General features: G+C 64.2%; 422 protein-coding genes, 2 tRNA genes, 1 pseudogene and 1 riboswitch (1 of these 426 only partly in view). Of the genes and pseudogenes, 156 read left to right on the top strand and 269 right to left on the bottom strand.

The window, feature by feature from the left end; translation table 11 throughout:
- From DOM33_RS02125 to gloB, 6 genes are all read right to left on the bottom strand, one after another.
- Positions 1-94, bottom strand: partial view of an ABC transporter ATP-binding protein gene (locus DOM33_RS02125; protein ID WP_110665400.1) — the beginning only. Its footprint begins 1,487 nt before the window's first position; the window shows 94 of its 1,581 coding nt (coding positions 1-94); its start codon is at positions 92-94; the stop codon falls past the left edge of the window.
- Positions 91-1,200 carry an ABC transporter permease gene (locus tag DOM33_RS02120; RefSeq protein WP_110665398.1) on the bottom strand — a complete coding sequence of 370 codons (1,110 nt, stop codon included), beginning with the start codon at positions 1,198-1,200 and terminating at the stop codon, positions 91-93. The genes DOM33_RS02125 and DOM33_RS02120 overlap by 4 nt, the downstream gene beginning before the upstream one ends.
- Positions 1,200-2,273, bottom strand: coding sequence for a microcin C ABC transporter permease YejB (locus DOM33_RS02115; protein ID WP_110665395.1), 1,074 nt, complete (start codon positions 2,271-2,273; stop codon positions 1,200-1,202). The genes DOM33_RS02120 and DOM33_RS02115 overlap by 1 nt, the downstream gene beginning before the upstream one ends.
- A 9-nt stretch (positions 2,274-2,282) precedes the next feature.
- Complete coding sequence (locus tag DOM33_RS02110) at positions 2,283-4,175, bottom strand: extracellular solute-binding protein (protein WP_110665394.1); 1,893 nt, start codon at positions 4,173-4,175, stop codon at positions 2,283-2,285.
- Between the two features lie 119 nt (positions 4,176-4,294).
- Positions 4,295-5,515, bottom strand: coding sequence for a transglycosylase SLT domain-containing protein (locus DOM33_RS02105; protein ID WP_162617861.1), 1,221 nt, complete (start codon positions 5,513-5,515; stop codon positions 4,295-4,297).
- Between the two features lie 143 nt (positions 5,516-5,658).
- Positions 5,659-6,426 (bottom strand): hydroxyacylglutathione hydrolase, encoded by a 768-nt coding sequence (gloB, locus tag DOM33_RS02100; RefSeq protein ID WP_110665390.1) that lies wholly within the window; start codon positions 6,424-6,426, stop codon positions 5,659-5,661.
- A gap of 158 nt (positions 6,427-6,584) precedes the next feature.
- Here gloB and DOM33_RS02095 point away from each other — a divergent pair, with 158 nt between their 5' ends.
- From DOM33_RS02095 to nudC, 4 genes are all read left to right on the top strand, one after another.
- A complete protein-coding gene (locus DOM33_RS02095; protein WP_162617860.1) occupies positions 6,585-7,481 on the top strand; it encodes a methyltransferase domain-containing protein in 897 nt (298 codons plus the stop codon).
- Between the two features lie 65 nt (positions 7,482-7,546).
- A complete protein-coding gene (gene rnhA / locus DOM33_RS02090) occupies positions 7,547-8,023 on the top strand; it encodes a ribonuclease HI (protein WP_110665386.1) in 477 nt (158 codons plus the stop codon).
- A 93-nt stretch (positions 8,024-8,116) separates the two neighbouring features.
- Complete coding sequence (gene dnaQ / locus DOM33_RS02085) at positions 8,117-8,866, top strand: DNA polymerase III subunit epsilon (protein WP_110665384.1); 750 nt, start codon at positions 8,117-8,119, stop codon at positions 8,864-8,866.
- Entirely contained in the window at positions 8,866-9,654 is a 789-nt protein-coding gene (gene nudC / locus DOM33_RS02080) for an NAD(+) diphosphatase (RefSeq protein WP_110665382.1), read from the top strand. The genes dnaQ and nudC overlap by 1 nt, the downstream gene beginning before the upstream one ends.
- Positions 9,655-9,657: 3 nt before the next feature.
- Here nudC and DOM33_RS02075 read toward each other — a convergent pair whose 3' ends face one another.
- Positions 9,658-9,981: an SCP2 sterol-binding domain-containing protein gene (locus DOM33_RS02075; protein ID WP_110665380.1), complete on the bottom strand. Its 324-nt coding sequence runs from the start codon at positions 9,979-9,981 to the stop codon at positions 9,658-9,660.
- A gap of 109 nt (positions 9,982-10,090) precedes the next feature.
- Here DOM33_RS02075 and sohB point away from each other — a divergent pair, with 109 nt between their 5' ends.
- The gene (gene sohB, locus DOM33_RS02070) at positions 10,091-11,143 is read left to right on the top strand and encodes a protease SohB (RefSeq protein WP_110665379.1); all 1,053 of its coding nucleotides are present in this window, start codon (positions 10,091-10,093) and stop codon (positions 11,141-11,143) included.
- A gap of 70 nt (positions 11,144-11,213) precedes the next feature.
- On the opposite strand, the gene DOM33_RS02065 is transcribed toward sohB, so the two are convergent.
- A complete protein-coding gene (locus DOM33_RS02065) occupies positions 11,214-11,525 on the bottom strand; it encodes an ArsR/SmtB family transcription factor (protein WP_110665377.1) in 312 nt (103 codons plus the stop codon).
- A gap of 233 nt (positions 11,526-11,758) precedes the next feature.
- On the opposite strand from DOM33_RS02065, the gene DOM33_RS02060 reads away from it, so the two are divergent.
- Both DOM33_RS02060 and DOM33_RS02055 read left to right on the top strand, forming a co-directional pair.
- Positions 11,759-12,433 carry a 7-cyano-7-deazaguanine/7-aminomethyl-7-deazaguanine transporter gene (locus tag DOM33_RS02060; protein WP_110665375.1) on the top strand — a complete coding sequence of 225 codons (675 nt, stop codon included), beginning with the start codon at positions 11,759-11,761 and terminating at the stop codon, positions 12,431-12,433.
- Positions 12,434-12,514: 81 nt separating this feature from the next.
- Positions 12,515-13,321, top strand: a complete 807-nt coding sequence (locus DOM33_RS02055) for an alpha/beta fold hydrolase (protein ID WP_110665373.1) — start codon at positions 12,515-12,517, stop codon at positions 13,319-13,321.
- Between the two features lie 73 nt (positions 13,322-13,394).
- Here DOM33_RS02055 and DOM33_RS02050 read toward each other — a convergent pair whose 3' ends face one another.
- The 4 genes from DOM33_RS02050 to DOM33_RS02035 are packed head-to-tail and all read right to left on the bottom strand — an operon-like array spanning position 13,395 to position 16,973.
- Positions 13,395-14,279, bottom strand: a complete 885-nt coding sequence (locus tag DOM33_RS02050) for a GIY-YIG nuclease family protein (RefSeq protein ID WP_110665371.1) — start codon at positions 14,277-14,279, stop codon at positions 13,395-13,397.
- Between the two features lie 24 nt (positions 14,280-14,303).
- On the bottom strand, positions 14,304-15,335 hold the full coding sequence (locus DOM33_RS02045; protein ID WP_239495230.1) for an ABC transporter substrate-binding protein: 1,032 nt from the start codon (positions 15,333-15,335) through the stop codon (positions 14,304-14,306).
- 47 nt (positions 15,336-15,382) lie between these two features.
- On the bottom strand, positions 15,383-16,171 hold the full coding sequence (locus DOM33_RS02040; protein ID WP_110665370.1) for an ABC transporter permease: 789 nt from the start codon (positions 16,169-16,171) through the stop codon (positions 15,383-15,385).
- Positions 16,161-16,973 carry an ABC transporter ATP-binding protein gene (locus tag DOM33_RS02035; protein WP_110665368.1) on the bottom strand — a complete coding sequence of 271 codons (813 nt, stop codon included), beginning with the start codon at positions 16,971-16,973 and terminating at the stop codon, positions 16,161-16,163. Before DOM33_RS02035 ends, DOM33_RS02040 begins: the two co-directional genes overlap by 11 nt.
- A 39-nt stretch (positions 16,974-17,012) precedes the next feature.
- Positions 17,013-17,118, bottom strand: a riboswitch (TPP riboswitch).
- 106 nt (positions 17,119-17,224) lie between these two features.
- On the opposite strand from DOM33_RS02035, the gene DOM33_RS02030 reads away from it, so the two are divergent.
- Both DOM33_RS02030 and DOM33_RS02025 read left to right on the top strand, forming a co-directional pair.
- Positions 17,225-18,097 (top strand): hypothetical protein, encoded by an 873-nt coding sequence (locus DOM33_RS02030; RefSeq protein ID WP_110665367.1) that lies wholly within the window; start codon positions 17,225-17,227, stop codon positions 18,095-18,097.
- A gap of 81 nt (positions 18,098-18,178) precedes the next feature.
- The gene (locus DOM33_RS02025) at positions 18,179-19,888 is read left to right on the top strand and encodes a potassium/proton antiporter (RefSeq protein ID WP_110665365.1); all 1,710 of its coding nucleotides are present in this window, start codon (positions 18,179-18,181) and stop codon (positions 19,886-19,888) included.
- A gap of 88 nt (positions 19,889-19,976) precedes the next feature.
- On the opposite strand, the gene DOM33_RS02020 is transcribed toward DOM33_RS02025, so the two are convergent.
- Both DOM33_RS02020 and DOM33_RS02015 read right to left on the bottom strand, forming a co-directional pair.
- Positions 19,977-20,192: an RNA-binding protein gene (locus DOM33_RS02020; protein ID WP_110665363.1), complete on the bottom strand. Its 216-nt coding sequence runs from the start codon at positions 20,190-20,192 to the stop codon at positions 19,977-19,979.
- Positions 20,193-20,372: 180 nt separating this feature from the next.
- Positions 20,373-20,690: a hypothetical protein gene (locus tag DOM33_RS02015; protein ID WP_110665362.1), complete on the bottom strand. Its 318-nt coding sequence runs from the start codon at positions 20,688-20,690 to the stop codon at positions 20,373-20,375.
- Positions 20,691-21,084: 394 nt separating this feature from the next.
- On the opposite strand from DOM33_RS02015, the gene DOM33_RS02010 reads away from it, so the two are divergent.
- Positions 21,085-21,288 (top strand): hypothetical protein, encoded by a 204-nt coding sequence (locus DOM33_RS02010; protein ID WP_110665360.1) that lies wholly within the window; start codon positions 21,085-21,087, stop codon positions 21,286-21,288.
- A gap of 92 nt (positions 21,289-21,380) precedes the next feature.
- Complete coding sequence (locus DOM33_RS02005) at positions 21,381-21,728, top strand: hypothetical protein (protein ID WP_110665358.1); 348 nt, start codon at positions 21,381-21,383, stop codon at positions 21,726-21,728.
- An 86-nt stretch (positions 21,729-21,814) separates the two neighbouring features.
- Here DOM33_RS02005 and DOM33_RS02000 read toward each other — a convergent pair.
- A tRNA-Ser gene (locus tag DOM33_RS02000) sits at positions 21,815-21,905 on the bottom strand.
- Between the two features lie 161 nt (positions 21,906-22,066).
- Here DOM33_RS02000 and DOM33_RS01995 point away from each other — a divergent pair.
- The 6 genes from DOM33_RS01995 to DOM33_RS01970 all read left to right on the top strand — a co-directional run bounded on the left by DOM33_RS01995 (position 22,067) and on the right by DOM33_RS01970 (position 24,910).
- Positions 22,067-22,738: a Bax inhibitor-1/YccA family protein gene (locus DOM33_RS01995; RefSeq protein ID WP_110665357.1), complete on the top strand. Its 672-nt coding sequence runs from the start codon at positions 22,067-22,069 to the stop codon at positions 22,736-22,738.
- A gap of 132 nt (positions 22,739-22,870) precedes the next feature.
- Positions 22,871-23,266: a sulfurtransferase complex subunit TusD gene (gene tusD / locus DOM33_RS01990; protein WP_338053806.1), complete on the top strand. Its 396-nt coding sequence runs from the start codon at positions 22,871-22,873 to the stop codon at positions 23,264-23,266.
- Positions 23,263-23,649, top strand: coding sequence for a sulfurtransferase complex subunit TusC (gene tusC, locus DOM33_RS01985; protein ID WP_110665355.1), 387 nt, complete (start codon positions 23,263-23,265; stop codon positions 23,647-23,649). The genes tusD and tusC overlap by 4 nt, the downstream gene beginning before the upstream one ends.
- Positions 23,650-23,659: 10 nt before the next feature.
- The gene (gene tusB, locus DOM33_RS01980; protein WP_110665353.1) at positions 23,660-23,953 is read left to right on the top strand and encodes a sulfurtransferase complex subunit TusB; all 294 of its coding nucleotides are present in this window, start codon (positions 23,660-23,662) and stop codon (positions 23,951-23,953) included.
- Positions 23,953-24,303 carry a TusE/DsrC/DsvC family sulfur relay protein gene (locus DOM33_RS01975; protein WP_110665352.1) on the top strand — a complete coding sequence of 117 codons (351 nt, stop codon included), beginning with the start codon at positions 23,953-23,955 and terminating at the stop codon, positions 24,301-24,303. Before tusB ends, DOM33_RS01975 begins: the two co-directional genes overlap by 1 nt.
- Before the next feature lie 34 nt (positions 24,304-24,337).
- Positions 24,338-24,910, top strand: coding sequence for an acyl carrier protein phosphodiesterase (locus tag DOM33_RS01970; protein WP_110665350.1), 573 nt, complete (start codon positions 24,338-24,340; stop codon positions 24,908-24,910).
- Positions 24,911-24,928: 18 nt separating this feature from the next.
- Here the strand turns inward: DOM33_RS01970 and DOM33_RS01965 are convergent, their stop codons facing one another.
- From DOM33_RS01965 to DOM33_RS01945, 5 genes are all read right to left on the bottom strand, one after another.
- On the bottom strand, positions 24,929-26,122 hold the full coding sequence (locus DOM33_RS01965) for a molybdopterin molybdotransferase MoeA (protein ID WP_110665348.1): 1,194 nt from the start codon (positions 26,120-26,122) through the stop codon (positions 24,929-24,931).
- A complete protein-coding gene (gene moaB, locus DOM33_RS01960) occupies positions 26,109-26,633 on the bottom strand; it encodes a molybdenum cofactor biosynthesis protein B (RefSeq protein WP_110665346.1) in 525 nt (174 codons plus the stop codon). Before moaB ends, DOM33_RS01965 begins: the two co-directional genes overlap by 14 nt.
- A complete protein-coding gene (locus DOM33_RS01955; protein ID WP_110665344.1) occupies positions 26,630-26,968 on the bottom strand; it encodes a DUF1244 domain-containing protein in 339 nt (112 codons plus the stop codon). Before DOM33_RS01955 ends, moaB begins: the two co-directional genes overlap by 4 nt.
- 80 nt (positions 26,969-27,048) lie before the next feature.
- Complete coding sequence (locus DOM33_RS01950) at positions 27,049-27,681, bottom strand: helix-turn-helix domain-containing protein (protein WP_110665342.1); 633 nt, start codon at positions 27,679-27,681, stop codon at positions 27,049-27,051.
- A gap of 243 nt (positions 27,682-27,924) precedes the next feature.
- Positions 27,925-28,866 (bottom strand): histone deacetylase family protein, encoded by a 942-nt coding sequence (locus DOM33_RS01945; protein ID WP_110665340.1) that lies wholly within the window; start codon positions 28,864-28,866, stop codon positions 27,925-27,927.
- A 217-nt stretch (positions 28,867-29,083) separates the two neighbouring features.
- Here DOM33_RS01945 and DOM33_RS01940 point away from each other — a divergent pair, with 217 nt between their 5' ends.
- The 3 genes from DOM33_RS01940 (at position 29,084) to DOM33_RS01930 (ending at position 34,078) form a co-directional block, all read left to right on the top strand.
- Entirely contained in the window at positions 29,084-31,852 is a 2,769-nt protein-coding gene (locus DOM33_RS01940; RefSeq protein WP_110665338.1) for a bifunctional acetate--CoA ligase family protein/GNAT family N-acetyltransferase, read from the top strand.
- 181 nt (positions 31,853-32,033) lie between these two features.
- Complete coding sequence (locus DOM33_RS01935) at positions 32,034-33,236, top strand: quaternary amine ABC transporter ATP-binding protein (RefSeq protein WP_110665336.1); 1,203 nt, start codon at positions 32,034-32,036, stop codon at positions 33,234-33,236.
- Positions 33,236-34,078, top strand: coding sequence for an ABC transporter permease (locus DOM33_RS01930; protein WP_110665334.1), 843 nt, complete (start codon positions 33,236-33,238; stop codon positions 34,076-34,078). The genes DOM33_RS01935 and DOM33_RS01930 overlap by 1 nt, the downstream gene beginning before the upstream one ends.
- Positions 34,079-34,223: 145 nt before the next feature.
- Here DOM33_RS01930 and pdxH read toward each other — a convergent pair whose 3' ends face one another.
- The 5 genes from pdxH to DOM33_RS01905 form a co-directional block, all read right to left on the bottom strand.
- A complete protein-coding gene (gene pdxH / locus DOM33_RS01925; protein WP_110665332.1) occupies positions 34,224-34,871 on the bottom strand; it encodes a pyridoxamine 5'-phosphate oxidase in 648 nt (215 codons plus the stop codon).
- Positions 34,872-34,969: 98 nt separating this feature from the next.
- Entirely contained in the window at positions 34,970-36,220 is a 1,251-nt protein-coding gene (locus DOM33_RS01920) for a hypothetical protein (RefSeq protein WP_239495229.1), read from the bottom strand.
- A 13-nt stretch (positions 36,221-36,233) separates the two neighbouring features.
- On the bottom strand, positions 36,234-36,638 hold the full coding sequence (locus DOM33_RS01915) for a DUF2069 domain-containing protein (protein WP_110665331.1): 405 nt from the start codon (positions 36,636-36,638) through the stop codon (positions 36,234-36,236).
- Entirely contained in the window at positions 36,635-37,276 is a 642-nt protein-coding gene (gene wrbA / locus DOM33_RS01910; protein ID WP_110665329.1) for an NAD(P)H:quinone oxidoreductase, read from the bottom strand. Before wrbA ends, DOM33_RS01915 begins: the two co-directional genes overlap by 4 nt.
- A 247-nt stretch (positions 37,277-37,523) precedes the next feature.
- Positions 37,524-37,967, bottom strand: coding sequence for a gamma-glutamylcyclotransferase family protein (locus DOM33_RS01905; protein WP_239495228.1), 444 nt, complete (start codon positions 37,965-37,967; stop codon positions 37,524-37,526).
- Between the two features lie 308 nt (positions 37,968-38,275).
- On the opposite strand from DOM33_RS01905, the gene smrA reads away from it, so the two are divergent.
- Entirely contained in the window at positions 38,276-38,875 is a 600-nt protein-coding gene (smrA, locus tag DOM33_RS01900) for a DNA endonuclease SmrA (protein ID WP_110665325.1), read from the top strand.
- A 141-nt stretch (positions 38,876-39,016) separates the two neighbouring features.
- Here the strand turns inward: smrA and DOM33_RS01895 are convergent, their stop codons facing one another.
- Entirely contained in the window at positions 39,017-39,565 is a 549-nt protein-coding gene (locus DOM33_RS01895) for a DUF934 domain-containing protein (protein ID WP_110665323.1), read from the bottom strand.
- Positions 39,558-41,210 (bottom strand): nitrite/sulfite reductase, encoded by a 1,653-nt coding sequence (locus DOM33_RS01890; protein WP_110665321.1) that lies wholly within the window; start codon positions 41,208-41,210, stop codon positions 39,558-39,560. Before DOM33_RS01890 ends, DOM33_RS01895 begins: the two co-directional genes overlap by 8 nt.
- 362 nt (positions 41,211-41,572) lie before the next feature.
- Between DOM33_RS01890 and nfuA the strand changes: the two genes are divergently transcribed.
- Together nfuA and DOM33_RS01880 are read left to right on the top strand one after the other, a co-directional pair.
- The gene (nfuA, locus tag DOM33_RS01885) at positions 41,573-42,160 is read left to right on the top strand and encodes a Fe-S biogenesis protein NfuA (protein ID WP_110665319.1); all 588 of its coding nucleotides are present in this window, start codon (positions 41,573-41,575) and stop codon (positions 42,158-42,160) included.
- Positions 42,161-42,487: 327 nt separating this feature from the next.
- Complete coding sequence (locus tag DOM33_RS01880; RefSeq protein WP_110665317.1) at positions 42,488-43,375, top strand: TAXI family TRAP transporter solute-binding subunit; 888 nt, start codon at positions 42,488-42,490, stop codon at positions 43,373-43,375.
- A gap of 12 nt (positions 43,376-43,387) precedes the next feature.
- On the opposite strand, the gene DOM33_RS01875 is transcribed toward DOM33_RS01880, so the two are convergent.
- Positions 43,388-44,353, bottom strand: a complete 966-nt coding sequence (locus tag DOM33_RS01875) for a DNA-binding protein (RefSeq protein WP_110665316.1) — start codon at positions 44,351-44,353, stop codon at positions 43,388-43,390.
- Between the two features lie 168 nt (positions 44,354-44,521).
- Between DOM33_RS01875 and DOM33_RS01870 the strand changes: the two genes are divergently transcribed.
- Positions 44,522-44,944: a SufE family protein gene (locus DOM33_RS01870; protein WP_110665314.1), complete on the top strand. Its 423-nt coding sequence runs from the start codon at positions 44,522-44,524 to the stop codon at positions 44,942-44,944.
- A gap of 50 nt (positions 44,945-44,994) precedes the next feature.
- On the opposite strand, the gene yidD is transcribed toward DOM33_RS01870, so the two are convergent.
- The 3 genes from yidD to DOM33_RS01855 are packed head-to-tail and all read right to left on the bottom strand — an operon-like array spanning position 44,995 to position 46,237.
- Entirely contained in the window at positions 44,995-45,324 is a 330-nt protein-coding gene (gene yidD / locus DOM33_RS01865) for a membrane protein insertion efficiency factor YidD (protein WP_110665312.1), read from the bottom strand.
- Positions 45,321-45,761, bottom strand: coding sequence for a phosphoribosyl-AMP cyclohydrolase (gene hisI / locus DOM33_RS01860; protein WP_110665310.1), 441 nt, complete (start codon positions 45,759-45,761; stop codon positions 45,321-45,323). Before hisI ends, yidD begins: the two co-directional genes overlap by 4 nt.
- 32 nt (positions 45,762-45,793) lie before the next feature.
- Positions 45,794-46,237, bottom strand: a complete 444-nt coding sequence (locus DOM33_RS01855; RefSeq protein ID WP_110665308.1) for a transcriptional repressor — start codon at positions 46,235-46,237, stop codon at positions 45,794-45,796.
- A gap of 291 nt (positions 46,238-46,528) precedes the next feature.
- Between DOM33_RS01855 and cyoA the strand changes: the two genes are divergently transcribed.
- Genes cyoA through cyoE form a run of 5 tightly spaced genes read left to right on the top strand, consistent with a single transcriptional unit; the run spans position 46,529 to position 51,580 of the window.
- Entirely contained in the window at positions 46,529-47,734 is a 1,206-nt protein-coding gene (gene cyoA, locus DOM33_RS01850; protein ID WP_338053803.1) for a ubiquinol oxidase subunit II, read from the top strand.
- Between the two features lie 6 nt (positions 47,735-47,740).
- Positions 47,741-49,723: a cytochrome o ubiquinol oxidase subunit I gene (cyoB, locus tag DOM33_RS01845; protein ID WP_110665304.1), complete on the top strand. Its 1,983-nt coding sequence runs from the start codon at positions 47,741-47,743 to the stop codon at positions 49,721-49,723.
- A 2-nt stretch (positions 49,724-49,725) separates the two neighbouring features.
- Positions 49,726-50,346, top strand: coding sequence for a cytochrome o ubiquinol oxidase subunit III (cyoC, locus tag DOM33_RS01840; protein ID WP_110665302.1), 621 nt, complete (start codon positions 49,726-49,728; stop codon positions 50,344-50,346).
- Positions 50,343-50,678: a cytochrome o ubiquinol oxidase subunit IV gene (gene cyoD / locus DOM33_RS01835; protein ID WP_110665301.1), complete on the top strand. Its 336-nt coding sequence runs from the start codon at positions 50,343-50,345 to the stop codon at positions 50,676-50,678. The genes cyoC and cyoD overlap by 4 nt, the downstream gene beginning before the upstream one ends.
- The gene (gene cyoE, locus DOM33_RS01830; RefSeq protein WP_239495227.1) at positions 50,636-51,580 is read left to right on the top strand and encodes a heme o synthase; all 945 of its coding nucleotides are present in this window, start codon (positions 50,636-50,638) and stop codon (positions 51,578-51,580) included. Before cyoD ends, cyoE begins: the two co-directional genes overlap by 43 nt.
- Positions 51,581-51,705: 125 nt before the next feature.
- Here cyoE and DOM33_RS01825 read toward each other — a convergent pair whose 3' ends face one another.
- The 4 genes from DOM33_RS01825 to gorA form a co-directional block, all read right to left on the bottom strand.
- Complete coding sequence (locus DOM33_RS01825) at positions 51,706-52,101, bottom strand: ectoine synthase (RefSeq protein ID WP_110665297.1); 396 nt, start codon at positions 52,099-52,101, stop codon at positions 51,706-51,708.
- Between the two features lie 93 nt (positions 52,102-52,194).
- Complete coding sequence (ectB, locus tag DOM33_RS01820) at positions 52,195-53,460, bottom strand: diaminobutyrate--2-oxoglutarate transaminase (protein WP_110665295.1); 1,266 nt, start codon at positions 53,458-53,460, stop codon at positions 52,195-52,197.
- A gap of 44 nt (positions 53,461-53,504) precedes the next feature.
- The gene (ectA, locus tag DOM33_RS01815; RefSeq protein WP_110665293.1) at positions 53,505-54,086 is read right to left on the bottom strand and encodes a diaminobutyrate acetyltransferase; all 582 of its coding nucleotides are present in this window, start codon (positions 54,084-54,086) and stop codon (positions 53,505-53,507) included.
- Between the two features lie 279 nt (positions 54,087-54,365).
- Positions 54,366-55,727 (bottom strand): glutathione-disulfide reductase, encoded by a 1,362-nt coding sequence (gene gorA / locus DOM33_RS01810; protein WP_110665291.1) that lies wholly within the window; start codon positions 55,725-55,727, stop codon positions 54,366-54,368.
- 212 nt (positions 55,728-55,939) lie between these two features.
- Here gorA and can point away from each other — a divergent pair, with 212 nt between their 5' ends.
- The 4 genes from can to DOM33_RS01790 all read left to right on the top strand — a co-directional run bounded on the left by can (position 55,940) and on the right by DOM33_RS01790 (position 60,018).
- Complete coding sequence (can, locus tag DOM33_RS01805; RefSeq protein ID WP_110665289.1) at positions 55,940-56,584, top strand: carbonate dehydratase; 645 nt, start codon at positions 55,940-55,942, stop codon at positions 56,582-56,584.
- 117 nt (positions 56,585-56,701) lie between these two features.
- Complete coding sequence (locus tag DOM33_RS01800; protein ID WP_110665288.1) at positions 56,702-57,625, top strand: LysR family transcriptional regulator; 924 nt, start codon at positions 56,702-56,704, stop codon at positions 57,623-57,625.
- Positions 57,609-58,934 carry a Xaa-Pro dipeptidase gene (gene pepQ / locus DOM33_RS01795; protein ID WP_110665286.1) on the top strand — a complete coding sequence of 442 codons (1,326 nt, stop codon included), beginning with the start codon at positions 57,609-57,611 and terminating at the stop codon, positions 58,932-58,934. The genes DOM33_RS01800 and pepQ overlap by 17 nt, the downstream gene beginning before the upstream one ends.
- A gap of 37 nt (positions 58,935-58,971) precedes the next feature.
- On the top strand, positions 58,972-60,018 hold the full coding sequence (locus DOM33_RS01790; protein WP_239495226.1) for a hydrolase: 1,047 nt from the start codon (positions 58,972-58,974) through the stop codon (positions 60,016-60,018).
- 176 nt (positions 60,019-60,194) lie between these two features.
- On the opposite strand, the gene msrA is transcribed toward DOM33_RS01790, so the two are convergent.
- From msrA to DOM33_RS01770, 4 genes are all read right to left on the bottom strand, one after another.
- Positions 60,195-60,833 carry a peptide-methionine (S)-S-oxide reductase MsrA gene (gene msrA / locus DOM33_RS01785; protein WP_110665282.1) on the bottom strand — a complete coding sequence of 213 codons (639 nt, stop codon included), beginning with the start codon at positions 60,831-60,833 and terminating at the stop codon, positions 60,195-60,197.
- Positions 60,834-60,904: 71 nt separating this feature from the next.
- Positions 60,905-65,065, bottom strand: coding sequence for an autotransporter assembly complex protein TamB (gene tamB / locus DOM33_RS01780; RefSeq protein WP_239495225.1), 4,161 nt, complete (start codon positions 65,063-65,065; stop codon positions 60,905-60,907).
- The gene (gene tamA / locus DOM33_RS01775) at positions 65,029-66,909 is read right to left on the bottom strand and encodes an autotransporter assembly complex protein TamA (RefSeq protein ID WP_110665281.1); all 1,881 of its coding nucleotides are present in this window, start codon (positions 66,907-66,909) and stop codon (positions 65,029-65,031) included. Before tamA ends, tamB begins: the two co-directional genes overlap by 37 nt.
- A gap of 4 nt (positions 66,910-66,913) precedes the next feature.
- The gene (locus DOM33_RS01770) at positions 66,914-68,020 is read right to left on the bottom strand and encodes a coiled-coil domain-containing protein (RefSeq protein ID WP_162617859.1); all 1,107 of its coding nucleotides are present in this window, start codon (positions 68,018-68,020) and stop codon (positions 66,914-66,916) included.
- 282 nt (positions 68,021-68,302) lie between these two features.
- On the opposite strand from DOM33_RS01770, the gene DOM33_RS01765 reads away from it, so the two are divergent.
- Positions 68,303-68,962, top strand: a complete 660-nt coding sequence (locus DOM33_RS01765; RefSeq protein ID WP_110665277.1) for a Fe-Mn family superoxide dismutase — start codon at positions 68,303-68,305, stop codon at positions 68,960-68,962.
- A 108-nt stretch (positions 68,963-69,070) separates the two neighbouring features.
- Here the strand turns inward: DOM33_RS01765 and DOM33_RS01760 are convergent, their stop codons facing one another.
- Positions 69,071-70,351, bottom strand: coding sequence for a nucleotide sugar dehydrogenase (locus DOM33_RS01760; protein ID WP_110665275.1), 1,281 nt, complete (start codon positions 70,349-70,351; stop codon positions 69,071-69,073).
- A 4-nt stretch (positions 70,352-70,355) separates the two neighbouring features.
- A complete protein-coding gene (galU, locus tag DOM33_RS01755) occupies positions 70,356-71,243 on the bottom strand; it encodes a UTP--glucose-1-phosphate uridylyltransferase GalU (RefSeq protein WP_110665273.1) in 888 nt (295 codons plus the stop codon).
- 267 nt (positions 71,244-71,510) lie between these two features.
- Between galU and ubiG the strand changes: the two genes are divergently transcribed.
- Together ubiG and DOM33_RS01745 are read left to right on the top strand one after the other, a co-directional pair.
- A complete protein-coding gene (gene ubiG, locus DOM33_RS01750; RefSeq protein WP_110665271.1) occupies positions 71,511-72,260 on the top strand; it encodes a bifunctional 2-polyprenyl-6-hydroxyphenol methylase/3-demethylubiquinol 3-O-methyltransferase UbiG in 750 nt (249 codons plus the stop codon).
- Complete coding sequence (locus DOM33_RS01745; protein ID WP_110665269.1) at positions 72,257-72,952, top strand: HAD-IA family hydrolase; 696 nt, start codon at positions 72,257-72,259, stop codon at positions 72,950-72,952. Before ubiG ends, DOM33_RS01745 begins: the two co-directional genes overlap by 4 nt.
- 48 nt (positions 72,953-73,000) lie before the next feature.
- On the opposite strand, the gene DOM33_RS01740 is transcribed toward DOM33_RS01745, so the two are convergent.
- The 13 genes from DOM33_RS01740 to DOM33_RS01680 all read right to left on the bottom strand — a co-directional run bounded on the left by DOM33_RS01740 (position 73,001) and on the right by DOM33_RS01680 (position 83,672).
- Complete coding sequence (locus tag DOM33_RS01740) at positions 73,001-73,759, bottom strand: YciK family oxidoreductase (protein ID WP_110665267.1); 759 nt, start codon at positions 73,757-73,759, stop codon at positions 73,001-73,003.
- 36 nt (positions 73,760-73,795) lie between these two features.
- On the bottom strand, positions 73,796-74,596 hold the full coding sequence (gene ybgF / locus DOM33_RS01735; RefSeq protein WP_110665265.1) for a tol-pal system protein YbgF: 801 nt from the start codon (positions 74,594-74,596) through the stop codon (positions 73,796-73,798).
- Positions 74,597-74,614: 18 nt separating this feature from the next.
- Complete coding sequence (gene pal / locus DOM33_RS01730) at positions 74,615-75,130, bottom strand: peptidoglycan-associated lipoprotein Pal (protein WP_110665263.1); 516 nt, start codon at positions 75,128-75,130, stop codon at positions 74,615-74,617.
- Between the two features lie 50 nt (positions 75,131-75,180).
- Complete coding sequence (gene tolB, locus DOM33_RS01725) at positions 75,181-76,506, bottom strand: Tol-Pal system beta propeller repeat protein TolB (protein ID WP_420820175.1); 1,326 nt, start codon at positions 76,504-76,506, stop codon at positions 75,181-75,183.
- Positions 76,506-77,540: a cell envelope integrity protein TolA gene (gene tolA / locus DOM33_RS01720; RefSeq protein ID WP_110665259.1), complete on the bottom strand. Its 1,035-nt coding sequence runs from the start codon at positions 77,538-77,540 to the stop codon at positions 76,506-76,508. The genes tolB and tolA overlap by 1 nt, the downstream gene beginning before the upstream one ends.
- 9 nt (positions 77,541-77,549) lie before the next feature.
- Positions 77,550-77,990 carry a protein TolR gene (gene tolR / locus DOM33_RS01715; RefSeq protein ID WP_110665258.1) on the bottom strand — a complete coding sequence of 147 codons (441 nt, stop codon included), beginning with the start codon at positions 77,988-77,990 and terminating at the stop codon, positions 77,550-77,552.
- A gap of 11 nt (positions 77,991-78,001) precedes the next feature.
- Complete coding sequence (gene tolQ, locus DOM33_RS01710) at positions 78,002-78,676, bottom strand: protein TolQ (RefSeq protein ID WP_204352587.1); 675 nt, start codon at positions 78,674-78,676, stop codon at positions 78,002-78,004.
- A gap of 25 nt (positions 78,677-78,701) precedes the next feature.
- Complete coding sequence (gene ybgC / locus DOM33_RS01705; RefSeq protein ID WP_110665254.1) at positions 78,702-79,112, bottom strand: tol-pal system-associated acyl-CoA thioesterase; 411 nt, start codon at positions 79,110-79,112, stop codon at positions 78,702-78,704.
- Entirely contained in the window at positions 79,109-80,143 is a 1,035-nt protein-coding gene (gene ruvB, locus DOM33_RS01700; RefSeq protein WP_110665253.1) for a Holliday junction branch migration DNA helicase RuvB, read from the bottom strand. Before ruvB ends, ybgC begins: the two co-directional genes overlap by 4 nt.
- Before the next feature lie 6 nt (positions 80,144-80,149).
- The gene (gene ruvA / locus DOM33_RS01695) at positions 80,150-80,767 is read right to left on the bottom strand and encodes a Holliday junction branch migration protein RuvA (RefSeq protein WP_110665251.1); all 618 of its coding nucleotides are present in this window, start codon (positions 80,765-80,767) and stop codon (positions 80,150-80,152) included.
- Between the two features lie 108 nt (positions 80,768-80,875).
- On the bottom strand, positions 80,876-81,412 hold the full coding sequence (gene ruvC / locus DOM33_RS01690; RefSeq protein ID WP_110667419.1) for a crossover junction endodeoxyribonuclease RuvC: 537 nt from the start codon (positions 81,410-81,412) through the stop codon (positions 80,876-80,878).
- A 136-nt stretch (positions 81,413-81,548) separates the two neighbouring features.
- Positions 81,549-83,339 carry an aspartate--tRNA ligase gene (aspS, locus tag DOM33_RS01685; protein ID WP_110665249.1) on the bottom strand — a complete coding sequence of 597 codons (1,791 nt, stop codon included), beginning with the start codon at positions 83,337-83,339 and terminating at the stop codon, positions 81,549-81,551.
- Between the two features lie 27 nt (positions 83,340-83,366).
- Positions 83,367-83,672: an FmdB family zinc ribbon protein gene (locus DOM33_RS01680; RefSeq protein WP_110665248.1), complete on the bottom strand. Its 306-nt coding sequence runs from the start codon at positions 83,670-83,672 to the stop codon at positions 83,367-83,369.
- A gap of 277 nt (positions 83,673-83,949) precedes the next feature.
- Between DOM33_RS01680 and DOM33_RS01675 the strand changes: the two genes are divergently transcribed.
- From DOM33_RS01675 to DOM33_RS01665, 3 genes are all read left to right on the top strand, one after another.
- Positions 83,950-84,882, top strand: coding sequence for a D-2-hydroxyacid dehydrogenase (locus DOM33_RS01675; RefSeq protein ID WP_110665246.1), 933 nt, complete (start codon positions 83,950-83,952; stop codon positions 84,880-84,882).
- A gap of 3 nt (positions 84,883-84,885) precedes the next feature.
- Positions 84,886-85,863, top strand: coding sequence for a ribokinase (locus tag DOM33_RS01670; RefSeq protein WP_239495224.1), 978 nt, complete (start codon positions 84,886-84,888; stop codon positions 85,861-85,863).
- Positions 85,864-86,116: 253 nt separating this feature from the next.
- Complete coding sequence (locus DOM33_RS01665) at positions 86,117-87,067, top strand: nucleoside hydrolase (protein WP_110665245.1); 951 nt, start codon at positions 86,117-86,119, stop codon at positions 87,065-87,067.
- Positions 87,068-87,195: 128 nt separating this feature from the next.
- Here DOM33_RS01665 and DOM33_RS01660 read toward each other — a convergent pair whose 3' ends face one another.
- The 8 genes from DOM33_RS01660 to DOM33_RS01625 all read right to left on the bottom strand — a co-directional run bounded on the left by DOM33_RS01660 (position 87,196) and on the right by DOM33_RS01625 (position 95,956).
- Positions 87,196-87,468, bottom strand: a complete 273-nt coding sequence (locus DOM33_RS01660) for an acylphosphatase (RefSeq protein ID WP_110665243.1) — start codon at positions 87,466-87,468, stop codon at positions 87,196-87,198.
- Positions 87,437-88,381 (bottom strand): YihY/virulence factor BrkB family protein, encoded by a 945-nt coding sequence (locus tag DOM33_RS01655; protein ID WP_110665241.1) that lies wholly within the window; start codon positions 88,379-88,381, stop codon positions 87,437-87,439. The genes DOM33_RS01660 and DOM33_RS01655 overlap by 32 nt, the downstream gene beginning before the upstream one ends.
- Before the next feature lie 129 nt (positions 88,382-88,510).
- On the bottom strand, positions 88,511-89,428 hold the full coding sequence (locus DOM33_RS01650) for a LysR family transcriptional regulator (protein WP_110665239.1): 918 nt from the start codon (positions 89,426-89,428) through the stop codon (positions 88,511-88,513).
- A gap of 58 nt (positions 89,429-89,486) precedes the next feature.
- Positions 89,487-90,917, bottom strand: a complete 1,431-nt coding sequence (cls, locus tag DOM33_RS01645) for a cardiolipin synthase (RefSeq protein WP_110665238.1) — start codon at positions 90,915-90,917, stop codon at positions 89,487-89,489.
- Positions 90,918-91,092: 175 nt separating this feature from the next.
- A complete protein-coding gene (locus DOM33_RS01640) occupies positions 91,093-92,598 on the bottom strand; it encodes a fumarate hydratase (RefSeq protein WP_110665235.1) in 1,506 nt (501 codons plus the stop codon).
- 179 nt (positions 92,599-92,777) lie between these two features.
- The gene (nei, locus tag DOM33_RS01635; protein WP_110665234.1) at positions 92,778-93,599 is read right to left on the bottom strand and encodes an endonuclease VIII; all 822 of its coding nucleotides are present in this window, start codon (positions 93,597-93,599) and stop codon (positions 92,778-92,780) included.
- A gap of 30 nt (positions 93,600-93,629) precedes the next feature.
- On the bottom strand, positions 93,630-95,660 hold the full coding sequence (uvrB, locus tag DOM33_RS01630) for an excinuclease ABC subunit UvrB (protein ID WP_110667415.1): 2,031 nt from the start codon (positions 95,658-95,660) through the stop codon (positions 93,630-93,632).
- Positions 95,661-95,758: 98 nt separating this feature from the next.
- Positions 95,759-95,956, bottom strand: a complete 198-nt coding sequence (locus DOM33_RS01625) for a hypothetical protein (RefSeq protein WP_110665232.1) — start codon at positions 95,954-95,956, stop codon at positions 95,759-95,761.
- Positions 95,957-96,129: 173 nt separating this feature from the next.
- On the opposite strand from DOM33_RS01625, the gene ygfZ reads away from it, so the two are divergent.
- On the top strand, positions 96,130-97,170 hold the full coding sequence (gene ygfZ, locus DOM33_RS01620; protein WP_162617858.1) for a CAF17-like 4Fe-4S cluster assembly/insertion protein YgfZ: 1,041 nt from the start codon (positions 96,130-96,132) through the stop codon (positions 97,168-97,170).
- An 18-nt stretch (positions 97,171-97,188) separates the two neighbouring features.
- Here the strand turns inward: ygfZ and DOM33_RS01615 are convergent, their stop codons facing one another.
- The 4 genes from DOM33_RS01615 to DOM33_RS01600 all read right to left on the bottom strand — a co-directional run bounded on the left by DOM33_RS01615 (position 97,189) and on the right by DOM33_RS01600 (position 101,471).
- The gene (locus DOM33_RS01615; RefSeq protein WP_110665229.1) at positions 97,189-97,971 is read right to left on the bottom strand and encodes a TatD family hydrolase; all 783 of its coding nucleotides are present in this window, start codon (positions 97,969-97,971) and stop codon (positions 97,189-97,191) included.
- A 30-nt stretch (positions 97,972-98,001) separates the two neighbouring features.
- Positions 98,002-98,496: a large conductance mechanosensitive channel protein MscL gene (gene mscL, locus DOM33_RS01610; protein WP_110665227.1), complete on the bottom strand. Its 495-nt coding sequence runs from the start codon at positions 98,494-98,496 to the stop codon at positions 98,002-98,004.
- Positions 98,497-98,673: 177 nt separating this feature from the next.
- The gene (locus DOM33_RS01605) at positions 98,674-100,263 is read right to left on the bottom strand and encodes a peptide chain release factor 3 (RefSeq protein ID WP_110665225.1); all 1,590 of its coding nucleotides are present in this window, start codon (positions 100,261-100,263) and stop codon (positions 98,674-98,676) included.
- Positions 100,264-100,466: 203 nt separating this feature from the next.
- Entirely contained in the window at positions 100,467-101,471 is a 1,005-nt protein-coding gene (locus DOM33_RS01600) for a helix-hairpin-helix domain-containing protein (protein WP_239495223.1), read from the bottom strand.
- Between the two features lie 298 nt (positions 101,472-101,769).
- Here DOM33_RS01600 and DOM33_RS16080 point away from each other — a divergent pair, with 298 nt between their 5' ends.
- Positions 101,770-102,510, top strand: a complete 741-nt coding sequence (locus DOM33_RS16080) for a hypothetical protein (protein WP_162617857.1) — start codon at positions 101,770-101,772, stop codon at positions 102,508-102,510.
- Positions 102,511-103,040: 530 nt separating this feature from the next.
- On the opposite strand, the gene DOM33_RS01590 is transcribed toward DOM33_RS16080, so the two are convergent.
- The 23 genes from DOM33_RS01590 to DOM33_RS01480 form a co-directional block, all read right to left on the bottom strand.
- Complete coding sequence (locus DOM33_RS01590) at positions 103,041-110,486, bottom strand: LPD38 domain-containing protein (protein ID WP_110665222.1); 7,446 nt, start codon at positions 110,484-110,486, stop codon at positions 103,041-103,043.
- Between the two features lie 12 nt (positions 110,487-110,498).
- Positions 110,499-111,827 carry a hypothetical protein gene (locus DOM33_RS01585; protein ID WP_110665221.1) on the bottom strand — a complete coding sequence of 443 codons (1,329 nt, stop codon included), beginning with the start codon at positions 111,825-111,827 and terminating at the stop codon, positions 110,499-110,501.
- Positions 111,828-111,837: 10 nt separating this feature from the next.
- On the bottom strand, positions 111,838-112,098 hold the full coding sequence (locus DOM33_RS01580; protein ID WP_110665219.1) for a bacteriocin: 261 nt from the start codon (positions 112,096-112,098) through the stop codon (positions 111,838-111,840).
- An 18-nt stretch (positions 112,099-112,116) separates the two neighbouring features.
- Positions 112,117-112,590, bottom strand: a complete 474-nt coding sequence (locus tag DOM33_RS01575; protein ID WP_110665217.1) for a hypothetical protein — start codon at positions 112,588-112,590, stop codon at positions 112,117-112,119.
- 2 nt (positions 112,591-112,592) lie between these two features.
- A complete protein-coding gene (locus tag DOM33_RS01570; protein WP_110665215.1) occupies positions 112,593-113,231 on the bottom strand; it encodes a hypothetical protein in 639 nt (212 codons plus the stop codon).
- Positions 113,228-113,785, bottom strand: coding sequence for a hypothetical protein (locus DOM33_RS01565; RefSeq protein ID WP_110665213.1), 558 nt, complete (start codon positions 113,783-113,785; stop codon positions 113,228-113,230). The genes DOM33_RS01570 and DOM33_RS01565 overlap by 4 nt, the downstream gene beginning before the upstream one ends.
- Positions 113,786-113,816: 31 nt before the next feature.
- Entirely contained in the window at positions 113,817-114,233 is a 417-nt protein-coding gene (locus DOM33_RS01560) for a hypothetical protein (RefSeq protein WP_110665212.1), read from the bottom strand.
- The gene (locus DOM33_RS01555; protein WP_110665210.1) at positions 114,230-114,589 is read right to left on the bottom strand and encodes a hypothetical protein; all 360 of its coding nucleotides are present in this window, start codon (positions 114,587-114,589) and stop codon (positions 114,230-114,232) included. The genes DOM33_RS01560 and DOM33_RS01555 overlap by 4 nt, the downstream gene beginning before the upstream one ends.
- Before the next feature lie 3 nt (positions 114,590-114,592).
- Entirely contained in the window at positions 114,593-118,495 is a 3,903-nt protein-coding gene (locus tag DOM33_RS01550) for a phage tail tip fiber protein (protein ID WP_110665208.1), read from the bottom strand.
- Between the two features lie 46 nt (positions 118,496-118,541).
- Complete coding sequence (locus DOM33_RS01545) at positions 118,542-120,167, bottom strand: hypothetical protein (RefSeq protein WP_204352585.1); 1,626 nt, start codon at positions 120,165-120,167, stop codon at positions 118,542-118,544.
- Positions 120,168-120,416 (bottom strand): hypothetical protein, encoded by a 249-nt coding sequence (locus DOM33_RS01540; RefSeq protein WP_110665206.1) that lies wholly within the window; start codon positions 120,414-120,416, stop codon positions 120,168-120,170.
- Positions 120,413-120,856 (bottom strand): hypothetical protein, encoded by a 444-nt coding sequence (locus DOM33_RS01535; protein WP_110665204.1) that lies wholly within the window; start codon positions 120,854-120,856, stop codon positions 120,413-120,415. Before DOM33_RS01535 ends, DOM33_RS01540 begins: the two co-directional genes overlap by 4 nt.
- On the bottom strand, positions 120,856-121,230 hold the full coding sequence (locus tag DOM33_RS01530; RefSeq protein WP_110665202.1) for a hypothetical protein: 375 nt from the start codon (positions 121,228-121,230) through the stop codon (positions 120,856-120,858). Before DOM33_RS01530 ends, DOM33_RS01535 begins: the two co-directional genes overlap by 1 nt.
- A gap of 8 nt (positions 121,231-121,238) precedes the next feature.
- Entirely contained in the window at positions 121,239-122,189 is a 951-nt protein-coding gene (locus DOM33_RS01525) for a hypothetical protein (RefSeq protein ID WP_110665200.1), read from the bottom strand.
- Positions 122,190-122,198: 9 nt separating this feature from the next.
- Positions 122,199-122,744: a hypothetical protein gene (locus DOM33_RS01520; RefSeq protein WP_110665199.1), complete on the bottom strand. Its 546-nt coding sequence runs from the start codon at positions 122,742-122,744 to the stop codon at positions 122,199-122,201.
- Complete coding sequence (locus DOM33_RS01515; RefSeq protein ID WP_110665197.1) at positions 122,741-123,442, bottom strand: phage adaptor protein; 702 nt, start codon at positions 123,440-123,442, stop codon at positions 122,741-122,743. Before DOM33_RS01515 ends, DOM33_RS01520 begins: the two co-directional genes overlap by 4 nt.
- A gap of 3 nt (positions 123,443-123,445) precedes the next feature.
- Positions 123,446-123,973 (bottom strand): hypothetical protein, encoded by a 528-nt coding sequence (locus tag DOM33_RS01510; RefSeq protein WP_110665195.1) that lies wholly within the window; start codon positions 123,971-123,973, stop codon positions 123,446-123,448.
- Positions 123,974-124,028: 55 nt separating this feature from the next.
- Positions 124,029-124,970, bottom strand: coding sequence for a phage major capsid protein (locus tag DOM33_RS01505; RefSeq protein ID WP_110665193.1), 942 nt, complete (start codon positions 124,968-124,970; stop codon positions 124,029-124,031).
- Between the two features lie 51 nt (positions 124,971-125,021).
- Positions 125,022-125,996: a hypothetical protein gene (locus DOM33_RS01500; RefSeq protein ID WP_110665191.1), complete on the bottom strand. Its 975-nt coding sequence runs from the start codon at positions 125,994-125,996 to the stop codon at positions 125,022-125,024.
- 191 nt (positions 125,997-126,187) lie between these two features.
- Positions 126,188-128,443 carry a portal protein gene (locus tag DOM33_RS01495; protein ID WP_162617856.1) on the bottom strand — a complete coding sequence of 752 codons (2,256 nt, stop codon included), beginning with the start codon at positions 128,441-128,443 and terminating at the stop codon, positions 126,188-126,190.
- Positions 128,444-128,486: 43 nt separating this feature from the next.
- The gene (locus DOM33_RS01490; RefSeq protein WP_110665187.1) at positions 128,487-128,894 is read right to left on the bottom strand and encodes a hypothetical protein; all 408 of its coding nucleotides are present in this window, start codon (positions 128,892-128,894) and stop codon (positions 128,487-128,489) included.
- Positions 128,891-130,498, bottom strand: a complete 1,608-nt coding sequence (locus DOM33_RS01485; protein WP_110665186.1) for a terminase — start codon at positions 130,496-130,498, stop codon at positions 128,891-128,893. The genes DOM33_RS01490 and DOM33_RS01485 overlap by 4 nt, the downstream gene beginning before the upstream one ends.
- Positions 130,491-131,063, bottom strand: a complete 573-nt coding sequence (locus tag DOM33_RS01480) for a hypothetical protein (RefSeq protein WP_110665184.1) — start codon at positions 131,061-131,063, stop codon at positions 130,491-130,493. The genes DOM33_RS01485 and DOM33_RS01480 overlap by 8 nt, the downstream gene beginning before the upstream one ends.
- A 138-nt stretch (positions 131,064-131,201) precedes the next feature.
- Between DOM33_RS01480 and DOM33_RS16075 the strand changes: the two genes are divergently transcribed.
- Positions 131,202-131,444: a hypothetical protein gene (locus DOM33_RS16075; RefSeq protein ID WP_162617855.1), complete on the top strand. Its 243-nt coding sequence runs from the start codon at positions 131,202-131,204 to the stop codon at positions 131,442-131,444.
- Here DOM33_RS16075 and DOM33_RS01475 read toward each other — a convergent pair.
- From DOM33_RS01475 to DOM33_RS01390, 17 genes are all read right to left on the bottom strand, one after another.
- Positions 131,441-132,034, bottom strand: a complete 594-nt coding sequence (locus DOM33_RS01475) for a 3TM-type holin (protein WP_110665182.1) — start codon at positions 132,032-132,034, stop codon at positions 131,441-131,443. The two genes, DOM33_RS16075 and DOM33_RS01475, sit on opposite strands and share 4 nt — an antisense overlap.
- Positions 132,031-132,381 (bottom strand): hypothetical protein, encoded by a 351-nt coding sequence (locus tag DOM33_RS01470; RefSeq protein WP_110665180.1) that lies wholly within the window; start codon positions 132,379-132,381, stop codon positions 132,031-132,033. The genes DOM33_RS01475 and DOM33_RS01470 overlap by 4 nt, the downstream gene beginning before the upstream one ends.
- A 29-nt stretch (positions 132,382-132,410) precedes the next feature.
- Complete coding sequence (locus DOM33_RS01465; protein WP_110665178.1) at positions 132,411-132,776, bottom strand: D-Ala-D-Ala carboxypeptidase family metallohydrolase; 366 nt, start codon at positions 132,774-132,776, stop codon at positions 132,411-132,413.
- Positions 132,777-132,872: 96 nt separating this feature from the next.
- Positions 132,873-133,607 carry a hypothetical protein gene (locus DOM33_RS01460; protein WP_110665177.1) on the bottom strand — a complete coding sequence of 245 codons (735 nt, stop codon included), beginning with the start codon at positions 133,605-133,607 and terminating at the stop codon, positions 132,873-132,875.
- Between the two features lie 315 nt (positions 133,608-133,922).
- On the bottom strand, positions 133,923-134,249 hold the full coding sequence (locus DOM33_RS16070; protein WP_162617854.1) for a hypothetical protein: 327 nt from the start codon (positions 134,247-134,249) through the stop codon (positions 133,923-133,925).
- Between the two features lie 103 nt (positions 134,250-134,352).
- Positions 134,353-134,907: a hypothetical protein gene (locus tag DOM33_RS01450; RefSeq protein WP_110665173.1), complete on the bottom strand. Its 555-nt coding sequence runs from the start codon at positions 134,905-134,907 to the stop codon at positions 134,353-134,355.
- Positions 134,908-135,332: 425 nt separating this feature from the next.
- A complete protein-coding gene (locus tag DOM33_RS01440) occupies positions 135,333-135,761 on the bottom strand; it encodes a hypothetical protein (protein ID WP_110665169.1) in 429 nt (142 codons plus the stop codon).
- A 195-nt stretch (positions 135,762-135,956) separates the two neighbouring features.
- Complete coding sequence (locus DOM33_RS01435) at positions 135,957-136,379, bottom strand: RusA family crossover junction endodeoxyribonuclease (protein ID WP_110665167.1); 423 nt, start codon at positions 136,377-136,379, stop codon at positions 135,957-135,959.
- A complete protein-coding gene (locus DOM33_RS01430) occupies positions 136,379-136,675 on the bottom strand; it encodes a hypothetical protein (protein WP_110665165.1) in 297 nt (98 codons plus the stop codon). Before DOM33_RS01430 ends, DOM33_RS01435 begins: the two co-directional genes overlap by 1 nt.
- A complete protein-coding gene (locus DOM33_RS01425) occupies positions 136,675-137,301 on the bottom strand; it encodes a hypothetical protein (RefSeq protein ID WP_110665164.1) in 627 nt (208 codons plus the stop codon). Before DOM33_RS01425 ends, DOM33_RS01430 begins: the two co-directional genes overlap by 1 nt.
- Complete coding sequence (locus DOM33_RS01420; RefSeq protein WP_110667410.1) at positions 137,298-137,693, bottom strand: recombination protein NinB; 396 nt, start codon at positions 137,691-137,693, stop codon at positions 137,298-137,300. The genes DOM33_RS01425 and DOM33_RS01420 overlap by 4 nt, the downstream gene beginning before the upstream one ends.
- Before the next feature lie 56 nt (positions 137,694-137,749).
- Complete coding sequence (locus tag DOM33_RS01415; RefSeq protein ID WP_110665162.1) at positions 137,750-137,968, bottom strand: hypothetical protein; 219 nt, start codon at positions 137,966-137,968, stop codon at positions 137,750-137,752.
- Positions 137,965-138,390, bottom strand: coding sequence for a hypothetical protein (locus DOM33_RS01410; protein WP_110665161.1), 426 nt, complete (start codon positions 138,388-138,390; stop codon positions 137,965-137,967). The genes DOM33_RS01415 and DOM33_RS01410 overlap by 4 nt, the downstream gene beginning before the upstream one ends.
- On the bottom strand, positions 138,387-138,722 hold the full coding sequence (locus DOM33_RS01405) for a hypothetical protein (RefSeq protein ID WP_110665159.1): 336 nt from the start codon (positions 138,720-138,722) through the stop codon (positions 138,387-138,389). The genes DOM33_RS01410 and DOM33_RS01405 overlap by 4 nt, the downstream gene beginning before the upstream one ends.
- The gene (locus tag DOM33_RS01400) at positions 138,719-138,961 is read right to left on the bottom strand and encodes a hypothetical protein (protein ID WP_110665157.1); all 243 of its coding nucleotides are present in this window, start codon (positions 138,959-138,961) and stop codon (positions 138,719-138,721) included. Before DOM33_RS01400 ends, DOM33_RS01405 begins: the two co-directional genes overlap by 4 nt.
- Positions 138,958-139,755, bottom strand: a complete 798-nt coding sequence (locus DOM33_RS01395; protein WP_110665155.1) for an ATP-binding protein — start codon at positions 139,753-139,755, stop codon at positions 138,958-138,960. Before DOM33_RS01395 ends, DOM33_RS01400 begins: the two co-directional genes overlap by 4 nt.
- Positions 139,752-140,627 (bottom strand): replication protein, encoded by an 876-nt coding sequence (locus DOM33_RS01390; protein ID WP_162617853.1) that lies wholly within the window; start codon positions 140,625-140,627, stop codon positions 139,752-139,754. Before DOM33_RS01390 ends, DOM33_RS01395 begins: the two co-directional genes overlap by 4 nt.
- Before the next feature lie 223 nt (positions 140,628-140,850).
- Here DOM33_RS01390 and DOM33_RS01385 point away from each other — a divergent pair, with 223 nt between their 5' ends.
- Positions 140,851-141,069 carry a hypothetical protein gene (locus DOM33_RS01385; RefSeq protein WP_110665151.1) on the top strand — a complete coding sequence of 73 codons (219 nt, stop codon included), beginning with the start codon at positions 140,851-140,853 and terminating at the stop codon, positions 141,067-141,069.
- A gap of 264 nt (positions 141,070-141,333) precedes the next feature.
- Here DOM33_RS01385 and DOM33_RS01380 read toward each other — a convergent pair whose 3' ends face one another.
- The 3 genes from DOM33_RS01380 to DOM33_RS01370 are packed head-to-tail and all read right to left on the bottom strand — an operon-like array spanning position 141,334 to position 142,169.
- A complete protein-coding gene (locus tag DOM33_RS01380; RefSeq protein ID WP_110665149.1) occupies positions 141,334-141,543 on the bottom strand; it encodes a hypothetical protein in 210 nt (69 codons plus the stop codon).
- A gap of 19 nt (positions 141,544-141,562) precedes the next feature.
- Positions 141,563-141,895: a hypothetical protein gene (locus DOM33_RS01375; protein WP_110665147.1), complete on the bottom strand. Its 333-nt coding sequence runs from the start codon at positions 141,893-141,895 to the stop codon at positions 141,563-141,565.
- A 58-nt stretch (positions 141,896-141,953) separates the two neighbouring features.
- The gene (locus tag DOM33_RS01370) at positions 141,954-142,169 is read right to left on the bottom strand and encodes a helix-turn-helix domain-containing protein (protein WP_162617852.1); all 216 of its coding nucleotides are present in this window, start codon (positions 142,167-142,169) and stop codon (positions 141,954-141,956) included.
- Between the two features lie 123 nt (positions 142,170-142,292).
- Between DOM33_RS01370 and DOM33_RS01365 the strand changes: the two genes are divergently transcribed.
- Entirely contained in the window at positions 142,293-142,946 is a 654-nt protein-coding gene (locus DOM33_RS01365) for a LexA family protein (protein ID WP_162617851.1), read from the top strand.
- A gap of 166 nt (positions 142,947-143,112) precedes the next feature.
- Here DOM33_RS01365 and DOM33_RS01355 read toward each other — a convergent pair whose 3' ends face one another.
- From DOM33_RS01355 to DOM33_RS01345, 3 genes and pseudogenes are all read right to left on the bottom strand, one after another.
- Positions 143,113-144,402 carry an ISL3-like element ISPpu12 family transposase gene (locus DOM33_RS01355; protein WP_011918377.1) on the bottom strand — a complete coding sequence of 430 codons (1,290 nt, stop codon included), beginning with the start codon at positions 144,400-144,402 and terminating at the stop codon, positions 143,113-143,115.
- Positions 144,403-144,423: 21 nt separating this feature from the next.
- Positions 144,424-144,833 (bottom strand): annotated as a pseudogene (gene lspA / locus DOM33_RS01350) (signal peptidase II).
- A gap of 105 nt (positions 144,834-144,938) precedes the next feature.
- On the bottom strand, positions 144,939-145,835 hold the full coding sequence (locus DOM33_RS01345; protein WP_110665141.1) for a cation efflux transmembrane domain-containing protein: 897 nt from the start codon (positions 145,833-145,835) through the stop codon (positions 144,939-144,941).
- A gap of 95 nt (positions 145,836-145,930) precedes the next feature.
- Here DOM33_RS01345 and cadR point away from each other — a divergent pair, with 95 nt between their 5' ends.
- Positions 145,931-146,338 carry a Cd(II)/Pb(II)-responsive transcriptional regulator gene (gene cadR / locus DOM33_RS01340; protein WP_004364961.1) on the top strand — a complete coding sequence of 136 codons (408 nt, stop codon included), beginning with the start codon at positions 145,931-145,933 and terminating at the stop codon, positions 146,336-146,338.
- Positions 146,339-147,051: 713 nt separating this feature from the next.
- Positions 147,052-147,243, top strand: a complete 192-nt coding sequence (locus DOM33_RS01335) for a hypothetical protein (protein WP_110665139.1) — start codon at positions 147,052-147,054, stop codon at positions 147,241-147,243.
- A gap of 81 nt (positions 147,244-147,324) precedes the next feature.
- Here the strand turns inward: DOM33_RS01335 and DOM33_RS01330 are convergent, their stop codons facing one another.
- On the bottom strand, positions 147,325-147,624 hold the full coding sequence (locus DOM33_RS01330) for a hypothetical protein (RefSeq protein ID WP_110665138.1): 300 nt from the start codon (positions 147,622-147,624) through the stop codon (positions 147,325-147,327).
- Between the two features lie 319 nt (positions 147,625-147,943).
- Between DOM33_RS01330 and DOM33_RS01325 the strand changes: the two genes are divergently transcribed.
- From DOM33_RS01325 to ssb, 4 genes are read left to right on the top strand one after another with little or no spacing between them, the layout of a single operon-like run.
- Positions 147,944-148,273: a hypothetical protein gene (locus tag DOM33_RS01325; protein ID WP_110665136.1), complete on the top strand. Its 330-nt coding sequence runs from the start codon at positions 147,944-147,946 to the stop codon at positions 148,271-148,273.
- Positions 148,270-149,106: a hypothetical protein gene (locus DOM33_RS01320; protein ID WP_204352584.1), complete on the top strand. Its 837-nt coding sequence runs from the start codon at positions 148,270-148,272 to the stop codon at positions 149,104-149,106. Before DOM33_RS01325 ends, DOM33_RS01320 begins: the two co-directional genes overlap by 4 nt.
- Positions 149,099-150,028, top strand: a complete 930-nt coding sequence (locus DOM33_RS01315; RefSeq protein WP_110665134.1) for a hypothetical protein — start codon at positions 149,099-149,101, stop codon at positions 150,026-150,028. Before DOM33_RS01320 ends, DOM33_RS01315 begins: the two co-directional genes overlap by 8 nt.
- Positions 150,029-150,037: 9 nt before the next feature.
- Positions 150,038-150,514 (top strand): single-stranded DNA-binding protein, encoded by a 477-nt coding sequence (gene ssb / locus DOM33_RS01310; RefSeq protein WP_110665132.1) that lies wholly within the window; start codon positions 150,038-150,040, stop codon positions 150,512-150,514.
- Positions 150,515-150,623: 109 nt separating this feature from the next.
- On the opposite strand, the gene DOM33_RS01305 is transcribed toward ssb, so the two are convergent.
- Positions 150,624-151,616: a hypothetical protein gene (locus tag DOM33_RS01305; RefSeq protein WP_110665130.1), complete on the bottom strand. Its 993-nt coding sequence runs from the start codon at positions 151,614-151,616 to the stop codon at positions 150,624-150,626.
- 256 nt (positions 151,617-151,872) lie between these two features.
- Positions 151,873-152,265, bottom strand: a complete 393-nt coding sequence (locus DOM33_RS01300) for a hypothetical protein (RefSeq protein ID WP_162617850.1) — start codon at positions 152,263-152,265, stop codon at positions 151,873-151,875.
- A 157-nt stretch (positions 152,266-152,422) separates the two neighbouring features.
- On the opposite strand from DOM33_RS01300, the gene DOM33_RS01295 reads away from it, so the two are divergent.
- Positions 152,423-153,361 (top strand): recombination-associated protein RdgC, encoded by a 939-nt coding sequence (locus tag DOM33_RS01295; protein WP_110665126.1) that lies wholly within the window; start codon positions 152,423-152,425, stop codon positions 153,359-153,361.
- Between the two features lie 68 nt (positions 153,362-153,429).
- The gene (locus DOM33_RS01290; RefSeq protein WP_110665123.1) at positions 153,430-153,678 is read left to right on the top strand and encodes a helix-turn-helix transcriptional regulator; all 249 of its coding nucleotides are present in this window, start codon (positions 153,430-153,432) and stop codon (positions 153,676-153,678) included.
- Here DOM33_RS01290 and DOM33_RS01285 read toward each other — a convergent pair.
- Positions 153,630-154,844, bottom strand: coding sequence for a tyrosine-type recombinase/integrase (locus DOM33_RS01285; protein WP_110665122.1), 1,215 nt, complete (start codon positions 154,842-154,844; stop codon positions 153,630-153,632). The two genes, DOM33_RS01290 and DOM33_RS01285, sit on opposite strands and share 49 nt — an antisense overlap.
- 502 nt (positions 154,845-155,346) lie before the next feature.
- Here DOM33_RS01285 and DOM33_RS01280 point away from each other — a divergent pair.
- The 4 genes from DOM33_RS01280 (at position 155,347) to DOM33_RS01265 (ending at position 158,503) form a co-directional block, all read left to right on the top strand.
- Positions 155,347-156,633: an ATP-binding protein gene (locus tag DOM33_RS01280; RefSeq protein WP_110665120.1), complete on the top strand. Its 1,287-nt coding sequence runs from the start codon at positions 155,347-155,349 to the stop codon at positions 156,631-156,633.
- Positions 156,634-156,708: 75 nt separating this feature from the next.
- On the top strand, positions 156,709-157,245 hold the full coding sequence (locus tag DOM33_RS01275) for a response regulator transcription factor (RefSeq protein WP_110665118.1): 537 nt from the start codon (positions 156,709-156,711) through the stop codon (positions 157,243-157,245).
- Between the two features lie 52 nt (positions 157,246-157,297).
- Positions 157,298-158,122 carry an inositol monophosphatase family protein gene (locus tag DOM33_RS01270; RefSeq protein ID WP_110665117.1) on the top strand — a complete coding sequence of 275 codons (825 nt, stop codon included), beginning with the start codon at positions 157,298-157,300 and terminating at the stop codon, positions 158,120-158,122.
- Positions 158,123-158,233: 111 nt separating this feature from the next.
- Positions 158,234-158,503: a GrxA family glutaredoxin gene (locus tag DOM33_RS01265; RefSeq protein ID WP_110665115.1), complete on the top strand. Its 270-nt coding sequence runs from the start codon at positions 158,234-158,236 to the stop codon at positions 158,501-158,503.
- A 95-nt stretch (positions 158,504-158,598) separates the two neighbouring features.
- Here the strand turns inward: DOM33_RS01265 and DOM33_RS01260 are convergent, their stop codons facing one another.
- Positions 158,599-159,936 (bottom strand): MFS transporter, encoded by a 1,338-nt coding sequence (locus DOM33_RS01260; protein WP_110665113.1) that lies wholly within the window; start codon positions 159,934-159,936, stop codon positions 158,599-158,601.
- 366 nt (positions 159,937-160,302) lie between these two features.
- Here DOM33_RS01260 and DOM33_RS01255 point away from each other — a divergent pair, with 366 nt between their 5' ends.
- The 5 genes from DOM33_RS01255 to DOM33_RS01235 all read left to right on the top strand — a co-directional run bounded on the left by DOM33_RS01255 (position 160,303) and on the right by DOM33_RS01235 (position 164,477).
- The gene (locus DOM33_RS01255) at positions 160,303-161,178 is read left to right on the top strand and encodes an acyltransferase (protein WP_110665111.1); all 876 of its coding nucleotides are present in this window, start codon (positions 160,303-160,305) and stop codon (positions 161,176-161,178) included.
- Between the two features lie 92 nt (positions 161,179-161,270).
- A complete protein-coding gene (locus DOM33_RS01250) occupies positions 161,271-162,002 on the top strand; it encodes a peptidoglycan DD-metalloendopeptidase family protein (protein WP_239495222.1) in 732 nt (243 codons plus the stop codon).
- A gap of 140 nt (positions 162,003-162,142) precedes the next feature.
- Positions 162,143-163,300 (top strand): glycosyltransferase family 4 protein, encoded by a 1,158-nt coding sequence (locus DOM33_RS01245; protein WP_110665107.1) that lies wholly within the window; start codon positions 162,143-162,145, stop codon positions 163,298-163,300.
- 25 nt (positions 163,301-163,325) lie between these two features.
- Complete coding sequence (locus DOM33_RS01240) at positions 163,326-163,829, top strand: phosphatase PAP2 family protein (protein ID WP_338053802.1); 504 nt, start codon at positions 163,326-163,328, stop codon at positions 163,827-163,829.
- A gap of 15 nt (positions 163,830-163,844) precedes the next feature.
- Positions 163,845-164,477, top strand: coding sequence for an alpha-ketoglutarate-dependent dioxygenase AlkB family protein (locus DOM33_RS01235; protein WP_110665103.1), 633 nt, complete (start codon positions 163,845-163,847; stop codon positions 164,475-164,477).
- 115 nt (positions 164,478-164,592) lie between these two features.
- Here DOM33_RS01235 and gcvT read toward each other — a convergent pair whose 3' ends face one another.
- Both gcvT and DOM33_RS01225 read right to left on the bottom strand, forming a co-directional pair.
- A complete protein-coding gene (gene gcvT, locus DOM33_RS01230) occupies positions 164,593-165,705 on the bottom strand; it encodes a glycine cleavage system aminomethyltransferase GcvT (RefSeq protein ID WP_110665100.1) in 1,113 nt (370 codons plus the stop codon).
- A gap of 105 nt (positions 165,706-165,810) precedes the next feature.
- Positions 165,811-167,202 carry an alanine/glycine:cation symporter family protein gene (locus DOM33_RS01225; RefSeq protein ID WP_110665098.1) on the bottom strand — a complete coding sequence of 464 codons (1,392 nt, stop codon included), beginning with the start codon at positions 167,200-167,202 and terminating at the stop codon, positions 165,811-165,813.
- Positions 167,203-167,823: 621 nt separating this feature from the next.
- On the opposite strand from DOM33_RS01225, the gene gcvH reads away from it, so the two are divergent.
- Entirely contained in the window at positions 167,824-168,225 is a 402-nt protein-coding gene (gene gcvH / locus DOM33_RS01220) for a glycine cleavage system protein GcvH (protein ID WP_110665096.1), read from the top strand.
- A gap of 98 nt (positions 168,226-168,323) precedes the next feature.
- Entirely contained in the window at positions 168,324-171,221 is a 2,898-nt protein-coding gene (gene gcvP, locus DOM33_RS01215) for an aminomethyl-transferring glycine dehydrogenase (RefSeq protein WP_110665094.1), read from the top strand.
- An 86-nt stretch (positions 171,222-171,307) separates the two neighbouring features.
- On the opposite strand, the gene DOM33_RS01210 is transcribed toward gcvP, so the two are convergent.
- Positions 171,308-172,228 (bottom strand): LysR family transcriptional regulator, encoded by a 921-nt coding sequence (locus DOM33_RS01210; protein WP_110667408.1) that lies wholly within the window; start codon positions 172,226-172,228, stop codon positions 171,308-171,310.
- Positions 172,229-172,458: 230 nt separating this feature from the next.
- On the opposite strand from DOM33_RS01210, the gene DOM33_RS01205 reads away from it, so the two are divergent.
- Complete coding sequence (locus tag DOM33_RS01205; protein ID WP_110665093.1) at positions 172,459-172,746, top strand: YfcL family protein; 288 nt, start codon at positions 172,459-172,461, stop codon at positions 172,744-172,746.
- A 23-nt stretch (positions 172,747-172,769) separates the two neighbouring features.
- Positions 172,770-174,134, top strand: coding sequence for a nucleotide 5'-monophosphate nucleosidase PpnN (gene ppnN, locus DOM33_RS01200; RefSeq protein WP_110665091.1), 1,365 nt, complete (start codon positions 172,770-172,772; stop codon positions 174,132-174,134).
- A gap of 220 nt (positions 174,135-174,354) precedes the next feature.
- On the opposite strand, the gene DOM33_RS01195 is transcribed toward ppnN, so the two are convergent.
- The 12 genes from DOM33_RS01195 to cysQ all read right to left on the bottom strand — a co-directional run bounded on the left by DOM33_RS01195 (position 174,355) and on the right by cysQ (position 185,302).
- A complete protein-coding gene (locus tag DOM33_RS01195) occupies positions 174,355-174,726 on the bottom strand; it encodes a hypothetical protein (protein WP_110665089.1) in 372 nt (123 codons plus the stop codon).
- 11 nt (positions 174,727-174,737) lie between these two features.
- Complete coding sequence (locus DOM33_RS01190; protein WP_110665087.1) at positions 174,738-175,199, bottom strand: flavodoxin domain-containing protein; 462 nt, start codon at positions 175,197-175,199, stop codon at positions 174,738-174,740.
- A gap of 164 nt (positions 175,200-175,363) precedes the next feature.
- The gene (gene ihfA / locus DOM33_RS01185; protein ID WP_110665085.1) at positions 175,364-175,672 is read right to left on the bottom strand and encodes an integration host factor subunit alpha; all 309 of its coding nucleotides are present in this window, start codon (positions 175,670-175,672) and stop codon (positions 175,364-175,366) included.
- Between the two features lie 26 nt (positions 175,673-175,698).
- The gene (gene pheT / locus DOM33_RS01180; protein WP_110665083.1) at positions 175,699-178,077 is read right to left on the bottom strand and encodes a phenylalanine--tRNA ligase subunit beta; all 2,379 of its coding nucleotides are present in this window, start codon (positions 178,075-178,077) and stop codon (positions 175,699-175,701) included.
- A gap of 24 nt (positions 178,078-178,101) precedes the next feature.
- Positions 178,102-179,121 carry a phenylalanine--tRNA ligase subunit alpha gene (gene pheS / locus DOM33_RS01175; protein WP_110665081.1) on the bottom strand — a complete coding sequence of 340 codons (1,020 nt, stop codon included), beginning with the start codon at positions 179,119-179,121 and terminating at the stop codon, positions 178,102-178,104.
- A gap of 150 nt (positions 179,122-179,271) precedes the next feature.
- Positions 179,272-179,622, bottom strand: coding sequence for a 50S ribosomal protein L20 (rplT, locus tag DOM33_RS01170; protein ID WP_110665079.1), 351 nt, complete (start codon positions 179,620-179,622; stop codon positions 179,272-179,274).
- Positions 179,623-179,658: 36 nt separating this feature from the next.
- A complete protein-coding gene (gene rpmI, locus DOM33_RS01165; RefSeq protein ID WP_110665077.1) occupies positions 179,659-179,853 on the bottom strand; it encodes a 50S ribosomal protein L35 in 195 nt (64 codons plus the stop codon).
- Between the two features lie 87 nt (positions 179,854-179,940).
- Positions 179,941-180,480: a translation initiation factor IF-3 gene (gene infC, locus DOM33_RS01160; protein WP_110665074.1), complete on the bottom strand. Its 540-nt coding sequence runs from the start codon at positions 180,478-180,480 to the stop codon at positions 179,941-179,943.
- A gap of 34 nt (positions 180,481-180,514) precedes the next feature.
- On the bottom strand, positions 180,515-182,425 hold the full coding sequence (gene thrS, locus DOM33_RS01155) for a threonine--tRNA ligase (RefSeq protein WP_110665072.1): 1,911 nt from the start codon (positions 182,423-182,425) through the stop codon (positions 180,515-180,517).
- Between the two features lie 290 nt (positions 182,426-182,715).
- The gene (locus DOM33_RS01150) at positions 182,716-183,597 is read right to left on the bottom strand and encodes an OmpA family protein (RefSeq protein ID WP_110665070.1); all 882 of its coding nucleotides are present in this window, start codon (positions 183,595-183,597) and stop codon (positions 182,716-182,718) included.
- A gap of 357 nt (positions 183,598-183,954) precedes the next feature.
- Positions 183,955-184,422, bottom strand: a complete 468-nt coding sequence (locus DOM33_RS01145; RefSeq protein ID WP_162617849.1) for a DUF2489 domain-containing protein — start codon at positions 184,420-184,422, stop codon at positions 183,955-183,957.
- A gap of 76 nt (positions 184,423-184,498) precedes the next feature.
- On the bottom strand, positions 184,499-185,302 hold the full coding sequence (gene cysQ, locus DOM33_RS01140) for a 3'(2'),5'-bisphosphate nucleotidase CysQ (protein WP_110665065.1): 804 nt from the start codon (positions 185,300-185,302) through the stop codon (positions 184,499-184,501).
- 215 nt (positions 185,303-185,517) lie between these two features.
- On the opposite strand from cysQ, the gene DOM33_RS01135 reads away from it, so the two are divergent.
- From DOM33_RS01135 to DOM33_RS01120, 4 genes are all read left to right on the top strand, one after another.
- The gene (locus DOM33_RS01135; protein WP_110665063.1) at positions 185,518-186,978 is read left to right on the top strand and encodes an SLC13 family permease; all 1,461 of its coding nucleotides are present in this window, start codon (positions 185,518-185,520) and stop codon (positions 186,976-186,978) included.
- Between the two features lie 171 nt (positions 186,979-187,149).
- Positions 187,150-187,226: transfer RNA gene (locus DOM33_RS01130), tRNA-Pro, on the top strand.
- A gap of 105 nt (positions 187,227-187,331) precedes the next feature.
- A complete protein-coding gene (locus tag DOM33_RS01125; protein ID WP_110665061.1) occupies positions 187,332-187,697 on the top strand; it encodes a CidA/LrgA family protein in 366 nt (121 codons plus the stop codon).
- Positions 187,694-188,422 (top strand): LrgB family protein, encoded by a 729-nt coding sequence (locus DOM33_RS01120; protein WP_110665059.1) that lies wholly within the window; start codon positions 187,694-187,696, stop codon positions 188,420-188,422. Before DOM33_RS01125 ends, DOM33_RS01120 begins: the two co-directional genes overlap by 4 nt.
- Before the next feature lie 27 nt (positions 188,423-188,449).
- Here DOM33_RS01120 and DOM33_RS01115 read toward each other — a convergent pair whose 3' ends face one another.
- A complete protein-coding gene (locus DOM33_RS01115; RefSeq protein WP_110665057.1) occupies positions 188,450-189,004 on the bottom strand; it encodes a KdsC family phosphatase in 555 nt (184 codons plus the stop codon).
- Positions 189,004-189,849, bottom strand: a complete 846-nt coding sequence (kdsA, locus tag DOM33_RS01110) for a 3-deoxy-8-phosphooctulonate synthase (RefSeq protein WP_110665054.1) — start codon at positions 189,847-189,849, stop codon at positions 189,004-189,006. The genes DOM33_RS01115 and kdsA overlap by 1 nt, the downstream gene beginning before the upstream one ends.
- A gap of 220 nt (positions 189,850-190,069) precedes the next feature.
- Between kdsA and DOM33_RS01105 the strand changes: the two genes are divergently transcribed.
- The 7 genes from DOM33_RS01105 (at position 190,070) to guaD (ending at position 197,447) form a co-directional block, all read left to right on the top strand.
- Entirely contained in the window at positions 190,070-191,578 is a 1,509-nt protein-coding gene (locus DOM33_RS01105) for a DNA-3-methyladenine glycosylase 2 family protein (protein ID WP_110665053.1), read from the top strand.
- Positions 191,575-192,126 (top strand): methylated-DNA--[protein]-cysteine S-methyltransferase, encoded by a 552-nt coding sequence (locus DOM33_RS01100; RefSeq protein WP_110665051.1) that lies wholly within the window; start codon positions 191,575-191,577, stop codon positions 192,124-192,126. Before DOM33_RS01105 ends, DOM33_RS01100 begins: the two co-directional genes overlap by 4 nt.
- A gap of 165 nt (positions 192,127-192,291) precedes the next feature.
- Positions 192,292-192,699, top strand: a complete 408-nt coding sequence (locus tag DOM33_RS01095) for a winged helix-turn-helix domain-containing protein (protein ID WP_110665049.1) — start codon at positions 192,292-192,294, stop codon at positions 192,697-192,699.
- A gap of 107 nt (positions 192,700-192,806) precedes the next feature.
- Positions 192,807-193,601 (top strand): molybdate ABC transporter substrate-binding protein, encoded by a 795-nt coding sequence (modA, locus tag DOM33_RS01090; RefSeq protein ID WP_110665047.1) that lies wholly within the window; start codon positions 192,807-192,809, stop codon positions 193,599-193,601.
- Positions 193,602-193,606: 5 nt separating this feature from the next.
- Positions 193,607-194,302: a molybdate ABC transporter permease subunit gene (gene modB / locus DOM33_RS01085; RefSeq protein WP_110665046.1), complete on the top strand. Its 696-nt coding sequence runs from the start codon at positions 193,607-193,609 to the stop codon at positions 194,300-194,302.
- A complete protein-coding gene (gene modC / locus DOM33_RS01080; protein WP_239495221.1) occupies positions 194,299-195,453 on the top strand; it encodes a molybdenum ABC transporter ATP-binding protein in 1,155 nt (384 codons plus the stop codon). Before modB ends, modC begins: the two co-directional genes overlap by 4 nt.
- A gap of 683 nt (positions 195,454-196,136) precedes the next feature.
- Positions 196,137-197,447, top strand: a complete 1,311-nt coding sequence (gene guaD / locus DOM33_RS01075) for a guanine deaminase (RefSeq protein ID WP_110667406.1) — start codon at positions 196,137-196,139, stop codon at positions 197,445-197,447.
- Positions 197,448-197,495: 48 nt separating this feature from the next.
- On the opposite strand, the gene DOM33_RS01070 is transcribed toward guaD, so the two are convergent.
- Both DOM33_RS01070 and DOM33_RS01065 read right to left on the bottom strand, forming a co-directional pair.
- Positions 197,496-198,425 (bottom strand): hydroxymethylglutaryl-CoA lyase, encoded by a 930-nt coding sequence (locus DOM33_RS01070; protein ID WP_110665042.1) that lies wholly within the window; start codon positions 198,423-198,425, stop codon positions 197,496-197,498.
- On the bottom strand, positions 198,422-199,669 hold the full coding sequence (locus tag DOM33_RS01065) for a CaiB/BaiF CoA transferase family protein (protein ID WP_110665041.1): 1,248 nt from the start codon (positions 199,667-199,669) through the stop codon (positions 198,422-198,424). The genes DOM33_RS01070 and DOM33_RS01065 overlap by 4 nt, the downstream gene beginning before the upstream one ends.
- Positions 199,670-199,881: 212 nt before the next feature.
- Between DOM33_RS01065 and DOM33_RS01060 the strand changes: the two genes are divergently transcribed.
- Entirely contained in the window at positions 199,882-200,799 is a 918-nt protein-coding gene (locus DOM33_RS01060) for a LysR substrate-binding domain-containing protein (protein ID WP_110665039.1), read from the top strand.
- A gap of 103 nt (positions 200,800-200,902) precedes the next feature.
- Here DOM33_RS01060 and DOM33_RS01055 read toward each other — a convergent pair whose 3' ends face one another.
- The 3 genes from DOM33_RS01055 to DOM33_RS01045 form a co-directional block, all read right to left on the bottom strand.
- Positions 200,903-202,306, bottom strand: coding sequence for a mannose-1-phosphate guanylyltransferase/mannose-6-phosphate isomerase (locus DOM33_RS01055; RefSeq protein WP_110665037.1), 1,404 nt, complete (start codon positions 202,304-202,306; stop codon positions 200,903-200,905).
- A gap of 491 nt (positions 202,307-202,797) precedes the next feature.
- Entirely contained in the window at positions 202,798-203,070 is a 273-nt protein-coding gene (locus DOM33_RS01050) for a hypothetical protein (RefSeq protein WP_338053801.1), read from the bottom strand.
- A 300-nt stretch (positions 203,071-203,370) separates the two neighbouring features.
- Positions 203,371-203,751: a histone-like nucleoid-structuring protein, MvaT/MvaU family gene (locus DOM33_RS01045; RefSeq protein WP_110665033.1), complete on the bottom strand. Its 381-nt coding sequence runs from the start codon at positions 203,749-203,751 to the stop codon at positions 203,371-203,373.
- 566 nt (positions 203,752-204,317) lie between these two features.
- On the opposite strand from DOM33_RS01045, the gene DOM33_RS01040 reads away from it, so the two are divergent.
- The 3 genes from DOM33_RS01040 to DOM33_RS01030 are packed head-to-tail and all read left to right on the top strand — an operon-like array spanning position 204,318 to position 206,693.
- The gene (locus DOM33_RS01040) at positions 204,318-204,950 is read left to right on the top strand and encodes a hypothetical protein (RefSeq protein WP_110665032.1); all 633 of its coding nucleotides are present in this window, start codon (positions 204,318-204,320) and stop codon (positions 204,948-204,950) included.
- A complete protein-coding gene (locus DOM33_RS01035) occupies positions 204,947-205,693 on the top strand; it encodes a DUF3307 domain-containing protein (RefSeq protein ID WP_110665030.1) in 747 nt (248 codons plus the stop codon). The genes DOM33_RS01040 and DOM33_RS01035 overlap by 4 nt, the downstream gene beginning before the upstream one ends.
- 28 nt (positions 205,694-205,721) lie before the next feature.
- Positions 205,722-206,693, top strand: coding sequence for an N-acetylmuramoyl-L-alanine amidase (locus DOM33_RS01030; RefSeq protein ID WP_110665028.1), 972 nt, complete (start codon positions 205,722-205,724; stop codon positions 206,691-206,693).
- Here the strand turns inward: DOM33_RS01030 and DOM33_RS01025 are convergent.
- Entirely contained in the window at positions 206,665-207,228 is a 564-nt protein-coding gene (locus DOM33_RS01025; protein WP_239495220.1) for a helix-turn-helix domain-containing protein, read from the bottom strand. The genes DOM33_RS01030 and DOM33_RS01025 overlap by 29 nt on opposite strands.
- Before the next feature lie 171 nt (positions 207,229-207,399).
- Here DOM33_RS01025 and DOM33_RS01020 point away from each other — a divergent pair, with 171 nt between their 5' ends.
- Entirely contained in the window at positions 207,400-208,578 is a 1,179-nt protein-coding gene (locus DOM33_RS01020) for a benzoate/H(+) symporter BenE family transporter (protein ID WP_110665026.1), read from the top strand.
- 42 nt (positions 208,579-208,620) lie between these two features.
- Here DOM33_RS01020 and DOM33_RS01015 read toward each other — a convergent pair whose 3' ends face one another.
- Complete coding sequence (locus DOM33_RS01015; protein WP_110665024.1) at positions 208,621-209,046, bottom strand: hypothetical protein; 426 nt, start codon at positions 209,044-209,046, stop codon at positions 208,621-208,623.
- A gap of 183 nt (positions 209,047-209,229) precedes the next feature.
- Entirely contained in the window at positions 209,230-209,835 is a 606-nt protein-coding gene (locus DOM33_RS01010) for a Yip1 family protein (protein WP_110665022.1), read from the bottom strand.
- Positions 209,836-210,328: 493 nt separating this feature from the next.
- On the opposite strand from DOM33_RS01010, the gene DOM33_RS01005 reads away from it, so the two are divergent.
- On the top strand, positions 210,329-212,059 hold the full coding sequence (locus DOM33_RS01005) for a proline--tRNA ligase (RefSeq protein ID WP_110665020.1): 1,731 nt from the start codon (positions 210,329-210,331) through the stop codon (positions 212,057-212,059).
- 11 nt (positions 212,060-212,070) lie between these two features.
- Positions 212,071-212,739, top strand: a complete 669-nt coding sequence (locus DOM33_RS01000) for a lytic transglycosylase domain-containing protein (RefSeq protein ID WP_239495219.1) — start codon at positions 212,071-212,073, stop codon at positions 212,737-212,739.
- Positions 212,740-212,822: 83 nt separating this feature from the next.
- Here DOM33_RS01000 and DOM33_RS00995 read toward each other — a convergent pair whose 3' ends face one another.
- Both DOM33_RS00995 and rfaH read right to left on the bottom strand, forming a co-directional pair.
- A complete protein-coding gene (locus DOM33_RS00995; RefSeq protein WP_110665018.1) occupies positions 212,823-213,341 on the bottom strand; it encodes an FKBP-type peptidyl-prolyl cis-trans isomerase in 519 nt (172 codons plus the stop codon).
- Between the two features lie 91 nt (positions 213,342-213,432).
- Positions 213,433-213,963 (bottom strand): transcription/translation regulatory transformer protein RfaH, encoded by a 531-nt coding sequence (gene rfaH, locus DOM33_RS00990; protein WP_110665016.1) that lies wholly within the window; start codon positions 213,961-213,963, stop codon positions 213,433-213,435.
- A gap of 131 nt (positions 213,964-214,094) precedes the next feature.
- On the opposite strand from rfaH, the gene DOM33_RS00985 reads away from it, so the two are divergent.
- Complete coding sequence (locus DOM33_RS00985) at positions 214,095-215,492, top strand: AmpG family muropeptide MFS transporter (protein ID WP_110665015.1); 1,398 nt, start codon at positions 214,095-214,097, stop codon at positions 215,490-215,492.
- A 74-nt stretch (positions 215,493-215,566) separates the two neighbouring features.
- Here the strand turns inward: DOM33_RS00985 and DOM33_RS00980 are convergent, their stop codons facing one another.
- Positions 215,567-217,399, bottom strand: coding sequence for an SEC-C domain-containing protein (locus DOM33_RS00980; protein ID WP_110665013.1), 1,833 nt, complete (start codon positions 217,397-217,399; stop codon positions 215,567-215,569).
- Positions 217,400-217,518: 119 nt separating this feature from the next.
- On the opposite strand from DOM33_RS00980, the gene DOM33_RS00975 reads away from it, so the two are divergent.
- Together DOM33_RS00975 and DOM33_RS00970 are read left to right on the top strand one after the other, a co-directional pair.
- The gene (locus tag DOM33_RS00975) at positions 217,519-219,441 is read left to right on the top strand and encodes a hypothetical protein (RefSeq protein WP_110665010.1); all 1,923 of its coding nucleotides are present in this window, start codon (positions 217,519-217,521) and stop codon (positions 219,439-219,441) included.
- Positions 219,442-221,451 (top strand): DNA topoisomerase III, encoded by a 2,010-nt coding sequence (locus DOM33_RS00970; RefSeq protein ID WP_110665008.1) that lies wholly within the window; start codon positions 219,442-219,444, stop codon positions 221,449-221,451. It abuts the gene before it with no gap.
- Between the two features lie 113 nt (positions 221,452-221,564).
- Here the strand turns inward: DOM33_RS00970 and DOM33_RS00965 are convergent, their stop codons facing one another.
- The 6 genes from DOM33_RS00965 to cysM form a co-directional block, all read right to left on the bottom strand.
- Complete coding sequence (locus DOM33_RS00965) at positions 221,565-222,257, bottom strand: nucleoside/nucleotide kinase family protein (protein ID WP_110665006.1); 693 nt, start codon at positions 222,255-222,257, stop codon at positions 221,565-221,567.
- Positions 222,258-222,261: 4 nt separating this feature from the next.
- Positions 222,262-224,922: a phosphoenolpyruvate carboxylase gene (gene ppc / locus DOM33_RS00960; protein WP_110665004.1), complete on the bottom strand. Its 2,661-nt coding sequence runs from the start codon at positions 224,920-224,922 to the stop codon at positions 222,262-222,264.
- Between the two features lie 94 nt (positions 224,923-225,016).
- Positions 225,017-225,889 carry a nucleoside triphosphate pyrophosphohydrolase gene (gene mazG / locus DOM33_RS00955; RefSeq protein ID WP_110665002.1) on the bottom strand — a complete coding sequence of 291 codons (873 nt, stop codon included), beginning with the start codon at positions 225,887-225,889 and terminating at the stop codon, positions 225,017-225,019.
- A gap of 57 nt (positions 225,890-225,946) precedes the next feature.
- Positions 225,947-228,187: a GTP diphosphokinase gene (relA, locus tag DOM33_RS00950; protein WP_110665000.1), complete on the bottom strand. Its 2,241-nt coding sequence runs from the start codon at positions 228,185-228,187 to the stop codon at positions 225,947-225,949.
- Positions 228,188-228,189: 2 nt separating this feature from the next.
- Entirely contained in the window at positions 228,190-229,632 is a 1,443-nt protein-coding gene (locus DOM33_RS00945) for a TRAM domain-containing protein (RefSeq protein WP_110664999.1), read from the bottom strand.
- A 2-nt stretch (positions 229,633-229,634) separates the two neighbouring features.
- Positions 229,635-230,531: a cysteine synthase CysM gene (gene cysM, locus DOM33_RS00940; protein ID WP_110664997.1), complete on the bottom strand. Its 897-nt coding sequence runs from the start codon at positions 230,529-230,531 to the stop codon at positions 229,635-229,637.
- A 270-nt stretch (positions 230,532-230,801) separates the two neighbouring features.
- Between cysM and DOM33_RS00935 the strand changes: the two genes are divergently transcribed.
- Entirely contained in the window at positions 230,802-233,435 is a 2,634-nt protein-coding gene (locus DOM33_RS00935) for an ATP-binding protein (protein ID WP_110664995.1), read from the top strand.
- 25 nt (positions 233,436-233,460) lie between these two features.
- Here DOM33_RS00935 and pdxJ read toward each other — a convergent pair whose 3' ends face one another.
- From pdxJ to rpoE, 9 genes are all read right to left on the bottom strand, one after another.
- The gene (pdxJ, locus tag DOM33_RS00930; protein ID WP_110664994.1) at positions 233,461-234,252 is read right to left on the bottom strand and encodes a pyridoxine 5'-phosphate synthase; all 792 of its coding nucleotides are present in this window, start codon (positions 234,250-234,252) and stop codon (positions 233,461-233,463) included.
- Between the two features lie 74 nt (positions 234,253-234,326).
- Entirely contained in the window at positions 234,327-235,040 is a 714-nt protein-coding gene (gene recO / locus DOM33_RS00925) for a DNA repair protein RecO (protein WP_110664992.1), read from the bottom strand.
- An 18-nt stretch (positions 235,041-235,058) separates the two neighbouring features.
- On the bottom strand, positions 235,059-235,958 hold the full coding sequence (gene era, locus DOM33_RS00920; RefSeq protein WP_110664990.1) for a GTPase Era: 900 nt from the start codon (positions 235,956-235,958) through the stop codon (positions 235,059-235,061).
- A complete protein-coding gene (rnc, locus tag DOM33_RS00915) occupies positions 235,958-236,638 on the bottom strand; it encodes a ribonuclease III (protein WP_420820183.1) in 681 nt (226 codons plus the stop codon). Before rnc ends, era begins: the two co-directional genes overlap by 1 nt.
- Positions 236,639-236,778: 140 nt before the next feature.
- On the bottom strand, positions 236,779-237,567 hold the full coding sequence (gene lepB / locus DOM33_RS00910; RefSeq protein ID WP_110664987.1) for a signal peptidase I: 789 nt from the start codon (positions 237,565-237,567) through the stop codon (positions 236,779-236,781).
- A gap of 10 nt (positions 237,568-237,577) precedes the next feature.
- Positions 237,578-239,395, bottom strand: coding sequence for a translation elongation factor 4 (gene lepA / locus DOM33_RS00905; RefSeq protein WP_110664985.1), 1,818 nt, complete (start codon positions 239,393-239,395; stop codon positions 237,578-237,580).
- Between the two features lie 245 nt (positions 239,396-239,640).
- Positions 239,641-241,056: a DegQ family serine endoprotease gene (locus DOM33_RS00900; protein ID WP_110664983.1), complete on the bottom strand. Its 1,416-nt coding sequence runs from the start codon at positions 241,054-241,056 to the stop codon at positions 239,641-239,643.
- 313 nt (positions 241,057-241,369) lie between these two features.
- Positions 241,370-242,107, bottom strand: a complete 738-nt coding sequence (locus DOM33_RS00895; protein WP_162617848.1) for a sigma-E factor negative regulatory protein — start codon at positions 242,105-242,107, stop codon at positions 241,370-241,372.
- Positions 242,108-242,377: 270 nt separating this feature from the next.
- Positions 242,378-242,980: an RNA polymerase sigma factor RpoE gene (rpoE, locus tag DOM33_RS00890; RefSeq protein WP_110664979.1), complete on the bottom strand. Its 603-nt coding sequence runs from the start codon at positions 242,978-242,980 to the stop codon at positions 242,378-242,380.
- 333 nt (positions 242,981-243,313) lie between these two features.
- Here rpoE and DOM33_RS00885 point away from each other — a divergent pair, with 333 nt between their 5' ends.
- Positions 243,314-244,396, top strand: a complete 1,083-nt coding sequence (locus DOM33_RS00885; protein WP_110664977.1) for a 3-deoxy-7-phosphoheptulonate synthase — start codon at positions 243,314-243,316, stop codon at positions 244,394-244,396.
- Positions 244,397-244,527: 131 nt separating this feature from the next.
- On the opposite strand, the gene dinG is transcribed toward DOM33_RS00885, so the two are convergent.
- Together dinG and DOM33_RS00875 are read right to left on the bottom strand one after the other, a co-directional pair.
- Positions 244,528-246,675 (bottom strand): ATP-dependent DNA helicase DinG, encoded by a 2,148-nt coding sequence (dinG, locus tag DOM33_RS00880; RefSeq protein ID WP_110664974.1) that lies wholly within the window; start codon positions 246,673-246,675, stop codon positions 244,528-244,530.
- A 73-nt stretch (positions 246,676-246,748) separates the two neighbouring features.
- On the bottom strand, positions 246,749-248,050 hold the full coding sequence (locus DOM33_RS00875) for a DEAD/DEAH box helicase (protein ID WP_110664972.1): 1,302 nt from the start codon (positions 248,048-248,050) through the stop codon (positions 246,749-246,751).
- Between the two features lie 363 nt (positions 248,051-248,413).
- Here DOM33_RS00875 and DOM33_RS00870 point away from each other — a divergent pair, with 363 nt between their 5' ends.
- The gene (locus DOM33_RS00870; RefSeq protein WP_110664970.1) at positions 248,414-248,653 is read left to right on the top strand and encodes a hypothetical protein; all 240 of its coding nucleotides are present in this window, start codon (positions 248,414-248,416) and stop codon (positions 248,651-248,653) included.
- Positions 248,653-249,468 (top strand): exodeoxyribonuclease III, encoded by an 816-nt coding sequence (gene xthA / locus DOM33_RS00865; protein WP_110664968.1) that lies wholly within the window; start codon positions 248,653-248,655, stop codon positions 249,466-249,468. Before DOM33_RS00870 ends, xthA begins: the two co-directional genes overlap by 1 nt.
- A 184-nt stretch (positions 249,469-249,652) precedes the next feature.
- Here xthA and DOM33_RS00860 read toward each other — a convergent pair whose 3' ends face one another.
- The 8 genes from DOM33_RS00860 to DOM33_RS00825 form a co-directional block, all read right to left on the bottom strand.
- Positions 249,653-250,831, bottom strand: coding sequence for a tetratricopeptide repeat protein (locus tag DOM33_RS00860; RefSeq protein WP_239495218.1), 1,179 nt, complete (start codon positions 250,829-250,831; stop codon positions 249,653-249,655).
- 62 nt (positions 250,832-250,893) lie between these two features.
- Positions 250,894-251,676 (bottom strand): TonB family protein, encoded by a 783-nt coding sequence (locus DOM33_RS00855; RefSeq protein ID WP_110664963.1) that lies wholly within the window; start codon positions 251,674-251,676, stop codon positions 250,894-250,896.
- Positions 251,676-252,083 carry an ExbD/TolR family protein gene (locus DOM33_RS00850; protein WP_110664960.1) on the bottom strand — a complete coding sequence of 136 codons (408 nt, stop codon included), beginning with the start codon at positions 252,081-252,083 and terminating at the stop codon, positions 251,676-251,678. Before DOM33_RS00850 ends, DOM33_RS00855 begins: the two co-directional genes overlap by 1 nt.
- A complete protein-coding gene (locus tag DOM33_RS00845; protein ID WP_110667400.1) occupies positions 252,076-252,618 on the bottom strand; it encodes a MotA/TolQ/ExbB proton channel family protein in 543 nt (180 codons plus the stop codon). The genes DOM33_RS00850 and DOM33_RS00845 overlap by 8 nt, the downstream gene beginning before the upstream one ends.
- The gene (locus tag DOM33_RS00840) at positions 252,611-254,050 is read right to left on the bottom strand and encodes a MotA/TolQ/ExbB proton channel family protein (RefSeq protein WP_110664958.1); all 1,440 of its coding nucleotides are present in this window, start codon (positions 254,048-254,050) and stop codon (positions 252,611-252,613) included. The genes DOM33_RS00845 and DOM33_RS00840 overlap by 8 nt, the downstream gene beginning before the upstream one ends.
- Positions 254,047-254,898: a DUF3450 domain-containing protein gene (locus DOM33_RS00835; RefSeq protein ID WP_239495217.1), complete on the bottom strand. Its 852-nt coding sequence runs from the start codon at positions 254,896-254,898 to the stop codon at positions 254,047-254,049. The genes DOM33_RS00840 and DOM33_RS00835 overlap by 4 nt, the downstream gene beginning before the upstream one ends.
- Positions 254,899-255,165: 267 nt before the next feature.
- Positions 255,166-256,092 (bottom strand): electron transfer flavoprotein subunit alpha/FixB family protein, encoded by a 927-nt coding sequence (locus DOM33_RS00830; RefSeq protein ID WP_110664956.1) that lies wholly within the window; start codon positions 256,090-256,092, stop codon positions 255,166-255,168.
- A 14-nt stretch (positions 256,093-256,106) separates the two neighbouring features.
- Positions 256,107-256,856: an electron transfer flavoprotein subunit beta/FixA family protein gene (locus DOM33_RS00825; protein WP_110664954.1), complete on the bottom strand. Its 750-nt coding sequence runs from the start codon at positions 256,854-256,856 to the stop codon at positions 256,107-256,109.
- Positions 256,857-257,289: 433 nt separating this feature from the next.
- On the opposite strand from DOM33_RS00825, the gene DOM33_RS00820 reads away from it, so the two are divergent.
- Positions 257,290-258,927 (top strand): electron transfer flavoprotein-ubiquinone oxidoreductase, encoded by a 1,638-nt coding sequence (locus DOM33_RS00820; RefSeq protein ID WP_110664953.1) that lies wholly within the window; start codon positions 257,290-257,292, stop codon positions 258,925-258,927.
- A gap of 111 nt (positions 258,928-259,038) precedes the next feature.
- Here DOM33_RS00820 and DOM33_RS00815 read toward each other — a convergent pair whose 3' ends face one another.
- The 16 genes from DOM33_RS00815 to DOM33_RS00740 form a co-directional block, all read right to left on the bottom strand.
- Entirely contained in the window at positions 259,039-259,863 is an 825-nt protein-coding gene (locus DOM33_RS00815; RefSeq protein WP_110664951.1) for a sulfurtransferase, read from the bottom strand.
- A 17-nt stretch (positions 259,864-259,880) separates the two neighbouring features.
- Positions 259,881-262,226, bottom strand: coding sequence for an ATP-dependent helicase (locus DOM33_RS00810; protein ID WP_110664949.1), 2,346 nt, complete (start codon positions 262,224-262,226; stop codon positions 259,881-259,883).
- A gap of 30 nt (positions 262,227-262,256) precedes the next feature.
- Positions 262,257-262,787: a DUF1285 domain-containing protein gene (locus DOM33_RS00805; protein ID WP_110664947.1), complete on the bottom strand. Its 531-nt coding sequence runs from the start codon at positions 262,785-262,787 to the stop codon at positions 262,257-262,259.
- A gap of 23 nt (positions 262,788-262,810) precedes the next feature.
- Positions 262,811-263,614 carry a TatD family hydrolase gene (locus DOM33_RS00800; RefSeq protein WP_110664945.1) on the bottom strand — a complete coding sequence of 268 codons (804 nt, stop codon included), beginning with the start codon at positions 263,612-263,614 and terminating at the stop codon, positions 262,811-262,813.
- A gap of 187 nt (positions 263,615-263,801) precedes the next feature.
- Positions 263,802-264,137 carry a PilZ domain-containing protein gene (locus tag DOM33_RS00795; RefSeq protein WP_110664943.1) on the bottom strand — a complete coding sequence of 112 codons (336 nt, stop codon included), beginning with the start codon at positions 264,135-264,137 and terminating at the stop codon, positions 263,802-263,804.
- Between the two features lie 29 nt (positions 264,138-264,166).
- Positions 264,167-265,150 (bottom strand): DNA polymerase III subunit delta', encoded by a 984-nt coding sequence (locus DOM33_RS00790; RefSeq protein WP_110664941.1) that lies wholly within the window; start codon positions 265,148-265,150, stop codon positions 264,167-264,169.
- Positions 265,141-265,797 (bottom strand): dTMP kinase, encoded by a 657-nt coding sequence (tmk, locus tag DOM33_RS00785; RefSeq protein ID WP_110664939.1) that lies wholly within the window; start codon positions 265,795-265,797, stop codon positions 265,141-265,143. The genes DOM33_RS00790 and tmk overlap by 10 nt, the downstream gene beginning before the upstream one ends.
- Before the next feature lie 72 nt (positions 265,798-265,869).
- Positions 265,870-266,874, bottom strand: coding sequence for an endolytic transglycosylase MltG (mltG, locus tag DOM33_RS00780; protein WP_110664937.1), 1,005 nt, complete (start codon positions 266,872-266,874; stop codon positions 265,870-265,872).
- A 12-nt stretch (positions 266,875-266,886) separates the two neighbouring features.
- A complete protein-coding gene (gene pabC / locus DOM33_RS00775) occupies positions 266,887-267,717 on the bottom strand; it encodes an aminodeoxychorismate lyase (RefSeq protein ID WP_110664935.1) in 831 nt (276 codons plus the stop codon).
- 3 nt (positions 267,718-267,720) lie between these two features.
- Entirely contained in the window at positions 267,721-268,959 is a 1,239-nt protein-coding gene (gene fabF / locus DOM33_RS00770; protein WP_110664933.1) for a beta-ketoacyl-ACP synthase II, read from the bottom strand.
- A gap of 304 nt (positions 268,960-269,263) precedes the next feature.
- Positions 269,264-269,497 (bottom strand): acyl carrier protein, encoded by a 234-nt coding sequence (gene acpP / locus DOM33_RS00765; RefSeq protein WP_110600108.1) that lies wholly within the window; start codon positions 269,495-269,497, stop codon positions 269,264-269,266.
- A gap of 96 nt (positions 269,498-269,593) precedes the next feature.
- A complete protein-coding gene (gene fabG / locus DOM33_RS00760) occupies positions 269,594-270,334 on the bottom strand; it encodes a 3-oxoacyl-ACP reductase FabG (RefSeq protein WP_110664931.1) in 741 nt (246 codons plus the stop codon).
- 10 nt (positions 270,335-270,344) lie between these two features.
- On the bottom strand, positions 270,345-271,307 hold the full coding sequence (gene fabD, locus DOM33_RS00755; RefSeq protein WP_110664929.1) for an ACP S-malonyltransferase: 963 nt from the start codon (positions 271,305-271,307) through the stop codon (positions 270,345-270,347).
- Positions 271,308-271,312: 5 nt separating this feature from the next.
- Positions 271,313-272,422, bottom strand: coding sequence for a phosphate acyltransferase PlsX (gene plsX, locus DOM33_RS00750; protein ID WP_110664927.1), 1,110 nt, complete (start codon positions 272,420-272,422; stop codon positions 271,313-271,315).
- A 30-nt stretch (positions 272,423-272,452) separates the two neighbouring features.
- On the bottom strand, positions 272,453-272,623 hold the full coding sequence (gene rpmF, locus DOM33_RS00745; protein WP_110664925.1) for a 50S ribosomal protein L32: 171 nt from the start codon (positions 272,621-272,623) through the stop codon (positions 272,453-272,455).
- A 28-nt stretch (positions 272,624-272,651) separates the two neighbouring features.
- Entirely contained in the window at positions 272,652-273,179 is a 528-nt protein-coding gene (locus DOM33_RS00740; RefSeq protein ID WP_110664923.1) for a YceD family protein, read from the bottom strand.
- A 281-nt stretch (positions 273,180-273,460) separates the two neighbouring features.
- On the opposite strand from DOM33_RS00740, the gene DOM33_RS00735 reads away from it, so the two are divergent.
- A complete protein-coding gene (locus tag DOM33_RS00735) occupies positions 273,461-274,042 on the top strand; it encodes a Maf family protein (RefSeq protein ID WP_110664921.1) in 582 nt (193 codons plus the stop codon).
- Between the two features lie 22 nt (positions 274,043-274,064).
- Here DOM33_RS00735 and sppA read toward each other — a convergent pair whose 3' ends face one another.
- The 3 genes from sppA to DOM33_RS00720 form a co-directional block, all read right to left on the bottom strand.
- Positions 274,065-275,138: a signal peptide peptidase SppA gene (gene sppA / locus DOM33_RS00730; RefSeq protein ID WP_110664918.1), complete on the bottom strand. Its 1,074-nt coding sequence runs from the start codon at positions 275,136-275,138 to the stop codon at positions 274,065-274,067.
- Positions 275,139-275,226: 88 nt separating this feature from the next.
- Complete coding sequence (locus tag DOM33_RS00725; RefSeq protein ID WP_338053797.1) at positions 275,227-275,919, bottom strand: HAD family hydrolase; 693 nt, start codon at positions 275,917-275,919, stop codon at positions 275,227-275,229.
- The gene (locus tag DOM33_RS00720; RefSeq protein WP_110664914.1) at positions 275,912-276,856 is read right to left on the bottom strand and encodes an RluA family pseudouridine synthase; all 945 of its coding nucleotides are present in this window, start codon (positions 276,854-276,856) and stop codon (positions 275,912-275,914) included. The genes DOM33_RS00725 and DOM33_RS00720 overlap by 8 nt, the downstream gene beginning before the upstream one ends.
- Before the next feature lie 798 nt (positions 276,857-277,654).
- On the opposite strand from DOM33_RS00720, the gene rne reads away from it, so the two are divergent.
- A complete protein-coding gene (gene rne, locus DOM33_RS00715; RefSeq protein WP_110664912.1) occupies positions 277,655-281,533 on the top strand; it encodes a ribonuclease E in 3,879 nt (1,292 codons plus the stop codon).
- Positions 281,534-281,646: 113 nt separating this feature from the next.
- On the opposite strand, the gene murB is transcribed toward rne, so the two are convergent.
- From murB to DOM33_RS00680, 7 genes are all read right to left on the bottom strand, one after another.
- Entirely contained in the window at positions 281,647-282,792 is a 1,146-nt protein-coding gene (gene murB, locus DOM33_RS00710; protein WP_110664910.1) for a UDP-N-acetylmuramate dehydrogenase, read from the bottom strand.
- Positions 282,785-283,285: a low molecular weight protein-tyrosine-phosphatase gene (locus DOM33_RS00705; protein WP_110664908.1), complete on the bottom strand. Its 501-nt coding sequence runs from the start codon at positions 283,283-283,285 to the stop codon at positions 282,785-282,787. Before DOM33_RS00705 ends, murB begins: the two co-directional genes overlap by 8 nt.
- A gap of 99 nt (positions 283,286-283,384) precedes the next feature.
- Complete coding sequence (gene kdsB, locus DOM33_RS00700) at positions 283,385-284,143, bottom strand: 3-deoxy-manno-octulosonate cytidylyltransferase (RefSeq protein WP_110664906.1); 759 nt, start codon at positions 284,141-284,143, stop codon at positions 283,385-283,387.
- Positions 284,140-284,340, bottom strand: a complete 201-nt coding sequence (locus DOM33_RS00695) for a Trm112 family protein (protein ID WP_110664904.1) — start codon at positions 284,338-284,340, stop codon at positions 284,140-284,142. Before DOM33_RS00695 ends, kdsB begins: the two co-directional genes overlap by 4 nt.
- 67 nt (positions 284,341-284,407) lie before the next feature.
- Positions 284,408-285,415, bottom strand: coding sequence for a tetraacyldisaccharide 4'-kinase (lpxK, locus tag DOM33_RS00690; protein WP_110664902.1), 1,008 nt, complete (start codon positions 285,413-285,415; stop codon positions 284,408-284,410).
- Positions 285,412-287,151, bottom strand: a complete 1,740-nt coding sequence (gene msbA / locus DOM33_RS00685) for a lipid A export permease/ATP-binding protein MsbA (protein WP_110664900.1) — start codon at positions 287,149-287,151, stop codon at positions 285,412-285,414. The genes lpxK and msbA overlap by 4 nt, the downstream gene beginning before the upstream one ends.
- 96 nt (positions 287,152-287,247) lie before the next feature.
- A complete protein-coding gene (locus DOM33_RS00680; protein WP_110664898.1) occupies positions 287,248-289,608 on the bottom strand; it encodes a DNA internalization-related competence protein ComEC/Rec2 in 2,361 nt (786 codons plus the stop codon).
- A gap of 56 nt (positions 289,609-289,664) precedes the next feature.
- Between DOM33_RS00680 and DOM33_RS00675 the strand changes: the two genes are divergently transcribed.
- A complete protein-coding gene (locus DOM33_RS00675) occupies positions 289,665-290,195 on the top strand; it encodes a DUF2062 domain-containing protein (protein WP_110664896.1) in 531 nt (176 codons plus the stop codon).
- 122 nt (positions 290,196-290,317) lie between these two features.
- Here the strand turns inward: DOM33_RS00675 and DOM33_RS00670 are convergent, their stop codons facing one another.
- Entirely contained in the window at positions 290,318-291,034 is a 717-nt protein-coding gene (locus tag DOM33_RS00670; RefSeq protein ID WP_110664894.1) for an ABC transporter ATP-binding protein, read from the bottom strand.
- Entirely contained in the window at positions 291,027-292,268 is a 1,242-nt protein-coding gene (locus DOM33_RS00665; RefSeq protein WP_110664892.1) for a lipoprotein-releasing ABC transporter permease subunit, read from the bottom strand. Before DOM33_RS00665 ends, DOM33_RS00670 begins: the two co-directional genes overlap by 8 nt.
- A 255-nt stretch (positions 292,269-292,523) precedes the next feature.
- On the opposite strand from DOM33_RS00665, the gene DOM33_RS00660 reads away from it, so the two are divergent.
- From DOM33_RS00660 to DOM33_RS00650, 3 genes are all read left to right on the top strand, one after another.
- A complete protein-coding gene (locus DOM33_RS00660; RefSeq protein ID WP_110664890.1) occupies positions 292,524-293,594 on the top strand; it encodes an agmatine deiminase family protein in 1,071 nt (356 codons plus the stop codon).
- Between the two features lie 160 nt (positions 293,595-293,754).
- Entirely contained in the window at positions 293,755-294,654 is a 900-nt protein-coding gene (locus DOM33_RS00655) for a carbon-nitrogen hydrolase (protein ID WP_110664888.1), read from the top strand.
- Between the two features lie 212 nt (positions 294,655-294,866).
- Positions 294,867-295,790, top strand: a complete 924-nt coding sequence (locus DOM33_RS00650; protein WP_239495216.1) for a DNA replication terminus site-binding protein — start codon at positions 294,867-294,869, stop codon at positions 295,788-295,790.
- Between the two features lie 102 nt (positions 295,791-295,892).
- On the opposite strand, the gene sthA is transcribed toward DOM33_RS00650, so the two are convergent.
- The 10 genes from sthA to DOM33_RS00600 form a co-directional block, all read right to left on the bottom strand.
- Entirely contained in the window at positions 295,893-297,284 is a 1,392-nt protein-coding gene (gene sthA, locus DOM33_RS00645; RefSeq protein ID WP_110664886.1) for a Si-specific NAD(P)(+) transhydrogenase, read from the bottom strand.
- Positions 297,285-297,350: 66 nt separating this feature from the next.
- Entirely contained in the window at positions 297,351-297,608 is a 258-nt protein-coding gene (gene nqrM / locus DOM33_RS00640; RefSeq protein ID WP_110664884.1) for a (Na+)-NQR maturation NqrM, read from the bottom strand.
- Positions 297,609-297,664: 56 nt separating this feature from the next.
- A complete protein-coding gene (locus tag DOM33_RS00635) occupies positions 297,665-298,705 on the bottom strand; it encodes an FAD:protein FMN transferase (protein WP_110664882.1) in 1,041 nt (346 codons plus the stop codon).
- On the bottom strand, positions 298,702-299,934 hold the full coding sequence (nqrF, locus tag DOM33_RS00630; RefSeq protein ID WP_110664881.1) for an NADH:ubiquinone reductase (Na(+)-transporting) subunit F: 1,233 nt from the start codon (positions 299,932-299,934) through the stop codon (positions 298,702-298,704). The genes DOM33_RS00635 and nqrF overlap by 4 nt, the downstream gene beginning before the upstream one ends.
- A 33-nt stretch (positions 299,935-299,967) precedes the next feature.
- Positions 299,968-300,588 carry an NADH:ubiquinone reductase (Na(+)-transporting) subunit E gene (gene nqrE / locus DOM33_RS00625; RefSeq protein ID WP_110664879.1) on the bottom strand — a complete coding sequence of 207 codons (621 nt, stop codon included), beginning with the start codon at positions 300,586-300,588 and terminating at the stop codon, positions 299,968-299,970.
- Positions 300,581-301,261 (bottom strand): NADH:ubiquinone reductase (Na(+)-transporting) subunit D, encoded by a 681-nt coding sequence (locus DOM33_RS00620; protein WP_110664877.1) that lies wholly within the window; start codon positions 301,259-301,261, stop codon positions 300,581-300,583. Before DOM33_RS00620 ends, nqrE begins: the two co-directional genes overlap by 8 nt.
- Before the next feature lie 2 nt (positions 301,262-301,263).
- Positions 301,264-302,043, bottom strand: coding sequence for a Na(+)-translocating NADH-quinone reductase subunit C (locus tag DOM33_RS00615; protein ID WP_110667396.1), 780 nt, complete (start codon positions 302,041-302,043; stop codon positions 301,264-301,266).
- Entirely contained in the window at positions 302,040-303,272 is a 1,233-nt protein-coding gene (locus DOM33_RS00610; protein WP_110664875.1) for an NADH:ubiquinone reductase (Na(+)-transporting) subunit B, read from the bottom strand. Before DOM33_RS00610 ends, DOM33_RS00615 begins: the two co-directional genes overlap by 4 nt.
- 2 nt (positions 303,273-303,274) lie before the next feature.
- Positions 303,275-304,624 (bottom strand): Na(+)-translocating NADH-quinone reductase subunit A, encoded by a 1,350-nt coding sequence (locus DOM33_RS00605; protein WP_110664873.1) that lies wholly within the window; start codon positions 304,622-304,624, stop codon positions 303,275-303,277.
- A 325-nt stretch (positions 304,625-304,949) separates the two neighbouring features.
- Positions 304,950-306,401 carry a glyceraldehyde-3-phosphate dehydrogenase gene (locus DOM33_RS00600; RefSeq protein WP_110664871.1) on the bottom strand — a complete coding sequence of 484 codons (1,452 nt, stop codon included), beginning with the start codon at positions 306,399-306,401 and terminating at the stop codon, positions 304,950-304,952.
- Between the two features lie 370 nt (positions 306,402-306,771).
- Between DOM33_RS00600 and mfd the strand changes: the two genes are divergently transcribed.
- Entirely contained in the window at positions 306,772-310,221 is a 3,450-nt protein-coding gene (mfd, locus tag DOM33_RS00595) for a transcription-repair coupling factor (protein ID WP_110664869.1), read from the top strand.
- Between the two features lie 218 nt (positions 310,222-310,439).
- Here mfd and DOM33_RS00590 read toward each other — a convergent pair whose 3' ends face one another.
- Positions 310,440-311,570, bottom strand: a complete 1,131-nt coding sequence (locus tag DOM33_RS00590; RefSeq protein WP_110664867.1) for a metallophosphoesterase — start codon at positions 311,568-311,570, stop codon at positions 310,440-310,442.
- Between the two features lie 197 nt (positions 311,571-311,767).
- On the opposite strand from DOM33_RS00590, the gene DOM33_RS16065 reads away from it, so the two are divergent.
- Positions 311,768-311,935 (top strand): hypothetical protein, encoded by a 168-nt coding sequence (locus DOM33_RS16065; protein ID WP_162617847.1) that lies wholly within the window; start codon positions 311,768-311,770, stop codon positions 311,933-311,935.
- Positions 311,936-312,035: 100 nt separating this feature from the next.
- Here the strand turns inward: DOM33_RS16065 and DOM33_RS00585 are convergent, their stop codons facing one another.
- From DOM33_RS00585 to topA, 3 genes are all read right to left on the bottom strand, one after another.
- Positions 312,036-312,272, bottom strand: a complete 237-nt coding sequence (locus DOM33_RS00585) for a hypothetical protein (protein WP_110664866.1) — start codon at positions 312,270-312,272, stop codon at positions 312,036-312,038.
- Between the two features lie 182 nt (positions 312,273-312,454).
- The gene (locus DOM33_RS00580) at positions 312,455-312,913 is read right to left on the bottom strand and encodes a DUF6586 family protein (protein WP_110664864.1); all 459 of its coding nucleotides are present in this window, start codon (positions 312,911-312,913) and stop codon (positions 312,455-312,457) included.
- Positions 312,910-315,531 (bottom strand): type I DNA topoisomerase, encoded by a 2,622-nt coding sequence (gene topA, locus DOM33_RS00575; protein WP_110664862.1) that lies wholly within the window; start codon positions 315,529-315,531, stop codon positions 312,910-312,912. The genes DOM33_RS00580 and topA overlap by 4 nt, the downstream gene beginning before the upstream one ends.
- 619 nt (positions 315,532-316,150) lie before the next feature.
- On the opposite strand from topA, the gene pyk reads away from it, so the two are divergent.
- Positions 316,151-317,614: a pyruvate kinase gene (pyk, locus tag DOM33_RS00570; protein ID WP_110664860.1), complete on the top strand. Its 1,464-nt coding sequence runs from the start codon at positions 316,151-316,153 to the stop codon at positions 317,612-317,614.
- A 153-nt stretch (positions 317,615-317,767) separates the two neighbouring features.
- Here the strand turns inward: pyk and oadA are convergent, their stop codons facing one another.
- On the bottom strand, positions 317,768-319,588 hold the full coding sequence (oadA, locus tag DOM33_RS00565) for a sodium-extruding oxaloacetate decarboxylase subunit alpha (protein ID WP_110664858.1): 1,821 nt from the start codon (positions 319,586-319,588) through the stop codon (positions 317,768-317,770).
- A 31-nt stretch (positions 319,589-319,619) separates the two neighbouring features.
- Positions 319,620-321,035 carry an acetyl-CoA carboxylase biotin carboxylase subunit gene (locus DOM33_RS00560; RefSeq protein ID WP_110664856.1) on the bottom strand — a complete coding sequence of 472 codons (1,416 nt, stop codon included), beginning with the start codon at positions 321,033-321,035 and terminating at the stop codon, positions 319,620-319,622.
- Between the two features lie 199 nt (positions 321,036-321,234).
- Here DOM33_RS00560 and DOM33_RS00555 point away from each other — a divergent pair, with 199 nt between their 5' ends.
- Positions 321,235-322,230 carry a LysR family transcriptional regulator gene (locus DOM33_RS00555; protein ID WP_110664854.1) on the top strand — a complete coding sequence of 332 codons (996 nt, stop codon included), beginning with the start codon at positions 321,235-321,237 and terminating at the stop codon, positions 322,228-322,230.
- An 84-nt stretch (positions 322,231-322,314) separates the two neighbouring features.
- Here the strand turns inward: DOM33_RS00555 and DOM33_RS00550 are convergent, their stop codons facing one another.
- The 13 genes from DOM33_RS00550 to DOM33_RS00495 all read right to left on the bottom strand — a co-directional run bounded on the left by DOM33_RS00550 (position 322,315) and on the right by DOM33_RS00495 (position 334,378).
- Complete coding sequence (locus DOM33_RS00550; protein WP_110664852.1) at positions 322,315-322,857, bottom strand: GAF domain-containing protein; 543 nt, start codon at positions 322,855-322,857, stop codon at positions 322,315-322,317.
- A gap of 181 nt (positions 322,858-323,038) precedes the next feature.
- Positions 323,039-324,040 (bottom strand): lipoyl synthase, encoded by a 1,002-nt coding sequence (gene lipA / locus DOM33_RS00545; protein ID WP_110667394.1) that lies wholly within the window; start codon positions 324,038-324,040, stop codon positions 323,039-323,041.
- Positions 324,041-324,089: 49 nt separating this feature from the next.
- Entirely contained in the window at positions 324,090-324,755 is a 666-nt protein-coding gene (gene lipB / locus DOM33_RS00540; protein WP_110664850.1) for a lipoyl(octanoyl) transferase LipB, read from the bottom strand.
- A gap of 6 nt (positions 324,756-324,761) precedes the next feature.
- Positions 324,762-325,049, bottom strand: coding sequence for an HP0495 family protein (locus DOM33_RS00535; RefSeq protein ID WP_110664848.1), 288 nt, complete (start codon positions 325,047-325,049; stop codon positions 324,762-324,764).
- Positions 325,050-325,169: 120 nt separating this feature from the next.
- Positions 325,170-326,387 carry a D-alanyl-D-alanine carboxypeptidase family protein gene (locus tag DOM33_RS00530; RefSeq protein WP_110664846.1) on the bottom strand — a complete coding sequence of 406 codons (1,218 nt, stop codon included), beginning with the start codon at positions 326,385-326,387 and terminating at the stop codon, positions 325,170-325,172.
- A 27-nt stretch (positions 326,388-326,414) separates the two neighbouring features.
- Positions 326,415-327,323 (bottom strand): septal ring lytic transglycosylase RlpA family protein, encoded by a 909-nt coding sequence (locus DOM33_RS16255; protein ID WP_204352583.1) that lies wholly within the window; start codon positions 327,321-327,323, stop codon positions 326,415-326,417.
- On the bottom strand, positions 327,320-328,339 hold the full coding sequence (mltB, locus tag DOM33_RS16250; RefSeq protein ID WP_204352582.1) for a lytic murein transglycosylase B: 1,020 nt from the start codon (positions 328,337-328,339) through the stop codon (positions 327,320-327,322). Before mltB ends, DOM33_RS16255 begins: the two co-directional genes overlap by 4 nt.
- Before the next feature lie 32 nt (positions 328,340-328,371).
- Positions 328,372-329,514, bottom strand: a complete 1,143-nt coding sequence (gene rodA, locus DOM33_RS00520) for a rod shape-determining protein RodA (protein WP_110664844.1) — start codon at positions 329,512-329,514, stop codon at positions 328,372-328,374.
- Positions 329,504-331,399 carry a penicillin-binding protein 2 gene (gene mrdA, locus DOM33_RS00515; RefSeq protein WP_110664842.1) on the bottom strand — a complete coding sequence of 632 codons (1,896 nt, stop codon included), beginning with the start codon at positions 331,397-331,399 and terminating at the stop codon, positions 329,504-329,506. The genes rodA and mrdA overlap by 11 nt, the downstream gene beginning before the upstream one ends.
- Positions 331,400-331,503: 104 nt before the next feature.
- Positions 331,504-331,971, bottom strand: coding sequence for a 23S rRNA (pseudouridine(1915)-N(3))-methyltransferase RlmH (gene rlmH / locus DOM33_RS00510; protein WP_110664840.1), 468 nt, complete (start codon positions 331,969-331,971; stop codon positions 331,504-331,506).
- Entirely contained in the window at positions 331,968-332,345 is a 378-nt protein-coding gene (rsfS, locus tag DOM33_RS00505) for a ribosome silencing factor (RefSeq protein ID WP_110664838.1), read from the bottom strand. Before rsfS ends, rlmH begins: the two co-directional genes overlap by 4 nt.
- 49 nt (positions 332,346-332,394) lie before the next feature.
- Positions 332,395-333,108: a nicotinate-nucleotide adenylyltransferase gene (gene nadD / locus DOM33_RS00500; protein WP_110667392.1), complete on the bottom strand. Its 714-nt coding sequence runs from the start codon at positions 333,106-333,108 to the stop codon at positions 332,395-332,397.
- The gene (locus tag DOM33_RS00495; RefSeq protein ID WP_110664836.1) at positions 333,095-334,378 is read right to left on the bottom strand and encodes a glutamate-5-semialdehyde dehydrogenase; all 1,284 of its coding nucleotides are present in this window, start codon (positions 334,376-334,378) and stop codon (positions 333,095-333,097) included. The genes nadD and DOM33_RS00495 overlap by 14 nt, the downstream gene beginning before the upstream one ends.
- A gap of 181 nt (positions 334,379-334,559) precedes the next feature.
- Between DOM33_RS00495 and DOM33_RS00490 the strand changes: the two genes are divergently transcribed.
- From DOM33_RS00490 to DOM33_RS00480, 3 genes are read left to right on the top strand one after another with little or no spacing between them, the layout of a single operon-like run.
- Positions 334,560-335,384, top strand: coding sequence for a hypothetical protein (locus tag DOM33_RS00490; protein WP_110664834.1), 825 nt, complete (start codon positions 334,560-334,562; stop codon positions 335,382-335,384).
- A complete protein-coding gene (locus DOM33_RS00485) occupies positions 335,375-336,292 on the top strand; it encodes a diguanylate cyclase domain-containing protein (RefSeq protein WP_110664832.1) in 918 nt (305 codons plus the stop codon). Before DOM33_RS00490 ends, DOM33_RS00485 begins: the two co-directional genes overlap by 10 nt.
- The gene (locus tag DOM33_RS00480; RefSeq protein ID WP_110664830.1) at positions 336,289-337,695 is read left to right on the top strand and encodes a bifunctional DedA family/phosphatase PAP2 family protein; all 1,407 of its coding nucleotides are present in this window, start codon (positions 336,289-336,291) and stop codon (positions 337,693-337,695) included. Before DOM33_RS00485 ends, DOM33_RS00480 begins: the two co-directional genes overlap by 4 nt.
- 57 nt (positions 337,696-337,752) lie before the next feature.
- On the opposite strand, the gene DOM33_RS00475 is transcribed toward DOM33_RS00480, so the two are convergent.
- Entirely contained in the window at positions 337,753-338,397 is a 645-nt protein-coding gene (locus tag DOM33_RS00475; RefSeq protein ID WP_110664829.1) for a flavin prenyltransferase UbiX, read from the bottom strand.
- Entirely contained in the window at positions 338,387-339,814 is a 1,428-nt protein-coding gene (gene mpl, locus DOM33_RS00470) for a UDP-N-acetylmuramate:L-alanyl-gamma-D-glutamyl-meso-diaminopimelate ligase (protein ID WP_110664828.1), read from the bottom strand. The genes DOM33_RS00475 and mpl overlap by 11 nt, the downstream gene beginning before the upstream one ends.
- A gap of 319 nt (positions 339,815-340,133) precedes the next feature.
- On the opposite strand from mpl, the gene DOM33_RS00465 reads away from it, so the two are divergent.
- The 11 genes from DOM33_RS00465 to DOM33_RS00410 all read left to right on the top strand — a co-directional run bounded on the left by DOM33_RS00465 (position 340,134) and on the right by DOM33_RS00410 (position 354,090).
- A complete protein-coding gene (locus tag DOM33_RS00465; protein WP_110664827.1) occupies positions 340,134-341,393 on the top strand; it encodes a 6-phosphofructokinase in 1,260 nt (419 codons plus the stop codon).
- Positions 341,394-341,574: 181 nt separating this feature from the next.
- Positions 341,575-342,954 carry a glutamine synthetase family protein gene (locus tag DOM33_RS00460; protein ID WP_110664826.1) on the top strand — a complete coding sequence of 460 codons (1,380 nt, stop codon included), beginning with the start codon at positions 341,575-341,577 and terminating at the stop codon, positions 342,952-342,954.
- Between the two features lie 214 nt (positions 342,955-343,168).
- Entirely contained in the window at positions 343,169-344,272 is a 1,104-nt protein-coding gene (locus DOM33_RS00450; protein ID WP_110664824.1) for an ABC transporter ATP-binding protein, read from the top strand.
- A 28-nt stretch (positions 344,273-344,300) separates the two neighbouring features.
- Complete coding sequence (locus tag DOM33_RS00445) at positions 344,301-345,224, top strand: ABC transporter permease (protein ID WP_110664822.1); 924 nt, start codon at positions 344,301-344,303, stop codon at positions 345,222-345,224.
- Positions 345,221-346,021 (top strand): ABC transporter permease, encoded by an 801-nt coding sequence (locus tag DOM33_RS00440; RefSeq protein WP_110664820.1) that lies wholly within the window; start codon positions 345,221-345,223, stop codon positions 346,019-346,021. The genes DOM33_RS00445 and DOM33_RS00440 overlap by 4 nt, the downstream gene beginning before the upstream one ends.
- Before the next feature lie 70 nt (positions 346,022-346,091).
- On the top strand, positions 346,092-347,165 hold the full coding sequence (locus tag DOM33_RS00435) for an ABC transporter substrate-binding protein (RefSeq protein WP_110664818.1): 1,074 nt from the start codon (positions 346,092-346,094) through the stop codon (positions 347,163-347,165).
- A gap of 113 nt (positions 347,166-347,278) precedes the next feature.
- On the top strand, positions 347,279-348,640 hold the full coding sequence (locus DOM33_RS00430) for a glutamine synthetase family protein (RefSeq protein ID WP_110664816.1): 1,362 nt from the start codon (positions 347,279-347,281) through the stop codon (positions 348,638-348,640).
- A gap of 61 nt (positions 348,641-348,701) precedes the next feature.
- On the top strand, positions 348,702-349,799 hold the full coding sequence (locus DOM33_RS00425) for a polyamine ABC transporter substrate-binding protein (protein WP_110664814.1): 1,098 nt from the start codon (positions 348,702-348,704) through the stop codon (positions 349,797-349,799).
- 241 nt (positions 349,800-350,040) lie between these two features.
- On the top strand, positions 350,041-350,589 hold the full coding sequence (locus DOM33_RS00420) for a glycine zipper 2TM domain-containing protein (RefSeq protein ID WP_110664812.1): 549 nt from the start codon (positions 350,041-350,043) through the stop codon (positions 350,587-350,589).
- 291 nt (positions 350,590-350,880) lie between these two features.
- Positions 350,881-352,563, top strand: coding sequence for a hypothetical protein (locus tag DOM33_RS00415; RefSeq protein WP_110664810.1), 1,683 nt, complete (start codon positions 350,881-350,883; stop codon positions 352,561-352,563).
- 237 nt (positions 352,564-352,800) lie between these two features.
- A complete protein-coding gene (locus DOM33_RS00410) occupies positions 352,801-354,090 on the top strand; it encodes an NAD(P)/FAD-dependent oxidoreductase (protein WP_110664808.1) in 1,290 nt (429 codons plus the stop codon).
- Between the two features lie 87 nt (positions 354,091-354,177).
- On the opposite strand, the gene DOM33_RS00405 is transcribed toward DOM33_RS00410, so the two are convergent.
- The 3 genes from DOM33_RS00405 to DOM33_RS00395 form a co-directional block, all read right to left on the bottom strand.
- The gene (locus DOM33_RS00405; RefSeq protein WP_239495215.1) at positions 354,178-355,914 is read right to left on the bottom strand and encodes a methyl-accepting chemotaxis protein; all 1,737 of its coding nucleotides are present in this window, start codon (positions 355,912-355,914) and stop codon (positions 354,178-354,180) included.
- Positions 355,915-356,296: 382 nt separating this feature from the next.
- Positions 356,297-356,998 (bottom strand): DnaA regulatory inactivator Hda, encoded by a 702-nt coding sequence (hda, locus tag DOM33_RS00400; RefSeq protein ID WP_110664806.1) that lies wholly within the window; start codon positions 356,996-356,998, stop codon positions 356,297-356,299.
- Positions 356,995-358,068 carry an AI-2E family transporter gene (locus DOM33_RS00395; RefSeq protein ID WP_110664804.1) on the bottom strand — a complete coding sequence of 358 codons (1,074 nt, stop codon included), beginning with the start codon at positions 358,066-358,068 and terminating at the stop codon, positions 356,995-356,997. Before DOM33_RS00395 ends, hda begins: the two co-directional genes overlap by 4 nt.
- Before the next feature lie 105 nt (positions 358,069-358,173).
- Between DOM33_RS00395 and purM the strand changes: the two genes are divergently transcribed.
- The 3 genes from purM (at position 358,174) to DOM33_RS00380 (ending at position 361,393) form a co-directional block, all read left to right on the top strand.
- Positions 358,174-359,280 carry a phosphoribosylformylglycinamidine cyclo-ligase gene (purM, locus tag DOM33_RS00390; protein WP_110664802.1) on the top strand — a complete coding sequence of 369 codons (1,107 nt, stop codon included), beginning with the start codon at positions 358,174-358,176 and terminating at the stop codon, positions 359,278-359,280.
- On the top strand, positions 359,277-360,029 hold the full coding sequence (gene purN, locus DOM33_RS00385; RefSeq protein ID WP_110664800.1) for a phosphoribosylglycinamide formyltransferase: 753 nt from the start codon (positions 359,277-359,279) through the stop codon (positions 360,027-360,029). The genes purM and purN overlap by 4 nt, the downstream gene beginning before the upstream one ends.
- A 272-nt stretch (positions 360,030-360,301) precedes the next feature.
- The gene (locus tag DOM33_RS00380; RefSeq protein WP_239495214.1) at positions 360,302-361,393 is read left to right on the top strand and encodes an aldo/keto reductase; all 1,092 of its coding nucleotides are present in this window, start codon (positions 360,302-360,304) and stop codon (positions 361,391-361,393) included.
- Between the two features lie 138 nt (positions 361,394-361,531).
- Here DOM33_RS00380 and dcd read toward each other — a convergent pair whose 3' ends face one another.
- From dcd to DOM33_RS00340, 8 genes are all read right to left on the bottom strand, one after another.
- The gene (gene dcd, locus DOM33_RS00375; protein WP_110664798.1) at positions 361,532-362,098 is read right to left on the bottom strand and encodes a dCTP deaminase; all 567 of its coding nucleotides are present in this window, start codon (positions 362,096-362,098) and stop codon (positions 361,532-361,534) included.
- Positions 362,099-362,297: 199 nt separating this feature from the next.
- On the bottom strand, positions 362,298-363,098 hold the full coding sequence (gene apbC / locus DOM33_RS00370) for an iron-sulfur cluster carrier protein ApbC (RefSeq protein ID WP_110664796.1): 801 nt from the start codon (positions 363,096-363,098) through the stop codon (positions 362,298-362,300).
- 88 nt (positions 363,099-363,186) lie between these two features.
- On the bottom strand, positions 363,187-363,639 hold the full coding sequence (locus DOM33_RS00365; protein WP_110664793.1) for a tellurite resistance TerB family protein: 453 nt from the start codon (positions 363,637-363,639) through the stop codon (positions 363,187-363,189).
- Positions 363,640-363,764: 125 nt separating this feature from the next.
- Positions 363,765-364,280 (bottom strand): S-ribosylhomocysteine lyase, encoded by a 516-nt coding sequence (gene luxS / locus DOM33_RS00360; protein ID WP_110664791.1) that lies wholly within the window; start codon positions 364,278-364,280, stop codon positions 363,765-363,767.
- Positions 364,281-364,427: 147 nt separating this feature from the next.
- Positions 364,428-365,153: a glutathione S-transferase gene (locus tag DOM33_RS00355; protein ID WP_110664789.1), complete on the bottom strand. Its 726-nt coding sequence runs from the start codon at positions 365,151-365,153 to the stop codon at positions 364,428-364,430.
- A gap of 179 nt (positions 365,154-365,332) precedes the next feature.
- Positions 365,333-367,744, bottom strand: a complete 2,412-nt coding sequence (locus tag DOM33_RS00350; protein ID WP_239495213.1) for a DNA polymerase II — start codon at positions 367,742-367,744, stop codon at positions 365,333-365,335.
- A complete protein-coding gene (locus tag DOM33_RS00345; protein ID WP_239495212.1) occupies positions 367,741-368,193 on the bottom strand; it encodes a DoxX family protein in 453 nt (150 codons plus the stop codon). The genes DOM33_RS00350 and DOM33_RS00345 overlap by 4 nt, the downstream gene beginning before the upstream one ends.
- Positions 368,190-368,654 (bottom strand): ASCH domain-containing protein, encoded by a 465-nt coding sequence (locus DOM33_RS00340; RefSeq protein WP_239495211.1) that lies wholly within the window; start codon positions 368,652-368,654, stop codon positions 368,190-368,192. Before DOM33_RS00340 ends, DOM33_RS00345 begins: the two co-directional genes overlap by 4 nt.
- Positions 368,655-369,161: 507 nt before the next feature.
- On the opposite strand from DOM33_RS00340, the gene metG reads away from it, so the two are divergent.
- The 3 genes from metG to nth all read left to right on the top strand — a co-directional run bounded on the left by metG (position 369,162) and on the right by nth (position 373,124).
- Complete coding sequence (gene metG / locus DOM33_RS00335; protein WP_110664783.1) at positions 369,162-371,261, top strand: methionine--tRNA ligase; 2,100 nt, start codon at positions 369,162-369,164, stop codon at positions 371,259-371,261.
- 220 nt (positions 371,262-371,481) lie between these two features.
- Positions 371,482-372,489: an RnfABCDGE type electron transport complex subunit B gene (locus DOM33_RS00330; RefSeq protein ID WP_110664781.1), complete on the top strand. Its 1,008-nt coding sequence runs from the start codon at positions 371,482-371,484 to the stop codon at positions 372,487-372,489.
- Entirely contained in the window at positions 372,486-373,124 is a 639-nt protein-coding gene (gene nth / locus DOM33_RS00325) for an endonuclease III (protein ID WP_110664779.1), read from the top strand. Before DOM33_RS00330 ends, nth begins: the two co-directional genes overlap by 4 nt.
- 70 nt (positions 373,125-373,194) lie before the next feature.
- Here the strand turns inward: nth and DOM33_RS00320 are convergent, their stop codons facing one another.
- From DOM33_RS00320 to DOM33_RS00300, 5 genes are all read right to left on the bottom strand, one after another.
- Complete coding sequence (locus tag DOM33_RS00320) at positions 373,195-373,707, bottom strand: DUF1161 domain-containing protein (protein WP_162617846.1); 513 nt, start codon at positions 373,705-373,707, stop codon at positions 373,195-373,197.
- A gap of 225 nt (positions 373,708-373,932) precedes the next feature.
- Positions 373,933-374,595 carry a glutathione S-transferase gene (locus DOM33_RS00315; RefSeq protein WP_110664775.1) on the bottom strand — a complete coding sequence of 221 codons (663 nt, stop codon included), beginning with the start codon at positions 374,593-374,595 and terminating at the stop codon, positions 373,933-373,935.
- Positions 374,596-374,674: 79 nt separating this feature from the next.
- Positions 374,675-375,754, bottom strand: a complete 1,080-nt coding sequence (locus DOM33_RS00310; RefSeq protein WP_110664773.1) for a tRNA-queuosine alpha-mannosyltransferase domain-containing protein — start codon at positions 375,752-375,754, stop codon at positions 374,675-374,677.
- A gap of 92 nt (positions 375,755-375,846) precedes the next feature.
- On the bottom strand, positions 375,847-376,185 hold the full coding sequence (locus tag DOM33_RS00305) for an HlyU family transcriptional regulator (protein WP_110664771.1): 339 nt from the start codon (positions 376,183-376,185) through the stop codon (positions 375,847-375,849).
- 36 nt (positions 376,186-376,221) lie between these two features.
- Entirely contained in the window at positions 376,222-377,442 is a 1,221-nt protein-coding gene (locus DOM33_RS00300) for an argininosuccinate synthase (RefSeq protein ID WP_110664769.1), read from the bottom strand.
- 217 nt (positions 377,443-377,659) lie between these two features.
- On the opposite strand from DOM33_RS00300, the gene rnt reads away from it, so the two are divergent.
- Entirely contained in the window at positions 377,660-378,325 is a 666-nt protein-coding gene (rnt, locus tag DOM33_RS00295; RefSeq protein WP_110664767.1) for a ribonuclease T, read from the top strand.
- Positions 378,326-378,442: 117 nt separating this feature from the next.
- Here the strand turns inward: rnt and grxD are convergent, their stop codons facing one another.
- Positions 378,443-378,787: a Grx4 family monothiol glutaredoxin gene (gene grxD, locus DOM33_RS00290; RefSeq protein ID WP_110664765.1), complete on the bottom strand. Its 345-nt coding sequence runs from the start codon at positions 378,785-378,787 to the stop codon at positions 378,443-378,445.
- Positions 378,788-379,244: 457 nt separating this feature from the next.
- Here grxD and argF point away from each other — a divergent pair, with 457 nt between their 5' ends.
- Positions 379,245-380,162 carry an ornithine carbamoyltransferase gene (gene argF, locus DOM33_RS00285; RefSeq protein ID WP_110664763.1) on the top strand — a complete coding sequence of 306 codons (918 nt, stop codon included), beginning with the start codon at positions 379,245-379,247 and terminating at the stop codon, positions 380,160-380,162.
- 105 nt (positions 380,163-380,267) lie between these two features.
- Here the strand turns inward: argF and DOM33_RS00280 are convergent, their stop codons facing one another.
- The 3 genes from DOM33_RS00280 to DOM33_RS00270 form a co-directional block, all read right to left on the bottom strand.
- On the bottom strand, positions 380,268-380,861 hold the full coding sequence (locus tag DOM33_RS00280) for a TVP38/TMEM64 family protein (protein ID WP_162617845.1): 594 nt from the start codon (positions 380,859-380,861) through the stop codon (positions 380,268-380,270).
- A gap of 235 nt (positions 380,862-381,096) precedes the next feature.
- Entirely contained in the window at positions 381,097-382,593 is a 1,497-nt protein-coding gene (trpE, locus tag DOM33_RS00275) for an anthranilate synthase component I (protein ID WP_110667384.1), read from the bottom strand.
- Between the two features lie 210 nt (positions 382,594-382,803).
- Complete coding sequence (locus tag DOM33_RS00270) at positions 382,804-383,469, bottom strand: phosphoglycolate phosphatase (protein WP_110664759.1); 666 nt, start codon at positions 383,467-383,469, stop codon at positions 382,804-382,806.
- 342 nt (positions 383,470-383,811) lie between these two features.
- On the opposite strand from DOM33_RS00270, the gene DOM33_RS00265 reads away from it, so the two are divergent.
- Positions 383,812-385,116, top strand: coding sequence for an NAD(P)/FAD-dependent oxidoreductase (locus DOM33_RS00265; protein ID WP_110664757.1), 1,305 nt, complete (start codon positions 383,812-383,814; stop codon positions 385,114-385,116).
- Positions 385,117-385,144: 28 nt separating this feature from the next.
- The gene (locus DOM33_RS00260) at positions 385,145-386,800 is read left to right on the top strand and encodes a dihydroxyacetone kinase subunit DhaK (RefSeq protein WP_110664755.1); all 1,656 of its coding nucleotides are present in this window, start codon (positions 385,145-385,147) and stop codon (positions 386,798-386,800) included.
- A 62-nt stretch (positions 386,801-386,862) separates the two neighbouring features.
- Here the strand turns inward: DOM33_RS00260 and DOM33_RS00255 are convergent, their stop codons facing one another.
- The 8 genes from DOM33_RS00255 to DOM33_RS00220 form a co-directional block, all read right to left on the bottom strand.
- Complete coding sequence (locus tag DOM33_RS00255) at positions 386,863-389,217, bottom strand: ATP-dependent DNA helicase (RefSeq protein ID WP_110664753.1); 2,355 nt, start codon at positions 389,215-389,217, stop codon at positions 386,863-386,865.
- The gene (locus DOM33_RS00250; protein ID WP_110664751.1) at positions 389,214-390,935 is read right to left on the bottom strand and encodes a VRR-NUC domain-containing protein; all 1,722 of its coding nucleotides are present in this window, start codon (positions 390,933-390,935) and stop codon (positions 389,214-389,216) included. The genes DOM33_RS00255 and DOM33_RS00250 overlap by 4 nt, the downstream gene beginning before the upstream one ends.
- A gap of 224 nt (positions 390,936-391,159) precedes the next feature.
- On the bottom strand, positions 391,160-391,900 hold the full coding sequence (locus tag DOM33_RS00245) for a ParA family protein (RefSeq protein WP_110664749.1): 741 nt from the start codon (positions 391,898-391,900) through the stop codon (positions 391,160-391,162).
- A gap of 34 nt (positions 391,901-391,934) precedes the next feature.
- Positions 391,935-392,282, bottom strand: a complete 348-nt coding sequence (locus DOM33_RS00240; protein WP_110664747.1) for a GIY-YIG nuclease family protein — start codon at positions 392,280-392,282, stop codon at positions 391,935-391,937.
- The gene (gene rpe, locus DOM33_RS00235; RefSeq protein ID WP_110664745.1) at positions 392,282-392,968 is read right to left on the bottom strand and encodes a ribulose-phosphate 3-epimerase; all 687 of its coding nucleotides are present in this window, start codon (positions 392,966-392,968) and stop codon (positions 392,282-392,284) included. The genes DOM33_RS00240 and rpe overlap by 1 nt, the downstream gene beginning before the upstream one ends.
- A 236-nt stretch (positions 392,969-393,204) precedes the next feature.
- Positions 393,205-394,533, bottom strand: a complete 1,329-nt coding sequence (locus DOM33_RS00230; RefSeq protein WP_110664743.1) for a c-type cytochrome — start codon at positions 394,531-394,533, stop codon at positions 393,205-393,207.
- Between the two features lie 11 nt (positions 394,534-394,544).
- Positions 394,545-396,317 (bottom strand): GMC family oxidoreductase, encoded by a 1,773-nt coding sequence (locus DOM33_RS00225; protein WP_110664741.1) that lies wholly within the window; start codon positions 396,315-396,317, stop codon positions 394,545-394,547.
- A 2-nt stretch (positions 396,318-396,319) separates the two neighbouring features.
- The gene (locus DOM33_RS00220; RefSeq protein WP_110664739.1) at positions 396,320-397,030 is read right to left on the bottom strand and encodes a gluconate 2-dehydrogenase subunit 3 family protein; all 711 of its coding nucleotides are present in this window, start codon (positions 397,028-397,030) and stop codon (positions 396,320-396,322) included.
- Between the two features lie 344 nt (positions 397,031-397,374).
- Between DOM33_RS00220 and ggt the strand changes: the two genes are divergently transcribed.
- The 7 genes from ggt (at position 397,375) to DOM33_RS00185 (ending at position 404,971) form a co-directional block, all read left to right on the top strand.
- On the top strand, positions 397,375-399,156 hold the full coding sequence (ggt, locus tag DOM33_RS00215; protein WP_110664736.1) for a gamma-glutamyltransferase: 1,782 nt from the start codon (positions 397,375-397,377) through the stop codon (positions 399,154-399,156).
- Positions 399,157-399,166: 10 nt separating this feature from the next.
- On the top strand, positions 399,167-400,321 hold the full coding sequence (locus DOM33_RS00210) for an MFS transporter (RefSeq protein ID WP_110664734.1): 1,155 nt from the start codon (positions 399,167-399,169) through the stop codon (positions 400,319-400,321).
- 150 nt (positions 400,322-400,471) lie between these two features.
- On the top strand, positions 400,472-401,509 hold the full coding sequence (gene cysP / locus DOM33_RS00205) for a thiosulfate ABC transporter substrate-binding protein CysP (RefSeq protein ID WP_275425785.1): 1,038 nt from the start codon (positions 400,472-400,474) through the stop codon (positions 401,507-401,509).
- A complete protein-coding gene (gene cysT / locus DOM33_RS00200; protein WP_110664732.1) occupies positions 401,506-402,360 on the top strand; it encodes a sulfate/thiosulfate ABC transporter permease CysT in 855 nt (284 codons plus the stop codon). The genes cysP and cysT overlap by 4 nt, the downstream gene beginning before the upstream one ends.
- Positions 402,360-403,187, top strand: a complete 828-nt coding sequence (gene cysW, locus DOM33_RS00195; protein ID WP_110664730.1) for a sulfate ABC transporter permease subunit CysW — start codon at positions 402,360-402,362, stop codon at positions 403,185-403,187. The genes cysT and cysW overlap by 1 nt, the downstream gene beginning before the upstream one ends.
- The gene (locus tag DOM33_RS00190) at positions 403,184-404,284 is read left to right on the top strand and encodes a sulfate/molybdate ABC transporter ATP-binding protein (RefSeq protein WP_110667380.1); all 1,101 of its coding nucleotides are present in this window, start codon (positions 403,184-403,186) and stop codon (positions 404,282-404,284) included. Before cysW ends, DOM33_RS00190 begins: the two co-directional genes overlap by 4 nt.
- Before the next feature lie 126 nt (positions 404,285-404,410).
- The gene (locus DOM33_RS00185; RefSeq protein WP_239495210.1) at positions 404,411-404,971 is read left to right on the top strand and encodes a YajG family lipoprotein; all 561 of its coding nucleotides are present in this window, start codon (positions 404,411-404,413) and stop codon (positions 404,969-404,971) included.
- Between the two features lie 100 nt (positions 404,972-405,071).
- On the opposite strand, the gene DOM33_RS00180 is transcribed toward DOM33_RS00185, so the two are convergent.
- The 3 genes from DOM33_RS00180 to DOM33_RS00170 form a co-directional block, all read right to left on the bottom strand.
- Positions 405,072-405,710 carry a thiopurine S-methyltransferase gene (locus tag DOM33_RS00180; protein ID WP_110664726.1) on the bottom strand — a complete coding sequence of 213 codons (639 nt, stop codon included), beginning with the start codon at positions 405,708-405,710 and terminating at the stop codon, positions 405,072-405,074.
- Positions 405,711-405,714: 4 nt separating this feature from the next.
- The gene (locus DOM33_RS00175) at positions 405,715-406,347 is read right to left on the bottom strand and encodes a TIGR04211 family SH3 domain-containing protein (RefSeq protein WP_239495209.1); all 633 of its coding nucleotides are present in this window, start codon (positions 406,345-406,347) and stop codon (positions 405,715-405,717) included.
- Between the two features lie 245 nt (positions 406,348-406,592).
- Positions 406,593-406,922: a DUF1820 family protein gene (locus DOM33_RS00170; protein ID WP_110664724.1), complete on the bottom strand. Its 330-nt coding sequence runs from the start codon at positions 406,920-406,922 to the stop codon at positions 406,593-406,595.
- A 279-nt stretch (positions 406,923-407,201) separates the two neighbouring features.
- Here DOM33_RS00170 and miaB point away from each other — a divergent pair, with 279 nt between their 5' ends.
- From miaB to DOM33_RS00135, 7 genes are all read left to right on the top strand, one after another.
- On the top strand, positions 407,202-408,551 hold the full coding sequence (miaB, locus tag DOM33_RS00165; protein WP_110664722.1) for a tRNA (N6-isopentenyl adenosine(37)-C2)-methylthiotransferase MiaB: 1,350 nt from the start codon (positions 407,202-407,204) through the stop codon (positions 408,549-408,551).
- Positions 408,552-408,844: 293 nt separating this feature from the next.
- Positions 408,845-409,942: a PhoH family protein gene (locus DOM33_RS00160; protein ID WP_110664720.1), complete on the top strand. Its 1,098-nt coding sequence runs from the start codon at positions 408,845-408,847 to the stop codon at positions 409,940-409,942.
- On the top strand, positions 409,939-410,433 hold the full coding sequence (ybeY, locus tag DOM33_RS00155; protein WP_239495208.1) for an rRNA maturation RNase YbeY: 495 nt from the start codon (positions 409,939-409,941) through the stop codon (positions 410,431-410,433). The genes DOM33_RS00160 and ybeY overlap by 4 nt, the downstream gene beginning before the upstream one ends.
- 278 nt (positions 410,434-410,711) lie before the next feature.
- Positions 410,712-411,605, top strand: a complete 894-nt coding sequence (locus DOM33_RS00150) for an HlyC/CorC family transporter (protein ID WP_110664718.1) — start codon at positions 410,712-410,714, stop codon at positions 411,603-411,605.
- Between the two features lie 75 nt (positions 411,606-411,680).
- Positions 411,681-413,177: an apolipoprotein N-acyltransferase gene (gene lnt / locus DOM33_RS00145; RefSeq protein ID WP_110664716.1), complete on the top strand. Its 1,497-nt coding sequence runs from the start codon at positions 411,681-411,683 to the stop codon at positions 413,175-413,177.
- 142 nt (positions 413,178-413,319) lie between these two features.
- Complete coding sequence (hglS, locus tag DOM33_RS00140) at positions 413,320-414,687, top strand: 2-oxoadipate dioxygenase/decarboxylase HglS (RefSeq protein ID WP_110664714.1); 1,368 nt, start codon at positions 413,320-413,322, stop codon at positions 414,685-414,687.
- Between the two features lie 143 nt (positions 414,688-414,830).
- On the top strand, positions 414,831-416,219 hold the full coding sequence (locus DOM33_RS00135) for an MFS transporter (protein ID WP_110664712.1): 1,389 nt from the start codon (positions 414,831-414,833) through the stop codon (positions 416,217-416,219).
- Between the two features lie 136 nt (positions 416,220-416,355).
- Here DOM33_RS00135 and DOM33_RS00130 read toward each other — a convergent pair whose 3' ends face one another.
- Complete coding sequence (locus tag DOM33_RS00130; protein ID WP_110664710.1) at positions 416,356-416,904, bottom strand: zinc ribbon-containing protein; 549 nt, start codon at positions 416,902-416,904, stop codon at positions 416,356-416,358.
- A 194-nt stretch (positions 416,905-417,098) separates the two neighbouring features.
- On the opposite strand from DOM33_RS00130, the gene leuS reads away from it, so the two are divergent.
- From leuS to DOM33_RS00110, 4 genes are all read left to right on the top strand, one after another.
- Complete coding sequence (gene leuS, locus DOM33_RS00125; RefSeq protein ID WP_110664708.1) at positions 417,099-419,684, top strand: leucine--tRNA ligase; 2,586 nt, start codon at positions 417,099-417,101, stop codon at positions 419,682-419,684.
- A gap of 117 nt (positions 419,685-419,801) precedes the next feature.
- Positions 419,802-420,290, top strand: coding sequence for an LPS-assembly lipoprotein LptE (locus DOM33_RS00120; protein ID WP_162617844.1), 489 nt, complete (start codon positions 419,802-419,804; stop codon positions 420,288-420,290).
- Positions 420,287-421,345, top strand: coding sequence for a DNA polymerase III subunit delta (gene holA / locus DOM33_RS00115; protein ID WP_110664704.1), 1,059 nt, complete (start codon positions 420,287-420,289; stop codon positions 421,343-421,345). Before DOM33_RS00120 ends, holA begins: the two co-directional genes overlap by 4 nt.
- Before the next feature lie 100 nt (positions 421,346-421,445).
- The gene (locus DOM33_RS00110) at positions 421,446-422,681 is read left to right on the top strand and encodes a multidrug effflux MFS transporter (protein ID WP_204352581.1); all 1,236 of its coding nucleotides are present in this window, start codon (positions 421,446-421,448) and stop codon (positions 422,679-422,681) included.
- A 146-nt stretch (positions 422,682-422,827) separates the two neighbouring features.
- On the opposite strand, the gene DOM33_RS00105 is transcribed toward DOM33_RS00110, so the two are convergent.
- A complete protein-coding gene (locus tag DOM33_RS00105; RefSeq protein ID WP_110664702.1) occupies positions 422,828-430,285 on the bottom strand; it encodes a carbohydrate-binding protein in 7,458 nt (2,485 codons plus the stop codon).
- Between the two features lie 670 nt (positions 430,286-430,955).
- Here DOM33_RS00105 and DOM33_RS00100 point away from each other — a divergent pair.
- The 6 genes from DOM33_RS00100 (at position 430,956) to DOM33_RS00075 (ending at position 439,490) form a co-directional block, all read left to right on the top strand.
- Positions 430,956-432,728: a type I secretion system permease/ATPase gene (locus DOM33_RS00100; protein ID WP_110664700.1), complete on the top strand. Its 1,773-nt coding sequence runs from the start codon at positions 430,956-430,958 to the stop codon at positions 432,726-432,728.
- Positions 432,725-434,098 (top strand): HlyD family type I secretion periplasmic adaptor subunit, encoded by a 1,374-nt coding sequence (locus tag DOM33_RS00095; protein WP_239495207.1) that lies wholly within the window; start codon positions 432,725-432,727, stop codon positions 434,096-434,098. The genes DOM33_RS00100 and DOM33_RS00095 overlap by 4 nt, the downstream gene beginning before the upstream one ends.
- Positions 434,099-434,103: 5 nt before the next feature.
- On the top strand, positions 434,104-435,624 hold the full coding sequence (locus tag DOM33_RS00090) for a TolC family protein (protein ID WP_162617843.1): 1,521 nt from the start codon (positions 434,104-434,106) through the stop codon (positions 435,622-435,624).
- 169 nt (positions 435,625-435,793) lie between these two features.
- Entirely contained in the window at positions 435,794-436,183 is a 390-nt protein-coding gene (locus DOM33_RS00085; protein WP_110664696.1) for an MAPEG family protein, read from the top strand.
- 161 nt (positions 436,184-436,344) lie between these two features.
- On the top strand, positions 436,345-438,483 hold the full coding sequence (locus DOM33_RS00080) for a putative bifunctional diguanylate cyclase/phosphodiesterase (RefSeq protein ID WP_110664694.1): 2,139 nt from the start codon (positions 436,345-436,347) through the stop codon (positions 438,481-438,483).
- Between the two features lie 122 nt (positions 438,484-438,605).
- Positions 438,606-439,490: a S66 peptidase family protein gene (locus tag DOM33_RS00075; RefSeq protein ID WP_110664692.1), complete on the top strand. Its 885-nt coding sequence runs from the start codon at positions 438,606-438,608 to the stop codon at positions 439,488-439,490.
- 75 nt (positions 439,491-439,565) lie between these two features.
- Here DOM33_RS00075 and fadA read toward each other — a convergent pair whose 3' ends face one another.
- Positions 439,566-440,741, bottom strand: a complete 1,176-nt coding sequence (gene fadA / locus DOM33_RS00070; RefSeq protein WP_110664689.1) for an acetyl-CoA C-acyltransferase FadA — start codon at positions 440,739-440,741, stop codon at positions 439,566-439,568.
- 26 nt (positions 440,742-440,767) lie between these two features.
- Positions 440,768-442,951, bottom strand: coding sequence for a fatty acid oxidation complex subunit alpha FadB (gene fadB / locus DOM33_RS00065; RefSeq protein ID WP_110664686.1), 2,184 nt, complete (start codon positions 442,949-442,951; stop codon positions 440,768-440,770).
- A 302-nt stretch (positions 442,952-443,253) separates the two neighbouring features.
- Here fadB and DOM33_RS00060 point away from each other — a divergent pair, with 302 nt between their 5' ends.
- Together DOM33_RS00060 and slyA are read left to right on the top strand one after the other, a co-directional pair.
- Entirely contained in the window at positions 443,254-444,381 is a 1,128-nt protein-coding gene (locus tag DOM33_RS00060) for a DUF5924 family protein (protein ID WP_239495206.1), read from the top strand.
- A 69-nt stretch (positions 444,382-444,450) separates the two neighbouring features.
- The gene (gene slyA, locus DOM33_RS00055; RefSeq protein ID WP_110664681.1) at positions 444,451-444,903 is read left to right on the top strand and encodes a transcriptional regulator SlyA; all 453 of its coding nucleotides are present in this window, start codon (positions 444,451-444,453) and stop codon (positions 444,901-444,903) included.
- Between the two features lie 62 nt (positions 444,904-444,965).
- On the opposite strand, the gene DOM33_RS00050 is transcribed toward slyA, so the two are convergent.
- The gene (locus tag DOM33_RS00050) at positions 444,966-445,466 is read right to left on the bottom strand and encodes a preprotein translocase subunit YajC (protein ID WP_110664679.1); all 501 of its coding nucleotides are present in this window, start codon (positions 445,464-445,466) and stop codon (positions 444,966-444,968) included.
- Between the two features lie 176 nt (positions 445,467-445,642).
- On the opposite strand from DOM33_RS00050, the gene DOM33_RS00045 reads away from it, so the two are divergent.
- Positions 445,643-446,098, top strand: a complete 456-nt coding sequence (locus DOM33_RS00045; RefSeq protein WP_110664677.1) for a universal stress protein — start codon at positions 445,643-445,645, stop codon at positions 446,096-446,098.
- A 65-nt stretch (positions 446,099-446,163) separates the two neighbouring features.
- Here DOM33_RS00045 and DOM33_RS00040 read toward each other — a convergent pair whose 3' ends face one another.
- Positions 446,164-448,092, bottom strand: coding sequence for an ATP-binding cassette domain-containing protein (locus tag DOM33_RS00040; protein ID WP_110664675.1), 1,929 nt, complete (start codon positions 448,090-448,092; stop codon positions 446,164-446,166).
- A 231-nt stretch (positions 448,093-448,323) separates the two neighbouring features.
- On the opposite strand from DOM33_RS00040, the gene DOM33_RS00035 reads away from it, so the two are divergent.
- Positions 448,324-449,196 carry a TatD family hydrolase gene (locus DOM33_RS00035; protein WP_110664673.1) on the top strand — a complete coding sequence of 291 codons (873 nt, stop codon included), beginning with the start codon at positions 448,324-448,326 and terminating at the stop codon, positions 449,194-449,196.
- On the top strand, positions 449,193-449,675 hold the full coding sequence (locus DOM33_RS00030; RefSeq protein WP_110664671.1) for a hypothetical protein: 483 nt from the start codon (positions 449,193-449,195) through the stop codon (positions 449,673-449,675). Before DOM33_RS00035 ends, DOM33_RS00030 begins: the two co-directional genes overlap by 4 nt.
- A 56-nt stretch (positions 449,676-449,731) precedes the next feature.
- Here DOM33_RS00030 and DOM33_RS00025 read toward each other — a convergent pair whose 3' ends face one another.
- Positions 449,732-450,280, bottom strand: coding sequence for an elongation factor P hydroxylase (locus DOM33_RS00025; RefSeq protein WP_110664669.1), 549 nt, complete (start codon positions 450,278-450,280; stop codon positions 449,732-449,734).
- 170 nt (positions 450,281-450,450) lie between these two features.
- Between DOM33_RS00025 and DOM33_RS00020 the strand changes: the two genes are divergently transcribed.
- Together DOM33_RS00020 and DOM33_RS00015 are read left to right on the top strand one after the other, a co-directional pair.
- A complete protein-coding gene (locus DOM33_RS00020; RefSeq protein WP_110664667.1) occupies positions 450,451-451,863 on the top strand; it encodes an MATE family efflux transporter in 1,413 nt (470 codons plus the stop codon).
- A gap of 137 nt (positions 451,864-452,000) precedes the next feature.
- Positions 452,001-452,699, top strand: coding sequence for a hypothetical protein (locus DOM33_RS00015; protein WP_110664663.1), 699 nt, complete (start codon positions 452,001-452,003; stop codon positions 452,697-452,699).
- Between the two features lie 13 nt (positions 452,700-452,712).
- On the opposite strand, the gene tusA is transcribed toward DOM33_RS00015, so the two are convergent.
- Positions 452,713-452,958 carry a sulfurtransferase TusA gene (gene tusA, locus DOM33_RS00010; RefSeq protein WP_110664648.1) on the bottom strand — a complete coding sequence of 82 codons (246 nt, stop codon included), beginning with the start codon at positions 452,956-452,958 and terminating at the stop codon, positions 452,713-452,715.
- Positions 452,959-452,975: 17 nt separating this feature from the next.
- On the bottom strand, positions 452,976-454,046 hold the full coding sequence (gene rlmM, locus DOM33_RS00005) for a 23S rRNA (cytidine(2498)-2'-O)-methyltransferase RlmM (RefSeq protein ID WP_239495205.1): 1,071 nt from the start codon (positions 454,044-454,046) through the stop codon (positions 452,976-452,978).
- Positions 454,047-454,254 lie beyond the last annotated feature (208 nt).

Genomic DNA, 454,254 nt, shown 5'->3' with positions numbered 1-454,254 from the left:
CGCGATCGACGTGAAGATCCAGCGCCGTGACTGCCTGGAAATCGCCGAAGCGGATCGCGAAATCACGCAGTTCGAAAATCGTCGCAGGGGTCATGGCGAGCGCTCCGGTGATCGGGTGGTTGGCTGCGGCATCGACGTCGGCATGCGAATCCGGGGGTCGAAGGCATCGCGCAACCCCTCGCCGATGAAGACCAGCAGGGAGAGCATCACGCTCAGCGTGACGAAGGCGGTGATCCCGAGCCAGGGCGCCTGCAGGTTGTTCTTGCCCTGCGCCACGAGCTCACCCAGGGAAGGAGACCCGGGAGGCAGCCCGAACCCGAGAAAATCGAGCGCGGTCAGCGTGGTGATGGCACCGGTGAAGAGAAACGGAATGAAGGTGAGCGTGGCGACCATCGCGTTGGGCAGCACATGGCGCCACATGATCAGTCTTGATGGCAGGCCCATGGCGCGGGCGGCGCGAACGTATTCCAGATTGCGCGCGCGCAGGAATTCGGCGCGCACGATGTCCACGAGCCCCAGCCACGTGAAGAGCAGCATGATGCCGAGCAGCCACCAGATATTCGGCTCCACCAAGCTTGCCAGGATGATCAGCAGAAAGAGGACCGGTAGCCCCGACCAGATCTCGATGAGCCGCTGTCCGATGAGATCGATCTTGCCACCGTAGTAGCCCTGGAGCGCGCCGATGCTCACGCCGATGACGAGAGACCCGGCGGTGAGCGCGAGCGCGAACGCCACCGAGAGCCGAAAACCGTAGATCACCCGCGCGAAGACATCCCGCCCCTGGTCGTCCGTGCCCAGCCAGTGACGCGGCCCCGGGGGCGAGGGTACGGGGCCGCCGACATCTCGATCCAACGTCTGGTAGTCGAAGGGGACCGGCGGCCAGATCGCCCACCCGTGGGCCTCGATCTGTGACCTGACGAAGGGGTCGTGGTAATCCGTCGTGGTGGGAAGAAAACCGCCAAAGGTGGTCTCGGGGTAGTCGACCACGACCGGCACGTACCAGTCCCCCTGATACTGCATGACCAGCGGCTTGTCGTTACTGATCAGTTCGGCGGCAAGGCTCAAGATGAAGAGCATGCCAAAGATCCAGAGTGACGCCAGGGCCCGCCGGTTATGGCGAAACACGTTCAGTCGTCGACGCGTGATGGGCGATAGCCCGCGCCTGCCACGGGTCGCCGGGAACAGAGATGAGAGTCGCATCACGCCTCCCGGCTCGCGAAGTCGATTCGTGGGTCGACCCAGACGTAGGTCAAATCGGAGAGCAGCTTTAGCAACAGCCCCATCAACGTGTAGAGATAGAGCGTGCCGAAGATTAGCGGATAGTCGCGCTGCATGACCGCCTCGAAACCTAGCAGGCCGAGACCATCGAGCGAGAAGATCACCTCGATCAACAGCGAACCGGTGAAGAAGATGCCGATCAGGGCCGCTGGCATCCCCGCGATAATGATCAGCATCGCGTTACGAAAGACGTGGCCGTAGAGCACGCGGCGTTCGGAGGCGCCCTTGGCTCGCGCCGTCAGCGCGTACTGCTTGTGGATCTCGTCGAGAAAACTGTTCTTGGTGAGCATGGTTAGCGTGGCGAAGCTGCCCACGGCCGACGCCAGTACCGGCAGGGTGATGTGCCAGAAGTAGTCCTGGATCTTGGCCAGTACGCTCAGCTCATCGAAATTCGCCGAGGTGAGCCCGCGCAGCGGGAACCAGTTCAGGTAGCTCCCGCCGGCGAAGACGACGATCAGCAGAATCGCGAAGAGAAAGCCGGGGATGGCGTAGCCGACCACGACGACACCGGATGACCAGACGTCGAAGGCGCTGCCGTGCCGCAGTGCCTTGCGAATGCCGAGCGGGATTGAAATGAGATAGACCAGCAACGTGGTCCAGAGCCCCAGCGAGATCGAAACCGGCAGTCGATCGATGATGAGATCTATCACCGGCCGGCCGCGGAAGAGGCTTTCGCCGAGATCGAACCGGGCATAGCCCTTGAGCATCAGTGCGAAGCGCTCCCAGGCGGGCTTGTCGAACCCGTACTCCTCGGTGAGTGCCTGCCGCAGCTGTTCGTCGACACCCTGCAGGCGCTGCGAGCCGCTGCCCCCGACGCTGTCGCCGCCCCCGCCCTCGAGACCGGTGCTCGCGGTGCTGCTCAGCCCTTCGAACCGCGCCATCATTTGGTCGATGGGCCCGCCCGGTGCCGCTTGGACGATGACGAAATTGAGCAACAGGATACCCAGCAGCGTGGGGATCATGAGCAGAAGACGTCGAAGCAGATAGCTCGCCATAAAGCACTCTCACCTGTCGCCGAGCTGACGTGCCGTAATGGCGGACGCACGTTCGGGATTCACCCACCAGACGCTGAGATCCTGCGTGTAACGCGGGAAGGGCGCGGGATAGTCGAACTTGTCCCAGACGGCGATACGCGTGCCGTCGAAGTTCCACTGGGGCACGACGTAGAATCCCCAGCGCAGTACGCGATCGAGCGCGCGGGCGGCGGCATCCAGCGCCCGGCGATCATCGGCCGCGATCAGGTCGTCCACCAGCGCATCGATCACCGGATCGCGAACGCCTGCCAGGTTGCGGCTCTGAGGCGTCTCGGCGTAGTCGCTGTGCCAGAAGTCGCGCTGCTCGTTGCCAGGGTTGGCCGACTGCGGAAAGCTGCCGACCACCATGTCGAACTGAAAGTGCCGCAGTCGGTCGAGGTACTGATTGACGTCGACCAGGCGAATACGCGCATGAATACCCAGCCGCTCGAGATTGCGCACGAACGGCTGCGTGATCCGCTCCCACTGACTGTCGTAGAGCAGGAACTCTAGCGTGAACGGGCGGCCGGTGGCCCGGTTCACCAGCGTATCGTCGCGGACTTCGTAGCCCGCCTCGCGCAGCAGTTCGAGGGCGCGGCGCAGCCGGGGGCGCAACGCCTGCGGCTGGGGCATTGGCAGCGCCTGATCGAACACGCCAGCCGGCAGTTCGTCTTCGAAGGGGGCGAGCAGCTTGGCTTCTTCGCCCTGAGGCAGTCCTTGCGCTGCCATCTCGGAGTTCTCGAAATAGCTCTGGGTACGCTCGTAGACGCCGTAGAAAAGATGCTCGTTGAGCCAGTCGAAATCGAAAGCGAGCGATAGCGCCTGACGAACACGCGTGTCCTGTAGCGCGGGCCGACGCGTATTGATCACGTAGCCCTGCATGCCCGCCGGCTGACCGTCCGGAATGACCAGGCGCTCGATCGCGCCGTCACGTACCGCCGGCGTGGCGTACGCCGTCGCCCAGCTCTTGGCGCTGCTCTCGAGACGAAAATCCAGCGCGCCGGCGAGAAACGCCTCCAGCGCCACCGACTGATCGCGAAAGCTATCGAACACGAGGCGATCGATGTTGTAGCGTCCGCGATTGATCGGCAGATCGCGGCCCCAGTAATTCTCGGCTCGGCGATAGACGATTTGCCGGCCGGGGTCGAGGCTTTCGATCTCGTAGGGGCCGGAACCGAGCGGCGCCTCGAGCGTTGGCCGCGTGAAGTCGCGCTTCGCCCAGTAGTGCTTGGGCAGCACGGGAAGCTGGCCGAGTATCAGCGGCAATTCGCGGGATTCGTTGTCGGGAAACGTGAAGCGCACCGTTCGCACATCGATCGCCCCGACCGACTCCACGCCGGCGTAATAGGCGCGATAGAAGGGCTGCCCCTTGTCGCGCAGAAGACGAAAACTGAAGACGACGTCTTCGGCGGTTACCGGCACGGCGTCGTGGAAACGCGCTTCGGGACGAAGGTCGATCTCCATCCAGTGCCGTTCGGGATCGAGACGAATCCCGCCGGCCAGCAGCCCGTACATGGTGAAAGGCTCGTCGGCGCTCGACACCATCAAGGTGTCGTAGAGCTGCTGCAGCCCCTCCGCGGGCGACCCCTGAATGATGAAAGGGTTGGTGGAATCGAAACTGCCGTTGGCCGCCCGGCGCAGGGTGCCTCCCTTCGGCGCATCGGGGTTGGCGTAGGGGAGATGGTCGAAGTTCACCGGTAGCGCAGGATCATCGTAGAGCGCGATGGCATGGACGGTCGCGGCCGAGCCAGGTGCCGCCGGTCGCTCGTCTTCGAGACGCTGGGGCGGCTGGGCATCGGCGAAGGCGCGAAACGCGCCTCCCGCCTGGCCGAAGAGGCCGAGCGTCAAGACCAGCAGTGCCAGGTACCTCCAGCGTCTCGTCATGCCGTGCCTCTCCACCGGGGGCGTGTGCCCCGTCTGATGTGTCACCCGCCCGGCGAGAGGCGTCAGCTCCGACGAACAGCCTCAACCCCCGCGGAACGTTTCAATCACGGAGAAACGCTTCAACCACGGCTGGCCAGTGCCCTTGCCGGTACGCTGAGCGTCTGCCCGGGCCGAATGATGCTACCCGAAAGGGCGTTGCTGCGGCGAATTTCCGCCACGCTCGTGCCAAAGCGCGAGGCGATCGTCGATAGCGTGTCTCCCCGCCGCACCACGTAGCGGTTCATCACGCTGCGCTCGGCGTCGGGTACCGCGTCGAGCTTAGCGAGAAAGCGCGATTTCGCGGCGATCGGCAGTACCAGGCTGGCGTCGTCCCGCGGGCGCGTGGAGGCGCGCTTGAACCCCGGGTTGAGCGTTTTCAGCTCGGCGGCCGCGACACCCGACAGCTCCGCGGCCATTGACAGCGACAGCGGGCCATCGGTGTCGACCTCGACGAACTCGGTGCGATCGGGGATCGACGGCAGGGCGACGCCATAGCGGGTCGGGTCCGCAACGACCGCGGAGAGGGCGAGTAGCCTTGGCACGTAGTCCATCGTTTCCGCGGGTAGGCGCAGATGCCAGTAGTCGATCGGCTCACCCCGATTGGCCGCGGCGCGGCGTGCCGCGTTCACGGTACCGGCGCCGGCGTTATAGGCGGCGAGCCCCAGCAATACGTCGTCTTCGTACCAGCGGTCGGCCAGCTGATGCAGATAGTCCAGCGCGGCATCGGTTGCCGCCAGTACGTCGCGCCGGCCGTCGTACCAGTCCGTACGCTCGAGACCCATGGCGTCGCCGGTACCGGGCATGAACTGCCAGAGCCCCGTGGCACCACTCGGGTTGGCGGCCGTGGGGTCGTAGCCGCTCTCGATGAACGGCAGCAGCGCGATCTCGCCGGGCATTCCCTTGGCTTCGAGCCGGGTGCTCACCCAGTGCAGCCACGGGCGCGCCTCGAGCGCGATGCGCTCGACGTGATGCGGGTGCGCTCGATACCACTCGAGCCACTCCGCGACGCGGGGGTTGTCGGTCTCGTGCGAGAGCGTGAAATCCTCTCGGAGTCGGGTCCAGGCATCGGCTGCGGGCTGCTTGTCGAGCACCAGCTGGGACCAGAACGTCGCGCGCCGGGGTACCGCCGAGGCGGGCCCACCGGCCGTCGCGGGAGCGGCGTCGCTGGCCGATGGTGTCGAGCCGGAAGCGCTGTATGAAGCGGTAGCGGCGTGGGCCGCGGCGAGTGAAGGCGTGGCAAAGATCAGCAGACCGCCAGCAAGACCCAACAGCGCCCTGCAGCGGCGTAACGGAAAACTCATGAACTCTCTGTCTCTTTCTACTCGATTCTGCCTGAGCCGCCGGCGCGCCGGCGGCTCAGGCAGAGCAGCGATCTGGGTCCTGTCGGTTCTCGATCGAGCCATTCCCTGGCGTATCGGTCGGCAAGGCGTACATCGGTACGCGGTTAGAAGCGGTCCTTCCACGCGCGTAGCGTGGCGAATGCCGCGGCATCGTCACCGCTTTCACCCTGTGTGGCCAGCGTTCGGCGTAGTTCGGGCTCGTCGAGGCGCAGAAACGGGTTGATGCTGCGCTCTCGGCCGAGGGTGGTGGGAAGCGTCGGGCGGTCCGCGTCGCGCGCGACCTCACACGCGCGGCGATAGTCGTCTCGCTGCGCATTGTTCGGCTCTGCCGCCGCGGCAAAAGCGAGATTCGACAGCGTGTACTCGTGCGCGGCGAACACCTGAGTGTCGTCGGCCAGTGCGGAGAACTTCGCCAGCGACGTGCGCATCTGTTCCGGCGTACCCTCGAAGAGCCGCCCGCAGCCGCCGGAAAAGAGCGTATCGCCGGGGAACAGCAGCCCCGGCGTTCCCGGGGTGTGGAACGCGATATGGTCGAGCGTGTGGCCGGGCACCGTGTAGACCTCGAAGCGCTGGCCTAGAACCTCGCACTCGTCTCCCTGACGCAGCACGTAGTCGATGCCCTCGATCGTCGGATTGTCCGGGCCGTAGACCGTCGGCGCATAGCGCTCGATCAGCTCGGCCACGCCGCCGGTGTGATCCTGGTGATGATGCGTGATCAGGATCGCCTCGAGCGTGACGTTCTCCTGCTCGAGCCATTCGATGACCGGTTGGGCGTCGCCCGGATCGACCACTGCCACGCCGGTAGTGGCTTCCTGGCGAAGCACCCAGATATAGTTGTCCTGAAACGCGGGGATGGGTATGACGGTCAACATGAAAGCATCCTCGTTCGATGAGCGTTCGGCGTCGGCAAGCGTCTGTCGGTCGTGAGACTCTCGGTTGCGTTCGTCTACCGGTCGCGTTCGCGGTCGATGGGAAACGAAAAACGCACTGCCCGCCAAAAAGTCGACAACCTTGGGGAGTTGAACCGCCCGTGTCAAATACGCCAGCCGCGAGCCAGCTCGTCGAGACGGTGCGAACCGGCCGCCAGTTTTGGGAAACGTCGGCAGGGCACTCTCTTTGGGCCGCCGAACGCGCCTGTCTCGGCCCGCACTGCGAACAGCGCCTCGGCGCGGCGAGTCTCCAGCTCGGCATGGCGCCACTGATCAGCGATATGTGCCCGGTACGTCACGCGCTGGATTGGGTGCCGGACCTCTCTCTGGCGCGCTCGCCGCAAACGCTGGTGTGCCTGCCGGCACGCCTGCCGCTGGCCGATGACACGCTCGACCTGACCCTTCTGCATCATCTACTCGAGGCGGTGGAGAACCCGCACCGGGTGCTGCAGGAGGCCGCCCGGGTGACGCGCGCCGACGGACGGCTGGTCGTGTTCGGCTGGCATCCGCTGGGGGCGGCGAGCGTACCGACGAATCGCCGCCCCGAGCCGTGGCATCATGCATGGCGTACGCCACGGCGTCTCGGCGACTGGCTCGCGTTTGTCGACTTCGAGATCGAACGGGTAGACTACTGCGGCTTTAGCTGGCCGGGCCAGAGTCGTGGTAGCCGGCGTTTGGAAACGCTGGGACGACGCTACAATTTGCCGTTGGGGCAGGCTTATCTGGTGATCGCCAAGCAGCGATCCATACCGGTCCAGCCGCTTCGGCTACAGTCATCGCGGCTCGCCGAGAGCCGGGGCGGTGCCTGGAGCGGGCTGGCCCAGCGAGACGAGGCGCACGCCGTACGCTCGCCCGGTAGGGGAGCCGATAGCGGCGCCTCGATTCGTTCGTCCCCGGCATGCCGGCGTGAGTCTGGGGCGCATGTCGCCTCGCACGCCGACGACAGCGGCACGGCTGACGGTCCGCTGCCGCCCCCTGAGCCTGCTTCACACGCATAGCGCGACGTCACCCGAACGTGCGCTCGTGGCCAACGCTTTTTCCCCCGTAGAAAGAGACGCGACTCTTGTCAGACCAGTCATTTGAAGACGCCCCGACGCCCAATGTGACCATCTATACCGACGGCGGCTGCCGGGGCAATCCCGGCCCGGGCGGCTGGGGGGCGCTACTCGAGGCGGGCCGTCATCGCAAGACGCTCAAGGGCGGCGAGCGCGACACCACCAACAACCGGATGGAGTTGACCGCCGCCATTCAGGCGCTGCGCGCCCTCGACAGACCGTGCCGTGTCGACCTCTGGACGGACTCCCAGTACGTGCGCAAAGGCATCACCGAATGGATACACGGCTGGCAGAAGCGAGGCTGGCAGACCGCCGCCAAGCAGCCGGTCAAGAATGCCGAGCTCTGGCGAGCGCTACTGGCCGAGACCGAGCGGCACCAGGTCGAGTGGCACTGGGTCAAGGGACACAGTGGGCATGAAGGTAACGAAGCCGCCGATCGACTGGTAAACGAGGCGATCGACGAAGTGGTCGCGGCATCACGCTAACGTGGGTCGTGAGCGTCGGCGGACGGCGGCGAAGATCAGAATCAACGAGCACTGGTACCGAAGACGGTAGCGGTCGCCCAGGAGAGTAGAGTCATGCGCCAGATCGTCATGGATACCGAAACGACCGGCATCGACCCGCGCGAAGGCCACCGCATCATCGAGATCGGTGGCATCGAGCTGGTCAACCGGCGTTTCACCGGACGAACCTACCATCAGTACATCAATCCCGAACGGGAGATCGAAGCCGAGGCGATCGGCATCCACGGCATCACCAACGAGCGCGTCGCCGACGAGCCGGTCTTCGCCAAGATCGCCGACGAGCTGTGGGAATTCATGCGCGGCGCCCAGCTGGTCATACACAACGCGCCGTTCGACGTCGGTTTCTTCGACCATGAGTTTCGCCTGCTGAACAAGGGCCGCGGTGAGCCGCAGCTGGGCCCCGTCGCCGAACACTGCGACATCCTCGACACGCTGACGATGGCACGCCGGATGCACCCGGGGCAGCGCAACAGCCTCGATGCGCTCTGCAAGCGCTACGCCGTCGACAACGGCCAGCGTGTGCTTCACGGCGCCCTGTTGGACTCGGAGATTCTCGCCGACGTCTATCTGGCGATGACCGGGGGGCAGACCGCGCTATCGCTGGCTGGTCAGGACGACACCGGCTCGTCGCAGGGCGGTGAGACTCGCAGTGGCGCCCAGCGCCTCGATCGCGCCTCGACGCCGCTGGTCGTCGCCCAGCCGACTCAGGCCGAGTGGGAGGCGCACCGGGCCCGGCTAGACCAGATCCGCGAGTCGGCGGGGCAGTGTCACTGGGACGCGCTCTCTGGCGAGGATACTCGCTGATGTTTCGTCGCGAGATGCCGCCGGAGGAGACTCGCAGCGGGTGGCTGATACGCATGAACGACGAAGGCGTGGCACCGGACACCGCCGGCGACGGCTTCCTCGAACGCGTCGAACCCTGGCCCGCCGACGCGCTACGCCTCGGATACTGGCACGATGAGCCGGTCGCGGTCAGCGTGGAGGCGGGTGATGCCGACGCCAACACGACGCCTTGGCCAGCCGCGCGGGAGTGGCTGGCGACGATCTCGCCGGCATACAGCGAGCTTCTTGCCACGGCCCTGCAGGTCGTGCGCTGGGCACGCGATCACCGCTTTTGCGGGCGCTGCGGGCATGAAACACGTCGTCGGCTGCACGAATTCGCCATGCAGTGCGATCATTGCGGACTGCGCGGCTACCCCCGAATTTCACCCTGTATCATCACGCTCGTGACGTTCGGTCGCGAGATGCTGCTGGCGCGCAGCCCCCGGTTTCCGCCGCGCCGCTACTCGACGCTCGCCGGGTTCATCGAGCCGGGCGAGGCGGTCGAGGCCGCGATTCGACGCGAGGTGATGGAAGAGGTGGGCGTGAACGTCGGTCGGGTCAGCTTCTTCAAGAGTCAATCCTGGCCGTTCCCGCATTCGCTGATGATGGGGTTTTTCGCCGAGGCCACGAGTCGGCGTATCCAGATCGATGGCGTCGAGATCGCCGATGCCGCGTGGTTTCTGCCGGAGCGGGTGCCGGAGCTGCCGCCGGTCTACTCGATCTCGCGCCAGCTGATCGAGACGCACCGCGGTGCCGTCGCCACTCGCTGAAGCTCAGACGGCGCGGGACTTGCCGAACAGCTTGGGCAGACGGCTGGCGAGCCCGATGTCGCCCTTGACCTTGACGCGACCGCTGAGCAACGCCTGCATGGCGTTGAGCTCTTTCTTGACCAGTTTCATCAGTGAGTTCGTGTCGCTGGCGATGGTGACGCTCGGCTCACCGTGGGTTCCCGGAGTGATGGACAGGGAACCGTGATCGATCGTCACGTAGTAGTCCTCCACATCGCTGAGTTCGAACTGATAGACCGCCACGAGGTCGGCCGCGGCGGCCGGATCGAACCGGGCGTGCAGTTTGTCGATAAGTTGATCGTCGTCCATCGAGAGTCTCCGCGTTGAAGTCGGGCAAGCAAATCATCGGTCAGTGCGGGATGCAACCGTCGCCGACTCGCCGCGCCCGGGGCGGAGAAGGAATGCAAAGGAGAAGCGCGTGAGCGAATGGTTGGCCGACTATGGCCTGTTTCTGGCAAAGACCGCGACGTGGGTCGTCGCACTCGGCATCGTACTGGCTCTGGTCGCCCGCGGGCGCCGCAACGGCGAGACCGGCAGCGGCGCCACGCTCGAGATCAGCGAGCTCGACGAGCGTTTCGCCAAACGCCGTCGTCAGCTGCGGCTTGCCGCCGAACCTCGGCATCGCCGCCGCGCCGTCGCCAAGTCGATGCGTCGCGTCGTCAAGGCCGAGCGCAAAGCGCCGAGCGACGGCGATAGCGCAAGCGTTACACCCCGCGTCTGGGTGCTCGATTTCGACGGTGATCTCAAGGCCACCGGGACCTCGACACTCGCCGAGCTCGTGACGCTTCTGATCGGTGAAGCCCGAGAGGGCGACGAGGTCGTGCTCCGTCTGCAGTCGGGCGGGGGACTGGTCCACAGTTACGGGCTTGCCGCCGCCCAGTTGGATCGGCTGCGCGAGGCGGGTCTGACGCTGACCGTCTGCGTCGACAAGGTCGCGGCCAGCGGCGGCTACATGATGGCGTGCTGCGCCAATCGAATCATCGCGGCGCCATTTGCCGTGATCGGCTCCATCGGGGTGGTCGCGCAGATCCCCAACATTCATCGCCTGCTCAAGAAAAACGATGTCGACGTCGAGCTGCTCACCGCCGGACGTTACAAGCGCACGCTGACAGTGCTCGGTGAGAATAGCGAAGAGGGGCGGGAAAAGTTTCGCGAGGACCTCGAGTCGACGCACACGCTGTTCAAGCACTACGTCCAGACGCGCCGGCCGATGCTCGACATCGAGCAGGTCGCGACCGGCGAGATCTGGTACGGCAGCGAGGCAGTGTCGGCAGGTCTCGTCGATGCGGTGGGCACGAGCGATGCCTACCTGGCCGACAGGCTCAACGCGCGTTCGCGGGTACTGAAAGTGTCTCTCAAGACCCGGCACGGTCTGTTTGGCCGTCTTGCTAGAGGCGCCGAGGGGAGCATCGAGCGCAGCCTCGACCGCGCCATCGAGCGTGTCGACGATCTTCGCTGGCAGCGACGGTAGGGGTTGGCCGCGGCGACCAGGGGACGATCGTCGACGGTGGGGCCAGCGGCACTACGGTTCGGGCAGTCACTCAGAGATCGAGCTCGGCGAGAGTGGCGAGCACGCGCCGGGCCGACTCTCGATGAAGCGAATAGTAGATGGTCTGGGCGCTGCGCCGCGTCTCGACCAGCTTCTCGTGTCGCAGCACGGCCAGATGCTGCGACAGGGCGGATTGGCTGAGACCTAAACGCCGGTTGATCTGGGTGACGCTCTGCTCGCCCTCGAGTAGCGACCGGAGAATACGCAGCCGGCTCTCGTTGGCCATCGCTTTGAGCATCGCCGTCACGGGCGCTATCTGAGCATCGGTTAACACGGTAGGGGCGTTTGCGTGCTTGGGGGCCATGATCGTCTATCACATCCGCTAACGGCGGAGTTCCGGCGCTGAACATTCTGTTACAGGCAGCCTTATCCTAGCTAATGTAACTTAGAGTTACAAACTTTTCGAACGTTTGGCGATGGAGAAGTCCGCCCCGACTCTTTATAATCCGCGCCCGCTCAATCCACTGAGCTTCTCGAATCATCTCGCGAGGGTTCCCTAACCCCTCGGCCCGCTACGGCACACGAAAAAGGTCTCACATGCTCAAGCTCGACGACCGTCAGATTCGCCACGCGTTGTGGTGGCTGATTACCTTCCACGTCGTGGTCATCACGGCGAGCAACTATCTGGTGCAACTGCCTTTCACCCTTTGGGGGCTGCACACCACTTGGGGCGCTTTCAGCTTTCCTTTCATCTTTCTGGCGACCGATCTCACCGTGCGTCTGCTCGGAAAATCCTCGGCGCGACAGCTGATCGCCGGTGTCATGTTGCCGGCGCTGCTGGTCTCCTACAGCGTTTCGGTACTGTTTCAGCAGGGGCGTTTTCAGGGAGTCGATGCGCTGGCGAGCTGGAATCTCTTCGTCGGGCGTATCGCGTTGGCGAGCTTCATGGCGTACGTACTCGGCCAACTGCTTGACATTCATGTCTTCGACCGCCTGCGGCGGCTTCGCGCCTGGTGGGTGGCGCCCACGTTCTCGACGGTCGTGGGTAACCTTGCGGATACCTTCGCGTTCTTCTCCATCGCGTTCTGGCGCGGTCCGGATGCCTTCATGCGAGAGCACTGGGTGGGCATCGCCTGGTTCGACTATGCCGTGAAACTGGCGATCAGCCTGGCGTTCTTCCTGCCCCTTTACGGGGTATTGCTGGCATGGCTCGGTCGGCGGCTCTTGAGCGAGCGAATTCCCGGTTTGCCGGGTAAGACGACCGGTCTCTGAGTCGGCCCGTGCCACGTCTGATACGCTTGTCGTCACCGAGGCTGAGCCTTTCGATGGACTCAATCGACGAGGAGGAACCGCTTGCGACTTTACGCCACCGATACCCATAACCCGGCCGACGCCGGGGCCGACGAACGACGCGTCGACGGGACGCCGCTGGTCATCCTGCACGGACTTTTCGGCAGTGCCGACAACTGGCGCTCGCACGTCAAGCAGTGGCAGGCCACTCGACGCGTCATCGCGGTGGATCTGCGCAACCACGGCCGCTCGCCGCACGGCGACGGCATGAGCTACGAAGCGATGGCCGACGACGTGCTCGAGCTGCTCGAGTCGCTGAACCTCGAGCGCGTGGACTTACTGGGGCACTCGATGGGCGGCAAGGTCGCGATGACGCTCGCCCGGCTGCAGCCGGCGCGGGTGGCGCATCTGATCGTCGCCGACATCGCCCCGGTCGCCTACGAACACGGTCACGACGAGATCTTCGCGGCGATGCGCCACGTCGAGGCGCAGACACCGTCATCCCGGGGAGAGGCGAACACCTTGATGGCGGAGATGATCGACTCGACGCCGACACGTCAGTTCCTGGCCACCAACCTGGTCCGTGACGATGACGGGGTGATGCGCTGGCGCGTCGGTCTCGACGAGATCGAGCAGGGATATGACGAGATCATCGCGCCGCCGGGCGGCGACACGGCCTACCCGGGGCCGTCGCTCCTCATTCGGGGGGGCGATTCGCCGTATGTGCAAACAGTTCATCGCGAGGCGATCGAGGCGGTCTTGCCTGGCGTGACGCTCGAAACGCTGAACGGTGCCGGGCACTGGCTCCACGCCGAACAGCCCGAGGCGTTTCGCGAGCATGTCGAACGCTTTCTGCAGCGTGAAGCGTGAAACGCCACAAAGCTTGAAGTACCTCAGCGCTTGATGCGACGCAAGGGTCGCGCCGGTCCGCCGGCGCGAATGACTAGACCCAGTCGGCATCGCCATCGACCGGGATCACCTCGATACCGGCGCTGGCACGCCCCAGAAAACGGTTGAGAATGCGGTAGGTGTCGATGTCGAATCCGCGGGAATCGGGCAGCGTCTCGAGCTGCTCCAGGTGGGCGACGCTACCCTGATAGTGCCAGTGGTCGACGATGTGGAAGCTCGCCTCGCTGGCCGTGCCATCCTCGCGAAAAGCGACCCGACCCGGCCACGGCCAGTTCTCGATACGCAATCGCTCCATCGCCCCCCGCGCGCGTACGGTGTGCACGTCGAGTGACTCGGCCCCGCAGCAGGCGCCCCGACAGCGCCCGATCTGATAGCCGAAACAACGCCCCTTGCCGGCTTCCAGCCCCAGGACCCGGGGACAGAGTCCCTCTTCGGTGGCGATGTCGCGAAGCGTCATCTGCGCATCGCGACGATTGCGAAACAGACCGAAGAAGCGCGAGCGGGCGGTGACGACCCACTGGCCGTCGGTCAGGTGAGGGCGCGTCTCTCCCTCCGGCCAGTTCCAGCTCACCATGCGTATACGCTTGCGCAGCTGACGGTTGTACAGCGGCACCCAGCGTTTGATTAGATCCGCTTCCAGCAGCTGCGCGCCGAGATCGCCACTGGTGCGCATCCAGGCAATGCGCTCGGTCTGCGCCACCATCTGGCGATGGCGATTGGCGGCCGGATCCCGGACGTGGGTTTTGACTCGCTGTCGAATATCGATGCTCTTGCCCACGTAGAGCGCAAGGTCGTTGAGACCGAAGAACACGTAGACCCCTGGCCGAGCGGGGAGCTCGGTCAGGGCGTCGATGCCGACGCTGGGTAGCGTGTGGGTCGGATCCGTGCGGGGGTCGTACAGGTTGAGCTTGGCAGTCATGGATTCAGGCTAGTCGATCCCACGTCAGGGTGCGTCGAGGTCCACCGCGAGCCGCGAAATCGGGCTTTGTGCCTTGATTTCGCCGCGCTCGAGTAGAAAGGCCTCGAAGTCGCGATAGCGCTTGTGATCCAGCGCCGCTGGGCGCAGGGCGAATCGAGGCAGTGTCGCCGCCCAGGCTTCGGCGTTCAACGGCGTGTCGAGCGAGTCGTCGTAGCTGATGAAGCGCTGCCACGCGTCGTCGGGATGATTGATGATCCAGGCGGTCGCTTCACCGATGGCGTCCATGAAGCGGCGATAGGCGTCGCGATGCTCGTCCAGGGTGTCGCGATTGGCGACGAAGATCAGCTCATCGTACGTGGGCACCCCTTCCTCCTCGATGTAGAACGCTTTGCCCGGCACGCCTTCCTGGCGCATCTGGGCGAGTTCGAAGTTGCGAAAGGCACCGGTCACCGCATCGACACGCCCACTGATCAGCGCCGGCGTCAGCGAGAAGTTGACGTTGACCAGTTCGACGTCGTCCAGGCTCAGGCCGCTGTTTTCGAGGGTCGAAGCCAGCAGGACCTCCTCGACGCCGCCCACCGAGTAACCGATCTTGCGCCCAGCGAGATCGGCGACCTGCTCGATGCCGCTGTCCGCCCGCACCACCACCGCGTTGAGCGGTGTCGCGATGAGCGTACCGATCCGGACTACCGGCAGGCCCTGGTCCACCTGCAGATGCAGCTGCGGCTGATAGCTCAGCGCCAGGTCGATCCGCCCGGCGGCGACGAGCTTCGGCGGGACGCTCGGGTCCGCCGGTGCCTGAATGTCGACCTCGAGCCCCCGTTTGGCGAACAGGCCTCGCTGCTTGGCGACGATTAGCGGCGCGTGTACCGGGTTGGCGTACCAGTCCAGCATCACGCTGAGATCGATCATCTGCGGGGCGGCGATATCGTCGTCCTGAGCCGCTGCCGGCAGCGTGACCGCCAGCGAAAGCGAGGCGAGGGCAAGCGTGAACCAGCGGCAGAGGGCGCCGGCCATTCCAGGGGAGCGCACGCGAGTGAAGGCGGTCGAGTCCATGATATCTCCTTGTCGAGCGATTCGAGGCGTTGGCGTTCGGGGCAGGGTCATTCGGCAGCACCGATGCGGTCACGGTGCCAAGGCATGGCGCGACGCAGCAGAGCATCGACGCCGAAATAGAGCAACAGCGCGAACGCCACGAGCACGATGAGCGCGGCGAACATGACGTCCACCTGCAATCGCGCATTGGCGTTGAGCATGAGAAATCCGAGGCCGCGGCTCGATCCTACCCACTCACCGATCACGGCGCCGATAGGCGCGGCGGTCGCCGCCATGCGCACCCCGGAGGCGAACGACGGCAACGCCGCGGGCAGCTGTACCTTGAGCAGTCGGCGGCGACGATTGAGACCGAAGGTGTCGGCGAGATCGAGCCAGCCTTGGGGCGTCTGGCGCAGTCCGTCGTAGCCGGTGGAGGCAACCGGAAAATAGACGATGAGAACCGCCATCAGAATTTTCGGCAGCATGCCGTAGCCGAGCCACAGCATCAGAATCGGCGCGAGCGCGAACAGCGGTATCGCCTGACTCACCAGCAGCAGCGGCAGCAGTGTGCGGCGAAGCGGCCGAAACCGCGCCAGCGACAGCGCCGTGAGCCCGCCCAACGCAACGCCGCCGGTGAAACCGGCAAGGATCTCGATGGCGGTGACCCAGGCGTGATGCATCAACAGCTCGCGCTGGTCGAGGAGCGCATGGCCTACCGCCAGCGGCGCCGGCAGGATGTAGCGCGGCACACCGGTGAGTATTATCACGGCCTGCCAGAGCATCAGCAGCACCAGAAGCGCAGCGAAAGGCCGCCAGGGCCAACGCCAACGTCGGGAGATTCCTGCGTCAGCGTGCATGTCGGTTTCCTTCGTCGGCGGGCGCGCCACCGGCAAGTCGCGTCGCGTTCGCGCCGATCGGCGTCGATTCCGGCATCGTGAGTTCCGTAACGAGGGCTGCCTGATGACGGTGAAGATCGGCACAATCGAGCGCCCTCGGACGGACGCCCGAGGGTGGGGCGAGCGGATGCAGCCGCGCCGGCTCGCCCTTGAGAATCAGCAGATGATCGGCGAGACGCAGCGCTTCCTGCGGATCGTGAGTGACCATGATGACGGTGCGCCCCGCGAGCAGCTCGCTTGCCAGCTCGTGAAGATCGAGCCGCGTAATCGCATCCACGGCCGAGAAGGGTTCGTCCATGAGGACAACGCTGGCGTCGAGGAAGAGGGTGCGGGCGAGTGCCACGCGCTGGCGCTGGCCGCCGGAGAGCGTCGCCGGCCACGCGTGCGATTGCTGGGCGAGGCCGACTCGGGCAAGCAGCGACTGTGCACGCTCGCGATCCGCCGCTGTCACGCGCCGTTTCCAGCGCGCCGCGAGCATCACGTTGTCTCGAACCCGCAGCCACGGCACCAGCAGATCCTGCTGCGCCATCCATGCCAGACGCGGGCCGAGTGGCAGGCCGTCGTCGGTGATCCGCTCGAGCCGGTGGTTGTCGGGCAGGGAGAGCCCGGCGATCATGCGCAGCAGTGAACTCTTGCCGCTGCCGCTTCGGCCGAGCAGACAGCTCCAGCTGCCGGCGGGGAAGCGCGCGTCGAGATCCCGAAACAGGACTCGCTCGCCGTAGTGGAGCGACGCGCTGCGAATGTCGATCGCAGGTGGGGGCATGACGACTCCCGACAGAGTGACGGACGGGCGGAGTCATGCGACGGTGACGCTGGCATTTCCTCCGCCGGTGCTAACCGGTTCAGGTTCAAGGGTTGTGCCTGGCACTCTCAGCCCGTCGACTCGGCGGGCACCCCTATGCAGTGAACGAATTGTACGCGCTCCGATGTCGTCTTGCCCATTCGAAAGCGGTCCGAGGGCCAATCGATGCGTGTCCGAGTCGGACAACCCTCTATGCGAGTCAGGAGACGATAGTGACTGCTACCGACTGCAATCCTCCCGCCAACCTACTGCCGGATGGGTCGCTCACCTCACGCGTGGGCACCTTCATTGGCCGATCGGTCGAGCCGCTCGCCTTGCGCTGGCCGGACAGCGCCAACTGGCTGTGGCGCGATGGCACGCTCTCGCCACAGCTGCTCAAGCTGGCCCGCACCGATGCCGCTGATGACCCGTTCTGGTCGGGTCTGGCGATGCTCTTCGGCTTCGATCGCTGGCGCACGCCACATGCGTTGACCGACGTTGCCGGCATGCTGCCGCCGCGACTGCCGATGGCGCCACTCCCGATGACATTTTTGGGGCATCTCGACGCGGCACCGCTCTGGAGCCAGCCGTGGCGCCGGGGGCGAGCCGCTTGCATGGGATGTGAATTCGCCGCGCGACTGGGCGCTCAGCTCAGAATGCTGCACCACGAGAGCATGCCGGGCTGGGGCCATCCGTTGAGCGGTGAGGACGCCCTTACCACGTGGCCGATTCGCGCTCGACGCTTCGCCGAATCGAAGGGCGCCGTCGATGCGGCGTCTCGCGTCGACTGGCCGGCCCCGCAGCGCGCAGTCTGGTCGCTGCCGGATCAGCGACCCGATCAGTATCTCTTCACTGCAACCGACCATTTCTGGTGCGATTGGGAAGCCTTGGTGTGGGCACCACTGGAGTTCGATCTCTGCCTGGTCGAGCTACTCATCGCAAGCGTTGAGCAGCGCGAAGCATTCGTTTCGGCCTATGGCAGTGACAGGCTGGTCGACTTGGACGAACACCGGAAAGCGATGCGGCTGCTGGCGCAGCTGCTCGAGCTGCACGGCCCGGCCGGGGAGAGCTGGATCGACACCCACCCGGCGTGGCTAAGAATCTAGTTTTCCGACGATTTTTCCCCGCGCAAGCATCGACGGGCGTGGCATACTGGAATTTTCGACCCGGCAGCCGACGAGCGATTCGTGGATTCGATCAACAGTTTGTTTCTCGTGTGCGGGGCGCTCATTGCCCTGAGCATCCTGGCCAGTCGCGTCTCATCGCGAATTGGCGTACCGCTTCTCGTGCTGTTTCTGGCGCTCGGCATGCTCGCCGGCGAAGAGGGCATTCTCGGACTGCAGTTCGACGACTACTCGCAGGCGTTTTTGATCGGACATCTCGCGCTGGCCATGATCCTGCTCGACGGCGGATTACGAACCCGATTCCGAACCTTTCGTGTCGGGCTCAAGCCGGCGCTGTCGCTGGCGACATTCGGCGTCTTCATCACCAGCGGTCTACTCGGACTGTTGGCGATGTGGATGCTCGATCTGACCTGGATCGAAGGGCTGCTGGTCGGCGCGATCGTCGGCTCCACCGATGCCGCCGCGGTCTTCTCGATGCTCAAGGGTCACGGCGTCAACCTCAACGAACGCGTGGGCGCGACGCTCGAGATCGAATCGGGGACCAACGATCCGATGGCGATCTTTCTGACCATCACCCTGGCCGAGCTGCTGACCGGGGCGGTGGGCGGACTGACGGAGACGCTGATGCGTTTCGTGCTGCAGTTCGGGCTGGGGCTGATCATCGGCCTCGGCGGGGGCTGGATCTCGGCGAAGATGCTGCGATGGCTCGATCTCGCGCCCGGACTCTATTCGCTGCTCGCGCTCGCGCTGGGGTTCTTCATCTTTGGCGCCACCAGCGCCGCCGGGGGCAGCGGGTTCCTTGCGATCTATCTGACCGGCCTGCTGATCGGCAACCAGCCCGGTCGACATCTCAATCACATTCTTCCGGTGCACGACGGTCTGGCATGGCTGAGCCAGATCGGTCTCTTCCTGGTGCTGGGGCTGCTGGTCACACCCTCGGAGATGATCGATTACGCGGTGCCAAGCGCCATTCTCGGGATTGCACTGATCGTCTTCGCCCGCCCCATTGCGGTGATGGCCTCGCTACTGCCGTTCTTCAATTTCCGGTGGCGGGAGCTCTTCTTCATCTCCTGGGTGGGGCTGCGCGGGGCTGTACCCATCGTGCTGGCGATCTTTCCCGTCATTACCGGCGTCGAAAACTCTGCGCTTTATTTCAACGTGGCGTTCTTCGTCGTCCTGATCTCGCTGATACTGCAGGGTTCCACGCTGGCGTACGTGGCGCGGTGGATGCGTGTGACACTGCCGGAGACGACGACACCGGACCGGCGGGGGCAGCTCGGCGTGCTGCCGGAGAACGACTACGAGATGTTCGTCTACAAGGTCGAGAACGAATCGCTCGATGACGTTCCGATTCGCTTGCTCAGACTACCGTCGGGCATTCTGATTTCGGCCATCTTCCGCCAGCACGCCATGCTGCACCCCAAGGGAAGTACGCGCCTCAGCCTGCAGGACGTGGTCTGTCTCATCGGGCGAACCGGAGACCTTCCCTCGCTCAACCGCCTGTTCAACGGCGAGTCGAAGCTGCGCCGGGAGCGAGCCTTTTTCGGGACTTTCACACTCGATGGCGAGGCGTTGATGCAGGAGGTCGCCAATGCCTACGGCCTGACGCTGAGCCCGGGTGAGCAGCAGATGACGCTGGGTGAATTCGTCGCGCTGCGTGTCGGGGGCCACCCGGTGGTGGGTGACGACGTCGACTGGCACGGCTTTCACTGGGTGGTCAACGAGATGGAAGGCAACCGCGTGACGCGAGTCGGTCTGCGGCTCTATCACTGACCGGCCAAGCGGGGTTGCCCGGCCCGACGAGAAGCGGCCCCTCGAAGGGGACCGCTCAACGAGATGAAACGATACTTGAAACGCTAGATCATTCGACGTCGTCGTTCTGCGTCGGGCGGTCGAGGCGCTTGCCAGTCTCTTTCTCGATCATGCCGTTCATGCTGTCGGCACGATGTTGGGCGTCGCTCTCTTCGTCGAAGTAGCCCAGACTGCCGCCGGTGTCGCCGTCGAACACCTCGAAACAGGATTCGGCGTCGTTGCCCGGCTTTCGGGTCTTTCTCACTGCGATATAGGGTTCTGCCATGATGGAACTCCTCGTGACGAATGGCCGGGCGTGACTCCACAAGGTTAGTGAAGCCATCGACAATGTACAGTGCCCGCGCCTTCGACGGATACCCGGTCGCGCCCCATTCGACACGTCACCCACACCACGACACGGAGACCCAACGGCTCGTTGCGGCGGCAAAGACGGAGCCGGTGCGGCTCACTCCGGGCTCAACTGCCACTGCAGCCCGAACTGAAGCCCGTTGATGGCATCGTCGAGGAAATCCTGGTCGCCGTTCTGCTGACTGTCCTCGAGCTCGATTCGCGCCGCCTGTCCGCTCGAGCTCGGCCAGCCCAGTCGCGACATGCAGAGCTGAAACTCCTCTTCGCCGGCGATTTGATGCGTCTGGCGCTCGCAGCTCTGGCTGTCGCGCAGATAGTTGGTCGCCGAGAGTTCCGGCGTCGCGGAGACACAGCCGCTCAGGGTGAGCGCGGCGAGCAGAATAATCGATGAGCGGCGATGTGAGGGTGAGATCATCGGTCAGTCAATCAACAGGGCGGTGACGATCAAATCCCGGGAATACCGATCGGCCCCGGCGCATCGGGAATGGGTGAGCAGCCGCTCAGAGCCATGCCGGCAGCGATCAGCAGCGCGAGTAACAGTAGCCGTGTCTTGGCGGGCATGACGTGGACTCCAAACGAGGGGGCGGCAGAAGTTTAGCCGACGGCCGGCGGGTGTCGAAACGCGAATGGCGTACCTCGTACCGCGATGCGGTGGCAAAAGCCGATGCACTTCCTTCATCGCTGTCAGTCGACCACCCATCTCTGACGGTTCGCTCCTTTCGCCGGGGCAGTATACGCTTTCGAACAGGAAGCGGACGCCAGCATTCGTTCGCTCGACGGTATTCCGATCACGAAAAGGACGTAACGACATGGCATCGAGCTATACGGGTATCTACGTAGTGAAGTCGGCAGGGAAGGTCAGCGAAGTCCAGGTCGTGGACGCCGACGGTGATGCCTCCTCGCTCACCGCGGAAACCTACGAGGCCGAGGGGTACCAGCCGTCGATCGCTGAGCTGCCGGAGAAAGGCGACTACTTCGACAAGCTGGATCTGGAGCGCGGGCAGGACGATTGAAGCCGCAGCGTCGGCGCTCGGTACCAACCGATGTCGAAGCGATTCCACCATCACGTTTCACCTATCCCATTAGATCCTCGAGGAGTCTCACCGTGATCTTGCCCAGAGCTTTACTGCTGACGCTTGCGATCGGCGCGGCCTCATCGGCACTCGCCGATGACATGGCATGTTCTGCCGCCAGTATCACTCAGGCAACGCAGGCACAGTCCGCGCAGATCGACGCCTATCTAGCAGCGCGCGCCGACACGCAACGGGCGCAGACCGAACTGCAAGGGGTCGCACAGCAGCTTCAACAGAGCGGGCAGGTCAGCGCGCACCAGGACGAATTCGAAAAGCTCGCCAGAGGGGAGTCGTTCGAGCCCACCCAAGCGTTCTGCGATGACATGCGTACGACCATGGACGCGCTGACGGTCTACATGCAGCAGAACCCGGCCGGATAGCGTTCTGCATCCCAGTGCCAGGCAGCAACGTGACACCCAGCCATACGAAAAAAGGCCAGCTAAATAGCTGGCCTTCTTCGAAACGGTGGCGGAGAGACAGGGATTCGAACCCTGGAAGGGCTACAAACCCTTGGCGGTTTTCAAGACCGCTGCAATCGACCACTCTGCCATCTCTCCGTCTTACGGCGGGGAATACTACCAGTTTCGCCACGGACGTCAACCACGTCGTTAGCTTTCAATGAGTTATTTGTTGTGCCGCCGCTTCTTTACGCTTGTCAGGGGAACTTTGCAAGTGCACTCTGGTCTTTGGGGTAGATCAACATAACGAGGGGTACGCAATGGACTATCGGACTTCGCACGACGTCACCGATCGACGATCGAGTGCGGTCAGCACCAACAAGGTATTACGTAATACCTACATGCTGCTGGCCATGACGCTACTGTTCTCCGCCGTGACCGCCAGTGCCGCGATGGCGATGGGCGTGACGCAGATCAATATCTTCGTGTTCTTCATCGGCGCCTACGGCCTGATGTTCCTGGTGCACAAGACGGCCAACTCGGCGGCGGGGCTGCTGTCGACGTTCGCCTTCACTGGATTCATGGGGTTCACGCTAGGGCCGATCATCGATCTCTACCTGTCGATCCCCAACGGCGCACAGCTGGTAATGACGGCCCTGGGCATGACGGCCGCCGCCTTCCTGGGGCTATCCGCCGTGGCGCTGATTACCCGCAAGGATTTCAGCTTCCTGGGCAACTTCATGGTAGCGGGCGCCATCGTGCTGGTACTGGCCATGGTCGCGGCAATGGTCTTCAACATTCAGGGCTTGGCGCTTGCGGTCTCGGCCGGCTTCGTACTGTTCTCGTCCGCCGCGATCCTGTTCCAGACTAGCGAGATCATCCATCGCGCCGGCGAAACCAACTATATTCTGGCAACGATCACGCTCTACGTATCGATCTACAACCTGTTCGTGAGCCTGCTGTCCATTCTCGGCGTCGTCTCCAACGACTGAACGGATAATCGACCGCGAACTTCAGGCCCCACTTCGGTGGGGCCTTTTCGTTTGCTACTATCCAGCGACTCACGTTCATCCGCGCGCCGTTCATTCAGCGCTCGATTCACTGGTCTCGCTTGGGAAGCCATCGTGCTGAGCTACGCCTTACTCGTCCACGCCGCACCCTACAGTACGCAAGGGGCGCTATCCGCCTTGCGCTTCGCGGAAGCGGCGATTGCGCGCGGGCATCGCGTCGAGACGGTTTTTTTCTATCATGACGGCGTTCACAACGCGTCCACCCTCATGGCACCGCCGCAGGATGAAGTGCATCTGGGTGAACGCTGGAAGCGACTAGGAGAAACGGCGCAGACGGCGCTTCTGGTCTGCGTCGCCGCGGGACTGCGACGCGGCATCGTCGACGGCACGGAAGCCACTCGCCACGATCTCGCCCAGTACAGCGTCGAGCCGCCGTTCGAGCTGACCGGCATCGGTCAGCTGGTCGACGCGGTGCTAACCCACGACCGTCTGATCACCTTCCCGCCATGACCGACACGACTCAATCTGCGTCATCCAGCGAGGCGCTGCTGATCGTGCTGCGCCACCCGCCCCACGGTAGCAGCTGGCTGCGTGAAGGAATCGATGTTGCGCTAGTCGCCGCCGCCTTCGGCCGCGAGGTCGAGCTGCTGTTTCAAGGGGACGGCGTCTTTGCGCTGCTCGAAGGGCAGGCCGCCGGTGCGCTAGACCAGAAGGGCACCCATCCGCAGTTGAAGATGCTCGAGATGTACGACATCGAACGGCTCTGGGTGAGTCAACGCGACCTGGATCGCCGCGGGCTGACGGTCGATGATCTCATGCTGCCGGTCACGACACTCGACCCTGACGGCGTGGCCGCGCTGCATGCTGCCCGGCCGCTGAGCCTGATCTTCTGATGGATTCGCCATGACACTGCATCTGATCATTCGTACGCCCCACAGCAGCGGCATTTTCGCCGACCTGCTCGATGCCTTCGCCGATGGCGACTATCTGCTGCTGATCGAAGATGGCTGCTATGCGGCGCTACCCGGCGCGGCGGGACTCGACGATGCGGTCGTTGCCGGGCGCATCGGGGTGCTGCGAGAGGACGCGGAGTCCCGCGGCCTGCTGGCACGCGTGGCACCCTCGATCGAGATCGTCGACATGGACGGGTTCGTCGCTCTGACCGAACGTTTTCCCAAATCGCTGAGCTGGTTCTGATGACGATGCCATCTTCGCAGACACTCACCGTCGACGGTCGTTTCGTCGCGCGGGATTCTGAGGGCTACCTGGTATCGCTGGATGACTGGTCACCCGAGGTCGCCGAGGCCATGGCACAGGACGAGGGCCGTGAACTGACGCCGGCGCACTGGGAAGTGCTGAACGTGCTTCGCGACTTCTATCGCCGCTATGAAGCCGCCCCGGCGATGCGCCCATTGGTGAAAGCCGTGCGTCAGTCGTTGGGGGAGGAGAAGGGCCAGTCGATCTACCTGATGCGGCTTTTCCCGGAAAGTCCGGCCAAGGTCGCTGCTCGCCTGGCAGGCTTGCCCAAGCCGACCAACTGCCTTTGAACCGACGAGCACCGACGATGCATCGGCCTGACGCATGAACTTTCTCGCTCATGCCTGGCTCGCCCGCCACGGCAACGACGACTTTCTCTATGGCAATCTGATCGCCGACGGCATCAAGGGCAGCGACTTCGCATCCCTGGGCGAGGACATCGCGGCCGGCGTGAGTCATCACCGTCAGGTGGATGCTGCAATCGATAGCCACCCCGCAGTCGCGGAGCGCCGGGCCGCGGCCCCCTCCGGCCAGCGGCGCTACACCGGTATTGCGCTGGATCTGGTATGGGATCATTTCATCGCCCGTGACATGCCGGACGATGCCCTCGTCACGCGCTGCTACGCCATACTCGGTCGCCGCCCCGCGCCGGATCGACTGGGAGAGATGATGCCGGCGCTCATCCGCGGCGACTGGCTTTCCCGTTACGCTGACTTCGACTTCACCTGTCGGGCGATCGCGGGTATCGGCTCGCGTCTGCGCGGCCCGAACCAGCTGGCCGCGCTGACGCCGTGGCTCGAGTCGACCTATCCCGAGCTGGAGGCTGCGTTTCGTCTCCTGTGGCCGCAGATGCAAGCGCGCTTCACCCCGAACCGAGCCTCGACTCGACCGCACTGAGCGCAGTGAAGACGACCGTTAGGCTTCGAGCCAGAGGCACTCGACTCGGTCCCCAAGGCTGATTTCGCTGTCCGCCGGGATCACCGCAAATGCGTTGGTCGCCGCGCAGGAGGTCAGCACCGCCGAACTCTGCTCGGGGTGAGCGTGCGCCACCAGTCGGCCGTCCTCCAGCGTGAGGTTGGCGCGCATGTAGTGGCGTCGGCCCTGGGCCCGGGCCGCGAATTGCGCCTCGGCGGGGATGCGAGGCAGCTCGCGCAGCGCCGGGCAACCCTGAAGTTCGCCGAGCAGCGCGCGCAGATAGAGCCAGGCGCCGACGTAGCTCGACACCGGGTTACCCGGTAGTCCCACGACCCGGGTACGTTCGATGGTGCCGAGTGCCAGCGGCTTGCCGGGGCGCATCGCCAGCCGCCAGAGCGAGAGTTCCCCCAGACGTTCGATGGCGGGTTTGACGTGATCCTCTTCGCCCACGCTCACGCCGCCGGTCGTCACGATGACGTCGGCAACGCTCGCCGCGTCCTCGAGCCGGGCAAGGGTGGTCTGGAAGTCGTCGGCGACCTTGATCTCACGCACCAGTTCTCCACCGAAGCGGCGAATCAGTGTGGCGAGCATGGGGCCGTTGCTGTTGTAGATCTGGCCGCGGGCGAGCGGCGTGCCAGGCTCGACGATCTCGTCACCGGTGAGCAGGAGCGCAACGCGCGGTCGCCGGACCACCTCGACCTGCGTCAATCCCTGTCCCGCCAGCAGTCCCAGCGCCGCGGCACCCAGCCGGGTGCCGGCTGCCAACAGTTCATCCCCCGCGGTCACGTCCAGCCCGCACCGCCGCACGTTCTGACCGCTGGCAGTGGGCGGGATGCGAACCCGATCGCCGTCGACCTCGACGTTCTCCTGGATCGCCACGCAGTCCGCCCCCTCGGGGATCTCGCTGCCGGTGAAGATCCGGGCGCAGGTGCCGGGCGCGAGTGGCGTGGGCGCCTGCCCGGCGGGAATTCGCTGGGAGACGAGAAGGGGGCCGCCGGCATCACGGCTCGCCAGGGCGTAACCGTCCATGGCGCTATTGTCGGCGGGCGGCACATCGAGGGTGGCGCGCACGGGTTCGGCCAGCACGCGTCCCTCGGCATCGCTGCATGGAATGGTTTCGGATGGCAGCACGCCGACACCCTCGAGCAGTGCTGCCAGTGCCTGCTCGACGCTCTGAAGGCTAGCCGTTGCCATGCTGACCTCGCCCGGGAATCACCAGGTTGGCGAAGTTGCACGGCTGATGCCGGCTATCGAGCTGCTCGCGCAGGATACGCTCCCAGCCGGTACGACAGGAGCCGGTGGAGCCGGGCAGACAGAAGATGACGGTGGCATTGGCAAGCCCGCCCAGGCAGCGACTCTGGACGGTGGAACTGCCGATCTCCTCGAAAGACACCTGACGAAAGAGCTCGCCGAAACCATCGATGGTCTTGTCGAGCAATACCGACACCGCTTCCGGCGTGGAGTCCCGGCCGGTGAAGCCGGTACCGCCGGTGGTGAGTACGACCTGAACCGTCTCGTCGGCGATCCAGTCGGCGACGACGGCGCGAATGCGATAGACGTCATCGGCGACAATACGCTTTTCGACCAGATGATGGCCGGCGTCACGCAGGCTCGATACCAGCAGGTCGCCGGAGCGGTCAGTCTCTTCGGTGCGCGTATCGGAGACGGTCAGTACGGCGATCGATAACGGCGTCAGGTCGCTCATGCCGGGCCTCCCGCGTCGGGCTCGGCGGTTTTTTTCGCCGCTTGTCGCGCTTCCAGCGCGGCGAGCTGCTCGTCGGTGGCCGGCAGCTGGTGGTTGGCTTTCCACTCCGAATAGGGCATGCCGTAGACGTACTCCCTCGCGGTTTCGTAATCCAGCGATTCGCCACGCGCCTCGGCGGCGGTGACCAGCCACTTGGAGAGGCAGTTGCGACAGAAGTCCGCCAGGATCATGAGATCGACGTTCTGGACGTCTTTGTTGTCATCGAGATGGCGCAGCAACTGGCGAAAAGCCGCTGCCTCGATATCGGTACGGGTCGACTCGTCGAACTGATGCATGAACTACTCCTGAAGATGAAGAGGGTGAATGAACGAGGCGGGTGAATGAACGAGACAGGCAAGCGGCATACCGGCAAGTCTCAGTAGCCGTCACCGGGGGTACACACCGAGAGAACGACGGCGTCCTGGTCGCTGGTCGAGACCAGAGCATGGCCCATGTCGCTATCGAAATAGAGCGAATCGCCGGCGCTCATCGCCAGTGGCTCGTAGAACTCGGAATAGAGCAGGATGTCGCCCTCGAGGACCATCAGGAACTCTTCGCCGTCGTGGCGTATCCACTCTTGGAATTCGCCGAAGTGTCGCGCCCGTACGATCGTCTTGAACGGGATCATGCGCTTTTGCGCGAGCTGGCAGGAGAGCAGCTCGTGCTCATAGGTCGGCGTAGGGTGGAGCTTGCCGTCGCCAAGCGCGGTGCGATCGCGGCGCCCCCGAGACTGTCGCTGCGGCTTGGTCGGCGTGAGCAGCTGCGGCAGATCGATCCCCAGGCCGACGATGAGCTTCTGAACGGCGGCGAACGTCGGCGAGATCTGATCGTTCTCGATCTTGGAGAGGGTGGAACGGGCAAGCCCGGTGCGCGTGCTGACATCACCCAGCGTCCAGCGATTGGCGAGACGGATCTCCTTGAGCCGCTCGCCGAGCCGCAGGGGTTCGACGAACGCCTTGCGCCCCGAGGCAATACGCACGGCGGCTTCCTGATCGTTAGTGGCGGCCATGGAGGTCTCTACTTGGAATGCGGGAGGTAATCGGGCAACTGGGTCGAAGAATATCACAGCGTCGCGGGGCCTCTCTCGGCCGGCACGTCCTCGGCGGTCCGCCCTGCGACACGGTCAGCGACACGGTTGTCGCACACTCGAGAACCGGTAGTTCGGCAGGGCATCGATCACGCCCCGTGGGGTGTCGTCGATTCGGCGTCCGGGGCACTTCGCACGCCGATAACCGAAACCACCACGGGGACGCTAGCGCGCTTGCTGCCAAGGCTGTCCGAGCAGGGCATGAAGATGCGCCTCGACACTGATCGGCAGACTCGCGAGGTGATAGCCCCCCTCGAGGACCGATACCAGGCGTCCATCGGCGTAGCGCCGCGCAATATCCATGGCCAGCGTGGTGATCCAGTGAAAATCGTCGTGCGAGAGTTCGACCTGCCCCAGCGGGTCGTCGCGATGCGCATCGAATCCACTGGAGAGCAGCACGAGCTGCGGTCGCTGGCGCTCCAGCGCGGGCAGCCAGGCACGTTCGACCCGTCGCCGAAACGTCGCACCGTCGTCGCCGGCGGCAAGCGGCGTATTGACCACGTTGGGCCAGTCTCCGTCGAGATAACGCCAAGGGTAGAACGCTTCCTGGAAACTCGTGCAGACGAGAACGCGCGGGTCATCGTGAAAGATATCCAGCGTGCCGTTGCCCTGATGTACGTCGAAATCGAGGATCGCAACGCGCTCCAGACCGTAATGCTCGAGAGCGTGAGCGGCTGCGATGGCGACGTTGTTGTAGAAGCAAAAGCCCATCGCACGGTCGCGCTCGGCGTGATGCCCCGGCGGCCGAGTGGCGCAGAAGACGTTGTCCGCACGGTGATTGCAGACCATGTCCACACCCTTGAGCGCGGCGCCTGCGGCTAGCGTCGCCGCGTGCAGCGACTCCGGACAGAGCCGGGTGTCGGCGTCGAGCGTTGCCAGCCCGGAGGCCGGCAAGCGCTGTGCGAGGGCGTCGAGGTAGGCACTTTGGTGTACCCGTTCCAGCGCCGCTCGCGTCGCCGGGACGGGCTCGACCTGCACCGTCTGCTGTAGCGTGCCGCTTCGCATCAGGCGTGCCCGAATCGCCTCGAGTCGCATGGGGGACTCCGGATGGTGCCCCCCCATGTCGTGGTGTGCGAGATCGGGATGGGTGATATAGGCGGTAATCATTGGCTCACCGACGGTTGGCGTCGTTGGAGTCTGGGCGATCACGACGCCCACGCCCAGCGTCGAGTCGCTACGACTTTGGTTCAATGCCGGCTTTCGGGCGCGTGCATCGCGGCCCACGGGCCCGACGTCGATGGTGAGTCTCCGCGCATGAGGATAGTTTCGCGACGCGTGAACGGTGTAGGGTGATGCTCACTCCCGGCTTCGTTGACGGACCTTCATGGCCACTCAATTTCTTCGACGCTTCTTCGCACCGCGCTCGATCGTCGTCGTGGGGGCTTCCCCGCGTGCCGACTCGCTAGGGGCGATGGTACTGAGTAACGTGCTGCGCGCCGGCTTTCCCGGCTCTCTCTGGTGTACCAACCCGCGGGGCTACGCTGACGTCGAGGGGGTGACCTGCTATCGCCAGCTGCAAGCCCTGCCCGCGATCCCGGAACTCGCGGTAATCTGCACGCCGCTCGCCCGCGTACCGACGGTCATTCGCCAGCTCGGTGAGCTGAAGGTGAAGGCGGCGCTGATACTCTCCGGCGGTGCCTCGCTGGACGAAGAAACCGCGACGGGCACGCTTCGCGAGCAAATCCAGCGGACGACGCGCCAGGCCAACCTCCGAGTGCTGGGCCCCGAATGTCTCGGCGTCGCCGTCCCCTCGTTCAAGCTCAATGCCACCTATGCCAGTCAGCCCATCGCCGATGGCAGCGTCGCCTATCTCGGCCAGTCCGGGATGCTGGGCAACGCGATGATCGATTGGGCGGCGGGGCGGGAGGTGGGGTTTTCGCACCTGGTCACGCTCGGAGATAGCGTCGACGTGCGCCTGCCGGACGTCATCGACTACCTCAACACGGTCGGACGCTGCCGATCTCTGCTGCTCCACCTCGAGCGAATCGCCGATGCGCGTCACTTCATGACTGCCCTGCGGGAGGCATCGCGTAACCGGCTGGTACTCGCGATCAAGAGCGGGCGCACCCGGCAGGCCACCCTCGAACCGCTGCCCGACACCCCGGGTATCGAGCGTCGCGACGACGTGGTCGAAGCGGCCCTGGCACGGGCGGGCGTTGTTCGCGTCGAGGACTCCGACGAGCTCTTCGACGCCCTGGAAACGCTCTCGCGTTTCAAACCGCCGCGGGGAGATCGACTGGCGATCGTCTCCAACGGCGTCGGGCCGGCGCTGCTGGCGATCGACAAGCTGATCGACGGCGGCGGTCAGCTCGCCACGTTTGGAGACGCGACGGCGAACGCGCTTCGCGCCACTGGGCTCGACGTGAGTCGCCCCGGTCGTAACCCGGTGGACCTGGGCGGCAGTGCCCGTCCGGCGCACTTTCTCGAAGCGATCGAGATCCTGGCACGGGATAGCCAGGTCGATGCGGTGCTGGTGCTTCATGCCCCGACGCGACTCGCGCCGTCGCTCGCCACGGCGCAGACGCTGATCGGCGCGAAGTCTCGCTTTCGCCATCGGCTACTGGTGAGCTGGATGGGCCTCAAAGAAGCGCTGGACGCCAGAAGTGCCTGCAATCGCGCCGGCATCCCGACCTACATCTCACCGGAAAAGGCGGTACGCGCATTCCTGCATCTCGTGCGCTACCGCCGCGTGCAACATCTGCTGCATCAGACGCCGCCGTCGCTGGCACTCCCGACCCGTCCCGAAACCCGGGCGCGCTGTGACGAGCTGATCGAATCAGCGCGTGCGCAGGGTCGCGATCACCTCAGTCATGAAGAGACCGCCCAGGCGCTGAACGCCTACGGCATCCGAACGACGCCGAGCGTCTACGTCGACGATTTCGAACAGGCCGAGCGGGTGACCGTCGACCTGCCGGGCCCCTGGGCAGTCAAGGCCGTTCACCGCGATAGCTGCCTCGCCTTCCAGGACGGTCGAGGAAATCCGCGCTCGCTCTCCCTCGTTCAGGACCTCGAGCAACCCGGCAGCGTGGTCGACGCCGTCGTGCGACTCGGCCAACGCCTGGCCGAAACCCGCCCCGAGAGCCCTCTCTACGGCTACTGCCTGCAGACCATGCAGCGGGGCAAGGACTCGCTGCAGCTGTGCGCCGGCATCACGCGTGATGCCGAGTTCGGTCCGGTCATCGTCTTCGGCACCGGCGGCTACCGGGTCGATGTCATGAGCGATCGCCAGATCGCGCTACCGCCGCTCAACCAGCGGCTCGCCGAGGAACTGATCGACCGCACCCGAGCCGGGCAGCGACTGCGAAACCATGGCGAAAGCGACGGTGAGGCTGACGAACCGCTCGGGAACGCAGGTGGGGCGGTCGCCGCCGTCGCACGGCTGCTGGTGCAGCTCTCTCAGTTGGCAAGCGATCAGCCGCACCTTCGCGGGCTCGAGATCAACCCACTGCTCGTCAACCGAGAGGGGGTCACGGCCATCGATTTCGCGCTGGACCTGGGGGAGCCGGCGGTGCAGGCGATCATGCCCTACCCGGAAAGACTGCGAGAGCAGGTGACTCTGGGCGAGCGGCTCGTGGATATTCGCCCCATTCGCGGCGAGGACGCCCCGCTGATCACGGCATTTCACGCCCGGCTCTCCGAGCAGAGCATTCGCTACCGGTACTTTCATCACAAGGCGGTACTGACACCCCGAGAGTTGGCCCAGCTCGCCCAGATCAACTACGACCGCCAGATGGCGTTCATTGCCGTCGCGCATGACGACAGCGGAGACGAAGAGATGCTGGGCGTGGTGCGCGTCTGGAACGATGCGGACAATATTCGTACGGAATTTTCGATCATCATTCGTGACGACTGCCAGGGAATCGGACTCGGCCGTGCGCTGATGGAGAAGATGATCCGCTACAGCCGAGACGTCGGAACGCTGTCGATGGTCGGCACGGTATTGATCGACAATCGTCCCATGCGCCAACTGCTTGCAGGACTGGGTTTCCGACTGCGGACCGATGTCGAAGAGGGCATCGTCGAAGCCACGTACTCCCTCAACGATCCCGTGAGCGAGTGGCAACGTCACCGTCTGGCGAACGCGTCGACGTGAGTCGGCGAGCGGGATTGAGGTCTGCGGTACTTGAACGGTCGTTCGATTATCCAGTATTGTCCTTTGCCCGGTTATCGATAAGCTCCTATGATTTGAAACCTAACAATACCAATGGATACCGACCGTAACCTGACTATAGGCGTCAGATGAGGTCGCTCCGACTATCCAGGCCAGACCCACAATGCAAAACGATTCGCAGGTCAAGATTCAGGTTCGAAACCTGAGCAAAGTGTTCGGGGACGATCCCAAGAAGGCGCTCAAACTGCGCGACGAGGGGCTCAAGCGCCCCGAGATTCTGGAGAAGACAGGGCAGACGCTGGGTCTGTCCAACATCGACTTCGACGTTCGTGACGGTGAACTCCTCGTCATCATGGGGCTCTCCGGTTCGGGGAAATCCACCCTGATCCGTTGCCTCAATCGGCTGATCGAGCCCACCGAAGGCGACATCATCATCGGCGGCGAAAACATTCCCCGTCTGAGCGAGAAGGCACTGCTTCAGTGTCGCCGACGCCATTTTTCCATGGTGTTCCAGAACTTCGCACTTTTTCCGCACCGCACAGTGCAGATGAACGCCGAGTACGGCCTCGAAATCCGCGGCATCCCCAAAGCCGAACGCCAGGAGAAGGCGACGCACGCGCTCAAGCAGGTCGGGCTCGAGGGGTGGGAGCACGCTTACCCGACCCAGCTTTCCGGCGGTATGCAGCAGCGCGTCGGCTTGGCTCGGGCACTGGCCAACGACGCCAGCGTGCTGCTCATGGACGAGGCTTTCTCGGCACTCGACCCGCTCATCCGCCGCGACATGCAGCAGGAGCTGATCGAGCTCCAGCATCGCACCAAGAAGACCACCATCTTCATCACCCACGATCTGGACGAAGCGATCAACATCGGCGATCGCATCATTCTGCTGCGTGACGGCGAGATCGTTCAGATCGGCACCCCGGAAGAGATCCTCACGCATCCGGCGGACGACTACGTGGCCCGCTTCATCCAGGGCGTCGACAAGTCCCGCGTCGTCAGCGCTCAGCGGACCATGCGCCCAGTGCGAGCCACGGCCCGCGATACCGACGGCCCGCGGACGGTACTGCGCAAGATGGTGGAGAACGGTCTCGACTCGATCTACGTCGTCGACCGTGAACGACGCCTGCTGGGTATCGTGACAGTCGACGAGATCGACGCAGCGGCCAAGTCCGGGCAGGAGGCGATCGATACGCTGATCAGCAAGGACTTCCCGAGCGTTGGCCCAGACGAGCCACTGGCGAGCCTGTACAAGATGTTCACCGGCAACAGCTATCCCATTGCGGTGATAGACGAGGACTCGCGACTCATGGGGGTCGTGGTCAAGGGTGCGGTACTCGAACAACTGGCCGAAGCGGAGGCTGAATGATGGATTTCGACATTCCAAGAATCCCGCTCGGTGACTGGATCGAGGGCGGGCTCGACTTTCTGACCTCGGAATTTTCCGGCGTCACCCGAGCGATCTCGCGAACGACACAGACCGGCATTTCTCTGCTCAACGACGGCCTGATGTGGATGCCCATCTGGGCGCTGATGGCGCTGGTGATTCTGCTCTGCTGGCGCTTGAGCGGACGACGTCTGGCGATCGGGGCACTGCTCGGCCTGGGTCTGATCTGGAATCTGGGGCTCTGGAACCCGATGATCCAGACGCTGACGCTGGTGGTGCTCGCCACGCTCGTCGCCATCGTGATCGCGCTGCCACTCGGCATCCTCGCCGCGGTGTCGGATCGTTTCTACCGCGTGATCATGCCGATCCTGGATTTCATGCAGACCATGCCCGCATTCGTCTATCTGATCCCGGCGATTCCGTTTTTCGGGATTGGCTCGGTCTCGGGCATCTTCGCGACCGTGATCTTCTCCATGCCACCGGCGATCCGTTTCACCACGCTCGGCATTCGCCAGGTACCCAAAGAACTGGTCGAGGCGGCCGACGCGTTCGGATCGACCCGGAGCCAGAAACTGGTCAAAGTGCAGCTGCCGCTGTCGCTACCTACGGTGATGGGCGGTATCAACCAGACCATCATGCTGGCGCTTTCGATGGTCGTCATCGCCGCGATGATCGGCGCCAATGGCCTGGGGAGTGAAGTCTGGCGCGCGATTCAGCGGCTGCGCCCGGGAGAGGGGTTCGAAGCGGGGATTGCCGTGGTCATCATGGCAATGCTGCTGGATCGCCTGACCCAGACCCTGAGCGGGCGCAAGAAAAAGCCCTGAGCCGCTCGCGCACTGGCGGAAGAAAGGCACCGTAGCCCATTTCCGCCTGCCAGCGATAGCAAACGAAACGCCCGGCTCATGCCGGGCGTTTTCGTGTGCTCGAGCCGTCGCGCGAATCGAGTGTCGCGATCATATCCGGGGATCGTCAGGGGGCCAGCTGGGCGCGATACCACTCGTCGGGTGCCCCCTCGTGGCGGGTATAACGAATGCGGTCGTGCAGCCGGCTGCGCTGGCCCTGCCAGAACTCGATCGCGTGAGGAACGACGCGATACCCGCCCCATTGCGGGGGGCGCTCGACCGGCTGATCGGCGTAGACCTGTTCGAAGCGCGCCAGCCGCTCCTCGAGCCAGCCACGGCCCGGAATCTCGACGCTCTGCTGGGAGACCCAGGTCGCCAGCTGACTCTTGCGCGGGCGACTGGCGAAATAGTCATCGGACTGTCGTTCGTCGACACGTTCGACCCGCCCCTCGACGCGCACCTGACGCTGCAGCCCTGGCCACCAGAAGACCAGCGCGGCCTTGGCCACCTGAGCGAGCTCGTTGCCTTTCTGGCTCTGATAGTTGGTGTAGAAACGTAGGCCGGTCTGATCCATGCCTTTCAGCAGCACGATACGGGCGTGAGGATTGCCTTCGCTATCGACCGTTGCCAACGTCATGGCATTGGCGTCGAGTCCTTCCTGTTCGATGGCAAGCTCGAGCCAGGTGTTGAAAAACGTGAAGGGTTCACTCGGCATGTCGTCGAGCGTAAGGGGCTCGCCTTCGTAGTCGCGGCGCATACCTTCGAGCTCGCTCATGGGTCGGTCTCCTGGGTCGATATCGTCAACGTCATCATTACAGCCCTGCCGACCACGTCAAGCGCGGTGCGTCGCGCGCGAGCGCTGAATGTCTCGAACTAGGCGATGACGCCATGCAGGGCGATCACCCCACCGCAGAGCAGCCAGCCGATCAGGGCGTAGGGCAGATTCCAGCGCAGCATGTCACCCGCGCGGATGCCGTAGCGGGCGCAGATCGCCAGATTGCTGCCGGAGAGCGGACTGCTGCCGGTACCCAGCGCCCAGCTCATCAGAAACAGCAGGCCAAGCAGGATCGGGTCGGGATCGAGCGGGGCGACGATCGGCGCGAGCGTGGCGATGCCGATCAGCGGATGAATACCGGTGAACGACACGGCAACGATCGCCCCCAGTGACAGCCAGGCTTGCCAGTGGCCGAAGTGGCGAATGGGCAGTTCCAGCTCGGCGGGCAGGCTCGCCAGTACGGCAGCCAGCCCGGTGGAGATGACCCCGGCGGAGAGAAACAGCGCGAACTGCGGTGCCAGACGCTGCAGCCCCTGGGTGAACTGATGGCGAAGCCGCGAGCGTCTTCCGTGTCGCGGCATCAGCAGCAGCGAGAAGGGCGGCGAGACCATCGCGATGATCAGTGGAATCGACAGCGACGGCCACATCAGGTGTAGCCCGATCACCGCGACCGCCAGCAGGCAGGGCAGTAACAGGGCGCTGCGCTCGAGCGGAAATCCCACGAACGGCTCCTGCAGTCGATGGACGTCGGCGAAATTGAGTGCCAGCAGCACCGCCGCCGCGGCGAGCCCCCACGGTAGCAGCGTGAGATAGTCGAGACCCGGTGCGTAGGTCAGCGCGACCCCCATGGCGACAAAGAACGGCGACCAGGCCGCCGCCGCGGTGAACCCCCGCCCGACGATCAACGCCTGCGACCGGGTGAGGCGGCCGTCACGCTGCATCCGTTCGCCGAATAGAAACACCACCGAGAGGTTGATTGCTGCGCCGAACAGGTGCGAACCGAGCAGCGTGCCCACCAGGCCGGAGCCCTGACGATCGTGCTTGCCGACCTCAGGGGTCGCCATGGTGAGAAAGCTGACGCCGGCAAACATCATGACCAGCGTCTGATTGATGACGAACGCCTGCAGCAAGGGATAGGGCGTTCCACGGAAGAGCGCTATCGCCCAGAGCGCTACCCCGACCGCCAGCAGCGCCCCCGCTTGCCGACGCGACGCGCGAGGCAGACGACGAAAGAGCCTCAGCGTCGCGACCCAGGCAAGGATCGCCGCCGGCCATAGCGGTAGCGACGTCAGGCTCGCCGCGATGCTCAACCCGAGCATCGCGAGAATCAGCGCGCCCGATGGGCTCATGCGACGACGAATCTCATGAGGCGCTACGGTCGAGCCGACCACGCCGGCGGACGTAGTAGAACGCCGTTACGCTGAGCGCGATGGCGGCAATGATTTCCGCGAATACCAGCCATGAATGGCCGCCTTCGCTGACGATGAGCAGTCCTTGTACGACATAGAGGACACCCAGCGCCGTCAGCCAGATATGCCCGCGGCGACGCTCGAGCAGCAGCGTCGGCAGGAACAGCACCAGCGGCAGTGCCCGCACCACGAGCGCGGCCACGTCGGCATGCCCTTGAACGTAGTGCCAGACGCCACTGGCGACGAGAAGCGCCAGCAGCGCGACGTAGGCGAGCCTCACCTGCCGACGCGAGCTGGCGACCGATTCGGTGAGCCCACTGGCAGCACTGGGTTGCTCGCCTCGGTGCTGATCGTTCACGCCCGCGCCTCCGTCAACGGGGCAAGGGCGAGCGACAGTCGCGCGATACGCTGCCCCTGCGCCTTTGCCAGTGCTCGCTCGTCGTCGTCCACGGCTCGGCTACCATCCGCCCCCGCCACATGACTGGTGCCGTAGGGCGTGCCGCCGCTGCGCGTATGAATGAGCGCCGTCTCGCTATAAGGCACGCCGGCGTAGACCATGCCGTGGTGTAGCAGTGGCACCAGCATGGTGAGCAGCGTGCTCTCCTGCCCGCCATGAAGGCTGGAGGTCGAGGTGAAAGCGGTGGCAGGGCGATTCACCAGAACGCCGTTCATCCAGAGGCCGCTGGTGGTATCCAGAAAGTATTTGAGTGGCGCGGCCATGTTACCGAACCGGGTTGGGCTGCCTAGCGCCAGTCCGGCGCAGTGACGTAGATCGTCCTCGGTGACGTAAACCGCACCCTCTGCCGGAATCTCGGGCTCGGTCGCCTCGCAGACGGGCGAGACCGGCGGTACGGTACGCAACCGTGCCTCGATTCCAGCAACCGTTTCCACGCCGGCCGCGATCGTTTCGGCGAGCATGCGCGTCGCCCCCTGACGTGAGTAGTAGAGCACCAGCACGTAAGGAGTGGCGCCACCAGGCGCTCGAGAATCACTCATCGCTATGCCTCGAATGAGATGGATGGGGAAATGAAGTCAGTCGCTGGACGAGCTTGCCGACTGGCCTGCGATGGTCGTCCGGCCAATACGCCCCCGCCGAAGGGATGCCGCCGCTCGGCGACGATCGCGGTAGCGCGTCATCCGCGATATCAATTTCTCGCCGGCGGTGTCGGGCGATTGATTGTAGGCGGCGGTGAAAGCGGGCTCAAACATGGGTGTCATCGGGGTCGCTCGCTGCCGCCTCGATTCAGGGAGCGCCCGAGGCGTCATCCGGTAAGCGCTTGTAGACCCAGACCGAGCTGCCGTCGTCGAGCTTGACTGCCTCCCGCGTGTAGCGCACGCCGAGCCGCTCGTAGCGGTCCAGCGCCGTGAGCGCGCTGGGCGTCACCGTCAATACTTCGCCCTCGACCTCGACGCCTTCGGCCGGCTGGATATCCAGATCCTGACGACGGTAGCCCGCAAGCGTGGCGTCTCGGGTACTGACGGGTGATCCCATGATCACCCAGCGCAGCAGGTCGTTTCTGAGGGTGCCGTAGACGAACACTTCCTGCTGCATCACCCGCTCATCGACGGCGACGGCCTCGGGTGGCTCATAGCCGTAGGGGCTCATGAAGGTGTACCAGAAATAGCCGGCACCGGCGGCAATGCCCAGCAACACCATCACCACTATCCATTTCAGAATCCGTGCCATACCGCTCGCGTCCTTTTATCTGGCCGAGACGAGGAATGTACCGGAAACCGACCGTTCGCGGCGCAGAGAATCGCTGCTCAAACGCTCAAACGTATCGTTCGTCGCGCCACGCCACGCAATGGGGCGCGGTAAGAGAAGGCGCCACTAGCGAGACCCGACGACGCTCGTGCTAGCATCGGCGTCACAACTTAACTTCGGATCCGCTCCGCCGAATTCGAAAGCCGCTCGCATTACGTCCTGCTGCGATCGTCGTTCGGTTCGCGCGACGCCTCGAGATTCGATCGTTTTGCCCACGGAGGAACGCCATAATGAGCCACGCCAGCAACGACCATCAGGCATTCCGTCAGGCGCTGGGTAACGACGTGCGTCCCTTGAAGAAGGGGCGTGATCGCGCTGCCGTCGATGCCGGACCACGGACGCCTTCCGAAAGCCAGCTGGCTCGCAAGGCCAGTGCCCAACGGGTCGACGAAGACGAGCGGGACTTTCTCTCAGACGAGTTCGTGGATCTTCTCGGCGCGCACGATCCCATCGAGTATCGCCGGGACGGCATCCAGATCGGCGTGCTCGAGCGCCTGCGCCACGGTGGCTACGCTGCCGAAGCGCGGCTGCACATCATGCGAATGCCGGTGATCGAGTGCCGTCGCTCGGTCTTCGGCTTTCTGCGGGAGGCCTACGCTCACGACCTGCGTAGCGTACTGATCGTTCACGGCCGCTCCCGCGAGGATGATGGCAAGGCCAACGTAGTGCGGTCGTATCTCTACAAGTGGCTGCTGCAGTTCGAGGAAGTCCAGGCGTTCTCTTCGGCACCGCCGCAGCAGGGCGGGCTCGGGGCGACGCTGGTGATGCTGCGAAAATCCGAGCGGGCGAGGGCGCGTAACCGCGAGCGACAGCAGAAACGTCGCGGTTGAGTCCGGCCGGCATCGAAAGCACACGGCGCGCACGACCGGCTAGTCACCCTCCGAAAAAAGTGAACCAAGGCGCTTACGACAAAACCCCGGNNCCGGGGTTTTGTCGTGATAAAGCCGTCGTGCTTCAGTCGGCGCCGCGCTTCAAGTGACGGGGCGTTCTCGCTTTCGTCGCGCAAAGAGTGGCTCGGCCAGATCGACCGCAGGCTGATAGCTCACGCTGAAGCTCGAAAGCGCCCGCAGCGCAGCGTTCAGATCCTGATCGTCCCGTAGCGCCATGGCATCGAATCCGCAGCGACGCATGTAGTAGAGCTGATCGATGAGCACATCGCCGATGGCGCGGATTTCACCGGTGTAGCCGAAGCGTTCGCGAAGCAGACGAGCCAGGGTATAGCCGCGTCCGTCGGTGAACGACGGGAAATCGATCGCCACCAGCGGCGCCAGGGCGAGAGCCTCGGCCAGTTCACCGTCGAGTTCGACGTCACTGGCAAGCCATGGGGCAGTCGACGTTGCATCGCCGGCTTCACGCCACAGCGCGAGCGGTACGATAGCCGGGCGCGCCTCGGGCAGCGTCTGCGCGTCCCGGGAGAGCACCCAGGCGTCGCGTACCTGTGCGCCGTGCTGAATCAGCTTGTCACAGGGCGCGTGGGCAATCGGTTCGACCGCGGCTTCGTCAGTCGTGGAATCAGGCATAGACGCGCTCCTTGAACGGTTGGTGGCCGACGCGACGGTAGGTATCCAGGAAGTGCTCGTCGTCGAGACGCTTATCGAGATAGACCTTGAGTACCTTGTCGATGACGTCCGGCACGTCCTCGCGATAGAACGACGGCCCCAGGATCTTGCCCAGCGAGACATCGTCGTCGGCATTGCCGCCGAGCGAGATCTGATAGTACTCCTCGCCTTTCTTGTCGACGCCGAGAATGCCGATATTGCCGACGTGGTGATGACCGCAGGCATTCATGCAGCCAGAAATGTTGAGGTCGATGGGGCCGAGATCGTAGAGGTAGTCGAGATCCTCGAAACGTTCCTGGATCGCCTGGGCGATCGGAATCGACACGGCGTTGGCCAGGGAGCAGTAGTCGCCGCCGGGACAGCAGATGATGTCGTTCAGCGTTCCTACGGTCGGGTTGGCCATGCCGAGCGCGTCGAGCTGCTGCCAGAGCGTCTCGATCTCGTCGACGGGTACGTCCGAGAAGACGAGGTTCTGCTCGTGGGTGACGCGAAGCTCGCCGAAACCAAAGGCGTCGGCGAGATCGGCCACTGCGTCCATCTGGTCGGCGGTGACGTCTCCCGGAGCGTGTTCACGACGCTTGAGCGATAGCGTCACCGCCTTGTAGCCATTCACCTTGTGATCGACCACGTTGTTGGTCACGAAGCGTGCAAAAGCGCGATTGTCGTGACGCAGCCGCTCGTAGTCGGCGATGGCCGACTCCGCGACCGGTCGCCGAGCCGGCTCGGGGAAGTGCCCGCGGGCCGCCTCGACGGTCGCTTCGTCGAGCGTCTGCGAGCCATCCTTGAGGTGCGCCCACTCTTCGTCGACGCGGCGACGGAACTCGTCCACGCCCAGCGCCTTGACCAGGATCTTGATGCGCGCCTTGAACTTGTTGTCACGACGGCCGAACTGGTTGTAGACCCGCACGATCGCTTCGAGGTAGGTCAACAGGTGCTGCCAGGGCAGGTCGTCGCGAATCACCTCGCCGACCATCGGCGTGCGTCCCATGCCGCCACCGGCGAGTACGCGCACGCGAAGCTCGTCATCGGCGTTTCGCCACAGGCGCAGACCGATATCGTGGACATGGATCGCCGCGCGGTCGTGAGTCGCCCCGGTCACCGCGATCTTGAACTTGCGCGGCAGGTAGGCGAACTCCGGGTGCAACGTTGACCACTGGCGAATGAGCTCGCACCAGGGGCGAGGGTCGACGACTTCGTCACGCGCGATGCCGGCGAACTGGTCGCTGGTGGTATTGCGGATGCAGTTGCCGCTGGTCTGGATGGCGTGCATCTCGACCTTGGCGAGGTCGCCCAGGATGTCGGGCACGTCCTCGATCGCCGGCCAGTTGAGCTGCAGGTTCTGACGCGTGGTGAAGTGGCCGTAACCGCGGTCGTAGCGTCGAGTGATCTCCGCCAGTGCCCGCAGTTGATGCCCGCTCAGCATGCCGTAAGGGATGGCGATGCGCAGCATGGGCGCATGGCGCTGGATGTAGAGACCGTTCTGCAGGCGCAGCGGGCGGAACTCCTCTTCGCCGAGCTGGCCCGCGAGGTAGCGGTCCATCTGATCGCGAAATTGCGCGACACGCTCGTCGACGAGCGTCTGGTCGTAGTCGTCGTAGCGATACATCGGGCTTATCCTGCTAGTCATGGATGGCCAATGAGCGCACCTTACTGCCGGCGCGTTATTCTACAAAAGAATAAATACTCATAGTTCGTTGTTTAATCGTTATTAGCGCGCGATCGATCCCGAACGCCCTGCATGCTTTACGGGACGTCCCCGTGGCTTAGCCGCCGTCGCAAGTGTCGAGAACGAAGCCGGATTGGGAGCATTGGACAGCGTATCAGAAAGCCTGAGGCGGGGCAGGGCAGCCCCTGGGCCATGCCTGACTGTCGCGCGCTTCATTTCTTGACTAAAACACTCAGGATTGTCTTGTGGTCGGCTTTTTCCTACCATAGGTGAATACATCTCAAGCAGAGTTCCAAGCGACCATGAGCCAACCCATCCAGATTACCGATAGCGGTCAGGAGTATCTGGCCGAACTGCTCTCCAAGCAGGATGTCGATGACATCGCGGTACGCGTTTTCATCACGCAGCCGGGGACGCCCTACGCCGAGACGTGCCTGGCCTACTGCCGTCCGGGGGAAGAGGAGCCAAGCGACGAAAAGGTCGAACTCGAACGTTTCAACGTCTTCCTCGACAAGAACAGCGTGCCGTTTCTGGAAGAGGCCGTCGTCGACTTCAACGCTGATCGCATGGGCGGACAGCTGACCATCAAGGCGCCCAACGCCAAGATGCCGAAGGTCAACGCCGATAGCCCGCTGGAAGATCGTATCAACTACATCCTCTACAGCGAGATCAACCCGGGGCTCGCCGCCCACGGCGGTGAAATCCGCCTGATCCAGCTCACCGAGGAGCCGGTCGCAGTGCTTCAGTTCGGTGGCGGCTGCCAGGGTTGTGCCGCCGTCGATCTGACCCTCAAGGAGGGCGTAGAGCGTACCCTGATGGAGCGTATTCCCGAACTCACCGGCATTCGCGATGTGACCGATCATACCGACACCACCAACGCCTACTATTGATATTGGCGGGTAGGGATCGCAAGGAGCACTCACCGAGTGCTCCTTTTTTTCGCTTGCTCGCCGGCGCCGCTCGGACGAGTCGGTCGAACCGTTCGGCCTACTGGCGCCGTTCGAAACGACCCACCCGGTGAGTTACCGATAGCGTCTTGCAACGAAACGCCGGAGTCACCGAAGCTTCAGCCTCTCGTTGGCCTGCCGATAGAGCCAGACGACCCCCGCCCGTGACGGTGCGCCTTGTTAGGAGTTAAGACGTTGCTCCGTTTTCCCGCTCTCACACTCATCGCAGCGCCACTACTCGGCCTTGTGACGCCTGCATGGTCGCTAGCGATGACGCTCGGCACGGGCGATGCGGCCGGGGTTTACTACCCCATTGGTCAAGCGATCTGCGCACGCTACGAACGATCGACGGGAAAGGCGTGCGATGCGCTGAGTACTGGCGGCTCGCTCTACAACATGGAAGCCGTTCGCACTGGGGACCTGACACTCGGTATCGTGCAGTCGGACGTACAGTACGCCGCGGCGACCGGTAAGCCGCCGTTCGAAGACGTGGGGCCGGATACTTCGGTCCGAGCCGTTTTCTCTCTCCATGCCGAAGCCTTCACCGTGGTCGCAGGGCCCAACGATATCCAGCATTTCGCGGACCTCGAAGATCGCCGCGTCAACGTCGGCAACCCCGGTTCCGGGCACCGGGCGACACTTGATGCGCTGCTCGAAGCCGCCGGCGATTCGGAATCCTTCTTCGCCCTCGCCAGCGAGCTCAAACCCGAAGACATGGCGCGACTCATGTGCGAAGGGGGGCTGGACGCCTTCATTTACGTGGTAGGGCACCCGTCCGGCGCGATCGGTGCTGCGACGACGCGTTGTCAGTCCCATCTGGTCGACGTCGACGGGCCGGCTGTCGACACGCTGCTGGCAAACGCACCGTACTACGCGACGACCGTCATCCCGGGCGGGCTCTATACCGGGAACCTGACGGATACCGAGACTTTCGGCGTGCGTGCCACGCTGGTCGCGCGCGCCGACGCCGATGCAGACCAGATCTACGACCTGGTGGCCGCCGTTTTCGACAACTGGGACCGTTTTCGCCACTCGCACCCGGCGCTCGAGAACCTCACTCCCGAGATCATGATCGATTCGGCGAGGACGGCGCCGCTCCACGAGGGGGCACGGCGCTATTACCAAGAGAGAGGATGGAGCGAGGCGGGGCGCGACTGATCCGTGCGTTGCTCAAACCGCGGTCGGGGGAAGGGCGGCTCGAGAAAGCCGTTCCTGCATTTCGCGATTCGCAGCACGAAGGTTTTTCAACTCTGTCTCGAGGCGCTGCTTTTCCTGCTGAACGTTACGCAGACGATCATCACTGACTCGCCGCTCGCTCGCGACCTGTTCGGTATGCGCCTTTTCGTTGCGCTGCGCCTCCTGCAGCTGAGAATACTGCCGGCGATGCTCGGAAAGATCGTGCTGTAGTCGTTCACAGCGCTGATCCAGGCTGGCCAAGCGTTGCTCGTACTGTTTTTCCTGCTTCGACCGCTCCTGGCGCGCATCGTCCAGCAGCTCCATCAGGCGAGTCTCGGCAGACTCGTGGCGCTTCTCTTCCTGCGCCAGCTTGGTCTGGTGTGCCTGCTGTAGCCGAGCGGTCGCTTCGCGATGCTGCTTCTCGCTCTCCTCGAGGGTCTGCTCGTGCCGGTGACACACTTGCTCGAGCTGGGAAATGCGTTTTTGCTGCTGGCTCTGACTGGCCTTGAGCGTCTGCAGTTCCGATTGGAATCGGGCCGCTTCGGCCATCTTCGTTTCGAGACGTTCTTGGACGCGCAGCATGTGCTCGTTCAGCGCCTCGAGACGCTGTTCTGCGTTCTCACGCTCGCGCTGCGACTGGAGACTCGCGTTGTCCGATTCGCGAATCTGGTCGTCGGCCTCCTGGCGATAGACGGCAAGCTTCTCGTAGGCAGCCTGTTGCGCCTTTTCCCAGATGTCATTGACCCAGCGTTCGAGACCGTCAGGACGATCGATCGCGGGAAGATGCTGTCCGCTCCCGTTGTCCCTCAGACGCCACTCCCGAAGATGGTCACTGATCGTGGTATAGCTGCCGGTACCGAGAAACTCGCGCACTTTCTGTACGCTAATGGTCTCTCCACGCTGCTGCAGCGTATCGATCGCGCGGCGAACGTCTTCGTAACGAATTCCATTGCGAGCCATGATGCGTTCCCTGTTGCTGTCTGACTGACCCTGGAGCTCTTCGATGGCTCCTGAGATTCAGCATACGACATTTACGTAAATCCGATACGTAAAAACGCGATCGACCAGACGCGGCTGGGGTCGCCGCGGCACAGCTCTTATAATGGTGGGTTCAGAAGAGGAGCTTTCATGACTATTGCAGAGACGCAGGCCGAGCTTGTCGACGAGTTTTCAATGTTCGATAACTGGATGGACCGCTACCAGTACATCATCGACATGGGGCGTCAGCTACCGGAGTATGCGGAAGCGGAAAGGATCCCTGCGTTCAAGATCGAGGGGTGCCAGTCCAACGTCTGGTTGCGCTCTGAGCAGGAGGCAGAGCGGCTGCGTTTCAGGGCGACGTCGGATGCGGCTATCGTCTGCGGGCTGATCGCGATACTGCTACGGGTTTACGACGATCGCCAGGCATCGGAGATTCTTGCCAACGAACCCGAATTCCTCAAAGAGCTCGGGCTGGACCAGCATCTATCGCCAACGCGAAGCAATGGGCTGCACGCCATGCTGGAACGCATCTATGCCATTGCCCGCGAGGCTCATGCTCAGAACGTATGAATCGGAGGGGCTAGATAGGGAAGGGGGGTCGAGCGGCGACGTCGGAGAAATCACTGACGCCCGTCGTCTGTCGACATCCTGCGATTCTCGTCATGCGAATGGTGGCATGGCTCAGTGCCATCATCGCCGTGACCTGAGCTTGACGGCTCCGGCACCGGGTCGACGCCGCCAGGATGCAATGGGTGACACTTGAGCAGACGCCGAAGTGCCAGCCAGCCACCGCGCCAGGGGCCATGAAGCTGAATGGCCTCCAATGCGTAGCTCGAGCAGGTGGGCCAGAACCGGCAGCGCGGGCCGAGCAGGGGGCTGATGCCGTAGCGATAGCACTGAATCAGCCCCGTGAGGATCAGCGATGCCAATCGGCCGAGTGCCCGTTTCATCCCTTGCTACCGTATAGCGACTGCGCAGAAACCAATGGCGTACTGTCGATCTCGCCTTGAGTCGACGACAGTTTCATGTAGAAGCAGCTGCGGCGCCCAGTGTGACAAGCTGGCCCGGACTGATCGACCTTGAGCAACAGCGTGTCACCGTCGCAGTCGAAGCGCGCTTCGACCAGTCGCTGATGCTGCCCTGAAGTCTCCCCCTTACGCCAGAACGCCTGACGGGAACGGGACCAGTAGCAGACACGATAGGTCTCGAGAGTTTCACGCAGCGCCGCGTCGTTCATCCACGCCATCATCAACACCTCGCCGCTATCGTGCTGCTGGGCGATGGCGGGCACGAGGCCCTCAGCGTTCCATTTGGCCGCGGCCAGCAGGTCGTCGAGAGGGACTCGCGTTCCGACGCCGGCGGTTTCAAGATCGTGAAAGAGTGGCATAGCGTCCATCCGTCAGAATTGGCAAAGCGGGTTCAAGCGCCGTGACGACAGGCGTCGCAGACGCCAAGCAGTTCGATGGTTTGGCGCTGGATGGTGAAGCCACGCTCTTTGGCAGTCGTGGAGAGCAGTTCACCAACGGTTTCCTGGTGCAGCTCTTCGACGCGACCGCACTCACGGCAGATCAACAGCTGGAACCGGTGGACGTGTTCAGGGCAAGGGCAGGCCAGATAGGCATTGAGTGATTCGATGCGATGGACCAATCCTTGCTCGATGAGAAAGTCCAGCGCGCGGTAGACCGTCGGCGGGCGGGCGGATGCGTGCTCGTCCGAAAGCTTGTCGAGCAGGTCATAAGCCTTGAGACCGCCCGGCGTACTCGAGATCATCTCGAGCACACGACGGCGGATGGGCGTGAACCGAACGCCACGAGCCTGGCACTGGCTTTCGGCTTGTTGCAGCAGAGTCTGCGAATCGAGCATCGCCATTCCTGAAAACCTGCGAAGAGAGCCAGCATTCTACGCATTCGACCTGAGCGGGGCCAACGAGGGTAAGTCCAGGAAGAGTCCATAACGATCGGCAGCGCAGAAGCCGTATTGGCAAAAATCACTTTGATTTAACATAATATATATTATGCGAATGTACGTACGCGCTGGGATAGAGCCTGATTCCAGCGTCAGCTAGCTGCTCGGACCTGCATCCGTTATTAGCCCAGCCACGTAAATTCTCGATGACTTTGCAAGGACGCCTGCGCCAGTTCATGGCGGTATTCAATGTTCAACGAACGGTGTCGGCAATTAGCATTGGTTGGCTTCGCACTCGATGCGACATATCGCCACACACGCCGCGACTTTTGCATCGCCGCCCTGAACGCATTGGTAATTTTGGGTACAATGCCGATCGCGAAATCCCTACTTCGTTGGCGACGTGCGATGCCGGATGATCCCATCGGGCGTTCTAATCCAAGTTGTCAGCCCTGGCGAGCGGCGTATGATGCAGGCCGCTGGCCGTTGTTGCAGGGCCGAAAAGCTTTCCTCCACTGGGGTCGTGAGATGAGAAAAAGGAACTCCCTCAAGTATTTGAGTGTGATGACGTGGCTGGGCGCGCCGCTGTTGTTGAGCGGTTGTGGATCGGCGCTGATGGACCCTTCGGGTGAAATCGGCCAAGGTCTCAAGTCGCTGATCATTACGGCTTTCGGGCTGATGCTGATCGTCGTCATCCCGGTCATCGTGATGACCATTCTATTTGCGTGGAAATACCGTGGTACCAATCTGGCCGCGAAGTACACGCCGAACTGGGAACATTCGAACGTTATCGAAGTTTTCGTTTGGGCCATTCCCTGCGTCATCATTTTGTTCCTCGCCATCCTGACATGGCAGACGTCGCACGAGTACGACCCCCACAAGCCGATCGCCAGTGATGAACAGACCATGACTATCGACGCCGTCGCGCTCGACTGGAAATGGCTATTCATCTACCCGGAACAAGGTGTCGCGTCGGTGAACGAACTGGCCATGCCGGTCGACACCCCGGTGCACTTTCGTGTGACCTCGGCGACGGTCATGAATTCCTTCATGATCCCCAGTCTGGGTAGCCAGATCTACGCCATGGCCGGTATGGCCAACGACGTGTATCTGGAAGGCAATGAAATCGGCATCTATCGCGGCCGTTCGACCAACTATAGCGGCGAAGGTTTCTCGGAGATGCTCTTCGATGCTCACGTGACGTCGGTAGACAACTTCGACGCCTGGATCAACGAAGTTCGTCAGTCCTCCGAGTCACTGAGGTTCCAGGGCAACTATCAGGATCTGGCCGAGCCGTCGATCGCGCATCCGATCGAGCACTTCTCCGACGTCTCTCCCAACCTCTACGAGGATATCGTGAGCAGTTTCCATAGCGGTCAGGAATCCCAAGAGCAAGCGGGATCGCACGCCGATCAAGAGCAGTCCATGCCCATGAGTGCGCAGGCAGCGGAGTAACGAACCATGTTCGGAAAATTATCGTTAGACTCAATTCCCTATCACGAGCCGATCATCATGGTCACGGCCGCCGTCATCATTCTTGGCGGGGCCACGGTCTTTGGTCTTCTCACCTACTTTAAAAAGTGGGGTTATCTGTGGCGCGAGTGGATCACCTCCATCGACCACAAGAAACTCGGCATCATGTACTTCCTGGTCGCCTTGGTCATGCTCATTCGTGGCTTTGCCGATGCGATCATGATGCGTACGCAGCAGGCGATCGCCGCCGGCGGCGCCGAGGGGTATCTACCGCCCCACCACTACGATCAGATCTTCACGGCCCACGGCGTGATCATGATCTTCTTTGTCGCCATGCCCATGGTCATCGGCCTGATGAACCTCGTGGTTCCGCTGCAGATCGGTGCGCGCGACGTCGCTTTCCCGTTCATGAACAACCTGAGCTTCTGGCTCACGGTGGCAGGTGTGGTACTGGTCAATATCTCGCTGGTAGTCGGTGAGTTCGCCAAGACGGGTTGGCTGGCCTATGCCCCGCTTTCGGGTATCAAGTACAGTCCCGACGTTGGCGTGGACTACTGGATATGGGCGTTACAGATATCCGGTATCGGGACGACACTGACCGGCATCAACTTCTTCGTGACCATCCTCAAGATGCGCACGAAAGGCATGACGATGTTCCGCATGCCCATTTTTACCTGGACGTCGCTCTGCGCCAACGTCCTGATCATCGCCTCTTTCCCGATCCTGACCGTGACTATCGCGCTGTTGACGCTGGACCGCTATCTCGGCTTCCACTTCTTCACGAACGATATGGGCGGCAACATGATGATGTACGTCAACCTCATATGGGCGTGGGGACACCCCGAGGTGTACATCTTGATCCTGCCGGCATTCGGCGTGTTCTCGGAAGTCATTGCGACGTTCACCAAGAAGCGTCTGTTCGGTTACAAGACGATGGTCTGGGCGACCGTTGCGATCACGATCCTGTCGTTCGTCGTCTGGCTGCACCACTTCTTCACCATGGGTGCCGGTGCCAACGTCAATGCTTTCTTCGGCATCACGACGATGATCATCGCCATCCCGACGGGCGTGAAGATCTTCAACTGGCTGTTCACCATGTACCGCGGCCGCATCCAGTTCACCTCGCCGGTGCTCTGGACCATCGGCTTCATCATCACCTTTACTCTGGGTGGCATGACCGGCGTGATGCTCGCTGTCCCGGGCGCGAATTTCGTGCTTCACAACAGCCTGTTCGTCATTGCCCACTTCCACAACGTCATCATCGGCGGCGTGGTCTTCGGCATGCTCGCGGGTCTCACCTTCTGGTTCCCGAAAGCGTTCGGCTTCACGCTGAACGAGAAATGGGGCAAGCGTTCGTTCTGGTGCTGGCTCGTCGGCTTCTACATGGCCTTCATGCCGCTCTATGCCCTGAGCTTCTTCGGCGCGATGCGTCGCATGCAGTCCTACGAACCGACCGGCTGGCAGCCGCTCATGATCGTGGCGTGGGTGGGTGCCGTCATCATCGCGATGGGTATCGCCTGCCTGGTCATCCAGATCATTGTCAGCGTGAAAGACCGCGAGAAGAATCGCGACCTGACCGGCGACCCGTGGGATGGCCGTACGCTCGAGTGGGCAGCCGCCTCCCCGCCCGCGCACTACAACTTTGCGCACCTGCCGACCGTCAGCTCCATTGACGCGTTCTGGGAGATGAAGCAGCAACCGGGTGGCTTCAAACGTGAACTGGCGCACGAGTTCGAAGACATTCACATGCCCAAGAACACGACCGAAGGTCCGCTGATCGGACTGTTCGCCATCGTCTTCGGCTTCGCCCTCATCTGGCATATCTGGTGGCTGGCGATTGCCGGTGGCCTGGGCATCTTCGTCACGTTCATGTTCCGTATCTTCAACAGTGATACCGACTACTACGTGGATGCCGCCGAGGTCGAGAAGATCGAGCGCGCTTACTACAAACGGCTAGAGGTGCAGGTCTAATCATGGCAACCGATACGCTCAAGCAGCACGACGCTCATGCCCACGACGGGCATGAGCATCACGACACCGGCGCGATCAAGGTGTTCGGTTTCTGGGTCTATCTGATGAGCGACCTGGTGATCTTCGGCACGCTGTTCGCCACTTTCGCGGTATTGCTTTCCGGGACCGCTGGCGGTCCCGGCGCAAGTGACATCGTCGAACTGCCGCTGATCTTCGTTTCGACGATCTTTCTGCTCGTCAGCAGCTTCACCTTCGGTCTGGCCATTCTGGCGCAGACTGCCGGTGACAAGGGTGGTGTACTGAAGTGGTTGGCCGTCACGTTTCTTCTCGGCCTGGGCTTCATCTGTCTCGAGATCTACGAGTTTCATCACCTGATTGCCGAAGGCTTTGGACCTGACCGCAGTGCGTTCCTGTCGGGCTTCTTCACCCTAGTCGGTACGCACGGTCTTCACGTGAGCCTGGGTCTGGTCTGGATCCTGATCATGTTCTTCCAGATCTCCAAGCAAGGCCTCAGCGATGTCACCAAGCCGCGCATGCTCTGCCTGAGCTTGTTCTGGCACTTCCTGGACATCGTCTGGATCTGCGTCTTCTCCTTCGTCTATCTGTTCGGAGCCATGTCATGAGCGACGTACATAACTCAGTCGACACCGGCGCCAGCCATGGCAGCCTCAAGTCCTATGTCGTTGGCCTCGTCATTTCGATCGCCCTGACGCTCGTCGCATTCGGCGTCGTGATGCTGGGAGATTTCTCTCACTTCGCCCGGGTCATCGTCGTGACAGTGACGGCCATCATTCAGGTACTGGTACAGCTGATCCTGTTCATGCACTTGAACACCAAGGATGAAGACGGTTGGAACTTCATGTCCTTCGTCTTCACCGTCGCGGTACTCGTACTCCTCGTGGGTGGTTCCCTATGGATCATGCATCACCTTCACGCCAATATGATGATGGGCTAAGCCGGCGGATGGCGTTCAAGCCGTATTTGCTGCTTACCAAGCCCGGAATCATTTTCGGTAATCTCGTGACAGTCATCGGCGGCTATTGTTTAGCCGCCGGTGGTCATTTCGAGCCGCTAGTGTTCCTGGCCGCCGTTATCGGCACCTCACTCGTCGTTGCCTCGGGTTGCGTTTTCAACAATGTGATCGATCGTGATATCGATGGCCATATGGCGCGGACACGCTCTCGCGCCATGGTGACCGGCAGAATCTCGATAGCGGTAGCGTTGATCTTTGCAGTCGTACTGGGACTTGCCGGATTCGGTCTGCTGGCGTGGCAAACGACTGCCTTGGCGACTGGGTTCGCGGCTTTCGGATTCGCCATCTATGTCGGTGCCTATAGCCTTTACCTGAAACGCAATTCGGTCCACAGCACGCTGATTGGCAGTCTTTCCGGGGCGTCGCCCCCGGTCATCGGATACTGTGCAGTGACAGGAACGTTCGATCTGGGCGCCCTACTGCTGCTACTCATTTTCGGTCTGTGGCAAATGCCGCACTCGTTTGCGATCGCCATCTTTCGTTTCGATGACTATGCATCGGCATCGATCCCCGTGCTGCCCGTCAAGCGCGGTATCGCCAGTGCCAAGCGACAAATCGTCGTCTACACCGCACTGTTCGGACTGGCGTCGGTCATGTTGAGCGTTGCCGGCTATGCCGGCTGGCTCTATGGCGTCGTCGCGGCCGGTATGAGCCTGTATTGGCTATCGATCGCCCTCAAGGGGTTCAAGGCCGAGGATAGTGACGCGTGGGCAAAGAAGGTATTCGGCATCTCGATCATGGTCGTAACGGCACTGAGTGTCATGATGTCGATCAATAGCCGCATGCCGATCGCCGATCCGCTTTTCTCGCTTGTCAGGCTGTGACGGAGCCCATATTGGCGATGGATTGTCGTCGTCGAGACAAAAAAAACCGCCCTCCCGGGCGGTTTTTTTCGTTGGCCAGTAGCCATTTGACGACGACTACTGCGAGCCTTGATGCGGCGTCGCAATCACGCTTCGGGCGGTGCGTATGAGCCATCCTCGCGATGGATCTCGCGTCCGGTCAGCGCCGGGTTGAATACGCAGGCGACGGTCATGCCCTTCTCCTTGCCGCGCAGCCAATGCTCGTCATGCTGATCGAGCAGATACATGTCACCGGCCTTGATGGTATGAACCTTACCATCCGCGATCGTTTCGACCTCGCCTTCACCTTCGTAACAGAAGACGGCTTCGATATGGTTCTTGTAGTGGATGTGGGTTTCGGTACCCGGGTGAATGCGCGTGATGTTGAACGAGAAACCGCAGTTGTCGTCGGCAAGCATCAAGCGTGTGCTGTCCCAGTTACCGTTCTCGGCTTCAACGAAGCGTTCGGTCTTACGGCATTCTTCGAGATTACGTACGATCATTCGATGGCATCCTCATAAAAATGAAACGAGTCATGATGAAGGCCCCTGACCGGAGCGATCGTGTCGCTCCGGTGAGTGAGCGTCGATAGCGGCTTAGCCAAGTGCGTCATGGGCGCTGCGTTCGAGTATGTCCAACCCCTCGAGCAAGTCCTCGTCGCTGATGATCAGCGGGCACAGGCACTTGATGACCTGGCCGCCCTGACCGGCGGTTTCGATGACAAGCCCGTTCTCGAACGCCTTGGCCGTGACTTTGTCGGCGATGTCACCGTCACCCACATCGATGCCACGCATCAAACCGCGACCGCGCTCGGATGCCGGGTAACCCTGTTCGGTCATCCAGGCCGCGATCTTGGCAAAGCGCTCCTCGACGATTCGTCCCTTGCGCTGGACGTCGCGGGCGAGCTTGTCATCCTGCCAGAAGTGCTTGAAGGCAGCCGTGGCGGTGACAAAGGCCAAATTGAAACCGCGGAACGTACCGTTGTATTGGCCGGGTTTCCACTTATCCAGTTCCGGGCGCATCAGCACATGGGCGAACGGCATTCCATAGGCGGAAAGCGACTTGGAATTGGTGACGATGTCCGGAACGATGCCAGCATGTTCGAAGCTGAAGAATTTGCCGGTGCGCCCGCACCCGGCCTGAATATCGTCGACGATGAGTAGAATGTCGTGGGCCCGACAGATGCTCTCGAGACGCTTGAGCCACCCGAGTCCCGCCGGGTTGATACCGCCTTCGCCCTGGACCGTTTCGACGATGACGCCGGCCGGCATGTCCAGTCCGCCGGACTGATCACCCAGCAGCTTTTCGAAATAATCGAGCGTGTCGACCCCGTCGCCCATGTAGCCGTCGAACGGCATGAAGCTCGCACCCTGCGTGGGAATGCCTCCGGTGGCTTCACGGAACTTGCGATTACCGGTAGTCGCCAGCGCCCCCATGGTCACGCCGTGGAAACCATTGGTGAACGTCACGATGTTGTGCCGCCCTTTGGCGACTCGGGCCAGACGAATGGCAGCTTCGACGGCGTTGGTGCCGGTGGGTCCGGGAAGATGGACCTTGTAATCCAGCCCTCGGGGTTTGAGGATCACTTCTTCCAGCGTTTCGAGGTAGCTACGACGCGCCTCGGACCACATGTCCAAACCGTGAACCAGGCCGTCGCTCGTGATGTATTCGACCAGCGCTTCCTGCAGCTTGGGATGATTGTGGCCGTAGTTCAGTGTTCCCGCGCCCGCCAGGAAGTCGATGTATTCGCGGCCCTGCTCGTCGGTCAGTCTCGATCCCTTGGCGTGCGTGAATACCGTCGGGAAAGAGCGAGAGTAGGTTCTGACTTCGGATTCCATCCGTTCGAGAATTTGCGTCTGCATGCAACCTCCATGATTGGCGGTGAACGACGGCGACAGCGATCGCCTCAAAAAAGTTGTTGCGGATCGAAGGGGCCGATCCGTACGAGATTCTCCGGGTCGTGTTCACCTCCCAGCTGTTCCGTCGAGAAGTACTCGCGGCTGAAAAGCGAAGCCTGCCAGCGCTGAGCCAGGCGTTTGAAAAGCCCCCAGGACGCCAGATTGTCGGGTGTGATGGTCGTTTCAAGGTGATTGACCTTAGCGAGCTCAGGGCGGCTCATGACGGCCTCGATGAGGCGTCTCGCCAGCCCGGTGCCCCTGGCCTTCTCTCCCACTGCGACCTGCCAGAGAAAATAGATGTCCGGAGCATCGGCCTTGATGTAACCCGAGACGAAACCCACGATTTCGCCATGTTCCGTCGTGGCAACAGCGCAACTGTCACGAAACTGGGTCGCCAACAGCAGGTAAGCGTAGCCCGAATTGACGTCGAGTGGCGGGCACGCCTTGACCAGCTCGTAGATCCCCCAACCGTCTTCCGTCGTGGGCTTGCGGATGTACAGCGGCATGTCAGGCTTGCCGACCACAGCGTCCGCAATGGTGGGACGGGCGAGTTCGACCGAGGGGGTAAACGCCGGATTGGGATGAGTCATCGTCTTCGTCGCCATGGCGAATTTGGTTTCAGGATAACAAGGGTTTAGCACATCAACAAATTCAGGGTTATTGCAAAGATCGTTTAAGATAACGAAATATTATGAAAAGCCAGCGCTTCGTCGAAGATGTTCGCTCTCGTTAGGGGTCTTTCACGCCGCTTCAAGGCAGTCTAGTTCATACGACTCGCGAGCAAGGTGTCGAAACGACGACCTGGCGCTCAAACGCAGACGGCCGCCCCGAGGGGCGGCCGTCGATCGCATCGCGGAAAATGAAAAGGGTCAGCGACGAGTGACGTTTCGCATGGTGACGAACTCTTCCGCCGCGGTGGGATGGATCCCTACAGTGGCATCGAAGTCGGCCTTGCTGAGCCCCGCTTTGACGGCGATCGCCAAGCCCTGAACGATCTCCCCAGCCTCCTCGCCTACCATGTGCACGCCGACGACGCGGTCACTGGCATCGTCGACGACGAGCTTCATCAGGCACCGCTCGTCGCTTCCCGACAGCGTGTGCTTCATCGGCCGAAAATCGGCACTGTAGATCCGGACCGAGGCGAAGCGTTCACGCGCCTCCTCTTCCGAAAGACCGACCGTCCCGATGTTGGGATGGCAGAAAACTGCCGTCGCGATGTTTTCGTACTCGAGGGGTTTGGGCGCTTCGTCGCCGTAATGGTGCGCCACGAGATGCATGGCTTCGGCCAACGCGACCGGCGTGAGCTCGGGCCCGCCGATGACGTCACCCAGCGCGAGAATCGACGGTACGGAGGTTTCGAAGCGCTCGTTGACCTTGAGCGCACCGCTGGTGTCGGTTTCGACATCCAGCGCCTCGAGCCCCAGTCCCTCGAGATGGGGGCGGCGGCCCGTGGCTGCGAGTACCGCATCGACTTCCAGCGTTTCGCCACTGGTCAGCGTGACTTCTAGACCCGTCTCGACCTTGCGGATACGCTCGATGTTGGTCTGGAACTGAAGATTGACGCCCTTCTTGGCCATCTCGTCCCGGGTGAAGTTGCGAACCTCCTCGTCGAACCCTCGCAGGAAGAGCGAGCCACGATAGACGAGATGCGTCTCGGCCCCGAGGCCGTTGAAAATGCTCGCAAACTCGACGGCGATGTAGCCGCCGCCCAGCACGAGAAAGCGCTTGGGAAAAGTCTCCAGATCGAAGACTTGGTTGGAATTGACGGTGTGCTCGTTGCCCTCGAACTCGGGCACCCAGGGCCACCCACCCACCGCGACCAGAATCTTCTCGGCGGTGACACGCTTGCCATTGACCTCGACTGCGTGGGCGTCGACGACCTTGGCACGAGCGTTGATCAATTCGACGCCGGCGCCGTCCAGCAACCGGTTATAGATACCGTTGAGACGCTTGATCTCCTCGATCTTGTTGTCGCGAAGCGTCGGCCAATCGAACCTGGGCGGCTCGCTCAACGTCCAGCCGAAACCCGCGCTATCCTCGAACGCTTCATGGAAATGGGCAGCGTAGGAGTAGAGCTTCTTGGGCACGCAGCCAACGTTGACGCAGGTGCCACCCAGATAGCGGTCCTCGGCCACGGCCACCTTGGCGCCGGTCGCAGCGGCGGTACGCGCCGCGCGAACGCCACCGGACCCCGCCCCTATAACGAACAAATCGTAGTCGTAACTCGTCACGCGATAACTCCTTGAGACATGATGGCGGGATGATAGCAGTCCGAAGTTGGCCTAGGGAGAGCCCCCTCCCGTCCCAACGCGCCTACTGCTGTCCAAAAGACGATGCCAGCGTTATGCTTTTTTCGGCGAATCCGTCGAATTTCTCGGTCCGGGTTCGCCTCGAAGCGCCGGTATTCTCTCCGGCGATAGAATGACATTGGGTACCGATCGACATGACCGACATTCAGACACTTCTCGACCAGAACCGCGACTGGGCGGCGCGTGTGCAGCAGCGCGACCCGGAATTCTTCTCGCGTTTATCGCAGCAGCAGAACCCGGATTACCTCTGGATCGGCTGTTCCGATAGCCGCGTGCCGGCAAACCAGATCGTGGACCTTCCCCCGGGCGAAGTCTTCGTCCATCGCAACGTCGCAAATCTTATCTATCACAACGATATGAACGCCCTATCGGTCGTTCAGTTCGCCGTGGACGTGCTCAAGGTAAAGCACATCATGATCGTTGGTCACTACGGCTGTGGCGGTGTCAAAGCGACCATCACCGGTGGGGAGCACGGTATCGTCGACTACTGGCTGCATAGCGTCAGCGAACTCTACGAACTGCACCGGGGAGAGCTCGAGCATCTGCCCCTCGATGAGCGGGTCGATCGCATGTGCGAACACAACGTGCGCCTTCAGGTCGCCAATCTCTGCCGCACCAAGATCATCCAGCGAGCCTGGCAGCGTGAGCAGCCGCTCTCCATCCACGGCTGGGTCTACGGGCTCGACGATGGTCGGGTCAACGATCTAGGTTGCACCGTCTCCCAGCCGGACCAGACCGGCTCGATCCGTATCATGCCGTCGCGTCCGCCCGCGCCGTAGACATTTGCAGACCCTTTACCCGTACGGCCGGATACCGCCAACGCCTAACGCCCCAGGCGTTCGAGGCTCGGTACCGGCCATGGCCGATACCGAGTGCGATCGACGACAGAGAGCGACATGGAACTTCGCTGGCTAGAGGACTTCATCGTTCTTGCCGAAACGCGCCACTTCTCGCGCGCCGCCAACCGCCAGAACGTCACGCAGCCGACCTTCTCCCGGCGTATCAAGCTACTCGAAGAGTCGATGGGCGCAGTGCTCGTCGACCGCCACACCACGCCGCTGAGTCTCACGCCCGCCGGTCAGGAATTTCTGCTGCTGTGCCAGCAGATGACCGAGGGCATGCGGCTGACACGAGAGCGGCTGCAGACGCTCGCCCAGACCCAGACCGAAACCATTCGACTTGCCGCACCGCAGAGTCTCGTCACCCATTTCGTGCCGGCATGGCTAACCGCGCAGGGTCTCACGCATCGCGTCCAGCCCTACCTACGCGCGACCAGCTGGCTGATCGAAGACTATTTCAGGGCGCTCAGACGCGGCGAAATCGAGCTTGCGCTCTGCTACTGGCCCCATGCCTGGACACCGCCCAAGCTCGACATGGAGGGACTGGACTCGCTCTGCCTCGGGCAAGAGCGCCTGATTCCCGTCAGCGCGGTGGATAGGAACGGGCAGGCGAAATTCTCTCTCCCGGGTACGCCGAACCGACCGCTACCCTACATCGCCTATCACCCCAGTGGTCTCATTGCCGCCACGCTTCGGGAGCACTTCGAGCACCTCTCCGAAAAGGTTCACCTGGCGGCCCTGAACGAGAACGTGCAAACCTCCAACATTCGTGAACTCGTCACTCAGGGATATGGACTCGGCTGGCTGCCGCAGCGCACCATCGACCGACTCCTGGAACGCGGCAAACTGATCCGAGCCGGCGACAGCCGCTGGGACGTCGCGCTGACGCTGCGTCTTTATCATCACCGTGACAATGCCCATCCCGGGCTGAAAGCGGTTCTGGCCCATCTTCAGGAAACCGACCATGACGATCGCTACTGAGGCCTGTGCCTCACGCCACCGTGACCATCTGGTGCGACTCCAGAAGGCCTATACCGACCTTTTGAGCGAGCACGGCTTCGATGCCGTTGCCATCTACAGCGGTCATGCCCGCAGCCACTATGCAGACGACCAGCAGGCATCGTTCGCGGCTTACGGCCACTTCATCCACTGGACCGGTGCCGCATCGCACCAGCACGACTGGCTGCTGATTCGCCCCGGCCACTCGCCTCAGTGGTTCTACTACGCCCCGGCGGATTTCTGGCATCTCGCCACCCCGGCTCCCAAAGGCGTGTTTGCCGACTTCATGACGCTGACGCCTCATGAGCAGCCTCAGGCTCTGCCCGCTTCAGTCGCCAGCGGCAGCCGTCTAGCGGTCATCGGCGATGTCGATCCGCAGGCGCTACCCGAGGGCGCAACCGGCAATCCCCCGGCACTGTGTCATGCGCTCGACGAACTGCGTCTCTACAAGGATGCCCACGAGCGGCACTGCCTCTTCGTCGCCAACCAGATAGCGCTCGAAGGGCATCGTGCCGCCCGGGCGGCGTTCACTGCCGGTGGCGCCGAGCTGGATGCCCAGCTCGCCTATCTGTCGGCATCCCGGCAGCGAGAGAGCGAACTGCCCTACCAGAACATCGTGGGCGTCAACGCCCACGCCGGCACCCTGCACTACCAGCATTACGACAAATACGCCCCGGACAAGCCGCGCTCTTTGCTAGTGGATGCCGGTCATCGCCATCTCGGGTACTGCGCCGACATCACCCGCACCTGGACGGGCAGCGAGGCGGATCCGCTGTTCTCCGCGCTGATCGACGGCGTGACCCACTTTCAGCAGCGCCTGATCGAAGGATTGGCGCCAGGCGTCGACTTCGTTGCCCTACACGAACGGATGCACCAGCATCTCGCCGAGTTGCTGATCGCCACTGATCTCGTCGACGCGAGCGTGGAGGCGGCAGTCGAGAGCGGGTTGACCCGCGCCTTCTGCCCCCATGGTCTCGGGCACAGTCTCGGCGTTCAGGTTCACGACGTGGCGGGACGCCAGCGGGACGCCAGCGGCACGCCGCTGCCACCGCCGGCGCGCGACCCGGCGCTGCGACTCACCCGCCCCCTCGAAGCCGGCATGGTCGTCACCCTCGAGCCCGGTCTCTACGTCATCCCGATGCTGCTCGCGCCATTCCGAGAGGGCCGACACGCATCGGTGGTTGACTGGGCGGCGGTCGATCGGCTGGCCAATCACGGCGGCATCCGCATCGAGGACAACGTCATGATCACCGCGAACGGCTACGACAACCTCACGCAAGCCGAGCCGTAGCCGAATGGCGGGCACCTCGCTCACGGGTGGCGGGCCCGTGAACAGCGCCAGCGACCTCACGCGCGGCGGTACCTTTGTGGCGGATTTTCGTCCGCCACGCGGCCTCGGTAATCGTCATGTCCAGACGCTACTGCCGCGATGGCTACCGCGGCAGGCACTGGCGCGGACTACTGAGATCGTCGAGCTCTCGGACGGCGATTTCGTCGAGCTTGCCTGGAGTGACCCCGCGCCGCATTCGCCGGTCGCGCCGATCTTCGTTCTGTTTCACGGCCTCGAGGGGTCCATCGACTCACCTTACGCGCGGCAACTGCTGCACGGGGTCGCACAACGCGGCTGGCGGGGAGCACTGATGCATTTCCGCGGCTGCGGCACGCTGCCGAACCGTCTTCCTCGCGCCTATCACTCCGGAGATACCGGCGATGCCCGAGAGATCCTCGAGCGGATTCGCCAACGCTATCCGCGGGCACCCATGGTCGCCGCCGGCGTCTCTCTGGGCGCCAACATGCTGATGAAGCTCGTCGCCGAAACGCCAATGGATCTCACCGGGGCGATCGCCATCAACGCCCCGCTCGATCTGGCCGCGAGCGCCGACGCCCTGAACGGTAAAAGGGGTAGGGTTTACCAGCGCTACCTGCTGGCCGAGCTGCGCCGAAAGCTGGCCTGCCAGCTCGAGCGCCACACGCTTCCGCTCTCCCTAGCCACCGCCGATCTGCGCGCGCTCGACACGTTCTGGGCCTACGACGATGCCGTGACCGCCCCACTTCACGGTTTCGCCTCCGCGAGCGACTACTATCGCCGCGCCTCGGCCGGGCCGCTGCTGGGAAGTATCACGACGCCGACGCTCATACTCCACGCCGACGACGATCCTTTCATGCCCGCCAACCTGTTCGCGCGGCTACCCGCACCGGCCCCCGCGGTGCGCCTCGAGATTGCCCCGCACGGTGGCCACGTCGGCTACATCGAATGCGACCGCGGCCGACTTCGCTCCTGGCTCGCCCGTCGCGTCGTCGCCCAGCTCGAAAGCTGGATACTTACGAACGCGAGGCCGCTGCCCGAGAGCCCCCACGCCCGTCACGACACCTGACGTCGAGTATCCGAGTCGCTGCGACGACTCAAGAACGCCTGGTCGACAAAGAAACGCCTGGTCGACAAAGAAACGCCCGGACGACGACGGTCGTCCGGGCGATCGAGTTGCAGGGTGCTGCACCGGCATCGACGATCCCGCGAGTCACCTCGGCTCACGCGATGATGGCCTCGGCGTCAGGCCGGTAGCGGACAGCTCACGCCGGTGCCCTTGAGACCGCAGTAGCCGTTGGGGTTCTTGGCCAGATACTGTTGATGGCCCTCCTCGGCATAGTAGAAAGCGTCGAGCGGGCGAATCTCCGTGGTGATCGGCCCCAGCCCCTTCTCGCTGAGCGCCGTGGCGTACTCGTCACGACTGCGTTCGGCGATCTCGCGCTGGGCATCGTCGACGTAATAGATCGCGGAACGGTACTGCGTCCCCTGGTCGTTGCCCTGGCTCATCCCCTGTGTCGGATCGTGCGCCTCCCAGAATACGCCGAGCAGCTGCTCGAGCGAGGCGCGCCGGGGATCGAATACGACGCGAACCACCTCGGCGTGGCCCGTCTTGCCACTGCACGTCTCTTCGTAGGTCGGGTTGGGGGTAATGCCCCCGGCGTAACCGACCGCTGTGACGAGGACACCGTCCATCTGCCAGAAGAGACGCTCGGCACCCCAGAAGCAGCCAAGACCCAGCACGATCTCCTCGCTCCCTTCAGGGAACGGCGGTGTCATGCGGGCACCGTTGACGAGATGTTCGCCGCTGATCGTCAGCGGCTGATCTCGGCCCGGCAGTGCACTGGTGGCATCGGGAAGGACGTCGGGTCGACGTTGAAACATGGGAACACCTCCTGGTGAACGTAATCGGTCGGATAGTCGACGGGCCATGAAGGCAACGAATTCGCCCAGGATCATGGCCCGCCCGTTCGACCGAGACTGAAGGTATAGATCAGATCCACGGCCTGGGCCGCGCCGGATACGGCCTGAAGATAGAGATTCTGGATCAACCGATAGCGCAGCGTGAGCTCCGCGATGGGAGAGAATATGCCGACGCCGTAGCTCACCTTCAAGTCGTCGAAGACGTAACCGCTGACCACGACCTGGCTGTCGTCGCCGGAGCCAGAGGCATCCAGGCTCAAATCCTCGACACCGAAGGATTCACCGACGCGCCCCACGGCGCTGCCGGTCTGCGATAGCGACAGGCCGATGAGGGCGGAGGCGAGCGCATCGTCACCGCCGCCGTCGTCTTCCGGCGCCCGCCCGCGGAGAATGTACGAGAGCGCTCGACTCTCGGTCATCGCCGGTTCCGAAAAGATCGTCAGCCGTGGCGCGGCAGCCTGACCGGTCACGCGCAGGCCGGCGACGACATCATCCTCGGTGGAGTCCGGATTGCGGATCGCCTCGAAACGCAGGCTCGGCTGCGAGGCGGGACCGCTGAACAGCACCTGGCCCTGTCGAATGATCAGGTCCTGGCCGAAGGAGGTATAGGTGCCGCCGACGAGGTTGACGTCGCCGTAGAGCTGTACCGGCCCCGTCCCCTGGCGAATCTCGAGTTCCCCGCGCAGGCCGGTTTCGAGACCGTAGGCCTCGAGCTGAACGTCCGGGCCCAGATGCAGATTGACCCGAACGTCGAGCTGCATCCCCGCGTCGGCGAGCGCCTTGGCGGTGTCGGCGCCGTCGGCGTTGGCTTCGGCGGCCTGTGCCGCGTCACGCGCGCGATCCTCCTCCTCGGTAATGATCACGGTGTCGCTGCTGGGCACCTGCGCCGAGGCGGGAAGCTGACCCACTTCAAGCCGGGCCCACGGCACCGTCACGTCGCCGCGCACCTGCAGACGCTGCGGCATCGCCCTGACCTGGATATCCGGCGCGACTCGCAACCGGCCGAAGGCCGGCATGGCGACCATCAATGGCGATTGCGTGCCGTCGATATCGACGTTGGCGCGCCACTCCGCCGGATCCTGCCAGTCGGCGCCGCCATCGAGCTCGAGCCGCCCGTCCTCACTCTGCACGTAGCCGTCGAGGGTCGAGGTCTGGCCATCGAGCGCCAGATCGAGCTCGGCGTCGGTGATCGCCACCGGCGACACGCCACCGCGCACGCTGACATCGCTGATGCGAACGTTGCCGTCGAGCGATGGCATCGCGAGGGTCCCGCCAAGCGCCACGTCACCGTTGAGCGCGCCATTGAGTTCGTCGATCCCTGCCACGAGCGGCTGATAGGGCGCAAAGCGTAGATCGGTGAGCTGCAACCGCCCGCCGAGGGTGCCCGCGCCGGCCGGGTCGTCGATACGCGCCTCGAGCCGCACGTCGCCGGCGTCCTCGAGATTGAGATCGACACGGGTGCTGGCACGCTGCTGATTCGCCTCGAGCGACATCGCAAGTGTTGCCTCCGGCACCTGCCAGGGGGCGCCGCGCGCATCGATGCCGGTGATCGCCGCGCGGCTGTCGAGGTCTGCGGTGGCGCTCCAGGCGCTGCCACCCTGCGACCAGCTGGCCACGACATTGCCGGCGGTCTCACCATCGACGCGCCAGCCGTCCGGCATGAAGTCGTCGAGTAGCGCCATGGGTACGTCTTCCAGCGCCAGCGCCGCCCGACCCTGCGCCGCCGAGGCGGTCATGCGTTCGGTCAAGCAGAGCGCGCCGCCCTGGCGTCGATCCAGACAGAACGGCGACACGCTGGCACTTGCGCCTGCCAGGTCGGCGTTGAAATCGAACGGCGAGCGAAGCGCGATGTCACCATAGTTCGTTCCCACGGCGAGCGACGAGAGCGTGCCGCGGTATCGCTGGCTGGTCTGATCGAGGCCGCCGGCGAGTGCCAGCGATGCCTGAGAGACCGGCAGTCCCTCACCGCCGGTCACATCCAGCGTGAGCCGGTGCTGGGAGAGCCGACCGGCAAGATCCAGCCCGACCCGCTCGATGCGCTGATTGGCAGCCGCGATACCGCTGGCGTCGAGATCGACGTCGAACTCTGGGTCCTGCGCACCGGTGGAGTTCGCCTGCAGGGCAAGCCTCGACACCCGGTTGTCACCGTAGCCGACGTCGCTGCCGTCGAGATCGAGCGCGATTTGTGGGCGCTCGAGGGTGCCACGACCTTGAAACGTGCCACGCAGCGCCCCGGAGAGTGCCGGTAGAAGAGTCTCCAGCGCCGGCGCATCGATCCGGCCGTCGAGGTTGAGTCGGTCATCGATTCGGCCGTTCGCGGTGACGCGATTGTTGCCCTGACGCAGATCCAACTCATGAACGTTCCACTGCATGTCGCTATTGCCGTCGAGCCGAGCGGCGAGACGCAGCGGGCGGTCCTGCAGCCGGCCGTCGATTGCGAGCCGGGGCAGAGCCAGCTCCCAGCCGCCGTCCTCGCGCATGGCAAAAGCCGCGCGTGCCTGACCGTCGAGCGTCCCGGTCACCGCGTCGGTGAACGCCTCGAGCGGAAGCTGACTGACATCGAGATCGAGGCTGGCGGAGAGCGTCGGCGTCCAGCGCACGATCCCCTGACTCTGGAGTTCGCCGCCTTCACTGGCGAGCCGCAACGGCTGCCACTGGAAGTGATGCAGATCGCCGCTGCCATCCACGGCCAGCTCGACCGGGGGCAGCTGATCCCCCTGCGCGGCGACCTCGAGGGTCGTCTGATAAGCGCCCAGTGTTCCCTCAGCGTCGAGACGAAGTCGATCGAGCCGGTAGTCGGCGACGGAAGGGACATTCTGAATGGCGCGGGCACTCTGGATCGAGGTCGCATCGAGCGCACTCTCGCCGAGCAGCACGGCGGCCGATTGCTGAGGCAGCGGCCAGCGCCACTCACCGAGTTCGGCGTCGAGCGCGAACGGTACGCCCGGCTCGAAGGCCTGCAGGCTGGCGGTAATGCGCGCCTCGCCCACACCGCTCGTCTCCAGGGCGACGTCGAGATCGGCAAGGCTACCGCTCACGTCGATGGCAACTCGTTGACCCGCGAGCGGGACCCGCTCGATCGTGCCGCGAAGCGTGAGGTCGAGCGGTACGTTACCGCTGAGTTCGGCTCGCGCCGTCAACTCGACGTGTCCGTCGGGTGCATCGAGCGTCAGCTGGCGCAGCTCGACTCGTCGGTCGACCGCGGCGACTGAAACCTCCAGCCGGTCGAGCCGCTGCGGCGTCGGCCCCTCCAACTCGAGGTCGCTCACGACCAGACTCGGAATGTCGACCTCCAGAGGCAGTTCGAAATCCGGTAGCTGCCCTTGCAGCGTGCGTAGCTGACTTTCGATCTCGGCGACCAGCGGATCGCTGGATGCTCGACCCGGCGCCCCGCTGACGTTGGCGGCCGCCGCCAGGGTGAGCGCACTCAGCGGCGACGCCGGTTGCGCCTCGCTAGCCTCGGTCGAGGTGGCGCCGGTCGCTACCCCATTAACGAGCGATCTGTCGGCGTCTGCCTCACCGTTCAGGTTGACGGCCGCCTGAATCGCCGCCGGTGCCACGACGCCGTCGCCGAGTTCGACGTCGGCCAGGGCAGTTTGGCCGTCGACCGGCTCCACCGCCGGCAGACGAACGCGGGTGCCTTCGAGCGTCGTCGGCGAGAGTTCGAGCCGATCGCCACTCATCGTCGCGCCGGTCTGAAAGCGATCCCAGCGCACGCGCGTGCCGTTGGCGAGCGCGACCTCGACGTCGTCGAGGCTGACGTTGCGAATCTCGATGGGAACGGGAGTGGCGATCTGCGGCAGCCCGCCCTCGTTCGCCGGCGCCGATTCGGCGGGCGGGGAGTCGCTCTCGTCGAGACGGATACGTGCGCCGCTCACACTCAGGTCGTCGAGACACACCCGCCCCTTGAGCAGGCAGTCGTCGGCCCAGGCGAGATGAAAGCGCTCGACCCGGAGATGCAGCGTCGCCACGTCGAGCGATAGCCCCTCGATGGTGAGTTCATCGAGGGGGGCCCCTTCGAAGCGTTCGGCCTGTACCAACCCACGAGACTGCGCCTGCTCGAACAGCCAGTTCGCCCCCCAGGGAGAGAGTCCCGCGCCGAGGAGCAGCAGCACCATCCCGATCAGACAAAGGAGCAGTAGCAGTACCAGCCGAGTCAGAACTCCGGCCCGATGGAGAAATGCAGACGCCAAGAGTCCTCCTCGTCATCGAAAGGATGGGCCACGTCGAAACGAATCGGGCCCACGGGAGAGATCCAGCGCACGCCGAGGCCTGCACCGGTTTTGAGTTCTTCAGGCCACCACTCATCGAAGGCGTCGCCAGTGTCCACGAAGGTGGCACTCCAGAAATCGCCGGTGAGATGGCGCTGGTATTCCAGGCTCCCGGTCAGCATGTGCTGGCCACCCAGCAGCTCGCCGTCATCGTTCTCCGGCGACAGGCTTTCGTAGGAGTAACCGCGGATGCTTTGATCGCCGCCGGCGAAAAAGCGTAGTGACGGCGGCACCTTGTCGAAGGTATTCGTCGCCATCGCCCCGCCGCCCAGCCGTCCCAGGAAGCGATTCTCGGTACCCAGCGTGCGAATCCACTGCGAGTTGAACGTCGTCCGCACGAAGCGAGCATCCGAGCCCCATGAAGGATCGGACCACTCGAGTGTCAGCTGTTGTTTGTCCCCCCAGCTGGGGAAGGTGGCGTTGCGTTTGCGCGTTCGTGACCAGCTGATGCCCGGATAGAGCAGCAGAACGGCATCGTCCTGGTCTGCCTGGGTAAAGTCCTCGTAGGTGGTCTGCCAATAGAGATCCTGAATCCAGCCGTTGGAGAATTCCCAGTGACGGGCCACCTGGACGGAGCTCTCGAAGCTCTCGGTATCTTCGTTGTCGACGCTCTCGAGCCCGTAGCGAACGCGGTAGCTGTCGCGTAGCGGGTTCGCCAGTGGAATGGCGTACTCCCCCGAAAACCGCTGCTCCGGTGCGGAGAGATAGAACGAGTTGGTCAAACTGTGCCCGTAGCGATTGAGCCACGGCATGGTCCAGGAAAACTGGGTACGCGGCCCGACATCGGTGGCAAAGCCCACCCCGACTTCGAACTGGTGCCGGTCCGCGGGGGTGAGTTCGACGTCGACCGGCACCACGGTGGGCCGACTATCGGTAATCTGGCGAGCGACCTGCAGCCCCGGGCCACCGAGCACCTGGCCAGGCCCCGCTGTCGTATCCCGCCCGGTCGCCTCTCGCCACCAGACGCTGGGCGCCGCTGGCTGCGCGTCATCGTTGATTCGCGGGCGCACCGAGATGCCGCGAAACCAGTTCGTCTGCCCGAGGTTCTGATTGAGGACGGCCAGCTCGCCTGCGAGATAAGGGTCATTGGGAGCGAACGGTACGAGGTTGTTCATACGCTCGCGCTCGATCTGACTGCCGTGAAAATGGACGTGGCCAAAGCGGTAGCGGGTCCCGCTGTCCATATCGAGGAAGATGCGCGCGCTCTCCTCCCATGGTCTGACCTCGATGCGCTGCTGGAGGAAGCGGGAGTTGAAGTAGCCCCGCTCCAGCGCAAGCGTCGAGAGGCGGCTCTTGAAGCCGTCGTAGCGAGAGTGAACGAGCGGGTCCCCCTCCTTGAGCGGATTGTCAGCCAGAGCCTCATCGAAGGACTCGTCCTGCTCGGCATCGCCGCGGACGCCGATCTCGAGTTGCGTGATGCGCGTCCGCTCACCCGGCTCGACATCGATGATCACGCGCTCGTTACGCTCGTTGGGATAGTTCGTCGCGAGCGCCGCGCCGTAGTAGCCGTAGGCCTGCAGCGCCTGCTGGGTACGTTCGCGAACCACGCCGTCGAGCCGCTCGCGCGTGGCCTGACTCTCCGGGTCGAGATCGGAAAGAATGTCCACGATGTTGTCGGCCGGCGCGCCGGCAAGGCCGCGCACGTCGGCCTCGAGCGCAAGCGCCGGTGTCGTCATCGGTAGCGCGATGACCACGACGAGCGTCGCGGCGAGCGGCGATCGCACCCGATACCGCCCCTGGTCCGCCGAAAGGTTGAATGCGGACATCGGCTCAGCCCCCGCTACGTTGAAGGTTGGCGACATCGGCCATGAGCGATGTGACACGACGCGTGAGCTGGGCGCGGCTAGCGTCGAGAGAATCCAAGCGTGCCTGAATGTCGCGAATCTGAGCGCTGCTCGTGCCGCTCGGCAGGTTGGCGACTCGACTCTGCACACCTTCCAGCGCCGCACTCAGCGCGGTCTGTCCTTGACGCAGCTCCGTCACCGCGCCCTGGAGGCTGGCGATGTCCTCCGTCGACGGTGCCGCTCGCTCCGAGAGTGCCGCTATCTCGTCTTTTGACTCGGCGAGTGAACGCTCCAGCGAGTCGATCGAAGCCTCGAGACGCTCGACCTCGGCGGCGTCCACGCCGGTCGAGTCACGCTGATCGATCCGATCGGCGAGTGCCGCCTGACTCTGCTCGAGAGATTCCAGCGATGCCGATAGCGTCTGTTGGCGGGTCTCCAGCTCCTGGTCCTGCGAACGGGTCGCGTCGAGTCGCTGGGTCAGCGTCTCGAGACGCTCATCCACGCTCGCGTCGTTCCCCTCGAGGGTCGAGATTCGTGCCGCAAGGGCGCCTCGCTCATCTTCGGCGGTGCTCTCGAGCGCCGAGAAAGATCGCTGTAGCGCCGTGATCAGTGTCTGCTGGTTATCTACGGTACTGCGCAAAGTGTCTAGCCGTTCCTGGGTCTCGCTGTTGTCGCTGGCATCGGCTAGCCGAGTTTCGAGGCTGCCGGTGGCGGCGCGACTCGCTTCCAGGCGCTGCTCGATGTCGTTCAAACTCGCCCGCAGGTCTTCACCCGCGCTGTCCAGGGTCGAACCCGTCGCCGCGATACGCTGGTCCAGCCGCTCGAATCTGGCGCTCCACATCTGTCGATCGTGCTGGTACTGCCAGATCACTGCGCCGAGCGCCCCCGCGAGCAGCAGTACCAGTAGCCAGAGCGGCCAGACTCGCGGCCCTCGGCGGGGCGTGGCCGTCGAGCGCGATGAGGGACGCCGGGTGCCGCCGGCATCACGCCTGTCCGGGACGATCTGGCGTGACGGTGCGGCGTGTCGGTCGCTACCCGCAGGGCTGGCGGTGGCCGAACGGCGAGAATCGGATGGGTCGTCGGAGGGGGGCATTACCGTGAATTACCTTACCGATGAGAAACTGAGCCAATGATGACGCCGAGCGTCGACGAGGGTGAAGACGTATCGGCGGCGATTGAACGACGCGCCATCCGTCTGGCGCTCGTCTCGAACGGAGTCCGACCCAACCGCCCGTTGCTGACCGCCACTCCTGTGGTACCAGAGCGACAACCGAGAAGCTAGCGCGTTCCTAATTCGACTTCACAGGGCCACTGTAGCCCGTCTACCGCCGGCCGCGATAGCATACGCGCTCAATCGCTACCGTCCAGGGGTGCCATGACGCCTTCTCAGACCGATTTCGAGTCGTTTGTCAGCAATGATCGCCCCCGCTCATCGCCGCGATTCGAACTGCCGGCGCTGCCGTTCGAACGGCATTCGCTGGAGCCGGCCATCACTCGTGCCCAGGTAGATCTGCTCTATAGCCACTACCATCGATCCCTGATCGACGCGCTGAACGCGACGACGGCATCGCAGGTCGCTCAGAATTCGCTGGCCGAGCTTGCCACCTTGAAGATCGACTCTGCGGCGTCGTACGCCGGCGAGGCATGGAACCTCACGGTCTTCTGGCATGGACTCACAGCGCGCCCCGTAGCGGTGCCCGACGCGCTGGAGCGGGCCGTCATCCACGATTTCGGTAGCTGGCGCGGCCTGGCATCGCACTGGCGAGAGGTTCTCCAGACCAGCGACGCCCCCTGGAGCTGGCTGACGGCATCGCCGCGTGGGGAACTGCGCTTGGTAACGACGCGCCACGGTGAGCAGCCCTCGGGGGTGACGCCGCTACTGGCGGTGGCGCTGATGCCGGACGCTTACCGGCTGGATTTTCCCGGCGACCGCCTCGCCTACTTCGACGCGCTCTGGCCGCTACTCAACTGGGAGTATGCTGCGCTCTGCGCCAGCGTATCGACCGTCCCGGGCGGCGGGAGCGCCCTCGTCTGAAACGACTGCACGTCGCCGGGACTGGGAAGCCAGGAAACAATATCCAAAACCGAAGAGCGCCCGACGGGATCACCGCCGGGCGCTCTTGGTTTCCATTGCCGTCGCACGCTAGCCGCGACGGCCGATGCCTCGATAGATGAAGCCACGCGATGCCACATAAGCGGGATCGTAGATGTTGCGACCGTCCAGAATCAGCGGCGTTCGCAGCGCCTGCAAAAGCCGACGCCAGTCCGGATTCCAGTAGCATTTCCACTCGGTGACCAACATCAGCGCATCGGCGCCTTCGCACGCCGCGTAGAAATCCCCTTCGCAGAGCGTCAGCAGTGGCTGGTCCGGATACAGCTCGGCGAGCGCATGAAGTGCCGCCGGATCGTGCAGCTGGACTTTGACGCCCTGCGCCCAGAGCGCTTCGAGCAGCGTCAATACGGGCGCGTGATCGATGCGCGCGGTGCCGGGTTTGAACGCAGCGCCCCATATCGCCACGGTTCGCCCTTCCAGTTCGCCTTGGAAGTGATTCCAGAGCTTGCGAAAGAGGGTCTCTTTCTTGCCTTCATTGATATCGAGCACGTGTTCGAGCAGATGCGACTCTCGCCCCGTCGAGTGCTGGACGTCAGCGAGACGCATCAGGTCTCGCGAGAAACTCGGGCCGCCGAAACCGCAACCGGGATAGAGGTACTCGAACCCGATCCGGGTGTCGGCACCCATGCCCTGGCGTACGTACTCGACGTCGACGCCGAGCGAGTCGGCGAGCCCGGCGAGCTCGTTCATGAAGCTGATGCGGGTGGCCAGCATGCCATTGATGGCGAGCTTGGTCAGCTCGGCGGCACGCCGCGGCATCAGTTGAAACACTTCGTGGCGGCGATTGAAGGCGCGCAGCAACTCGCGAATCTGCTGTGTGGCCCACTCGTCCTCGCTACCCAAGAGCCAGTGTGCCGGCCGCGTGAACGTCTCCCAGGCGCGCCCTTCTTCCAGACGATCGGGTAGTGCGACGGCTACCTGACCGGCATGACCGAGAAGCGCTTCGAGCTTCTCGGTCTGCCCGACGGGGAACGTCGAATTGTTGACGATCACCAGCGGCGTGGACTGCCGTCCGGGAACATGCTCGACGTAGCGCTCGGCGGCGTCGCGCTGCTCGGGTGAGAGCGCGAGCCAGTGAATGTCGGCCTCAAGCGACTCGGGTATGCTATCGATCACCGTCAGTTGACCGCTGGCCTTGCCGATTTCGATCTGCGCTTTGAGGCCCGGTTCGCTGGTCAGCCAATCGCTGTTCTCCAGACTCGCCCAAGGGGAGTCCGGATGCGCCAGCCAAGTGACCTGGTGCCCGACCCAGCAAAGCGCGGCGGCGGCGGTCGCCGCGGCCAGTTCGCTACCATGTACGACCACCCGCATCGGTTCAGTCCTCAGTCGCGTATTGCTTGATCAGCTGACGAAACCCTTCGCCGAGCTTTGCGTGCTTGCGACCGAGCGCCAGCGTCGCTTCGAGATAGCCGAGCTGGCTACCGCAGTCGTAGGTTTGCCCCTGCATTCGGTAGGCCGCCGCCCCGCTCTTCTGGCGCAGGGTTTCGATGGCATCGGTCAGCTGGATCTCGTTGCCCGCCCCGGGACGCGTCTCGGCGAGAATCGGGAAGATGTCGCCAGGCAGCAGGTAGCGGCCGATCACGGCGAGCGTCGAAGGGGCTTCCTCGACCTTGGGCTTCTCGACCATACCGGTCAGCGGTGCACTTTCGCCGGCGGCGGGCTCATCCCCCTCAAGCGCGACGATGCCGTACTTATGGGTCATCTCACGCGGAACGGTCTCGACCATGATCTGCGCCTTGCCGGTACGATCGAAGGCATCGATCATGCCTGCCAGGTCGTTGCCGTCGAGGCCCTCGTCGTCGATCAACACGTCCGGCAGCAGGACCGCGAACGGGTCGTTGCCGATCACCGGGCGGGCGCAGAGAATCGCATGACCCAGTCCCAGTGCTTCAGGCTGGCGGACGCTGATGACGTTGACGTCGTCGGGGATGATGTTGCGAAGCTCTTCGAGCAGCTCGTCCTTGCCCTTGGCTTCGAGCTGATGCTCGAGTTCGAAGTGCTTGTCGAAATGGTTTTCGATGGCGCTCTTGGAAGAGTGGGTGACCAGCACGATCTCCTTGATCCCCGCTTTCACCGCTTCGGTCACGACGTACTGGATGACCGGCTTGTCGACGATGGTGATCATCTCTTTGGGAATCGCCTTGGAGGCGGGCAGACAACGAGTGCCGAATCCGGCGACAGGTAGTACGGCCTTGCGGATCATATTAGGGTCCTTCCCTTCCTGAGTCTGAATTGTCGCGTAGCCACATTGCGGTGGACGCTGGGGCCATAGCTTAACGGGCGATTTCCACGAATCCCAGTCGCATGATGCCGAGCCGTACCGAGGTTTCATCGACGTGGCGCCCGGCGACGCTACCGTCCATAGTAGACTACCGCAACGCTCGCTGACGTGACGCGATAGAAGGCTTCACGGCTTTCGCGTCGCATGATCGTGAGAAGACGTCGAATCACCCGGGAAGGAACCGCATTCATGACACAGTCGCAGGAAACCGGCGCCCCTCGCGCCAACGTCGATCGCGCCGAGATCGCCAAGTTCGATGCCCTGGCCGGGCGCTGGTGGGACCGGGAGGGCGAGTTCAAGCCGCTCCACGACATCAACCCGCTTCGACTGGGATTCATCGACCAGCACGTCTCGCTCGCCGGCAAGCAGGTGATCGATGTCGGTTGTGGCGGCGGGATCCTCAGTGAGGCAATGGCTCAGCGTGGCGCCAACGTGACCGGCATCGACCTCGGTGAGGCACCGCTTTCCGTCGCGCGTCTGCATCAGATGGAGAGCGGCGTAGAGGTCGATTACCGCCACGCAAGTGTCGAAACGATGGCCGAAGAACGCCCGGGCGAATTCGACGTCGTCACCTGCCTGGAGATGATCGAGCACGTTCCCGACCCCGGCTCAGTGATTCAGGCCTGCGCCAAGCTCGTCAAACCCGGTGGTCACCTCTTTTTCTCCACCATCAACCGGAACCCGAAGTCCTACGCGTTCGCCATCCTCGGCGCCGAGTACGTGCTGGGTCTGTTGCCGCGCGGCACGCACGAATATCGCAAGCTCATCAAACCCTCGGAGCTCTCGGGCTGGTGTCGTCAATACGGGCTCGAGTTTCGCGACCAGACGGGTCTGACGTACAACCCGGTCACTCGTCGCTATCGCTTGACCGCCCACGACGTCAGCGTCAACTACATGGTTCACGTGACGCCCACCTGGACGGGCAATACCGATTCATGAAGGAAACGAGTACGCCGCGCGCTCTGCTCTTCGACCTGGACGGCACCCTGGTCGACACGGCCCCGGATCTGGCCGAAGCGACCAACCGTCTGCGGGAGCATCATGGCCTGGCGCGACTTCCCTTCGAGACGTTGAGAGCCAAGGTTTCCCAGGGGGGGAGCGCGCTGGTATCACTAGCCCTGTCGATTGACGCCGATCATCCGGATCACCTCGCGGCGCGAGACTACCTGCTGAACCGCTATGCCGAGATCGTCGCCGACGAAAGCCAGATTTTTCCGGGACTGGCGCCGTTTCTCGAGCGCTGGGAGATGGCTGAGCGTGGCTGGGGAATCGTGACCAACAAACCCAGGCGTTTCGCCGAGCCGCTGATCGCGGCGCTTGGCCTGACGCCAGGGGTCATGATTTGCGCCGACGATCTGCCGGTGCGAAAACCCGACCCGAGACCGCTACTCGAAGCCGCGACCGTACTCGGCGTCATCCCGGGCGACTGCTGGTACGTGGGCGATCATCGACGCGACATGCAGGCCGCCCGCGCCGCCGGCATGCCGGCCATTGCCGTGAGTTACGGCTACCTGGATGATGCCGACCCCGTCGAGAGCTGGCCGGCGGATCGCTGGTTCGACACACCCGCCGAACTGATTGCGGCACTGTGGATTCCCGTCGATGAGGCTGAATCCGTGGTCAACCGATGAAACGCCACTGTGTCATTGGACGCCCGCTGCCCGTTTGGTCGGGCAGCGCTAGCGTCGAGGAGGCTGGGCGTCGAACGCCTGGCCGGTCACGCCGTGGCTCTCTGCTCCCATCAGCCATAGATAGGTGGGCACGATCTCTTCCGGCGTTCGCAGCGCTGTCGGGTCTTCATCGGGGTAGGCGGCGCGGCGCATCTCGGTGCGCGTCGCTCCGGGGTTGATCGAGTTGAAGCGAAGCGACGAGTCGCGGTGCTCGTCGGCAAGAATCTGCATGAAGCCTTCGGTCGCGAATTTCGACGTCGAGTAGGCGCCCCATTGGGCACGTCCCTGGCGACCGACGCTCGACGACGTGAATAGCGTCGACGCATTCGGCGCCGCTTGCAGTAGTGGCAGCAGCGCCTGTGTCAGACCGACGCATGCCATGAAGTTGACCTGCATGACGCTCGCCCAGACATCCAGGTCGTAATCGGCCACACTCACTCGTTCACCGAGCTGGCTCGCATTGTGGAGCACGCCGTCGAGCTTACCGAACGCCTCTGCGAGCTTCACCGCGACGCTTGCATAATCTTGCCGAGTGGCACTTTCGAGATTCAACGGGAAAATGGCTGGCTTGGCAGCTTCCATCGCCTCGATCTCATCGTAGACGTCCTTGAGTCGATTGACGCTTCGACCCATGAGAATGACGGTTGCCCCGTGCCGCGCGTATTCGATCGCCGCGGCGCGACCAATGCCAGCGCTGGCACCGGTTACGAGAATGACTTTGTCCTCGAGCAGATCCGACGGCGCCCGATAGTCGATGTGACAGTCCATATCGCCTCCTTGCGCCAATCGGCCCATTCGTTTCAATCAGCCACCGAGTTGATTGAGAAAGTCTTCCGCCATCTGGGCGGCATTGCTGCTGGGGTAGTCACTGCGTACGCGCTCGAGCAGTTCGCGACTGCCTTGAGTATCGCCCTGCCGCGCTTGAAGCAGTCCCAATTTGTATAACGCGTCGGGTACTTTGCTGCTCTGGGGGTAGTCATCGATTACCGTCTGGAAGGCGTCGATCGCCTCACCGGTATCGGACTGCGCCGAGTACAGTTCACCTAGCCAGTAGTGGGCGTTGGGTAAAAGACTCGACTGCGGATAACTGGCGACGAATTCGTTGAACGACTCGATGGCCGCAGGAAACTGGCGCGACTGAACCTGCTGGAAAGCCGCCTGGTAGGCGTCACGGCCATCCCCGGCGTTCGATCCCTGTTGCGTCGTCGTGTTCGATGACGCCGGCGCATCCGCGCTAGCCGGGGCCGAGTCTTCAGAGGGCTCGCTCGCACCGTCGTCCATGCCGGCACTCGAGTCAGCCTCGCTCGCGCCGCCCGAAAGCCGATCGTCGAGATCCAGGTACTGCTGCTGCGTCTGTTGCTTGAGCTGCTCGAGCTGATAGCGAAGCTCTTCGACCTGCCCGCGCAGCTGCTGTACCTGCTGACGGTTTTCCTGCAGTTCGTTGAGAAGCGTCAAGGTACCGCCGCCGCTCTGCCGCGCCTGAGTTTGACTATAGAAGCCGCCCGACTGACCCGTGAGGTCATCGACGACTGGTTGCTGAGCCCATACGGACAGCGGGAGCACCAGGGCTCCCGCGCCGCACAGTCTTTTCAGACCGTGTTTCATGCTGATCTCCGTCGACGTTTAGTACGAGAATACGACGCGACGGTTCTGGGCGTAAGCTTCTTCAGAGTGACCTTGTACTGCCGGACGCTCTTCACCGTAGCTGACGATCGAGATCTGCGACGGGGACACACCCTGAACGGTCAGATACTGCTGAACAGCCTGCGCACGACGCTCGCCGAGGCCCAGGTTGTATTCGCGAGTACCGCGCTCGTCGGCATGACCTTGCAGAGTCACGTTGGTACCGGAGTTCGACATCAGATACTGAGCGTGACCGCGCAGTACGGATTCGAATTCCGAACGGATCTCTTCGCTGTCGAACGCGAAGTAGATCGTGTTGACGGAAGGACGCTGCTGGTCGGCGTTCATGCCGGAACCAGAAGTGTTCTGGCCAGTCGTCATGCCCTGACCGGAAGCGCCGCTACCGGCTGTGCCATCCATGTTCCCTTCCTGGGTACCACCGCTGCTAGAACAGCCAGCCACGACTGCCAGGGACAGCGCGATTGCCAACGTCTTGGCGTGGGTCTTGAATTGCATTGTCATCTCCTTGCTCGGATATCGAATGACACAATGATTTTAGTCATCATTTAGTTCAAAAACGGCGACCATGCAGGCTCTCGCACATCGCCTTGCGGTGAAGGCAGACGGAAGGACGCGCGTCCATCCGAAGATACTGCCCCCAACACCCCTTGCGACCCTTGTTGCGTCGCGAAGATTACCATGGTGCCGTTGGGTGCGACACTTGGGGACTCATCCCAACGCGAGTCAGTCAAGACTGTAACGCGGCCCGTGTCCAGTCCCTGTTTCGCAATGTGATAGCCATCACCATCGCGTGTCACCATGTAAAGTTCTTCACCATCCGGCGAGAAACGACCGTCCGAGTTGTAACTTCCGGTAAAAGTCAGTCGTTCGGCATCGCCGCCGCCGGCGCTCATGCGGTAGATCTGCGGTGCGCCGCTTCGATCCGACGTGAAGACGATCGACGTCCCATCGGGCGACCACTCGGGTTCGGTCTCGATGGCACGGTTATTGGTCAAGCGTGTCAGCTGACGCGAACCGAGATCCATCACGTAGATTTCCGGCTGACCGTCCTTGGAAAGCGACATGGCGAGCTTACGCCCGTCCGGGGACCAGGCCGGCGCCCCATTGATACCGCTGAATGAGGTCAGCCTTACGCGCTCGCCGGTCGAGGCGTTTTGCACGTAGATCGCCGAATTGCCGGATTCGAACGAAACGTAGGCGATTTTTTGGCCGTCCGGCGACCAGGCCGGCGACAGGATGGGGTCGTCGGAGGACAAAACCTGCTGGCTGTTATGGCCATCGGCATCGGCAACGTAGAGCGCATAGCGAGCGTTGTCGCCGGCGCCACTCGCCGAGATATAAGCCACCCGAGTCGAGAATGCCCCGCGGATGCCAGTGATCGCCTCGAAGATCTGATCACTGATGTAGTGCGCGCTGGCGCGCAGATTCCCCGGCTGCGACGTCACGGTCTCGCCTAGCATCCGTTTGCCGCCGGCAACGTCCATCAGCTCGTAGGCGATCCGATAGCCATCGCCTTGGGACTGAATGCGCCCCACCACGAGGTAGCGCGCGTTGACCCGCTTCCAGTCATCGTAGAAGATGTCCTCACTGCTACTGGGCAGAGAGATCAGCGCGTTTCGACCCAGCGGAGAAAACTGACCGCTGTGCTCCAGGTCATCGCTGATGATCTGCGCGATATCCTGAGGCAGGCCACCCTGGCCTTCGAACTCGAAGGGCACGATAGCGATCGGCGTCGCCTGATCGCTGCCGCGGGTAATTTCGATGGTGAGGTTTTGCGCCTGCGCCGAAGCCGTCAGGCTGAGCCAGCAGGTCACTGCCATCAGCCAAGTGGTGGCAAGCGCCTTCCATCCTCGTGACATCCGTCGTTTCATCACTGCACGTCTCCGGGTGTGAATTTGAGATTGAAATCGCGAAATTTGCGCTGCAGCCCGGCATCGAGCTGACGCAGTTCGCGAAACGGCGCTGCCGCTTCGACGGCCTGAGTTGCCGAACGATCGAAGGCCGGGTTGCCGCTACTACGGGTGATCGTGGCGGCAAGGAGCTCGCCCGACGGGCCCAGCCTGACCCGAACCTGTGCCATCAGGCCATCGGCAGCGGGTGGATGCCAACGATCCTCGACCGCACGCTTCACCAGATTGATGAAATTATTCGATGCCTGATTGGCCTGCTCCGCGCCGGCGATACGCTCCTGTTCATTGGCGATGGAATCAGCCAGCGCATCTTCCGCGGCGGCGGCCGCAGCCGCCTTCGCGGCCTCTTCCTGACGTTTCTTCTCCGCGGCTTCGGCTTGGCGCTGCTTCTCGGCGGCCTCTTCCTGGCGCTGCTTCTCGGCGGCCTCTTCCTGACGTTGCTCCTCGGCCGCTTCTTCCTGACGTTTCTGCTCGGCAGCTTGCGCTTCGGCCTGCTCTCGCGCTTCTGCCTGCTGCTGGCGCGCGGCCTCGGCCTGCTCTCGCGCTTGCGCCTGCTGCTGGCGCTCGGTTTCGGCTTGCTGACGCTCGGCGGCAGCCTGGTCGGCAGCCTGCTGACGTCGCTCGGCTTCTGCCTGCGCTTGCTGGGCGGCGGCCTCTCGTTCTGCTTCGGCCTGGGCCTGTTCCGCGGCGGCTTGTTGCTGCGCTTCGGCTTCGGCAGCTGCCTCTTGCGCCGCGGCCGCGTCTGCCTCGGCCTGGCGTTGCGCTTCTTCCTCGGCTTGACGCTGGGCATTTCTCGCCCGCGACGCCTGCGCGTACTGCGCCTGGTCCGTCGCGGTAACGTCGCTGACCAGGGTTGCCTGAACGACCGACGAGGAGCTCGGTTCCGGCTCGCTCTCCGGCAGACGCAGGATCGTCATCAGCAATGCCACGACGTGAACACCGATCGCCAGTATGACGGGGAGGCCGTAGCCACTACGCCGTGTTCGCTTCGCCATCCTGGCTCCTTACCCGTTGTCGCTCGAAGGGGGCTCGGAGATCAATCCGACATTGGCGACGCCTGCCATCTGCAAGGTGCTCATCAGCGTCACGACCTGGCCGTAAGAGGCATTCCGATCCCCCCGAACCATGACCGGCGTGTTCGGATTGCTCTCCAGAATCGCGACGACTTGATCGCCGACGGTCTGCAGCGTCACCGGTCGATCCTCCTCACCGAGAGAGATGTAGTACTCGCCCTGGCTATCCACAGAGACCACGATCGGTTCCTGCTCGTCCGTATCGATCGGCTCCGAGGTCACCTGGGGCAGATCGACCTGAACGCCCTGGGTAAGCATGGGTGCTGTGATCATGAAGATCACCAGCAGCACGAGCATGACGTCGATGAACGGCACGACGTTGATCTCGCCCATCGGTTTGCGGCGCTGGTTACGACTGTAGGGTCCAGCCATGGGAAATCTCCTCAGGCTGCCTGGTGGCTACGGCCCTGCAGATTGCGGTGCAGGATCGAGTGGAACTCTTCGGCGAAGTCTTCGTAGTCGCCGAGCAGGCGGCTCGCGATCGCCGACAGCCGGTTGTAGAAGATGACGGCCGGAATCGCCGCAAAAAGGCCCATGGCGGTGGCGACCAGCGCTTCGGCGATCCAGGGTGCGACGGTGGACAGCGTCGCCTGCTGGGACATCGACAGACTCTGGAACGAGCCCATGATGCCCCAGACCGTACCGAAAAGACCGATATACGGGCTCGCCGAAGCGACCGTCGCCAGCAAGGTGAGATGGGCGTTGAGTCGGTCCTCTTCACGAGACAGCGCGACACGCTGCGAACGCTGGACACCGTCGAGCACGGCTTCGCTGCTGCGGGTCTTGGGCATCAACCGATTGAATTCGCGAAAACCCGAGCGGAAGACATGTTCGGCGCCTTGCGCCTCATGGTTCTCGGGGACGTCCTTGTAGAGTTCATTGAGATCGATACCCGACCAGAAGCGCTCATCGAAGGCTTTCTGCTCCTTGCGCGCTCGGGACAGTGCAAAGCTGCGCTGAAAGATGACGACCCAGGAAGCGATCGATGCGGCCAAGAGAAGGATCATGACCAGTTGAACCACCAGACTGGCGTTCATGATCAGATGGGGGATGGACATGGAGTCGTTCACGTAGATCCTCGAATCACTGGCTGTGAGTGTCAGGCATTAGCGCGGCGCTAAGCGCGCTGGGCCAACGCATCGGTTTGAAGCGTTGCGCGTCGACGCAGGCAATATCGACCGTTGCTTCGCATAATGTATCCCGTCCGTTGCGCACGGATTGCGAAAATTGCACGGAACAGGGCTTTGTCTTCACGACCCGGGCGGTGACGTCGAGTCGATCGTCGAGACGCGCGGGTCTGGCGTAGCGGCACTGCAGCGAGTGGACCACGAGCTGCGCACCGGATTCCAGTAGCTCACGCTGGCCGAATCCCAGATCGGCCAGCCATTCGCTGCGCGCACGCTCCATGAATTTCAGATAGTTGACGTAATACACGATGCCGCCGGCATCGGTGTCTTCGATGTAGACCTTGATCGGGAGGACGAATTCGCTCAAGGCGCGCCCCCCTCGATACCCGGGGCGTTCTCGTGGGCCGCGATGCCAAAGTGCGCATAGGCGGACTGGGTCACCACGCGACCGCGAGCGGTGCGCATCATGAACCCCTGCTGGATCAGGTAGGGTTCGATGACGTCTTCGATCGTATCCCGCTCTTCACTGATAGCGGCCGCGAGGCTATCCACCCCGACGGGCCCGCCGTCGAACTTCTCGATCATCGCCAGCAGCAGGCGGCGATCCATGTGGTCGAGGCCATAACTGTCGACGTTGAGCATGTTGAGCGCCTGGTCGGCGATCGCCGCGCTGAGCATCCCGTCGCCACGTACCTCGGCGAAATCTCTCACCCGCCGCAAAAGCCGGTTGGCAATACGCGGCGTGCCGCGAGCGCGTCGGGCGATCTCGAGTGCGCCTTCATGCTGGGAAGGCACCCCCAATAGCCGCGCCGAACGGGTGACGATCTCGGTGAGCTCGTCGATGGCGTAGAACTCGAGGCGCTGGACGATGCCGAAGCGATCACGCAGCGGCGAGGTGAGAAGCCCGGCCCGAGTGGTGGCGCCGACCAGGGTGAATTTCGGCAGATCGAGCTTGATCGAGCGCGCCGCCGGGCCGTCGCCGATCATGATGTCGAGCTGGAAATCCTCCATCGCGGGATAGAGCACCTCCTCGACGGCAGACGGGAGTCGATGGATCTCGTCGATGAACAGCACGTCGCCCGGCTGCAGATTGGTCAGCATCGCTGCCAGGTCGCCCGCCCGTTCGAGGACGGGACCGGAGGTCGACTTGATGTCGACGTCCATTTCGGCGGCGATGATGTTGGCAAGCGTCGTCTTGCCAAGCCCCGGCGGGCCGAACACGAGGGTGTGATCGAGACTTTCGCCGCGATTGCGGGCCGCCCGGATGAAGATGTCGAGCTGCTCGCGCACCCGGGGCTGGCCTATGTAGTCCTCGAGCCGCCGCGGTCGGATGGCATGGTCGACCTGCAGCTCGTCGGACTGCGGCTGCGCGGCGATGAGGCGGTCCGGTTCGATCATGGGCGCTTATCCACCCGCCATCTGGCGCGCGAGCGCGGCCTTGATCAAGGCTTCGGTAGAGAGCGTCTCATCGAGCCCGGAGAGCATCTTGGAAGCTTCCGTCGGCTTGTAGCCCAGCGAGGTCAGCGCTGCCTCGGCGTCCGCCCGTGGGTCGTTCGCCGTCGAGCCGGTACCCTTCGCGCCGTCTGCCGGGTTATGCAGCAGATCGTGGCGCTGCTGCCAGTGCGGAAAGCGATCGCGCATCTCGACGATCAGCCGCTCGGCGGTCTTCTTGCCGACGCCGGGCAGCTTGGTCAGCGCCTGGCTATCCCCCTCCATCACGCAGTTGATGAAGGCATCGCTGTCCATACCGGAGAGAATCGCCAGGGCGAGCTTGGGCCCGACGCCATTCACCTTGATCAGGGCGCGAAAGAGCTGGCGCTCCTCCTCGTTGCCGAAGCCGTAGAGCAGGTGCGCATCCTCTCTCACGCTCATATGAGTGTGCAGCCGCACCGTCGAGCCGAGTTCGGGTAGCGAGACGAGCGTGGTCATCGAGGTTTCGAGTTCGTATCCGACGCCGTTGACGTCGATGACGATCCAGGGGGGATGTTTCTCGAGCAGGGTGCCGTACAGGCGTCCAATCATTCCGTTTGTGCCCTTGCGTTGACGGCGTCCACTATACGCATCGCCCCATCGGCTGACTAGCTAGCCGACGAGGCTTGCGTAAACCCGCGTCACGTCGGCGTTTTGCGACTATTCGGGGACGAAATCCCGCCACCGGTTGCCGGTTCCCGAACGCCGTCGCGACGATCGAGGCGCCGCAAGCTGTCCCTGGCGCGCGAACGCGTGTGTCAGAGCGATGGCCAGGGCGTCGGCGGCATCTTCGGGCGGAATTGCATCCAGCGACAGCAGCGCTGTCACCATGTGCTGAACCTGGGACTTTTCCGCTGCGCCGCTGCCGGTCACCGCCTGCTTGATCTGTCGGGCGGCGTATTCGTGTACGCCGAGGCCGTGATTGGCGGCACAGACGATCGCCGTGCCCCGCGCCTGACCGAGCTTCAACGCCGAATCCGGATTCTTGGCCATGAAGACGCGCTCGATGGCGAATTCCGACGGGCGATAGAGCCCGATCAGCTCGCTGACGCCGGCATAGACGCGAGCAAGCTTCTGCGCCAGATCGTCGCCGGCGATGCGAATACAGCCGCTGGCGATGTAGCGCGGCTTGGCGGACACATCGATCACCCCGTAACCGGTGACACGGGAACCCGGGTCGATACCCAGAAGAATCATGGCGAGCTCCTGAAATCGCGCGGACCGACAAACGAAACCGGCGCCCACGGGCGCCGGCATTCGAACGGTCTCGCTTGCGAGACGTCGAGTCTATCAGGCTACGGCATCGCTTTGAGCCAGCGATGCGCCGCGGCCACTATTCGCCGCTGTCGGCCGGCGCCTCTGCCTTGGCCTTCTGGCGCAGACGAATGTGCAGCTCGCGAAGCTGCTCGTTGCTCACTTCCCCCGGGGCGTCGGTCATGGGATCAGACGCGCTCTGCGTCTTGGGGAAGGCAATGACGTCGCGAATCGAGCGCGAACCGGTCATCAGCATCACCAGACGGTCGAGGCCGAACGCCAGGCCGCCATGGGGCGGTGCGCCGTACTGCAGCGCGTCGAGCAAAAAGCCGAACTTCTCTTCCGCTTCTGCCTTGCCGATGCCCAGCACTTCGAAGACGGCTCGCTGCATCGCCTGATCGTGGATACGGATCGAGCCGCCGCCGAGTTCCGTGCCGTTGAGCACCATGTCATAGGCGCGAGAAAGCGCCGTGGCCGGCGATGCGGCGAGCGCATCCGGGGAGCAGGACGGCGCGGTGAACGGATGGTGCAGCGCGTGCAGCCGGCCGTTGTCGTCCGCCTCGAACATCGGGAAGTCGACCACCCATAGCGGCGCCCACTCGGCGGTATAAAGGTCGAGGTCTTCACCGAGCTTCACACGCAGCGCGCCGATCGCTTCGTTCACGACCTGCGTCTTGTCGGCGCCGAAGAAGACGATGTCGCCATCCTGCGCGCCCACGCGGTCGAGCAGCTCCTCGACGATGCCTTCCATGAACTTGACGATCGGTGACTGCAGGCCTTCCAGGCCCTTGGCGCGCTCGTTGACCTTGATCCAGGCCAGACCCTTGGCGCCGTAGATGCCGACGAACTTGGTGTACTCGTCGATCTCCTTGCGCGAGAGCTTCGCCCCGCCGCTGACCTTGAGCGCGGCAACGCGACCGTCGTCGGCGTTGGCCGGGCCGGAGAAGACCTTGAAGTCCACCGAGGCCATCAGGTCGTCGACGTCGACCAGCTCGAGCGGGATACGCAGGTCCGGCTTGTCCGAGCCGAAGCGCTGCATCGCTTCGCTGTAAGGCATGCGCGGAAATTCGGGCAGCGAGACATCCAGCACGTTGTCGAAGAGATCGCGCACCATGCGCTCGGTGATCTCCATGATATCGCGCTCCTCGATGAACGAGGCCTCGATATCGATCTGCGTGAACTCGGGCTGGCGGTCGGCGCGAAGGTCTTCATCGCGAAAGCACTTGGCGATTTGATAGTAGCGGTCGAAGCCGGAGACCATCAGCAGCTGCTTAAAGAGCTGGGGCGACTGCGGCAGTGCAAAGAAGTGACCGCTGTGTGTACGGCTCGGGACCAGATAGTCCCGCGCGCCTTCCGGGGTCGCTCGGGTCAGGATCGGGGTTTCGATATCCAGGAACCCCTCGCCTTCCAGATAGGCCCGCACGCTGTGAGTGATGCGCGAGCGCAGACGCAGCTTCTCGATCATCTCCGGGCGGCGCAGGTCGACGTAGCGATACTTGAGGCGGACCTCTTCTCCCACCTTGCCGTGCTCGTCGAGCTGGAACGGCGGCGTCGCCGCGGTGTTGAGCACCTCGACGTCTTTGGCCAGTACCTCGATCATGCCGGTGGGCATGTTCGGGTTCTGGGTGCCCTCGGGTCGCAGGCGGATGCGGCCCTGGATGCGCAGGACGTACTCGCTACGCGCGCGATCCGCGTTGGCGAAGGCGTCTGCGGTATCGGGATCCACCACCACCTGAGCGATACCGTCACGATCACGCATGTCGAGGAAAATGACCCCACCGTGATCGCGGCGGCGATGCACCCACCCGCAAAGCGTGACTTCGTGATCGATCAATGACTCGTTCAACTGGCCGCAATAGTGACTGCGCATGCTGGATCCTGTGTTGTAGATGCTGTGTTAGGCCGAGGTTTTGCTCTCGCCGGATGCCGCCGGTGTCGTTTTGGCATCCGCCGGCTTGCTGTCCGTCTTGGCGGCATCCCCGGCTGCCTTGCCCGCGTCTCCGACCAGATTCTTCTTGCCGCCGGACTTGAAGTCGGTCTCGTACCAGCCGCTGCCGGCGAGGCGAAACCCCGCCGCCGAGATGAGTCTGGACAGCGACGCCTGCTCGCAGGCGGGGCAGTCGGTCAACGCGCTGGCGCCGATCTTCTGCAATTTCTCGAGACGATGACCGCAGGCTTTGCACTCGTATTCGTAAATGGGCATGGTTCCATCACTCAGTGACCAAGAGACAATAGAGAGACATTTGCCCCGTGCGGGAGAGCCCGACGGTGCTCGCACGATCTCGCTGACGAAGACCGCGCAACCTTCTCGACGCATGCCGGGTCTGCGCTCGCCAAAGGCGACGCGTTTTCCCCGCGTTTGAAAGCCGCATAGTATAGCGCGCAGCGCCCGGTCACGGGCAATATTAGCGACTGACAAAACCGCTGTCGTCGATGGCGCCAATGCGTCGTCAGGTGATGAAGGGATGAGGATAATCGCCATGAAAGCCGTTCTACTCGATGCCGCGACACTCGGCGAAGGGATCGATTTCGAACCGATCCGCGCACTGGTCGACGAACTCGACATCTTTGAGCTGACGTCGCCCGAACAGTGCCGTGCCCGTCTGGAAGGCGCGCGCATCGCGCTCACCAACAAGGTGGTCCTGGATGCCGAGCTGATCGACGCCCTTCCCGATCTCGAGCTGATCTGCGTGATGGCCACCGGCACCAACAACATCGACACGGCCGCCGCCGAGCGGCGGGGTATCACTGTCCGCAACGTCACCGCCTACGGCACCGAGAGTGTCGCCCAGCACACGCTGATGCTGATGCTGGCCCTCGCCGCTCGGCTGCCGCGTTATCAACGGGATCTCGCCGACGGCGCCTGGCAGCGCAGCGACATTTTCTGTCGACTCGACCATCCCACGCTTCAGCTCGCCGGCAAGACACTCGTCATCGTGGGGAGCGGCGAGCTCGGCTCGGCGGTGGCCAAGCTCGCCCAGGCCTTTGGCATGCAGGTCGTTTTCGCTGCCCGACCGGGTCACGAGGACAACGACGAGCGACCGGCGCTTGCCTCCCTGCTGCCGACGCTGGATGTGCTGAGCCTACACTGCCCGCTCACCGAGACGACCCGCGGGCTGATCGACGCCGAGGCGTTGAACGCCATGAAGCCGGAAGCGCTGATGATCAACTGCGCCCGCGGCGGCATCATCGACGAAGCCGCCGCTCTGGACGCACTACGTGACGGACGTCTTGGTGGGCTCGCCGTCGATACGCTCCCCGTCGAGCCGCCCCGTGACGGCCATGCCCTACTCGAGGCGCTCGCGGAACCCCTGAACCTGATCGTCACGCCTCACAACGCCTGGATATCGCCCGAGGCGCGCCAGCGTATCGTGAGCCTGACCGCTGACAACATCCACGCCTGGAACGCCTGACGCATGACACTCAATGCCAAGGTCCCCACCGGGGATCTATCCGCCTCGAACGCGATGCCAATGGTTTACAACTACGGCTCGATCAACATCGACTACGTCTATCGCGTCCCGCATCTGGTGCGGCCGGGAGAGACGCTATCGAGCAGCAGTTTTCAGCAGGTCCTGGGTGGCAAAGGTGCCAACCAATCGCTGGCACTCGCCCGCGCCGGCGGCCGTGTCGTGCACTGGGGTCGTCTGGGCCAGAGCGATCGCTGGGCGCTGGAGCCGCTCAATCGGGCCGGCGTCGATACGGTGCAGGTGGAACTGACCGCCGAAGCGAGCGGTCATGCGTTGATCCAGGTGGATGACAACGCCGAGAACGCGATCATTCTGCATCCCGGCGCCAACCACGGTTTCAGCGACAAGCATCAGCGGGCACTGGTGGAGGCGGCCGCCGAGGGCAGCTGGCTACTGATGCAGAACGAGTGCAACCATGCCGAGCGCATCATCCGGCTCGCGGCATCGCATGGCCTGTCGATCGCCTTCAACCCGGCCCCGCTGTCGGCGGACGTCGCTTCGCTCCCGCTCGATCTGTGCCGCATTCTCTTTCTCAATCGCGGTGAAGCCGCCGCGCTCGTCGAATGCGATGAAGCCGACGACGTCGAGGTTCTGCTCGAGGCGTTGACTGCGCGCTTCCCCGGCATCGAGATCGTCCTGACGCTTGGCCGCGACGGCGTGCGCTACTGCCATGGCGAAACGCGCCTGCGCGCCGAGGCTCACCAGGTAGAAGCGCGGGATACCACCGCTGCCGGCGACACCTTCATTGGCTACTTCATGGCGGCCCGTCAGCGAGACGAGACGATCGAGCAGGCGCTGCGCCTTGCCAGCGCCGCCTCCGCCCTCTGCGTTCAGCAGGCCGGTGCCGCGCCGAGCATTCCGGACAAGCCGGCGGTGGAGAAGGCGCTGCGCGACCTGCCCGCGCTCGCCATCGATGCCGACTGATACGCCTGTCGGCGACACGCGTTCGGCGTTGTCGCCGCGGCACTCCACGACGCCCGTCACCGCGTCGTTCGTTTTCGACCGCCGTGCTTTCCAGCAAGACTCTCCCGACGAGACTTTTGCATCGAGCGTTGCCACCAGAACTGTCCTATCGGGACTTTCGTGTTGGGGCTTTCGTATCGAGACTCCTCATCGGAATTTTTCCAGCCGGATTGGCTAGCGGGACGCTTCAATAGACTTCAACAGCAGGACGCCCATGACTCACTCCATCATCTTCGATACGGACCCCGGCGTTGACGACGCCCAGGCCATCGCGATCGCGCTGGCACACCCCGAGATCGAGCTGCTCGGCATGACCACCACGTTCGGTAACGTCACCATCGAGGTCGCAACGAGCAACGCCCTGCTGCTGGCGGAACTCGCCGAGCAGCGTATCCCCGTGGCGCAGGGCGCCGCCGAGCCGATGGTGAAGAAGAAAAATCCGCCGCCGGGGCATATCCACGGTGACAACGGCCTCGGCAACATGGCGCTGCCGGAGACGACGACGCACGCCGTCGAACAGAGTGCGCCGCAGTTCATCGTCGAGCAGGTCAACGCGCGCCCCGGAGAGGTGGTGCTGGTCGCGGTCGGGCCCCTGGGCAATCTCGCCGCGGCGCTCCAGCTCGATCCCACACTGCCCCAGAAGGTCAAGCAGGTCGTCGTGATGGGTGGCTCGATTCGCGAGGGTGGCAACGTCACGCCGGTCGCCGAAGCCAACATGTTCAATGACCCCCACGCCGCGGCGAAAGTGCTTCAGGCCGACTGGCCGCTGACATTGGTGGGGCTCGATGCGACCCATCGCTGCGTGCTCGACCCGGCGAGCATGAAGAAGATCGTCGCTGGGCAGGAAAAACTCGGCCGAGTACTCGAAGAGAGCTATGCCTTCTACCGGCGTTTCTACCAGAAGGCGCAGGGCATCGACGGCTGCTGCCCTCACGACAGCTGCGCCCTGGTGTGGCTGCTGCGGCCCGACCTTTTCACGACCCGGCAGGGATATCTGAGCGTCATCACGGAGGGCCTGGCGGAGGGCCAGACCCTGCTGTCGCCGCTGGAACGCGAGTTCGTCGATGCTCGCTGGTCGATCGGCACGCCCAAGCAAGTCTGCCTCGACGCGAACGGCCCCGCTGTCATCGACTGGATCGTCGAGGCGCTGACGCCGACCGAGTGATCTTCGGCGTGGCGTCGATTCGGTACCCATCGACGCGTCACTGAACGATTAAGCCGGCCACTGTCGGGCCGGCTTGATCCTTGCTCGCCTGTCTCAGAAGTCGCTCGATAAGTGGCTGGAACACCCTTTTACGCGGTCGTGAAGTCCGACGGCGCGGTGAACGTGGCCTCTTCGACGGTGACATCCGAGACGCAGGCACCCGAGGAACCCTGCCAAAGCTGATCGATGAGCTCGGCAATCGCCGTCGCTTCACCGCAGGCCATCACCTCGACCCGGCCGTCGGCCAGATTCACCGCCTGACCGGTGATACCCCATCGTTCGGCTTGACGGCGAACGTGGTCACGATAGCTCACGCCCTGAACTCGGCCGCTAACGGTGGCTTTGATCGTCCGATTGCTCATCGCCTGTCTCCTCTCTTGTGATCACCTCGTGTCGGACGCGTACCGCTGTGTTGCGCGTGACGATCTTGCGCCCCTTGGATTCGACGTGGCTTCGCGTGAACGCCGCCCCGAAGAGCAGGATCAACGACGAGTAATAGACCCAGAGCAGCACCAGCACGACCGACCCCGCGGCGCCGTAGGTCGAGGCCGTCGCGGTATAGGCGAGATAGGCCGCGATGGCGTTGCGTCCTATGATGAAAAGCACCGCCGTCACCACGGCGCCGAGGGCCACGTCACGGTAGCTCAGCACGACATCCGGCAGCACCTTGAAGATGGCAGCGAAGAACAGCGACACCACCAGAATCGATAGCGCGAACTCTGCAATCATCAGCAACAGCTCACTACCCGGCATCCAGGACCCCGCGTACTGGAACATGGCGCGCAGAATCACGCCGAGGACGAGCGACACGAGCAGTACGAAACCGATCGCGAGTACCACCGTCATGGAGAGCAGACGTTTCTTGATGAGCAGCAGCATGCTGTTGCGATCGGGATTGGGCGCCACGTCCCAGATGGTGTTCAACGAAAACTGCATCTGACCGAATACCGTGGTGGCGCCGATGAGCAGCGTCACGAACCCGGCGATGGTCGGGAAAATACCCGCCGCCTGAACACTCGACTGCGCAACGGCGCTTTCGATCGCACTGGCGGCCGACTCCCCGAGCGTATCCTGGAGCTGAGTCACGATTTCGCCACGAGCGGCGTCCTCGCCCAACCAGAATCCCACCACAGTGACGGCAATGATGATGGTCGGGGCGAGCGAAAACAGCGTGTAGAACGCAAGCGATCCGGCGTAGCTGAACGCATTGCGGTCCAGCCAGAGCTGAACCGCGTTCTTGATCACGTTGAACCAGTACTTGATGACCTTGGGCATCGATTCGGCATCCTCAATGATATGGCGCCGCCATACGAGGATGCCGGCAAATCGACGTCGGCGGCCACGATTGGCAGCGCCCTGATAAAGTCTAGCCGAAAATGCCGCGAGCCCAACCGCTTGGCGGCATCATGCGCGGAGGAAATCGCTCGGCAGCTTCATCATGCGCCGCCAGAGCTTTTCGACGCCGGGTTTGTGCACCAGTGAGCAGCGGTAAAGGCGGATCTCCAGTGGAATGTCCCAGCTCTCGTCGGCGGCGCGTACGAGCTTGCCGCCGGCGAGTTCTTCTCGAATACAGAAATCCGGAATCCAGGCGAGGCCCACGCCTTCGAGTGCCATCCCTTTCAGCCCTTCGGCCATCGCCGTCTCGTAGACGGTCTTCAGCCGCATGCGCGCGGGTTCGTTCTTCAGCAGCATCCGCACGCTACGCCCGAGAAAGGCGCCCTGGGTGTAAGCCAGAAACGGGATCGCGCTGTCGCCGTCGAAGGAGAACTTCGCCTCACCGTTGGATCGCGGCACGCTGACCGGGATCATCTTGACCTGACCGATGGAGAATGACGGAAATATCTCTGCATCGAGCTGCATGGTGGCGTAGGGGTCGTGATAGGCCAGCATCAAGTCGCAGTTGCCTTCCCGCAGGACGTGAATCGCATCGCCCACGTTCATCGCCACCAAGCGGGTGGGCAACTCGCCGACGCCCTTCTGCAAACGAGAGATCCAGCGCGGATAGAACGCCAGCGCCAGCGAGTGTGCGGCGACGATGTCGAGCGCCTCGTTGTCCATCGCCAGACCGCGAAGGTGCGCGAGACTATCGTTGAGCTGCTCGACCATACCGCGCGCGGTGACCAGAAAGAGCTGCCCTTCCGCCGTCAGGCTCACCGGCGTCGTCGACCGGTCCACCAGGGTGGCTCCCACCGCCTGTTCCAGCGACCGGATGCGCCGGCTGAACGCCGGCTGCGTGACGTGTCGCTGACGGGCCGAAGCGGAGAAGCTTCGCGAGTTGGCCAGCGCCACGAAGTCCTCGAGCCATTTGGTTTCTAGATTCAAGACTGTCCCCAGTTCGATGCCCGGTTTCTCGTTGCCGCGCGACGTCGCCACGTCGACGCTACTGCACGGGCGACAGCAGGTAGGTCGCTCGTGATACCACCTTGCGCCACAGCGCGCGCTCCGCGAGTTCCCGTTCGGTCACCTGACGACTCACCGAGAAGTCCCGCTCCAGCATGGCCTGCACCTCGGCGGCGAAGGTCTTGTCCGGCACGTACGCGGTCACCTCGAAGTTGAGTCGAAAGGAGCGATTGTCCAGATTGACCGTGCCCACCATGGCGGTGTGATCGTCGACGAGCAACGTCTTCTGGTGAAGGAACCCCGGCTGGTATCGATAGATCTTGACGCCGTTGCGGATCATTTCCGGCAGAAAAGCGAAGGCCGATAGAAAGACCAGCAGATGATCCGGGCGCTCGGGAATCAGCACGCGCACATCGACGCCGCGCAGCGCGGCAAGCGTCAAGGCATCCTGAACCCCGTGGTCGGGTACGAAGTAGGGGCTGGTCACCCAGAGCCGGTGACGCGCACCGTGAATGGCGTGCTGGATCAGCAGGCTCGCGGTCTCGCGTCCGTCCGCGGGTCCGGAAGGGACGATCGCCACGTGCTGTGAAGCGTCAGTGACGTCGTGAGTAATCCAGTGGAGCGCGAGGATGTCGCCGGTCGCCCAGTACCAGTCTTCCCAGAACGCTTCCTGCAGGGCGAGCACACTCGGCCCTTGCAACCGAAGATGCGTGTCGCGCCAGGGACCATAGCGCTCGACTCGCCCCAGATATTCGTCCGCGACGTTGAATCCGCCGGTCCAGCCGAGGCGGCCGTCGACGACCACGATCTTGCGATGATTGCGGAAATTGATCTGAAACCGATGACGCCAGCCACGCGAAGAATTGAACGCCGTGACGCGAACCCCCGCTTCCTCCAGGTCTCGCAGATAGCCGCCGGGCAGACCGCGACTGCCGATCTCGTCGTAGAGGAAGTAGACGTTGATGCCGTGCTCGGCCTGATGAATGAGCCGGCGCTTGAAAGCCATGCCGATCTCGTCGGCACGTATGATGAAGAACTGAACGAGGATGTAGTCCTCGGCCTGATCGATTCCCGCGAAGAGACTGTCGAACGTCGCTTCACCATCGATCAACAGATCCACCCGATTACCGCGGGTCATTGGCATCATCGCCAGCTGTTCGACGGCGCGGATACGCCCGCTCACCGATTCGGGGCGGGAAATGTAGGACTCCATGTGGCCCCGATAGCGCTGCAGCACCTGGCGAAGCACGGTATCGCGCTCCCCTCGTGCCGACACGTAGCCGTAGAATCGTGGCCGCCCGAACGTCCAGAAGATGGGCACGCTGAAATAGGGAAAGGAGATCAGCGTCACGATCCAGGCCACCGCGCCCTGTGAGGTTCGGCTCGACATGAGCGCGACGATGGCGGTAAGCACCCCCGCGATGTGCGAGATCACCAGCAGCGCCCCAATGATCCAACTCATGTCCGTCATTCCCTGTACGCTCGCGACACGCCCCGCTCCCTGGCAATTTGCTCAACCCACACAGCATCATACCGAAAAACGCCAGGCGCCCCACAGGCACCTGGCGTTCCACGTTCGAGACGTCGTCGCTGGCGGCCGGCTCGCCTGGACGAAAAGTCGGCCTGCCGACGTTCGCGCAGCGGTATCAGAGGCGCTCGGCGATGATCTCTTTCCACTTGGCAGGCCCGGTCTGGTGCACCGAGTCGCCTCGATGGTCAACGGCCACCGTGACCGGCATGTCCTCCACCTCGAACTCGTAGATCGCTTCCATACCCAAATCGTCGAAAGCGATGACCTCGGCCTTCTTGATCGCCTGTGCCACCAGGTAGGCGGCGCCGCCGACGGCCATCAGATAGACGGCCTTGTTGTCACGAATCGCCTCGATGGCCGTCGGCCCGCGCTCGGCCTTGCCGACCATGCCGAGTAGCCCCGTGCTCTCGAGCAACGGGCGCGTGAACTTGTCCATTCGCGTCGCCGTGGTGGGGCCCGCCGGACCGACCACCTCGTCGCCCACGGGATCGACGGGACCCACGTAGTAGATGAACCGGTTCTTGAGATCCACCGGCAGCGGCTCGCCCTTCTCCAGCATATCGATCATGCGTTTGTGGGCCGCGTCGCGACCGGTCAACAGCTTGCCGGAGAGCAGCACGGTATCGCCCGGCTGCCACTCTCGAACCGCCTCGGGGGTCAGGCTGTCCAGATCCACCCGGCGCACGCCCTCGCCCACTTCCCAGGTGATTTCCGGCCAGTCATCGAGTTTCGGCGCCGGCAGCACCGCAGGCCCGCTCCCGTCGAGCGTGAAATGCACGTGGCGCGTCGCGGCGCAGTTGGGAATGATGGCGACCGGTTTGTTGGCCGCATGGGTGGGATAATCCTTGACCTTGATGTCCAGCACGGTCGTCAGCCCGCCGAGACCCTGCGCCCCGATACCGGTCTGATTGACCTTGTCGAAGAGCTCGAGCCGAAGCGTCTCCGCTCGGTTGCTGGCGCCCCGCGCCTGGAGTGCCTGGATGTCGATCGGGTCGAGCAGCGATTCCTTGGCGAGTTCCATCGCCTTCTCGGCGGTTCCGCCAATGCCGATGCCGAGCATACCGGGCGGGCACCAGCCGGCTCCCATCTTCGGCAGCTGTTCGAGAACCCAGTCGACCACGCTGTCCGACGGGTTGAGCATGGCGAATTTCGATTTCGCCTCGCTGCCGCCCCCTTTCGCCGCCACATGGATCTCGACCGTGTCGCCAGGCACCAGCTTGTGATGAATGATCGCCGGCGTGTTGTCGCCGGTGTTGCGCCGCGCCCCGTCCGGATCGGCGAGAACCGAGGCGCGCAGAACGTTATCGGGTAGCGTGTAGGCGCGGCGTACCCCCTCGTTGACCATGTCGTCGAGGCTCTTGTCGGTCTCCCAGCGCACGTTCATGCCGACATGGACGAAGACCGTGACGATGCCGGTGTCCTGGCAGATCGGGCGATGACCGGTTGCACACATCCGCGAATTGATCAGTATCTGGGCGATCGCGTCACGTGCCGCCGGGTTCTCTTCACGTTCGTACGCGGCGTTCATCGCATCGATGAAGTCTTTAGGGTGGTAGTACGAGATGTACTGCAACGCATCGGTCACGCTTTGGACAAGATCCTGCTCGCGGATCACGCTCATGCTCGGCTCTCCTTCGGGTCACGGACGGCTCGTTTTATCCTGGGGTACGGGCCGTTTATGTCAGGTGCGCATATTCTACTGCACTCAAAGTTCGAATTTGATAGTTCTTTTTGCAGCAAAAGATAACGGTATAAATACCAAAAGCGCTGACCCACAATTCCCTCACGGAAGCGCCGATGTCAGTCGGGCTGACAGATAGGACAGCGGTAGAGGCGTCGAGAGGCGATGGTTTCTTTGAGAATCTGGTCGCCACAGGCGTGACAGGCGAGTCCTGCTCGATTGAACACGGCGTGGCGCCAGCGTGACCGAGTCGCCCCCGCGCGCTGCAGCGTTTCACGCCAGGCCGGACGATTGGTGACGCCGGCCTCACGGTAAGCTTGGTGGGTCGTCCGCAGTATCTCTTCTGCCAGCCGCCAGCGCTGATCGACGGTCAAATCACTCGCTCGCTTTTTCGGTGGCAACCCCGCATAGAAAAGGATTTCCGAGCGCAGATAGTTACCGATACCCGCCAGGAAATGCTGATCGAGCAACAGCCCTCCCAACCCTCGACGACGAAAGGCTGGCGCATTCAAGCGTTCGTCGATCTGCGCGACCGTGACGTCATGCGTGAGCAGGTCGGGGCCCAAACGCGCCAGAAACGGCTGCTCGTGCAGTGTATCGATCGTCCAGAGCGAAATGTCCGAGGCGCTGTACAGACTGGCGACGTGAGTCGTCGTCTCGAGTCGCGCCCGAAGTACACGGCGAGTCCGCGGCTCCTGCCCTGCTCTATGAATTCGCCATACGCCGTAAAGCTGATTATGGGAATAAAGCACTTGGCCCGAAGCGAACGTCGTGAGGAGCGCCTTGCCCCAGCTATCCACCGCCGTCACCCGACTACCGGCTAGGGCTTCGGCGCTGGCCTCGAGGACCGGGTACGCAAACCAGACCCGCGTCAGCGGCGCGTCGACGAGCACTTTGCCGAGTCGGTCCGCGACGCGGCGTATTTCCGGTCCTTCTGGCATCCCCCCTCCTTGGGTCGGCCAATGCGCGGATCAGCCCAGCTCGAGGAGCCTTGCCTTGAGCGTCTGCGTTTGGTCACGCAGCTTGGCCGCACGCTCGAACTCCAGGTTCTGCGCCGCTTCGTGCATCTTGTCCTCGAGCTTGCCGATCTCCTTGGAGAGCTGCGTGGCGTTCATGTCGCGTAGCGCCTCCTGGGTATACTCGCCCGGCGCCTCGGCCACCAGCTGCTCGGTGCGCTTGCGGCTGCCCTTGCGCCCCGGCGCCTGCGCCCCTTCCATGATATCGGCGACCGACTTGGTCACGGTCTGCGGCGTGATACCGTGCTCTTCGTTATGGGCGATCTGCTTGGCGCGACGTCGTTCCGTTTCGTCGATGGCACGCCGCATCGAATCGGTGATGCGATCCCCATAGAGAATCGCCTTCCCGTGGGCGTTTCGCGCCGCACGACCGATGGTCTGGATCAGCGAGCGCTCGGCGCGCAGAAAGCCCTCCTTGTCGGCGTCGAGAATCGCGACCAGCGACACTTCGGGAATATCCAGGCCTTCGCGCAGCAAGTTGATCCCGACCAGCACGTCGAACTTACCGAGCCGCAGGTCACGGATGATCTCCACGCGCTCGACGGTATCGATGTCCGAGTGGAGGTAGCGAACCCGCACGTCGTGCTCGTCGAGATATTCGGTCAGATCCTCCGCCATGCGCTTGGTCAACGTGGTGACCAGTACCCGCTCGCCGACTTCGAGACGCAAGCGAATTTCCGAGAGCAGGTCGTCGACCTGAGTGGATGCCGGCCGGACCTCGATTTCCGGATCGACGAGCCCGGTCGGGCGCACCACCTGCTCGACCACTTGGCCCGCATGTGCGGCTTCGTAATTGCCCGGTGTCGCGGAGACGAACACCGTTTGAGGAACGATGCCCTCCCACTCTTCGAACTTCATCGGTCGGTTGTCGAGCGCCGAAGGTAGTCGGAAACCGTATTCGACCAGCGTCTCCTTCCGCGAGCGGTCGCCCTTGTACATCCCCCCGACCTGAGAAACGCTGACGTGGGACTCGTCGATGAATAGCAGCGCATCGTCCGGCAGATAGTCGAAGAAGGTCGGCGGCGCCTGCCCCGGGTCACGCCCCGAGAGATAGCGGGAGTAGTTCTCGATCCCGTTGCAGTAGCCGAGCTCGAGCATCATCTCGATGTCGTAGAGCGTGCGCTGCTCGAGACGCTGTGCCTCGACCAGGCGCTCATGATTGCGCAGGTACTCCAGACGATCCGCCAGCTCCTGCTTGATCGAATCGATGGCGCCGAGAATCGTATCGCGAGGCGTGACGTAGTGAGTCTTGGGGTAGATGGTCATCCGCGGCACCTGCCCGCGCACCTCCCCCGTCAGCGGATCGAATAGCCGGATCGAGTCGATCTCGTCACCGAAGAGTTCGACACGCACACCCTCGTCCTCGGCATCCGCCGGGAAAACGTCGATGACATCCCCGCGCACGCGGTAGGTACCCCGGCGGAAATCGGCATCATTGCGAGTGTACTGAAGCTCCGCCAGCCGGCGCAGGAAACTGCGCTGGTCGATCTGCTCGCCACGGTTGAAATGCAGCCGCATCTTCATGTACTGCTGCGGGTCGCCGAGACCGTAGATCGCCGATACCGAGACCACGATCAGCGCATCCCGACGCTCCAGCAACGCCTTGGTCGCCGACAGCCGCATCTGCTCGATGTGATCGTTGATCGAGGCATCCTTCTCGATGAAGGTATCCGAGGACGGGACGTAGGCTTCGGGCTGATAGTAGTCGTAGTACGAGACGAAATACTCGACGGCGTTGTCAGGAAAGAAGCTCTTGAACTCGCCGTAGAGCTGTGCCGCGAGTGTCTTGTTGGGCGCGAGCACGATGGTCGGGCGCTGCAGGCGCTCGACCACGTTGGCCATGGTGAAGGTCTTGCCGGAGCCCGTGACACCCAGCAATGTCTGATGCGATAGGCCCGCTCCCAATCCCTTGATCAGCCCTTCGATCGCTGCAGGTTGATCTCCGGCCGGCTGATAATTCGACTGAATCTTGAAAGGTTTATCCATGCTCATGAATTAGGGTCCAAACCGTTGATCTTCAAGAACGCCGAACGAAACACGCCTGAAGCGGCTCGCCGCTCGCTCGTCGCAGGAAAATACCGCCATCAGCGCGCTGCGAAGCCGCCTTTCAGCGCCGCTACGGCTTCGATGAGCGCCGCGCGACTCACGTTGCCGTCCACTTCTGCCCAGTCGCGACCGATATCCACGGTTTCGACACCGTCGACCATCATCAGCGCGGTGGTGACCCGGTTGAGATCCTCTGGTGTGGAGAGGCCCTCTAGGGCGAGATTGATCTGTGACATGCTGGGCTCACTTGGCTGACGGCAAGCGCACGGCTCGCCGGAATGAAAACGACTCACCAGAATAGCACGCTAACCGGCTTCTGCCCGGGCCGACTCGGGCCGTTGCATTGCGTGGCATGTGTCACCATCTCAGAGGCACTGACTCGCACCCATTCAAGCAGGGAGATAGCTGCATGAACGACTGGATGGCACACCTCAAGGCACAGCAGGGCACGCTGGAACCGGGCCACGACTGGCGCTTTCCCGAGGACGATCGCCTCGACCCCGCGACGACTGCGTGGCTCACGCCGCTGAGTCATCTCAAGATCCTCGAGTGCGAAGGCGTCGATGCCGAACGTTTCCTGCAGGGGCAGATGAGTGCCAACGTCGAGCACGCCGACGGCCGCCTTGCCCCGTTGACCGCCTTCTCCACGCCCAAGGGGCGGATGATCGCCAACGCCGAGGTACTCAAGGTCGCCGAGCATCGATACTGGCTACTGCTCGACGTGTCACTCGCCGAACCGCTGGCCCAGCAGTTGAACAAGTTCGCCCCCTTCTACAAGACGACGCTCACTCGGCGTGACGACATTGCGCTCTTCGGCGTGGTGGGCGAGCCGACATCCCTGTCACTGACCGATCTCCCCGAGCTGCCGGCGCGCGCCTGGGAGATGCGCCAGAACCCGACGGGCCTGGCACTTCGTCACCCCGGGCCGCGGCCACGCTGGCTATTCGCGCTCGATGAAGCGAACGCCATCGCGCAGTGGAATCGCCTGGCGATCGATCTCCCCGCCGCCGGCAATCGATTCTGGAAGCGGGAGGACATCGCGGCGGGCATCGCCTGGCTGAATGCCGAACGCAGCGACGGCTACCTGCCACAGATGCTCAACTGGGAAGCGCTGGGCGGTATCAGCTTCCGCAAGGGTTGCTACACCGGTCAGGAGATCGTGGCGCGGGCTCACTTTCGCGGTCAGGTGAAACGTCGCCTGCAGATCGCGACGCTCACGGGTGCGACGCCGCCGTTACCGGGTGCCGAAATACGCGATGCCGCTGGCAAGCGCGTGGGTGAACTCTTTCAGGCCATCGAGAGCGCCGACGGCGATGAGTGCCTTGCCCTGATCATTCTCAATACCGGCAAGGAGTCCGAGCCGCTCTACCTCGATGAGCGAGCGGTCAGCGTCCACCCCCTGCCCTACCCGCTGGAGCGTCTCGATCCGGAAACGCTGGTCGAGGGCTGAGCGTTCCAGACTCTGGATTCATCCTTCGGATTGGCATCCGAACAGCCGGCGGGCGTTGCGCGCGGTATGTCTCGCCACCTCCGCCGGGTTCTGCCCCCTCAGTTCGGCGACCCGCTCGCAGACAGCGGCGAGTCGACAGGGTTCGTTGCGCGACCCCTGATGGCCACTGAGCGGCATGTCCGGGCTATCCGTTTCGAGCACGAAGGCATCGTCGGGCAGCGACGCGACGCTCCGATGAAGTCGCTGGGCACGGGAATAGGTGACGCTGCCCCCGATACCCAGGGTGTAACCGAGATCGATGAAGCGCCGAGCCTGCTGGGGACTTCCGCCGAAGGCGTGGACGAGCCCGCCAGCCGGTAGCGCGAGCTCCCTCAATCGCTTGGCGACGGTATCGTCGGCGTGAACGCAGTGCACGACGACGGGGAGCCGGAAGCGCTTGGCGAGCTGCAGCTGTGCTTCGAAGATCACCCACTGCCGATCGAGCGTCTGCTCGAACCGCGCATCGATGCCGCACTCGCCGATACCCACGATCCGCGAATCGTTCGCCAACGCGCGTTCCAGCGCCTCCAGATCGTCGGCTCCGTGTTCATCGAGAAAATAGGGGTGAAGCCCTAGCGACACCACCACACCCTCTCGCTCGGCCAGCGACGTTACGTCGGGCCAGCGTGCCCGTGTCGTGCCCGGCACCATGAAACGACGCACCCCGGCCTGCCGCGCTCGAGCGAACACTGCTTCACGGTCGTGATCGAACTCGGGAAAGTCGAGGTGGCAGTGGGCATCGAACAGAAAGCTGTCATTCATGACATGCAACCGCTCGCCGGTGAACGGTCGTCAAAGCGTCTTGTCGGCGGTCGCGGGCTCGCCCGTTTCGAGATCGGCGGTGCAGTGGCCGCATTTGCTCGCCTTGATGGGAATCGTCATGAAGCAGCGCGGGCAGGCCTTGTCCGTCGGCGCCTTGGGCTCGATCGCTTCCTCTCGCTTCAGGCGGTTGATGGTGCGCACTAGGAGGAAGACGGCGAAAGCCACGATCACGAAACTGATGACGGCGTTGAGGAAAAGACCGTAGTCCAGCGTGACCGCGCCTGCTTGCTGCGCCGCCGCGAGCGACGCATAGGGGCCGGGGGTGGCGCCCTCCTTGAGCGTCACGAAGAAGTTGGAAAAGTCCACGCCGCCGATCAGCAGACCCAGCAGCGGGTTCATCACGTTCTTGACCAGGCTCTGCACGATCAGCGTGAACGCGCCGCCGATGATGATCCCTACCGCCATGTCGACGACGTTGCCCTTGACCGCGAACTCGCGGAACTCCTTCAAGAATTTTGAAGCCACCGCCGTTCCTCCCGTTACTTGCCGACACCCGGCACGAATGCCACGACGACATGGTGAGTCGTCGAGGCGGTTGATGACGCTGTTGTCCTGGATATTGTCATGGAGGATGGGTCACTTCTCGCCGACCGACAAGTTGGCCTCTCGCCCGGGTGCGCACCGGCCTTCAGCGCAAACGCGTCAGTGCTCGCGGGTCGCCCGGAAGACGACATCGGGCCAGCGCTCCTGGGTCATCTGCAGGTTGACCCGCGTCGGCGCCAGGTAGGTGAGATAGTCGCCGCCGTCATAGGCCAGGTTCTGGCTCGCCTTGCGCTTGAACTCGTCGAGTTTCTTGGCGTCTTCGCAGAAGATCCACCGCGCCGTGTTGACGTTCACCGGCTCGTAGATGCAATCGACCTTGTACTCTTCCTTCAGGCGGTGGGCGACGACGTCGAACTGCAGCGTACCGACCGCGCCGACGATCAGATCGTTGTTGTCCAGCGGCATGAAGACCTGAGTCGCCCCCTCCTCGGAGAGCTGCTGAAGCCCTTTCTGGAGAGCCTTCATCTTCAGCGGGTCGCGCAGTCGCACGCGGCGGAAGAGCTCCGGTGCGAAATGCGGGATGCCCAGAAAGCGCATGTCCTCGCCTGCAGTGAAACTGTCGCCGATCTGGATGGTGCCGTGGTTGTGCAGACCGATGATATCGCCAGGCCACGCCTCTTCGACGTGTGCGCGATCGGAAGCCATGAAGGTCAAGGCGTCGGCGATCTTGACGTCCTTGCCGGTGCGCACGTGGCGCATCTTCATGTTGCGCTCGTACTTCCCGGAGCAGATCCGCAGAAACGCCACCCGGTCACGGTGCTTCGGGTCCATGTTGGCCTGGATCTTGAAGACGAAGCCGGAGAAGCGTCCGTCGTCGGAAACCACCTCGCGCGTATCGGTCTCTCGCGGCTGCGGCGCGGGCGCGCATTCGACGAAGCCGTCGAGCATCTCACGGACGCCGAAATTGCCCATGGCAGTGCCGAAATAGACCGGGCTCAGCTCACCGCGGCGGTAGGCCTCGAGATCGAACTCATGCGAGGCGCCGCGAACGAGCTCCACTTCGGTTCTGAGTGCATCGGCCGCGTACTCGCCCAGCACGCGCTCGACCTCGGGATTGTCGAGCCCCTCGATACGGTTGTCGTCCGGAATCCGGTTGCCCTGACCGTGGCTGTAGAGATGCACCACGTCGTTATAGAGGTGGTAGACCCCCTTGAACTCCTTGCCCATGCCGATCGGCCAGGTCATCGGGGCGCAATGGATGTTGAGCACCGTCTCGATCTCGTCCATGACTTCGATCGGATCCCGCGTCTCCCGATCCATCTTGTTGATGAAGGTCAGTATTGGCGTGGTACGCAGCCGGCAGACCTCCATCAGTTTGATGGTGCGATCCTCGACGCCCTTGGCGGCGTCGATCACCATCAGCGCAGAGTCGACCGCGGTGAGGGTGCGGTAGGTGTCCTCGGAGAAATCCTCGTGACCCGGCGTATCGAGCAGGTTGACGATACGATCCTTGTAGGGGAACTGCATCACCGAGGTCGTCACCGAGATACCGCGTTCCTGCTCCATCTTCATCCAGTCCGACGTCGTATGGCGGTCGTCGCGCTTGCTCTTGACCGAGCCCGCGAGCTGGATGGCGTTGCCGAACAGCAGCATCTTTTCGGTGATGGTGGTCTTACCCGCATCCGGGTGACTAATGATGGCAAATGTTCTGCGAAGCGCCGCCGCTTCTGCTATCTGGCGTTCTGCCATACGATTGAATCTCGCTTTTGTACCCGACCTTGTACCCAAATCGAAAAGTGATGGCGGCCGGCGGTTTTGAAAGGACGGCGGAATTGTACTCGCAGGCCGAAAGGTTGTCGTCTCACCCTTCTGGTATGGGGCCGACGCTCGAACGCCACGACAAGTAGCGGTACTCCAAGCGCACCGAGTCGAGAGCGCGTCTATCTCTTTGGCTAGAGCGTCGAGCAGAGCAGTCCGCTGTCGGTGATTTGGCTGGCTCGGGCCGACCCAATACCGCTGATGCGTGTCAAGTCGCCAGCATTCCTCCAGGGACGGCCATCGATGATGTCGTGCGCTCGCGCTGGCCCTATATTCGGTAGCGCGTCCAGCCTCTCCGCGGAAGCCGTGTTCAAGTCGATGCACGCCGAGCCGCTCGACGACTCGTCGGTGACATCATTCATCTCCTCGACTTCGCTGAATCCCGCTTGAGCGTTGCCGGTCGATAGGTAGATCGGTGCATGATCAGAAACGATGTCGCGAGCTGTGACGTGATCGATACCCAGCATCTGCGGAAAACGAACGATGCCGGTAGCACCCACGTCGAGCGCGTCGGGATCGAACCAGAAGTTGTCGTAGAGGCTTGAGTAGACGCCGTCGGACTCGCTGAGCGTGGTTGCGCCACTGGTGATCGCCGGCCGGGCGCCAGCGTCACGCAGTGGCGTCCATGACGCATCGGTGGGCGGCATGTTGAAGTCTCCGGTGATGAGGCGATCGCTACCCGGGTAGACGTCGTGCATCCATTCCCAGATTCCCGCCAGGTCGCGTATCTCTGGAGTGCGATCGGACCGGCCGTCGCCGTAGGTGATGTGCACCGTGGCGATCGAGACGGTGTCGCCGTTGTCCCTGTCCCGGAATTCAGCGAGGTACGGCTCCCGAGCGAAGTTGTCGGCGCTATCGAGATAGCTCACTGCGCCCTGGGTATAGTCGACCGCGCTGTCGCGCCAAACGAACGCATAGCTCTCGGTATACGAGCTGCGGCCAACAGCATTGGACGTCATCGAGGACCAACCTTCGCCAGTCTGCCGTTCGAGCTCGTGCTCGAGATCGCTCACTGCGTCGTCGCTCATCACCTCCTGCAGAGCCCAGAGGTCGGCGCCACGCGCCACGTCGGCGACAGCGTCGATGCGCTTGCCGTTGTTCCAGCCGAGGTGAAGGAGGTTCCAACTGCCGATCGTCATGTCGGCCGAGGCAGAGGAAGAGAACATCAACAAGGCAATGGGTGCTATTGCGCGTATAACTCGATAAGGCATGAGACCATCCGATTCAAACGTTTGACGGCCGTCAATCTATCGCAGCGTCGACAATGCTTCTACATGTTGATCCATCGTACGGCCCTCGCGATCGATGTCTGCGAACGCTAGACTATACCTTAACGCTAATCGTCATTGACACTAGCCCTCAAGATTACAACCTTGACCCACTTGCAAGAAAAACAATAAAATCTTAATCGTTTTGTCATAAAATAAAGAGATTGCCATGTTAAGCGAATTCACAAAAAACCCGATTGAGCTCTCCAACTCAATCCTTATAGCGATAGCGTCAATAATAGCTATATGGCTGGGGATAAGAAAAATAAGAATCTCTGTAACTGCGATATACACCATCAGCTCTAGCACTTACGGCAATACTAGAATATCGAAAATTGCACTGTACAACAAGAAAGACAACCACGTTCCAATTCGAGAAATCTATGTAATAGTTAATGGTGAAATCATTATCACACTCTATTCAGCTACAGAGCCGACGACCATTTCGCCATACGATGTCTTGAATATTGAAACTGAGGATTTTTCAGATATTCGCATTGACGGTCACCCTTTTCGCCCAGACTATTCTATAGAAAACACAACCATTGCCCTTAATACCGGATCATGCATAGTTAAATGCAAGCCTCCCAAGCAACGCTCATCAATTAGGCGGTATAAAAAGGCTTCGATTGAAAAGCATGTTTTTAATGGAATAATGCTGACTGAGAAAGTGGATTATATCGTGGACTATATTGACCAAGGAGAAACAAAACAAGCCGTTATATCAGGAAGGCTGATATATGGAGACCCGCCACGTGGCTATAACTTCCTGCCTAAGGAGCCATCAGACGATAGCGTTATCTCTTTTTTCAAAAGTTTCGAAGAGGAGTGCGGCCCATTTGCATGCCACCGAGTGCACTATCCCAAAACAGTACAGATACACCCTAAGCAGCAACACCACTATAAGTGAAAGAGTTCTCATTTTTGTATCAACCCTTAAATTAACAGACATCTAATTCATCAGTTAGACATGAGCTCAAAAGTGAATAGAAATTACTGCAAAGTTTTTGCACTCCTTTTATCTCTGCCAATTGCAGTCCCTTCAGCCGCTACAGGTTACGACCCTGAGGGTTTCAATAAATGCATACTAGAACGAACCTCGCATGTTAAGACCGAGGCCGCGGTCTATCAAATTTTGCACGCATGCGCACGCTCACATGGAACAACTGTTCACGGTGAACCGCGAGAAACGAGCCAGCAAAAAGAATCCCATAGTAACGAAATCGCTTCAAGCTTTCCGCGATGGGATGACGTGGTGACGTCAGAGCCCTTCAAATCCGCCACCCGGAATGAAAAAGAGTTGATAAGATCGAGTTATTTCGAGTGGATAATAGCCCCTAGAATCCCTGAAGAGCACCGCGCCGAGTTTTCCGTTGAAGTGCGTGAGGACTTCATGGAGCGCACCCAAAGCAGTATTACGGCCCCTGCCAATACAACTGATTAGTTAGCAATTTCCGCCTCATTATAAGCGCGGTTGAAACGATCCACCTGCTCTTTCATGCGCGCCTCGACGCCTTCTATGCGCTTCTCCTTCTCCTCCTTGCTGATCTGGTTGCTGGCCTCGATCACCTCTTTGATGTCGCGAAGCTCCGTCAGCGTATCCCTGACGGCCTGGGCATGGGGAAATAGCGCGACCTTCTCCCGGTTGGCCTGGTAGAACTCGCGGGCGTGCTCGGGCGGGGAGTTCTCGAACTCTGCGTTGAACTGGCCGAGCTCGTTATACCGCTCGTAGAACTTGCTCTGGTCGGCGTAAGGAGTGATCTCGTTGATGAAGCGACCCGCGAAGGGAATCTTGCCGCGCTGCACTTCATTACCCTGTGCCGTCTCGGTTGCGTAGTTGACGACCTTGTCGCCGAAGCTCCATGCCCCGCCGCCGTAGAAGTTGACGATGTGCTGCATCACGTCCGGATTCACGTCGATCGCGCCGCTACGGAACTGAGACCCGCCGGTAACGCGGTTCATGAACTCAGCGAACTGCTTGTAGGGCTCCGGCGTAGATTTGAACGACTTCGAGCTTTCCGGCTTGGGCGTAGCGTAGGGGTTGCCCTCTTGATAGATCATCCGGCCGGCGAAGTCCGAGTTATCCATCAGCTGCGCGACGGGTCGAACTATTGAAGGAGCGGCGTTTTTACCAATTAGCCCCCATGCGCTGTCGCCATCCTCGAAGCCGATCGGGGAGAAAGAGCCGACAGCGGCCAAGCCGAAGTTCTTAGAAGCTTCTCCAAGCGACTTCTTGCCGCTAACGACAGCCTCCGCCTGGGTTCCAAGCACGGAGAAAATGTTGTAGCCGTAAGGCAGCGGGATCTTGACGTAGTCCTTGCCGTCTCCACCCCAGAGGCTGGACATCAGAATGATGTTTCGTTCCTTCACGTAGTCGGGGATTTTGTCCCAGAACAACACGCCGTCGTCGTCTTCCTCCGACGCCCAGCGGTTGAGCTGCGCCAGCGCGAAGCCGCCTGCCGTCATGGCGACCGCGAGCTTTTGCGCCGTGTTGAGCCGCCCCCAGCCTTTGCCATATTCCGGCCCGCGCATCCGCCCCATCGTGCGCACGAAGTTGGCCGTCCCCTGAATCGAGGCGTTGGCGAACATGTAGGCCGAGTTCAGCGCCGTACCGACCTCGCCGCGGCGATTGAAGTTGACCGTCATGTTCTTGGCCAAGCTGGCCGCCTGCTCTCGGGTGATGCCGGCTTTGCGAGCGTTGGTATAGGCGGAGAGGCGCACCGCGTTCTCGACCGCCGAGTTGGCGTCTTCCACGAACTTGCTGACCGCGCGCCCGTAGCGCAGCGACCGGCCCGCCGTTGAGTTGCCCGACATCGTCATCAGCCGGCGAATGTCTTTCGCCTGTCCTTCGATGTCCTTCATGTCGTACCAGCCGGTCTTGGCACCGTCTGCCTGGAACTCATCGAAGTAGCGCTGCCATTCCGCGTGTTTTCCGGTGAGGCGCTTCCCGCGTAGCGACGCATGCACGGCTCGCATGGACGTGCCGACATCCCGCGCCGTCTGCGCCGCGATCTGCTTGCCCTTCGCCTTGCCGTCCTCGCGCGTCTGCTCGGCGTTCAGATTCAAGATCGCGGTCTGAACGTCGCGTGCGAAGTTGGTCAGCATGAACTCGGGGTTATAGCTGGTATTGAGCGCGGACATCACCCGCACGGTGCTCGCCGCCGCACGAATGAGCGAATTGTTGTCTTCGGGCCCAAGGTTCTTCATCGCCCGCATTAGCAGCGGGTCTTCGATCTTGATGTAGTAGGTCCGGCCGGCTCGCTTGGTGGCGAAGTACTTGTCGCTCATGTGCATCGGGACCGGCTGATCACGAACCTCGATGCGTTTCCCGCCCTGCCCGTCGCTGACCTCGACCGGGCGCCGCTCCGTGTCCGGTGAGCCTTCGGTGAATACCTGCCAGAGATTCGGGTCGGGGTTGTCCGTCACGAAGCTCAGCATGGCGTTGCCAACCTCGTTCTTGCGCTTGCGCACCAGCGATTGCGTGGCGTCAATGATCGCGTGAGACGATGGCGACTCAGCACGCGAGCGGCGACCGCCGGCTATCTTCGATTCCTTGCCGCCGATGTTGTAGCCCTGGCCAGCCCCGCCGCCGGACGCCTCGCCCTTCGGATTGCCCTTCAGCGGCACGTAGTTCTGATAGGCGGATTCCCAGTCGTTGAGCATTTCGTCAGTCGCCAGGCCGCCGCGCCGCATAGCCTCTCGGCTTTCGCGCAGCATGCCGTACACAAGAGCGGCGGCTTCGTCGTACTGCGCCCGCTTCCCGCTGTCCTGCACCTCATCAAGAATCTGCGCGGCATCGGCATTGGTCATGCCGGAGCCACCGTCCGGCATATCGGCGTTGCGCTGGGCGATCACTGCGTTTCGTTCTGGCGCGTGCCGCGCGTAGAGGTAGTTGTCGAGCTGCTCCTGCGTGATGTCGTAGTCACTGAGCTTCTTCGCCAATGGCTCGACGTAGGTCTCGCGCATCTGCCGAAGGTCGTTCTCGATCTTGCCGTGGAACAGCTCTTCAGCCAGGTAGGCGTTGTTCTCGTCGGTGACGCGGCCCCCGCGGGCATTGATGGACTCGACCGTCTTCTTGAGACGGCCCATCTTGTCCTGCATCTTGCGAATGGCGCGCTCGCGAAGCGTCTCATCAGGGATGGCGAATCCCGCGGAGTCATCGCTGTAGTCATGGGTCGCTGCATCTGCCGCATCCCCGGTCGCCACGCTGTACCTTTGCTCACGGGTGCCGGGCTGTGTGTCCTGACGGCGCAGCCAACCGCGGGAACGCTCGCCGAGCGCCTGAATATCGCGGGTCGTCCAGCGGATGCTGGGAAACATCTTGCGCAGGATCTCGCGAACCTTGGACACGAGCTTGTGATGCATCGCCGGGCGGCCGAAGCTGCCATCGAGGTAGTTGGCGACGAGTTCCTCCGCAATGACCCGCCGCCCCGCCGCCGTGTCCCGATTGGCGAACGGATAGTCGCGCGCAATGGCCTCGAGGTTGCTACGGCCATCGGCCGTCTTCTGGTGACTCTCGTAGACCTGATCCATGATCGGATCGAGCTGATCGCCCAACACGCCACGAATCCCTCGGTGCCCGACCGACTCATGAAGCGCGGTACGCACGGCGTCGTCGACGTTAGCGTGGTGCCCGGCCACTACATAGACACTGCCATCGCTATAGACGCCGCGGACGTCTGCGGGCGAGATGCGATCACGATCCATGCGATCGATGGCAGAACGAGGAAGCTCGGCGGGCGAGTCCACCACACGGACATTACCAAGTCTCTGCCCTTTGAGTGCCTGGTTTACCGAATCGGCTTTCGGCGCCCCCGGCATCCGGCCACCACCCCTTCGCTGGGAGTAGCTCTGCGCCGCGCTCGTGTCAGGAATTCGGACGCCAAAGCCATCACCCACGGGCACGATCTCGACCGGCTTGCCTTCCCGCTCGGCGTCCCTGGCCACTTTGCTGATCTCGGCCTGCCGCGCAGTCTGAAACGGAGAGCCGTCGCGGCGAAGCAAGGGCTCGGCTTCGAAGTTCGGCTCGCTCGTTTCTGTCGCTGTAGTCGCGCCCTGGCCATCCTTGACGCGCTCCTGTGCATACTTGATGGCGCCGTTGGGGCCGGCCCGCTGGCTGATCGCCTGGCCCCCCGAGTCGATCACTTCATGCAGACCGTCGTGCACCTTAGCGATGCGATAGTCTCCGATTTCCGTGTAGCTTCGGACGCTGCGCGGCTCGCCCGAATAGCCGGTGTACTCAAGCGGTTGGTTACGGCGTTTCGCTGTCGGCGCCTGATCGTTGGACTGCCCTTCCTCGCCAAGCTCTCGTTGTCCGCGTGCTGCCGCCACATCCGCCGTGCGATCGCTGCCCGTGAGCCCGAAGTCGTTCGCCTCGGCGTCGGCCCGAGCCCGCGCTTCGACGCCTTCGCGCTGCAGGGTGTCTTCCTGCTCGGCGCGCTGCTGGCGCTGCTCGATGTCGGCGAGATCCTGCTCGTCGTAGGTGGTGAGCAGCGAGTCATCGCCTACTTGCCCTTCTTCCGTCGCAGCAGGTTCGGGACGATCAACTGCTTTTCCCCGGGGCGCCTGGCCTGCGCCTTCGAGATTCCCTCGCGCAGTGTCTCCGTCAATGCCGGGTTCTCCGTCGTTCGTCTGAGCCGGATCTTCTCGCGTTGCTGCATTGGTGATGTCCTCATTGGTGACCGAGTCGCCGAACAGCGCACCGTTGCGGCTGGTTTCGGCGCGGCTTCGCGTGGCGGTGGCGATCATGGACAGCGCGTCGGACAGCCCCTTGCGACTGCGCGCGTTGTTGGCGATGAACATCGCCAGCGCGGCGGTATCGCGCGGCACCGGTGCGTCGAAAGCGTCGCTCTGGCTGACGAGATCGCGCACAGGCATGCCCGACGATCGCGCCTGACGCACGATGCGTACGGCGTCCACGACGGTATCGACCATGCCGGTCGCCTCGCCGCCGCCGTACTCGCGCGCGACGGCGAAGTCCGGCGCCGCCACTTGAAGGCCAAGCTTCAGATTGCGCAGGTGGCCTTGGCGCTCGGTGACCATCTCGAGCATGTCCGGCGAGGGGCGGCCGGCGTTATCGGCGTAACTCTTCGCGAACACAGCGCGCTGCATACGTTCACCGAGTTCGGGCGTCGGCTGGCCGTCGCGGCTGCGGTATCGGCTTGCCTCGTTGTTGCCGATCCGCTGCGAGAAACGGCGCGTGAAGCCGCGGTTCGAAGCGGCGAGCGGGTCGCCGGCCTCGTCGGTTGTCCATTCGGCCATGTCATCGACGCTCAGCCGGTCGGCGTCAGATACGGCCAGCTCGAACGGCGTCATGCTGGCGACGTCTGCCTCGTTGGCACGCCGGGCAAACTCGGCGCGGTCGATGCTGCCGGTTCGCTCGCGCACCAGTACCGGATTGCGCATCCCGTTGACGACTTCCGGATCAATACCGAAGTCTTCGGCACGGGTGCGCACGAAGTCCCGGTACCGCTTCGCCTGCGGGGTGTCGCCGCGGTATGCCTGCGCAATGCCCATCGTGCGGCCGTTGCCGGATTCGACGACGCCATCCGGGCCGACGATCGGCGAGCCGCTGCCGGCGTCGCTGGATTCACCCAGCCGCTCGGGATTGAGACGCGCGGCGATATTGCGCACTTGGACCTGGCTGTTCTTGCCGGTGCGGTCGCGGGGTTGCAGCTCAGATGGGAAGCTCGGGTTCACTTCTCCGTCTGGGCTATTGGACGGCGTCAGCTCATCGAGCTCCATAGCGCGATAGCGAACCGGCACCGGCGTATTGTCGGCCAGATAAGCCTGCGCGCGCTTGCCGCTGGTTTGCACGCGCCGCCGGTGCTTGGGCGTGTCGGCGGCTTGGGTCGGGTCATAGCCGCTCGGCTTGGCCTGCTGGGTGGTGTCAGTCGTCCGCGCATGGTCGAAGGGCTGATCCATACCGGTGTCGGCGTTGCCGCGCTGCACCGTCGGGCCGTCGCCGTAGATCAGCGAATCACCGCTCGCCTGATCGCCCTGGCGCAGCCGTCGTGCGGGTTCCTGCAGCCGCTGATCGGGCGTCCCTTCGACGGTGTCGGGCTGGCGCGGGGCATTGGGACGCCCCGGATACTGCCCGCCGGGCTCGAGGTCGCCGTCGAATTGGTACGGCACCGGAAAAGATGAGGGCCGCTCCGGCATCAGCGATTCGGGATCGCCGTAGATTTCACGGTGAATGTCGAGACCGCGCTGGCGCAGGCGCGAGCCCATATCGCTGTTGCCGGCCTCGTCTTGCTCCATCGCCCGCACGAAGAGACTCTTGGCGTTGCGCAGCCTGACCGCGTCTTCATCGGCGCCGACCTTCTCGGCGACGCGGATGTCGTTGTCGATGCCGAGCTTTCGTTCGCGCGGGCTGCGTTGTGGCGTCGTCTCGGCCTCACTGTCAGGCTGGTTCGGTGCCTCCGGGCGTCGGGGTTCTGTTTCCGCCCTCGCGTCGCTGGCGCTTGGAGCCGCGTTGTCCATCACGCGGGCCGTTACGTCGCGGTAGCGCTGCGCAAGCGCATCGAGACGAGGCTGCAGCGCAGCCGTGTCGCCGCCCTGGCTCCGAAGTAGCGTCTCCTCTTCGAGAGCGAGACCGATATCGCCGCCGAGCCGATCCAGCTCAGCGGCCGCTTCTTCGTCGCCTCGGCGCTGTGCTTCGGCACGCAAGAGGTCGAAGCCCTGCCCGTCGGTTACCGAATCCCGAGCGGCACGCTGTTCGCCATCGAGGCGATGCCGCGGCTGGGCGATGAGATCAATAGATGCCTCGATCGACTCAGGATCGAGCGGCATGGATTGCGTCGTTGTTGTCTCGTCCGCTGGTCCCGTCGCGCTTTCCGGTCTTTCTTGAGGCGTAGACGGCGCGGACTCCGAGCCATCACTCAGCGCCTCCGTTGCACCGGTGCCGGCGCGAACCACGCCACCCATACCGGCCCCGGCCACTGCGCCGGCCATTGCACGATCGCCCATTTCGGCGAGGTCAAAGCCGGCCTCCGTTCCGGCGTTGGTACCGACGTATTCGATGCTCTCCTGTGCGGCCTCGGTGCCGGCTTCTTTGGTCGCCGCCTTGGCCACCGCGCCGGGCACCCTGCGCATGGATTGGACTGGCTTCTGGCCAAGCCCCAGCATGCCTTTGGCGCCGAAGCGATCAAGCAGAGCCGAACCCAGCGCCGGCGGGAGCCCTTTGGCATAGTCAGCGGCGGCAAGCTCGCCGTCTTCGGTGGTCAAACCGTCATTGCGCGCGCGCTCTTCACCCAACTCCTGCGCCCGGGTCACGACGTAGGCCGGCAGCGCCGCAACGGCGGCCGCCATGTCGGGCGCGGACCGGATGCCTTGCTCGGTGATGAAGCCGGTGATATTCGACAGACTCGGCTCGTCCTTCACCTTCTGCCAAGTGAAGTTCTCCTCGTAGCCCGCATCCTGATCCTGAAGCGCCTGCCCCCAATCGCGCAGCTTGTCGTTTGCCGCGTCCGGGTTAAGGTAATCGACCACCTTGCCGACGACTGGCCAGTCCTTCGTCGCGTCTTCGCGCCATTCTCCGCTGTTGCCGACGAACTGCATGGCGTTACCGGCGAGATCCATCGCACGATCGCCGGCGCCTTGAACGCTATTCCAGGTCGACTCGAAGAAGCCGGGGTCGTCTTCGGCCGCATCGGGCGCCTTCGGTTTGGGGGCTTCCGGCTTCTGGCTGAGAGGAACAGAGCCGTTGCCGAAGACGTCCGCTTCCGTGGCGGTGAAGAAGTCGTCACTCACCGCTTCGTGTTTATCAGCCGGGACCGCCGGTCGAATCACTCGCTCGAAGAAGTCCCCCCGCACGGCTTGCCGGTCCGCAGCGGGTAGGCTCTGGAATTGTTCGCTCTGGGCGATCTCGCTCCACTTGGCGGGCACGCGCAGCTCCTTTTAGTAGCCGAATTGATTGCGGAAGGTCTCGATGGTCGAGTCGCCGCTCTGCCCGCCGGACGAGGCCGCCGGATACCGAGAGTTTGAGCCGCTAGACGCCGTCGGTATCGGCCGCTCACTATCGGGATTCCCCGGTGCCGGCTGGCTGTCGCCGGCCGCCCCGGACATATTCAACCCTCGGGGATGGGGATTCCCGGCGGGTTGGCGCTCTTGCCACATGCTGCTGGCAATCCGCTCCCGGCGCTGTCGTAGGGCCTCAAGTTGGCTATTCACTTTTGCTTGTTCGTCTGGCCCAAACGAGTTGAATCCCGTGGACGTCTGCACGTCCACCAACTGGCCGATCTGATTGTCGACGTAGTCGAGCTGGTCTTTCTGGCGGTTGTAGTCGTCATCCTGACCTGCCCGCGTCACCATTCCGTAAGCCGTCTGAATGTCCGGGGCAATACCCTGCTGCACCAGCCACTGCGCCTCTTGAGTCGCCGAGTTAGGAGCCCCTCTTGCAGCGCCGCTACCGCGTGAATTGTCTGGACCAATAACCTGCTTGGGCTCGCCGGTGCGGCTATTGATCGCGATCTTGCTCCCTCGGGGCCCGTCGACCATCTCCCACTGGTCCTCGCGCTCCTGCTCAGGCAGAAATCCAAGCGATCGCCCGTACTCGACCGCCCGCTGCCGAGCTTTCGGCGTGAGGGCGCCGCGTAGCTGCTGATAGCCGGCGACCTGGTTGATGATGTCGCCGACGTCGGTCTGCATGACTTCATCATCGTCGCCGGCAGCACCGCGATTGCGGGTCATCGGCGCGGTGTAGCGATTGCCCTCGGCGTCTTCGACGTCGAGATCGAACGCCAGCGTGCCGGGTTTCTGGCCCGGGATCGCCGCGCGGATACGCTTCTTCGTGCCGTGGCCGCGATTGATGCGCGGACCGAACATAGCGTTCAGCGCCTCGATGGACTCCGGGTCGTTGAGATCGCTGGGATCGTCGCTATCGATCACCCGCGCCGCGGTATCGATGGCCGCGCCGACCTCGTCGCTGGCGACATGCCACGGCGCCATCCAGGGCTGCCGCTTGAACGCTTCGATCTGCTCATCGTCCAGCTCTTGCCCGGCGGCGAGACGCGCGTAGCCGCTCTGGGCGATCTGCTGGTCCATCTCGCGCTGGCGTCCCTGCTGGCGTTGATCGAACTCCTGCTCGCGCATGGCCAGGCCACGCTCGTACTGCTGCATACGGACCTTGTCGTGCTGCTGTCGGCGCTGCTGGTCTTGCATGCGCATACCGAGCCCGATGCCCTGAGAGAGCCCGTCAGCCAGCCCCCGCGTGTCTAGTCCTGCCATCTCGCTCTCCTCAGAACAGTTCGGTTGCCAAGAGGCCGACACCGGCCCCGATTGCCATACCGGCGGGACCGCCGACTGCCCCGATTTGGGCGCCGGCCATCGCGCCGACACCGGCGCCCATGCCGATCATCTGCGTCTTCTGCTGCTTGTCGGCCTGCTCCATCTGGTCGTCGAGCGCTTTGCTGCGGCGCTGATCGCCGGCGATGTCGGAGAGCCCTTGCATGGCCTCGCCTTCCATCTGGCCCCGTAGGCCCATGAGTCCGTAGGACATGAGTCGCCTCCCGGCGAGTTACTGGTTGAGTATCTGATCGGGGATGTTCGAGAGCCCAAGCCCGCCGCCGCGAATGCTCTGCTGGCGATCCTGCGTCGCGATACGTGTCTCGTTCGCCGATGACACCGCGCTCGCCATCTCGGCGCCCTGCTGGCGTCGCTGTTCGGCCTGCTGCTGCTGTGGCGTCAGCGCGACACCGAGGCCCTGGCGCTGCATGTCCAGCCCGCGCTGGGCGTTGTCGAATGCGGCGCCGCTCGCCTCGAATGATCTATCCGCCGCGCGTTGCGGCGCGGCTTCGTCCGAGGCAATGTCGCCCAGCACCGATACGTAGGGCGAAAAGCGGGTCTTCCAGTCATTCCACTGGGCGCGGCTCAGATCGCCGAATAGCTCCGACGCCCCCTGATCGCCGTCGAATGCGGCGCCGGGGTCGACGCGCTGGCGCGCGGATGACGTAACGCCGGGCAGCCCGACGCCGAGTGTGTTGGCTGCCATCGTCAGCTCCCGTAGAGGTTGAGGCCGGTGCCGGCCTGATAATCAGGGGCAGCGGTGCCGCCCAGTGCCGGCCCCTCGCCGCCCCCCAGACCATAGGTCGCGCCCATTCCCGCAGCGGTGCCGAGCAATTGCAGGTTGGCGCTCTTGCGGTTGAAGGTTTCGACCGCGCTCGATCGCGCGTCGGCGGCGGACTGGCTGGCAATGCCGGACAACCCGTTCTGCGCCTGCGTCGCTTCGCCTTGCCCCATCGCAGTGATGTTCTGCAGGCCCCGGATCTGCTCATTCTCCTGCTCGAACTGCGCTCGCGCCGTCGTGTCTGCACCCGCGGCGGCGGCAGACATCGACAGCCCCGACATGGCCGTCGTGGCGCGGCCACTGCTCGGGTCGATGCCACCCTGAGAGAGCTGCTCGCTCCCCTGCTCAAGCATCTGCGACATGCCCTGCATCTGCCCTTGGCTGGCGCGACCGCGTACGTAGGCCATGCGCCCGTCGTCTGTCATCTGGCCGACGTCGCGCATGTACTCGTCCTCGAGCGGCGCGAGGTTCTGCTGGGCGTAGTTCCACTTCTCGCCGGCAACGCGGGCAAGGTCGCGCTGCTCCGGCGTGTCCTTGGGCGTGCTGGGCTTGCTGCCGCCGCTCATGACTGCGCACTCGCTTTCGTGCTGCTCTTCTTCGCCGTGGGTTTACTCCGCGGCTGCGCGGCGGGAGACGCTGGCTCGGACGGTTCAGGCTCTACGCCCGGCAGCGACGCGCGGTAGTCGGCGAGCTTCTCGTCATGGAAGTAGCGGCGAATCGCCGTGCTGACCTGGCGCATCCACTGTGCGCCGCCGATCAGATACGCGCACTGCACGACGACGCCCGTGAGCTGATCACGCAGCACGAACGCAAGACTGGCGTCGTGCTCGTCCTGTGTCCGCTCCAGCACGGTGCTGTCCGTCCAGTCCTGCAGCGACTGGGCGAGCAGTGGCCGCAGGAACATCTCGTTGGCGCGGTAGAAGGGATTGGCGGGCAGCTCGATCAGCGCCTGCCAGAACGCGTGAATGATCGCGCCCTGGGTGATGGACTTGTCGCCGTCGACGATGTCGTCAAGCGTCTGGGAGATACCGAAGATCTGCTCGCAGAAGCTCACGGCGGGCTCGTTCTGTTGGAGCACCTGCGATAGAAACTGGCGTTCGGGGATTGCTTGTTCGCTCATGGCGCACCTCACGGTGGGCGGAAGGGATGGGTTAGATGGTATCAACGCATTCGGAGGCCGCTGAACGAACCAGCGCATCGCGCGCCTCGGCCAGCGCCGCGTGCATGTCGGTCGCGGCGTCGGCGGCGCGAATCCGTCGCCGAGCGCACTGGCGTGCTTTTTCGATGGCAGGGGCGACGGCGAGCCATTCGTCGTTGCGCGACGTGACGATCTGCGCGAGATCCTGAACGGACTGCCCGGTGGCTTCGGCCTCGGCGGCGAGTATCGGCGTGTCGACACCGACACCCGCGAGAACGGTCCGGGCCTCGGCCAGCTTGGTCGCGTAGACCTCAGCCTGCCCTGGCGTCTGCGTGACGTGCCGGGCGCGCGCCGCACCGGCCAGCGCTTCGACTCGCTCGAAGTAGTATTGGCGTGCCTCGCCGACAGATTCGAAAGTTGAGACCTTCATCCGCCGACCTCAACGTCGAACTCGCAGTCCATGTATCGGGGCCCGGCTTCGAGGAAGACGTTGTAGGAGCCGGGCTGATCGAACTCGACCTTGAGCGCCCCGTCGCGCGCGATGTCCTGATGCCCTGCGACGGTTGCCCGCGTGCCGTCGGGCAAGCCAGTGAGCGTCAGCGTCAGGCCATCGAGGCTTTGCTCAAGCTCGTAGCTCTCACGCTTCCGGATCTCATCGGCGTCGTGGTCGAAGTAGTGCGTGGTGTCAGAGACCTCCGAGCCGACTTCGATGTACCGGTTCGGCGCGGCGTGCGTGCGCTCGATAAAACCCTCGTCGTTGACGATGGCGTAGTTGTATTTCTGCATGCGCTACCTCTGCGCGATCATCGAGGAAATGGACCGGCCGTAGACGTTCGAGGCGTCGCCGATCGTGTTGGATGAGGATATAGCCGTCATCTTGTAGCGACGAACGCCCGACCCAGATGCGCCAATACCGATCGCCAGGCAGAACGCGCCGGCCACGTTTCCGCACGCGCGCTGGGCGACCAGCTCGTCATCGCGATAGATTTTGACGTAGGCGATGCCGCCGCCCATCGATCCGAACGAGGCCATCAGGATGGCGTCTGCGCCTTTGTCGTCGGCCTCGTGGATGAGTAACGTCACTTCTCCGTTCGCAGCGGTGAAGGCGATCTTGCTACCGGCGGACGTCGTCGACGAAATCGTGACGGCCTGGCCTTTGAGCTGCAGCGTGTCGACGTAGGCGTCGCCGGTGTAGATCTGGTTGCCCCAGATCAACGTCGAATTCGGGCGGGTCCACCCGTTCACCCGCTCTCCAGCCTTCAACCCCTGGTAGGCACGATCGCGAAGTTCTCGGAAGTTGCCCTTGTCGCCTCCATCGACGCCAACGTCATCACCAATCGTGCCTTTATCAAGCCTGCCGCCATTGATGTCATTGAGCCCGACGGTGTTCCAGCGCGCGACGTTGCCGATCTCCTCGACGCTTCGAAACGAGACCTTGCCTCGGAAAACGCCGCCGTTGAACTCGACATCCCCTGTCGTGGCGTCGATCCGAAACCCGCGGTTTCCAGATCGATAGTTGCCGCTGCGCACGATGCCGTCGAACGTCGCCGCCACAGGCACCCGCAGACTGTCGACGTCGATACCCTCAGCGCGGATCAGGCCAGCGGCAGTGGTGACCGGCGTCCCGTCCGGCAGAAACGTCTCGCCGATGTTGATCGGACCGAGCTGGCCCTGCTGGATCGAGCCCTTACGGATCATGACCTCGTCGAGATACGTCTCGCCGTCCTCGATGATGAATGGCTTACGCTTCTCGTCGTTCGTGCGGCCGACCCAGAAACGATCGACGTCGAACCCGGCCTCTACGGTCGAGCCGTCGTTGTAGACCCCGAACCCGCCGATCAGACCATTGGACTGGAGCTTCGCCGTGTAGAGCGAGCCGGCCAGCATGTCCGTACGAGAAGCCTGCACGTCCGCGATATAGAGTGTGCCGCGGCCGCCTGAGTTACGTCGGAAGTAGACCCACGCTTCTACCGTGTCGTCCGGCGCCGTCCGCTTCAGGACCGGCGTCTTCTCCCAGCTGGTATAACTGACGTTCTGGTGGTGGATGGTGTCGTAGCTCACGCTGCCATTGGCCGCGACCCATGCCACGCGGATCTCGACGTCGATGTTTCGGTCGTTGCCACCGCTGGCGTAGGAAAATCGGAGCGTGTAGGTCTCGCCAGCGATAGCGGCGAATCGATCGCCGCGCATGTACTGATTGCTGCCCCAGCCCGAATCCTGCCACGCTGCAACGAAGCGCGTCGGCGCACCTCTGATCGCGCCCGCCCCTGCGCCCGTGTCGGCCTCGACGACACTGATCCCGCTCCAAGTATCTCCCCACCCCGACAGGTCACCGGTGCCGAACTGCCCGTTCGATAGGATGCCGCCGGCGTTGGTGATGGCCTTGATCTCGACGGCGTTGAGCCCCGCGCCAATGTCGGTCTGCACTTCCTGGACGAGCTGCGCCGTGGCATCGACTGCGCCGTCGACGCGTGAGATCTCGGTCAGCGCTTCGGACCGTACCGAAGCGATATCGTCGTCGAGCGCGCTCTGCACTTCGCCAATGCGAGAGGCGTTGCTGCTCACGCGGCCATCGACTCGCTTGATCTCCGTCTCGGCATCGTCGCGGACCGTGGCCAAGTCGTCGACAAACTGCGACTGGAGCGTCGACACGCGCTTGCCGGTGTTGCTGATCTCGTCGTCCAGGTCGGAGATGCCCGTCCGGGTTTCCTGCTGGAACACGGCAAGATCGCCGGATAGCGAGGACTGCACGGTATCGATCTGAGAAGCGTTGCTACTGACCTCACCCTCGAGGCGAGAGATACCCGCTCGAGACTCGCTGCGCACAGTCGCTAGATCATCGCCGAGAGCGCTCTGCACCTCGCCAATGCGAGAGGCGTTGGTGGTCACGCGGCCATCCAGCCTCGAAACCTCGGTGGCTGACTCGTCGCGTACCGTCGCGAGATCGTCGGCGATCTGAGACTGCATCGTCGAGAGGCGTTCTCCTTGGGACCGATCGCGCTCGGCGGATAGCTGGACTTCGTCTTCCAGCGCGGCGCGCGCTCCATCGACCTCGAGGAGAATGCCGTCGATTCGCTGCGCGGTGGCGCGCTCTTTTTCGAGTCGGACCTCCTCGAGGCTGTAGGCCGTCGCGGTGCCGAATCGGGTGCGCGCTGACATGACGCGGGAGCGAGCCGCCTCCAGCGCGGTCTCGCTGGCGTTGGCACGGGTGTCGTCGGCGACCCCGGCGATGCGCTCGCCGAGAGCAGCTTGAGTCTCCTCGGAGCGCTCGGCGTTGGCTTCGACTTTGCCCTCTACGCGCGAGACTTCTGATCGGGTCTCGTCGCGAACCGTCGCCAGGTCGCCTTCAAGGTTCGACTGCATCGACGTAATGCGTTCGCCCTGCGCTTGATCGCGGCTAGCAGAGAGGTTTACTTCCTCCTCGAGCAGCGTTCTGGTTTCGCCGACGCTAAGCGCGATGCCATCAACTCTTGTCGCTGTGGCTTCCTGATCGCGAAGCCTCACCTCTTCGAGCGAGTAGGTCGTCGCCGTGGCGAATCGGTTGCGCGCCTCGAGCACGCGCTGGACTCGCGCCTGGTAGTCGTTCTCTGCCGAGCGGGCGCGCTGCTCCTCGCGCACGAGCGCCGCATTGTCGTCGACGCCCGCCCAGATCTCACTTGCAGTCTCGGCGAGCGCTTCGTTGGTGCGCGACACGGCCTCGCCTGTCGACTGGATGTCGGCGGCGTTATCGCCGATTCGGGACGTTAACGAGCGCCTATCCTGAGCGGCCGCCTCCAATGCCGACGCTCGCCGCTCGCTCTCATCCTCAATCGCCGCACCCCACGCTTCGCGCTCCCCTTCCAACGCGGTCAGCCTGGCCTCACGCTCTTTTGCGAACCGGTTGGCGATGGTCCCGTGGAGCGATTCCGGCCCGCGCAATTCGCGCTCGAGCGCAGGAATCACTTCCACGGCATTCTCCAGCGCCGGGATACGCTCGACTGCCGTTTCTATCGGTGCGATACGCTCAACGGCGGTTTCCAGCGCCGGGATGCGCTCGATCTGCTCGATCTCTTCGCGTAGCGATTGCGCCAGGAGCCCCTTGTCGATGCGATCGGTGAGCAGCTCCATCACATACCCGACATCCGCGATCGGAGCCGCGTAGGTGCCCGCGCTGTCGTTTGGCGGGCCTTCGATATTCGCCGTCGAGACGAAAGCGACCCAGTAGAAATAGCCCTTGAGCTTCGTCGGGTCGTCGGGGTCGAGCGCGTCGGACCGCACGATGTCCGTGTAGAACGCGCCGGCTTCCATGCCGATCACCACCGCGTTCGCGAAGTTGTCTTCCTCGCTGCGATAGATACGGGTCTGGGCGTGGTTGGCGTAAAGCGTACTCGGCACCGTCCACGACAGACTGTTCATGCCGTAGAAACCGCCGGATGCGGCGAAGCCCTCCGGCTTCGGCGGGACTGCCATGCTGGCCGACGGGTTGCGGATCTGGCCGCCGGGGCGCAGGCGGCCGTCGCCGACGCGATTGCCGACGAGTTCGCCGATGCCGCTGTCGAGCAGGTCTCGGAACGTCAACTTTCGGTCGAGAGGATTGCCGCGCACGCCCTCACCGGTCTCGACGATCTCGGCCAGAGCGGTGAGAAGCTGACGCGTATTCTGGTCGGCCTTAGCCGATACCGCCGGCAGTGTGCGGCGGCGCTTGGTAGTCATGGGCACCTCACGGTGAGCCAATCTATGGTGGCGAGATCAGGTCAGGTCAGGTCAGCTCGGAAGGGCTCGTCGCGATCTGCACGCTGTGAACCTCGTTCGTGCCAACGATCTCGATCTCCCAGTCGCGACTCAGCACGTAGCCGGACGGCAGCCGGAACATGCCGGGCCCGGTTATGTCGGCGTCGAGCATTGGCACGCTGTCGGCGAACACGCGCAGCCGGACCGGGTAGTCGCGAGCGATCAACTTGCCGCAGGTGAAACCCGCACCGCCGGGCGGCACCTCGACGATCTTCGAGCGCCAGCGATACTCGAGCGGATCACCCTGACGCCATGCCGTGATGCTGCTGTCCTGGACGAGATAGAGCGTATCGTCGGCGATGTCGTAATAGCCCGCGTCGGCTTCGACGTCGACGAATTCAACACCCTCGCCGGGCGTGAAGACGAAGCACTTGCCGGCATGGAATCCAACGTAGCGGCCATCGTATCGATAGGCGTGGATCATCTCGGGACGCATCGCCGCCCACTGGCGCTTCGTCAGCACGTTCTCGGTGACAACTTGGGCATCGCGTCCACTGGTGGCGACGAGCCCGTCAGGTGACGCGTACAGGGCGTACCCGCCCATGTCGACCACCGAGCGCGGCGCGACGCATGTCTGGCTGACATCGAGCTCCTGCTGCGCCATCGCTGCCGGCGACGAGCCGGTAACGAGCTGGGGCTGGCCGTCGGTCAGCACGACCAGCCCGGCGGATGTCGACGCGATCGCCACGATGTCGTTCGGCATGGCGAGCTGATAGCCCACCGGCCAGGCATGCGGCCGGTACGCTTCGCTGAAGCAAAGCGTGTTGTCGAAGTAGCCGGCCAGAATGCCATTCGGCAGCGCAGTGAGTCCGATCATTCTCGCATCCGGTGCCTGCCACTCCGTTGACGGGATCTCGACACCAAGGCGCTCGCTCGATACGTCGTCGAGGAATTCGGTCGCCGTCGGCTCGAGGTCGGCCACGTACTGGTAGACGCCACCGGATTCGACCCGATACACGCGCAAGCTCTGGATGTCGTAAGCGCCGCTCGGGGCCGTAGGCAGTCGAACCACGACCTCGCCGCCATCCGGCGCGCCGTCTTCTGCATCCCAGCGCACGATGGTCCCACCTGAATAGAGCGGCGGCCCTTCTTCGCCGTAGCGGCTCACCAACGTCACCGCGTAGGCGGTATCGAGCGCGAGATCGGGGGCCGTTTCGCCGGGATCGCGATTGCCGGGCGCCGACAGCGCGACTTCGCCGCCGGGCTCAGGGATACCTAGCCGGTAGTAGCTGCCGGGGTACGGCGGCGAGCCCGCGGTCGCCTGGCCGATGCCGGCCATCTTGGGAAAATCGTCGCCGGTCCAGTAGATGCGATTCCACTCATCGTTTGCCAGCGGCGAACGCACGACGTGGACTTGCGCCCCCATGCCCCAAGCGAACCAATAGCCTCGCCCCTCGTTGCCGTGCGGATAGCGATAGAGCGTCGTCGGCTTCGCAACGTCCAATGAGATGCCCGTGCTCGCCGGGCCGTGGAGGCTCTGCACGGTACCGCGCTCGAGATCGACGTTACGTGCGGCCTGCGCCTGCCCGTCCGGCAGCAGGCGCGGGTCGATTCTCGGCAGCTCCGGCTTGAATGCCGTGATCGCGATGCGCACCTAGTCGACCTTCTGCACGCGGGCGTAGTCGATCTGGCGCTCCTGCCCGCTGTCGAGGTTCTTCACCGCGAGCTGGCTATACCCATACGGCGGGTACTCGAGCACCTCGAAGCGCCCGATGAACTCCGGACCGGACTTGATCGCCACGGTTGAGCCGACCGGCAGCGCGGCTTTGAGCGTAGCTTCCGCGTCCTTGCGGGCCTTGGTGGCTGCCTCGAAGGCCGTGTCGACTTTCGGGAACTGGCTCATGTCGCGGCCTCCTGTTGCAAAGATGCCCAAGTGACTGCCTGCACGGCGTCCACTGTCTTTGCCTCCTGAATCAGTCGCTCGCCGCGGTGACGGATGCCCGTCATCTCCTGCCATTCGAGGAACCGGTCGGCGCGGCGCAGCACGGCGCCAACGACATCTTCGAGCGTCTCGCTACCGTCGCGGCCGTTGCGCCCACGCAGAATGCTCTCGAGCGTGGGCGTCGCCGGTGGATCGCCCTCGCCTGCATCTCGCCACTGCTGGTACGCCTGCGCCTCGTAAAGCTGGCGATCCCAGCTCAGCCGCTCGGTTTGCGGGTAGTCCCGCACCAGCGGCGCGGCGTCCGCCTCATAGCCGGCGTTCAGCTGCTGCAGCGCAGCCGCTCGCGCGTCGTTGAGCAGCTCCGCACGCGTTGGGTCGGGGGTATGCGTGAACGTACCCATCAGAGCGTCACCTCGCGTTCCTGTGTCAGTGCCTGCCACTCATCCAGCCGGGCCTGGAATTGCTCGAGCGGCTCGGGGATGAAGTCGACGATCTCGCCCTCGTCGTCCCTCACCGGCGTCTGCTGGTGGTCTCGCTCAGGTGCCGGGCCGTACCAGCCGAGCGCCCACACGGTCAGCGCATCGCCGTCTTTGCGGGCGCGCAGGATCGGGCAGACCGGCAGCGTCTCGCTGGTGAACTCGTCGAACGTACCGTCGGGGGCATCAGTGAAATCGAACGTATCAACACGATCACCGACTTCTACGGTAAGTACGTCCTCCGTTGCAGAATACTTAACACCTAAATCGCTCCTTTGGGGGATTATTCTGATTTTCATAACGCTCTCTACTTCCAATAGCCAGTGGCTTGAGCAATGACTTGGCGAATCGATGAGCCTTCTGGAATTCGATAGTCTTTCAAGGTGTAGAGCTCGCAATAGGTCTTGTTGTTGGACGTCAACGATGTCGCAGTTGTTGAAATATTTTCTCTTGTCGCAGCATCATCAAACGCGGCGCCGATCATGGTTAAAGACATACGAGTAGCAGGTGCTTCGCTGAAAGCCGCCGGGAATGTCCAGTCTGCGCCATACCGTACGAAGTTTTGCCGAGCCAGAACATGGTCAGTAGTCCAACAGTGCATGGTTCCGTCGGAGAACTTCGTGTAATTGCCATTACTATTTCGGCCTCGTTCGATAACCGCCGCCGATCCTTCTCCGATACTTCCTACGATGTTAGCTCCTGTGAGCACTTCTCTCGCCGGATACCCATCGCATAAAAGGAGCATTATCCCAGAGCCGAAAGTGATGGAGTTTTTGCTGCCGTATCGCTTTCCTGTGAGCATGCTGCTGTAGCGACCAGCGTACGGAACCGTAGCGTCGGAAAGCTGGCCAGAAAGCGCATAGATTCCGCTACCATCAATATCGGCGAGAGAGTTGACAAACAGCCCGCGGTTGGCTCCGACGCCGAACGCGCCGCGCTCAAGCAGTTCTCCTTCACTGGTGCCCACGTTTCGGGAAGCTGCAGTCCCCAGCCCATCCACTACGGCCCGCAGCGCCGCGCTGGTAGGATAGTCAGCAAGATGCGTCGCCTTGCCCCCTTCGCGTCTATACAAGCGCAAAAAGGCATCATCGCTCCCAGGAACAGTAAAGTACTTCCCGTCGGCAGTGTTCGACAGCCCTTCACTGGTATTCGGGTGGATGTTGGTGAACGCCAGCGACGCGTCGCGCAGCATCAGCACTTCGGTGAGCAGCTCGTCGACGCGCTCTTGGAGCGCCAGCGTGGCGTCTGAATCAGCCATGATCGATCCTTAGATGAAGCGCGGCGGCCGAACGCGGGCGGTGCCACGCTCAGCGCCGAGTGAGGTGGTTTTCAGCGCGTCGGCGATCAGCGCGGCGAAGCGTCGCCGCTGCTGCTCGGCGAGCTCCATCTCGCGCCACGGCTGCGGCATGCGTAGCAGCCGGTACTTCGCGCCGGCGATCAGCGCCTCGCGCCAATGCGCGAGAAGCTGCGGCGGCATGTCGTGGCCTCGAGCGGGGCGAAGCGCGACAGTGGCGATAGGCGCGTCGGGATCGCGACCGAATGTCACCGACAGCGCATCGCCCTGCCGGTAGTCGCGTCCGGCGCGCAGCGTTGCGCCCCCGTCCCGCACGGCCAGAACTCGCACCGGCTCGGCACCAGCCTTGGCAGCCAGCTCGCCCGTTCTGCCGGTCACCACCACCTTGGCGTCATCGCGCCAGGCGTTGGTGCCGTCGCAGAACTCGCGCTGCGCCCAGCGCGCCGCTTCACGAATGGTCATGAGCGGCGCTTCCGGCACGTCGAGCACGATGTCGTCGACGAGATCGGCGATCGTCATTGCCGCGTCCGCTGCGGGTTAGACGAGCCGTCGGCCGCGTTCGGCGAGATCGAACGATCCACCTCGATCTTCTGGCCCAGCGCGGTCGCAACGGACTGCAGGTGCATCTGCGCGCGGCTCAGGTTCGCCGCGTGCTCCGCATCCTTGCTGTAGGCGCGATACAGGATGTAGTCGGTCAGGCACGGGCCGTAGCTGTCGTTCAGCTTGATCGGATCGTCCCTGAGCCCGTTGAGCCCCTTGCTCACGTCATGCGGCGCCGGCACCGACGAGTAGATGATCTCGACCTCGGCGCCCTCTGCCGCCGGCGGATAGACGTAGAAGCGCGTCGGGTCCTGGTCGTCGAATACATACTGTTCGACATCGATGCTCTTCTCGTCCGAGTGCCAGCTACGTCGCGTCGTATCGAGCGCGCGCCGCGTCGTCACCAGAATGCCCATCATGGCGCTGTCAGCAGCGGTATTGCGCACGACATCGATCAGGCGCAGGCCATCGGACGGGATCTCCTGCCGCGTACCGGCGACGAGCTTATGAGGCGCGTTCACGCTGGCAGCGTCGGGCTTGATCTGCGTGATGGCCTGGTAGCCTTCATTGAGCCAGCCGATCAGCTCTTCGTTCGTCCAGCGCGTACCGGCGGCAGTGACCTCTTGCAGCACCAGCTTGGCGTTGTTGATGACAACGCCGACAGTCGTGACGGCCATCCGTTACTCCTCGCGCATGTGCGGCAGTTGGGCCAGCGCCGCGGTCCAGACGAGGCGGCGCCCGTTCTGCATGTTCACCAGCGTGCGATTGCCGGGCTTCTCCGCGCCGTTGGTGGCCGGGTCGATCTTCGGCTTGCGCGAAAGCTCCGCTGTGGCGGGCACGTGCTCGGGGACCGGACCGCCAGTGGCAAGCATTCTTTCCACGGCATCGCCCGCGTCGTTGGCTGTCTGGCTCTGGGGTTCAGGCGTCGCGGCTTTGAGCGTGTCCACGACGCTGGCATCGATGTTCGCGCCGTCGACCTGGCCGTCAGGATGTGTTTCGGTATCGCCGGCATCGCTATCCCGCTCGTCGTCGCCCTCGCTTTCCGGCAGCTCTTCAGCGGCTTCGATGAGATCTGCGCGGATACTCTCGAGCCCGCGGCGTTTGTCGACATCCGTTTCGAGGTGCTTTTGCCCGAGCGCTTCGAGTTCGTCTTTCGACGCCGCGGCCTCGAGCATCTCGATCAGTTGCTCACGATTCAGTTGGGTCATGATCTCTGCTCCTGAATGGGTGCAAGAGAGAGGCGCCGAAGCGCCCCTCGCTCACTTAGCCACGGGCGGCGTAGAGGTGGCCGACGGCGTCCGGATCGATGACCTTGGAGCCGAAGACGTTCAGCCCGCGAACGAGCTTGCCGAAGTCGGTCGGATTCGGGAGGTCCTCCATCTTCGTCATCTGGGAGGCGAACGTCAGTCCCTTCTTGTGGCCGAAGAAGACGTTGGTCGCCTTCTTGCCCACGCCTTCGTCATTGACGATCGACAGGTTGTTGGAGATGTAGACGGTGAAGCGGTCGAGCATGCCGACCTTGCCGTTACGAAACGCCGAGGTGGAATCGCCCATGACCGACGCATCGCGCAGGTCGGACTTCTTGAGCATGCCGTTCATCCAGGCCGGCAGGATCAGATAGCGGTTCTCCTCCGGGACGTTCTGCTCGTCCAGCACGGAGCCGCAATCGACAAGCGCGTCCAGGATGTTGCCGCGGTCGATCATGACCGGCGCACCGGGCTCGCCAAGCTCATAGGCGCCCGACTTGACGCCTGCGCCGTTGCCAGCATTCTCCGGCGCAACATCGGCGTAGTGCTTGCCGAGCAGAGCCGTATCGATCTCGATCTTCATCTGCTGGCCAGCGTCGTCCGACCAGCCTTCCATCAGCTTGAGATCGGACTGGTAGGCGTCGATGTCGTTGACCTCGAACGCGAAATACTTGGCCTGATCGATCTGCAGCTCGACCTTGTCACTGGTCGGCTTCTCGTAGGTGAGGCCACCGCCGACCTGGTAGTCGCGGATGGTGATGCCGGGCGTGGTGCGGATCTGGACGGTATCGCCTTTCTGGCGAATCTCGCCCTCATAGTCGGTGTTGGCGATCTCGCCATAACACGTACGTTCGTACAGCTTTTCGATCATCTTGCCCGACCAGATTTCGGGGATGAACCCGGCGCTGGAGCCGGAGCTGTAGTCAGGGTGCGCCGCGGCGCGAGTCGGACCTGCCATTGTCGATTTCCTTGAGTGACGCCGTCACGGCGTGACTACCGCGCTGGGTGCTTACCGAACGCGGCCTTGCTGCTGTGCGGCGAAGATGTCGGCTTCGACGCGCTCGCCCTCTTCCTTCGAATATTGGCCCTGCTGCCGATCGCGATAGAACTTCGTGATCTCGTCACGGGTCCAGATTTTTTCAGCGGACGGTGTCTGCGTGCTGCGGGTCTGGCGAGGCTGTACCTGGTCTTCGGGAATTTCCCGCTTCGCAGTCGCCGCACCGTTCGAGGACGGGGCTTGCGCGCTGTTGGAGTACGCTTCGAAGATGCCCGCTACCCGGTCCGCGTCGAGCTGTTGGTGGGCATCGTTCAGCAACTGCTGGCGCGTCATGCCAGAGAGCCGGTCGACACCACCGAGCCACTGCAGAAACGCTTGATCGGCGTTGATCTCGGCTACCTTCGGCACCCGCTGCTTGAGCCGCTCCCAGAACGCGGCTTCGCGATCGTCATTGCGCTCTTGGTCTTCTCGCTGGAGGCGCTGCTCAATCTGCTCTACGCGTTCGTCGCTGGGGGCGGCCTTGGGCAGCTTCTGCTCGATGAGCGAGGTCACTGCTTCGATCAAGTCGGAGCCGTATTCGTCCTTGAGCGCATCCAGCTTGGTCACTTCTCCGGGCGTTAGATTGCCCTGTGACTGGCTGCCGGACCGCTCGAGTTCGGCGATACGCTCGTCGCGCTGTCGTAGCGTCTCTTTCAGCGTCCGATTCTCTTCGGTCGCACTACGGAGCCGGCCCTCGCTGACGTTGAAGCGGTGACGCCAATACTCGGCGCCCTGCTCGGTCTCTTGCTGGGGCTGGTGTTCCGCCTGTCGCTGGTCTGCGTTCGGCGTATCGTCCGTGGACTGCTGGCCGTTCTCGTCATTCGTCAGTTGTTCGCGAGCCGTGGCGTCGGCGCTGGCCTGGTCGCCGGCTTCCTCGGGGTTCACGAGCTGTTCGAAGTGCCGGTTGGCGGCATCGGCTCGTTCCTGGACGTGTTGGGGTAGAGGCATTCTCGGTTCCTTCAAGTGAGCCGGCATCGCCGGAGTTCACGTTTGGGGTCAGTGTTCGGCCACGATGGCCTGCGCGGTCGAGCTGCCCACGCCGGAATCGCCTCGGTGAAACGACTCTGGCGTGGGGCCGGCGATCTCATGCCGGCGCCCGCGATCAGTCCCGAGCCTGCTCGGGCGACCGCTCAAGAATATCAAGCCATTCGCGGGCTGCTGATGCCCGCCCCTGCTGCTGACCGGCTTGTTGGGGCTGCTGGACTTGCTCCAGTGCGTCCCGGGCCTGTTCCCGGGACTGGTTGAGCAGCTTGATCAGCACCTTGCCCTCGTCGCTCTGGCTGAGCCGAGCCAGGGCTTTCCATTCCTGCTTGCTGATTTCCATTGGCCTCTCTCACGAGCTTGAGGATCTCGGCGAGGAGCTTGCGCTGCTCGAGCGGCGCCATCGCCTGATCGTGCTGGGTTTCTGCCTGGGTCTGCTCGGCCTCGGCCTTGGCTTTCGCCGCGTCGGCCTGCTTCTCCTGCGCTTCGACCTGCATGCTCTGTTGCTCGGCCTGCTGGGCAGCCTGCTGTGCCTTCTGCTGCTGAGCCATGCGAGCCTCGATCTCCCGGTCGTCCGGTACCAGGTCCGGCATGTCGAGCTGCTGCGAGAGCGCCCGAAGCAGCTTGGCCCGGCCGGGCACGCCGATAATGCCCATGTCGGTCTCGTTCGCCGTCATACCGAGGAACTGCTGGCGCATGGCCTGCGTCTGTTCGCGCTGGAGCATGGCGCTTGAGCCGCGCGGTACGGCCTTGCAGTCGCCTTTGATGCTCTGGTCGTCGCTGTACTGCATGTTGAACAGCCAGAGCCCGCCAATGACGCGCCGAATCACGCCGCGGTCGATGTGCCGCACGGCGTCTTTGATGCCCTTGTTCGCCGACTCCATCAGCATCGACAGGCCGCTCGCCGTGTTGCCGGCGCCGCCCACCTTCTCGTTGCCGTACGTGTAGCGCGGGATGTTCGTCGCATCGTCGGCCTTGGTCTCGAATTTCTCGTAGACGCCCATCAGCTCGGCGGCGTTGCTTGGCGGGGCGAAGAAGCGCACCGCCGGGTCGTTGTTCGTGAACGAGTTCGTCGTCTTCCAGATCTTCCACGGATGAAACGATGTGATGTCTTCGCCGGGCTGGATGCGGTCGGTGTTCACGTCGACCTGCGGCCCGGATGAGATGGCGAGGTTGTTGATGAGGCTGCGCGCCGTGGCGTTGCACGTGTCCTGAATATCGGCCATCAGCTCGGCGATGGCTTGCCCCCAGAACGAGCCAGGCACCGGCTGATAGCTGGCCTTGTGATAGGGTCGCGTGCCGAGCGGGTCGCGGTTGATGACGCAGCGCACGACGTGCTGGCCGATCAGAATGGCCTCGATCTCGTACTCGGCGAGCGGATCGTCGATCGCCTCCGGGTCCATGCCCCACTGGAGCAGTGAGAGCCCTTGGGCGCTGCCCCAGTACTGGATGCCGTCGATGGTTTCGCTACCGCTCAGCCACTCGTGTCCACGCCCCTCGAGCGTCTGGCGTTCGCCATCGGTCCATAGCCAATCGCGCAGCCCGCCCTGTCCGTAATCCTTGAGCACCGCCTCGAGCGCGTCCTCGCTGTAACCCGGCACACCGCGCAACTGATTGAGATGGGCGCGTGTATAGCGGATGCGCTCGATCAGATACGCGCCGTCGTCGCAGTTCACGCTGTCCGGCGACGGGTAGAGATCGAACGGCGACACGCGTTCGAACTCGGGGCGGATCTCGGTCGTCTTGATCGGCGTCCAGCCCTCACCCCATGCCAACGTCGGCACGCGACGCATCATCGGACCTTTGAACACGGCGCCCGGGTAGGTCACGAAGTCATCGATGAACGCCTCGATGCCTTCCAGCCAGCCGCCCTCGGTGAGCTGATCGTCGATGAGATCCTCGTGGCGATCGGCAGCCTTGCGGGCGCGCTTTTGCACCTCGGCGCGTAGATCCTCTTTCGCGCTATCCAGCATCGCTTCCGCTTGCTGCGGGTCGACCTGCTGGCCGTTGGCGACTACCTGCTGGATCTGCTGCTGGACGCGCTGTTGGAGCTGCTGGACGTAAGGCTGGGGAATGTCGGCGACGGGGGTGGGATCGAGCCCCCACGGACGTTCGTGCGCCGGCATCAGGATGTCGCGAATCCAAGCGGCAGCGGCGCGAATCTTCGTGGCGGTCAGCATCATGTAGATGTCGGAGCCGCCCTCGTTGCGAATCGCCGCGAGCTTGGCCTGGTCATACTCGCCTTTCCGGCGGCGCAGACAGTCAAGCATCCGGCGCTCCACCTCAGCCTTTGAGGTCTTGGCGTTCTCCCAGCACTTGTTGATGTGGCCGGCGAGTGATTGCTCGACCAGGTCGCGGCGCCGCTGCGCCTCCTCCTGTTGCTGGCGAGCGGCCTCCTGCTCATCGGCGAGCATGTCAGTGCTCGAGCGAAACTGGAGAAAGCCCAGCGATTGCCGCTCAGCCATGCTGGGCCTCCAGCGCGCGGTGGATCGCGTCGGTGGCGTTCTGTTTCTTCACGCGCAGCTTCTGGGCGTTGCGATACATCGGCCCCAGGTGCTTCAGGAGATCGTTGACGTAGCCCGCGGGGGCGGCGCGGAACTCGTGAAGCTTGATGTTGATCTCCGCGCCGAAGTTGCCGGGCATCCGCCATGACAGCCGGCAAAGGGGCTCATGCTTCGTCGCGCCCCAATGCGAATAGCCGAAGTCGACCTGCACGTTGCCAACGTCTTGGCGGACGTCGGGATGGGCAACGGCGATCGGCGCAAGCTCGGGGGCGACGTACTGAGCGACACGCGCGGCTTCCTGTTTGTCGCGGTCGATGGAGTCGGTCTGAATGCGGCCGACGATCTGAATGTCTTCGCTCACGTATGTGCTCCCCAGCGCTGCCGCGCGGATTGTTGGTTACTGCTCGGGGCGTTAAAGGCACCACCGAGCCCGGCTCGCTCGAAAATGTCGGACCTTGCGAGCGTCTCGAACGCCTTGGCGCCGTGAGACGCCCAGTCGTGCCGGGGTTTGTCCTTATAGACGCCCATCTTTTCGTCCCACTCGCGTCGGTAATTGTCGAGGCAATCGACCCCAGTCGAGCATGACTCCTCGGCGATCCAGCACTGGGGCAGGAACGCACGGACGGCCTGGCGCCCTTCGGCCATCGTCGTGATGCGCGGAATGACGGTGAAGTTGATGCCGTACCCCTTGGCGACGTCGACGCGCGACTTGCCGGTGCCGATCTCCTTCACCGCCAGGTCGTGCGGGCCGAAGTGCCCGCCGTAGCGGTATGGCTTCTTGTTGAGCAGGTCGGCGTAGTACTCGATGCCCTCGCCGGAATCCTCGAGGTAGTCGATGAGATGGATCTCGCGGCCGACAACCTGGGCGAACCAGATAGCCATCTGATCGTTCATGCCCAAGTCCCAGCCCGTGAATACCGGCAGCGCCGGGTTGTGCTGCACCTTCGTCGTGATTCGGCCGTTCTTGCGCAGGAAGAGCATTTGCTGCAGGTAGTAAGCGCCATCGGCTGACTGCTCGAACGCCTCTTCTGGGCGCGACGGGTACTCGCGCTTCATGTCGTCCTGCAGGGTCTCGGCCTTCTTCGCGTACCACGCCTGTTGCCCCGCGTCGGTCTTGATGCCGTGCTTCAGCTCGAGCTGCTCGAAGTACTCGCGAATCCACTGCGGGATGACGACTCCCTCGGGATTGAGCCGGTACGCCGGGTCTTGCCACCACGGGAAGAAGTGAAACTGGAAGTCGAGCTCGGTGGGCGACTTGCCCATCTGCTGGAGGTGCTGCGCGGCTTGGGAGTAGTCAAAGAAGTAGCCCTCGCGCCCTTCTGCCGTGCTCTCGATCGTGATCTTGTTGCCGACACCCACGGCCTCGAACGCGCCGGTGACGATCTCCTTGGCCTTGTCGGGGTATTTCCGGCAGATCTTGCCGAACTCCGAGACGTGAAGGCGCTGGAGCGTGCCGCCGCGGTACGACGTCGAGACCTTGATGCTTGAGCCGTTGTCGAAGCGCATCGACTCGCCCTTATCGTTCACCGGGCGCGGCAGCTTGAGGCCGATCAGCTTGAACGCGGCGAGCCATTGCTCGTCTATGTTGTCGTACGCGAAGCGGATCTTGTTGTGGAAGATGTCCTTGGCGTCATCGAGCTTGTGAGCGATGCAGCCCGCCGAGTAGTTGGCGCTGAACAGGCAGTCATCGAGCGCGTCGATCATCTCGAATGTGGTGAAGCCGAGCTGTCGAGCCTTGAGGATCAGATCCCAGTAGTGGGCGTTGATGAAGCGCTCGCGCTGCGCAAGGTTGGGCCGAAACCGACGCACGCGGCCATTCTTGTCCTTGATCTTGTACAGCGCGTTGAGCCGGAACCACTTGAGTGACAGCGCATGGATCAGGTCTGCGCGGTCAGTGAGACGGCCCTCGCGGTAGAGACGCAAGAAACGGTCGCCGCGCTTCACCTCGCGGGTGCGGTCACTCATCGGCTTCCTGGGCGCTTAGCTCGCCCATGAGCTGATCGAGCGTCTTGCCCTCACCCTCGCCGGCATCGACATCCAGCCCGTAGGAGACGCGCTCCATCTTCACGACGCGTTCGAGCGCGCCGGTGCCGTGTCCGATGCACTTGCCGACGTAGTCCAGGTCAAGATCGATCTCGACGACGTCGCCCGTCTTGAGCTGCACCTCACGCTTCCCGCGGTCGAGTTGCTCAGTCAGCCGCCGTATGAAGCGCTCGTTGATGCCGCGCCACTGCGCCAGCGCTTCGCGGTGGCCGTGCACAACTGTTGCGTTCTCTGTCGCCGCGCGCTCGACGATCTCGCAGTCGGGGGTATCAGGAAGGTCGCTCTCGTTGCGCGTCAGCTTCTCGCGCGTTCGCTGCTGTACCGCTTCGGTAAGGTCCTTCTCCCAACCTTCAGATCGCGCCTTTCGCGCGACCTGCGTCTTGCTGGGGCCGTGCTTGTCGGCGAGCTGCTGAAGCGAGAAGCGGCCGGTACGGTAGTCCGCTTCGATCGCCTCCCAGTCATACCGTAGCCCCTTTGGCTTCGCCATTCGCTATCAGAACGCCTCTCGGCGTGCTGCCTCTTGTTCAAAGTTGGCAACGTGCTCGCGCCATTGACTGTCGAATACAATTTCAGCTGTGCTACTTTATGTAACTTACCTTAAACGTTTCGCTAAGGAGCAAGCCCTATGGCCCGACCGTATATTTTCCCTGACCCCAAAGATCGCTCGCCCAACGAACCTACTATTGCGCTGAATCAGCAGAAGGTTCTGGGAATTTACAACCAGCACCATCCCGAAGATCGGCGTGAAAAAGTCACTGACCCAGTTAAAGAATGGTTCCGGGATGAAGCGAACCGCCAAGGCTGGAAAGAAGCGACTTTTCATGGAAGCGTGTGCGTTCTTAGTGTGGACGTGGAAGTCACAAGTTAGTCATTTGTTCTCGCTCTAATCGCGTTGTAAAGAGAGGTCGGTTTTTGGCCGGCCTTTATCTGCTTCCCCTTCGTCCGCTCACGTACGTTGATCCCGAGCGCGGCACCCATCGTGCCAATGACCCAGCACAGAAGTCCCACGGTTTCGGGATTCGCCAGTAGTGCCGGGTTGCGAACAATGCAGTAGATCAGCGCGGCAACCAGCGCCCCCAGCGACAGCATGAACACCCAGCCCGTCGCCGGGCGCCAACCAGACTTGAACCAGCCCTCGGTGCCTAGCTCGGCCCTCATCGTCGTATTGATCTCGGTCAGCCGCTTCGTTTCCTCGGCTGCGCTGGCTTGCTCTGCCTGGAGCCGCATCGATTCCAACTCGCGCCGGTGCTCGTTGTTGATACGCACCAGCTCGGCCCGCTGCTCCGGGTCTTTCGTGGCCGCTACAAACGATGCCGGGTCTTCGTCGATCCCCAGCATGTTGGCGAGCATGGTCACTGCTCCGGTCGTTACGCCGCCGACAGCGGGACCACCGATCGCGCTGGCAACCGATGGCGCTACCTTGGCGACTTCCGCCGCTGCCGATTTCCAGTCGATCATGGGCTGAGCCTCTCGATGACCCCGCCGAAGAACTCAGACGCGGCGGAAAGCACCGCGCCCAGAATGACGAGCGCCACGGCCCCGATCATCGACCAGCGCTGCGTGAGGGTTTGATGCCTGTTCTCGCCGGTCGTGCCGGCAACGGCGGTGGCAAGCTCAAGATCGCGAATACGCTGCGCGTGATCGTCGAGCCGCCCCTCCTGCTTGCCCATCTCGGTCGCGTGGACGTTCTGGCGTTCTTCCATCCGCGTGAGCCGGTCGAGGATCTGCGTGTTGATAGAACGCAGGTCGTCGACCGACTTCTCAATGCGGTCGAGCTGGGACCCCTGTCGTGGCACTTCGGACATAGTCACGTACGCTCCTAGCAGCCGATCGGCTACCTGTTGTCCCAGCGCGCTGGGCCGCCGGTGCGAGTGTCGACATGGGTGAACGTCCGGTAGCGACCGAGGCTCGCCGAAGGGTACTGCTCAGCGATCCAGTCGTGGACGGTGTCAGGCGAGACGCCCCGCACGGCGATGTCGGCGGCGCGGGCGAGAACGTGCTGGCTATGCTCGGCGCCGCCCACGGCACGGTTGTGCTCGGGGCAGCGGCAGCCGCTGTTGATCGTAACGGGAACGCCGAAGTGGTCGCGCACCGCCTGGACGACTTCGATGGTGCTGACGTCGACGGTGTCGAATCCGCAGCCGCACTGACACGCGAACTCAGATCGGAGGAAATTGGGGCTTACGCGGGTGGTGTCCATAGTCCCTCTGTCTCCCGACAGTGGTTGGAAAGATAACGCCTCACGGCGTGGTCGGGGACTATGTTACGGGCTTGACCTGAGAGTGATTAACGAGAGCTAGTCGTTCTGTTGATCGAAAGGCGTGGGGCGGCCAATCTCCTTTAGAAGGAGGCGCCCCAATGTCGAAACTTCCACCCGATGCTCAAAGTCCCCCTTCTGCGGATCAAACGTCGGTGTTTGCCCCTTTTTGAGAGAACCGTAGTTTTTCTTCAAGAGCCCCAGCCTCGTTAAGTGGGTGACGCCGATCTCATAGAGCGAGTTTGCGTCAACATCTTCTTGAGAACCGCCAATCCTAGGAGGTCGCGGCCGGTTTATACCAGCGAACGGGTCCTCAGGATCTCCCATACCACGCCCATACGACTGACCGTAGGCGTTGAGGATGGCTGCTTCGTCTTCATCTAACTGCCCGAACAGAACCAATAGACGCTTCCGGCGGACCACCTCAGATTCCTCAGCCGTCAGCCCCCTCGCGACCGCTTCCACGATGAGGTTTATACGCTCTGCCGTGGTAGCTCTAGCAGCTTGGTATCCGCCCTCTTCAATGAGATCGATCTTCTCAGCGTTGTTGCGGATGGATCTTTGAAGCTCTTCATTCATGTGGTCCAGCCTTTCCTTCAAGCCTCGCAAATATGCAGCTATCCGGTCAGAGCGCTGAGCCGGGATGACACTACCAATCATCTCCCCAACGAAGCCGCCAACTACCGGGATCAATCCCGCCGCTGCCTTCCCCCAAGCTATGAGTTGATCGTCTAGGTTTTCGTCGAGCCCATCGTTATCTCGCTCAGTGCTCATATCAGCGTCCCTCTACTGTGATCAGATTCGCCTCTTACGGTGACATGGGAGTCCCGATCGATGAACCCATCGAAGCGCAACCACACCGCCGCCACACCACCTCTTCGACGTTAAGCCGCCGCTGCAGCAAGTACCGATGCGAGCCCTCATTCCACCGATCGCTTTCGGGGCAATCGATCAGCCGGCACCGGCCCGAGTAAATGCGTCCACGCCAAACGGCGTGATACTCGATCATCTCGTCGGCGGGCGCCGGGAATCGATGGCCGTTCTTCCAGCCCTTCCGCTCGAGCCCCTTCCGCCACTGCAGCGCCCGGTTCATGAGTCGCGCTTGATGGGCCCTACCGGCGAACGCCCGTTGTCCGCCTCACGCCACAGGCGCAGCGGGACATCGGCAAACGAGGCCGCGACCAGGTAGGCATGTGAACCTGGGATGCTGGAATCGGACCACCGCTGATCACGCAGCCGGCAGCGGCCGGACCAGATCGAGCCGCGCCAGATCACGTGATACTCGATCATGCTCTGCTCAGGAGGTGGGTGGCCGTCGTACTCGTGCCAGCCGCGTTCGAGTAGTGAATCGCGCCAGGCGGCAACGTACTGAGGTAGTGGGCGGCGGTAATCGCCAACGGATTGGGGGCTTTCCATTGATCGGGCTCCATCAATGACTGTATGGGTGTACAGTAATCGAGGAGCTGTAGGGTGGCAAATAGCGTTATTTGGCTATATCGGTGCGTATGCGGGAATAGAGCTATCGGTAACGGCTTTTCGTCTTGGACCTACTGCGCGGACTCACTGTTGAAGACTCCCTTATGAGACGGCCATGTAGTTTTTTCGAGCTCTCTCTGATGTCATTTTGCAGATCGGCGAATTGCTGAGAGCTGATTTTGGGCTCCATCCCAATGGCAGGAAGACCTCGCAGTGCCCAACAGAGAAAATTGGCGTGACTTACCTTTGCAGACAGTATTTTAGCGTCCTGAACTAGATCAGGCTTGTGAACTTCCATCAGCGTGTAGAGGGAGTCTGCTTTCTCCACCACCGACTCTATTCTCGCTATATCTGTTCGCTCGGATGCTGGCCCAGTCTCGCCATACTTGGCTAGCTGCTCAGCGCTACGGAGCACCTCTTTGGCCTCTTTCGCCAATGAGCGATTGAGAGTCAGTGCCTCTTCCAGCTTCGCTTGCCGCGTCTGCTGACGACTGACCGCGCTGGCTCCCAAGTAGGCAAGCACCCCGCCGACCACTGCACCAATCGCAGCACCCGCACCGTTGGCGAGGAACCCCGCCCAGAACGACTCATCGGCCACTGGTATTCCTCCGGCGCCCCGACCGCGCTTGCTTCTGCCGCTCGACGAAGTACGCCGCGCGCTTTTGCCTTGCGAAACGGCGAGCGCCGAACCCGATCGCTACCGGCAAGATCATGAGCACAAGCAAACCCACTGCCATGCTGAACCCACCGCCCGTCAGTTTCAGCCCGTGCGTTGTGCCTGAGCCACTTAACCCTGAGAAAATGGCGAAGGCACCGAGTATCACCGCCGCGCCTGCCGCAAGACCACACCTGTTTGGCGTGAGCTCCAATATGACCCGGTGACGCATTTTGTCTATCGCGTTCGCAATCATCTTCACCCTAGCTACCAGCTTGCGGAATCAACGATCACGATCATATGGCAGTGCCCTACGGAACGAAAACGGCACGGCGTACCGTGTGCCGTGCCGTCGTACCGTTACGGCGCTATCGGAAGCCCTCGATAGAACTGAAAGGCTGGAGCAGTACCGCGAGACGGTCGGGTGGAACTTCAACGCCAGCAGCCGCAAAGTCCGACTCACTCAAGTCGTTGACTAATGGATTCACTGACCGAACCTTCTTTATCGACTCGTGGTCTTCAGCCAGAAGCTCGATAGTCAAAGCGTACGCCGTTCGGTAGCTTCTGTTGTGCTCTTCTAAATCGGCTAGCAGCTCCATGGCGCTGGATTCCCCGTAGCCCTCCCTAACGATCATTATAGAGAGGATGGTAGAGAGCCCTTCGTTTAAAACTGTTGCTTCGCTCGGCGACCCCGATTGTCCATCCCACGCGGGGTATAGAATGTGAGCGGCCTCGTGCGCCAACTGGAAATCGAGCTGTAATGCATCATCTTTTGCTCTATTGCTCAAGGCGATCATGACCGCCCGTCGATCCAGACAATAGCGAATGTGAGGTGGACTCTCTTGGAACAAAACGCCTTCAAAGTTCCAATCTTCGCACCTGGGACCATACTGCGACTCGGCAAACTTGATTGCCGCTAAGGCCCGTTCTTGTATTTCGCTCGGAGCTATATCCAATGTGCACCCCCATTTTAACTTGAGCTGGCTTCCACCCTAGGACTCTAATGAAGCAAGCGGCCTGTCGCCAGCTCGAAGGGGCGCTGCATCTCGCTGTGCCTCACAAATCTCGATCCAAGTACCCGTCTCGGCCTTCCGGTCGACTACCGGCGGCTCCATCACCACCCTGCGCACGTACTCGCCCCGATCATCCGGCAGCACACCGGCAGCGACGAGCCCGTCCTCGAGTTGCTTGAGGCTGTAGCTGTAGTTGCTGGTGTCCCGGCGCCGGACGCCCTTGCCCAGCCTCGGGGTGAACGCGAGATCCACGGGCTGCTCGATACGGCACAGACCGGCACGGCGTACCGCATCGCGAACAATCAGGTGGCAGGCGTCGACCTCACGTTTCCGGGCTGTCCAGTGCTGCCGGGTGTTGGAGCTGCTCGCGATGTACGGCACGAACAGAACGACTGACTCCATCACTTCACCCCGATCAGGCCGCGGCGGGCCAACTGCTGGACGGTAAGGAGAATGGCCTGGTCGAGCCGAGCGCGCCGCTGCTCCCGCGTCATGCCCGGGCCATTGTCGATCTCGTGATGGCAATCCGGGCAGATGGCCGCAACAAGACAGTCGTCGGCTTTGCGGCCCATGCCTTTGCCCTCGTTGCGGTGTGCTGCCTGAATGCCCCAGCCGCCGCACAGGACGCACTGGTCAAGCTCGTGGACGGCGCTGAGCCACTTGCGGTCGCGGTGGACGGCTTGCCGTTGTGCCAGCATCAGGCCACCCCCTGGCGCTGCTGCCAGTAGCGGAGCGTCACACCCCGGGCCATTGTGAGCACGTCAGCATCACCCATCTTGACCGTGTGCAGCCGGGGCGCCGGACGGACCTCTTGCAGTCGCCGACTGGCGCCTCGCTCCCAAACCACGATATGGCCGGCGTACTCGGGCAACTCACCGTCGGCGATTACTCCCGGCGGCGTCACCATCCAGAAATACGCGGGGCCCGCATGCGCCACGATACGACCGTCGAAATCGGTGTAATGCGCGCAGTTGCCGGTCTTGGTAGTCGTTCGCAGGTGCTGGCGTATCTGCTTGGCGATGCCTCCAGCATTACGGCAGTACCACGCGCGTGCAGCCTTGGGGTTGGCGTATGGCCCATCAACCTCATGCCCGGCCCGGATCTTCCGGCATTCGGCCAGCCAGTCAGCGCGAGAGACTTTGATCTCGAAATCGTGGGTGAGACGTGTACGCGTCAGGCTGACCACATCGGACTCCCACCCCAACACGCCGCAATTCGGGACAGTGACGTCGTGCTTGAGATCGCGGCAGCGCTTGGCAACCAGGTCCTGGACCGTCGCTTCGGACAGTGGCGGCAGCTCTGGCATCTTCGAAATGAACGTCATGCCGCCTCCCTGTATTGCTCGTACGCTCGCATCGCGGGCTCGCTCCATGCCACGCCGCGCTCGGCGCCAAACGCATAGATCAGCTCGATCAACTCGGCGAACTCCTTCTTGCGCATCTTGCTCGTCCGACGTCCCAGCATGACGAATCCGCCGTTGATGCCCTGGGCGACGCGTTGCTCCGAGTCGAGGCCGGCGGTCAGGATGTCCTTCCAGTCCTCGGCGGGCAGGTAGTCCATGCGGCCATTGATCGGCCATTCGATCTGCTCGGAGATATCGGCGAGCATCGGCCACAGCTTCCGGTTCTGGTCCAGGCTCCGGCGCTTGGCCGGCCGGCGCAGTACGATCTCGATGGTTCCCGCCCTGAGCCCGCGCCCGGCCATATTCGCGACCATAGACAGTGACCCCTGCAGATCTCGGATTGACGCAACGGTATAAACGCACTCTCGTTTCATACCAACGACTCCCCCGTGTAGTTGCTCCATGCCCGACGGGCGCGGGCCCATGCACCGGCAAACTGTCGGACGTTGACGGTTTGCTCGCTTGCGAAAAATCCAGCGGCGGCGTTTTCAAACTGCTCAGCGCGCTCCCTCAATTCGTGGTCGGCAGATAGATCGTCGGCATCGGCCCTAGCTACCATCTGGCTGCCGAGTTCGGTCTGCGGTGTCATGCTGCCCTCCTCGTCGTTTCCCAGCCCCGGACATGCCCGCGCGCCAGCCGATCCGGATAGCGCTGCAGCCAGCAGCGGTACGTGCACGCGTTCAGCCGCTCGCGCATCAGTTGCCCTACCAGGTCCTCGCCGACCGGCATCCGGTACTGGGTAGTCAGCTCCTCGGCCATGCGGCCCGCGGTGTAGTCGAGAACGCACATGTCGTAGATGTCCTCGACCATCCGGGCGCGAATCGCTTCGACGTTGTCGCGGCGCAGTTTGCCGAGTTCGAGATACGCCGCTTTCCGCGCGATCGCGGCGCGGGTACGGCGTTGGCCAGGGAGCGCAAGCTGGATCTCGGTCACTGTCCAGCCGGGCAACGGGTACTTGGCGGCGAGGAAGTCCAGTTCGGGCCGATGCCAGCGGTTATCCGACCTGCTCATGCCTGCACCTCGGCCGGCTGCTCAACCGGGCGGGGCGTCCAGCCGGTGAGCTCGGTGACGCGCCCCCAGTTCGCGTCGTGCTCAGAGTCATCGATCTTTCGGAGATAGGACGGTTTGCCCTTGCCCATCACCCCATCAGGCGTGGAGCACACGAGATAGCCCGGCGAATCGCTTATACGATCAACCGTCATCTCGCACTGGAATTTAGGGGGTACGCAGTAGCCAGCGGGCGGCGCCGGGATGACCCGATCGCCGGCGCGCAACGGCTTTCCAGCGCGGTCGCGCCCCAGCACGCCGGTCAGGCGGTCGCCGATTCTCTGCAACAGGCTCATGCAGCAGTCCCTCCACTGGTGGGCTCGAGCCAGTAACGGCGCTCGATTCCGGTTTCATCGTCAGCAACTGCATACCCGCGTTCGCGAAGGCTAAAAATCGCGGCGAGGATGTCGGGCGTGGTCGGATGAAATCCGCCGCGCATCATCGCTTCGGCGGCTATCTGGTGGGTGTTGACTGGCTCAGCGTGCCGCTCGAGGCATCGCAGAATGAGCATCTGCAGGTCGGTCTTCTGGTTCATGCGGCACCTCTCTGGCGATGGCTGGCCCAGTCGAGCGTCAGCGTCGCGCCGCCACCCTCGGCCATTCGGTCGATGATTCGCTCGCCGAGATACTGCTCGAGGCCGTCTCGGTCGAGGTTAGAAATGAGGATCGTGGGGAGCTGCTGCTTGTAGCGCTCGTTGATGATCTTGAAGAGCGCCAGACGCTCCCATTCGGTACCGAGCTGCGCGCCGACTTCGTCGAGAATCAGGAGGTCGAGGTCGGCGACGAATGCCTTTATCGCTTCTCGCTCGCTCGAGCCCTCGCGTCGGCTGAAGGCGCGCTCTTTGACAAGGTCGATCAGCTCGTAGACGTCGATACCCATGACGCGATAGCCGCTGGTGAGGAGCTCATTGCCGATCGCGTACGCTAAGTGGCTTTTACCCGTGCCAACGCTGCCGATCAGCGTCATACCTCCGCCCTGCTCCAGCCGGTCGGCGAACCGATCGACGTAGGCGCGACAGACACTCAGCACGCGACGCTGCTCTTGCGTCTGGCACTCGAACCCGTCAAGACTCCGCTGCTGATACCGGCGCGGAATCATCGCGCCTTGTCGCAGCTTCGCCGCGGCACCCTCGGTGGCTTGCCGCCGATGCTCTTGAACGGTGGCGCTGCTCAGGCCCGCCGCGTTTTCTCGCGAGCACTCGGGGCATCCCGACCATTGGCCGTTCGGCATCTGGTAATCCGTGAACTCACCGTGAACGCGGCACTGGCCGGGCTTGGTCTTAGCTGTGCCGGACATGATCTCGGCGAGGTGTCCCCGAACTGCGGTCATGCGAACCCCTTAGCCCAGTCGGGCAGATCATCGTCGTTGGTCTGGTAGGTGCCCTGAGGCTTGGGCTGCGCCATGCCGAGGCGTCCGTCAGCCCGCGGCGGCGCGGCCGGTGCCTGCCACTCGTTCTCGAATTCTCGGTTGGTGCCGAGGAATCGCTGGGCCTGCATGACGAACTCGGTGTGTTCGTTGCCTTTGGCGCGGCAGTGGGTGGCGTAGCGCTGGACGCCGGCGAGCATGGTCTCGAGCGAATCGCCCTCGCGGCGCCGTGCCTGCCAGGCATTGAACGCCGAGCGCTTCGGATTGCTGCCGCCGCGCTTCGGATACTCAGCCCAGAGCGCCTCGAACTCAGCCGGGTAGCTCTGCACCTTGGGTTTGGGCTTCGCCGAGGTTTTTTCCGGGGCGGGGTCGGCAGCCGTCGTTTCCGGCTCCGATGAATCTCCCCCGAACGAAGTGAGGGGGTTGGTATCTTTCCTATCTTTCGGTGTTTCTCCATCTTGGGGTCGTTTAGTTACCCCATCTTGGGGTGGGATTCCCCAAGTTGGAGCGGTCTCCCGTTTTGGAGTAACTCGCGCCTTTTGTGTGCTGAAATCCCACTCTTCGACGTTCTTGTTGATGCGGATGGGCGACTGCCCTCCACCGGCACGGCTGACCACTTTCTTTCGGATCAGCGCGTTCAACGTTTCCGAACACTTGCCCGGCGACATGCCGGTCATGTCACTAATCACCGAAGCGGCGATCCAGTCCTCGGCCTTCTGCCAGCCGTAGGTCATGCGCTCAATTACCCGAATCACACGCGCCTCGCGACTAGTGAGCGGCACGCGGCAGAACGCTTCGACGATCGGCGTTGCCGTTCGCACATAGCCGTCTTCCACCTGGATACTCCTCGCCGGCCTATCAGGGCCTGGCTGTCCGTCGTCTCGACGGTCTGGGAACTGGATTACTGTCGCTGCCTGTGTCATATTCATCCTCGAGCTATCGCTAGAGCCCCGGCACATGGTCCCCACCACCGCCGGGGCTTTTTCGTTTCAAATGATCTCAAGCGCTTCCGTGCTAACGTCGGAGTTTCCACACACACGACGGCCACGGAGGCCCAAAATGTCTGACGCACCCAAGCACGCCGTGAACGCTGCCACGCTCGTTCTCGTGGAGGCGCTGCGTTCTCCCGAAGCCAGCAAGACATTTGCCCTTTCCAAAGGCGACTCGCTGGCCAGGCAGCTCACGGAATGCCATGAGAAGCTGGTCCAGCACTTCAGTCAGTACCCTGAACACGATGCCGAAGAGGCTCTTGCTCGCAGCAAGGCGATGAGTTCTTGAGTACGCTCTGCCGTGCCTGATCGACGGTTTCGGCAACCCAGCCGCCTAGGCTCTGGCCATCGCTAGGGCCTAGGCCGCGCTCCAGCGCTGCGACGAATAGCGCCGGGCCACTCAGCGCGCGATCGACTATCTCGAGCTGGGCGTGCTGCTCTCTGGACGGAGTTGCTTCGAGGTCTGCCATTGGCTTGCCCTTCCTGTTGGTTGCTTTCGGCCTGCTAGGCCCTACTGCCTGCTGCAATGACGGGCACGAATGCCCGCCCTCGCCTACTTCACGACTCGCAGTCCCGCCCTCGACTTCTCCGGCCCGCGGAGTGAGTAGAGCTGCTCCTGCATCCCTCCCAATCCGCCCAGGCACTGCGCCAGCATCGAGTCCTTGACCGAGATGCCTCGGCGCGCCGCTTCGTCGCGGATGTACTGCTGGTCGTCTGTTGGCAGACGGTCGAATGCCCGCATTACGTGTTGTCCGTCGATCATTACCGACTCCCCGGCCCTGTTAGGCCGTGTTCTGTTGCGCGACACTCCTGTTCGCAGCGATGTTCTGGGACGCCAAAGCGGCGAGCGCGGCTTCGAGGCTTTCGCTCTCGTCCGGCGGCAGGCTCTCACCTGCTTGCAGCCGGGCTAAGAGATCGCTTCGGCGTTGGCGCATGGCTTCGATGCCGAGCATCGTGGCCTCGCGAACCAGCGCGGCGAGCTTGCCGCCGTGACTCATTGCCGCCTCGGCTTCAACTGCGGCGATCTCGGACTCGGTGAACCGGGGCTTGACGAGATGCAGCTGCAGTTCGTCGTCGTGCTTGTAGCGCCGATCCGGCAGAGCGTTCCTGTGCATTGACGTGGTCCTTCTGTCGTTGGGGAATGCACGCGGGCCTCACGGACGGCGCGGAGGGTTAGGCGGCGTTGGAAAGGAGGTCACCGATGATGTCGTCGATCGTGACCTTCACGCCGCGCCGACGAAGCGCAACAACGATGCGCGCGACACGGTTAAGATCCGGGCTGCGATAGCCGGATTCGTAATTGGCAATGGCGGTCTGTCCCAAGCCGGTAGCTTCACCAAGCTCCCTTTGAGTCAGCTGAGCCTTATCTCGGAGTTCTCGAAGGTTCATGATCAACATCTCGTGATGAATAACGCATGTATATCACGATGTGTGTTTTCTGTAAAACACGATAAGTCTAGTGACTCATCACGCTACGTGGTTAACCTGTTCGCAAATCATGAGGATGCCGGGATGGCTGATACTGTCGGACAGAGAATCAAGCGCACGAGAATCGAAGCTGGGCTTACTCAGCCTGAGCTTGCGAAGCAGTGCGGGTGGGAGTCGCAAGGACGCATTTCGAACTACGAGCGGGATCTTCGTGAGCCGAAAAGGCACGATTTGGAGGCTATAGCTCGGGTGCTAGGGGTCAGCGTCAACTGGCTATGGAACGGCGACAGTGGCATGCCGGATGCCGAGCGAACTGGTAGTAATGCTGCGCCGGTCGTGTCCCAAATCCGTTACGTCCCGGAATTGTCGTGGGTTCAGGCGGGCGATTGGACCTCGATCGAGACTTCTCAAATCGACGTCTCTGAGGCAAGGCAGTGGCCCTGTCCGGTGCAGTGCAGCGGACAGACCTTCGCGCTGCGCGTCAAAGGTGATTCGATGGCGCCCTTCTTCCCTCAAGACTTCATCATTTTCGTCGACCCAGAGGTAATGCCGCTGAGCGGCAAGAAGGTGGTGGCCATCTTGAGCGACTCGAATGAGGCGACGTTCAAGCAGTACATCGAGGACGGTGGCCACCGGATGCTGAAGGCCATGAATCCCAATTGGCCAGAGCCTTACGTTTCGATCAATGGCAATTGCCGGATCGTGGGAACAGTCATTTTTGCTGGAGCAGAAGTATGAAGAAGCTAACGGGGGTATTGCTCGTAGGCTTGCTGGCAACGTCGCTCAACGCTCTCGCTGAGCCTGGTCGCTTCGAGCTTATCAATGTCGAATATCCTTTTGTGAATCGGGTATACGGATTTAATGGTTGATGGGGCACCTTCACCCCATCAATCTGATACCACCCTCAGATGGTTGATAGATCGACTCCGTAGTTGAGTTCCTCTGCGAAGTCCGGCAGTCCGTAACCGATGGTTTTCTTGTAGAAAGGAGAGACCTTCGCAGTCGGTGCCTTCTTCTTGTGCTTCGTGGTGTAGAGCATTCGTGCCCGCATCACCTCGAAGGAGTAACCGCGCCCTTCACGGTTCTTGTCCTTGGCCAGTCGGTTGATGGACTCCGTGTAAGCGTTGGTGACGGGCATGTCCGTCTCGAAGTAGGTCATGGTCTCTTCGCGCCAGTTTCCCACTGCCCTGACCAGATCGCTCCAGACTTCCTTTTGGCCCTTCGGGATGGTGGCTATCCACTCGTCCAGGGCGGCTTCTGCCTGGAGCCGTGTGGTGGCGTCCCAGATGCCGTAGAAGCGCTCCTTGTGCTCGTAGGCGGCCAGCAGTTGCGGGAACGCGCCTGTCCAGGTCTCCATGATGAGGCGCTCCCGGTCTGAGACTTCGTGAGCGCGTTTCAGCAGGATTTTCCGGTCTCCCTTGAGAGTCCGGCTCTGGGACGGTTTCAGCTCCTTTCTGAGGCCCTTGCGCACTCTCTCTAGGGCATCGTTGGCCATGCGCACCACATGGAACTTATCGACCACGATACGGGCCTGGGGCAGCACAGCCTTGACCGCTGCCCGGTAGGGGTTCCACATGTCCATGCTGACGATCTCGACCTTCTGCCGGTCTTTCAGCTTCATCAGGTAGTTGGTCACCACGTTCTGGCGGCGGGTGGCCAGCAGGTCGAGCAGGGTTCGCTCCTCAATGTTGGTCAGAATGCAGCGGTAGCGCTTGTTCAGGTATAGCTCGTCAATGCCCAGGATGCGGGGCGTCTCGAAGCGGTGCCAGCGCCCCAGGAACTCGGCGCGGGCGTTGAAGATGTCGCGCACCGTCTTCTCGTCCAGGCCGGTCTGTGCCGCCACAAAGGTGTAGGGGTGGTTGAAGGATTCCTTCTCCACGTACTCATGCAGCCGCAGTGTCATACGGAATCCGTCCACCATCTCCGGTAGCTGGGGCCTGAATGTTGTCTTGCAGGCCCGGCAGGTGTATCGGCGGCGGACCACCCAGAGAGTGACCCGCTTGCCGTGGATGGGCAGATCACGATAGGGAACGTCACGCTTGCCGAACCGTACGAACTCACCCTGCACGCCGCATTCCTCGCAGGCGATGGGATCGGGCACGTCCACCTGGAAGTGCATTTCGTCGTCGGTTGATTTGCAGCCCAGTACTTGGTATTGCGGCAGGTGAAGGATGTTGTCGGGAAGTTCGGTCATGGTGTTGTATAGGCGTAGGTGTCAGTCAGATCCATCCGGCTCGGCATTGGTGTTTGCTTTTTTACCCAACAAGCTGCTGGAAACGAAAAGTAAGGCACCGAGGACAATTGCAATATCAGCCAGGTTGAAGGCCGGCCAATGCCAGTCTCGCCAATAGAAATCAAAGGAATCCACAACATAGCCGCGAAAGACCCGGTCAATCAGGTTGCCCATGGCGCCACCGAGGATAAGACTGTAAGCGATGGCTTCTCCTTTATGACGATTTTCAAGGATCAGCTTGATCAGAAAAATCGAGACCACTACCGCGATTCCGATAAAAAGTAGCGCTGCCAGCCTCCACCATTCGCAAAAAGACTGAATGCGGCACCGGTGTTCCATAGGTGCACCCAGTTAAAGAACGGGGTCACCGAAACATACTCGCCATAGGCCATTGATTGCTGCACCAGCCACTTTACAGCCTGATCAGACGCTGCCAGCAGGCCCGATATGGACAATAGGGCATATGGCGAGAGCTTTTTGCCAATAATGAGCATTATTTAACCCTTCAACGCCAAAATGCGTCTGGCACCGTTAAGTACAATGCCCCCCGCGATGGTGCCGATAATCAGATCCGGATAATTGGAACCGGTCCACGCGACCAGGGCGCCGGCGGTGATGACCCCCAGGTTGATCACCACGTCGTTGGCCGAGAATATCCAGCTTGCCTTCATGTGCGCCCCGCCTTCCCGATGTTTGGATATGAGCAGCAGACAACTGGTATTGGCAATCAATGCGACGAATGCGATAGCCATCATCACCAGCGATTCAGGCTCACTACCGAATACAAAGCGTCTCACCACCTCTACGAGCACGCCCACAGCCAAGATCAGTTGCAGTACACCAGCAAGATGCGCGGCACGTACCTGCATTTTCACGCTATGTCCAACCGCATAAAGGGCAAGCCCGTACACCGCCGCATCGGCAAAATTGTCCAGGGATTCTCCAATCAGGCCGGTGGACTGGGCGATCAGACCGGCAGTCATTTCCACCACGAACAGAAGTGCATTGATGCCGAGCAACCAGCGCAGGGTCCCGGATTCTTGCTTAGCAGAAGCTGCCGAAAACTCGGCGGCCTTGATGGTCTCCGGATTTGCAGCGACGGTTTCCTGAAGCGAGGCGCCTAGCCCCAAGGTCTTCAGTTTCGAGGTGACGGGCTCGATCTCGCCGTCATGCACGACCTTCAGCCGGCGGTTCGACAAGTCGAAGGACAGCGCCCGAATCTCCTCAAAGCCGTTCAGGGCTAGGCGAATCATTCGTTCTTCTGATGGACAGTCCATCTTCGGCACGGCATAAACACTGACCCATCTCCCTGGCGCCTCGGAGGAGGCCTGTATATCGGTATCCGCTGCGGACGTTGCATCACCGCCACAGGCGCCACCACAGGATTTGCTCATGATACGACTCCACTTGAACAATGTTGTGGTACCATTTAAAACTATAAAGCTACTATAAGGTCAATAGAGTAAAGAATCCGTTGGGGAGGAGGCTGATGCGCATTGGTCAGTTGGCGCAGTTGGTAGGGGTCGAAACACAGACGATCCGCTTCTATGAACAGCAGGGCTTGTTGCCGCCGCCTGATCGGCAGGACAACGGTTACCGTGTCTATACCGAGAAGCATGGTGAGGGGCTGGCCTTCATCCGTCGCTGCAGAATCCTGGGCCTGTCACTGGCTGAGATTCACGAACTACAGAGCTATCAGGACGACCCTCATCAGCCTTGTACCGCCGTCAACGCCTTGCTCGATGATCACATCTCTCATGTGCGGTCGCAGATAACCGCTCTGCAAGCGCTTGAGAAACAACTCGTTTCACTGAGAGCGAGTTGCAACGATGACCGGGAAGTTGAGGCGTGTGGGGTTCTTGCTGGAATTAGCGAAGGAAACATGCACCAGCAGTAGGTGAAGCATCAACCAGATAATCCGATGAGATGCCGGTCTGTCTCACTCTCATGCAAAGGTAAGATCAACCATTTAATCCGCTTACCCTGTGAATCTAAAGGGAGAAGAGCACACACTACAGGCGTTGGTATTACTGGATACGTCGACTGGAAAGATGAAAATATGTAGCTCGACCCAGCACGAAGGCGGCGCAATGGGACGTGATCCCCAACAGGCATTTCAAGTCAGGGATTGCAGCGTCGACTTCGAGCAGGACCTACGTATTCGGTAGCCACGCCCCCTTTCCTTCTACCTACGACCCGCCACCTGGCGGGTTTTTTGTGCCCGCCTGTTGTGCCACCACACCCCAACCGCAAAAAATATCACTTTCCGTGTTGACTCATAAAACACAATGCGTGATATTTGGAACCACAGCGACGCACAACGCATCGCTTGGCCCTCCTAGGCCACGCTCTTTAACAACTCAGGATCTCTACCCCATGAGAGGAATGGGGCTCGCGCCGCCTCCAGCAGAGGCTCGAAGTGCAACAGCAGGCGCGGGGACACGATCGACCAAGCGGGCGCCCGGCGACAGACGGCTACGGCGTAACGGGGATGGCTCCCACGGCAGAGAGCGATGCCGGATCGTGTCACGAAGAGCGCCCTGCGATCAGGGCGCATCCCCAAGCGGCTTCGAAGAGGCTGCTTCGGGATATCACCAACGGGAGAGAAGCATGGAAACGCAAACAGGCAGCCCCAACTGGCACTGGGATCGACTCGGCTACACGATCGAGCGAAAGCCGCGCCGATTGGGCAACGGCAACATCAGAACGATTCGGGATACCGATGGCAACGTCGTATTGCACGGCGCGAGCTACGAGCAAGAGATGGAGCACATCGAGGGCATGACGCGATCCGCTGCGTAGTGCGGCCTATAGCCTGCCGCTGGGCTGAGAATACGGCGGCACCCGAAACTGCTTTGTCAGAGAGCCGTTTCGGGTGAGGAATCAGCCGTCGCAGGCACAGCCCTCGGGCTGGTGGCACGTGTAGTTTCGGCTGATGCAGCTATTGCCGCACGCCTTACCCTTTCGACAGACCTTGCAGCACCCCTGCGCCAGCATCTGGCCATCGTCCGCGGTCAGCGACGAGAACTCTGGTGCAACCGCCGGGCACTCACCCTCGAATGCCACCTCTTGGGTGAACGTCTGCACCGCCTGCGACGCTTGAGTCTCGGCGGCTGGCTCGGCGGCGACGGCCGTCACGGCCATGACCATGCTGGTGAGCATGGCGATCAGTAGCTTCTTCATGTTGTTCCCCTGCGTCGTGGTTTTGTAACGCCTCTTCGGGCGTCCTCGAACATCACATCTCACTATCGCGATGCCAATAGCACGTTGGTCTTTCGCGCGACTATTCCCCGCGTGCCGCCACCCGGCGGCTCTTTGCCTGGCCCTTCCCTGCCGGGCTTTTTTATTCCTGAGGTCCAGCCATGACCAATACCGCACGAGTAGCCCGGCAACGGCTGGGCCTATCCGATCGCGCGCCCGAATCACGAATGACGCGATTCAAGCGCCGCTTACAGCGCAAGCGCCTCGGAGAACAGCCACGCATCGAGATATGGAGGGTGTCATGAGCCATAACGAGGAGCTAGAACGCGCCCAGCGCGATCTCGGCGACTGCCAGGGCTACAGCGTCTATGAGTCGAGCGACGTGCTGGCCCACTGCTATGAGCATCCCGCGTATGAGCGGCTGCAGGCCCGGGTATTGAGCGGTGAGCGCGCCGACTGGCTGCGCAATTCGCTCGAAGCCATCTGGAACTGGGCGGCGGCGTGCATCGCCTGCCGGGCGCTCGGTATTAACCCGGACCACAGCCACCTCGTCAGCAAAGCTGCTGACGAGATCGAGCACGAGATGGCGATGGGCGGCGACGTCGCGGCGGAATTCATGGAGGCAGCATGAGCACGACTCACGACAACGCCGGCCAGCAACAGGCCGGCAGCCACATGGCGCTTTGGGATCGTGTGAAGACGACCCCCGAGTCGGCTACGAAAGAGGCCACTGTCGGCGGGCAGAAAATCCGCGCTATCGATACCGTCCACATGATCCGGATGGCGACGCGGGAGTTCGGGCCGATGGGGATCGGCTGGGGCTACAGCATCGACGACGAGCGCTTCGACCAAGGGGCGCCAGTCATCGATGAGAAAGGCGCGCTGATTGGTCACGAGCAGACTCATACCATTCGCATGACGCTCTGGTTCATGCATGACAATCAGCGAGGCGAGGTGACTCAGTACGGCCACACCCGCGCGATCTACAGGACCACGATGGGTAAATGGATCACGGATGGAGAAGCGCCGAAGAAGTCCACGTCTGACGCAATGAAGAAATGCCTGAGCTTGCTCGGCTTCGCCGCTGACGTGTTCTCAGGGCTCTACGACGACACCGGATACGTCGAAGCTCGCAAAACGGAAGAGCGGCTCGAAAAGTCCGAGGATCTCGACGCCGAACTCGATCGACTCCGACAAGAGTTCAAGACGTGGGCCGGAAACCAGAGCGAGATGCTGCGGGAGAAGATCCCGCACCCACGAAGCATCGCGATGGCCGCCGACAAAGCGCTATCTCAACTCGACGACCGCGCCAGGGTGGCGCGCGTCGACGACCACACGCGCCAGATCGTGCGCAAGCAAATCGAAGATGCCGCGAAATACGGCACAGAACGCGTGGTAAGTGAGCGCGAGGAAGCGAAGCGCGTCGCCCAGACCAACCAACCAGAGGAAGCGACCAATGGCTGATACCGCCGAGCAGCTGCAGGACCAAGAGCCCTACGGCCACGAACTCGCCGAGCTCACCCGCGTCGACAAAGCGCTGGCCGAGCTTCGCGCCAAGCACGGGAACGTGCCGGACTACTCCACCGCCGACGGCTACAAGGCCGGTAAGGCGTCAATCAAGGAGCTGACCGGCTACCGCACTGGCACCGACAAGGCACGGCTGGCGATCACCAAGCCGCACCGCGACTTCGTCGAAAAGGCCAACAACTACGGAAAGGCGCTGATCGGCGAGATCGAGAAGCTGGAACGGCCACACCGTGATGCCAAGCAAGCGGCCGACGAGGCCGAGCAGCGCAAGAAAGAGGAACGCATCGCTCAGCTACGCCAGCGCATCGCCCGCGACATCACCAGCTACCTCGATACCGCGCAGGGGCTGGATTCTTCGGCGCTCGCCGACTTGCACGAGCAGGCCGAGTCGATCAGCACCGCCGACTACTACGACGTGACCGGCGAGGCGGAAGACGAGCGCGCCCGCGTCATCCATGCGATCGGCGACATGCACGCCGCCGCGCTGGAACGTGAGCAGCTCGCCGCCGAGCAGGCACGCATCAATGAAGAGAAACGCCGGATGCAGGAGCAGGAGGCGGCACGCGAAGCCGAGCGAGCCGAGCTCGAAGAGCTGCGGCGATTCAAGGCTGAGCAAGAGTCGCAGGCACCCCCTGAGCCAACGGTGACGGCCGGCCCGGAACCTTCCGAGGCCGATACCTCCTGGGCGGACGAAGAAGACTGGGGCGCTACGGCCGCGACCGGCAGCGAATCGAACTGGGACGCCGCCCGCGCGGATCTCATCGACGCCGGGCTCGACTGGCAGTCCGCCGAGACCGCGGTGCAGGCGATCTTCGACGGCGACGTGCGCCATGTCGCATTCGACAACGACGACGCCTAAGGGGGCCACATGGCACGCGGAGTGAACAAAGTCATCGTGCTGGGCAACCTCGGGGACGCCCCGGAGGTTCGATCGATGCCCGGCGGCACGAAAGTCGCGAAGCTCAGACTCGCGACCACCGATGCATGGACCGATCGCCAGAGCGGTCGGCGCCAGGATCGTACCGAATGGCACACCGTGATTCTGTTCGAGAAGCTCGCCGAGATCGCCGAGCGCTATCTCGCGAAAGGCTCGAAGGTCTACATCGAGGGCAACTTGCGAACGCGCAAGTGGCAAGGACAGGACGGCCAGGGACGCTACGCGACGGAAATTCGCGGGCGCGATATGCAGATGCTCGATAGCCGCTCGGGTAACGGCCAGCAGCCCCAGGGCGGACAGCAAAACGGCGGTGGCGCGAACAGCCAGGGCGGCCAACAGCCGGGCAATAACTATGGCGCGCCCGCCGGGGGCAGCTTCGACCAATTCAACGACGAAATCCCCTTCTAGCCCCTCTACGTCATACCCCAGCCGGCGGTGGGCAACACCGGCAGCGACCGACACACCGACCTCCGACTCTACCTCGCGGCGCCGTATGCCCCACGAGACGGGGCCACTCTTAAGGAAGACGTTCAGGAGCAGTAAAGCGATTAATGCGTGCATGCTCCTGACCGTTCTGAGTGGTCAACAGTATGCCTCCCGCTTGAATAGCTTGGTCGATTAGTTGATTCAAGGGTAAAAAAATCGTGTCAGGATCCCAATGATAAAGATCTATCCACATCCTTTGCAATACCTCATGCAAGTCTAAGACTATGCATTTATAAAAGTCCGGCACGTCGTCATTTACCATATCTTCAATACTTTCATTGCTATCGATACTATCAAAATATCCGAGCATGTAGGATGCGACACGGATGGGTTCGAGCATCGCAACTGCAACCTCTGACACCGCTCTGGGTATGTCAAGGTGATCCTGATAGCTATCTAGAGCGTCTTGTGATTTCCTCAACCCCAAATAAGCGTGCTCATGGAAACTCTGCTTTAGGTTTCCGAGAGTAACCTCTCGATCTATAAATCCAGTCGCACGACATGCATGGTACTCGTTCCATAAAATCATACTGTTACCGGAACATATGCTCTCTTTTAAGGACGTGTATACATGATTGAGTACCGTTCCCGGATAGTAGGCGTCTATCATTGCGGCATTGTCAACGTGAGCAAGCTCGTGGGCTACAATCGCGCCGGAGAGCTTAGTTGCCTCGCTCTCCTCGCTAAGTAGTCCTGCCAGCGCGGTTACCGTATATATAACTACAATTTTTCTACCGTCCTCGCGCATGACGTTGACGCATTTTGCCACTGCTACAAGCTGATCGTTATTAGTAAAGCTTCTCGGATTGATCTCCTCGTAGCCTACGTCTATAGAGTTCAAGGTTTCACCTAGGTCATCAGTTACCCAGACACCTTCCAGCTTAGATAGGTTGAAATATTGAGTGAGCTCGTTAATGAAAGTCGAGAACTCTTGTTTTAGTAGTTCGAAATAACCCTGGCTAACAACGTTCGAGGTGAAGCGTATGTTAATCTCGCTCGGCTCGGCAAGTTCATTCAAACCCATTGATAAATCCTTATTCTCAAAGGTTATTCAAATTTTGGTTGATAAACTCTACGCTAACAGCATGCGCGTAACAGTGCACTAATCACCCTGAGATTTTCTACCTGGCGGCTTGTACGTGAAGACATTATGAAGCTAGGCCAGCGCGGCGCGGTGTCTCGCACCGAATGTCTATGGCTTTCGCCTCGCCTCGCGCAAGAGCAGCGTCAGAGCGACATGTTTGCCATCGCTTAGCCGGGATGCCGGGTTGGCGGTAACCCTACTGGTCTGCGAGCGCCACCGCGATTTGCTTGAGCAGGGCGACGTTCTCAGACGCCACTCGAATGTGAGCGGCGGGAAGCCCCGAGTAGACCCTAGACGGCCCAGAAATCCTGTCCTCACCGAAGTAGAAACTGACCGCCTCGCCCACGTGGTTCTCGAGCCAAGCGTTCATCTTCCCGTGGCAGTAGGCAGTCTCGGAAAGACTCATATCGATGAAAGGCTTGTTCGCGCTGTCGCGCCTAAGCTCCGCGCGCTCTACGCATTCCGGGGGAATCACAACCTCACCACCTGTATTTGAGAACCGAAACTCCTTCCCGGGCTGAGCGGCGCATCCTGCTATCAGCAAGAAAGCAGCGGCGGCGATGGATCTTTGGAAACTCAAACTGAGCATGAAATTGAGCCTGTTCTGGATCGCGGGGCGGATAGCTGAACCGTGCGCCCCCCCCTTGTTAACCACCTGAAGTCGATACGCGCCTTATTCGATCGGCGAACCTAACACGTTGCCGATACGGGCAGCTATTGCCTCAAAGTACCTAGAGGAAGTTTCAATGTGGCCTACCGCCATCCATCTATTCTGCGTGCACGACCAGAACGAGCTGCTCGACACCGTCGCCTTTGACGAGGCCCTAGCATGCTGCGCATTCCGCCCGGTCAGCGACCGCGAAGCGCGTCGCGTCGGTTGGACGAAGCCCGCCGGCAGCCAAAGCGAGCTTTACGCTCACGAGATCCACCGGCACATCCTGCTCGCGATGCTGCGGCAAGAACGCTTGTTGCCTGCTGCCGTAGTGAACGAAGAGGTCAACGAGCGCCGGGAAGCTCGCGAGTCTGCCGAGGGTCAGTCGCTGTCGCGGCGCGAGCGTCAGTTGCTCAAGGAGCAGGTGCTGGAAGAGCTTCTGCCGCAGGCGTTCACGACCACCAAGCGCTTTGAGCTGTGGTGGGACACGAGCCGCCGCTTGATCGGCGTCAACGCCTCGAGCCGTAAGCGCGCGGAAGAGGTGCTGGATCTGCTCCGGCAGACACTCGACTCGCTGAAGGTGACGCCGCTGGCGACCAAGACGCCGCCGGGGCGCGGCATGACCCAGTGGTTGAGCGACGCCGAGAGCCGCCCGGCGAGTCTGCTTCTCGGCGATCAGGTCGAACTACGCGCCGCGGAGGATGACGGCGTTTACCGCGCGAGAGCGGTTGACCTCGACAGCGCAGAGTTGCAGTCGCTCATGGAGGGCGGACGCCAGGCGTCGAAGATGGCGATCGGCATCGAGGGCGTCGCGCGGTTCGTGCTACATGACGACCTGAGCATCAAGGGGCTCGAATTCGACGACAAGCTGCTGGATGAAGCGAGCCAGTCAGAGGACGGCGACGACCCGGCCGTGCGGCTCGAGACCGACTTCGCGCTGTGGAGCAACGCGCTCGGACAGCTGGTCGATCAGCTTGTGGAGTGGCTCGGCGGTGAGGCCGATCCGAGCACGCCAGCGGCGACGACACCATGACAGCGAGTACCTCTCACCACACGCCGGCGCGCAGCCGGCTTTTCCCTGCCACTCGAGAAGAGAAAGCCATGACTGATCAGATTGAGGCCGGAAAGGTCTATCTCACAACGAAAGAAGTCTGCAAGCGCTACGGCGTCTGCCGACGGACGATTTATAGATGGATGGAGCGCAAAGAACAGCCCTTCCCCGCGCCGGTATTTGGAGGCTCAGCCGGGTTCAATCGTTGGCACATCGACGATATTCGCCAGTTCGACGCCGATGCCCGCGATCAATCGGCTGATACGATGCCCTTGAGGCAATTCCACCATGCCTCGTAAGCATCGCGCTGCTCGGCCATGTAGTCGTAGCGGTCGTAAACGCCCTGCTGGCCCGGCATCACGTGGCCTAGCATTACTTCAGCGACATGCGGCGGCACTATGCTGGAGATCTTCGTCCTCATAGTTCGCCGCAGGTCGTGCATCGACCAATGCGCCATCTCCACCCCTTCGTGTCGGCGTGCCCACTGCATGATGTTGTACGGCAGTGGCAGTACGGCCGAGCGCCCCATCCTCTCTTTGCTGTCTCGATTCGTGAACAGCGCCCCCTTCCGGTTAGGTGATAGCGCCTTCGCCTCCAGCAGCATTTCTCTGGCTGGCTCAAAGATCGGCCGCACGATCGGTCGCTCGGTTTGCTTCCCCGTCTTGTGGTTCTCTGGCGGGACAGTCCAGACGCCCTCTTTCAAATCCCAATGTTCGATGTCGCTCAACCGCAACTCCCCGCTTCGGCAGCCGTAGAGCAAACAGAGACGGACAAAGAGGCGGTTCTTCGGCATCATCCGCGTCATGCCTGTGGCCCGCCAAATCAGCGCCAGATCGGTGTCAGGGATAACATGCGAGCTGGATCGCTTTTTGAGGTTCAGGTCACCCCTGGCGCCGATGTGCTGAAGCGGCTGCGTGGAGACACGCCCACGCCTTGCCGACCACTTGTAGGCCTGCTTGATGTTGATCAGGATGCGCTCGGCAATGGCTGGATACTTCTTCGCGACCGTCTCGAGCAACGTCATCCACGCATCGGTGCTCACCTTGTCCGCGGGTAGTGCGCCGAGCTCGGGGAAGACGTGAATCTCGAACGTGCGAATTATCTGGCCCGGGTTGCTCTTGTTCTGCTCGCAATACCCGTCATACCACTCCCGAACCACCGACTCGACAGTCACCTCGCCTCGGCGCTGCTTCCGTTGAATTGCTCGCTCCACCTTGGGATCGAAGCCAGCCTCGACCATTCTCATCACCTCTAGAGCTTGCTGGCGAGCCTCTTTCAAGGAGGTCAGAGGATAGGAGCCCAGGTCGAGTCGGTGGCGGGTGCCGTCAATTCGATAGCGGATCTGGAATGTGATCTTCCCCTTCGGCGAGACCCTCGCGGCCAGACCGTCGCGATCGGCTTTCGTGAACGTAGCGTCATGCTCGCGGTTCAACTGGGCTTTCAGCCAGGTGTCAGTCAGCGCCATGCGTCATCCTTGCCAGAGTGGGTACAGATCCAGAGAGCGGGTCATAAGAAGCCGATTTTGTACCCGGTTCTGTACCCGTCTTTCAAGTCACGGGCGGTCTTTGGGTGTCACAGAATGACGCGAAGAAATCGTCGCTGGACTAGGATGGATGGGGCATGGAAGGAAAAAATCAGCACAGGTTGTCTTTCGGTGTCACGCGATCAATCATTTGGGTGGCTGATGATTGCGAACGTTCTGCGAATCGCGGCCTCTTGGGCTAACTGGCGTTCTGCCATGCGGCGGAGTCTCTATTTGGCGCCCGGCATCGTCGCCACTTCGAAAAGTGACGTTGGCCGGCGGTGTCTGAAGTCGGCGCGATTGTACCTTGCCATCTGGCTGCGGGCATCCGACCACTAACTGCGACAATCAGGCACACCGCATTGTGCGAACGCATCACACGGGTGGGTCACGCCGCTTCGCCGGCTGCGATACCATGGCATCAATTCACCGCTCTGGAGTGATCATGCTACAGCCGCTTCCGCTCTCGACCCCGAATCGCAACCTGGTTCGGCTCACGATCGTTCGCGGCATCACCTGGACCGGTTTTCTCGCCGCCATCATCTTCGGCGTCGAGATCCTCGACTTTCAGCTCCACGTGCTTCCCATCATCAGCATCATCGTCGCCATGGGCCTCTTCAACGTGGCGACCTGGTGGCGCCTGGGTCGCCCGCGAGCCGTGACCGACACCGAATACCTGCTGCACTGGCTAGTGGATATCGCCGGACTCAGCCTGCTGTTCTACTACACCGGCGGGTCGACCAACCCCTTCATCACTTATCTACTCGTGCCACTGGCCATTGCGGCCTCCACCCTGCCCTGGTCCTACGCTTGGATCATCGCCTTCGCCGCCACGGCGAGCTACACCTTCATGATGATCTTCTACGAGCCGGTGCCGCAGCTGGTGAACCGCACGGTGTTTTCCGGCATCCAGCTCCACACCCTCGGCATGTGGCTCAACTTCATCCTCTCCGGCGGCTTGCTGACGTTCTTCATCTTCAAGATGGCGCACACCCTGCGGCGACGCGATATGACGCTGTCGCGCACTCGGGAAGCGGCGCTGCGCAACGAGCAGATCCTCGCCGTCGCAACCCAGGCCGCGGGTACCGCCCACGAACTCGGCTCGCCGCTGTCGACCATGGCGGTACTGCTCAAGGAGATGCGCCATGAGGCCCAGGATCAACCGGCCCTGCGTGACGACATCGACCTTCTTCGCCAGCAGGTCGATACCTGCAAGCAGCGGCTGCAGGCTCTGGTCGCCAGCGCCGACCGCCGGCGGCTGGAAAAACCCGAAACCCTGCGCGCCGATCTCTGGCTCGAGGCCCTCATTCAGCGCTGGCTGGTCCTGCGTCCCGACGTAAATCACCAGCTGGAGGTTCGCGGCCGGCGCGGGCAGCCGTTCCTCGCCGTCGACGCCACCCTGGAGCAGGCATTGATCAATCTGCTCAACAACGCCGCCGATGCCAGCCCCGATACCGTGGTAACGAGCCTCGACTGGAACGCGGACGAGGTGATCGTCGATATCCGCGACCAGGGCCCGGGCGTGCCGATGTCGATCGCCGATCAGCTCGGCGATACCTTCGTTTCCACCAAGAGCAAAGGAATGGGAATCGGCCTGTTCCTGACTCACGCCACCATCAATCGATTCGGCGGTGGCGTCAGTCTTTACAACCATGAGGAAGGCGGCACGCTGACCGAGGTGAAGCTGCCGCGCGTGCCATCGGACGAGGTGCGCCAGACGCGTGCCGTGTAACGGCAACGCTTGCCATCATGTCGTCCTGGCCGGACCGTTCGGGACCCGCAGATCGAGGATCGAGGAGAAAGTGCAATGAGTGACGGTGAACGCCTACTGATCGTCGACGACGACGAGCAACTCTGTTTCGTGATGGAGCGCGCCATGCGCCGGCGCGGCTACGACGTCGTGGTCGCGCACACCCAAGCGCAGGCGCTCGCCGAAGCCAAGCGGATGCCGCCGAGTCTCGCTACGCTCGATCTGAAGCTCGAGTCCGATTCGGGACTCAAACTGCTGCCGGAGCTGCTCGAGATCGCCCCCGACTGCCGAGTCGTCGTGCTGACCGGCTACTCGAGCATTGCCACCGCCGTCGAGGCGATCAAGCTCGGAGCCGTCAACTATCTCTGCAAACCCGCGGACGCCGACGAGATTCTCCATTCGCTGGAGCGGGAGAGCGGGGATACCGAAGTGGAAATTTCCGACAATCCCCCCTCGGTCAATCGCGTCACGTGGGAGCACATTCAGAAGGTGTTGCAGGAGCACGATGGCAACATCTCGGCCACCGCCCGAGCGCTCGGCATGCATCGCCGAACGCTTCAGCGCAAACTGCAAAAGCGTCCGGTCAGACGCTGACAACAGAGCGACGCAGGCCTTTCAGCGCCCCGATAACCGATAGGAGAACGACGTGAACCACCAGCAGCGACTCGATATCGCCATCAGGATCGCCAAGGAAGCCGGCGAGCAGATCGCCCGTGCTCGCCGTGAGCAGAACTTTTCTCATCAGTACAAGGACGATGACGAGCTGGTGACCGAGGTGGACGTCGCCGTCGACCGCTTCATCGCCGAAGAGCTGGAAGCGGCTTTTCCCGGCGAGGCCCGGCTCACCGAAGAGCTGTCCCCGGACCGCTCTCAGCTAGAGCGAAACGGCGCGCTCTGGGTCGTCGACCCCATCGACGGCACGGTCAACTTCGCCTATGGCCACGTCCACGTCGCGGTGTCGATCGGCCTTGCCGTCGACGGTGAGCTGCAGCTCGGCGTGGTGCACGCCCCCTTTCTCGGTCAGACCTTCGCGGCGATTCGTGGCGACGGTGCAACGCTCAACGATGAAGCGATCGCGTGTAGCAAGGCAAAGTCACTCGAGCGCAGCCTGATCGCCACCGGGTTCCCCTATGCCAGGGACCGGCGGGCGCCCTTGATCCGCCGCCTCAATCACGTCGTCAACGCCTGTCGCGACGTGCGGCGCAACGGCTCCGCGGCGCTGGACCTGTGTCACGTGGCGAGCGGCCTGCTGGACGGTTACTACGAAAGCGTCTCACCTTGGGATTTTGCTGCCGGACTGTTGATCGCCCGCGAAGCAGGTGCCCATACGGGACATCTTTACGAGTGCCCGGACGGCCTGCCGGCGGATCTCTACGGCGAGAATCTCATCGTGACGGCACCGGCGATCTTCGAACCGTTGGGAGAGCTGCTGCAGCACGCCGACGCGGGCGGACGGGTCGAGTTCGAATAGGCAGGCGTAATGGTCGGCGTAGCCAGACTCAATTAGTGGCGACGGGTTTAATACGAGAGAATAAGCCCCACTTTATCCGCACGTTCTGATATCAACCAAGGAGCATCATCCATGCTGACCGTCATTTTTGGCCGCCCTGGCTGCCCGTTTTGCGTACGCGCGAAGGAGCTTTCCGAGAAGCTCAAGGAAGCGCGGGACGACTTCGACTTTCGCTATATCGACATTCATGAAGAGGGCATCACCAAGGCCGACATGGAAAAGACCATCGGCAAGCCAGTAGAGACGGTCCCGCAGATCTTCGTCGACCAGAACCACGTTGGCGGGTTCACCGAGTTCGAAAGCTACGTTCACGACAAGGCGCTGATGCCCGAGAGCGCCTGATTCGACCGTGGGGCGATTCCTATCGCGTCACACCTTCCGGAGCCGACGTCCTGTCGGCTCTTGGCGTTAGTACTCTCCCCTATCGAACTGAGAGCTTACGCAGCGTTCGAGGCCCGTTCAGAGTCGCTATCGCTCGCAGTCGACGTATCGACGGTGTCGTCACCCCCGAACTCGAGTTCGTACTGTAGCGGCCCGTAATGCGGATCGAGCTCGTTGATATAGTGCGTCGACTCGACCAGCGGCACCATCGGCGTATACGGCTCCTGCTCCTGTGGCGCTTTGCTCGGCCCACGCCGCCCCAGTCGAAACGAGATGAATCCGGCAAGTCCGGCGGCGGCGACACCCAGAAAGAACCAGAGCCCGTCGGGGCCGAATCGTTCCATCAACAGCGACGCACTGAACGGCCCGAGCACCGAGCCCACGCCGTAACACATCAATAGCTTGGCGTTGGCCTGAATGGTCTCGCTCGGTTCCAGCCAGTCGTGGGTGTGCGCCAGACTCAGCGAGTAGAGCGTATGCAGCATGGCGGTATGGAAGCTCGCAACGAAGATCAAGAGCCAAAAGCTCGAGCGTGCCGCCACCGTGATCAGCAGGCCCGAAATCGTCATGACGACCGCCATGCAAAGAATCACCTTACGGCGGTCGAAGCGATCCGATACCCGACCCAGTGTCCATTGCGCAATGAGCGCGACCAGCGTCGTGATCGACATGAACTGGGCGGTCTGACTCGTGCTGAGCCCGATTTCCTGACCGTAGTAGGGCGTCATCGCAAAGAACGCCTGAACCATCATGCCACTGACGAACGCTCCCACCAGACCGACCGGAGCCCGCGAGAAAAGCGTCTTCAGGGAGATCTTGGTCGAGTCGTCGTGACTCGAGCGCGCGGGACCGTGAATTCGGTGAATGGAAAGTGGTACGAGCGACAGCGCGAAGAGAATGCCTGCCACCGAGAACAGCACGAACGTTGCCGGATCGGCCGCATTGAGCATCCACTGTCCACCCGCCAGCGACAACGTCGAGATCACCAGGTACCAGCCGAGCACTCGACCGCGATTTTCATTGGTCGACTCTCCGGAAACCCAAGACTCCATCACCATCAGCAGGCCCGCCGTCGCCGCGCCCCCGAACAGCCGCCAGACCAGCCATGCCCATGGATTGATCCACAGACCGTGCAGAATCGCCGTGACGGCGAGCAGCGCCGCACAGGCTGCGAACACGCGAATGTGCCCGACGCTGCGAATTCGCTTCTCGAGCCAGTAGCTACCCGCGACGAAGCCGAGCGAGAAACATGACATCAGCAGACCCGCCATCTGCGAGGGAAAGTCTTCCAGCGACATCCTGACGCCGAGCAGCGTCATGATCAGGCCATGCCCCAGCAGGAAGCTGATTTCACAGAGGAAAAGGATGGGTAGCGTAGCCGGCAATGCGCGCAAGTGGCCTCCAGAGGGTGAGACGAGAACCACGTCGAACGAGAAGCCAACGTTCAAGAAACGTTGTTTTCTGACGTCGTACTCAGCGAAAAGGGGCGGCATTCTAACAACGCCCATGTCGTTTTCCGACCCGCCGATGTCGCTTTTATCGGCGCGTTTCGAATTATTCACACGATCTGTGGATAACGCTGTGCATTTCCCGTGGCTCGCGTCGCCCGACTCCCGCGTCCCCGGCCAGCCTCTTAGATTGATCAGATTTTCATCGGTGACCGACCCAATCCCCCGACGACGGGCGAGCGGTGTCGACTGCCGCTGTGCAGACTTTGGGCATTCCAGTAACATCGACTCAAGCTCTTGATGGAGAATGGCATGTCGAGCCTCAAAGGCGTCGTGAGCGTCGGGCTTTTGGTACTCAACACGCTGTTCTGGGGCGTGCCGCTGATCGCGCTGACCGCCGTCAAACTGATGACCCCGACTCGACGGGCCCGGCGGTATCTACTGGCGGGGCTACATCGCTTGGCGCTGGGTTGGATACGGACCAATAACTGGTGGATACGTCGATGGCTGCAACCCCGCATTCATCAGTCCGTGCCGGAGGGCCTTTCTCCTGACCAGTGGTACCTGGTGATTGCCAATCACCGCAGCTGGACCGACATCATGGTGACGCTCTTCACCCTCACCGGGCGCGTGCCGATGCCCAAGTTCTTTCTCAAGCGCGAGCTGATCTTCGTGCCGATCATCGGCTTGGCTTGGTGGGCGCTGGAGTTTCCGTTCATGCGACGCTACGACCGCGAAACGTTAACGCGCCGCCCACGCCTGGCAGCGCGAGATCGTGAGGCGACTCGCCGGATGTGCGAACGGGCCAGAGAGATGCCGATGACGATCTACAACTTCGTCGAAGGGACACGCTTCACGCCCGCCAAGCGACAGGCGCAGTCGAGTCCGTTCGAGCATCTACTACGCCCCAAAGCGGGCGGCATGGCCCAGGTCATCGGCTTGCTGGGCGATCGGCTCGACGGCATTCTCGACGTGACGCTTCACTACCGCCGCCGTGCACCCAACTTCTGGGATTTTCTCTGCGGGCGTGAGTCGGACATCGCCGTCATGGTCCGGCGCTTGGAGGAACCCGCCTGGATGCAAGAAGGCAGCTACGAAGATGCCCAATACAAGGAACGTTTCTATTCATGGCTGAATGCACTCTGGCAGGAAAAAGACGAAGCGCTCTCCTCCTTCTCCTGGCGCTGATACTGCTGGTAAGCGGATGCGCCAGCAGCGGCGGCAGTCGTGACAGCGCGCCGGCTGGCCCGGGCTGGATCATCGTGCAGCGTGGAGACACGATGGGCCAGATCGCCAATCGCGCCGACATTCCCCTCCTGCGCCTCCAGCGGTTCAACCCAGGCGTGGATGCCCGCAGACTCGCCGTCGGCCAGCGCCTGATGCTGCCCTCACAGCGCGAGCGGGCACCGGGCAGCGGGCCTTACCGCTACGAGGTCCGCCGGGGCGATTCGCTCTATTCGATCGCGCGCTATTTCGGCGCCGACCCACAGCAAGTGGTAGCGGCCAATGGCAACCCATCGTCGCTGGAGATCGGTCAGATGATCGATGTACCGCGCGGCAGCAGTAGCGGTGGCAGCCGTCGCGCCTCGGCACCCGTCGCCTCCAAGAGTCTTCCGGATCCCGGGCCGCTACCGACCTCGGCCAAGGGCTGGCACTGGCCCTTGGCGCGCTACTCGATCGCACGACCGTTCGGTCCTGACGGTCACGGGACGCTGCAGCCAATGATGCTATCGACGCCGACACCGGAGCGTGCCCTCGCGGCGCAGCGCGGCAGCGTGCGCTTTGCCAACAGCATGCGCCAGCTAGGACAGGTCGTGATACTGCATCACGACGACAACATGCAGAGCGTCTACGCCTTCTGTGAGAAGCTGCTGGTCTCGGAAGGCGATAACGTCGAGCCAGGAGCCCCGCTTTGCGAGATCGGCCAGGACCAGGCAGCCAACAACTACCACCTGCTCTTCGACCTTCGCCACGGTGGCAAACCCGTGGACCCGGCACGCGTGCTACGCTAGCCCGAAGTGAATGTCATCGAATCGTCATACACGGGTCGTAAGCGCGTCATTCGCCGGACGCAGCATCTAGAACATGGACCGGACGCGGCAGCGAGAGTCAGCCTTGAAGAACGTCGCGATAAAGAAGTGGAGCGGCAGCGATGCGCATAGCCCTGGTCAGTGAAACCTGGTCTCCGGAGGTCAACGGTGTCGCGCACACCTTGAGCCATCTCGCCAGTCATCTCGTCGCGAAAGGTTTGACGCTTCAGTTGATTCGGCCGGAGCCCGCCGGCGGCGAGCGCGATCGACTCATGGAGCGAGACCTCCACGTCACCGGCATCGCCCTGCCCATCTATGCCGACGTGCATGTCGGTATCCCCTGCCGTCGTCGTCTGATGAAGCTCTGGCGACAGGAACGTCCGGATGCGGTCTACATTGCGACCGAAGGCCCGCTGGGCTGGTCGGCACTCAATGCCGCCCGCAAGCTGGATATCCCGATAGTGAGTGGCTTTCATACCAATTTCGATCAGTACGCGGCGAACTACCGTCTCGGCTGGAGCATCCCGATCGCCCAGCGCGGCCTGCGCTACTTTCATAACCGCTGCGGGGCGACGCTGGTCCCGACGCACGAACAGCAGCGAGCACTGGAAAATCGCGGCTACCGCAACGTTTCAGTGCTCGCTCGCGGCGTCGATGCCCAGCACTATAGTCCCGAGCGGCGAGATCACGACCTTCGACGACAGTGGGGTATCACCGCCGACCAGCCCGTCGCGCTCTACGTTGGCCGGTTGGCATCGGAGAAGAATATCGAGTTGCTCGCCGAAGCGATGAGTGCGATGAAGCAGGCCAATCCCGCTCTCGTTCAAGTACTGGTAGGCGATGGACCGGCGCGCAAGACGCTCGCTCAGCGCCTTCCCGATGCCATCTTTACCGGATTCCAGAAGGACGACGCCCTGGCGCGGCATTACGCGAGCGCGGATATTTTCGTGTTTCCTTCGCTCTCCGAAACGTTCGGCAACGTCGTGCCCGAAGCGATGGCCAGCGGTCTGGCCGTCGTGGCGTTCGAGCATGCGGCAGCCAAAGAGCTGATAACGCGCGATGTCGATGGTTGTCTGGTCGCGACCGACGATCGTCAGGGTTTCATCGAGACTGCCCGGGTATTGAGCTGCGACCCCGCGCGCTATGCGCGTCTGGGTCACCAAGCGCGCGAACGTGCCGCGAGTTTGAGCTGGGCCAACATCGGTGACCGCTTTCTCGCCCATCTCATACAGGCCCAGAGTTCCAGACATGCAGCCGCGCATACCACGTCACACGTTTGAGCGTCTCGATCGGTTCGAAAGTCGCTTGAGCCATCGCTTGGCCGATCTTTCGCGCCATCCGCCGACGCTCAAACTCTTCCAGTGGGTCAGCCGCCTGGGCGACTGGCCGGCCTGGGTGCTACTCAGCCTGTGCCAACCGCTCTGGCACGGGCGCGAAGGCTGGATGATCGCCGCCCACTGGGGGGTGACCGCCGCCGTCGCGGCACTGGTCTACCGCACGTTGAAGACGCGACTCTGTCGCGAGCGCCCCTACATCACCTTCACGACGATACGCTGCAGCATGCCCCCCGTGGACCGCTACAGCTTCCCCAGTGGCCACACCCTGCATGCGGTGATGTTCCTTCTGCTCATTACACCGACGACGCCGTCGCTGCTTCCCGTGGTCTTCCCACTGGCGCTGCTGATCGCCGCTTCTCGCGTCGTGCTCGGCCTTCACTATCTGAGCGATGTGCTGGTCGGCGCTCTGTTGGGTGGAGGACTCGCCTGGCTGAGTCACCTGTTGCTGCACATCAGCGTTGGCTGGCTCTGAGGCAGTGGCGCGAATATGGGTGAGCCAGCATGGGAATGTCTTCACCGAAACCCGCTTCTGGTCCGTCACGCGACGTTTCTCGAGCGCGATGAAGCCGATGCGGTCCTCGCCACCCTTGCACGCGACATTCCCTGGGAATCCCCTACGCTCACGCTCTACGGCAAGACGCACGTCATCCCGCGCGCCCAGTGCTGGATGGGCGATCCCGAGCTGAACTACCGGTACTCCGGACGCACCTTGCGACCCGAGCCCTGGCACGGTGCGGTTAAAACCCTTCGCGACCGTCTGACCACTTCACTGCGTCACAGTGAGCTGGGCTCCCTCTTCTCTGACAGCGTCTGGTTCAACAGCGTTCTTCTCAATCGCTATGCGCACGGCGGCCAACGAATGGGGTGGCACAGTGACGATGAGCCAGAACTCGGTCCCGACCCCATCGTCGTCTCGCTCTCTCTCGGAGTGGAAAGGCCGTTACGCTTTCGAACCCGCCGGCGCGAGGGCCGCCAAGCCTTCAACGTATGGCTACCGCACGGCAGCCTGCTCGTGATGGGGCCTGGCTCGCAGCGATACTGGCAGCATGCGCTCGCACCGAGATCGATCGACGGCGTCAGAATCAATTTGACGTTCCGCCGCATCACTACGGCTTCCTGACCCATCGGCGATGTGTGAACTGGCGTTTTTGAAGGTTTTAGACTTTGAAGATAACGGTATAAAGGTGGAGCAAAAAAACACTGCTACCGGTTGATGACCGGTAGCAGTACGGCAGCTACCCGCGGTAGTAGTTGGCAGTCACGAACGGCATGGCGCTGACGACCATGGGCAGTCGCTTGCCACGCACTTCGGCGTAGAGCGTCGTTCCTCGCTCGGCGACATCCATTAGGACATAGGCCATGGCGATGGGGCTGGCCACACTCGGCCCGAATCCACCCGAAGTGACGCGCCCGACTTCTCGATCGTCACCGTCGAAGAGTACGGCGCCCTCACGCACCGGCGCCCGCCCTTCGCCAATCAGACCGACACGCTTTCGCGGATGATCTTTGGCTTGCAGCTGATGCAGTATCTTGTCGGCGCCGGGGAATCCTGCTTCCCGCTCCCCGCCCATGCGCCGAGCCTTGCCCACGGCCCAGGGCAGACTGGCCTCGACCGGCGTCGTCGCCTCGTCGATGTCGTGACCGTAAAGGCACAGGCCCGCCTCGAGGCGCAGAGAATCACGCGCCCCCAATCCGATGGGCTCGACCTCGGGCTGATCGAGCAACCATCTGGCCAGCGCGTCGGTGGCATCCCGCGGCGTCGAAATTTCAAAACCGTCTTCACCGGTATAGCCGCTGCGGCTGATCCAGAGCGTCTGGTTCATCACGTCGAATCGCCCGTGCTGCATGAACCGGAGTTCGCACGCCTGCGGGCAGAGACGACGCATCACCTCCACTGCCTGGGGCCCTTGAAGCGCCAGCAGCCCGCGATCGAGCACCTCGACGTCGTGGCGTCCCTCCAGCCCCGTTCGCAGCACGCCCAGATCCTGTGCGCGACGCGCTGCATTGACGACCAGATAGAGGGAGTCCCCGTGGTTGACGACCATCAAGTCATCGAGGATACCGCCCTCGCTATTGGTGAATAGCGCATAGCGCTGCGCGTCGACCGCGAGACCCACCACGTCTGCCGTGACCAGTGTTTCTAGAGCCTGGGCGGGCTCCGGCCCGATGATACGGACCTGGCCCATGTGCGAGACGTCGAAAAGTCCGCAGGCGCGGCGAGTGTGCTCGTGCTCCTTCTTCACCCCTAGCGGGAACTGAACCGGCATGTTGTAGCCGGCGAAAGGCACCATCTTGGCGCCCAGTGATTGATGAAGCGCCTCTAGCGGCGTGGCGTGGAGATCGGCCATCGGGGCCTCCCGAAACAAGTGTGATGAGGCGCCTCTCACCGGGGTTTCTCGCCTCCGGTGAGAGGCGCTACGCGTCGGATGAAGATCGAGAGCGATTCGCCGCCCTTAGCGATCCCGGTGAGAGTCCAGCTCCTCGCCGGGCAGCACCGTCTTGCCCGCAAAGTAATCACGCGTCAGCTTGAAGACGACCGGCGACAGCAGCGCCAGCGCGATCAGGTTGGGAATCGCCATCATTGCATTGAAGGTATCGGCGATGAGCCAGATGAGATCGAGTTGCGCCATCGCCCCCACCGGTACCGCGAGGACGAAGACAACACGGTAGACGACGATCGCCCGATCGCCGAAGAGATACTGGAAGCACTTTTCGCCGTAGAAGGACCAGCCGAGAATGGTGGTGAAGGCAAACACCGCCAGCGCGATGGCCACGATCGACTGCCCGAAGCCCGGCAAGCCGCTGTCGAACGCCAGCGACGTGAGCCCCGCCCCGCTCTCGCCATCCAGCCAGTGCGACGACGTCAGGATCACCAGCGCCGTCATGGTGCAGACCACCAGCGTATCGATGAAGGTGCCCAGCATCGCGATCAGGCCCTGACGTACCGGATTGCGCGTCTGCGCCGCCGCATGCGCGATGGGAGCGCTACCCAGCCCCGCTTCGTTGGAGAATATCCCCCGGGCGACACCGAACCGGATGGCCGCCGCCACGGCCGCCCCTGCGAACCCGCCGCTGGCGGCGATCGGCTGGAAAGCGTATTCGAAGATCATGCCGAGCGCCCCGAGTATCTGATCGGCATTGATGATCAGCACCACGACACTGGCGCTGAAATAAGCGATCGCCATCAGCGGCACCAGCTTGCCAGCGACCTGAGAGATACGCTTGATACCTCCGAGAATCACCGCCCCCGCCAGCACCATGATGACCAGCCCCGTCACCCAGGCCGGAATGCCGAAGGAAGTCGTGAGCGCATCCGCCACCGAGTTCGCCTGCACCGTATTACCGATACCGAATGCCGCCACCGCGCCGAAAAAGGCGAACATGCCGCCCAGCCACGCCCAGCGTTTACCCAGACCGTTACGGATGTAGTACATCGGACCGCCGACGTGGTTACCCTGGGAGTCCGTTTCACGATAGCGCACCGCCAGCACGGCTTCTGCGAACTTGGTCGCCATACCGACCAGTGCGGTCAGCCACATCCAGAACACCGCGCCCGGCCCGCCGAGGGCGATGGCTGTCGCGACACCCGCGATATTGCCGGTGCCGATCGTTGCCGACAGCGCCGTCATCAGCGCGTTGAAAGGCGATATCTCGCCCTGATCGCGATCGCTCGACTCGCTGCTGCGCCCCTTCCACAGCAGGCCGAACCCTTCATCGAGCTTGCGAATCGGCATCAGCCGTAGCCCGAACTGAAGATAGAGCCCCACGCCAAACAGCAGGATCAACATGAGCGGACCCCATACCACACTGTTGATGGCGCTGAAGAGAGTATTGAGTAGTTCCACGTTGCACCCCGTCGTTTCGATTGTTGTTGGAGCTTCCAGGCCTTGCACCGCGACGGCTGAATACCCCGCGTCATACCTTCGGCTACCTATCGATGTTGCCTCGCGTCTTCCATCAGCGCAAAACACGAGCGCCAAGCAATACGTCTCGCGACGCCAATCGCCCTCGCTTGCCGATCCCGCTGTCGAACGAGATAGAATCTGGTCGTGAGACGAGACTTGCGCTGACCTCAGCCCGGCGCGCAACGCGCAAGCGCCGTGAAAGGACGCATCGAGGGGCGTTTCACCTTAACCAACCGCTTCATCGTTTCCAATAAGAAACAGGTGTCGGCGGTGCCGCGGTCTCTTGCCGCAGTCGCGTGTACGACGAATGCGACAAAGGGCCCTCGGCGCTCGCCTGTAGCTGTCGGCGACGCGCCTCGAGGAGGACTCGTCGCAATTAGACGCCGAGGGATCTAGACGATGCCGGAGTCTGGGTTCAACCTGAATTGGCACCTTTGGCGGGAAAGGGTACGAAAAACCGCCCGCGCTGGCGCAAGAATCGGTATCCCAATCCGGCTTCCCTTGGTGCATAATGCCGTTAAAATTTCTTCAGACGATCAACGTTTCGTATAGGAAACTTCCATGAGCGATATTCCCAGCAAACTGCTCTATACCGATAGCCACGAGTGGGTACTCGACCACGGTGACGGCAGCGTTACCGTGGGCATCACCGATCATGCTCAGCAAGCGCTGGGCGACGTCGTCTTCGTGGAACTGCCGGAAGCCGGTCGCGAAGTCGACGCCGGCGACGAGTTCGGCGTCATCGAATCGGTCAAAGCGGCATCGGATCTCTATGCGCCTCTGGGCGGCGAGATCATCGAAGTCAACGAGGCCCTGGAAGATGCCCCCGAAACCGTCAACGACTCGCCCTACAGCGACGGCTGGATTCTGAAACTCAAGCTCTCGGATCAAGCCGAGCTAGAGTCGCTCATGGATGCCGAGGCCTACGCCGAACTCGTCGCGGCCGAGCAGGACGACGAATAACGCCGGACGCCTGACGCATCAGCCGCCGGCGATACGCTGGCGGCGCTTTCATAGCCTCTAGCGCCCCCTCTCCTCTGCCACTCCCGCTGGACTCGATCATGCCCACCGATTCTCGTACGCTCGCCGAGCTGGCCAACCACGAAGATTTCCTAACCCGTCACAACGGCCCCGATCGCCGCGACGTCGCCGACATGCTCTCGACACTCGGTCTCGCATCGATCGAATCGCTCGTCGCACGCACGATTCCGGCCTCGATTCGCCTGGATCGGGAGCTGGCGCTGGACGGGCCGCGCGGCGAATCCGAAGCGCTCGATTACCTTCGCGGTCTGGCGCGACAGAACAAGGTCTTCAAGAGCTACATCGGACAGGGTTATCACCCCACGCATCTGCCGGCAGTGATCCAGCGCAACGTGCTCGAGAACCCGGGCTGGTATACCGCGTATACGCCCTATCAGCCGGAAATCGCGCAAGGCCGGCTCGAAGGTCTGCTCAACTTCCAGCAGATGGTGACCGATCTTACGGGGATGACCATCGCCAACGCGTCGCTGCTCGACGAAGCGACGGCCGCTGCCGAGGCAATGGCACTTTGCCGTCGCTCGAACAAGAAGCACAAGAGCGACCGCTTCTTCGTCGCCGATGACGTGCTGCCGCAGACGCTCGACGTGCTGCAAACGCGGGCGGCGTACTTGGGCTTCGAACTGGTGGTGGCGTCGGCCAGCTCACTGGGCGAACACGACGTCTTCGGCGCGTTGCTTCAGTATCCCGGCGTCGATGGAGACATCGGCGATCTCGAAGCGCGCATCGCGCAGGCCAAGTCGAAGCAGACCATGGTCTGTGTCGCCGCCGACCTGATGAGCCTGGTGTTATTGAAGGCGCCGGGCGAGATGGGGGCGGATATCGTCCTCGGTAGCGCGCAGCGCTTCGGTGTTCCGATGGGCTACGGTGGCCCGCACGCAGCTTATTTCGCCGTCAGTGACGCCCTCAAGCGGGCGCTACCGGGGCGCGTCATCGGCGTCTCTCGCGATAGTCGCGGCCGGCCTGCACTGCGCATGGCAATGCAGACACGCGAACAGCACATTCGCCGCGAAAAGGCGACCTCCAACATCTGTACCGCTCAGGCGCTACTGGCCAACATCGCGGGTTTCTATGCCGTCTACCATGGCGCCGCCGGGCTGCGTACCATCGCCGGGCGCATGCATCGCCTCACGACGCTGCTCGCTCACGGTCTGCGCCAGCACGGTATCGCGCTGAAAAACGATAGCTGGTTCGACACCCTCACCCTGGTCGGTGTCGATAGCCATCGCATTCACGGACGCGCCCTCACCCGCGAGGTGAATCTGCGCTACCCCCGCGACGGTGAAGTTGGCGTGAGCCTTAACGAGACCACCACGGCGGCGGATCTGGCCGAGCTCTTCGACGTGTTGATCGGCGATGAGCACGGGCTCAACGTGGGCGAACTTGACCGAGCGGTGATCGCACAAGGGGACAGTGCGATTCCCGGCGCCTATCGGCGTACCAGTGACTTCCTCACGCACTCGAATTTCAGCCGGTTCCACAGCGAGACCGAGATGCTGCGCTATCTCAAACGCCTCGAGAATCGCGATCTCTCGTTGACGCACGCCATGATTCCGCTGGGTTCTTGCACCATGAAGCTGAACGCCACCAGCGAAATGGTGCCGATCACCTGGCCGGAATTTTCCAACATTCACCCCTTCGCCCCGACCGATCAGGTCAGCGGCTATCGCCAGATGATCACCGAGCTCAGCGACTTTCTGATCGAGATCACAGGCTACGACGCACTCTCGATGCAGCCGAACTCCGGCGCACAGGGTGAATACGCCGGCCTGGTAGCGATTCGGCGCTACCAAGCGGCTATCGGCGAAGGGCATCGCGACATTTGCCTGATCCCCAGCTCCGCCCATGGCACCAATCCCGCATCGGCCGCGATGGCGCAGATGAAAGTCGTCGTCGTGGAGTGCGACCGTGACGGCAACATCGACATGACGGATCTACGCGAGAAGGCAGAAAAGCATCGGGACGTGCTGTCGGCAATCATGTTGACTTACCCCTCGACTCACGGCGTTTTCGAAGAGAACGTTCGCGATGCCTGCGCTCTGGTGCACGACAACGGCGGCCAGGTCTACATCGATGGTGCCAACATGAACGCTCAGGTCGGGCTCTGCCGCCCGGGGGATTTCGGCGGCGACGTATCGCATCTGAATCTGCACAAGACTTTCTGTATACCCCATGGCGGTGGTGGTCCTGGCATGGGCCCGATCGGCGTCAAGGCGCATCTCGCGCCCCATCTGCCAAACCACGTGGTAACGCCAGTCGACGGTGTCGATGCGAATTCGGGTGCGGTGGCAGCCGCCGCTTTCGGCAGTGCCTCGATACTTCCGATCTCCTGGGCCTACATCAAGATGATGGGAGCGCGAGGACTGCGCGAGGCGACAGAGCTTGCCATTCTCAATGCCAACTACATCGCTCATCGGCTCGCGTCGCACTATTCGGTGCTCTACAAAGGTGCCAACGGCACCGTCGCTCACGAATGCATTCTGGACGTTCGACCCTTGAAAGCAGCCTGCGGCATCACCGAAGAGGATATCGCCAAGCGGCTGATGGACTACGGCTTCCACGCCCCGACCATGTCGTTCCCGGTCGCCGGCACGCTGATGGTCGAGCCGACCGAATCGGAGTCACGCTACGAGCTGGATCGCTTCTGCGATGCCATGATCGCGATTCGCGAAGAGATCCGCCGAATCGAATCGGGTGAGTGGTCGAAAACGGACAACCCCCTGGTACTCGCCCCGCACACCCAGCAAGACGTCACCGACGAGACCTGGGATCGACCTTACTCTCGCGAGCTCGGCGTCTTCCCGACGCAGGCAGTACGAGACGCGAAGTACTGGCCGGCGGTCAATCGCGTGGACAACGTCTATGGGGACCGCAACCTGATCTGCAGCTGCCCGCCGATCGATGCCTATCGCGACCGTTAAGCGAGGCGGTATCGTCACGCAGTAGCCATGAACGCCAGCGGCCGNNGCGGCCGCTGGCGTTGTCGACTCCGACAATCGTCGCGACCCTACGTTTCCTCCAGCGTAGGCAACTCGCTGTAGCCATAGAGCGAGTTGAGCCGCTGCTGACGGAAGGTATCGAGTAGCTGACGGTAACGTTTGGGCAGGGTGGCATCGCGCCGGGCAATGAGATAGAGCGTCTCGTAGACGGGTTGGTCCAACGACAGTTCCTTGACCTGTCGCTGCCAGGGCGAGGTCTCGAGCACCGGTCGCGGCACGACCGTGAAACCCAGTCCGCGCGCCACCGCATCGAGAACCTGCCCCACCTCATTGGTGAAGCCGCGCCGAGGAAAACGGTTCATGCCGCGAAACTCACCGGCAAAGTTCTGCTTGAATACTCGGCTGGCGTTGGCTTCACCATCGATGTAGTCGACGAATCCCAGGGCTAACAGCTCCCCGAAACTGGTCCCAGTGAAATCGGCCGGAACCACCACGCACAGCGGCTCCTGATACCAAGACTGGCAGTCGAGTTCGGCGTGTTTCGCCTCATCGGTCGCGATGCCCACGTCCAGGCGACCCGCCGCGACCTCCTGCGTAATATCGCGATTGAAAGCGAAGCTATAGTGGATCGTGAGGCCCGGGTACATCTGCTGATAGCCGAGCAGAAACGGATAGAACATCAGTCCGACGCTACCCGGCGAAGCGATACGGCACTCTCCGCTGTCCGTGGAGTCATCATCCAGCGAGTGACGGAACTGCTCGTGCTCGGCGAAGAGCTTCACCGCGTAGTCGTAGGTTCGTCGGCCCGCCTCGGTCAGCGAAAAACGTCGTCCGTGACGATTGATCAGGGGGCGGTCCACGGACTCTTCGAGCTTTCTCACGTGCTGACTGACGCCGGGCTGGGTCATCTCCAGCTTACGCGCGGTCTGGGTAAAGCTCCCCGTCTCGACGAGCATCATGAAGGTACGAAAGTATTGGGCGTTGAACATGAGAAGCGAGATCACTCGGACTGGGCGGCTATCGTTGAATCCGACATTGGCATAGACAGCACCGGCGTGAGATAACGCACGTTTTTGATGCCATGTCTTGGAAATCATAGCAATTTATACTTATAGCCGCATCGCGGCCGTTGTGGCGCTTTCGTCTTAGAGGCGCTCTGCGACCTGTACAACCCCCGTGTTAACATTCGAGGCCACTTCATCAAGAGACGCCGAGCATCATGTCCGACCCCTTTGCACAGCGTGCCACGACCGTGCAGCGCACGCTGCTCGCCATGGAAGAACAAGCCGACGACGACCAGCTTTTCGCACTGGGCTACATGATCCCCCAGATCGGGTTAGTTCAGGAGATGGCCGACTACGACCCGCAGGCGGTCGTCGCCGAAGACTTCGATGCCACCTACTGGGAGTGGCTCGAAGGCACCTTCGCCCAGGACAGCATGAGCGACGCCGACCGCGAGCAGATCGCCGCGCTCTGGCGTACCGCACTCGCTCGTATCGATCACTGAACGCTTGTCGCCCGAGGATAGTCATGCCCGAAACGCTCTCGACCATCGTCTCCCCCGAGGGGAGTCTCGAAATTCTCTCCCAGTCGGAGGTCAACCGTCTTCGCGACACGTCGGGAAGTGGGCTTCACGACCTGCTGCGCCGCTGCGCGCTGGCTATTCTCAACTGTGATACCCCAACCGACGATGGCCTCGCCGTCATGGAAGCCTACCGCGACTTCGATATCGAAGTGCTCCAGCAGGATCGCGGCATTCGCCTGAAGCTCACCAACGCGCCGGCCTGCGCCTTCGTCGACGGCCGCATGATTCGCGGTATTCGAGAACAGCTTTCGGCGGTGCTGCGAGACATCGTCTACGTCTACAACGAGATTCAGAACAATCCGCGGTTCGATCTCGACACCAACGAAGGCTCGACCAACGCCGTCTTCCACATCCTGCGCAACGCCGGCACCCTGCGCACTGCGCAGGAGCCCAATCTAGTGGTCTGCTGGGGCGGGCACTCGATCACCCGCGAGGAGTATGACTACACCAAAAGCGTTGGCTACCACATGGGCCTGCGTGGCATGGACATCTGCACCGGGTGTGGACCAGGTGCGATGAAAGGGCCGATGAAGGGCGCGAACTTGGCGCACGCCAAGCAGCGACGTTACGAAAGCCGGTATCTCGGCATTTCCGAACCGGGAATCATCGCCGCCGAATCGCCCAATCCCATCGTCAACGAACTCGTGATCATGCCGGACATCGAGAAGCGTCTCGAAGCGTTCGTCCGCATTGGCCACGGTATCGTGGTATTTCCCGGCGGCGTTGGGACCGCCGAGGAGATTCTCTACCTGCTGGGCATTCTGACCCACCCCGACAACCGTGATGTCCCTTTCCCGGTGATCTTCACAGGCCCCGAGAGCGCCCGTGACTACTTCCTACGCATCGACGAATTCCTACGCTATACCCTCGGCGATGAGGTCGCGCAGTACTACCGCATCGTGATCGCCGACCCGATCAGCGTTGCCCAGCAGATGCGGGATACGATCGCCGAGGTGGCTCGCTTTCGGCGCGAGCAGAACGACGCTTTCTACTTCAACTGGAGGCTGACGATCGAGCGGGGGTTTCAGCAGCCTTTCGAGCCCACTCATGAAGCGATGGCTTCGCTGGCTCTGCATCGAGAGCAGCCACGCCACGAACTCGCCGCCAATCTGCGTCGGGCGTTTTCGGGTATCGTCGCGGGCAACGTCAAGGAGAGTGGTGTTCGCGCGATCGCCGCTCGCGGTCCATTCCAGCTACGCGCCGAACCCGAACTCATGAAACGACTCGATGCACTACTGACCTCGTTCGTCGCCCAGGGACGCATGAAACTGCCGGGACGTGAATACGTGCCCTGCTATACGCTCGGTTGAATCGATCGCGTTATCTGCCGGCGATGTCCACGAGCGAACCAAGCCGCAAGCGAAGCTTGCCACGACAGAAACACCGCAGTGGGCATATGAAGGTGCGATACAAAACGGCGAGCCACATGGGCTCGCCGTTTTTCTTGGCGCTGTCGCTTCGCGGGCTACCGAGCGATAGTGAAAGGTTGACGGTGCGATCTACAGGCCCGTGAGCGGTTCGAGAGTGTGCTCAGCGGCGCTCCCGCCAGAGTCGGGAAACCGCATGTAGAAGGAGTCCCAGCGCCGCCCCTTGAGAAGCGACCAGGCTCCAGACGATTCCCTCTGTCTGCGAAATTTGCCAGACCGCCATCAGTAGGTATCCGCCGGCGAAACAGAGCGCCAGCCACTTCAGCGCGCTTGGGCATCTCGACCGCTCACTCGGCTGCATCATTCGCCAGAAGACGATGAGCGCGATCGACACCGCGGCCAGCAGAATCATCAGCAGCGTCACGCGGGTCTCATCGCGTACGATCCAGTAGCGCGGCAGCGATGAAAGCATCACTGCCGCCAGGCCGGCGAGCACGCTCCAACGCGTCGCCGTGAAAGGCGTCGTTCGGATCATCGGTTCACCGCTCACTGAGACAGTCCCTGCGCTTCGATCCAGGATTCCGCCCACGGCAGCGCTGCATCGTCCGCCATGAAAGTCTCCATGGCGTCGATTTCCAGGCGCTCACCCAGTCGCTCGGCCCCGAGATCCTCCAGGATCAAATCGAGCGCGCGCCCCGAGCCACAGAAGGTCTCGGCATAGGAGCTATCGCCCAGAGCGATGAGACCGTAGCGCAACCCGGACAGACTCGGCGGGGACGATTTCAGTTGACGCACGAAGGGTACGAAGTCGCCGGGAAAATCGCCGCTGCCGGTGGTCGAGAGACAGAAAAGCGCCAGCGCCGGCATCGGCTCCACCAAGTCATCGAGTGTCGGCTTATCGATGATCGACACGTCGTACCCCGCCCGCTCGAACAGCGGCGATATCTGTTCGGCCACGTCCAGGGCACCACCGTAGACCGTTCCGACGTAGATGTTCATCTTCGGCATAGACACGTTTCACAGATCGAGAATGGGAACGAAATCTTAGCACAGCGCCACGACTTACCTCAGCGACGATACTCATCGATGGCCCCGACGAAGGCGATAAACCGCACAAAAAAACCGCCTACCGGCAAAGTGCCGGTAGGCGGTCTGATCCTGTTCGCGCGGTGCTATTCCTGCTGTAGCTCACCATCGAAACTCTCGACCTTCGCCTTGAGTTTCTGGCCCGGCCGAAAGGTCACCACCCGACGCGCGGAGATCGGGATCTCCTCCCCCGTTTTCGGATTGCGTCCGGGGCGCTCTCGCTTGTCGCGGAGATCGAAGTTGCCGAATCCCGAAAGCTTGACCTGCTCGTTCTCGCGCAGACAGCCGCGAATCTCTTCGAAAAACGTCTCCACCATGAACTTGGCTTCTCGCTTGGAGAAGCCGAGTTCGGCGTGGAGATGTTCCGCCAGTTCAGCTTTGGTCAGCGCTCCCATGATCGCTCCTTGCGCGGAATGACAGATCAACTTCGCAGTACGGCGTCGAATCGAGTCTGGGCCCGTTCGACCACTGCCGCGATTAACTGGTTGATTTCTTCGTCATTGAGAGTGCGCGAAGGATGTTGCCAGGTCAAGCCTAGCGCGAGGCTCTTGTAACCCGGTTCGACCCCTTTGCCCTGGTAGACATCGAATAGCTGCGCCTGAGTCAACCACTCGCCAGCCTGCTCGCGAATCGCCTCGAGTAACGAACCCACGCTCGTCGTCTCGTCGACGACGAACGCCAGATCGCGACGCACTTCCGGGAAGCGTGACAGCGGTGAGAACTCGGCGACCCGGCCAGCGACCAGCGAGTCCTGCTCGATTTCGAACAGATAGACTTCGGGCTTGATACCCAACTGCGACTGATGGGTGGGATGCAGCGCACCGATCCAGCCCACCGGCCGCTCGTCACGGTAAAGCCGTGCACAGCGGCCAGGATGTAGAGCAGGATGCACTTCGGGCACGAAGCGCCAACGGCTCGACTCGCCGCTGAGCGCGATGAGCGATTCCACATCCCCCTTGATATCGAAGAAGTCGAAGGCTTCACGGCGGGCGTTCCAACCCTCGACGTCTCGAGCCCCGCAAATGACCCCGCCCACCATGGCCGGCTGTTCCAGATCATTCAGCGAACCGCGAAACACCAGCCCGGATTCGAACAGACGGATCCGTGACTGCTGCCGGTTGAGGTTGTGCATCAGCGCCTTGAGCAAGCCAGGAAACAGGCTATGACGCATCACCGACATGTCGCTGGAAATCGGGTTGGCGAGCGTCGGCGAGACAGCCGCCGGCTCGATCATCGCCTGTAGATCGGGCGAGACGAAGCTGTAGGTAATCGCCTCCTGATAGCCTCGAGAAACCAGGTGCCGACGCAGACGCGCCAGGGGCTGCGTCGCTTCTTCATCCGGCGCCAGCGCCGGGCGGGCCTGCGGACGACGAACCGGCAAGCGGTTGTACCCGTGGATCCTCGCAAGCTCTTCGATGAGATCTTCTTCGATAGCGATATCGAACCGCCAGGACGGTGCCTGGACCCTCCAGCCGGCGTCGCTCACGGTCACGCTCATGCCCAGCCGTGCGAGTATGTCTTCGATCTCTTCGGCGGGCAGTGTGACACCCAGGCAGGCATCCAGCCGTTCGCGGCGCAGATGAATGGAGGAAACCGGCGCCGATCGATCGCCAACGGTCTCGATGACGGGGCCCGGGCGACCGCCGACGATCGAAACAAGCAGCGCCGTCGCCCGCTCGATCGCCGCCTCGACCAGCTGAGGGTCGACGCCGCGTTCGAACCGGTGAGAGGCGTCGGTATGCAGACCGTAGCGTCGCGCGGTTCCCGCCACGGCGAGCGGCGTGAAGAACGCAGCCTCGATGAAGAGATGGCGCGTCGCCCGGGTCACCCCGGAGGCTGCCCCACCCATGACACCGGCTATCGCCAGCGGCCCGCTGCCATCGGCGATGACCAGCGTCTCGCCATCCAGCGCGACTCGCTGGCCGTCGAGCAATGTCAATGACTCGCCCTCGGCCGCATGACGCACCTCGATGCCGGAGGTGAGACGCTCTCGATCGAAGGCATGCAGCGGCTGGCCCAGCTCGAGCATCACGTAGTTGGTGACATCCACGGCGGGATCGATCGTCCGGATACCGCTACGCCGCAGCCGCTCCGACATCCAGAGTGGCGTCGCCGCGTTGAGGTCGACATCTTCGAGCATTCGGCCAAGATAGCGCGGACAGTGCGCCCCGGCCGTGATGCTCACCGAAAAGCGCGCATCCGAGACCGCCTCGACAGCGGCGATGCTTGGTGGCGTTACGCTCTCTCGTGTCACAACGCCCACTTCTCGCGCCATACCGCGAATGCTCAGACAGTCGCCGCGATTGGGGGTCAGATCGACTTCGATGGTGTGATCGTCGAGCTGCATCCAGGTGCGGAAATCCTCGCCAAGTGGCGCGTCTTCGGGCAGGACATAGATTCCCTCCGAGCGCTCCTCTTCCAAGCCAAGCTCGGAGGCGGAGCAGATCATGCCGCGAGACTCGACGCCGCGAAGCTTGGCTTTCTTGATTTTGAAATCGTCCGGCAATATCGCTCCCACGCGAGCGAAAGGCACTTTCTGCCCCTCGGCGACGTTGGGCGCACCGCAGACGACTTGCACGGACTCGCCGCTGCCATCGTCGACCTGGCAGACATTGAGCTTGTCGGCGTCAGGATGCGGCGCCTTGGCGATTACCTTGGCGACCACCACGCCATGGAAGACGCTACCGACGGCTTCGACCGCGTCGACCTCGAGGCCGGCCATGGTGACGGCATCTGCTAGCGGCTGTGTCTCCAGCACAGGAGAAACCCACTCGCGCAGCCACGCTTCGGAAAACTTCATCTCGCTACTCCTTGGGCGCGTGGGTCAGTTGAACTGGCGCAGAAAGCGCAGGTCGTTATCGAAGAACAGGCGCAGGTCGTTGACACCGTAACGCAGCATGGCAAGCCGCTCCGCTCCCATGCCGAAGGCGAAACCGGTGAACCGCTCGGTGTCGACACCGGCGTGCTCGAAGACCGCCGGGTGGACCATGCCGCAGCCCATCACCTCCAGCCATCCGCTGCGCGAACAGACACGACATCCCTCGCCGCGACACATCACGCACTGGATATCGACTTCAGCCGACGGCTCGGTAAAGGGAAAGTAGGAGGGCCGGAATCTGACTTCGAGATCGTCGCGCTCGAAAAACGCCTGTAGAAAGTCGGCAATCGTGCCTTTGAGGTCTGCAAAGCTCACGCCTTCATCGACCAGCAACCCCTCCACCTGATGGAACATCGGAGTGTGCGTTAGATCGGAATCGCTGCGGTAGACCCGGCCCGGGCAGACGATGCGAATCGGCGGTTCCTGCGCCTGCATGGTGCGAACCTGCACCGGCGACGTATGGGTACGAAGCAACCGCTTGGTGTCGAAATAGAAGGTATCGGCCATCCCACGCGCCGGATGATGCGCGGGAATATTCAAGGCTTCGAAGTTGTGAAAATCGTCTTCGATTTCTGGACCGACGGCGACTTCGAAACCGATACGTTGAAACAGCCCTTCAATACGTTCGAGCGTCTTGGTGACGGGGTGCAAGCCGCCCCCCGGCTCGCCTCGCCCAGGCAAGGTGACGTCAACCCGCTCCGCGTCGAGTCGCGAGGCGAGCTCTGCCTGCTCGAGCGCCTGTTTGCGCGCATCGAGCTCTTGCTGCAACAGCTGCTTGGCTTCGTTGATGCGCTCACCCGCTGCCGGGCGCTCTTCGGCCGGCAACTGACCCAGGCCTTTGAGCAGCGCCGTCATTTCGCCTTTCTTGCCCAAGAACCGCACCCGAACCTGATCGAGTGACTGCGCGTCTTCGGCCGCGGCGATCGCCGCTTTCGCCTCGCTAACCAGGGCGGGAAGATGGTCCATCCGTCGAGCTCCGCTTGTCTTTCGTTACGCTCCGCCGAAACCGTCAATCCAACGATACGGCACAAAAAAACAGGGGAAGAGCGGCTGCCCTTCCCCTGTATCGGTCATAGCACGTGTCGCCTGGTGACCCAGGCAACGCGCCGGACGCGTTTACGCAGCCTTGGCTTTCTCGACGAGGGCCGTAAAAGCGGCTTTCTCGTGGACGGCCAGATCGGCCAGCACTTTGCGGTCGATCTCGATACCCGCCTGCTTCAGCCCGGCAATGAAACGGCTGTAGGACATGCCGTTGTTGCGAGCTGCCGCATTGATACGGGTGATCCAGAGTGCGCGAAACTGACGCTTACGCTGGCGGCGGTCGCGGTACGCGTACTGACCAGCTTTGATGACGGCCTGTTTGGCAACGCGGAAGACGCGCGAGCGCGCTCCGTAGTAGCCCTTGGCCTGCTTCATGACTTTCTTATGACGGCGACGTGCAACGACGCCACGCTTGACGCGGGACATAGCTTTCTCCTGACGTTAAAAAATGACGACCAAGGGTCAGAGGTTGGGCAGCATGCGCGTGACCAGCTGCTTATCGGCAGCGTGGATCTGCTTCATGCCACGCAGCTGACGCTTACGCTTGGTGGACTTTTTGGTCAGGATATGACTACGAAAAGACTGCTTGTGCTTGAAGCCATTGGCGGTCTTCTTGAAGCGCTTGGCAGCGCCACTATTGCTTTTCACTTTCGGCATGAGTTGAACTCCACTCTGCTTTTTTAGGAAACCCGAGGCCGAATGGGCCGGACTATGCCGACCCATCCCGTTCGACTTGCCCGCGGATCACTTCTTCTTAGGCGCCAGGATCATGATCATCTGCCGACCTTCCATCTTCGGAAAGGATTCGACAGCTGCCATGTCTTCGAGATCGTTGGCAATCCGTTCCATCAGCTTACGACCGATGTCCTGGTGAGCCATTTCGCGACCTCGAAAACGCAGCGTGACCTTGCCCTTGTCGCCAGCTTCAAGAAAGCGAATCAGATTCTTCAGCTTGACCTGATAGTCGCCTTCGTCAGTACCAGGTCGGAACTTAACTTCCTTGACCTGGATCTGTTTGGTCTTCTTCTTCTGAGCGGACTTTTGCTTCTTCTGCTCGAAGAGGAATTTGCCGTAATCCATGATCTTGCAGACGATTGGATCGGCATTGGAAATCTGCACGAGATCCATGCCCACCTCTTCGGCTCGCTGCAGCGCGTCCTGCATGGGAACTACGCCAACCTGCTCGCCTTCACTATCGATGAGACGAACTTCGTCTGCCCGGATACGGTCATTGATGGGCGCACGCTTTTCCTGAGGACGCCCGCGCTGATTATTTCGCTTGATCGTTAGATCTCCATCTGGCGATTAACGTTGCTGCCTAGTGTTGATCTCGGCGATTCGCTCGATGGAGCTCCTCGAGGAGCGCGTCGATCGATAGCGAGCCCAGATCTTCACCAGTTCGAGTGCGCACGGCGACGGCACCCGACTCGATCTCCTTGTCTCCCACTACGAGGAGGTAGGGAATCTTCTGCAGCGTATGCTCACGGATTTTAAAGCCGATCTTCTCATTCCTCAAGTCCGCTTCTACCCGGAAGCCCGCTTCACGTAGGCGTTTCAACAGGTTTTCGGCGTATTCGCGCTGCGAATCCGTGATGTTGAGGACGACGGCCTGAACCGGCGAGAGCCAAAGCGGCAGCGCGCCGGCATAGTGCTCGATGAGGATACCGATGAAACGCTCCATCGATCCGACGATAGCCCGGTGCAGCATGACCGGCACCTGGCGTGAGCCGTCCTCGGCGACATACTGCGCGCCGAGCCGATCGGGCATCATGAAATCGACCTGCATGGTGCCAACCTGCCACTCGCGTCCCAGACAGTCCTTCATGTGATATTCGATCTTGGGCCCGTAGAACGCACCTTCGCCCGGCAGCTCTTCCCAAGCGACATCGCAGTTGCCCAGCGCCGATCGCAACGCACCTTCGGCGCGATCCCAGTTCTCGTCGCTACCCAGGCGCTTCTCCGGGCGCAGCGCGATCTTGACGGCAATGTCATCGAAGCCGAAGTCACCGTAGACCTTGAGCGCCTGACGATGAAAAGCGGCCACTTCCGATTCCACCTGCTCTTCGGTACAGAAAATGTGACCATCGTCTTGCGTGAAAGCGCGGACTCGCATGATGCCATGGAGGGCGCCTGACGGCTCGTTACGGTGACAGCCACCGAATTCGCCATAGCGCATCGGCAATTCTCGATAGCTACGAAGCCCAGAATTGAATACCTGGACATGCCCCGGGCAGTTCATCGGCTTGAGCGCGTATTCACGCTTCTCGGACTCGGTGAAGAACATGTTCTCGGCATAGTTGTCCCAATGCCCCGATTTCTTCCAGAGCGAGACATCCATGATCTGCGGGCACTTGATCTCCTGGTAGCCACCGACTTTGTACACATTGCGCATGTACTGCTCGACGGCCTGCCACAGCGTCCAGCCACGCGGGTGCCAGAACACCATGCCGGGAGCCTCTTCCTGCATGTGGAAGAAGTCGAATCGACGCGCCAGTTTCCGATGATCACGCTTCTCGGCTTCCTCCAAGCGCTGGAGGTAGGCCTTGAGCGCTTTCTTGTCGGACCAGGCAGTACCATAGATGCGCGTCAGCATTGGCTTGGAGGCGTCCCCTCGCCAGTAGGCACCCGCCAACTTAGTGAGCTTGAACGCTTTCAGATGACGCGTATTGGGAACGTGTGGCCCCCGGCACATGTCGATATATTCTTGGTGGTGGTATAGCCGGATCGTGTCGCCCTCGGCAATCCCCTCGACGATCTCCTGCTTGTAGATCTCGTCTCGCGCGCTGAAGGTTTCGAGCGCTTTGGACTTGCCCACATATTCACGTACGACATCGTAATCCTGGTCGATCAGCGCCTTCATCCGAGACTCGATCGCTTCTAACTCTTCGGAAGAGATGGAGGTCCCGAAGTCGACGTCGTAATAAAAACCATTTTCGATGACCGGGCCAATTGCCATCTTGGCCGACGGGTAGAGCTGCTTGATCGCGTGCCCCAGCAGGTGGGCACAGGAATGGCGAATGACGTCCAGCCCTTCTGGGTCACGAGCGGTAACGATAGCAACGTCGGCATCGCGATCGATCATGTCCGCCGCATCGACTTCGACACCGTCGATCTTGCCCGCGACGCAGGCTTTGGCAAGGCCGGGGCCAATCGACTCGGCCAGTTGCATGATACTGAGTGGCGCGTCGAAAGTTCTCTGAGTGCCGTCCGGCAGGGTCACGATAGGCATGCATCAATCCTTACGCTCAGTGGTGGTCTCTACCAAGGATCACTTGAGCTCATATAGGGCGAATTCACCTTCCAGACGAACTCGCATACGGGCGAGTCGCGTTGCTCGAAAGGCGCAAAGGAGTTCGCGGGGCACGGCAGGCCACGCAGGCTGGCAAGCGTATCAGCGCAGTTGGAGGTTTACCAATGCACGTCGACGGGCCGGCGGCTAGGTTAGGCAGCAAAAAGGAGAGGTATAAAAAAGGGCGCCCTAGGGCGCCCTTTTGATTCACATCGTGAAGCGAGGAGTGATTATTCCCACTCACCCATTTCGACACGACGGTTCTGCGCACGGCCTTCGGCGGTGTCGTTGGTAGCGATCGGCTGCTCTTCACCGTAACCGATGGTCGTGATGTTGCCGCCGTTGAAGCCCTTGTTGACCAAGTAGGCTTTGACGGAATCAGCACGACGCTGCGACAGCTCCTTGTTGTAGGCATCCGGACCGATTGAGTCGGTGTGGCCTTCAAGACGGATGCGGAGCTGGTCGTTGGACATCAGCTTCTCGGAAACGCCATCCAGAATGGATTCAGCGTTTGCAGTCAGCTGTGCGGAGTCGAACTCGAAGTTGACGTCACGCAGGATGAGGTCTTCTTCACAGCCCAGCGAGTTCACTTCGGCACCGGCCGGCGTGTTCGGGCACTGGTCCTGGTAGTCCGGCACGCCATCACCGTCGGAGTCCAGCGGGCAGCCTTGCGCGTTGACTTCAACGCCGGCCGGAGTACCCGGGCACTGGTCCATGTAGTCCGGCACGCCGTCACCGTCGGTGTCCAGCGGGCAGCCTACCGCGTCAACTGCAACGCCAGCCGGCGTGTTCGGGCACTGATCGCGATCGTCCGGCACGCCGTCGCCATCGCTATCGAGGACGTCGGAACCGTAATCGGCGCACAGCAGTGCACCGGCGGTTGCGCCAGCAACGCCACCGATTGCCGCGCCAGTGTCTTCGTCGGAACTGCCGCTGGTCGCATAACCCAGACCGCCGCCAATCAGGCCGCCAGCAACGCCACAGACGAACGGCGAGTTGTACCACGCCTGATCGGACGAGCTACCGGTGGATTCCATGCCGGAACTGGCACAACCAGAAAGACCGACTACCAGAGCAGAACCCAGTAGCAGGCCAGTCGTTGATTTTTTCATGTAAGACTCCTTCTTAACACAGCGCTAGTCGTAACGGGCGTTACCCAGCGGCTTCGAGTATAGAAGCCGAATTCGTTGGGAGAAAGGCTTTCTCTCTCGCGACGACAAAGAAATCTTGAACGATGAATTTGCTCACCATTTCAAGCCTCGGCCAATGTTCCCATCGCCCTTTCTTTGCAGCTCTATAACAGCATTGTCGATTCCACTGCGGGTTGCAACCCGAGTCGGGAAACACTGTTCTCTTTTAGCACTCTTTCGAGAATTGGCAAAGCTTATTGAAGAAAAGTTGCCCGCTTTGCCTAGTTTCAAATGGAGGCGTCGCCTGTGGGCGATGCCTCTACCCGTATGTCTTGCTGGCTATTGCTTAGGCGAATCAAAAGCCAGAGCGGCGAAGTCCTGATCAAAAACGCCGCGCTGTCGCCATTCGTGACATAGCGTGCTCAAGGCAAGCGCGCCCCTCTCGAGAGATCCCGCATATTCGTCGGCGATGGCCTGGCGCGCCCGATCCTCTCGATAGCGCTGGCGCGGCGACAGGTCGTGCCTGGCCTGATGGGTCTTGAGATGCGCAGCCCGCTCCTGAACCGTGGCAAAAACCTGTAGCGACTCTTTTTGCACGAGACGTGTATCGATGATGTCGAGCAACACACGACAGCGAAGCGCTCCCTCGACGGGATCGACTTGGCCACCGACCATCGCATTGGCGATCGCTTCCAGACTATCGACGCAGTTTCGATTCGCCCGCACCACTTCATCGCGGCTGAACGCCTCACGGCGCCGTACCTCCCGCCAAAGCCGCCGTGCGTACCAGGCCAACCCGGCCAGCACGCAGACTCCCGCGGCCGTCATCATCACCATAATTGCAGTGGACATGATCTCGATCGCCTTCTGATCAGTGTGAACCTCAACGCGTCGCCGACCCGGTCCGTGACGCTTTCCAGGCCTCGCGCCAGGCGCCATCGAGCCTAGCACAGGCGACGAACCCCGGATTGAGCAGCGACGCCTTGGCGTTGTAACGAAGCGGCGCCCAATCGTGACTATCGACGAGTGCGCCACCCGCGCCTTCCAGAACCGCTTGCGCCGCCGCCGTATCCCATTCACTCGTCGGGCCGAATCGCGGATAAAGGTCCGCTCGGCCGTCGGCGATCAGACAGCACTTCAACGAACTTCCCAGCGTCATCACACGCGCTCCGGGAATGGCGTCGATCAGATGCTGCGTGCGCGCTCCTCGATGAAAACGGCTCACGACGACGCGCGTGGGCTGCTCGGCCGCGACACGGATGGGCGCCCACCCAGCATCGGGCGCCGCTTGATACCAAGCCCCCTCGTCCGGACGGCCGAGCCACACCTCCTGCGATCGTGGCTTCTCGACAACCCCCAGGACCGGTCGATGACGATGAATGAGTGCCACGTTGACCGAGTACTCATCGGAACCCCGAATGTACTCCTTGGTACCGTCCAGCGGATCGATCAGCCAGTAAGTGCTCCACTGGCTGCGCGTAAGCCAGGGTACCGACGCCGACTCCTCGGATAGTACCGGCCAACTTTGGCCACCCAGACGCGCAAGGCCTTCGGCTAGGCAAGTGTGAGCAGCGATGTCTGCCGCCGTTACCGGACTATCGTCCGCCTTGAGTTGGGTAGCCATCTGCGAACGTGCGATCTCCTCGATCGCTGCGCCCGCCTGACGACAAAGCGCGACGATTGCCATCGACAGTGATTCGAGAGAAGTCGGAAGAGCGTGGTCTCGATGATGTAACACGCAGCGCTAACTCCAGAACGACGCGGTACCGACCGGTGATCGGCGCGCGAGATGAGAGGCCAAACCCTATTAGACCAAAGACTAACATGCGAGCCGCCGACGCCGCCGGGCACTTCCGTAGAATATCCACACCCCACTTTTCTCGCGAACAAGGATCGACTGCTATGACTGAAGCGACCGATACGGCCAACGCGCCACCCTCGAAGGCCGCCAGAGTGGGCCTGATACTGGGTCCGGTGTGGATACTCATCACCCAGCTACTGCCAGCCCCGGCAGGCATGGAACCGGCAGCCTGGCACTGCGTCGGTCTCGCCCTGCTGCTCGCCACGTGGTGGGCCACCGAAGCCATTCCCATTCCCGCGACCTCGCTGCTACCGATTCCTCTCGCCCCCGCGCTCGGCATCGCCGATCTCGAAAGCACGGCGGCAAGCTATGCCAACCCCACGATTTTTCTCTTCCTCGGGGGCTTTCTGCTGGGTCTGGCGATGCAGCGATGGAACCTCCACCGCCGCATTGCCCTCAAGATCCTGACTCTGGTCGGTCAGAAGCCGAAGCAGCAGATCGGCGGCTTCATGCTCGCCACGGCCTTCATCAGCATGTGGGTATCCAATACCGCGACCGCCATCATGATGTTGCCGATCGGCATGTCAGTCGTATCGCTGTTCACCAGCGACGACGATCGTGAAGTGAAACGCTACGCGACGGCACTGCTGCTGGCGATCGCCTACTCGGCAAGCATCGGCGGTATCGCCACACTCATTGGCACGCCACCGAACGCCATTCTCGCCGGCTATCTCTCCAGCGAGCAGGATATCGAACTCGGTTTTGCCCAGTGGATGGTGGTCGGCCTGCCCGTGAGCATCGCCATGCTCGCCGTCGCCTGGTGGTGGCTGACGCGCCAGCACTTCAACCTCGAGCTCGATTCCAGCGAGGGTGAAGGTGACGTCATCGGCAGCGAGCTACGCAAGCTGGGTAAGCTCAGCCAGGCGGAGGCTCGCGTCGGCATCGTCTTTCTGCTGGCAGCGGTAGCGTGGGTCACACGCCCGCTGCTCAACGACCTCGGCATCGCCTGGCTCTCCGACACCGCGATCGCGCTGCTGGCGGGCGTCGCGCTGTTTCTCATTCCCAGTGGCAACGAACGTCATCGCCCGCTGATGCTGTGGGAAGATGCCAAAGAGTTGCCGTGGGGCATTCTGCTGCTTTTCGGTGGCGGTCTCGCTCTAGCGGGTTCCATCAGTAGCTCGGGACTCGCCGACTGGATCGCCGCACAGCTGAGCATCTTCGGTGTACTGCCGCTGATTCTGCTGATCGGGGCGATTGCCATGGTCATCATCTTCCTCACGGAGCTGACGTCCAACACTGCCACCGCCGCGGCTTTTCTGCCGCTATTGGGGGCGCTGGCGCTCTCTCTCGACGTCGACCCGCTGCTGATCACGGTTCCGGCGGCCATTGCGGCCAGCTGCGCGTTCATGATGCCGGTGGCGACGCCGCCCAACGCGATCGTCTTCGGCACGGGCCACCTGAAGATTCAATCGATGATTCGTGCCGGATTTCTGCTCAACGTGGTGGGAATGGTGTTCGTGACCCTCATCACCATGACCCTGATCGAGTGGCTCTGGCTCTAGTGCATCGCCACGAGTGCGTTTCGCCCGGTTCGATCACCGGGCGAACGTCGAGTCGGCGTCGCGGCCCGAGCGGGTTGCGCAACTCATTGAAAAAAAGCCTAAACGCACGCTTTTCATTTTCCCGAACCCACGGTAATATACGCTGCGTTTCGCGGAGACCCGTGAACGAATCGGAGCGTGGCGCAGCTTGGTAGCGCGCTGCAATGGGGTTGCAGAGGTCGCAGGTTCGAATCCTGTCGCTCCGACCAGATAGAGAAAGGGCCATCGATTTCATCGATGGCCCTTTCGTTCGTTTGGCCCTCCCTCACCGTCGGTCACACCCTGTTATCGCGTCACGCCGGAGTCTCGATCTCATGTCACTGATCGTCGGAATGAGCATTCTGCTGGGATGTCAGTTCCTGGGTGAAGTCATCGGTCGCGCGTTCGCCCTGCCGATACCGGGACCCGTGCTGGGCATGGTGATCCTGCTGCTCGGCCTGCTGGTGCGCGGTAGCGTACCCGCCGGGCTACGCAGCATGGGCGAGGGACTGCTGAAATACCTGACCCTGCTCTTCGTTCCCGCGGGCGTCGGCCTGATCGAACATTTCGACTTGATCGGGCGCGAATTCGCCATTCTGATCGTGACCCTGGTCGCCTCCTCGGCGATCACGCTGCTGGTGACCAGTCAGACGCTGAAACTGTTCGCCCGGCGCCATCATGACAATGAGACACCACGATGAACGATCTCGGCCTCGGTGACGTCTGGGTCTACCTCTCGGCGAGTCCGCTGCTGCATCTGCTCGCCACGCTCGTCGCGTTTCTCATCGCCCTGCGGATCAATCGCCTGGCCGGCGGCAGCCCGGTTCTTCACCCGGTGATCGTCGCAATCGCCCTGTTGATCGGCTTTCTCACACTGACGAAAACCGACTACCCGACCTATTTCGCGGGCGCACAGTTCCTGCATTTTCTACTCGGCCCTGCGACCGTGGCGCTGGCGATCCCGCTCTACGACCATCGCGAACGGGTGCGTCGCATGCTAGTGCCGATCATGGTCGGCACGCTCACCGGAGTGACGACCGCCATCGTGTCGGCCGTCGGTATTGCGCTCGCCCTGGGGGCGGGCCGGCAGACCGCGCTGACCCTGGCGCCGAAATCGGTCACCTCACCCATCGCCATGGGAATCGCCGAAAAGATCGGCGGCATTCCTTCGCTCGCCGCGGGCCTCGTGCTGCTCACCGGGGTCATCGGCTGCATTCTGGCGCCGTGGATCTTTCGCTGGACGCGAATCACCGACCCGACCATTCGCGGCTATACCCTGGGACTTTCCGCCCACGGCTTCGGCACCGCCCACGCCTTCGCCAACTACGGTGCCGTCGCCGGCGCGTTCTCGGGGTTGGCGATGGGTCTTTCCGGTCTCGTCACCGCCTTTCTGTTGCCGCCGGTCGTTCACCTTCTCGGCCTGTAGCGTGGCCACGCGCGCCCCCGCTGGCGCTCACTGCACCAGTGACAGCAGGGCGTCATCGTCGTCGATCAGGTGTCCGTACATGTCGGCGAGATCGAGACCGCGAGCCGCCAGCAGATCCTCGGCCACTTCGCGGGCGACGCCACGGCCGCCAGCCCGGGTGCAGACGATATCCGCGGCATCGCGCACCAGCGGATGGGCATCGCTGGGCGCATAGGCGACACCCACTCGCCGCATCACGGGAATGTCGATGACGTCGTCACCGACGAAACCGATACGCGATGGCGCAAAGCCCGTGCTCTCGACGATCTGCGACAGCGCATCGAGCTTGCGCTGAAAGCCGGTCTTGATGACGTCCATCCCGAGCTGGTTCGCCCGCGTCAACAGTGGCGCGCTCGACTTCGCCGAGAGCACGCCACTGCGAATGCCGTGATGGCGCAGCAGACCGACCGCCAGACCGTCCTGCACGTTGAACGGCTTGAGCGCCTCGCCCTCGGGACCAATGAGCAGCGTGCCGTCGGTGAGCACGCCGTCGACATCGAACAGAATCAGCGCAAGCTCGGCGCGATGGTCCAGGCGGGCCATCAGCGAATCTCGACCGGGGCGAAACCCTTCACCAGATCGTCGACCGCCTTGATCTGCGCCAGGAAAGGCTCGAGCTTGTCCAGCGGTAGCGCACTCGGGCCGTCGCAGCGCGCCCGGTCCGGGTCGGCGTGAGCCTCGAGAAAAAGACCCGCCAGACCAACGGCCATGCCCGCCCGGGCGAGTTCGAGCGCCTGCTGACGGCGTCCGCCGGAAGCCTCGCTGGTCGCGTCACGCCGCTGCAGGCTATGCGTCACATCGAAAATCACCGGCGCCTGCTGACTCGCCGCCATCATCTCGCGGAAACCGAGCATGTCGACGACCAGATTGTCGTAGCCGAAGCAGGTACCCCGCTCGCACAGCACGATCTGTTCGTTGCCCGCCTCGGCGCACTTGTCCACGATGTTCTTCATCTGCCCGGGACTCAGGAACTGAGGCTTTTTCACGTTGATGGGGCGTCCGGTTCGCGCCATGGCGACGACCAGATCCGTCTGTCGGGCCAGAAAGGCGGGAAGCTGAAGGATATCCGCGACTTCGGCCACGGGCACGGCCTGCTCGATCTCATGCACGTCGGTGATCACGGGTACGCCGAACTCGCGCTTCACGGCATCGAGCAACTCAAGCCCTTCTTCCAACCCCACGCCACGGAAGGAGTGGATCGACGAGCGGTTGGCCTTGTCGAAGCTCGCCTTGAACACGTACGGAATACCCAGCCTGCGGGTCACGTCGACGTAGGCTTCGCACGCCTTGAGCGTGCTGTCTCGATCCTCCAGCACGTTGATACCGCCGAACAGCGTGAACGGTCGGTCATTGGCTACCGGGATACCGGCTATGGAAACGGACTTCATCGCGCCACCTCGGATCAATGCTTACGGTTCGAATGCGCGGAACGCGGTCCGGCATCGTTTTCGCCCGCGAGTATCCCCAAAAACGGTAGCCGTCTCCAGTTCGACACCGGCGACGAGGGGGAGCGCGTGGTGAACGTCGATTGCCGAATCCGGCGAGACGCCGGCATGGAGCGCGCTACACTGGGCCCACGCGCATCGCGCTCGGTCAGGAATCCCCGTCATGTCACAGTCGCCGGCCACGCCGCATTCGATATCCCCTGGGGCCGCAGCCGCTTGCGCCTCGGCGCGCGGCGCGCCCGACAGCCGCATCGGTGCCGGGTGTGTCAGCGGGCTGACGTCGGCCGAGTGTCGCCGCGCCCGCTTGGCGCGAGACGCGCGTTTTGACGGGCGATTCTTCGTCGGGGTCAGCACGACCGGCATCTTCTGCCGGCCGATCTGCCCGGCAACGCCGCCTCAGGAGCGCCACGTGCGTTACTTCGACAGCGCTATTGCCGCGGCCGGCGCGGGGTTCCGGCCCTGCCTACGCTGCCGCCCCGACAGCGCCCCCGGCTCCTGCGCCTGGCGCGGCGTGGAGACAACCCTCGCCCGCGCGCTCCACCTGATCAACGAAGGCGCCCTGCAGCGCGACGGTATCGGTGAACTCTGCACGCGCCTGGGGATCGGTGACCGCTATCTTCGCCATCTCTTTCAGCAGCATTTTGGAGTATCGCCCAAGGCCTATGCCCTCTACCGTCAATGTCTGTTCGCCAAACAACTGCTTCATCAGACGACGCTTCCCGTCGCTCGCATCGCCTATGCGAGCGGCTTTGCAAGCCTTCGCCGCTTCAACGACGCTTTCAAACGCCAAATGACACTTGCTCCGACCGACATCCGCCGCCACGCCCGAGGCAGCGATGCCTTGACCCTCAAACTCGCCTACCGGCCGCCCTACGCCTGGGAGCGGTTGCGGCATTTCCACCGGCTACACGTGATCGACGGTCTGGAGTGGATCGACGAACACGCCTATGGCCGAACGCTGCGCTGGGGCGAGGTCACCGGCGAGTTCACCGCCGTGCACGTGCCGGAGCACCACCGCTTCGATGTCACCGTCACGCTCGACGATCTGGAGGGGCTCGAATCGATCGTTCAGCGCATTCGTCAGGTGCTCGATCTGGACGCCGATATCGCGACCATCGAAGATCACCTGCAGTCGGCCCTGCCGACGTTCGCCCTGCATTCCGGCTTACGGATTCCCGGACTCTGGGACGCATTCGAGGCGGGCGTGCGCGGCATTCTCGGCCAGCACGTCTCCATCGCCGCGGCGACCCGCCTGATCCAGAAACTGGTGGATGAATTGGGCGGCCGTGATGGGGCGGAGGGAGCCTCCTCACCGAGCGACCCGCAGCGCTCCGCGCGTCGTTACTTTCCGACCCCGGCCGCCGTCGCCGCCAGCGATCTGGCCTTTCTCGGTATGCCCGCTAGCCGTCGGGAGACGCTGATCCGCTTTGCGAAGGCCTACCGCGATGGCGACATCAGTGACGACGCCGACACCTGGACGCAGCTGAAAGGCATCGGCCCCTGGACGGCTGCCGTCGCTCGCTTTCGCGGATTCAACGATCCGGACGTCTGGCTTGCCGGTGACGTGGGCATCAAGCGCGCGCTCGCCAAGCTGGAGACGCCGATCAATCCCGCCTCGGCGTCCCCCTGGCGCAGCTATCTCACCCTTCAGCTCTGGAATGCCGTGATATGACCCCGTCGCCGACAGCGCCGTCCCACCTTCTCGTCGACTTAGACGACTCGCGGTCGTCGAATGCCACCGACGATGCCGTGGCGCTCGACTACTATCAGCCTGCCATCGATGTCTGGCCCGGCGCGCTGGAGATCCAGGCCGACACTGGCGGTATCACACGGATCGCGTTCGTTTCTCGGGCGCCAGCCGTCATCCGACCGAGTGAGACCACGCGGGAGTGCATCCGCCAGCTACAAGCCTACTTCGCTGGCGAGCTTCAGCGTTTCGAGCTTCCCCTCGCGCCCAGGGGGACGGATTTCCAGCAGCGAGTGTGGCATGCACTCGCCACCATCCCCTGGGGCGAGACGCGCAGCTACCGCGAGCTGGCCGTCGCCATCGACCGACCCACCGCCTCCCGCGCCGTCGGCATGGCCAACGGCCGCAACCCGCTTGCCATCGTCGTGCCGTGCCATCGGGTCATCGGCACCAACGGCACGCTCACCGGCTATGCCGGCGGGCTCGAGCGCAAACGCTGGCTGCTCCAGCACGAAGGATGGCGACAACCGTAGACGTGAGGCCTACCGCGCCGTCCGCCCGAAGGGGTTTCCCTGGGCCAGGCCCATCGCGTGCGCGGCCGAATGACGCCACGCTCGCTGCATTCTGCCCGCATCCGACGCTCGCACTGGCGGCGCTAAAACGCCATTTTCCGTTCACCCAATTTCTTCGGCGACCCGATGACGCAACCGCGCCCTTCACCACCCCGCCTGCAGCTGCGACTCACCCTCGATGGCGATGTCGCCGTCGGCCCGGGCAAGATTGCCCTGCTGGAAGCGATCGAGCGACACGGCTCGATCGCCGCGGCCTGTCGCGAGATGAGACTGAGCTACAAGAAGGCCTGGCAGCTGATCGAGACCATGAATCGCCACCTCGAGAATCCCGTTCTCGAAACGCGGGCCGGTGGTAGCCAGCGTGGCGGGGCCGTCGTCACGCCGACCGGTCGGGCGTTGATCGCCCGCTACCGCGCCCTGCTCGATAAGGTGACCGAGCTGGCCGAAGCCGAGCAGCTTCTGATGCTATTGGCCTCTTCCGAGTCACGCGGTGACGTCGAGGACGCTCGACCTGACGAGGCTCCGCAAAGCTGAGTCGGCATGAACATACCGACGAGACGGCGAATCTGTCCTCGACCGATAACGCGTGGCTGGCTATAGTGCTGTCCGCTATTTCCACTCATACATAGCGGGAACTCGGCATGTCCACTCTTGGTTTTGCTTCTACGCGACTGGCAGCGTTCACTCTGACCGCTTTGACGCTCGCCGCGCCCCTTCCGGCCATGGCGACAGCGCCGGTTCAGGTGTATGCCGCCGCCTCGCTGACCGACGCCATGGATAGCGCCATCGCCCGCTACGAGTCGGATCACGACGTCGACGTCGTTCCCGTCTACGCCTCCTCCTCGACGCTGGCGCGCCAGATCGCCAACGGCGCACCGGCAGCGATCTATCTCTCTGCCAACGAGCAGTGGATGGACTGGCTGGCGGATCAAGGAGTGGCGATGCGCGAGCGCGTCGACCTGCTGAAGAATCGTCTGGTGCTGATAGCTCCGCAGGACAGCGATCTCGACGCCGTCGCGCTCGACGGTAGTCAGCAGTTGGTGGCGCTGCTCGGCGGCGACCGCCGCCTTTCCGTCGGCGATACCGACCACGTGCCCGCCGGCATCTATGCCAGGCAGGCGCTCGAGTCTCTGGACCAATGGACGACGCTCGCACCACGCCTGGCCAATGCCGACAACGTGCGTGCCGCCCTGGCGCTGGTCGAGCGTCACGAAGCGCCGCTGGGCATCGTCTATCGGACCGACGCCACGGCAAGCGAGGCCGTGAAGACACTCGGCACCTTTCCCGAGGACACGCACGATGCCATCACTTATCCCATGGCAATCGTCACCGACGAGCCAAGTGCGGCGACCGAGGCGTTTCGTGCCTGGCTCGCCGGTGACACGGCGCGATCGATCTTTGCCGACTACGGCTTCGCGCCGGTCGCGGCCGACTGACGCCGGTGCTCTCCGACGCCGAATGGCAGGCGATCGCGCTCAGCCTCAAGATCGCCGGTAGCGCCGTGGCCGGCATTGCAATACCCGGCATTGCCGTGGCGTGGCTGCTGGCACGGCGCGAGTTTCGGGGCAAAGCGCTGCTCGATGGGCTGATCCACCTGCCGCTGGTGCTGCCGCCGGTCGTCGTCGGCTACTTGCTGCTGCTCTCGCTGGGGCGCAGCGGCTGGCTGGGGCAGTGGCTCCTGAAGACGTTCGGCATATCGCTACCGTTTACCTGGCAGGGTGCTGCGGTAGCCGGCGGCGTCATGGCGTTTCCGCTACTGGTGCGAGCGGTGCGGCTGTCGCTGGAAGCGGTCGACCCCAAGCTCGAAGCCGCGGCGAGCACGCTGGGTGCCAATCGAATTCGGGTACTTTTCACCATCACGCTGCCGCTGGCGATACCGGGGCTGCTCACCGGCACGGTGCTGGCGTTCGCCCGTGCCCTATCGGAGTTCGGCGCTACCATCACCTTTGCCTCCAATATTCCGGGCGAGACGCGCACGTTGCCGCTGGCCCTCTACACCCTGATTCAGACCCCGGGCAAGGAGGACGCCGCCGCCAGGCTCTGCGTGATCTCCATCGTGATCGCCATGGTGTCGCTGATCGCCTCCGAATGGCTGGCCCGACGCGCACGTCAGCGGCTGCAGGAGCGCGACCTGTGACTGACTCTCACGGCTCGAACACGGGCGCCGCGAAGATCGACAGCAAGAATAACGGGGATGCGGCGATACCGAACGCGCTCTCCTGCGATGTGCGCAAGCGTCAGGGCGACTTCTCCCTCGATGTCTCCCTCGACGTGCCGGCCAGTGGCGTGACCGCCCTCTTCGGCCCCTCGGGCAGCGGCAAAACGACACTGCTGCGCTTGATCGCGGGGCTCGATCGCCCGGACAGCGGCCGCGTGACCCTCGGCGACCGGGTGCTGGCGGATACGAGGAGCGGTACGCATCGCCCCGTCCACCGACGCGGGCTCGGCGTCGTGTTCCAGGAAGCGCGACTCTTTCCCCATTACCGCGTGCGCGGCAACCTGACCTACGGTATGCCGCGACAGAGCGATTCGCGGTTCGACGATCTGGTCGCGCTGCTGGGTATCGAGCCGCTTCTCGAGCGCATGCCGGGCATGCTCTCCGGCGGTGAGGCCCGGCGAGTGGCGATCGGGCGGGCTCTGCTCACGCGACCGCGACTGCTATTGATGGACGAGCCACTCACGGGGCTCGACGGCGAACGCAAGCGGGAGCTGCTTCGCTATCTGGTGCGGCTGACGCGTGAGATCGACATCCCAGTGGTCTACGTCAGCCACGACCCGGCCGAGATCACCGCCATCGCCGACCATCTGGCCGTCATGGAGCGCGGCAGACTCGCTGCCTACGGCGAGCTCGATACGCTCATGCTCCAGCTCGATTTGACTCGACGCTTGGGCGGCTTCGAGGCTGCAACGCGCCTGGCGGTCACCGTGCTCTCTCATGACCCCCACTATGCGCTTACCGACGTTGGCCTGGATGACGGCCAGCGCCTGCGGGTGCCCCTGCTCGATCTACCGCCCTCGCATCGCACCTGGCTGCGTATCGGCGTTCGCGACGTCGCCCTGGCCACCCGAATGCCACGCGATACCAGCTATCGAAACGGCCTCATCGCGCAGATCGAGGCGATGGCCGCTTCGAATCATGAGCCGAGCGCCATGGAGCTGCGACTTCGCGTCGGCGACCAGCGACTGCGAGCCCGCCTGACACGCCAAGCCTGCGACGAAATGCAGCTCGAGGTTGGCCAGACGGTTCTCGCACTCATTCGTAGCGTATCGTTCGACGACGCAGTTTGAATGTTATCAATTAGTTGTCTAGTTCAATTCCTCGAAACTTTTCAAAGGTAACTTTTTGTATTATCTGCAGCTTGAAGACATTTCTTATTAGCGAGTTTGATTCGTCAGCGTTTACAATGCGCACCAGGAGACCGGCCAGCAGGGAAGCGGCCTCACGGACGAGGCACGGTAGCGCAGGATTACCGTCAAGGATGGCGTCCAGGGATAGACGATCGTACGCGAAACGGATTTCGCCGGACGCTCAGGAAGAGGCTCGACGGGATGTCGAGTGCGAAAGGATTCGCTTCCGTATTGACCGCGAAGCAATGTTGAAACTTCGATTTTTCTCTCCCGCTATTTTTTTCTCCGCGCACTCACACTTCGATCAACCAGTTCGACAGTGATCGACACGCGCTGGTGCCTCGATCGACAGACTTCAACACCCCGATTGATCCGATCCAGTACTTCGCTCGACTCACTCTGCGGTCGCACGACTTTCACTATCGAGTGAGGTCGATTCCACTACCGCGAGTATGCCCACCCCCATACGTGACGCACCGTCTTTGGCCTTGCGCTCCGGTCCAGCAGCGACGCTCGCGGCCCACACCCCAAGGCATGAACGACCGGTGAGTTGACCCTCTCGTCGCTTGCTCCGATATTGAACGATCTTTCGTTCACCATTCCAGACTTTTCGGGCGCGCATGATGACGCAGCACACCCTACTTCGCGGACCGCTCTTCACCTGTCTCGACGACCCCGGCGAAGCGATCACCCCCGCCGCCGGCAGCACGCGCTACCTCGAAGACGGCGGCATCTGGATCGTCGACGGTCAAATCCATGCGGTCGATCCCTTTGCGACGCTCGCCGACCGGATCCCGCCGGAGGCGGCAATCGTCGACTATCGCGGCAAGCTGATGATGCCCGGCTTCATCGATAGCCACGTGCACTACGTACAGCTCGACGTCATGGCTTCCTACGGGCGGCAGCTACTCGACTGGCTCAACGACTACACCTTTCCCGCCGAATGCCGGTTCGCCGACGAGGCCTACGCGGGTGCCGCCGCCGAGCGCTTCCTCGACGAGCTCCTGCGTACCGGCACGACCACGGCGCAGGTTTTCTGTTCGTCGCATCCTGTGTCGGTGGACCGGTTCTTCGAGGCGAGCGCCCGCCGTCGCCTGCGCATGATCGCGGGCAAGGTACTGATGGATCGCAACGCGCCCGAAGAACTGACCGACGATACGCTCGGTGGCGTCCATGACAGCGAGCGACTGATCGCCGACTGGCACGGTCGTGACCGTCTCTCCTACACGCTGACACCGCGCTTCGCCCCGACATCGAGCCGTGAACAGCTCGATGCCGTCGGCGGCGTGCTGCGCAACGCCCCGGATCTTCATCTACAGACCCACCTGTCGGAGAATCGCGGCGAAATCGCCTGGGTCGGCGAACTCTTCCCGGAACGGCGAGACTATCTGGACGTCTACGAGTACTACGGGCTGGTGGGGCCGAAAAGCACGTTCGCTCACGGGGTCCATCTCGACGCCGACCAGCATCGCCGCCTGGCCGCGCAGGGTGCGAACGTCGCCTTCTGCCCGACGTCGAACCTCTTTCTGGGCAGCGGTCTGATGGACCGGCAGGCCTGTCGCGACGCCGGACTCGCCACTTCGCTCGCCAGCGACATCGGCGCCGGCACTTCGCTTTCGACGTTCGGTTCGTTGCAGGGCGCCTACCAGGTGGGTGCGCTGCTGGGTCAGGCGCTGACCGGCTGGCAAGGCTTCTACCAGGCAACGCTCGGTAACGCCCGCGCCCTCCGCCTCGATGACCGGATCGGCACGCTTCAACCCGGGCGAGAGGCGGACATCGTGGTGCTGGACCCGGATGCCACGCCGCTTCTCTCGCACAGGCTTTCCCGGACCGAGACGCTGGCCGAGCGACTCTTCGCACTGATGATGCTGGGAGATGACCGCACCGTGGCTGCCACCTGGGCCGACGGGCGCTGCGTGCATACGCGCTCATAGCGTCGCGCTTACCGGCCCGGCCTCGTCGCTTGTTGCGATGATATCCGGCTAGCGTCCCACGCCTGCCGGCTGCGGATAGCGCCTGTCGGCAGGGCCCGCTTTGACCACCTGCCCCGGCGTCTCGTGGCCGATCAGTCCGGGTAGCGTTTTCGAGGCGTCGATGAGCCGTTCGAGATCGACGCCGGTGTCGACGCCCATCCGGGCAAACAGGTGCACCAGGTCTTCACTGCAGATATTGCCACTCGCCCCCGGCGCATAAGGACAGCCACCCAGACCACCGAGAGCGGCATCGAAACGCGTGACCCCGCTCTGCCAGGCGGCCAGCGCGTTCGCCAAGCCCATGCCGCGGGTATCGTGGAAATGCAGCGTCAGCGGTAGCCAAGGCCAGCGGGAGAGTACCGCCTCGCAGCGCTCGGCGACCTGACGCGGGTCCGCGACGCCAGTGGTGTCGCACAGCGAAACGCCCTGAATCCCCAGCGCCAGCAGCCGCTCGACGAGCGTCAATACGCGCAAGGTGGACACGCTCCCCTCGAAGGGGCAGCCGAATGCCGTGGAGATGGCGGCATTGACGAACACGTCGCTACCGCGGGTGAGCGACACGATGTTGGCGAATCCCTCGAGCGACTGCGCCGCGGTCATACGCAGATTGGCCAAGCCGTGGCTGTCGCTGGCCGAGAGCACGAGGTTGAGTTCGTCGGCACGGCAGGCGAGTGCGCGCTCGGCGCCTTTCTCGTTGGGCACCAGCGCCACGTAGCCGACCCCGGGCAGGCGCTCGATGGTGTTCATGACCGCCTCGGCGTCATGCAGATTGGGAATCGCCCGGGGCGAAGTGAAAGACGTTGCCTCGATGCGCGCCACGCCGGTTCGCGACAGCGCATCGATCAGGCGTATCTTCTCCTGCGTGGGCACGAACGCCGCCTCGATCTGAAAACCGTCCCGCGGCGCCACCTCGTTGATCTCGACGGTGGCCACATTCATCGGATCACCCCGCGTTCGCGCATCTGTGCCTGCGTGTCACGATCGATGCCCAACTCGTCGAGCACCGCCTGGGTGTGTTCGCCAAGACTCGGGCCGGGGCCGTCGATGCGCCCGGGCGTCCGGCTCAGCTTGGGCAGTACCCCGGGCACCTTGAGTGAGTCGCCGTCGGCGAGGCGGATCGTCTCGATCATGTCGCGCGCAAGGTAGTGCGGATCGTCGACGATATCGCGTGCCGTGTAGGGGAAACCCACCGGTACCCGTGCCGCTTCCAGCGTCTCCAGGACCCTCGCACGCGAATGTCCGCGCGTCCACTCGCCGATGGCGGTGTCGATCTCGTCGGCATGCTGACTCCGACCGTCGTTGTGCGCAAACCGAGGGTCCATCGCCATGTCCTCGCGTCCGATCGCGGTCATCAGGCGTTTGAAGATACTGTCGCCATTGCCGGCGATGAGCACGTAGTCGCCGCCGCGACACGGATAGGCGTTGGAGGGAGTAATACCGGGCAGCGCGCTGCCGCTCGGTTCGCGGATGGTGCCGGCGGCGTCGAACTCGGGAATCAGGCTCTCCATCATGGCGAACACCGATTCGTAGAGCGCGACGTCGATGTACTGACCCTGGCCGCTACGGGTGCGTTCATGGAGTGCCAGCAGCGCACCGATGACGCCGTAGAGCGCCGAGAGCGAATCCCCGAGGCTCACGCCCACCCGCACCGACGGCGCGCCCGCCTCGCCGGTGAGATAGCGAAGCCCGCCCATGGCTTCGCCGATCACGCCGAATCCGGGGCGGTCGCGATAGGGCCCGGTCTGCCCGTAGCCGGAGATGCGTACCATGATCAGGCGCGGGTTGAGCGCGGTCAGCGTCTCCCAGCCCAACCCCCACTGTTCGAGCGTGCCGGGACGGAAATTCTCGATCACGATGTCCGCTTCGGCGGCCAGCCGGCGGGCGATCGCTTGCCCCTCTTCGCTTCGCAGGTCGAGCCCCAGCGAGCGCTTGTTGCGGGTCTGGACGTGCCACCAGAGAGACGTCCCCTCCTTGAGAAGGCGCCATTTGCGCAGCGGATCGCCCGTGCCGGGCGGCTCTATCTTGACGACATCGGCGCCGAATTCACCGAATAGCTTGGTCGCAAAGGGCCCGGCGATGAGCTGTCCCAGCTCGAGCACCTTGATGCCGGCGAGCGCCCCGGCGTTCGGGCTCGGGTCCTCGCTGCTAGGCGCTTCGCTTGCAGGCGTTTCGGTCGAAAACATCGCATCCCCCGGTCGAAATGAGGCTCGGCGACGCCGGCTCGGTAATCGCGAGCCAGCGACGCATCGCGGCGTCTCAAACTGACGCGCGGCGGGCACGGCGACAATCTGCCAATCGGCAACCTCGCCTTCGCCGATGACGAAAGCTGCGGTACGCTCGGCGCCAGACCGGGCGGTTGCGGCTGCCCGCCCCTTTTCCGGCGTGCGGACGAACGATGAAACGACTCGACTTCGTAACCCTGAGACTGTTCGTCGCGGTGGCGGACACCTGCAGTCTTACCGCCGCTGCGTCCCGTGAGCATCTGGCGCTGGCCTCGGTGAGCAAACGCATCAGTGATCTCGAGGATCAGCTGTCGACCCCCCTGCTCTATCGACGACCCCGAGGCGTCGAGCTGACGCCCGCGGGACAGGCGCTGTTGCACCACGCACGTCGGATGCTGGACAGTCTGGGTCACCTCACCGCGGATCTGAGCGAATACAGTATCGGCGTGCGCGGCCACGTGCGGATGCACGCCAACACGTCCGCGGTGATCGAGTTTCTGCCGGACGATCTCAGCGATTTCACACGTCGTTATCCGCAGATCCGCATCGACATGCGCGAGCGTCTCAGCCACGAGATCGTCACGGCCGTGCGTGACGGGCTGACCGACATCGGCATCTTTGCCAGCCACATCGCCCACGAGGGGATTGAAGCCTACCCCTATCACAGTGACCGGCTAGCGCTGGTGACGTCCCAGAATCATCCGCTGGCACGACGCGAGCGACTGCACTTCGCAGAAACGCTGGATCACGACTTCATCGGTCTGGAGCAGGATTCTTCGCTGCACGGCCTGCTGCAGGCGGATGCCCAGCGCCTAGGGCGAGGGTTACGTATGCGAATTCAGGTTCGCAGCTTCGAGGGGATCTGCCGAATGATCGATCGCGGCATGGGGGTCGGTATTCTGCCGGTACGGGCGGTCATGGCGTACCGCAACAGCCTGGCGTTGAAGGTAGTGGCGCTGGAGGACGCCTGGGCCGAACGCGACCTGGTCATCGGTACCCGCGGTTATGACGCTCTGCCACTCATCGCCCGCGAAATGGTGGATCACCTCATCGCCTGCCAGCGCCAGGGTCGGCATGCCGACGCGCCTTGATCCCGTGGCGACACGAGCGCCCGCTCGCTGACTCGATCACCCGTGCGGAAGCGGACCGGGCGGGCGCGTCAGTCGCCAAGGCCAGATGCCACAGGCGTGCGCGTCAGTCGCGATGATAAATATCGTCGTAGCGCTCGATATCATCCTCGCCAAGATAGCTGCCACTCTGGATCTCGATCAGCTCGAGTTGAATCTTGCCCGGGTTCTCGAGTCGGTGAACGACGCCCAACGGAATGTACGTCGACTGATTTTCCTCGAGCAGGAAAGTGTCGTCGCCGCGAGTGACCTGCGCCGTGCCGCGGACGACTACCCAGTGCTCGGCGCGATGGAAATGGCGCTGCAGAGAGAGCCGCGCGCCGGGGGCCACGCAGATCTGCTTGACCTGATAGCGCTCAGCGGCGTGGATCCCATCGTAGCTCCCCCAGGGGCGATGCACGCGGCGATGCTGGTCCCACTCGGGTCTCCCCTCCCGCTTGAGTCTCTCCGCGAGCGTCTTGACTGCCTGGGCAGACTGACGCGGGGCCACCATGACCGCATCCGGCGTCTCGACGATGAGCAGATCTCTCACCCCGACCGCCGCGACCAGACGGCTTTCGGCGTGAACGAGGCTGCCGCGCACGTCTTCGATCACCACGTCACCATCGACGGCGTTACCGGCGGCATCCTGGGTCGCGATCTCCCACAGCGACTCCCACGACCCCACGTCCGACCATCCCGCGTCGAGCGACACGACGCTCGCATCCGGGGTGCTTTCCATGACGGCGTAGTCGATCGACTCCGACTCACAGCGCTCGAACGCTTCGGCATCGAGACGCAGGAAGTCGAGATCCGCCGATCGTCCTTCCCACGCCGCCGCCACCGCCGAGAGCATCGCCGGGCGCGCTTGCGACAGCGCCGCCAGATAGCGATCCGCGCGCATCAGAAACATTCCGCTGTTCCAGAGGTGGCGACCGCCCTCGAGGTAGTGCTCGGCGACCTCGGCCTCGGGCTTTTCGACGAACCGAACGACGGGAACCGCCGCGCCTGTGACGGCGCTGTCCACCTCGATATAGCCGTAGCCGGTCTCGGCGCGGGTCGGCTTGACGCCGAAGGTCACGAGCCTGCCCGCGCGAGCGGCGGCCTCGGCAGGCTCGAGGGCGGCCAGCAGCGCCTCGGGGTGGGCAATGGCATGATCCGCCGGCAAGACCAGCAGCGTGGCCTCCTCGTCTTTCGCCAGCGCCGCCAGTGCCGCGACCGCGATGGCCGGCGCGGTATTGCGCATGGCGGGCTCGAGCACGATATCGGCACGCTGGCCGGCGGCGCGAAGCTGCTCGGCCACCAGGAATCGATGAGCCTCCTGGCAGACGACGATGGGGCCTCCCGTGGAGATGGGCATCAGACGCGCCAGCGTCTCCACGAGCATGCTCTGCTCGCCCACCACGGGCAGAAACTGCTTGGGATAGCTTGCCCGCGAGACGGGCCACAGTCGGGTGCCGGCGCCGCCGGCAAGTATCACGGGTATCAGCATGGCATCGCTCGCCTTCGCCGGGCAGTGAATGTCAGTTAGTCTGCGGGACGGCCCATCGTCTCCTGACGCGCTCGCCCCGGTGCTCTCATGCTACCGCGCTCGGTGGGCGCCTAGGCCGTTGGACGACATCGTGTTCAGGCCGTCGGAAGACACTGTGGCTAGAGACTGTGGTTAGAGAACAACGAAAGCCCACCAACGTTCAGCGGCTACCGCCCACGCGCGATCATGGCGCCAACTCGCTTCGACCCCCGGCCTCGAAATACCCTGCGTCAAACCACGCCAACCGGCGATCGACGAATCATACGGTCGATGTTGAAGCGCCTCGGATAGAGGATGAGCGATCCGGGCGAGCGAAGCCATCCCCCTGAAAAAGGGCGGCTATCGATGAGGACTTTTCCCAACACTTTTTATTATGCCGACTCACTCACCTGCGACGTCTCGTCGCAGTACAACGATATGAACGATGTCGGCTCACCGATTAAATAATGTTTTTAATCGAACTGATGATATTCGACGAGTGTCTCCACGAGGTCGCGCACTGCTTCTCGAGATAGCGCATATTCTTCCATCAATGCCAGCAACCGCGTTTCGAAGTCGACGGTTTCGGCCATTTCTGGCGCTGGCTGTGACGTCGAGCCGTCCATATCGCGAAGCGCCTGGGCAAAAGCATCGTCGAGTTCTCGAAACTTGCGGAGTTTTTCGCGTTCATCCATCTGGCGGGGTTTAGCGTAGCGTTCGTTCGCGGCCATAGCGTGAGAGTTCAAACCCTTTATCGGCGTGAAAGAGTCGCGGATACCGACACACAGAAGCGGTGACCGGAATATCGAATCCCCTGTGAGCGCGGCATGTCGCGAGACGGGCAAGCATAGACGATGTCGGCTCCGAAATCACCCGCGGCGCAGGGCCTGAACCGCGCCACCACGGGCCTTAGACAGCTCGCATACCGCCATGTTCGAAAGCCTAGACCTTGCGTTCGGCAAAAAAAACGCTCACCGCATGCGGTGAGCGTCTTCGGTCATCTGCGGTGTCGAGTCTTGCGTGCCGGGAACTCGACAGCGCCGGCATCAATCTTCAGTGCGAACGACCCAGGATTCGACGGTTTCGCTGCCGTGTTCGTCCTTCCAGGCTTTCAGTGTCTTGTGGTTGCCGCCTCGGGTCTCGACGACTTCGCCACTGTTGGGGTTCTTGTAAATCTTCAGCTTGCGCTTGCGCCGTCCGCCCGAGCTCTTGCTCGACGCCTGCGACGTACCGCTCGACTCGGGCTTGGGGCCCAGCAGTTCGATGACGTCGGCGGACGATTTGTCGTACTCGTTCATCAGCGCTTCGAGCTTCTCTTTGAACTCGAGCTCGGCCTTGAGGCGCTGATCGCCCTCCATCTGCTTGAGCTCTTGTTCGAGCTGCTTGAGGAGTTGTTCTTTTTTTACGTAGTCACTAAGTAGAGACATTATCTATTTCCGTTGCGTTGTAGAACCGTAGGCGCACACATTATTGCCGGATGCCATTCAGATGCAAGTCTTTAACGTGTTCCTCAATGACAAACTTCTCTTTTTTACGAATATCGCTTCCGCTCTCGATCTGGGTTAATGAAAATTCGACACGTAACGAGTTTTGGAAAGACCGAATCGTTGCGAAACTCATCGACATCACAGCCACTCCCGATGTCCTGGGCACCGTTGCGATCGTACGATTGCCACCACGGTGGAATGCCATATTTTGGTCCTCCGGCCTCTGGCACTGGCTGCATACCGGGGTTCGGTCAACCGCCGCGCATCCACCGTGACCGATGCCCGCAATCGACGCCCCGGGCACCGCACCCGCGCCAATGTCGACACGGCGTGCCGACATCCTGTGACATAAAAATACTGTATATAAATACAGCTTACGGGCTAGAGTCACGGGAGGCTGATCCCCGGGTGACCCATGGCAAGTGATAGCTTTTTTTATGCATAAAAGGAATAATAGCGATATAAAGCTATAATCATACAGCGGCAAGAGGTTCGATGAGGGCGATATGCAGATGATCGGTGTAATCAGTGGCGATATCGTGGAGTCGAAGGCTATCGACGACAAGCACGCGCTTCGTGCGGCGCTCGATATCACCTTGGCCCGTACCAAGGAAACGTTTGGCGGTGTCGGTATGCGCTACCGCGGCGACGCTTTCCAGCTGGCGATCCCGCACGGCGCCCACGTCATGGCGGCGGCGGTACTGATCCGCGCCAGTCTGCTCGAACACTCCCCGTCGAAACGCCAGCCCTGGGACGCCCGAGTCTCGGCAAGCCTGGGCGAGGGTCGAATGCCGACCGAGGAGCGCTTCATCGACGCCGACGGGCCTCCCTTCGTGCGCTCGGGCCAGGGACTGGACGCCCTGAGTCTCGATGACCGACGACTGGGACTTTTCCTTTTGCAGGCGCAGCCCGAAGTCGATCTGCTGATCCGCTTCGTCGATGACATCATCGGACAGTGGTCGCACAACGCCGCCGAGGTCATTCGGCTGAGCCTTACGACCTCGATGACCCAGAGCGAATTGGCAAGACATCTGGGACGCGCGCAGCCCACCATCAATCGCCGGCTCGCCGCGGCTCGCTGGTCCCTGACGAGAGACTTTCTAACCTTCATGCGTCAACGCCTGGAGCTACAGGTATGAGCGATTTTGCGCTCTCGCTACTGTTTATACTGCTGCTGGCCCATGTGGTCGGCGACTTCGTGCTGCAGAGCGACGCGTGGGCGAAGGAGAAGGCGCAACGCCATCTCCGCGCCCGCGCGCTCTACTATCATGTCGGCCTGCATACGCTGATGACGCTCGGTGTGCTGGTGGCAATGAAGTTCGACGCAGGCACCACCCTCATCGGCGCGGGTATCGTCGGCGGCTCGCACTGGGCGATCGATACGCTCAAGAGCTACACGCACCGTTACCCCATTCGCTACTTTTTGATCGATCAGGCGCTGCACGTTCTCGTTCTGACAGGCGTCTGGGCGTGGCTGGTCAGACTCGATGTGCCTGAACTCGCGACTCTTTTTCACGACTGGGCGGCGCCTCGGATTCTGCTGACCGCGTTGACCTACCTGGTTGCTCTGAAGCCGATGTCGATCCTGATCGCCATGATCATGACCCGGTGGAGTCGCGACGTGGATACCGCGGGGACGCTGGCGGACGCGGGTGCCCGCATCGGCATGCTGGAGCGATTTCTGATTCTGACCTTCGTGTTGAGCGACCAGCTGGCGGCAATCGGCTTTCTACTGACGGCCAAATCCGTTCTACGCTTTGGCGATCTGCGTCACGACCGAGACCGCAAGCTGACCGAATACGTCCTCCTAGGCACCATGCTCAGCGTCTCGATGACGCTGATGCTGGGACTCATGGCGCGCTTTCTGCTCCGACACCTGTAATCCCCGAACACGACCCCCAAGGCGACCCATGACTCATCGTGACCGGCGTTTCCGTCCGCTGCCGTTGGCCCTCGGGCTACTACTCCTCGTCCTTGGCGGCTGCGCCGGCGGCGGGCTGGAGCAGCGCGACGGCTATCGGGTCGATACCTCGGAGACCTCGAGCGCGTTCAACCAGCGTGTTCGCTACGTCGTGCTCCACTACACCGACTCCGGCGAATCGGCAGCGCTGCGCACACTCAAGGGGCCCCGGGTCAGCTCGCACTACCTGATATCCCGCGACGCCATGGATGGCGGTGAGCCCCTCGTACGCCAGCTGGTCGACGAGCAAAAACGCGCCTGGCACGCCGGCGTCAGTGCGTGGGACGACCGTACGCAGATCAACGACACTTCCATCGGCATCGAGATCGTCAACGCCGGACCGCGCGATACGCCAACGGGGCGTACCTGGCAGCACTACCCCGAACCGCAGATCGCCGCGGTCGTCGCGCTCGTCCGCGACCTCATTGCCCGCTATGACCTGCCGCCGACGGCCATCGTGGGGCATTCGGACATCGCTCCTCAGCGCAAGATCGATCCGGGGCCGCGCTTCCCCTGGCACCGTTTGTATCTTGCCGGCATCGGTGCCTGGCCGCAGGACGTCGATATCGAACGATTCCGACGCGAATTCGAACGTCGCCCGCCACGCCTCGTTGATTATCAGCGCGCGCTACAGCGCTACGGCTACGCCCTTCCAGCCGACGGGGAATGGAGCGAGCTGACCCGCGATGTCACCCGCGCTTTTCAGATGCATTTTCGCCCCGGGGCGGTCACCGGCGAGCCGGATACCGACACACTCGCCCGCCTCTGGGCCCTGGTGGCACGCTACCGACCCGAAGCACTCGACGCGATCTGGCCCCCTGCGTCGCCGGCCCTTTCGTCCGATCGCCTTGGCGAGACTGACGCAGGGATGTCCGAACCCGTACGCCTACGGGTCAACGGTTCGGCCCCGGATAGTGAATGAGATCGTGAAAGCGCGCCGAACGCAGGCCGTCGTTGCGGTAGGCGTGAGGCTGATCGGCGGCGAAACGGCGGCCCTCACCTGCCGCCAGCGTCTGCCACTCTCCTTCGATGAATAGCGCCATTTCTCCCTCCACCACCACTACATGCTCGATCACGCCCGCCGTGTGCGGAGCCGATTCGCTCATTCCGCCGGGTTGCAGATCGATCACGAACATCTCGAAGCCCAGCGTGGGATCGAAAGCGAACAGGGGCTGGACCGCCATGCCGGCGCTGTCGTGAAGCCACTCACGCGGTGAGACGGTCGCCGGGAGCGTCGTTGAGGCGAGAAAGTGTGACAGCGGCGCCCGCAGCGCGCCTGCGACCTTCCAGAGTGTCGATACCGTCGGCATGGACTCCCCGCGCTCGATCTGTCCCAGCATCGCCTTGCTCACGCCGGCCTCTGCGGCCAGCCGGTCGAGACTCCACTCCCGGTCGCGACGCAGACTCCTGAGCCGCTGGCCGATGGCGGCCCTGTCCGTTTGCATTGTCTTGTCCATGGCGGTGTCTCCTCATGACCTCTTTGGCTAGGCCCATGCCGTGCCGACCGTGCCGTGCGTGCGCGCCGACCGTGCCATCAGGGTCACATCGGGCGGTCGACAAATCGAGCGTCATAACGCACATTGATGCCTGGTTGTGCGCTATAACGCACGGACAGGGGAGAGGACAGCATGGCCGAACCGGGTTTCTGGCGCACGCTCAACGCCACGCACGTCACCGCAGGATTCATTGCGGTACTCGTGGGCTATACCAGCTCGGCCGTGATCGTTTTTCAGGCCGCCGCCGCCGCGGGCGCAACCCCAAGTGAAATCGGCGGCTGGCTGGCAGCGCTCGGCCTCGCCATGGGAATCACGTCGATCGGGCTGTCGCTCCGCTATCGCCAGCCGATCCTTACCGCCTGGTCGACGCCCGGCGCCGCGCTACTGGCGGTGAGCCTGCCCGGCGTTCCCCTGAGCGAGGCGATCGGCGTCTTCGTCTTCTGCGCCGCACTGATTCTGCTTTGCGGACTTACCGGCTGGTTCGCCAGCCTCATGCGGCTCATCCCCGACGCCATTGCCGCCGCGATGCTGGCCGGCGTGTTGCTCCGATTCGGGCTCGAAACCTTCGTTGCCCTGGAGAGCGATATCGTTCTCGTCGGGCTGATGCTGGTGAGCTATCTGCTCGCTCAGCGCTGGCTGCCGCGCCAGCGCATTCTGGTCGTGCTGCTGGTGGGCCTGGCCTACGCAGGCGTCTTCGGCAAGATCGATACCGAGGCTGCGCACTTCGCCATCGTGGCGCCAACGCTCACCTGGCCGACGTTCTCGCCGTCGAGCCTCCTCGGCGTGGGCATTCCGCTGTTCGTGGTGTCCATGGCGTCGCAGAACGCCCCGGGGGTGGCCACGCTACGCGGCGCCGGGTTCGACGCCCCCGTATCGCCGCTGATGATCTGGACGGGGCTGACAGCGCTGGTGCTCGCCCCCTTCGGCGCCTACACCGTCTGTCTGGCAGCGATCACTGCCGCCATCTGCCTCGGCCCAGAGGTCGATGCCGACCCCCGCAGACGCTACCCCGCTGCCGTCTGCGCTGGCGGCTTTTACCTGCTGGCCGGGCTCTTCGGCGGTTCCATCGGCACCCTGTTCGATGCATTACCGCAGGCCTTCGTCGTCGCCATTGCCGGCCTGGCACTGCTGCCGACGATCGGCGCCAGTCTACACCGCGCTCTGGAGGCGCCGGCCTATCGAGAACCGGCGCTGATCGCTTTTCTGGTGACCGGCTCCGGCGTCACGCTGTTCGGCATCGGTTCGGCATTTTGGGGGCTGGTCGCCGGCATGCTTGCCTTGGGGGTGGCGCGGTATCGCGCGTCGGCTTGACCTCGGGCACGTCTCGGCCGGCTACGCCTCAGGCTTTTTGACTCACGAGTCGACGATGGCCCGATCCCACTCGGCAACATCCGCCAGCGCTTTGTCCAGACTCTCCACGCCCCCCACGCGAACCACTTCGTCGTGCCAGCCGATCGAACGCCCCGTATGGGTCTCGATCAGTTTGGCGAGCCGCGCCTCGCTGAGTTCACCGTCGTAGGAGACCGGTTCGATGCCCGCCTCGTGACTCCCCGGGAGGTAGATCGTGTTGTTGGAAAAATCGATGGCGTAGGCGATGACGCCGGGCACGATGAACAGCAGCAGTCCCAGACCGTCGACGATGGCGACGGCGGGGTCGATGCGCCCGGACAGCTGTCCCTTGCGTTCGGGATAGAAGAGCGTACCGCAGCCACTCAGTGACACGACGAGTGCGAGACTCACCGTCCAGGCAGTACAGCGGCGAAGGCGAAAAGAGGTCATGGGAGATTCCGGCGGCGGTGGATCGAGACTCGAAAGCGCGTAACCGGGCGTAACCTAAAGCAACCCTACTCGCCACGTCCAGCATTGGCGTTCGGAATGCGTACGAAGCGCCGAGCGGCGCTCGAGTGCTTGCGCCGGCGCCCCGGCTGTCGGTGAAGCCAGGCTGCGTTTCGAGTGAATCGATCACACCAGCGATGTTCCATACCCCCAGAGAATCACCGTGAGCGCCAGCAGCGCCTCGAGTACCAGCACACCGATGGCGAGCGCCGCGCTCGAGGCGCGAAGGCCCTGCTCTCGCGTGATCTCCAGAAACGGCGGCATGCCGGCGTAGAGCAGATAGGCGCTGTAGCAAAGCCCGATGATGCCGGCGAGCAGGCAGAGCCAGATCAGCGGGTAGAGTGCGACGATCCCGCTCAGAAACATCGGGGTGGCCATATAGCCCGCGAAGACGACGCAGCGATTGACGTCGGGATGCGAGTCGTAGCGCCTGGCGAGCCAGGCGATCACGTTACCCATGATCCAGACGGCGGCGAGAATCAGCCCGTAGAAGATGACTGCCAGCAGAATGGCGGTCGTCGGCGATATCTGCACTCGCTCGGAGATGCCATCCGCCGACGTGCCGAAATGCCAGCCGACGGCGGTCGTGCCAATGAACGAACAGATGACCGGAATCATCGCCAGCACCAGCACGTGCGAACCGTAGAGATGCGAGACGGTTTCGTTCTCGCCGCTGATCTGCTGCCACTCCCGATTGGGATGCGTGAGCAGCCCCCAGACGTGATGAATCATGTCATCTCTCCCACCGCCGCCGGTGGCCGACGACGGATGCCGATGGTCCCGGTTACCGTGCGCCGCTGCGCCGGGCCGGACGCGACCGCTTTCGACTATCGCGACCTTTCCACTATAGAGAAGAAACCGAGCCCGCACGGTATGAAACGCGCCGCCGATGCCCCGAATCGCCAGGTTCGCAAGAGGCGTCTCGCCGTGAAGCCACTGGGCACGACGCGGGTTTTTCCGCCTTGCCCCTCCCCGTCGACCGGCCGCGTCTCTATACTGGCCGGCCCAGATCCTTGCAAACGCTGACAGACCGACGAGCGTCGCGAGCCGCAACGTCGCAGGGGTAGAGAACACGGAGCGCGGGACAGTCCGCAAGGTGCGACACCGAGCCGACCGGGCCGATGCATTCGCGCCCTGCACTTCGATGACGCGTGGCCGACACCGAGTTCGCACCCGCGTCTGAACAGCGTTTCTTCAAGCCGCAGACCACAGGAATGATCAACCCATGCGTGCCAGTCAACTCCAGATATCGACCCTCAAGGAAACGCCGGCGGATGCGGAGATCGTCAGTCATCAGCTGATGCTTCGCTCCGGCATGATCCGACGGCTCACCTCGGGGCTGTATAGCTGGTTGCCGGTGGGGCTGCGGACCCTTCGCAAGGTCGAGCGCATCGTGCGCGAGGAGATGGACGCCGCCGGTGCCCAGGAAATCCTGATGCCCGCCGTGCAGCCCGCCGAGCTGTGGCAGGAGTCCGGGCGGTGGGAAGAGTACGGGCCCGAGCTTCTGCGCGTGAAGGACCGCCACCAGCGCGACTACTGCGTCGGCCCGACCCACGAAGAGGTCGTGACCGATCTGGTCCGCCGTGAGCTGTCGAGCTACAAGCAGCTGCCGACCAACTTCTATCAGATCCAGACCAAGTTTCGCGACGAGATTCGCCCGCGTTTCGGCGTCATGCGCTCGCGCGAATTCATCATGAAGGACGCCTACTCGTTCGACGTCGACGAGGCCGGTCTCAAGGCCTCCTATCAGCGCATGTTCGATGCCTACGTGCGTATCTTCACTCGCCTGGGTCTCGACTTCCGCGCCGTGATGGCGGACAACGGCGCCATCGGCGGCAGTGGCTCTCACGAGTTCCACGTCCTTGCCGACTCCGGTGAGGACGCGGTGATCTTCTCCACGGGCTCCGACTACGCCGCCAACATCGAAAAGGCCGAGGCCGTGACGCCCCCGGGTGTCGAGCGCGCCGCCCCGCAGGAAACGCTGCGCCAGGTGCCGACCCCCGGCGTGAAGACGATCGCTGCGCTGGTCGAAGGGTTCGATCTGCCGATCGAGAAGACCGTCAAGACGCTGATCGTCAAGGGCGCAGAGGGCGGCCTGGTCGCGCTGATGGTGCGCGGCGATCATCAGCTCAACGCCATCAAGGCAGAGAATCTGTCCGCCGTCGCCACGCCGCTGACCATGGCCGAGGAGGACGAGATCCGGGCGGCCATCGGGGCAGGCCCCGGCTCGCTCGGTCCGGTCGAGCTGCCGCTGCCGCTGATCGTCGATCGTAGCGTCGCGCTGATGAGCGACTTCGGTGCCGGCGCCAACGTCGATGACCAGCACCTGTTCGGGATCAACTGGGAGCGCGATCTGGCGCTGCCCGAAGTCGCCGATCTGCGCAACGTCGTCGAAGGCGATCCCTCGCCGGATGGCAACGGTACGCTCTCCATCACCCGCGGCATCGAAGTCGGTCACGTCTTCCAGCTTGGCCGCAAGTATTCGCAGGCGATGAACGCCACCGTGCTGGGCGACGACGGTCAACCGACGGCGCCCTACATGGGCTGCTACGGCATCGGCATTTCCCGCGTGGTGGCCGCCGCCATCGAGCAGAACCACGACGCCGGCGGCATCATCTGGCCCGACGCCATCGCGCCGTTCCGCCTCGCTATCGTCCCCATGAACGCGCACAAGTCCGATCGCGTCCGCGAGACCGCCGAGCGGCTCTATACCGAACTCACGCAGGCCGGTATCGATGTGCTGCTCGACGACCGCGATCTGCGCCCGGGGGTGAAATTCGCCGACCAGGAGCTCATGGGCATCCCTCACCGGCTCGTGATCGGCGACCGCGGTCTCGACAACGGCGAGCTCGAGTACAAGGGGCGCCGCGACAGCGAGGTCACCATGATCGCGGTGGACGAGCTGCGCGCCTTTCTCGACACCCGCTTCGCCGAGGCCATGCCGACGCGCGGCTGATCGATCCCGCGATGTCCCGCGCACTCGCGGTTCGCACACCCGCGGTTCGCACACTCGTGGTTCGCACACTCGCTCGGTTGGCACTCGCCATCTGGGCGAGTGTCGCCCCCCTCACGATGCTGGTCGGCCAGCCGGCACACGCCCAGCCGAACCCGAGCGTGGCGACGCCGCCCTCGCCCGAACTCCTCGATGCCCTGGTAGAGGCCATGGCCTCACAGAGCGGTTTCGTCGACGATGTCGACGCGCGGGTCTGGCTGCTCGACATGCAGTCCCGCCTGGCGCGACGCCAGCCCGTCGCATTCGCGGACCGGTCGGCACGCCTGGCATTTCTCCAGCGTGTTCACGCCGAGGCGCAGCGGGCGGCACTGCCGCCGGAACTGGTGCTCGCGCTGATCGACGTGGAGAGTCGATTCCAGCCCAAGGCGGTGTCGAGCGCTGGCGCGCAGGGGCTGATGCAGGTGATGCCGTTCTGGAAAGCGGAGATCGGCCGTCCCGAGGACGACCTCACGCGGCTCGAGACGAATCTGCGCTATGGGTGCACCATCCTCGCGCACTATCTATCGCTCGAGAACGGCGACTGGACCCGAGCGCTCGCTCGCTACAACGGCAGCCTCGGGCGCACGATCTACCCCGAGCAGGTGATGGCCGCCTGGTTCGGCCGCTGGTGGGTCGATCACTGATCGCGTGACGCGAATCGGCAACCGCCATCTCTCGACCGCTAGGCGCCCGACGGAAATCGGCCATCCCGCGGCCCGGCAGGACCTCAGCCCTGCTTTCGATCCTCGACCTCGGTATGCGACGTCCCCGGCGGTAGCGGATGACCCTTGGCCAGCTCGGCACGCGTCGCCTCGCGAACGTCGACGATCTCCAGCGCATAGGTGAGCTCGAGCCCCGCCAGCGGGTGATTGGCATCGACGACCACGTGGGACTCTGCCACCGACACCAGCGTCACCGTTTTCGGCCCCTCCGGCCCCTGGGCCTGGAAACGCTGCCCCGGCGTCAGCGGTGTCTCGCTTGCGAAGGCGCTGCGCGGCGTCTCGCTCACCAGCGCCTCGTCGCGCTCGCCATACGCGGCGGCGGGCGGCAGCGTTGCCGTCAGGCGTTCGCCCGGTTCGGCGCCGATCATTGCCCCCTCGAGCGCAGCGAAAAGATTGCCATGCCCGTGCAGGTACTCCAGCGGCTGGCGGCGTGCCTTGGAGTCGTCCAGCGTCCGGCCGTCCGGGGCGGTTAGCGAGTAGTGCAGCGTGACGACGCGTGAGGGCGCGACGGCGGCGTTATCCATGATGGGCTCCCATGAAGCGCAGCGGGTGAAGGAATCGGTGTGAAGCAATCGATGAGCGCACGTGGTCGCTGACAGCGTTCGATACCGCGTGTCAGTCGCCGCGTCTGGTCAGCGCGGCGACCGGGACGTTGAGGCGCTGCGTCTGCTGCAGCAGGTTGAGCAGCACGATGGCGCGCTCCTCGCCCTGCTGGGCGTCGAACACCGCCTGGAGCGAACGAAATGGACCGTCGGTGATCTCGACCAGATCCCCCTGACGGTAGTAGACGTTGGCGCGCTCGCCGCGGCTATCGGCGCTTTGACCGTCGCGCAGCGTCATGACCAGCTCATCCGCCACGGCCACCGGCTCATGGCCGAAGCTCACCAGTCGCAGTACGCCACGCGTCGAGCGGATCGGTCGCCAGTTGCTCGCCACGCGATCGAGGCGAATGAAGAGATAGTGCGGGAACAGGGGCTCCGCTAGCCAGATCAGCTTGCCGCGGCGGCGACGCTGGACTTCGAGTACCGGATGGAACACCTCGTACCCTTGGTTGTCGAGATGCTCGCTGGCACGAAACGACTCCCCGCCCTTGCACTGGATGACGTACCAGCGCGGCGCGGCGTCGGCTGTCGAGTCTGTGGTCATCGATGGACTGCCTATCTGAACGCGGTAACGATCGCGCGGCGACGACGCGGGCCAGACGCAGCGCGATCGATTAGAGTAGCATTTTTGCCCCTCGGCGTCCGTCGCCGGCGGGCTGGACTCAGGGAGGTGCAATGCAATCCGAGCCACGCGATTGGCTGACATCCGTGCGCGTCTATTTCAGCGCGCCGGTGGTGACGCTTCTGTTTCTCGGCTTCTCCGCGGGTCTTCCCTACCTGCTGGTCTTCTCCACGCTGACCGCCTGGCTCGAGGACAGCGGCGTCGACGTCGCCGCCATCGGCTTTTTCAGCTGGGTGGGGATGCTCTACTCGGTGAAGCTCTTCTGGGCGCCGATCGTCGACCGAGTTCGCCTGCCGCTACTCGGGCGGCTCCTCGGCCAGCGGCGCAGCTGGATGCTGCTGGGGCAGCTGCTCATTGCCGGCGGCCTGTTCGGCCTCTCCGGTCTCGACCCCGCGGGTCACCTGCCGGTCGTCGCGGCGTTTGCCCTGCTCACCGCCTTCGGCGCCGCCACGCAGGACATCGTCATCGATGCCTACCGCATCGAGACCGGGGCACCGGACATTCAGGCAGCGATGGCCTCGACCTACATCATCGGCTATCGCATCGGAATCGTCATGGCCGGCGCCGGCGCGCTCTACATCGCCGATGCGGCGTCCTGGTCGCTCGCCTACCTCAGCATGGCGGCGCTCGTGGGTATCGGCATGCTCACCGTGCTGATCCGTCCCGAACCGCCGCGTCGCCAGAGCGTCAACCGGGTCCTGTTCTCTCCGCGCGTACGGCACTTCCTCGGCGCCAGCCGGCAACGGCCACACTGGCAGCGCCGCACCGGCGCCTGGCTGCTCGCCGCGGTGGTCTGCCCCATCGGCGATTTCTTCCAGCGCTACGGCAAGCTGGCGCTGGCGCTTCTCTTGTTCATCGGGATCTATCGCATCAGCGACATCGCCATGGCGGCGATGGCCAACCCGCTCTACCTGAGTCTCGGCTTCTCCAAGAGCGACATCGCAAGCGTCACCAAGGTCTTCGGCGTTCTGATGACGATTGGCGGCGGGCTGCTGGGCGGACTGCTCGTGGTGCGCTACGGGCTGGGCCGGATGCTGGTGGTCGGCGCGCTCGGGGTGGCGCTGACCAACCTGCTCTTCGCGCTACTCGCCGTCAGCGGCAACGAGCTGTGGCTGCTGATCGCGACCATCACCGGTGACAACCTCGCCAACGGCCTTGCCAGCACCGTGTTCATCGCCTTTCTATCGAGCCTGACTTCCCGCGCCTATACCGCGACCCAGTACGCGCTCTTTTCGTCGCTGATGACGCTACCGGGCAAGTTCATCGGCGGCTTCTCCGGCCTCGTCGTCGCCGACTTCGGCTATGCCAGCTTCTTCGTCGTCAGCGCGTTTCTGGGAATCCCCGCCGTTGCCCTGGCGATCTGGCTGAAGCGGCGACTGAATGCCCTCGAGGCCGATGCCGAGGCCGCGTCATCATCGGCAACGACAGACAACGCACGCGCGCCCGGCTGATCCCGCTCACCGAACGCTCGAGCCAATCGAGCGTTTCTGGCTGATCGAGCGTCCTTGAGTAACCGAACATCGGGCTAGGCGGGACGACTGGCCGCTACGCAGGACTGACGCGCGAGCCAGTCGAGCGCGCCGGCCGAGGCGAGCCATTGATCGCGCATCAGCTGGCGATACTGCCACGCCTCGGCGCGGCTGCCGGGCTCCGGCATGTCGATACCCAGGCGTGCCGGGCGCGGACGTTCGGCGCACAGCATCTGCACGATATAAGGGTTGGTCGCGCAGACCTGCTCGAGAATCGCCAGCGCATCGTCGTGACGCGCGAGGCGATAGAGCGCGAGCACCCGCCCCATCTGCACGCCGAGCATGTTGGCGTCGTCCGGTGCCTCCAGGCTTACGTCGAGCACCTGCTCGTCGTGGCCCTCGCGCAGCAGCTGATCGATCACGAGTTCGCGCAGCCCCAGGCTGTCCTCTTCGTCCAGCGCCAGCAGTCGCTGGGCCAGTGCTCGCGCGCTGGCACCGGCGCCGCGCTCCATGCCGATCACCAGTGCCAGCCCCGTGCGCAGCAGCGTCGCGTTGTCGCCGTCGTGCCACGAGAAGGTCCCGCCTTCGTCCTCGAGCTGAGTGAGCCAGCCGTTGTAGCGTGCCGCGAGCGGCGTGAAGAAGGTATCGACCATCCACGGCAGGCTGCCGAAACGGCTCGCCAGCGCCAGCGTCAGCGACTGGACCACCTTGGGCGCATCCAGCCACTCCGGGTTGGCGCAGAGCGCCTGCAGCCACTGGGGCGCCGTGGTCCACGGATCACCGAGAAAGCCGAGCGCCGCATCCTCATCGATTTCGATCTCGCAGGCGTTCAGCCAGTTTTCGTAGAGCGACTGCTCGCGGGAGTTGGGCGCATAGACCAGACCGCCCTCCGGTGCCCGCGAGAGCGATAGTCGCGGCGGGCGAAGATGGGTGTGCAGCAGCGCCTGCAGCGCCGTCAACGGGCCTGCCAGCTCCTCTTCGGAGTGAATCACCTGCTCGGCCAGCGCCGCCTGCGGGTCATCCGCCAGCTCGGCGATGAAATCGAGCTGGTCGGCATCGAGATTGTGCTGACGGGCCATCCGGCGCCACCAGAAAGCGGCCCGCTGCCGCGCCATGCCGATGTTGCCTTCATGGAGCAGTACCATCGCTTCTATGTAGGCCAGCGACGGCGAATTGGGCAGCGTGCGCTGGGCGCTCTGGAAAGCGTCGCGGGCGCTGGCCAGATCGCCGCTGTCGAGATGCATCAGACAGCGGCGCTCGAGGGCCGCGCCCTTAAGAAAATCCGGGCCGTGCGCGATCACTCGTTCGAGCAGCGCCGCGCGCTTACGCAGAAAGCCGCGCTCCTGGTAGAGGTCGACCAGAATCTCGAAGGCCGGCTCGATCTGATCCGCCAGCGTCGACCAGTCACGGGCATCGGCGAACAGCGACTCGAGAATCTGCTGGGCGCGGCCGTTGTGACCGCTTTCGGCAGAAACGATGCCTGCCTCGAGCAGCGCCTGTGCCGGTGCCTTGTCGCTGGCGAGCGCGGCTTTCAGCGTTTCGCCACGCCAGTCACGCAGCGACAGCATCCACATCAGATGCTCGGGTACGCCGCTCGGCATCTCGACTCGCGCACAGCAGTCGCGATAGGCGCGGCCGGAATCGCACCAGCAGGGCTCGTCGCGCTCCGGTTCGGCCAGCGGCTCGCAGTCGAAGTCGCGACGCTTCAACGGCGTCTGGTTCCAGATCAGCGGCGCCAGTGCCTGCGCCATGTCGAGGCTGCCGCCGCAGTGATCGGCCCCTTCGGCGCGCGCCCATACCATCAGCGCGGGGTAGTGCTCGTTGGCGCGAATCGCCTCCAGGGCCCCGCTGGCGTATCCCAGCAGCTGCTCGACCCAAGCTGTCAGCATGGCATTCCTCCTTGGTTGGCGATCATCCTAGCATGCGCGCCCGCGGCGCTGGCGAGTGCCTTCACGGGGTGCTAACTTAGCCGCCCCTCGCCTCTGCCGCCGTTTTTCGAGGAGCGCTCGTGCTCTTTCCAATCCCCTTTCGCCGCAACGCTTCCACCGCCTCCAGCGATACGCCGCACGTGCGTCTGGAGCGTGAGGGCCGCAACGAGATTCGCCGCATCACCGCGGCCGTCGAAAAGGTGCCGTGGACGGTCAGTCTGCTGCAGATTCTCTGGACCGCAGGGCCGGTCACGCTGCTCGGGGCCTGGGGTGGCTACCTGCTCGGCTATGGCAAAGCGCCGACGCTCGACAACTACATCTTCTTCATCTCGTTCACCGTCATCACCGGCGCTTTCGGCATCATCGCCAATTTGACGCACCATCTCACCGGTGGCGGGCGAATCGAGCGCACTTCCAAGAGGATCGAGCGCGTCATCAAGACGCTGCCGGAGCTACTGCTCGCCACCCGCAATCTGATCGTGGAGAGTCTGGAGGGCGACGCCCGCCGTCGCGAGGCGGCAGCGATGCTGCTGAGAAAGCAGGATCTCTCGCCGGAGGGCGTCGAGCTCGCGGCGCTGGAGCTGCTCGACGATAGCGAGGATGCCCGCCTGATCGGCCAGATCGACGTCTACCGTCGGGTCGGGCTGCATGCGCGCATCGTCGATTTGATGGCCGATCATCGCGAACGTCTCGAGCCGCGCTTCAACGAACTCTACGACGTCGCCCCGCAGGCGATCACCCTGCTGCGGGAGCGCTTCGAGGGCCATGCGCCGGATCCCCGCTACGGCGTCCCCCGAGACGAGAACTTCATCGAACGCGTCATGGCCTCCATCGAGAGCGACAATGACCTGCTGATGACGCTGCAGGACGTCGAGGAAATGGTGATCCTCGCCTTCGAACTGATCAGCGGTCGGCGAATCCCCGTGCTCACCTTCGAGTATCGCGGTCGCTGGAAGCTCGCTCGCGCCTTCGACAGCCTGGAAGAGGCTCGCGCACGCCACCGTATCGCCCAGGCGACGGGGCTTTCGCGACTCAAGGCGCTCAACGCCTACCTCACCGAGCAGTCGGCGACCACCGCCGTCGAAAGCGTTTCCGGACAGCGAGCGGAGGCACTTTTGACCCATAGCGTCGCGGCCATCGATCAACTCAGCGAAGACATTCACGCGCGCGCTCACGAGATTCAGGTCGGCCGCAGCAAGGATCGACATGCGCTGCGCGAGCAGGCCGAGGTCCTCACCAACGCGATCAAGCTCTACAAGAGCGTCTCCAGCGCCTACGAAGAGGTGGGCCGCAGTCACGCTCATCGGCTGCGCATGGCCGAACGCTGGGAAACCCTCAGCGCCAATCTCTCCGACAGCTCGACCCGACTGCGACTCGGCCCCGGCCGTCGCGGGCTGCGCATCCGCGAGAGCCACATCGCGCTGGACGACGAGGCGAAGGCCGCGGTCTGCAAACATCTCGGCCGCTACCTCGAGAAAGCCAACATCGGCACTCTGCGCGAGCGCCTGCGTCAGGCCGAGCGCGACACTCAGCTCAGCGTCGGCGTCGATACCGCCAAGCGCGTCGCCGTGGAGATCTTCCTGGCGCTGGAGCCCCACGTGCACCTGTCGCGCCCGGCGGTACAGCGAGCGATCAACAGCTCGAATGCCGCCGACTTCGGCCAGCTCGAGCCCAACCTCTCGGCGGCCACGAAGGCCGCGATGGGCTCGTCGATGGTGCGCGAGATCGAAACCGATCTGTCCCGCACCGCCGAGTCGCTGGCACTGGCGCTGGTTCGCCACTACCGCGTCGCGCTGGAGCCCGCCGCGATCGACTTCCTCAAGCGCCAGTACGGCGCCCGCGACGCCACCCTGACGATGCTGACCAACGTCAACCTCGAGCGCAGCGAGCCGGCCAACGTGAGCTACCTGAGCCTGGCACCGCCGGCGGTGGGCTCGCCCCATCGGCAGTGGTATCGCGCCCTGGTGCGCGCGCGGCGCCACCTCGACAAGAAAGGGGACTGAATGCGCCTGATCGTCGCCGAGAAACCCAGCCTCGCCCGGGCCATCGCCGACGCCCTGCCGACGCCCGCCGTGCGCCGCGAGGGCTACTTGGAGGCCGGCGACACCCGGGTGAGCTGGTGTCTGGGGCATCTGCTCGAACAGGCGCCCCCGGAGAACTACGATCCCCGCTACAAGCAGTGGCGGCTCGACGACCTGCCGATCCTGCCCGGGCGCTGGCAGCTGGTGCCGCGCTCTCAGGGCCGGGCCCAGATCGCCGTGCTGCGCAAGCTGATCAAGCAGGCCGACGACGTCGTCCACGCCGGCGACCCGGACCGCGAAGGTCAGCTGCTGGTTCAGGAAGTGCTCGATCATCTGGGCTGGAAAGGCCCGGTATCGCGCCTGCTAGTGCAGGATCTCAACCGCCCGGCGGTGGCCAAGGCGCTCGGCCGACTGGAGGACAATCGACGCTATCAGCCGCTGTTCGAGGCCGCCGAGGCGAGATCGCGGGCGGACTGGCTCTACGGCATCAACCTCACCCGCGCCTGGACGCTGATCGGCCGCCAGGCGGGCTTCGACGGCCTGCTTTCCGTGGGCCGGGTGCAGACCCCAGTGCTCGGGCTGGTGGTTCGCCGGGACCGCGAGATCGCCGCCTTCGAACCGAAACCCTTTCACCTGCTCTGGACCGATCTGGCCGTGGCTCAGGGATCACTGCGGGCCTGGTGGCAGCCGGGCGAGAACCAGCCGCTGGACGATCAGGGCCGTCTCGTCGACCCGCGTCCGGCGCGGGCGCTGGCCGAACGCCTGCCGGGGGCGAGCGGAACGCTCGAGGCGCTGGAGCAGAAGCGCAAGCGTCAGGCCGCCCCGCTGCCCTACTCGCTCTCCGCGCTGCAGGTCGACGCCGCCCGACGCCACGGCATCTCGGCCCAGCGGGTCCTGGACGGCTGTCAGTCGCTCTACGAGCGCCATCAGCTGGTCACCTATCCGCGTTCGGACTGTCGCTACCTGCCCCGCGCCCATCACGCCCTGGCCGAACGGACGCTGACGTCGGCCTGCCGCGACGACGCGACACTTGACGGCTGGGTGCAGAACGCAGACTTCTCACAGCGCTCGAAAGCCTGGGACGACGCCAAGGTCGGCGCTCACCACGCGCTGGCGCCAACGGGCCGTCCCGCCGATCTTTCCCGGCTGAGCCAGGACGAAGCCAACCTCTTCCGCCTGATCGTGCGCAATCTGGTTGCCCAGTTTTACCCGGCACTCGAGACCTTCGAGACGCAGGCGACCTTTGTCATTCTCGAGGAGCGTTTCGAGGCGCGTGGCCGGGAAATTCTCGTGCCCGGCTGGAAACCGCTTTTCACGACCCGGGACGATGTCCCCACGCTGCCGACGCTGACCCTTGGTGAGGCCGCCACGGTGACGGAGGCGGCCGTGGAGGATCGCGAGACTCGGCCGCCGGAGCGGTTCAACGATGCCAGCCTGATCAAGGCGATGATGAACATCGCCCGTTACGTCGAGGATCAGGCAGTACGGCGCACGCTTCGCGACACCGATGGCCTGGGCACCGAGGCCACGCGCGCCGGGATCATCGAGACGCTTCTCACACGGGGGTATCTGGTGCGCGAGAGCCGTTCGCTTCGCGCCACACGCACCGGCCATGCGTTGATCGACTCGCTACCGCCGGCGGCATCCCGACCGGAGCGGACCGCGCTGTGGGAGCAACGACTCTCCGCCATCGCCGAAAACCGGGACGCCGCGGCACCCTTCCTGGAGGCTCTGATAGCCGATCTTCGGGCGCTGCTCGGCCAGGCCAGCGCCGCCAGCCTCGATCAGGCGATACGCGCCTCGCGTCAGAGCGAGGCGCCGGAAGCCCCGCCATCCCGCGGCAGGAAAGCCGGCGGTAAACGCCGAGCTTCCAAGACGGGAGCGACCAGGACGGGAACGGCCAAGAAGCGCACGAACTCGCAGGCCACCGACAAGCGATCGAGTGGCACCCGATCGGCAACGACCCGCCGTCGCCCACGCAAGAAATCTTGAGGCCGCCGCCTGTCGGCTCCGCCCAGGCTTCGTCGGGAATGCGCCCGCGCCGTTCGAGCCGGCGTTCTGAGCGTGGATGCGGGAATGTGGGAATGCAGAAGTGCGGGCCGCAGTCAGGCCTCGGCGAAGGTCAGATGCCGCCCCCGCCAGCAGAGCCATCGATCCGCCCGATGCGCGGCGGCCTCGATGGACACCGCGTTGGGCGCGTCGGTCGTCGTCACCCAGTCTCGCGCCTCGCGCTCACTGCGCCCGAATCGACGGTGACGCGCGATCAGCCGTGCCTCGCGCTCCCCAGTGTCGAGGCCCACGAACCAGACTTCGTCGAGGCGCTCGCGCACGCCACGCCAACCGTGGCCGTCCAGCAGCAGGTAGTTGCCCTCCGTGATCACCAGCGACACCTCCGCCTCCACCTCGATACTCGCAGCGACGGGCTCTTCGATCTCGCGGGCGAAATCCGGGGCGTAGATCGTCGGCGCCGAGGCGGGGGCGTCACGCAGCCGAGCCAGCAGCGCACGATAGCCCTCGACATCGAAAGTGTCCGGCGCGCCCTTGCGCCCGGCTCGGCCCAGCATGGCGAGCTGGCGATTGGCGAGATGAAACCCGTCCATGGGAACGACGCGCGTCCTCTTGCCGAGCGCCACGGCGAGCGCGGCGGCAGCGGTACTCTTGCCCGCCCCGGGTGCGCCGGCGATGCCCAGGATGTGGCGCCGCCCCCCGGCCATGAGCCGGCGGGCCGCCGCGACCACGACCGGGTCGAGGGTGATTGTCGCATCGGCGTCCACGGATGAGGATGACGAGTGATTCATGTCGCTATCCCGTATTGCGAAGCCCGGCGGCGATACCCGCCATCGTCACCATCAGCGCTCGCGAGAGTTCGGGCGAGATGGCGTCGCTGTCGCGATGCCGCTGCAGCAGCTCTGCCTGCAGGGCGTGGAGCGGATCGATGTAGGGGTCCCGTACGGCGATGGCTTCGCGAATCAGCGGCATCGTCTCGAGCAGCTCGCGCTGATCGAGGATCTTCAGCACGGTGCGTTCCAGCTCGCCGAGACGCTGGCGCAGCGAGGCGCCGAGAGTCTTGAGTTCGGGCGCCTCGACCAGACGTTCTTCGTAGTCCGCAGCGATATGCGCATCCGCCTTCGCCAGCAGCATCTCGAGCATGTCCAGGTAGGTCGCGAAGAACGGCCACTCGGCGTGCATCTCGCGCAGCCGCTCGAGCCCGCCTGGCTCGGCGAGCGCACTGGCGAACGCCTCATCGCTGCCGAGCCAGGCCGGCAGCATCAGCCGAATCTGGGTCCAGGCGAAGATCCAGGGAATCGCGCGCAGCGTCTCGATACCGCCCGCCTGACGGCGCTTCGCCGGCCGCGAACCGAGCGGCAGCTTGCCAAGCGCCCCCTCCGGCGTCACCGCGCGAAAGTAGGGCACGAAGTTCGGGTCTTCGCGTACCACACCGACGTAGGCCCCGTGCGCGATACCCGCCAGCCGATCCATCGCCTCACGCCAGTCCGGCCTCGGGCCCGGCGGTGGCAGCAGCGTCGCCTCGAGCACCGCGCAGGTGTAGATCTCCATCGAGCGCAGTGCGATCTCCGGCTGGCCGAACTTGAAGCGGATCATCTCGCCCTGCTCGGTCACCCGTAGGCTCGCATTCACCGACCCCGGCGGCTGGGAGAGAATCGCGGCGTGCGCCGGGCCGCCGCCGCGCCCTACGGTACCGCCGCGGCCGTGAAAGAGGGTGAGATCGATGCCGGCGCTCCGGCACACGTCGACCAAACGCTCCTGAGCGCGATACTGCGCCCAGGCGGCGGCGAGCTGACCGGCATCCTTGGCCGAATCGGAATAGCCGATCATCACTTCCTGGCGCGAGCCGGCATAGTCGCGATAACCCGGCAGTGCGAGCAGCCGCTCGATGACGTCGCCCGCCCGGTCGAGGTCGTCGAGGGTTTCGAACAGCGGCGCGATGGGCAGGTTGGCGCCGCCGCCAGCCTCTTTCATGAGCAGCGCGACGGCGAGCACGTCCGAGGGCTGCTTCGCCATCGAGATGACGTAGGTACCGAGCGCTTCGCCGTACTCGCGCCCGATGACGCCGAAGGTATCGAGCACCTCTCGCGCCTCGTCGGAGCAGTACCAGCGTGGCGGCACCAGCGGTCGGGCCGAGCCGAGCTCGTCGAGCAGAAAGCGCTGACGCGCCGGCTCGTCCCAGGCGAGATACTCACCGAGCTCCAGATGTCGGGTCAGCTCGTCGAGGAGTTCGGCGTGGCGCTCGCCGTCCTGACGCACGTCGAGACGGGCGAGCGTGACACCAAAGACCGCCACACGGCGCAGCGTATCCAGCAGGGCGCCATTGGCGATGGTCGAGAGCCCGACCTCGCAGAGCGAGCGATAGCATGCCAGCAGCGGATCGGCGAGCTGGTCGCGGGTTTCGATGATGGCCGAGCGAGTAGCAGGCTCGCCGTCGAGACGCGCCCTGGCCCAGTCACGGGTCGCTTCCAGCGTGGCCGAGAGCTGCTTGAGATGCGCCCGATAGGGCTCGGGATCGTCATTCACCTGCGCGCGCAGCTCGGCGCTCGCCTTGCCCATCGAGAGCTCCGCCCGCAGCGCATCGAGATCGCGCAGGTAGAGATCCGCCGCCATCCAGCGCCCCAGCAGCAGAACCTCCTGGGTCACGGCGGCGGTGACGTTGGGATTGCCGTCACGGTCGCCGCCCATCCAGGAGGCGAAGCGGATCGGGCTCGCCGTGAGCGGGAGCCGCTCACCGGCATGCTCGAGCAGCAGTGCGTCGAGATCGCGGTGGAAATCGGGCACCGCCTGCCACAGCGAGTTCTCGATCACGGCGAAGCCCCATTTGGCCTCGTCCACCGGCGTCGGCCGCTCGCGGCGGATCTCGTCGGTGTGCCAGGACTGGCTGATCAACTCCTCGAGTCGCGCCTGAGCACGCGCCTGCGTTTCCGGCTGCGCATCGCTGCCTTCGATGACGCCGAGGCAGTCGTCGATGGCGTCGTATTTCTGGATCAGGGTGCGACGGATGACTTCGGTGGGATGCGCGGTGAGCACCAGGTCGATGCGCGTCTCGGCAAGGGTGCCGAGCCACGCCGAGGCGTCGCGCCCCGCCGCCGCGAGCCGCTCGAACAGCCGCCCCAGGTCCGGCTGGGTACCGGGGCGGTAGTCCTCGACGCGGCGAAAACGGGCACGGTAGTGCTGCTCGGCAATGTTGGAGAAGTTGAGGAACTGATTGAACGCCCGCGTGACGGGTAGCAGCTCGACGTCGGGCAGCGTTCTGAGATGATCGATCAGCGCCTGACGCTCGCGCTCCTCGGCGTGGCGACGGCCCTGCTTGGCAAGCGCGCGAATCGTCTCGATACGCTCGACGAAAGACTCGCCCAGGTCGTTGGCGATCGTTCGTCCGAGGCTGTCGCCCAGCAGCCGGACGTTATCGCGCAGCGATTCGTGTAGCGTGGTGTCGGAATCCGTGGCCATGCGCTCTCCCCATTGTCGATCTGGCGGGCATCGATTCGGGATTCAGCATAGCGCGTCGTCGGGGGAAAACGACACGCCGCGCGGACGGGGCGAATCACCCGGCGGTGCGGCCCGGCTCCCGTTGCTTGGCCGCCTGCCAGTGCTGCTCCATCTCGTCGAGCGTGGCCGCGTCGAGCGAACCACCCCGCTCGCCGATCGCCCGTTCCACGTACCGAAAGCGCCGCTCGAACTTGGCGTTGGTGCCGCGCAGCAGCTGCTCCGGGTCGCCGCCGAGCCGGCGGGAGAGATTGACCACGGCGAAGAGCAGATCGCCGACCTCCTCGCGGGCCGCCTGACGCTCGCCCCGCTCGAGTTCCACCTCGACTTCGGCGAGCTCCTCGCGAATCTTGGCGATGGCGCCGCGTTCGTCCTCCCAGTCGAAGCCGTGACCCGCGGCACGCTTGCCGAGCTTGGCCGCGCGACTCAGGGCAGGCAGCGTCGTCGGCACGTCATCCAGCGCCGAGGCGGGCCGGGAGACATCGCCGCGCGCGGCGCGCTCCTCGGCCTTGAGCGCCTCCCATCGCGCCTTGATTTCGGTTTCGCTGAGTTCGCCGTCCCCGCGCCGAGAAGAGAGCGTACCGTCCGGAAAGACGTGAGGATGGCGACGCAACATCTTGTGGGCCAGGGTGTCGACGATGTCGTGGAAGTCGAACCGCCCCTCCTCGCGACCGAACTGCGCATAGTAGACGACCTGGAACAGCAGATCGCCGAGCTCGCCGGGCAGCTCGTCGAAGGCGCGCCGCTCGATGGCGTCGGCCACCTCGTAGGTCTCCTCGATGGTATGCGGAACGATGCTTTGCCACGCCTGACGGCGGTCCCACGGGCAGCCGTCCTCTGCACGTAGACGCGCCATCAACGTGAGCAGGTCGTCCAGCGTGTAGCGGTGCTGGGTCTCGCGCCTGTGGGTTTCGGCGACGGTCTGCGCCATTGCTAGCTCTCCTGGCTCTGTCATGGATCGGCTCTCACACGCCTCGTGTGCGCCCCGTCAGCCTCGGCGTGCGCCCTGACGCAGGCGCTTGACGTCGATGACATTGGGCAGCTGCTGAATACGCGAGAAGATTCGCTCGAGCGCCTCCAGGCCGTCGACCTCGAGCGTGATGCGCATGCGGGCGACGTTGTCGTCCTGATCGGTGGCGGTATTGACGGAGGTGACGTTGACCCGGTCGCTGGAGAGTACGTGAGTGACGTCTCGCAGCAGGCCGGCGCGGTCCCACGCCTCGATCTCGATATCCACCGGGTACTGGGTGCGCGCCTTCTCGCCCCAATCCACGTCGACGATCCGACGCGGCTCCTCGCTGCGCAGCTGGAGCACGTTGGTGCAGTCCTGGCGATGAATGGTCACGCCACGCCCCTGGGTGATGTAGCCGATGATCTGGTCACCGGGCACCGGGTGGCAGCAGTTGGCCATCAGCGTCTTGAGGTTACCCACGCCAAGCACGGTGATGTCGCCGGCGTCGCTATTGGCCGCCTGTTTGGGCTTGGCGAGCAGCCGATCGAGCGCGTCGTCCTCTTCGTTCTCGCCGAAGAGCTGCTGGGCCTGATGCAGCACCTGGCCGATCCGCAGATCGCCGGCGCCAATGGCGGCGTACATGTCCTCGGCATTGGCGTAGTTGACCGCTGCCGACAGGCGAGCGAGATCGATGCCCTCGATGTCGAGCCGGCGAAACTCCCGATCGAAGATCGCCTTGCCCTCCTCGAGGTTCTGCTCCCGCGCCTGCTGCTTGAACCAGGCCTGAATCTTCGAGCGCGCCCGCGATGTCCGCACATAGCCGAGGTTGGGGTTGATCCAGTCGCGGCTGGGCCCGCTCTTGCTCGCCGTGAGGATCTCCACCTGCTGGCCGGTCTTGAGCCGGTAGGTGAGCGGCACGATGCGACCGTCGACCTTGGCGCCCCGACAGCGGTGACCGATTTCGGTATGCACGCGATAGGCGAAGTCGATGGGCGTGGCGACCTGCGGCATGTCGATGACGTGGCCGTCCGGCGTGAAGACGTAGATACGGTCCGGCGCGACGTCGCTTGCGAGCCCCTCGCGGAAGTCGTCGATCTCGCCGACCTCCTCTTGCCACTCCAGCACCTGGCGCAGCCAGGCGATCTTCTCCTCGTAACTTCGGCTCTTGGGGTCGGTATCGGTGCCCTTGTAGCGCCAGTGGGCGCAGACGCCGAGCTCGGCCTCCTCGTGCATGGCGAAGGTGCGCACCTGAATCTCGAGCACCTTGTTGTCGGGACCGAACACCGCCGTGTGCAGCGACTGATAGCCGTTCTTCTTGGGGTTGGCGATGTAGTCGTCGAACTCGTTGGGCACGTGGTGCCAGCGCGAATGGACCACGCCCAGGGTGGTGTAGCAGTCGGTGATTTCGGGCACCAGGATGCGCACCGCACGCACGTCGTAGACCTGAGAGAAGTCGATGTGCTTGCGCTGCATCTTTCGCCAGATCGAGTAGATATGCTTGGCGCGACCGTCGACCTGATAGCGATGAATGCCCTGGCGCTCGAGCAGGGTTTCCAGCGTGTGGACCACCTCGTGAATGTAGTGGTCTCGATCGAGGCGCTTCTCCGCGAGCTGCTTGGCGATCGACTTGTATTCCGGCTCGTGCAGATAGCGAAAGGCGAGATCCTCGAGCTCCCACTTCACCTGCCCTACCCCGAGCCGATGCGCCAGCGGCGCATAGATGTCGAAGACCTCGCGGGCCACCCGCAGGCGCTTCTCTCTCGAAGCGTCCTTCACCTGGCGCAGCGCACAGGTGCGCTCGGCGATCTTGATCAGCGCGATGCGCACGTCGTCGACCATCGTCACCAGCATCTTGCGCAGATTTTCCTGCTGGTTGTGCTGCGACAGTCCGTGCTTGGGGGCCTGGAGCTGGCTGATCGCCGCCATGCTGAGCACACCCTCGACGAGCTTGGCCACCTCCTCGCCCATCTGCTTGCCAACGCTTTCGAGCGTCAGCCGATTGCGGCGCACGCTGCGGTAGAGCACCGCCGCTTCGAGCGTGGGCTGATCGAGCTTGAGCTGCGCGAGAATGTCGGCCATCTCGAGCCCGGTCAGCAAAGTCTGGTGCGGGGCGACGTCGAAGGCATGCTCACCGTCGGCGATGCGCGCAAGCTCGCAGGCGCGGCGCATGCGCTCGGGGTCGCGTAGACCGGCCTCGGCGCGAAGCTGCTCGACCCAGCGGTCGAGGTCGATACCGCCGGCCTCGACCAGCGGCTGATCCTTGCGCACTTTGACCATGACTAACGCGCCCTCTGACGATCGGAAGAGTCGGTGGCGGACCGTGGCTTGCCGGCCGGCCGCGTGAGCAGCGCCACCGCCTCGAGATGCGCGGTGTGCGCGAACATGTCCGCCATCGCCAGGCGCTCGAGTCGGAATCCGGCCGTGCAGAGGGTGGCGAGATCGCGGGCCAGCGCCGCGGCGTGGCAGGAAACATAGAGCACCCGCTCGACCGAGCTCGCCGCGAGCGCCCGGCAGACTGCGTCGGCGCCGTCTCGCGGCGGGTCGAGCAGCACCGTATCGTGTTCGGCCAGCGCGTCGACGAGCGCCTCCCCGGGTACGGCCAGATCGGCCTGGCGCGCGGTGACGTTGGCACGCGCGTTACGCGCGGCGTTGTCACGCAGCCGCGCGACCATCGCCGCGCTACCCTCGACCGCGGTTACGGACTCGACGTCGCCCGCCAGCGCGAGCGAGAAGTTGCCGATGCCGGCGAAGAGATCGAGCAGCCGCTCCTTCCCTGACAGGTCGAGCCACTGGCGGGCGGTGTCGATCAGGCGTTGATTGACCTCGGCATTGACCTGCAGGAAATCCCCCGGCTCGACGGCCAGCGACACCGTCCCCGTTCGGCTCTCGACGCTCACGCTCAACGCCGGCGGCGGGACCAGCCATTCCAGGGTACGGCTCTCGCGCCCCTTGAGCAGCGCCACCGATACCGACGCGCGCGACGCAAACTCGCGCCAGCGCTCGGTGTCCTCGACGATATCGCGCAGTTGGCGAACCACCACGACCGCCTGCCCGTCGTCGGCCAGTAGCAGTTCGAGGTGGCCGACGTGGCGCGCGACCGAGAGCGATTCGAGCTGCCGACGTAGCGCCGGCAGCAGTGCCGCGAGTTCAGGGGCGAGCACGTAGCAGTGTGCGATGTCGACGAGCTGCTCGCTGCCCCGGGCGCGAAAGCCGAAGCGGATCGTGCCGCTGGCATCGCGCTTGACGCCAAGCCGCGCCCGCCGCCGGTAGCCGCTATCGCTCCCCGCAATCACGTCGATGTCATCGACGAGTTCGCCGCCGTCGGCGAATCGCGTGATCGCGTGCTGTGACAGCAGCTCGGCGAGCACGCCACGCTTGTGATCGCGCTGCGCCGCGACCGCCAGATGCTGCAGGTCGCAGCCGCCGCAGCGCTCGAAGTACTCACACGGGGGTACGACCCGCGTCGGGGCGTCGGTGAGTCGCTTTCGCACATGCGCCTCGTCGAAGCGGCGTCGCTGACGATGAATCGCGACCTCGACTCGCTCGCCCGTCAGCGCGCGATCGACGAATACGGTCTTGCCCTCGGCGTGGCGCGCGACGCCACGCCCATCGTGGGCGAGGCGCTCGACGATCAAGGCCTCGTCGGCGTTCGGCGTCGGCGATGGCGCGCCGGCCCGCTCGCGTTTGGCGACGGGGGTGCGTTTCTTTCCCAGCATCGCCATGATCAGGCGTCCGGCGCGTAGAGGCCGGTGGAAAGATAGCGATCGCCACGATCGCAGACGATGAAGACGATGACCGCGTTGTCCACCTGCTCGGCGACTCTCAACGCCCCGGCCAGCGCCCCGCCGGAGGAGACTCCGCCAAGGATGCCCTCCTCGCGCGCCAGCCGGCGCATGTTCTCTTCCGCCTCCGCCTGTTCGATATCGAGCAACCGATCCACCCGTGTGGACTCGTAGATGCTCGGCCGGTAGGCCTCCGGCCAGCGCCGAATGCCGGCGATACTGGCGCCGTCCGACGGCTGGAGACCGACGATCTCGATCGACGGGTTGCGCTCCTTGAGATAGCGCGAGGTGCCCATGATCGTCCCCGTGGTTCCCATGGAGCTGACGAAGTGGGTGATTCGACCGGCCGTCTGCTCCCAGAGTTCGGGCCCGGTGGAACGATAGTGCGCCAGCGGGTTGTCGGGATTGGCGAACTGGTTGAGCGGCTTGCCTTCGCCGCGAGCGATCATCTCATCGGCGAGATCGCGGGCGCCCTCCATACCCGCCTCCTTGCTGACGCCGATGAGCGTCGCCCCATAGGCGGCCATCGCCTGCTTGCGTTCGCTGGAGGCGTTGTCCGGCATGATCAGGATCATGCGATAGCCCATGACCGCCGCGGCCATGGCGAGCGCGATCCCGGTATTGCCGGAGGTCGCCTCGATCAACGTATCGCCGGCGACGATATCGCCGCGCGCTTCGGCTTCCCGCAGCATCGACAGCGCCGGACGGTCCTTCACCGAGCCGGCAGGATTGTTCCCTTCGAGCTTGGCGAGCAGCGTGTTGTCACGCCCCGCCGAAATTCGGGCGAGGCGGACCAGTGGCGTGTTGCCGACGGTTTGCGCGAGCGTGGGAAAAGCCATGGCGGGTATCCTAGAGACGGTGTCGCGACGCTTCGCGGCGCGCCGAGGGCGGTTGCCGGAAGCATCGATGAAGATCGACGGTGCAGTGAATGGCGACAGTATATCGAAGCTCGGCAGGGGCATGACAGCGCGAGAACGTCACCCGGCATCGACAGGTACGACGGGAAACGTCTCGCATGCCGGGCGAAACGTCGAACCCCGCGTTTTGTCACGGGATGTGAATGGTACGCTAGCGGGAATTCCCTGCTGCCACGGCTACTCTGAATCGCCATGTCATCCCACGTTTTGTCCCGATTGACGCTAGGCGCCGGCGTCGCACTGCTCATGGCACTCGGCTGGCACTGGTTCGAGCTGCAAGGCGTCGAGCGACATCACACTCATCAACGCCTGGATGGCGTCGTTCACTGGATGCTGCCTTCGCTGCAAGACGCCGCCGACAGTGACGACACGCGCCGCCTGCAGGCGCTGATCGAGCGACTGACCGCGGGCAGCGGCGTGGCCGGCGTCACGCTATGGCAGGCCAACGGTCGCGCCCGAGTGCAAAGCGGCGACGCTACCGCCCCGCCGCCGACGCTCGCAAACCGCAGTGGCTGGCAACGCCTCGCGTCCGAGCGCTGGATCGGTTCGCTGGGATCTCCGTCCGATCCGCTATGGCTCGACCTCACCTTCGCCGACACCACCGCGGCCTCGCCACAGGCGCGGGCGCGGCTTTCATTCGCGGCGGCCCTCGCCGCCGCCCTCGTTCTACTCGCCTTAGGAATGATGGCGAGGCGACGGGCACGCTCCGCTGCCGCTCTCCTGGCCCCATGTGCCGGTGGCGAAAACAGCCATAGCCCTATCCGCGCTTCAGACAGCCAGGCGTCTCAAAGCAACGCCTTGAACCGCGCAACGCAAAGCCGTGTATCGAAGCGCGAGGCGTCGATGGTAACCGCGATGTCCCCGGGCGATGGCCGCAAGCTGGCTTTCGCCAGTCACGAACTGCGGGCGCCGCTTTCGGGCATGCTGGGATTCTGCCGCCTGCTCGAAGGGAGTTCGCTGGACGCACGACAGCGCGAGTGGCTGCGGCATATCGATCTCGCTTCGCGGGGCCTACTGCAGACGGTCGATCACGTGCTCGGCGACCGCCGCCGCCAGCAAGACGACGTGTTCGATATCGCGGACCTGCTCTGGGAAGTCGCCTGTCTGCAGGCGCCCCTGGCGCAGTCGAAGCGCATGACGCTACTGCCGCTGGTCTATGACGATGTACCTCCGCGGCTGATCGGCGCGAGCGTCTGCGTCCGCCAGTTGCTCACCAACCTCATCAACAACGCCATCAAGTACGGCCAGGCCGGCGACGTGGTGATCTGCGTACGCCTGGAGTGTCGCGATGCCGGTGGCGTTCGCCTGCGGCTGAGCGTACACAATGACGGCGAGCTTGCGCCCGAGCAGCGCCAACGCATGAACCGCGCGGTGGCATCGTCGTCCGCAGAGATCGACACCGCCCCGCCCGAGGCCGACGACGGTCGTCGCAAAACCAGTGGCCTGGCGATCTGTCGCGATCTGGTCGTGGCGATGGACGGCACGCTGCGCCTCGACGCCGCGACGCGAGGGACGCGGTTGACGGCGAGCTTCTTTTTGCGGGCCTGCGAGCCGCTGGCGCGCCCGGCCGAATTCGACCTCGATGGCGCGCGTGTCGCTGTCCATCAACCTCATCCGCGGCTGTCACGTCTGCTCGACCATGCGCTGAAACGCTGGGCGGGGTCGCCGTCGCACATCAGCGATGCCGACGCGCTCGCCGCTCGCGCCGGGGCCGTCGACCTGCTCGTCGTGGGTATCGAACGCGACGACCTGGAAACCGACGCCGCGGCGGGCTGGCAGCGGCGCTTCGATACGCTCGCCACGCCCTGTCTGCTGCTGGTCGATGCGGAGCCGACCGAAACCGTGGCGTGGCGATTGCCCGCCGGCAGTCGCGTCCAGCGTCTGCCCATGTCGCGCTACATATTCGGCCGTGCGCTCACCGGCATGCTCGACGAGCGTCGCCAGCGCGCGAGAACCGAGCTGCCGCGAGTGCTGGTCATCGACGACGACGAACTCTCTCAACACTACCTGGACGCGATGATCTCCATCGTCGGGGCCTGCCCGCTGATCGCCGACACCTTCGCCAACGGGCTGCGTATCGCCAGTGAGCGGCACGTCGACCTGGTACTGATGGACCGCCATCTGCCGGACGCCTGCGGGGATGAAGAAGTCGCAACGCTCAAGGGATTGGACGCGCGCTGGCAGCAGGTGCCGATCGTACTGATGAGCGCGGACCTCGAGCACGACTGTGCTGGCCGGGGCCCGGTTCACCGACCGGCGGAGCACATCGACAAGCCCCTCGACGAACACCGATTACGCGAGCTGCTCGCGCGGCATCTGCCGAGTCCCGCTCTCACTGAAGCGGGACCGAACGCTGCCGCGGACACGAGATTGACGAGCGATGCGCCAGCGACGGTGGGGAACGAACCCACCGCGGATGAACCCAGCGTGGATGCGCACGATACGAATGGTCTCGAGGCAGACGAACGCGATCATGACGAACTGGCCTTGCCGGTGATCGATCGCGCGCTCGCGCTCCATCTCGCCGGTGGTCGGCAGGCGCTGGCCGACGACCTGATGACGCGACTGCTCGAGGAGCTACCCGCGCATCGCCATTCGCTCGAACGCGCCTGGCAGGCTCGAAACACGGCGGCACTGAGCGAGGCGATTCACAAGCTCAACGGCGGCTGCCGCTACTGCGGCGTACCGGCGTTGAGCGAAGCCGGCGAAGCGTTCGAACGCCGCCTGACACGAGAGGGAATTGGCACTTGCGGCGCCGAGTGGGATGCCTTACAGGAGGCCCTCGCCCGCACAGTTGCCTTCGCGCCTCCAGGCTCGAGAGCGTGAGATAGACGATTCGCGACGCGAAATTCTAGTCGTGGTCGTGGTCGTGGTCGTGGTCGAACGATTCGATCTGCGCGACGAGGCCGGCTTCCTGGCCCGCGATCATCAGCCGCTTCATCTCGGCGACCGCTTCCTTGAGTCCCACGAACAGCGCCCGCGCCACGATGGCGTGGCCGATGTTGAGCTCCTGGACGCCGGCGATCGCCGCGATCGACTCCACGTTGTGGTAGTGCAGACCGTGCCCGGCGTTGACCACCAGCCCCAGTTCGCTGGCGAACTCGGCAGCCGCGGTCAGCCGGGCGTGTTCGATACGCTGCGCTTCGCCCTGTGCCTCAGCGTAGGCCCCGGTGTGCAGTTCGATGACCGGCGCGCCGAGCGCATGCGCCTTCTCGATCTGCGAAGGCTCCGGGTCGATGAACAGCGATACCCGACAGCCCGCTGCGCCAAGGCGTTGGCAAGCCTCGCCGAGGATTCGCTCGCCGGCGATCAAATCCAGCCCGCCCTCGGTGGTCAGTTCCTCGCGTTTTTCCGGCACCAGGCAGACGTCGGCGGGCTTGAGTCGCTCCGCCAGCGCGATCATCTCCTCGGTGACCGCCATCTCCAGATTCAGGCGAGTATTGATCACGGCAGCGACGAGTTCGACGTCGCGGGGCTGAATGTGGCGACGATCTTCGCGCAGATGCAGCGTGATGCTGTCGGCACCGGCCTCTTCCGCCAGTAGCGCGGCCTGGACCGGATCGGGGTAGCGGGTACCGCGGGCCTGGCGCAGGGTCGCGACGTGATCGATGTTGACGCCGAGCTGAATGCGAGTGGCGGTCATGGAGAGACTCCTTGCAGAGGTTCGGTCGGAAAGAGAGCGCTTCAGGGAGCGATGAATTCGAAAAGGCGCAGGCCTCAACCACGCTCGCGGCGCGAGCGTAGCCGCTGCATCAGCTCCCGCGAACGCAGCGGCTGCTGGCCGATCAGTGGCGCGAGTGCCGCACGGGTCAACGCCTTGCTCAGCCCGGCAAGCCCCGGCGCATCCCAGTCACCACGCCCGAGTAGCTTGAGACTACGTCCGTCCCAGCCGGGCCTGGAGGTGTCGTGCGCCTCCAGGCGTTTGAAGCGTCTCTCGGTTGGCCAGTACGTGTAACGCGCGGCAGGATCGAGCGGCTGATCGTCGACATCGACGAAGACGGGGTCGGCGTCCAGCGCCTCGAGCAGCGTCACCTCGAGACGTCGCAGCGCACCGCCTCGCTCGGCGGGCCGCGTCAGGCGCTCGACTGCCCAAGCGTAGATAGCGAAGACATCGCTCACCGGCAGCCCGACCGGGAGCGCTCGAGTCAGGAGTTCGTTGGCGTAGAGCCCGCAGAGCAGCCCCTCTCCGGCCAGCAGGACGGCGCTCTGGGTGGTTTCCATCATGCGCAGCCGCTTGAGATCGCTCTCGCCGACCCAGGTGAGATGCAGTGGCGCGAAGGGCTGCAGCTTGCTGCGCGACTTGCTGCCGGCGCGCTGGACCCCTTGCGCCACGGCGCGAATGTGACCGTGCTCCAGCGTGATCACGTCGACCAGCGCACTGGTCTCGCGGTAGGGGCGTTTGTGCAGCAGATAGGCCGGCTGGGGTTGCATGGACGAGGCGAGGTCCGGCTAGTCGAGGTCGTAGCCGAGACTTCTCAGCGCGCGGTCGTCGTCGGACCAGCCGCGCTTCACCTTGACCCAGAGATTGAGCATGATCTTGGCGTCGAACGCCCGCTCCATCTCCTGACGCGCCTCGGTACCGATCTTCTTGATGCGATCGCCCTTGTCGCCGATCAGAATCTTCTTCTGGCCCTGGCGCTCCACCAGCATCAGTGCACTGATATGAATGACACGCCCTTCGTCACGAAACTCCTCGATCTCTACCGTCATCTGATACGGCAGTTCATCGCCGAGCTGGCGCATCACCTTCTCTCGCACCAGCTCCGCGGCGAGAAAGCGCTGACTCTTGTTGGTGATCTGATCTTCCGGGAAGTAGTGCACGTTCTCCGGCAAACACTTAGCCACCTCCGCTTCGAGCTCCGGCACGTTGCTCCCGTGCTTGGCCGACAGCGGCAGTATCGCGGCGAATTCACGCCGGATCGACAGCGATTCGAGCCAGGGCAGCAGCGTGGTCTTGTCCTCGAGCCGGTCGACCTTGTTCACCGCCAGAATGACCGGCGCCTTGACGTGGGTCAGCTTGTCGAGCACGACCTGATCCTCGTCGGTCCAGCGCGTGCGATCGACGATGAACACCACACAGTCGACATCCCGCAGAGCCTGGGAGGCCGCCTGGTTCATGAAGCGGTTGATCGCCTTGTTGCGATCCTTGGTCTGCTGGTGCATCCCCGGGGTATCGACGTAGACGAACTGCGCCTCGCCCTCGGTCTTGATCCCCATGATCTGATGCCGCGTGGTCTGGGGCCGACGCGACGTGATGGAGACCTTCTGCCCGAGGATCCGGTTCATGAGGGTCGATTTGCCAACGTTGGGTCGGCCGACGATCGCGACGAAACCGCAAGTCTGTGTCATTAGCGTCGACTCTTGTTGGGTTCGAGTTGGGCAAGCGCCACTTCGGCGGCCTGCTGTTCGGCGAGCCGGCGACTGGTGCCCTCACCGAGTGTGGGCTCGTCGCCGAGCATGGCGACGTGGCACTCGACGCTGAACGTCTGCGCGTGGGCCTCGCCCTCGACGAGCGTGACCTCGTAGCGCGGCAGCGCCTGCTGACGAGACTGCAGGAATTCCTGCAACCGTGTCTTGGGATCCTTCTGGGTGTTGTGCAGGTCGATCGCTTCCAGACGCGTCTCGAACCACGCCAGCACCCGACTGCGAGCGACGTCCATGCCGGCGTCGAGATAGATCGCCCCGATCACCGCCTCGAGGGCGTCCGCGAGGATCGAATCCCGGCGGTGACCGCCGCTTTTCATCTCGCCGGAGCCCAGACGCAGGCACTCGCCGAGATCGAACTCCCGCGCCACCACCGCCAGCGTCTGGCCCTTGACCAAACCGGCGCGAAGCCGCGAGAGCTGACCCTCGCGCGCCGCCGGGAAGCGTTCGAACAGCGCCTCCCCGATGACGAAATTGACGATGGAGTCGCCCAGAAATTCGAGTCGTTCGTTGTTACCGCCACCGACGCTACGGTGCGTCAGCGCCAGTTCCAGCCGGGTTCGGTCACGAAACTCGTAACCGATGCGTCGACTGAAACCTACCAGAGGATCACTCACGTCATTCCCACTTTACGTTGTGCTGTGTGTCGCGACGCTTGCTCGCGCCGATGCCGTTCGAAACGGCGGTACGCAAGCATGAGGTCGCGACGGTCGGCGAGCCGGCACGCGCCGGTGCCGGGCGAATTTCAGTGTATTTGGCGCACTGTACCGAAGCTAGGCAGCCCGCCATCCCAGTGCATCCAGACCGCGAAAGCCTTGCCGACGATGTCGCTTTCCGGGACGAAGCCCCAGTAGCGGCTATCGTTGGAGTGGTCGCGGTTGTCGCCCATCATGAAATACTCATCGTCCGGCACGACGATTTCGCGCATCTGCGGCCCCGGCGCCTGCGGGGTGTTGTAGATGCTGTGCTCGGCGTCGCCGAGCTGCTCGAGCAGTTCCTCCTCGCCGGGCGCGGTGGCCGGGTCGGCATCGATCACTTCCTTGGGCACCGGCTCGCCGTTGACGTAGAGCTGCTTGTTCTCGTAGCGGATGCGGTCGCCCGGCAGCCCGATGACGCGCTTGATGAAGTTCACCGAGGGGTCGTTGGGAAAACGAAAGACCATGACGTCGCCGCGCTCGGGCTCGCCAAGCTCGGCGATTTCGGTGTTGCTGACCGGCAGCCGCAATCCATAGGCGAACTTGTTGACGAGGATGAAGTCACCCACCTCGAGCGTCGGGCGCATCGATCCCGACGGAATCTGGAACGGCTCGACGATGAAGCTTCTCACCACCAGCACGATCAGCAGTACCGGAAAGAACGAGCGCGCGTAGTCGATCGGCCAGGGGTCCTTGTACTCGACCTGGGACTCCTGCCCTTGGGTTCGCGCCGCTTCGCGCTGTCGCTCACGGCGTTGTCGCCGCCAGAAAAGGCGATCCAGCAGCCAGATGATGCCGCTGACGGCCACCGCAAGAACCAACAACAACGAAAAATTCATACCCGACTTCCTACTCGTTCACTTTGAGAACGGCGAGGAACGCGTCCTGGGGAATCTCGACGCGCCCTACCTGTTTCATCCGCTTCTTGCCGGCCTTCTGCTTCTCGAGCAGCTTCTTTTTACGGCTGGCGTCGCCGCCGTAGCACTTGGCAGTCACGTTCTTGCGCAGTGCCTTGACCGTCGAGCGTGCGACGACGTGCCCGCCGATGGCGGCCTGGATCGCCACGTCGAACATCTGACGCGGAATCAGTTCCTGCATCTTCTCGACCAGCACGCGGCCGCGGGAGTGGGCGTGATCGCGGTGGATGATGACCGCCAGCGCGTCGACCCGATCGCCGTTGATCAGAATGTCGAGCCGCACCAGCTTGGCCGCCTCGAAGCGCTCGAAGCTGTAGTCCAGTGAGGCGTAGCCCTTGGAAATCGACTTCAGACGATCGAAGAAGTCCATCACCACTTCCGCCATCGGCAGCTCGTAGACCAGCTGCATCTGGTTACCCAGCACCTGCATGTCGAGCTGGACACCCCGGCGATTGACGCAATCGCTGATGACGGCACCCACGTACTCCTGCGGCACCAGGATGTTGGCGCGCACGATCGGCTCGCGCATCTCGGTGACGTTGGCCAGATCGGGCAGCTTCGACGGGTTGGAGATGTACTCGAGCTCGCCGTCGTCCATCAGCAGCTCGTAGATGACCGTGGGCGCGGTGGTCAGTAGATCGAGGTTGTACTCGCGCTCCAGCCGCTCCTGGATGATCTCCATGTGCAGCGTGCCGAGACAGCCGACGCGAAAGCCGAACCCAAGCGCGTCGGAGTTTTCCGGCACGTAGTCGAGCGAGGCGTCGTTGAGCGCAAGCTTCTCGAGCGCGTCGCGGAAATCTTCGTACTCGTCCGAGCTGACCGGGAACATACCGGCATAGACCTGCGGTTTCACCTTCTGGAAACCCGGCAGACGGGTGACGTCCTTGGTCTTGGCATGGGTGATGGTGTCACCCACCGGCGCCCCGTGGATGTCCTTGATGCCCGCGATCACGAAGCCCACTTCGCCCGCTCGCAGCATCCCGGTGGAGTGCTGCTTGGGGTTGAAGAAACCGATGTCGCCGACTTCCCAGTCGCGGCCGGTGGACTTCATGTGAATCTTGTCGCCCTTCTTCAGCGTGCCGTCGAAGAGCCGTACCAGCGAGACCACGCCCTGGTAGTTGTCGAACCAGGAGTCGATGATCAGCGCCTGCAGGCTGCCGTCGCGATCGCCCTGGGGCGGCGGAATGTCCCGCACCAGGCGTTCGAGCAGCAGGTCGACGTTGAGCCCGCTCTTGGCCGAGACCTGGACCGCGTCGTGCGCGTCGAGGCCGATGATCTCCTCGATTTCGTGGGCCACCCGATCCGGGTCGGCCTGGGGCAGGTCCATCTTGTTAAGGACCGGCAGCACCTCGAGATTCTGCTCGATGGCGGTGTAGCAGTTGGCAACGGACTGCGCCTCGACGCCCTGCGCTGCGTCGACCACCAGCAGCGCGCCTTCACACGCGTAGAGCGAGCGCGACACCTCGTAGGAGAAGTCGACGTGGCCCGGGGTATCGATGAAGTTGAGCTGGTAGGTGTGGCCGTCCTGGGCTTGATAGTCCAGCGTCACCGACTGCGCCTTGATCGTAATGCCCCGCTCGCGCTCGAGATCCATCGAGTCGAGCACCTGCTCCTTGAGCTCGCGCTCGGTCAAGCCACCGCAGACCTGGATGATACGGTCGGCGAGCGTGGACTTGCCGTGGTCGACGTGCGCGATGATCGAGAAGTTCCGGATGTACTTGAGCTGTTCGTTGCTTGCGGCGTCTGCCATTGAATCCTTACCGATCGTTTGTACGCGCAGACGAACACGGGCCGTGGCGGCGGGTCGCGCGGGAGAATGACGAAATGGCGGCATTGTACCGACATGGCCGAGGCAAAGACAGCGACGGCCCGACCGCCACACCGGCGAGGGCGGGCGAAGAGTTCCCGAAAGACACCGACCGGCCCCATCGCTGCGGGCCGGTCGGTGTAGACACGACGGATTCGGTATCAACCGCTACCGATCGGCGGTCGAGTTCAGGAGTCGCCGGACCCCAGGCGAAGCGCGACGAAGAGTGCGTTGCCGTCACGCTGAATTCGTACCGGCACCGCTTGCTGCCCCTCGACCTGCTTGGCGGCTTCGATGAGTTCATCCGCGGTTTTCACCGGCTTCTGATCGAAGCTGACGATGACATCTCCCGGCTGAATACCGGCGGAGGCGGCGGCACCGCGCGGATCGACACGGCGAACCAGCACGCCGCTATCGATTTCGAGCTGCTCTTTCTGCTGGTCGTCGAGATCGCTGACCGCGATACCCAGGCGCCCCTGCTCGGCCGAGGTGGGCTGGCCCGGCGCGCCGTCCGGGGTCATCTCTTCCGGCCATTCGCCGACGGTGACGTCGAGGGTCTGCGTTTTGCCACCGCGCAGTATCTTGAGTTCGATATCGTCACCCGGCGAGACCTGACCTACCAGACGCGGCAGCGTGGTCGAGTCGTCGATGGCCTGGCCACCGGCCTCGAGCACGACGTCACCCGCCTGCAGTCCGGCTTCCTGCGCCGGGCTATCGTTGCTGACGTCCGAGATCAGTGCACCGCGCGTATCGTCGAGGCCGAACGATTCGGCAAGATCCTTGGAGACCGGCTGAATCACGACGCCCAGCCAGCCGCGGCTGACGTGACCCTCGGTTCGCAGCTGATCGGCCACGTTCATGGCAACGCTGATCGGCACGGCGAACGAGAGCCCCATGAAACCACCGCTGCGGGTATAGATCTGCGAGTTGATACCCACGACTTCGCCGTCGAGGTTGAACAACGGCCCCCCGGAGTTGCCCGGGTTGATCGCCACGTCGGTCTGGATGAACGGCACGTAGGTCTCGCTCGGTAGCGTTCGATTGATCGCGCTGACGATCCCCGCGGTCACCGAGTGGTCGAAACCGAACGGCGAACCGATCGCCGCCACCCACTCACCGGCTTCGAGATCGTCGGAGTCGCCGATGTTCAGCGTCGGCAGGTCATTGGCGTCGACTTTCAGCAGCGCGACGTCGGTGCGGGGGTCGGAACCGACCAGTGTGGCCGGCAGCTCGCGACGATCGTTGAGCCGCACCATGATCTCGTCGGCGTCCTTGACCACGTGCGCGTTGGTCAGCACGTAGCCATCCGCGCGGATCACAAAGCCCGAGCCCAGGGATTTGCGCTCGCCGTCGCCGCCCGGCGCGCCGGGCATCGGCGGCATCTGATCGCCGAAGAAGCGACGAAATATCTCGGGAATTTCCTGCTGGCCGTACCCGCCACCGGCACTGACCGTACTCGTGGTTGCGATATTGACCACACCCGGCGCTGCCTGCTTGACCAGCTCGGTGAAATCGGGCAAATCCCGCGCCTGGGCGGTCTGCAGGGTAGTCAACGTGACTGCCATCAAAAGCCAGGTCGATAACCATTTCGTCATGCGTTGCATAAACACTCCTAACCGTCATGAAGCCGTGAAATTACAGGGGGAATGACCTTCAGGGGATGAAATCATGGCATGAACCCCGAGGGAGCCGAGCGTAACCGGTCGGGTCCGACCGGTTACGCCCTCATCATTGATACGAAAAAAACGCTGGAGTTCAATCGGATGTAAATTTTCTTTACTCGCGCCGCACCGGTAAATCACGTGTTCGGGCTGCAAGCCACACTCCCGCCTCTCTGACGTGACCGGTATCGAATGCACAAACGCCGCCGCGTCGTTCGACGCGGCGGCGTTGGAGGCTGGCAGAGATCGGTGACGATCAGCGCATCGGCGGCGCACTCGCCTGATGAAGCTGACTGGCGTAGGTGCCGGTGGATCGCAGTAGCGGCGCCCAGTCTTCGCTTCCGGAGGAATCACTCTGCAACGCATCGCCCATGGCGTGACGTTCGAAGAATGGACGCACCGACGTCTCGGCGTTCGCGTCTCCCGATGTCCGGTACGCCGCGCCTCCGACACTGTCACCGATGGTCATGAAACCGCTACCGCTGCCCATCGAAGTGAAGGGCATGCCGTCAGAGGCCGGCGCCTGCATGGAAGCGGGCACTACGCCATTCTGCCCCTCTCGAACACCCGTACCGCCATTCGGGGTCACGAAGCTCGGCGTCGCGTCATTCGACGGCGTACTGGCGATGTCGGTGGCCCCGCCGTTATCGGCGAAGCGTCCGTTGTAGACCTGAACGCCGGTAATCACCATCAGCGAGACCGCCGCCGCCACGGCAGCGCCGCCCATCATGGAGAACGAATGGCGCTTGTGCGGCGTTGCGTCCGGCTCCGGCGTCGCGACCTGGGGTTCATCGCGTAGCGCCGCCAGCACGTCGCCGGAAATGTCCGCGTCGACGACGCTATCGCGTTCGCGACGCATCATGCTCCGGGCCAGATGGTAACGTCGCCAGACGTCGGCATTCGTCGCCTCTCCACGCTTGAGCACGCGACGGAGATCGAACTCATCGCCTTCGTTGTCCATCAAGGCGGAAAACGATTCGTTTACCTGCTTCATAGTCATACCCTCACACTCGGCCTTGCCACGTGTTGAATGACGGCGACGTCCTTGCTGCGGCGAACTCACGATATTCCATTCATCGCTGCGCCCTGAAACCTCTCGCGGCCGCTGGCGGGTGTCTGCCCCGGCGAGCGTCGCCGTTCAACGACTGTACTGTTGTGCTTCCCGTACTCAGACGACAGAAATCGCCAACAGTTCATTTTCGGTTCATCTCAAGTGTCGAATCGTCGAAGTCGACGTCTCGAAATGGCGACACATGCCTCGTCGTCATTCGTCGGCGGCCTCCGCCGGGCCGTGCTCGAGCAGCGGTGCGATATGCTTGTCGACGGCCTCGCGGGCCCGAAAGATACGTGAGCGCACCGTCCCCACGGGACACTCCATAATGGTGGCGATGTCTTCATAGGAGAGCCCGTCGAACTCGCGCAGCGTGATGGCAGTGCGCAGATCGTCCGGCAGCGCATCGATCGCCTGGAAAACGGCAGCTTCCAGCTGATCCCGTGCGATGGCGGCTTCGGGGGTTTCGATGTCAGCGAGACGTCCGCTCTGATCGACGATCTCGGCATCGCTGATGTCGAGATCGCTACCCGGAGGGCGACGCCCGCGAGAGACGAGATAGTTCTTCGCCGTGTTGATGGCGATGCGATACATCCACGTGTAAAAGGCACTTTCGGAGCGGAAACTGCCAAGCGCGCGGTAGGCTTTGATGAAAGCCTCCTGCGCGACATCCTGAACTTCGCCGTGATCCTGAACGTAGCGGCCGATCAGACCGAGAATCTTGTGCTGATACTTTTTGACCAGGAGGTCGAAGGCCCGTGTATCCCCTTTCTGCGCGCGCTCGACGAGCTGCTGATCGGTTTCTCTGGCCCCCATTCAGCTCCTCCCCTCGGGCAGGGGCGTGGCGCACTGTGAAAACGACGCTCGATGACAATGACAAAACAATACGCTCATGACTCTACCTGGAGCTCGAGAACTCGCGATTCAGTGATAGGCGTGCAACTTATAACAGAACGATCTCGTTCGCACGCGCCGGCAACGTGACAGTGTTCCCGTTTTGTCTCGGCGCATCAAGTGACTACCGGTGACAGGCCGACGGTATCGGGGCATGCCCGTGACGTTCGCCACCCGCGAAGTTGATTTCCTGACCCGCCAGCCTCCATAGTACGCGCTCAACGCGCCCCCATTAGAACAGTCAACGAGCCCAGCATGTCGGAACAGCAGGTCAACAATCTCAACGTCCTTTCCCAGGACGTCCTGATCACCCCCGAGCAGCTCAAGCAGCACGTGCCCTTGAGCGACGCTGCCGAGCGGACCGTGATCGAAGGCCGCCAGACGATCCAGCGCATTCTCGACCGAGAAGATCCGCGCCTGCTCGTCGTCGTGGGCCCCTGCTCGATCCACGATCCCGACGCCGCACGGGACTATGCCAAGCGCCTGCGAAAGCTTGCCGATGCGGTGAGTGACAGCCTCTATATCGTCATGCGGGTCTACTTCGAGAAGCCGCGTACGACCACCGGCTGGAAGGGGCTGATCAACGACCCGCACATCGACGATACCTTCGCGATCGAGGAAGGCCTGCATACCGCCCGCCGCCTGCTGGTGGATCTCGCCGAAATCGGCCTGCCGCTGGCGACCGAAGCGCTCGATCCGATCTCGCCGCAGTACCTGCAGGACTGCATCAGCTGGTCGGCGATCGGGGCGCGTACGACCGAGTCGCAGACTCACCGCGAGATGGCCTCTGGGCTTTCCGGGCCGGTCGGCTTCAAGAACGGCACCGATGGCAGCCTCGACGTCGCAGTCAATGCGCTGAAGTCCGTGGCCAGCCCGCACAATTTCCTGGGGATCAATCAGGCCGGCCAGGTCGCGATCATCCGGACCCGCGGCAACGCCTACGGCCACGTCGTGCTGCGTGGGGGCAACGGCAAGCCGAACTACGACAGCGTCAGCGTGACCCTCGCCGAGCAGGAACTCGCCAAGGCGAACCTGCGCGCCAACCTGATGATCGACTGCTCGCATGCCAACTCCAACAAGGACCCCTCCCTGCAGCCGCTGGTGATGGAGAACGTCGCCCAGCAGATCGTGGACGGCAATCACTCCATCATTGGGCTGATGATCGAGTCCAACATCGGCTGGGGCAGTCAGAAAATCCCGTCGGATCTGGCCGAGCTCGAATACGGCGTATCGATTACCGACGCCTGCATCGACTGGCCGACCACCGAGCGCACTTTCACGCAGGTGGCAACGCAGATCGAGTCCGCACTCAAGGCGCGCCAGCAAGACGCCGACTGACGTTCCCCGGTCCGCTCGACTGCAAGACGCCCGGGAGGAGCTCCTCCCGGGCGTCTTAATTAGGGGACAGGTATCGAGCACGGCGAGTGGCCCTAGAGCTCAGACCCCGTCGGCGCCATGCTGCGTCGGCGTCAGGAGGCTTCGCCCATCGTTACGCCATCGATCTCGCGGCGAAACGGCGGCAGCGCATCGAGCAGCGCCTGACCGTAGCGCCGTGTCAGCACGCGGCGATCGAGCAGCGATATCCGCCCGCTATCCTCTTCCTTGCGAATCAGACGCCCACAGGCCTGAACCAGCTTGATCGAAGCGTCGGGTACCGAGATGCGCATGAAGGGGTTACCGCCCTGACTCTCGATCCACTCCGCCAGCGTCGCACCCACCGGGTCGTCCGGCACCGAAAACGGCAGCCGCGTGATCACCACGTGAGTGAGATAGCGCCCCGGCAGATCGATCCCCTCGGCGAAGCTCGCCAGTCCGAAGATCAGGCTGCCCTTGCCGTCGTCCACCGCCTTGCGGTGACGCTCGAGCAGCTCGCGCTTGGGCAGTCGATCCTGCGCCAGCAGACGCGAGGACCAGGGATCGGGCAGCGCTTCGGCGACGCTCTTGAGCTGCTTGCGCGACGAGAAGAGCACCAGTACCGCTTCGTCGTCGCCGAGCGACTCGATGAAAGAGACGATCGCCCGCTCGTGAGCGGCGCCGTCGCCGGGATCGACGGCCTCCCGCGGCACGCTCAGCGTCGCCCGCGAGTAGTCGAAAGGACTCGGCAGGCGCTGATAGCGGTAGCGATTGGCGAGTCCGGCTCGCTCCTGCAGGCGCTCGAAGCGATTGAGCGCGGTTAGCGTCGCCGACGTCACGATCGCACCGTGACAGGTACCCCACAGATGGCGGGCCAGCGTCTCCGCCGCCGATACCGGACTCGCCGAGAAGGTCAGCTCCGGTTCGCTACCGAAGGTCTGGAACGTCAGCCAGCGCGCCTGCGGCTTCTGATCCGCCGGGTCCGGCGTCGCCATCGCCTGCCATAGCGCGTGGGCCTCGAGCGCCCGACCGTGCAGCAGCGCCGCGAGCGGCAGCCAGGGCTCAGCCTGCTCCCGCGCCAGGCCGGTGGACTTTTCCGGGTCGAGGCTTTCGCGCAGAATGCCGGTCATCGTCTCGAGATCGCGAGAGAGCTCGGCAAAGGGGACGACCAGCTGCTCGGCGAGTTCGACCAGCGGCTGCGGCGCGCGACCGTTGGGAAATCGAAAATGCTGCGTCTCGCTACCCGCCCCCTGGGGGAGTCCGGCGATCTGATGGCCCATCGAATAGACATCGCCCAGACGCGGCTCCAGCGCGGCGATCCGCTCGGGGAATGCTGCCAGCATGCGGTTGAGTGCCGGCTGCGTTCCCAGCGCAGTGGTCAGCTCGGTCAACGACTTCTTCAGCGTGCGCAGCCAGCGCAGCGTGGCGTTGACCCCGAAACGGTGATGGAAGTGATCGAGCGCCTTGTCCGGCAGATGGTGCCCCTCATCGAAGACGTAGATGCAGTCCTTGGGTGACGGCAGCACCATGCCGCCCCCGAGCGCGAGATCCGCCAGCACCAGATCGTGATTGGCGACGATGATGTCCGCCTGCTCGAGATGCCGCCGCGAGCGGAAGTAGGCACAGGCACCGAAGTGCCCGCAGCGCCGGTTGGTACATTGACGGTGATCCACCGTCAGTCGCCGCCAGTCACGATCCTCGATCGCCACCGGCCAGCTGTCGCGATCCCCCTCCCAGCTGCCGGACGAATAGCTGTCCGCCATCTCCTGAATCAGCTGCGGGAAGTCGCCACCGGCGTCGGTGGCGATCGTCTGCTCGAACAGTGACAGCGTCGGATTGGGCTCGGCGCCCTCCAGCGCCTGATCCAGCTTGGCGACGCAGAGATAGCGGCCGCGCCCTTTGGCCAGCGCATAGCCGAAATCGAGCCCGCTATGCTTCTGAAGCATCGGCAGGTCCTGATTGAGCACCTGCTCCTGCAGCGCCACGGTCGCCGTCGCGATGACCAGCCGCTTGCCCCGCGCCTTGGCGATGGGGAGCGCGGCGAGCAGATACGCCAGCGTCTTGCCGGTACCGGTACCCGCCTCCAGCACGCAGACGTGCTCGTTGGAGGTGCGTCGGCCCTGATCGTCGGATTCGATCGCTCCCAGCGTGCGAGCGATCTCGGCGATCATCAGCCGCTGGCCGTAGCGTGGCGTGAGTTCGAGCCCCTCGAGCACGCGCCGATAGGCGTCCTGTATCTCCTGCTTGAGGGTCGCATCGAGCATGCCGGTTCCGTCGAAAGAGGAAGCCATGAGAGAACGACCGCTCACGAAAGGAGCGGCCGGGGGAGCGTGCAAGTTATTCGATCAGGCCTTCGGGCGGATGCTCGCAGGGGAGCTTGCCGTCGATGTAGGTCTCGATCTCCGGCAGGGAGAACGCGTCTTCTTCGCCCACGAAGCTGATCGATACGCCCTTGGCGCCGGCACGGCCGGTGCGCCCGATACGGTGGACGTAGTCTTCCGGGTCTTCCGGCAGCGTGAAGTTGACCACGTGGCTGACATCTTCGATGTGGATACCACGACCGGCGACATCGGTCGCGACCAGCACCTGAATTTCGCCGTCGCGGAACTTCTCGAGCGTACTGATGCGCTGGTTCTGCGGCACGTCGCCGGAGAGCATCGCCACGCTGATGCCGGCTTCACGCAGCAGGCCGTCGAGTTCGCGTACCAGATCGCGGCGGTTGCCGAAGACGATCACCCGCTCCATCGATTCCTGCCTGAGCAGGTTGACCAGCAGCTTGCGCTTTTCGGCATCGCTCACCAGATAGACGCGCTGATCGATGTTGGCGGCGTTCTCGGTGGTGACCTCGATCTCGATGTGGCTCGGTTTCTGCGTCCACTGCTCGGAGAGGCTGAGAATGTCCGGCGTGAAGGTCGCCGAAAACAGAAACGTCTGACGCTCCTCGCACTTCGGGGTGTAGCGGATGATGCGCTTGACGTCGGGGATGAAACCCATCGACAGCATGCGATCCGCCTCGTCCAGCACCAGCACTTCGACCTGGGAGAGATCGATGTCCCGCTTCTGCTGGAAATCCAGCAGTCGACCCGGCGTCGCCACGAGGATATCGATGTTCTTGGCAAGGGCCGTGCGCTGGGTCTGATAGTCCATGCCGCCGACCACGCTCGCCACGTTGAGCGAGGTGAAGCGTGCCAGCGCCTTGGCGTCTTTCTCGATCTGTAGCGCCAGCTCCCGCGTGGGGGCGACGATCAGCGAGCGTGGCGTGCCGGGTTTCTGGCCATCCGGCGCTTCCTCTTCGAGAAAGTAGGCCAGCAGCGAGATCAGAAACGCCGCCGTCTTGCCCGTGCCCGTCTGCGCCTTGCCGACGACATCGCCGCCGAGCAGGGTCTGCATCAGTGCCTGCGCCTGGATCGGCGTGCAGTATTCGAACCCTTCTGCGTGGATGGCACGCATCAGCGCCAACGGCAGATCGAAGTCATGGAAACGCCAGCGACCAGCAACGGGCTCGACAGGGAACTGTTTCAGCGACCACTGGGAGGCATTCCCCGACTGCGTTTTGCGAGGCTTGCGTCGACGCCGCTTGGGTCTGCGGTTCTGTGCCGGGGCCTGGGCCTGGGCCTGGGTGTTGTCCGACTCACTCATAGTAATGACGAATGTCCGAATTCGATTGACGATGACGTACGCGATCCCGAGATCGGTCGCACCGTCGAGGATGCCACCGCGGTTCCCGGCTTATGGCTTTTCGGGCTGGCCGGGCCACTCGATCAGAATCGCGAGCAAGCGCCCATTGTATCAGTCCCACCGTTCAACGTCGCGAGCCCAGTCGAACACGTCGCGAGCCCAGTCGAACACGTCGCGAGCCCAGTCGGTGGCCAGCTGCCTTCACGAGCCCTGCGCGCTCGTGCTGTCGCGTCGCTGTCAGCTATCGGCGTGGCTGTTAGAATGCGCTATCGCAAGTTTCTGCGGGTGGCGGCAGCCCCCGCGCTCAAGCCATAGGTCACGCGCATGACACGTAAACGCAAGACCCGCTCTCTGGCGGACAAGGTGACGATTCGCACCGGCAAGCGTAAGGACTACCGTCGCTGGCGCCATGACAACCCCGACGAGGTCTCCACGACGTCGCGGCGCTTCGTCAGCAAGAAGACCGAGCAGCGCAAGGAGCAGGCGGAGCGCAAGCGCCAGCGTCAGAGCGCCCCGCCGCTGCCGCTGCACAAGGGCGATGGCGATCCCGAGGGTTCTCGCTGATGCGTCTGGTCTCTTTCAACATCAACGGCATTCGGGCCCGACTGCATCAGCTCCAGGCGCTGATCGATACCCACGCCCCGGACGTGATCGGGCTGCAGGAAACCAAGGTCCAGGACAGCGAGTTCCCTCGCGAGGCTGTGGAGGCGATGGGCTATCACGTCCATTACCACGGCCAGAAAGGCCACTACGGTGTCGCAATGATGACCCGTCTCGCCCCGACCGCGGTCTACCTCGGTCTCCCGGACGACGATGAAGACGCTCAGCGACGCCTGATCGGCGTTACGTTGACGCTACCGGACGGCGCGCCGCTGACGGTCTACAACGGCTATTTCCCGCAGGGCGAAAACGTCGAGCATCCGACCAAGTTTCCCAACAAGCGCGCCTTCTACGCCGGCCTGAACGCGATGCTCGAATCCCGTCACCGTCCCGAGGAGCGACTCGCGATCATGGGGGATTTCAATATCTCGCCGGAAGATCGCGACATCGGCATTGGCGAAGCGAGCCGCAAGCGCTGGCTGCGCGAGGGCAAGACCAGCTTCCAGCCCGAAGAGCGTGAGTGGCTCTCGACCCTGAAGGCATGGGGGCTCTCAGACAGCTACCGCCGCTGCTACCCGGAGAGCGACGACACTTTCAGCTGGTTCGATTACCGCTCGAAAGGCTTCGAGCGCGACCCCAAGCGCGGGCTTCGCATCGACTACCTGCTAGCGACCGAGTCGCTCGCCGAGCTGACCCGCGACGCGGGCATCGACTACGACCTGCGCGGGATGGAAAAACCCTCCGATCACGCCCCTGTCTGGAGTGAGTTCTCGCTCTAGAGCGTGCGCTCTGGGATCGGCGACTCTCAACCGATCTCGCGTCAGGGCAGCGATGCCGGACAACGACAACGGGCGGCGCCCGCTTCCGTAATGAACGAGGGCGCCGCCCGCTGTTTTGCCGCCGGCGCTCGGCGGTTCCTTGCGTCTTTCTCACTCGGCTGACGAGCGACCCCCGTCTCGACCGTCAAGTCGACCCGAGGGAGTCCAGCCACTGCTGTGCCTGCGGGTTGCCTGCCGCCACGGCCTCTCGAAACGCCTCCCGAGCCTCTGCCGTCCGCTCGAGCTGGGCGGCCGAGATGCCGTAGAGCAGCCAGTCACGATCCGCGAAATGACCGCCGGCGTCTCGCAGCGCGTCAAACGCTTCCCGCGTCGTCTGCCACTCGCCCCAGCCGTAGGCGATATCCGCCAGCCGGTGCCAATCCTCGGGCATCTGGGTGCGTTCGGCGAGCTGACGCCAGGCCGCGAGCGCCCTGTCGTGCTCCCGCGCTGCCGTCCACGCCTGCGCCAGCAGACGTCGATGTTCGAGGGTATCCTCGAGCCGGCCGCTCTCGAGCCAGTCGCTCAAATGCTCGCCGGCACGAGCGGGGGTGCCACCAGCGAGATGCAGCCTGGCGAGCTGCTCGAGATCCGCGGCTGCGGTCAGCACGCCGCGTCGCCAGCCGCTCTCCCAGATGGCGGCGGCGCGACCGTCGTCTCCGGCGCGTTGCGCCATCCCCGCCATCCGCCGCCAGACATCACCGCGCTCGGCGGCGGCGTTACCGTCAGTCTCCACATCGATCAACGACAGCGCCCGGTCGAACTGCCCGGTCTGCTGATAGACCGTCCCTGCGAGCTGACGCTGTTCCGGTGTCCAGCCGTCGCTATCGCCGGAGGCCTGGATACGCGCGAGCGAGTTGGCGGCCGCCGACCAATCGCCGAGCGACGCCCGCGTCTGAATCAGCAGCCAGCGCGAGGTGTCATCGCCCCCGCTGCGCTCGACCCAGCGGGTAAGCAGATCGGCACCGGCGTCGGTCTGCCCTGCCCGTAGCCGCAGCTTCGCCTCCTGCTCGAGCCAGGCGAGCTGACGCGCCGCGGGCACCTGATCGATGCCTCGCGCCGTGGCCAGCAGGTCGGCTGCCGCCGCCGACGCGCCCTGACGCGCCTTCGCCGAAGCAGCCATCTGCAGAAACAGCGCGCGGGCCCAGCGATCGGCGGCATTGCCGCCGGCCAACCGCTCGGCCGATGCGACGGCGCGATCGGCGACACCGGCGGCGTCGCCCCCACGTAGTGTCTGCTGCATCGATTCGAGCGAGGCGATCATGTCCGCGCGCAGTGCCGGCCCTTCGGCGTTTGCGAGCGGCGACACGCCAAGCGCGGCGAGCATGATCGCCGCCGTCCAGTGCCTGACACATCGTGAGCGGCATCGACCCGGGACTGTGATCATTCCTACCCTCCCAGCTTGAATTCGATCCGCTGCGTGACCCGCCGAAAATCCTCGGCCTGCGGAAACCGCCACTGCGCCATGGCGCGCTTGACCTCACGGTCGAACATTCGCGGCGGGTTGGCATCGACCACCTCGAGCGAACCGGCGTCGACGCGACCATCGGGTTGGATGGTGAAACGTACCTGCACGTAGCCCTCAATGCCGCGCCGCTGCGCGCGCCGCGGGTAGACCGGCTGCTCCCGGCTGACCGGGCTGATCTCGCCCACGTCTCGCGGCGATGCCTGGGTTCCCCTCGGCGGCTGTGCGGCCGGCGGCGCGTCACTTTCGGCCGGTGCGGCATCGGCTACCTGGGCCGGGGATGGCGCTGCCGGCTGCGGATCGGGCGTAGGCTGCGGCTCGGGCGATGGTTCCGGCGGCGGCTCCGGCGTCGGTTCCGGTTGCGGCTCGACTTCGTCCAGCGCCGGCAGATCCTCGTCGAGCGTGACGTCCGGCGTCTCCACCGGCGGCGTCTCGGGCTCGGGAATCTCCACCGGGCTCGGGCTCTCCGCCGCCGGCACCGGGGCTGCCGCGGGTGGCGGTGGCGGCTCGACGGGGGGCGGTGGCGGCGCTGGCGTGGACTGGCTCGGCACCGGCTGCTCCTGCGGTGTCGCCTCGACCATGGCCATGGGGGGTGACTCGACGATCTGGGTCTGCTCGGGGGACGGCGGCGCCACCAGCAGCGCAAGCAGGTAGAAGAGCACCAGCGCGAGCAGCGCGCCCCCGACGAGACCGGCGAGCCGTCGCATCAACTACCGCCTCGATTCGCCGCCACGGCAACGTTTTCGACCCCGGCTTCGCGAATGCGATCCATCACCTCGATCAGCGTGCCGGTGGTCGAGCGTCGGTCCGCCTGTACCACGACGCTACCCTCACCCGAGACCAGTTCGGCGACGCGGGCGCCGACGCGATGGGCGTCTACCGCCTCGCCGTCGACCCAGACCGCGCCCTGATCGGTGATCGCGACCAGCACCTGGGTGTCGGGCCGCGCGGTCGCCGCACTGGACTCGGGCCGCTCGATCTCGACGCCACTCTCCTTGATGAAGCTGGTGGTGACGATGAAAAAGATCAGCATGATGAACACGACGTCGAGCATCGGCGTCAGATCGACACCGGTGCTTTCGTCACTGGCTTCTCGCAAGCGACGCCTACGCATGAGACTCCTCCACGGCACGCGCCATGCGATCGTGCAATCGCTGGTCCTCGCGCCGAATGATCTGTTCCAGTCGGCTGACGAACAGCAGCCCGACCACAGCCACCGCCATGCCGACAAGCGTCGGCAGTGTCGCCCGAGCGACGCCGTCGGCCATCGCTCGCGCCTGTCCGCTCTCGGTCAGCGCCAGGCTGTCGAAGACCTGAATCATCCCGGTCACCGTTCCCAGCAGCCCCAGCAGCGGGCAGATCGCTACCAGCAGCTTCAGCCACGGCAGCGGCATGCGCAGCCGGGCGATGAGTTCTCGCGTCCACACCTCACGCAGCGTCAAGGCGCTCCAGGTGACGTGATCGCGGCGCTGGATCCACGCCTGGATCAGTGCCCGCCGGGCGCGACGATGCGTAAAGCGCCAGTAGAAGAGCCGTTCCAGCGCCAGCGCGAACAGCACCATTGCCACCAGCATGATCATCACCAGCACCTCGCCGCCGGCGTTGATCAGCCAGCGGATCGGATCGAGCGCGGTCAGCAGCTCAGGCATGAGCGCCATGGGATCGCTCCTGGGCATTGGCAGCGCGCGTCTCGGCTTCGAGGTGGTCGGCGAGCACCGCACTCGCTCGCCCTTCGAGCTGACCCAGCAGACGCCGGCTGCGACTGCTGAGCGCGGTGTTGGCGAACAGCAACGGTACGGCCGTGATCAGCCCCAGTACCGTGGTCACCAGCGCCTGACTGATACCCCCGGCCATCAGCTGCGGGTCACCGGTACCGAAGACGGTGATCGACTGGAAGGTGATGATCATGCCGGTCACCGTCCCCAACAGACCCAGCAGCGGCGCGACGGCGGCGATCAGCTTGACCACCGGCTGACCCCGCTCGAGCCGCGGCTGCTCGGCGAGCAGTGCCTCATCGAGACGAGCTTCGAGCGCTTCCGGTGCGTGGTTGTGCCCCAGCGCGGCGAAACGATTGAGTACACGACCCAGCGGGTTGTCATCGCTGAGCGACTCCGGATGGTTCATCTGGCGCTGCGTACGCCGGCTCACGCTCAGCAAGTAGAGATATTGCGCCAGCGCGACGAGCAGTCCGAGAAGCCCCAGCGCGACGATGACGTAGCCAACGTAGCCGCCCTGATTGAAACGCTCCCATAGCGTGGGCTGCTGGGCGAAAGCATCGAGCACGTCACCATCGGTGGGGTCGATGACGACGCTATCGCTCTCGCCCGCCTGAAAGGCGCGCAGCGCGCCCTGAATACGTGCCGGCGTGCGCGAATAGGCGGTCAGCCGCCCCTCATCGCCGCTACGCTCGAGCAGTTCACCGTCGCTGAAGGCGAGCGTGTCGCCGAGGCGAATCACTTCGCGCCGAGTGACGTCGCCGTCGGTGCCGGCGACCGGCGCCGTGAAGCGCACGCCGCGACCGCTTTCGGCGATCAGCGCGGCGAGATCGTTGCGCACCCCGTCGAGCGTATCGATGTCGATGAGCCCGCGATCATCGAGACGCGGGGGCAACTCGGCATCGCCACCGACGGTGACCCAGGCGTTGCCGAGGGCGTCGCGAAGCTCGCCGGCCTGCCCCTTGACGATGCTCGACACCTGCTCGATGTCGCCGGCGTCGTCACCGCGAGACTGGGCCAGCGCGTCCAGGCGTGCCTGCTGAGACTGCTGGCGCGCTTCGAGCTCGTTGCGGCGCGACTGCGCGGCTTCGAGCCGCGTCTGCGCTTCGCTCAAGGCGTCATCCAGGGCGCTGCCGTCGTTGAGCAGCGCCTGCAAGCGCTCGGCGTCGCGGGCCTCGGCCGCCGCGCTCTCCTGCTGGAACCGGGCGACCACCGACTGCAGCGACGCCGCGTCCCCGTTCTGCGTATCAGCGGTCCGAGAGTCGGTGGGCTGGGGGGCAGTGGACTGCGCCAATGCCGGCTGCAACGGAACGGACAGCCCCAGCGTGAGCGCCAGCGTCAGTATCCCGGATGAACGGCGCCTCATGACTCACCTCCCGCGTCGCGGCCGGGCTCGAGTGCCAGCGACGCCGGCAGTTCGAGTAGCTCGGGCGCGCCCTGATCTTCGCTGATACGGATGCCACGACGGACTTCGTCGATCTGGCCCTGCGTCAGCGGCTCCCATTCGCCATCGGCGACGCGCCATACGCCGCCAGCGTGATCGTCAGGCGTCACGTAGTACCAGCCGGTACGGCCGACGCGGAGGTAGTCCACCTCGCGGGCGAACTGACTTTGTGCCTGCGCGGTCTCGGACTGGGTGCCGGTGAGTGCACCGCGCCAGTGATCCATCTCGCGACCGTAGTCGAGTTCGGCGCGCCACGCGGAGAAAATGCGCTCGAGCTTGTCGGACGCCGACGCCTCGTCGCTGGCGAGCAGCGACTCCAGATCATCGACGCGGGCAAGTCGCTCGCTTTTCAGAAACGGCATGTCCGCTTCGATCAGCGTGCGCAGCTGGGCCACCATGTCGCGCATTTCGCCGGGCAACGCTTCGCGGGTCGCCGAGATTTGCGAGAGCGCCTGGGTCTGCCTGGCGATCCGCTCGGACTGACTTTCGACGACCGGCGCGAGCTCGGCGTTGTAGCGTTCCAGACGATCGGCCTGCTGGCGGGTCTGACGCAGCTCGGCGAGCGCCTCGCGGGTCGCGTCATCGGCGCTGTCGATTTTCGCCTGCAGTTCGGCCTGGGCCCGCTGCGCGTCGATACTCGCCTGGCTCAGACTGGCCTGAGGGGACGCGTCCTGGGCGACGGCAGTGATCGAGGTCAGGCTCAAGGCCAAGAGACAGGACGCCAGCGCGTGACGTCGACGGCCTCGCAGCCGCGGAATGTGATGCACCACGCCATCTCCTTGCGAATGGGGCGAAAGAGCCGGTGAAAGCACCGCTCGAGGCGATGATATGAGGCTGAATGCGAGCGACAAGCTAATACAAACAAGAACAATTATCAATCAGGAGCGCTTGCAACGGTATCGCGTGACCGCTTTGCCGCGAGAGATCCGTGCAGACACGAAAAAGCCGATACCCGTAGATATCGGCTCATGATGGCCCCTGCCGACACTGAAGCCGGCAGGCCAGCGCGTCGACTGATGCGAACGCTTAGGCGCCGGCTATAGCTTCTGCTCGAGCGCCGGCAGAATCTCGAACAGATCGCCGACCAGACCATAGTCGGCAATCTGAAAGATCGGTGCCTCGTCATCCTTGTTGATGGCGACGATCACCTTGGAGTCCTTCATGCCCGCCAGGTGCTGAATCGCCCCGCTGATGCCCACGGCGATGTAGAGATCGGGGGCGACGATCTTGCCGGTCTGCCCCACTTGCATGTCGTTGGGCACGAAGCCGGCGTCGACCGCGGCGCGGGAGGCGCCGACCGCGGCGCCGAGCTTGTCGGCGATTCCTTCGAGCAGCTTGAAGTTCTCGCCGTTGCCCATGCCGCGGCCGCCGGAAACGATGATTCGGGCACCGCCCAGTTCCGGACGATCGCTTTGGGCGAGCGCCTCGTCGACGAAGCGCGAAACCGCGTTGGTCACTTCGCTCTCGATCGCCTCGACGCTCGCACTCCCCTGACGGGCGACGGCGTCGAACGCCGTGGTACGTACCGTGATGACCTTCAGCGGGTCGTCGGACTGAACGGTGGCGATGGCGTTGCCGGCGTAGATCGGGCGCTTGAAGGTATCGGCACTCACGACCTCGAGAATCTCGGAGATCTGATTGACGCCCTTGAGTGCGGCCAGGCGCGGCAGCGCATTCTTGCCCCCGGTCGATGCCGCGGTGAGCACGTGGGTGTAGTCGTCGGCCAGCCGGACCAGCAGGTCGCCGATGGGCTCGGCGAGCTGGTGGGCGTAGACGGCGGCGTCGGCCACCCGGACGCGACTGACGCCTTCGAGCGTGGCGGCGGTTTCGGCGACGCCTTGCACGCTCTCCCCCGCCACCAGCACGTCGACGTTGCCGCCGATCGCGGTCGCGGCGGCAACGACGTGGGCGGTGCCGTCACTGAGTTGACCGTTGTGATGTTCGGCCAGGACCAGAATGCTCATATGATCGGCTCCTTTCAAAGCACTTTGGCTTCGTTCTTGAGTTTGTCCACCAGCTCGTCGACAGAGCCGACCTTGACGCCGCCCTTACGTTCGGCGGGCGTTTCGACCTTGAGGCGCTTGAGCCCGGCCGGCACTGCGACGCCGAGCGCCTCGGGTGTACGGCTCTCGAGGGGCTTCTTCTTCGCCTTCATGATGTCCGGCAGCTTGGCATAGCGCGGCTCGTTCAAGCGCAGGTCGGTAGTGACCACCGCCGGCAGCTTGAGTGCGACGGTCTGGTGGCCGCCGTCGATCTCCCGCGTCACCCGAATTTCACCGTCCTCGACGACGATTTCGGAGGCGAAGGTACCCTGCCCCATACCGGTCAGCGCCGCCAGCATCTGGCCGGTCTGGTTGTTATCGGTATCGATCGCCTGCTTGCCGAGGATCACCAGGTCAGGCTTCTCTTCGTTGACCACGCCCTCGAGCAGCTTGGCCACGGCGAGCGACTCGACGACCTCCTCGGTCTCGACGTGAATGGCGCGATCGGCGCCGAGGGCCAGCGCAGTGCGAAGCTGCTCCTGGGCGGCCTTCGGCCCGACGGTGACGGCAACCACTTCGGTGGCCACGCCCTTCTCCTTGAGTCGCACGGCCTCTTCGACGGCGATCTCGCAGAAGGGGTTCATGGCCATCTTCACATTGGTGAGATCGACGTCGGAGTGGTCCGGCTTGACCCGGATCTTGACGTTGTAGTCGATGACGCGTTTGACCGCGACGAGTACTTTCATGGGTGTCCTCGCAGGCTGAATACAAAGCGATCCGCCCCGGCCGTTCGTTGGGGGTGGGCCGGAAGATCGTCGGCGCCACAGGGCGCGTTGAGCGACAGCGTACCTTCACGCCGCGCCTTGAGGAAATGACCGGGCCGTGATGGTCCGACATCGCCTCGGCCATAGGCGGTTCGCCGCCTGTGCCAGCCCTTGCGGGCCGGGACAGCGGCGCGTGAAAGATGCGATGATAGCGCATCCCCAAGGCCGGGCCGAAGCGGCGCCTCGGCATAAGAAAAGCGCCCCGCCGAATAAGCGACAGCCCGCCGGACGTGCGGCGCGACTCAAACGGTGACCAGACGGTCCGGCAGGGCCACGGGCGCTGCCCGGCCATTGCCGCCAGTCTTGGCCAACCCGTGAGTAGACGACAAGGAGAGACGGTTTGGAACGTGAATCCATGGAATTCGACGTGGTCATCGTCGGTGCCGGGCCGAGCGGGCTCGCCGCCGCCTGCCGCCTGATGCAGCAGGCCGGTGAGGCCGAGCGCGAGCTGAGTGTCTGCGTGGTGGAGAAAGGCTCCGAAGTGGGCGCGCATATCCTGTCGGGAGCGCTCTTCGACCCGCGCGCGCTGAACGAACTCTTCCCCGACTGGGCCGAGCGCGGCGCCCCGCTCAACACGCCGGTGTCTCGCGATGAAGTCCACCTGCTCAAGGACGCGCAGCACACCCAGAAGCTGCCCAATGCGCTGGTGCCGAAGACGATGCACAACGTCGGCGGCGAAACGCCAAACTACGTGATCAGCGCCGGCAATCTCTGCCGCTGGCTGGCCGAGCAGGCGGAAGCGCTCGGTGTGGAGATCATCCCTGGCTTCGCCGCGCAGGAAGCGCTCGTCGATGACGAAGGCGTGGTTCGCGGCGTGGTCACCGGGGATATGGGGGTCGCCGCCGATGGCAGCGAAACCGCCAACTACATGCCCGGCATGGAGCTTCGCGCCAAGTACACCCTGTTCTGCGAGGGCGCGCGCGGGCATATCGGCAAGCGACTGATCGAACGCTTCGACCTCGCCGCCGGTCGCGACCCGCAGCACTACGCCATCGGCTTCAAGGAGCTATGGGACGTGCCGGCGGAGAAGCACCAGCCCGGCCTTGCCCTGCACGGCGCCGGCTGGCCACTCTCCGGTCAGAATCACGGAGGCTGGTTTCTCTACCACGGCGACAACCAGCAGGTGATGGTCGGCCTGATCGTCGATCTCGGCTACCGCCAGCCGTATCTCTCGCCCTTCGACGAGTTTCAGCGCATGAAGCATCATCCGCTGCTGGCAGGCACCCTCGAGGGCGGTTCCCGAGTCGCCTACGGCGCCCGGGCCATCACCAAGGGCGGCGCCAACTGCCTGCCGAAGATGACCTTCCCCGGCGGGCTGCTGCTGGGCTGCGACGCCGGCACGCTCAACTTCGCCAAGATCAAAGGCATCCACACTGCGATGAAGTCCGGTCTGATCGGCGCCGAAAAGGTCTTCGCGGCGCTTGCCGACGACAGCGAGGGTGGCCGCGAGCTGACCGAGTTCACCCAGGCATGGGAAGCGAGCTGGGCCTGGGAAGAGCTGCAGGCGAGCCGCAGTTTCGGCCCCGCGATTCACAAATACGGCACCCTTGGCGGCGGCGCGTTCAACTTCGTCGACCAGCTCACCGGCGGCAAGCTGCCGACGCTCCACGATACCGCGCCGGACCACGAGATGACGCTGGCCCAGGACGTCGAGCCGATCGACTATCCCAAGCCGGACGGCAAGCTCTCCTTCGACAAGTCCTCGTCGGTGTTTCTCTCCAACACCAACCATGACGAGAACCAGCCCTGCCATCTGAAGCTCACCGACCCCTCGATTCCGATCGACAAGAACCTGCCGGCGTATGCCGAGCCAGCGCAGCGTTACTGCCCGGTCGGGGTCTACGAGGTGGTAGAGAGCGAGGACGGCCCGCGTTTTCAGATCAACTTCCAGAACTGCATTCACTGCAAGACCTGCGACATCAAGGACCCCGCCCAGAACATCACCTGGGTGGCGCCGGAGGGCGGCGGCGGGCCGAACTACCCCAACATGTAGCGCGCCACAGCGAGCGGCACGGCGCCGAAGCGCCGTGACCGCTGAGCCCGAACGCAAGGCGCCTCGCGAGCATCGCTCGCGAGGCGTCTTAGTTGGCGGAGTCGCCGAGTGTCAGCCGCCGGTCGCGACCGGACGTGTCGGGTCGCGTATCCACTCGCTCCACGAGCCGACGTAGAGCCTGGGTAGCGCCAGTCCAGCGATGGCGTAGGCGAGAATGTTATGGCAGGCAGACACCCCCGAGCCGCAGTAAACGCTAATCGCATCGGCTCGCGGCAGCTCCTCGGCGAGCTGACTCGCCGGCTTGAAGCGCCCGCCGGCGGCCAGGTTGGCGCTCGCGGGACGACAGACGGCGCCGGGAATGTGGCCGGCAATCGGGTCGATCGGCTCCTCGTCGCCGCGGAATCGTGATGCCGCTCTGGCATCGACGAGCTGCGTATCGCCAGCCGTCACCGCTTCGACGCCGATCCATGCCGTATCGTCGTAGCGCGGCTGCCAGTCGCTGGCCGCCGCCGTGGGCGGCTCGGCGCCGCTGAGCGAGTAGCCGGCCGCCGTCCAGGCGGGTAGCCCGCCATTCAACACGCGAACGTCCGTGTGCCCGGCCCACCGGGCGATCATCCACCAGGCTCGGGCGGCGGCGAGCTGGCCGCCGCGGTCGTCCAGGACCACCACGCGACGCGCTGGCGAGACGCCAAGGCGCTGCAGCGTAGCGGTGAAGGCCCCGGCGCTCGGTAGCGGATGGCGCCCGCCCTCGCCAGGTGGCGCCGAGAGATCGCGGTCCATGTCGATATGAAGACTATTTGGCAGGTGGCCCGCTTGCCATAGCGCCCTCCCTGCTTCGGCGTCTTCGAGGCGTGCCCGGCAGTCGAGCACCAGCGGTGGCTGCGTCGACGCCATGGCCGCGGCGAGTGTCGACGAATCGATCAGGACTTCCTGCATGGCTTTTTACTCCACGGTTAGTGGGTTCGAGCGCGCGCCAGGCGCTCCAGCGGCGCACGGGCGGCAATCAGACGCCGCCGTCCGGCGGTTTCGAAACGTACGTCGATGACCGGATTGGCGGCCGAGCCTTCGACCACGATCACCTCGCCGTCACCGAAGGTCGCGTGGCGCACGCGGTCCCCCACCTGCCAACCCGAGGAGTCGGCGCGCGCCGGCGTGGATGACGGCGCGGCCGAGGTCGGTTCCACGCGGGGCGTCACGTCGAGCGGACTACCCACACGGGCGAGATAGCGTTCGATCAGCGCCGGCTCGCGAACGGCGAGCGGCTGATGCTCGGCGCGGTCGGACACATCATCGGCCAGCGCCCGGGCGACAAGGACCGCGTCGTCGACCGCGGTTTCGTCGAGAAAGCGGCTCGGGCGATGTTCGCCGCCATCCTGAAGCAGCAGCAGCCGTTCTCGGGCACGGGTGATGCCCACGTAATAGAGCCGACGCTCCTCCTCCTGGCGCTCCGGGGAGAGCGGGTTCTCCCGACTGTAGTGGGGGAAGTCTTCCTCGTTGAGCCCCGCCAGCACCACCAGCGGCCACTCGAGACCCTTGGCACCGTGCACGGTGCTGATGAGCACGCCGTCGTCGCGATTCTCCACCGGATTGCGCAGCAGCTCGATGAAGGCGTCCGGGTCGTTGGCCAGCTCCCCGGCCTGCTCGATCAGCACGTCGAGCAGGCGCACGTCGTCATCCGCCTTCTCCCGACGCGAGGCGGAGCGGCGCAGCACCTTTTCCGCATCGATGGCGTCGACCACGTGTTCGAGCAGTTTGGCCGGCGGCCAGTTGGCGAGCTTGGGCAGCTCGCAGAGCAGCTGCCAGCGCCGCTTGAGATTGCGCCGCTGCCCGGGGCGCAGCCCGCCGAGCACGCCGGCGTCCTTCGCCGGCCAGCGCTGCGTGCGGGCAAGCTCGTCGACCAGCGCCCGCAGCCGATCCTGCGCGACAAAGGTGGTCGGCTGGGAGAAGAGCAGGCCCAGATGGGCGGGATCGTTGAGCAACCCCGGCGCCCGCGCGAGCTGCAGATAGCCGGCGAGCGCCTGCACCAGCGGCAGTCGGAAGACGAAGCGCTCCTCCTGGGCGAGGCGAAACGGGATGCCGGCGCGAAGCAGCTGTAGCTGCACCGACACCGACAGCGACCAGCTACGCACCAGCACGCACGCCTCCCGGCTCTGCCGCCCTTCGCCGTGCCATCGCTCGAGGGTCGCCAGCAGCGCATTGGCACCGGTACCGGCCGAAAGCGTCGTCGTCGGATTGCCGGGGGCGGCCAGGCAGAGCTGATCACGCCGCTGCCGGTTGCCCCGGATGGCATGATTCGCCGCCAGCGCCAGCGCATGGCCATGGCGGAAGGTGTAGGAAAGCGGGTAGTCGTGGGCGTGACCGAAAAGCGAATCGAAACGCGCCAGCATGGCGTCGGGACGCGCGCCGCGCCATTCGTAGATGCACTGATTGGCGTCCCCCACCGCCATCACCTGAGCGCTGTCGCCGGCGAGGATGCGCAACAGTCTCAGCTGCGCCTCGTTGATGTCCTGATACTCGTCGACGATCACATGGGCGAGAAAGCCCTGCACCCGACGACGGGCGTCCGGCGTGGCTTCCAGGCACCGAAGCGGACGATAGAGAAGATCGGCGTAGGTCATCGCGTTCGACGCTTCGAGCAGCGACTCGGCGATCGCGAACGCGTCGACGAAATGGCGCTCGCTGTCGGCGTACTCCAAGCGCTCGAAGAGCGCTGCCGGCTCGGCGACTTCCGCCTTCACCAGATCGCAGAACTGCGCGAAAGCCTCCAGTCGATCGGCGTCGAGCGCGGCCTCGCGGGTCTCGTGATCGGCCTGATCCAGGCTCTGCATGACGGCCTGACGGAAGAGTCGCTCTCGCTGCCAGTCCGCCTGCAGCAGCTGACGCGGGGCGAGATAGCCCCATCGCGTCAGACTCTGGGTCAGGCGATGGCCGATCGAATGGAAGGTTCGCACCTCCGGCAGCGCCGTGCCGACACTCGCTTCGCGCTCGAGCTTGAGACGAAAATCGTCGCGGGCGGCACGATTGAACATCAGTACCAGTACCCGGCGCGGGTTTTCACCGGCGGCGAGCAGGCCCAGCACGCGCCGCACCAGCGTGGTGGTCTTGCCCGCACCGGCGACCGCCGCGACTCGGGCATGGCCCCCGCCGTGGGCAATGACCGCCCGCTGTTCGTCGGTGAGCCCGTAAGCGTCGTCGGTAGGCTCGCGCGCCTCGTCGGTCAGATCGCGAGCGCTATCGGTAACGTTGGCCCTTTCGGATGAGACGTCGTGAGCGGCATGGCGGGTAGCGGCATCATTCATGAAAGAGCGCGACTCGTGGGTTCGTAAGGGTTACGCATCGGCATCGAGCCGTCCCAGCGGTTGCCAGGCGCCGTCGCTCCACAGGCCGATCTCGTCGCCGTTAGGCTCCGCGCACTCGACCAGCCGGTAGAAAAGGTTACGGTGCAGTCGCGCCCACAGCCCGCGTTCCACCGCGACCGCCGGCAGTCCGTCGCCGTCGGGCGTGTCGATCAGCGTCAGGCAACGGTCGGCGTCGAGCCGAAGCCGCTCGCCCCACTGGCCGATCAGCGTCCAGCCCGTGGCGTCGGCGTCCGCATCCCGCATCGTGAGCGGCAGATCCTCGACGCGGATCCGCAGTTTTTCGCCCGGCGTCACCAAGTAGTAGTCACCGTCGGATTCTCGCCGCAGCACCCGACTCAGCAGCTGAACGAGTTCGGGACGGGTGATCGGCGAGCCTTCATGAACCCACTCGCCGCTCTGGGTGATCACCAGATCCATGTCGCCGCAGAACGGCGGGTCCCAACGTTCGATCGGGATCGGCGCCTGCGCCTTGAGTTGATGAAACAGCGCGTCGAGTCGCATGACGGCTCCCCCGGACGGTGACGTTAGACGAAGGGATTGGGCGCGGCGTCGCTGACGCTCGCGGCGAACAGCCGATAGAAGTTGGCCCGGGTCTGCATGGCGACCTCATCGACGGTGATGCCGCGCACCTCGGCGATGCACTCGGCCACCTCGACGACGTACTGCGGTTCGTTGGCCTGTCCCCGATACGGCACGGGCGCCAGAAACGGGCTATCGGTCTCGATCAGCAGTCGGTCCAGCGGCAGCTGGCGAGCCACGTCGCGTAGCGCCTTGGCGCTAGCGAAGGTGACGATGCCGGCGAGCGATACGTAGAGCCCCAGACGAATCGCCTCGCGAGCCATGTCCAGATCTTCGGTAAAGCAGTGGAGCACACCGCCGACGCTGGGGTCGGTATGCTCACGCACCAGGGCCAGGGTCTCTTCGCGGGCGTCGCGAGTGTGGATCACCACCGGCAGCTCGAGCGACCGTGCGGCTTGGAGATGCGCAATGAAGCGCTGGCGCTGCACTTCCCGCGGGACACTGTCGTAGTGGAAGTCGAGGCCGGTCTCGCCGATGGCGACGGCCCCACAGCGTTCGGCGCATTCGACGATCGCCTCCACGCTCGGCGCCTCTGGCACCTCGGCCAGCGGATGCACGCCGACGCTCATGAGGACGTCGTCGTGGTCACGCGTGATCTCTGCCATTGCCGAGGCGCTTTCGAGCGTGGTGGCGATGGACAGAAACCGATGCACGCCACGGGCTCGGGCGGCGTCGAGCGCAGCGCTCAGGCGGCCGTCGTGAAGGGTGAGATCGAGACGATCCAGATGACAGTGGGAATCAACGAACATGCGGTTTCCAAAAAAGCCGAGGAGCGAAGCGTCGTTGCCGCCGCTGCACGCGCTCGGCGCGGCGGCAAGCTCTGCGACGGGAAAACGAGACGTTCACCGGAGAGTCAGCGTCGCTTCGAATTGAGCAGACCGACGATTCTACACGCTCGACTCGGTATTGTGGCCGCCGTCGCAATGCTGCGTGAGCTTACAGCGTATGGCTCGAACCGTGGCTCGTGGGCGCACCAGCGGCGAGCCGCGCCTCGATGCGCTGTCGCAGCTCACGGCCATCTTCACCGAAATGCACGCCGATGCCGGGAACCCGGTGGCCGGTCCCGGGGGGCGTGATCCAGACCACCTGTCCCTCGACGGCGAGCCGCTCGTGCTCGCCGGGAAGCGTGACCAGAAGATAGGCCGCCTGGCCGGTCACATAAGTGTCGCCGGTGGGAACGAACAGTCCGCCGTGCGTGAGCCACGCGAGATAGGCGCTACGCAGGGTCTCGTCGTCTCGGATCGTCAGCGACAGGGCTTTGGGCGCATTCATCGACTCCACCTCGGCCGCGTCGGCGGCATTCAGGATCTCAGTAGCGCGGACCAGCGGACCAGCCAGGCCTCCATCACCAGTTGAGGATTGGGGTTGCCCCCGGCCGCCAACAGGCGCCGCTGCTCGCGAGCATAGTCCAATAGGCGAAACCAGTCGCGTACGCGGGCATTTTTCACGGCCTGACGGTAGAGCGGCAGCAGGTCGCTGTTGCGTACGCGCTCGGGATCGCCGGAAAGCCCGAGCCGAATCAGATCCTCGAGCCAGGCGATGCCATACCAGAGTACGCGATCCAGCGACTGGGCATCGAGCCGGGCCGCCTCGCCGATCGGCTCACCGCCTCTGACCAGCGCATCGAAAAGCTCACGCAGGTCCTGGCGCAGCTGACGCGCCTCGCCGCTGGCGAGCTCTTCGGCCAGTAGCGGCAGCCCGCCGGCGACACGCAGCCAGAATCGCGCCTCTTCGACTCCACCCAGACGCTCGGCGAGCCACGGCTCGGCGATCTCGGCCGCGGGCGTCCCCAGCGTCCACTGCTGGCAGCGCGAGCGGATCGTCGGCAACAGGCGCGACGGCACGTCGGCGATCAGCACGAATAGGGTGCGATCACCCGGTTCTTCCAGGCTCTTGAGCAGAGCGTTCGAGGCGGCGACGTTCATTGCCTCGGCGGGCTCGATACGAATCACCCGATGCCCGCCCTGCTGCGCGGTTTGCGACACGAACCCGTTGACGCGCCGGATGGCGTCGATCCGTATCTGGCGCGATTTTTCGGTCGGCGTGACGTGCTGGAGATCCGGGTGATAGCCCGCCAGAAGCATCCGGCAGCTATGACACTCGCCGCAGGCCGTCGCGTTGGGCGAACGGCACAGGGTGCGGGCGATCAGCGCCTCCGCCAGCGGCTGCTTGCCGATACCGCGCGGGCCCGAGAGCAGCAGGGCGTGGGGCAGCTTGCCGCGGTCCTGCAGATCGATGAGCTGCTGCCAGCGGTCGTGCTGCCAGGGAAGCGGCGTCAGGACCATGCGGCGACTCGCTCGCTCAGACGCTCGGCGATCGCACGCTGCACCGTTTCGAGATCGGGACGCGCATCGATTACCGCGAAGCGCTCGTTCTGCGCCGCGCGCTCGAGATAGGTACGGCGCACGGACTCGAAGAACGCACCGCGTTCCCGCTCGAAACGATCCAGCGGCGCGCCCCGTCCGGCCACGCGTTCGGCGGCGAGCGCCACGGGCAGATCGAGCAGCAGCGTGAGGTCCGGCTGGAGGCTCTGCTGCACCAGCCGCTCGAGCGTCTCGATCCGCGTCGGCTCCATGCCTCGGCCGCCCCCCTGATAGGCGAAAGTGGCATCGGTGAAACGATCGCAGACGACCCAGGCACCGCGGGCGAGCGCGGGACGAATCCGCTCCGCAAGATGCTGCGCCCGCGCGGCGAACACCAGCAGCAGCTCGGCGTCGTCGCACCAGGGCTCGTCTCGACTCGGGTCGAGCAGCAGCTCGCGAATCGCCTCGCTACCGGGCGTGCCGCCGGGCTCGCGGGTACGCACGACTTCGATACCGCGTGCTTCGAGCCACTCGCAGACGAAGCCGACATTGGTGGTCTTGCCCACACCTTCGCCGCCTTCGAGGGTGATGAAGCGGCCGGGGCGGGGCGTGTAGGGATCTGCGCTCATGGAGTGTCGCCTCGTCGTATGATGGGCCGCCGGTCATCCGCCGGCAGGCGTAGACAGCGTGTCGCCGAGCGCTCAGTCGTCATTGAGAATGTAACGTCGCACCGCGGCATTGTGCGCCGCAAGCGTCGCCGAGAACTGGTGCGAGCCGTCGCCCTTGGCAACGAAGTAGAGCGAATCCCCTGCCTTGGGATGAACGGCCGCCTCGAGCGAACCGGCGCCGGGCATGGCAATCGGCGTCGGCGGAAGCCCGGCGATCACGTAGGTGTTGTAGGCAGTCTGGCGTCTGAGATCGGCGCGGGTAATGTTGCCCACGTAGGCGTCACCCATGCCGTAGATCACGGTGGGGTCGGTCTGCAGGCGCATGCCTTTTTGCAGTCGACGCACGAAGACCCCGGCGATTTCGTCACGCTCTTCGGGCACGCCGGTTTCGCGTTCGATGAGCGAGGCGAGAATCAACGCCTGATACGGCGAGTCGATGGGTAGGCCCTCGTCACGCTCGGACCATACCGCATCGAGTGTCGTCTGCATGCGATTCGACGCCTGGCGAAGGATCTCGAGGTCGCTCACTCCTTTGTGATAGCGATAGGTGTCGGGGAAGAACTGACCCTCGGGATGGGTATCTGGCAGGCCCAGCGCGGCCATGATCTCGTCATCGCTCATGTCACGCGTAGCGTGCTCGAGCTTGTTGGCGTGATTCAGCCGCTGGCGCATCTGACGGAACGTCCATCCTTCAGGCACGGTGAGCCGATAGGTGACGACGTCGTTGCTGGAGAGCTTGGCGATGAGCTCGCGTCCGGTCATCTCGGGGGCGAGTTCGAACTCGCCGGCACGCAGCCCGTCGACGGCGTCCGGCTCGACCCGCGCCAGCAGTCGGTACGGCCAGCTCGCCTCGACGATGTCCCGCTCGTCCAACGACTGCACGACCTGTGCGAACGCCGCGCCGCGAGGCACCTCGAACAGTGTCTCGGTGTCGAGCGCGATGGGGGTTTCGAGCTGATGAAGCCAGTAGCGGTACCCGCCGAACAGGACGGCGGCGCCTAGCGCGAGGAGCAGCAGAAGTATCTTGATGGCGCGCATGTCGCGTCCTTGTCAAACGTTGGGGGGCATGAACGGGCGATCACCCTCCTCGACGACGGGATCCAGCAGCGCTGTCGCCAGTCGGCGAACGTCGTCTTCGGGGGGAACCTCCCACTGCGCGAGTCGGCCGGCGTCGGCATCGAGCAGCGTATGGATCGGCCAGACGCCTTGAACGCTATTGAGCACCCACACGGCCTCGGCTCGCGCCAGTTCGTCCGGCACGAGCCGCACGCGGCGAATCGGCAGATGCGCGTCCAGCGCGGCGAGTAGCGTGCCCGCCACACCACATCGGTCCAGCGCCGGCGTCTCCAGCACCCCGCCTCGACGCCATAGAAGATTCATCGCCGTGGCCTCGACGAGATACCCGTCGCTGTCACAGAGGAGCCCTTCCGCGATGCTCTCGTCGCGCCATTCGCGACGCGCCATGACGTTCTCGAGCCGCGCCATGTGCTTGAGCCCGGCGAGCGCTGGCTGTATTCCCAGCTGCAACTGACAGAGCCGCACGCAGATGCCTGTCGAGAGACGCTCCCGCGCGGGAGAAAACGGCGCGACGCTCCAGCGCCACTGCATCTCGGCGTGTTCGGGGGGACGATAGCCGCGTCCGCCCTCGCCTCGTGTCACCACGATCTTGACGACCGCGAGTCCACTTCCGCAATCGGCGAAGATCGATTCGAGCCCCTCGCGCGCCGGCGGCGTCATGCCGAGACGCCGGCAGCCGTCGGTCAGCCGCGCGAGGTGCTCGGCCCATAGCCGGGGGTGGCCGTCGCGAACTAGAACGGTCTCGAATAGGCCGTCACCGTAGGCGAGCCCACGATCGTTCAGCGCCAGCGGTACGTCGCGCATGGATCAGACTCGAGAGAAGATGAGCGAACCGTTGGTGCCGCCAAAGCCGAACGAATTGGAAAGCGCGGTATGAATGGGCATTTGGCGCGCGGTGTGCGGCACGTAGTCCAGCCAGCAGTTCTCGCTGGGATTGTCGAGATTGACGGTGGGCGGTGCGACCTGATCGCGAATGGCGAGCACGCAGAAAATGGCCTCCACGGCTCCGGCCGCGCCCAGCAGGTGACCGATCATGGACTTGGTCGAACTCACGGCGACTTTCGCCGCGGCATCCCCCATCACCCGCTCGATGGCGCGGCTTTCCGCGGCATCGCCCGCCGACGTCGACGTCCCGTGAGCGTTGATGTATTGAATGTCGGCGGGATCGATGCCGGCGTCGCGGATCGCGTTGTCCATCGAAGCGGCCGCTCCCTGGCCATCTTCCGGCGGGGAGGTCATGTGGAAGGCATCGTCACTCATGCCGAACCCGGTAAGTTCGGCATGAATGGTAGCCCCCCGGCGCTTGGCGTGTTCGTACTCCTCGAGCACCATGACGCCGGCACCGTCGGAGAGCACGAAGCCGTCGCGGTCTCGATCCCAGGGCCGACTGGCCGCCTGCGGATCGTCGTTTCGCGTCGACAGCGCCCGCGCCGCCGAGAAGCCACCGAGACCGAGTGGCGTGGTGGCCATCTCCGCCCCGCCGCAGAACATCACGTCGGCATCGCCGTAGGCAATGGTTCTCGCGCTATAGCCGATGTTGTGCGTGCCCGTCGTGCAGGCAGTGGTGATGGCGATATTGGGGCCCTTGAAGCCGTACTGGATGGCAAGGCTCCCGGAAATCATATTGATGATCGAGCCCGGCACGAAAAACGGCGAGATTCGCCGAGGGCCACCCTTGTTGAGGGAGTCGTGGTTTCGCTCGATCATCGGCAGGCCGCCGATGCCGGAGCCGATCGCGACACCGATACGATGGGCGTTCTCTTCGGTGCACTCGATGCCGGAATTGCGCATCGCCTGAGTGGCGGCGGCGACACCGTACTGAATGAAGAGATCCATCTTGCGAGCGTCCTTGGGATTGAGATACTCGCCGATGTCGAAATCCTTGACCGCGCCACCGAAACGCGTGTTGAAATCGGTAGTGTCGAAGTGCTCGATCGGCCCGATACCGCTCTTGCCGGCCAGCAGGCTATTCCAGCTCTCTTCGACCGTATTACCCACCGGCGTCACCAACCCCAATCCAGTCACGACTACTCTTCTACGCGGCATCGAATCCTCCGAACTCCCTGACGGTCCTGTTCAATCGATCGTCTTCCCTGACTCCAGGGCATTTGTTCATCGCGACGAATCTCGAAATGGCACGCCGCTCGACTGGCGCGAATTATACCCGATCCAGCTCGCCGCGGGTCCCCCTCTTCGCGGCATCGGATCCGGGGACGTGAACGCTCGTCACCGACACGTTCTCTGGTCCCAAAACGCAGAAAGCCGCTCTCGATAAGAGCGGCTTTCTGCACATCGACTATCCAGCGGGTGCACCCTCGGCAGAAGCATCCAGCCTCGGGAGCAACCTCCCTTACTGGTGTGCGACGATGTAGTCGATCGCTTCCTGAACGGTCGTGATCTTTTCTGCTTCTTCGTCGGGAATTTCGGTGTCGAATTCCTCTTCGAGCGCCATCACCAGTTCGACGGTATCCAGCGAATCCGCGCCGAGGTCTTCGGTGAAGGAGGAAGTGTTCTGGATGTCCTCTTCCTTGACGTTCAGGCGTTCGGCAACAACCTTCTTAACGCGCTCTTCGATGGTGCTCATTATGTCGTTACTCCTAGTGTACGAATCCGCCAGCTAAAAAGCTGCGGGTAGTTTATAGACCACCCCCAAACGACGCAACCTGCGTCATCTGGGGATTTACCGCATGTTCATGCCGCCGTTGACCTGCAGGGTTTCACCGGTAATGTAGCCCGCCGCATCGCTTGTGAGAAAGCCGATTGTCGCAGCGATCTCCTCGGGCTGACCGAGCCGCGCGAGTGGAATCTGACCCAGCAGCGCCTCACGCTGCGCCTCGGGCAGCGACTGAGTCATGTCGGTGTCGATGAAGCCCGGAGCAACGGCGTTCACGGTAATCGCACGCGAGGCGACTTCGCGTGCGAGTGCCCGCGTGAAGCCCTCGAGTCCGGCCTTGGCGGCAGCGTAGTTCGCCTGCCCCAGATTCCCCATCATCGCAACGACCGAGCTGACATTGACGATTCGACCGTAGCGCGCCCGGGTCATCCCCTTGAGGCTCGCCTTGGAGACGCGATAGACGGATTTCAGATTGGTATCAAGTACCGCGTCCCACTCCTCCTCTTTCATGCGCATGAGAAGGTTGTCGCGAGTAATGCCGGCGTTATTGACGACGATGGTCGGTGCACCGAACGTCTCGGTGATTCGCTTGAATGCCGCATCGACGCTGTCGGCATCGGTGACGTCGAGCGCCAGCCCCATGCCCTGGATGTCATGGCTCTTGAGATCGTCGTCGATCGCCTTGGCGCCGTTTTCACTAGTCGCCGTGGCGATCACGATTCGCCCCTGGCGGCCGAGCTCGCGAGCAACGGCGCGGCCGATGCCTCGGCTGGCACCCGTCACCAATGCCACTCTAGGTTCGGTCATGGTCGTCTCCTCAAGGTTCCTGTACGTCCAGCGCTTCACGCGAGAGTTCGAGCGCGGCGCTCAAGGTGTCGGGGTCGTTCACCGCCAGCCCCTTGGCCTGACGCTGAATGCGCTTGGTCAATCCGGTGAGTACCTTGCCGGGTCCACACTCGACGAAGACGCCAGCGCCGTTGTCGGCCATCGCATTGACGCAGTCCGTCCAGCGGACCGGACGATAGAGCTGCTCCACCAGATTCTGGCGCAGTGCAGCGGTGGTATCCGGGACCTTGGCATCGACGTTCTGATAGACGGCATAGCGCGGCAGACGAAATTCCAGTGACTCCATCGCCGAGGCGAGTCGCTCGGCTGCCGGCTTCATCAGGGCACAGTGCGACGGCACCGAGACCGGTAGCGGCATGGCGCGCTTCGCCCCCGCCTCCTGACACCTGACGATCGCCCGATCGACGGCCTCTTGATGACCGGCGATGACGACCTGACCGGGCGAATTGTAGTTCACCGCCGCGACGACTTCGTCGCCGGCGGCATCCCGGCATGCGGCTTCGACCGTGGCGTCGTCGAGACCGAGCACGGCGGCCATGGCACCGACACCCTGCGGCACCGCGGCCTGCATCGCCTCCCCGCGCAATCGCACCAGACGCACGCCCTCCGCGAAGCTCAGAGCGCCGCTACAGACCATGGCGCTGTACTCGCCGAGACTGTGCCCGGCCATCATGCAGGGTCGCGGTCCTTCCAGCTCCTGCCAGACGCGCCAGATCGAAACGCTCGCCGTCAGCAGCGCCGGCTGCGTGCAGGCCGTTGCGTTGAGATGCTCTTCGGGGCCGTCCTGAACGGTATGCCAGAGATCGTAGCCGAGTGCCTCCGATGCCTCATCGAAGGTGGTTCGAACCACGCTATAGCGTTCGGCCAGCTCACGCAGCATACCCACTTGCTGCGAGCCTTGACCGGGAAAGATAAGTGCCAGTGATTGCGTCATCGCGCTCACCCTTGAAGTGATGAATCGTCGGCTTTCGCGGCGTCGCGAAACCCGCTATCCGCTCGCCCGACCGCGTCGACCGAAGAGATAGCAGGCTTATGGCCAGACTGAGCCCAGGCCTGGCGAAGATGCTCGGGCAGGTCGACCTCGACCTCTCGCATCGCCCGCTCGATAGCGAACGCAAAGGCTCGCTCGCCGGCGTTGCCATGGCTTTTCACCACGATGTGATTGAGGCCCAGCAGGCTCGCACCGTTGTACCGTACCGGGTCGAGCTGACTTCCGAGCCGCTTGAGCGCAGGTCGTGCCAGTACGCTCAAAAGCCGTGTTCGCCAGTGCGCTTCGAAGGTGCTCTGAAGACGCTTCAACAGCATCTTCGCAACCCCTTCGCTCGCTTTGAGTACGGCGTTCCCTACAAAGCCGTCGCAGACCACGACGTCGGCCTGACCGGAGAAGATCGTATCCCCCTCGCAGTAGCCCACGTAGTCGAAGGTACGATCATCACGAGCCCGCAGGTCGGCATCCGCTTCGCGCACCCGTGCGACACCCTTGCCGGCTTCGACGCCGATGTTGAGCAGCGCGACCTTCGGCCGCTCGATACCGTCCACGGCGCTCGCCATCAGCGCGCCCATGTAGGCGAAATCGATCAAGTGACGCGCATGCACGTCGACGCTCGCCCCGAGGTCGAGCAGGTAGCAACGCCCACCGTCACGCGTAGGTACCGCCGTGCTGATTGCCGGTCGCGAGACGCCTGGAACGCTACCCAGCTCACGCCGTGCCAGCGCCATCAAGGCCCCAGTATTTCCGCAGCTCACCCCCGCGGATACGCGCCCTTCGTGCACCGCTTCGAGCATCGACAACATACTGGTCGAACCGGGGTTCTCCAGCGCCTCCATTGGCGGCGTCGATTGAAGAATGACGCGCGGGGAGTCGACGAGCGTGATTCGTCGAACCAGCTTCGCATCGGCACTCAAACTCTCGAGTAGTGACTGCAACTCTTGGCGGGGGCCGAAGACGACCGGCTCTAGACTGGCGTGACGCTCGAGGGCGAGAAGCACCCCTCCGACGGTCGAACGGGGACCGAAGTCCCCGCCCATGGCATCGATGGCGATGCGCATTGCCGCTGCGTCAGAGTCGTTCGAGGACGTTTATACGTCGACGACTTTACGGCCACGGTAGTAGCCGTCCGGTGCGACATGGTGACGACGATGCGTCGTGCCGGTTTCCGGATCTTTGGACAGGGTCGGTGTGGTCAGCGCGTCATGGGCACGGCGCATGCCACGCTTGGAACGGGATTTACGGTTCTGTTGAACGGCCATGGTAATGACTCCAACGTCGATGGGTTAGTTACAGTTTTCCCTTCAGCGACTTGAGTGCGTCGAAGGGGTTGTCGGGTCGCGAAGCGCTCTCTTCCGGGAGCTCACCGCTACTGAGTTGTTCACGCGATACCGCACACTCGGTCTCGTCGTGATAGACCACTTGGGGCAGACTGAGTATCAACTCGTCTTCGATCGCCCCCAAGAGGTCCAGCTGTTCGTCATGCACCAGAACCGGCTCGTACTCGGTCGGCACTTCTGCCGCCAGGGCATCGCTGCTGACGACCGCGAGCTGAAATTCACTGGAGACCACCACGTCCATGGGCTGCAGGCAGCGGCGACAGGGAACGGTGAGGTGAGCCTCGACTCCGCCATCGATCAGATGTCGGCGTTGGGCGTCCAATGAGAACTGAAGCGTGACCTTGGCATCGCCCTGCTGCTCGCCAATCTCGTCAGCCAAGCGCGCAAGCTTGTCGAGAGCCACCAGGCCCTCGAGTCGCTCGTGATTTGCCGCAAGCCGATACGGCTCGACGGTCGATGGAATTCGTCGGGTCAACATAGGCGCGCCATAATAGGGACTACCTCTTGCCGTGTCAAAGTTGGCGGTGGTGGGTGCTAGCCCTTCGCCCGTCTCCGCAGTGCCGCCGCGCTCTCGACTCTCGATCACTGCGGCTCGACCGCCTATCGGGAACTTTTCTCGCATGCCGACCGCATCTCGCACCGAACAGTCAAATGCGCGACCTGTATCAGAAGACGAATGATTAGAATCGCCACGCCGCACCAGTCTACCCTTGCTCTTCATCGACTCACGCCCTTCATGGAAAACAATCAGGACGCCCTATGTCTCGCTTGGTACTCGCATCGAGCTCCCGCTACCGCCGCGCGCTGCTCGATAGACTGTCGCTCGACTATACCTGGACCGCACCCGACATCGACGAAACGCGTCGCCCCGGTGAAGACGCGGTCACCCTGGCTCACCGCCTCGCCCTATCCAAAGCGCAGGCGGTCGCTGACGACTACCCGGAACATCTGATCGTCGGTTCCGACCAGCTCGCCCTGTTCGACGACGACATTCTGGGCAAACCGGGAGACTTCGCCACTGCCTGCGCCAATCTCAAACGCTTCTCCGGGCGCCGGGTACGTTTCATGACCGGGCTTGCCCTGCTCGATACCGCCGCCGGCCGCCATCGCGTCCTGCATGAAACCTACGACGTCGTCTTCCGCACCCTCAGCGATCGCGAGATCGAACGCTACGTCGCTCACGACGAGCCTTACGACAGTTCGGGGAGTTTTCGTATGGAAGGCCTGGGCGTCGCCCTCTTCGAGCGCTTCGAGGGTCGCGACCCCAACACCCTGATCGGCCTGCCGATGATGGCGCTGTGCGATCTTCTGCGGGAAGCCGGGCTGGACCCGCTCGCGTGAGCGCGTCCAGCCCGGCTTGGCCTCAGGGCAGCTGATAGCGAAGCGGCGATGTCGGCGCCTCGAGGCCGACCCAGTGCGCGGCGGCGCTAGTGAGCCGATCGGTGAACACCGCCCAGGGGTCGAGCGCCGGGGTGTACTCTTTCAGGCTGATGTCGCCAAGACGCTGACGCGAAAGCTGCTCGAGATTGGCGATGTCATCGACGAGCCCCAGATCCATGGCCTGCTGCCCGGTCCAGATCAGCCCGGAAAAGAGCTGCGGGTCATTGCTCAGCCGATCTCCGCGCCCGGCCTTGACTGCCTCGATGAACTGCTGATGCGTCGCGTTCAGTACCGACTGCCAGAACGCTCGCTGATCCGGTGCGATCTCCGAGAACGGGTCCAGAAAGGCCTTGTTTTCACCCGCGGTGAAGACGCGGCGCTCGACACCGAGCTTATCGATCGCCTCTTCGAGGCCGAAGCTTGCACTGATCACCCCGATCGAGCCCACCAGGCTCGACGGTGAGGCATAGATACGGTCCGCCGCCGCTGCCATGTAGTAAGCGCCGCTCGCGCCGATATCCTCGACTACGGCGAGAATGGGCTTGCCACCCTGCGATTGCAGATAGCGAATTTCCTCGTAGACGCGCTGCGACTGCACCGGGCTGCCGCCAGGACTGTTGATACGCAGCACGACCGCCTCTGCAGCGTCGTCGCTCCAGGCACGATGCAGACCTTCGATGATGCGCTCGGCGCTGGCCGGGCCATCGGCGTCGATCGCCCCCTCCACATCGACGATACCGAGATGGCGATCGCCGTCGGCGGCATCCGGGCTCTGTGCCAGAAACAGTCCATAAGCGGTCAACGCCAGTCCGGCCAGCAAGAAACCGGCAAACAGCAAACGAAAGAATATCTTCCACCGCCGCGAGCGCCGCTGTTCGGCGAGCACGCCGCCGATCCAGCGATCCATCATTCGAACCTGGGCAAGCCGCACGTCCTCTGGTGTCGCCGACTCGGCCCCCTCGCCAGCCTGGCGCGACCGCTCGCTTTGCGCCTTTGCAGCTTCCCGGCTTAGCTCAGGGCCCTGCGTCCAGGCCTCCCCCTTCCGATCGTCACTCATGCGCCGCCCTCTTTATTAGCGTTTCGTCCGCTATCGCGTCTCGTGTGCTCCGACGTGTCGCGGTTTAGCGTTGCCTCGTGCGGGGCGCTCAGGGTTGAACGTCCAGCAGCCAGTCGACCACCTTCGAAAAGTCGTCCGCGACCAGGATCGGGTCGCTACGCTCCAGCCGGCGTCGATCGTGGACCCCGTAGGTGACGGCGATACGATCCATGCCGATGGCTCTCGCCATCTCCAGATCGTATTCGGTATCGCCGACCATGACGGCGTCAGCGACGCCGATGCCCCGGGCGGCGAGTAGCTCTTCGAGCATCAGAGGATGCGGTTTGGACCGAGTGAGGTCCGCGGTACGACTGTCGGCGAACCAGCGCGCCGCGTCGGTATGCGCGAAGGTGCGATCGAGTCCGCGTCGGCTCTTGCCGGTGGCAACTGCCATCTGGCACTCGCCGGAACGATGCAGGCGTTCGAGCCCCTCGACGACATCAGGGAAAAACGGCGCCGGCGATTGATCGGCTGCGCGAAACGACTCGCCGTAGGCCCGCTGAAGACGCTCCCTCCCAGCTTCCGTCGTGCCGGGATAGAGCCGCTCGATCGCCTCCGGCAACCCCAGCCCGATGATATCGCGGATCGCCGCCGCACTCGGCACACGCCCGCCGAACGCCTCCGCGGCCTGCTGCATGCAGGCAACGATACGCGGCGCGGAGTCCATCAGCGTACCGTCCCAGTCGAACACCACCAGGCGGTAGCGACAGCGCGCCGCGCTGGCAAGCATCGCACTACCCACGGCGCGCGCGCTCCAGCACGCTTTCGAGCCCGGGCTCGAGCGCTGCTCTCGCCTGCACCGTGCGACCACTCTTGGGATCGGGAAACGCCAGCGTCGCCGCGTGCAGGAAGAGTCGATCGAGCCCTAGCGAGCGCGCCAAGCGGAAACTCTCGGGGCTACCGTACTTGTCGTCGCCCAGCAGCGTATGTCCTGCATGGGCGGCGTGAACCCGGATCTGATGCGTTCTGCCGGTGACCGGCTCCGCCTCGACCAGCGTCACCTTGGGGAATGTCTCGCGGACCGCAAAACGAGTTCGCGAGACTTTCCCCTTGTCGTCGACCCGAACCCGGCGCTCACCGTTACCCGCCTCATAGCGCTCCAGCCGCGCGCTGACATAGTCGCGCCGCGCCGGCCAGCGGCCCTCGACCAGTGCCAGATACCCTTTCTCCATGCGCCGCTCGCGCATGGCATCGTTGAGCGAAAGCAGCGACTCGCGATTCTTCGCCAGCAGCAGACAGCCCGAGGTATCCCGATCGAGCCGATGAACCAGCTCGAGAAAATCCAGATCCTCGCGAATTTGACGCAGCGCCTCGATCAGCCCGATCTTGACGCCGCTGCCGCCATGAACCGCCAGCCCCGATGGCTTGTTGATCACCAGCCAGTCCGGCCCCTCGATCAGAACGCTGCCGGCGAGCAGGTTGCGCAACCCCTCGCTCGCCTCCTTGACTGCGCTTTCGGGCGTCAGGCGCAGCGGTGGTACGCGCACCACGTCGCCCGTCTGAATCCGGTAGTCGGCCTTGATACGCTTCTTGTTGACCCGGACTTCGCCCTTGCGAACGATGCGATAGATCAGCGCCTTGGGCGCCCCCTTGAGACGGGTTCGAAGAAAATTGTCGATCCGCTGGCCCTGCTGGGACTCGCTGACCTCGATGAACTGAACTTCCTGGCCTTCGGCCATGCACGACTCCCTTGACGACGCATCGAAGCGACGCTTGAGCGTCGCCGACGCCATTCTAACCTAGTGCCACCCGCGCCGTTACCGCCTCCCAACCTGTCTTGCAGTGCTCGCACCGGCCCATGTCCGCTCAATTGCTGCTCGAACAGCATTACTGTTATATTGCGACCTCGCTCGATGGGCTTTATGCGCATCAACGCGCCGGCGCTTGGATATGCCGGTCGGAGCGAAAAAATGTCTCGATCCTTCAGCGCCGTCACTCGGTGGCCACGCGAGAACGATCAAAGCACGTTTGGAACGCCAACCTCGATCTCCCGCGACTCGACGGCATGGGCCGAGAGGGCTGATCAGGGAAACCCACAAGTACCGGTGGAAGGCGTCGCCGAACCGAACAATGCCAAGTGATATAAACGGCAGTCTGCGAAACCGGATGCGCTCGATCGCGCACCGCGACATGTTTCGCCACCGTTTCGTACTCAATTCATGTTCGTGCAGCACTCGACAAGCAGGCCGTGACAGTAAAGATGTAACCGTGACGAGCGGGCGCGCCATCGAACTCGACGTACGTCGACCAGAACCGTGTCGCAGGCTCCGCCGATCGACAAGCGGTTCCCGGACATCCCTACCGAGTCGCCCGCGAGCCCTTGCGATCCTCGACGCCCGAATCGTCGGGCGCGCATCGTTCTGACTCATCCTGCCGGGTCGCTTCACTAACGTGCACGAGCACACCACGACCGCTTGCGGTTCGTCGTCGCCGATTGCGGCCTGCCTTCCACCGGCACGCTCAATTAGCGAGACCGTATGAAAAGAATGCTCATCAACGCGACCCAGCCAGAAGAGCTGCGCGTTGCACTCGTCGACGGACAACGCCTCTACGACCTGGACATCGAGTCCGGCGCAAGAGAGCAGAAGAAAGCCAATATCTATCGCGGCAAGATCACCCGTCTCGAACCCAGCCTCGAAGCTGCCTTCGTCGATTTCGGCGCCGACCGCCACGGATTCCTTCCGCTCAAGGAGATCTCTCGCGAGTACTTCTCCAAAGAGCCCTCAGGCCGCCCCAACATCAAGGAAGTCCTCAAGGAAGGCCAGGAAGTCATCGTCCAGGTCGACAAGGAAGAGCGCGGCAACAAGGGCGCGGCGCTGACCACCTTCATCAGCCTGGCCGGGCGCTTTCTGGTGCTCATGCCGAACAATCCTCGTGCCGGCGGCATCTCGCGACGCATCGAGGGCGAGGAGCGTACTCAGCTCAAGGAGGCGATGAATCAGCTGACGCTGCCGGACAAGATGGGCGTCATCGTGCGCACCGCGGGCATCGGCCGCTCCTCCGAAGAGCTGCAGTGGGATCTGGACTACCTCGTTCAAGTGTGGGAAGCGATCACAACCGAAGCGGTCAAGCGCCCCGCCCCCTTCCTGATCTATCGCGAATCCAACGTCATCATCCGCGCCATGCGCGACTATCTGCGCCAGGACATTGGCGAAGTACTGATCGACAGCGAGAGCGTCCACGAGGAAGCGCTGGCGTTCATTCGTCAGGTGATGCCGTCGTATCAGCAGAAGATCAAGCTCTACACCGACGACGTGCCGCTCTTCTCGCGGTTTCAGATCGAATCCCAGATCGAGACCGCCTACCAGCGCGAGGTCAAACTGCCCTCAGGCGGCTCGGTGGTGATCGACCACACGGAAGCGCTGGTCTCCATCGATATCAACTCCGCCCGCGCCACCCGCGGCGCCGATATCGAAGAGACCGCGCTGCAGACCAACGTCGAAGCCGCCGACGAGATCGCCCGCCAGCTTCGCCTGCGCGACATCGGTGGTCTGGTCGTGATCGACTTCATCGACATGTCGCCGGCACGTAACCAGCGCGAAGTGGAAAACCGCGTTCGCGACGCGCTCAAGCTCGACCGCGCCCGGGTTCAGATCGGTCGCATCTCCCGCTTCGGCCTGATGGAGATGTCGCGTCAGCGTCTGCGCCCGTCGCTCGGCGAAACCAGCGGCGTGGTCTGCCCGCGCTGCGACGGTCAGGGCACGATTCGCGACGTCCGGTCGATGGCACTCTCCATCCTGCGCCTCATCGAAGAGGAAGCGATGAAAGAGCGCAGCGCCCAGATTCGCGCCATCTTGCCGGTGCCGGTCGCTACCTACCTGCTCAACGAGAAGCGCAACGTGCTCTCCGACGTCGAGCGGCGTCAGGATGTGCGCGTCGTGCTGCTGCCGAACCCCGAGCTCGATACGCCGCACTACGACGTTCAGCGCTTCCGCGACGACCACGTCCTGGAAGAGGGTGAAGAGCAGAAGTCGAGCTATGAGCTCTCGCTGGAGAGCGAAGCGTTCAAGGAGCCGGAAACGACGCTAGCCAAGCCGATCCAACGCACCCAGGCGGCCGTCCAGAGCGTCGCGCACACGGCACCGGCGCCGGACTCGCTGCGCCAGGAGTCCGAAGCGGCCGAAAGCGCCCCGGCCAAGCCCGCCGAGGCACCGACCCAGCCGAGCGCCGACAGCACGAGTGACTCCCAGACGCCGTCGGGCACCGCCAACGGTGGGCTGATTCAGCTCTTCCGCGGCCTCTTCGGTCGCCGTCGGCACGACGAAGAGCCTTCGCAGTCGACCGCCGCGACGTCCCAGCAGAGTCGCGGCAGTCACGAGCGCGAGCCCGAGACATCGACGAACGGCAATCAGGGCCGTAACGGTGGCTCGCGGCAGAACCGCAGCGACGGCCAGCGCGGCGACGGCAACTCGCGTCGTGGCGAAAACGGCAACCGCCAGAACGACTCGGGCAATCGTCAGAGCGAGGGCGCGAATCGTCAGAGCGAAAACGGCCGTCAGAGTGAATGTGGCAATCGTCAGACTGAAGGTGGTGGCCGTCAGAGCGACGGCAGCAACCGTCAGAACGGCAATCGTCGTCGTCGCTCTCAGGATAACCGTCAGGGAAGCGACAACCGCAACAGCGGTGACGGCCGCCAGGGCGGTGGACGCCAGAAAGGCGATAGCCGGCAGGAGTCGGAAGACCGTCAGAGCAGCGCCAGCCGTTCGGACGCCAATACGTCGTCGAAGAGCAACGGACGTCAGGAGACGCGCGGACCCAAGCCCGACAAGGCCAACGCCGGCAACAAGGGCGGAGGCAACAAAGGCGACGGCAACAAAGGCGACGGCAATAAGAACGAAGGTAACAAGGGCGAGCGTAAACCCCAGACCCAACCCGCGCCCGAGGTAGCGAACGACGACTCGGGTGTTGCCGCGACCGCCGTCGACACGACGCCGAAGCGCACTCGCAACAACCCGCGGAAGCGCTCACGTCAGCATGCGCTGAACCCGTCCGCCGTCGAGCAGCAGCAGCGCCTAGAGGCCGAGGCCGCAAAAGCGCCAGAGACGAGCGCGACCTCCGAAGCGCCGGCTCAGGACGAATCTGCAGCGTCTGAAACGGTGAATGCCAGCCAGCCCAAGACAGCGAAAGCGCAGGCTTCGGAGACGGTCAAAGGCCAGACGACGTCAACCGACGATCAGACGGTGACGCCGAAGGCAAGCGACTCGGCTGCGACATCGACGCCTGAGACGCAGGCTGCGGTCCCCGCCGCGAAGACGAACTCGGCCGATAGCGCTCAAGCTGACAAGGCGGCGAAGCCCAAGCGTAACGCCAAGCCCGCGACGGCAGCGCCGGCCGAGACCGTTGGTGCGACCGAGAGCACCGAGCACCCCGCCAGCGCCACGCCCCGCGACCAGGTGCGTAGCGCCACACCGGCAGACGTGGGTCAGGCCGAAACGCAGCCCGAAGTTGCCCCACGGGAAGCGCCGACGTCGGATTCGTCGGTCGCGGCGTCCCTCGAGGCGGCGAACATCGACTCGGAAAAGAGTGCCGCCGTCCCGTCACCGGTCGCCAGCACCCAAGAGCGCAAGCCCGAACCGGCGTCGGCCGAGGCTGCCGAACCGGCTCCGACCACTACCGACGAATCGAGCGAGCGCCATGCCAGCCCCGCGCCGTCCACGAAGGCGTTAGCGGACGTCGACAAGCCGGCCTCGACCACTGACGATGGCGCCAAAGCCGAAGTCCAGCCATCGGTAGCGACGAAGCCGGCGACGGCCGCTCGCCAGGATGATAACGCGGTTCAGCGCGAAGCAACGTCCGCTCCGGCAGCGCCCAAACCGCACTCATCCGCGGAAGCCGGTGCCGTCCCGCACAGCGCCGAGGGAGACAAGGCGGCACCAACGGTGAACGAGGCAGCGCCGAAGGCGGATGAGACGACCGCGACGCCTGCCGACGCTAGCGATGCGGTCGAAAAGGACGTCGCACCGAAGCAGCCGACATCGCCCAGCACGGTAGCGCAGCCTGCGCCCGCCGCGCCGGCACCGAGTGCGTCATCGCCGGCGAAGCAGGACACCGTGACGGCAGCGGACAGCAAAGCCGCCAGCGAACGCCCTGCTGCGTCACCGGTGAGCGACGAGTCGCCGTCGGTCGAGCCGACTTCGCCGAAGCGAGACGAGTCGTCGTCGGTCGAGCCGAGTGCCAAGACGGACGACGAGGCAGCCTCTACCACGCAAGCGACGAAGCCTGCGGCGCAGCGCGATGCGGCGACGGCCGCCAAGCCCGACGCCGCGTCAAGCTCGGACGCTTCTGCAACACGGCGTCGCGCGCACAACGACCCGCGGGAGAAACGTCGTCGCGAGCGCGGTAACAGCGAGAGCTGAAACCTAGCGACTCGATCGGCGTCAACGAAAAAGCCCAGACCTTGGTCTGGGCTTTTTCATGTGCTGCTATCCGTTAGCGACGGCCTCCCCGAATAGCCTTCAATCGCGTCGCTTCATCTCTGCGTCCGGCCCCTCTCGTCCGGACTCGCGCCAATGCCAGGCCCGGTCACGCCAGACCCGGTCACGCCATGCTCAATCGCGCCATGCTCAATCGCGCCATGCTTGGGGACGCCGAGTTCAGCCACGAGCCTCGGCTCGCGTTCGAGTACGACGTCAAAGCGCGCCTTCACCCGCTGAACGATTTCTTCGGCAAAAGCCAGCAGGCCCGCCAGACTCCCCCCGCCAAGATGCACCAGAACCAGCGCCTGATGTTCATGGACGCCAAAAGCGCCCTGCCGCCACCCCTTCAGCCCGCACTGATCGATGAGCCAGCCCGCTGCCAGCTTCACGTCACCGCTCGCTTGGCGATAGGTCGGCATGCCCGGCGACTCGATGGCGAGTGCGGCAGCGGTTGTCTCCGAAACCAGGGGGTTCTTGAAGAAGCTACCCGCATTGGGGAGTTCCCGGGGATCGGGGAGCTTCTCGCGACGAATCGCACAGACCGCGTCGAAGACCGCTCTCGGGGTCAGCGGCGCGGTGACGCGCTGGCTGAGCACGCCATAGTCGAGCCGTGGCATCGGACGCCGGGAAAGCGTCAGGCAGACCCGAGTGATGACGACTCGGTTGGTCAGTTCGCGCTTGAAGCGGCTGTCACGATAGCCGAGCTGACATTCGTCACGCGTTAGCCGGTAGCACTCGGCGTCGCGACGGTCGATCAGCTCGACCCACGACAGCCTGTCGGCGAGTTCGACGCCGTAGGCACCGATGTTCTGAATCGGCGCGGCCCCGACCCAACCCGGAATCAGCGCCAGGTTCTCCAACCCCCAAAGATTGCGCTCGACGCAGGCCGCGACCAGATCGTGCCAGCGCACGGCGGCGCCGGCGATGACATTCACCCGCCCATCGGCTTGGCCGACGAACTCGACACCTTCGATATCGGGGGAGATCACCAGCCCCTCGATACGCGGCGGCAGCAGCAGGTTGCTGCCGCCGCCGAGCACGGTCAGCGGCCAGTCGTGCTCGTTGGCTTGACGTAGCCCCTCGGCGACATCGCGATCACTGCGTGCTCGCCAGAAGCGGGCGGCCGTGGCGGGCAACCCCATCGTATTGGCGTGAGAAAGATCGCGCTCGAACTCCAGGCCACGGGCGGCTTCAAGCATCGCTGGCTGCCACACGTCGCATCAGTGATACCGTCAGCCCTTCTACGGCCGCGTCGATCTGATCGAGCGCATGTTGGAAACCGGCCTCGCCCCCGAAGTACGGGTCCGGCACATCGGCCTCGGGCTGGCCGGCGTAGCTCATCAAACGCCGCACTTCGGCCCGGGCGCCGGTGGGCTTGAGCGCCATCACGTGGTCGAGATTCGCGCTATCCATGACCAGGATCTCGTCGAAGGTGGCGAAATCCTCGAGGTCGAGCTGACGGCCGCGCAGCCCGGCGATCTCGATGCCCCTCGCCGCTGCCGCCTCGACGGCCCGGGAATCCGGCGGCTCGCCCACGTGCCAGTCGCCGGTACCGCAAGAGTCGACATCGACGCGTGTTGCGAGATCCCTCTGCGTCAGCCGCTCGCGTAGCATGCCCTCGGCGGTCGGGGAGCGACAGATATTACCCAGGCACACGAACAGGATACGCCACCGCGCAATCTCTTGAATCATGGCTCGGCTCTCCTTCTCAGTGACTCACGATCGCGCGTCGATGAACGCATCGGCAACACGACACGATGAATGCGGATCGCGTAAAGATTCATCGACGTCCTACAGAAAGACCTGACGAACGCGCTCGAGATCTTCCGGCGTATCCACGCCGCCAGGATAGGGTTCGGTGACGGTCGCGACCTGAATGCGATGCCCCTGGTAGAGCGCCCGGAGCTGCTCGAGCTGTTCGAGCTGCTCGATCGGCGCCGGCGACCAGGAGACGTACTCGGCGAGAAAGCCGGCGCGATAGGCATAGAGACCGATATGACGAAGCCAGCCTTCGCTCTCGATGTGCACCGGCGGCTGGGTCTTCCAAGCATTGCGATCCCAGGGAATCGGGGCGCGACTGAAGTAGAGCGCGCGACCGGCCCTGTCGACCACGACCTTGACCACGTTGGGGTTGAAGAGCGTGTCGACATCCTCGATCGCCTCGGCGAGCGTGGCGATAGAAGCGCCGGCGTCCGACGCCAGGCGCTCGGCGACGCAGTCGATGGCGCTCGCTGGCAGCAGCGGCTCGTCGCCCTGCACGTTGACCACCAGCGCCTGCGACGGCAGCCCGAGCGCGGCGGCGACTTCGGCGAGGCGGTCGGTACCGGAATGATGATCGCTGCGGGTCATCACCACTTCGGCGCCAAACGCTCGAGCGGTCTGCTCGATCCGTGCATCGTCAGTAGCGATGACCACTCGAGAGGCCGCGCTTTCGCAGGCACGCTGCCAGACGTGCTGAACCATCGGCAGCCCGGCGATCTCCAGCAGCGGCTTGCCGGGCAGACGACTCGAACCGTAGCGGGCCGGAATGACGACGACGAAATCGCTCATGGAGCGGGTGCCGCCTTACCGAGCTTCTCCTCGGTCGTCATCGTTCGCGCCTCGCTCTCCAGCATCACCGGGATCCCATCGCGAATGGGGTACGCAAGGCCGCTGACGCGACTCTTGAGCTCCTCCCGCTCGCGGTCGTAGACCAGTTCGCTCTGGCTCACTGGGCAGACCAGCATGGCTACCATTTGCTTGTCCATCGGCATTCCTCGCAGTGAAATCGTCGTGCCTCGGGCTGAAGCCCGAGGTGTGCTCGTTTCGCCCTCATCAGAGAGCGTCGTCCCCGATACGTTCCCGCCACCAGTCATCGAAAGCGTCGTCGAGTTCGGCCTCGACATCCAGCACCCAGCAGCGCTCGTCCGCCCAGGATTGGCATTTCACCCCGTCCTTGGCAGTCATGACGACCGGACCACGACCGGCGGGCAGGTCTTCGGGCGCGAACCGATGATGATCGCCGAAAGCGTGAGGGCGATGATTGACGCCCAGTGCCGTCAGCGTATCGAAAAATCGCTGAGGATGGCCGATGCCCGCCAGCGCCTCGACAGGTTGCTCACCGAACGGCGGCGATGAAATCGGCAGTACACGACCGCTCGCGAGATGCCGCCACTGGCGCGGCACGATGCGCATGTCGAATCTCGGCACGCCGACACCATCCCGTGCGTCGATCGCCTCGAACCCACCGTTGCCGATCAGCGCGTCGAACTCGTCGAGCCGCGCCACCGGCTCGCGTAGCGGACCTCGAGGCAGACAGCGACGGTTACCGAGCCCCCGGCGGCCATCGACGACCACCAGCTCCAGCGTGCGACCCAGCGCATAGTGCTGAAGCCCGTCGTCGGAGACCAGGATGTCGCAGCCGCATCGTTCGAGCAGCGCACGAGCCGCACGGGGGCGGTCGGGGGCGACCGCCACTGCAACACCGGTCTGCTGCGCCAGCATCAGTGGCTCGTCGCCGCTCTCGGCGACCGATGTATCCGACGTGACCAGCAGCGGATAGCTAGCGGCCTTGCCACCGTAACCTCGGGAGACGATGCCGGGTTGCCAGCCGGCGGCCTCGAGATCGCGAACCAGGCGCGCCACCAGCGGCGATTTGCCGGTTCCCCCCACCGTCAGGTTGCCGACGATGATCACCGGCACTGGCGCCCGCCAGATCGTCCGACGTCCGTTTTCGAACCGCTCGCGCCGCCGCCGCGCCAGCCATCGGTAGAGCGCCTCGAGCGGCGTCAGCAGCGACAGCCAGCCGGCGTCGCGATACCAGGCGCGCTCGAGACGGGTCACGCTTTTTCCTGGAACTGGAGCTGGTGAAGCGATGCATAGGCGCCGCCCTTCGCCAGCAGCTCGGCGTGGGTCCCCATCTCGATCAGCTCGCCCTGCTCCATGACTACGATGCGGTCCGCCCGTTCGATGGTCGATAGTCGGTGCGCGATGACGAACGTCGTGCGGTCGCGGCAGACGACCTCGAGGGCGCGCTGGATATAGCGCTCGGACTCGGTGTCGAGTGCCGAGGTCGCCTCGTCGAGAATCAGAATCGGTGCGTCCTTGAAGATCGCCCGAGCGATCGCGAGCCGCTGGCGCTGCCCGCCCGAGAGCATGACCCCGTTGTCGCCGACCAGGGTGTCGTAGCCCTGCGGCAGCCGTTCGATGAACTCGTGGGCATAGGCGGCCTTCGCGGCCTCCTCGACCGACTCACGGGTCGATTCCGGCGCCCCGTAGGCGATGTTTTCGGCGATGGTGGTGTTGAACAGCGTCACCTGCTGGGACACCAGCGCGATCTGCTGGCGCAGCGGCGAGAGCCGGTACTCCTGGATGTCGACGTCGTCGATCAGGATGCGCCCTTGCGTCGGCCGATAGAAGCGCGGCAGCAGGCTCATCAGCGTCGACTTGCCGCTACCCGAGCGCCCCACGATGGCGACCATTTCACCCGCCGGCACCTCGAGCTCGATCTGCTCGAGCACCGACGGCTGATCCTCGGCGTAGGCGAAACTCACCGACTCGAAGCGCACGTCGCCGGTGAGTCGTTTCGGATCGCGGCGGCCTTCATCGACTTCGGTGGGCTGCTCGAGCAGACCGAATAGCTCCTGCGAGGCCGAAAGACCTTTCTGGATGATGCTGTTGACGTCGGTCAGCGAACGGATCGGCTTGGCCAGCAGGGAAGCCGCGGTGATGAAGGCGACGAATTCACCCGGCGTCATGGTACTCATCAGCTCCGGGGCCATCGCCAGCCACACCAGCCCTGCCAGCGCCAGCGCGACCAGCAGCTGGATCACCGGTGTGCTCGTCGCCTTGGTCATCGCCTCTTTAATGCTCTGCTCGCGGTTGTAGTTGCTGGCCGCCTCGAAGCGGCGTTTCTCGTACTCTTCGGCCCCGTGGGTGCGCACCACGCGATAGCCGCTGAGCGCTTCGGAAGCGACGTGGGTCACGTCCCCCATGGAGTTCTGAATACGTCGCGAGATCTTGCGAAATCGCTTGCTGGTGTAGCGAACCACCAGACCGATCAGCGGCGTGACCGTCAGAAAAATCAGCGTCAGAAGCCAGTTGGTCCAGAGCAGATAGCCGATCAGGCCGATGACGAAGAGCCCCTCGCGTAGAATCACGGTGATGGCATTGGTGGCCGCGCCGGTCACCTGCTCGACGTGATAGGTCACCCGCGAGATCAGATGCCCGCTGGAGTGCATGTCGAAAAAGCGCCCCGGCAGATGGAGCATGTGATTGAACACGTTGCAGCGCAGTCGATGCACCACATTACGTGCAACGTTGCTCATGAAGTAGGTGCCCAGGAAGGTGCCTACCCCGCGGGCGGCGAACATGCCGATCACGAACAGCGGCAGGAAATAGCGAAACGCGGCGTCCGGCTCCTGAATGCCGTCGATGAGGCGCTTCATCATCTCCGCGAGCGCCGTGCTCGAGGCGGCGTAGATGGCGTAGCCGACTACCGCCAGCGCGAAAGAGCGCCACTCCGTGCGGACGTATTCGAGAAGCTGTCGGTAGAGAGCCCAGCTGGAAAATCGTGACACGGTAACTCCATCCGACCGTGGAAAAAGAGCTCGGCCGCGGGCCGAGAGGCACCCGCCAGCGCCGAGTCGAGGCCGACCGTTCAGTGTCGGGTGCGTTCAGGGGCTGGATTCTACCCCAACCGCCCCGCCCTCGACAGCAGCCCGCCGCTGCCAGCCGGGCTCGCGCCTGGCGTGAACCTCGATCCCCGACGGCGTCAGCGTGAAACGAACCGCACCGTCGAATGCCGTATTCCAGATTCGACTACCGGCCGCCAGGAATCGCGCCACGACCTCGGCGTTTGGATGACCGTAGGGATTGCCGCGTCCGCTGCTGAAGACCACCTCTCGCGGCCGGCTGGCCGCGACGAACGTTTGTGAAGAGCTGCTGCGGCTCCCGTGATGACCCGCGACGAGAACATCGACCGGCGCCGCGCGAAGCGTATCCAGCCACGCCTGCTCCTCCGCGACGCCGGCGTCGCCGGTAATCAATACCCGACGTTCGCCGAGGGTGACGAGCAGCACACAGGAGCGCGCGTTGCGCGTAAGCCCGGCGGCGGCAGCCGGCGGCGAAAGAAACTCCCAGCGCGACTCGCCTGCCACCCACCCCGTCGCCGAGTGACAATGACGCGCCGGCAAGCCAAGCGCATTGCCCGGCGGCGCCCACCACCGAGCGACCCGATGCTGCGCCTTGAACGTCTCGATACCCCCGGCATGATCGATGTCGCCATGGGTCACCACGACGGCATCGAACGCCTGTCCCGAACGCCAGAGCGTCGAGGCCGGCGCGAAGCCACTGGAGAAGCGAGGCCCGGTATCCACCACGACGCGTTGCTGGGCGGTTCGGAGTTCGACGAGCTGACCTTGCCCCACGTCGTGGACGGTGACGATCAGTGTTCCCTCCTCGACCTCGGGCGTCTTCAGACCGAACAGGGTAGCCGTCACCATGGCGCTCGCGGCCAGTCGCCAGCGGGTGTCGAATCCCGGCAGCACCCACAGCGCACCCCATAGCCCGAAGCCCAGCGCCAGTGGTAACCGCTGGCTGGGTGGCGGCTCCCAGAGCGGCAGGTGTGCCGCACAGATCGCAAGGCCTGCGGCCAGGCCGGCCGCGAACTGCTCGAACGGCCACCACAAGACGCTCGCCAACGCCGGCCAAGGAGCGCCCAGCCAGCCGACGAACCCTAGTGGCACCAGCACAGCACTCACCAGCGGAACCGCCACCAGATTGACCAGCGGGGCCGCCGGCGCCAGGCGCCCGAAGGCGATCAACACGGCCGCCGCCATTACCGGTGCCAGCAGCCACTGGCTGCGCAGCAGTGCCCAGCACCAGCCGCGCACGCCTTGCGGCGGACGCCGACCCGACCACGCGAGAATGAGCACGCCGACCGCGGTGAAGGAGAGCCAGACGCCCGGTCGCCAGAGGCCGAACGGATCGACGACCAGGACCAACGCGAGCGCCAGCCACCAGGCCTGCCACCAGCCCGGAGCGTGCCGTCCGCTCGCCGCCCAGAGGCCGACGCCGGCCATGATCGCGGCTCGCATGGCGGGGGGCTCGAACCCCGCGAGCGCCGCAAAGGCGAACGCCGCGGCACCGGCCCCGATCCAGGGCCATAGCGTCATTCGCCAAGCGCTAGGCTGTATCAAACGCGAGACCCCACGCAGCAGCCAAAGCATCAGGGTGGCGACGAGCCCCACGTGAAGACCCGAGATGACCATGAGATGCGTCGTGCCGGTCGCGTTGAGCAGTGCCCAGTCGTCATCACTGAGACGATCGCCCGCCCCCAACGTCAGCGCCGCCAGCCAACGCTTCCCGCGGGGCGTGAGATCGAGCGTCGCGAGTCGCCCGAGCGCCCACTGTCGAAGCGAGAACGGTGCCTCCGCGCGCATCTCGGCATCGCCGCGCACGTAGCCGAGTGCGTCGATACCCTCTCGCCAGAGCCAGGCGCCGTAATCGAAGGTATCGAAATTGGCGAATCCCAGCGGTTCGCGAAGGCGGGCGGTCAGCGACCAGCGCTGACCGGCGCGCAGGCTCGGCGCGTCATACCAGGAGAGTCTTGCCACACGCAGTGGTGGACAGTCCCGCGCCTCATCGGTGACATCATCCAGCGGCGCGCAGGCGGTGATACGCAGTCGAAACCGCGAGCGCCTCGCCTCGACCTGGAGTGATTCGATTTCGCCCTCGAGCCGGAAATCGTCGCCGGCGACCGCCGCCGGTAAGCGACTGCCAGTGGCGTCGTACACTTGCCAGCCGCACCAGAGACACGCCAGCAGACAGAGCAACGCGCCCGGGCGGCGCCACCCGATGATGCCTCCGAGCAGGACCAGGACGCCTACGCCAGCGAGCAGCGCCAGGCCCTCGATGTCCACCAGCGCCCTGCCAGCGAACGCGCCGACAAGGGCCGAGAGCGCGACCGGCATCGCGAGACCGGCGCGAGGAACGCGCTCTGCGAACGCCGCGCCATACCGGCCCGTGTCAGACATGGCGATATCTCGATGTTGTATGGATAATGGACCGACTTCGTTCAGCGAGCGGCCCCATGTCTCGTCGATGGCTACAACGCTTCATCCCTACTCGAGAAAAGCTGCAGCACGCTCGCTCACTGCGCTTCATGCGCCACTGGCTAGACGACCCCGCCCTCTGGGTGCTCACCCGCCGTAGCGTTGCGGGCGCCTGCACGGTGGGCCTCTTCGCGGCCATGTTGCCGATTCCATTTCAGATGGTGCTCGCCGCCGTCGGCGCCTATGGCTTTCGTGGCAACCTGCCGCTGTCGGTGAGCCTCGTCTGGCTCACCAATCCGCTGACGATGCCGGTCATCTTCTATTTCAATTACCGGGTCGGTGCCTGGCTGCTCGATTACCCGGCCCGCGAAGTGCCGCAGCACATCAGTACCGCCTGGATCGCCGACCAGATGACCCACCTGGTGGTACCGCTCTACGTCGGCTCCATCGTCGTCGGGCTGCTGCTGGCGCTGTCGAGCAACGTCATCGTTCGCCTGGTATGGCGCTGGCAGATCGCGCGAAGCTGGCGTCGTCGCGCCCGGCGGCGCCAGCGCCGTCAGCAGCGTTGACCCAGGGCAGGGATTGCCGATACCGGATGTAGACCCGATACGACAACGCCGCCCTGGACTGTTGATCGTCCAGGGCGGCGTCGGCTTTAGCGAGGCGACGTCAGTCCGTCGCAATGGCGACACTAGGCGGGGGTGAGCTTCCCCTGATCCAGGCGCAGCATGCGGTCCTGATGGGCCGCCAGAGAGAGATCGTGGGTGACCACGATGAAAGCGCACTCCGTGGTCGTGGCGAGTTCGTCCATCATCGCCAGAATGTTGGCCGCGGTGGTCTGATCGAGATTGCCGGTGGGCTCGTCCATCAGCACCAGACTCGGGTCGGTGACCAGGGCGCGGGCGATGGCGACGCGCTGACGCTCGCCGCCGGAAAGCTCGCCCGGCTTGTGTGCTCCTCGCGGCCCCATGCCCACCCGTTCGAGCAGCTGCATGGCCCGCTCGGTGGCCGCCTTGCGCGACTGGCCGCGAACGATCAGCGGCAGGGCGACGTTCTCTGCCGCCGTGAACTCTGCCAGCAGATGATGGAACTGGTAAACGAAGCCGATGTAGCGATTGCGAAACCGTCCCAGATCCGCCTCGCCGAGCCCCGCCAGCGACTGTCCGCCGATGACGATCTCGCCATCCGTCGGGCGGTCGAGGCCGCCCAGCAGGTTGAGCAGCGTTGTCTTGCCCGACCCGGAACTGCCCACGACTGCCACGCGCTCGCCGGCTCGCACCTGCAGATCGAGATGATCGAGCACGGTGAGATTCTGCGGCCCTTCGCTGTAGGTTCGGGTCAACTGACGGCAGTCGAGCATGATGGCGCTCTCCTTGGGGGCGCGAGATTCGACGTGAATATCACTCATAGCGCAGGACCTCGGCCGGTTGAATACGCGCCGCGCGCCATGCCGGGTAGAGCGTCGACAGGAACGTCAGACCGAAAGCGCTGGAGACGATGACACCCACGTCGCTCCACTCGAGTCGCGAGGGCAGATAGCTGATGAAATAGACGTTGGGGTCGAGGAACTGAATGCCGGTGACGGCCTGAACCCAGGCGATGATGTCGGAGATGCTCAACGCCAGCACGATGCCTGCGACCACACCGATCACCATGCCGATGAGGCCGATCGCCATCCCCTGCACCACGAAGATGCCCATGATCGATTTCGGCGTCGCGCCGATGGTGCGCAGAATCGCGATGTCGGCGTGCTTGTCGGTGACCACCATGACCAGGGTGGAAACGATGTTGAACGCTGCCACCGCCACGATGACCATCAGCAGCAGGCCGATCATGTGCTTCTCCATCTGGATCGCCTGAAACAGATTGCCGTGCGTGTAGGTCCAGTCCATGCCGCGATAGCCGGCGCCGAGGTTCGAGACGATGTCTCGCGTGACCGGGCCCGCTTCGAAGAGATCGTCGAGCTCCAGTCGTAGCCCGCCGATATCGTCACCCATGCGCGCCAGCGTCTGCATGTCGCCCATGCTCGCATAGGCGAGATTGGCGTCGAGATCGGCGCCGACGCTGAAGATACCGCTGACAGTGAAACGCTTGAGTCGAGGGAAGACCCCGCCCGGCGTGATCGACGCCTCCGGCACCAGCAGGGTGACGCGATCGCCCACGCTGACCCCGAGATTGCGCGCGAGCAAACTGCCGAGCACCACGTTCCAGCTGCCCCCGCGCAAGTCATCGAGGCTACCCGCCTGCATGTGCTGATCGATGATCGAGACGTGACGCTCGTAGTCCGGCTCGATACCGGTGACCATCGCGCCCTGAGTCCGCCCTTGAGCGGAGAACATGCCCTGCTGCTCGACGTAGGGGGCGGCAGCCTGGACATGGCGGTGCTGGCTGACTCGCTCGGCCAGCGCCTTCCAGTCGCGCATCCCGCCCTGCTCCTCGATGCGGGTGTGCGGCACCATGCCCAGCACTCGGGTCCGCAGCTCGTGATCGAAGCCGTTCATGACCGACAGCACCAGAATGAGCACCGCCACGCCGAGCGCGAGCCCCAGCATCGATGTCAGAGAAATGAAGGAGATGAAATGGTTGCGGCGTTTGGCCCTGACGTATCTCAGGCCCAGTAGAAAGGGTAAACGGTCGAGCATTGGGATCGCATCCTTGTCAGCAGCGGCTCATGTTACGGGTTTTACCCCCTGCCGCAAACGCCTCGCTGGCGCCGTCGCTCCCTTCCGACACCGGGCGAGCGGGCTCACGCTGGTTCGCGCCTCGCGCGCCGCTTCCTGCGCTCACTGCGTGCGCTGTCGAAAGGCTTGCATCATCGGTACCAGGCCCTACAATTTCGCTCCGCGAGCCGGTGGCGCTCGCCCTTCCCACCGTCGACGCCCTTTCGGAGAACGCCCATGTCGCCACGTCTGCTGCCCGAGTGGCATCCGCAGGACGCCATACAGCTGACCTGGCCGACGCCGGAGAGCGACTGGGCGTCGATGATCGATCATATCGAAGCCACGCTCGAAGCCATGGTGGTGGCGATCACTCGCTATCAGACGGTACTAGTCACGATTCACAACGCCGCACAGCAGGCACGCCTCACGATTCGCTTCACGCATCTTGGCGTGCCGGCGTCGCGGTGCCGGTTCGTTATTGCCGCAAGCGACGACACCTGGGCGCGGGATCATGGCCCCATCGCTATCGAGCGCGACGGTAGTCCGACGCTGCTCGACTTCGTCTTTACCGGCTGGGGCGGCAAGTTTCCCGCCGCGCGCGACAACCGTCTCACCCGCTCGCTGCATGCCGCCGGCATCTTCGCAGCGCCGCTGGAGGCACGTGACTGGGTGCTCGAAGGCGGCGGCATCGAAGCCGACGGTGAGGGCACGCTGCTGACCACCAGCGCCTGCCTACTCAACCCCAATCGCAATCCGACGGCGTCGCGAGAGTCGATCGAACGTCGACTGAAAACCGACTTCGGCGTTTCTCGAGTGCTCTGGCTGGAAAACGGGCATCTCGAGGGTGACGACACGGATAGCCATATCGATACCCTGGCCCGCTTTTGCGATCCCTCCACGATCGCCTATGTGCGCTGCGACGATCCGCAGGATCCTCACTACGCGGCGCTGCAGGCAATGGAAGCGGAGCTCGAGTCCTTGCGCCGGGAGGATGGTTCGCCCTATCGCCTGCTGGCGCTGCCCTGGCCCCGCGCCTGCTTCGATCCCGACGACGGCCACCGACTGCCGGCCACTTACGCCAATTTCCTGATCCTCAACGACGCCGTGCTTGTGCCGACCTATGCCGATCCGGCCGATTTTCGCGCGCTGACGGTACTCCACGAGGCATTTCCGGGCCGCGACATCGTGCCCATCGACTGTCGCGCCGTCATCCGCCAGCACGGCAGCCTGCACTGCCTGACGATGCAACTGCCAAGGGGCACTCTCGCCGCGACGCCGGACGAGGAGCCGGATGCCGACGTCCTCTAATCCCCGTCGCGATCAAGATCTGGCGCGAATCAGCGCGGTAGAAACGCGCCACAACAATCGCGGTGATTGCGCAGCGTTTCGCTACCGTTTTGCGGTAGGATCGAAGCGATTTCGGGTGTGATCCGCACCCCATCGATACAGCCTGACGGGAGGAGACCGCATGGCCAAGACACTCAAGGTCGGTCTGGTACAGCAGCAGGCGTGGCCGGAAAAGTCGCGCAGCCTGGAAGTCAGCGAAGCCGGGATTCGCGAACTCGCCGCCCAGGGCGCCGAACTGGTGATGCTTCAAGAGCTCCATGCCACGCACTACTTCTGCCAGTGCGAGGATGCCGAGCTCTTCGATCTCGCCGAGCCGCTCGACGGCCCCACCGCGCAGCGCCTCGAATCGTTGGCACGAGAGCTCGACATCGTTATCGTCGGCTCGATCTTCGAGCGTCGCGCCCCGGGGATCTATCACAACACGGCCGTGGTGATGGACCGTGCTCGCGGTCGCGTCGGCCACTATCGCAAGATGCATATCCCCGACGATCCGGGGTTCTACGAGAAGTTCTACTTCACCCCCGGCGACAGTGACGGTGAGCAGGGCTTCGAGCCGATCGAGACCTCGGTGGGTCGTCTCGGCGTCCTGGTCTGCTGGGACCAGTGGTACCCCGAGGCCGCGCGCCTCATGGCGCTCGCCGGTGCCGAGCTGCTGCTCTACCCGACGGCCATCGGTTGGCATCCGCCGGACGACCAACCGGAAAAACAGCGCCAGAAGGACGCCTGGACCCTGATTCAGCGCTCGCACGGCGTCGCCAACGGTCTGCCGGTGATCGTCGCCAACCGTGTCGGCCACGAGCCCGACCTGACCCAGGTCAGCGAGGGGATCGACTTCTGGGGCGGCAGTTTCATCTGCGGGCCGCAGGGCGAGCTCCTGGCCCACGCCGGCGAGGAGAGCGAGAATCTGCTGGTCGAGCTGGATCTATCGAAAAGCGAACAGGTTCGTCGCATGTGGCCCTACCTACGCGACCGACGTATCGATGCCTACGGAGATCTCACCAAACGCTACCGCGATCGCTGAGCCAAATCGTCGATAGCCGATAGCCGCCTCTCATCGTCGATTCACTCGACGGCGAGAGGCTTCTTCGTGACTCGCCCGAAGCGCGGAAAAAGCGACTCCCTACCCGCCAGAAATGCGTCGAAAGACTTCGCCAGTGGCTTTCCTCTGAAACCCCTTTCCCGATATCTCAAACAATCAGTAAGATAACGGTATAACGACACGCGAGACCGATCATGGACCCCCAATACCAGCTGCTTGCCGAACTCGAGGCGGATTTCGACCGACTCATCGATGCGGTCGTGCGCCTGGCGGATGCCTATGCCGCCTCGCCGTCTCCGGCCTGGGCCCTGGGCGACGAACCGATCGATGCCCAGTGGCTTCGGCGCGCCCTCACCGACTTCTGGTATCAGGACGGCCAGGATGGGCGCGAAACGCGCACTTACGTCGCGATGATCGTCGCCGACGAGGCACTCATGGCGTTCGTCCACGCGGTCAACGTGGAGAAGACGCGATTCGCGGCGACGCTCAAACGGATTCGCGACGCCGCGCCCAAACTGATCGCCGAGGCCAAGGCAGTCCTTCCGTTTCGTCACCCGATCCTTCACGACCACCTGCGCGGCCAGGGACTCGCCCGGCTGCATCTCAAGCAGTGCTGGCGTCACCTGCCCATTGCGGATGCACCACTGGCCAAGGTCAGGCTCGCCTGGTACACCAGCGGACGTTCGATCAAGCGGCTAAGCGTCGCCGAGGCCGAAGCCAAGCTCAAACGCATGGACGTCGACGCCTCGCACATCCGCATTCAGCTGCGAAAACTCGGTGACATTCCCGATGGCGAACCGTTGGCGCAGATTCAGCAGCAAGCGCCGGTGATGCGCGCCAATCTCTTTTTCCGTGAGGCGCTGGAAGACGGTCGCATGCGTCGAGCAATGAATCTGCCGCTGCCGCTGTTCATTCCCGACCCGACGCTCAAGCTACCTCACCGCAACGATCCGGCGATCGCGCCGCCGGCCACGCGAACGCGAGCCAAACGTTCGGATCAGAAGATCGAAGAGACGCCGTTTCTACCCAGCCTGCGGGTCTATCGCTATCGCAATCCGTCACTACAGCTTGCCGAGGAGCGCGAACGGGAGAAGGCAAGTCACGAGGGCGAAACCTGATCCGCCAAGCGTGACGTCAGAAGCCCCGTGACTTGGCGACGGGGTGACGAGCCGACGAGCCCGCCTTGGGTGGGCCGTCGGGTGCGGGCTCGTTGGCGTCGTTCAGAACAGTCGATTGAGGCCGTTCTGCGCGGCGATACGGTACGCCTCCGCCATAGTGGGATAGTTGAAGGTGGTATTGATGAAGTACCGCAGCGTGTTGGCCTCGCCCTTCTGCTGCATGATGGCCTGCCCGATATGCACGATCTCGGACGCCTGATCGCCGAAGCAGTGGATGCCCAGAATCTCCAGCGTCTCGCGATGGAACAGGATCTTGAGCATGCCGGCGGTGTCACCGGTGATCTGCGCGCGGGCGGTGTCCTTGAAGAACGCCTGTGCCACTTCGTAGGGCACCTTCGATTCGGTCAGCTCGCGCTCGGTCTTGCCCACCGAACTGATCTCGGGAATGGTGTAGATACCGGTGGGAATGTCGTCGACGTAGCGAAACGCCTCGCCCAGGAACTCGTCGCTGGCGCTACGCCCCTGATCGTACGCGGCACTCGCCAGACTCGGCCAGCCGATGACGTCGCCTACGGCAGAAACGTGCGAAACCGCCGTGCGGTAGTGCTCGTCCACCTGCAGTTGCCCGCGTCCGTTCGGCTCCAGGCCGACGTTCTCGAGACCCAGCTCGTCGGTATTGCCGGTGCGGCCGTTCGCCCAGAGAAAAGCATCCGCTCGCAGCCGCTTGCCGGACTCCAGGTTGACCACTACGCCCGATTCGTCACCCTCGACGCTGCGATACGCTTCGTTGTGACGGATCAGCACGCCGTTGTTGCGAAGCTCGTAGGAGAGCGCGTCGCTGATCTCGTCGTCCAGGAACGACAGCAGTCGTTCACGGGTATCGATCAGGTCGACCTTGACCCCGAGTCCAGAGAAGATCGAGGCGTACTCCGACCCGATGACGCCGGCGCCATAGATGATCATGGTCCGCGGCGTGTGCGAGAGACCCAGGATGGTATCGGAGCAGTAAATACGCGGGTGGCGGAAATTGACGTCCGCCGGCCGATAGGGCCGGGAACCGGTCGCAATGACGAATTGCGGCGCGCTCAGCTCCTCTACGCCTTCATGGTTGTCCCGGACCACGACGGTGTTGTCGTCGCGAAAGCGAGCAACGCCGAAATAGAGATCGATGCGATTGCGCGAGTAGAACTTGGTACGCAGCTCGACCTGCTGGTCGATGGTGACGCGAGAGCGCTCGAGCACTCGAGGAATGGAGAACCAGCGCGGTTCGCCGATATCGCGGAACATGCGGTTGGTGTTGAACTGCATGATCTGTTTGACCTGGTGGCGCAGCGACTTCGAGGGGATGGTCCCCCAGTGCGTACAGTTGCCACCGACCGACGACTGTCGTTCGATCACGGCCACTCGCTTACCGTGCTTGGCCGCGTTGATCGCGGCGCTCTCGCCCGCCGGCCCCGAGCCGATCACGACGACGTCGTATTGAGAAACTGCCATGGGTTCCGCCTGCTCCTTAGCGTAGCTTGAAACGGTGAGTCTTCTCCGCCGTCGGCGAGGCGAGCGTCAGCGCTTGATCGCGTCGTAGCCGAGATCGGCACCGCGGTTCTCGTCGCTGCGACGCTGAGCGCTCGTCACGTTCTTGCGGCTTTCTTCTTCGCAGACTTGATCGTTACCGCCGCAGATGTCGCAGCCGTCTTTCAGCCCGAGATTGTTGAGCCCACCGCAGGAACCGGCGATGGGCTTGCGGCCAACGATGACGCCCACTGCCATCCCCGCCGTCAGCAACAGCATGACCGCAAAAGCCAGAATCCAGATCGTCATGAAGTGTCTCCTCTATGCCTGACCTCACAGCGTACGCCGTCAGCGAGTCTCGAGGTTCAGTCGGTATCCTGAAGAAAGTCTTCGAACGCTTTCGAGGTGCGCGTTTCGAAGCCATTCGCGGTCTTGACCACGAGATAGACCGCCAGGTTCTCCCGCTGCGCCATGCCGAACCCGGCCTCGGGGCCGAGTACGTCGATGGCGGTGGCGAGTCCGTCAGCGGTCATGCAGTCGTCGGCGATGACGGTCACCGATACCAGGTGATGCGTGACGGGACGCCCCGTGCGCGGATCGATGGTGTGCGAATAGCGCTTGCCGTCTTCTTCGAAGTAATTGCGATAGTCTCCAGAGGTCGCGACCGCGGCGTCGTCGAGCTCGATGATACGCTGCACGCTTCGCTCGTTCGAGACCGGCTTCTCCACGGCGACCCGCCAAGGCTCACCGCCGGGCTTGTCACCTCGCGAACGGATCTCTCCGCCCACCTCGACCAGATAGCGCGTGATATCGAGCTCATCGAGCGTTCGGGCGACGGCATCCACGCCGTAACCCTTGGCGATCGACGAAAGATCGACGTAGACAGGCCGGGTCTTGGTCAGCGTATTACCGTCGAGCTCAAGGGCATGATAGTCGACGTTGGCCAGCGCCTCGTCGATCGCCGCCTGACCCGGCACGCGGTCGGGATGCTTGTCCGGGCCGAAGCCCCAGAGATTCACGACCGCGCCGACGGTGACATCGAATGCGCCGTCAGACATCTCGCCGAGACGGATCGACTCGCGCACGACATCCGCCGTCTCCGGAGACAGCGAGACAGGCTCCCCCACCGGCGCCCGATTGAACCGGGAGAGCTCGGAGTCCGTCTTGTAGGTCGACATCAACTGATCCACGTGGTCCAGCGACGCCTTGACGCGCGTCTCGATCGTATCCAGACGGGCATCGTCGTAATCGCCGAAGAAGGTAACGTGGAACCCGGTGCCGAAGATGGGCCCTTCGAGTCGGTAGGACTGCGGCTCACGCTCGCAGGCCGTCAGCATGACCAACAGCAGCAGGGCCAACCCCAGAAGGATCGGCCCTGTCGGTCTGCGCGTTGACGCTTCGATCATCCGCCGAAGTCATCCAGCATGATGTTCTCCGGCTCGACGCCGAGATCGGTCAGCATCTTGATCACCGAGGCGTTCATCATCGGCGGTCCGCACATGTAGTACTCGCAATCCTCTGGCGCCGGGTGATCCTTGAGATAGTTCTCGTAAAGCACGTTGTGAATGAAGCCGGTCGCCCCTTCCCAATTGTCTTCGGGAAGCGGATCCGAGAGCGCCAGATGCCAGTCGAAGTTGTCGAACTCCTCGGCCAGCTGGTCGTACTCTTCGTTGTAGAACGTCTCCCGCCAGGAACGAGCGCCGTACCAGAACGACATCTTGCGCGAGGACTTCAGCCGCTTGAGCTGATCGAAGATATGGCTTCGCATCGGCGCCATTCCGGCACCGCCACCGATGAAGACCATCTCGGCGTCGGTATCCTTGGCGAAGAACTCCCCGAACGGGCCCATCACGGTCACCTTGTCACCCGGCTTGAGGGCGAAGACATAGGTCGACATCAGCCCCGGCGGATGGCTCGAGTTGGGCGGCGGCGTCGCGATACGGATGTTGAACTTCAAAATCCCTTTCTCTTCGGGATAGTTCGCCATCGAGTAGGCGCGGATGATCTCTTCGTCATTCTTGTGGGAGACGTCGAAAAGCTTGAACTTCTCCCAATCGCCCCGGTACTCCTCTTCGATCTCGAAGTCGGAGAACTTGACGTCGTAAGGCGGTGCCACCAGCTGCACGTAGCCGCCGGCGCGGAACGCCACTTCTTCACCTTCGGGGAGCTTCAGGTTGAGCTCCTTGATGAAGGTCGCGACGTTGGGGTTTTCGACGACTTCACACTCCCACTTCTTGACGCCGAAGACCTCCTCCGGCACCTGCACCTTCATGTCCTGCTTCACCGGCACCTGGCAGGAGAGCCGCCAGCCCTCCTTCTTCTCGCGCATGGTGAAGTGGGACTCTTCCGTCGGCAGGATCGAGCCGCCGCCCTCTTCGACCTGGCACTTGCACTGCGCGCAGGAGCCGCCGCCGCCACAGGCGGAAGAGAGAAAGATGCCGTTGGCGGCCAGCGTCTGCAGCAGCTTGCCGCCGGCCTGCGTGGTCACGGTATTGTCGGGGTCGCCGTTGATCTCGATGGAGACGTCGCCGCTGCTGACCAGTCGGCTTCGCGCGGCCAGAATCACGCCCACCAGCCCTAGCACGATGGCGGTGAACATGACGACGCCGACCACGATGACAGATGTATCGATCATGTCGGTTTCCTGTATTCCCTGTTCGTGTTGGGGTTAGAGCTGAATGCCGGAGAAGGACATGAAGCCCAGCGACATCAGACCCACCGTGATGAAGGTGATACCCAGCCCCTGCAGACTCGCCGGCACGTCGCTGTATTTCAGCTTCTCGCGGATACCGGCCAGCGCGGTGATCGCAAGCGCCCAGCCGAACCCGGCACCGGCGCCGTAGATCACGGATTCACCGAAGGAGTAGTCGCGCTGCACCATGAAGAGCGACGCCCCCATGATCGCGCAGTTTACGGTGATCAGCGGCAGAAAGACGCCCAGCGCGTTGTAGAGCGCCGGCACGAACTTATCCAGAAACATCTCCAGGATCTGGACGATCGCCGCGATGACGCCGATATAACTCAGAAGGCCCAAGAAGCTGAGATCGATGTTCTCGGCGCCTTCGAGGCCGGTCCAGCTCAGCGCGCCCGCTTTCAACAGATAGTTGAGAATCAGGTTGTTGACGGGAACGGTGATCGTCAGTACGACGATGACCGCGACGCCCAGGCCGATGGCCGAAGAGATCTTCTTGGAAACGGCCAGGAAGGTACACATCCCCAGGAAAAAGGCGAGCGCCATGTTCTCGACGAAGACCGCCTTAACGAACAGGCTGACATAATGTTCAAACATTGGCGGTCTCCTTGATCTTGGCCTTGCTGTTGGAAACGATGCGGTATTCCGTCTTCTCGACCTGATCCGGGTTGAACCAGCGCAGCACCCAGATGAACAGACCGATGACGAAGAACGCCGACGGTGGCAAAAGCATCAGGCCGTTGGGAACGTACCAGCCGCCGTTCTGCACGGTCGGCAGCACGGTCAGACCGAACACGCTCCCCGAGCCGAGAAGCTCACGTACGAAGCCCACCACCAGCAGAATCACGGCGTAGCCGAGACCGTTGCCGACGCCGTCGAGGAAACTCATCACCGGACCGTTCTGCATGGCGTACGCCTCGGCGCGCCCCATGACGATACAGTTGGTGATGATCAGGCCGACGAAGACCGACAGCTGCTTGGACATTTCATAGGCAAACGCCCGCAGCACCTGGTCCACCACGATCACCAGCGACGCGATGATCGTCATCTGCACGATGATGCGGATGGAGGACGGGATATGGCTGCGAATCAGCGATACGAACAGGTTCGAGAACGCGGTGACCGCGATGACCGCCAGCCCCATGACCAGCGATACGCTCATCTGGTTGGTGACGGCGAGCGCCGAGCAGATACCGAGTACCTGCAGCGCGATCGGGTTGTTCTTGAAGACCGGGGACAGGACGACGTCTTTGACCGAGTCGGTAGCCATCTTCAAGCTCCTCCTTGTGAAGCGTCATGGAAGCGCGCGAGATAGGGCGCGTAGCCCTGCTCGCCCAGCCAGAAGCGCAGCATGTTGGTGACGCCGCGACTCGTGAGCGTAGCACCCGACAGCGCATCGACCTCGTATTCCGTGTCGGCGCCGCCTTTCACGAGTTCGATCTGCGGGTCGCGATACTCGCCCTCTTCGTAGATCTTCTTGCCGTCCCACTGGGCTTTCCAGCGCGGGTTTTCGACCTCGCCACCGAGGCCCGGCGTTTCGGACTGATCGTAGTAGGAGAGCCCGACGATCGTGTTGCCATCGCCGCGCACAGACAGAAAGCCTTCCATCAGTCCCCAGAGGCCCTGACCACGAATCGGCATCACGACCTGATCCGGATTCTCCGGGTCGCCCACCAGATAGACGGTGGAGAAGTTCTCCTGACGGCCGATGCCGGCAATGTCGTTGTCACCCGAGAGCGTACGCGAAGTGGCCGGATCGTTGGCCGCATCGAACTGATCGTACGTTGCGGGGTCGAGATCGTCGGAGTACTCGCCAGTCTCTAGATTCACTACCCTCGGGGTGATCAGCTGATCGTACTTCTCGTCGACGTCATCACCCGGCTGATAGAGCTCGGTAACCTGCAGGATGTTGCTCTTGCGGTCGAGCGCCTGGTTCTCGAGCTGTTTGGGCTTGAGCACCACGGCGGCAGACGACACCACCACCGAGCAGACCACGCAGAGCGAGAATGCGACGATCAGCGTCTTCTTGATCGAGTTGTTGCTCGCCATCAGACAGCCTCCTTCTGGGCCGGCGCCAGCGCGGCAAGGCGCTTCTGACGTCGTTTGACGTTGGCATTCACGAAATAGTAATCGATCAGCGGCGCGAACAGGTTGGCGAAGAGAATCGCCAGCATGATGCCCTCGGGGAATGCCGGGTTGACCACGCGAATGAGTACTGTCATCACGCCGATCAGCGCCCCGAAGATCAGCTTGCCGGGATTGGTCATCGACGCGGAGACCGGGTCGGTGGCCATGAACACCATGCCGAATGCGAAACCGCCGACGACCAGGTGCCAGTACCAAGGCATGCCGAACATCGGGTTGCTTTGCGATCCCACCAGATTGAACAGCGAGGCGCAGGCGGCCATCCCCAACAGCACGCCCAGCATGATCCGCCAGGAGGCCACGCGGGTCAGAAGCATCACCACGGCCCCGAGCAGGATGGCCAGTGTGGACGTCTCGCCGAGCGAGCCGGGAATGAAGCCGTAGAAGGCATCGAACCAGCTGTACTGCTGATGCACCGCATCCATACCCCCCAGAGAAGCGTGGGAAAGTGCGGTCGCGCCGGTATAGCCATCCGCGGCGACCCAGACGCTGTCACCGGATATCTGTCCCGGATAGGCGAAGTAGAGGAAGGCACGCCCGGTGAGCGCCGGATTGAGGAAGTTCTTGCCGGTGCCGCCAAAGATCTCCTTGCCGACCACGACACCGAAGGTGATGCCGAGCGCCACCTGCCACAGCGGGATGGTCGGCGGCAGCGTCAGCGCGAAGAGTACGGAGGTGACGAAGAAGCCTTCGTTGACCTCGTGACCGCGCTTGACCGCGAAGAGCACTTCCCAGAAGCCACCGACGATGAAGGTGACCAGATAGATCGGGAGGAAGTAAGTCGCGCCCAGCACGAAGTTCGACCACAGGCTACCCGGATCGTGCCCGCCGGCGAACGCCAGCGTCAGCGTCTCGCGCCAGCCGCCAAGCGCCTGGTAGCCGTCGGCGATGGCCGTATTGGCCTGGAACCCGGCGTTGTACATGCCGAAGAACATCGCGGGGAAGGTGCACATCCACACCGTGATCATGATGCGCTTGAGATCGATGCCGTCGCGGACGTGCGTCATGCTCTTGGTGACGCTGGGCGGCGAATAGAAGATCGTGTCTACCGCCTCATAGAGCGCGTAGAACTTCTCGTATTTACCGCCCTTCTCGAAATGAGGCTCAAGCTTGTCGAGCGTGTTGCGAATCCCCATCGTCAGGCCTCTTTTTCGATCGTGTTCAGATTGTCACGCAGAATGGGACCGTACTCGTACTTGCCCGGGCAGACGTAGGTACAGAGCGACACGTCCTCTTCATCCAGCTCCAGACAGCCGAGCTGCATGGCGCTTTCGATATCACCGACGATCAGCGAGCGCAGAAGCTGCGTGGGCAGAATGTCCAGCGGCATGACTTTCTCGTACGCCCCGATGGGGACCATCGCGCGCTCCGACCCGTTGGTCGAGGTGTTTGGCGCATAGTTGGTGAGCCCCAGAAAGCGAGAGATGTAGATACCCGTGACCGAATGGCGGTGGCGACCCGGCGAGAGCCAACCCAGAAACGCGCGCTTGTTGCCCTCTTCGAGCATCGAGAACTGTCGGTGGAACCGGCCGAGATAGTGACGATAGTCCTCGCACTCGGTGCCGCCGAAGATCGAGCCGGAGATGACGCGAGTGTCTTCAGGGCTCTCGATCTCGCCTTCCAGCAACTCCGTGCTACTCGCCCCTATACGCGTACGGACGAGCCTTGGATTCGTCGCTCGCGGCCCGCCGATCGCGACCACGCGGGTCGGATCCAGCCGCCCCTCGGCGAAGAGCTTGCCCATGGCGATGACGTCCTGGTAGTCGAGATACCAGACCTCGCGGTTGAGCCCGACCGGCGACAGAAAATGAATGTGCGTACCGGGCAGCCCCGCCGGATGTAGCCCTTCGAACCCCTCGGCGCGTACGCCTTCGAGATCGTCACCGGGCAGCGCGGCGTCACCGCGACGACAGACGAACACCTTGCCCGGGGTCAGCGGACGCAGCGCCTGCAGGCCGTTCTGGAATGCCTCGGCGTCGGCCTCGATGATCACCCGAGGATCCGCGCTCAGCGGATGGGTGTCGATCGCCGTGACGAAGATATCGGCCGGCACGGCGTCGATCGCCGGCGTGCGCGAGAACGGGCGCGTGCGCAGCGCAGTCCAGAGCCCCGACTCGATCAGCTGATCGACGACCTGCTGCCGCTCGAGCTTGGCGAGGCCCTCAGCGCCGTGCGCGGTGTACGCCTCGCTCTGCTCGTCTTCGTCGAGACGAATCACGACCGACAGCAGGCGGCGTTTCTCACCGCGATTGATAGCGATGACTTCGCCACCGCCCGGCGAGGTGAAACGCACGCCCTCGACCTTCTTGTCGGTGAACAACAGCTGACCGCGCTTCACCCTGTCGCCCTCGCGCACCTCCATGGTCGGACGCATACCGACGTAGTCGGTCCCGACCAGCGCGACGTGACGCACGACGCGCCCCTCGTCGATACGCTGCGCCGGTGCTCCCATCACGGGGAGATCCAGGCCTCGTTTGACTTCGATCATAGTCTCGCCCAGTTGTCGAATCTGATGTGATAGAGGAAAGAGGCTCGATGGACGTCAGACAGGTCCGGCATCCAGCGCCGTTGCGATGGGCAGGAGATGACGTCTCGGAATTCGAAAGCGTTTCTTCTCAGAAGAGGTGACTTTGGTGGCGACGCCTCGCGCACGCCACGGCAAAAAACGCGCACCATTATAATGAGCGGGGCCCTGAAAGGCCACTCACCGGACGGCGGGTAAAAGGCAGCGAAAACGCCAAAACCCCGACGAAATCGGGGTTTTGTAAGACTAAAGTCTAATATCTCGACGCGACGGTCACGACGTCGAGGCTTCAGGGCGTTGCCGGCAAATAGCGGTGGCGTACGTTGGAGACGTACTGAAGGATACGCACCACCTGACAGCTATAGCCGAACTCGTTGTCATACCAGACGTAGACCACTGCCTGCTTGCCGTCAGCGATGGTGGCCTTGGCATCGACGATACCCGCGTGGCGATTGCCCACGAAATCCGACGACACGACTTCCGGTGAATCCACGTAGTCGATCTGCTTGTGCATCGGCGAGTGCAGCGCCATCTGCCGCAGATAGTCGTTGAGCGTCTCGCGGTCCGTCTCGCGCTCGAGGGTGAGATTGAGGATCGCCATCGAGACGTTGGGCGTCGGCACGCGAATGGCATTGCCGGTGAGCTTGCCGGCGAGTTCCGGCAGCGCCTTGGACACTGCCTTGGCGGCCCCGGTCTCGGTCAGCACCATGTTGAGCGGTGCGCTGCGCCCGCGGCGGTCGCCCTTGTGATAGTTGTCGATCAGGTTCTGATCGTTGGTGTAGGAGTGGACCGTCTCGACGTGCCCGTGAGCGACGCCGAACTCGTCCTGTATCGCCTTGAGCACCGGCACGATGGCATTCGTCGTGCAGGAGGCCGCGGAGATGATGCGGTCGTCCTCACCGATCGTGTCGCTGTTGATGCCGTGGACGATGTTCTTGAGATCGCCCTTGCCCGGCGCCGTCAGCAGCAACTTGGCGACACCCTTGGACTCGAGGTGCTGCGCCAGACCCTCTCGGTCACGCCATTTGCCGGTATTGTCGACCACGATGGCGTTGTCGATACCGTAGGCGGTGTAGTCGATCTGCGAAGGGGAGTCTGCGTAGATGATGCGAATGGTATGACCGTTGGCGACCAGCGTCTGATTCTCGCTATCGACGTCGATGGAGCCGCCGAACGGCCCGTGCACCGAATCGCGACGCAGCAGGCTCGCCCGCTTCTCCAGATCGTCGCCGTCACCGCGAACCACGATGGCGCGCAGCCGCAGCAGGTTACCGCCGCCGGCCTTTTCGATCAGGATTCGCGCCAGGATTCGACCAATACGGCCGAAGCCGTAAAGCACGACGTCCTGGGGCTCTCCGCCCATGCCACTGGCATCGTGACCGTCGACGATGTCGGCGAGCTCCCGCTCGAGAAACGCGACGACGTCCTGCTCGCCGGATTGCTTGAATGCCACGCCCAGCCGACCGATATCGATGTGTGCCGGGCCCGGGTTCAGCGCAACGATCGCCTTGACCATCGGTAGCGTGTCGCAGACCGAAAGCTCGATCCCTTCGACCTTGCGCACGTAGCGATGGTTCTTGAGGATGCGCAGCACCGAACGGTTGATCAGCGAGCGCCCGTAGAGCGACGGAATCACGTTGTACTCGCGGTAGAGCTTGCCCAGCAGCGGGATCATCTCCTCCGCTCGCGCCTCGTTGTCCTGCCACTGCTGAAAAACGCTATCGTGCGACTGTTCGCTCACGGACGGGCCTCGCTTGGCGTGTGTCGATCGGATTCGGATCAGTGAAATGAAGCGGAGTGCGGTCGGCACCTATCGCCGGCGATATCTCCACTCGGCGCCGACAGCCAACCTAAAACGCGAGCATTATCCGCAGGCTATGAAAGGCCTCGCAATCTCGGCGTGGTCGCAAAAGGTGTAGTTTCACTACACCGATCTTCCTACCGCGAGCGGCGGCCCGGCTGCCCCTGTCGATTCAATGAGCCACGCGTCGCCCACATCGAGGCGATTCGTCGGGCACTTCGATGCTCACCGTGCACTCGCGTTTCTCACCGGCCTGCTATCATCTGTGCCTACCATTTCTCGCCAACCTCTCTTCGCCATCGAAAGGTCCATGTCGCAATTCAGCCCTCTCTCGCCTCCGCGCCCCCGCGGCGTGCGCGAAACGACTTACTGCCAGCTCCCGCACGGTAGCGCTTCGGCGTTAACGCTCGCGCGGCTGGCAGAAGACGCGCCGCTCCTCGTGGTCACGCCGGACACCGCCAGCGCTCAGCGCCTGGAGACAGCGCTTCGTTTCTACGCCGACACACCGGTGATGCCCTTTCCTGACTGGGAAACGCTGCCCTACGACAGTTTCTCGCCCCACCAGGACATCGTCTCCGCGCGCCTGCGTACGCTGCGTGAACTGCAGGAAGGCACGCGCGGTATCGTGCTGGTGCCGATCAACACCCTGATGCAGCGATTGCCGCCGAGAGACTACGTCGCCGGGCGCGTGCTCACGCTCGCCACTGGCGAGCAGCTGGACCGCGAGAAGTTTCGCGAGCGGCTTTCCCGGGCCGGCTACCGCGCGGTGGAGACGGTCTACGAGCCCGGCGAATACGCCATGCGCGGCGCACTGATCGACCTCTTTCCCATGGGCACGGAAGCGCCGCTGAGGATCGACCTGTTCGACGACGAGATCGACTCGCTGCGCCGCTTCGATCCGGATTCGCAACGCTCCGGCGACAAGATCGAGCGCATCGAACTGTTGCCTGCCCACGAGTATTCACTGTCGCGCTCGGCGATCGCCTGCTTTCGGGAAGGATTCGAGACGCTGTTCGACGTCGATCCGCGCCAGTGCCCGCTCTACGTCGATGCGATCAAGGGTATCCCGTCGCCGGGACTCGAGCAGTACCTGCCGCTGTTCTTCGAGGAGACCGCGACGCTGTTCGAGCATCTTGCCGACGACACGCGCGTGGCCCTGCTGCCCGACGTTCACGCCGCCGCCGAGAGTCACTGGCGCGCCATCGAAAGCCGCTACGAGAACCTCGGCGTCGACCCGACTCGCCCGCTGCTGCCGCCAGCGCGCGCCTTCGTGCCCGTCGCGGAGGTGTTCGCCGCCATCAAGCGCCACCCACGGCTCGAGTTCACCGCGACCGACGACGAGGCCAGCACCTACATCAGCGCGACCCAGACTCCGCCGGCCGTCGCCATCAACGCCCGCGCGCAGCAGCCGCTGGCGACGCTCGAGCAGTTCCTCGGGGCCCATCACGGTCTACGCGTGCTGTTCGTCGCCGAATCGCGGGGCCGCCGGGAAGCGCTCGACGAAACGCTCTCGCCATTGATCCGGGGCATTCCTCACGTCGAGAACTGGCGAGAATTTCTCGAGGGCGACAGCGACTACGCGATCACCGAAGGCGGACTCGACGAAGGACTCTGGCTGGGGGACCCGGCGGTTGCCGTGATCACCGAGACCGAGCTCTACGGTGAAGTCGTCCGCCAGTCGCGCCGCCGCGCCAAAGCGACCGACGACAACGAGCTTGCCGTGCGTCACCTGTCGGAGCTCAAGCCCGGCTCGCCAGTGGTTCATCAGTATCACGGCGTCGGCCGCTATCAGGGGCTCGAGACGATCCACGCCGGCGGCGTGGCGGCGGAGTTCCTGGCACTCGAGTACGCCAACGGCGCCAAGCTCTACGTCCCGGTGGACAATCTGCAGCTCATCTCGCGCTACGCCGGCGCGAGCGACGAACTCGCCCCGCTGCACAAGCTCGGCTCCGACACCTGGGACAAGGCCAAGCGCAAGGCGGCAGAGAAGGTACGCGATACCGCTGCCGAGCTGCTCGACATCTACGCTCGCCGCGAAGCGCGAGAGGGCTTCGCCAGCGACGCCCCGGGAGACGAGTACGCGCGCTTCGCCGCCAGCTTCCCGTTCGAGGAGACACCGGATCAGCTTGCGGCGATCGAAGCGGTGATCGACGACATGACGGCATCCACGCCGATGGATCGCGTGGTCTGCGGGGACGTCGGCTTCGGCAAGACCGAGGTCGCCATGCGCGCGGCGTTCCTGGCGGTCAACTCCGGACGCCAGGTCGTCGTGCTCGTGCCCACCACCCTGCTCGCCCAGCAGCACTACGACAACTTCCGCGACCGCTTCGCCGACACCGCGGTACAGATCGAGATGCTCTCGCGCTTCACCGGCGGCAAGGGGGAAACCGACACCATGACGCGGGTCGCCGAGGGCCGCGCGGACATCATCATCGGCACCCACAAGCTGCTGTCGAAGTCGTTCAAGGTGCCCAACCTGGGCCTGATGATCATCGACGAGGAGCACCGTTTCGGGGTCTCGCAGAAGGAGCGGTTGAAGCAGTTACGGGCCGAGGTCGACATCCTCACGCTTACCGCCACGCCGATTCCACGAACGCTCAACATGGCGATGAACGGGATCCGCGACCTGTCGATCATCGCCACGCCGCCGGCGAAACGACTCTCGGTGAAAACCTTCGTTCAGAGCCGCAACGAGCCGGTGATCAAGGAAGCGATCCTGCGCGAAATCCTGCGTGGCGGTCAGGTCTACTTCCTGCACAACGAGGTCAAGACGATCGAGTCGAGCGCCGACAAGATTCGCGAGCTGGTGCCGGATGCCCGCGTCGGCGTCGCCCACGGCCAGCTGCCGGAGCGGGCCCTGGAGCGCGTGATGTCGGACTTCTACCACAAGCGTTTCAACGTACTGGTCTGCTCGACCATCATCGAGACCGGGATCGACGTACCCAGTGCCAACACCATCGTCATCGAGCGCGCCGACAAGTTCGGCCTCGCCCAGCTGCACCAGCTTCGCGGACGTGTCGGGCGTAGTCACCACCAGGCCTATGCCTATCTGCTGACGCCACCGCCCAAGGCGATGACCAAGGACGCCATCAAGCGGCTCGAGGCGATCACGCAGAGTGACGATCTCGGCGCCGGTTTCACCCTGGCCAGCCACGACATGGAGATTCGGGGCGCCGGCGAGCTGCTCGGCGACGAACAGAGCGGGCAGATGGAAACCGTGGGTTACAGTCTCTACATGCAGATGCTCGACCGCGCGGTGAAGGCGATCCGCGCCGGCAGAACGCCCAATATCGAAGCCCCGCTCGACGAAGGTACCGAGCTGAGCCTCAATCTGCCCGCCCTTATCCCCGACGACTATCTGCCGGACATTCAGCAGCGACTGGTGATGTACAAACGCATTTCGAGCGCGACGGACGAGGCCGAGCTCAAGGAGCTGCAAGTCGAAATGATCGATCGCTTCGGGCTGCTGCCGGGGCCGGTGAAGACCCTGTTCCGCCAGACCCAGCTACGTCAGCGCGCCGAGCGCCTGGGCATCGCCAAGCTGGAAGCGGGGGCGGAGCGTGGCCGGGTCATCTTCAACGCCGAGCCGCAGATCGACCCGATGACGCTGGTCGAGCTGATCCAGCGTTTCCCGCAGCGCTACAAGCTGGAAGGCGCCGACACTCTGCGCTTCTATGCCGACATGGAAAAAGAGACGCAGCGTCTGGAGTGCATCGACGAGCTGCTCGATACGCTCAACCGCAAGGCCAAGGCGGCCTGAGCCGCGAACCGCGAACNNAAAAGCGCCAGCGACGAACGTCGCTGGCGCTTCTTGGTTTTTTGGCTCGAAGCTGCTCTCTACAGCGCCCCGAAGCCGGCGCTTGTCTCTTCACAGCGCCCCGGAGCCGGCGCTCGTCTTTTCACAGCGCCCCGGAGCCGGCGCTTGCCTTTTCACAGCGCCCCGAATCCGGCACGTATCTCTGCGCTCTTCGCCCGCCATCAATCCGCGCGACGCAGCCGAATCCGGGTGATCTCGGCCGGCGCACCAAAGCGCATGGGCGGCCCCCAGTAGCCGGTACCGCGACTGGTATAGACCCACATTTGCTCTTCTCGTCCCAGGCCGGCCAGAAACCGATTGGCGCGCCGCGCCAGCACCGTCCACGGCCAGATCTGGCCGCCGTGAGTATGGCCGGAAAGCTGCAGATCGAAGCCCGCCTTCGCCGCCGCCGGCGCGGAGTTCGGCTGGTGCGCCAGCAGCACCCGCGGCACCGCCTCCGGAATCGCGGCCGCCGCCGCGGCCGGGTCGCTACGATGCGCGGCCACGTAGTAGCCGGCGGAGAGATCCGGCACGCCGGCGATGGCGAGCGTCGCCCCGTGGTGCTCGAGCAGCGTCGCCTCGTTGACCAGCATCTTGACGCCCGCGCGGCGAAACGCCTCGACCCAGGCTTCGGCCTCACTGTAGTACTCGTGATTGCCGGTGACGCCAAAGGTTCCGTGGCGCGAGGTCAGCTCCGCCAGCGGTGCGATCTCCGCCTCCAGCTCGTTGACACGCCCGTCGGTCATGTCGCCGGTGATCGCAACCATATCGGCATCGAGGGAATTGACGCGGCGAACGATCGCTGCCAGATGGCCTCGCTTGATCGTCGGCCCTACGTGCAGGTCACTCAGCTGTACGATCGAAAACCCCTCGAGCTCGCGCGCCAGCTGCGCAATGGGAACCGACACCTCGACCACCCGCGGTACGCGCCGTGCCTGATAAAGCGACCATGCCGAGAGCGCAAGCGTCGTGCCGATGGCGATCCAGGCGCTCGGCGCGCTCAGATTCGCGACCGGTAACGCTAGCGCGACCAGCAGTACGAGATCACGCAGCACGGTAGACCAGAGCAGAAACGAGAATGCCCCTGTCATCACGGCGATCGGCCAGGCCAGCCAGCGATCGTTGAGCCAGTTCACGCGCATGACGAGCGGCAGACTGATCGCGCTGAGCGCAAGATAGGCGCTCGCCAGGATCGCCCCCCACATCGGCAGCATCAGCCCCGGCAGCAGGCGAATGCCGATATACAGATGCAGGAGCAACACGATCAGGCGAATACGCAGGAAGAATCGGTGGTGGCGCACGGTCTGAACCATCCCAAAGGTCTTGAATCGATGAATGACGCGTAATGGCGGGACGCTCGATATCGAAAACGGCGGCAACCGATGCTCGCCGAGGTGTCATGGCCCTCGAACGATTTCACGCTGGCGCCCGCGAGCGATCACGATCTGTATAATGCGCGTCGGTGGGACGCCCCGTCCTACGTCCACCCTCTTACGTCTCAGGAGCTCTCATGTCACTGGCGAATGCCGCTTGGCTGGTCTCGGTCGTGGCGACCACGATTGGGTTCGCCGCTTTTTTCACCTTCAGTGCCACTCGGCGACGCGGCCTGTTGCCGACGGCCTTGATCTCCGTGGCGATCGCCATCGCCGCCTCGCTCATTGCAGCCCTCAACCAGTAGCCATGGTCGACAGTCATCGACAGCGGCGCTGCTCGCTGCCGAGTCGAAGACGATGCGACTACCCACAGCAGCGCCTGTCGCGGCAAGCGATAGGCGTCAATCAATGGACCGTGGCGGAGTCCTGAGGCTCTTCCTCTTCACCCTCCCAGAGATGAGTCCGGGTGATGGCATGGTCGAGCATCTCGCGCCCCACGTCGAAGCGGCTGCGCTTGAGAAGCTCCACGGCTTCCTCGGAAAAGCGGATCGATACCAGCGGTTCGCCGCTGGCTTCGGCCGGGCGCAGCACGACTTCTCCATTGGCGAGCTCGACGATTTCCAGAATCGCGGTATCTGACATGGCGATGGCCTCCTACTGGTCGCAACGACCGAAATAGCCGCGACGATACGAGACAGTCACGGCGCCCCGAAACGAGGGTGACAAGCAATAAAAAACGACCAGGGCCTGGGCCCCGGTCGTCTTACGATGATCACTAGATTAACACGCCGGTCACGAAGTGGTCACCCTCGTCACGTTCCCCCTCACCACTCGAGGCTACCCTCGCGCAGCGAGGAGAGCAGCGCCTTGAACTCTCGATGACACCAGCGCAGCTGATCCGTCAGCGCCGGCGCCGAGCCGCTGACGATCAGCCCCGTCCGCTGGCCTCGTGATGCCGCCCCGCGGTCGCTGCGCAGCGCGTCGGCATGCTTGAGCAGTACGGCAAGCCAGCTCTGTTCGTCAGCGGCCAGCTCGCGTAGGCGTTCGAGTTCGGCCACGCGCATATCCGTCGCCGCGAACCAGGCCCGCCAGCCGTCGAGCGCCCGATTGGTGTGCTCGGTGACTTCGCGCAGCAGCGCGTCGACGGCAAGCTCGAGCGTTGCGACCGCGGCTTCTTCCAACGCCATGCGCCGCGCCATCGCCTGCTCGTCGTCGCCAGCCTCCGCGTCGAGCAGCAGCTCGGCGTGGTGCAGCAGCTGGTTGGTACGAGCGGGCGAACTCACTTGCGCTTGTCCTCGACCTGCCAGTGACCGTTGTCATAGGTCGCTCGCCAGCCGGTCGCCTTGCCGTCCTGGTCGGTCATCACGAACTGGCTCTTGGTCTTGCGCGAGAAGCGAATCTGGGCCGGCCGGCCGTCCGGGTCCTCGCTAGGCGCTTCCAGCAGGAAGTGGTACTTCTCGGGCAGCTCCTTGGAATGAGCCTTGAGCTCCTTGACCAGCGGCGGACGCGTCTCGCGATTCTTGGGGAACTGGCTCGCCGCCAGGAACAGGCCGCTGGCGCCGTCGCGGAGTACGTAGTGATCCTCCACCTTCTGACACTGAAGCTCCGGCATCGGGATCGGATCGATCTTCGGCGGCGCGACTTCGCCGCTCTTGAGCAGCTTGCGGGTGTTACCGCACGCCTCGTTGGTGCAGGCGAAGTACTTGCCGAAACGCCCGCTCTTCAACTGCATCTCCGAGCCGCACTTGTCGCACTCGATCACCGGGCCGTCGTAGCCCTTGATACGAAAGCGCCCCTGCTCGATCTCGTAGTAACCGTCGTCGTCGTTACTGATGTAGAGCTTGCGGCTCTCGTCGATGAGATAGCTGTCCATCGCCGTGCCGGTATGGGGATTACGCCGCTTGGCCAGCAGCGCGTCGGTCTCGGCGGCTTCGTCGGCGTCGGCCGGTACGGCCTCTTCGCCGGGAATCAGATCGATGGTGGTCTTGCAGCGCTCTTTCGGCGGCAGGTTGTAGCCGGAGCAGCCGAGAAAGACGCCGGTGGACGCGATGCGAATCTGCATCGGCCGTCCGCAGGCCGGACAGTCAATGTTGGTCTCGATCGGCTCGTTGGGCCGCATGCCGTCATCACCCTGGGCATGCTCCAGCTGTGCCTTGAACTCGGCATAGAAGGCATCCAGCAGTGCTCGCCAGTTCTCCTGACCGCCCGCGACTTCATCGAGGCGATCCTCCATGCGCGCGGTAAAACCGTAGTCGAGCAGATCGTTGAACGACTCGACCAGCCGATCGGTGACGATCTCGCCGAGCTTCTCGGCATAGAAACGCCGGTTGTCCAGCTTGACGTAGCCGCGGTCCTGGATGGTGGAGATGATCGCCGCGTAGGTCGACGGGCGGCCGATCCCGCGCTTTTCGAGCTCCTTGACCAGGCTCGCTTCGGTGTAGCGCGCCGGCGGTTTAGTGAAGTGCTGCAGCGGGTCGAGCTGCTCGAGCGTGAGCACGTCGCCCTTGGCGATGTCGGGCAGTTGCGCCTGCTCGTCCTTCTTGCCCATCGGTTTCATCACGCGGGTATAGCCGTCGAACTTGAGCACGCGGCCGCGAGCCTTGAGTTCGAAGCCGTCGAGCTCGATCGTGAGCGTCGTTGCCAGGTAGTCGGCCGGCACCATCTGACACGCCACGAACTGGCGCCAGATCAGCTCGTAGAGACGCTGCGCGTCCCGCTCCACCGGCAGGTCGTCGGCACGCTGTTTGACGCTGGAAGGACGAATCGCTTCGTGTGCCTCCTGGGCGTTCTGCTTGCTGGAGTAGCGGTTGGGCGCCTCCGGCAGGTAGCCCTTACCGAACTCGCTTTCGATGAAGTCGCGCGCGTTGGCGACGGCATCCTGCGAGAGGTTGGTCGAGTCGGTTCGCATGTAGGTGATGTAGCCGGCCTCGTACAGGCGCTGGGCCAGCGTCATCGTTTTCTTGACCGAAAAGCCGAGTCGGCCGCTCGCCGCCTGCTGCAGCGTCGAGGTGATGAATGGCGCGTTGGGCTTGGAGCTGGTCGGCTTGGTCTCGCGATCGGTGACGGTGTAGCTGTCGCGGCGCAGCTTGGCGATGCGCGATAGCGTCTCCTGCTCGGAGGTCGGGCGGAACGTCTCACCGTTTTCCCGTGCCACTTCGAAGCGCACCGCCTCGCCGTCGGCGGTGACCGTGTCGGCGTGGACGTCCCAGAACTCTTCCGGCACGAAGGCGCGAATGTCGCGTTCGCGGTCGACGATCAAGCGCACGGCGACGGACTGCACTCGCCCGGCGGATAGCCCGCGCGCGATCTTGCTCCAGAGCAGCGGCGACACCATGAAGCCGACCACGCGATCGAGGAAGCGCCGGGTCTGCTGCGCCTCGACTCGGGCGATGTTCAGATCACCGGGCTCTTTGAAGGCCTCCTGGATCGCATTCTTGGTGATCTCGTTGAACACCACACGCTTGTAGCGAGCGTCGTCGCCGCCGATGGTCTCCTTGAGGTGCCAGGCGATCGCCTCCCCCTCGCGATCCAAGTCGGTCGCGAGATAGATGGTGTCACTCTTGTCGGCGAGCTTCTTGAGCTCCTCGACCACCTTCTCCTTGCCCGGCAGCACTTCATAGTTCGCGCGCCAGTCGTCTTCGGGGTCGATACCCATGCGACGGATCAGCTGATCCCACTGCTTGCGCTTTTGATAGACCGCTTTCTCGTCGGGCGACATCTTCCGCGTCGCCGCCGCCTGGCGACCACGCTCCTTGGGATCGACCGCCTGCTTCGACGAGCCACTGGTCGGCAGGTCACGGATATGCCCGACGCTCGACTTAACGACGAAGTCGTTACCGAGATATTTGTTGATGGTCTTGGCCTTGGCCGGAGACTCAACGATTACCAGTGACTTGCCCATAGCGCTCCTGCTTCATTGAACTAGCGTCGATTCCGGCCGCCATCGATGTGTGGTGACGCCGACACGATAGCCATCGCGCCAGACATTGGTGTCGATCGGGGCGCCTCGGCCGCGCCACGCATCCCGCATGATAGACCGCGTACGGTCGCGATCGAGGCGCCTATCAAGGTAGCTCGCCGATCGAGGGTGCCGCGCCGGTGGAGGTTAGCGCGCCGATCGAGGATGGAACGTGACGACGGACGGGGCCGGACCGGAAAATCCGCCTACCCTACCCTAGCCGTTGCCAGTGCGCCAGCCGGGCGAAACCACCCCGAGAATCGCCGAGCGCCCGCCCCTCGCGCTCGGGAATGCGTCACGCGCGGCCGACGGCGAGAGAGACCATCGGCTTTGGCGGCCAGATGTCGCGGCGACGACCGGCGCGCAACATCGCCTCCGGCCAACCCTCGTCCTGACGCCGACGGCGTCGCTTCACCAATCACCGCCGCCTAGGCTAGCACCTCGGACATCGGCGGCTGCGTGATGTAAAATCACCCCTCGTTTCGGTCGTCGGTGGCCCCGTCCAGGCTTAGCCAGGGCTCTCCTCCGGCGTGACGACCCTTCAGTTGCCAGGAGTTTCCCCATGCAGCACGCGTTTCACGGCCCGATTCGCCGCACCAAGATCGTTGCCACCCTCGGCCCCGCTACGGATCGAGACGGCGTTCTGGACGCTATCATCGAAGCCGGGGTCGACGTCGTCCGCTTGAATTTCTCCCACGGCAGTGCCGACGACCACCGTCGGCGACTGGAAGCGGTGAGAGAAGCGGCCGAACGCCACGGCCGCGCCGTCGCGGCACTGGGTGACCTGCAGGGGCCGAAAATCCGTATCGCTCGTTTCGCAGCGGAAGGTGGCGTGAAGCTCGTCAAAGGCCAGCCGTTCGTTCTCGACGTGTCGCTGGACCGGAATGCCGGCGACAGCGAGCGGGTCGGCTGCGACTACGCCGAGCTCGCCGACGACGTCAAGGCCGGCGATGTGCTGCTGCTCGACGACGGCCGTCTGGTACTCAAGGTCGATCGCATTGAAGGCCCCCGGATCTTCACCACGGTCGAAGTGGGCGGCAAGCTGACCAACAACAAGGGCATCAACAAGCAGGGGGGTGGCCTCTCCGCGTCGGCGCTGACCGAGAAGGACAAGGAGGACCTGAAGACTGCGATCGACATCGGTGTCGACTATCTCGCGGTCTCCTTCCCGCGTAGCGGCGCGGACATGCAGTACGCCCGTGAACTGCTCGGGGAAGCCGGACAGAATATCGGTCTGGTGGCCAAGGTCGAACGCGCCGAGGCGGTCGCCGACGACGAAACCCTCGACGACATCATCCGCGCCTCCGAGGCGGTGATGGTCGCCCGCGGCGATCTCGGCGTGGAGATCGGCGACGCCCAGCTGATCGGCGTGCAGAAGCGCATCATCGGTCGCGCCCGCACCCTCAACAAGGTGGTCATCACGGCGACCCAGATGATGGAGTCGATGATCGAGTCGCCGCTACCGACCCGGGCCGAGGTGTTCGACGTCGCCAATGCCGTGCTCGACGGCACGGACGCAGTGATGCTCTCGGCGGAGACGGCAGCCGGTGACTATCCGGTCGAGACCATTCACGCCATGAATCGTCTCTGCCTCGGTGCCGAGCGCGAGCGCAGTGCTCAAGAGTCGAAGCACCGCATCCACGAAGGCTTCACCCGCATCGACGAGACGGTCGCGCTGTCGGCAATGTACGCCGCCAACCATCTCTCCGGCGTCGTGGCCATCGCCTGTCTCACCGCGACCGGCTACACCCCGCTGATCGCGTCGCGCATCCGCTCGGGCCTGCCGATCGTCGCCCTCGCGGAGACGCCCGAAGTCCAGCGACGCATGGCGCTCTATCGCGGCGTCGTCTCTCTGGTCTTCGACGCCTCCGCGCTACCGCTGACCGAGATCAACGCCGGCGCCGTCGCCGAGCTGGTGGGGCGCGGCCTCGCGAGCCCGGGCGATCATGTCATCCTGACTCGCGGCGACCACATGAACGCCCACGGCGGCACCAACGCGATGAAGATCATTCAGGTCGAAGGGTGATCGACAACGCCCGGTGACGTCGCCCGCTTCCAACGGGCGACCCGGGAACGCCGTCACAACCGACGACGCGGCGCTTCAGCGCCGCGTCGTCGTTTTAGTCTTCGGCTTCGGCTTCGGCTTCGGCTTCGGCTTCGGCAAAGATTCGGTGCCGCCCTACTCGATCTCGAGGAGCACCTCGCCGGGCGTGACCCGATCGCCCTTGGCGACATGAACGGCCTTGACCGTACCGCCGACGCGGGCCTGAACCTCGCTCTCCATCTTCATAGCCTCGGTGATCAGCACTGCCTGCCCCTCTTTGACACTGTCTCCCACGGCGACGAGGACATCGACGATGTTGCCCGGCATCGAGGTCGTCACGTGCCCGGGTGAATTCGCCTGCGCGCGCCCGCCCTTCTTGCTGTCGTCGGCGACGAACTCGTCCTTCGCCTCGAAAACCACCTCCTCCGGCATCCCATCGAGGGTGAGATAGAGCCGTCGACGACTGCCGCTACCGCTGCCGACGCCCGTGATCTGCACCTCGTAGGACTCGCCGTGGACGTCGATCACGAACTCCGTGGGCACGCCCTCGGTGACCGGTCGCTCGACGCTAGTGTCGGCGACGGCCGGCAGCGCTTCGGGCACCAGTGTCCCGTCTCGTCGCCCCTGCAGATACTCACGCCCGAGATCGGGGAACATCGCGAAGGTGAGCACGTCCTCTTCGCTCTCGGCGAGATCGCCGATATCGGCGGTCAGGCGCGCCATTTCCGGCTTGATCTGGTCGGCCGGACGCCCCTCCTCCACCTCGGCGTTGCCGATGGCCTGATGCCGCACTTTGGCATCCACCGGCGCCGGCGGCTGGCCGTAGCCTCCCGTCAGGTAGCGCTTCACCTCGTTGGTGATGGTCTTGTAGCGCTCGCCGGCGAGCACGTTCATCGCCGCCTGCGTGCCGACGATCTGCGAGGTGGGCGTGACCAGCGGCGGATAGCCCAGATCGGCGCGGACACGAGGAATCTCCTCGAAGACGTCGCGAATGCGGCCGAGCGCATTCTGCTCCTTCATCTGATTGGCGAGATTGGACATCATGCCGCCCGGCACCTGCCAGATCTGCACACCGACGTCCTCGCGGGTGTACTCGCTCTCGAAGCCGGCGTATTTCTTGCGCACCTCGCGGAAGTAATCGCCGACTTCCTTGAGGGCGATCAGGTCGAGACCGGTGTCATACGGCGTCTGCTGGAACGCGGCCACCATCGCTTCGGTCGAGGGGTGGCTGGTCCCCCCGGCGAAAGCCGAGATACAGGTATCGAGATGGCGACAGCCCGCCTCCACCGCCTTCATCTGACTCAACGAGGCCAGCCCCGACGTGGCGTGGGCGTGCAGATGGATCGGCACCGCGACCGCGCCCACCAGCGCCTCGACCAGCTCTGAGGTCGCGTACGGCGTCAGCAACCCGGCCATGTCCTTGATCGCGATGGAGTCCGCGCCCATGTCGACCAGTCGTTTGGCCTGCTCGACGTAGGTCTCCAGCGTATGCACGGGGCTGACGGTGTAGCAGATAGTGCCCTGGGCGTGCTTGCCGCTCTGCTTGACCGCCCGCATCGCGGTCTCCAGGTTGCGCAGGTCGTTCAATGCATCGAAGACGCGGAAGATATCGATGCCGTTGCCGGCGGCGCGGGCAACGAAGCGCTCGACCACATCGTCGGCATAGTGACGGTAGCCGAGCAGGTTCTGTCCGCGCAGTAGCATCTGCAGCGGCGTGTTGGGAATCGCCTCCCGCAATGAAGCCAGGCGCTCCCAGGGATCCTCTTTCAGAAAGCGTACGCAAGCATCGAAGGTCGCCCCGCCCCAGACCTCGAGCGAATGAAAGCCGATGGCGTCGAGCTGGCTGCATATCGGCAGCATGTCTTCGGTGCGCATACGGGTGGCGATCAGCGACTGATGACCGTCGCGCAGCACGACGTCACTGAGTTTCACGGCGGAAGCGTTGGCGTCGTTCATGATGAGACTCCTGAAGCGATTCGAGACGATGTCAGATACCGGCATGGGCGGCGATGGCGGCGGCAATGGCGAGCGCGACCGCTTCGGGGTTGCGCTTCACGGAGTAGTCGAGCAGCTCCGGGTGCGCTGGCACGAAGCCGGTGTCGAAGCGCCCGCTTCGAAAGTCCGGATGGCGCAGGATCTCCTGATAGTACGGCGCTGTCGTCTTCACCCCCTGCAGGCGCATGTCGTTGAGCGCGCGAATGCCGCGATTCAGGGTCTCTTCCCAGGTCATGCCCCAGACGATCAGCTTCAGACACATCGAGTCGAAATAGGGTGGGATCGTGTAGCCGGTATAGATGGCAGTGTCGGTGCGCACCCCGGGCCCGCCCGGGGCGTAGTAGCGCGTGATGCGCCCGAAACTCGGCAGGAAATCGTTCTTGGGGTCCTCGGCGTTGATCCGAAACTGGATCGCGTAGCCGTGATGGACGATGTCCGCCTGCCGATAAGCGAGTCGGTCGCCGGCGGCGATGCGCAGCTGTTCGCGCACGATATCGACACCGGTGATCGCTTCGGTGATGGTGTGCTCGACCTGAACCCGCGTATTCATCTCCATGAAGTGGACTTCGTTGTCCTTGACCAGGAACTCCACGGTGCCGGCATTCTCGTAGCCCACCGCCTGCGCTGCGCGTACTGCCATCTTGCCCACGTAGCTGCGCTGCTCCGGCGTCAGCTGCGGGCTCGGCGCGATCTCGATGAGCTTTTGATTGCGACGCTGAATGGAGCAGTCGCGCTCGAATAGATGGATCACGCTGCCATGGCGGTCGGCAAGGATCTGCACTTCGATGTGATGCGGGTCGACGACGCACTTCTCGAGGAAGACCTCGGCGCTGCCGAATGCCTTGGTCGCTTCGGAGATCACCCGATCCCAGGCGAGTTCCAGCTGCTCTGGCGTATCGCAGCGCCGAATGCCGCGGCCGCCGCCGCCGGAAGTGGCTTTCAGCATGACCGGATAGCCGATCGCCTGCGCCACCGTCAGCGCTTCTTCTCGGTCGGCGAGGTTGCCTTCGGAGCCCGGCGTGACCGGCACGCCGGCCTCGCGCATCGCCGTGCGCGCCGCGGTCTTGTCGCCCATCTTGGCGATCACGTCCGCGCTCGGGCCGACGAAGACGACGCCCGCTTCGCTGCAGATACGCGCGAACTCGGCGCTCTCCGAAAGAAAACCATAGCCCGGGTGAATCGCATCGCACCCGGTCTCCCGAGCCAGATTCACCAGACGACGGGGATCGAGGTAGCCCGCCAGCGGATCGTCGCCGACGAAATGCGCCTCGTCCGCCCGCTTGACGTGGAGAGAGAAGCGATCCGGCTCGGTATAGATCGCCACTGAACGGATGCCCATCTCCGCGCAGGCCCGTACAATACGTACGGCGATCTCGCCGCGATTGGCGATGAGCAATTTTTTGAACATCGTTTGCCTCCGAACAGCCCGTGGCACTGAGTTGTTATATCTGCCTACCGATCGCTCGGCGTTCGATTCGTGGTCAACGGCGCGCCGCGACCGTCGGCGTTGCGCATTTCACGCTAACCACGCTCGACCCAATAGAAAAATTGATATTTCTTTGCCAACCTATAAGCAATCGCTTATAGCTGCTGCTCAAAGGCGCTCCATGTCCCGACCCAACCTGCTCAATCGACTGACCTTTCGTCAGCTCCAGGTCTTCCAGGCGGTGTATCGCCAGCAGTCCTACTCGCGCGCCGCGGAGCAGCTCGGTCTCACGCAGCCAGCGGTAAGCGCGCAGATACGCCAGCTCGAACAGGCCCTCGAACAGCCGCTTTTCAAGTACGCCGGCAAGACGCTGCACGTACTACCGGCCGCCGACGCGCTGGCCGCCTCGGCACAGTCGATCTTCGGTCAGGTATCGAGCTTGCAGATGGAGCTATCGGAGCTTGCGGGAACGGTGCGGGGAGAGCTGAACATTGCCGCCGTATCGACGGCTCAGTACGTGGTACCCCACATACTGGCGCGCTTTCGCGCGCGCTACCCGCAGGTGCAGATTCGTCTCAGGGTCTGCAACCGGGTGCAGGCGCTGGAGCGCTTGGCGGAGCGTCGCGACGACGTGGTCATCATGGGCATGGTGCCGGACGACCCCAACCTCGTCTTCATGCCGATTCTAGACAACGAGTTGATTCCGCTGGTGTGGCCCGGCCATCCGCTCGCGAGTGCGACGCGGCCGACCTTCGAGGATTTTGCCCGGCACTACCTCCTGATGCGCGAGCCGGGCTCCGGCGCGCGAACGGCACTGGAGGAATTCGCCGCCCGCGAGCGGGTGTCGCTGAATCACGTGATCGAGCTTGGGACCAACGAAGCGATCAAGCAGGGCGTCATGGCACATCTTGGCGTCGCGGTACTCCCCCGCCTCGCGGTTCAGCTCGAGCTGGCCTCGGGGCTACTGGCGAGCCCCGGCATACCCGATTTCCCGCTTCGGCGATCCTGGTGCACGGTCTATCCCAAGGACCGTTACCCGACCCCGGTGACCGAGCTCTTCCTGCGCTGCGTGCGCGAACTGCTGCCCGAACTCAACGCGCATTTCCGGGCGCCGCTGACACCCATCGACCGGCCCACGCTACTCTGCCTGCCGCCGGAAGAGACGCCACTGTCATGAAAACGCCGGCGCGGATTGCCCGCACCGGCGACTCGAATCGATGGACTCGTCGCGTTTAACGACGCCCCGCTCTGAAATACAGGGTTACTGGATGACGTCGGGAGCACCATCGGCGTCGACCGAGCGCAGCAGAACACGATTGACGTGTAGCTGTATTAGCTCTTCTGCCTGCCCCGCCAGCAACTCGAGACGCTGCATGTCCTCGTCCTCGAATGCCCGCGGCATCGTGCCGATCAGGCACAGCGTTCCGACACAGACATTCGGCGCCACGAACAACGGGTAACCCGCGTAGAACCGGATGAAGGGTGAGCCGGTGACCAAGGGGTTGTCCGCAAAGCGCGGATCCTTGAGTGCATTGCGGATCACCATCGGCATGCCGTCGGCGACCACGTGGCCGCAAAACGAGATACGACGCGGCGTTTCGCAGACGCTCAAGCCGTAATGCGACTTGAACCACTGACGATCTTCGTCGATGAGCGTAATCATCGACATGGGGACGTCGAAGATCTTCGTCGCAAGCTCCGTGAGACGATCGAAACCTTTGTCGGCTCCGGTATCGAGTAGCTGCAGATCGCGCAGCGCGGTGATCCGGTCGGCTTCGTTACTGGGCTGGTTGGGTGCATTCATGGGGATGGCTCGTGGAGTCGCGACGAATGGCGGTCGCAGGGTCGGGGAGTCGACAATCGACGCGAATGAAACAGTGGGGAGGGAGCGATACCCTACGGCACCGCTCACGCATCCAAACCTCTATCGGCAGTCGCTCACCTTTCTCGAAGCGATCGACGTACCGATACGAGAAACCTTGACGCTATTTGACTTCGACACCGTGCGCCTGCTTGTCGGCGTGGTAGGAAGAGCGTACCAGCGGACCGGAGGCGACGTGCTTGAAGCCCATTGCCTTACCCTGCTCGGCGAACCAGTCGAACGTGCTGGGGTGTACCCAGCGATCGACCGGCAGGTGATTACGCGACGGCTGCATGTACTGACCGAGCGTGAGCATGTCGACGTCATGAGCACGCAGGTCACGCATCACTTCGATGACCTGCTCGTCGGTCTCGCCGACTCCGAGCATCAGCCCGGACTTGGTCATCACGTCCGGCCGGCGGGCCTTGTAGCCCTTGAGTAGATCCAGGGACCACCGATAGTCCGCGCCGGGGCGCACTCGGCGATAGAGCGACGGTACCGTCTCGAGATTGTGATTGAAAACGTCCGGCGCCTGCGACTCGAGAATGTCGAGCGCCACCTGCATCCGACCGCGAAAGTCCGGTACCAGCGTCTCGATTTCGATCTCGGGGCTGTCCTTGCGGATCTCGCGGATGCAGTTGACGAAGTGCGTCGCCCCGCCATCGCGCAGGTCGTCGCGGTCGACGGAGGTCACCACGACATAGTTGAGCCCCATCTCGGCGATCGCCTCGGCGAGCTCTCGCGGCTCGTTCTCGTTGAGCGCGTTGGGTCGACCGTGGGCGACGTCGCAGAACGGGCAGCGCCGGGTGCAGATGTCGCCCATGATCATGAACGTCGCCGTCCCGCCGCTGAAGCACTCGCCCAGGTTGGGACAGGACGCTTCCTCGCAGACGGTATGTAGACCGTGCTTGCGCAATGTCTGCTTGATGTGGGTGACCTGAGGCGAAGCCGGCATTCTGACCCGAAGCCAGTCCGGCTTCTTCGGCAGCGTTTCGGTAGGAATGACTTTGACCGGAATGCGCGCGACCTTCTCTGCACCGCGCAGCTTGACGCCGCGTTCGGCGCGCGCCGGCTTGTTCGGCTTTGCCTTGGCGGCATCGCTAGATCGGGCTTCGGGCGATTGCATGACGGTTGTCTCGGTCATAACCCTTCCTTAATTCGTTGAGTGCCGGCGGTCAGGCAGCCGCCAAATCGAAGGCCTGTGGTCGACCGTGCTGGCGTACCAGCGTGGCATCGAGCCGACGGGCAAAGCAGGTAGCGAGCCGATCCGCCTCGGCATCGAGGGTAACGGAGCGCGTCGAGAGCTCGCTGAGCTGCGTCATCCTGAGGCCGGCGTGGCCGCAGGGGTTGATACGATCGAACGGCGATAGATCCATGTCGACGTTGAAGGCGACGCCGTGAAAGCTACAGCCGCGGCGAATCCTCAATCCGAGCGAGGCGATCTTGGCATCGCCGACGTAGACCCCTGGCGCATCGGTTCGCGCCCGTGCCTCGATGTCGTGCTCGGCGAGCGCATCGATGACCGCTCCCTCGAGCGTACTGACCAGATCTCGAACGCCGAGCTTGAGGCGGCGGACGTCGAGAAGCGGGTACATCACGAGCTGCCCGGGGCCGTGGTAGGTGACCTGCCCGCCCCGGTCGCTGGCGACCACGGGAATGTCGCCCGGCAGCAGCAGGTGCTCGGGTTTACCCGCCCGCCCCTGCGTGAATACCGGCTCATGCTCGACGACCCACAGCTGATCCGTCGCCTGCGGGCCGCGAATGTCCGTCCAGCGCGACATCGCCTCCCATACGGGGCGATAGGCAGCGCGGCCGAGGTCGAAGCGCTCGAGTACGATCATTACGCGTTAAAGCACCATGTGGACGCGGCCGGTCGCCTTGAGATCCTGGAACAGTGCGTTGAGCTGCTCCTCGCTCGTCGCGCGAATCACCGCGCGTGCCGAGCGAAAACGCCCGTTGCGGCTTTCGGAGAGGGTGATCCCCGCTGCGTCGAAGCCTGGCGAGTGCTGCTCGATCACCTGGCTCACGCTTGCCACGAAGTCATCGGCGGCATCGCCGACGATCCGGATGGGGTAGTCACACGGGAATTCGATTTTGGGACGCGGAAGATCGACGTCGCTGGGGGTCTGGTTCATCGTCAATTCAGTCGCTAGCCGGCGATAGGTCAATGTCCGACCATTCTACTCAACATTGGCCCACCCACCAACTCGTGGGCGGGCCAATGAGCGGCATCGACGTGGCGACGATGCGCTCGCTCAATCGAAGAAGCCAGTCACGAAGCGGACGACGCTATCCCAGATTCGCTTGAAGATACTGCCCTCTTCCACCGCCTCGAGCGCCAGCAAGGGCTGTTCGCCAAGCACTTCATCACCGGAACGAATCTCGAGCTTGCCGATCTGCTGACCGGCCTGGATCGGCGCCGTCAGATTCTCCGGCACGTTGAGTCGAGCGGTGAGGTCGTCGGCGCTGCTGCGCGGCAGCGTCATGCTCACATCGCTCTGGACGCCCAGGCGCACCGTGTCTTTGGCACCGCCCCAAACGCGCGCTTCGTTGAGCACCGAACCGGCGTCGTAGAGCTTGCGGGTCTGGAAGAAACGAAAGCCGTAGTTGAGCAGTCGCTGCGTCTCGGCCGCTCGCGCCTCGTCGGAATCGGTCCCCATGACCACGGCGATCAAGCGCGTATCCTGCTTCTTGGCGGACGCTACCAGACAGAAACCCGCCGCCTCGGTGTGTCCCGTTTTGAGGCCATCGACGTCCGGATCACGCCATAGCAGCCGGTTGCGGTTGGGCTGACGAATACCGTTGTAAGTGAAGTACTTCTCCGAATACACCTCATAGTGATCCGGGAAATCTCGAATGATGTGGCGGGCGAGAATTGCCAGATCGTGGGCCGACGAGTAGTGCTCGTCGTGTGGAAGACCGGTCGGATTCATGAAATGGGAGTTGTTCATGCCCATCCGATTGGCCTGCTGATTCATCAGATCGGCGAAGGCCGTTTCGCTGCCGGCGACGTACTCAGAGAGCGCGACGCTTGCGTCGTTGCCGGACTGAATCACCACGCCGTGGAGCAGGTCCTCGACACTGACCTGGGTGCCTTCCTTGATGAACATGCGCGAGCCACCGGTGCGCCAGGCGTTCTCGCTGATGCTCACCTGATCACTGTCGTCGATGTTGCCCTGCTCGATCTCCTGCTCGACGATGTAGGCGGTCATCATCTTGGTCAGACTGGCCGGCGGCACGCGCTCGTCGGCGTTGTGCTCGACGAGCATCTTGCCGGTGGCCGCATCCATCAGGACCCAGGAAGACGCCGCCAGTGCCGGCGGTGACGGCACGAGCTGACCGGGCTGCGGGTTGGCAGCCATCTGACTGTCCGGCGTGGGCTGCTGTGCGCCGGCGGGCGAGGAAAGCAGACCCAGGCAGAGCGACGCCGAGACGACCAGACGAGAGATACGGGAAGTGAACAGCGATGTCATGACGATCGAATTCTCGTTGAAAGTAGGTTACTGAGCGGGCGCCACCACGAACGTCTGGGAATAGCCCGCGTCGTTGAGTGTGGCCCGAATGGCTTGGAGCGATGCGATGTCGTCGATGGGACCGACCTGTACGCGGTAAAGGGAAGCGGCATTGTCGATGCGCACCGGCTGCGACAACAACCTCTGCAGCCGGCTTTTCAGCGCCTGCGCCCCGGTATGCGACCCGAGTGCCGCGACCTGAACGTAGCGTTGCCCGTCGCTGCGACTGGTCGAAGGTGCCGGCGAGCGAACCGCTCGACCGACGACCGGATCGACTTGCGCGGCGTAGCCGTTGGCCGCAGGGGCCGATGGCCGCGAAGCCGCAACGCCGCGCGTGTCACCGCCGTTGCCCTGCTCTCGAGCCCAGGCGACCGGATCGATCGCCTCGACTTTCACCCTTCCGGTACCGCCTTTGAGGATGTCGAGTCTGGCGGCGGCGGCGTAGGAGAGATCGATGAGGCGATCCTCGTGGAATGGACCTCGGTCGTTGACGCGCACGATGACGTCGCGACCGTTGTCGAGATTGGTGACGCGGGCGTAGCTCGGCAGCGGGAGCGAACGATGCGCCGCCGACATCTTGTACATGTCGTAGGACTCGCCGTTGGCGGTGTCGTAACCCTGGAATTTGGTGCCGTACCAGGAGGCGCGCCCGACCGCCTCGTAACCCGTGGGGTCGCTCAGCACGTGGTAGGTCTTGCCCCATACCGTGTAGGTCGAGCGATTCCCGCCCTTCGAGCGGGGCTCCACCTTGGGGACGGCGTCCGGTACGTTGGCGACATCCTGGGGCGAGTCGGGGTAGGCGTCATGCGTCTGCGCGTAGCGACCGCCGCCCGAGCCTCCGCCGCCGGCGCACCCTGCCAGCGCCAGCACCGCGATCAACGTCGGCAACCACCTCATGCGCCACCGTCTCGGGCGGTCTGAATCCGCTGCGCCAGCGTCGCGACTGCCATGGCGTAGAGATGGCTATGGTTGTAGCGCGTAATGACGTAGAAGTTGTTGAGTCCCATCACGTAGCGGCTGTGGCCGTCGGCGAAGTCCAGCGCGATCGGCATGACCTGGTCGGCTGGCGTGAGTCGCCCCGCCGTCGGTTCGATACCCGCCTTGCGCAGGCTCTCGACCGTCGTACTGGGTGGCTCGGTGCGATTGAATGCGATCGACTGCGGCAGTGCGTCGGGCCCGCTCGCCTCGACCAGTACGGCCTCCCCCCGCCGCCAGCCGTGCTCGTGGAAATAGTTGGCGATACTGCCAATGGCGTCGACCGGGTTGTCCCATAGATCCTTCAGTCCGTCGTGGTCGAAGTCCACGGCATAGGCCTGATAGCTGGTGGGAATGAACTGGGGATAGCCCATGGCACCGGCGTAGGAGCCATAGCGCGAGGCGGGATCGACACCCTGGCCGAGCGTGATCGCCAGATAGGCCTTCAGCTCGCCGAGGAAGAACGCACCGCGGCTCGGATGATGAAAGGCAAGCGTGGCCAGCGAATCGAGCACGCGATGTGTGCCCTTGTGGCGGCCGTACTGCGTCTCCACGCCGAGGATCGCTACGATCACCTCTGGCGGGACACCATATTCTCGCTCCGCCCGCTCCAGCGTCTGCCGATGCTCATTCAGAAACGCCACGCCCTGACGGATACGCTCGGGCTGGATGAAAATCTCGCGATATTCGTCCCAGCGCAGCCGTCGCTCGGCGGCATGATTCATCGCCTCGAGTACCTGCGGGCGAAAGTTCGCCTCGCGCAGGGTGGTTTCCAGCGCCGCACCATCCAGTCCCTGCTGCTCGAGCGCCTCGAGCATTGCACGTACTTCGGGATGTGTCTCGGGATCGAAATCGTCGTCGGCCGATGCCGCGCCGCCCAACATCGCCGCTACGACGAGCGCCCCCACCAGCCATCCTTTGCTCCAACGCCTCGCCATGCGCGGCAAACTCCTTACGCTTGCATTCGTCATCAGTGATTCAACAAGCGCCGGTGCGTGTGAATCGACATGAGAATACCGAAGCCCGCCATCAAGGTCACGCTGGAGGTCCCCCCGTAGCTGATCAGCGGCAGCGGCACCCCCACCACCGGCAGGATGCCACTCACCATACCGACATTGACGAAGACGTAGATGAAGAAAGTCAGCACGATGCTGCCGGCCAGCAGGCGACCGTAGGTATCTTGGGCCTGATTGGCCATCACCAGCCCGCGCGCGACCAGCAGCAGATAGAGCACGAGAATCGTCGTCATGCCGATGAGACCGAACTCCTCCCCAAGCACGGCACCGATGAAGTCGGTATGCCGCTCGGGCAGGAACTCGAGCTGCGACTGAGTTCCGAGGCCCCATCCCTTACCTTCGATGCCACCGCTACCGATCGCCGTCTTCGACTGGATGATGTTCCAGCCCGCACCGAGCGGGTCGCTCTCCGGATCGAGGAAGGTCAGAACGCGCTGGCGCTGGTAGTCGTGCATGTTGATCCACAGCACCGGCATCGCCGAGCCCGCCAGGGCCGCGAGCGTGAGAATGAATTTCCACGACAGCCCCGCGAGCAGGATAACGAAGACCGCCGCGCAGGCGACCAGCAGCGAGGTACCCAGATCCGGCTGACGCGCGATCAGCGCGACCGGCACCGCAACCAGGACGCCACAGACCACCAGGTCCTTCCACGACGGCGGCAGCGGGCGCCGGTGGAGGTAGGCGGCGAGCATCATCGGCATCGCGATCTTCATCAGTTCGGAGGGCTGAAAACGCAACGGACCCAGCTCCAGCCAGCGCTGCGCCCCCATGCCGATGTCTCCCATGACCTCGACGGCGATCAGCATGAGCAGCCCCGCCCCGTAGGCGAAAGGCGTCCAGCGATAGAGCACGCTCGGTGAAAACTGCGCCATGACCAGCGCCCCGGCCAGCGCTACGCCCATGCGCACGGCCTGAGCCATGGTAGTCCCTTGCGACATGCCGCTGGCGCTGTAGAGCACTACCAGCCCGAAGGAGACCAGCGCGATCAGCGTGCCGAGCAGCCACGGGTCGAGGTGCAGCCGGTGCCAGAGCGGGCGCTTGCGGCCGACGCGCACGGGCTGGCCTCGCGGCGAGACGCGTTGAAAATCAATCGCCATCGGTGCTTTCGCCCTCTTCTTCGACGGTAGAGCCGTCCGGCGGTTCTCGTTCCGGCTCGTGAAGCAGCCAGGCATCCGTCAATTCCCGGCCCAGGCCGGACACCCCGCCGCCTGCGTTCTCGACGATCACGGCGAGCGCGATCTGCGGATCGTCGACCGGCGCGAAACCGATGAACAGCGCATGATCTCGCAGTCGCTCGGTCAATTCATCGGCGTTGTACTTCTGGTTCTGCCCCAGCGAAAAGACCTGGGCCGTCCCTGTCTTGGCCGCCATGTCGTACTGCAGACCGGCACCGGCACGGCGCGCCGTGCCTTCGGAGCCGCTGACCACGGCTTCCATTCCTTTGAAGACGTCCTGCCACCAGTGCTCCTGGTCCATGTCGACATCCGGCTTGGTGTCGGGAAACGGCGGTTCGAGCGCCTCCTCGCCCACGCGTTTGGCCAGATGCGGGCGAACCCAATGACCCTGATTGGCAAGCGTCGCGGTCGCCGCCGCCAACTGCAGCGGCGTCGCCATGAAGTAGCCCTGACCGATGCCGGCAGACAGCGTCTCTCCCGGAAACCAGACCTGGTTGTATTTGGCGCGTTTCCACTCGCGGGACGGCATCAAGCCCGCGGAGGCGCCCTGCACGTCCAGCGACGTGATCTCTCCGAAGCCGAAGTGATGCATGAAGCTCGAGAGTCTGTCGATGCCCAGACGATAGGCCATGGTGTAGAAGTAGGTGTTGTTGGAGACTTCAAGTGCACGCTCCATGTCCACGCGACCGTGTCCCCAGCGCAGCCAGTTATGATAGCGACGGGTATCGTTGGGAAGCTGGAAATACCCCGGGTCGTAGATGACGTCGTGCGGCTTGACGACCCCATACTCGAGCGCCGCGAGCGCCTCGAACGGTTTGACGGTCGAGCCTGGCGGATACTGTCCGCGGACCGCACGGTTGAACAGCGGCAGATCGTGATCCTGCTGTAAGGCCTGATAGTCGTCGTAGGAGATGCCGGTCACGAACTCATTGATATCGAAACCCGGCGCCGAGACCATCGCCAGAATGTCGCCCGTCTTGGGTTCGATGGCAACGATGGCACCGCGTCGACCGTCGAGCAGATCGTAGGCCATGTGCTGCAAGCGACTGTCGATGGTGAGCGTGACGTCCTCCCCCGGATCGGGCGGCTCTCGATCCAGCTCCCGCAGCACGCGACCGCGAGCATTGGTCTCGACCTTCCTGACCCCCGCCTCGCCATGGAGCGCGCTCTCGTAGGTCGATTCGATCCCCGTCTTGCCGATGAAGTGCGTCCCGGCGTAATTCCCCGGGTCGAGCTCCGCCAGCTCTTTTTCGTTGATACGTCCGACGTAGCCGAGCACGTGGGACATGACGATGGGATCGGGGTAGTAACGCATCAGCTGCGCCTCGACCTCGACACCGCTGAGCAGATAGCGATTGACCGCCAGACGCGCGATCTGGTCTTCGGTCAGATCGCTCATCAGAAGCGCCGGCTGGTAGGGTCGCTGGCGCTGGAGAGAGCGCTCGCGAAGCCTGGCGACCTCGTCGTCGGGCAGGCCGAGAATGTCGACCAGACGCGCGAGCGTCTGATCGAGATCGTCGACCCGTTCGCGCACGATGGTGAGATTGTAGGTGGGCCGGTTCTCCGCCAGCAGCTTACCGTTACGGTCGTGGATCAGCCCACGCCGGGGCGGCAGCGGCTCGACTCGCATGCGGTTGTTGTCGGACCGGGTAATGAAGACATCGTGCTCGATGACCTGCAGATACACGAGCCGACTGAAAAGCCCACCGGCCATGAGCACGATGATGAACGCCGCAAGCAGCGAGCGTCGCCGGAACATGCCGACTTCACGTTCGTGGTCCTTGATGGCCGGACGACGTTTACGCATCGTCCGTGACCATGATCGGCGCGACGCACGTGGCGGTTGGGGCACGGCGTTGGATGGCGTCGAGTGACAAAGCGTGTGACTCTCGGACTCGGGAATGAACCGGGCTACCGATGATACGGATGCCCGGACAGCAGGGTATGGGCACGGTAGAGCTGCTCGGCGAGAATCACACGAACCAGCGGGTGCGGCAGCGTCAGCGGCGAGAGCGACCAGGACTGCTTCGCGCGAGTCGCGAGCCTGGGGTCGAGCCCGTCCGGTCCGCCCACCAGCAGGGCCACGTCATCGCCGCCGAGGCGCCACTCGTCGAGACGACCCGAAAGCCGCTCCGTGCTCCAGGCCGCCCCTGTGACCTCGAGGGCGACGACGTGTTCCCGCTCCCGCAGTTTTTCCAGCATTCGATCGCCCTCGCTCTGGACTGCGCGGGCGATGTCGGCGCCCTTGCCGCGGGCCCCAGCAGGAATCTCGACGACGTCGAGCGGCATGTCGCGCGGCAGGCGCTTGCGGTACGTCTCGATACCGGTCTCGACCCAGGCCGGCATCCGCGTGCCGACGGCGAGCAGGCGGATCTTCACCCCGAAAGCTCTTGGGAGTCCGTGCGCTCGCCGACGCGCGCTGAGTCGGTCGGCAGGTCGGCCCAGAGACGTTCGAGATCGTAGAGCTTGCGCGTATCCGGCATCATCACATGGGCGATCACGTCACCCAGGTCGACGAGTACCCACTCACCGCTCTGCTGACCTTCCACGCCCAGCGGACGAAGTCCGGCATCCTTCGCTTTTTCGACCACGTTGCCCGCGAGCGCCGACACGTGCCGCGACGACGTGCCGCTGGCCACGACCATGACGTCGGTGACGCTGGTCAGTTCGGCGACGTCGAGTTCGATCACGTCCTGCGCCTTGAGCTCTTCGAGCGCCTCGACGACCAGTGACTTGAGAGTATCTGTCTGCATAGCTCCTCGTGAGAAATCGTCACCCCGTGAAAATCGGGAGTGGCGCATTCTACTCTGATGACCCGACAACGCCAGAGCCAGCGGCCATCGCCGCCGCCCCGGCTTCATAGAGCGATTGTTCGGTGATATAGCGCTCCACGGCGGCCGGCACCAGATAGCGAATGCTTCTGCCCTCTCGCACCCGCGCCCGCAGCTCCGTGGCGGAGATCGCCATCCGACTCGAGAGCGTCAGGCGCAGCAGTCGTCCCGCCGGCGCCTCCATCAGCGCGCCCGGGTCCGTGACTTCACGCCCGGCGATCAGGTCGGCAAGCTCGGCCGGCAGCCTGGCCTCGTAGTCCGGCCGGTCGATGACGACCACGTGCGCCAGCGAAAAGAGCCGCTCCTTCTCATGCCAGCTCGGCAAGCCCAGAAAGGCGTCGTGGCCTACCGCCATGATCAGGCGCGCCTCGTCGCCGTATGTGTCTCGCAGTGAGGCGAGGGTGTCCACCGAGTAGGAGTGCCCGCTGCGGCGAATCTCGCGATCGTCGGCGACGAGCCCCGGCGTACTGCCGATACCCGCTGCGAGCAGCGCCAGGCGATGCGCCGAGGACACCCCGGGGGCGGCGCGATGCGGCGGCACGTGCACCGGAATCATGTGAACGGTGTCGAGCGCCAGGGCCTCGCGCAGCTCGACGGCGCTGCGCAGATGCCCCAGATGCACCGGATCGAAGGTCCCGCCCAGCATCGCGATTCGCGGCGGCTGGCTCTGATCAGCGACGGACATGGCCGTCACCGAACACGACGTACTTACGCGTGGTCAGCCCCTCGAGGCCTACCGGGCCGCGGGCGTGCAGCTTGTTGGTGGAGATACCGATCTCGGCACCCAGACCATATTCGAAGCCGTCGGCGAAGCGGGTCGAGGCATTGATCAGCACCGAGCTCGAATCGACCTCGGCCAGGAAGCGCCGCGCCAGCGTGACGCTCTCGGTGACGATAGCATCGGTATGCTGAGAGCCGTAGCGGTTGATATGCGCCACGGCCTGATCGAAGTCGTCGACGATCCGCACCGCGAGAATCGGCGCCAGATACTCGGCGGACCAGTCCGCTTCGCTGGCTTCGAGCGCGTCGTCCAGCCACGCCTGCGTTACCGCACAGCCGCGCAGCTCGACGCCCTTGTCGCGATAGATCGTCGCCAACCTGGGCAGAACCGCCGCGACGGCGTCGCGATGGATCAGCAGCGTCTCCATCGTATTGCAGGGCGAATAACGCTGAGTCTTGGCATTGTCGGCGATGGCGATCGCCTTCTCCGGATCGGCCGCCGCATCGATGTAGACATGGCAGACCCCGTCGAGATGCTTGATCACCGGTACCGTCGCCTCGTTGGCGACACGGCCGATGAGCGACTTGCCGCCACGGGGGACGATGACGTCGACGAAATCGGGCATGGTGATCAATGTCCCGACCGCGGCGCGGTCCGTCGTCGCCACGATCTGCACGGCCGTTTCGACCACCCCCGCCGTCACGAGTCCGGCACGAATGCATGCGGCGATCGCCGCGTTGCTCGACGCCGCCTCCGAGCCACCGCGCAGAATGCAGGCGTTGCCGGACTTCAGGCAGAGAGTCGCCGCTTCGACCGTCACGTTGGGGCGCGATTCGTAGATGATGCCGATGACGCCCAGCGGCACCCGCATCTGACCGACCTGGATGCCGCTTGGCTGATAGCGCAGTCCCTCGATCTCGCCGACCGGGTCAGGTAGCGTGGCGACCTGGCGAACCCCGGCGATCATGGCATCGATGCGCGCCGGGTTGAGCGCGAGGCGATCGATCAGCGCGTCGTCGAGACCGTTGGCGCGCCCCCGCGCCAGATCCTCGCGATTGGCGCTCTCGAGGGTCTCGCGAGCGGCGTCGAGATGGGCGGCGATCGCCTCCAGCGCGGCGTTCTTGCGCCCGCTGTCGAGGCGCCGCAGTTCGGCACTCGCCGCGCGAGCCTCGCGCCCGAGCGTCTGCATGTAGTGGGCAACGTCTCCCACGTCTCCGGTCGCGGTCTGCTGCATGGTGTGCTATCTCATTGATGTCTTGAGTTTCCCGTTACACGAACGGGAAAGGCGCTGGACGCTGCTCGGCCTCTCGCGCCTGGGATTGCGGGCTATGATTGCCGGTGTACGCTCGGCAATGGCGCGTGCGATAGTGACTCGCTCGCTCGTGTAACCCGGAACCGGTCCAATATAAGCCACCATGCAAAACAAGTACAAAAGCCCGGGGGCGCGTGCCCTTCTCGCACTGTGCGTCATCATTGGTCTTACCATCTGCCTTCTCGGCGAAGGCGTGCTGCGTCTGGCAGCGCTCTTCGCCGCGGCGGCATTCGCCTGGCTTCTCCTACGCCCGGCATCTCGTCAGGGCACCCATTTCGCGCTCGTCGCGGCGGCAGGCGTGATCATGCTCGCGACCGGCGAGCCGATCGTACTGCTCTGGATATGGATTCTGCCGCTGGCACTGCTCGGCTTCAGAGGGCACCTGGGTCGCGTGATCAACGTCGTCGGCTTCATCGCGGCCTGCGCCTACCTGGGCTGGCAGCTGCCGCTACCGGCGGCCGCCATGGCCGCGATGACGCTCGCCATTCTCTGGCTTCTCTTCGGTGAACGACAGCGGAGCCGTACGCGTCAGCCCCCGGCGAGCGACGCCGCCTGGCTGCTACCGCCGGCGACGCTGGAAGCCGACATTCGCCACGAGCGGCGTCGCGGTGAACGCGAGTCCCTCGCTGCCGAGGTCATCGTCTTCGGCTGCGCGCACTCGACGCCCGAAGACATGACGCAGCTCTGCGCCAGACTCCACGAGCACCTGGCCCTGTACGAGCGCGCCTATCGCCTCAACGATTACGGGGTGGCGGTCATCGTCGTCGCCACCGACAGCAAGGCGGCCACCGAGCGTCGGCGAGAGCTCGAGACCGCCGTCGCCCCGCATCGAATGGTCTCGGCCACGCCGCTGGCCGATGCCGCTCAGCGTTTCGGACAGCAAGTCGCGACATCGCCCCAGACGTCCGAGGCGCCGCTATGGCAGTGAGTCGTACCCGGCGATTGGCTCAGGGGCTCGCGCTGACGCTGCTCGTTGCGCTCGCCATCTGGCACTACCTGCTACGTCACTACGATCTGATTCTGCCCCCGGCGCTACTCGCGAGCGCGCTACTGGTGTCGATCCCGCTTCAGCGTCTAGGCCGACTGCGCCAGCCGCTCGCCGACTACCTCCTGCTCCTGGGGGTCTTCGGGCTGTTCGCGATCGAAGCCCCCGACATGGAGCACGGCATGCTCTGGCTGGGCCTGCCGATCGTGACGAGCTTTCTGCTACTGGCGGCACCGCTCGCGCTACTGCTCGGCGTCGTGGCGGTCCCCGTCTGGCTTGCGCTACTGGGCGACACCCACGTCACCTGGGTCAATCTGGGGCTGGGCTGGTGGCTGGTACTGGCCATGGCCGGGGTGGCGATAAGGCTCGCCAAGCGGGAGCTGCACCACGACCACGCGCCACCCTCGCGACGACAGGGTCTCAGCGGGGAGGAGCTGCGCCGCGGCTTGAAAACCGAAGTCGCACGCGCACAGGCGCTCTCGCGCCCCTTGAGCGTCCTGGTGCTCTACGTGCCGCAGCTCGAGCACGTCGACGACCAGTTCGGCAACCGTCTGCGCCAGGCGCTTTCGACGACCTTCGGTGAGCAGATCGCGCTCAACAGTCGGCACAGCGATCTCTTCGGCGAGCCGCAGAGCCATGTCTTCTGGCTGATCATGCCCAACGCCGAGGAGACCGGGGCCGCCGTTGCCGGGCGACGGCTCGCCGAGGCCGTCGCGACGATCGCGCGCCCCGAAACCGGCTCTCTCGAGAGCCTCCATCGTGTCTGTTCACTACGTCCGGACGAAACGGCGGCGGCGTTCACTCAGCGCCTGCACAACGCCGCCAACAAGCTGCTGGAACCCAAGGTTTGAATCTCACGCACTGGCTCTACTCGCTCTCGCCTTCTCCCGCCCTGCTCCTTCTCATCGTCGCGGCGATCGCGCTGCTGGAGTCGTTCGCGGTGGTCGGCATCGTGGTTCCCGGCGTCGTCCTGCTCGGCGCCGCCTCATCGATCGCCGGCCATCAGGAGATCTCGGTCTGGCTGCTGCTGATCGCGGGGGTCATCGGCGCCTTCGCCGGCGACTCGCTGAGCTTCTGGCTCGGTCGCACCCAGCAGGCACGCATTCCTCACTGGTGGCCGTTTTCGCGCCATCCCGTCTGGCTCGATCGCGGCCACGCCTTCTTCGCGCGTCACGGTACGCTCTCGATCGCGCTCGGCCGCTTCGTCGGCCCGGTGCGCCCTTTCGTGCCGCTGATCGCCGGCATGATGTCGATGCCCTCTCGACGCTTTTTCATCGTCAATGCTCTATCGGCGCTGGCGTGGGCACCGGTCTATCTGCTGCCGGGCTACTGGCTGGGCCAGTCCTGGGACCAGCTGGTAACGCTGCCGCCGGGGGCCGAACGCTGGCTGCTGACACTCACCGCGTCACTGCTGGCGCTCGGTCTGCTCTTCTCCTGGTTTCGCTATCAGCTCGGCAGCGAGGGGCGCCTGCACGGTTGGCTCGAGCGCCAGCATGCCGACCATCCGACGTTCGGCACGATCTGGCGGACGTTCTGCTCGCCACCGCCGGCCCAGGCGTTTCCGCTGGCCTCGATAGCGCTGCTGCTGACGAGCCTGGCGGGATTGATCGCCTGGACGACCTGGGTGCTGCTCCACAACGGGCCACTGCCGATGGATCGCGACATTCACGAGCTGGCAGCGATGATCGAGCAGCGCTGGCTGGTGGGCAGCAGCCAGACGCTCGCCGAGATCGGCGACAAGCTGGGCATCACAGTGTTGATGGCCCCCTGGTTGTTATGGCTGCTGTGGGCACGACGGTTCGCGTCGCTGCTGCACCTCGGCGGCGCCATCGCTGCCGTCGGATTGATCAACATCGCGTTCAAGCGCCTGGCGGGACGCGCGCGACCCGACACGCCGGACTATCTCACCGGGTCACTCTCCTACCCCAGCGCCCACACCTCTACCATCGTGGTGGTCATCGGTCTGACGGCCGCCTTCGCCGCCCAGGTAATGCCGCAACGCTACCGCGCCTATGCCTACTGGACGGCCATCCTCGTCTGCGCGCCGATGGCGCTGTCGCGACTGGTCATCGGCGTGCACTGGGCCAGCGATCTCATCGGCGGCGCCCTGCTGGGGCTGGTGGTATGCGCCATCACGCGCATCAGCTACCAGCGCTATCAACGCCTCGGTCGCGAGACGCCGCCCTGGGCATGGCTGGGGGCGGCGTCCGTCGTGCTGATCAGCCTGCGCGTTCTACTCTTCCCGCCGGTGTAAACAGTCCTGCCGCGACGGGCGTCGCGGCGACCGATGTGACGCTCCCCGGCGTCGAGATCAGGCGTCAGCGGGCTTGCCGCCCCAGGCGGGAAGAAGGGACTGCTCGATACCGAGCTGGTTGAGAATGCGAGCGACGATGAAGTCGATCATCGCCTCGACGCTGTCGGGACGATGATAAAAGCCGGGCGCCGCCGGCATCACCACTGCGCCCATCCGCGTCAGCGTCAGCATGTTCTCCAGATGAACGGCGGAGAGCGGCGTTTCCCGCGGCACCACGATCAGCTGGCGACGCTCCTTGAGGGCGACGTCGGCCCCGCGTTCGATGAGGTTATCGCTGGCGCCACAGGCGATCGCCGACAGCGTGCCGGTCGAGCACGGGCAGATCACCAGCGAGCGCCAGCGTCCGGACCCCGAGGCGACCGGCGCCATCCAGTCCTCCCGCGAGAAGCACTGGATCTGGCCCTCGCCGGCACCGAACCGTTCGCTCAGTTCGGCTGCGAGTCGTACCGGCTGCGCGGGTAGTGCAAGGTCGGTCTCGACATCGATGACGCGATGCGCCGCCTTGGAGATCATCACGTAGATTTCGTGACGCGCCGCGACCAGGCATTCGATCAGCCGCAGGCCGTACTGCACGCCGGAGGCACCGGTCAACGCCACCGCGATGGGCGCTTCGTAGGGCGCCGTTTGCCGATCAGTCGTCATACCGAGCCTCCAGGGCATCCAGCAACCGCCCGTGGATGCCGCCGAAGCCGCCGTTGGACATCACCACGATGCGGTCATTCGGCTCGGCGATCTCGACGACGTGCGCGATCAGCGCCTGGAGGTCGGTCTCGACCCGACTGGCGGCGTGCTGCGCGACCACCTCGGCCAGCGACCAGTCGAGCCCCGCGGGCTGATACCACCAGACGCGTGCCGCCGAGGCGACGCTCTCGGCCAGCTTCGCTTTCATCGAACCCAGACGCATGGTGTTGGAGCGAGGTTCGATCACCGCCAGCAGCCGGCCGCCATGGCCGTCGCGCGCGAGTCCTTCGAGGGTCAGTCGAATCGCCGTCGGATGGTGGGCGAAGTCATCGATGAGCTGAATGCCGCCGACCTCGCCGCGAATCTCCTGACGCCGCCGCGGGGGGACGAAACGTTCCAGCGCCCGGATGCCGGCGTCGACCGGCACGCCGAAGGCGTTCGCCGCGGCCAGCGCCGCCACCGCGTTGGCGGCGTTGTGGCGTCCGCTCATCGGGTTGGCGACACGCCGGCGCTCACCGTCGCACCACAGGGTGAGATCGGGACCACCCGATGCCGACGGCACGAAGCGCCAGCGGCCGGCGCTTTCGACACCAGAGCGTTCGGCATCGAAGTGCTCGGTGGTCTCGGGCGTCTCGCCCTCCTGCCATTCGCCGAAGTCGATCACCGGCGTCCAGCAGCCGCGCGCCAGCACCCGAGCCAGCGCCGGCTCGTCGGCGGAGACCACGAGACGCCCGTCGCCGGGCACCGTGCGGACGAAGTGATGAAACTGCCGCTCGATGGCCGCCAGATCGTCGAAGATATCCGCGTGATCGAACTCGAGATTATTGAGCACCGCGATATCCGGCCGGTAATGGACGAACTTCGAGCGCTTGTCGAAGAAGGCCGTGTCGTACTCGTCGGCTTCCACCACGAACGGCGCACCCGGCGCGCCGAGCCGGGAGGAGAGACCAAAGTTACCCAGCACGCCACCGATCAGAAAGCCGGGTTCGAGCCCGTGGGCTTCGAGAATCCAGGCGAGCATGCTCGACGTGGTGGTCTTGCCATGCGTACCGGAGACCGCCAGCACCGGGCGGTCGATGAGCACGTGCTCGGCGAGCCACTGCGGCCCGGAGACGTACGGCAGCTTGGCATTGAGCAGCGCTTCCACTTCCGGATTGCCGCGAGAGAGCGCATTGCCGACGATCACCAGATCCGGTCGCGGTATCAGGTTGTCAGCCGCATAGCCCGAAATGAGTTCGATACCGGCGGCTTCGAGCTGCTCGCTCATGGGCGGATAGACGTTGGCGTCGGTGCCAGTGACATGGTGGCCCAATGCCTTCGCCAGCCGCGCCAGACTGCCCATGAATGTGCCGCAGATTCCCAGTACGTGAACGTGCACCCTACTCTCCCTCGGTACTGACCATGCGTGAAGCGGCGAGCCTAGCATGACGCCCGGGGAGCGGCCACCGAGGGCCGGCGCGGCGGCAACCGGCCATTCGTTCGCCCACCCATTCGAGCGAGAGTGGGAGAAAATTGACGCCCGGGTGGCTGAGTTCGGCGTATTAACAGGCTTTGGGCTTTCCGCTATGCTGGCCGCCCGCTAGCACTCGACGTTCGTAGGGACCGGTGTATCGACGGTTGGATGCCGGCGCGACGGATCCGGCAGCGACCGGATCGAGGCTTCACCCAAGCCCCTTCTTCAGGAGATAGAGAGCCGCATGGCCAAGCACAACGCCTTCTACGCCCAGTCCGGTGGCGTCACCGCCGTCATCAACGCCAGCGCCTGCGGCGTGATCGAAGCCTGCCGCCAGCATCCGGACCGTATCGGCCATCTCTATGCCGGGCACAACGGCATCATCGGCGCACTCATGGAAGATCTGATCGACACCAACGCCGAGAGCGATGAAGCGATCACCGCACTGCGCCATACGCCGGGCGGCGCCTTCGGTTCGTGCCGCTACAAGTTGAAGTCCATCGAGACGCACCGCGCCGAATACGAGCGGCTGATCGAAGTCTTCAAGGCCCACGACATTCGTTACTTCTTCTACAACGGCGGCGGCGACAGCGCCGATACCTGCCTGAAGGTCTCGCAGCTCTCCGAGACGATGGGCTATCCGCTCACCGCGATCCACGTCCCCAAGACCGTGGACAACGACCTGCCGATCACCGACAACTCGCCGGGCTTCGGCAGCGTGGCCAAGTACGTCGCCACCTCGACCCGCGAGGCGGCACTGGACATCGAATCGATGTGTGCGACCTCCACCAAGGTGTTCATTCTCGAGGTGATGGGCCGTCATGCCGGCTGGATCGCGGCGGCCGGGGCACTCGCCGGCGAGACGCCGGAGCAGGCGCCGCACGTGATCGTCTTTCCGGAGATCGCCTTCGACCGCGAGAAGGTGATGGCACGCATCGATGACGCCGTCGCGCGCCACGGCTTCTGCGTGGTGGTCGTCTCCGAAGGCGCCCAGTACGCCGACGGCACCTTCCTCGCCGACGCCGGCAGCACGGATGCCTTCGGCCACAAGCAGCTCGGCGGCGTCGCGCCGACGCTCGCCGGCATGGTCAAGGACGACCTCGGTCACAAGTATCACTGGGCGGTGGCGGATTATCTGCAGCGTGCGGCGCGCCACATCGCCTCGAAGACCGACGTCGAGCAGGCCTACGCCGTCGGCAAGGTCGCCGTCGAACTGGCACTCGACGGTCAGAACTCGATGATGCCGGCGATCAAGCGCGTCTCCGAATCCCCCTATGAGTGGAAGATCGAGCCCGCGCCGCTGGCCGAGATCGCCAACAACGAGAAGTTCATGCCGCGCGAATACATCAGCGACGACGGTCTGCATGTCAGTGAAGCGGGCCGCCGCTATCTGTCGCCGCTCATCCAGGGCGAGGATTTCCCGCCGTTCGACAACGGCCTGCCCCGGGTCGCCAAACTCGAAAAGGTCAAGGTCGAGCGCAAGCTGGCACCCTTCTCGCTCTAATCGCGCCTGCTGTCGTCACCCGGCCGTCGGCTCCCTTCACGGGGCCGGCGGCCGTCGCGTTACCGGGCAACGATAGGGCTTGCGATCGCCGCCCCCGGATCGACGACCTGAATTGACAACCCGCGGGGCGTTTGGAATAACCGCCGATACCGCCTCGCCCCTGCCAAAGACCGTAGCCACCATGAGTGATCCCGACCGTCTCCAGGAGGCGACCGACTTTCTTCAGCGCCACCCCGAGGTCCAGAGCATCGACCTGCTGATCAGCGATCTCAACGGGGTATTGCGCGGCAAGCGCGTCCCCCGCGAGAACCTGCTCGGCGTACTCGAATCGCAAATGCGGCTACCGGCCTCTGTCTTTGCCCTCGACATCTGCGGCAACACCATCGAGGAGACGGGTCTCGGACTTCAAACGGGTGACGGGGATCGCCCCTGCGTGCCCGTTGCGGGCACGCTGACCCCCACGCCCTGGGGGCGCCACGCTAATCAGGCACAGATGCTGATGACGATGGTCGAAGAGAACGGCGAGCCCTTCGCCTGCGACCCGCGCCAGCTTCTGTGTCGCGTACTCGACAACTTCTGCCGGCGCGGGCTCACGCCGGTGATCGCGGTGGAGCTCGAGTTCTACCTCATCGATCGCGAGCGCGACAACGTCGGCGCGCCGCAGCCGCCCCGCTCGCCGGCCACCGGCGAGCGCGCCAGCCAGAGCCAGCTCTACTCGATGATCGAGCTCGACGAGTACGCCGACTTCCTGGAGGCGATCACCCTGGCCGCCCGCGCCCAGCGCCTGCCCATCGATACCGCGCTCAAGGAGTGCGCGCCGGGCCAGTTCGAGGTCAATCTGCTGCACCACCGGGACGTGCTTCGCGCCTGCGACGAGGCGGTGATGCTCAAACGGCTGATCAAGGGCGTGGCGATCCAGCACGGCTTCGAAGCGACCTTCATGGCCAAGCCCTACAGCCAGGAAGCCGGCAACGGCACGCATGTTCACGTCAGCCTGCTCGATGCGGCGGGCAACAACGTCTTCGCAACGCCGGATGGCGACGAGCTGGGTAGCGAGCAGCTTCACCAGGCCATCGCCGGGCTCGTCGAACTCATGCCCGCGTCGATGGCGATCTTTGCCCCCAACCTCAACTCCTATCGCCGCTTCCAGCCCGGCCTCTACGTGCCGATGGCGCCGACCTGGGGTTACGACAATCGTTCGGTAGCGCTACGCATTCCATCGGGTTCGCCCGGTGCCAAGCGCATCGAGCACCGCGTCGCCGGCGCCGACGTCAATCCCTACCTGCTCGTCGCGGCGATCCTTGCGAGTATCGATCACGGCCTCGCGCTCGCGCTCGCGCCACCGGCGCCCATCGTGGGTAACGCCTACGAGCAGCAGGCGCCGAGCCTGCCGACGAGCTGGCCGCAGGCGCTGGATGCGTGGCAGGAGAGCGAGGTCTTCCTCGCAGCCTTTGGTGAAGCGTTCCACGGGGTCTATCACGCCAACCGACGGGCGGAGTACGAGCTGTCGCGCCAGGCGATCAGCGCACTCGAATATCGCTGGTATCTGCGCAACACTTGATACGTCTTGGAAACGCCAAAACGAGCCGAAGCGCCGAAGCGCCGAAGCGCCGCAGCGCCGCAGCGCCGCAGCGCCGAAGCTGGCCGGGACGCCAAGGCTTACCGCAACGCCAGGCGTTGCCAAGTCGTTCGCTGCATCGCTTGCAACGTTGGGTTACGCTCTCGCTGTCGGCGACCCCGACAGCTATGACCACGAGCACGGGAACGCGCGAAACATGACTTTTCCCCCCTCGGCCGCGACGGCACCGCAAGGTGCCGTGCGCGACGCCTCGACGATCACACTCAGCGGGCTTCGCAAGCGCTTCGGCGGCGATGCGGTCGCCCTCGACGGCGTCGATCTGACGATTCGCGCCGGCGAGTTCTTCACCCTGCTCGGACCGTCCGGCTGCGGCAAGACCACGCTTCTGCGGATTCTCGCCGGGCTCGAAGCGCCGGACGACGGCACCCTCACGATCGGCGGCCGTGACGTCACCACCACGGCGCCGCACCTGCGTAGCGTCAATACCGTCTTCCAGTCCTATGCGCTCTTTCCGCATCTTTCGGTGCGGGAGAACATCGCCTTCGGACTGCGCATGAAAGGCGTGCCGGTCGACGAGCGGCGACGCCGGGTCGACCATATCGCCGAATTCATCAAGCTCGGCGCGCTGCTCGATCGCGGCGTGAATCAGCTCTCCGGCGGTCAGCGCCAGCGCGTGGCGCTGGCCAGGGCGCTCGTCTGCGAACCCGACGTGCTGCTGCTCGACGAGCCGCTCTCGGCGCTGGACGCCGGCCTGCGCACCCAGCTGCAGGTCGAGCTGCAGCGCACTCAGAAACGCCTGGGCATGACGTTCGTCTTCGTGACCCACGATCAGGACGAGGCGATGGTGATGTCCGATCGCATCGCCGTGCTCGACAACGGCGTGATTCAGCAGGTGGGGGCGCCGCACGAGGTCTACGAGCGCCCCGTCAATGCCTTCGTTGCCAAGTTCATGGGCCACGTGAACCTCTTCGCCATCGAGCAGCTCGACCACACGCGAGTCGTCACTGCTCTCGGTACCCTGACGATGGACAAACCGCTCGAGGAGAACGCGCGCGCCGGCATGCTGCTGATCCGTCAGGAGGTGATCGAACTCGGTCACGCCGTCTCCGAGGGATACAACGGGCTCGAGGGCGTGGTCAAAGAGCGCCATTATCGCGGCAGTCGGATCGAGTACCGCCTGGAGGTCAACGGGGTCACGTTGATGGCGACGGCAGGCAATCTCGGCCAGCGCCTCTATGCCGTCGGCGATACGGTGACGGTGAGCATCCATCCCGAAGACGTCGTCGGACTCGATGCCTAATTCGATGCTTAGGAGACGAAAACGCGAGATGGCCCAGCCCCCCTACCCGCCGGCACGTCAGCGCCGCACGCTCTCTCCCGACACGCGCCATCTGCTCTGGAGCGTGGCGCCCGGCGTCGTCTGGATCGTGATCTTTCTGGTGCTGCCGAGTCTCTATCTGATCGGCGTGGCGTTCATGACCAACGGCCCCTACGGTCAGCCGCAGATGCCGCTGAGCCTGGAGTCCTTTCGCCAGCTCGCCGGCTTCGGCTTTCTGGGCTGGAGCCCGGGCAATCTCTATACGCTACTGCGCTCGCTTTGGCAGACCGTGATCGCCACCGGACTGGTGATATTGATCGCCTATCCGCTCGCCTACCATATCTCGATCAGCCCGCGACAATGGCGCGCGATCATGCTGCTGGCGGTCGTGGTTCCTTCCTGGACCAATCAGGTGATTCGTGCCTTCGGCTGGATGAACCTGCTCTCGCCGGGCACGCCGCTCTCGCAAGTGGCACAGTTCTTCGGCCTCATCGGCCCCAACATGGGACTCTACCCCTCGAACTTCGCGGTCACGCTGGGGCTGATCTACAACTTTTTACCCTTCATGGTGCTCCCGCTCTATGCGGCGTTCGAGAAGCTCGACGCTGGCTTGATCGAAGCCGCACGGGACCTCTACGCCTCGCCGGTGCGCGCCTTCTGGCACGCGGTCTTTCCGCAGACGCTATCCGGCCTGCTCGCCGGTACCGTACTGGTGTCGATCCCGGCTTTCGGCATGTACGTCGTGCCGGAACTGCTCGGCGGCGGCCGCGCGATGATGTTGGGCAGCCTGGTCGCCGGTCAGTTCTCCGGCGGCTCGAACTGGCCGCTGGGGGCCGCAGGCGCGCTGATCATGCTGCTCGCGACCTTGGGCGGGCTGTATGCCATGCGCAAGGTGGGCCGTCGCCTCGGCGGCGGTGAAGAGGTGGTGATATGAAGCGCACGCCCTTCACCCGCGGGCTCTCGGTCTTCTGGTGGCTGATGATCGCCTTTCTCTATCTGCCGCTCGGGGTGATCGTGCTCTATTCGTTCAACTCGGCGAACAGCGCGGCGTTCTTCGCCGGCTTCTCGCTGCGCTGGTACGAACGCCTGCTGGGTAACGATCAACTGCTCACCGCGCTCGGCAACACACTGGCGCTGGGGGTGGCGTCGTCGGTCATCGCCCTCGTCATCGGTACGCTGATCGGCTATGGCATGTACCGCCACCGTGGGCGCAAACTCGGCTGGTTGGTCGCGCTGATCTACCTACCGATCGTGATGCCGGACATCGTCTTCGGCATCTCGGAGATGGCGTTCTTCATCACTATGGATCGGGAGTTCGGCATTCTCGGCCCAAGCCTCGCGACCATGATCATCGCCCACGTCACCTTCCAGATTCCGTTCGTGGCGTTGATCGTCTACTCGCGCTTCGTGGGGCTCGACCCGACGCTGTTCGAGGCGGCCAAGGACCTCTACGCCTCGCCGGCGCAGCGGGCGCGTCACTTCCTGCTGCCGACGCTCAAGCCGTCGCTGATCGCGGCATTCTTTTTGGCCTTCACGCTGTCGATCGACGATTTCGTCATCAGCTTCTTCACCGCCGGTCCCGAGAACGCCACCCTGCCCATCTATATCTGGGGAGCGATCCGCCGCGGCGTCTCCCCGGAGATCAACGCCATCGCCACGCTGATGATCCTCACGGTAGCGATAGCGGCGGTGATCAGCCTATTGTTTAACAAAGAGGGGCGACGATCCTGATTCCGATGACGATCCTGATTCCGATGACGATCGTGCTCGCCGCCCCGACAACTGCCTAGAGGGATCTTCAATGACGCGCACTCCACTGACCGCTGCCATCGCGCTGACACTCGGTGGCCTTGCCTTCGCCGGCACCGCTCAGGCCCAGCAGGACGACAAGCTCTACCTGTTCAACTGGACCGAGTACATGGACCCGGAGATCATCGAGGCGTTCGAGACGAAATACGACGTCGAGGTGGTTCAGAGCTACTTCAATTCGCTGCCGGAGATGACCGCCAAGCTGAACGCCGGCGGAACCTCCCAGTACGACATCATCGTACCGTCGAGCTACTACGTGCCGCGGCTCGTCCAGAGCGGACTGGTGCAGGAGCTCGACAAGTCGAAGATTCCCAATCTCGACAACCTGATGCCGGAGTTCGCCGATCCCACCTACGATCCCGGTTCGGCCTACTCGGTGCCTTATCAGTGGGGCGTCAGCGGTATCGTCTATGACACCGAGACCTTCCCCGATGCGCCGAAGAGCTGGTCGCTGCTGTTCGACCCCGAGGTGACGGGTGACCAGCCCTTTTCGCTGATGGGCGACGGTCAGGTGAGCATGGGCGCGGCGTGCGCCTACCTGGGGACCGGCTACGACTGCGCCGACCCCGAGGCGTGGAAGGCCGCGGCGCGACTGCTGCTCGATACCAAGCATCGCAATACCTTCAGCGGCTTCACCGACGGCACGCCGACGCTGCAGCAGATCCAGCGCGGCGTGATTCGCGCCGGCGTCACCTACAACGGCGACTATCTCCAGCAGAAACAGCAGAACCCGGAGGCGTTCGAGACGCTCGCCTTCATGGTGCCGGACGAAGGTTCCGAAATGTGGGTGGATACGATGATGATTCCCGCCGAGGCCCCGCACCCGGCCCTGGCGCACGAATTCATCAACTTCATTCTGAATGCCCGGATCGGTGCGCAGCTCTCCAACTACATCTACTACGCCAGCCCCAACCAGGCCGCGGTGCCGGAACTCGATGCCGTGCTGACCCAGCCTCCGGTGCTGCCCACCGATGAGGACCGGGCGAAGCTTGCGTTCACGCCGAGCCTCGACGGCCAGAACCTGCAGATCTTCCAGCAGCTCTGGACCGAGATCCAGTCGCGCTGAACCGCGACGACATTGCGTCGCGGCCACGCTGAGTCGCGACCACGCTGGGCCGCGACCACGCTGAATCGCGACCACGCTGGAAGGCCGAAGCTTGACCGCCCCAAGGAGGCGTCATGAGTGAATCTTCGCGGCACGTACTGGAAGACTGGTGCAACCGCCACGGCATTACCGAGGTGGAGTGTCTGGTATCGGATCTGACCGGCATTCTCAAGGGCAAGATCATGCCCACCGGCAAATATCTGCGCGGTGGCTCGACCCGACTGCCGGACTCGATCTTCATCCAGACGGTCACCGGGGGCTATCCGGACGACGACGACATTCGCTTCTGGAACCCGGCCGAGCTCGACATGCAGCTCGTGCCGGACCCGGACTCCGCCTACCTGGTGCCCTGGGCCGACGACCCTACCGCCCAGATCATTCACGACTGCTTCTACATGAGCGGCGAGCCGGTCGAACTCTCTCCCCGCCAGGTGCTCAAGCACGTGCTGTCGCTGTTCGCGGCGCGCGGGTGGCGGCCGATCATGGCGCCGGAACTCGAGTTCTATCTGGTCAAGACCAATACCGACTCCGACTATCCGCTGGAGCCGCCGGTCGGCCGCTCCGGTCGCCAGGAGAGCAGCCGCCAGTCGTTCTCCATCGACGCGGTCAACGAGTTCGATCCGCTGTTCGAGCAGATGTACGACTACTGCGAGGCGCAAGAACTCGACATCGACACCCTCACGCACGAAGAGGGTGCCGGCCAGATGGAGGTCAACTTCCGTCACGGCGACCCGCTGCGACTGGCCGACCAAGTCGTCATCTTCAAGCGCACCCTGCGCGAGACCGCGCTGCGTCACGGTATCTACGCCACGTTCATGGCCAAGCCCATGGCCAACGAACCGGGCAGCTCGATGCATCTGCACCAGAGCCTGGTAGACGTCGACGGCAACAATCTCTTCGCCGGCGAGGCGGGTCAGCCGAGTCAGCTCTTCCATCACTACATCGGCGGGCTGCAGCAGTACCTTCCGGCCGCCATGCCGTTTTTCGCACCCAACGTGAACTCCTATCGTCGCCTGTTGCCTGCCGAGGGCGCGGGCTCGGCCCCTTTCAACACCGAGTGGGGCTACGACAATCGCAGCGTCGGGCTGCGTGTCCCTGTGGGTGCCCCCGCCGGCACGCGGGTGGAGAACCGCCTCGCCGGCGCCGACGCCAACCCCTACCTGGTGATGGCGGCCTCGCTCGCCTGCGGTTATCTCGGCATGCTCGGCCAGATAGAACCGCGCCCGCCGCTCACCGGGTTCGCCGGCACGGTGGGCCACACGCTGCCCGACGATATCGGCCCGGCGCTCAACGCGCTGAGTCGCTGTGCCCCGCTGGCGGATCTTCTGGGGGAGCGTTTCACGCGCAGCTATCTGGCCGTCAAACGTGCCGAGCACACGGCGTATTTCCGCGTCATCAGCTCCTGGGAGAGAGAACACCTGCTACTGCGCGTCTAGACCGGACATCCATCGCCGGGCGTCGCGTCCGGTCCCCTGAAGGAATCGGAGGTCAATCGCCATGCCCACGTCTTCGTCGCAGCCGTCGCGCGCGCGCGTCGGTCAACGCCTGGGGCTCGCCGTCACCGCCTCGCTGCTCGCACTGACCGGTTTGCCGGCGGTCGCCCAGACACCGGACAAGCTGTATCTCTTCAACTGGACCGAATACGCCGACCCGGCAGTGATCGCCGATTTCGAAGCCGAGTACGGCGTAGAGGTCGTCGAGAGCTACTTCACCTCCAACGCCGAGATGTACTCGAAGCTCGTCGCCGGCGGTGACGCCCAGTTCGACGTGGTGGTACCCACCGATTACTACGTGCCGCGGCTGGTGGCAGCGGATCTGATCCAGCCGCTCGACGGCGTGACCGGGCGTGACAACCTCATGGCCGCTTTTCGCGAGCCGACCTACGATCCCGAGGATCGCTACAGCGTTCCCTATCTCTGGGGCGTTACCGGCATCGTCTACGACACCCGGACCTTCCCCGCCCCCGAGCCCTCCTGGTCGCTACTTTTCGACCCCGACGCCAACGCCGACCAGCCGTTCGCGCTGCTGGGCGGCGATCCGCAGGTACTGTTCGGCGTGGCCTGCGCCTATCAGGGCAACGGCTTCGACTGCACCGAGCGGGACGCCTGGCTCGACGCCGCCGGGCTACTCCAGGCGACGCTGCGCCGGCCCAACTTCACCGGCTTCGTCGACAGTACCGCGGCGATCGACCAGATCGCCCGGGGCGTTACCCGCGCCGCCGTCACCTACAGCGGCGACCTCGACTACCGCAAGGCGGACGCCCCCGAGACCTACGCCGACCTCGAATTCTTCATTCCCGAGGAGGGCTCACAGCTGGGCGTCGACACGCTGGTCGTGCCAAAGCGCGCTCCCCATCCGGCACTCGCCAAGGCGTTCGTGAGTTTCATGCTGCGCCCGGAGAACGCCGCGCGTTCGGCCGCCTATGCTTTCTACCGCACGCCCAACGAGGCCGCGCTCCCGCTGCTCGACGAGCCGCTGCGCTCGGCTTCCCGCCTCGACGACGACCAACGCGAACGTCTCTTTGCCACGCCAGAGCTCGCCGGGGATCAGCTACAGCTCCTCCAACAGCTCGCCAACGAGGTTCGGAGCCGCTGAGGCACTGGACCGAGCCCCGTCGCGACATGGCGACATCGTCTCGCGTCTATGAAAACAGTGTTCAAAGCCCCGAATGGCGGGGCTTGCACACGCCAGCTCGGCTAGACTGAGACGACTTTCGCGTCGCGATCACGGTCCGTCGCGAAGGCCGGGTGACGCGAGCCATGCGCCGTGCCCCGCATCGATCAAGCCGTGAGGTTTCAGCGTCCACCGCCGGTCGGGCGCAGCGAGGAGAACCACCATGAAAAAGCCCATCATCATCGGTAGTGCCATTGCCATTCTGGGTGTCGCGGGCGGGGTTGCCGTCGGTGCCTACCAGTCCGCCGACGCCGGCCCCGAATATGCCGATGTCATCGGCGTCGAGCCGATCGTCCAGACATCCCAGACGCCCCGTGAGGTCTGCGAGGACGTCACCGTGACGCATCAGCGCCCGGCACAGGACGAGCATCGGATTGCCGGTACCGGCATCGGCGCGGTCGTCGGCGGGGTCGTCGGCAATCAGTTCGGCGGCGGCACCGGCAAGAAGATCATGACCGCCGCTGGCGCCATCGGCGGCGGGCTTGCCGGCAACGAGGTCCAGGGCCGCATGCAGCAGGGCGATACCTATACCACCACCGAGAAGCGCTGCCACACCGTCACCGACAGTCAGGACGAGACCGTCGGTTACGACGTTCGCTATCGCTACGACAGCAAGGTGCATCAAGCGAAGCTCGACCAGCGCCCCGACGGCGAACGCGTCCTGATTCAGGACGGCCAGCCGCAGTGGGGAGCCGACGCCCCGAGCGCTTGAGCTCATGGCCGCCCGAGGACTCGTGCCCCTTACCCCGGGCGGCCGCGACCCACGCGCCACCCATCTTCCCTCATGCGCGCAGACGCCTATCGAGATCGAGTCTCATTTTCCTTTCGTTGACAGTCGGCGTGCCGCGCCGGGTACTATTGTCGCCGCTGGGCGCCGGCGTGGGCCCGCATCACAACGAGAAGCGGCACCCTGCCGTCGCTGTACTGCCCGTCGCCTCGACCTTCGGCGCGCGCAGCAAGGACTACACGATTCACGATCGCCAGCAGGAATGTAAGGAATCTCATGAAACGTCATGGTGTGGTACTCAGCGCGGCGGTTGCCAGCGCGCTGCTTCTCGCGGGCTGCGATTCGTCGAACCCGGAGCCGTTGTCCTTCGTTCCGGCGGACACGCCCTATCTCTTCGCCGATCTGGAAGTCGCCGGCGACAGTACCCGCGACGCCCTGCTTGCCCAGTCGAACGCCTCGCTTCCCCGCAACGTCGAGATGCTGCGCGGTCTCGCGCACGACCTCGAAGCGGACGATCGATCGTCACTCGCCCGCGTGCTCGGCGTGCTGGCCGACGAGATCGAGGGTAAACAGAGCTATCAGGAAGTCGTCAGCGATATCGGACTGGCGCTCGACGAACACAGCGCCATCTACGGCGAGGGGCTCATCCCCGTCATGCGCGGCGGCGTGGAAGACGAAGAACGCTATCGCGCCTTTCTCGACCGACTCGCGAAGGCCGCCGGCACGTCGTTCCAGGAGAGGACGCTCGACGACGCCGACTATCGCACGGTGGCGCTCGGCGACTCACCGCTCCAGCTGATCAGCCGCGTCGACGATGACACCGCCGTGCTCTCGATCGCCCCGAGCCAGCTCGACGACGATACGCGTCGCCGCATCCTCGGCCTGACGGCGCCCGACGAGAGCGCAGCGGACGCAGGGCGGCTGCAGGCGTTCGTCGACGACAAGGGATACCAGCCCTACGCTTTGGGTTACTTCGATCTGCAGCGAATCGTCGCGCTGGTCGGCGCTAATGACGACCCCATGCTGCGCGCCGCACGGGCGATGGACTCGAGCGGCGAGATGGCGCCGCTCGACGCCACCTGTCAGGCCGATCTCGACCGCCTTGCCGCCCGCGCGCCGGCACTCAGTTTCGGGTTCACCGAGATCGAAAGCGATCACCTCGTCCAGCGTACCGATGTCGCACTCGCCGAGGATCTCGCGAAACCCTTCGCCGACCTCCAGGTAGCGCTGCCCGCGCTCGGCCGCGACGCCCCGGCCGGCCCCTTCGACCTCGCCATGGCCCTGCCGATGAAGGAGATTCGCAACCTGCTCGTCGCTCAGGCACGCCACGTTCGCGACAACCCGTTCAGCTGCGAGAGCCTTGCCGAACTCAACGCGCAGGCCGACGAGCTGGCGAGCCAGGCGAACCTGCTCGCGATGCCGCCGTTCGGCAGCCTGCGTGGATTCCGCGTGGTGCTCGACGACTTGAGTACGGATAGCGAGGGTGGCCAGCCTCAAGGGCGCGGCGCCGCCCTCGTGGCGACCGACGATCCTGCCGGCCTGCTGGCGGTCGGCCAGATGATGCTGCCGTCACTCGCTCTGGTTCAGCTCGATGGCGACGGCGAGGCGACCGCCCTGCCGGATGAATTCGGCGCGCTCGCCGGAGGCCAGAATACCTGGGCCGCGATGAGCGACGACGCCATCGGCGTGGCCGTCGGTGACGGCGAGAACGATCGTCTGGCGTCGCTGCTGGAGGCGCCCGCGGGCGACGCCGGTCAACTGCTGAGGCTGCACCTCACCGGCGAGATGTACGCAAGCGCCATGCGTCTGCTCGCCGCCTTCGATGACGAGACCGACGCTGCCGACAGCTACCTCCAGTCGCTGCAGCGCGAAAGCGAGCGCATCGACACCCTGGACATGAGCGTGCGCATGACGTCGAGCGGCCTGGTCTTCGAGAACCGTACCGACTGGCAGGAGTGATCCCGCTCCCCTGCGCACCGCGCTGACCCGGACCCCGCGACTGCCCCGCAGCCGCGGGGTCTTGCGTTGCGCGACGTTCACCGCGACGCCGGCCGGCCGCGTCCGAGCTCCTGATGCTCAGCCCCTGGCGCGGCACGAACGGTCATCGAGGAAAAGCCTACGGCCACCGGTTGAGCCGTCCGTGGCCACGGCCTACTATCCCAAGCGACCCTCCCATTTTCGATTCGAGATCCCGCCTTGCCGACCGCTTCGTCTGCCCCTGCACGCTCCTACTACGCCGCGTCCGCTGCCGCTGCGCCCGAACGTGTCGCCCTCGCCGGCGAAGTGACGTCGGACGTCTGCGTCATCGGTGGCGGTTTCACCGGTGTCTCCTCGGCGCTTCATCTGGCCGAGCGCGGCTATCGGGTGGTGCTGCTCGAGTCGGCCCGGATCGGTTTCGGCGCGTCGGGCCGCAACGGCGGGCAGATCGTCAATAGCTACAGCCGGGACATGGACGTGATCGCCGCAAAATACGGCGAAACGACGGCGAAGGCGCTGGGCAGCATGGCGTTCGAGGGCAACCGCATCATTCGCGAGCGCGTTGCCACCTACGGTATCGAGTGTGATCTGAAGGACGGCAATCTCTTCGCGGCCTGCACCGACAGCCAGTACCGTGGCCTCGTCGAGCACCGGGCGCTTTGGAATCGCTACGGTCACGAGGCGCTCGAGCTGCTCGAGGGCGAGACCTACCGGCGCGAGATCGGCTCCGATCGCTACGTCGGCGCGCTGCTCGACCACTCTGGCGGGCATCTGCATCCGCTCAATCTCGTGCTCGGCGAGGCCGCCGCCCTGGAATCCCAGGGCGGGACGATCTTCGAACACTCCCCCGTCACCGAGATCGTTCACGGCGATCCGGTGGTCGTGAAGACATCAGCGGGCAGCGTTCGTGCCAGACAGGTGGTCGTGGCCGGCAACGCCTACGCGAAGGGCCTGCTGCCGGCACTCGAGGGCAAGAGCATCCCGTGCGGCACCCAGGTCGTCGCCACCGCACCGCTGGACGAGACCACCGCCCGGCGGCTACTTCCCTTCGATCGTTGCGTGGAGGACTGCAACTATCTGCTGGACTACTACCGACTCTCCCGGGATCGGCGACTGATCTATGGCGGTGGCGTCACCTACGGTGGCCGCAGCCCTGCCGACATCGAGGGTGCCATTCGGCCCAACCTGGAGAAGACGTTCCCGGAACTTCGCGGTGTGAAGATCGATTACGCCTGGAGTGGCAACTTCCTGCTGACGCTCAATCGCCTTCCCCAGTTCGGTCGTATCAATACCAACGTCTACTACGCCCAGGGCTACTCGGGGCACGGCGTGACCGCGACCCATCTCGCCGGGCGTCTGATGGCGGAGGCGCTCAGCGACGATGTGGAGCGCTTCGACGCCTTCGCCGACATTCCCCATTCGCCCTTCCCCGGCGGGCGGCTTTTTCGCGTACCGGCCACGGCGCTCGGCGCCTGGTATTACGGACTGCGGGACCGGCTGGGGCGCTAGCGCCGATAGCGACGCTCGCCCCAACGACGGCGGGGCGGTCTTTCGACCGCCCCGCCGGGCACTCCCCCCGTCAGCGTTCGTTCGGGTTCAGAAGGTCTCCCACTCGGATTCCGCCGGGACATGGCGCGCCTCGGGACGCTTCATCACGACCGGGGCATGGCGGCTCGACTCGACGGCGCGGGGCTCGCTCGTGTCCTGCCCGCCGAGCTCGAAGGCATCGATCAGCGCGCGAAGACTATCGGCCTGACGCTGCATGTCGGAGGCCGCGCTGGCGGACTCCTGCACCATCTGCGTATTGCGCTGGGTCATGACGTCCATCTCGGCGACGGCGGTGTTGACCTGGCTGATGCCGACCTTCTGTTCGCGGGCGCCGGCGCTGATCTCGCCGATCACGCTCGAGACGTTGGTGACGCTATCCAGGATGTCACGCATCGTCTCCCCGGCCCGCCCGACCAGCTCGCTGCCGTCGTGGGTATGCCGCGCGGACAGTTCGATCAACTGACGAATGCTCTTCGACGCTTCGGAGGAGCGCGCCGCCAGCGTTCGCACCTCGTTGGCGACCACGGCGAAGCCGCGGCCCTGCTCACCCGCCCGCGCCGCCTCGACGGAGGCATTCAGCGCCAGGATATTGGTCTGGAAGGCGATGGAGTCGATCAGACCGATGATCTCCTCGATCTGCTTGCTGGAAGCTCGGATCTCCGACATCGTCTTCTCGACCTGCGACATCGCCTGCGCCCCTTCGCGCGCGACACCGGTGGTCGACTGCACCAGTCGATCCGCCTGTTCCGCGGCATCCGCCGAGTGCGCCACCGTGGTGGTGATCTGCTCCATGGACGCGGAGGTTTCCTGCAGGTTCGCGGCGGCCTGCTCGGTCCGGGAGGAGAGCTCGTCGCTGCCGCGAGCGATTGCGCTCGCCGAGTGATGCACACGACGCGAGGTCGAACGCACTTCGAGTAGCGCTGCCTGCATTCGCGCCACGAAGGCATTGAACTGGGTCGCCAGCTCGCCGATTTCGTCGTCGCGGTCGACGGCGAGGCGACGCGTGAGATCGCCGTTGCCGCTGGCGATGTCGCGCATGGCGCTGCCCGCCTGGCGAATGGGTAGCAGGATTCGACGCACCAGCACTCCCGCGATCAAGGCGACGAGGAGCGTAATGCCGCCACCGATCAGCAGCGATTTCCACACCGCACGATGGAGATAGCCCGCCTGCTCCGCCTCGACTGCACTCATGGCCTCATCGATCGAGGTGACATAGACCCCCGCCCCCACGACCCAGCCCCACTCGTCGATGCCCTGGACGTAGGAGTACTTGCGCTCGACGTTGCCGGTCTCCGGGTTCGGCCAGGAGTAGGCGTAGATTCCGCCTCCCGCCTTGGCGCGTTTCAGCATCTCCTCGAAGACGTGGTGACCCTCGGCGTCACGCACGGCGCGCATGTCGCTGCCTTCCAGGTCGCGCTGACGCGGCTGAACCAGATTGGTGCCGTCGTAGCCGTAGACGAAGACGTAGTTGTCGCCCTCGAACGCCATGCCGCGAACCATCTCCATGGCGCGCCGGCGTGCCTGCGGCTGAGCATCGTCGGTCGCGCTCACCATGGGCCTGATCGCGGAGACCGCGACTTCGACGACGTTGCGTACCGCCGCCTCCCTGTCTTCGAGCAGCAGTTGGCGCTGCTGTTCGATACTGTGGCGGCTCTCACGCAGACTCTCGACAATGTTGAGCCCCACCAGTAGCACGATGACCAGCAGCAGCGGTACCAGGACCAGACTCATGACCTTCGTCTGGAGGCTCAAGGCCCGCCGCTTCTTTTCCATCGATGTATTCATGCGTGCCATTCCTCGGTCACTCGAGAATCTGAGCGATTCCCTTCAAGGCCTCTTGATGACGCGTCCGATCGAGGCCGGATATCGACCGCCTCCACGACGATGAATTGCGCGGCAAGCGGTCTCGACACCGCCTTTATCGGCGTTACAAAATGTAAACTTAAGTAAAACTAGACCTTTGGCTGAGAAAACTCATCTCAGCGCTCAAGCTGGCAGCAAGGGGAAGGACGTCGGACGCTATCGCAACGTCAGCTCGGACGATCGTCGCCGTAGGGAAAAGCCGAGGTGACGGCTTGCCGCGATGATCAATGTCCCGCCGCCGGACGGGAGGTGACGAGCCCGTGGGCGACGTATCGGGAAGGTTTTATCGGGACCGCGGCGAGCCCTACCAGCCGAGGGCCTGTTTGACGAAGGGGATGGTCAACTTGCGTTTGGCGGAGAGCGATTCGCGATCGAGAACGCCGAGAACCTCGGAGAGCTGATCGAACTGACGCGGCCCCCGGTGAAGGATATAGCGCGCGACCTCGTCGGGAAGCTGCATGCCGCGCACTTTCGCCCGGAGCTGCAGCGCACCCAGGCGCTGAGCGTCATCGAGCGGCTGAACGTGGAAGACCATCCCCCAGGTCAGCCGCGAGGCGAGATCGGGGAGTTTCACGTCGAGCTGGCGAGGCGAACGATCGGCGGCGATCAGCAGGCGCTTGCCGCTGTCGCGCAGGCGGTTGAAGCCGTGGAAGAGGGCCTCCTCCCAACGCTTGCGCCCGACCACGAGCTGTAGATCGTCGATGGCCAGCAGGTCGAGCCGTTCCGGCTCCTCGAGCATGGCGGGAGGAAAATGCCCCAGCATCTGCAGCGGCAGGTAGAGCGCGCGCTTGCCGGTGGCGTCGGCCCGGTGGCAGGCCGCCTGCAGTAGATGGCTGCACCCCACGCCCTCGCCGCCCCAGAGATAGAGGAAGGGTTCGCCGTCGGGTCCGAGCTGATTTTCGAGATTGGCGACCAGCGACGGATTGGCGCCGGTGTAGAAGTTGGAAAGCGTGGCGTCGTCGCGAAGCCCGACGCCGAGCGGCAGCTGCGAGGGGCCGGGCGTCATGGTGAATTCTCCTCTGAAGCCAGTCCGCGATCGTAGAGATGGCTGCGCCGATAACGCCCGTAGAGATGACGCAGCAGCACCATGATCACCGCCGCCACCGGCAGCGCCAGTAGAATGCCGGTGAAGCCGAAGAGCTGGCCGCCGGCGAGTACGGCGAAGATGACCGCCACCGGGTGCAGCCCGATCTTGTCGCCCAGCAGCAGCGGCTGCAGCAGCGTGCTCTCGACGACCTGGCCGATACCGAAGACGACCAGCACGCCGACCAGCGCCGTCCACTCGCCGAACTGGAAGAAAGCCACCACGCCAGCGGTGACCACCCCGACGATGACGCCCAGATAGGGCACGATGCTCGCAAGCCCCGCGAAGACGCCGATCAGCAGCCCGAACTTGAGCCCCAGTACGCTCAGGCCCACGGCATAGATCACGCCGAGACTCAGCATGACCAGCAGCTGGCCGCGCAAGAACGCCGAGAGCACGTCGTCGCACTCCCGGGCCAGCGCCGTGGCGCGCGGCTCGATGTGTCTCGGCAGCATGTCACGCAGATAGCGTTTGATCCGATCGAAGTCGAGCAGCAAATAGAAAGTGACGACGGGAATCAGCGCGATGTTGCCGATCCAGACCGCCAGGGCCAGACCGGAGCGGGACGCCTGGGCCAAAAACGCGGCGGCGAAAGTGCCGGTCTCGCGCCAGTTGCTCATCAGCGCATTGCGCAACTGATCGAAATCCGCCGTCAGATCGACGCCGGTGAGATCCTGAACCTCCGGCAGCACGCTGGTCTGGACCCAGTTGAAGATCGCCGGCAACGCCTCGATGAGCTGGGCGAGCTGGCGTCCGAGCACGGGAACGAGGATCAGTACAGCCCCGATGATGCCGACTCCCAGGAGCAGAAAGACGATGCTCACCGCCCAGCGCCGGGCCAGCCCGCGCCCCTCCAGCCAATCGGTGATCGGATCTCCCAGATAGGCGAGGATCAGGCTGACGAAGAACGGCATCAGGATCGGCTCCAGCAACACCATCAGCCATAGGGCGAGCGCCGCGCCGATCAGACTCGCTATCTGCAATTTGCTCATGCGCTGTCGTCGTCCTTCGACTGCCCCGTGAATGCCCGCAATGCTACAATGCGCCCCGCTCAACATCACCCCCATTCATCGGCTCCGCGAGAGAAAGGTCCCTACATGACGCGCTCCTCATCCGACTCATCGAACGCGCCCCGTTCGTCCCGTTCCGCTGCCGACGCGGCGTCGCTGAGCTACAAGGACGCCGGCGTCGACATCGACGCGGGTAACGCTCTGGTCGAGCGGATCAAGGGCGTGGCCAAGCGTACCGCGCGCCCCGAAGTGATGGGGGGTCTCGGCGGTTTCGGCGCGCTCTGCGAGCTGCCCGCCGGCTACCGCCAGCCGGTTCTGGTCTCGGGCACGGATGGCGTGGGTACCAAACTGCGTCTGGCGATGGATCTCGGCCGCCACGACACCATCGGCATCGACCTGGTGGCGATGTGTGTCAACGACTTGGTGGTCGCCGGCGCGGAGCCGCTGCAGTTTCTCGACTACTACGCCACCGGCAAGCTCGACGTCGACATCGCCGCCGACGTGGTCACCGGCATCGGCGAAGGCTGTAGCCAGGCCGGCTGCGCGCTGGTCGGCGGCGAGACCGCCGAGATGCCCGGCATGTATGAAGGGAGCGACTACGACCTCGCCGGCTTCTGCGTCGGCGTAGTGGAGAAATCCGAAATTCTCGACGGCAGCCGGGTCGCCGCCGGCGACGTGCTGCTGGGGCTCGCCTCCTCGGGGCCGCACTCCAACGGCTACTCGCTGATTCGCAAGATTCTCGAAGTCGGCGGCGGCAAGCTCGACGAGACGCTCGAGGGCAGGACGCTCGGCGATCTGTTGATGGCCCCGACGCGCATCTACGTCAAACCGCTGCTCTCGCTGATCAAGGAGAGCGGTGTCGCCGTCCACGCCCTCTCCCACATTACCGGCGGCGGCCTGCTCGAGAACGTGCCGCGCGTCCTGCCGGAGACGCTGGGGGCACGCATCGACGTCGCCAGCTGGCAGCGTCCCGCCGTCTTCGACTGGCTCAAGCAGCAAGGCAACGTCGACGAGCACGAGATGCACCGGGTGCTCAACTGCGGCGTGGGCATGGTCGTGGTGGTTCCCGCGGATCAGGCGGAGGCGGCAACGCGCCATCTCGAGTCCGCCGGTGAAACCGTCTATCGACTCGGCGAGATCACGCCCCGCGCCGAAGGCGAAGACCCCGTCACGCTGGAGAACCTGCCGACATGAGTGACGACAACACGCAAGACGACACCCTCAACGACTTCGAATCCGAAGCGGCAGAGCGTCGCCGGGTCGTCGTGCTCATCTCGGGCAACGGCAGCAACCTGCAGGCGCTGCTCGACGCGCAGGAGCACGACGAACTCGGCGGCGAGATCGTTGCCGTCGTCTCCAACAAGGCTGACGCGTTTGGGCTCAAACGGGCCAAGGATGCCGGCGCCGCGGCCGTAGCGCTGCCCCACCGCGAATACGACTCCCGCGAGGCGTTCGATGCTGCGCTGATCAAGGTGATCGAGCGGCACGACCCGCATCTGGTGGTGTTGGCCGGGTTCATGCGGATTCTCACTCCCGGTTTCGTCGACCGCTATCGCGGCCGGATGCTCAACATCCACCCCTCGCTGCTGCCCGCCTACCAAGGGCTCGACACCCATCGCCGCGCGCTCGCCGACGGCGTCAGCGAACACGGCGCCAGCGTTCACTTCGTCACCGAAGAGCTCGACGGCGGCCCGGTGGTGATCCAGGCCGCGCTCGCCCTCGAACCCGAGCAGGACTTCGACGCCATGGTCGAGAAGATCCATGCCCGCGAGCACCTCATCTACCCCATCGCGGTGCGCTGGTTTCTCGAGGGTCGGATCAAGCTGACAGCGGAAGGCCAGGTCACGCTCGACGATCTGCCGCTGCCGCCGACCGGACTTCGCATGTCCCACGCCGATGCCGCCGAAGAGCTCGACGAGGACCTGGACCCGGAAGACGCTTGAATCTCGACGTGCCCGGCCGCCGTTGGCGGCGGGGCACGTACCGCTTCACCCCCCGCTTTCGCCGTTACCTACCGTCGACGTCCCTTACTGTCGAGCTCCCTGCTGTCGACGCCCGCACCGTGTGTGGCGTAACGCCGCAGCCCCCGCGTGCCGGGGAGGCTCGGCCCGTGATTGCCCGCTTCAATGCTTGCCGAGAATGCGATCTTTGCCAGACTGAGAGTCTCGCCGGTCGCTGACGACCGGCCATCAGCGAGTCAGGTAAGGAAACCGCCATGAGCATGCAATATCGCCCACTGGGACAGTCGGGCCTGATGGTATCGACGATGACGCTGGGCACCGTGCCGTTCGGCGGCAGCAACGGCTTCGAGAAAGCCGCGAGCGTCGACGTCAAAGGCGCGAAACGCCTCTTCGACATCGCCTTCGAGGCGGGCGTCAATCTCGTCGACACGGCCGATCTCTATTCGCTCGGCCAGGCCGAGGAGATCGTCGGCAAGGCGCTCGGCAGCAAGCGCAACGACATCATTCTCGCCAGCAAGGGGCGCAGCCCGCTGGGCGATGATCCCAACGCCACCGGCGCCTCGCGCTATCATCTGATCCGTGCCGTCGAGGCGAGTCTCAAACGCCTGGGCACCGATCATATCGATCTCTACCAGCTGCATAACTGGGACGGCGTCACGCCGATCGAGGAGACGCTGGAGGCGATGCACCAGCTCGTCACCAGCGGCAAGGTGCGCTACTGGGGCACCTCGAACTACACCGGCTGGCAGATGATGAAGACGCTCGGCAAGGCCGAAGCCAATCGGCTGATCAAGCCGGTCAGCCAGCAGATCTACTACACCCCCGAAGCGCGTGAAGCCGAGTACGAGCTGATGCCGTTGGCGCTCGATCAGAACGTCGGCTCGCTGATCTGGGGGCCGCTCGGCGAGGGCCTGCTCACCGGCAAGGTGCGCCGCGGCCAGGCGACCACACCGGAGACGCGTCAGGGTAACGGCTGGCCGGAGCCCTACATTCACGACATGGAGCGGGCCTACGACATCATCGAAGCGCTCGTCGCGATCGGCGAGGCCCACGACTGCTCCCCGGCCCGCGTCTGCCTCGCCTGGCTCAAGGATCGCCCCGGCGTCACGTCACTGATCGTCGGCGCTCGCAGCGAAGCGCATCTACGCGACAACCTGGCCGCCAGCGAACTGACGCTGAGCGAGGAGGAGCATCGCCGTCTGGAACGGCTGACGCGCCCGGCGCCGCAGTATCCCTACTGGCACCGCGTCGTCGCCGGCATGGATCGGATCGACCCGGCGGAGAAGCCGTTCATCGACGCCTATCGCGAAACGATCGACAACCGCCAGGACGATCGCTCCGCCTGACGATCGCTCCGCCTGACGATAGTCCAACGAAGAGCGCCAGCCTGGGGCTCAAACGACGACGGGGCACCCTCTGGGTGCCCCGTTTCGTTTCTTGATCGATGCCTGCCGTCACGCGTCGATCGTGCTCACGGCATCGACTCAGGTGCGCGGCAGCGTGACGCCGCGCTGGCCCATGTACTTGCCGCCGCGGTCCTTGTAGGAGACGTCACAGACTTCGTCGGATTCCAGGAACAGCATCTGCGCCACGCCCTCGTTGGCGTAGATTCGCGCGGGCAGATTGGTGGTGTTGGAGAACTCCAGAGTGACATGGCCCTCCCACTCCGGCTCCAGCGGCGTCACGTTGACGATGATGCCGCAGCGCGCGTAGGTGGACTTGCCCAGACAAATCGTGAGGACGCTGCGCGGAATCCGGAAGTACTCGACCGTCCGCGCCAACGCGAAGGAGTTGGGCGGGATGACGCAGGCATCGCCCTTGACGTCGACGAAGCTCTTCTCGTCGAACGACTTGGGATCCACGATCGCCGAGTGGATGTTGGTGAAGACCTTGAACTCATCGGCACAGCGCACGTCGTAGCCGTAGCTCGAGGTGCCGTAGGAGATTACGCGCTGATTGTTCACATGACGAACCTGGTCGGCCTCGAAGGGCTCGATCATGCCCTCCTGCTCGGCCATGCGGCGTATCCACTTGTCGGATTTGATGCTCATGCGGGTGTCCTTGCAGACGCAGACGACACGCGGGCCGACCCGTCGTCGTCACGTCGATATCGAGATGGGAGTTCGTGCCTGAGACCGGGGATGACCAGCGACCCGCCGGCATAGGCGAAAAGGGCCGCCATGATAGCGGCCCCGGCAGAGGCAGGACAACGGGGCGCGATCGGCTCTCGCGGCGACCGCGCCCCCGGCATCAGCTGAACGAGATGCTCGGCCCGCCGGTGTTCTGCCCCGCGACACCGCTTGCCACCTCTCGCGCCATGCGCCGGAAGGTCTGGGCGACATCCCCTTCTGGGTCGGCAACCACGCTGGGCTTGCCACCGTCGGCCTGTTCCCGGATCGAGAGTTTCAACGGCAGTTGGCCGAGCACGCGGGTATCGTACTGGGCGGCGATACGCTCGCCCCCGCCTTCACCGAAGATCGGCTCGGCGTGGCCGCACTCGGAGCAGACGTGCAGGCTCATGTTCTCGACGATACCCAGCACCGGCACGTCCACCTTGCGGAACATCTCGATCCCCTTGCGCGCGTCGAGCAGGGCGATGTCCTGCGGCGTGGTCACGATCACGGCACCGTCGACGGAGACTTTCTGTGCCAGCGTCAGCTGGATGTCGCCCGTCCCCGGCGGCATGTCGATGAAGAGATAGTCGAGATCGTCCCACAGCGTCTGGTTGAGAAGCTGCTGAAACGCCCCGGACACCATCGGTCCACGCCACACCATGGGCTGGTTGATATCGACCATGAATGCCATCGACATCGCCTGAATGCCATGGGCCATGACCGGTTTCATGTTCTTCTCGTCGACCACTTCCGGACGGGTGTTGTCGGCGAGCCCGAGCATGCGTGCCTGGCTGGGACCGTAGATGTCGGCGTCGAGCAGACCGACGCGATATCCCTCGGCCGCCATCGCCAGCGCCAGATTGGCGGTCACGGTGGATTTACCCACGCCGCCCTTGCCAGAGGCGACGGCCACGATGTGTTTGATGCCTTCGGTCACGTGTCACTCCCGGGTCGGAGATGTATTGCAGTCACGACTGGATCGCGCTTCGAACTGGGCAGTATAGCGAGCTGCGACGCCATTCGCGTCAGCCGCGTTCTGCCTGAACGGCAAGTTTGGTACGAATGAAGTCGCTGTGCGTCACGTAGAGCAGATCCGCCAGGCGGCGAATCCGATGCTCCTCGAGTGCCGCCAGCTCGTCATCGGCATAGGCGAGGCGCCACATCGCGCCGACCAGTTCGACGCGCTGATCGTAGGTATAACGCTCGTTGAGCAGCGAGACGTACTGAAAGTGATCGACGGCGCGCTCCACTTCGTCGCGGGCCTCAGTCATCAACTGCTCCACCGCCGAGCGCTCGAGCGAGAACTGACGAGAGAGCACGTCGCGCAGCATCGTAAGCTCGGCCTCATCCACCTTGTAGTCGGCGCGCAGCACTTCGCTCAGCAGTGCCGCGACGGCGAGTTCGGGCGTAACGGTCGGTTCGGCGGACGAGGACGCCTCGAAGGTCTGGCGAAAAAACTGCTGCACGGCGTCGAGCATGGAAAACGGCCTCGCAAGGAGTGATCGGTAACGTTTTGACACGCAGCAGGACAAAGGTTCGACGTCCAACGAAAAACCCGCGGCGAGGCCGCGGGTCGTCGAGTCGAACGCAACCTGCCGAGGATTCAGGCCCCGTGAGCGGCGAGAAACTCCTGAGTCAGCTTGAGCTCGCTGTTGGAGTTGACGCCGATACCGCGAGTCGTGACGTTGCGGGCGATCTGCTGGGCTTCGTCGAGCGAGTGCATCTCGGCGGTGCCGCACTGATAGACGTTGAGCTCGGGAATCGCCTTCTGATCCGTCAGCGTCAGCACGTCGTTCATCGAGGCTTTCCACGCCTCGCCGACCGTCGCCTCGTCGGCTTCGCCGATCAGGCTCATGTAGAAGCCGGTCCGGCAGCCCATCGGCGAGATATCGATGATCTCCACGCCACCGCCGTTGAGGTGCTGACGCATGAAGCCGGCAAAAAGGTGCTCCAGCGTATGGATGCCGCGCTCGGAAAGAATCTCTTCATTGGGAATGCAAAAACGCAGATCGAACACCGTGATGGGGTCGCCCTTGGGCGTTTTCATCTGTTTGGCGACGCGTACCGCCGGCGCCTGCATCTTGGTGTGATCGACCATGAAGCTATCGAGTAAAGGCATGTTTTCGCTCCTGTACGGCTAACCGAATGTCCACCCACTTTAGCATGCCCGTGAGCACGGCCAATGCCCCCTGAGGCTATCTCCACCGAGAGGCCGTTCCCATCGGGAGGCTCTCCGCATCGATCGAGCACGCGATGGCCTACCCTGTCAGTCATCGAGTTCCGGATAGTGACGAAACAGGCCGCTCTCGTTGAAATCGAGCCGTCGGTTCGACGTCAGATACTGCGAGACGTTGCCTCGCTGGCTGACGCGATCCACCAGCGCGACCACTTCCGGCACCTCCGGCTCGAGCCGCCCCATCGCCTGCGGAAACGCGTAGCGTAGGCCGGTCACCACCTGAAACAGCGACAGGTCGACGTAGCTGTGGGCGTTGCCGACCAGATAGGGCTCGTTACCGGCGTTGGTCGCCAGCACGCGCTCGAAATAGTAGAGAAACTTGGGGAGGCGCTCCTGCACGAAGAGCCTGGCGCGCTTCGCTGCCTCTTCCTGCTGCTCCTCATAATGGAGCGACGGGCCGAGCGGATGGTGGGTGTCGTGAATCTCGGCGACGAAATCGGTCAGCGTCAGCTGCAACCCGTTGGCCCACAGTCGACTCTGCTCGTCCTCGGGTACCAGGTTCAGGCGCGGGGCGAGGAACGCCAGAATATTGGCGACGTGAGAGACGACGACATCTTCGGCCTTCAGTACCGGGGGGGCGAAGTGCGGCCGCGCCAGGTCCGCCCCGTGGAGAAACTCGCTGACCGCGCCGGCACCGCCCTGCTTCTCCGACAGATTGCCGATATCCACGTAATCCGCACCCGCGTCTTCCAGCGCCAAGCGAACGAATTCGCCGCGTCCGGGCATACCGGGCCAGTAGTAGAGTTCGTAGCGCATCTCGGATCTCCTGGTTCGAACCAACCGTTGGCAGTGAGCAATGACGATGATGATGATGACGCAGGCTCTCCCGCGCCGTCGTCGCGTCAATCCAGCGTAGCAGTTCTCCGGCGCGCCACCCGGCGACCGCTCGCTCCCCGCCTGAAGGCGTCTTCCGAGGGTTCAGGACGCGATGCCCGCTAGAAAAGCCCCAACTGGCGATCGGTCAGCCGCGAAAAGTCATCGTTCACGAACGGCAGGATGCCGTCCGCGACCGGCTGGAGCTGGCGGCTGACGTAGTGCTGGTAGTCGATGGGGGAGCGACGAGCCTCGAGCGGTTCAGGGCCATTGAGGGTGATCACGTAGCGAATGAAGCCGCCGCGCTGATACTGCAGCGGGCGGCCGAGCTCGCGGTTGTGGGCATCGGCGAGCCGCGCGGCCCGCACGTGAGGCGGCACGTTACGCTGGTAGTCGTCGAGTCGGCGTCGCAGTCGCTTGCGGTAAACCAGCTCGTCGTCGTGCGCGCCGTCGAGCGTCGCCCGGACGATGCCACGCACGTAGTCACGATAGGGCTCATCGGCAAAAATGCGCCGATAGAGCTCTCGCTGGAAGCGCTGCGCCAGCGGCGACCAGTCGGTACGCACCGACTCCAAGCCCTTGAACACCAGCCGCTCCTCACCGGTCGCCTCGTGCACCACGCCGGCGTAGCGCTTCTTGCTGCCCTCCTCCGCACCGCGAATCCGCGGCATCAGAAATCGCGCGAAATGCGTTTCGAACTGCAGCTCCAGTGCGCTTTCGAGATCGAACGTCTCACGCAGATGATCTCGCCACCAGTGATTGATCTCCTCGACCAGAGCCCGCCCGATCTCTGCAGGCGTCGGTCCATCGCCTGATTCACTCGATGCTGCCGACACACCGTCAAGCGAGACGAACAATGAATCGGTGTCGCCGTAGATAACGGTATAACCGCAAACTTCGATCAGCGCTCGAGTCCGCTGCATGATCTCGTGGCCGCGCAGCGTGATCGACGAGGTCAGTCTGGGGTCGAAGAAGCGGCAGCCCTTGACCCCGAGCACCCCGTAGAAGGCGTTCATGATGATCTTGAGTGCCTGCGACAGCGGCGCATTGCCGTCGCGCTTGGCGGCCTCTCGCGCCTGCCCGACCTCGCCGACGATGCCCGGCAGCGCGTGGCGGGTCCGCGAAAAGCGCGCGGCGAGAAACCCCGGCACGCTCTGGGTATCCGCCGGGTGAGCGAGCCCCTCGACCAGCCCCGCCGGGTCGATCAGAAAGCTGCGAATGATCGACGGATAAAGACTCTTGAAGTCGAGCACCAGAACGTCATCGTAGAGACCGGGGCGCGAATCCATCACGTAGCCCCCCGGGCTTTCGTCCTCCGAGTCGCTGCCCCGCGCGGGGGCGACGAACCCGAGCCGGTGCAGGCGTGGCAGATAGAGATGGGTGAACGCCGCCACCGAGCCACCGTGGCGATCCGCCGCCAGCCCGTTGACGCTCGCCCGTTCGAGCAGGAAGGTCAGAATCTCGGTGTGCGTGAAGATACGGGTGACCAGCTCGCAGTCCTTGAGGTTGTAGCGTGCCAGCGCCGGCTTGTCCTCGGCGAACATTCGGTTGATGTCATCCATGCGCTGGTAAGGGTTGTCGATCGCCTTGCCCTCCCCCAGCAGGGTCTGGGCCACGCTCTCCAGACTGAACGAGGAAAAGTTCCAGGTCGCGGATTTCAGCGCTTCGATGCCGTCGATCGCCAGCCGGCCCGGAATCGTCACCAGGCGATCCCCCTTGGCGCCGCCCCGCCACTCCATACGAGTGCCGCCGCGGCCAAGCGTGAGCGGCACGCCCAGACGCTCGGCATGCTGTTCGAGCTTGCGCAGGTCGAACTGGATCACGCTCCAGCCGATCAGCGCGTCCGGATCGAAGCGGGCGAACCAGGCGTTCAGCGCGTGGAGCAGATCGGCGCGAGAGTCGCAGTAGACGAGACCGAAGTCCCGCTCACGATCCGCCTCACTTCCCGTGCCCGCCGGCGGGCCGAGCATGTAGACGACGCGCTCGCCGCAGCCGTGCAGTCCGATCGAATAGAGCTCGCCGCGCTCGCTGGTCTCGATGTCCAGCGAGCAGAGCGAGAGCGTTGGCCGATAGCCGGGCGCGGGCTTGAGTTCGGCGTCCTGCAGCTCACCGTGCGCATCGGGTCGGCCCGTCGCCACTACGGCCGCGGTAATGAAGCGCTCCATCAGGTAGCGATCCGGCGGCCGGATGTCTGCCTCCATTACCTCGACCCCGGCCTCGCTCAACCGGCGCTCGAGCGCCTGGAGCTGACGATAGTGGCGACAGTAGAGGCCGAGCACCGGTCGGTGACGAAAATCGACCAGCTCCAGTGGCTTGAGCTCGACGTCGCGCTCACCGCCGAGCCATGCTTCGACGCGCTCGCGCTGCTCGACAGCGACGAACGCCACCGAGCGCTGCGGTGCCAAACAGACTCGCTTGGGGCCGTCATCGGTCGCGAGCCAGAACGATACCTCGGTCCCCGCGGGGGTCTCCTGCCAGTGCCGGGTGAGAATGAAGCCCTGGATATCCACTCGTCTCTCGATCCTTGCACTCAAGGCATGCGGCTCGACGAACCGTCTTGATTACCGTCCGCACGGTGCCTGGACGGCGCCAGCCCCGCAGCGAAGGTGATGAACGCCAATAGCACCAGTTGAAATGGCAGTCGCGCCAGCAGCAGCCACTCGGGGATCGCGGCGTAGCGCTCGGCGTGGAGCCACATGGTGACGTTGGCAGGGGTGACGCAGATTGTCAGCAGGATCAACCCGATTCCTGCCAGCGGACGTTTGCGCGGCAGCAGAAGCCCCACCGCGCCGAGCAGCTCGAAAGCACCGGTGATCCATACCGCCTCGCGGCGCCACGGCAGACCGGATGGGACGATGGCGACCAGCGCATCGGTAAAGACGAAATGGGCGATGCCACCCAGTCCGAACCAGAGGATGACGAACGCGATGGCGGCGAGGCGCCACCGGCCCGGCGTCTCGCGCCCGATCCCGAAAGCGCTCACGCAAACACCTTCTCGAAGCGCTCGAGCACCAGTTCGGAGGCGTCGGTAAATTCGACGCCCAGCCTGGCCGCCTCACGCCGAAAAAATCGGACATGCTCACGACGCCACCAGGCGTAGGTGCCATCACCCTCGCCTTCGAGTGCCGCGAAGGCCGGCGTCACCTCATCGAATCGACAGGTCGTGACAGACGTGAGCGCGACGATGCATACCGGCGCTTCAAGGCTGTCCAGTACGACGGTGAGTTGCCCGACCGTCGGCAGACGCTCATTGACGGCCGAATACGACGCCGTCAGACCGCAGCTGGCCCGCTTGATTCCGGCGTCGATCAGACGAGCGCATTCATCGGCCAACTCGGGCGTATCACCGAATGCCTCCACAACGACGTTCGAAAGATCGTCATGACCGAGCGATCGGCGATGCTCGCGGTAGCGTGCAAGAAAACGTTGCTGTTCCGATGTCACTCTTCTCTCCCTCCAAGCAAGCGCCGGGCGCTCGACCGTGCCTTGCGCCATCGTCCGAATCGTCCCGTGTCGGTGGCCCTCGCAGCCGCCGTCTTACAGCGTCTGACGCACGCCATTGGCGAAGTAGTCGGTCTCTTCGTGCTTGAACCCCAGCGCCCGTCGACTCGGCCGATTCGTGCCCGGCTCGATGAAGGCTTGCATCTCGGCATGTCGCTCGGCGCTATCCAACGACACGGCTCGGCGTGAGCCGCTCGGAAAATGGACTGGGCGCGAGGGTGTGCCGAGATAGGCGGTATCACGTCACTTTCCGGCCTCTCGGAGCGTGGCTCCGGCGTCGCTCGATGCTAACGCCGCGGCGTCAGTGGGGCCATTCGTTCGCCGGTATACCCCAAAAGCCATGTCGCGATCATCGATGCTACAATCTCCGGCCACGTTTTCAGTCTATCCACCCCGTGGCGCGGTCGATACCGGCGCCCGCGGGTTCGTCACGGGAATCTTCCAGCCACCATGTCGAACAACGCCAAGCGCCAGATTCTGGTCACCAGCGCCCTGCCCTATGCCAACGGCTCGATCCATCTGGGCCATCTGCTGGAATACATTCAGACCGATATCTGGGTGCGCTTTCAGAAAAGCCGCGGCCACGAGTGCCACTACGTCTGCGCCGACGATGCCCACGGCACCGCCATCATGCTGCGCGCCGAGCAGGAAGGCATTACCTCCCAGCAGCTGATCGACCGGGTCAACGCCGAGCACCAGGCCGACTTCGCCCGCTTCGGTGTGGCCTTTGACAACTACTACTCGACCCACTCGGAAGAGAACCGCGTCCACAGCGAGCGCATCTACCGCGCCCTGCGCGACGGCGGTTTCATCGCCACCCGCGACGTCGAGCAGATGTACGATCCCGAGCGCGGCATGTTCCTGGCCGATCGTTTCGTGAAGGGTACCTGCCCCAAGTGCCATACCGACGATCAGTACGGCGACAACTGCGAGGCGTGTGGCGCGACCTATACGCCGGCCGAACTGCTCAATCCGGTCTCGGCGGTCTCCGGGGCCACGCCGGTAGTCAAAAGCTCGACCCACTACTTCTTCGAGCTACCCAAGTTCGAGCCGTTCTTGAAGGAGTGGACGCGCTCCGATCGCCTGCAGCCGCAGATCTCCAACAAATTGCAGGAGTGGTTCGAAGCCGGGCTCAACGACTGGGACATCTCCCGCGATGCGCCCTACTTCGGCTTCGAGATTCCCGACGCGCCGGGCAAGTACTTCTACGTATGGGTCGATGCGCCGATCGGCTACATGGCGAGCTTTCAGCAGCTCTGCGAGCGCGAAGGTATCGATTTCGATCATTACTGGAAAAAGGACAGTGATGCCGAGCTGTATCACTTCATCGGCAAGGACATCGTCTATTTCCACGCCCTGTTCTGGCCGGCGATGCTGGAAGGCGCCAATCTGCGCACGCCCACCGGGGTCAACTGCCACGGCTTCGTGACCGTCAACGGTGCCAAGATGTCGAAGTCCCGCGGCACCTTCATCAAGGCCGAAACCTACGAGCAGTATCTGAATCCGGAGTACCTGCGCTACTACTTCGCCGCCAAGCTGACCGCCGGCGTGGACGATCTGGATCTGAACCTCGAGGACTTCGCCGCCCGCGTGAACTCGGACCTGGTCGGCAAGGTGGTCAACATCGCCAGCCGCTGTGCCGGTTTCGTGAAAAAGGCCGGCGGCCGTCTGTCCACGACCTGTGCCGAGCCCGAGCGAGTGCAGCGCTTCATCGACGAGGGCGAAGCCATCGCGGCCGATTTCGAGGCGCGCGAATTTGCCCGTGCGGTACGGCGCATCATGGCGCTGGCCGATGACGCCAACGGCTATATCGCCGAGAAGGCGCCCTGGACGCTGGCGAAGGAAGACGGCCGCGAGCAGGAAGTGCTGGATATCTGCTCGGTGGGCATCAATCTGTTCCGCCAGCTGGTGGTCTATCTCGCGCCCATCGTACCGCGGCTTGCCGAGGGCGCACGCACCTTCCTCAATCTCGACACCCTCGACTGGGACAGCCGCACCACCGTGCTGATCGATCATCCGATCGAGAAGTTCAAGCCCCTGATGACCCGCGTGGAGAGCGACAAGATCGATCAGATGATCGAGGCCTCAAAGGAAGATCTGGCCGTCGAGAAAAAGCTCAAGGACGATGCCAAGGCCGCTCAGGGTGAGGCGACCAGCGCCCCCGGCGATGGCGCGCCGGAGACACCGGCCAGGAACATCGAGCCCATCGCGCCGGAGATCACCATTGATGATTTTGCAAAAGTCGACCTGCGCATTGCGCGTATCACACAGGCCGAATACGTCGAAGGGGCCAAGAAGCTTTTGAAGCTGACGCTGGATATCGGCAGCGAGACCCGGACGGTCTTTTCCGGCATTCGCGCTCAGTACGCCCCCGAGGCCCTCGCCGGTCGACTGACCGTGATGGTCGCCAACCTCGCTCCGCGCAAGATGCGCTTCGGCGTCTCCGAGGGAATGGTGCTCGCTGCCGGTGATGCCTCCGATGAGAAAGACGGGGGTATCTATCTGCTTTCGCCGGACAGCGGGGCCAAGCCGGGTCAGCGAGTCACCTGAGCCAAGCCGGGACGGCGAGTCAGCTGAGCCAAGCCGGGACGGCGAGTCAGCTAAGCCGAGCTGTCCGGAACGACCTGTATTCGATTCACCGCGCGCGACCTTCGGGTCGCGCGCTCGTTTGGGTACAAGCACCTGCTGGCGAACCTGTGGCGCGTCAGCTCGAAGCCCTGAAGGCGAAGCGCTATAATGGCGCGCTTTTTCACCACCCCGGAGCGCGAGCGTGTCCCTTGCCGAAATCAGCGTCGAGCGCATCGATGCCGAGCTACCCCAGACGCAGTGCGGCAAATGCGGGCACGACGGCTGTCGGCCTTACGCCGAGGCGATCGTCGAGGGCGAGGCGATCAATCGCTGCCCGCCGGGGGGCGAAGCCACCCGCGACCGGTTGGCGAGCCTGACCGGCCGACCGGCGCTTGCGCTGATCGAACCCGCCCAGACACCGCTGCTCGCCGTGATCCGCGAAGCCGAATGCATCGGCTGCACCAAGTGCATTCAGGCCTGCCCGGTGGATGCCATCCTCGGGGCCGCCAAGCAGATGCATACGGTCATCGAATCCGAATGTACCGGCTGTGAGCTCTGCGTCGCACCCTGTCCCGTCGACTGCATCGATCTGATCGAGCATCCGGCCTGGGCGAAGGCGGCCAACGAAGACGAACGCCAGCGCTATCTCGACTGGCGTGCCGTCAACGGTCGACGCCGGTTCGAGGCGCGAAAACGCCGCCTGGCGCATCTCGCCGACGAGAAGCGCCAGCGTCGAGAGCGGCGCCTGGCGGCCCGGCGTGCGAAACCGGATGCCGTGCCGGAAGCGTCGAGACCGCCCGACGCTTCCACACCGCAGGCGCCGGCGGACGCGACCGCGCTGAAAGCGCGCCAGGCCACCCTCAAGGCGCGACTCGCACGGCTGGACCGCCAGCTGACGAAGGCGGCCCTGGAGGATCGTGCCGCCCTTCAAACACGACGAGAGCCATTGGCCGGAGAACTGGCCGACATCGAGCGCCGACTCGCGGGCCAAGGCGCGTCGAGCGCACCCCCGCGGGGCAGCCACCTTGCCGCTTCCGCAGCTCGCGAGGCACTACGCAAGGCGCGCCAGCAGCTGGCGCACTTTCAGCGTCGCAACGATCGTGACGGCATGGCGCGGGCCGAAGCGCAGATCGAGGACGCCACACGGTTACTCGAGCGTGCCAGCGAGAGCGAACACAGGGGAAGCGACCCGCAAGGAGTCTCGTCATGAATGCCGACAAGCGTCAGCAGATATTTGCCCGGCTCCAGGCGCATGACCCCGAGCCTACCACCGAGCTGAACTGGTCGACGCCATTCGAGCTGCTCGCCGCGGTACTGCTCTCCGCGCAGGCGACCGATGTCGGCGTCAACAAAGCGACCGCGCGGCTCTTCCCCGTTGCCAACACGCCCCAGGCGATCATCGACCTGGGGATCGACGGGCTCAAGGCGCACATCAAGACGATCGGCCTCTACAACACCAAGGCCGAAAACCTGATGAAAACCTGCCACCGGCTGGTGTCGACGTTCGACGGCGAGATCCCGCGAACGCGGGAGGGGCTGGAGTCGCTACCCGGTGTGGGCCGCAAGACCGCCAACGTGGTGCTCAACACCGCGTTCGGCGAGCTCACAATGGCAGTGGATACACACATCTTTCGAGTGTCCAACCGCACGCGAATCGCCCCCGGCAAGAACGTCGCCGAGGTCGAGGACAAGCTGATGCGCCACGTCCCGCGGGGCTATCTGAAAGACGCCCATCACTGGCTGATACTGCACGGGCGCTACACCTGTCTGGCGCGAAAGCCCCGCTGCGGTAGCTGCGTGATCGAGGATCTCTGCGAGTATCCGGACAAGGTCGATATCGGCTAGCGCCGTTCAACGCACACCGACGAGCCGCCGATGGCGCTCATCGGCGGCCTACCCGGCACGATAGCGGCACTTACGGCGAGGCTTCGGGCTCCAGCGAATCCCGCGCCCGACTATCGGACGGCGCCTCTGCGGCACTCGTGGACGAAGAACGCTGCGTTTCGGTGCCGGCTGTCGGCGTTGCCCCCTCGTCGCTGTCCTCCGCACTCTCTGCCGGACGCTCCTCGGCTTCTGCAGCCTCCGGAGAGGACGCCGTACCGGGTGAACTCATTTCGGTTGCGCCGTGACGGCTGTAGACCACCTTGCGTGTCCCGCCATCGCAGCTTCCCACCACTTCCGCTCCCGCATAGGCCTCGCCTTCGCGTACGGTCTCACCCTCGACCTGAGCATTGTCGACGACTTCCAGCAGGAAGTGTCGTGCCCCGTTGTCCCGGATGGTCTGATCGATCTGTGCCTTCAAGCGTTCGCAGGCAAGACGCGTCTCTGGCTGCTGGTCGAATCGCGAGGATGGCGAACTCTGTCCCCAGGCGCCGCTCGTTACCAGCCACAGCGCTCCCAGGCTCGCTACTACTGTCGTTTTCACCATCGAACCCTTCATGGTGTTACCTCGCCGCTGACGATATCCCTTGCCGGTCGGTGACCGGCCCCTTCGACTCGCCCACAGAGGCGCGAGTCGCCCCCCTTTTTCTTCGATGCTCGCGATGCGACAACGGCGCCACATCGCTGTTCGGCTGAATCGCTGTACCGCTGAATTGCCGTAACGCTGGATTGCCGTAACGCTGGATTGCCGTGCCGCTGGATTGCCGTGGCGCTAGAGCGCGAACTCGCCGATCTTGGCCACCGTGCGCTGGTAGGCCTCGCGCTCACGAATCTGCTCGAGAAAGCGACGCACGTTGGGCCGCTTGGCAAACTCGCCGCCCCGTTCGCAGGCCAGCAGCACGAAGCTCATCTGAATGTCGGCGGCGGTGAACTGATCGCCGGCGAACCAGGCGTGCTGGCCAAGCTCGCTTTCCCAGTAGTCGAAGTGCGCCTGCAGCTGCGGGTCGAGATACTGCTGTCTCACGCCCTGCTCGAGCATCTTCCCTGCGGGTCGCAGGATCGCCGGCACCGGTTTCTTGCCCAGCCGCGACATTACCAGGCGCATCAGCAGCGGCGGCATCGCCGAGCCTTCGGCGTAGTGCAGCCAGTGCAGGTAGTGCACCCACTGCGGCGTACCGACGGGCGGAACCAGCCACTGCCCATCGTGACGCGCGATCAGATACTCGATGATCGCCCCAGACTCGGCCACGGTGTGATCGTCGTCGGTCACCACCGGCGATTTGCCCAGCGGATGCACCTGCTTGAGCGACGCCGGCGCCAACTGGGTCTTGGGGTCGCGCGGATAGGTTCGAATCTCGTAATCGACGGCGAGCTCTTCGAGCAGCCAGACGATGCGCTGCGAGCGAGAGTTTTCTAGATGGTGAACGACGATCATGTCGCGGCGCCTGTCCTCGTTGAATGATGAGTCAACGATAGGGGGTTATCACCCCCGGCGCCACTGGGAGCCGTCGCCATCAGACCCCGAGCGCATCGCGATAGCGCTGACGCCATGCCGACCAGCGCCACTGTACGGCATCCGGAGGCGCAGGGCGTGACGCCGGGTCATCGAGCCACTCGGCGAGTCGAATCGCAAGACTCTCCACATCGCCCGGGTAGCGATAGATCCTGGCGTAGTAGTCAGGGAAACAGAGCCTGTCGGGTACCAGCGGCAGACAGCCGTGCGCGACCGCCTCCATGATCGCCAGGCCCTGGAATTCATGATGCGTGGTCGAGACGACGATGTCGGCGCTGGCGAGCCAGCCACGGTAAGCCGCCGGCGACTGCTCGCCCCAGCAGACCACGCGATCGCCGAGCCACTCACGTGCCTGGTCGAACACCTCGGGCCGGTCGCGAAACTGCTGGCCCATTACCGCCACCTCGAACGCCACCCCCCACTCGACGAGCCGGGCGAGCGCGGCGAAAAAATCCACCGGGTTCTTGTCGTACTCCCAGCGATGGTTCCAGACGATGCGTCGCCCCGGCCGTTTGTCGGCAGCCGAGATGGTCGGCCCCGAGTCCGCGGATGAAGGGCGATCCGTCAGTGGCACCGGCAGCACCTCGGTGGTGGCGGCGAGCCGCTCGAGCCTCGGACCGATCTTCGGCCTGTCCGGCATGCGGGCGAGAAACGTCCGTACCCCTTCGAAGAAGCTGTCGCGGTTGTAGCGGCTATTGAAGACCACCTTGTCAGCGGCGAGGGCGGCGTAGAGGTTGACCATCGCAGGTTCCGGACGCGGCGTCTGGTGCGACGAGCGCGGAAAGGCGAACTGGTTTTCGTGGAAGTAGACCACCTTGTGCGCCCGACCAAGCTGAGGATGAAGCCCGACTAGCGTCGCCAGATCCACCATCGACGTCGCGACGACGAGTTCATACGACTGGGAGAGCACCTCGTCGTCTTCCAGGTGCCAGAGAAGCGGATTGGCGCGGATACGCCAAGAGAAGTGCCTTGGGGCGAGTTCCAGGCGCGTCCACTCGACCTCGGGGAATGCCTGGACGAGACCATCGGCCCAGACGCGATGGCTCACGGCGGCGTAGGCAGAGAGAAAAAGCGCTTTCATCGAAGGTTCCTGAACGTGAAAACGGCGCCCTGGTGGGCGCCGTTTCGGGGCGGCGATCGTCTAGCGTGCGAGAATCGTCGAGCGCACGACGGTCAGTGCGACTGATCGAAGAGATCGTCGCCCAGATCGTCGATATAGCGCTGGCTCTTGCTCACGGTAAGCTCGACGCAGGCCTGCTCGTCGGGGACAACATCGGAGCGCTCGAAGCGCCGCTCGCGCGTCTCGCCGTGGTTCCCGCCATCACCATCGCTCAGCGGTTTGCGAATCCAGCCGCTGACACGGTACTGGCCATTCGCCGCCTGCGGCTCGGGGATGATCAGAAAGCCTTTGTACTCGACCGGCTCGTACTCTTTCGACGGCTTCGACGACCGGTCACCGCGCTCGGTAGCCTCTCCGGCGCCAAACAGTCGAGCGATCAGTTTCTGCAGCATGCCTTCCCTCCCCTTTTGACGCCGTCGGCGTGAGAATCAGTCGGCCGAACGGCCCTTGCCGGCAGCGATACGTAGACGCAGCGCATTGAGCTTGATGAAACCTTCGGCATCCTTCTGGTCGTAGGCGCCGGCGTCGTCCTCGAAGGTCGCGATCGACTCGTCGAACAGCGACTGCTCGGACTGGCGGCCCACCACGATGACGTTGCCCTTATAGAGCTTCAGACGCACGATGCCGTTGACGAAGGTCTGGGTCTCGTCGATCGCCGCCTGCAGCATGCGACGCTCCGGGCTCCACCAGTAGCCGTTGTAGATCACTTCGGCGTATTTCGGCATCAGATCGTCTTTGAGGTGCGCCGCTTCGCGATCGAGCGTGATCGACTCGATGGCGCGACGTGCGCGCAGCATGATGGTGCCACCCGGGGTTTCGTAGCAGCCACGAGACTTCATGCCGACGTAGCGGTTCTCGACGATGTCGAGACGGCCGATGCCGTTGTCGCCGCCCACCTGGTTGAGGCGAGAGAGCACCTCGTGGGGCTTGAGCGACTCGCCGTCGATGGCGACGATGTCACCCTTCTCGAAGGTCAGATCGATATAGGTCGACGCGTCCGGTGCGGCTTCCGGCGAGACGCTCCAGCGCCACATCTCTTCTTCCGCTTCCGTCCACGGATCCTCGAGAACCCCGCCCTCGTAGGAGATGTGCAGCAGGTTGGCGTCCATCGAGTACGGCGACTTCTTCTTGCTCTTGGAGAAGTCCACCGGAATCTCGTGCTCCTCGCAGTAGTTCATCAACTTCTCGCGGGAGTTGAGATCCCACTCCCGCCACGGCGCGATGACCTTGACGCCGGGCTTGAGCGCGTAGGCGCCGAGCTCGAAACGGACCTGATCGTTGCCCTTGCCGGTGGCGCCGTGGGAGATCGCGTCTGCGCCGGTCTCGTTGGCGATCTCGATCAGCCGTTTGGCGATCAGCGGGCGGGCGATGGAGGTCCCGAGCAGATACTCACCCTCGTAGACCGTGTTGGCACGGAACATCGGATAGACGTAGTCGCGCACGAACTCTTCGCGCAGGTCCTCGATGTAGATCTCCTTGACCCCGAGGGCCTGCGCCTTGGCCCGCGCCGGTTCCACCTCTTCGCCCTGACCGATATCGGCGGTAAAGGTGACCACTTCGCAGCCGTAGGTCTCCTGCAGCCACTTCACGATCACGGAAGTGTCGAGGCCGCCGGAGTAGGCGAGGACGACCTTCTTGACATCGGACATGCGGCAACTCCTTGGATGATGCGTCGGCTCTGAAATGATGATGCGTCGGCTTTGAAACAATGAATGACCGCCTAGCGGTCGATCGTCGAACGTTTGAGTATAACGTCGTCGTTCGCCGCAGAACACCGAGCAGCACGACGACCCTGCCCGAGTTTGCTAGACTCTCCAGGCTTCGCGGCCAGCCGCCGCTCGATCATCAGGGAATGGGAGTCATTGCATGTCGGACGCCAGCACGAGGGAGCTGATGGCGCAGCGTTTTCGCGGGTATCTCCCGGTGGTGGTGGATATCGAGACCGGCGGTTTCAACGCCGCGACCGATGCCCTGCTGGAGATTGCCGCCGTACCGCTGACGATCGACGAACAGGGCAACCTCCTCCCGCTCGAGACGATCACGTTCCACATCACGCCGTTCGAAGGCGCCAACGTCGAGCGCAGCGCGCTGGAGTTCACCGGCATCGACCTCGACAGTGCCTTTCGCCGCGAGATCGCAGTCACCGAGAAGGCGGCGCTCGACGGCATCTTCAAACCGGTACGCAAGACGATCAAGTCCCACGGTTGCACCCGCGCGATACTAGTCGGTCACAACGCCTCTTTCGATCAGGGGTTTCTGAACGCCGCCATCAATCGCTGCAACATCAAGCGCAACCCCTTTCACCCGTTCTCGAGCTTCGACACGGCGACCCTCTCGGCCCTGGCCTACGGCCAGACCGTACTCGCACGCGCCTGTCAGGCCGCCGGCATCGAGTTCGACAACGCTTCGGCACACTCGGCGCGTTACGACACCGAGCGCACCGCGGAACTCTTCTGCGCCATCGTCAATCGCTTCAAGGATCTTGGCGGCTGGAATCTGGCGATGAAGGAGCAGGGCTTCGACGAGCCGTAGCCCCGTATGAAAGGCCCGGGCCTCACGGCACGTGGCGACTGAGCGATCACACGAAAACGCCCCGTCCGNNGGGGCGTTTTGACATCGAACGGCGAGAGGCCGTTACCGCGCTAGGGCTCAGCCTTCGCTGGAGGTGGCGGGGGCGTTGGCCACCGCTTCCTTGATCATCGGCTCGAGCTCGCCGCTCTGATACATCTCGACGATGATGTCACAGCCGCCGACCAGCTCGCCGTTGATCCACAGCTGCGGGAAGGTGGGCCAGCTTGCGTACTTCGGCAGCTCGGTACGGATGTCCGGGTTGTCGAGAATGTTGACGAAGGCGAAACGCTCGCCGCACGCCATCAGCGCCTGCACGGCCTGCGCCGAGAAACCGCACTGCGGCAGCTGCGGCGTGCCCTTCATGTACAGCAGGATGGTGTTTTCGCCGATCTGCTGTTTGATCGTGTCGATGGTATCGCTCATGTGACGTCCTTTGACGGGAAGGGCCTCGAATCGCCCCTTCGCGTGCGCGCGAAAATGAAATGTCCGTGGCCTCATTCTACTGATGAGACGGCATGAATACACCCCTGGCCATCGGCGCGGGCTTGTCGACGTTTCGCGCTCGAGCGCGGGGTTGTCGCCGAGCGGGGCTCGGCGCATCGGCTCGCGCGCCACGCGCCCGGCTCGGCTCGGCTCGGCTCGGCTCGGCATCGGGCCCGAACATTGCACCCCCGAAAGGCGCTGGTTAGGATGAATGATCTTCGCACGAGCCGGCAACGCCGGTGCGGGCGCCGCGAACGCATAGCCTTTCCGCCGCGTTCGCGGCGCCCTTTTCGTTGGTGCTTCCACGAATCGGTCGCCTCGAATGCTGCCATCACCGGCCGGTGTTCGCCTCGCCCGATTCGTTTTCCGTTCTGCCACGACGTCACAGGACTGCCGAATGAGCGCACGCCACTTTCTGACCCTGCTGGATCTCTCCGCCGACGAACTCGCCTACCTGATTCAGCGCGGCATCACGATCAAGAATCGCCTGAAGACGCAGGGTCCGACCTACACGCCGCTGAGCAACCGCACGCTCGCCATGATCTTCGAAAAGTCGTCGACGCGTACGCGGGTCTCCTTCGAGACGGCGATGACCCAGTTCGGCGGTCACGCGCTGTTTCTCTCGCCGCGTGACACGCAGCTCGGCCGCGGCGAACCCATCGCCGATACCTCACGCGTGCTCTCGGAGATGGTCGATGCGGTGATGATCCGTACCTTCTCCCACGAGGGGCTGGAGAGCTTCGCCGCGGCCAGCGAAGTACCGGTGATCAACGCGCTCACCGATGACTACCATCCCTGCCAGCTGCTCGCCGACGTGATGACCTGGACCGAGTGCCGCGGCCCGGTGGCGGGCAAGACCGCTGTGTGGGTCGGCGACGGCAACAACATGTGCCACTCCTGGATCAACGCCGCTCGCCGTTTCGGCTTCGACCTGCGCATCTGCTGCCCGGAAGGCTACGAGCCGCGCCGCGACATCATGGAAGCGGCGGGCGAGCGCGTGACCATCGTGCGCGATCCGCAGGAAGCGGCCGTGGGCGCCAACCTGATCACCACCGACGTCTGGGCGTCGATGGGCCAGGAGGAAGAGCAGGCGAAGCGCGAGCGTGACTTCGCCGGCTTCCAGGTGACCGAAGCGCTGCTCGACCGAGCCGCCGATGACGTTCTCTTCCTTCACTGTCTGCCGGCGCACCGCGGTGAAGAGATCAGCGAAACGCTGCTCGACGACCCACGTGCAGTGGTGTGGCAGGAAGCGGGCAATCGGCTGCACGCGCAGAAGGCGCTGATCGAATTCCTGCTGCTGGGCAAGATCGACTGAGCATCTAGTCGACTGACCTCTTGGGGGAGCGCCCGCTTTGCCGGCCGCCCCCCTTGTCGTTGACGGCGACGGTCTTACCCGAGGCGGCCTCACCTGCGATGGTACTCAGCGTCGCCGAGCGTTGCGCATTCGCCACAGCGCGACGGCTGCCGCCAGTAACGCCAGAACCGCCACGACCGCGAGCGCCCGTCCGACGTCGCCCTGAAGCGCCGCTTCCCCCAGCGTCACGAACGCCACCGCGTAAGGCAGCGTGGTCATCAGCGCCACGCCGAGATAGATGCCCAGCGGCACCCCCGCCGCGCCCAGGGCGTAGTGTTTGAGAAACATGGGGACACCCGGCACCAGCTTGATCAGCAGCGTGACACGCCAGGCGTGATGCCGATCGGCATCGAGGCGCGCCAGCGCTGGGAAGCGTCGGTCGAGGAATTCACGGAAGTAGGGTCGCAGGCGGCCGCGTGCGACGGCGTAGCAGAGCAGCAGATGACAGAGCACCGCGGTGAGGCCAAGGCCCAACCCGGCCTCGACGCCAAAGCGCAGTCCGGCGATGACGTAGAACGGCGTCATGGGCACGCCGATGGCGGGTAGCAGCGCCATCGCCAACCAGAAGCTGACAGGGTCGAGCGCTTCGAGACGTGACCAGAGCGCGTCGTCGAGCATCACGATGCCGACTGTCAGCAGGATGGCGCCAGCCAGTAGCATCAGGCGGCGTGGCGAACAAAAGGTTCGGCGTTGGCGCGTGCGAGCGAGGATCATCTCCGTAGCAGAACCGATCTTCATGACCGGAGAATGAAACTCGCACGGCTGAAAATCAGCGCCGCTCTCGCAAGGCCTCGGAGCGGCGATGAGGGTTGGCAGGCGTCGCCGCTATCGAGCGGCCGTCACCGCGACGTCGGCCGCGCACGATCGGAAAACTCGGCTCGACGACGATGAGCAGTCACTCGAGGTTGTCGAGGCCCTTCTCGGCCATCGCCACGGCGCGAAACAGCGCGCGGCGCTTGTTGAGCGTCTCGTGCCATTCGTCATCGGGGTCGGAGTCGGCGACGATGCCGCCACCGGCCTGGACGTGCAGCTCGCCGTCCTTGAGTACCGCGGTGCGAATGGCAATCGCCATGTCCATGTTGCCGTGCCAGGAGAGATAGCCGACCGCACCGGAGTAGACGCCGCGCTTGACCGGTTCGAGCTCGTCGATCACCTCCAGCGCGCGAATCTTCGGCGCACCGGAGAGCGTCCCCGCCGGGAACGTCGCCCGCAGCACGTCCATCGCCGACATCCCCGGCGTGAGCCTGCCGGTGACATTGGAGACGATGTGCATGACGTGAGAGTAGCGCTCGATCGCCATCTGATCGGTGACTTCCACCGTGCCCGGCCGACTGATGCGCCCGATGTCGTTGCGCCCCAGATCGATCAGCATCAGATGCTCGGCGCGCTCCTTCGGATCGCCCAGCAGCTCCTCCTCCAGTGCCTTGTCCTCTTCCGCCGTAGCGCCACGCACCCGCGTGCCGGCGATCGGGCGAACCGTCACTTCGTCGCCCTCGACGCGAGTGAGTATCTCCGGCGAGGAGCCGATGACGTGGTGGTCGTCGAGGTTCAGAAAGAACATGTAGGGCGAGGGATTGAGACTTCTCAACGCGCGGTAGAGATCCAGCGGCGGCGCCTGATAGGGGATCGACATCCGCTGCGACGGCACGCACTGCATCAGATCGCCGGCCAGCACGTACTCCTTGATCCGCGCGACCGCGTCCTTATAGCCCTGCTCGCTGAAGCTGGCGTGAAAGTCGCTTTCGCCGACATCGCTTCGGCCGGTGCCCGGGCTCACGGTGTTGAGCGTCGAGCTGCGCAGCTTGAGCTCCAGCGCCTCCAGCCGCTCCACCGCTGCGGCGTAGGCCTGTTCCTGGCTCGGATCGGCGTGGGTCCAGAGCTGTAGCCGGCCGGAGAGATTGTCGAAGACCACCAGATCGTCGCAGACCATCAGCAGGATGTCCGGCACGCCGATCGGGTCGGGCTTCTCTGCAGCCTGCGCGGTGCGCAGACGCGGTTCGATGTAGCGAATGGTGTCGTAACCGAAGTAGCCCACCAGACCACCGTCGAAGCGCGGCTGGTCGTCGAGATCCGGCACCTTGAAGCGCGCGTGGAACCGCTCGATCCAGGCGAGCGGGTCCTCGACTTCGGTGGCGCCCTGCTGCTCACCGTCGACGATGTGGCGCACGGTGAAGCCACGCACCTCGATCCGCTCGCGGCATGGCAGGCCGATGATCGAGTAGCGGCCCCACTTCTCACCGCCCTGCACCGACTCCAGCAGAAAGGTCCAGGGAGCGTCGGCCAGTTTCAGGTAGGTCGAAAGCGGCGTGTCCAGATCGGCCAGCACCTCGCGGGTGACCGGAATACGGTTGTAGCCGGCGTTGGCCAGCGCGTCGAACTGCTCGGAGGTCATCATGAGACCCGTCTCCAGAGGGTGAAAGTCAGCGGTCGAAAATCGAAAGGCTCGGGCTGAGGATCACCATCGCCAACGCTTGACGTCGCGGTTGGGTACGCGGAGAGAGAAAAAGCGCTGGGTATCCGGTCGCATGTCGGGGCTCGATTCAGGAGAGAAACGCATGGGTAGGAAAGCGAAACCGACCCTCGCGAGCCGGCTGAAAAAACCCTAAACGAGTTCCCCGAGCGATTCAACCAGACCGTCCGGCGCGCTCGCGGCCACCGGCTCGCCGTGGTTGTAGCCGTAGGGCACGGCCAGGGTGCGAAAGCCGGCGCGGCGGCCCGCCTCGATATCGTGACGGGAGTCTCCCACCATCAGACACGACGAAGGCGCGACATCGAAGTGCGTCGCCAGATGCCAAAGCGGCATCGGGTGAGGTTTCTTCTCCGAAAGTGAATCGCCCCCGAGGGTGGCGTCGAAGTAGCGATCCAGTCCCAGCGTCGCGAGGATCGGCGCGATGAACGCCTGCGGCTTGTTGGTGATCACGCAGAGGATGAGGTCACGCTCGGCGAGGGCTTCGAGGGCCTCCTTCACGCCGGAATAGACCCGCGTGCGCCGGCACGGCGCCTCGGCGTAGCGCCCCAGGAAGTCCTCGAGCGCGGCGTCCAACGCCGAGGCGTCCGGGTCGCGGCCGAGGGCGAATGCCAGCGCTCGCTCGACCAGCTTGCGCGAGCCGTTGCCCACCCAGTCGCGCACCCGCGCCTCGCCCGCCGGGGCGAGATCGTGCGCCTCGAGCGTGGCGTCCAGCGCGGCGGCGAGATCCGGCACCGAGTCGATGAGCGTGCCGTCGAGATCGAAGGCGACGAGGCGGATGGCGTCGAGCGAGGGGTGCATCGATGACTCCTTGAATAGCGGCGCCGGAGAGCGCTCTAAGGCGCTGCGCGCAAGCTCCCGGGCCGGCGGTCGAGCAGAACGTTCGAGCCTATCACGTCGGCAGCGCACAGCGCGCTGCACCGGGTGCCAAGCCAAGACGAGCGGCGTATCCTAACCTTACGACTTTTGTCGTACCGGTGATCGTACGGTCAACCCACCGCCGCCCCATCGCGGCGCGTTCTATCATCTCGCGATCCTCGCGGTACGACTCGCTCACAGGATTTCCGGCATCCACCTTTGGCCAGAACACGAATCACGCTCGACGAACATGACCCAAGCTCTAATGAAGGACGACACTCACCCATGACCGAACCTCGTATCGTGGTCGTCGGCGGCGGCGCCGGCGGGCTCGAACTCGCCACCCGCCTCGGCGAGAAACTCGGCAAACGCAAGCGCGCGGACGTCGTACTGGTCGACCGCAACTCCACCCACATCTGGAAGCCCCTGCTCCACGAGATCGCCACCGGCGCGCTCGACTCCGGTCTCGACGAGGTCTCCTACCAGGGCCACTCCAAGCATCACGGCTACCGCTTTCAGCGCGGCAGCCTCAGCGCCATCGATCGTGAAGCACGCACCATCACCCTGGAGCCGATTCACGACAGTGACGGCGAGGTCGTGCTGCCTGCGCGCCAGATCGAGTACGACTACCTGGTACTATCGGTGGGCAGCGTCTCCAACGACTTCGGCACGCCCGGCGTCGCCGAGCGCTGCCACTTCATCGACAGCCCCCAGCAGGCGGAACACTTTCGCCGCCACATGCTCGATACCTTTCTGCGCTACAGCGACCCCGAGCGGCGCACTCACGCCAAACTCTCGGTGGGGCTGGTCGGCGCCGGCGCCACCGGCGTGGAACTCGCCGCCGAGCTCTTCGGCGCCTCACGCATGCTGCACAGCTACGGCTTCACCGCGCTCGACAGCACCAATCTCGAAGTCCACCTGATCGAAGCCGCGCCGCGTATCCTTCCCGCTCTGCCCGAGCGTATCAGTCGCGCGGTGCACGGCGAGCTCGAGCGCCTCGGCGTCAAGATCCACGTCGACACGCGGATCACCGAAGCCAACGAGGATGGCTTCATCACCGCCGACGGCACGTCGCTGCACACCGACCTGAGCGTCTGGGCCGCCGGCATTCGCGCTCCCGCCTTCCTGTCGGAACTCGGCATCACCACCGAGCGCAATCATCAGGTCACCGTCTCCTCGACGCTGCAGAGCGTCGACGACGAGCGCATCTTCGCCTTCGGCGACTGCGCGGCGTGCCCACTGAGCCCCGACGACGACAATCGTGTCCCCCCGCGCGCCCAGGCGGCGAACCAGCAGGCGAGCCTGTGCTATCGCAACCTGCGCGCGGCGATGGAGAACAAGCCGCTCAAGCCCTTCACCTACCGCGACCGCGGCTCGCTGATTTCGCTTGCCCACTTCGACGCCGTCGGCAGTCTGATGCGCGGCACCTCGGCGCGCAGCCTGTTCATCGAGGGGCGGCTGGCGCGCATGTTCTACGCTTCGCTCTATCGCATGCACCAGATGGCGATTCACGGCGCCTTTCGAACCGGCATGACGATGCTGGTCGATCGCCTCAACCGCTATCTGCGACCCAAGATGAAGCTGCACTGACGCAAGCCCCACCCTCGGGAGAGACCCCATGGAACGTTTCTACAACGCCGCCGCCCGCGTCGTCGACGACGCCCTCGAGAGCCTGGCGGCGACCACCGCCGTTCGCGTCGCCGAGCCAGAGAGCGGCCTGCGCATCCTGATCCGCGAAGATTGGGATCGCACCCGGCAGGGTCACGACAGCGTCGCCGTGCTCTCCGGAGGCGGCGCCGGCCACGAGCCCGCCCACGCCGGCTTCATCGGCGACGGCATGCTGACCGGCGCGATCTCCGGCAGCCTTTTCGCCTCGCCGAGCGTCGAGGCGGTGCTCGCCGCGATCCGCGAAGTCTGCGGCGACGCCGGCTGCCTGCTGGTGGTCAAGAACTATACCGGCGACCGGCTCAACTTCGGCCTCGCCGCCGAGCGCGCCCGCGCCGAGGGGCTGGACGTGGCGATGGTGATCGTCGCCGACGACATCGCGATAGCCGATGCCCCGCAGCCGCGCGGTATCGCCGGCACGGTTCTCGTGCACAAGCTCGCCGGCTTTCTCGCGGCGCGAGGAGATCCCCTCGCCGAGATCCAGGGCCGCGCCGAGGCTCTCGCCGGACGACTGGTGTCGCTGGGCATGGCGCTGCGCCCCGCGGCCCAGCCCGGCCAGCCGGCGCCCGCGCGTGCCCCCGAGCTCGGGCTTGGCATTCACAACGAGACCGGCACCCGCGAGGTCGCCCCCGAGAGCGCCGACGATGCCATGAACGAGGTACTGACGCCGCTGCGCGAGGCGCTTTCCGCTCGCGGCAGCGATGCCCCCTGGATCGCCATGCTCAACGATCTCGGCGGCTGCTCGACGCAGGAGATGGGCGTACTCGCCGCCAGCCTGCTGCGCCAGCTCGGGCCGGCGTCGGTCTCGCATCTCATCGGCCCCGCGCCGCTGATGACCTCGCTCGACATGCACGGTTTCTCGGTCACGCTGGTACCCGCGGACGACACCCTCGTCGAAGCGCTGGCCGCGCCGACGACGGCCCCGGGCTGGTGTGGTCTGAAAGCGGTGTCGCCTGCCGTGACCTTCACCCCCGATACCCACCGCGAGCACGAGGCGCTGAGCGAGTCGGCGCCGCAGGATCCGGCGGTCGCCGCGCTGCTGCGCGCCGCTATTACCACGCTTCGCGACGCGCGGGACGAACTCGACGCCCTCGACGCCAAGAGCGGTGACGGCGACGCCGGGGCCAGCATGCAAAGCGGCGCCGACGCCGTTGCCGCCGCCCTCGACACCGAGCGGCTCGATACCCGCACGCCGGCACCGCTCTTCGCCGGCATCGGTCAGCTGCTCGCTCGCGACATGGGGGGCTCCAGCGGCGTATTGCTGTCGATCCTCTTCACCGCCACCGGTGCCGATCTGGCCCAGGGCAGCGATTTGCCCGACGCCCTCGTCGAGGGTGTCGTCAAGCTCCAGGCCTACGGCGGTGCCAAGCCGGGGGATCGCACCCTGCTCGACGCCCTGGTGCCCGCCGTGGAGGCACTGGCGCGCGGAGAGACGCTCGCGAGTGCGGCAGAGGCGGCTCGCGCCGGCGCCGACGCCACGGCGGAACTCACCCGCGCCCACGCCGGGCGCTCCGCCTACGTGCCGGAGAGTGCACTGGAAGGTGTGATCGATCCCGGCGCAGAAGCCGTGGCGCGGGTGCTGGAAGCGCTGACGGCCGCTGCGCGCTGACGCTATCGCTCGACGCATGGCCCCTCCCTGTGCGTCGAGCGCCGCGCCGGTTCGGACCGCGTTCAGTCGAGAATCGGCGCCGGCCACCAATCCGGCAGCAACGCCCGCGCCTTGGCGTGGGTAAAGCGGTCGTCGAGCAGCTGGATCACGCCCTGGTCGCTGCCGGTGCGGATCACCCGGCCGGCGGCCTGCACCACCTTCTGCAGGCCGGGATAGTAGTAGGCGTAGTCATAGCCGCGGCCGTATAGCGCCTGCAGTCGGGCGCGCATCTCTTCGTTGACCGGATTGACCTGGGGCAGCCCCAGCGTGGCGACGAAGGCGCCGATCAGCCGGTCCCCGGGCAGGTCGATCCCTTCACCGAAGATCCCTCCGAGCACGGCGAATCCGATCCCCGCCCCGCCGCCTTCGAACCGCGCGAGAAAGGCTTCACGAGCGGCGTCGTCCATGCGCGCGGCCTGACACCACTGTGGTAACTCGGGATGACGCTCGGCCAGCCGCGCCGCGACCTGCTGCAGATACGCAAAGCTCGAGAAGAACGCCAGATAGTTGCCCGGCCGGGCGTGGAACTGCGCGGCGATGCGATCGGCGATGGGCGTGAGCGAAGCGTCACGATCGGCGTAGCGGGTCGACAGCCGAGACGCCGCCCGCACTTCCAGCTGAGAATCGTGAAACGGCGAGGCCAGCGGTAGCCACGGCGTGTCGTCGGGCAGGCCGAGCAGGTCACGGTAGTAGGCTTCCGGGGTCAGCGTCGCCGAGAAGAGCGTGCCGCCGTGGGCCGCCGCGAAGCGAGGGGCGAGAAACGGCGCGGGAACCACGTTGCGCAGGGTGATGCGCGCCCCGGCGTGGCGCTGTCGGCCCCGCGGCGCCTGGCGCTCCACGTCGCAGAGCGAGTGTTCGCCGAAGACCTCCGCCACCCGGCAGAAGTGCTGCGCCTCGAAGCAGAAGGTCTGCAGGTCGCTTTGCAACGCGATCGGCTGCTCCGACTGATACTCGACGATCGCCGACACCGCCTGGGTGAGCGCATTGATGAACTTGCCCGGCAGCGTCTCCAGCACGCGATACTCTGCATCGCCGCCCGCGGCGGCATTCTCGTCGGCGAGTGCCTGCCACAGCGTCGCCACTCGGCCGAGCGGTCGCTTCAGCGGTCCCGGGAGCGTCGGTTTCAGCCGCCGGAACGCCGCGTGATCCAGCGAGGCGCTGTACATGCCGCGGCCGCGCTCCACCAGATTGTGTGCCTCGTCCACGAGTATTCCGACCTGCCAGGCGAGCTCGCGGGTGAGCGCGTAGAGCATGGCGTGGAAGTCGAACCAGTAGTTGACGTCGGCGATCACCACGTCCGCCCAGCGCGCCATCTCCTGGCTCAGATAGTAGGGACAGACCGCATGGGTGAGGGCGATGTCGCGAAGCGCCGCGCGATCCAGCCAGCCTTGCGTCGCCGCGGCTGCCCGCGCCGCCGGCAGCCGGTCGTAGAATCCCGTCGCCAGCGGGCAGGAGTCGCCGTGGCACGCCTTGTCCGGATGCTCGCAGGCTTTCTCCCGTGCGATGAGAGTGAGCACGCGAAGCGGCACCGTCGCGGCGGGCGCTCGCGCCGGCGTGATCTCGGCCTCGGCGGCCCCATCCGACACTACCTCGGGCGGTGGTGCCGGCGCCGCGCCGAGCTGCGTCAATGCCTCCAGCGCCAGGCGCTGGCCGGTATTGCGCGCGGTGAGAAAGAAGAGCTTGTCGAGCGGCTGGCCCGGCATCGCCTTGAGCATGGGGAAGAGCGTGCCCAGCGTCTTGCCGATGCCGGTAGGCGCCTGCAGCATCAGCCAGCGGCGCGTGTGCACGGCCTTGTAGACCGACTCCGCCAGCGGGCGCTGGCCTTCGCGAAAACCGGCGAAGGGAAACGCCAACGCTTTCAGCGCCTCGTCGCGGCGACGCCGGTGGGCAAGCTCCTGCTGGGCCCAGGCGAGAAACGCCTGGCACTGGCGCTCGAACGTCTCGCGCAGCTCGTCAGCGCTCAAGCGCTCGCTCAGCGGTGTCTCGCGCTGCGTGACGATGTCGAAATAGACCAGCGTCACCGTCAGCTGATCGAGCCCGCGCGCCTGGCAGAGCAAGTGGCCGTAGACCTTGGCCTGCGCCCAGTGCAGGGCGCGCTGGTTGCCCGGCTGGCGCGAGAGATCGCCGCGGTGGGTCTTGACCTCCTCGAGCCGATTGGCGATCGGATCGAAGCCGTCGGCGCGGCCGCGAACGCTCAACTGGCGGTACTCGCCGGCCAGCGCGACCTCGCTCTCGTAGGTCTCGGCGCGACGCGAGGCGACGACCCGGTGGCCGGCGATCCCCTCCTGGGCGGTGGGCGACGGTGTGAAGCGCAGATCCAGATCCCCGGTCTTGGCGGCGAACTCGCAGAGCGCGCGTACGGCGATACGGTAGCTCATGCCGGCCCGCCGGGACTGGCCGTGGCCGAGTCGCCAGTATCGAGTTCCCCCGCGTCGAGTTCGTCGGCGGACGCCGCCTGCCAGCGCACGTAGCAGACGCTCACTGGCATGGCGTGTTCGGCACAGAAGGCGAGCCAGCGCTTCTGGTTGTCCTGCAGTCGATCCCCCGGCCCCTTGACCTCGATCATGCGGTAGTCGCCGGCCTCGACGTCGAACTGGATCAGATCCGGCATGCCGGCGCGGTTGGCGCGAACGTCGTTGAGCAGTCGCTCGAACCAGTGGCGGAGATGGCGCGGCGGAATGCAGTCGAGCGCGAGCTCCAGCGTTTCGCGGCGAATCGCTTCCCAGAAGACGAACGGCGACTGGATGCCGAACTTCTCGTCGAATCGCGCGAGAATCACCTCGCGATGGGCGTCGGCGTCGAGCAGCGTGAAGCAGCTTTCGAACGCCGCGGTGCGACGGGCGCGGAAATCGTCGTCGTGCAGATCCGCCGGCCCCGAGTGAAACGGGTGGAAGAAGGCCCCCGGCAGCGGCGCGAAGATCGCCGGCCAGCAGAGCAGGCCGAAGAGCGCGTTGACCAGCGCATTCTCGACGTAGAGCACCGGCGCTTCGGTCGTGGAGAGATGCTCGGCGACCGCCCGCTCGACGCTTCGCGCCCGCGGCAGCTCGAGATCGATCCGCTCCGGCTCGATGGCCGCACTCCCGAACTTCGCGGGCCGGCCCAGCTTGCGGGCCAGACGCTGGTGCAGCCGGGCCAGGCGCTGCGCCTCGGCGTCGCGAAGCGGCATGGCAAGCGTCTGCTCGGCGGCGTCGAATGCGGCGTCGTACCGGGCGAGCAACTCGAGCACCCGGGCCTCACGCACGCGGGCGTGGTGCGTGGGACTGCGAGCGTAGAGCGCAAGCGACGCTTCGAGCTCGCCGCCGCGCTCCAGCCGATAGGCGATCTTGTCGATCAGTCGCGCCCGGCGCCGCTCGAGCCAAGGGTTGGCGTATGCCGTCAGCGGCAGATCCGGCGATAGCGTCGTCAGCGGCTCGTCCGCCTCGAAACGCTCCCGCAGTCGATGTAGACGGTGATAGCTCTCGAGCTCGTCACGCGCGGAAAACGCCCGCGAATCGGCGTCGAGCGCCACCGTCTCGAAGCGGTAGACGCCGAGATCGGCGAGCACGAACTCCGACCACTGCTGGCGCAGGTTACCGAAGAACATCAGGCGGAAACGCTCTGCCATCGCGTCCACCGTCAGCCGATAGTGGCGATCGCCGAGCGTCGGCAGCCACTGGGCCAGCGGGCGCGGCGTGAACTCCCTGGCCTCGAGGTGCGACAGCCACTCGCCCTTGCTGGCGCTGCGCGAAAGCCTCTGGTCGGCGAAGACGCCGTCGAGCCCGGCCCGCAGCTCAGGCTTGGTGGTAAGCGCGAAGAGCGCCTCCAGCGTCAGCGGTGCGCCCTCCTCGACCAGGCCTGCGGCGATGAGCGGCGCGACGGCATCCGCGGTGTCCCCGATTTCGGGATAGCTCAGACGGCTGTCGCGAAAGTCTTCGCCCTTGCGCATCACCATGCGCACCAGCAGCGCCTGCGACGCCTCCGGCAGCGCGGCGAAGTCCGCCATGAAGGCGGCCTCGGCTTCGCTCAGCAGGTCGGCGTAGCGCGCTTCGAGCCAGTCGAGCACGCGACGAAAATTGACGAGGTAGTAGAGCGGATCGTCGAGAACGGGCCGAGCCATGCAGTTGCCACCGGAGCCGGAGAGAGACGAACATCGAACGCTCCTGCGGTCGCAGGCGGCGACCGCATTCACTGGGCAAGTATACAGGTTCCGCCGACGTGACCGAATGCGCGGCGAGTCTTCCGATAGTGCCGGAGGTACTCGAAGCGTGCTCTCGCGGTGCCGAGCAAGCCACTGGGCTTCGTCTGAAGAGTGCCTGGACTCACCGATTGCTCAGACGGCGACTAGAGCGACGCCTTCAGCTCCTGCCACAGCTGACGATAGGCGAGGGTCGCCCGGCTTCGCGGCGCCAGATCGGCGAGGGGGCGACACTCGAGGCTCATGCGCTCGACGGCGCTGGCGTAGGGTATCCAGCTCTGCATGACGGGGCCGATCGCCGCCGGCGGTGTCTCCAGCCACTCTCGGTGGAGCTTGCGGCGACGATCGACCAGGTTGAAGAACGGCGTGACCCGCTGACGCTGGCGCTTCTTGAGATCCAAATGCGCCATCATCCGCGAGAAGGCCTGCACCGATAGTGGACTCGGGATGGTCGGCACCAGGATACGATCGGCGGCGCGCACCAGCTGGTCGGAGAGTGTCGACAGTCCCGGGGGGCAGTCGAGAATCAGCAGCGCGTACTCTTCACTGAACGGTGCGATCAGGCGCTTGAGATGCTTGTCGCCGCTACTGCCGTCGTCGAGCAAGCGATCCAGCTCGCGCATGCGCATGTCGGACGGCAGCAGATCGAGGCGCTCCCAATCGGTGTGCTGGACCTCTTCACCGAGCGGGGACTTGCCGGCGAGCAGCTTTTTCACCTTGCGCCCGAGGCCGTTCTCGCCGCCGAGCACCCAGGTCGAGGCGCCCTGCGCGTCCAGATCCCATACCAGCACAGGTAAACCGTCCCGATTGGCCTCGCGGGCGAGATTCACCGCTGCCGATGTCTTGCCCACGCCGCCTTTCAGATTGTGTAGCGCGACGACTTTCATGGACCCACTCCTCGACGGTTAAGTGGCGTGAAGTCTAGCCGTCGGCCTGGCCGGGAATGATGACATTACGATGACAGCGCTCGCCTGCCGCCTGCTCACTCGGCGCCTGCTCGTGACGCCCGGTGAGCCAGCGCCGTTTGGCCGCCGCACTGAGCCGTTTGATCGACGCCTCGAGCCGCAGCGCATCGCCGTGCGCGCCGACGTACTCGGCGTGGCGCAGCGTCAGCGGCCCCTTGCCGCGCAGCGCCCGCGCCCCCCGGCCGCGAGCGTGCTGCTCGACCCGCCGCGTCACGTCGGTGGTCACACCGGTGTAGAGCGCACCGCCGGCGGTCTCGACGAGATAGACATACCAGCGGCGCTCGCTATCGTCACTGCCGGCCATCAGGCGCTGGCGAGTGCGTCGCGCATCCGCCCGATCACGCTGTCGTAGCGGTTGACGTCCTCGAGATTGCGCGCCTTGAAGATGGCGGAGCCGGAAACGAAGGTGTCCGCCCCCGCCGAGGCGATCTCGGCGATATTGTCGACCCCCACGCCGCCGTCGACCTCGAGACGAATCGGCAGGCCGCTTGCGTCGATGCGCCGACGCGCCTCCTTGAGTTTGTCCAGCGCCGCGGGAATGAACGACTGGCCGCCGAACCCGGGATTGACGCTCATGATCAGGATCATGTCGACCTTATCCATGACGTAGTCGAGATAGCTAAGCGGCGTGGCCGGATTGAAGACCAACCCCGCCTTGGCACCCTGGCTGCGAATCAGCTGCAGCGAGCGGTCGACGTGCTCGGAGGCTTCCGGGTGGAAGCTGACATAGCTGGCGCCGGCGTCGATGAAGTCCCCGATCAGCCGATCCACCGGCTTGACCATCAGGTGGCAATCGATGGGGGCTGTGATGCCGTGCTTGCGCAGTGCCTCGCAGACCATCGGCCCGATGGTGAGATTGGGCACGTAGTGATTGTCCATGACGTCGAAATGGACCATGTCCGCACCGGCGGCGAGCACGTCGTCCACTTCCTGCCCGAGGCAGGCGAAGTTGGCGGAGAGAATGGAAGGAGCGATCTTGAAATCCGACATGGGCAGCGTGTCCTTGGAACGCGAGAAGTCGTCTCGCATTCTAACGCAAGGCCGCGCCCTGTCGCGGGCTGCCGGCCTCGCTCGACGCCGGGAGGGTCGACCGAGCGCCGCCACACGCGACACGACGCCTGCGCATTGCAGGCGACGCGACACGACGACGCCCCGCCGGTCGGAGGACTGGCGGGGCGTCGAAGCGGGCCTGGCGCGCGCCTTCTCGGACGCTCGCTAGGCTGCGCTCACGGCTCGAAGTCCGGCGCGCTGGTCTCGCGATCCTCCGGCAGCGTTTCTCGCACCTCGGCGACCTGGTCGGCGCTGACGGCATCCCCGTGATTGCCCCAGGCGCCGCGCACGAAGGTCGCAAGCTCGGCGGCCTCGGTATCGCTGAGCCGCCAGGCGAAGCCCGGCATCGCCAGCGCTTCGGGTTTGGCGGGCGTCGAGGGCAGCCGGGCGCCTTCGAGAATCACGTGCAAAAGCCCGGTCGGGTCGTCGGCGTTGACCAGCTCGTTGCCCACCAGCGACGGAAAGACCTTCGCGGCACCCTCGCCGTTGGCGAAGTGGCAGGCATTGCAGTTGTCGAGATAGAGCCGCGCCCCCGCGTCCGCCTCGACGTCGGCGGCGGTGAGCACTCGCTCGGTTTGCGCCGGCGTGGTATCGCTCTGCTTCTCCTCGCCGTCGGCCTCTCGCGGCAGCGATTTCAGGTAGGCGGCGATCGCCTGCAGGTCGTCATCGGTCAGATGAGAGGTGCTGTTGGCCACCACCGAGGTCATCTCGCCGACCACCGCGTCGTGGTCGTTACGCCCCGTCGCCAGATACTCGACGATCGCCTCCTGACGCCAGCCCTGCAAACCGGCGTCGCCCTCGCCGCCACCGCGCAGATTGGGCGCCCACCAGCCGCCCAGGCTCGCCCCGGCGAGAAACGCCTCGTCGTCATCGTCCTGCGCCTTCTCCTGGAAGAACAGCCCGCGAGGCGTATGACAGCTACCGCAGTGGCCGAGCCCCTGAACCAGGTAGGCGCCGCGGGTGATCTGCGCGTCCTGCCCCTCGCGGGGCTCGAAGGCCTCGGTGTCGGCGAACAGCCAGTTCCACAGGCCGATACCCCAGCGCTGGTCGAACGGAAAGCCGATGTCGCTCTCGGCCGGGGCCTCGTCCACCGGCGCTACGCCCTGCATGAAGTAGGCGTAGAGCGCGTCGATGTCGTCGTCACTGAGCTTGGCGTAGGCGGTATACGGCATCGCCGGATAGAGGTTGGCGCCGTCGGCGCGCTCGCCTTCGCGCAGCGCCGCGGCGAACTCGTCGCGGCTGTAGTCGCCGATGCCGGCTTCCGGGTCCGGCGTGATGTTGGTCGAGACGATGGTGCCGAACGGACTGTCGATCTCGAGACCGCCGGCGAAGGGCTTGCCGCCCGGCGCCGTGTGGCAGGCGACACAGTCGCCGGCGCGGCTGAGGTACTCGCCCCGCGCCACCTCGTCCTGCGAATGGTCGGCAGAGGCGGCCGCCAGCGCCGTGCCCGCTGTGCTCATCAGCCCCAGTCCTGCCAGCGCGATGAAACCGATTCGATGCATCATGGTCGCGCTCCTCAGGCTTGGACCAGCGGTCCGGGATTTTTCAGGTACTGCTCGCGTATCGCCTTGGCCGCCCAGTAGGTCAGCCCGCCGACGAGACCGGTGGGGTTGTACTGGATGTTCTGCGGGAAGGCGCTCGCCCCCATGACGAAGACGTTGTGCACGTCCCAGCTCTGCAGGTAGCGATTGAGCACGCTGGTGCTCGGGTCGCTGCCCATGATCGCCCCGCCAACGTTGTGCGTCGTCTGGTACGGGCGCACGTCGTACTGGGACTCGAAGTCCTTGAACGAGAGCTTGTAGTCGTCCGGCTCGAGGGCCTGGGAGAGCGTGTCGATCTTGTCTTTCATGAACTGCGTCATGCGCACGTCGTTGGCCTTCCAGTTGAAGGTCATGCGCATCAGCGGCCGCCCGTGGTCGTCGGTATAGGTGGGGTCCAGGTCCAGGCAGCAGTCTCGATAGGCCATGTTGCTGCCGTGCGAACCGATGGTCATGGTGTGACCGTAGGTCTCCTGCACCGCCTCTTTCCACTCGGCTCCCCACTGGGGAGCGCCTCCGGGCAGCGGCATATTGCGAATCGGCTGACCGTTGGTCATCGCGGCGTTGAAATAGGAGCCGCCGATGAATCCCTCTTTGGCAAAATCGATCTGCTCGACGCCGAAGTCGTTGAGCACCTCGCCGTTGGCGCCGGCACCGATGAAGGGGTTGAACGCCTTGTCCTTGAAGTAGAGCGTCGCGCCGCCGTTCATCTGATAGGCATAGTTCTTGCCCACCACGCCTTCGCCGCTGATCGGGTCATAGGGTTTGCCGATGCCCGAGAGCAGCAGCAGGTGCACGTTGTGCAGTGAGTAGGCGCCCATGATCACCAGATCCGCGGGCTGGAACACTTCGTCGCCGTTCTCGTCGATGTAGGTGACGCCGGTCGCCGTCTTGCCGTCCTCCGCCAGCTCGACCTTCATCACCTCGCAGTTGGTGCGGTAGCTGAAGTTGTCGCGTCGCTTCAATGCTCCCAGCACGCAGGTCTGCGGCGACGACTTGGAGTAGTTGAGACAGCCGAAGCGTTCGCAGAAGCCGCAGTAGTTGCAGGGTGCCAGCTGCATGCCGTAGGGGTTGGTGTACGCTTCGGAGGCGTTGCCGGCCGGCATCGGGAACGGATGCAGCCCCTGGGCGCTGGCCACGTCTCGAAACATCGTGTCGTTGAGCGTGCGTGGCATCGGCGGCAGGGGATACTCGCTGGACCGCCAGCCCTCGAACGGATTACCACCCTGCTGCGTCTCGCCGTTGAGATTGCCGGCCTTGCCGGAGATGCCGGCGACCTTCTCGAAGAAGTCGAAATGCGGCTCGAGCTCGTCGTAGGAGACACCGAAGTCCTGAATCGTCATCTCGTCGGGGATGATATCCGCGCCGAAATTCTCCTCGACGTAGCTTTTCAGCCGCAGCTCCTGAGGCTGCGGCCGCCAGGTATGACCGTTCCAGTGCGTGCCGGCACCGCCGACACCGTTGCCGGGCAGAAACGAGCCGAGACTGCGATAGGGAACGGCCATGTCGCGGACGCCGTGGCGGACGGTCACGGTACTCTTGGCCGGGCGCTGCATCAGCTGGTAGCGAACCGCGTAGGTCAGCTCGTCGGCCATCTTGGGGTAGGCGAAATCGGGAACGGTGTCCTGATCCGGCCCGCGCTCCAGCGCGAGCACGTTCAAGCCTTCGTCGGTCAGCTCCATGCCCATCATCGAGCTGGTCCAGCCCAGTCCGATCATGACCACGTCGACGTGCGGTTTGCGCTTCGCCATGATTACCCTCTCTCCCCTGTCAGACTGACCGGACCCAGCGGGTAGGCCTTGTCGTGTTGGTCCACCCACTCCCGATAGGACCCTCGCGCCCCCGGAAACCCGATGAATTTCCAGGTGGCCATGTGCTTGTTGCCCCCGTGGATCGGGTCGGCGAAATAGCCTTCCTTGGTGTTCTGCAGAAGAAAGGCGAAGAACTGCGAGGCCGAGACGTCGTCGAAGGCGATCTCGCCTTGCTCAAGCTGCATGAGCACTCGGTCCTGCGCCTCGCCGTCGAGCTTGCGAAAATCACCCTCGAGATCGTTCTGGCAGTGACGACGCGTCGCCGCGATCCCCTTGCGATAGACCTCTCGCGGCGTCAGTGGCGACTGATAGCCAAATAGCGGCGAGACGCCTTCCGGGAAGGGCCCCTTCATGTACCAGTCAGCGGCGTGGCCGAACTTGCCCTCCATCTGCCGGTCGATGAAGATCGGTACGTTGGTCTCGAGCGCCCCGGGGCCCTCGCCGTCGGCGGGTATCAGCCGGTCGCAGGCGGCCAGCAGGAACTGCCACTCCTCGGCGTCGAAGTAGACCGGCTCGTAATCGGCGAGACTGGGGGGTGGCTCTTCGGCATCGGCCGTCAGCGACACGGCGCTGCCGACGGTCACGGCCGGAATCGTCATCAAACTGCCTTTGATGAAACGCCGACGTGACGCATTCTCGAGCTTTGCGCTCATGGTTTTCTCCTTCACGATCCGGGTGAAGCACAGCGTGGACACCCGCTCAGAGGCGGGCTTGTTATTGGCCAACACAAGACGGGACTCGCGCGGGTCAGCCCGCGCCAACAAGGCGGGCTCGGCGTCATTGATTTAAATGACTATGACAAATTATCACGCAGGCTTTTAATTAGCGCACCAACGAAGGCCGTATTTACGCCGGTCGCCAAATACGATATTTAGGCGAATCAATCCTTTGGCGGCTCTGGACCCGAGCGACGAGGTCGCTCGAGCGAGACAGTCGACCGCCACGGCTAGAAGCCGCCCGACGCCGGAACCCACGACAACAATCCCAGAGGTCCGCCATGCCACATCGTTCTCGCCTCCCTGCCGTCAGACACTGCCGCCGGCACTCGCTGCTTCCCGCTCTCGGCTCGACGCTGATCGCACTGGGTTCGCTGATCGCCCCGCCGGCCACTGCCCAGTCGGCGATTCTCGAGGGCGAGCGCTTTCACCCCGAGACGGGGGCGCACGGCATGGTCGCGACCAGCCACTACCTCGCCTCGCAGATCGCCCACGACGTGCTCGCCGACGGCGGCAATGCGGTGGATGCCGCGGTAACGGCGGGGTTTGCGCTGGCCGTGACGCAGCCGCGCTCGGGCAACATCGGCGGCGGTGGCTTCATGCTGGTCTCGGACGAGAACACCGGCGAGGTAGTCGCCATCGACTACCGCGAAAAGGCCCCCGCGGCGGCCTATGAGACGATGTTCCAGAACGACGCCGGCGAGGCGGTGAGCGAGCTTTCGCGCTTTACCCACAACGCCGCCGGCGTACCGGGTACGGTGGCGGGCCTGGCGCTGGCCCTCGATGAGTACGGCACGCTGAGCCTGGCCGAGGCGCTGGCACCGGCGATTCGACTCGCCGACGAGGGATTCAGCGTGCCGCCGCGCTTCGCCGAGGGGCTCGAGCAGTCCCAGGAACGGCTGAAGGCGTGGCCGGCGAGCCGTGCGGTGTTCTACAAGCCGGACGGCACGACCTATCAAGCGGGGGAGCGCTTTCGCCAGCCGGATCTCGCCGCCACCTTGAAGCGCATCGCCGCCGAGGGACCGCGGGAGTTCTACGAGGGTGAGACGGCGAAGCTGATCGCCGCGGAAATGGAGCGCCACGGTGGGCTGATGACGGCGGCGGATCTCGCCGAGTACCAGCCGACGATTCGCGAGCCGGTTCACGGCCGCTACCGCGGCTTCGATGTCTACGCCATGAGCCCGCCCTCCTCCGGCGGCGCGCACATCGTGCAGATGCTCAACATTCTCGAGGGCTTCGACATCGGCGAGATGGGTTTCAACTCGGCCCGCACGATCCACCTGATGAGCGAGGCGATGAAGCGTGCCTACGCCGATCGCGCCGAGTATCTGGGGGATACCGACTTCGTCGACGTGCCGCTTTCGGGAATCACCTCCCCCGCCTATGCCGACGAGCTGCGCGCCCGGATCGACCTCGACCGCGCCACGCCGAGCGACGAGATCACCGCCGGCGACCCGGGCGCGGTCGACCTGCCCTTTGAGTCCAACGAAACCACGCACTTCTCGATCGCCGACGACAGCGGTCTGGCCGTTTCCAACACCTACACCATCAACTTCAGCTACGGCTCGGGCATCGTGGTCGACGGCGCCGGATTCCTGCTCAACAACGAGATGGACGACTTCTCCGCCAAACCGGGCACCCCCAACGCCTACGGGCTGATCGGGGGCGAGGCGAATCGGATCGAGCCGAAAAAGCGCATGCTCTCCTCGATGACCCCGACCATCGTCAAGAAGGACGGCAAGAACTTCCTGGTGACCGGCAGCCCCGGCGGCTCGCGCATCATTACCACCACGCTGCAGGTGGTGATGAACGTGATCGACCACGGCATGAACGTGCAGAGCGCGGTGAGCGCGCCGCGCATTCACGACCAGTGGCTGCCGGAGGAGATCCGTATCGAGGACGGCATCAGCCCCGATACCCTCGCGCTGCTCGAGGCGATGGGCCACCGCGTCAGTCAGCAGGAGGCGATGGGCGCGGCGCAGTCGATCTTGATCGAGGAGGACGGCACCTTCACCGGCGGTGCCGATCCCAGGCGCTCGACCTCGTCCGCCATGGGGCTGTGAGTCAAACCCCGTGCCGCTCGTCGTCATCGCCCTCGCCGAGTGGTTCGCCACTGCGCTCTGGTTCACGCCTAACGCCGTCATCGGCGGACTTCAGGTCTCGCTCGACATTGCGCCGAGCGATCTGGGCTGGCTCACCGGCGGCGTGCAGCTGGGTTTTCTGCTCGGCACGCTCACCCTCTCGCTCAGCGGCATCGCCGACCGCGTCCCCGCGAGCCGGCTCTTCGCGCTGGCCTGCCTGATCGGTGCCGGTGCCAATGCCGCGCTGACGCTGGCCGACGGCCTGGTCGCGGCCACGCTCTGGCGGGTGATGACCGGGTTCTGCCTCGCGGGTATCTATCCCATCGGGATGAAGCTGATGGTGCGGTGGGTGCCCACGGCGACGGGACTGGCGCTCTCCTGGCTGGTCGGGATGCTGGTACTGGGCACGGCCATGCCGCACCTGCTCGCCGCCCTCGACTGGGGCGGCGACTACCGATCGACCCTCTGGCTCGCGTCGCTGCTGGCGCTGATCGCCGGCGTCATGATCTTTCGCCTGGGTGACCCGGCGGCGTCTCCCGTCGACGCCCGCTCGCCCGATCTGCCGCGACTGTCCGGTCTCGGCGCCTTTCGAATTCCGGAATTTCGCCGCGCCGCGGGCGCCTACTTCGGCCACATGTGGGAGCTCTATACGCTGTGGGCGCTGCTGCCGCTGCTGGTTGCCGGTGCACTGCCCGAGCTCGGTCGGCGCGAGTCGGCAATCGTCGCATTCGCTCTGATCGCCGTGGGGGCGCCTGGCTGCTGGCTCGGCGGCTGGGTCAGCCAGCGCTGGAGCAGCGAACGCATCGCCCGGATCGGCCTTGCCGGCTCGGCGGGCTGCGCCGCGCTCTTCCCCTGGCTCTTCAGCGACATGGCGCCAACGGTGCTGATCGCATGGCTGGGGCTCTGGAGCCTGCTGGCGGTGATCGACTCGCCGCACTTCTCGGCGCTATCGGCACGGGCCTGCCCGCCGTCGGTGGTTGGCAGCGCGCTGACGCTGCAGAACGCCATCGGCTTCGGTGTTTCCGCACTCTCCATCGCCCTGCTCGTTCCGGCTTTCGAAACGCTCGATGCCCGAATCGCCTGGCTGCTGCTGCCCGGGCCGCTCGCTGGACTGTGGGCGCTGCACCGCCGCGCCGGACCGCAATGACCCGGATGACCCGCGGGGCCGACGGACGAGGCGCCGCTCTCAACATATTCTAAATGAATATAACCAGCCGCATTGTCATTACTCTTTTGCTTATCTAGCCTTGCCAACCAACGACACAATTTCAGCAAGCGACGAGCAAGGGACACCGACATGAACTGGGACATGAACTGGCGCGCCGCGCCTCGCAACGTCTTTCTCGCCACGGCGCTGAGTGCCACGGCGCTGTCGAGCCTGCCCGCCCAGGCCCAGGACGATGAGCCGCGGGAAATGCTCAACGCCTCCTACGATATCGCCCGCGAACTCTTCGCCGCCGTCAATCCGAAGTTCATTGCCTGGTGGGAAGCCGAGCACGACGAAACCGTCGCGGTGAACCAGTCCCACGGCGGCTCTTCCACGCAGGCGCGCTCGATCATGCAGGGGCTTCGCGCCGACGTTGTGACCTTCAATCAGGTCACCGACGTCAACGTGCTGGCGGACGCCGGTCTCGTTGCCGAAGACTGGCAGGATCAGTACCCCAACAACGCCTCGCCCTACTACTCGACGACGGCGTTCCTGGTTCGCAAGGGTAACCCGCAGAACATCGAGAGCTGGGACGATCTCACCCGCGACGACGTCTCGCTGATCTTCCCCAACCCCAAGACGTCGGGTAACGGCCGCTACACCTATCTCGCCGCCTGGGCCTACGCCGACCAGGCCTTCGACGGCGACGAGGAGCAGATCGAGTCCTACATGAAGCAGTTCCTCGGCAACGTCGAGGTGTTCGATACCGGCGGGCGCGGCGCGACGACGACCTTCGTCGAGCGCGACATCGGCGACGTGCTGATCACCTTCGAGTCCGAGGTCAACAACATCCGCCAGGAGTACGGTGAGGAGGACTACGAGGTCGTGGTACCGCCGGTGAGCATCCTGGCCGAGTTCCCGGTGGCAGTGGTCGACGAGTACGCCGAGCGCAACGGCAACGATGACCTTGCCCACGGCTATCTCGACTACCTCTACACGCCGGAAGCGCAGCGCCTGCTCGCCGACTTCAACTACCGCGTCAACGACGAGGAGGTCGCCGCCGACAACAGCGACCGCTTCCCGGAAACCGAGCTGCTGCGCGTCGAGGATGTCTTCGGCGGCTGGCCCGAGGCGATGGAGACGCACTTCGCAAGCGGCGGTGAACTGGATCAGCTTCAGCGCCGATGATCGCGAACCCTCTGACGCGAGGACGTGAACGCCGAGTGCTGCCGGGCTTCGGCCTCTCGCTCGGCGTATCCCTGACCTTCGTCTCGCTGATTCTGCTGCTGCCCCTGACCAGTCTGGTGGGGCAGCTTTCGACGTTGAGCCTGTCGCAGTACTGGTTTTTGATCACCGACCCGCGGGTGGTGGCGAGCTACGGCGTGACCCTGCTCGCCGCGGCGGTGGCGGCACTGTTCAATGCTGCGTTCGGCCTGTTGATGGCGTGGGTGCTGGTGCGCTACGAATTCCCCGGCAAGCGCCTGGTGGATGCGCTGATGGATCTGCCCTTCGCGCTGCCCACGGCGGTCGCCGGCGTCACCCTCGCCACGCTCTACTCCAGCAGCGGCTGGATGGGGCAGCTTCTGGCGCCGCTGGGCATCGACGTCGCCTACACCTGGGTCGGCATCGCACTGGCCATGGCGTTCACCTCCATTCCCTTCGTCGTGAGAACCGTCCAGCCGGTGCTGGAGGATCTGCCGGCGGAGGTCGACGAGGCCGCGATGACGCTCGGCGCCACCGACGGCCATGCCTTTCGCAAGGTGCTGCTGCCCTATCTCTGGCCGGCGCTGGTGACCGGCACCGGGCTCGCTTTCGTGCGCTCGCTTGGCGAGTTCGGCGCGGTGATCTTCATCGCCGGCGGCAAACCCTACGAGACCGAGATCACCTCGCTGATGATCTTCGTCAAGCTGCAGGAATACGACTACGCCGGCGCGGCCGCGGTCGCCTCCATCGTGCTGGCCACCTCGCTGGCGCTGCTGCTGGTCATCAATCTGTGGCAGGGACGCTTCATCAAACGTCTGCACGGAGGGCGACCCTGATGGTACGCATCGGTGACGCCCCCGGCGTGCGGCGAACGCTGATCGGCATCGCACTCGCGCTGACCGCGCTCTTCCTGCTGCTGCCGCTGGTGGCGATCTTCGCCCAGGCGCTGGCGAGCGGCCTCGACGTCTACTGGCAGAACCTGAGCGATGACTACACGCTGGCGGCGATCGGCCTGACGCTGCTGGTGACGCTTTTGACCGTGCCGGTCAATCTGGTGTTCGGCGTCTTTCTCGCCTGGCTGGTGACGCGTTTCAGCTTCCCGGGCCGGCGGCTATTGCAGACGCTGATCGACATTCCGTTCGCGGTCTCGCCGGTGGTCGCCGGGCTGGTCTATCTGCTGCTCTACGGGCGCAACGGCTGGCTCGGTGGCTGGCTCGACGCGTACGACATCCAGATCATGTTCGCCTGGCCGGGCATCGTGTTGGCGACGATCTTCGTCACCTGCCCCTTCGTCGCCCGCGAGCTGATCCCGCTGATGCAGTCTCAGGGCGCGCGGGAAGAGGAGGCGGCGGTCACCCTCGGCGCCTCCGGCTGGACGATCTTTCGCCGGGTGACGCTACCCAAGATCCGCCACGCGCTGCTCTACGGGGTGATCCTCACCAACGCCCGGGCCGTCGGCGAGTTCGGCGCGGTCTCGGTCGTGGCCGGGGCGATTCGCGGTCAGACCAACACCCTGCCGCTGCAGGTCGAGCAGCTCTACCAGGACTACAACACCGTCGGCGCCTTCACCAGCGCCTCGCTACTGGCCATGCTGGCGCTGCTGACCCTCGCCGCGAAGGCCGTACTCGAATGGCGCGCCGCGCGCCGGGAGATCGCGACATGAGCATTCGTATCGCAGGCATCGACAAGACCTACGGTCCCAAGGGCCCTGGCCACACCCGGGCACTCGAGCCGATCGATCTCGACATCGCCAACGGCGAGCTGGTCGGTCTGCTCGGTCCCTCGGGCTCGGGCAAGACGACGCTGCTGCGCATCGTTGCCGGGCTCGAGCAGGCCGACGGCGGCACGATCCACTTCGGCGAGCGCGACGTCACCCAGGTGCATGTCCGCGATCGGCGCATCGGCTTCGTGTTCCAGCACTACGCGCTCTTCCGACACATGAGCGTGTTCGACAACGTGGCCTTCGGCCTCAACGCCCTGCCGCGACGCGATCGTCCCTCCAGTGCGCAGATTCGCAGCCGGGTGATGCAGCTCCTCGAGATGGTGCGACTCACCGACTTCGCCTCGCGCTACCCCGCCCAGCTCTCCGGCGGTCAGCAGCAGCGGGTCTCACTGGCGCGGGCGCTGGCGCTCAAGCCCGATGTCCTGCTGCTCGACGAACCCTTCGGCGCGCTGGATGCCAAGGTGCGCCAGGAGCTGCGCCGCTGGCTGCGCCACCTGCATGGCGAACTCGGCTTCACCAGTCTCTTCGTCACCCACGATCAGGAAGAGGCGCTGGAACTCTCCGACCGCGTGGTGGTGATGAGCAATGGCCGGGTCGAGCAGATCGCGACGCCCGACACGCTCTACCGCCGGCCCGGCAATCGCTTCGTGTTCGAGTTCCTCGGCGAGGTGAACCGCCTCGAGGGGGATGTTTCCCACGGCGTACTCACCTGCGGCGCTGCCCGCCTGGCGGTGCCGGGGCTGGATGACGGCCGCCACGAGCTGCTGCTTCGCCCGCACGAGATTCGCCTCAGCGAGCGGCCGAGCGCCGGCGCGCATCTGCCGGTAAGCGTGAGCGCCGTGGTTCCGGTGGGCGCCGAGGTGCGTCTGGAACTGGAGGCCGACTGGCTCGGCGAGCCGTGGCAGGCGAGCGTCGGGCACGCCGAATTCGATCGCCTCGATGTCAGCCGGGGTCGCCGACTCTATGCCGTGGTCAGCCAGCTTCACCGTTTCGACGCCGCGAAACCGCAGACGCTGACACTGGAGCCCGCTGTCTGATGCAGCCGTGTTACGAAACGTGGCGCGGCGGCTATACTGTCCGCGTTCGTTTCATCGACTCGAGAGGTGCGTTTCATGCGTCACGTTCGTTCCCTGCGTCAGAGGCTTACGCTCAAGAGCCTAGCCATGATCGCGACCCTGGCCCTGCTCTCCGCCTGCGCGCAGAGCCCGCAGATTCTTTCCGTGGATCCCAAGGCCAGCGGCGGCTACCCCCGCGCCGGTAACGGCCAGGCGGTCACGCTCAACGTGGTCGACGGCCGCGACAGTAGCGTCATCGGCACCCGTGCCGGCGTCGATTCCGCCACGTCGACCATCACGGTCGAGGCCAATGACGTCATCCCCAAACTGCAGGCGCAGGCCGAGGGCGCCCTTCGCAGCATGGGCTTCAACCCCACCACGCAGGCGAACGGTGGTCCGACGCTCACGCTGACGCTGGACGAACTCGACTACGCCCGCGGCAGCGCCGAGCAGCCGGTGCTGCGCGCCTCCGCCCTGCAGGCGATTCTCGAAGCCAAAATCGAGAACGGCAGTGACACCTATACCGGCCGCTACACGGCCAAGCGCAACCAGAGCTACGCCTTCAAACCGGACTGGGACACCAACAACCGGATGGTGAGCGAACTGCTGGGTAGCGCCCTCGATCGCACCTTCAACGATCCGCAGATCGGCAGCCTGCTGGCGCGCTGAAGATGCTGCGCGACCACTCGCGCGCCCTGACGAACGACACCGCCCGCGGCCATGGCTGCGGGCGGTGTCGTTGGGTCGGTAGCAACGGTCGGGAACGGGATCAATCGGTGTCCCGCGGCCCCCGACGCACGAGGTGCCAAACGCTCTCCTCGAGGCCGTCGGCGGCATCGTCCTGCTCGAGCCGAGTGATCTCGAAATTGGGCGCGAACAGCCGCTGCACCTCGGCGGCGTCGACATTGAACGGCGGGCCCCGTTCGGGGTCGTCATGGGTCAGCGTGACCAAGAGCCCGGCACTTCCGGGCTCGAGCAGCTGCGCCAGATGCAGCGCATAGCGTTGGCGCGTCGGCGCCGGCAGCGCGATGAGCGCGGCGCGGTCGTAAAACGCCTCGAAGCGTACCGGCGGTTGAAGGTCGACGTGGAAAAAATCGCCGCACCAGAGTTCGACGCCCCCCTGCTCTAGGCAGGTGAATTCGCCCGACTGCCAGCGAGTCACCGGTGCATCGCGCTCGGCAACGAACTGCTCCACCGCCAGCGGGGAGAGCTCGACGCCCGTGACCGGGTGGCCCCGTTCGGCCAGCCAGCGAAGATCCGGCGACTTGCCGCAAAGCGGCACCAGGACGGGCGCGTCGGCGCGGCGCGCAAGCGTCTGCCAGTGGCGGATCAGGGCAGAATGCGGCGTCTCGCGGTGGAAACCGATTCGGCCCTGCCGCCAGCGTTCCAGCCAGTCGAGTTCGCTCATCGTCTCAGAACCAGCGGTCGCGCTTGCGTCGACGCTTGGGCAGGTGCGGCACCAGCAGGCCGAGAATGAGGCCAGCGCCCGCGACGCCACCGCCGTAGAGGAAATAGCGCAGCAGCAGATCCTCCTCCTGGGTATCCAGTCGCGCCTGCATCTCGCGCATGCGGGATTCGGCGTGAGAGTACGACTCGTTGAGCCGGTTGTTGTCCGTCTGCAGCTCGTCGACCTGTGCCTGTCGGCCCTCGAGCTCTTCGCGCATGTCGGCGACGCGCTGATTCCACTCGTCGTCGATGCCGTCGAGGCGCTCGGTGAGCTCATCGACGCGCGCCTGTAGATCGGGAACGCGTGCCTGGGCACTGGGCTCGGCCTGAACGAAGCGCGACTGAAGCCATACGGCGTCGCCATCCGGGCCGCGAACGCGGGTGTAGTCACCTTGGGTCTCCAGCACCGTCACCGGCTGACCGCTCTGGAGCGTGCCGACGATTCGATAGCCATCGGTGGGACCGCTGCGCACAAAGGTCGGCAGATCGTCGCTGACCCAGTGATCGCTGTCGGTGGCGCTCTGGCCGGCGTCCTGGGCTAGCGCCGGGAGAGAGAGAAGGATCGCGCTGAACGCGCAGCCCATCGCAAGTTTTCGCATCTTGAACCTATCGTCGTGATTCTGGTGGCTGAGATCGGTAACGGATTCGGGCGTCAGCCCCGGCGCGACTCCGGCAGGCCCGACGCACAACGCGACGATGAGAACGCCTCACGCTTCCTGCGAGAGGGTCGAAACAAGAATCCACACTTTCTGTGGATAACCGTTGGGACAACTTGAGAAGCGATGACGTGGCTCCCGGCTATCCCAGCGCTGACGACAAATTGATGAAATTCTGATCAGTCGAATCAGCTGTCGTCTCGGGGCGGCCAGGCCATCGGCCGCGGAAACTCCGCAACGTTGCCTTCTGCCTTGACCGCCTTGACCGCACCGCCGCGATCGACTTCGTCGATGCGTACGATCGCGCTGTAGGGAATGTAGCTGCGGCTGACCCCCTCGAAGGTGCGACGCAGTTTCTCCGCGCCGGGGTCCACCACCACTTTCGACTGATCCTCGAAGACGAAGGTCTCGACTTCGATGAATCCCCACAGATCGCTTTGGAAGATATCCCGGGCATAGAGTTCCCACACTTCGCCCTGATTGTGGAACACCACCCGATAGATCGACTTGGACGACATAGACTCGCGATTCTCCAGAAACTCGCCCCACGGCGCCGTTCACGGCGAACGGCCACGGTGGCCGGCGACCGCGGCGGCAAATAGGCGCAAGCGTACCATAGCCGTCGCGCCTTGCGAGCGTCACGGGTTGGCCGGCAGGGCCCGGCGCCCGTATAATGTCGCGTTCTTCAAATTGGCGTGCCGGGCTTCGGTCGGGCCGTCGTGGCGTCGATGGCGACGCAATTCCTTTCTCACCACTCACGGGGCATCGGTGACGCGCGCATGGCCGCAACGCAACCAGTGACGAAAAAGCTCTTCATCAAGACCCACGGCTGTCAGATGAACGAGTACGACTCCTCCCGCATGGCGGATCTGCTCGGCGAGTCGCATCGTCTCGAAATCACCGACGACGAGACCGACGCCGACGTCATCCTGCTCAATACCTGCTCGATTCGCGAGAAGGCGCAGGAGAAGGTCTTCCACCAGCTCGGTCGCTGGAAGAAGCTCAAGGCCGCGAAACCCGATCTGGTGATCGGCGTCGGCGGCTGCGTGGCGAGCCAGGAAGGCGAGAACATTCGCAAGCGCGCCCCGCACGTCGACATGGTCTTCGGCCCGCAGACCCTGCATCGGCTGCCGACCATGCTCGACGCCCGTGCCAAGAGCGCCACACCGATTCAGACCGTCGACGTGACCTTCCCGGAGATCGAGAAGTTCGATCATCTGCCCAAACCCAAGTCCGACGGCGCGACCGCGTTCGTCTCGGTGATGGAGGGCTGCTCGAAGTACTGCACCTTCTGCGTGGTGCCCTACACCCGCGGCGAAGAGGTCTCGCGTCCTTTCGAGTCGGTGATGGAAGAGGTGGTCCACCTCGCCGAGCAGGGCGTGCGCGAAATCAACCTGCTGGGGCAGAACGTCAACGCCTACCGCGGTCTCGACGACAGCGGCGACGAGATCGACCTCGCCGAGCTGATCGCTTGCGTGGCGGCGGTCGACGGCATCGACCGTATCCGCTTCACCACGTCGCACCCGGTGGAGTTCAGCGACAGTCTCATCGAGGCCTACGGCGAAATCCCCGAGCTGGTGAGCCACCTCCACCTGCCGGTGCAGTCGGGCTCCGATCGTATTCTTGCGGCGATGAAACGCGGTCACGGTCGCGACATGTACATCGACAAGCTCGAACGCATTCGCGCCCTGCGCCCGGATATCAGCTTTTCGTCGGATTTCATCATCGGCTTTCCGGGCGAGACCGACGAAGACTTCGAACAGACGATGGACCTGATCCACCGGATCGGCTTCGACGCCTCGTTCAGCTTCATCTACTCCAAGCGCCCCGGCACGCCGGCCTCCTCGCTCGACGACGATACGCCCGAGGCGACCAAGAAAGAGCGGCTGGCAATCCTGCAGGCACGGCTCATCCAGCAGACGCAGCAGATCAGTCGTCGCATGGTCGGCAACACCGAGCGCATTCTGGTCACCGGCTTCTCTCCCAAGGACCCGGGCGAGCTCTCCGGGCGTACGGAGAACAACCGCGTGGTCAACTTCCGCGCCGACGACCCGACCTCGCTGATCGGCTACTTCGTCGACGTAGAGATCGTCGAGGCGTTCCCGAACTCGCTGCGCGGTCGCCTGCTTTCCGAGGCGCGATACTGAGCGCGGCGTTGACGGCCGACGTCACCGCCCGGGGAGTGTTCGAGCGACGATCTTGGCGGCAACAGGGTGGCACCGATGCTCGGTTGAGTTATTCCTCGGTGCCCCCACTCAAGAGGGTATCGCTCGCGGTCGACTCTCTCGCATCGGCGGGGGAGTTCCCGCCTGTCGGAAATCCGCCGCTCGCCGCAGTAGCCATCGTGCCCGGCCGGATTCATCGATAGTGGCGTTGCCCCGAGCCAAAGCGGCGCAGTAAGCTGACGACTTCCTTTTCCTCATCCACGGACCTTTCTTCGTTGACCCAAGACCAGCACTCCGACAACCGCGTCATCTCGCTGACACTGGAACCCAACGACCCCAGGCGTCTGGCCAATCTCAGCGGGCAGCGTGACGAACACCTCAAGCTGATCGAATCCCGTCTCGGCGTCACGCTGCGCAACCGCGGCAACACCTTTCAGCTCGCCGGGCCCGACGCTGCGGTCAAGGCCGCGGCCAACGTGCTCGAGCATTTGTATCGGGAAACCGGCGCCGAGGAGCTCGAGCCGGATACGGTTCACCTCTTCCTGCAGGAGTCCGGCATCCAGGCCCTCGAGGAAGAGACCGGCGACGAAGAGGCCGGCGGCTTGATCATTCGCACGCCGAAAGTCCTGATCAAGCCCCGTGGCATCAATCAGCAGGGCTACGTCGCGAGCATTCGCCGCCACGACATCAACTTCGGCGTGGGCCCCGCGGGTACCGGCAAGACGTATCTCGCCGTCGCCGCCGCCGTCGAGGCGCTCAACCGTCAGGAGATCCGGCGAATCCTGCTGGTACGTCCGGCGGTCGAGGCCGGCGAAAAGCTCGGCTTCCTCCCGGGGGATCTGGCGCAGAAGATCGACCCCTACCTGCGTCCACTCTACGACGCACTCTACGAGATGCTCGGCTTCGAACAGGTCAACAAGCTCATCGAGCGCCAGGTGATCGAGATCGCCCCGCTCGCCTACATGCGCGGGCGAACGCTCAACAACGCCTTCATCATTCTCGACGAGAGTCAGAACACCACCCGCGAGCAGATGAAGATGTTCTTGACGCGAATCGGCTTCGGCTCGACCGCCGTCATCACCGGTGACGCAACGCAGGTCGACCTGCCCCGCGGCTCGAGTTCCGGTCTGATCCAGGTACTCGAGGTACTGCGGGATACCGCCGGCATCGGCGTCACCCAGTTCGCGCCCAAGGACGTCGTCCGCCACCCGCTGGTGCAGCGCATCATCGAAGCTTACGATCATTTCGAGGCGACCGAGGAAGCCGAGCAGCGCAAGCGCCGCGAAGAGCGTCGTCAGGCGCGGCTCGACTCGCAGACGCCCCGCGCCGACGCCGAGACAGGTGCCGCCAGCGGCGAGCCGAGCGAATCGTGACGCCCGATATCGCCGACGGTCAGATCCTCGAGATCGACCGGCAGGTCGCGCTGGACGCGGGCGACATTGCCGCACTGCCGACGCTCGCCGACCTCGAACGCTGGGTCGGCGCCGTGCTCGCGGCCCACGATGAGACGCGACACGAACTCACCGTGCGCTTCGTCGAGCGTCACGAGAGCCAGGCACTCAATCGCGACTACCGCGGCCGCGACAAGCCCACCAACGTGCTGTCGTTTCCGTTCGAGGCGCCGCCGGAGATCGAGCTACCTCTGCTCGGCGACCTCGTCATCTGTCATGACGTGGTGATCCAGGAAGCCGTGGAACAGCACAAGGCGCCCGGCGACCACTATGCCCATCTGGTGATCCATGGCTGCTTGCATTTGCTCGGCTACGATCATATAGAGGAAGACGAGGCCGAAGCGATGGAGGCGCTCGAGAGAGAACTGCTCGCGGGCTTTGCCATCGCCGACCCTTACCGGTCGCCGACCTGACCGCTGACACCCATGACCAACGCATTCGCCCCCATGCCCAATGCTACATCCGTGACTCCTTCGGCACGCTCCGCCATGCCATCCCGCTCGTCGGGTGCGACCGATGACGCCAGCTGTTCCCCGGCGTCACCGGCCGACGCATCCGACGAACCTCCGCCGAGTCCTTGTCGGACCGCCGGCGGCCCGATCGATGCCCCTGACGTCGCGACGCTAACGCGTCGTGCGGCGCATCATCGACTTCCCTTCCGTGCGTCATCCGAGGACAAGAGACCCCACTCATGAGCGACGAACGATCGAGTAGCCAGAGCAGCCGATCCTGGCTCGAGAAGCTGATCAGCACTTTCTCTAGCGATTTCGACGAACCCAGCTCCCGCGAGGAGCTCCTCACCTTTCTGCGCGAGGCCGGCCCCCGGCTCAATCTCGATCAGGACGCCCTGACGATCATCGAAGGCGCGTTCCAGATCAGCGACCAGCAGGTCCGCGAGGTGATGATCCCGCGCTCCCAGATCACCGCCATCAACGTCGAACAGCGCCCCGAGGATTGCCTGCCCATCATTCTGGAAACGGCCCACTCGCGCTATCCGGTGATCAACGACAACCTCGACGACGTCCTGGGCATCCTGCTGGTCAAGGATCTGCTGCCGCTACTCAAGCGTAACCGGGAGGAGCGCGACACCTTCTCGCTCAATGACGTGCTGCGCCCGGCCATGTTCGTCCCCGAATCCAAGCGGCTCAACAGCCTGCTCAAGGAGTTTCGCGACACCCACAACCACATGGCGGTGGTAGTCGACGAGTATGGCGGCACGGCGGGTATCGTCACCATCGAGGACATTCTCGAGCAGATCGTCGGCGACATCGAAGACGAGCATGATACCGACGAGGAAGAGGACATCCGCAATCTCGGCGACGGCACCTATGCGGTGCGGGCACTGACGCCCATCGAGGATTTCAACGAAGCGTTCGACACCCAGTTCTCCGACGAAGAGTTCGACACCGTCGGCGGGCTGATCATGCAGCGTTTCGGCCATTTGCCCCGACGTAACGAGCACGCCGATCTCGGCAAATGGCGTTTCACCGTGCTGAGTGCCGACAATCGCCGCATCCGACTGCTCCAGGCCAAGCCCGTACCCGCGGAGGCCGAGCAGGAGAGTCCGTCGCGGCTCGAGAGCTGAGGGCCGCTCGCCCGATCACCGACGCATTTCGCGGGCATCTCTGATATAAGGGCACTTTTCTTCGAGGAGTGCCCGATGCCGCGCGCCAAGCCGTTGATCTCCGTCTACCGCCCCTGGCCGGGGTACCTTGCCGCACTCGCCGCCGGTGGCTTCGCCACGCTCTCTTTCGCGCCCTTCCATCTCTGGTGGCTCGGGCCGCTCGCCGTGGCGCTGATGTACGTCGGCCACCATCAGCTGAGCGTGGCGCAGGCGAGCCTTCGCGGCTGGCTCTTCGGTGTCGGGCTTTTCGGCACCGGCACCAGCTGGGTCTACGTCTCGATTCACGACTACGGCTACACCGGCGTGCCGCTAGCGCTCTTTCTTACCGCCCTCTTCGTCGTGACGCTCGCGCTCTTCCCCGCCCTGATCTTCGGTCTCTACCGACGCTTCACCACGCCCCGGCTGGCGTTTCTGAGCTTCGCCGGCGTCTGGGTGCTGGGCGAAGCCTTCCGCAGCTGGGCGTTCACCGGTTTCCCCTGGCTGCTGCTGGGCAGCGCCCAGGTCGATTCGCCGCTGGCGCCGTGGGCCCCCGTCGGCGGGGTCTACCTGCTCTCGCTGATCGTCGCCCTGACCGGCACCCTGCTGGTGGAGTTCTGCCGGCGGCGCTGGTGGGCGGCGGCACCCTTCGCCGCGCTCTGGCTGGCGCCGCTGCTACTGCCGAGCCAATGGACCCAGCCGGCGGCGGATCCGGTACGATTCGCGCTGCTCCAGGGCAATCTGGCACAGCTGGCAAAGTGGAGCCCCGAGGGCCAGCGCGACGCCGTCAACACCTATAGCCGCATGACTCGCGAGCTACCCGACGATGCCGATGTGATCGTCTGGCCGGAGACGGCGCTGCCAATGTTCGCCGCGCAAGCCCGTCCCTACTTCGAGCGCCTACAGGCGACCCTGCCGAGCGAAACGGCGCTGCTGAGCGGCATCGTCCAGCGCGACGCCGCCGGCGACTACTACAACGCCATCGTTGGCGTCGGCGAAGTGCGCGGCGAGTACCGCAAGTCTCACCTGGTGCCCTTCGGCGAGTTCCTCCCGCTGGATTTTCTGCTGCGCGACATCATCGACTTCTTCAACCTGCCGATGTCGGACTTCAGCGCCGGGGCCGACTCGCAGTTACCGATCCTCACCCACGGCGTCGCCATCGGCAGCGCTATCTGCTACGAAATCGTCTACCCCGATCTGGTCGCCGAGCGGGCGCGCGGTGCCAACGTGCTGTTGACGGTCTCCAACGACACTTGGTTCGGCCGCTCCATCGGCCCGCTGCAGCATCTGCAGATGGCGCGCCTGCGGGCGCTGGAGAACGGTCGCTACGTGGTTCGCGCCACCAGCAATGGCGTCACCGCGATCATCGATGAGCGGGGCAACCTGCGCGAGCGCGGCCCGCAGTTCGAGGCGACGAGCGTGGTCGGCGACGTCATTCCCATGACCGGGCTCACCCCCTTCACCCGCACCGGCAGCTGGCCGGCCTGGCTGCTGGCCGTACTGATGCTCGCCCCGGGCGTGGTGGCCCAGGTACGCCGCCGCAAGACGGCGCGCTGATCCTTCGGCGAGGCGCAAAGCCTGCCCCCTTGTAAAAATGCGACGCGGCTTTAACGCCGCGCCCGCCCCGGGCCGACGAGGCTTGTCAGCCAGGGGCGGATAGCGTTGGATGAGGGCATTCATTCGCCACAACGAGTGCCCCATGACACCCACCCTGATCAGCCAAGACGCCATCCGCACCGCCTTCTCCGAGGCGATGTCGACGATGTATCGCCAGGAAGTCCCGCAGTACGCCACGCTCCTCGAGCTCGTCGCCGATATCAATCGACGTACGCTCGCCGCCGACCCCGAACTCGCCGAGCGTCTCGCCGCCGGCTCGGAGACGGAGCGACTCGACGTCGAGCGCCACGGGGCGATCCGCGTGGGCACCGCCGAGGAGCTCGCCACGCTCAAGCGCGTCTTCGCGCTGATGGGAATGTTCCCGGTCGGCTACTACGATCTCTCCCAGGCCGGCGTGCCGGTCCACTCCACGGCGTTTCGCCCGGTCGACGATGCCGCACTCGCCCGCAATCCGTTTCGCGTCTTCACTTCGCTGCTGCGTCTCGAGCTGATCGACGATGACGATCTGCGCCGGCAGGCGGCATCGATCCTCGCCCAGCGGGATATCTTCACGCCCCAGGCGCGAGAGCTGATCGCCCTCGGCGAGCGTCAGGGCGGCTTCGATCGCGAGCAGGCCGACCGTTTCGTCAGCGAGGTGCTGGAAACCTTCCGCTGGCACCAGGACGCCACCGTCGATCACGACACCTACCAGGCACTCCACGACGCTCACCGGCTGATCGCCGATGTGGTCTGCTTTCGCGGCCCGCACATCAATCACCTCACCCCGCGCACCCTGGACATCGACGCCGCCCAGGCCGCCATGCCCGACTACGGCATCGCGCCGAAGGCGGTGATCGAAGGGCCGCCGCCGCGGCGCTGCCCGATCCTGCTGCGCCAGACCAGCTTCAAGGCGCTGGAGGAGTCGGTGCGCTTCGCCGGGCGTGACGAGGGTCACCACACCGCTCGCTTCGGCGAAATCGAACAGCGCGGCGTCGCTCTCACCCCCGAAGGCCGCGAGCGCTACGACGCGCTGCTCGCCCGCGCCCGCGAACTGCCCACGGCACCGGATAACGCCACCCACCAGCATCAGCTCGGCGAGGTCTTCGCCTCGCTGCCGGACGACTACGAAACGCTGCGCCGCGAGGGCCTTGCCTACTTCCGCTACGCCGTCACCGAGACCGGGCGCGAGCGGCTGGCCGCCGGCGAAACACGCCCCGAGACGATCGACTCGTTGATCGATCAGGGCTGGCTCGCAGCCACACCGATCACCTACGAGGATTTTCTGCCGGTGAGCGCGGCCGGGATCTTCCAGTCGAATCTGGGGGACGCGCAGCACCAGGCCTACGCCAACGCATCCAATCGCGGCGCGTTCGAGCTGGCGCTGGGCCGCCCGGTGCTCGACGAATTCGTGCTCTACGCTGGCCTCGAGACGGATTCACTGACCCGCGTGCGCCAGCAGCTCGGCATTTGATCCCGCCGCGATAGCGATGGCCGATTGCGACAGCCGATCGCGAGGCGTGTCGCAATCGGAATCACCGGTGTCGCCCGCGCCCCTCGACGCGGGCCCTAACTTCGTAGACTGGCAGGCCAACGTCCCGTTCGAGGAGTGCCTGCATGTCCGCACCAAGCGACAACAACAACAATCCCGACTCGCCTGAACCGGGCACCCCGCCCAGCGTCGACCTGGCGACACTGCGCAAGGTGATTGCAGCGTCGGCGATCGGCAATTTCGTCGAGTGGTTCGATTTCGCGGTCTACGGTTTTCTGGCGGTGATCATCGCCGAGCATTTCTTCCCCCAGGGCGACCCGGCACTGGCCCTGCTGCAGACCTTCGCCGTCTTCGCGGTGGCGTTCGCCCTGCGCCCGCTGGGCGGCATCTTCTTCGGCATGCTCGGCGACAAGATCGGCCGCAAGCGCGTGCTCTCGATGACGGTGCTGCTGATGGCGGGCGCGACGACGCTCATTGGCGTGCTGCCTACCTATCAGAGCGTGGGTTTGCTGGCGCCGGTCGCGCTGGCGCTGGCCCGCTGCATCCAGGGCTTCTCCGCCGGCGGCGAGTATGCCGGCGCCTGCGCCTTCGTGATGGAGCACGCCCCGCGGGATCGCAAGGCGCGCTACGGCAGTTTCGTGCCGGTCTCGACCTTCGTCGCCTTCGCTTCGGCAGCGGCACTGGCCTACGCGGTCAGCGCGATTCTCTCCGAAGAGGCGCTGGCGAGCTGGGGCTGGCGTATCCCGTTTCTGGTCGCCGCGCCGCTGGGGCTGGTGGGTCTCTACATGCGCTTGAACCTGGACGAGTCGCCGGCGTTCCAGGCGCTCAAGCAGCGCCAGGCAGTGCCGCACTCGCCGCTGGGCGAGACGCTTCGCACCCATGGTCGAACCATCCTGTATCTGGGGGCGTTCATCTCGGCGACGGCACTGTCGTTCTACATGTTCACCACCTACTTCACGACCTACATGCAGGTGGTGGGCGGCGCCACCCAGACCACGGCGCTGTTGGCGAGCCTGGGGGCGCTGGTCTTCGCGGGACTGCTGTGTCCGCTGGTGGGTCGCTATGCCGATCGCGTCGGTCGTCGGCGCACCATTCTGACTGCCGGCGCCTGCCTCATCGTGGCCGTCTTTCCGGCCTACACCCTCGCCGGCAGCGGCGAATGGCTGCCGTCGATGCTGGGCGCGGCGCTGATGGCGGTGGGTGCGGTGATCTGCAACGTGGTCACGGCGGTGCTGCTCTCCGAACAGTTCCCGACCCGGGTGCGCTATACGAGCTCTGCGCTCTGCTACAACGTGGCCTACACGATCTTCGGCGGCACCGCGCCGCTGGTGGCGACGTGGCTGATCGCCAGTACCGGTCACGACCTCGCCCCGGCACTCTATCTGATCGCGATCACGCTGCTGGCGATGTGGGGCGGGATGAAACTGCCGGAGACCGCCGGACGCTCGCTGGACGCCGAGGAGACCGAATGGGCTCACGCGCCCCGTCGAGCGGCGCAGCCGGCGGTCTCCTGATTCGCGATCTCACCTGAAGCCAGGAGCCGTCGGCCAACGCGGCCCCGGGCCTGGCGCGACGACGCCGGCGAATCGCTTCGCCGGCGTTGTCGTTTCCAGGCGCCGAATGAACAGCGCCGGCAGTACGGTATGTCTCCTACACCTCTGGCGCGGCCTGCGGTCGCGGGGCGCCGGAGTCGCGGCGGAAGTAGCGGTGGCCGCATTCATGGCAGGCATCGAGCCGGCCGACGCGATCGAATACCACGGCGTTGGCGCAGTGGACGCAGCTCATGCGTCCGGGTAGCGCCACCTCGCCGGCGACGTAGTCGGCGCGGGCGGCTTCCAGATCGTCCTCGAAGCGCTCGCGGTCGATCGTGGTGCGATCGGCGATCGACAGCAGCGCTTCGCTCACGCGGCGCGAGACGAAGCCCAGGTCGATCCCCAGCCAGGCCGCAACGCCTTCGCCGCCGCGGGCCAGGAACTGGCGAAAATCGCGCATGTCGCGCTCGACCCAGGCCCGAAGGAGTGCGGCTTCGTCCTTGGTGTACTCCTCGAACTCCGACTCGAACGCCACCGCCTCGTCCAGCTCCTGCTGGAAGCTCTCCCAGGAGAGCTCGCCGGCGCCGTCTCGCAGCCGCGTCAGCACCCGCTCGTAGGATTCGCTCAAGCGCGAGCGCGTCTCGGGCTCTGATTGATGTTCGTCCATGAATTCCCCCTGGTTCGTTGCCATTTGGCTCGCACGGCGGACCGGCGGGCCCCTACCTGCCACTGCGGGTCTGGGGTATGCTTGTGGGCCGAAAAATGACCGCCGACCCCGCAGTCGTCACCGCTTCGAGTATAGCCATTCGCGGGGACTCTGGCGCCTCTCACACGCTGAACGCAAGGTGTTTGACCGAACCGATGGACGCACAGTACAACCCCCACGCGATCGAATCCGCCGCTCAGCAGTACTGGGATACCCACGAGAGCTTCCGGGCCGTGGAGGACGCCTCGCGAGAGAAGTTCTACTGCCTGTCGATGTTCCCCTACCCCAGCGGCAAGCTGCACATGGGCCATGTGCGCAACTACACCATCGGCGACGTGGTGACGCGTTTCCAGCGCATGCAGGGCAAGAACGTGCTGCAGCCGATGGGCTGGGACGCCTTCGGCATGCCGGCCGAGAACGCCGCGATCAAGAATCGCGTCGCGCCCGACAAGTGGACCCGCGACAACATCGACTACATGCGTGGCCAGCTCCAATCGCTCGGCTTCGCCTACGACTGGAGTCGCGAGTTCGCCACCTGCGACGTCGACTACTACCGCTGGGAGCAGTGGTTCTTCGCCAAGCTCGTCGAGAAGGGCGTGGTCTACAAGAAGATGTCGACGGTCAACTGGGACCCGGTCGATCAGACCGTGCTCGCCAATGAGCAGGTGATCGACGGTCGCGGCTGGCGCTCCGGCGCCCGCGTCGAGCGCAAAGAGATCCCGCTGTGGTTCTTGAAGATCACCGACTACGCCGAAGAGCTGCTCGCCGATCTCGACAAGGTCGAGTGGCCCGAGCAGGTCAAGACGATGCAGCGCAACTGGATCGGCAAGTCGCGCGGCGTGGAACTGAGTTTCGACGTTCAGGGAGAGGACGCCGAGAGCGATGACGCGCGTCTCGACGTCTACACCACCCGCCCGGATACGCTCTATGGCGTCACCTACGTCGCCGTCGCCGCCGGCCACCCGCTCGCCAAGCGTGCCGCCGAGTCCGATGCCGAACTCGCCGAATTCCTGAAGGCGTGCCAGCAGGGCGGCAACTCCGAAGCGGAACTGGCGACCATGGAGAAGCGCGGCCGCGACACCGGTTTTCGCGCGGTCCACCCCCTCACCGGTCAGGCAGTACCGATCTATGTAGCCAACTTCGTGCTGATGGAGTACGGCACTGGCGCGGTCATGGCGGTACCCGCTCACGATCAGCGCGACTGGGAGTTCGCGACAAAGTACGGCCTTACGATTCAACCGGTCATCAGTGACGCCGACGGCAACGTCCCCGACCTGAGCGCCGGGGCGTATACCGAGCACGGCCACCTGATCAACTCCGGCGACTTCGACGGCCTCACCTTCGAGGGCGCCTTCGACGCCATCGCCGCCGAACTCGAGGTCAAGGGTCGCGGCCAGATCAAGACCAACTTCCGCCTGCGTGACTGGGGCGTGGCGCGCCAGCGCTACTGGGGCGCACCGATTCCGGTCAAGTACGGCCCCGAAGGCGAGACCGTCGCCCTCACCGACGACGAGCTACCGGTCGCCCTGCCCCAGGAGGTCGAGGTCGACGCGTCCGGCTCGCCGCTCAAGAAGATGCCCGAGTTCTTTGATCTCGGCGACGGCTGGGTCCGCGAGACCGACACCTTCGATACCTTCATGGAGTCCTCCTGGTACTACGCGCGCTTCTGCTGCGCGGACAACATGGATGCGATGCTCGACGAGCGCGCCGATTACTGGCTGCCGGTGGATCTCTACATCGGCGGTATCGAACACGCCATCCTGCACCTTCTGTACGCCCGCTTCTTCCACAAGCTGATGCGCGACGAGGGGCTGGTCGGCAGCGACGAGCCGTTCCAGCGCCTGCTGACCCAGGGCATGGTGATCGCCGAGACCTTCTATCGCGACGAAGCGAACGGCGGCAAGGAGTGGTTCAATCCGGCGGACGTCACCGTCGAGCGCGACGACAAGGGACGCCCGACCAGCGCCAAGCTCGCCGCCGACGGCGAGCCCGTGGTGATGGGTGGCATCGAGAAGATGTCGAAGTCGAAGAACAACGGCGTCGATCCGCAGTCGATGATCGATCGCTTCGGTGCCGACACCGTGCGCCTGTTCATGATGTTCGCCGCACCCCCGGAGCAGTCGCTCGAGTGGTCGGATGCCGGTGTCGAGGGCGCGCATCGCTTTCTCAAGCGGCTGTGGCGTCTCGTCGCCGAGCACGTCGATGCCGGTACGCCGGGCCCGCTGGACGTCTCGGCACTCGACGACGCCCAGACCGATCTGCGCCGCAAGACGCATCAGACCATCGCCAAGGCCGGCGACGACATCGGCCGACGCACCACTTTCAATACTGCGATTGCCGCGGTAATGGAGCTCGCCAACGCCCTGGGCCGTTTCGACGACACTTCGCCGACGGGGCTCGCCGTGGCGCGGGAAGCGGTCGAGGCCTGCGTGCTGCTGCTCGCGCCGATCACCCCGCACGCCTGTCACGCGCTGTGGCACTCGCTCGGTTACGAAACCCCGGTGATCGATGCCGAATGGCCTCGGGTCGACGAGCGCGCGCTGGCCCAGGAAACGCTGGAGCTAGCGGTACAGGTCAACGGTAAGCTGCGGGCGCGACTCGAGGTGGCAGCGGATGCCGACAAGGCCGCGATCGAAGCGCAGGCAATGGCGGCAGAGAACGTCCAGCGCCACGTCGAGGGCAAGACCGTACGCAAAGTGATCGTGGTACCGGGTAAACTGGTCAACATCGTCGCCAACTGACGTCGGCGGTCGGGCGCGTCCGGCTTCGTCGACGTTCGAATGCCAGGGCGGCCCGCAGGATTCGAGATCGACTCACGGCGCCGGTTGCGGGCGCCGTTTTCTGACAAGGAGCTTTTCATGATCCGTCGTCCCGTTCTCATCGGTCTGATGACGATTGCGCTCACGACGCTGGCTGGCTGCGGCTTTCAGCTGCGCGGTCTCAACCAGCCGGTGCTCGGCCTTGATGAGGTGGCACTGAGCGCCAACGTGTCGCCGTTCAGCGAGACCGTGCGCCGCGCCATCGAGCGTACCGATACCCAGATCGTCGACACCGCCGATCTTCGTATCAACTTGGGTGACGAGCGTATCAGCGAGAACCGTCTCACCCGCGCGGATTCCGGCAGCCGCGAGATCGAGCTGGTGCTCACCGCGCCCTATTCGGTTCAGCGCACCTCGGACGGCGCCTACCTGCTCAACCAGGAGCAGCTGGATGTCTCCACCACCACGCTGATCTCGACCGACGACATCTACTCCCGCCAGGAACTGCGCGACGAAGCGGTCGAGCGCCTGCGTCGGGATGCCGCCGAGCAGCTGATCGCGAGACTCGCCGCCCTCGAGACGCCATGAAGGTCTTTCCCGACAAGCTGGAAGCGTCGCTGGCCAAGCGCCTGCCGCCGGTGGTCATCGTCTCCGGCGACGAGCCGCTGATTCACATGGAGGCCTGCGATACCGTGCGCCGGGTCGCCCGCGAACGCGGCATCGAGGAGCGCGAAGTGCTCCACGTCGAGTCGGGGTTCCAGTGGACTCAGCTGCTCGAGTCGGCGGCGAGCCTGTCGCTGTTCGCGTCGCAGAAGCTGATCGAAGTCCGTCTCGGCGGTCAGTCGCCGGGGCAGGACGGTGGCAAGGCGCTGGAGGCCTACGCCGAGCAGGCAAGCGGGAGCGACAACGTGCTGCTGCTGTCGAGCCAGCGTCTCGATCGCAAGGCGCAGTCGAGCAAATGGTTCAAGGCGCTGGACAAGCTCGGGCTCTTCGTCCCCGTATGGCCGGTGGATCACCAGCGGCTGGTCTACTGGATGCGCGACCGGGCCAATCTCCACGGTCTCAATCTCGACTGGGAGGCCGCGCGGCTGCTCGGCGAACGCACCGAGGGCAACCTGCTCGCGGCGGACCAGGAGCTGAAGAAACTAGCGCTGCTGCTGCCCCCCAACGCGCGCCTCGACGTGGACGCCATCGCCAGCGGCGTGGAGAGCAGCGCCCGCTACGACGTCTTCGCCCTCACCGATGCCTGTTTGCGCGGCGAGCGCGAGCGCGTGGTGCGCATCGTCACCGGGCTCAAGCAGGAAGGCGTCGAAGCGCCGGTGGTGCTGTGGGCGCTGACGCGAGAGCTGCGCATCCTGCTGTCGATCTTTCAGCATCTCGATCAGGGGCAGAGTCTCGAGCACGCCTGCAAGGCGCAGCGGCCGATGATCCCCGAGAAGCGTCGCCCGGGCTATAAGCAGGCGCTCAACCGGCTGCCCCAGCGCCGCCTGCACAAGCTTCTGATGTTCGCCCAGCGAATCGATCTCGCGGTGAAGGGCGCCGTCGCCCTGCCACTGTGGGACGCACTCGGCGATCTGGCGCTGACGCTCGCCGGCGGTCGTGGGCTGCTCGCCGAGATGGCGTACGCCTACCGCACCACCTGAACCGATCCGCCAAGTGCGGCCGTCGCCCCCGCCGACCGGTAACCGCCGGCGGGCTGGCCAGGTCGGCCGCCACCACTCATCGCCTTTGATCGTTGTCCGCATGCCCCGTCATCGTACTGCCCCCGACACGCCGTCACGCTCCTACCCCGCCACGCTGCCGCTCGTGCTTGCCATGACCATGGCGCTCGGTCCGCTGGCGATCGACGCCTACCTCCCCGCCTTTCCTCAGATGGCCCGGGAGCTCGGCGTCGGTGTCAGCGAGGTCTCGCGCAGTCTGTCGATCTACATCTTCGCGCTGGCGCTGGGCCAGCTCGTCGGCGGGCCGCTGTCGGATCAGTGGGGGCGAAGTCGGCTGATGATCGCGGGCCTTGCGATCTTCGCGCTGGCGTCACTCGCCATCACGCAGGTGACGTCGCTGCCGGCGCTACTCGCCCTGCGCGCCGTGCAGGCTTTCGGCAGCGGCTGGGTGATGGTGCTGATTCCCGCGCTGGTCAGGGATCGCGTACACGGACAGGAGGCCGCCAAACTCTTCAGTATGATCGGGTTGATCATGGTGGTCGCGCCCGGCGTCGCCCCCAGCCTGGGCACGGCGCTGCTCGCGCTGAGCGGATGGCACGGTATCTTCGCCTTCCTCGCCGTCTATGCGCTCTGCCTGATACCGCTGCAGGCGCGGGTCGTGCTGCGCGCCTCGGCCATCGGCGGGCAAGCCGGCGCCGCGCGACCCGCGGCCGACGGCGAGTCGACACTGCTGACGCGCTATCGCGCCGTGCTGACGACACGTCCGGCGCTGGCCCATCTGGCGCTACAGGCGTTCGCCTTCTCGGTGATGATGCTCTTCATCACCCACGCTTCTTTCATCTATCAGAGCCACTTCGGTCGCTCGGAGAGCAGCTTTTCACTGCTCTTCGGCGCCAACATCGTGATGATGCTGGTGGTGAACCTGACCAACCGGGCGCTGCTCAATCGTTTCGCTTCGCGACAGATTCTCGTCGCCTGCCTCTGTCTGCAGTTCACCGGCGTGCTGCTGCTCTGTCTGGCGACCGCGCTCGACGTCTCGATCTGGCTGTTCCTGCCGGCGATGATGCTGACCATCGGCGCTCAGGGCGGCATCGTACCCAACAACCAGGCCTGCTACATGGAGTTCTTCTCGCGTCACGGCGGCACCGCCGCGTCGCTGCTGGGCGCGACACAGTTCGGTATCGCCGGGGGGCTGAGCGCGCTCTCCACGCTGCTGCCGGAGACGCTGGGCTACGTCATCGCCGCGATGTTCGCCTGCTCCCTGACCTGCATCGCCGTGGTCATCCTCGCGCTACGCCCCGGGCGACGATCCGAATAGGCCACCGTCAAAGTCGCGGCGGATCACACCTCCCTGACGCAAGAAGGCCCCAGCCCGAAACGCTTCGGGGTGGGGCCTTGGATTGGCCGGGCGCGAGCAGCGCCCCGTCGGTGTCGCCACGCGATCTCGGCGACTGGATGATGCGCTTACGCGATCTCGGCGACCGGGTGATACTCGACGCCCGCGAGAGACACGTCGTCGCTCATCACCGGCGCCTCGTCGACCGGCGCGAGCGCCGACGCCTCCAGTGACAGACTCTGCATCCGCGCCACGCTCGAGGAGGCGCTGCTGCCGGCCACCTCGGTGAGCGTGAACTCGGAGACGTTCATCGAGCCGCCGTTGAAGGTCAACCGAAGGGTCTGCTCGCCGGCCGCGAGATCGAGCTCGATGCCGTCGTTGGCGCGGTAGGTGTTCCAGTCGCCGCTATTGATCACCGGCTGCGCCTCGGCGCTTTCGTAGACCTCACCGTCGCGCTCGACGCTCGCCGTCACGCTGCGATCGCTGAACCGGGTCGCCGCGGAGAAGGAGAGTGCGTAGGTACCCGCCTCCGCGACATCGAGGGTGTACTCGACCCATTCCCCATTCTCGATGTAGCCGATCGCGTCGCCGTTGCCGCGGATGTCCACCCCCTCGCCGCGGAAGTCGGTACCGAGCTGCACTTCGCTGGAGTCGTGATAGGCCACCTCGGCGCCACCCGCGTCGTAGAGCGCCGCCGCCAGCGTGAACTCGCCATCCACCGTCCACGGCGTACCGCTCTCGTTGAAGGCCGTCTGTACCGCCGGCGTCAGGCTGAACGACTCGAGGTTCTGCGCGCCGCCGTTGAAGGTCACGCGGAGCACCTGCTCACCGGCTTCGAGCAGCACCCCCTGTTTCTCGGTCGGCAGGAAGGTGCTCCACCCGCCCGAGAAGCCGACGGCAACGGTGGCGTGCTCGTAGACACCGGCGCCGCTGTCGAACGAGGCGGTGATGGTGCGCGCCGCGCCGCTCTGGCTGCCGAGCGCGGAGAGGAACGTCAGGTCGTAGACCCCCGCCTCTTCAACGTCGATGGTGTACTCGACCCACTCGCCGTTTTCGACCCAGCCGATGGCATCCCCGTCGCCGCGGATGTCAACGCCGGTATCACGGAAGTCGCTGCCGAGCTGCGCTTCGCTGCTGTCACGGTAGGTGAGGTACGGCGCGCCTTCGTCGAAGCGCGCCGCTTCCACCGTCAGGCCGTCGTGATCCAGGGACCAGGGCGTTTGATCGTCGGTGAACGGGACCCGCTTGGCGGGCTGAATTCCCTCGATCAGGTAGACGTTGTCGTTGTAGTCGTAGTTGATCCCTGTGTAGTCCTGCGCTACGAAGTAGGTGTTGGGAATGGCGTCGCCGTTCTTGTCCAGTGCCTGGAAGGTGCGCACGGTATAGCCACGCTCCACGCCGTCGAACGCCGCCGGCGGCGTCCCGCCGCCCTTCGGATTGAGCGACGGGTCGGTGGAGAGATTGGCGATGGAGATACCGAAGACGTCGTCACCCAGCCAGGCATCCGGCACCTGGTTGCGCCCGAACGTGGCGCTGGCGTATTCACCGTTGGCCACCTTGGGCAGAAACGACTGACTGTAGAGGCTGTCGTGGTTGGCCATCGGATTGGCCTGGGACTTGCTGCCCGGCGCGTGGATCGCCACCAGCGCCCCGCTATCGCCGTGCAGCGCCGCCAGCTGGGTTACCTTGGCCGTAGTCGCGCCGTCGGCGATCTGCCAGTAGCGCGACAGCACCTCGTTGGGATCGGCGGCCTGATAGAGATCGAAGTTCTGCAGTACCGACTGGCCGCCGCCGTCGAGCGTCGACAGCCCTTCGATATGGTTACCGAAGCCGAACACCCGCCAGATCTCGTTGAGGTTGGGTTCCCACCCGCCCTCGTCCCGCGCCTGCCAGAAGCCAGCCAGCTGAATGTCGGTGACCGGCTGATCGGCATCGTTGGAGGTCACGGTCATCGTGCCTTCGAAGACGCCGTCGGCGGCATTGCTCGTCGGCGGCGTGTACGCGGCGCGATTGAACAGCACCTCCACCTCGATCGAACTGCCCGGCGCGAGCACGAGATCGTCCAGCGCGTCGGGATCGGCCAGCCGGAAAGGTCCGTCGATGGCGACATCGCTGACGGTGAGATCACCCGTGCCGTTGTTGGCGATCACCACCGACCCGCTGTCCTTGTACTCCCGCGGCGTGTTCGCGACGTCGTTGTCCTCGAGGTAGTTGAACACCACGCGGTCGGGGAAATAGGTCGGGTCGGTGCTGGTGACCGCGATCGCGCCCTCCGACGAGCCCGCCAGCGGCGCGTTGCCGATCTGCAGGTAGTCGATATCCGGCCCGACGCCTCGCGGCGCGGTCAACGTGAGGGTGTTGTCGCCGGCGCCGAGCGCGACCTGGAAGGTCTGGGTCACCCAGTCTCCCGGTGTCTGGCTGAGCGCGGGGAAGTTGACCGCCGGCTGGGTCACGCCGTTGACGGTGAGGCCCATTGGCCGGTCCGCCTTGCCCGCGGTGAGCGAGTAGCCGATGGTCACCTCGTGGACGCCGCTGGCCGCCGTCTCCACGTCCCAGGTGATCGACTGATTGGTGTTGCCGACGAAATCGACGAAGCCGTTGCCCGAGGCGTCGCGGTCGACGTCCGTCTCGGGGATGACGATGGCCCCGCCGGCAAGCGTCGCGGCCTCCGCTTCGAAGCGATTGTCGACGGCCGGCGGCACGGGCTCGGCGCTCTCGGTGACCAGCACTTCGAGCTGGTCGATATTGGGGCCGGCGTTGATCGCCTGGAAACGCACGCTGTTGGCGCCGCTGATCAGCTCGGCCGGAATGTCCAGCGTCTGCCAGGTGTTCCAGGCCGCATTGCCGGAGACGCCGGTGGGCGGCGCGAAACCGAAGGTGCCCACGCTCTCGCCGTTGACGAAGACCTCGAGCGGCCGGTCGGTGGGCGCGCCGTTGGCGTAGCGAACCCGCAGCACCGACTCGCCGACCTGATTGGCCCCCACGTCGAAGTTGAAGGTGATGAAGTCCGCACTGGTGTTGCCGAAGTCCGCATAGCCGCCGACGACGCCGTCGGAGTAGTCGGTGTTGCCATCCAGGCCGAAGGCGCCGGGACGCACGCCGTAGGGCGGGTTGGTGGCGGAGGGCTCGGGGTTGTCGCCGTCGCGGATGCTGATCTGGGCACCGCTGCCCGCGGCGATGACCGCCTGGGTCTCGTCTTCGGCCTGAATGGTGATCAGCGACACGAGTTCGCCACTGCCATCGCCGGGCTGTACGACGTCGCCGGGAACAGGATCGAGCCGCACGATCTGGCTCTGGCCGTTACTGCGGTTGAGTGTCATCAGATACAGCTGCCCCGTGAGCGGATTTTCGATGATGTCCAGAGGATCGACGTAGCTGATGATCTGGCCGTTGGTGTCGCGAAGCACGGTGTCTTCGGCGACGTTGCCGTCGGCGTCGAGGGTGACCCAGCGGATGTCGTTGCCGCCGGAGTATTCGACGAACAGCAGACTACCCTTGAGCGTGGCACCGAAGATGTTGCTGGCGTACTCGATCGCGCCGTTGGGCGAGCGGTTCTCGCCCAGCGAGTAGGCGTCGTCCGCGTCGTAGCCGGGGTCCGGATTCTGCCCTTCCGGATATTCGTCGACCTCGTTGGGATCGTCACCCGCCGTGGGGTTGGCGCCATTGAGAATGTACTGATCGTGCAGCGGGTTGGGATGACCGTAGTAACCGCCTCGCTCGACCTTGAACAGATAGTCGTCCTGCTTGCCGACGTTGATCAGGCCTTCGTTCTGCGGCGTGCGCGGATCGTCCGGGGTACTGCCGCCGGCGGCGGAGCCATTGGTCGGCAGGTAGAGCGACCCGTTGGAGTGCCACACCAGGTCGTAGGCATTGCGGATACCGGTGGCGAAGATCTTGAGCACGGCGTCGTCGGCAAACGGGTCGTAGTAGTCGATCAGTACATTGCCGTCGGCGTCCTGCATCGACGCCGTGCCGTTCTGGGCGAAGACCAGATACTGCCCGCCGCCCATGTCGATGGGGCCGTTCTTGAGGTCGTTGTCATCATCCTCGTAACGTCCGTTGGAACCATCCGCCGGCAGCGGCTCGGTCGAGACATCGAAGCCCCCGGGAGGCGCCTGCCGGTAGGGATCGATCTCGAGCACACTGGCATTGAGCAGACGCTCCGGCCGATTGCCCCAGGCGCTGTCGTCCTGACCCATGGCGGTGTTCGCGCCCTGGGAGAGGTAGAGCAGATACGGCGGTACGTCCGGGTTGCTGACGGCGTCATAGGCGTCGTTGGCCTGGAACACCACGCTGTTGGTGACGTGGTCGCCGTTGGAACGCGGCAGACCGACGATGTAGGGCTCGGCGCTCGCCGAGAACGTCGCATCGCTCTCGTTGATGGTCACCTTGCTGACGCGGCCGCTGAAGTCCGGTACGCCATTGTCGCGTCCGGTCAGCGGGATCGGGTCGTTGTCGGTGACCCACAGCACGTTGGGATCGGTGGGATCGAAGGTCAGTCCGACGATGCCCCGCGGTCCGGACTCCCCCTGAAAGTAGTCGAGCTCTAGCGTCTGGCCGTTGACCAGATCTCCGTTCGCCGGGTCGATGTCGAAGCGCTTGATCTCCCCGTTCATGGTGGAGACGTAGACCTTGCTGTTGTCCGGCGACATCGTGGTCGAGGTGAACAGATAGGCGCCGTCCGCCGCGCCGTCGAGCTCGAGATGGGTCGAGAAGCCGACCTCGCTGTCCACCGCCGGCGGCTGGGCGCCGGTGACGAAGGTCGAGGAGAACTTCTGGAATTCTCGCGTCGGCGCGTCCGGGTCGGTATTGCTGCCCCGGTCCTGGAAGCCATCGATCACCAGGGTGTAGCTGGTGAAGGCTTCGAGCCCGCCCTTGGGCGAGATGGTGAGCGAGTCGAAACCGCCGGTGGTGTTGATGTTGAAGCCCACCTCTCGACCGCTGACGGTTTCGAACAGGCGCACGGAGCCGTCGTTGAGACTTTCGAGCAGCGCCCCGCCTCGCCCCTCCACCACCGACAATCCGATGAAGAAGTCCGATGTCGGGTCGATCCCCACCGGGAGACTGCCGTCCTGCGGTTGGAGGTCGAACGCGATCTCGTTCTGACCGACGCCAGCCACCGCCCGCGGCGAGATGAACTGGGCGTAGTCCAGCGGCGCGGCACGATCGTCGTTCGGCGTGAGATCGGGCAGCGGTTGGATCTCGAGGTACTGAATCTCGGTGTTGTCGCTGTTGACACCGATGGCGTCCAGCGTGAGTCGTCCGTCGACGACCTGAACCACGCGCGTGACCAGCGACGAGCGATAGCCGTCGCTGTCATCCATGGGCTCGCCATCCGCCGGAAAGTTGGCCGGCCGCTGCGAGGCGAACGGCGTGTTGAACGCTTCGCCCTCGGCATTGATCACGTTGACGCTGTCATAGGCACCGCCGCTGTCGCCGATGGAGATCGTCACCTCGTAATAGCCATCCTCGAGTTCGATCTCCCAGCCCGCCTTGTCGGCGTAGCCGGGCTTGTCGAAACCGGCGTAGGTCGCCTGACGCGGATCGATGCCGGCGAGCGTGTCGCTGCGATCCCCCAGCGCGTCGGGGTCGTGCCCGACGATCGCCATCGGCGTGGTGCCGTTGGCGGTGCCGTCGGCGATGGAGGCCTCCGTCACCCAGCCGAAGGCGTGAGCCACCCCGCCGATCGTCAGCGACTGCTGGCCGAAAGCGAGTCCGGTATCGGCAACGTAGCCCTCCGGCGTGGTCGCCGAGGCCGGTTGAAAGTTGATGCGAATCGGCGAGCGGTCACCGGGTTCGATCACCTCGTCCGGCAGCGTGTTGAGCGAGATGCGATCGATGTTGGGGCCGCCGTTGGAGACATTGGCCAGACGCACGGTATTGACGCCCGCCTCGAGATCGACCTCGTAGGTCTTCTCGCTCCAGTTTTCCCAGCCGGCCGCGCCGGTACCGGTAGAGCCGAAGCCGATGACACCCTGCAGTTCGCCATCGACGGAGAGCGTCATCTGCCGCGTGCCCGGTGCGCCGCTGGCGTAGCGGACCGTGAGCAGGTAGGTGCCGGCTTCATTGACGGAGACCTCGAAGCCGGCGGCGTCGCCGGCCTGCCCGCCCATGTCGAGGTAGCCCGTGCCGGTGAAGTCACCCCATAGTCCGTCGCTGCCGGCGGCCGGGTTGGACTCGCGGTTGAACGCGTCGCGCACCACGGTGTCGGGCGCCGAGTTGCCGTCGTCCGGGGTCAATGCCTCGCCCTGGATCTCGAACACCAGCGAGGAGTCCACCGGCAATGCGCTTTCATAGTCGAAGACGATCTGATCGATGTTCGGCCCGTTGGGCATGCCGCCTTCGCCTGCCGTCGGCAGTGTGATCTTGACGTCGGTACCGCCGTAGCGAAGCGGCAGTGACACCGTCACCTCGCTCCACTGATTCCAGCCGCCGGTAGGCGGAAAGGAGAGCAGCGTGGTCGCCCCCTCGCCGCTGCCGACGAGCATCGGACGATCGCCGGTGCCGCCGTTGGCGTAGCGAATGGTCGCCGTGTAGATCCCCGAGGCGCTCGGGTCGGCGTGAAAGACGATCGCATCGCCGGCATCCGAGCCGATATCGATATAACTGCCGTTGATCGCCCCGGCGCGGACATTACCGGCCGCGTCGGGGTGATCGGCATCGACCACGCGGGTCAGCGCGGGGTCGTCACTGGCACCGAAATCCAGGATGGTGACGCGTTCGGTGTTCTCCGCCTGAATCACGAAGCTCGCCGGCAGCGCGCCGAGTTCGACCGGCGAAAGCGACAGGCTGTCGATGTTGGGTCCGTCGGCCATCAGGTTCTCGAGCCGAATGCGCTGGGTGCCCGCGTCCAGCGTCAGCGACAGCGTGGCGTGCTCCCATGTCTGCCATCCGGCATTGCCGCTACCGGTATTGGCGAAATCGAGCGTGCCCTGCACGCCCTGGTCGACGCGTACCGCCATCGGCCGACCCAGACCGCTCGGACCGCTGCTGGCATAGCGCACGTCGAGCAGGTAGGTGCCGGCAGATTCCACCGTGACATCGAAGTAGCTGGCATCCCCCAGCTGTCGTCCCATGTCCAGATAGCCGTCACCGCTGTGGCCGTTCCAGAGCCCGTCGGCGCCGGCCCCGGGATTGCTCTCCGGATTCGCGGCGCTGCGGATGGCGGTATCGGGCAGCGAGCCACCGTCGTCGATGCCGATCGACGTGCCCTGAAGCCCGAAGACGCCGCCCCGCCACCCTTCAGCGGGTACGACCTCGAGTCCCTGGACCTGTCTCCCCGAGGCGAGCGCGTTGCCGTCGGCGTCGAAGGGGGTCAGCGTCAGCCCCGCGGCACCCGTGGCGAGATCCGCCAGCGAGAACCAGAACGGTACGGCATCACTCGTCTGGGTAGTGGCATTGCCCGCGGCATCGACGAGGCCGAGCGTGACGCTTGTCACCGTCGTCGCATCGAAACCTGCGCTGCTTTGCGGCGAGACCGCGAGCCGATAGACGTCGTCTAGCCGGTCCCGGGTCAAGGCATCCCCGGGCTCCAGCGTTTCGACGATCGCACCGGTTTGGACGTCGACAATGGCAAGCGTGAACATGGATTCGGCCCTTGAGCGAAATGGGAGTGAGAACAGGCGCAGCCTTCATGACGGCGCCGCTCGTTCGGGGGTCAAGCAACCGCCTGGCGACAGCGGTTGGGGGTCGTCGCGGCATCCCTTCGTCGCCCGCTGGCAAGAAAGACGCCGACGTGTTTTGACTAAAGTCTGGTTGGACGGAAACTAGCGTTTCCCGGTATTGCCGGAAAGTTGAAACTTCTACGACCGGAATACGAATTTTAGGAATTTCTACTTTTCAACGAAGCGCCACTTTAACCAATTCTTCCAAAATTTCATTGCATTAAAAACGGTTTCGCTCAGAAAGCCGCTGCCGATCGATTACATTGCGTTTCAAGAAAATCGACACCGCGACGTTATCGGCAAAACGTGACTCATTTTTATTTATTAGCTTTCTCATACACGCTAAAACAACCACGCCCATTTTATTCGTCAGGCCAAATGAAAGAAGCTGACCGGATCGGCGAATTACCTACATAAAAACTTGATATTGATAACTTTATTAAAACCATTCATCGAATCGCCGACACTTTCTGCGCGGCAAGCATCGTCTCGAACCGGCTTGCAAATTTCTTCACAATCCCTGCATTCTTGCCGCCACGATTACCGCGGGAAGTGTCGCTTCTTTGCGTTCGCCCAATGCCAGGTCGCCAAAATGAAAGAGAGTCAGCCGGAACTTCGAAAAGCGTTGACCGACTGTCGACGCTCGTTTCTTTTCATCCTGCTTTTCAGTTTCTTCATCAACCTATTGATGCTGGCGCCCTCGATCTACATGCTTCAGGTCTACGATCGCGTCATCACCACGCAAAGTACCGAAACGCTGCTCATGCTGACGCTCGTGGTGGTCTATCTATTTGCCATCATGGGGTGCCTCGACGGTGTGCGATCCCGGATGCTGGTGCGCATCAGCAATCGGCTCGACAACCAGCTCAGCTCGCGGCTGTATCAAGCGACCTTTCGCAAGGCGCTCGCCGCACCGGGCACCACCTCGGCCCAGCCGCTCAATGACCTCACCGCGCTGCGCCAATTCATCGGCGGTAACGCGCTGTTCGCCTTCTTCGACGCGCCGTGGATTCCGATCTACATCGCCATCCTCACGCTCTTTCATCCGCTGTTCGGACTGTTCGCCGCCGGCGCCGGTCTGATACTGCTGACGGTGGCCTGGCTCAACGAGAAGAGCACCCAGGGACTGCTCGATCAGGCCAACCGCGAGCACGTGCAGTCCCAGGAGCTTGCCACCAGCAACCTGCGCAACGCCGAGGTGATCCAGGCGATGGGCATGCTGCCGGCGCTGGGCGAACGCTGGGAACAGCGCCATCAGGAGTATCTCTCCCATCAGTCACGCGCGAGCGATCGCGCCGGCGCGCTGAGCAATCTATCGAAGACGCTGCGTATCCTCTTCCAGTCGTTGATCCTGGGACTCGGCGCCTACCTGGTGATTCAGGGAAGCCTCACCGGCGGCATGATGATCGCCGGCTCGATCCTTATGGGCCGAGCGCTGGCGCCGATCGATCAGATGATCGGTAGCTGGAAGGGCTTCATCGGGGCGCGAACCGCCTACACGCGGCTCGATGCCCTGCTCGCCGCGACTCCGTCCGACACCGCGCGAATGCCGCTGCCGCCCCCCGCCGGCAACGTGACGTTCGAGTCGGTCGTCGCCGCGCCGCCCGGCGTGCGCCTGCCGACCCTGCACGACATCGCCTTCGTCTGCCCCGCCGGCGAACACGTCGCCGTCGTCGGTCCCAGCGCGGCGGGCAAGTCGACGCTGGCGCGGGTGCTGCTGGGTATCTGGCCCCTGCAGCACGGCACCGTGCGTCTTGGCGGCACCGATGTCGCCCAGTGGCCTCGCGAGCGCCTCGGCCCGCACGTCGGCTACCTGCCCCAGGACATCGAGCTCTTCGACGGGACGATCGCCGAGAACATCGCCCGTTTCGGGTCGATCGAGCCCGGCGAAGTGTTGAAGGCCGCGCAGAAGGCCGGCGTGCACGACATGATCCTGCAGCAGCCCTCGGGCTATGACACGCCCATCAAAGGCAGCGGCGGCGTGCTCTCCGGTGGCCAGCGCCAGCGCCTGGGCCTCGCCCGCGCACTCTACGGCTCACCCGCGCTCGTCGTGCTCGACGAACCCGATGCCAACCTCGATGCCAGCGGCGAGCGCGCGCTGATCGACTGCCTGCGCCAGCTGAAGCACGAAGGCACCACCGTCTTCGTGATCAGCCATACGCCGATGATCCTCGAGCACGTCGATCGCGTGCTGACGCTCAAGGAGGGCCGCCTCGCGGCTTTCGCCCCCGCCGAACGCGGCGACGTCCAGCGTGCCGTGGCGCAGGCCGTGGCCGGTGCACCATCGGTGCGGCTACGGGCCCGAGGCGGCCGTGACGACGCTCGCCCCCGCTCCACCGCGCCACAGGAGGGAGAATCCCGATGAGTCTCGCGTCACGCCTGCCACCCGTGCTCGCCTCGAGCGCTGCCGTGCCGAATGCGATGCCGATCCAATCCTCGACGCCCCGGGTCCCCACCAGCGATCGCGCGGCGCGGCGCTTCGGCATCGTCGTGCTCACCGCGGCGCTCGGCGGCTTCGCGCTCTGGTCGGTGACCGCCAATCTTGCGGTCGCGGTGGTCGCGCCGGGTGCGGTAATGGTCGAAACCTCCACCAAGACCGTGCAGCACTTCGAGGGCGGCATCATCAAGGAGATCCTGGTCGCCGACGGTGACCAGGTCGAAGCGGGTCAGGCGCTGATCGTGCTCGACGATACCCAGCCGCTGGCGAAGCTCTCCATCGCCCGCGCCGAGTACCGCATGGCCCTGGCCAGCGAAGTGCGTTTGATCGCCGAACAGAGCGACAGCGATACGCTGACGATGCCGCAGGTGCTGCTCGACGACACCTCCCCGCGGGTCCAGGCGGTGGTCGATGTCCAGCGCCGTCTGTTCGACATCCGGCGTCAGTCGCTCATCGATGCGCTCGCCTCGCTGGACGAGAAGGCCAGCCAGATGCGTCAGCAGATCAGCGGGCTCGAATCGCTGCAGGCAGTCAACCGCTCGCGCATCGACTCGCTCAGTCAGGAGGCCGCGGACTATCGCACGCTGTTCAAGGAGGGGCTGGGCGACAACCAGCGCCTGCGCGAGCTCGAGCGTCAGGTACTCCAGTATCGCGGCGAGAACGCCCAGCACACCGCCGAGATCGGTCAGCTCGGCTCGCAGATCAGCGAGAACGGCCTGCAGAAGGAGCTGCACCGCCAGGAGTACCACCAGCAGGTCGGCGAAGCGCTCCGGGACGCTCAGGCGCAGGTCACCGACGCCGAGGAGCGCGTGACCGCGCTGGAGGATCAGGTTGGACGCACCACCATCACCGCCCCGGTCGCCGGTACGGTGGTCGGCACCCAGGTCCACACCCGTGGTGCCGTGGTGCAGTCCGGCCAGACGGTCATGGAGATCGTGCCGGCCAACGAGGCGTTCATCGTCGAGGCGCGGGTGCCGGATCGTGACATCGACAACGTGCGGGTCGGCCAGCCCGCCGAGATTCGCTTCAGCGCCTTCAATCAGCGGCTCTCCAACGTCATCGCCGGTGAGGTGGTCCACGTCTCGGCGGACAGTTTCGAGGACGAAGCGACCCGCACGCACTACTACAAGGCCCGCGTACGCGTGACCGATGCGGGGCAGGCAAAGATGACCCGCTCGATGGAGCTGCTCGCGGGAATGCCGGCGGAAGTCATGCTGCGCACCGGCGAGCGCACCTTCGCCAGCTACATGCTCAAGCCGTTCAGCGACATGCTGGCCCGCGCGATGCGCGAAGAGTGATGCCGATGCGACTCTGTCTCTTCCCGGCACTGCGCGCCGGTAGCGTCGCCCTGCTGCTCGCCGCGACACCCGCTCTAGCAGCGAGCGTTTCGGCAGATCCGGTCGCCGCCCGCGCAAAGATGACCACCGCGGCCCCGGGTGGGCCGTCCGCGCGCATCGCGAGCGAGCGTGAGGCGTCGCTACCCTCGATGAACGAGCTGATCGCGCTGGCGCTGGATAACGACGCAGGTCTGCGCAGCCGGCGTCTCGACGGCGAGTCCGTGGCGCAGGAAGTCCCCATGGCCCGCTCGCGCCTGCTGCCGCGCCTGGAGGGCAGCGCGAGCTATCGCGTCAGCGATGCCGACAACATCTATACCGACAACCCCCAGGACTATCCTGACGAGGTCTACGACGACCGCATCTCGGGTCGCACGAACGACACCAGCTGGCGGCTTCGGCTCACGCAGCCGCTGTTCGACCTCGAACGTTCGCGGCAGCTCGGCAAGGCGCGGGCGCAGGCGGATGCCGCCACGCTCGAGGTCGCCGTCGCCGAGCGGGACCTGGCGATGACGGTGATCGAAACCTATCTCGACGCCTATCGCGCCTCGCGCCGCGTCGGTCTGCTCATGGCCCAGCGCGAATCGCTCACGCTGCAGCAACGCCAGGCCCAGCGCGCGTTCGATCTGGGGCTCGGGGACCGCATCAACCTGCTCGAGTCGCAGTCGCGGCTCGATCAGGCGATCGCCGACCAGACCGCCGCGGAGAACGCGCTGTCGATCGCGATCACGGATCTCGAGCGCCTGACCGGTGTCACCCCGATGTTCACGCCGAGACTGATCGAACCCTCGGAGACTGTTACGCCCGAGGAGGAGACGCGCTCGCTGGAGACCCTGCTCGCCGAGAGCGGCGACAACGCTGACGTGCTTCTCGCTGCCCAGCGTGAGCGCGTCACTCGCCAGGAGACCGATATCCGCGGCGCGGCGCGCTATCCGCGCCTGGATTTCGTGGTCGACTACAGCGATCTGCAGAGCAACGACGCGCTTCGCACCAGCCGCGATCTCTCCGCGGGCGTGGAGCTCAACGTCGCGCTATATCAGGGCGGCTACACCACGGCGAGTATCCGTCAGGGCGAGTTGACCGCGCTTGCCGGCGCAGCGAATCTCGACAACGAACGCCGGCTGGCCCAGCAGGAAGTGCGCCGTCGCCTCAAGGGCATTCAGGGTGATCGCCGCCAGCTCGAAGCGCTCGAGCGCTCTATCGTCTCCGGCGCGCTCTTCGTCGACGCCGCGGTGCGCGGTGAATCGTTGGGACTGCGCGACCTGGTCGATGTGCTCGACGCGCGCGCCGCGGTCTACGATCTGCGCATTCGCTACGTCGATACGCTCTGCGACTACCTGGCCAACCGCGCCGCCCTGGCTGCCGCGACGGGCAGCCTCGATACGCCGGCCGTCACTCGACTGATGCGCACGCTCGACACCCTGGAGCAGCGCACCCGGGAGCCGGCGACCGTCGTCACGGCGGGCACCGCCGTTTCGACTCGACGCTAGCCCCCGCGCCCACTCATCGATTGCATTCGAGCTCTCGACCCCGCTCGGGTTTGAAGTTCACGGCTCGACCGTGACCGCCGACGGGGTCTCGGTGTGGTCTGCTATCCTTGGCTCATACCCTTTCGATAACTGTCCTGGCAGTGATTGCTACCGCACCCGGAGCCCGCTCATGAGCACGATTCTTCTATGCCTGTTGGTCACCGCATTGATTCCCTACGGGCTGGCGTTCTGGGGTAGTGCCGTGCGGCGCAAGGAGTTCGGTGAGGTCGACAACCATCACCCGCGTCAGCAGTACGCCAAGATGACCGGCCGTGGCGCTCGCCTCTGGGCCGCGCAGCAGAATGCCTGGGAGGCGTTGGGGCTATTCACCGCCGCCGTGGTCGCGGTGGGCTTGACCGGTACGACGGGCGCGATGGTGGTACTCGCCAGCGTGATCTTCGTGCTGGCGAGAATCGCGCATGCGCTCTGCTACGCATTCGATCTGGCGACGCCGCGTTCGATCATCTTCATCGTCGCCTTCTTGGCGGTGCTCTTCCTGTTCGCAGCGGCGATCTTCTAATGTCCGCGACTCGTGGGTGACGAGTCGCACCGGTGTCTCGAGCGGTGCCCCTCGGCGCTGCCTTTTTCTCCCTTCACGGAATCAAGTTTGCCCGGCCCAAGCCGATAGCGTTTCTACTTGAACGTCGGCCAAAGTCAGTCAGCAGACGAGATTCCGTATCGATGTATAAAGACGAACCGCCTTTGATCGGCGAGCGTGCCACCCTCTACGGGCACGGGCCGGAAGCGACACTCGGTGAGCGAACGCGTGACGCCCGCTGGAACTCGGCGCCGGCGGACATCTCACCGTCTTGGCGACGTCTCGCCTTCGAGACCGTCGGCTTGAAACCCTGGCGCTGGTCCACTTCGGATACCCACTGTCTGCTGCTGCCCGGCGGCGATCGACCGCCCTCTCGGATCGGCATTCGCGACCTGCTTCGCGATCTGTCGCGGCATCAGCGGCATCAGTTGGCCAAGCGCTGGCGAGCGCTCAGAAACGGGCTCGATCACACGCTGGAACTCGACATCAATCCCATCAGCGACGGCCGCTGGTGGCGCGTCCGGGCGCGCGTGACCCAGCGCGATGACTCGGGGGCGCCGGTCGACGTGCTGGGCGTCACCGAAATCGTTCCCGGCCCGGCGCTACGCGGCAGCGAGTGCGTCAAGGCACACGCCTTTGCCGCCTCTCGCGATCCCATGCTGGTCGTCGACGAGCAGTGGCGAATACTCGAGATCAATCATGCCTTCATGACGTTGATCGGTGTCAGCGCGGAGGCGGTGATCGGTGCTTCCCTTCCGTCCTATCTTCGCTCGGCGGTACTCGACGGGTCCCCCGGCCACGCGGCGCGACGGCCGACCGCCACGCTTCACGAGGGCGTTTTTCGCCCCGGCGACGCAACGCGTTCGGCGATCCCGGTGGAGATCACGCTGAGCGACTTCACTCTCAGCGATAGCGGCGGCGTGCACTACATCGCGGCGCTGCGCGATATTTCCGCGCGCAAACGCTCGGAGCGCGAACTCGAACACCTCGCCAGCATCGATACGCTCACCCAGCTTCCCAATCGCACGACGCTGCAGTATCGACTGAGCCGCAAACTCGAGGAGATGCCGAGCGGCGCGACGCTGTCGATACTTTTCATCGATCTCGACGGCTTCAAGCACATCAACGACTCGCTCGGCCATCAGGCCGGCGACAGACTGCTCCAGATCATGGTCGAGCGACTCAAGGCGACCCTTCGTGGGCGTGACCTGATCGCTCGCTGGGGGGGCGACGAGTTCGTGGTGGTGCTGGAGACCGGCGGGGATTCAGAGCGTTCCAAGAACGTCGCCAACCGACTGCTGGATGCGATCGCTCAACCTCTGATGCTCAACGATCATCAGATCGCGATGACCGCGAGCATCGGTATCGTCCACTCCCCCGACGATGGCAACGACAGCGAAACGCTGCTCCAGCATGCCGATGTGGCGATGTATGCGGCCAAGGATCTAGGCAAGAATGCGGCGGTTGCCTATCGCCACGAGCTCAAGCACAGCAGCCTGGAGCAGATGTCGATGCTCTCCCGGCTCAGAGTGGCGATCAACGAGCAGACGCTCGACTTCGTGGTGCAGCCCAAGTTCGATGGCGCCAGCCGCATCGTGGGGGCGGAGCTTCTGGCACGCTGGTCGCTACCGGACTGCGGTCCGATACCGCCGAGCATCTTCGTGCCCCTAGCCGAACACAACGGCATGGCTTCGGCGCTCGGCAACCTTGCGATCGAACACGCCGCCCGCTATGCCGCGGTGCTCGCGGGACTGGGCTATCCGCTCCCCGTCGCGGTCAATATCTCGGCCCTGCACGTCATGGACGAGAACCTCGCCCGCGTACTGGGGGAGGCCTGCGCGCGCCACGCGATCACCACCGATCAGATCGAACTCGAAGTCACCGAATCGATCTTTCTGGAGAATACCCGGGCACCGGAGGCGCGCATCGAGCACCTGCGCCAGCAGGGCTTTCGCGTGGCCATGGACGACTTCGGCGCGGGCTACTCTTCGCTCGGCTATCTCAAGCGGCTGCCGTTCGACACCATCAAGATCGATCGCAGCTTCATGTGCGATCTTGCGGACGACCCGCGGGCGCGAGACCTGCTCGCCGGTATCGTGGGTCTGTGTGCGCTGCTCGGGATGGAGACCGTCGCCGAGGGCGTGGAGACGCTCGAGCAGTGGGAACTGTTGCAGTCGCTCGGGGTCGCGCAGTATCAGGGGTTCTATCTGGGGCGGCCCATGTCGATGAATCAGCTGATCGAGCGGCTCGGTCACCGAAGCGCTGAATCACCGAAGCACTGAATCACCGGACGCTGAACCGCTGAACCCTATTCGAGCGTACAGTCGCAGCGTCTGGACATCGCTTGGCGAGCCGTCGCGTCCCGATTAAGGTAACGCCTTGTCCCGTCCGGCCAGAGAGTGTCATGTCGCTCGTTTTCAGCTTGATCGCGCCCGCTTCCTATACCGCCCCCGAGACGCTCGACCGCGCCGCCGCGGCGCTGCGCGCACTCGGTGTCGAGGTACGCTTCCCCGCCCTGCTGCAATCGCAGACACGTTATCTGGCCGGCGACGTCGAGCATCGGCTGCGCGTGCTTCACGAGGCGTACGCCGATCCCGAGACCGACGCGGTCTGGGCGGTGCGCGGCGGTTACGGCTGCGCCCATCTCGCCGGCCAGATCGACTGGGGCAATCTGCCGTCCAAGCCGCTCATCGGCTACTCCGACGTCACCGTCCTGCTGAATCAGTGCTACCGCCATGCGCTACCGGCCGTCCATGGACCGGTGATGAAAGAAGCGGTGAAGCTCGAGGACGAGGGCGAGCCGCCGCGCGCCGCCGCCACACGCGACTTCGCCGCGCTCTTCGCTTTGCTTCAGGGCACGCCTTGCGAATCGATCCCGCTCGACGCCGTGACGTCTCACCAGGACTTCGCCTGCGAAGGGCCGCTCGTGGGCGGCAACCTTGCGGTGCTGGCGAGCATCGCCGGCACTGAGCTTGCCTTTCGCGCCCCCCCGGGCGCCATCGTCATCCTCGAGGACGTCGGCGAACCCTACTATCGCCTCGAGCGGGATCTCTGGCAGCTGGTGGCCTCGGGCGCGCTCGACGATGCCGCGGCAGTCTGTCTCGGCACCTTCGAGGGCTGCCAGCCCTACGCTGATCTGACGCTCGCGACGCTGTTCCAGACCTGGCTCGCGCCGCGGGGGCTGGCACTCTTCCAGGGTCTGCCGGTCGGCCACGGCCGTGACAACCTGCCGTGGCGCTTCGGCGCGACAGCGCGTATCCAAGACGCACGTCTGCACTTTTCCGCCTGATACAAAAAAGCCGCCTCGCAAAGCGAGACGGCAGAGGGAGAAGCGAGTCTTCGACCGGTGCCCGGCCGGGTCGGATCAGAGGCGTTCGAACACCGTTGCCACGCCCTGCCCCATGCCGATGCACATGGTGGCAAGGCCTAGTGTCGTGTCCTGCTGGCGCATGACGTTCAACAGCGTGGTGCAGATTCGCGCCCCGGAGCAGCCCAACGGGTGGCCGAGGGCAATGGCCCCGCCGTGCAGGTTGACCGCCTCGTCGAGTCGATCCAGCAATTCCAGATCCTTGAGTACCGGAATCGCCTGCGCCGCAAAGGCTTCGTTAAGTTCGACCGTCTGTATGTCGGCGGTCTTGAGCCCGGCGGCCTTGAGGGCCTTGTGTGACGCAGGTACCGGTCCGTAGCCCATGATCGAGGCATCACAGCCGGCGACCCCGGTCGAGACGACCTTGGCCAACGGCCGCAGTCCGAGAGATTTCGCCCGCTCGTAGCTCATCACCATCAGCGCCGAAGCGCCGACGGAGAGCGCCGACGAGCTGGCCGCGGTAACGGTGCCGTTCTTGGGGTCGAAGGCCGGCTTGAGCGCCGCCATCTGCTCCAGGCTGGCATCCTCGCGCACCACCTCGTCGTGCTTGATGCGTGTCAGCAGCCCTTGGGCATCGTGCCCCTCGACCGACACGATCTCACGATCGAAATAGCCCTGCCGGTTGGCCTCGCTGGCGCGGCGATGTGAGCGCAGGGCGAATTCATCCTGCTGCACGCGGGTCACCCCGTGCATCTTGCCGAGTAGCTCGGCGGTCAGGCCCATCATCATGGCGGCCTTGGCCGCATGCTTGCTCGCCGCCGGGTTGACGTCGACCCCATGGGCCATGGGTACGTGCTCCATGTGCTCGACGCCGCCGATGAGATAGCAGTCGCCCATGTCGGCGCGGATGTTGGCCACGGCAATGTGCAGTGCGCTCATGGAAGAACCGCACAGCCGATTGACGGTCTGCGCCGGCACCGACCGCGGGATGCCGGTGAGAATGGCGGCGTTGCGTGCGATGTTCATCGACTGCTCGAGGGTCTGATTGACGCAGCCCCAGATCACATCGTCGACGCCGGCGGGATCGAGCCCGGCATTTCTATCGAAGAGCGCCTGCATCACGGCCGCGGAGAGGTTCTCGGCGCGGACGTGGCGAAAGGCACCCTGCTTGGCCTTGGCCATGGGGGTGCGAACGGCGTCGACCACCACGGCATCTCTGGCATGCAAACTCATAACGTTGACTCCGATGGGTGGTGGATTCAGGCGTGCGCGTCGTCGCGAGCGGCCGGCGTCTCGGCATAGAAGCGCTCGCCGTTGGCGGCCATCTCCCGCAGACGCGGCGTCGGGGCGTAGAGTGCGCCGAGCGTCTCGGCGAGCCGATCGGCCTGGGCAACGAACTCGGCAACCCCGAGCGCGTCGATGTAGCGAAGCGCCCCGCCGCGAAACGGCGGAAAGCCGATGCCGTAGATCAATGCCATGTCCGCTTCCGCCGCCGAGCCGACGATCCCCTCTTCGAGGCAGCGCACGGTCTCCATGCAGAGCGGCACCATCATCCGCGCGATGATCTCGTCGTCCCCCAGCTCACGGCGCTCGGTGATCACCTCATCGACCAGCCGATGCGCCTCGTCATCGTGGAGTTTCTTCGGCTTGCCCTTGCGATCCTCTTCGTAACGATAGAAGCCGAGGCCGTTCTTCTGACCGAGACGTTCGTGCTCGAGCATCACCTGAATCGCGGACTTCCGACGCGGCGCCATGCGATCGGGGAAACCCTCGGCCATCACTTCGCTTGCGTGCACGGCGGTGTCGATGCCCACGACGTCGAGCAGGTAGGCCGGCCCCATCGGCCAGCCGAAACGCTCCATGATCTTATCCGCCCGTTCGAAGTCGACGCCATGCTCGACCAGCGCGCTGAAGCCGCCGAAGTAGGGGAAGAGTACGCGGTTGACGAGAAACCCCGGGCAGTCGTTGACCACGACCGGTGTCTTGCCCATCTGCCGGGCGTAGGCCACCGTGGCCGCCACGGCGGCATCGGACGTCTTGGCGCCGCGGATCACTTCCACCAGCGGCATGCGGTGTACCGGGTTGAAGAAGTGCATGCCGCAGAAGTTTTCGGGGCGCACCAGATCCGCCGCCAGCCGGTCGATGGAGATGGTGGACGTATTGGAGGCGAGCACGGTCTTCTCACCGACCGCCGCTTCGACCTCCTTGAGTACCGCGCCCTTGATCTTGGGGTTCTCGACCACGGCCTCGACGACGATATCGACGTGGCCGAAGTCCCCGTAGGAGAGCGTGGGACGAATGTTGCTCAACACCTCGGCCAGACGCGCCTGAGTGAGTTTGCCGCGCTCGAGCTGTTTGCCGAGAAGCTTGCGCGCCTCGTTGAGCCCGAGTTCGATCGCCTCGAACTTGATGTCCTTCATCAGGATGGGTGTGCCCTTGTAGGCACTCTGGTAGGCGATGCCGCCGCCCATGATGCCCGCCCCGAGGACGGCGGCCTGCTCGATCGACGGCGCCTGCTCGGCGTAGGACTTGCCTTTCTTCTTGACCGCCTGGTCGTTGAGAAAGAGCCCGACCAGGTTGTAGCAGACATCGGTCTTGGCGAGTTTGGCGAAGGCTTGCGCCTCGATGGCCTGGGCGCGTTCGCGCCCCTCGCCGGCGCCCTTCTGGATCACCCGAATCGCTTCGATCGGCGCCGGATAGTGCGGCCCCGCCTTGCCCGCGACATAGCCCTTGGCGGTCTCGAACGCCATCATCTGCTCGACGCCGTTGAGCTTGAGCGGCGCGCCTTTCTCGGCACGCCGAGCGCGGTAGTCGAAATCCTCGGCGGCGGCCTTGGTGATCAGATCACGGCCCGCTGCCATCAGCTCGGCACCAGGAACGACGGCATCGACGGCCCCGACCTTCAGCGCAGCTTCGGCATCGTTCTGCGTGCCTCCGGCGATCCACTCGATGGCGTTGTCGGCGCCGATCAATCGCGGTAACCGGACGCAGCCGCCCCAGCCCGGCACGATCCCCAGCTTGGTTTCCGGCAGGCCGATCTCGGCGCTGTCCGCCATGATCCGGTAGTCCGTGGCCAGGGTCACTTCGCAGCCGCCGCCCAGCGCCAGACCGTTGATGACGGTGACGGTGGGGAAGGCCAGATCCTCCAGCCGATTGAAAATGGCGTGAACGCGCTGGTTCATGTCGACGAGAAACGCCTCGTCCTTGGCGAACATGCCGTGAAACTCGGTGATGTCGGCGCCGACGATAAAAGCGTCCTTGGCACTCGCAACGATCAGCCCCGTGATGCCCGACTCGCCCTCCAGCGCCGCGATGGCGGCATCCAACTCACCGATGACCGCGGACGAGAGCTTGTTGACCGATTCCGCCTGCAGATCGAACGTGAGAACGGCGATTCCGCCCTCCTCCCGCTCGACACGAATGGCATCGCCTTGATAGAGCATGGGGTTCTCCGTGCCATGACTTCAGAAGGCTCCGACGCGACCCGGAGCGAATCATACGAGCGTTTGAATGCCTGCAGCATTGCGTGCCCCCGCAGCGGCGTCAAGCTCAACCAAAGTCGTGATGCCGGCAACACGGCGGGCGAGTTCGCGCGATCGCCCGTTGCGCCCCACCGCCACGCGCGCAAGCGCGAAGTCGCGTTCACGCCGACGCGCGCCCCAGAGCGGTACGCTAGAATAACGCGGCCCGAGCCGGCCCTGGGTCTCGGGCCACCTTCCGTTCGTCGTCAATGCCGGAGCGCCGCGTGTCCCTCAAGGATAGCCTGCACCCCTCGAATCTGGCCTGGATCGAGCCACTCATCGCGAAGTCGAAGCGCTTGTTCTGGCTCTGGCCACCGATCGCCTTCGTGCTCGGGCTACTCGGGTTCTTCCTGGTCAACCGCCAGCAATGGCTGGGTGCGGTACTGGCAGTGGGCCTTGTGTTCACCTGGGTGCTGCTGATCGCCGAAAGCCTGATCAACAAGTGGTTCTCGCGCCGCGGCCGAGCCTCAGGCCTCCCCCGTGCGGTCACGACCTTTCTGGCCCAGATGGTGCATCAGGAGACGCTTTTCTTCAGTCTGCCGTTCTTTCTGGCGACGACGATCTGGTCCAGCGGACAGGCACTGTTCACCGGGCTGCTCATCGCCTGCGCACTGCTGGCGATTCTCGACCCGCTCTATTTCGGGCTGTCGAATCGTCATCGCTGGCTCTATTTGCTCTTCCACGCGCTCTGCGTCTTCGTGGTGACGCTGGTGGCCCTGCCCATCATGCTGCGCCTGACGACCGGAGAAAGTCTGGTGCTCTCGATTCTGGCGATGACGTTCTTCAGCGTCCCCAGCCTCGTGGGCCTTCTGAAGCCGGCGGGCATCTGGCGGTGGCTTGCGATGGTGGGACTGCTGGCGCTGCTTGCGGCGGCGGCATGGGCCGGACGCAGCTGGATCCCCCCGGCGACGCTCTGGCTGTCGGGCAGCGCCCTGTCGCCTTCGTTCGATACCGCTGCCCGCGAACCGCGCGGCGAGATGCGGTTGACCCCAGATGCATTGAAAACGCGCGGGCTCTACGCCTACACCGCGATCCGCGCCCCTCGCGGACTGCGTGAAAAGATCTATCACGTCTGGCGTCATCAAGGGCAGGTGGTCGAGCGCATTCCTCTGATGATCCACGGTGGCCGCGAGCAGGGCTACCGGGCCTGGACCCATAAACAGCACTTCTCGAACGACGTCGGGGGTCAGTGGCAGATCGACGTCACCACCGAAACGGGGCAGCGCATCGGCAGTCTCAAGTTCACGGTAGCGCCGGACGAGACGGCGAGCGCCGCCGACGGCCGGATCCAGCGTCCGCCGGGGTTACCCGGCTGGAACATTCGCCATCTGCTGGGAAATGACGGGGAATGACGACGTGGCTTGCATTATCCTGCGGTGCTTTGGAGAATGTTAGGACGTTCACGATTCAGGTAATCCGCTATGGCACAGCATATCGGCTTCAAACTCGCTCGCCTGCCCCGACTCTGGCGGGCGGTCATCGATGAACGCTTGGCGCCGCTGGGCTTGACCCAGACTCGCTGGGTGACGCTCTACAACCTGCGCCGCATGGGCGGCGGCCAAGCACAGTGTGACCTTGCTCGCGCCATCGGTGTCGAAGCCCCCTCGCTGGTGCGAACGCTTGACCAGCTGGCCGAGCAGAACCTGATTGAGCGCCGGCCGTGTTCGGAGGATCGGCGCACCAAACGCCTGCACCTGACAGACGAGGCCACGCCGCTGCTCGAGCAGATCGAAGCCATCGTGGAAGAAGTCCGCGATGAGATGCTCGCGGGGCTCTCCGACGAGGAGATCGATCGCTTCGAGGAGATCCTGAATCGTATCGAGAAAAACGGCCTCGATCTGCAGCGTCAGTCCGAGCAGGCCAAAGCCAGCTGACCTCGCGCTTCTTCGACATCACGCCAAACGCGCCGCCACGGACGGCAGCGCGAACGCGCTTCTCATCGTTTTCGACCGCTGCCCGCCAGCGTCTCTCGCATCGCGACCCAGGTCGGCCACTCGCGCTCGAAACGCTCGAGCGACATGCTTTCCTCCCACCAGATTCGCAGCGTTCGCTCGCGGGATTCGACCACCAGCGCATCGACCGGCAGCGTCTCAAGCCACGCCATCAATGCCGCTTCACGCTCGCGGTCCAGCGACGGCAGCGGGGCTTCCCGCCAACGCCATTGAGGGCACGCCCTGTCCAGCACCTCACTGGCGACTTCGTCTCTCACCGCCACGAACGCGCTGCCCGTCCTGTCATTGGGATAGCGCAATCGATAGCCGATCAACGTCGCGTCGGGGCGAGCGAGCGGCACCTGGGTGAAATCGAGTTCACCACCGTGGCGCTTGGCATGTCGGCGCACGCCACTGCGCGGCGACTCGCTTCGGCCCGGCCTGAGCGAGAGCATCGGCGAAAGAATCAGTAAAGCGGCGATCAGCAGGCACACCCAGATGGCCATAGCGTCCTCGTGTCAGTACAGCGGGTTATAAAACGACGACCGCCGGGCTCGTTGCGACGCGACGCGGCTTACGCCATGATCGGCTGCGGCAGCATGTCGCCTGGCGGTGCGCTTGGCGGCGCTCCGTGACGGGATTACAGTGAGAAGCACGCATTTGCCGGATGGGAGAAGTCACCATGAGCAATGAATATCATCACGTTCTGGTCGCCGTGGATCTCACCAAGGATTCACACAAGGTGCTCGAGCGGGCGATTCCCATCGCGCGCCGCAACCAGGCCAAGCTGTCGATCATCCATACGCTGGAACCGCTCGGGTTCGCCTACGGCGGCGATATCCCGATGGACTTGACCAGCATCCAGGATCAGCTCGACGAGCACGCGACTCATCGTCTCGGTGACATCGCGGACCCTTACGACATCCCCCGCGAGGATCAACACATCGTCATCGGTATGCCGGATACCGAGATCCAGCGCTTCGCCAAGGAGCACGGCGTCGATCTGATCGTGGTGGGCTCTCACGGCCGTCACGGCTTCGCGCTGCTGCTCGGCTCGACCTCCACCGGCGTGCTCCACGGGGCCGAATGTGACGTCCTTGCGGTGCGTGTGGGCAAGGATGGCGAAACGCAGGAGTAAGCCCCGGCGCTCGCTTCGAGCGCAACCCCCAACCGCCGTGCCCCTCGGGGCGCGGCGGTGTCGGTTCAGGCTTCGCCCGCGGCCATCGCCTCGAGCGTCATCCAGCGCTCCATCGCCTCATCGAGCGCCGCCTGGGCTTCGCTCATCGCCTCCAGCGTAGCGGTCACCTGGGTGCTCTCCTGCTGATAGAAATCGGGACTGCCGACCTTGGTTTCGAACTCGCCGATCCTGGCCTCCAGCGCCTCGATGGTCCCCGGTAGCGCATCGAGTTCCCGCTGGAGCTTGTAGGAGAGCTTGACCGGACGCTTGTCGTTCGCCGCTCGACTGCTGGCCGGCGCCGACGCCGTCGGCTCCTCCTTGGCGGTGGTGTCTGCGCCGCTGCCCCGAGGGGTTTCCCATGGGGCGGGCGGCAGCTTGCCCCCCTGACGCACCCAGTCGGTATAGCCGCCGACGTATTCGCGCACGATGCCGTCGCCCTCGAAGGCGAGCGTGCCGGTGACCACGTTGTCCATGAATGCGCGGTCATGGGAGACCAGTAGCAGCGTCCCCTCGAATTCCAGCAGCAGCTCTTCGAGAAGCTCCAGTGTCTCGACGTCGAGATCGTTGGTCGGTTCGTCGAGCACCAGGACGTTGGCCGGCTGAGTGAAGAGCTTGGCGAGCAGCAGTCGATTGGACTCGCCCCCCGAGAGCGCTTTCACCGGCTGGCGGGCCCGCTCGGGTGTGAAGAGAAAGTCCTGAAGATAGCTGATGACGTGCTTGTCCTTACCCGCCACGGTCACCTTATCGCTGCCCTGCGCGACGTTGTCGTAGACGCTCTTGTCGAGTTCGAGCCCGGCACGCAGCTGATCGAAGTAGGCGACGGAAAGGTTGGTCCCCACCCGTACGTTGCCCTCCTGAGGCGTGAGCTCGCCGAGCAGCACCTTGAGCAGCGTCGTCTTGCCGGCTCCGTTACGGCCGATCAGACCGAGGCGGTCGCCGCGCTGAATCTCCAGGGAGAGGTCGCGGATGATGCACTCTTCACCGTAGTAGTGCGTGACCTGCTCGAGTTCGACGACCCGCTTGCCACTGCGTTCGCCGCTGTCCACCTGGAACGACGCCTTGCCCTGGCGCTCGCGGCGCTGAGAGCGCTCGCCACGCATCTTCTCGAGCGCCCGCACGCGACCCTCGTTCCGAGTCCGCCGCGCCTTGATACCCTGACGAATCCACGACTCTTCCTGAGCGAGCTTCTTGTCGAACTCGGCTCGTTCACGCGCTTCGACCTCGAGCTCGTGGGCCTTCTGCGCCTGGTAGGTGGCGTAGTCGCCCGGGTAGCGGCCGAGGCGCCCTCGGTCGAGCTCCAGGATCGCCGTGGCGAGACGCGATAGAAACGCGCGGTCGTGAGTGATGAAGAGCACCGCGCCCTCGAACGCTAGCAGCTGCTCTTCGAGCCAGGCGATGGTATCGATGTCGAGATGGTTGGTGGGCTCGTCGAGCAGCAGCAGATCGGGGCCGGCAACCATGGCTCGCGCCAGCGCCACTCGCCGGCGCCAACCACCGGAGAGCGCGTGCATCGAGGTTTCCGCCGGCAGGCCCAGTCGGGTGAGCACGGTGTCGATCCGCTGGTGGAACGACCAGCCGTCGAGCGCCTCGAGGCGCGTCTGCAGCGTCTCTAGTCGGCGCATGTCGGGGTCGTCCATGGCGATCAGCCGCTGATACTCCGCGAGTAGGTCACCGGTTTCGGGCAGTCCCTGAGCGACGATCTCGAAGATAGTGGCGTCGTCGGCATCGGGCAGCGACTGCTCGAGCACGCCGACCTTGAGACCCGGCGCACGCCAGACGTGGCCGTCGTCGGCCTGGTTATCACCGGCGATCAGGCGCAGCAGCGTCGATTTGCCAGTACCGTTTCGCCCCACCAGTGCGAGCCGCTCGCCCTTCTCGATCACCAGATCGGCACCGTCGAGCAGCACATGGTGCCCGTAGGCGAGTTGCAGTTGTTCCAGCCGTAGCAGTGCCAAGGAGAACCTCATGATCGTGGTTGGAAATCGAGCGCTATTGTAACGCGCTCAGCAGATGCGACCGAACGAAACCCGCTGATGCTGCAGCAATATCGCGCGGTCTCTACAATGGACGGCCTTGCAGCCGGACAAGCATGACTTGCCCGCGGCCTCGGCGCCCCTCTCGTCTCGAGTGGCCTGCTACCGCCGTTCGCTCTCATCATCAACGTATTCATCAACAAGGAGTGCCGCTTGAGCGACACGTCCCACCCGTCGTCACCGCTACCCGAGGCGCTGGAGATTACGTCTCCCGCACCGCTCATCGACATCGGTGCCAATCTCACCCACGAAAGCTTCGAGCGCGACCTCGATGCCACGCTCGATCGCGCCCATCGCGCCAACGTCACGGCGCTCATCGTCACCGGTGCCGATCTCGAGGGCGCGCAGAGGGCGAAAGCACTCGCCGACCATCGAGCCGGGCTTTTCGCGACCGCCGGGCTGCATCCCCATCATGCCGGGGCCTGGGACGACACCCTCGAAGCCAGCATGCGAGCGCTTCACCAGAGCGATAGCGTCGTTGCGGTCGGCGAGTGCGGGCTGGACTTTCATCGCGACTTCACGCCGCGCGAGCAACAGCAGCGGGCATTCGAGGCGCAGCTGGCGCTGGCCGCCGAATCCGGCCTGCCCCTGTTTCTCCACGAGCGCGACGCGGGTTCGCGGATGCTCGAGATGCTTCATGAGTGGCGTGACCGTCTCAGCAATGCCGTGGTGCACTGTTTCACAGGCGACCGGAAAACGCTGCACGGCTATCTCGATCTCGATCTGCATATCGGCCAGACCGGATGGATTAGCGACGAGCGGCGCGGCCATCATCTGCGCGAGTTCGTTGCCGACATTCCCAGTAATCGTCTGATGGTCGAAACCGACTGTCCTTACTTGCTGCCGCGCAATCTACCGGCGAAGCTCAAAGGACGCCGTCATGAGCCCGCCCTACTACCCTGGATCGTACGCGAGCTGGCCCACTGGCGCGGCGAAACGGAACAAACCCTGGCCGAGCGATCCACCCAGACCGCAGCCAATTTCTTTCGGCTGCCGATCCAGACCACCATGGGGCAGGACACATGATCGAGTATCCGGGATTCATCGCGGTCGAGACCGGTGAAGACAACTCGCTACCCCTGGCAATTGCCTGGGCGCTCTCCGACGGCACGGTCAAGCACACTCTGATTCAACCCGACGAGCAGTGGCTTGACGACGAGATGCTCTCGTTGAATGGCTACGACCTCGATGACCTCCGCTACCTGGGGGTCAGCCCGCTAGATGTGCTGCGTGAGCTCGAAGGCGATCACTTCAACGAGACGCTCTACACCGCCGGCGTCCAAGACGACGAGGCGGCGCTGTCTAGGCTGTTCGACGATTTCGGCGTCGACCCTTTCATCGAGCTCGCGCCCGCTTCTCGCCTCTATCCGGACCTGGGTGCCGGGGAGTGGTCCCGCGCGCGCAACGAGCTCTTCGGCGACATGGGGCTGGAGCCACTGCGCCCCGAGCACGAAGTGCAGGTCATGCTCGAGCTCCACAAGCGTCTGGTCGACGAACAGGGTTGATCGAGCGCCGTGATTCATAGCCATCGCTTCCACTTGTTAGCGACCGCGGTTGCTTCCTAGCCGTCGCTGAGCCGTCGACGCCCGAGTGCCGCGGCGGCGGCCAGCGACATGCCTTCCCGGTAGTAGCCGAGTAGCGCGCGATGGAACGCATCGGCGCGCGTCGGCAGACCGTGCTGCCGGTAGTAGACGGCGCGCTCGGCGACGTGCTGCGCGAAGCGCTCTCGATTGCTTTCCGCGCCATCGAGGTTATCGACGCTGACCCGAAACGGCTTGTCGCAGGCTTCGCTGAAAAGACGCTCCAGCGCTTGCGGCGCGATCTCTACGCGCTCGAACTCGGCCTGGCGCAGCGCATCTCGCCCGTCGGGCTCGTACCAGTAGCCGTAATCTTCCTGTTCGCGGCGCGCCGCGCCGGCGATGCACCAGTGGCTGATCTCGTGCAGTGCGCTGGCAAAGAAACCGTGGGCGAAGATGATACGGTGATGCGCGTGCTCGGCATCCGCAGGTGCGTAGAGCGGCTCGTCGTCGCCACGAACGAGCCGGGTTCGATAGGATTCAGCGAAGAGCGCATCGAACAGGGCGATCAGATCCTCGATTCGGTGAGTCACGCAGGCTCCTGGTGCAGGGGTGAACGGTTAAGCGGATCTCGATGGCTTCGGCTGGCGAGAGCCCGAACCAGCGGTCGGCGAGTATACGCAACTCGCCGATAGTCGCCGAGCCCCCGGGCGGCAACTCCTGCTAGAATCGCCGGCCTCTTTGTGCGCTCAAGGAACGGCTCATGTCTTCGCTATCCCCCCGACGTCGCCGGGAAACGGGCAGTCTGATCCGGCTGGCGCTACCTATCTACGGCGCCCAGCTCGCGCAGTCGGGCATGAGCGTGGCGGACATCATCATGTCGGGACGGGCGAGCGCAACGGATCTGGCCGCGGTATCGGTCGGAGCGAGCCTCTGGGTACCGCTGATGCTGCTGATGACGGGCACGCTGATGGGCGCGACGCCGATCGTGGCGCACCGGGTGGGTAGCGGACGCTACGACCGTGTCCGTGCCGGCGCGCATCAGGCCCTCTGGGTCGCGCTCCTCTTCGGCTCACTCTGCGCGATCACCCTGGCGTTCGGTGCTCGGCCGATCTTCCAACTGATGGAGATTCCGGCGGGTGTGGCCACGCTCGCCAATGACTATCTCGTGGCAGTGGCCTTCGGCATTCCGGCCGTGGCGTTCTATCAGGCGCTGCGCGCTTTCTCTGACGGCATGCACCACACCCGTCCCGCGCTCTGGATGGGCCTGCTGGGGCTCGGCGTCAACGTGCCGAGCAACTACCTGCTGATCTATGGCGGGCCGGGGCTGATCGAGCTCTTCGGGTCGGCCACGCCCGGGGTTCTCACCGACCTGCCGGCACTCGGTGCCCGCGGCTGCGGGATCGCCACGGCCGTCTCGATGTGGGCGATGTGTCTGGGCATGGCGTGGTACACGCGGCAAAGCCGCGCCTATGCGCCGGTCACGCTGTGGGCCTCCCCCACGCCACCTCGCTTTCGCGAGATCGGAGAACTGCTGTATGTGGGACTTCCGATCGGCCTGGCCATTTTCTTTGAAGTGACGCTTTTCACGGTCATCACGCTCTTGGTGGCGTATCTCGGTGAGGTGACGGTGGCGGCGCACCAGATCGCGCTCAACGTGACTTCGGTTCTGTTCATGCTGCCGCTATCGCTGAGCATGGCGTTGACGGTGAGGGTGAGCAATCGACTCGGCGCGGGGAATCCCGAAGAGGCGCGTTTCGTCGCCTGGAACGGCACTGCCGTCGGCTTTCTCATGGCACTTCTCAACGGCCTGCTGATCTGGCTGTTCGCCGAGCCAGTGCTCTCGATCTACTCGACGAACGTCGATGTTCGAACGCTTGCGATGTCGCTGATTCTGCTCGCCATGCTGTTCCAGATATCGGACTCGCTTCAGGTCAACCTCGCCGGCGCGCTTCGCGGCTATCGTGATACCCGGGTGGTCATGGGCATCACGCTCATCTCTTACTGGGTCGTGGGGCTGGGCGTGGGACATCTGCTCGGACGGGGCGTGCCGGGCATCGAGGCGATGGGGATCTACGGCTACTGGATCGGGCTCAACGCCGGTTTGACGGCAGCGGCTGCGCTGCTCGGGTGGCGTCTCTGGGCAGTCGCCCGACGTCACGGCGAGGCGGCATGAATCGCGGTCTCGTGCGATATCGATCGCGCTCGCTGGGAAGCGACGATCGACGAATTCGCAACTTAACAGCGGGATACAGGCTGTGCTAATACTGATTCGAGGCCACGCCGATAGATCGCCGAATCAGGAGGGTAGTCATGGGTACTCCACTTTCCCCCCGCTGTGCCCAGGTCATCGACCTGGAGACCCGGAGAGATCGGCTCAGAGCCCGCAAACGGCTCGTACGTTTATCGCCCGAACTCGATGGCTTGGAGATGCTCTACTATCTCTCGCGCGACCCGGATACGCTTTACGGACTACCCGTTCTCGCCTGGGGCCTGCGAGAGGATGGCAATGTTGCCGGCCTGGTGCCGTGGATGGATCGACTGACGCCGTGCCACGAGCTCGAGGATCCTGAATATGGCCACTTCATGGGGTATCGAGATCCCGAAACGCAAGACATCTTCTACGATGCCCCTGCGCACAAAATCGCGGAGCTCGAACACGCTGCAGCCTACTTCGACTACGAGGAGACGGGTGGGATCTCGCTGACGCAGCAGCTACCGGAAACCCAGGGAACGCATGCACTCTGCGCGACGCCTGGCGACGAGCCATGGCAACTCAAGCAGGTCTACGGCTGGCATCTCTACAGTGACGGTGGCGTCGACGCGATGCTGCTGGACGACGATGAGGCCACCTCTTTCCCCATCCTTGCGGGAGACGACTGCCTCTACCCCGGCCGTAACCGGCACAGCTCGCTCTATTTCTTTCAGCGCAGCATCGCCAATCGCATTCGTGAACACGACGGCGAGACGCTCGAAGCGCTGGCGCTGATGGTAAGCGGCAAGGAAGAGTGAGCAATTCGGGTCGTCAACCGTCGACCCGAATACGGTAGTGGTACTCGTCGGCGTTTTCGGATTGCTCGATCAGCTCGTGTCCCAGAAAACCGCAGAACTTGGGAATATCGCGCGTGGTGGCAGGGTCGGATGCCAGCACGTGCAGCACTTGACCGGGCTGCATGTCACGCACTTTATTGTGCATCAACATGATCGGCTCGGGGCAGTACAGGCCTCGCGTATCCAGCTCGACGTCTGAAGCGGTGTCAGTATCTTTCATGATGTCTCCTGCGACCGTCACTCGTGAATTTCTACGTGAACGGTCACTTCCTCACGATCGTGATATAGGTGTTTGCAGCGAACGGTCGCAGCGATATGGCGCGTTCCGAGTTCGTGTTCGAGCCTGGCCAAACAGCGCTTCACTTCTTCCCATCGCTTCTTCATCGGCAGCTTGAGATTGAAGATGGCCTCGCGACACCAGCGCTTCACTAGCCAGCGTTCGACCATGTCGATAACTCGCATTGGCTTGTCAACGATATCGCACACCAACCAGTCCAGGCGGTAAGGCGGTTCCCAGACGAAACCATCTTCGCGCAAGTGCTCCACCTGGCCGGTCGCCATTAGTGCTTTGTCCATCGGGCCATTGTCAATTGCGTAGACGAACATCTGTTTGCGCACGAGCTGATACGTCCATCCACCGGGGGCAGCACCGAGATCCACGGCCTGCATCGCGCTGGAGAGACGTGTTTCCCATTGCTCCCGCGGAATGAACACGTGCCAAGCTTCCTCGAGCTTCAGGGTCGAACGACTCGGCGCATCGGCGGGATGACGCAGACGCAGGACGCCCCCTGGATGTTCGCTACGATTGCCCGGGAAGCTCATGCCAATCTGGACGGACTCGCCTGAAAGCCAGAACAGATGCAGTCGACGCCCTCCCGCCTTGCGCCGTAGCCCGCCGCCTTTCTTGAGCGCGCTTTCCAACGGCCGGCTCAGCGATTTCGATAGCCGAGCCAGACTTTTACCCTCGTTGGTATCCGGCGTTTCGTGCCAAACCGATTCGAAGTTCCAGCCGCTCTGCTTCACGAGCTCGGCAATCGCACTGATTCGATCCGTGCGATCGAGATTCAGCGGCTCGAACGCAACCAGTGACTGGCGCGCGAACACCAGCGACTCCAATCGTACATCCCGATGGATGGCGTTGGCGGGGCCGTCGGCACTTCGCCACCTGACGAAACCGGTATTGGGTACCGTCGCCACGACGTCGCCGGTTTCACCGGCACTGGCAGCGCGATCCAGGACTTCGGCACCGAGATCGGATTCAAAGCCGGCACGGCAGTAGAGAAGCCATTCATTAGGGGTCCGATTCACGCGGTCCTCTTCGATCTGAACTGAATAGACGATACACGGTAGCTTATTTACCCCTGGACATCCCTCGTCCGAGGTATTGGTTACCATGGATTGGCTTTTTACTGGCCCAAAATAGCACCCATAAAAAAACCCCAGCCGATGGGCTGGGGTTTTCGAATAAGAGCCTGACGATGACCTACTCTCGCATGGGGAAACCCCACACTACCAT

The organism is Salinicola halophilus (assembly GCF_003206155.1).
Classification (GTDB): domain Bacteria; phylum Pseudomonadota; class Gammaproteobacteria; order Pseudomonadales; family Halomonadaceae; genus Salinicola; species Salinicola halophilus.
The sequence above is the reverse complement of the archived record's forward strand: the minus strand, read 5'-3'. Positions and strand labels throughout refer to the sequence as shown.

Bases quoted from the DNA above. Each gene is read 5' to 3' on its own strand.
- DOM33_RS00355 (WP_110664789.1), bottom strand. From the start codon at position 365,153: ATGCGCTACGAACTCTACTACTGGCCCGGTATGCCCGGACGCGGCGAA.
- cyoE (WP_239495227.1), top strand. From the start codon at position 50,636: ATGGATCATGCATCACCTTCACGCCAATATGATGATGGGCTAAGCCGG.
- DOM33_RS00075 (WP_110664692.1), top strand. From the start codon at position 438,606: ATGTCGCTCGTTTTCAGCTTGATCGCGCCCGCTTCCTATACCGCCCCC.
- DOM33_RS01660 (WP_110665243.1), bottom strand. From the start codon at position 87,468: ATGAGCAATCGGACGATCAAAGCCACCGTTAGCGGCCGAGTTCAGGGC.
- gcvT (WP_110665100.1), bottom strand. From the start codon at position 165,705: ATGGCCGATCTCCACGCCACGCCGCTAGAGGCGCTTCATCAATCACTG.
- ihfA (WP_110665085.1), bottom strand. From the start codon at position 175,672: ATGGGAGCGCTGACCAAAGCTGAACTGGCGGAACATCTCCACGCCGAA.
- DOM33_RS02035 (WP_110665368.1), bottom strand. From the start codon at position 16,973: ATGCCCCCACCTGCGATCGACATTCGCAGCGCGTCGCTCCACTACGGC.
- DOM33_RS02015 (WP_110665362.1), bottom strand. From the start codon at position 20,690: ATGATCTCACCCTCACATCGCCGCTCATCGATTATTCTGCTCGCCGCG.
- DOM33_RS01470 (WP_110665180.1), bottom strand. From the start codon at position 132,381: ATGTCCGAAGTGCCACGACAGGGGTCCCAGCTCGACCGCATTGAGAAG.
- relA (WP_110665000.1), bottom strand. From the start codon at position 228,187: ATGGTCAAAGTGCGCAAGGATCAGCCGCTGGTCGAGGCCGGCGGTATC.
- rpoE (WP_110664979.1), bottom strand. From the start codon at position 242,980: ATGGGGGCCAGAGAAACCGATCAGCAGCTCGTCGAGCGCGCGCAGAAA.
- pyk (WP_110664860.1), top strand. From the start codon at position 316,151: ATGCAGCACGCGTTTCACGGCCCGATTCGCCGCACCAAGATCGTTGCC.
- DOM33_RS01890 (WP_110665321.1), bottom strand. From the start codon at position 41,210: ATGTATCGCTACGACGACTACGACCAGACGCTCGTCGACGAGCGTGTC.
- DOM33_RS00695 (WP_110664904.1), bottom strand. From the start codon at position 284,340: ATGGACAAGCAAATGGTAGCCATGCTGGTCTGCCCAGTGAGCCAGAGC.
- DOM33_RS00245 (WP_110664749.1), bottom strand. From the start codon at position 391,900: ATGAAAGTCGTCGCGCTACACAATCTGAAAGGCGGCGTGGGCAAGACA.
- DOM33_RS01125 (WP_110665061.1), top strand. From the start codon at position 187,332: ATGTCACTGATCGTCGGAATGAGCATTCTGCTGGGATGTCAGTTCCTG.
- DOM33_RS01905 (WP_239495228.1), bottom strand. From the start codon at position 37,967: ATGGCACGGATTCTGAAATGGATAGTGGTGATGGTGTTGCTGGGCATT.
- DOM33_RS02020 (WP_110665363.1), bottom strand. From the start codon at position 20,192: ATGGCAGAACCCTATATCGCAGTGAGAAAGACCCGAAAGCCGGGCAAC.
- DOM33_RS01400 (WP_110665157.1), bottom strand. From the start codon at position 138,961: ATGAACCAGAAGACCGACCTGCAGATGCTCATTCTGCGATGCCTCGAG.
- DOM33_RS01300 (WP_162617850.1), bottom strand. From the start codon at position 152,265: ATGCTCAGTTTGAGTTTCCAAAGATCCATCGCCGCCGCTGCTTTCTTG.
- pdxH (WP_110665332.1), bottom strand. From the start codon at position 34,871: ATGAGCGAGCTCGAAGGTATGCGCCGCGACTACGAAGGCGAGCCCCTT.
- DOM33_RS01895 (WP_110665323.1), bottom strand. From the start codon at position 39,565: ATGCCTGATTCCACGACTGACGAAGCCGCGGTCGAACCGATTGCCCAC.
- DOM33_RS00965 (WP_110665006.1), bottom strand. From the start codon at position 222,257: ATGAATCACTCGTCATCCTCATCCGTGGACGCCGATGCGACAATCACC.
- rsfS (WP_110664838.1), bottom strand. From the start codon at position 332,345: ATGCAGACAGATACTCTCAAGTCACTGGTCGTCGAGGCGCTCGAAGAG.
- DOM33_RS01535 (WP_110665204.1), bottom strand. From the start codon at position 120,856: ATGGGTACGTTCACGCATACCCCCGACCCAACGCGTGCGGAGCTGCTC.
- DOM33_RS01150 (WP_110665070.1), bottom strand. From the start codon at position 183,597: ATGAAAAAATCAACGACTGGCCTGCTACTGGGTTCTGCTCTGGTAGTC.
- DOM33_RS00110 (WP_204352581.1), top strand. From the start codon at position 421,446: ATGCCCCGTCATCGTACTGCCCCCGACACGCCGTCACGCTCCTACCCC.
- DOM33_RS01745 (WP_110665269.1), top strand. From the start codon at position 72,257: ATGAAGGAAACGAGTACGCCGCGCGCTCTGCTCTTCGACCTGGACGGC.
- DOM33_RS00250 (WP_110664751.1), bottom strand. From the start codon at position 390,935: ATGGCTCGGCCCGTTCTCGACGATCCGCTCTACTACCTCGTCAATTTT.
- cyoD (WP_110665301.1), top strand. From the start codon at position 50,343: ATGAGCGACGTACATAACTCAGTCGACACCGGCGCCAGCCATGGCAGC.
- lipB (WP_110664850.1), bottom strand. From the start codon at position 324,755: ATGATCGTACTCGAGCGCTTCGACCTCGGCCGCGCTGCCTATCGCCCC.
- DOM33_RS00120 (WP_162617844.1), top strand. From the start codon at position 419,802: ATGATCCGTCGTCCCGTTCTCATCGGTCTGATGACGATTGCGCTCACG.
- argF (WP_110664763.1), top strand. From the start codon at position 379,245: ATGAGCGCACGCCACTTTCTGACCCTGCTGGATCTCTCCGCCGACGAA.
- DOM33_RS01760 (WP_110665275.1), bottom strand. From the start codon at position 70,351: ATGCGGGTGGTCGTACATGGTAGCGAACTGGCCGCGGCGACCGCCGCC.
- DOM33_RS00095 (WP_239495207.1), top strand. From the start codon at position 432,725: ATGAGTCTCGCGTCACGCCTGCCACCCGTGCTCGCCTCGAGCGCTGCC.
- cysT (WP_110664732.1), top strand. From the start codon at position 401,506: ATGATCGCGAACCCTCTGACGCGAGGACGTGAACGCCGAGTGCTGCCG.
- trpE (WP_110667384.1), bottom strand. From the start codon at position 382,593: ATGACCTCCGAGCAGTTCGACGCGCTGGCCAACGCCGGCTACAACCGT.
- DOM33_RS01765 (WP_110665277.1), top strand. From the start codon at position 68,303: ATGACGCCTTCTCAGACCGATTTCGAGTCGTTTGTCAGCAATGATCGC.
- sppA (WP_110664918.1), bottom strand. From the start codon at position 275,138: ATGAGTGACGATCGGAAGGGGGAGGCCTGGACGCAGGGCCCTGAGCTA.
- DOM33_RS00415 (WP_110664810.1), top strand. From the start codon at position 350,881: ATGAAACGTCATGGTGTGGTACTCAGCGCGGCGGTTGCCAGCGCGCTG.
- DOM33_RS01045 (WP_110665033.1), bottom strand. From the start codon at position 203,751: ATGTCTCTACTTAGTGACTACGTAAAAAAAGAACAACTCCTCAAGCAG.
- DOM33_RS01950 (WP_110665342.1), bottom strand. From the start codon at position 27,681: ATGGCCGCCACTAACGATCAGGAAGCCGCCGTGCGTATTGCCTCGGGG.
- tamA (WP_110665281.1), bottom strand. From the start codon at position 66,909: ATGTCCGCATTCAACCTTTCGGCGGACCAGGGGCGGTATCGGGTGCGA.
- DOM33_RS00650 (WP_239495216.1), top strand. From the start codon at position 294,867: ATGGACCCCCAATACCAGCTGCTTGCCGAACTCGAGGCGGATTTCGAC.
- DOM33_RS01380 (WP_110665149.1), bottom strand. From the start codon at position 141,543: ATGATCGACGGACAACACGTAATGCGGGCATTCGACCGTCTGCCAACA.
- fabG (WP_110664931.1), bottom strand. From the start codon at position 270,334: ATGACCGAACCTAGAGTGGCATTGGTGACGGGTGCCAGCCGAGGCATC.
- DOM33_RS02110 (WP_110665394.1), bottom strand. From the start codon at position 4,175: ATGACGAGACGCTGGAGGTACCTGGCACTGCTGGTCTTGACGCTCGGC.
- cyoC (WP_110665302.1), top strand. From the start codon at position 49,726: ATGGCAACCGATACGCTCAAGCAGCACGACGCTCATGCCCACGACGGG.
- nqrM (WP_110664884.1), bottom strand. From the start codon at position 297,608: ATGACGATCTGGATTCTGGCTTTTGCGGTCATGCTGTTGCTGACGGCG.
- DOM33_RS01010 (WP_110665022.1), bottom strand. From the start codon at position 209,835: ATGATTCATCACGTCTGGGGGCTGCTCACGCATCCCAATCGGGAGTGG.
- galU (WP_110665273.1), bottom strand. From the start codon at position 71,243: ATGATCCGCAAGGCCGTACTACCTGTCGCCGGATTCGGCACTCGTTGT.
- tusB (WP_110665353.1), top strand. From the start codon at position 23,660: ATGACACTGCATCTGATCATTCGTACGCCCCACAGCAGCGGCATTTTC.
- ruvB (WP_110665253.1), bottom strand. From the start codon at position 80,143: ATGATCGAACCGGACCGCCTCATCGCCGCGCAGCCGCAGTCCGACGAG.
- rpe (WP_110664745.1), bottom strand. From the start codon at position 392,968: ATGTCGGATTTCAAGATCGCTCCTTCCATTCTCTCCGCCAACTTCGCC.
- DOM33_RS01020 (WP_110665026.1), top strand. From the start codon at position 207,400: ATGGCCGAACCGGGTTTCTGGCGCACGCTCAACGCCACGCACGTCACC.
- DOM33_RS02075 (WP_110665380.1), bottom strand. From the start codon at position 9,981: ATGGACGACGATCAACTTATCGACAAACTGCACGCCCGGTTCGATCCG.
- fabD (WP_110664929.1), bottom strand. From the start codon at position 271,307: ATGACGCAATCACTGGCACTTATCTTTCCCGGTCAAGGCTCGCAGCAA.
- DOM33_RS00220 (WP_110664739.1), bottom strand. From the start codon at position 397,030: ATGAGCGCAAAGCTCGAGAATGCGTCACGTCGGCGTTTCATCAAAGGC.
- DOM33_RS01205 (WP_110665093.1), top strand. From the start codon at position 172,459: ATGTCCGACCCCTTTGCACAGCGTGCCACGACCGTGCAGCGCACGCTG.
- rnt (WP_110664767.1), top strand. From the start codon at position 377,660: ATGTCGGACGCCAGCACGAGGGAGCTGATGGCGCAGCGTTTTCGCGGG.
- DOM33_RS01975 (WP_110665352.1), top strand. From the start codon at position 23,953: ATGACGATGCCATCTTCGCAGACACTCACCGTCGACGGTCGTTTCGTC.
- nqrE (WP_110664879.1), bottom strand. From the start codon at position 300,588: ATGTTTGAACATTATGTCAGCCTGTTCGTTAAGGCGGTCTTCGTCGAG.
- yidD (WP_110665312.1), bottom strand. From the start codon at position 45,324: ATGAAACGGGCACTCGGCCGATTGGCATCGCTGATCCTCACGGGGCTG.
- gcvP (WP_110665094.1), top strand. From the start codon at position 168,324: ATGCCCACCGATTCTCGTACGCTCGCCGAGCTGGCCAACCACGAAGAT.
- DOM33_RS01345 (WP_110665141.1), bottom strand. From the start codon at position 145,835: ATGAGCAAATCCTGTGGTGGCGCCTGTGGCGGTGATGCAACGTCCGCA.
- hisI (WP_110665310.1), bottom strand. From the start codon at position 45,761: ATGCCACTCTTTCACGATCTTGAAACCGCCGGCGTCGGAACGCGAGTC.
- DOM33_RS00900 (WP_110664983.1), bottom strand. From the start codon at position 241,056: ATGCAACGCATGACGAAATGGTTATCGACCTGGCTTTTGATGGCAGTC.
- DOM33_RS01920 (WP_239495229.1), bottom strand. From the start codon at position 36,220: ATGAGCCCATCGGGCGCGCTGATTCTCGCGATGCTCGGGTTGAGCATC.
- DOM33_RS01420 (WP_110667410.1), bottom strand. From the start codon at position 137,693: ATGGTCGCGAATATGGCCGGGCGCGGGCTCAGGGCGGGAACCATCGAG.
- DOM33_RS00610 (WP_110664875.1), bottom strand. From the start codon at position 303,272: ATGGGGATTCGCAACACGCTCGACAAGCTTGAGCCTCATTTCGAGAAG.
- DOM33_RS00300 (WP_110664769.1), bottom strand. From the start codon at position 377,442: ATGTCCGATGTCAAGAAGGTCGTCCTCGCCTACTCCGGCGGCCTCGAC.
- DOM33_RS00260 (WP_110664755.1), top strand. From the start codon at position 385,145: ATGGAACGTTTCTACAACGCCGCCGCCCGCGTCGTCGACGACGCCCTC.
- DOM33_RS00490 (WP_110664834.1), top strand. From the start codon at position 334,560: ATGCAAAACAAGTACAAAAGCCCGGGGGCGCGTGCCCTTCTCGCACTG.
- DOM33_RS01875 (WP_110665316.1), bottom strand. From the start codon at position 44,353: ATGGCTCGCAATGGAATTCGTTACGAAGACGTTCGCCGCGCGATCGAT.
- cls (WP_110665238.1), bottom strand. From the start codon at position 90,917: ATGACGGACATGAGTTGGATCATTGGGGCGCTGCTGGTGATCTCGCAC.
- DOM33_RS01265 (WP_110665115.1), top strand. From the start codon at position 158,234: ATGCTGACCGTCATTTTTGGCCGCCCTGGCTGCCCGTTTTGCGTACGC.
- DOM33_RS00150 (WP_110664718.1), top strand. From the start codon at position 410,712: ATGAGCGACGAACGATCGAGTAGCCAGAGCAGCCGATCCTGGCTCGAG.
- DOM33_RS00665 (WP_110664892.1), bottom strand. From the start codon at position 292,268: ATGCTCGACCGTTTACCCTTTCTACTGGGCCTGAGATACGTCAGGGCC.
- DOM33_RS01315 (WP_110665134.1), top strand. From the start codon at position 149,099: ATGGCTGATACCGCCGAGCAGCTGCAGGACCAAGAGCCCTACGGCCAC.
- DOM33_RS00560 (WP_110664856.1), bottom strand. From the start codon at position 321,035: ATGTTCAAAAAATTGCTCATCGCCAATCGCGGCGAGATCGCCGTACGT.
- guaD (WP_110667406.1), top strand. From the start codon at position 196,137: ATGACGCAGCACACCCTACTTCGCGGACCGCTCTTCACCTGTCTCGAC.
- DOM33_RS00015 (WP_110664663.1), top strand. From the start codon at position 452,001: ATGGGTACTCCACTTTCCCCCCGCTGTGCCCAGGTCATCGACCTGGAG.
- dcd (WP_110664798.1), bottom strand. From the start codon at position 362,098: ATGAGCATCAAATCCGACAAGTGGATACGCCGCATGGCCGAGCAGGAG.
- DOM33_RS00660 (WP_110664890.1), top strand. From the start codon at position 292,524: ATGTCGCCACGTCTGCTGCCCGAGTGGCATCCGCAGGACGCCATACAG.
- gloB (WP_110665390.1), bottom strand. From the start codon at position 6,426: ATGTTGACCGTCATACCCATCCCCGCGTTTCAGGACAACTATATCTGG.
- DOM33_RS00885 (WP_110664977.1), top strand. From the start codon at position 243,314: ATGTCGGAACAGCAGGTCAACAATCTCAACGTCCTTTCCCAGGACGTC.
- DOM33_RS00365 (WP_110664793.1), bottom strand. From the start codon at position 363,639: ATGCTCGACGCCGTGCAGCAGTTTTTTCGCCAGACCTTCGAGGCGTCC.
- DOM33_RS01255 (WP_110665111.1), top strand. From the start codon at position 160,303: ATGTCGAGCCTCAAAGGCGTCGTGAGCGTCGGGCTTTTGGTACTCAAC.
- pdxJ (WP_110664994.1), bottom strand. From the start codon at position 234,252: ATGACCGCCACTCGCATTCAGCTCGGCGTCAACATCGATCACGTCGCG.
- mltB (WP_204352582.1), bottom strand. From the start codon at position 328,339: ATGGCGAGGCGTTGGAGCAAAGGATGGCTGGTGGGGGCGCTCGTCGTA.
- DOM33_RS01190 (WP_110665087.1), bottom strand. From the start codon at position 175,199: ATGCCGAAGATGAACATCTACGTCGGAACGGTCTACGGTGGTGCCCTG.
- DOM33_RS01655 (WP_110665241.1), bottom strand. From the start codon at position 88,381: ATGCCCAAGGTCATCAAGTACTGGTTCAACGTGATCAAGAACGCGGTT.
- DOM33_RS01285 (WP_110665122.1), bottom strand. From the start codon at position 154,844: ATGGCGCTGACTGACACCTGGCTGAAAGCCCAGTTGAACCGCGAGCAT.
- DOM33_RS01665 (WP_110665245.1), top strand. From the start codon at position 86,117: ATGACTCACTCCATCATCTTCGATACGGACCCCGGCGTTGACGACGCC.
- dnaQ (WP_110665384.1), top strand. From the start codon at position 8,117: ATGCGCCAGATCGTCATGGATACCGAAACGACCGGCATCGACCCGCGC.
- DOM33_RS01465 (WP_110665178.1), bottom strand. From the start codon at position 132,776: ATGGACACCACCCGCGTAAGCCCCAATTTCCTCCGATCTGAGTTCGCG.
- DOM33_RS00440 (WP_110664820.1), top strand. From the start codon at position 345,221: ATGAAGCGCACGCCCTTCACCCGCGGGCTCTCGGTCTTCTGGTGGCTG.
- DOM33_RS00860 (WP_239495218.1), bottom strand. From the start codon at position 250,831: ATGCTCGCCGCGCTTGGCGTGTCGCCGCTCGCAAACGCCGAAGGGCCG.
- DOM33_RS02065 (WP_110665377.1), bottom strand. From the start codon at position 11,525: ATGGCCCCCAAGCACGCAAACGCCCCTACCGTGTTAACCGATGCTCAG.
- DOM33_RS00970 (WP_110665008.1), top strand. From the start codon at position 219,442: ATGCGCCTGATCGTCGCCGAGAAACCCAGCCTCGCCCGGGCCATCGCC.
- DOM33_RS01115 (WP_110665057.1), bottom strand. From the start codon at position 189,004: ATGGCCCGCCTGGACCATCGCGCCGAGCTTGCGCTGATTCTGTTCGAT.
- DOM33_RS01040 (WP_110665032.1), top strand. From the start codon at position 204,318: ATGCAGATGATCGGTGTAATCAGTGGCGATATCGTGGAGTCGAAGGCT.
- DOM33_RS01825 (WP_110665297.1), bottom strand. From the start codon at position 52,101: ATGATCGTACGTAATCTCGAAGAATGCCGTAAGACCGAACGCTTCGTT.
- DOM33_RS01965 (WP_110665348.1), bottom strand. From the start codon at position 26,122: ATGGCAACGGCTAGCCTTCAGAGCGTCGAGCAGGCACTGGCAGCACTG.
- DOM33_RS01560 (WP_110665212.1), bottom strand. From the start codon at position 114,233: ATGAAGGTCTCAACTTTCGAATCTGTCGGCGAGGCACGCCAATACTAC.
- sthA (WP_110664886.1), bottom strand. From the start codon at position 297,284: ATGGCAGTTTCTCAATACGACGTCGTCGTGATCGGCTCGGGGCCGGCG.
- DOM33_RS01295 (WP_110665126.1), top strand. From the start codon at position 152,423: ATGTGGCCTACCGCCATCCATCTATTCTGCGTGCACGACCAGAACGAG.
- ssb (WP_110665132.1), top strand. From the start codon at position 150,038: ATGGCACGCGGAGTGAACAAAGTCATCGTGCTGGGCAACCTCGGGGAC.
- DOM33_RS01210 (WP_110667408.1), bottom strand. From the start codon at position 172,228: ATGTTCAACGCCCAATACTTTCGTACCTTCATGATGCTCGTCGAGACG.
- DOM33_RS01565 (WP_110665213.1), bottom strand. From the start codon at position 113,785: ATGAGCGAACAAGCAATCCCCGAACGCCAGTTTCTATCGCAGGTGCTC.
- DOM33_RS01515 (WP_110665197.1), bottom strand. From the start codon at position 123,442: ATGGCCGTCACGACTGTCGGCGTTGTCATCAACAACGCCAAGCTGGTG.
- DOM33_RS02120 (WP_110665398.1), bottom strand. From the start codon at position 1,200: ATGCGACTCTCATCTCTGTTCCCGGCGACCCGTGGCAGGCGCGGGCTA.
- cysQ (WP_110665065.1), bottom strand. From the start codon at position 185,302: ATGGCAATCGTCGCGCTTTGTCGTCAGGCGGGCGCAGCGATCGAGGAG.
- DOM33_RS00735 (WP_110664921.1), top strand. From the start codon at position 273,461: ATGTCTCGCTTGGTACTCGCATCGAGCTCCCGCTACCGCCGCGCGCTG.
- DOM33_RS01570 (WP_110665215.1), bottom strand. From the start codon at position 113,231: ATGAGCGGCGGCAGCAAGCCCAGCACGCCCAAGGACACGCCGGAGCAG.
- DOM33_RS01605 (WP_110665225.1), bottom strand. From the start codon at position 100,263: ATGGCAGAACGCCAGATAGCAGAAGCGGCGGCGCTTCGCAGAACATTT.
- DOM33_RS00485 (WP_110664832.1), top strand. From the start codon at position 335,375: ATGGCAGTGAGTCGTACCCGGCGATTGGCTCAGGGGCTCGCGCTGACG.
- DOM33_RS00090 (WP_162617843.1), top strand. From the start codon at position 434,104: ATGCGACTCTGTCTCTTCCCGGCACTGCGCGCCGGTAGCGTCGCCCTG.
- DOM33_RS01100 (WP_110665051.1), top strand. From the start codon at position 191,575: ATGACCCCGTCGCCGACAGCGCCGTCCCACCTTCTCGTCGACTTAGAC.
- DOM33_RS01495 (WP_162617856.1), bottom strand. From the start codon at position 128,443: ATGCTCGCCGATGAGCAGGAGGCCGCTCGCCAGCAACAGGAGGAGGCG.
- DOM33_RS01280 (WP_110665120.1), top strand. From the start codon at position 155,347: ATGCTACAGCCGCTTCCGCTCTCGACCCCGAATCGCAACCTGGTTCGG.
- DOM33_RS01035 (WP_110665030.1), top strand. From the start codon at position 204,947: ATGAGCGATTTTGCGCTCTCGCTACTGTTTATACTGCTGCTGGCCCAT.
- DOM33_RS01575 (WP_110665217.1), bottom strand. From the start codon at position 112,590: ATGGCAGCCAACACACTCGGCGTCGGGCTGCCCGGCGTTACGTCATCC.
- DOM33_RS00985 (WP_110665015.1), top strand. From the start codon at position 214,095: ATGCAATCCGAGCCACGCGATTGGCTGACATCCGTGCGCGTCTATTTC.
- DOM33_RS00620 (WP_110664877.1), bottom strand. From the start codon at position 301,261: ATGGCTACCGACTCGGTCAAAGACGTCGTCCTGTCCCCGGTCTTCAAG.
- DOM33_RS01540 (WP_110665206.1), bottom strand. From the start codon at position 120,416: ATGAGCCAGTTCCCGAAAGTCGACACGGCCTTCGAGGCAGCCACCAAG.
- dinG (WP_110664974.1), bottom strand. From the start codon at position 246,675: ATGCTCGATGCGACCCTCAAGCAGGAGATACAGGACGCCTATCGGCGC.
- uvrB (WP_110667415.1), bottom strand. From the start codon at position 95,660: ATGGATAAACCTTTCAAGATTCAGTCGAATTATCAGCCGGCCGGAGAT.
- DOM33_RS01235 (WP_110665103.1), top strand. From the start codon at position 163,845: ATGGGTGAGCCAGCATGGGAATGTCTTCACCGAAACCCGCTTCTGGTC.
- tmk (WP_110664939.1), bottom strand. From the start codon at position 265,797: ATGAGCGCAGATCCCTACACGCCCCGCCCCGGCCGCTTCATCACCCTC.
- DOM33_RS00980 (WP_110665013.1), bottom strand. From the start codon at position 217,399: ATGCTGACAGCTTGGGTCGAGCAGCTGCTGGGATACGCCAGCGGGGCC.
- DOM33_RS01480 (WP_110665184.1), bottom strand. From the start codon at position 131,063: ATGGCGAAGCCAAAGGGGCTACGGTATGACTGGGAGGCGATCGAAGCG.
- can (WP_110665289.1), top strand. From the start codon at position 55,940: ATGACCGACATTCAGACACTTCTCGACCAGAACCGCGACTGGGCGGCG.
- DOM33_RS01550 (WP_110665208.1), bottom strand. From the start codon at position 118,495: ATGACTACCAAGCGCCGCCGCACACTGCCGGCGGTATCGGCTAAGGCC.
- slyA (WP_110664681.1), top strand. From the start codon at position 444,451: ATGGCACAGCATATCGGCTTCAAACTCGCTCGCCTGCCCCGACTCTGG.
- DOM33_RS01025 (WP_239495220.1), bottom strand. From the start codon at position 207,228: ATGGACAAGACAATGCAAACGGACAGGGCCGCCATCGGCCAGCGGCTC.
- kdsB (WP_110664906.1), bottom strand. From the start codon at position 284,143: ATGAGCGATTTCGTCGTCGTCATTCCGGCCCGCTACGGTTCGAGTCGT.
- DOM33_RS00530 (WP_110664846.1), bottom strand. From the start codon at position 326,387: ATGACATCGCTGTTCACTTCCCGTATCTCTCGTCTGGTCGTCTCGGCG.
- hda (WP_110664806.1), bottom strand. From the start codon at position 356,998: ATGACGCCCGGCCCCTCGCAGCTGCCGCTCGGCGTCGGGCTTCGCGAC.
- DOM33_RS00810 (WP_110664949.1), bottom strand. From the start codon at position 262,226: ATGAATGATGCCGCTACCCGCCATGCCGCTCACGACGTCTCATCCGAA.
- DOM33_RS01335 (WP_110665139.1), top strand. From the start codon at position 147,052: ATGGAAACGCAAACAGGCAGCCCCAACTGGCACTGGGATCGACTCGGC.
- ectA (WP_110665293.1), bottom strand. From the start codon at position 54,086: ATGACTCATCCCAATCCGGCGTTTACCCCCTCGGTCGAACTCGCCCGT.
- DOM33_RS01135 (WP_110665063.1), top strand. From the start codon at position 185,518: ATGACTGAAGCGACCGATACGGCCAACGCGCCACCCTCGAAGGCCGCC.
- DOM33_RS02010 (WP_110665360.1), top strand. From the start codon at position 21,085: ATGGCATCGAGCTATACGGGTATCTACGTAGTGAAGTCGGCAGGGAAG.
- DOM33_RS00045 (WP_110664677.1), top strand. From the start codon at position 445,643: ATGAGCAATGAATATCATCACGTTCTGGTCGCCGTGGATCTCACCAAG.
- DOM33_RS01000 (WP_239495219.1), top strand. From the start codon at position 212,071: ATGTCCCGCGCACTCGCGGTTCGCACACCCGCGGTTCGCACACTCGTG.
- DOM33_RS16075 (WP_162617855.1), top strand. From the start codon at position 131,202: ATGGCCCGACCGTATATTTTCCCTGACCCCAAAGATCGCTCGCCCAAC.
- cysP (WP_275425785.1), top strand. From the start codon at position 400,472: ATGAACTGGGACATGAACTGGCGCGCCGCGCCTCGCAACGTCTTTCTC.
- xthA (WP_110664968.1), top strand. From the start codon at position 248,653: ATGCGTCTGGTCTCTTTCAACATCAACGGCATTCGGGCCCGACTGCAT.
- purN (WP_110664800.1), top strand. From the start codon at position 359,277: ATGAGTGACGACAACACGCAAGACGACACCCTCAACGACTTCGAATCC.
- plsX (WP_110664927.1), bottom strand. From the start codon at position 272,422: ATGCGCATCGCCATCGATGCCATGGGCGGGGACTTCGGTCCCCGTTCG.
- DOM33_RS01250 (WP_239495222.1), top strand. From the start codon at position 161,271: ATGGGCCAGATCGCCAATCGCGCCGACATTCCCCTCCTGCGCCTCCAG.
- lnt (WP_110664716.1), top strand. From the start codon at position 411,681: ATGCCGCGCGCCAAGCCGTTGATCTCCGTCTACCGCCCCTGGCCGGGG.
- DOM33_RS01995 (WP_110665357.1), top strand. From the start codon at position 22,067: ATGGACTATCGGACTTCGCACGACGTCACCGATCGACGATCGAGTGCG.
- DOM33_RS00265 (WP_110664757.1), top strand. From the start codon at position 383,812: ATGACCGAACCTCGTATCGTGGTCGTCGGCGGCGGCGCCGGCGGGCTC.
- DOM33_RS01475 (WP_110665182.1), bottom strand. From the start codon at position 132,034: ATGATCGACTGGAAATCGGCAGCGGCGGAAGTCGCCAAGGTAGCGCCA.
- tusC (WP_110665355.1), top strand. From the start codon at position 23,263: ATGACCGACACGACTCAATCTGCGTCATCCAGCGAGGCGCTGCTGATC.
- DOM33_RS00435 (WP_110664818.1), top strand. From the start codon at position 346,092: ATGACGCGCACTCCACTGACCGCTGCCATCGCGCTGACACTCGGTGGC.
- moaB (WP_110665346.1), bottom strand. From the start codon at position 26,633: ATGAGCGACCTGACGCCGTTATCGATCGCCGTACTGACCGTCTCCGAT.
- DOM33_RS01460 (WP_110665177.1), bottom strand. From the start codon at position 133,607: ATGAGCACTGAGCGAGATAACGATGGGCTCGACGAAAACCTAGACGAT.
- nqrF (WP_110664881.1), bottom strand. From the start codon at position 299,934: ATGATCGATACATCTGTCATCGTGGTCGGCGTCGTCATGTTCACCGCC.
- DOM33_RS00670 (WP_110664894.1), bottom strand. From the start codon at position 291,034: ATGAGTGATATTCACGTCGAATCTCGCGCCCCCAAGGAGAGCGCCATC.
- DOM33_RS01675 (WP_110665246.1), top strand. From the start codon at position 83,950: ATGAAAGCCGTTCTACTCGATGCCGCGACACTCGGCGAAGGGATCGAT.
- DOM33_RS00320 (WP_162617846.1), bottom strand. From the start codon at position 373,707: ATGGTGAAAACGACAGTAGTAGCGAGCCTGGGAGCGCTGTGGCTGGTA.
- DOM33_RS00445 (WP_110664822.1), top strand. From the start codon at position 344,301: ATGGCCCAGCCCCCCTACCCGCCGGCACGTCAGCGCCGCACGCTCTCT.
- leuS (WP_110664708.1), top strand. From the start codon at position 417,099: ATGGACGCACAGTACAACCCCCACGCGATCGAATCCGCCGCTCAGCAG.
- rfaH (WP_110665016.1), bottom strand. From the start codon at position 213,963: ATGACCACAGACTCGACAGCCGACGCCGCGCCGCGCTGGTACGTCATC.
- DOM33_RS00495 (WP_110664836.1), bottom strand. From the start codon at position 334,378: ATGCAGCAGACCGCGACCGGAGACGTGGGAGACGTTGCCCACTACATG.
- DOM33_RS00800 (WP_110664945.1), bottom strand. From the start codon at position 263,614: ATGTTCGTTGATTCCCACTGTCATCTGGATCGTCTCGATCTCACCCTT.
- DOM33_RS00170 (WP_110664724.1), bottom strand. From the start codon at position 406,922: ATGTCGTCCAAGTCGATCTATCGGGTGGTGTTCCACAATCAGGGCGAA.
- nfuA (WP_110665319.1), top strand. From the start codon at position 41,573: ATGAGCCAACCCATCCAGATTACCGATAGCGGTCAGGAGTATCTGGCC.
- aspS (WP_110665249.1), bottom strand. From the start codon at position 83,339: ATGCGCAGTCACTATTGCGGCCAGTTGAACGAGTCATTGATCGATCAC.
- DOM33_RS01500 (WP_110665191.1), bottom strand. From the start codon at position 125,996: ATGCCTCTACCCCAACACGTCCAGGAACGAGCCGATGCCGCCAACCGG.
- DOM33_RS01680 (WP_110665248.1), bottom strand. From the start codon at position 83,672: ATGCCCATTTACGAATACGAGTGCAAAGCCTGCGGTCATCGTCTCGAG.
- smrA (WP_110665325.1), top strand. From the start codon at position 38,276: ATGAGCCACGCCAGCAACGACCATCAGGCATTCCGTCAGGCGCTGGGT.
- DOM33_RS01435 (WP_110665167.1), bottom strand. From the start codon at position 136,379: ATGGAGTCAGTCGTTCTGTTCGTGCCGTACATCGCGAGCAGCTCCAAC.
- DOM33_RS00740 (WP_110664923.1), bottom strand. From the start codon at position 273,179: ATGTTGACCCGACGAATTCCATCGACCGTCGAGCCGTATCGGCTTGCG.
- DOM33_RS00995 (WP_110665018.1), bottom strand. From the start codon at position 213,341: ATGGATAACGCCGCCGTCGCGCCCTCACGCGTCGTCACGCTGCACTAC.
- DOM33_RS01070 (WP_110665042.1), bottom strand. From the start codon at position 198,425: ATGAATGTGGCCACCGTCGAGATCAACGAGGTGGCGCCGCGGGACGGT.
- DOM33_RS01195 (WP_110665089.1), bottom strand. From the start codon at position 174,726: ATGATCCGAACGACGCCTTTCACGGCGACGCGTTGGAGCGTGCTCGCC.
- DOM33_RS00135 (WP_110664712.1), top strand. From the start codon at position 414,831: ATGTCCGCACCAAGCGACAACAACAACAATCCCGACTCGCCTGAACCG.
- DOM33_RS01305 (WP_110665130.1), bottom strand. From the start codon at position 151,616: ATGGGTTTGAATGAACTTGCCGAGCCGAGCGAGATTAACATACGCTTC.
- DOM33_RS01640 (WP_110665235.1), bottom strand. From the start codon at position 92,598: ATGAGCGTGATCCGCGAGCAGGATCTTGTCCAAAGCGTGACCGATGCG.
- DOM33_RS00935 (WP_110664995.1), top strand. From the start codon at position 230,802: ATGTCATCCCACGTTTTGTCCCGATTGACGCTAGGCGCCGGCGTCGCA.
- lipA (WP_110667394.1), bottom strand. From the start codon at position 324,040: ATGCAATCGCCCGAAGCCCGATCTAGCGATGCCGCCAAGGCAAAGCCG.
- modA (WP_110665047.1), top strand. From the start codon at position 192,807: ATGTCCACTCTTGGTTTTGCTTCTACGCGACTGGCAGCGTTCACTCTG.
- DOM33_RS01855 (WP_110665308.1), bottom strand. From the start codon at position 46,237: ATGCTCGATTCGCAGACTCTGCTGCAACAAGCCGAAAGCCAGTGCCAG.
- DOM33_RS01580 (WP_110665219.1), bottom strand. From the start codon at position 112,098: ATGTCCTACGGACTCATGGGCCTACGGGGCCAGATGGAAGGCGAGGCC.
- tolR (WP_110665258.1), bottom strand. From the start codon at position 77,990: ATGGCTGGACCCTACAGTCGTAACCAGCGCCGCAAACCGATGGGCGAG.
- thrS (WP_110665072.1), bottom strand. From the start codon at position 182,425: ATGCCTATCGTGACCCTGCCGGACGGCACTCAGAGAACTTTCGACGCG.
- DOM33_RS00840 (WP_110664958.1), bottom strand. From the start codon at position 254,050: ATGAGGCGCCGTTCATCCGGGATACTGACGCTGGCGCTCACGCTGGGG.
- DOM33_RS00230 (WP_110664743.1), bottom strand. From the start codon at position 394,533: ATGATGCATCGAATCGGTTTCATCGCGCTGGCAGGACTGGGGCTGATG.
- hglS (WP_110664714.1), top strand. From the start codon at position 413,320: ATGACACCCACCCTGATCAGCCAAGACGCCATCCGCACCGCCTTCTCC.
- DOM33_RS01385 (WP_110665151.1), top strand. From the start codon at position 140,851: ATGTCTGACGCACCCAAGCACGCCGTGAACGCTGCCACGCTCGTTCTC.
- DOM33_RS01030 (WP_110665028.1), top strand. From the start codon at position 205,722: ATGACTCATCGTGACCGGCGTTTCCGTCCGCTGCCGTTGGCCCTCGGG.
- DOM33_RS00705 (WP_110664908.1), bottom strand. From the start codon at position 283,285: ATGATTCAAGAGATTGCGCGGTGGCGTATCCTGTTCGTGTGCCTGGGT.
- DOM33_RS00020 (WP_110664667.1), top strand. From the start codon at position 450,451: ATGTCTTCGCTATCCCCCCGACGTCGCCGGGAAACGGGCAGTCTGATC.
- DOM33_RS00790 (WP_110664941.1), bottom strand. From the start codon at position 265,150: ATGGTCCTGACGCCGCTTCCCTGGCAGCACGACCGCTGGCAGCAGCTC.
- DOM33_RS00585 (WP_110664866.1), bottom strand. From the start codon at position 312,272: ATGTCAGATACCGCGATTCTGGAAATCGTCGAGCTCGCCAATGGAGAA.
- DOM33_RS00895 (WP_162617848.1), bottom strand. From the start codon at position 242,107: ATGAAGCAGGTAAACGAATCGTTTTCCGCCTTGATGGACAACGAAGGC.
- pal (WP_110665263.1), bottom strand. From the start codon at position 75,130: ATGCAATTCAAGACCCACGCCAAGACGTTGGCAATCGCGCTGTCCCTG.
- DOM33_RS01410 (WP_110665161.1), bottom strand. From the start codon at position 138,390: ATGAGCAGGTCGGATAACCGCTGGCATCGGCCCGAACTGGACTTCCTC.
- DOM33_RS01290 (WP_110665123.1), top strand. From the start codon at position 153,430: ATGACTGATCAGATTGAGGCCGGAAAGGTCTATCTCACAACGAAAGAA.
- metG (WP_110664783.1), top strand. From the start codon at position 369,162: ATGTCGAACAACGCCAAGCGCCAGATTCTGGTCACCAGCGCCCTGCCC.
- DOM33_RS00270 (WP_110664759.1), bottom strand. From the start codon at position 383,469: ATGCACCCCTCGCTCGACGCCATCCGCCTCGTCGCCTTCGATCTCGAC.
- DOM33_RS01520 (WP_110665199.1), bottom strand. From the start codon at position 122,744: ATGACGATCGCCGATCTCGTCGACGACATCGTGCTCGACGTGCCGGAA.
- DOM33_RS01325 (WP_110665136.1), top strand. From the start codon at position 147,944: ATGAGCCATAACGAGGAGCTAGAACGCGCCCAGCGCGATCTCGGCGAC.
- DOM33_RS01625 (WP_110665232.1), bottom strand. From the start codon at position 95,956: ATGTCACAGATCAATCTCGCCCTAGAGGGCCTCTCCACACCAGAGGAT.
- ybgF (WP_110665265.1), bottom strand. From the start codon at position 74,596: ATGAAACACGGTCTGAAAAGACTGTGCGGCGCGGGAGCCCTGGTGCTC.
- DOM33_RS01880 (WP_110665317.1), top strand. From the start codon at position 42,488: ATGACGCTCGGCACGGGCGATGCGGCCGGGGTTTACTACCCCATTGGT.
- pheT (WP_110665083.1), bottom strand. From the start codon at position 178,077: ATGAAGTTTTCCGAAGCGTGGCTGCGCGAGTGGGTTTCTCCTGTGCTG.
- rodA (WP_110664844.1), bottom strand. From the start codon at position 329,514: ATGGCGATTGATTTTCAACGCGTCTCGCCGCGAGGCCAGCCCGTGCGC.
- DOM33_RS00795 (WP_110664943.1), bottom strand. From the start codon at position 264,137: ATGAATGCGCCCAAAGCCCTGTCGCTGACGATCCGAGACGACGAGACC.
- DOM33_RS00945 (WP_110664999.1), bottom strand. From the start codon at position 229,632: ATGGCGATGCTGGGAAAGAAACGCACCCCCGTCGCCAAACGCGAGCGG.
- DOM33_RS00550 (WP_110664852.1), bottom strand. From the start codon at position 322,857: ATGAATGCACCCAACCAGCCCAGTAACGAAGCCGACCGGATCACCGCG.
- DOM33_RS00475 (WP_110664829.1), bottom strand. From the start codon at position 338,397: ATGACGACTGATCGGCAAACGGCGCCCTACGAAGCGCCCATCGCGGTG.
- DOM33_RS01370 (WP_162617852.1), bottom strand. From the start codon at position 142,169: ATGAACCTTCGAGAACTCCGAGATAAGGCTCAGCTGACTCAAAGGGAG.
- DOM33_RS01600 (WP_239495223.1), bottom strand. From the start codon at position 101,471: ATGACGATCGGCAGTTGGAACCTCCTTCACCTCGGCTGGAACAACGGC.
- msrA (WP_110665282.1), bottom strand. From the start codon at position 60,833: ATGTTTCAACGTCGACCCGACGTCCTTCCCGATGCCACCAGTGCACTG.
- DOM33_RS01375 (WP_110665147.1), bottom strand. From the start codon at position 141,895: ATGCACAGGAACGCTCTGCCGGATCGGCGCTACAAGCACGACGACGAA.
- DOM33_RS00315 (WP_110664775.1), bottom strand. From the start codon at position 374,595: ATGATCGTCGTTCACCATCTAGAAAACTCTCGCTCGCAGCGCATCGTC.
- nei (WP_110665234.1), bottom strand. From the start codon at position 93,599: ATGCCAGAAGGACCGGAAATACGCCGCGTCGCGGACCGACTCGGCAAA.
- ruvA (WP_110665251.1), bottom strand. From the start codon at position 80,767: ATGATTGGACGCCTGTACGGCACCCTGCTCGAGAAACATCCCCCCTGG.
- DOM33_RS00405 (WP_239495215.1), bottom strand. From the start codon at position 355,914: ATGAATACATCGATGGAAAAGAAGCGGCGGGCCTTGAGCCTCCAGACG.
- ectB (WP_110665295.1), bottom strand. From the start codon at position 53,460: ATGCAGACGCAAATTCTCGAACGGATGGAATCCGAAGTCAGAACCTAC.
- topA (WP_110664862.1), bottom strand. From the start codon at position 315,531: ATGGGCAAGTCACTGGTAATCGTTGAGTCTCCGGCCAAGGCCAAGACC.
- DOM33_RS00050 (WP_110664679.1), bottom strand. From the start codon at position 445,466: ATGGCCATCTGGGTGTGCCTGCTGATCGCCGCTTTACTGATTCTTTCG.
- DOM33_RS00180 (WP_110664726.1), bottom strand. From the start codon at position 405,710: ATGAGCGAACTCGACTGGCTGGAACGCTGGCGGCAGGGCCGAATCGGT.
- DOM33_RS01405 (WP_110665159.1), bottom strand. From the start codon at position 138,722: ATGAGCCTGTTGCAGAGAATCGGCGACCGCCTGACCGGCGTGCTGGGG.
- DOM33_RS00850 (WP_110664960.1), bottom strand. From the start codon at position 252,083: ATGCGTAGGCGTCGCTTGCGAGAAGCCAGTGACGAAAGCACCGGTGTC.
- DOM33_RS01505 (WP_110665193.1), bottom strand. From the start codon at position 124,970: ATGGCAGGTCCGACTCGCGCCGCGGCGCACCCTGACTACAGCTCCGGC.
- cyoB (WP_110665304.1), top strand. From the start codon at position 47,741: ATGTTCGGAAAATTATCGTTAGACTCAATTCCCTATCACGAGCCGATC.
- DOM33_RS01105 (WP_110665053.1), top strand. From the start codon at position 190,070: ATGTCACAGTCGCCGGCCACGCCGCATTCGATATCCCCTGGGGCCGCA.
- pabC (WP_110664935.1), bottom strand. From the start codon at position 267,717: ATGCGCGACGTACCGCTGGCGCTGAACGATCGTGGGCTCGCCTACGGT.
- DOM33_RS00190 (WP_110667380.1), top strand. From the start codon at position 403,184: ATGAGCATTCGTATCGCAGGCATCGACAAGACCTACGGTCCCAAGGGC.
- DOM33_RS01415 (WP_110665162.1), bottom strand. From the start codon at position 137,968: ATGACACCGCAGACCGAACTCGGCAGCCAGATGGTAGCTAGGGCCGAT.
- cyoA (WP_338053803.1), top strand. From the start codon at position 46,529: ATGTTCAACGAACGGTGTCGGCAATTAGCATTGGTTGGCTTCGCACTC.
- DOM33_RS00185 (WP_239495210.1), top strand. From the start codon at position 404,411: ATGATCGCGACCCTGGCCCTGCTCTCCGCCTGCGCGCAGAGCCCGCAG.
- DOM33_RS01095 (WP_110665049.1), top strand. From the start codon at position 192,292: ATGACGCAACCGCGCCCTTCACCACCCCGCCTGCAGCTGCGACTCACC.
- DOM33_RS00460 (WP_110664826.1), top strand. From the start codon at position 341,575: ATGAGTGATCCCGACCGTCTCCAGGAGGCGACCGACTTTCTTCAGCGC.
- ppc (WP_110665004.1), bottom strand. From the start codon at position 224,922: ATGGCCACGGATTCCGACACCACGCTACACGAATCGCTGCGCGATAAC.
- DOM33_RS00080 (WP_110664694.1), top strand. From the start codon at position 436,345: ATGTATAAAGACGAACCGCCTTTGATCGGCGAGCGTGCCACCCTCTAC.
- DOM33_RS00450 (WP_110664824.1), top strand. From the start codon at position 343,169: ATGACTTTTCCCCCCTCGGCCGCGACGGCACCGCAAGGTGCCGTGCGC.
- DOM33_RS00830 (WP_110664956.1), bottom strand. From the start codon at position 256,092: ATGAGCATTCTGGTCCTGGCCGAACATCACAACGGTCAACTCAGTGAC.
- DOM33_RS00310 (WP_110664773.1), bottom strand. From the start codon at position 375,754: ATGAAAGCGCTTTTTCTCTCTGCCTACGCCGCCGTGAGCCATCGCGTC.
- lepB (WP_110664987.1), bottom strand. From the start codon at position 237,567: ATGAATTTTTCGTTGTTGTTGGTTCTTGCGGTGGCCGTCAGCGGCATC.
- era (WP_110664990.1), bottom strand. From the start codon at position 235,958: ATGACACAGACTTGCGGTTTCGTCGCGATCGTCGGCCGACCCAACGTT.
- DOM33_RS02060 (WP_110665375.1), top strand. From the start codon at position 11,759: ATGCTCAAGCTCGACGACCGTCAGATTCGCCACGCGTTGTGGTGGCTG.
- tolA (WP_110665259.1), bottom strand. From the start codon at position 77,540: ATGGCGAAGCGAACACGGCGTAGTGGCTACGGCCTCCCCGTCATACTG.
- DOM33_RS16255 (WP_204352583.1), bottom strand. From the start codon at position 327,323: ATGAGGTGGTTGCCGACGTTGATCGCGGTGCTGGCGCTGGCAGGGTGC.
- DOM33_RS00825 (WP_110664954.1), bottom strand. From the start codon at position 256,856: ATGAAAGTACTCGTCGCGGTCAAACGCGTCATCGACTACAACGTCAAG.
- DOM33_RS00175 (WP_239495209.1), bottom strand. From the start codon at position 406,347: ATGCGAAAACTTGCGATGGGCTGCGCGTTCAGCGCGATCCTTCTCTCT.
- DOM33_RS00395 (WP_110664804.1), bottom strand. From the start codon at position 358,068: ATGAGCAAATTGCAGATAGCGAGTCTGATCGGCGCGGCGCTCGCCCTA.
- ubiG (WP_110665271.1), top strand. From the start codon at position 71,511: ATGACACAGTCGCAGGAAACCGGCGCCCCTCGCGCCAACGTCGATCGC.
- DOM33_RS01770 (WP_162617859.1), bottom strand. From the start codon at position 68,020: ATGCCCCCCTCCGACGACCCATCCGATTCTCGCCGTTCGGCCACCGCC.
- DOM33_RS00820 (WP_110664953.1), top strand. From the start codon at position 257,290: ATGGAATTCGACGTGGTCATCGTCGGTGCCGGGCCGAGCGGGCTCGCC.
- DOM33_RS01355 (WP_011918377.1), bottom strand. From the start codon at position 144,402: ATGACCGAACTTCCCGACAACATCCTTCACCTGCCGCAATACCAAGTA.
- kdsA (WP_110665054.1), bottom strand. From the start codon at position 189,849: ATGAAGTCCGTTTCCATAGCCGGTATCCCGGTAGCCAATGACCGACCG.
- DOM33_RS01670 (WP_239495224.1), top strand. From the start codon at position 84,886: ATGACACTCAATGCCAAGGTCCCCACCGGGGATCTATCCGCCTCGAAC.
- DOM33_RS01510 (WP_110665195.1), bottom strand. From the start codon at position 123,973: ATGACCCAACTGAATCGTGAGCAACTGATCGAGATGCTCGAGGCCGCG.
- nth (WP_110664779.1), top strand. From the start codon at position 372,486: ATGAATGCCGACAAGCGTCAGCAGATATTTGCCCGGCTCCAGGCGCAT.
- DOM33_RS01555 (WP_110665210.1), bottom strand. From the start codon at position 114,589: ATGCAGAAATACAACTACGCCATCGTCAACGACGAGGGTTTTATCGAG.
- DOM33_RS02040 (WP_110665370.1), bottom strand. From the start codon at position 16,171: ATGCACGCTGACGCAGGAATCTCCCGACGTTGGCGTTGGCCCTGGCGG.
- DOM33_RS00105 (WP_110664702.1), bottom strand. From the start codon at position 430,285: ATGTTCACGCTTGCCATTGTCGACGTCCAAACCGGTGCGATCGTCGAA.
- DOM33_RS00100 (WP_110664700.1), top strand. From the start codon at position 430,956: ATGAAAGAGAGTCAGCCGGAACTTCGAAAAGCGTTGACCGACTGTCGA.
- DOM33_RS00675 (WP_110664896.1), top strand. From the start codon at position 289,665: ATGTCTCGTCGATGGCTACAACGCTTCATCCCTACTCGAGAAAAGCTG.
- DOM33_RS16065 (WP_162617847.1), top strand. From the start codon at position 311,768: ATGTCACTGGCGAATGCCGCTTGGCTGGTCTCGGTCGTGGCGACCACG.
- holA (WP_110664704.1), top strand. From the start codon at position 420,287: ATGAAGGTCTTTCCCGACAAGCTGGAAGCGTCGCTGGCCAAGCGCCTG.
- tusA (WP_110664648.1), bottom strand. From the start codon at position 452,958: ATGAAAGATACTGACACCGCTTCAGACGTCGAGCTGGATACGCGAGGC.
- DOM33_RS00380 (WP_239495214.1), top strand. From the start codon at position 360,302: ATGAGCATGCAATATCGCCCACTGGGACAGTCGGGCCTGATGGTATCG.
- DOM33_RS02050 (WP_110665371.1), bottom strand. From the start codon at position 14,279: ATGACTGCCAAGCTCAACCTGTACGACCCCCGCACGGATCCGACCCAC.
- rpmI (WP_110665077.1), bottom strand. From the start codon at position 179,853: ATGCCGAAAGTGAAAAGCAATAGTGGCGCTGCCAAGCGCTTCAAGAAG.
- DOM33_RS00280 (WP_162617845.1), bottom strand. From the start codon at position 380,861: ATGCTACTGGCTGGCGCCATCCTGCTGACAGTCGGCATCGTGATGCTC.
- fadB (WP_110664686.1), bottom strand. From the start codon at position 442,951: ATGCTCTATCAAGGCGATGCCATTCGTGTCGAGCGGGAGGAGGGCGGA.
- cysW (WP_110664730.1), top strand. From the start codon at position 402,360: ATGGTACGCATCGGTGACGCCCCCGGCGTGCGGCGAACGCTGATCGGC.
- nadD (WP_110667392.1), bottom strand. From the start codon at position 333,108: ATGTCCGTCGCTGATCAGAGCCAGCCGCCGCGAATCGCGATGCTGGGC.
- mfd (WP_110664869.1), top strand. From the start codon at position 306,772: ATGTCGCAATTCAGCCCTCTCTCGCCTCCGCGCCCCCGCGGCGTGCGC.
- DOM33_RS01120 (WP_110665059.1), top strand. From the start codon at position 187,694: ATGAACGATCTCGGCCTCGGTGACGTCTGGGTCTACCTCTCGGCGAGT.
- DOM33_RS00130 (WP_110664710.1), bottom strand. From the start codon at position 416,904: ATGGACGAACATCAATCAGAGCCCGAGACGCGCTCGCGCTTGAGCGAA.
- DOM33_RS00805 (WP_110664947.1), bottom strand. From the start codon at position 262,787: ATGCGACTCGACGCGCTGTTTCATCAACTCAAGGCGCAGGCGCCGATC.
- DOM33_RS00845 (WP_110667400.1), bottom strand. From the start codon at position 252,618: ATGCCTGAGCTGCTGACCGCGCTCGATCCGATCCGCTGGCTGATCAAC.
- mltG (WP_110664937.1), bottom strand. From the start codon at position 266,874: ATGCGCGCCATCAAGATACTTCTGCTGCTCCTCGCGCTAGGCGCCGCC.
- DOM33_RS01065 (WP_110665041.1), bottom strand. From the start codon at position 199,669: ATGTTTTCGACCGAAACGCCTGCAAGCGAAGCGCCTAGCAGCGAGGAC.
- DOM33_RS00465 (WP_110664827.1), top strand. From the start codon at position 340,134: ATGGCCAAGCACAACGCCTTCTACGCCCAGTCCGGTGGCGTCACCGCC.
- DOM33_RS01005 (WP_110665020.1), top strand. From the start codon at position 210,329: ATGCGTGCCAGTCAACTCCAGATATCGACCCTCAAGGAAACGCCGGCG.
- pheS (WP_110665081.1), bottom strand. From the start codon at position 179,121: ATGGACCATCTTCCCGCCCTGGTTAGCGAGGCGAAAGCGGCGATCGCC.
- oadA (WP_110664858.1), bottom strand. From the start codon at position 319,588: ATGAACGACGCCAACGCTTCCGCCGTGAAACTCAGTGACGTCGTGCTG.
- rne (WP_110664912.1), top strand. From the start codon at position 277,655: ATGAAAAGAATGCTCATCAACGCGACCCAGCCAGAAGAGCTGCGCGTT.
- cysM (WP_110664997.1), bottom strand. From the start codon at position 230,531: ATGGCTTTTCCCACGCTCGCGCAAACCGTCGGCAACACGCCACTGGTC.
- DOM33_RS00030 (WP_110664671.1), top strand. From the start codon at position 449,193: ATGATCGAGTATCCGGGATTCATCGCGGTCGAGACCGGTGAAGACAAC.
- DOM33_RS01935 (WP_110665336.1), top strand. From the start codon at position 32,034: ATGCAAAACGATTCGCAGGTCAAGATTCAGGTTCGAAACCTGAGCAAA.
- DOM33_RS01245 (WP_110665107.1), top strand. From the start codon at position 162,143: ATGCGCATAGCCCTGGTCAGTGAAACCTGGTCTCCGGAGGTCAACGGT.
- DOM33_RS00635 (WP_110664882.1), bottom strand. From the start codon at position 298,705: ATGATCGAAGCGTCAACGCGCAGACCGACAGGGCCGATCCTTCTGGGG.
- rplT (WP_110665079.1), bottom strand. From the start codon at position 179,622: ATGTCCCGCGTCAAGCGTGGCGTCGTTGCACGTCGCCGTCATAAGAAA.
- DOM33_RS00720 (WP_110664914.1), bottom strand. From the start codon at position 276,856: ATGGCCGAAGGCCAGGAAGTTCAGTTCATCGAGGTCAGCGAGTCCCAG.
- DOM33_RS00420 (WP_110664812.1), top strand. From the start codon at position 350,041: ATGAAAAAGCCCATCATCATCGGTAGTGCCATTGCCATTCTGGGTGTC.
- DOM33_RS01395 (WP_110665155.1), bottom strand. From the start codon at position 139,755: ATGACCGCAGTTCGGGGACACCTCGCCGAGATCATGTCCGGCACAGCT.
- DOM33_RS00225 (WP_110664741.1), bottom strand. From the start codon at position 396,317: ATGGCGAAGCGCAAACCGCACGTCGACGTGGTCATGATCGGACTGGGC.
- tolQ (WP_204352587.1), bottom strand. From the start codon at position 78,676: ATGTCCATCCCCCATCTGATCATGAACGCCAGTCTGGTGGTTCAACTG.
- DOM33_RS01320 (WP_204352584.1), top strand. From the start codon at position 148,270: ATGAGCACGACTCACGACAACGCCGGCCAGCAACAGGCCGGCAGCCAC.
- DOM33_RS00870 (WP_110664970.1), top strand. From the start codon at position 248,414: ATGACACGTAAACGCAAGACCCGCTCTCTGGCGGACAAGGTGACGATT.
- acpP (WP_110600108.1), bottom strand. From the start codon at position 269,497: ATGAGCACCATCGAAGAGCGCGTTAAGAAGGTTGTTGCCGAACGCCTG.
- luxS (WP_110664791.1), bottom strand. From the start codon at position 364,280: ATGCCTTTACTCGATAGCTTCATGGTCGATCACACCAAGATGCAGGCG.
- DOM33_RS01615 (WP_110665229.1), bottom strand. From the start codon at position 97,971: ATGAATGACAGCTTTCTGTTCGATGCCCACTGCCACCTCGACTTTCCC.
- DOM33_RS16080 (WP_162617857.1), top strand. From the start codon at position 101,770: ATGTTAAGCGAATTCACAAAAAACCCGATTGAGCTCTCCAACTCAATC.
- tolB (WP_420820175.1), bottom strand. From the start codon at position 76,506: ATGAAACGACGGATGTCACGAGGATGGAAGGCGCTTGCCACCACTTGG.
- DOM33_RS01870 (WP_110665314.1), top strand. From the start codon at position 44,522: ATGACTATTGCAGAGACGCAGGCCGAGCTTGTCGACGAGTTTTCAATG.
- cadR (WP_004364961.1), top strand. From the start codon at position 145,931: ATGCGCATTGGTCAGTTGGCGCAGTTGGTAGGGGTCGAAACACAGACG.
- DOM33_RS01940 (WP_110665338.1), top strand. From the start codon at position 29,084: ATGGCCACTCAATTTCTTCGACGCTTCTTCGCACCGCGCTCGATCGTC.
- mrdA (WP_110664842.1), bottom strand. From the start codon at position 331,399: ATGCGTAAACGTCGTCCGGCCATCAAGGACCACGAACGTGAAGTCGGC.
- DOM33_RS00815 (WP_110664951.1), bottom strand. From the start codon at position 259,863: ATGCAGGAAGTCCTGATCGATTCGTCGACACTCGCCGCGGCCATGGCG.
- fabF (WP_110664933.1), bottom strand. From the start codon at position 268,959: ATGCCGCGTAGAAGAGTAGTCGTGACTGGATTGGGGTTGGTGACGCCG.
- DOM33_RS16070 (WP_162617854.1), bottom strand. From the start codon at position 134,249: ATGGAAAGCCCCCAATCCGTTGGCGATTACCGCCGCCCACTACCTCAG.
- DOM33_RS01585 (WP_110665221.1), bottom strand. From the start codon at position 111,827: ATGGCAGGACTAGACACGCGGGGGCTGGCTGACGGGCTCTCTCAGGGC.
- DOM33_RS01060 (WP_110665039.1), top strand. From the start codon at position 199,882: ATGAAACGACTCGACTTCGTAACCCTGAGACTGTTCGTCGCGGTGGCG.
- DOM33_RS00425 (WP_110664814.1), top strand. From the start codon at position 348,702: ATGCCCACGTCTTCGTCGCAGCCGTCGCGCGCGCGCGTCGGTCAACGC.
- DOM33_RS00605 (WP_110664873.1), bottom strand. From the start codon at position 304,624: ATGATCGAAGTCAAACGAGGCCTGGATCTCCCCGTGATGGGAGCACCG.
- wrbA (WP_110665329.1), bottom strand. From the start codon at position 37,276: ATGAGTGATTCTCGAGCGCCTGGTGGCGCCACTCCTTACGTGCTGGTG.
- gcvH (WP_110665096.1), top strand. From the start codon at position 167,824: ATGAGCGATATTCCCAGCAAACTGCTCTATACCGATAGCCACGAGTGG.
- DOM33_RS01800 (WP_110665288.1), top strand. From the start codon at position 56,702: ATGGAACTTCGCTGGCTAGAGGACTTCATCGTTCTTGCCGAAACGCGC.
- DOM33_RS00535 (WP_110664848.1), bottom strand. From the start codon at position 325,049: ATGAACCAGACCCCCAGCGACGTCGATCTTCCGCGTCCCAAAATCGAA.
- DOM33_RS02045 (WP_239495230.1), bottom strand. From the start codon at position 15,335: ATGGACTCGACCGCCTTCACTCGCGTGCGCTCCCCTGGAATGGCCGGC.
- ygfZ (WP_162617858.1), top strand. From the start codon at position 96,130: ATGAACGACTGGATGGCACACCTCAAGGCACAGCAGGGCACGCTGGAA.
- DOM33_RS01430 (WP_110665165.1), bottom strand. From the start codon at position 136,675: ATGCTGGCACAACGGCAAGCCGTCCACCGCGACCGCAAGTGGCTCAGC.
- DOM33_RS01440 (WP_110665169.1), bottom strand. From the start codon at position 135,761: ATGATCGCCTTGAGCAATAGAGCAAAAGATGATGCATTACAGCTCGAT.
- DOM33_RS01930 (WP_110665334.1), top strand. From the start codon at position 33,236: ATGGATTTCGACATTCCAAGAATCCCGCTCGGTGACTGGATCGAGGGC.
- DOM33_RS01485 (WP_110665186.1), bottom strand. From the start codon at position 130,498: ATGAGTGACCGCACCCGCGAGGTGAAGCGCGGCGACCGTTTCTTGCGT.
- ggt (WP_110664736.1), top strand. From the start codon at position 397,375: ATGCCACATCGTTCTCGCCTCCCTGCCGTCAGACACTGCCGCCGGCAC.
- DOM33_RS01275 (WP_110665118.1), top strand. From the start codon at position 156,709: ATGAGTGACGGTGAACGCCTACTGATCGTCGACGACGACGAGCAACTC.
- ppnN (WP_110665091.1), top strand. From the start codon at position 172,770: ATGCCCGAAACGCTCTCGACCATCGTCTCCCCCGAGGGGAGTCTCGAA.
- DOM33_RS00655 (WP_110664888.1), top strand. From the start codon at position 293,755: ATGGCCAAGACACTCAAGGTCGGTCTGGTACAGCAGCAGGCGTGGCCG.
- DOM33_RS01365 (WP_162617851.1), top strand. From the start codon at position 142,293: ATGGCTGATACTGTCGGACAGAGAATCAAGCGCACGAGAATCGAAGCT.
- DOM33_RS01330 (WP_110665138.1), bottom strand. From the start codon at position 147,624: ATGAAGAAGCTACTGATCGCCATGCTCACCAGCATGGTCATGGCCGTG.
- fadA (WP_110664689.1), bottom strand. From the start codon at position 440,741: ATGAGTTTGCATGCCAGAGATGCCGTGGTGGTCGACGCCGTTCGCACC.
- grxD (WP_110664765.1), bottom strand. From the start codon at position 378,787: ATGAGCGATACCATCGACACGATCAAACAGCAGATCGGCGAAAACACC.
- DOM33_RS01425 (WP_110665164.1), bottom strand. From the start codon at position 137,301: ATGACGTTCATTTCGAAGATGCCAGAGCTGCCGCCACTGTCCGAAGCG.
- DOM33_RS01955 (WP_110665344.1), bottom strand. From the start codon at position 26,968: ATGCATCAGTTCGACGAGTCGACCCGTACCGATATCGAGGCAGCGGCT.
- pepQ (WP_110665286.1), top strand. From the start codon at position 57,609: ATGACGATCGCTACTGAGGCCTGTGCCTCACGCCACCGTGACCATCTG.
- DOM33_RS00430 (WP_110664816.1), top strand. From the start codon at position 347,279: ATGAGTGAATCTTCGCGGCACGTACTGGAAGACTGGTGCAACCGCCAC.
- DOM33_RS00305 (WP_110664771.1), bottom strand. From the start codon at position 376,185: ATGCTGCAGAAACTGATCGCTCGACTGTTTGGCGCCGGAGAGGCTACC.
- mazG (WP_110665002.1), bottom strand. From the start codon at position 225,889: ATGGCGCAGACCGTCGCCGAAACCCACAGGCGCGAGACCCAGCACCGC.
- DOM33_RS00085 (WP_110664696.1), top strand. From the start codon at position 435,794: ATGAGCACGATTCTTCTATGCCTGTTGGTCACCGCATTGATTCCCTAC.
- DOM33_RS01970 (WP_110665350.1), top strand. From the start codon at position 24,338: ATGAACTTTCTCGCTCATGCCTGGCTCGCCCGCCACGGCAACGACGAC.
- DOM33_RS01525 (WP_110665200.1), bottom strand. From the start codon at position 122,189: ATGGCTGATTCAGACGCCACGCTGGCGCTCCAAGAGCGCGTCGACGAG.
- DOM33_RS01055 (WP_110665037.1), bottom strand. From the start codon at position 202,306: ATGCTGATACCCGTGATACTTGCCGGCGGCGCCGGCACCCGACTGTGG.
- DOM33_RS01740 (WP_110665267.1), bottom strand. From the start codon at position 73,759: ATGGACTGTCACATCGACTATCGGGCGCCGTCGGATCTGCTCGAGGAC.
- lepA (WP_110664985.1), bottom strand. From the start codon at position 239,395: ATGGCAGACGCCGCAAGCAACGAACAGCTCAAGTACATCCGGAACTTC.
- DOM33_RS00555 (WP_110664854.1), top strand. From the start codon at position 321,235: ATGTCCCGACCCAACCTGCTCAATCGACTGACCTTTCGTCAGCTCCAG.
- DOM33_RS00255 (WP_110664753.1), bottom strand. From the start codon at position 389,217: ATGAGCTACCGTATCGCCGTACGCGCGCTCTGCGAGTTCGCCGCCAAG.
- murB (WP_110664910.1), bottom strand. From the start codon at position 282,792: ATGCTTGAAGCCGCCCGTGGCCTGGAGTTCGAGCGCGATCTTTCTCAC.
- DOM33_RS01945 (WP_110665340.1), bottom strand. From the start codon at position 28,866: ATGATTACCGCCTATATCACCCATCCCGATCTCGCACACCACGACATG.
- DOM33_RS00680 (WP_110664898.1), bottom strand. From the start codon at position 289,608: ATGTCTGACACGGGCCGGTATGGCGCGGCGTTCGCAGAGCGCGTTCCT.
- rpmF (WP_110664925.1), bottom strand. From the start codon at position 272,623: ATGGCCGTTCAACAGAACCGTAAATCCCGTTCCAAGCGTGGCATGCGC.
- DOM33_RS01015 (WP_110665024.1), bottom strand. From the start codon at position 209,046: ATGACCTCTTTTCGCCTTCGCCGCTGTACTGCCTGGACGGTGAGTCTC.
- DOM33_RS01530 (WP_110665202.1), bottom strand. From the start codon at position 121,230: ATGAAAATCAGAATAATCCCCCAAAGGAGCGATTTAGGTGTTAAGTAT.
- DOM33_RS02115 (WP_110665395.1), bottom strand. From the start codon at position 2,273: ATGGCGAGCTATCTGCTTCGACGTCTTCTGCTCATGATCCCCACGCTG.
- purM (WP_110664802.1), top strand. From the start codon at position 358,174: ATGACGCGCTCCTCATCCGACTCATCGAACGCGCCCCGTTCGTCCCGT.
- recO (WP_110664992.1), bottom strand. From the start codon at position 235,040: ATGCAACCCCAGCCGGCCTATCTGCTGCACAAACGCCCCTACCGCGAG.
- DOM33_RS02105 (WP_162617861.1), bottom strand. From the start codon at position 5,515: ATGAGTTTTCCGTTACGCCGCTGCAGGGCGCTGTTGGGTCTTGCTGGC.
- DOM33_RS00240 (WP_110664747.1), bottom strand. From the start codon at position 392,282: ATGGCCGGCAGTGACGATAGCGAGCGCCGCTGGTATGTCTATCTCGTC.
- DOM33_RS00590 (WP_110664867.1), bottom strand. From the start codon at position 311,570: ATGGTTCAGACCGTGCGCCACCACCGATTCTTCCTGCGTATTCGCCTG.
- DOM33_RS00855 (WP_110664963.1), bottom strand. From the start codon at position 251,676: ATGCGACGGCTCGCCGGTCTCGTCGGGGGCGCGCTGCTCGCGCTGGTG.
- ruvC (WP_110667419.1), bottom strand. From the start codon at position 81,412: ATGATTCTTCTGGGTATCGACCCGGGTTCCCGTGTCACCGGTTACGGG.
- nudC (WP_110665382.1), top strand. From the start codon at position 8,866: ATGTTTCGTCGCGAGATGCCGCCGGAGGAGACTCGCAGCGGGTGGCTG.
- DOM33_RS00875 (WP_110664972.1), bottom strand. From the start codon at position 248,050: ATGAGTGAGTCGGACAACACCCAGGCCCAGGCCCAGGCCCCGGCACAG.